General features: G+C 58.7%; 373 protein-coding genes, 7 tRNA genes, 45 pseudogenes and 2 riboswitches (2 of these 427 only partly in view). Of the genes and pseudogenes, 219 read left to right on the top strand and 206 right to left on the bottom strand.

Annotated features, from left to right (window positions below):
• Positions 1-806, top strand: partial view of a Na+/H+ antiporter NhaC family protein gene (locus AABM54_RS16850; RefSeq protein WP_347906231.1) — the 3' portion only. It extends 511 nt beyond the left edge of the window; 806 of the gene's 1317 nt are visible here — the last part of the coding sequence; its start codon lies beyond the left edge, outside the window; the stop codon is at positions 804-806.
• Positions 807-918: 112 nt separating this feature from the next.
• Positions 919-2601: a methyl-accepting chemotaxis protein gene (locus tag AABM54_RS16845; RefSeq protein ID WP_347901124.1), complete on the top strand. Its 1683-nt coding sequence runs from the start codon at positions 919-921 to the stop codon at positions 2599-2601.
• Here AABM54_RS16845 and yegQ read toward each other — a convergent pair whose 3' ends face one another.
• From yegQ to AABM54_RS16825, 4 genes are all read right to left on the bottom strand, one after another.
• A complete protein-coding gene (yegQ, locus tag AABM54_RS16840) occupies positions 2602-3939 on the bottom strand; it encodes a tRNA 5-hydroxyuridine modification protein YegQ (RefSeq protein WP_347901123.1) in 1338 nt (445 codons plus the stop codon).
• Positions 3940-4106: 167 nt separating this feature from the next.
• A complete protein-coding gene (locus AABM54_RS16835; RefSeq protein WP_347901122.1) occupies positions 4107-4289 on the bottom strand; it encodes a hypothetical protein in 183 nt (60 codons plus the stop codon).
• Positions 4290-4404: 115 nt separating this feature from the next.
• Entirely contained in the window at positions 4405-4599 is a 195-nt protein-coding gene (locus tag AABM54_RS16830) for a hypothetical protein (protein WP_347901121.1), read from the bottom strand.
• A 248-nt stretch (positions 4600-4847) separates the two neighbouring features.
• A complete protein-coding gene (locus AABM54_RS16825; RefSeq protein ID WP_347901120.1) occupies positions 4848-5198 on the bottom strand; it encodes a hypothetical protein in 351 nt (116 codons plus the stop codon).
• Between the two features lie 247 nt (positions 5199-5445).
• On the opposite strand from AABM54_RS16825, the gene AABM54_RS16820 reads away from it, so the two are divergent.
• Entirely contained in the window at positions 5446-6264 is an 819-nt protein-coding gene (locus tag AABM54_RS16820; protein WP_347901119.1) for a shikimate 5-dehydrogenase, read from the top strand.
• Between the two features lie 24 nt (positions 6265-6288).
• Here AABM54_RS16820 and AABM54_RS16815 read toward each other — a convergent pair whose 3' ends face one another.
• The gene (locus AABM54_RS16815; RefSeq protein ID WP_347901118.1) at positions 6289-6945 is read right to left on the bottom strand and encodes a DUF480 domain-containing protein; all 657 of its coding nucleotides are present in this window, start codon (positions 6943-6945) and stop codon (positions 6289-6291) included.
• 136 nt (positions 6946-7081) lie between these two features.
• Between AABM54_RS16815 and AABM54_RS16810 the strand changes: the two genes are divergently transcribed.
• Positions 7082-7591 carry a DUF1993 domain-containing protein gene (locus AABM54_RS16810; RefSeq protein WP_347901117.1) on the top strand — a complete coding sequence of 170 codons (510 nt, stop codon included), beginning with the start codon at positions 7082-7084 and terminating at the stop codon, positions 7589-7591.
• 65 nt (positions 7592-7656) lie between these two features.
• Here the strand turns inward: AABM54_RS16810 and sstT are convergent, their stop codons facing one another.
• Complete coding sequence (sstT, locus tag AABM54_RS16805; protein WP_347901116.1) at positions 7657-8889, bottom strand: serine/threonine transporter SstT; 1233 nt, start codon at positions 8887-8889, stop codon at positions 7657-7659.
• A gap of 319 nt (positions 8890-9208) precedes the next feature.
• Here sstT and AABM54_RS16800 point away from each other — a divergent pair, with 319 nt between their 5' ends.
• Positions 9209-10363 (top strand): MFS transporter, encoded by a 1155-nt coding sequence (locus tag AABM54_RS16800; RefSeq protein ID WP_347901115.1) that lies wholly within the window; start codon positions 9209-9211, stop codon positions 10361-10363.
• Between the two features lie 4 nt (positions 10364-10367).
• On the opposite strand, the gene nhaR is transcribed toward AABM54_RS16800, so the two are convergent.
• Complete coding sequence (gene nhaR / locus AABM54_RS16795) at positions 10368-11267, bottom strand: transcriptional activator NhaR (RefSeq protein ID WP_347901114.1); 900 nt, start codon at positions 11265-11267, stop codon at positions 10368-10370.
• Between the two features lie 133 nt (positions 11268-11400).
• On the opposite strand from nhaR, the gene AABM54_RS16790 reads away from it, so the two are divergent.
• Both AABM54_RS16790 and AABM54_RS16785 read left to right on the top strand, forming a co-directional pair.
• The gene (locus AABM54_RS16790; RefSeq protein WP_347901113.1) at positions 11401-11640 is read left to right on the top strand and encodes a hypothetical protein; all 240 of its coding nucleotides are present in this window, start codon (positions 11401-11403) and stop codon (positions 11638-11640) included.
• A gap of 27 nt (positions 11641-11667) precedes the next feature.
• The gene (locus AABM54_RS16785; RefSeq protein ID WP_347901112.1) at positions 11668-12417 is read left to right on the top strand and encodes a TerC family protein; all 750 of its coding nucleotides are present in this window, start codon (positions 11668-11670) and stop codon (positions 12415-12417) included.
• 91 nt (positions 12418-12508) lie between these two features.
• Here AABM54_RS16785 and AABM54_RS16780 read toward each other — a convergent pair whose 3' ends face one another.
• The gene (locus AABM54_RS16780; protein ID WP_347901111.1) at positions 12509-12679 is read right to left on the bottom strand and encodes a hypothetical protein; all 171 of its coding nucleotides are present in this window, start codon (positions 12677-12679) and stop codon (positions 12509-12511) included.
• Positions 12680-12844: 165 nt separating this feature from the next.
• Here AABM54_RS16780 and AABM54_RS16775 point away from each other — a divergent pair, with 165 nt between their 5' ends.
• Positions 12845-13576: a peptidase C39 family protein gene (locus AABM54_RS16775; protein ID WP_347901110.1), complete on the top strand. Its 732-nt coding sequence runs from the start codon at positions 12845-12847 to the stop codon at positions 13574-13576.
• Between the two features lie 343 nt (positions 13577-13919).
• Here AABM54_RS16775 and pbpG read toward each other — a convergent pair whose 3' ends face one another.
• Together pbpG and folD are read right to left on the bottom strand one after the other, a co-directional pair.
• Positions 13920-14858, bottom strand: coding sequence for a D-alanyl-D-alanine endopeptidase (gene pbpG / locus AABM54_RS16770; protein WP_347901109.1), 939 nt, complete (start codon positions 14856-14858; stop codon positions 13920-13922).
• Between the two features lie 330 nt (positions 14859-15188).
• A complete protein-coding gene (folD, locus tag AABM54_RS16765; protein WP_347901108.1) occupies positions 15189-16043 on the bottom strand; it encodes a bifunctional methylenetetrahydrofolate dehydrogenase/methenyltetrahydrofolate cyclohydrolase FolD in 855 nt (284 codons plus the stop codon).
• Positions 16044-16323: 280 nt separating this feature from the next.
• Here folD and AABM54_RS16760 point away from each other — a divergent pair.
• The 10 genes and pseudogenes from AABM54_RS16760 to AABM54_RS16715 all read left to right on the top strand — a co-directional run bounded on the left by AABM54_RS16760 (position 16324) and on the right by AABM54_RS16715 (position 25568).
• Positions 16324-16400: transfer RNA gene (locus AABM54_RS16760), tRNA-Arg, on the top strand.
• 40 nt (positions 16401-16440) lie between these two features.
• A tRNA-His gene (locus AABM54_RS16755) sits at positions 16441-16516 on the top strand.
• 56 nt (positions 16517-16572) lie between these two features.
• Positions 16573-16657 (top strand) — tRNA-Leu (locus AABM54_RS16750).
• Between the two features lie 413 nt (positions 16658-17070).
• Positions 17071-18381, top strand: a complete 1311-nt coding sequence (gene tig, locus AABM54_RS16745; protein WP_347901107.1) for a trigger factor — start codon at positions 17071-17073, stop codon at positions 18379-18381.
• Positions 18382-18473: 92 nt separating this feature from the next.
• Positions 18474-19117: pseudogene (gene clpP, locus AABM54_RS16740) on the top strand (ATP-dependent Clp endopeptidase proteolytic subunit ClpP).
• Between the two features lie 106 nt (positions 19118-19223).
• Positions 19224-20507, top strand: coding sequence for an ATP-dependent Clp protease ATP-binding subunit ClpX (gene clpX / locus AABM54_RS16735; protein WP_054596541.1), 1284 nt, complete (start codon positions 19224-19226; stop codon positions 20505-20507).
• A gap of 151 nt (positions 20508-20658) precedes the next feature.
• Positions 20659-23057, top strand: a pseudogene (gene lon, locus AABM54_RS16730) (endopeptidase La).
• A gap of 147 nt (positions 23058-23204) precedes the next feature.
• Positions 23205-23477, top strand: coding sequence for an HU family DNA-binding protein (locus tag AABM54_RS16725; protein WP_002552737.1), 273 nt, complete (start codon positions 23205-23207; stop codon positions 23475-23477).
• Positions 23478-23530: 53 nt separating this feature from the next.
• A tRNA-Asp gene (locus AABM54_RS16720) sits at positions 23531-23607 on the top strand.
• A 101-nt stretch (positions 23608-23708) separates the two neighbouring features.
• Positions 23709-25568 carry a SurA N-terminal domain-containing protein gene (locus AABM54_RS16715; protein ID WP_347901106.1) on the top strand — a complete coding sequence of 620 codons (1860 nt, stop codon included), beginning with the start codon at positions 23709-23711 and terminating at the stop codon, positions 25566-25568.
• A gap of 69 nt (positions 25569-25637) precedes the next feature.
• Here AABM54_RS16715 and AABM54_RS16710 read toward each other — a convergent pair whose 3' ends face one another.
• Positions 25638-26843, bottom strand: coding sequence for an MFS transporter (locus tag AABM54_RS16710; protein WP_347901105.1), 1206 nt, complete (start codon positions 26841-26843; stop codon positions 25638-25640).
• A gap of 123 nt (positions 26844-26966) precedes the next feature.
• Between AABM54_RS16710 and AABM54_RS16705 the strand changes: the two are divergent.
• Positions 26967-27867, top strand: a pseudogene (locus AABM54_RS16705) (LysR family transcriptional regulator).
• Between the two features lie 91 nt (positions 27868-27958).
• The gene (locus AABM54_RS16700; RefSeq protein ID WP_347901104.1) at positions 27959-28810 is read left to right on the top strand and encodes a DUF2242 domain-containing protein; all 852 of its coding nucleotides are present in this window, start codon (positions 27959-27961) and stop codon (positions 28808-28810) included.
• A gap of 400 nt (positions 28811-29210) precedes the next feature.
• On the opposite strand, the gene AABM54_RS16695 is transcribed toward AABM54_RS16700, so the two are convergent.
• Both AABM54_RS16695 and AABM54_RS16690 read right to left on the bottom strand, forming a co-directional pair.
• Positions 29211-30251, bottom strand: a complete 1041-nt coding sequence (locus AABM54_RS16695) for an AraC family transcriptional regulator (protein ID WP_347901103.1) — start codon at positions 30249-30251, stop codon at positions 29211-29213.
• Between the two features lie 3 nt (positions 30252-30254).
• Positions 30255-31385, bottom strand: coding sequence for a nitrilase-related carbon-nitrogen hydrolase (locus AABM54_RS16690; protein ID WP_347901102.1), 1131 nt, complete (start codon positions 31383-31385; stop codon positions 30255-30257).
• 211 nt (positions 31386-31596) lie between these two features.
• Between AABM54_RS16690 and AABM54_RS16685 the strand changes: the two are divergent.
• Together AABM54_RS16685 and AABM54_RS16680 are read left to right on the top strand one after the other, a co-directional pair.
• A pseudogene (locus tag AABM54_RS16685) lies at positions 31597-33637 on the top strand (FAD-dependent oxidoreductase).
• A gap of 154 nt (positions 33638-33791) precedes the next feature.
• On the top strand, positions 33792-34724 hold the full coding sequence (locus AABM54_RS16680; RefSeq protein ID WP_347901101.1) for a pyridoxal-phosphate dependent enzyme: 933 nt from the start codon (positions 33792-33794) through the stop codon (positions 34722-34724).
• Here AABM54_RS16680 and AABM54_RS16675 read toward each other — a convergent pair.
• The 3 genes from AABM54_RS16675 to AABM54_RS16665 form a co-directional block, all read right to left on the bottom strand.
• Positions 34711-35268 (bottom strand): cytochrome b, encoded by a 558-nt coding sequence (locus tag AABM54_RS16675; RefSeq protein ID WP_347901100.1) that lies wholly within the window; start codon positions 35266-35268, stop codon positions 34711-34713. The genes AABM54_RS16680 and AABM54_RS16675 overlap by 14 nt on opposite strands.
• Positions 35269-35466: 198 nt before the next feature.
• Positions 35467-36294 (bottom strand): phosphonoacetaldehyde hydrolase, encoded by an 828-nt coding sequence (phnX, locus tag AABM54_RS16670; RefSeq protein ID WP_347901099.1) that lies wholly within the window; start codon positions 36292-36294, stop codon positions 35467-35469.
• Positions 36295-36461: 167 nt separating this feature from the next.
• On the bottom strand, positions 36462-37571 hold the full coding sequence (locus AABM54_RS16665) for a 2-aminoethylphosphonate--pyruvate transaminase (RefSeq protein ID WP_347901098.1): 1110 nt from the start codon (positions 37569-37571) through the stop codon (positions 36462-36464).
• A 114-nt stretch (positions 37572-37685) separates the two neighbouring features.
• On the opposite strand from AABM54_RS16665, the gene AABM54_RS16660 reads away from it, so the two are divergent.
• A complete protein-coding gene (locus AABM54_RS16660) occupies positions 37686-38549 on the top strand; it encodes a LysR substrate-binding domain-containing protein (RefSeq protein WP_347901097.1) in 864 nt (287 codons plus the stop codon).
• A gap of 17 nt (positions 38550-38566) precedes the next feature.
• Here the strand turns inward: AABM54_RS16660 and AABM54_RS16655 are convergent, their stop codons facing one another.
• The gene (locus AABM54_RS16655) at positions 38567-40570 is read right to left on the bottom strand and encodes a type VI secretion system tip protein TssI/VgrG (RefSeq protein WP_347901096.1); all 2004 of its coding nucleotides are present in this window, start codon (positions 40568-40570) and stop codon (positions 38567-38569) included.
• Between the two features lie 219 nt (positions 40571-40789).
• Here AABM54_RS16655 and AABM54_RS16650 point away from each other — a divergent pair, with 219 nt between their 5' ends.
• On the top strand, positions 40790-41494 hold the full coding sequence (locus tag AABM54_RS16650) for a YebC/PmpR family DNA-binding transcriptional regulator (protein ID WP_347901095.1): 705 nt from the start codon (positions 40790-40792) through the stop codon (positions 41492-41494).
• 72 nt (positions 41495-41566) lie between these two features.
• Here the strand turns inward: AABM54_RS16650 and AABM54_RS16645 are convergent, their stop codons facing one another.
• Positions 41567-42880 (bottom strand): protein kinase, encoded by a 1314-nt coding sequence (locus AABM54_RS16645; RefSeq protein ID WP_347901094.1) that lies wholly within the window; start codon positions 42878-42880, stop codon positions 41567-41569.
• Positions 42881-43056: 176 nt separating this feature from the next.
• On the opposite strand from AABM54_RS16645, the gene AABM54_RS16640 reads away from it, so the two are divergent.
• From AABM54_RS16640 to AABM54_RS16610, 7 genes are all read left to right on the top strand, one after another.
• Positions 43057-43575 carry a spore coat U domain-containing protein gene (locus AABM54_RS16640; RefSeq protein WP_347906229.1) on the top strand — a complete coding sequence of 173 codons (519 nt, stop codon included), beginning with the start codon at positions 43057-43059 and terminating at the stop codon, positions 43573-43575.
• Between the two features lie 102 nt (positions 43576-43677).
• Positions 43678-44217 carry a spore coat U domain-containing protein gene (locus tag AABM54_RS16635; protein ID WP_347901093.1) on the top strand — a complete coding sequence of 180 codons (540 nt, stop codon included), beginning with the start codon at positions 43678-43680 and terminating at the stop codon, positions 44215-44217.
• Positions 44218-44235: 18 nt separating this feature from the next.
• Entirely contained in the window at positions 44236-44772 is a 537-nt protein-coding gene (locus tag AABM54_RS16630; RefSeq protein ID WP_347901092.1) for a spore coat protein U domain-containing protein, read from the top strand.
• A gap of 4 nt (positions 44773-44776) precedes the next feature.
• Positions 44777-45277, top strand: coding sequence for a spore coat U domain-containing protein (locus tag AABM54_RS16625; protein ID WP_347901091.1), 501 nt, complete (start codon positions 44777-44779; stop codon positions 45275-45277).
• A gap of 27 nt (positions 45278-45304) precedes the next feature.
• On the top strand, positions 45305-46087 hold the full coding sequence (locus AABM54_RS16620) for a molecular chaperone (protein WP_347901090.1): 783 nt from the start codon (positions 45305-45307) through the stop codon (positions 46085-46087).
• 118 nt (positions 46088-46205) lie between these two features.
• Positions 46206-48563 carry a fimbria/pilus outer membrane usher protein gene (locus AABM54_RS16615; RefSeq protein WP_347906227.1) on the top strand — a complete coding sequence of 786 codons (2358 nt, stop codon included), beginning with the start codon at positions 46206-46208 and terminating at the stop codon, positions 48561-48563.
• 65 nt (positions 48564-48628) lie between these two features.
• Complete coding sequence (locus AABM54_RS16610) at positions 48629-49570, top strand: spore coat U domain-containing protein (RefSeq protein ID WP_347906225.1); 942 nt, start codon at positions 48629-48631, stop codon at positions 49568-49570.
• A 13-nt stretch (positions 49571-49583) separates the two neighbouring features.
• Here AABM54_RS16610 and AABM54_RS16605 read toward each other — a convergent pair.
• Positions 49584-50802 (bottom strand): annotated as a pseudogene (locus AABM54_RS16605) (MFS transporter).
• A gap of 100 nt (positions 50803-50902) precedes the next feature.
• Here AABM54_RS16605 and AABM54_RS16600 point away from each other — a divergent pair.
• Both AABM54_RS16600 and AABM54_RS16595 read left to right on the top strand, forming a co-directional pair.
• Complete coding sequence (locus tag AABM54_RS16600) at positions 50903-51352, top strand: helix-turn-helix domain-containing protein (RefSeq protein WP_347901089.1); 450 nt, start codon at positions 50903-50905, stop codon at positions 51350-51352.
• A gap of 150 nt (positions 51353-51502) precedes the next feature.
• Entirely contained in the window at positions 51503-52876 is a 1374-nt protein-coding gene (locus AABM54_RS16595) for a hypothetical protein (protein ID WP_347901088.1), read from the top strand.
• Between the two features lie 132 nt (positions 52877-53008).
• Here AABM54_RS16595 and AABM54_RS16590 read toward each other — a convergent pair whose 3' ends face one another.
• Both AABM54_RS16590 and AABM54_RS16585 read right to left on the bottom strand, forming a co-directional pair.
• Positions 53009-54160 (bottom strand): M14-type cytosolic carboxypeptidase, encoded by a 1152-nt coding sequence (locus AABM54_RS16590; RefSeq protein WP_347901087.1) that lies wholly within the window; start codon positions 54158-54160, stop codon positions 53009-53011.
• Between the two features lie 521 nt (positions 54161-54681).
• Positions 54682-55023: a DUF3077 domain-containing protein gene (locus AABM54_RS16585; RefSeq protein ID WP_347901086.1), complete on the bottom strand. Its 342-nt coding sequence runs from the start codon at positions 55021-55023 to the stop codon at positions 54682-54684.
• A gap of 129 nt (positions 55024-55152) precedes the next feature.
• Here AABM54_RS16585 and AABM54_RS16580 point away from each other — a divergent pair, with 129 nt between their 5' ends.
• Complete coding sequence (locus AABM54_RS16580) at positions 55153-55821, top strand: S24 family peptidase (RefSeq protein ID WP_347901085.1); 669 nt, start codon at positions 55153-55155, stop codon at positions 55819-55821.
• Positions 55822-55863: 42 nt separating this feature from the next.
• Here the strand turns inward: AABM54_RS16580 and AABM54_RS16575 are convergent.
• The 4 genes and pseudogenes from AABM54_RS16575 to AABM54_RS16560 all read right to left on the bottom strand — a co-directional run bounded on the left by AABM54_RS16575 (position 55864) and on the right by AABM54_RS16560 (position 61610).
• Positions 55864-57814: pseudogene (locus tag AABM54_RS16575) on the bottom strand (acetyl-CoA carboxylase biotin carboxylase subunit).
• Positions 57814-58626, bottom strand: a complete 813-nt coding sequence (locus AABM54_RS16570) for a gamma-carboxygeranoyl-CoA hydratase (RefSeq protein ID WP_347901084.1) — start codon at positions 58624-58626, stop codon at positions 57814-57816. The pseudogene AABM54_RS16575 and the gene AABM54_RS16570 overlap by 1 nt, the downstream one beginning before the upstream one ends.
• Before the next feature lie 115 nt (positions 58627-58741).
• Complete coding sequence (locus tag AABM54_RS16565; RefSeq protein WP_347901083.1) at positions 58742-60346, bottom strand: carboxyl transferase domain-containing protein; 1605 nt, start codon at positions 60344-60346, stop codon at positions 58742-58744.
• Positions 60347-60446: 100 nt separating this feature from the next.
• The gene (locus tag AABM54_RS16560; RefSeq protein ID WP_347901082.1) at positions 60447-61610 is read right to left on the bottom strand and encodes an isovaleryl-CoA dehydrogenase; all 1164 of its coding nucleotides are present in this window, start codon (positions 61608-61610) and stop codon (positions 60447-60449) included.
• 266 nt (positions 61611-61876) lie between these two features.
• Between AABM54_RS16560 and AABM54_RS16555 the strand changes: the two are divergent.
• Both AABM54_RS16555 and AABM54_RS16550 read left to right on the top strand, forming a co-directional pair.
• Positions 61877-63572, top strand: a pseudogene (locus tag AABM54_RS16555) (AMP-binding protein).
• Positions 63573-63682: 110 nt separating this feature from the next.
• Positions 63683-63881 (top strand): annotated as a pseudogene (locus AABM54_RS16550) (hypothetical protein); the annotation flags it as partial.
• A 296-nt stretch (positions 63882-64177) separates the two neighbouring features.
• Here AABM54_RS16550 and AABM54_RS16545 read toward each other — a convergent pair.
• The 3 genes from AABM54_RS16545 to AABM54_RS16535 form a co-directional block, all read right to left on the bottom strand.
• Positions 64178-65077 (bottom strand): hydroxymethylglutaryl-CoA lyase, encoded by a 900-nt coding sequence (locus AABM54_RS16545; protein ID WP_347901081.1) that lies wholly within the window; start codon positions 65075-65077, stop codon positions 64178-64180.
• A gap of 86 nt (positions 65078-65163) precedes the next feature.
• Entirely contained in the window at positions 65164-65565 is a 402-nt protein-coding gene (locus tag AABM54_RS16540) for a MerR family DNA-binding transcriptional regulator (RefSeq protein WP_347901080.1), read from the bottom strand.
• Positions 65566-65751: 186 nt separating this feature from the next.
• Positions 65752-66681 carry a LysR family transcriptional regulator gene (locus tag AABM54_RS16535; RefSeq protein ID WP_347901079.1) on the bottom strand — a complete coding sequence of 310 codons (930 nt, stop codon included), beginning with the start codon at positions 66679-66681 and terminating at the stop codon, positions 65752-65754.
• Between the two features lie 164 nt (positions 66682-66845).
• Here AABM54_RS16535 and AABM54_RS16530 point away from each other — a divergent pair, with 164 nt between their 5' ends.
• Entirely contained in the window at positions 66846-68075 is a 1230-nt protein-coding gene (locus AABM54_RS16530; protein WP_347901078.1) for an acyl-CoA dehydrogenase, read from the top strand.
• 155 nt (positions 68076-68230) lie between these two features.
• On the opposite strand, the gene xthA is transcribed toward AABM54_RS16530, so the two are convergent.
• Positions 68231-69043, bottom strand: a complete 813-nt coding sequence (gene xthA / locus AABM54_RS16525; RefSeq protein ID WP_347901077.1) for an exodeoxyribonuclease III — start codon at positions 69041-69043, stop codon at positions 68231-68233.
• Between the two features lie 367 nt (positions 69044-69410).
• On the opposite strand from xthA, the gene AABM54_RS16520 reads away from it, so the two are divergent.
• The 16 genes from AABM54_RS16520 (at position 69411) to AABM54_RS16445 (ending at position 89770) form a co-directional block, all read left to right on the top strand.
• Complete coding sequence (locus AABM54_RS16520) at positions 69411-70061, top strand: GNAT family N-acetyltransferase (protein ID WP_347901076.1); 651 nt, start codon at positions 69411-69413, stop codon at positions 70059-70061.
• A 65-nt stretch (positions 70062-70126) separates the two neighbouring features.
• Positions 70127-71854 carry an autotransporter assembly complex family protein gene (locus AABM54_RS16515; RefSeq protein WP_347901075.1) on the top strand — a complete coding sequence of 576 codons (1728 nt, stop codon included), beginning with the start codon at positions 70127-70129 and terminating at the stop codon, positions 71852-71854.
• Positions 71851-75522: a translocation/assembly module TamB domain-containing protein gene (locus AABM54_RS16510; protein ID WP_347901074.1), complete on the top strand. Its 3672-nt coding sequence runs from the start codon at positions 71851-71853 to the stop codon at positions 75520-75522. Before AABM54_RS16515 ends, AABM54_RS16510 begins: the two co-directional genes overlap by 4 nt.
• Positions 75523-75946: 424 nt before the next feature.
• Positions 75947-76117 (top strand): hypothetical protein, encoded by a 171-nt coding sequence (locus AABM54_RS16505; protein ID WP_347901073.1) that lies wholly within the window; start codon positions 75947-75949, stop codon positions 76115-76117.
• 91 nt (positions 76118-76208) lie between these two features.
• Positions 76209-77462 carry a cupin domain-containing protein gene (locus AABM54_RS16500; protein WP_347901072.1) on the top strand — a complete coding sequence of 418 codons (1254 nt, stop codon included), beginning with the start codon at positions 76209-76211 and terminating at the stop codon, positions 77460-77462.
• Between the two features lie 25 nt (positions 77463-77487).
• Complete coding sequence (locus AABM54_RS16495) at positions 77488-78348, top strand: DUF3865 domain-containing protein (protein ID WP_347901070.1); 861 nt, start codon at positions 77488-77490, stop codon at positions 78346-78348.
• Between the two features lie 21 nt (positions 78349-78369).
• Positions 78370-78774, top strand: coding sequence for a GFA family protein (locus AABM54_RS16490; RefSeq protein ID WP_347901069.1), 405 nt, complete (start codon positions 78370-78372; stop codon positions 78772-78774).
• 153 nt (positions 78775-78927) lie between these two features.
• Positions 78928-79815: an amino acid--tRNA ligase-related protein gene (locus AABM54_RS16485; RefSeq protein WP_347901068.1), complete on the top strand. Its 888-nt coding sequence runs from the start codon at positions 78928-78930 to the stop codon at positions 79813-79815.
• Between the two features lie 95 nt (positions 79816-79910).
• Entirely contained in the window at positions 79911-80540 is a 630-nt protein-coding gene (locus AABM54_RS16480; RefSeq protein ID WP_347901066.1) for a LysE family translocator, read from the top strand.
• Positions 80541-80628: 88 nt separating this feature from the next.
• Complete coding sequence (locus tag AABM54_RS16475; protein ID WP_347901065.1) at positions 80629-81663, top strand: extracellular solute-binding protein; 1035 nt, start codon at positions 80629-80631, stop codon at positions 81661-81663.
• A 93-nt stretch (positions 81664-81756) separates the two neighbouring features.
• Positions 81757-83256: an MFS transporter gene (locus AABM54_RS16470; RefSeq protein ID WP_347901064.1), complete on the top strand. Its 1500-nt coding sequence runs from the start codon at positions 81757-81759 to the stop codon at positions 83254-83256.
• 25 nt (positions 83257-83281) lie between these two features.
• Positions 83282-84787, top strand: coding sequence for an aspartate aminotransferase family protein (locus AABM54_RS16465; RefSeq protein ID WP_347901063.1), 1506 nt, complete (start codon positions 83282-83284; stop codon positions 84785-84787).
• Positions 84788-85021: 234 nt separating this feature from the next.
• Positions 85022-85495 carry a MarR family transcriptional regulator gene (locus AABM54_RS16460; RefSeq protein ID WP_347901062.1) on the top strand — a complete coding sequence of 158 codons (474 nt, stop codon included), beginning with the start codon at positions 85022-85024 and terminating at the stop codon, positions 85493-85495.
• Positions 85492-86961 carry an efflux transporter outer membrane subunit gene (locus tag AABM54_RS16455; protein ID WP_347901061.1) on the top strand — a complete coding sequence of 490 codons (1470 nt, stop codon included), beginning with the start codon at positions 85492-85494 and terminating at the stop codon, positions 86959-86961. The genes AABM54_RS16460 and AABM54_RS16455 overlap by 4 nt, the downstream gene beginning before the upstream one ends.
• A gap of 15 nt (positions 86962-86976) precedes the next feature.
• Positions 86977-88179, top strand: a complete 1203-nt coding sequence (locus tag AABM54_RS16450) for an HlyD family efflux transporter periplasmic adaptor subunit (protein WP_347901060.1) — start codon at positions 86977-86979, stop codon at positions 88177-88179.
• Between the two features lie 64 nt (positions 88180-88243).
• A complete protein-coding gene (locus AABM54_RS16445; protein WP_347901059.1) occupies positions 88244-89770 on the top strand; it encodes a DHA2 family efflux MFS transporter permease subunit in 1527 nt (508 codons plus the stop codon).
• Between the two features lie 126 nt (positions 89771-89896).
• On the opposite strand, the pseudogene AABM54_RS16440 reads toward AABM54_RS16445, so the two are convergent.
• The 8 genes and pseudogenes from AABM54_RS16440 to AABM54_RS16405 all read right to left on the bottom strand — a co-directional run.
• Positions 89897-90310 (bottom strand): annotated as a pseudogene (locus AABM54_RS16440) (UDP-2,3-diacylglucosamine diphosphatase); the annotation flags it as partial.
• Between the two features lie 105 nt (positions 90311-90415).
• A pseudogene (locus tag AABM54_RS16435) lies at positions 90416-91597 on the bottom strand (aspartate aminotransferase family protein); the annotation flags it as partial.
• A 61-nt stretch (positions 91598-91658) separates the two neighbouring features.
• The gene (locus AABM54_RS16430) at positions 91659-93032 is read right to left on the bottom strand and encodes a diaminobutyrate--2-oxoglutarate transaminase family protein (protein ID WP_347901058.1); all 1374 of its coding nucleotides are present in this window, start codon (positions 93030-93032) and stop codon (positions 91659-91661) included.
• Between the two features lie 177 nt (positions 93033-93209).
• The gene (locus AABM54_RS16425; protein WP_347901057.1) at positions 93210-94454 is read right to left on the bottom strand and encodes an MATE family efflux transporter; all 1245 of its coding nucleotides are present in this window, start codon (positions 94452-94454) and stop codon (positions 93210-93212) included.
• 73 nt (positions 94455-94527) lie between these two features.
• Entirely contained in the window at positions 94528-95694 is a 1167-nt protein-coding gene (locus tag AABM54_RS16420) for an NAD-binding protein (RefSeq protein ID WP_347901056.1), read from the bottom strand.
• Positions 95695-95722: 28 nt separating this feature from the next.
• Entirely contained in the window at positions 95723-96253 is a 531-nt protein-coding gene (locus tag AABM54_RS16415) for a hypothetical protein (protein WP_347901055.1), read from the bottom strand.
• Positions 96250-97770 carry a hypothetical protein gene (locus AABM54_RS16410; RefSeq protein WP_347901054.1) on the bottom strand — a complete coding sequence of 507 codons (1521 nt, stop codon included), beginning with the start codon at positions 97768-97770 and terminating at the stop codon, positions 96250-96252. The genes AABM54_RS16415 and AABM54_RS16410 overlap by 4 nt, the downstream gene beginning before the upstream one ends.
• 9 nt (positions 97771-97779) lie before the next feature.
• A complete protein-coding gene (locus tag AABM54_RS16405; RefSeq protein WP_347901052.1) occupies positions 97780-98844 on the bottom strand; it encodes a hypothetical protein in 1065 nt (354 codons plus the stop codon).
• 723 nt (positions 98845-99567) lie between these two features.
• Between AABM54_RS16405 and AABM54_RS16400 the strand changes: the two are divergent.
• Positions 99568-100003 (top strand): annotated as a pseudogene (locus AABM54_RS16400) (MFS transporter); the annotation flags it as partial.
• Between the two features lie 90 nt (positions 100004-100093).
• On the opposite strand, the gene lpxH reads toward AABM54_RS16400, so the two are convergent.
• Together lpxH and AABM54_RS16390 are read right to left on the bottom strand one after the other, a co-directional pair.
• A complete protein-coding gene (lpxH, locus tag AABM54_RS16395) occupies positions 100094-100846 on the bottom strand; it encodes a UDP-2,3-diacylglucosamine diphosphatase (protein WP_347901051.1) in 753 nt (250 codons plus the stop codon).
• The gene (locus AABM54_RS16390) at positions 100843-101346 is read right to left on the bottom strand and encodes a peptidylprolyl isomerase (protein ID WP_347901050.1); all 504 of its coding nucleotides are present in this window, start codon (positions 101344-101346) and stop codon (positions 100843-100845) included. The genes lpxH and AABM54_RS16390 overlap by 4 nt, the downstream gene beginning before the upstream one ends.
• Positions 101347-101622: 276 nt before the next feature.
• Here AABM54_RS16390 and AABM54_RS16385 point away from each other — a divergent pair, with 276 nt between their 5' ends.
• Together AABM54_RS16385 and cysS are read left to right on the top strand one after the other, a co-directional pair.
• Positions 101623-103320, top strand: a complete 1698-nt coding sequence (locus AABM54_RS16385; protein WP_347901049.1) for a glutamine--tRNA ligase/YqeY domain fusion protein — start codon at positions 101623-101625, stop codon at positions 103318-103320.
• Positions 103321-103335: 15 nt separating this feature from the next.
• Positions 103336-104718, top strand: coding sequence for a cysteine--tRNA ligase (cysS, locus tag AABM54_RS16380; protein ID WP_347901048.1), 1383 nt, complete (start codon positions 103336-103338; stop codon positions 104716-104718).
• Positions 104719-104935: 217 nt separating this feature from the next.
• On the opposite strand, the gene AABM54_RS16375 is transcribed toward cysS, so the two are convergent.
• On the bottom strand, positions 104936-106768 hold the full coding sequence (locus tag AABM54_RS16375) for a sigma-54-dependent Fis family transcriptional regulator (RefSeq protein WP_347901047.1): 1833 nt from the start codon (positions 106766-106768) through the stop codon (positions 104936-104938).
• A gap of 291 nt (positions 106769-107059) precedes the next feature.
• Between AABM54_RS16375 and AABM54_RS16370 the strand changes: the two genes are divergently transcribed.
• The 6 genes from AABM54_RS16370 to AABM54_RS16345 are packed head-to-tail and all read left to right on the top strand — an operon-like array spanning position 107060 to position 112997.
• A complete protein-coding gene (locus AABM54_RS16370) occupies positions 107060-108154 on the top strand; it encodes an ABC transporter ATP-binding protein (protein ID WP_347901045.1) in 1095 nt (364 codons plus the stop codon).
• A complete protein-coding gene (locus tag AABM54_RS16365; protein ID WP_347901044.1) occupies positions 108154-109251 on the top strand; it encodes an ABC transporter ATP-binding protein in 1098 nt (365 codons plus the stop codon). Before AABM54_RS16370 ends, AABM54_RS16365 begins: the two co-directional genes overlap by 1 nt.
• Complete coding sequence (locus tag AABM54_RS16360) at positions 109248-110114, top strand: carbohydrate ABC transporter permease (protein ID WP_010173085.1); 867 nt, start codon at positions 109248-109250, stop codon at positions 110112-110114. Before AABM54_RS16365 ends, AABM54_RS16360 begins: the two co-directional genes overlap by 4 nt.
• An 8-nt stretch (positions 110115-110122) precedes the next feature.
• Positions 110123-110932: a carbohydrate ABC transporter permease gene (locus tag AABM54_RS16355; protein WP_347901042.1), complete on the top strand. Its 810-nt coding sequence runs from the start codon at positions 110123-110125 to the stop codon at positions 110930-110932.
• A gap of 2 nt (positions 110933-110934) precedes the next feature.
• The gene (locus AABM54_RS16350; RefSeq protein WP_347901041.1) at positions 110935-111207 is read left to right on the top strand and encodes a DUF2160 domain-containing protein; all 273 of its coding nucleotides are present in this window, start codon (positions 110935-110937) and stop codon (positions 111205-111207) included.
• Positions 111208-111254: 47 nt separating this feature from the next.
• Positions 111255-112997, top strand: a complete 1743-nt coding sequence (locus AABM54_RS16345) for an ABC transporter substrate-binding protein (RefSeq protein WP_347901040.1) — start codon at positions 111255-111257, stop codon at positions 112995-112997.
• Between the two features lie 191 nt (positions 112998-113188).
• Here AABM54_RS16345 and nuoN read toward each other — a convergent pair whose 3' ends face one another.
• The 22 genes and pseudogenes from nuoN to AABM54_RS16235 form a co-directional block, all read right to left on the bottom strand.
• Positions 113189-114652, bottom strand: a complete 1464-nt coding sequence (nuoN, locus tag AABM54_RS16340) for an NADH-quinone oxidoreductase subunit NuoN (protein WP_347906223.1) — start codon at positions 114650-114652, stop codon at positions 113189-113191.
• Positions 114653-114673: 21 nt separating this feature from the next.
• Positions 114674-116194 (bottom strand): annotated as a pseudogene (gene nuoM, locus AABM54_RS16335) (NADH-quinone oxidoreductase subunit M); the annotation flags it as partial.
• Positions 116195-116233: 39 nt separating this feature from the next.
• Positions 116234-118087, bottom strand: coding sequence for an NADH-quinone oxidoreductase subunit L (gene nuoL, locus AABM54_RS16330; protein ID WP_347901039.1), 1854 nt, complete (start codon positions 118085-118087; stop codon positions 116234-116236).
• On the bottom strand, positions 118084-118392 hold the full coding sequence (gene nuoK / locus AABM54_RS16325) for an NADH-quinone oxidoreductase subunit NuoK (protein WP_003180046.1): 309 nt from the start codon (positions 118390-118392) through the stop codon (positions 118084-118086). The genes nuoL and nuoK overlap by 4 nt, the downstream gene beginning before the upstream one ends.
• Before the next feature lie 4 nt (positions 118393-118396).
• Complete coding sequence (gene nuoJ / locus AABM54_RS16320; RefSeq protein WP_347901038.1) at positions 118397-118897, bottom strand: NADH-quinone oxidoreductase subunit J; 501 nt, start codon at positions 118895-118897, stop codon at positions 118397-118399.
• A 9-nt stretch (positions 118898-118906) separates the two neighbouring features.
• On the bottom strand, positions 118907-119455 hold the full coding sequence (gene nuoI, locus AABM54_RS16315) for an NADH-quinone oxidoreductase subunit NuoI (RefSeq protein WP_347901037.1): 549 nt from the start codon (positions 119453-119455) through the stop codon (positions 118907-118909).
• A gap of 11 nt (positions 119456-119466) precedes the next feature.
• Entirely contained in the window at positions 119467-120474 is a 1008-nt protein-coding gene (gene nuoH, locus AABM54_RS16310) for an NADH-quinone oxidoreductase subunit NuoH (RefSeq protein ID WP_347901036.1), read from the bottom strand.
• A complete protein-coding gene (nuoG, locus tag AABM54_RS16305) occupies positions 120471-123185 on the bottom strand; it encodes an NADH-quinone oxidoreductase subunit NuoG (protein WP_347901035.1) in 2715 nt (904 codons plus the stop codon). Before nuoG ends, nuoH begins: the two co-directional genes overlap by 4 nt.
• Before the next feature lie 135 nt (positions 123186-123320).
• Positions 123321-124676, bottom strand: a complete 1356-nt coding sequence (nuoF, locus tag AABM54_RS16300) for an NADH-quinone oxidoreductase subunit NuoF (RefSeq protein WP_347901034.1) — start codon at positions 124674-124676, stop codon at positions 123321-123323.
• Complete coding sequence (gene nuoE, locus AABM54_RS16295; RefSeq protein ID WP_007970445.1) at positions 124673-125170, bottom strand: NADH-quinone oxidoreductase subunit NuoE; 498 nt, start codon at positions 125168-125170, stop codon at positions 124673-124675. The genes nuoF and nuoE overlap by 4 nt, the downstream gene beginning before the upstream one ends.
• Before the next feature lie 2 nt (positions 125171-125172).
• Entirely contained in the window at positions 125173-126957 is a 1785-nt protein-coding gene (gene nuoC / locus AABM54_RS16290) for an NADH-quinone oxidoreductase subunit C/D (RefSeq protein WP_347901033.1), read from the bottom strand.
• A 72-nt stretch (positions 126958-127029) separates the two neighbouring features.
• Positions 127030-127704, bottom strand: coding sequence for an NADH-quinone oxidoreductase subunit B (locus tag AABM54_RS16285; RefSeq protein ID WP_347901032.1), 675 nt, complete (start codon positions 127702-127704; stop codon positions 127030-127032).
• 10 nt (positions 127705-127714) lie between these two features.
• Positions 127715-128128: an NADH-quinone oxidoreductase subunit A gene (locus tag AABM54_RS16280; protein ID WP_008146033.1), complete on the bottom strand. Its 414-nt coding sequence runs from the start codon at positions 128126-128128 to the stop codon at positions 127715-127717.
• 643 nt (positions 128129-128771) lie between these two features.
• Positions 128772-130097, bottom strand: coding sequence for an isocitrate lyase (aceA, locus tag AABM54_RS16275; RefSeq protein ID WP_347901031.1), 1326 nt, complete (start codon positions 130095-130097; stop codon positions 128772-128774).
• 513 nt (positions 130098-130610) lie between these two features.
• A complete protein-coding gene (locus AABM54_RS16270) occupies positions 130611-131420 on the bottom strand; it encodes a secretin N-terminal domain-containing protein (protein ID WP_347901030.1) in 810 nt (269 codons plus the stop codon).
• Between the two features lie 147 nt (positions 131421-131567).
• Positions 131568-131993, bottom strand: coding sequence for a GNAT family N-acetyltransferase (locus tag AABM54_RS16265; protein WP_347901029.1), 426 nt, complete (start codon positions 131991-131993; stop codon positions 131568-131570).
• The gene (locus AABM54_RS16260) at positions 131986-133155 is read right to left on the bottom strand and encodes a cupin domain-containing protein (protein WP_347901028.1); all 1170 of its coding nucleotides are present in this window, start codon (positions 133153-133155) and stop codon (positions 131986-131988) included. The genes AABM54_RS16265 and AABM54_RS16260 overlap by 8 nt, the downstream gene beginning before the upstream one ends.
• A gap of 83 nt (positions 133156-133238) precedes the next feature.
• Positions 133239-134609 carry an adenylosuccinate lyase gene (purB, locus tag AABM54_RS16255; protein WP_347901027.1) on the bottom strand — a complete coding sequence of 457 codons (1371 nt, stop codon included), beginning with the start codon at positions 134607-134609 and terminating at the stop codon, positions 133239-133241.
• 125 nt (positions 134610-134734) lie between these two features.
• Complete coding sequence (gene hflD, locus AABM54_RS16250) at positions 134735-135358, bottom strand: high frequency lysogenization protein HflD (RefSeq protein WP_347901026.1); 624 nt, start codon at positions 135356-135358, stop codon at positions 134735-134737.
• Positions 135355-136479, bottom strand: coding sequence for a tRNA 2-thiouridine(34) synthase MnmA (gene mnmA / locus AABM54_RS16245; protein WP_347901025.1), 1125 nt, complete (start codon positions 136477-136479; stop codon positions 135355-135357). Before mnmA ends, hflD begins: the two co-directional genes overlap by 4 nt.
• A gap of 59 nt (positions 136480-136538) precedes the next feature.
• On the bottom strand, positions 136539-136985 hold the full coding sequence (locus tag AABM54_RS16240) for an NUDIX hydrolase (protein ID WP_347901024.1): 447 nt from the start codon (positions 136983-136985) through the stop codon (positions 136539-136541).
• A 215-nt stretch (positions 136986-137200) separates the two neighbouring features.
• On the bottom strand, positions 137201-139426 hold the full coding sequence (locus AABM54_RS16235; RefSeq protein ID WP_347901023.1) for an NADP-dependent isocitrate dehydrogenase: 2226 nt from the start codon (positions 139424-139426) through the stop codon (positions 137201-137203).
• 492 nt (positions 139427-139918) lie between these two features.
• Between AABM54_RS16235 and icd the strand changes: the two are divergent.
• Positions 139919-141176: pseudogene (icd, locus tag AABM54_RS16230) on the top strand (NADP-dependent isocitrate dehydrogenase).
• A gap of 81 nt (positions 141177-141257) precedes the next feature.
• Here icd and cspD read toward each other — a convergent pair.
• Positions 141258-141530 carry a cold shock domain-containing protein CspD gene (gene cspD, locus AABM54_RS16225; RefSeq protein WP_347901022.1) on the bottom strand — a complete coding sequence of 91 codons (273 nt, stop codon included), beginning with the start codon at positions 141528-141530 and terminating at the stop codon, positions 141258-141260.
• 225 nt (positions 141531-141755) lie between these two features.
• Between cspD and clpS the strand changes: the two genes are divergently transcribed.
• Entirely contained in the window at positions 141756-142118 is a 363-nt protein-coding gene (gene clpS, locus AABM54_RS16220) for an ATP-dependent Clp protease adapter ClpS (protein ID WP_347901021.1), read from the top strand.
• A 29-nt stretch (positions 142119-142147) separates the two neighbouring features.
• Complete coding sequence (gene clpA / locus AABM54_RS16215) at positions 142148-144418, top strand: ATP-dependent Clp protease ATP-binding subunit ClpA (protein WP_347901020.1); 2271 nt, start codon at positions 142148-142150, stop codon at positions 144416-144418.
• A gap of 230 nt (positions 144419-144648) precedes the next feature.
• On the opposite strand, the gene infA is transcribed toward clpA, so the two are convergent.
• From infA to trxB, 4 genes are all read right to left on the bottom strand, one after another.
• Positions 144649-144867, bottom strand: a complete 219-nt coding sequence (gene infA, locus AABM54_RS16210) for a translation initiation factor IF-1 (RefSeq protein WP_002553999.1) — start codon at positions 144865-144867, stop codon at positions 144649-144651.
• A 111-nt stretch (positions 144868-144978) separates the two neighbouring features.
• Positions 144979-145686, bottom strand: coding sequence for an arginyltransferase (locus AABM54_RS16205; protein WP_347901019.1), 708 nt, complete (start codon positions 145684-145686; stop codon positions 144979-144981).
• Between the two features lie 57 nt (positions 145687-145743).
• A complete protein-coding gene (gene aat, locus AABM54_RS16200; protein ID WP_347901018.1) occupies positions 145744-146424 on the bottom strand; it encodes a leucyl/phenylalanyl-tRNA--protein transferase in 681 nt (226 codons plus the stop codon).
• A gap of 60 nt (positions 146425-146484) precedes the next feature.
• Positions 146485-147435: a thioredoxin-disulfide reductase gene (gene trxB / locus AABM54_RS16195; protein WP_347901017.1), complete on the bottom strand. Its 951-nt coding sequence runs from the start codon at positions 147433-147435 to the stop codon at positions 146485-146487.
• 309 nt (positions 147436-147744) lie between these two features.
• Here trxB and ftsK point away from each other — a divergent pair, with 309 nt between their 5' ends.
• The 6 genes and pseudogenes from ftsK to cysG all read left to right on the top strand — a co-directional run bounded on the left by ftsK (position 147745) and on the right by cysG (position 155384).
• Complete coding sequence (ftsK, locus tag AABM54_RS16190) at positions 147745-150150, top strand: DNA translocase FtsK (RefSeq protein ID WP_347901016.1); 2406 nt, start codon at positions 147745-147747, stop codon at positions 150148-150150.
• Between the two features lie 59 nt (positions 150151-150209).
• Positions 150210-150830 carry an outer membrane lipoprotein chaperone LolA gene (gene lolA, locus AABM54_RS16185; RefSeq protein ID WP_347901015.1) on the top strand — a complete coding sequence of 207 codons (621 nt, stop codon included), beginning with the start codon at positions 150210-150212 and terminating at the stop codon, positions 150828-150830.
• A gap of 164 nt (positions 150831-150994) precedes the next feature.
• A complete protein-coding gene (locus tag AABM54_RS16180) occupies positions 150995-152317 on the top strand; it encodes a replication-associated recombination protein A (protein ID WP_347901013.1) in 1323 nt (440 codons plus the stop codon).
• Positions 152317-152691: a fluoride efflux transporter CrcB gene (gene crcB, locus AABM54_RS16175; protein ID WP_347901012.1), complete on the top strand. Its 375-nt coding sequence runs from the start codon at positions 152317-152319 to the stop codon at positions 152689-152691. Before AABM54_RS16180 ends, crcB begins: the two co-directional genes overlap by 1 nt.
• Before the next feature lie 16 nt (positions 152692-152707).
• Positions 152708-153989: pseudogene (gene serS / locus AABM54_RS16170) on the top strand (serine--tRNA ligase).
• A complete protein-coding gene (gene cysG, locus AABM54_RS16165; protein WP_347901011.1) occupies positions 153990-155384 on the top strand; it encodes a siroheme synthase CysG in 1395 nt (464 codons plus the stop codon).
• Between the two features lie 105 nt (positions 155385-155489).
• Here cysG and AABM54_RS16160 read toward each other — a convergent pair.
• From AABM54_RS16160 to AABM54_RS16120, 9 genes and pseudogenes are all read right to left on the bottom strand, one after another.
• A pseudogene (locus tag AABM54_RS16160) lies at positions 155490-156492 on the bottom strand (glutathione S-transferase family protein).
• Positions 156493-156580: 88 nt separating this feature from the next.
• Positions 156581-157582, bottom strand: coding sequence for a glycosyl transferase family protein (locus AABM54_RS16155; protein WP_347901010.1), 1002 nt, complete (start codon positions 157580-157582; stop codon positions 156581-156583).
• Entirely contained in the window at positions 157579-157914 is a 336-nt protein-coding gene (locus tag AABM54_RS16150; RefSeq protein ID WP_347901009.1) for a TusE/DsrC/DsvC family sulfur relay protein, read from the bottom strand. Before AABM54_RS16150 ends, AABM54_RS16155 begins: the two co-directional genes overlap by 4 nt.
• Positions 157911-158211, bottom strand: a pseudogene (gene tusB / locus AABM54_RS16145) (sulfurtransferase complex subunit TusB). Before tusB ends, AABM54_RS16150 begins: the two are co-directional and overlap by 4 nt.
• Positions 158211-158573, bottom strand: coding sequence for a sulfurtransferase complex subunit TusC (gene tusC / locus AABM54_RS16140; protein WP_347901008.1), 363 nt, complete (start codon positions 158571-158573; stop codon positions 158211-158213). Before tusC ends, tusB begins: the two are co-directional and overlap by 1 nt.
• Positions 158574-158576: 3 nt before the next feature.
• Positions 158577-158969 (bottom strand): sulfurtransferase complex subunit TusD, encoded by a 393-nt coding sequence (gene tusD, locus AABM54_RS16135; protein WP_347901007.1) that lies wholly within the window; start codon positions 158967-158969, stop codon positions 158577-158579.
• A gap of 65 nt (positions 158970-159034) precedes the next feature.
• A complete protein-coding gene (locus tag AABM54_RS16130; protein ID WP_347901006.1) occupies positions 159035-159739 on the bottom strand; it encodes a YoaK family protein in 705 nt (234 codons plus the stop codon).
• 3 nt (positions 159740-159742) lie between these two features.
• The gene (locus tag AABM54_RS16125) at positions 159743-160072 is read right to left on the bottom strand and encodes a DUF6388 family protein (RefSeq protein ID WP_347901005.1); all 330 of its coding nucleotides are present in this window, start codon (positions 160070-160072) and stop codon (positions 159743-159745) included.
• A gap of 59 nt (positions 160073-160131) precedes the next feature.
• Positions 160132-160380 carry a hypothetical protein gene (locus tag AABM54_RS16120; protein WP_019689854.1) on the bottom strand — a complete coding sequence of 83 codons (249 nt, stop codon included), beginning with the start codon at positions 160378-160380 and terminating at the stop codon, positions 160132-160134.
• 188 nt (positions 160381-160568) lie between these two features.
• Between AABM54_RS16120 and AABM54_RS16115 the strand changes: the two genes are divergently transcribed.
• On the top strand, positions 160569-160907 hold the full coding sequence (locus AABM54_RS16115; RefSeq protein WP_347901003.1) for a hypothetical protein: 339 nt from the start codon (positions 160569-160571) through the stop codon (positions 160905-160907).
• A 27-nt stretch (positions 160908-160934) separates the two neighbouring features.
• Here AABM54_RS16115 and AABM54_RS16110 read toward each other — a convergent pair whose 3' ends face one another.
• Positions 160935-161378 carry a GNAT family N-acetyltransferase gene (locus AABM54_RS16110; protein WP_347901001.1) on the bottom strand — a complete coding sequence of 148 codons (444 nt, stop codon included), beginning with the start codon at positions 161376-161378 and terminating at the stop codon, positions 160935-160937.
• A 326-nt stretch (positions 161379-161704) separates the two neighbouring features.
• Here AABM54_RS16110 and AABM54_RS16105 point away from each other — a divergent pair, with 326 nt between their 5' ends.
• Both AABM54_RS16105 and AABM54_RS16100 read left to right on the top strand, forming a co-directional pair.
• Positions 161705-162340 carry a lytic polysaccharide monooxygenase auxiliary activity family 9 protein gene (locus AABM54_RS16105; protein WP_347901000.1) on the top strand — a complete coding sequence of 212 codons (636 nt, stop codon included), beginning with the start codon at positions 161705-161707 and terminating at the stop codon, positions 162338-162340.
• A gap of 47 nt (positions 162341-162387) precedes the next feature.
• Positions 162388-163449 (top strand): chitinase, encoded by a 1062-nt coding sequence (locus tag AABM54_RS16100; protein ID WP_347900998.1) that lies wholly within the window; start codon positions 162388-162390, stop codon positions 163447-163449.
• A gap of 64 nt (positions 163450-163513) precedes the next feature.
• Here AABM54_RS16100 and AABM54_RS16095 read toward each other — a convergent pair whose 3' ends face one another.
• The gene (locus tag AABM54_RS16095; RefSeq protein ID WP_347900997.1) at positions 163514-163891 is read right to left on the bottom strand and encodes a DUF2784 domain-containing protein; all 378 of its coding nucleotides are present in this window, start codon (positions 163889-163891) and stop codon (positions 163514-163516) included.
• A gap of 149 nt (positions 163892-164040) precedes the next feature.
• Here AABM54_RS16095 and AABM54_RS16090 point away from each other — a divergent pair, with 149 nt between their 5' ends.
• Positions 164041-164274 carry a YceK/YidQ family lipoprotein gene (locus tag AABM54_RS16090; protein WP_347900996.1) on the top strand — a complete coding sequence of 78 codons (234 nt, stop codon included), beginning with the start codon at positions 164041-164043 and terminating at the stop codon, positions 164272-164274.
• Positions 164275-164294: 20 nt separating this feature from the next.
• Here the strand turns inward: AABM54_RS16090 and AABM54_RS16085 are convergent, their stop codons facing one another.
• Entirely contained in the window at positions 164295-164867 is a 573-nt protein-coding gene (locus AABM54_RS16085) for a LuxR C-terminal-related transcriptional regulator (protein WP_347900994.1), read from the bottom strand.
• Positions 164868-165000: 133 nt separating this feature from the next.
• Between AABM54_RS16085 and AABM54_RS16080 the strand changes: the two genes are divergently transcribed.
• From AABM54_RS16080 to AABM54_RS16070, 3 genes are read left to right on the top strand one after another with little or no spacing between them, the layout of a single operon-like run.
• Complete coding sequence (locus AABM54_RS16080; RefSeq protein WP_347900992.1) at positions 165001-166179, top strand: acetyl-CoA acetyltransferase; 1179 nt, start codon at positions 165001-165003, stop codon at positions 166177-166179.
• Between the two features lie 2 nt (positions 166180-166181).
• On the top strand, positions 166182-167723 hold the full coding sequence (locus tag AABM54_RS16075; RefSeq protein WP_347900990.1) for an AMP-binding protein: 1542 nt from the start codon (positions 166182-166184) through the stop codon (positions 167721-167723).
• Positions 167724-167765: 42 nt separating this feature from the next.
• Complete coding sequence (locus tag AABM54_RS16070) at positions 167766-169106, top strand: MFS transporter (protein ID WP_347900989.1); 1341 nt, start codon at positions 167766-167768, stop codon at positions 169104-169106.
• A 94-nt stretch (positions 169107-169200) separates the two neighbouring features.
• Here AABM54_RS16070 and AABM54_RS16065 read toward each other — a convergent pair whose 3' ends face one another.
• Complete coding sequence (locus AABM54_RS16065; RefSeq protein ID WP_347900988.1) at positions 169201-169860, bottom strand: isoprenylcysteine carboxylmethyltransferase family protein; 660 nt, start codon at positions 169858-169860, stop codon at positions 169201-169203.
• A 222-nt stretch (positions 169861-170082) separates the two neighbouring features.
• On the opposite strand from AABM54_RS16065, the gene AABM54_RS16060 reads away from it, so the two are divergent.
• Together AABM54_RS16060 and AABM54_RS16055 are read left to right on the top strand one after the other, a co-directional pair.
• A complete protein-coding gene (locus tag AABM54_RS16060; RefSeq protein WP_347900986.1) occupies positions 170083-170469 on the top strand; it encodes a c-type cytochrome in 387 nt (128 codons plus the stop codon).
• 314 nt (positions 170470-170783) lie between these two features.
• A complete protein-coding gene (locus AABM54_RS16055) occupies positions 170784-171368 on the top strand; it encodes a protein tyrosine phosphatase (RefSeq protein ID WP_347900984.1) in 585 nt (194 codons plus the stop codon).
• A 624-nt stretch (positions 171369-171992) separates the two neighbouring features.
• Here the strand turns inward: AABM54_RS16055 and AABM54_RS16050 are convergent.
• Entirely contained in the window at positions 171993-172712 is a 720-nt protein-coding gene (locus AABM54_RS16050; protein WP_347900982.1) for an SDR family oxidoreductase, read from the bottom strand.
• A gap of 283 nt (positions 172713-172995) precedes the next feature.
• On the opposite strand from AABM54_RS16050, the gene AABM54_RS16045 reads away from it, so the two are divergent.
• Positions 172996-173466: an anti-virulence regulator CigR family protein gene (locus tag AABM54_RS16045; protein WP_347900980.1), complete on the top strand. Its 471-nt coding sequence runs from the start codon at positions 172996-172998 to the stop codon at positions 173464-173466.
• Between the two features lie 173 nt (positions 173467-173639).
• A complete protein-coding gene (locus AABM54_RS16040; RefSeq protein WP_347900978.1) occupies positions 173640-174131 on the top strand; it encodes a hypothetical protein in 492 nt (163 codons plus the stop codon).
• Positions 174132-174282: 151 nt separating this feature from the next.
• Here the strand turns inward: AABM54_RS16040 and AABM54_RS16035 are convergent, their stop codons facing one another.
• The gene (locus AABM54_RS16035) at positions 174283-174561 is read right to left on the bottom strand and encodes a hypothetical protein (RefSeq protein WP_347900976.1); all 279 of its coding nucleotides are present in this window, start codon (positions 174559-174561) and stop codon (positions 174283-174285) included.
• A 371-nt stretch (positions 174562-174932) separates the two neighbouring features.
• Between AABM54_RS16035 and AABM54_RS16030 the strand changes: the two genes are divergently transcribed.
• On the top strand, positions 174933-175121 hold the full coding sequence (locus AABM54_RS16030; protein ID WP_347900974.1) for a DUF1737 domain-containing protein: 189 nt from the start codon (positions 174933-174935) through the stop codon (positions 175119-175121).
• 254 nt (positions 175122-175375) lie between these two features.
• Entirely contained in the window at positions 175376-175564 is a 189-nt protein-coding gene (locus tag AABM54_RS16025; RefSeq protein WP_347900973.1) for a hypothetical protein, read from the top strand.
• A gap of 75 nt (positions 175565-175639) precedes the next feature.
• On the opposite strand, the gene AABM54_RS16020 is transcribed toward AABM54_RS16025, so the two are convergent.
• Positions 175640-176713 carry an alkene reductase gene (locus AABM54_RS16020; protein ID WP_347900972.1) on the bottom strand — a complete coding sequence of 358 codons (1074 nt, stop codon included), beginning with the start codon at positions 176711-176713 and terminating at the stop codon, positions 175640-175642.
• Positions 176714-176819: 106 nt separating this feature from the next.
• Here AABM54_RS16020 and AABM54_RS16015 point away from each other — a divergent pair, with 106 nt between their 5' ends.
• From AABM54_RS16015 to AABM54_RS16005, 3 genes are all read left to right on the top strand, one after another.
• The gene (locus AABM54_RS16015; RefSeq protein WP_347900970.1) at positions 176820-177701 is read left to right on the top strand and encodes a LysR family transcriptional regulator; all 882 of its coding nucleotides are present in this window, start codon (positions 176820-176822) and stop codon (positions 177699-177701) included.
• 400 nt (positions 177702-178101) lie between these two features.
• Positions 178102-178503: an IS5 family transposase gene (locus AABM54_RS16010; protein WP_347900968.1), complete on the top strand. Its 402-nt coding sequence runs from the start codon at positions 178102-178104 to the stop codon at positions 178501-178503.
• A gap of 84 nt (positions 178504-178587) precedes the next feature.
• Positions 178588-178956 carry a transposase gene (locus AABM54_RS16005; RefSeq protein ID WP_347900764.1) on the top strand — a complete coding sequence of 123 codons (369 nt, stop codon included), beginning with the start codon at positions 178588-178590 and terminating at the stop codon, positions 178954-178956.
• A gap of 146 nt (positions 178957-179102) precedes the next feature.
• Here the strand turns inward: AABM54_RS16005 and AABM54_RS16000 are convergent.
• A pseudogene (locus AABM54_RS16000) lies at positions 179103-179282 on the bottom strand (transposase); the annotation flags it as partial.
• A gap of 566 nt (positions 179283-179848) precedes the next feature.
• Here AABM54_RS16000 and AABM54_RS15995 point away from each other — a divergent pair.
• The 3 genes from AABM54_RS15995 to AABM54_RS15985 all read left to right on the top strand — a co-directional run bounded on the left by AABM54_RS15995 (position 179849) and on the right by AABM54_RS15985 (position 181716).
• Positions 179849-180091, top strand: coding sequence for a hypothetical protein (locus tag AABM54_RS15995; protein WP_347900967.1), 243 nt, complete (start codon positions 179849-179851; stop codon positions 180089-180091).
• A gap of 126 nt (positions 180092-180217) precedes the next feature.
• The gene (locus AABM54_RS15990) at positions 180218-180727 is read left to right on the top strand and encodes a hypothetical protein (RefSeq protein ID WP_347900965.1); all 510 of its coding nucleotides are present in this window, start codon (positions 180218-180220) and stop codon (positions 180725-180727) included.
• Complete coding sequence (locus AABM54_RS15985; RefSeq protein ID WP_347900964.1) at positions 180718-181716, top strand: DegT/DnrJ/EryC1/StrS family aminotransferase; 999 nt, start codon at positions 180718-180720, stop codon at positions 181714-181716. The genes AABM54_RS15990 and AABM54_RS15985 overlap by 10 nt, the downstream gene beginning before the upstream one ends.
• Here the strand turns inward: AABM54_RS15985 and AABM54_RS15980 are convergent.
• Positions 181707-182312 carry a hypothetical protein gene (locus AABM54_RS15980; protein ID WP_347900963.1) on the bottom strand — a complete coding sequence of 202 codons (606 nt, stop codon included), beginning with the start codon at positions 182310-182312 and terminating at the stop codon, positions 181707-181709. The genes AABM54_RS15985 and AABM54_RS15980 overlap by 10 nt on opposite strands.
• Before the next feature lie 124 nt (positions 182313-182436).
• Here AABM54_RS15980 and AABM54_RS15975 point away from each other — a divergent pair, with 124 nt between their 5' ends.
• Complete coding sequence (locus tag AABM54_RS15975; protein WP_347900962.1) at positions 182437-182955, top strand: hypothetical protein; 519 nt, start codon at positions 182437-182439, stop codon at positions 182953-182955.
• Positions 182956-183282: 327 nt separating this feature from the next.
• Here AABM54_RS15975 and AABM54_RS15970 read toward each other — a convergent pair.
• Together AABM54_RS15970 and AABM54_RS15965 are read right to left on the bottom strand one after the other, a co-directional pair.
• Positions 183283-183494: pseudogene (locus AABM54_RS15970) on the bottom strand (hypothetical protein).
• A 212-nt stretch (positions 183495-183706) separates the two neighbouring features.
• Positions 183707-183794: transfer RNA gene (locus AABM54_RS15965), tRNA-Ser, on the bottom strand.
• Between the two features lie 124 nt (positions 183795-183918).
• On the opposite strand from AABM54_RS15965, the gene AABM54_RS15960 reads away from it, so the two are divergent.
• Complete coding sequence (locus tag AABM54_RS15960; RefSeq protein WP_347900961.1) at positions 183919-184590, top strand: Bax inhibitor-1/YccA family protein; 672 nt, start codon at positions 183919-183921, stop codon at positions 184588-184590.
• Here AABM54_RS15960 and AABM54_RS15955 read toward each other — a convergent pair.
• Complete coding sequence (locus tag AABM54_RS15955) at positions 184587-184724, bottom strand: hypothetical protein (RefSeq protein ID WP_347900960.1); 138 nt, start codon at positions 184722-184724, stop codon at positions 184587-184589. The two genes, AABM54_RS15960 and AABM54_RS15955, sit on opposite strands and share 4 nt — an antisense overlap.
• Positions 184725-185771: 1047 nt before the next feature.
• On the opposite strand from AABM54_RS15955, the gene AABM54_RS15950 reads away from it, so the two are divergent.
• The gene (locus tag AABM54_RS15950) at positions 185772-186188 is read left to right on the top strand and encodes a DUF2388 domain-containing protein (RefSeq protein ID WP_347900959.1); all 417 of its coding nucleotides are present in this window, start codon (positions 185772-185774) and stop codon (positions 186186-186188) included.
• Between the two features lie 91 nt (positions 186189-186279).
• Here the strand turns inward: AABM54_RS15950 and AABM54_RS15945 are convergent, their stop codons facing one another.
• The gene (locus tag AABM54_RS15945) at positions 186280-186609 is read right to left on the bottom strand and encodes a YceK/YidQ family lipoprotein (RefSeq protein ID WP_347900958.1); all 330 of its coding nucleotides are present in this window, start codon (positions 186607-186609) and stop codon (positions 186280-186282) included.
• A 47-nt stretch (positions 186610-186656) separates the two neighbouring features.
• Positions 186657-187094, bottom strand: coding sequence for an Lrp/AsnC family transcriptional regulator (locus tag AABM54_RS15940; protein WP_347900957.1), 438 nt, complete (start codon positions 187092-187094; stop codon positions 186657-186659).
• 132 nt (positions 187095-187226) lie between these two features.
• On the opposite strand from AABM54_RS15940, the gene AABM54_RS15935 reads away from it, so the two are divergent.
• A complete protein-coding gene (locus AABM54_RS15935) occupies positions 187227-188120 on the top strand; it encodes a DMT family transporter (protein ID WP_347900955.1) in 894 nt (297 codons plus the stop codon).
• Between the two features lie 135 nt (positions 188121-188255).
• Here AABM54_RS15935 and AABM54_RS15930 read toward each other — a convergent pair whose 3' ends face one another.
• Positions 188256-189881, bottom strand: coding sequence for an NADP-dependent glyceraldehyde-3-phosphate dehydrogenase (locus AABM54_RS15930; RefSeq protein ID WP_347900954.1), 1626 nt, complete (start codon positions 189879-189881; stop codon positions 188256-188258).
• A gap of 268 nt (positions 189882-190149) precedes the next feature.
• Here AABM54_RS15930 and AABM54_RS15925 point away from each other — a divergent pair, with 268 nt between their 5' ends.
• From AABM54_RS15925 to AABM54_RS15895, 7 genes are all read left to right on the top strand, one after another.
• Positions 190150-191037: a Dyp-type peroxidase gene (locus tag AABM54_RS15925; protein WP_347900952.1), complete on the top strand. Its 888-nt coding sequence runs from the start codon at positions 190150-190152 to the stop codon at positions 191035-191037.
• Between the two features lie 25 nt (positions 191038-191062).
• Positions 191063-192037, top strand: a complete 975-nt coding sequence (locus AABM54_RS15920) for a Gfo/Idh/MocA family oxidoreductase (RefSeq protein ID WP_347900951.1) — start codon at positions 191063-191065, stop codon at positions 192035-192037.
• A 334-nt stretch (positions 192038-192371) separates the two neighbouring features.
• Positions 192372-192995, top strand: coding sequence for a CsgG/HfaB family protein (locus AABM54_RS15915; RefSeq protein ID WP_347906222.1), 624 nt, complete (start codon positions 192372-192374; stop codon positions 192993-192995).
• Between the two features lie 30 nt (positions 192996-193025).
• Positions 193026-193397 carry a DUF4810 domain-containing protein gene (locus AABM54_RS15910; RefSeq protein ID WP_347900950.1) on the top strand — a complete coding sequence of 124 codons (372 nt, stop codon included), beginning with the start codon at positions 193026-193028 and terminating at the stop codon, positions 193395-193397.
• Entirely contained in the window at positions 193394-194053 is a 660-nt protein-coding gene (locus AABM54_RS15905) for a DUF799 domain-containing protein (RefSeq protein WP_347900949.1), read from the top strand. The genes AABM54_RS15910 and AABM54_RS15905 overlap by 4 nt, the downstream gene beginning before the upstream one ends.
• 166 nt (positions 194054-194219) lie before the next feature.
• Positions 194220-194474 (top strand): DUF465 domain-containing protein, encoded by a 255-nt coding sequence (locus AABM54_RS15900; protein WP_347900948.1) that lies wholly within the window; start codon positions 194220-194222, stop codon positions 194472-194474.
• 89 nt (positions 194475-194563) lie between these two features.
• Positions 194564-194770 (top strand): hypothetical protein, encoded by a 207-nt coding sequence (locus AABM54_RS15895; protein ID WP_347900947.1) that lies wholly within the window; start codon positions 194564-194566, stop codon positions 194768-194770.
• A 54-nt stretch (positions 194771-194824) separates the two neighbouring features.
• Here AABM54_RS15895 and AABM54_RS15890 read toward each other — a convergent pair whose 3' ends face one another.
• Positions 194825-195922: an SMP-30/gluconolactonase/LRE family protein gene (locus AABM54_RS15890; protein WP_347900946.1), complete on the bottom strand. Its 1098-nt coding sequence runs from the start codon at positions 195920-195922 to the stop codon at positions 194825-194827.
• Complete coding sequence (locus AABM54_RS15885) at positions 195919-197076, bottom strand: SRPBCC family protein (protein WP_347900944.1); 1158 nt, start codon at positions 197074-197076, stop codon at positions 195919-195921. The genes AABM54_RS15890 and AABM54_RS15885 overlap by 4 nt, the downstream gene beginning before the upstream one ends.
• A 154-nt stretch (positions 197077-197230) precedes the next feature.
• On the opposite strand from AABM54_RS15885, the gene AABM54_RS15880 reads away from it, so the two are divergent.
• On the top strand, positions 197231-200392 hold the full coding sequence (locus tag AABM54_RS15880) for an AAA domain-containing protein (RefSeq protein ID WP_347900942.1): 3162 nt from the start codon (positions 197231-197233) through the stop codon (positions 200390-200392).
• Positions 200393-200428: 36 nt separating this feature from the next.
• Here the strand turns inward: AABM54_RS15880 and AABM54_RS15875 are convergent, their stop codons facing one another.
• Together AABM54_RS15875 and AABM54_RS15870 are read right to left on the bottom strand one after the other, a co-directional pair.
• Positions 200429-201292, bottom strand: coding sequence for a LysR family transcriptional regulator (locus AABM54_RS15875; RefSeq protein WP_347900940.1), 864 nt, complete (start codon positions 201290-201292; stop codon positions 200429-200431).
• A 188-nt stretch (positions 201293-201480) separates the two neighbouring features.
• On the bottom strand, positions 201481-203199 hold the full coding sequence (locus AABM54_RS15870; protein WP_347900939.1) for a hydrogenase maturation protein: 1719 nt from the start codon (positions 203197-203199) through the stop codon (positions 201481-201483).
• 307 nt (positions 203200-203506) lie between these two features.
• Between AABM54_RS15870 and AABM54_RS15865 the strand changes: the two genes are divergently transcribed.
• The 8 genes and pseudogenes from AABM54_RS15865 to AABM54_RS15830 all read left to right on the top strand — a co-directional run bounded on the left by AABM54_RS15865 (position 203507) and on the right by AABM54_RS15830 (position 214947).
• Entirely contained in the window at positions 203507-204019 is a 513-nt protein-coding gene (locus AABM54_RS15865) for a sigma-70 family RNA polymerase sigma factor (RefSeq protein WP_347900938.1), read from the top strand.
• Complete coding sequence (locus AABM54_RS15860) at positions 204016-204972, top strand: FecR family protein (protein WP_347900936.1); 957 nt, start codon at positions 204016-204018, stop codon at positions 204970-204972. The genes AABM54_RS15865 and AABM54_RS15860 overlap by 4 nt, the downstream gene beginning before the upstream one ends.
• A 311-nt stretch (positions 204973-205283) precedes the next feature.
• Positions 205284-208163, top strand: coding sequence for a TonB-dependent receptor (locus AABM54_RS15855; RefSeq protein WP_347900934.1), 2880 nt, complete (start codon positions 205284-205286; stop codon positions 208161-208163).
• Between the two features lie 143 nt (positions 208164-208306).
• A complete protein-coding gene (locus AABM54_RS15850) occupies positions 208307-210160 on the top strand; it encodes an extracellular solute-binding protein (protein WP_347900932.1) in 1854 nt (617 codons plus the stop codon).
• Positions 210147-211211, top strand: coding sequence for a microcin C ABC transporter permease YejB (locus tag AABM54_RS15845; RefSeq protein ID WP_347900931.1), 1065 nt, complete (start codon positions 210147-210149; stop codon positions 211209-211211). The genes AABM54_RS15850 and AABM54_RS15845 overlap by 14 nt, the downstream gene beginning before the upstream one ends.
• On the top strand, positions 211211-212233 hold the full coding sequence (locus tag AABM54_RS15840; RefSeq protein ID WP_347900930.1) for an ABC transporter permease: 1023 nt from the start codon (positions 211211-211213) through the stop codon (positions 212231-212233). Before AABM54_RS15845 ends, AABM54_RS15840 begins: the two co-directional genes overlap by 1 nt.
• 40 nt (positions 212234-212273) lie before the next feature.
• Positions 212274-213887: pseudogene (locus tag AABM54_RS15835) on the top strand (ABC transporter ATP-binding protein).
• An 85-nt stretch (positions 213888-213972) separates the two neighbouring features.
• Positions 213973-214947, top strand: a complete 975-nt coding sequence (locus AABM54_RS15830) for a zeta toxin family protein (protein WP_347900929.1) — start codon at positions 213973-213975, stop codon at positions 214945-214947.
• 151 nt (positions 214948-215098) lie between these two features.
• Here the strand turns inward: AABM54_RS15830 and AABM54_RS15825 are convergent, their stop codons facing one another.
• Positions 215099-215413 carry an SCP2 sterol-binding domain-containing protein gene (locus AABM54_RS15825; RefSeq protein WP_347900927.1) on the bottom strand — a complete coding sequence of 105 codons (315 nt, stop codon included), beginning with the start codon at positions 215411-215413 and terminating at the stop codon, positions 215099-215101.
• 50 nt (positions 215414-215463) lie between these two features.
• The gene (locus AABM54_RS15820; RefSeq protein ID WP_347900925.1) at positions 215464-216174 is read right to left on the bottom strand and encodes a histidine phosphatase family protein; all 711 of its coding nucleotides are present in this window, start codon (positions 216172-216174) and stop codon (positions 215464-215466) included.
• 204 nt (positions 216175-216378) lie between these two features.
• Here AABM54_RS15820 and sohB point away from each other — a divergent pair.
• Together sohB and AABM54_RS15810 are read left to right on the top strand one after the other, a co-directional pair.
• A pseudogene (gene sohB, locus AABM54_RS15815) lies at positions 216379-217402 on the top strand (protease SohB).
• A 222-nt stretch (positions 217403-217624) separates the two neighbouring features.
• Entirely contained in the window at positions 217625-221563 is a 3939-nt protein-coding gene (locus AABM54_RS15810) for a DUF6543 domain-containing protein (RefSeq protein WP_347900923.1), read from the top strand.
• Between the two features lie 76 nt (positions 221564-221639).
• Here AABM54_RS15810 and AABM54_RS15805 read toward each other — a convergent pair whose 3' ends face one another.
• The gene (locus tag AABM54_RS15805; protein WP_347900922.1) at positions 221640-222134 is read right to left on the bottom strand and encodes a DUF934 domain-containing protein; all 495 of its coding nucleotides are present in this window, start codon (positions 222132-222134) and stop codon (positions 221640-221642) included.
• Positions 222118-223776 carry a nitrite/sulfite reductase gene (locus AABM54_RS15800; RefSeq protein ID WP_347900920.1) on the bottom strand — a complete coding sequence of 553 codons (1659 nt, stop codon included), beginning with the start codon at positions 223774-223776 and terminating at the stop codon, positions 222118-222120. Before AABM54_RS15800 ends, AABM54_RS15805 begins: the two co-directional genes overlap by 17 nt.
• Positions 223777-224294: 518 nt before the next feature.
• Here AABM54_RS15800 and AABM54_RS15795 point away from each other — a divergent pair.
• Positions 224295-225380 carry an ABC transporter substrate-binding protein gene (locus AABM54_RS15795; protein WP_347900919.1) on the top strand — a complete coding sequence of 362 codons (1086 nt, stop codon included), beginning with the start codon at positions 224295-224297 and terminating at the stop codon, positions 225378-225380.
• A 6-nt stretch (positions 225381-225386) separates the two neighbouring features.
• On the opposite strand, the gene AABM54_RS15790 is transcribed toward AABM54_RS15795, so the two are convergent.
• Together AABM54_RS15790 and metH are read right to left on the bottom strand one after the other, a co-directional pair.
• The gene (locus tag AABM54_RS15790) at positions 225387-225605 is read right to left on the bottom strand and encodes a DUF2970 domain-containing protein (protein WP_347900917.1); all 219 of its coding nucleotides are present in this window, start codon (positions 225603-225605) and stop codon (positions 225387-225389) included.
• Between the two features lie 192 nt (positions 225606-225797).
• A pseudogene (gene metH, locus AABM54_RS15785) lies at positions 225798-229509 on the bottom strand (methionine synthase).
• 154 nt (positions 229510-229663) lie between these two features.
• Between metH and AABM54_RS15780 the strand changes: the two are divergent.
• Positions 229664-231956: pseudogene (locus AABM54_RS15780) on the top strand (fatty acid cis/trans isomerase).
• 223 nt (positions 231957-232179) lie between these two features.
• Positions 232180-232764 (top strand): Fe-S biogenesis protein NfuA, encoded by a 585-nt coding sequence (nfuA, locus tag AABM54_RS15775; protein WP_007941757.1) that lies wholly within the window; start codon positions 232180-232182, stop codon positions 232762-232764.
• Positions 232765-232908: 144 nt separating this feature from the next.
• Here nfuA and cobM read toward each other — a convergent pair whose 3' ends face one another.
• The 4 genes from cobM to AABM54_RS15755 form a co-directional block, all read right to left on the bottom strand.
• Entirely contained in the window at positions 232909-233655 is a 747-nt protein-coding gene (gene cobM / locus AABM54_RS15770; protein ID WP_347900915.1) for a precorrin-4 C(11)-methyltransferase, read from the bottom strand.
• Between the two features lie 81 nt (positions 233656-233736).
• Positions 233737-234150 carry a cobalamin biosynthesis protein gene (locus AABM54_RS15765; protein WP_347900913.1) on the bottom strand — a complete coding sequence of 138 codons (414 nt, stop codon included), beginning with the start codon at positions 234148-234150 and terminating at the stop codon, positions 233737-233739.
• Positions 234147-234848, bottom strand: coding sequence for a CbtA family protein (locus AABM54_RS15760; protein ID WP_347900912.1), 702 nt, complete (start codon positions 234846-234848; stop codon positions 234147-234149). Before AABM54_RS15760 ends, AABM54_RS15765 begins: the two co-directional genes overlap by 4 nt.
• An 11-nt stretch (positions 234849-234859) precedes the next feature.
• Positions 234860-235051, bottom strand: a complete 192-nt coding sequence (locus tag AABM54_RS15755) for a CbtB domain-containing protein (RefSeq protein ID WP_347900911.1) — start codon at positions 235049-235051, stop codon at positions 234860-234862.
• A 118-nt stretch (positions 235052-235169) separates the two neighbouring features.
• A riboswitch (cobalamin riboswitch) is annotated at positions 235170-235394 on the bottom strand.
• A 232-nt stretch (positions 235395-235626) separates the two neighbouring features.
• A riboswitch (cobalamin riboswitch) is annotated at positions 235627-235836 on the top strand.
• A 98-nt stretch (positions 235837-235934) separates the two neighbouring features.
• Between AABM54_RS15755 and cobW the strand changes: the two genes are divergently transcribed.
• From cobW to AABM54_RS15715, 8 genes are all read left to right on the top strand, one after another.
• Positions 235935-237008 (top strand): cobalamin biosynthesis protein CobW, encoded by a 1074-nt coding sequence (gene cobW / locus AABM54_RS15750; protein ID WP_347900909.1) that lies wholly within the window; start codon positions 235935-235937, stop codon positions 237006-237008.
• Positions 237009-237011: 3 nt separating this feature from the next.
• Positions 237012-240785, top strand: a complete 3774-nt coding sequence (gene cobN, locus AABM54_RS15745; protein WP_347900908.1) for a cobaltochelatase subunit CobN — start codon at positions 237012-237014, stop codon at positions 240783-240785.
• 184 nt (positions 240786-240969) lie between these two features.
• Positions 240970-241977 (top strand): ATP-binding protein, encoded by a 1008-nt coding sequence (locus AABM54_RS15740; protein WP_347906220.1) that lies wholly within the window; start codon positions 240970-240972, stop codon positions 241975-241977.
• Positions 241959-242636: a VWA domain-containing protein gene (locus AABM54_RS15735; RefSeq protein ID WP_347906218.1), complete on the top strand. Its 678-nt coding sequence runs from the start codon at positions 241959-241961 to the stop codon at positions 242634-242636. Before AABM54_RS15740 ends, AABM54_RS15735 begins: the two co-directional genes overlap by 19 nt.
• A gap of 40 nt (positions 242637-242676) precedes the next feature.
• Positions 242677-244323, top strand: coding sequence for a phospholipase D-like domain-containing protein (locus AABM54_RS15730; RefSeq protein WP_347900907.1), 1647 nt, complete (start codon positions 242677-242679; stop codon positions 244321-244323).
• Positions 244324-244517: 194 nt separating this feature from the next.
• The gene (locus AABM54_RS15725) at positions 244518-246077 is read left to right on the top strand and encodes a tyrosinase family protein (protein WP_347900906.1); all 1560 of its coding nucleotides are present in this window, start codon (positions 244518-244520) and stop codon (positions 246075-246077) included.
• A gap of 3 nt (positions 246078-246080) precedes the next feature.
• Positions 246081-246818, top strand: a complete 738-nt coding sequence (locus AABM54_RS15720) for a DUF2182 domain-containing protein (protein WP_347900905.1) — start codon at positions 246081-246083, stop codon at positions 246816-246818.
• Between the two features lie 62 nt (positions 246819-246880).
• On the top strand, positions 246881-247237 hold the full coding sequence (locus AABM54_RS15715) for a hypothetical protein (RefSeq protein ID WP_347900903.1): 357 nt from the start codon (positions 246881-246883) through the stop codon (positions 247235-247237).
• Between the two features lie 19 nt (positions 247238-247256).
• Here the strand turns inward: AABM54_RS15715 and AABM54_RS15710 are convergent, their stop codons facing one another.
• The 3 genes from AABM54_RS15710 to AABM54_RS15700 all read right to left on the bottom strand — a co-directional run bounded on the left by AABM54_RS15710 (position 247257) and on the right by AABM54_RS15700 (position 251067).
• Entirely contained in the window at positions 247257-249266 is a 2010-nt protein-coding gene (locus AABM54_RS15710) for a hypothetical protein (protein WP_347900902.1), read from the bottom strand.
• Positions 249267-249373: 107 nt separating this feature from the next.
• Complete coding sequence (locus AABM54_RS15705; RefSeq protein WP_347900901.1) at positions 249374-250912, bottom strand: MFS transporter; 1539 nt, start codon at positions 250910-250912, stop codon at positions 249374-249376.
• Positions 250909-251067, bottom strand: a complete 159-nt coding sequence (locus AABM54_RS15700; protein ID WP_347900900.1) for a hypothetical protein — start codon at positions 251065-251067, stop codon at positions 250909-250911. The genes AABM54_RS15705 and AABM54_RS15700 overlap by 4 nt, the downstream gene beginning before the upstream one ends.
• A gap of 103 nt (positions 251068-251170) precedes the next feature.
• Between AABM54_RS15700 and AABM54_RS15695 the strand changes: the two genes are divergently transcribed.
• Positions 251171-252037: a LysR substrate-binding domain-containing protein gene (locus AABM54_RS15695; RefSeq protein ID WP_347906217.1), complete on the top strand. Its 867-nt coding sequence runs from the start codon at positions 251171-251173 to the stop codon at positions 252035-252037.
• Positions 252038-252108: 71 nt separating this feature from the next.
• On the opposite strand, the gene AABM54_RS15690 is transcribed toward AABM54_RS15695, so the two are convergent.
• Positions 252109-252564: a thioredoxin family protein gene (locus AABM54_RS15690; RefSeq protein ID WP_347900899.1), complete on the bottom strand. Its 456-nt coding sequence runs from the start codon at positions 252562-252564 to the stop codon at positions 252109-252111.
• Positions 252565-252994: 430 nt separating this feature from the next.
• Between AABM54_RS15690 and AABM54_RS15685 the strand changes: the two genes are divergently transcribed.
• The 4 genes from AABM54_RS15685 to AABM54_RS15670 all read left to right on the top strand — a co-directional run bounded on the left by AABM54_RS15685 (position 252995) and on the right by AABM54_RS15670 (position 256518).
• Positions 252995-253384: a RidA family protein gene (locus tag AABM54_RS15685; RefSeq protein WP_347900897.1), complete on the top strand. Its 390-nt coding sequence runs from the start codon at positions 252995-252997 to the stop codon at positions 253382-253384.
• A 50-nt stretch (positions 253385-253434) separates the two neighbouring features.
• On the top strand, positions 253435-254199 hold the full coding sequence (locus tag AABM54_RS15680; protein WP_347900895.1) for an IclR family transcriptional regulator: 765 nt from the start codon (positions 253435-253437) through the stop codon (positions 254197-254199).
• Between the two features lie 37 nt (positions 254200-254236).
• On the top strand, positions 254237-255454 hold the full coding sequence (locus tag AABM54_RS15675) for an amino acid deaminase (protein WP_347900894.1): 1218 nt from the start codon (positions 254237-254239) through the stop codon (positions 255452-255454).
• A 140-nt stretch (positions 255455-255594) separates the two neighbouring features.
• Complete coding sequence (locus tag AABM54_RS15670; protein WP_347900893.1) at positions 255595-256518, top strand: sugar kinase; 924 nt, start codon at positions 255595-255597, stop codon at positions 256516-256518.
• Between the two features lie 123 nt (positions 256519-256641).
• Here the strand turns inward: AABM54_RS15670 and AABM54_RS15665 are convergent, their stop codons facing one another.
• A complete protein-coding gene (locus AABM54_RS15665; RefSeq protein WP_166589508.1) occupies positions 256642-256917 on the bottom strand; it encodes a peptidylprolyl isomerase in 276 nt (91 codons plus the stop codon).
• A gap of 52 nt (positions 256918-256969) precedes the next feature.
• The gene (locus AABM54_RS15660; RefSeq protein ID WP_347900892.1) at positions 256970-259507 is read right to left on the bottom strand and encodes a PAS domain-containing protein; all 2538 of its coding nucleotides are present in this window, start codon (positions 259505-259507) and stop codon (positions 256970-256972) included.
• A 130-nt stretch (positions 259508-259637) separates the two neighbouring features.
• On the opposite strand from AABM54_RS15660, the gene AABM54_RS15655 reads away from it, so the two are divergent.
• Positions 259638-260747: a PilT/PilU family type 4a pilus ATPase gene (locus tag AABM54_RS15655; RefSeq protein ID WP_347900891.1), complete on the top strand. Its 1110-nt coding sequence runs from the start codon at positions 259638-259640 to the stop codon at positions 260745-260747.
• A gap of 150 nt (positions 260748-260897) precedes the next feature.
• Positions 260898-264638: a hypothetical protein gene (locus AABM54_RS15650; protein ID WP_347900890.1), complete on the top strand. Its 3741-nt coding sequence runs from the start codon at positions 260898-260900 to the stop codon at positions 264636-264638.
• A 63-nt stretch (positions 264639-264701) separates the two neighbouring features.
• Here AABM54_RS15650 and AABM54_RS15645 read toward each other — a convergent pair whose 3' ends face one another.
• From AABM54_RS15645 to AABM54_RS15610, 8 genes are all read right to left on the bottom strand, one after another.
• A complete protein-coding gene (locus AABM54_RS15645; RefSeq protein ID WP_347900889.1) occupies positions 264702-266657 on the bottom strand; it encodes an acetoacetate--CoA ligase in 1956 nt (651 codons plus the stop codon).
• Between the two features lie 188 nt (positions 266658-266845).
• Positions 266846-267619, bottom strand: a complete 774-nt coding sequence (gene hbdH, locus AABM54_RS15640; protein WP_347900888.1) for a 3-hydroxybutyrate dehydrogenase — start codon at positions 267617-267619, stop codon at positions 266846-266848.
• 7 nt (positions 267620-267626) lie between these two features.
• Positions 267627-269018: a GntP family permease gene (locus AABM54_RS15635; protein ID WP_347900886.1), complete on the bottom strand. Its 1392-nt coding sequence runs from the start codon at positions 269016-269018 to the stop codon at positions 267627-267629.
• A gap of 288 nt (positions 269019-269306) precedes the next feature.
• Positions 269307-270722, bottom strand: coding sequence for a sigma 54-interacting transcriptional regulator (locus AABM54_RS15630; RefSeq protein WP_347900884.1), 1416 nt, complete (start codon positions 270720-270722; stop codon positions 269307-269309).
• 147 nt (positions 270723-270869) lie between these two features.
• A complete protein-coding gene (locus AABM54_RS15625) occupies positions 270870-272450 on the bottom strand; it encodes an ABC transporter ATP-binding protein (RefSeq protein ID WP_347900883.1) in 1581 nt (526 codons plus the stop codon).
• Between the two features lie 14 nt (positions 272451-272464).
• Positions 272465-273487, bottom strand: coding sequence for an ABC transporter permease (locus AABM54_RS15620; protein WP_347900882.1), 1023 nt, complete (start codon positions 273485-273487; stop codon positions 272465-272467).
• Positions 273487-274545 (bottom strand): microcin C ABC transporter permease YejB, encoded by a 1059-nt coding sequence (locus tag AABM54_RS15615; protein WP_347900881.1) that lies wholly within the window; start codon positions 274543-274545, stop codon positions 273487-273489. Before AABM54_RS15615 ends, AABM54_RS15620 begins: the two co-directional genes overlap by 1 nt.
• The gene (locus AABM54_RS15610) at positions 274545-276413 is read right to left on the bottom strand and encodes an extracellular solute-binding protein (RefSeq protein ID WP_347900880.1); all 1869 of its coding nucleotides are present in this window, start codon (positions 276411-276413) and stop codon (positions 274545-274547) included. Before AABM54_RS15610 ends, AABM54_RS15615 begins: the two co-directional genes overlap by 1 nt.
• A 236-nt stretch (positions 276414-276649) precedes the next feature.
• On the opposite strand from AABM54_RS15610, the gene AABM54_RS15605 reads away from it, so the two are divergent.
• Positions 276650-277555 (top strand): hypothetical protein, encoded by a 906-nt coding sequence (locus tag AABM54_RS15605; RefSeq protein ID WP_347900879.1) that lies wholly within the window; start codon positions 276650-276652, stop codon positions 277553-277555.
• A 104-nt stretch (positions 277556-277659) separates the two neighbouring features.
• Here AABM54_RS15605 and AABM54_RS15600 read toward each other — a convergent pair.
• The 3 genes and pseudogenes from AABM54_RS15600 to AABM54_RS15590 all read right to left on the bottom strand — a co-directional run bounded on the left by AABM54_RS15600 (position 277660) and on the right by AABM54_RS15590 (position 280452).
• Positions 277660-277942, bottom strand: a pseudogene (locus AABM54_RS15600) (peptidylprolyl isomerase).
• A gap of 139 nt (positions 277943-278081) precedes the next feature.
• Positions 278082-278963 carry a triacylglycerol lipase gene (locus AABM54_RS15595; RefSeq protein WP_347900878.1) on the bottom strand — a complete coding sequence of 294 codons (882 nt, stop codon included), beginning with the start codon at positions 278961-278963 and terminating at the stop codon, positions 278082-278084.
• Between the two features lie 397 nt (positions 278964-279360).
• A complete protein-coding gene (locus AABM54_RS15590) occupies positions 279361-280452 on the bottom strand; it encodes a 3-deoxy-7-phosphoheptulonate synthase (protein ID WP_347900877.1) in 1092 nt (363 codons plus the stop codon).
• Positions 280453-281060: 608 nt separating this feature from the next.
• On the opposite strand from AABM54_RS15590, the gene AABM54_RS15585 reads away from it, so the two are divergent.
• From AABM54_RS15585 to AABM54_RS15560, 6 genes are all read left to right on the top strand, one after another.
• A complete protein-coding gene (locus tag AABM54_RS15585) occupies positions 281061-281819 on the top strand; it encodes a carbon-nitrogen hydrolase family protein (RefSeq protein ID WP_347900876.1) in 759 nt (252 codons plus the stop codon).
• Positions 281820-281830: 11 nt separating this feature from the next.
• On the top strand, positions 281831-282265 hold the full coding sequence (locus AABM54_RS15580; RefSeq protein WP_347900873.1) for a GNAT family N-acetyltransferase: 435 nt from the start codon (positions 281831-281833) through the stop codon (positions 282263-282265).
• Between the two features lie 136 nt (positions 282266-282401).
• Positions 282402-283043, top strand: coding sequence for a UvrY/SirA/GacA family response regulator transcription factor (uvrY, locus tag AABM54_RS15575; RefSeq protein ID WP_347900872.1), 642 nt, complete (start codon positions 282402-282404; stop codon positions 283041-283043).
• Between the two features lie 2 nt (positions 283044-283045).
• On the top strand, positions 283046-284869 hold the full coding sequence (gene uvrC, locus AABM54_RS15570; RefSeq protein WP_347900871.1) for an excinuclease ABC subunit UvrC: 1824 nt from the start codon (positions 283046-283048) through the stop codon (positions 284867-284869).
• Positions 284870-284901: 32 nt separating this feature from the next.
• The gene (gene pgsA / locus AABM54_RS15565) at positions 284902-285462 is read left to right on the top strand and encodes a CDP-diacylglycerol--glycerol-3-phosphate 3-phosphatidyltransferase (protein WP_347906216.1); all 561 of its coding nucleotides are present in this window, start codon (positions 284902-284904) and stop codon (positions 285460-285462) included.
• A 63-nt stretch (positions 285463-285525) separates the two neighbouring features.
• A tRNA-Gly gene (locus AABM54_RS15560) sits at positions 285526-285601 on the top strand.
• Positions 285602-286145: 544 nt separating this feature from the next.
• On the opposite strand, the gene AABM54_RS15555 is transcribed toward AABM54_RS15560, so the two are convergent.
• The 8 genes from AABM54_RS15555 to AABM54_RS15520 all read right to left on the bottom strand — a co-directional run bounded on the left by AABM54_RS15555 (position 286146) and on the right by AABM54_RS15520 (position 305629).
• Positions 286146-287012: an LD-carboxypeptidase gene (locus AABM54_RS15555; protein WP_347900870.1), complete on the bottom strand. Its 867-nt coding sequence runs from the start codon at positions 287010-287012 to the stop codon at positions 286146-286148.
• 52 nt (positions 287013-287064) lie between these two features.
• The gene (locus AABM54_RS15550) at positions 287065-288774 is read right to left on the bottom strand and encodes a condensation domain-containing protein (RefSeq protein ID WP_347900869.1); all 1710 of its coding nucleotides are present in this window, start codon (positions 288772-288774) and stop codon (positions 287065-287067) included.
• Entirely contained in the window at positions 288771-292466 is a 3696-nt protein-coding gene (locus AABM54_RS15545; protein ID WP_347900868.1) for a MupA/Atu3671 family FMN-dependent luciferase-like monooxygenase, read from the bottom strand. The genes AABM54_RS15550 and AABM54_RS15545 overlap by 4 nt, the downstream gene beginning before the upstream one ends.
• 16 nt (positions 292467-292482) lie before the next feature.
• Positions 292483-302004 carry an amino acid adenylation domain-containing protein gene (locus AABM54_RS15540; RefSeq protein ID WP_347900867.1) on the bottom strand — a complete coding sequence of 3174 codons (9522 nt, stop codon included), beginning with the start codon at positions 302002-302004 and terminating at the stop codon, positions 292483-292485.
• A gap of 129 nt (positions 302005-302133) precedes the next feature.
• Positions 302134-303363: an MFS transporter gene (locus AABM54_RS15535; RefSeq protein ID WP_347900865.1), complete on the bottom strand. Its 1230-nt coding sequence runs from the start codon at positions 303361-303363 to the stop codon at positions 302134-302136.
• Positions 303360-304181: a hypothetical protein gene (locus tag AABM54_RS15530; RefSeq protein ID WP_347900864.1), complete on the bottom strand. Its 822-nt coding sequence runs from the start codon at positions 304179-304181 to the stop codon at positions 303360-303362. The genes AABM54_RS15535 and AABM54_RS15530 overlap by 4 nt, the downstream gene beginning before the upstream one ends.
• 3 nt (positions 304182-304184) lie before the next feature.
• Positions 304185-304904, bottom strand: a complete 720-nt coding sequence (locus tag AABM54_RS15525) for a class I SAM-dependent methyltransferase (RefSeq protein ID WP_347900863.1) — start codon at positions 304902-304904, stop codon at positions 304185-304187.
• 20 nt (positions 304905-304924) lie between these two features.
• The gene (locus tag AABM54_RS15520) at positions 304925-305629 is read right to left on the bottom strand and encodes an alpha/beta fold hydrolase (protein ID WP_347900862.1); all 705 of its coding nucleotides are present in this window, start codon (positions 305627-305629) and stop codon (positions 304925-304927) included.
• A gap of 264 nt (positions 305630-305893) precedes the next feature.
• On the opposite strand from AABM54_RS15520, the gene AABM54_RS15515 reads away from it, so the two are divergent.
• A complete protein-coding gene (locus tag AABM54_RS15515; RefSeq protein ID WP_347900861.1) occupies positions 305894-306619 on the top strand; it encodes a polyphenol oxidase family protein in 726 nt (241 codons plus the stop codon).
• A 238-nt stretch (positions 306620-306857) separates the two neighbouring features.
• On the opposite strand, the pseudogene AABM54_RS15510 reads toward AABM54_RS15515, so the two are convergent.
• The 3 genes and pseudogenes from AABM54_RS15510 to AABM54_RS15500 form a co-directional block, all read right to left on the bottom strand.
• A pseudogene (locus tag AABM54_RS15510) lies at positions 306858-308598 on the bottom strand (dipeptidase).
• A gap of 339 nt (positions 308599-308937) precedes the next feature.
• Positions 308938-310116: a PLP-dependent aspartate aminotransferase family protein gene (locus tag AABM54_RS15505; RefSeq protein WP_347900860.1), complete on the bottom strand. Its 1179-nt coding sequence runs from the start codon at positions 310114-310116 to the stop codon at positions 308938-308940.
• Positions 310113-311490: pseudogene (locus AABM54_RS15500) on the bottom strand (pyridoxal-phosphate dependent enzyme). The gene AABM54_RS15505 and the pseudogene AABM54_RS15500 overlap by 4 nt, the downstream one beginning before the upstream one ends.
• A 793-nt stretch (positions 311491-312283) precedes the next feature.
• Here AABM54_RS15500 and AABM54_RS15495 point away from each other — a divergent pair.
• On the top strand, positions 312284-312787 hold the full coding sequence (locus AABM54_RS15495; protein ID WP_347900859.1) for a hypothetical protein: 504 nt from the start codon (positions 312284-312286) through the stop codon (positions 312785-312787).
• Between the two features lie 159 nt (positions 312788-312946).
• Here the strand turns inward: AABM54_RS15495 and AABM54_RS15490 are convergent, their stop codons facing one another.
• On the bottom strand, positions 312947-314200 hold the full coding sequence (locus AABM54_RS15490) for a TerD family protein (RefSeq protein ID WP_347900858.1): 1254 nt from the start codon (positions 314198-314200) through the stop codon (positions 312947-312949).
• Between AABM54_RS15490 and AABM54_RS15485 the strand changes: the two genes are divergently transcribed.
• Positions 314200-314613 carry a DUF5713 family protein gene (locus tag AABM54_RS15485; RefSeq protein ID WP_347900856.1) on the top strand — a complete coding sequence of 138 codons (414 nt, stop codon included), beginning with the start codon at positions 314200-314202 and terminating at the stop codon, positions 314611-314613. The two genes, AABM54_RS15490 and AABM54_RS15485, sit on opposite strands and share 1 nt — an antisense overlap.
• Here AABM54_RS15485 and AABM54_RS15480 read toward each other — a convergent pair.
• Positions 314567-314995 carry a hypothetical protein gene (locus AABM54_RS15480; RefSeq protein WP_347900855.1) on the bottom strand — a complete coding sequence of 143 codons (429 nt, stop codon included), beginning with the start codon at positions 314993-314995 and terminating at the stop codon, positions 314567-314569. The genes AABM54_RS15485 and AABM54_RS15480 overlap by 47 nt on opposite strands.
• A gap of 344 nt (positions 314996-315339) precedes the next feature.
• Positions 315340-316968: a methyl-accepting chemotaxis protein gene (locus tag AABM54_RS15475; RefSeq protein ID WP_347900854.1), complete on the bottom strand. Its 1629-nt coding sequence runs from the start codon at positions 316966-316968 to the stop codon at positions 315340-315342.
• A 308-nt stretch (positions 316969-317276) separates the two neighbouring features.
• Here AABM54_RS15475 and AABM54_RS15470 point away from each other — a divergent pair, with 308 nt between their 5' ends.
• A complete protein-coding gene (locus tag AABM54_RS15470; RefSeq protein ID WP_347900853.1) occupies positions 317277-317648 on the top strand; it encodes a hypothetical protein in 372 nt (123 codons plus the stop codon).
• Between the two features lie 3 nt (positions 317649-317651).
• Positions 317652-317834: a DUF1289 domain-containing protein gene (locus AABM54_RS15465; RefSeq protein WP_347900852.1), complete on the top strand. Its 183-nt coding sequence runs from the start codon at positions 317652-317654 to the stop codon at positions 317832-317834.
• 36 nt (positions 317835-317870) lie between these two features.
• On the opposite strand, the gene AABM54_RS15460 is transcribed toward AABM54_RS15465, so the two are convergent.
• The 10 genes and pseudogenes from AABM54_RS15460 to ampC all read right to left on the bottom strand — a co-directional run bounded on the left by AABM54_RS15460 (position 317871) and on the right by ampC (position 324216).
• Complete coding sequence (locus tag AABM54_RS15460) at positions 317871-318113, bottom strand: hypothetical protein (protein WP_347900851.1); 243 nt, start codon at positions 318111-318113, stop codon at positions 317871-317873.
• Between the two features lie 441 nt (positions 318114-318554).
• The gene (locus tag AABM54_RS15455; protein ID WP_347900850.1) at positions 318555-319151 is read right to left on the bottom strand and encodes a hypothetical protein; all 597 of its coding nucleotides are present in this window, start codon (positions 319149-319151) and stop codon (positions 318555-318557) included.
• Positions 319152-319165: 14 nt separating this feature from the next.
• The gene (locus AABM54_RS15450) at positions 319166-319696 is read right to left on the bottom strand and encodes an Imm15 family immunity protein (protein ID WP_347900849.1); all 531 of its coding nucleotides are present in this window, start codon (positions 319694-319696) and stop codon (positions 319166-319168) included.
• Complete coding sequence (locus AABM54_RS15445; protein ID WP_347900848.1) at positions 319671-320423, bottom strand: hypothetical protein; 753 nt, start codon at positions 320421-320423, stop codon at positions 319671-319673. The genes AABM54_RS15450 and AABM54_RS15445 overlap by 26 nt, the downstream gene beginning before the upstream one ends.
• A gap of 138 nt (positions 320424-320561) precedes the next feature.
• A complete protein-coding gene (locus tag AABM54_RS15440) occupies positions 320562-320963 on the bottom strand; it encodes a hypothetical protein (protein WP_347900847.1) in 402 nt (133 codons plus the stop codon).
• A 188-nt stretch (positions 320964-321151) separates the two neighbouring features.
• Entirely contained in the window at positions 321152-321520 is a 369-nt protein-coding gene (locus tag AABM54_RS15435) for a hypothetical protein (RefSeq protein ID WP_347900846.1), read from the bottom strand.
• 146 nt (positions 321521-321666) lie between these two features.
• Positions 321667-321780: pseudogene (locus tag AABM54_RS15430) on the bottom strand (PAAR domain-containing protein); the annotation flags it as partial.
• 190 nt (positions 321781-321970) lie between these two features.
• Positions 321971-322597, bottom strand: coding sequence for a hypothetical protein (locus AABM54_RS15425; protein WP_347900845.1), 627 nt, complete (start codon positions 322595-322597; stop codon positions 321971-321973).
• Between the two features lie 148 nt (positions 322598-322745).
• Positions 322746-322934, bottom strand: a pseudogene (locus tag AABM54_RS15420) (glutathione S-transferase); the annotation flags it as partial.
• Positions 322935-323025: 91 nt separating this feature from the next.
• Positions 323026-324216: a class C beta-lactamase gene (ampC, locus tag AABM54_RS15415; protein WP_347900844.1), complete on the bottom strand. Its 1191-nt coding sequence runs from the start codon at positions 324214-324216 to the stop codon at positions 323026-323028.
• A 249-nt stretch (positions 324217-324465) separates the two neighbouring features.
• On the opposite strand from ampC, the gene AABM54_RS15410 reads away from it, so the two are divergent.
• On the top strand, positions 324466-325350 hold the full coding sequence (locus AABM54_RS15410; protein ID WP_347900843.1) for a LysR family transcriptional regulator: 885 nt from the start codon (positions 324466-324468) through the stop codon (positions 325348-325350).
• Between the two features lie 69 nt (positions 325351-325419).
• Here AABM54_RS15410 and AABM54_RS15405 read toward each other — a convergent pair whose 3' ends face one another.
• From AABM54_RS15405 to AABM54_RS15390, 4 genes are all read right to left on the bottom strand, one after another.
• Positions 325420-325701, bottom strand: a complete 282-nt coding sequence (locus tag AABM54_RS15405) for a DUF3303 family protein (RefSeq protein WP_347900842.1) — start codon at positions 325699-325701, stop codon at positions 325420-325422.
• Positions 325702-325988: 287 nt separating this feature from the next.
• Positions 325989-326873 (bottom strand): ABC transporter permease subunit, encoded by an 885-nt coding sequence (locus AABM54_RS15400; RefSeq protein WP_347900841.1) that lies wholly within the window; start codon positions 326871-326873, stop codon positions 325989-325991.
• On the bottom strand, positions 326870-327751 hold the full coding sequence (locus tag AABM54_RS15395; RefSeq protein WP_347906214.1) for an ABC transporter permease subunit: 882 nt from the start codon (positions 327749-327751) through the stop codon (positions 326870-326872). The genes AABM54_RS15400 and AABM54_RS15395 overlap by 4 nt, the downstream gene beginning before the upstream one ends.
• A 29-nt stretch (positions 327752-327780) precedes the next feature.
• Positions 327781-328923 carry a polyamine ABC transporter ATP-binding protein gene (locus AABM54_RS15390; RefSeq protein ID WP_347900840.1) on the bottom strand — a complete coding sequence of 381 codons (1143 nt, stop codon included), beginning with the start codon at positions 328921-328923 and terminating at the stop codon, positions 327781-327783.
• 756 nt (positions 328924-329679) lie between these two features.
• On the opposite strand from AABM54_RS15390, the gene AABM54_RS15385 reads away from it, so the two are divergent.
• The 5 genes from AABM54_RS15385 to AABM54_RS15365 all read left to right on the top strand — a co-directional run bounded on the left by AABM54_RS15385 (position 329680) and on the right by AABM54_RS15365 (position 335562).
• Positions 329680-331056 carry a glutamine synthetase family protein gene (locus AABM54_RS15385; RefSeq protein ID WP_347900839.1) on the top strand — a complete coding sequence of 459 codons (1377 nt, stop codon included), beginning with the start codon at positions 329680-329682 and terminating at the stop codon, positions 331054-331056.
• A 75-nt stretch (positions 331057-331131) separates the two neighbouring features.
• Positions 331132-332622, top strand: coding sequence for an aldehyde dehydrogenase (locus tag AABM54_RS15380; RefSeq protein WP_347900838.1), 1491 nt, complete (start codon positions 331132-331134; stop codon positions 332620-332622).
• Between the two features lie 52 nt (positions 332623-332674).
• Positions 332675-333973: an FAD-binding oxidoreductase gene (locus AABM54_RS15375; RefSeq protein WP_347900837.1), complete on the top strand. Its 1299-nt coding sequence runs from the start codon at positions 332675-332677 to the stop codon at positions 333971-333973.
• 307 nt (positions 333974-334280) lie between these two features.
• Complete coding sequence (locus AABM54_RS15370; RefSeq protein ID WP_347900836.1) at positions 334281-334829, top strand: cupin domain-containing protein; 549 nt, start codon at positions 334281-334283, stop codon at positions 334827-334829.
• 262 nt (positions 334830-335091) lie between these two features.
• Positions 335092-335562: a GNAT family N-acetyltransferase gene (locus AABM54_RS15365; protein ID WP_347900835.1), complete on the top strand. Its 471-nt coding sequence runs from the start codon at positions 335092-335094 to the stop codon at positions 335560-335562.
• A gap of 115 nt (positions 335563-335677) precedes the next feature.
• On the opposite strand, the gene AABM54_RS15360 is transcribed toward AABM54_RS15365, so the two are convergent.
• Positions 335678-336109, bottom strand: coding sequence for a hypothetical protein (locus tag AABM54_RS15360; protein ID WP_347900834.1), 432 nt, complete (start codon positions 336107-336109; stop codon positions 335678-335680).
• Between the two features lie 200 nt (positions 336110-336309).
• Between AABM54_RS15360 and AABM54_RS15355 the strand changes: the two genes are divergently transcribed.
• The gene (locus AABM54_RS15355; RefSeq protein WP_347900833.1) at positions 336310-337179 is read left to right on the top strand and encodes an AraC family transcriptional regulator; all 870 of its coding nucleotides are present in this window, start codon (positions 336310-336312) and stop codon (positions 337177-337179) included.
• Positions 337180-337463: 284 nt separating this feature from the next.
• On the opposite strand, the pseudogene AABM54_RS15350 reads toward AABM54_RS15355, so the two are convergent.
• The 9 genes and pseudogenes from AABM54_RS15350 to AABM54_RS15310 all read right to left on the bottom strand — a co-directional run bounded on the left by AABM54_RS15350 (position 337464) and on the right by AABM54_RS15310 (position 351817).
• A pseudogene (locus AABM54_RS15350) lies at positions 337464-339171 on the bottom strand (amidase).
• Between the two features lie 201 nt (positions 339172-339372).
• Complete coding sequence (locus AABM54_RS15345) at positions 339373-339858, bottom strand: GNAT family N-acetyltransferase (protein WP_347900832.1); 486 nt, start codon at positions 339856-339858, stop codon at positions 339373-339375.
• Between the two features lie 178 nt (positions 339859-340036).
• Entirely contained in the window at positions 340037-340420 is a 384-nt protein-coding gene (locus AABM54_RS15340; protein ID WP_347900831.1) for a hypothetical protein, read from the bottom strand.
• Between the two features lie 229 nt (positions 340421-340649).
• Positions 340650-341111, bottom strand: a pseudogene (locus AABM54_RS15335) (transposase); the annotation flags it as partial.
• Positions 341112-341162: 51 nt separating this feature from the next.
• Positions 341163-341426 (bottom strand): PAAR domain-containing protein, encoded by a 264-nt coding sequence (locus AABM54_RS15330; RefSeq protein ID WP_347900830.1) that lies wholly within the window; start codon positions 341424-341426, stop codon positions 341163-341165.
• Positions 341427-341665: 239 nt separating this feature from the next.
• Complete coding sequence (locus tag AABM54_RS15325; protein WP_347900829.1) at positions 341666-342184, bottom strand: hypothetical protein; 519 nt, start codon at positions 342182-342184, stop codon at positions 341666-341668.
• A 13-nt stretch (positions 342185-342197) separates the two neighbouring features.
• Positions 342198-346916, bottom strand: coding sequence for an RHS repeat-associated core domain-containing protein (locus AABM54_RS15320; protein WP_347900828.1), 4719 nt, complete (start codon positions 346914-346916; stop codon positions 342198-342200).
• Positions 346913-349816, bottom strand: coding sequence for a type VI secretion system tip protein TssI/VgrG (locus AABM54_RS15315; RefSeq protein ID WP_347900827.1), 2904 nt, complete (start codon positions 349814-349816; stop codon positions 346913-346915). Before AABM54_RS15315 ends, AABM54_RS15320 begins: the two co-directional genes overlap by 4 nt.
• Before the next feature lie 774 nt (positions 349817-350590).
• Positions 350591-351817, bottom strand: a complete 1227-nt coding sequence (locus AABM54_RS15310; protein WP_347900826.1) for an MFS transporter — start codon at positions 351815-351817, stop codon at positions 350591-350593.
• 11 nt (positions 351818-351828) lie between these two features.
• Here AABM54_RS15310 and AABM54_RS15305 point away from each other — a divergent pair.
• A pseudogene (locus AABM54_RS15305) lies at positions 351829-352071 on the top strand (LysR substrate-binding domain-containing protein); the annotation flags it as partial.
• A gap of 113 nt (positions 352072-352184) precedes the next feature.
• On the opposite strand, the gene AABM54_RS15300 reads toward AABM54_RS15305, so the two are convergent.
• On the bottom strand, positions 352185-354311 hold the full coding sequence (locus AABM54_RS15300; protein WP_347900825.1) for a TonB-dependent receptor: 2127 nt from the start codon (positions 354309-354311) through the stop codon (positions 352185-352187).
• Positions 354312-354711: 400 nt separating this feature from the next.
• On the opposite strand from AABM54_RS15300, the gene AABM54_RS15295 reads away from it, so the two are divergent.
• Complete coding sequence (locus tag AABM54_RS15295) at positions 354712-355389, top strand: phage protein Gp36 family protein (RefSeq protein WP_347900824.1); 678 nt, start codon at positions 354712-354714, stop codon at positions 355387-355389.
• Between the two features lie 124 nt (positions 355390-355513).
• On the opposite strand, the gene AABM54_RS15290 is transcribed toward AABM54_RS15295, so the two are convergent.
• Positions 355514-356209: a tRNA (adenine(22)-N(1))-methyltransferase TrmK gene (locus AABM54_RS15290; protein ID WP_347900823.1), complete on the bottom strand. Its 696-nt coding sequence runs from the start codon at positions 356207-356209 to the stop codon at positions 355514-355516.
• Positions 356210-356651: 442 nt separating this feature from the next.
• Here AABM54_RS15290 and AABM54_RS15285 point away from each other — a divergent pair, with 442 nt between their 5' ends.
• Both AABM54_RS15285 and AABM54_RS15280 read left to right on the top strand, forming a co-directional pair.
• Positions 356652-360884 (top strand): DUF5801 repeats-in-toxin domain-containing protein, encoded by a 4233-nt coding sequence (locus AABM54_RS15285; protein ID WP_347900822.1) that lies wholly within the window; start codon positions 356652-356654, stop codon positions 360882-360884.
• A 281-nt stretch (positions 360885-361165) separates the two neighbouring features.
• Positions 361166-361852 carry a phytanoyl-CoA dioxygenase family protein gene (locus AABM54_RS15280; protein WP_347900821.1) on the top strand — a complete coding sequence of 229 codons (687 nt, stop codon included), beginning with the start codon at positions 361166-361168 and terminating at the stop codon, positions 361850-361852.
• A gap of 58 nt (positions 361853-361910) precedes the next feature.
• Here AABM54_RS15280 and AABM54_RS15275 read toward each other — a convergent pair whose 3' ends face one another.
• The gene (locus tag AABM54_RS15275; protein WP_347900820.1) at positions 361911-363056 is read right to left on the bottom strand and encodes an FAD-binding oxidoreductase; all 1146 of its coding nucleotides are present in this window, start codon (positions 363054-363056) and stop codon (positions 361911-361913) included.
• A gap of 96 nt (positions 363057-363152) precedes the next feature.
• On the opposite strand from AABM54_RS15275, the pseudogene AABM54_RS15270 reads away from it, so the two are divergent.
• The 9 genes and pseudogenes from AABM54_RS15270 to AABM54_RS15230 form a co-directional block, all read left to right on the top strand.
• A pseudogene (locus AABM54_RS15270) lies at positions 363153-363287 on the top strand (VOC family protein); the annotation flags it as partial.
• Positions 363288-363368: 81 nt separating this feature from the next.
• Positions 363369-364222, top strand: a protein-coding gene (locus tag AABM54_RS15265) for an IS5 family transposase (protein ID WP_347900819.1) whose coding sequence is annotated in 2 segments (ribosomal slippage) — positions 363369-363710 and positions 363713-364222 — 852 coding nt in all. Because the reading frame shifts where the segments join, the coding sequence is not laid out codon by codon here.
• A 74-nt stretch (positions 364223-364296) separates the two neighbouring features.
• Positions 364297-364794, top strand: coding sequence for a hypothetical protein (locus tag AABM54_RS15260; protein WP_347900818.1), 498 nt, complete (start codon positions 364297-364299; stop codon positions 364792-364794).
• Between the two features lie 127 nt (positions 364795-364921).
• Positions 364922-365542, top strand: coding sequence for a tyrosine-type recombinase/integrase (locus AABM54_RS15255; RefSeq protein ID WP_347900817.1), 621 nt, complete (start codon positions 364922-364924; stop codon positions 365540-365542).
• Between the two features lie 380 nt (positions 365543-365922).
• On the top strand, positions 365923-366228 hold the full coding sequence (locus AABM54_RS15250) for a panthothenate synthetase (RefSeq protein ID WP_347900816.1): 306 nt from the start codon (positions 365923-365925) through the stop codon (positions 366226-366228).
• Between the two features lie 343 nt (positions 366229-366571).
• Positions 366572-366892 (top strand): hypothetical protein, encoded by a 321-nt coding sequence (locus AABM54_RS15245; protein ID WP_347900815.1) that lies wholly within the window; start codon positions 366572-366574, stop codon positions 366890-366892.
• A gap of 62 nt (positions 366893-366954) precedes the next feature.
• A complete protein-coding gene (locus tag AABM54_RS15240) occupies positions 366955-367284 on the top strand; it encodes a hypothetical protein (protein WP_347900814.1) in 330 nt (109 codons plus the stop codon).
• A gap of 477 nt (positions 367285-367761) precedes the next feature.
• Positions 367762-368307 carry a DUF2867 domain-containing protein gene (locus tag AABM54_RS15235; RefSeq protein ID WP_347900813.1) on the top strand — a complete coding sequence of 182 codons (546 nt, stop codon included), beginning with the start codon at positions 367762-367764 and terminating at the stop codon, positions 368305-368307.
• A gap of 221 nt (positions 368308-368528) precedes the next feature.
• The gene (locus AABM54_RS15230; RefSeq protein WP_347900812.1) at positions 368529-369149 is read left to right on the top strand and encodes a tyrosine-type recombinase/integrase; all 621 of its coding nucleotides are present in this window, start codon (positions 368529-368531) and stop codon (positions 369147-369149) included.
• A gap of 132 nt (positions 369150-369281) precedes the next feature.
• Here AABM54_RS15230 and AABM54_RS15225 read toward each other — a convergent pair whose 3' ends face one another.
• From AABM54_RS15225 to AABM54_RS15200, 6 genes are all read right to left on the bottom strand, one after another.
• A complete protein-coding gene (locus AABM54_RS15225) occupies positions 369282-370088 on the bottom strand; it encodes a hypothetical protein (RefSeq protein WP_347900811.1) in 807 nt (268 codons plus the stop codon).
• 422 nt (positions 370089-370510) lie between these two features.
• Positions 370511-372076, bottom strand: a complete 1566-nt coding sequence (locus tag AABM54_RS15220) for a PAS domain-containing methyl-accepting chemotaxis protein (RefSeq protein ID WP_347900810.1) — start codon at positions 372074-372076, stop codon at positions 370511-370513.
• Between the two features lie 210 nt (positions 372077-372286).
• A complete protein-coding gene (locus AABM54_RS15215; RefSeq protein ID WP_347900809.1) occupies positions 372287-373552 on the bottom strand; it encodes an MFS transporter in 1266 nt (421 codons plus the stop codon).
• A 51-nt stretch (positions 373553-373603) separates the two neighbouring features.
• A complete protein-coding gene (locus tag AABM54_RS15210) occupies positions 373604-374674 on the bottom strand; it encodes a TIM barrel protein (RefSeq protein WP_347900808.1) in 1071 nt (356 codons plus the stop codon).
• Between the two features lie 111 nt (positions 374675-374785).
• On the bottom strand, positions 374786-376294 hold the full coding sequence (locus AABM54_RS15205; protein ID WP_347900807.1) for a PLP-dependent aminotransferase family protein: 1509 nt from the start codon (positions 376292-376294) through the stop codon (positions 374786-374788).
• Positions 376295-376468: 174 nt separating this feature from the next.
• A complete protein-coding gene (locus AABM54_RS15200; RefSeq protein WP_347900806.1) occupies positions 376469-377110 on the bottom strand; it encodes an NAD(P)H-dependent oxidoreductase in 642 nt (213 codons plus the stop codon).
• Between the two features lie 106 nt (positions 377111-377216).
• Here AABM54_RS15200 and AABM54_RS15195 point away from each other — a divergent pair, with 106 nt between their 5' ends.
• Positions 377217-378071 carry a LysR substrate-binding domain-containing protein gene (locus tag AABM54_RS15195; RefSeq protein WP_347900805.1) on the top strand — a complete coding sequence of 285 codons (855 nt, stop codon included), beginning with the start codon at positions 377217-377219 and terminating at the stop codon, positions 378069-378071.
• Here AABM54_RS15195 and AABM54_RS15190 read toward each other — a convergent pair.
• A complete protein-coding gene (locus tag AABM54_RS15190; RefSeq protein WP_347900804.1) occupies positions 378055-380079 on the bottom strand; it encodes a sensor histidine kinase in 2025 nt (674 codons plus the stop codon). The genes AABM54_RS15195 and AABM54_RS15190 overlap by 17 nt on opposite strands.
• Before the next feature lie 93 nt (positions 380080-380172).
• On the opposite strand from AABM54_RS15190, the gene AABM54_RS15185 reads away from it, so the two are divergent.
• The 11 genes from AABM54_RS15185 to AABM54_RS15135 all read left to right on the top strand — a co-directional run bounded on the left by AABM54_RS15185 (position 380173) and on the right by AABM54_RS15135 (position 387834).
• Complete coding sequence (locus tag AABM54_RS15185; RefSeq protein ID WP_347900803.1) at positions 380173-380856, top strand: response regulator transcription factor; 684 nt, start codon at positions 380173-380175, stop codon at positions 380854-380856.
• Positions 380857-380967: 111 nt separating this feature from the next.
• Positions 380968-384039 (top strand): autotransporter domain-containing protein, encoded by a 3072-nt coding sequence (locus tag AABM54_RS15180; RefSeq protein ID WP_347900802.1) that lies wholly within the window; start codon positions 380968-380970, stop codon positions 384037-384039.
• Positions 384040-384280: 241 nt separating this feature from the next.
• Entirely contained in the window at positions 384281-384745 is a 465-nt protein-coding gene (locus AABM54_RS15175; protein WP_347900801.1) for a hypothetical protein, read from the top strand.
• 37 nt (positions 384746-384782) lie between these two features.
• Positions 384783-385133 (top strand): hypothetical protein, encoded by a 351-nt coding sequence (locus tag AABM54_RS15170; RefSeq protein ID WP_347900800.1) that lies wholly within the window; start codon positions 384783-384785, stop codon positions 385131-385133.
• 82 nt (positions 385134-385215) lie between these two features.
• On the top strand, positions 385216-385647 hold the full coding sequence (locus AABM54_RS15165) for a DUF4265 domain-containing protein (protein ID WP_347900799.1): 432 nt from the start codon (positions 385216-385218) through the stop codon (positions 385645-385647).
• Positions 385648-385682: 35 nt separating this feature from the next.
• The gene (locus AABM54_RS15160; RefSeq protein WP_347900798.1) at positions 385683-386075 is read left to right on the top strand and encodes a hypothetical protein; all 393 of its coding nucleotides are present in this window, start codon (positions 385683-385685) and stop codon (positions 386073-386075) included.
• Between the two features lie 36 nt (positions 386076-386111).
• On the top strand, positions 386112-386489 hold the full coding sequence (locus tag AABM54_RS15155; protein WP_347900797.1) for a DUF2750 domain-containing protein: 378 nt from the start codon (positions 386112-386114) through the stop codon (positions 386487-386489).
• 56 nt (positions 386490-386545) lie between these two features.
• Positions 386546-386869, top strand: a complete 324-nt coding sequence (locus AABM54_RS15150) for a hypothetical protein (RefSeq protein WP_347900796.1) — start codon at positions 386546-386548, stop codon at positions 386867-386869.
• A gap of 47 nt (positions 386870-386916) precedes the next feature.
• Positions 386917-387108: a hypothetical protein gene (locus AABM54_RS15145; protein WP_347900795.1), complete on the top strand. Its 192-nt coding sequence runs from the start codon at positions 386917-386919 to the stop codon at positions 387106-387108.
• Between the two features lie 59 nt (positions 387109-387167).
• Complete coding sequence (locus AABM54_RS15140; protein WP_347900794.1) at positions 387168-387431, top strand: hypothetical protein; 264 nt, start codon at positions 387168-387170, stop codon at positions 387429-387431.
• A gap of 52 nt (positions 387432-387483) precedes the next feature.
• Positions 387484-387834, top strand: coding sequence for a hypothetical protein (locus AABM54_RS15135; protein WP_347900793.1), 351 nt, complete (start codon positions 387484-387486; stop codon positions 387832-387834).
• A gap of 75 nt (positions 387835-387909) precedes the next feature.
• On the opposite strand, the gene AABM54_RS15130 is transcribed toward AABM54_RS15135, so the two are convergent.
• The 10 genes and pseudogenes from AABM54_RS15130 to AABM54_RS15085 form a co-directional block, all read right to left on the bottom strand.
• The gene (locus AABM54_RS15130) at positions 387910-388560 is read right to left on the bottom strand and encodes a hypothetical protein (protein WP_347900792.1); all 651 of its coding nucleotides are present in this window, start codon (positions 388558-388560) and stop codon (positions 387910-387912) included.
• A gap of 339 nt (positions 388561-388899) precedes the next feature.
• On the bottom strand, positions 388900-389187 hold the full coding sequence (locus AABM54_RS15125; protein ID WP_347900791.1) for a hypothetical protein: 288 nt from the start codon (positions 389185-389187) through the stop codon (positions 388900-388902).
• A complete protein-coding gene (locus AABM54_RS15120; RefSeq protein ID WP_347900790.1) occupies positions 389187-390410 on the bottom strand; it encodes an MFS transporter in 1224 nt (407 codons plus the stop codon). The genes AABM54_RS15125 and AABM54_RS15120 overlap by 1 nt, the downstream gene beginning before the upstream one ends.
• Before the next feature lie 358 nt (positions 390411-390768).
• Positions 390769-391194, bottom strand: a pseudogene (locus tag AABM54_RS15115) (ATP-binding cassette domain-containing protein); the annotation flags it as partial.
• Between the two features lie 44 nt (positions 391195-391238).
• Entirely contained in the window at positions 391239-392306 is a 1068-nt protein-coding gene (locus AABM54_RS15110; protein ID WP_347900789.1) for an iron ABC transporter permease, read from the bottom strand.
• Positions 392303-393439: an ABC transporter substrate-binding protein gene (locus AABM54_RS15105; RefSeq protein ID WP_347900788.1), complete on the bottom strand. Its 1137-nt coding sequence runs from the start codon at positions 393437-393439 to the stop codon at positions 392303-392305. The genes AABM54_RS15110 and AABM54_RS15105 overlap by 4 nt, the downstream gene beginning before the upstream one ends.
• Positions 393436-394308: a PepSY-associated TM helix domain-containing protein gene (locus tag AABM54_RS15100; RefSeq protein WP_347900787.1), complete on the bottom strand. Its 873-nt coding sequence runs from the start codon at positions 394306-394308 to the stop codon at positions 393436-393438. Before AABM54_RS15100 ends, AABM54_RS15105 begins: the two co-directional genes overlap by 4 nt.
• 18 nt (positions 394309-394326) lie before the next feature.
• The gene (locus AABM54_RS15095; protein WP_347906212.1) at positions 394327-395763 is read right to left on the bottom strand and encodes a TonB-dependent siderophore receptor; all 1437 of its coding nucleotides are present in this window, start codon (positions 395761-395763) and stop codon (positions 394327-394329) included.
• A complete protein-coding gene (locus AABM54_RS15090; protein WP_347900786.1) occupies positions 395729-396559 on the bottom strand; it encodes a TonB-dependent receptor plug domain-containing protein in 831 nt (276 codons plus the stop codon). The genes AABM54_RS15095 and AABM54_RS15090 overlap by 35 nt, the downstream gene beginning before the upstream one ends.
• Positions 396560-396716: 157 nt before the next feature.
• Positions 396717-397619, bottom strand: a complete 903-nt coding sequence (locus AABM54_RS15085) for an AraC family transcriptional regulator (RefSeq protein WP_347900785.1) — start codon at positions 397617-397619, stop codon at positions 396717-396719.
• Between the two features lie 388 nt (positions 397620-398007).
• Between AABM54_RS15085 and AABM54_RS15080 the strand changes: the two genes are divergently transcribed.
• From AABM54_RS15080 to AABM54_RS15035, 10 genes and pseudogenes are all read left to right on the top strand, one after another.
• The gene (locus AABM54_RS15080) at positions 398008-399663 is read left to right on the top strand and encodes an AMP-binding protein (protein ID WP_347900784.1); all 1656 of its coding nucleotides are present in this window, start codon (positions 398008-398010) and stop codon (positions 399661-399663) included.
• A complete protein-coding gene (locus tag AABM54_RS15075; RefSeq protein ID WP_347900783.1) occupies positions 399656-400723 on the top strand; it encodes an ABC transporter transmembrane domain-containing protein in 1068 nt (355 codons plus the stop codon). The genes AABM54_RS15080 and AABM54_RS15075 overlap by 8 nt, the downstream gene beginning before the upstream one ends.
• Positions 400662-401405, top strand: a complete 744-nt coding sequence (locus AABM54_RS15070) for an ATP-binding cassette domain-containing protein (protein WP_347900782.1) — start codon at positions 400662-400664, stop codon at positions 401403-401405. The genes AABM54_RS15075 and AABM54_RS15070 overlap by 62 nt, the downstream gene beginning before the upstream one ends.
• Positions 401402-403168, top strand: coding sequence for an ABC transporter ATP-binding protein (locus AABM54_RS15065; protein ID WP_347900781.1), 1767 nt, complete (start codon positions 401402-401404; stop codon positions 403166-403168). The genes AABM54_RS15070 and AABM54_RS15065 overlap by 4 nt, the downstream gene beginning before the upstream one ends.
• Positions 403158-406643, top strand: coding sequence for an amino acid adenylation domain-containing protein (locus AABM54_RS15060; protein WP_347900780.1), 3486 nt, complete (start codon positions 403158-403160; stop codon positions 406641-406643). The genes AABM54_RS15065 and AABM54_RS15060 overlap by 11 nt, the downstream gene beginning before the upstream one ends.
• On the top strand, positions 406640-412069 hold the full coding sequence (locus AABM54_RS15055) for an amino acid adenylation domain-containing protein (protein WP_347900779.1): 5430 nt from the start codon (positions 406640-406642) through the stop codon (positions 412067-412069). Before AABM54_RS15060 ends, AABM54_RS15055 begins: the two co-directional genes overlap by 4 nt.
• Positions 412066-413178: a saccharopine dehydrogenase NADP-binding domain-containing protein gene (locus tag AABM54_RS15050; RefSeq protein WP_347900778.1), complete on the top strand. Its 1113-nt coding sequence runs from the start codon at positions 412066-412068 to the stop codon at positions 413176-413178. The genes AABM54_RS15055 and AABM54_RS15050 overlap by 4 nt, the downstream gene beginning before the upstream one ends.
• Positions 413175-413961, top strand: a pseudogene (locus AABM54_RS15045) (thioesterase II family protein). The gene AABM54_RS15050 and the pseudogene AABM54_RS15045 overlap by 4 nt, the downstream one beginning before the upstream one ends.
• Before the next feature lie 23 nt (positions 413962-413984).
• A complete protein-coding gene (locus AABM54_RS15040; protein ID WP_347900777.1) occupies positions 413985-414308 on the top strand; it encodes an isochorismate lyase in 324 nt (107 codons plus the stop codon).
• Complete coding sequence (locus AABM54_RS15035) at positions 414301-415719, top strand: isochorismate synthase (RefSeq protein WP_347900776.1); 1419 nt, start codon at positions 414301-414303, stop codon at positions 415717-415719. Before AABM54_RS15040 ends, AABM54_RS15035 begins: the two co-directional genes overlap by 8 nt.
• Positions 415720-415745: 26 nt before the next feature.
• Here AABM54_RS15035 and AABM54_RS15030 read toward each other — a convergent pair whose 3' ends face one another.
• Positions 415746-416657 (bottom strand): AraC family transcriptional regulator, encoded by a 912-nt coding sequence (locus AABM54_RS15030; protein WP_347900775.1) that lies wholly within the window; start codon positions 416655-416657, stop codon positions 415746-415748.
• 103 nt (positions 416658-416760) lie between these two features.
• Between AABM54_RS15030 and AABM54_RS15025 the strand changes: the two are divergent.
• From AABM54_RS15025 to AABM54_RS15000, 6 genes and pseudogenes are all read left to right on the top strand, one after another.
• Positions 416761-417322 (top strand): annotated as a pseudogene (locus tag AABM54_RS15025) (carboxymuconolactone decarboxylase family protein).
• A 49-nt stretch (positions 417323-417371) separates the two neighbouring features.
• Positions 417372-418442, top strand: coding sequence for an acyl-CoA dehydrogenase family protein (locus AABM54_RS15020; RefSeq protein ID WP_347900774.1), 1071 nt, complete (start codon positions 417372-417374; stop codon positions 418440-418442).
• Complete coding sequence (locus AABM54_RS15015) at positions 418439-419281, top strand: ABC transporter ATP-binding protein (RefSeq protein WP_347900773.1); 843 nt, start codon at positions 418439-418441, stop codon at positions 419279-419281. Before AABM54_RS15020 ends, AABM54_RS15015 begins: the two co-directional genes overlap by 4 nt.
• Positions 419247-420446 (top strand): ABC transporter substrate-binding protein, encoded by a 1200-nt coding sequence (locus AABM54_RS15010; protein WP_347900772.1) that lies wholly within the window; start codon positions 419247-419249, stop codon positions 420444-420446. The genes AABM54_RS15015 and AABM54_RS15010 overlap by 35 nt, the downstream gene beginning before the upstream one ends.
• Positions 420446-421213 carry an ABC transporter permease gene (locus tag AABM54_RS15005; protein ID WP_347900771.1) on the top strand — a complete coding sequence of 256 codons (768 nt, stop codon included), beginning with the start codon at positions 420446-420448 and terminating at the stop codon, positions 421211-421213. Before AABM54_RS15010 ends, AABM54_RS15005 begins: the two co-directional genes overlap by 1 nt.
• A gap of 180 nt (positions 421214-421393) precedes the next feature.
• Positions 421394-421467: transfer RNA gene (locus AABM54_RS15000), tRNA-Cys, on the top strand.
• A gap of 98 nt (positions 421468-421565) precedes the next feature.
• On the opposite strand, the pseudogene AABM54_RS14995 reads toward AABM54_RS15000, so the two are convergent.
• The 5 genes and pseudogenes from AABM54_RS14995 to AABM54_RS14975 form a co-directional block, all read right to left on the bottom strand.
• Positions 421566-422635 (bottom strand): annotated as a pseudogene (locus AABM54_RS14995) (tyrosine-type recombinase/integrase).
• A 3-nt stretch (positions 422636-422638) separates the two neighbouring features.
• On the bottom strand, positions 422639-422875 hold the full coding sequence (locus AABM54_RS14990) for a DUF4224 domain-containing protein (protein WP_347900770.1): 237 nt from the start codon (positions 422873-422875) through the stop codon (positions 422639-422641).
• A 53-nt stretch (positions 422876-422928) separates the two neighbouring features.
• On the bottom strand, positions 422929-423135 hold the full coding sequence (locus tag AABM54_RS14985; RefSeq protein ID WP_347900769.1) for a hypothetical protein: 207 nt from the start codon (positions 423133-423135) through the stop codon (positions 422929-422931).
• A gap of 171 nt (positions 423136-423306) precedes the next feature.
• Complete coding sequence (locus AABM54_RS14980) at positions 423307-423633, bottom strand: hypothetical protein (protein ID WP_347900768.1); 327 nt, start codon at positions 423631-423633, stop codon at positions 423307-423309.
• Between the two features lie 47 nt (positions 423634-423680).
• Complete coding sequence (locus tag AABM54_RS14975; RefSeq protein WP_347900767.1) at positions 423681-424115, bottom strand: hypothetical protein; 435 nt, start codon at positions 424113-424115, stop codon at positions 423681-423683.
• Between the two features lie 955 nt (positions 424116-425070).
• Between AABM54_RS14975 and AABM54_RS14970 the strand changes: the two genes are divergently transcribed.
• Entirely contained in the window at positions 425071-425268 is a 198-nt protein-coding gene (locus AABM54_RS14970) for a hypothetical protein (RefSeq protein ID WP_347900766.1), read from the top strand.
• Positions 425269-425452: 184 nt separating this feature from the next.
• On the opposite strand, the pseudogene AABM54_RS14965 reads toward AABM54_RS14970, so the two are convergent.
• A pseudogene (locus AABM54_RS14965) lies at positions 425453-425956 on the bottom strand (DNA methyltransferase); the annotation flags it as partial.
• Here AABM54_RS14965 and AABM54_RS14960 point away from each other — a divergent pair.
• A pseudogene (locus AABM54_RS14960) lies at positions 425955-426215 on the top strand (hypothetical protein); the annotation flags it as partial. The pseudogenes AABM54_RS14965 and AABM54_RS14960 overlap by 2 nt on opposite strands.
• 118 nt (positions 426216-426333) lie before the next feature.
• On the opposite strand, the gene AABM54_RS14955 reads toward AABM54_RS14960, so the two are convergent.
• The 3 genes from AABM54_RS14955 to AABM54_RS14945 all read right to left on the bottom strand — a co-directional run bounded on the left by AABM54_RS14955 (position 426334) and on the right by AABM54_RS14945 (position 427898).
• Complete coding sequence (locus AABM54_RS14955; RefSeq protein ID WP_347900765.1) at positions 426334-426951, bottom strand: hypothetical protein; 618 nt, start codon at positions 426949-426951, stop codon at positions 426334-426336.
• Positions 426952-427043: 92 nt separating this feature from the next.
• Positions 427044-427412, bottom strand: a complete 369-nt coding sequence (locus AABM54_RS14950; protein ID WP_347900764.1) for a transposase — start codon at positions 427410-427412, stop codon at positions 427044-427046.
• Positions 427413-427496: 84 nt separating this feature from the next.
• Entirely contained in the window at positions 427497-427898 is a 402-nt protein-coding gene (locus AABM54_RS14945) for an IS5 family transposase (protein ID WP_347900763.1), read from the bottom strand.
• A gap of 363 nt (positions 427899-428261) precedes the next feature.
• Between AABM54_RS14945 and AABM54_RS14940 the strand changes: the two genes are divergently transcribed.
• The 8 genes from AABM54_RS14940 (at position 428262) to AABM54_RS14905 (ending at position 431138) form a co-directional block, all read left to right on the top strand.
• Positions 428262-428573 (top strand): peptidase M48, Ste24p, encoded by a 312-nt coding sequence (locus AABM54_RS14940; RefSeq protein ID WP_347900762.1) that lies wholly within the window; start codon positions 428262-428264, stop codon positions 428571-428573.
• Between the two features lie 2 nt (positions 428574-428575).
• Entirely contained in the window at positions 428576-428836 is a 261-nt protein-coding gene (locus AABM54_RS14935) for a hypothetical protein (protein WP_347900761.1), read from the top strand.
• Positions 428837-428889: 53 nt separating this feature from the next.
• The gene (locus tag AABM54_RS14930) at positions 428890-429099 is read left to right on the top strand and encodes a hypothetical protein (protein WP_347900760.1); all 210 of its coding nucleotides are present in this window, start codon (positions 428890-428892) and stop codon (positions 429097-429099) included.
• Positions 429096-429284, top strand: a complete 189-nt coding sequence (locus tag AABM54_RS14925) for a hypothetical protein (protein WP_347900759.1) — start codon at positions 429096-429098, stop codon at positions 429282-429284. The genes AABM54_RS14930 and AABM54_RS14925 overlap by 4 nt, the downstream gene beginning before the upstream one ends.
• A gap of 68 nt (positions 429285-429352) precedes the next feature.
• Entirely contained in the window at positions 429353-429586 is a 234-nt protein-coding gene (locus AABM54_RS14920; protein ID WP_347900758.1) for a hypothetical protein, read from the top strand.
• A gap of 343 nt (positions 429587-429929) precedes the next feature.
• A complete protein-coding gene (locus tag AABM54_RS14915; protein WP_347900757.1) occupies positions 429930-430151 on the top strand; it encodes a hypothetical protein in 222 nt (73 codons plus the stop codon).
• A 61-nt stretch (positions 430152-430212) separates the two neighbouring features.
• A complete protein-coding gene (locus tag AABM54_RS14910) occupies positions 430213-430641 on the top strand; it encodes a structural protein (RefSeq protein WP_347900756.1) in 429 nt (142 codons plus the stop codon).
• Positions 430638-431138, top strand: coding sequence for a lysis system i-spanin subunit Rz (locus AABM54_RS14905; RefSeq protein ID WP_347900755.1), 501 nt, complete (start codon positions 430638-430640; stop codon positions 431136-431138). Before AABM54_RS14910 ends, AABM54_RS14905 begins: the two co-directional genes overlap by 4 nt.
• Positions 431139-432102: 964 nt before the next feature.
• Here the strand turns inward: AABM54_RS14905 and AABM54_RS26910 are convergent.
• Positions 432103-432375, bottom strand: a pseudogene (locus AABM54_RS26910) (aegerolysin family protein); the annotation flags it as partial.
• Positions 432376-433049: 674 nt separating this feature from the next.
• Here AABM54_RS26910 and AABM54_RS14900 point away from each other — a divergent pair.
• The 6 genes and pseudogenes from AABM54_RS14900 to AABM54_RS14875 all read left to right on the top strand — a co-directional run.
• Positions 433050-433463: pseudogene (locus AABM54_RS14900) on the top strand (DUF4113 domain-containing protein); the annotation flags it as partial.
• A 285-nt stretch (positions 433464-433748) separates the two neighbouring features.
• Positions 433749-434393 (top strand): MerR family transcriptional regulator, encoded by a 645-nt coding sequence (locus tag AABM54_RS14895; protein WP_347900754.1) that lies wholly within the window; start codon positions 433749-433751, stop codon positions 434391-434393.
• Positions 434359-434925, top strand: coding sequence for a class I SAM-dependent methyltransferase (locus AABM54_RS14890; RefSeq protein WP_347906210.1), 567 nt, complete (start codon positions 434359-434361; stop codon positions 434923-434925). The genes AABM54_RS14895 and AABM54_RS14890 overlap by 35 nt, the downstream gene beginning before the upstream one ends.
• A gap of 45 nt (positions 434926-434970) precedes the next feature.
• Positions 434971-435228, top strand: a complete 258-nt coding sequence (locus AABM54_RS14885; protein ID WP_347900752.1) for a YjhX family toxin — start codon at positions 434971-434973, stop codon at positions 435226-435228.
• Between the two features lie 16 nt (positions 435229-435244).
• A pseudogene (locus tag AABM54_RS14880) lies at positions 435245-435802 on the top strand (HD domain-containing protein); the annotation flags it as partial.
• A gap of 3 nt (positions 435803-435805) precedes the next feature.
• A complete protein-coding gene (locus AABM54_RS14875; RefSeq protein WP_347906208.1) occupies positions 435806-436312 on the top strand; it encodes an N-acetyltransferase in 507 nt (168 codons plus the stop codon).
• A 174-nt stretch (positions 436313-436486) separates the two neighbouring features.
• Here the strand turns inward: AABM54_RS14875 and AABM54_RS14870 are convergent, their stop codons facing one another.
• The 4 genes and pseudogenes from AABM54_RS14870 to AABM54_RS14855 form a co-directional block, all read right to left on the bottom strand.
• Entirely contained in the window at positions 436487-436696 is a 210-nt protein-coding gene (locus AABM54_RS14870; RefSeq protein WP_347900751.1) for a hypothetical protein, read from the bottom strand.
• 224 nt (positions 436697-436920) lie between these two features.
• Positions 436921-437479: pseudogene (locus AABM54_RS14865) on the bottom strand (SOS response-associated peptidase); the annotation flags it as partial.
• A gap of 61 nt (positions 437480-437540) precedes the next feature.
• Complete coding sequence (locus tag AABM54_RS14860) at positions 437541-438092, bottom strand: hypothetical protein (protein WP_347900750.1); 552 nt, start codon at positions 438090-438092, stop codon at positions 437541-437543.
• A gap of 643 nt (positions 438093-438735) precedes the next feature.
• Complete coding sequence (locus AABM54_RS14855) at positions 438736-439086, bottom strand: hypothetical protein (RefSeq protein WP_347900748.1); 351 nt, start codon at positions 439084-439086, stop codon at positions 438736-438738.
• Positions 439087-439319: 233 nt separating this feature from the next.
• Between AABM54_RS14855 and AABM54_RS14850 the strand changes: the two are divergent.
• From AABM54_RS14850 to AABM54_RS14835, 4 genes and pseudogenes are all read left to right on the top strand, one after another.
• Positions 439320-439661: pseudogene (locus tag AABM54_RS14850) on the top strand (DUF4113 domain-containing protein); the annotation flags it as partial.
• 293 nt (positions 439662-439954) lie between these two features.
• Positions 439955-440392, top strand: a complete 438-nt coding sequence (locus AABM54_RS14845) for a GNAT family N-acetyltransferase (RefSeq protein WP_347900747.1) — start codon at positions 439955-439957, stop codon at positions 440390-440392.
• 222 nt (positions 440393-440614) lie between these two features.
• Positions 440615-442073: pseudogene (locus AABM54_RS14840) on the top strand (DUF1254 domain-containing protein).
• A 19-nt stretch (positions 442074-442092) separates the two neighbouring features.
• A complete protein-coding gene (locus tag AABM54_RS14835) occupies positions 442093-443583 on the top strand; it encodes a DUF1254 domain-containing protein (RefSeq protein WP_347900746.1) in 1491 nt (496 codons plus the stop codon).
• A 95-nt stretch (positions 443584-443678) separates the two neighbouring features.
• On the opposite strand, the gene AABM54_RS14830 is transcribed toward AABM54_RS14835, so the two are convergent.
• Positions 443679-443888, bottom strand: coding sequence for a hypothetical protein (locus tag AABM54_RS14830; RefSeq protein WP_347900745.1), 210 nt, complete (start codon positions 443886-443888; stop codon positions 443679-443681).
• Positions 443889-444250: 362 nt separating this feature from the next.
• Positions 444251-444588, bottom strand: a pseudogene (locus tag AABM54_RS14825) (integrase); the annotation flags it as partial.
• A 1377-nt stretch (positions 444589-445965) separates the two neighbouring features.
• Here AABM54_RS14825 and AABM54_RS14820 point away from each other — a divergent pair.
• Positions 445966-446295 (top strand): hypothetical protein, encoded by a 330-nt coding sequence (locus AABM54_RS14820; RefSeq protein ID WP_347900744.1) that lies wholly within the window; start codon positions 445966-445968, stop codon positions 446293-446295.
• Entirely contained in the window at positions 446246-447277 is a 1032-nt protein-coding gene (locus tag AABM54_RS14815) for a hypothetical protein (protein WP_347900743.1), read from the top strand. The genes AABM54_RS14820 and AABM54_RS14815 overlap by 50 nt, the downstream gene beginning before the upstream one ends.
• A 148-nt stretch (positions 447278-447425) precedes the next feature.
• Here AABM54_RS14815 and AABM54_RS14810 read toward each other — a convergent pair.
• From AABM54_RS14810 to AABM54_RS14800, 3 genes and pseudogenes are all read right to left on the bottom strand, one after another.
• Positions 447426-447731: pseudogene (locus tag AABM54_RS14810) on the bottom strand (SOS response-associated peptidase family protein); the annotation flags it as partial.
• A 74-nt stretch (positions 447732-447805) separates the two neighbouring features.
• Entirely contained in the window at positions 447806-448621 is an 816-nt protein-coding gene (locus AABM54_RS14805; RefSeq protein ID WP_347900742.1) for a phytanoyl-CoA dioxygenase family protein, read from the bottom strand.
• Complete coding sequence (locus AABM54_RS14800) at positions 448614-449552, bottom strand: glycosyltransferase family 2 protein (RefSeq protein WP_347900741.1); 939 nt, start codon at positions 449550-449552, stop codon at positions 448614-448616. Before AABM54_RS14800 ends, AABM54_RS14805 begins: the two co-directional genes overlap by 8 nt.
• Positions 449553-449776: 224 nt before the next feature.
• On the opposite strand from AABM54_RS14800, the gene AABM54_RS14795 reads away from it, so the two are divergent.
• Entirely contained in the window at positions 449777-449962 is a 186-nt protein-coding gene (locus AABM54_RS14795; protein ID WP_347900740.1) for a hypothetical protein, read from the top strand.
• Between the two features lie 439 nt (positions 449963-450401).
• Here AABM54_RS14795 and AABM54_RS14790 read toward each other — a convergent pair whose 3' ends face one another.
• Both AABM54_RS14790 and AABM54_RS14785 read right to left on the bottom strand, forming a co-directional pair.
• Positions 450402-450614 carry a hypothetical protein gene (locus AABM54_RS14790; RefSeq protein WP_347900739.1) on the bottom strand — a complete coding sequence of 71 codons (213 nt, stop codon included), beginning with the start codon at positions 450612-450614 and terminating at the stop codon, positions 450402-450404.
• Positions 450615-451095: 481 nt separating this feature from the next.
• Complete coding sequence (locus AABM54_RS14785) at positions 451096-451296, bottom strand: hypothetical protein (protein WP_347900737.1); 201 nt, start codon at positions 451294-451296, stop codon at positions 451096-451098.
• A 199-nt stretch (positions 451297-451495) separates the two neighbouring features.
• Here AABM54_RS14785 and AABM54_RS14780 point away from each other — a divergent pair, with 199 nt between their 5' ends.
• Both AABM54_RS14780 and AABM54_RS14775 read left to right on the top strand, forming a co-directional pair.
• The gene (locus tag AABM54_RS14780) at positions 451496-451687 is read left to right on the top strand and encodes a hypothetical protein (RefSeq protein WP_347900736.1); all 192 of its coding nucleotides are present in this window, start codon (positions 451496-451498) and stop codon (positions 451685-451687) included.
• A gap of 1206 nt (positions 451688-452893) precedes the next feature.
• Positions 452894-455746, top strand: coding sequence for an autotransporter outer membrane beta-barrel domain-containing protein (locus tag AABM54_RS14775; protein ID WP_347900735.1), 2853 nt, complete (start codon positions 452894-452896; stop codon positions 455744-455746).
• A gap of 494 nt (positions 455747-456240) precedes the next feature.
• On the opposite strand, the gene AABM54_RS14770 is transcribed toward AABM54_RS14775, so the two are convergent.
• Complete coding sequence (locus AABM54_RS14770; protein ID WP_347900734.1) at positions 456241-456408, bottom strand: GrpB family protein; 168 nt, start codon at positions 456406-456408, stop codon at positions 456241-456243.
• A gap of 51 nt (positions 456409-456459) precedes the next feature.
• Between AABM54_RS14770 and AABM54_RS14765 the strand changes: the two genes are divergently transcribed.
• Positions 456460-456804 (top strand): cupin domain-containing protein, encoded by a 345-nt coding sequence (locus AABM54_RS14765; RefSeq protein ID WP_347900733.1) that lies wholly within the window; start codon positions 456460-456462, stop codon positions 456802-456804.
• 98 nt (positions 456805-456902) lie between these two features.
• On the opposite strand, the gene AABM54_RS14760 is transcribed toward AABM54_RS14765, so the two are convergent.
• On the bottom strand, positions 456903-457388 hold the full coding sequence (locus tag AABM54_RS14760; RefSeq protein ID WP_347900731.1) for an SgcJ/EcaC family oxidoreductase: 486 nt from the start codon (positions 457386-457388) through the stop codon (positions 456903-456905).
• Between the two features lie 17 nt (positions 457389-457405).
• A complete protein-coding gene (locus tag AABM54_RS14755) occupies positions 457406-458485 on the bottom strand; it encodes a zinc-binding alcohol dehydrogenase family protein (protein WP_347900730.1) in 1080 nt (359 codons plus the stop codon).
• Between the two features lie 40 nt (positions 458486-458525).
• Between AABM54_RS14755 and AABM54_RS14750 the strand changes: the two genes are divergently transcribed.
• The 3 genes from AABM54_RS14750 (at position 458526) to AABM54_RS14740 (ending at position 460670) form a co-directional block, all read left to right on the top strand.
• Positions 458526-459413, top strand: a complete 888-nt coding sequence (locus tag AABM54_RS14750) for a LysR substrate-binding domain-containing protein (RefSeq protein WP_347900729.1) — start codon at positions 458526-458528, stop codon at positions 459411-459413.
• A gap of 200 nt (positions 459414-459613) precedes the next feature.
• Positions 459614-460042 carry an SMI1/KNR4 family protein gene (locus tag AABM54_RS14745; RefSeq protein ID WP_347900728.1) on the top strand — a complete coding sequence of 143 codons (429 nt, stop codon included), beginning with the start codon at positions 459614-459616 and terminating at the stop codon, positions 460040-460042.
• Between the two features lie 172 nt (positions 460043-460214).
• Positions 460215-460670, top strand: coding sequence for a hypothetical protein (locus tag AABM54_RS14740; protein ID WP_347900727.1), 456 nt, complete (start codon positions 460215-460217; stop codon positions 460668-460670).
• Positions 460671-460673: 3 nt separating this feature from the next.
• On the opposite strand, the gene AABM54_RS14735 is transcribed toward AABM54_RS14740, so the two are convergent.
• On the bottom strand, positions 460674-461373 hold the 3' portion of the coding sequence (locus tag AABM54_RS14735) for a DUF2955 domain-containing protein (protein ID WP_347900726.1). Its footprint extends 335 nt past the window's final position; only the last 700 of its 1035 coding nucleotides appear in the window; the start codon falls outside the window, past its right edge; its stop codon occupies positions 460674-460676.

Here is a 461373-nt window from a genome sequence, read left to right as displayed (position 1 = left end):
ATGAAATTCTGCTGGCTAATGTCAGTAAGAGTGGTGTGGATATTAGCGGCGTCAATGTAACCCATGCCATGGGTATTCCAGCGCTGGGCATGGTATTCGGCCTGTTGATGGCATTGTTCAGCTACCGCAAGAAGCGCGTGTACGACCTGGGCAAAATCGAGCGGGTAGAGCAAGTCGCGGTACAGTACAACCCGGTGACCCTGCTGGTGGCAGGCCTGGCCATCTCGGCGGCCTTCATCATTCAGTTGCTGCTGGACTCGATGATCATTGGTGCGTTGGCCGGGTTCCTGATCTTCTCGGTGTCGGGTGTGGTGCGCTGGCGTGAGACCGATGACCTGTTCACCGAAGGCATGAAGATGATGGCGATGATCGGTTTCATCATGATCGCCGCCTCGGGCTTTGCTGAAGTGATGAAAGCCACGGGCGAAGTGCAGACGCTGGTCCAGACCTCGGCGTCGTGGATCGGCCACAGCAAGGGGATCGGCGCGCTGCTGATGCTGCTGGTGGGTTTGCTGGTGACCATGGGCATCGGCTCGTCGTTCTCGACGGTGCCGATCCTCGCGGCGATTTTCGTCCCGCTCTGCGTGCAACTGGGGTTCAGCCCGTTGGCCATCGTCTGCATCGTCGGCACGGCCGGGGCGCTGGGCGACGCGGGTTCGCCGGCCTCCGACTCGACACTCGGTCCGACCTCCGGCCTGAACATCGACGGTCAGCATCACCATATCTGGGACACCGTGGTCCCGACGTTCCTGCATTACAACCTGCCGTTGCTGGCGTTCGGCTGGGTGGCCGCGATGGTCCTGTAATCGCGCACCAAAAAGGGGAGTTGCCCCGTGTTTACGGGCAATTCCTCAACTTTTGATCCGACGGGCCGCTAACGACTTTAACCATGCCAATCACATCAAGAGAGAACAAAGCATGCGCCTGAGCCTGAAGGCCAAAGTCTTATCCCTCGCGGTACTCCCGGTGCTGCTCTTTGCGCTGGTCATCAGCCTGACCACGGTGTTCATCCTGCAAGAGCAGGCGAACAAGGAAGTCGAAGAAACCCGTCAGCGGCTGTTGAACGATGCCAAGGCAACGTTGCAAAGCTACGTCGAAGTGGCGATGAGCAGCGTCAAACCGCTTTACGACGCGGCGGCCCCAGGCGATACCGTGGCGCGTGCGCAAGTGGTCAAGTTGCTGTCGAGCATCACCTACGGCAAGGACGGCTACTTCTTCGGCTACGACTCCGAGACCGTGCGCCTGTTCAAGGGCAACAGCCCGGATGGCGTGGGCAAGAGCTTCAAGGACAACCGTGACCCGAATGGCGTGTACATCAACCGCGACCTGGTGAAAGTGGCCAAGGACGGCAGCCATTACCTGCAGTACAGCTCTTCGCTGCCGGGTAACGACAAGGTGCTGGTGCCCAAACTGGGTTACACCGACTACCTGCCCAAGTGGGACATGGTCATCGGTACGGTGGTCAACCTGGACGGCATCGAAGCCCAGGTGGCCGAGGTCGAGGTCAAGGTTCACGAGCGCATGCAAGGCGTCTTGCTGAGCATCATCGGCATCGCGCTGGTGGTGTTGCTGGTGATTGCCGTGGTCGGCATGTTGGTTGCGAACACGATCCTGCGTCCGCTGCACCTGATGAAGGCCAACCTCGATGACATCGCGGCCGGCGAGGGCGACCTGACCCGGCGCCTGGCGATCACCAGCCAGGACGAACTCGGCGAGTTGGCCGGCTCGTTCAACCGTTTCGTCGACAAGATCCATGGTCTGGTGCGCCAGATCACCGAAATGACCGGGCAACTGACCGGTCTGGTGAGCCAGGTTTCCGATCAGGCTCATCGTTCGGAGCAGGCGATGGAGCGTCAGCGTCACGAAACCGATCAGGTCGCCACAGCGATCAACGAAATGTCTTCGGCTGCCCAGGAAGTGGCGAAAAGCGCACAAGGCGCCGCGGTTGCCGCTCAGCAGACCGAAGAAGAAGGGCTGGCGGCCAAGCGGGTGGTGGCGGGCAGCATTTCGCAGATCCACGCCCTGGTGGACGACATTCGCCACAGCGGCACATCTTTGGACAGCTTGCAGCAAGACGTGTCGTCGATTGTCAGTGTGCTGGGGGTGATTCGTTCGATTGCCGACCAGACCAACCTGCTGGCGCTCAACGCGGCCATCGAAGCGGCGCGTGCCGGTGAAGCAGGGCGCGGTTTTGCGGTGGTGGCCGATGAAGTGCGGGCGCTGGCCAGCCGCACTCAGCAAAGCACCCAGGAAATCCAGGGCATGATCGATCGCCTGCAAGCGGGCACGCAGTCGGCGGTCGACGCCATGCGCCGCTCCAGCGACGCCGGTGACGGCACGTCGGCCCAGGCCAACGAAGCCGGGGCATCGCTGGACACCATGGCTGAACTGATTGGCACCATCAACTCGATGAACGCGCAAATCGCCAGCGCCGCCGAAGAGCAAACCGCCGTGGCCGAAGAGATCAACCGCAGCGTGCATCAGATCGCGGTGGCCGTGGACAGCGTGGCGGACGAAACCCAACTCGGCGCCCAGACCTCGCGCAGCCTGGCGGATCTGGGGCAGCGGTTGGGTCAACTGGTCGGGCAGTTCCGGATCTGATCAGCCCGCGCGGGTGACGTCGCGCATCAGCAACCCGAACTCCAGGTCTATCGCGTCCGGGATCGGCACATACACCGTGTGACCGTCCCCCGGCGCCACCTCGATGGCCTCGCCCTTGAGGTTGCTCAACTGGTGCAGGTCGAAGTGGAAATTGCCCTTGGGCGTCATCAACTCCATGTGATCGCCCAAGGCAAAGCGGTTCTTCACCTTGACCTCGGCCAGCCGATCCACGCGCTTGCCGGTCAACTCCCCCACAAACTGCTGACGCTCGGAAACCGAACTGCCGTTCTGGTAGTTCTGGTATTCGTCGTGCACATGCCGGCGCAGAAACCCTTCGGTGTAGCCACGTTGAGCCAGGGATTCGAGGTCGGTCATCAGGCTGCGGTCGAACTCGCGACCGGCCACCGCGTCATCAATCGCCCGACGATAGACCTGCGTCGTACGGGCGCAATAAAAGTGGGATTTGGTCCGGCCTTCGATCTTCAGCGAGTGCACGCCCATCTGCGTCAGGCGGCCGACATGCTGGACGGCGCGCAGGTCCTTGGCGTTCATGATGTAGGTGCCGTGTTCGTCCTCGAAGGCCGGCATCAGTTCATCGGGGCGATTGGCTTCCTGCAACAGAAACACCTGATCGGTCGGCGTGCCGATGCCCAGCGTGGGCTCCACCGGCTCGGGTTCAAAGGTCTGGACGATCTCGCCCACGGCGTTTTCGGTGGCGGTTTGCGCCGAGTACTTCCAGCGGCAAGCGTTGGTGCAGGTGCCCTGATTGGCGTCGCGCTTGTTCATGTAGCCAGACAACAGGCAGCGCCCGGAATAGGCCATGCACAGGGCGCCGTGGACGAACACTTCCAGTTCCATGGCGGGCACTTGCTGACGGATCTCGGCGATCTCTTCCAGCGACAGTTCGCGCGACAGAATGATCCGGCACACGCCTTGTAGCTGCCAGAACTCGACACTGGCCCAGTTCACGGTGTTGGCTTGCACCGACAGGTGGATCGGCATCTGCGGGAAGTGCCGGCGCACCAGCATGATCAGGCCGGGGTCGGACATGATCAGCGCGTCCGGGGCCATTTCGATCACGGGCGCCAGGTCCTTGAGGAAGGTGCGCAGCTTGGCGTTGTGCGGCGCGATGTTGACCACCACGTAAAAGCGTTTGCCCTGGGCCTGGGCTTCACGGATGCCGAGGGCCAGGTTGGCGTGATCGAATTCGTTGTTGCGCACCCGCAGGCTATAGCGCGGCGGGCCGGCATAGACCGCATCGGCGCCGTAGGCGAAGGCGTAACGCATGTTTTTCAGGGTGCCGGCGGGGGCGAGTAGCTCGGGAGTGGCAGGGCGCATGGTGGTGTCGGTCGCAAAAGGTCGCGAGGGTAAAGCAGCCCCGGCGGAGCTTTATTGACCTGGATCTATGCTTGGTGAACAAAACACCGCACTCGGCCGCTGGTCGCCGCACTGTTTATGTCGAGCGGGGCCTTGTACATCGAAACCCGGCCCCGGGTGCCGTTGCCTCAGGCGCCGAACGGGTGGGCGCCGATACGCTGCGACAGCGCTTTGGCGGCTGGCAAGGAGGTGAGCGGGCCGCTGATCGGCACGCCGTCGCGCACCAAATACCAACAGGCGAGCAATCCCAGCTCTCTCAGGGAGGCGGGTACGGCGCTGCCAATAACGGACATGATCTGGACAGTAGGCATAAGAACCTCCACAACACTGGTTATGGGGGCACCTTACTGGGCTCGACGATCAACGGAAAATCAACGCGCTCGATAGTCGACATTGACGCTAGCGAGGTCTGCGATGAAGTCGCGGTCAGTCGACCACCAGATCGAGCATGTGGACCACTTCCTGATCGGTCAGCAGGCCTTTGCGCACCAGGTTCTCAGCCAGCAGCGAGAGCAACTTGGCACTGCGGTGACCTTCCAGGTGCTTGAGTTCGGTCAGGGCGCTGTAGACCTTGTCGCAGGTGCTGAGGCCGACAATGCGGTGCGGGTTTTGCGTGGGCATAAGGCTCGTCCTTGTTGTTATGAACCATTGTTATGAAACGGTTATGGCGGACCTTTCAGAGCTTGCTGATGGGTCATGACACAAATATGACAGACGTTGGGGCATTCGTCGGATCAATCATGCCGGATTTAACCGCAGTCACTGTCTTCGCTGCGACCTTGGCAAGATTTATTCAGACATGGCGCGCGTGCAGAAACAAAAACAGGCCCCGTTTCAAGGCGGGGCCTGTTGGATAAAGCGTACGGCGATTACCAGCGCGGACCACCGTAGTAACCGTGGGGAGGGCCGTAGTAACCACGGGGTGGACCGTAGTAGACCGGCGCCGGGCGGTAATAGACCGGTTGTTGTATGTAAACCGGTTGTGGCTGGTAGTAGACCGGTGGTGGTTGCTGCACATACACCGGTTGCGGTTGGACGTAGACCGGTTGCTCCACATAGACCGGTCGCTGCGAGCCGGCGATAGCCGAGCCCACGATCGCTGCACCGACAACCGCACCAAAGACAGCCGGGCCACCCCAACCGCCGCCGTGGGCCTCTGCCTGCCCTGCGACAGCGAGTGCGCCGATGAGCAAGGCTATTGTGGGTAGTTTACGGATCATGATAGTTCCTCGGTTTTTCGCCCCCGCGCTTGAGCCTGCAATAGGCACAAGGATTATCGAGGGGATAACTCTCAGACCGCGACTTCCGGATATTCTGCGACGCGCCTGAGTAAATATTGTGTAAGGTTTGTACCGGTTTCCATACCGTGCCCTTGAAACCCCGGGCTTACAGCGACTAATGATCGAACAGAACCCGGTGGCCTGGCTAACCCCGTCCATCCGAAAGTGCAATTTGCAGGAGATGAGCATGCTGATGAACCCGAACAAAGACACCCAACTGTGCATGTCGCTGTCGGGGCGCCCCGGGAATTTCGGTTTGCGTTTCCACAATCATTTGTATGAACAACTGGGCCTGAACTTCTATTACAAGGCCTTCAGCAGTCAGGACCTGCCCGGTGCCGTCGGCGGAATTCGAGCCCTGGGCATTCGCGGGTGTGGAGTGTCGATGCCCTTCAAGGAGGCCTGCATTGCCCTGGTGGATGAGCTCGATCCTTCGGCGCGGGCCATTCAGTCGATCAACACCATCGTCAACACCGATGGCCATCTCAAGGCCTACAACACCGACTACCTGGCCATTGAGCAGTTGCTGAAAAGCCACGCCGTGCCGCAGGACAGCACCTTCGCGCTGCTCGGCAGCGGAGGAATGGCCAAAGCCGTGGCCAGTGCCTTGCGCGATGGCGGCTACCACAATGGTTTGATCGTCGCCCGCAACGAGCGCGCCGGGCGCGCACTGGCAGGCTCACTGGGTTATGTCTGGCAGGCCGAACTGGGCAGCCAGCGCCCGCAGATGCTGATCAACGTCACCCCGATCGGCATGACCGGCGGCCCGCACGCGGATCAGTTGGCCTTCGAGGCCGACGCCATCGCGGCGGCCAGGATCATCTTCGATGTGGTAGCGATCCCCTCTGAAACCCCGCTGATCCAGCACGCTCGCGCCGAAGGCAAGCAGGTGATCACCGGTCTGGAGGTCATCGCGCTGCAAGCCCTGGAACAATTTGTGTTGTACACCGGCGTGCGTCCCAGCGAAGAGCAGTTCCAGCAAGCGGTGGCCTTCGCTCGCGGTTGATCGCGATTGCGTGGCCACGCACGATCAGCGTGGTGACTCGAGGTGCGCCAGGCGCTCTTCCAGAGCGGCGATGCGGGCTTCGAGTTCTTCGATGCGCTCCACTGAGACGCCGTTGCCTGCGCTGCGCTCCACCGGGTTCTGGCGGGCGGCGAGAATGGCCTCGATGTCCGCCGGATCACCCAGCGCATGCAGGTAGCGGTCTTCGCGCTGGCCGGACTGACGGGGCAGCAGCAGCGCCAGGCCTCGGGCAATCAGGCGTTCCAGTTGGTGGACGACCTGCTCGGCATCTTCGAAGTCGTGCATGCGACCGCTGCGGGTCAACAGTTCGTTGACGGTCTGCGGGCCGCGCAAAAACAGCAGGCCGGCCAGAATCACCTGGGCGGGCACCAATTCCAGAGCCTTGTCGAGCCGATGCTCCCAGCGGTCGGCACGACTGCCCATGACCAGTCGCGTGAACCCGCGGCCCTCAAGCGCGCGCAGGCTCTGGCCGACTTGGCCCTGGCTGAGGTTCATCACCGGTTCGCGGCTGGTCTTCTGGTTGCAGGCGATCACCAGCGCATTGAGGGTCAGCGGATAGGTTTCCGGGCTGGTGGCCTGCTTCTCGATCAGCGAGCCGAGAATGCGCAGCTCGGTGCTGCTCAGCCGCAATTCATCAGTGGACGTCTCTTGCTCAGTGCTCATCGTGCGCTCCCTATGCAGTGAAGCCGCCTAGCCTAATCCTTGCCGGATAAAAGACAAGCCGCAACGCGCCGCTGGCATGGCTATAATCGCGCCACGCTTCACTCCCATCACTGCTTCATGATCCTGCGAGACTGCCATGACTATTTCCCTGTACGCCGCATCCGTCCCGGTTTTCAAGCAAATGCTCAATGCCCTGAGCGATGTCCTGAACAAGGCTGAAGCCCACGCCACGGCGAAAAACATCGACCCGAACGCGTTCCTGCAAGCGCGCCTGTACCCGGACATGTTCCCGCTGGTGCGCCAGGTACAGATCGCCGTCGATTTCGCCAAGGGCGTTTCGGCGCGCCTGGCTGAAGTCGAACTGCCGAAGTACGACGACACCGAAACCACCTTCGCCGAGCTGCAAGCGTTGATCGCCAAGGTCCTGTCGTTCATCGACGGCATCAAGCCCGAGCAGATCGACGGCAAGGAAGGCATCGAGATCATCACCCGTCAGGGCACACCAAAAGAGAAGCGCTTCACCGGCCAGGCTTACCTGCTGACCTACGGCCTGCCGCAGTTCTTCTTCCACGTCACCACCACTTACGCACTGCTGCGTCACAACGGTGTGGAAGTCGGCAAGCGCGATTACATGGGCGCGTTCTAAACCCGCCGGATGCAAAAAAGCCCGCCAAGGCATGACCTTGGCGGGCTTTTTCATGCGCGTTGCTTTTACGCGGCGGGCTGGGTCTGTTCTTCCTGGGCCAGGCACGCGGCGGCAGTGAACAGCACATCGGTGGAGGAGTTCAGGGCGGTTTCGGCCGAGTCCTGCAGCACACCGATGATGAAGCCGACCGCGACCACCTGCATGGCGATCTCGCTCGGGATCCCGAACAGGCTGCACGCCAGCGGAATCAACAGCAGCGAGCCGCCAGCCACGCCCGAGGCGCCGCAGGCACAAATGGCAGCGACGATGCTCAGCAGCACGGCGGTCGGCAGGTCCACGGCGATGCCCAGTGTGTGCACGGCGGCGAGTGTCAGCACGGTGATGGTGATGGCCGCACCAGCCATGTTGATGGTCGCGCCCAGCGGGATCGACACCGAGTAGGTGTCTTCATGCAGGCCCAGGCGTTTGCTCAACTCCAGGTTGACCGGAATGTTCGCCGCCGAACTGCGGGTGAAAAACGCGGTGATGCCGCTCTCGCGCAAGCAGATGAGCACCAGCGGGAAAGGGTTGCGGCGCAGCTTCCAGAACACGATGAGCGGGTTCATCACGAACGCCACGAACAACATGCAGCCGATCAGTACCGCCAGCAGGTGCAGGTAGCCGATCAAGGCACCGAAACCTGAGGTGGCGAGGGTCGACGCCACCAGGCCGAAGATCCCCAGCGGCGCGAAGCGGATGATCATCCGCACGATCAGCGTGACGCCATTGGACAGATCGCCCAGCACGGTGCGAGTGGTCTCGCCGGCGTGACGGATAGCGATGCCCATGCCGATGGCCCAGGCCAGAATGCCGATGAAATTGGCGTTCATCAGTGCGGTCACCGGGTTTTCCACCACGCTGAGCAGCAGGTTTTGCAGGACTTCGGCGATGCCGCCGGGGGCAGTGATCGCCACGTCATGGGTGCTCAGCACCAGAACGGACGGGAACAGCATGCTGGCGCCCACCGCGACCACGGCAGCGCCGAAGGTGCCCAGCAGGTAGAGAAACAGGATCGGCCGAATGTGGGTTTCCTGGCCATGCCGGTGATTGGCAATCGACGCCATGACCAGCACGAACACCAGGATCGGCGCGACCGCTTTGAGCGCCGAGACGAACACCTTGCCGATAAACGCTGTGGACTTCGCCACCTCGGGCGCCAGTAGTGCCAGCGCAATCCCTGCGATCAGCCCGATGAGGATCTGCGTCACCAGGCTGGTGCGCTTGAGTCTCTGAAAAAAAGAAAGGGGGACAGCAGTCATAGCGGTATCTCTGTTTTTTTTAAGGTGCTGTGAATCCGAAGGCTCAACCGGCAATACGCGGGCAGGTTGGCTGAGCAAGAGCGCATTACGTCATCGGCGAGGCCGATAAACACGGTGGAGCGTTCGCGGGCGCGGACTTTAGCACAGCGCAGGCTTGATCCTTCAGCTCTGTGACGATCTGCCGCCGCAAGATTCCAGACGATAAACGGTCTTCGCGCCAGCGCCGTCGGACACATTCTGTTAACATCCGCCATCCTCTTTTTTCATCTCCAGTGAGCCCTCGGGCTATCGCTGGTGTCGTCGTTTTCTGGAGTTGTGCATGCTGTTGCCCATCCTGTTGTTGTCAGCCGCCGGTTTTACCGTGCTGACCACAGAGTTCATCATCGTCGGCCTGTTGCCCTCGATTGCCCGCGACCTGGACGTCAGCGTGTCCCAGGCGGGGTTGCTGGTGACCCTGTTTGCGTTCACGGTGGCCGCATTCGGGCCGTTCCTGACCGCGTACTGCGCGCGTTTTGAGCGTCGGCGGCTGTTTATCAGCGTGCTGATCATGTTCGGCCTGGCCAACACCCTGGCGGCGCTGGCGCCGAACATCGGTGTGATGGCGCTGGCGCGGCTGATTCCGGCGCTGGGCTTGCCGGTGTTCTGGGCGCTGGCCAGTGAGACGGCGGTGGGCATTGTCGGGCCGGACTACGCCGGACGCGCAATCGCCAAGATCGGTTTCGGGATTGTCTGTGCCACGGTGTTCGGAATTCCGGTGGGGACGCTGATTTCCGATGCGTTCGGCTGGCGCAGTGCCTTTGGCATCCTGGCGGTGATCGCGTTCGCCAAGGCGTTGCTGCTGTTTATGTACTTGCCCAAAACCGACCTGCATAAGCAGCAGGTCAGTTTCCGCTCGCAGTTCAAGATTCTGCGCAGCCCGTTGATGCAGGGGCATGTGCTGTTGTCGATCTTGGTCTTCAGCGGGATGTTTACCGCTTACACCTACCTGGCCGACATCCTTGAGCGCCTGGCCGGTTTCAACGGCACCGTGGTCGGCTGGTGCCTGATGGGCTTTGGCGCTGTCGGGTTGATCGGTAATTCGCTGGGCGGGCGCATGGTCGACCGGCATCCGTTGATTGCGTCGATGGTGTTCTGTGGGTTCATGATCGGCGGGATGGTGGCGCTGGTGCCGAGCATCCATTCGACCCTTGGGCTGGCGGCGGCCATGGGCATTTGGGGTGTGACGCAGGCGGCGTTGTTCCTGGTCAGCCACGTGCGTTTGATGAAGGCCGCGCCTCAGGCACCGGCCTTCGCGGCATCCCTGAACATCGCGGGGGCCAACCTGGGTATCGGGCTGGGGGCGATGGTCGGCGGGCATGTGATCGACACGCTTGGGCTGGGCAGCCTCGGTTTTGCGGCTGCGTTGTTCATTGGCGTGTCGATCCTGCTGGCGTTGCTGTTGATGAAGGTAAAACCTCAGGCTGCCTGCGCCTGAGGTTTTACTGTGCCGTGAACAGCTCGCGTCGGGCACCTTCGGTAATCGCCACGATACCGGGGTGTTTGACCTTGCGTTCTACTGAAATGGCGTAGAACGACTCGGTCACGGCGTCGGTCTGGCCAATCAGTTCGACGCCGTACTGGCTTATCACCTCATCGGCAATCACGCTGGGGCCGATGAAGATCCCGCTGCCGGATTGGCCGAAAGCCTGCATCAGTGCGCTGTCATCGAACTCGCCGACGATTCGCGGTTGAATCTGCTGTTCGGCGAACCAGCGCTGCAAGCGGTTGCGCACCACGGTTTCCTGGCCGGGAATCAGCAGCGGTGCGCCGTGCAGGCAGTGGGGGAAATCACTTGCGTAGCGTTGCGCCAACTCGCGGGTCGCAAAAAAACTGATGCCGCATTCGCCCAGTTTCTGGCTGTAGCCCTTGATGTCCAGGTGCGAGGGCATCGGGCTGTCGGAGATCACCAGGTCCAGGCGCTGAATGGCCAGGTCGGCTAACAGGCGCTCGAGTTTGTCTTCGCGGCAGGTGATGCGCAGCGGTTCGCTTAACTCCATGGTCGGGGCGAGCAATCGATAGACAATGGATTTGGGCACCACATCGGCAACGCCGACTCTGAACACTACCTGCTGTTCATCGGGCTGGGTGCGCAGCAAGGCCTCCAGTTCACCGCCCAGTTGAAACATCTGCTCGGCGTAGGGCAGGGCCTGGCGCCCGGCCTCGGTCAATTCCAGTTGGCGCCCGACACGCCTGAACAGTTCGACGCCGTAGGTCTGTTCCAGCAGGCTGATCTGCCCGCTGATGGTCTGTGGCGTAAGGTTCAGTTGCTCACAGGCCCGCACGATGCTGCCTGTCTTGGCCACGACCCAGAAGTAATGCAGTTGCCGATAATTGAGCATGAGCAGTGCCGATTCGTAAAAACCGAAGTATATCCGTTAAAAATACGAATTTTCCTGAAGTATTCATCTCCTTAGAATGCCTCGCTATCGACGGGCCATCATCTGGCCAAGTCCGTTCTATCGAGGAAAGCACATGAAACTCCAGTCCCTTGCCGCCGCCGTTGCGCTGGTGGTCTCTGCCGTGTTGATCACCGGTTGCGACCAGGCTGAAAAAAGCGCCCAGCAATTGATGGGCAAGGCGGCCGAAAGCGCCAAGCAAGCCATCGACGATACCCACAAAGCTGCGGAGCAGGCGTTGAGCGATGCCACGGGCAGCAAGGAAAAAGCGGATGACGACAGCGAGAAGAAGCCGTCGTCGGCGCAGGAAATCTAATTTTTTACACGGAGTCAGGACTGACCTATGGACTATCTCGTACAACTTGCTGCAAGCCCCACTGCCTGGGTCGCCCTGGCGACCTTGATCGTCATGGAAATCGTGCTGGGCATTGATAACCTGATCTTTATCTCGATCCTGACCAACAAATTGCCTGAGCAACACCGGGCCAAGGCGCGCCGGATTGGTATCAGCATGGCGTTGATCCTGCGTCTGGGCCTGTTGAGCACCATCGCATTCATCGTGCAACTGACCGAGCCGGTTATTGAACTGTTCGATCATGCCTTCTCCTGGAAAGACATGATCCTGATTGCCGGTGGCCTGTTCCTGTTGTGGAAAGCCACGACCGAGATCCATCACAGCATGGACCCGGCACCGGAAGACCCGAAGTCGCAAAGCTCCGGTGTGTCCCTGGGTTTTGCCGCCGCGATTGGCCAGATTTTGCTGCTCGACCTGGTGTTCTCCATCGACAGCATCATTACCGCCGTCGGTATGACCGAACACTTGCCGATCATGGTCATCGCGGTGCTGGTATCGGTGCTGGTGATGTTGCTGGCGGCCGAGCCTCTGGCCAGGTTCATCAATGACAACCCGACCGTGGTGATGTTGGCGCTGGGCTTCCTGATCATGATCGGCATGACGCTGATCGCCGAAGGCTTCGGCGCCCACGTACCGAAAGGTTACGTCTACGCGGCGATGGCGTTCTCGGCAACGATTGAAGGGTTGAACATTCTGTCGCGTCGAGCCAAACAGAAGCGCATTGCTGCCGAGGCTTGAAGGGTCAGGTAACAAACAAACGGTCGCCGCTGCTCGAAGGAGTGCCGGCGACCGTTTTTGTTATCTCGGGAAGTACTGCCTGGGCAGTCAATCAGTGCGCGGTAACGTGGTGTGCATCTGGCTTTTCAGCGTCTGCGGGTTTCATCGCCGGGATAGACGAGTGATGGTGGCGGCGGGTGATACGCAACACGCCCCACAGCATGGCTGCGGCCACGGCCAGCCAGCCACCGATCAGCATCAGGATTATCATGGTCAGGCTCATCAGTGCCTCCTCTTTGCCCTGCATCGGGCACACACTCTGCAATGAACAGTCTAGTCGTTGGTGTGTTTCAGGCAATTGACCGATAGTCGAGAGTCACCAACCCGTTCGCTCTATCGAATGCAGGCAACTGCCGCTTAAGGCTATACCCCGGCGTCGCCCCGTCCTATGATCGACGGCCAAGCCAGGAGACTGTTTGCCTGGCATCTGAACAAGAGAGTGACGATGGTGCCGCTATTTCCCCGATTTCGCTTTGCCCTGTTGGCCGCTGCCTGTGTCCTGAGCCTGGCCGGTTGCGCCGGGAGTGTGCAGCCGGAAATTCAGCGCCTGCCTGAGCGTGTCGAACTCAACGGCGTACCGTTCTACCGTGGCGAAGCCTATCAAAGTGGCCCGCAGACCCTGGCCAGCCTGCTGTCTCAGCAAGGCATCGTGATTACACCGGGGCTGCTCGACAAGCCGTTGCATTTGCCGGGGGCTGAAGCGCAGTTGCAGCAAAATATGCAGAAGCTGGCCCGTGAGTACGGCATGGTTGTCTACCCGCTGGACAGCAATCTTCCCGCGCTTCTGACCCAGGTGGCGGCCGGTTACCCGGTGTTGGTGCGCTTTACCGAGGGCTCAGCCTTCTGGTCGCAGCCGCGCTACGCCATCCTGGCGGGGTACAACCGAACCAAGAAGACGGTCTTGCTGCGCGCCGGGATGGATCGCCGGTTGTTGATGAGCTTCAGCTCGTTCGAGTCGGCGTTCAACAGCGCGGGTGGCTGGGCGGTGCTGATCCAGGGGCCGACCCAGATTCCGGCGAAGGTCGACCAGCAGCGCTGGCTGAAAGCTGCCAGCGACCTGGCCCAGGTCGGACAGGAGCAGGCCGCGGCGCGAGCGACCAAGGCCTTGAGCGCCCACTGATCGCGCCAACAAAAAAACGGCGCCCGTGGGCTAATGCCGATCAGTTAACGTCACTTCTACGAGGAATGCTTCAGGCTGTTTGCCAGGCTTGAGAACCACCCTAACCCTCTCCCCAAAGGGGCGATGGAACTGACGGCGGTGTTCATTCGAGTGACATCGACCTGAAAGTCCGAGTCGAACTCAGGTTTTGAAAGGCATGGAGATCTGCTCCCTTTCCCCTTGCCCCTTTGGGGAGGGGGTTGGGGTGAGGGGTAGATTTCGGATCAGAACAGAGCATTCAGACGCTGAGTTTTCTTAACTGATCGGCATTTGCCCGTGGGCGCCGTTTTGCTATGTGTGTTTTCTACTTGGCGGTTGCTGCGACGCCACTCTGGCGCTCTTTCAGGTTTTTCTCCGCCTTGTAGCGCAGCGCGGCACTCGGAACGTCGCTGCTTTTGCCCGTTTCGACCCACTTGCGAATGCGGGTGGCGTCGGCGAAGTGGGTGTACTTGCCAAAGGCATCAAGAATCACCAGCGAAACCGGGCGGTTGCCCATGCTCGTGACCAGTACCAGGCAATGGCCGGCCTGGTTGGTGAAGCCCGTCTTGGTCAGCTTGATGTCCCAGTTGTCCTTGTTCACCAAATGGTCGGTGTTGTGAAAGCCCAGGGTGTAGTTGGGTTTGCGAAACGCGACGGTCTTTTCCTTGGTGGTGCTCAACTCGCTGAGTATCGGGTACTTGCGTGCTGCGACCAGCAGTTTGCTGAGGTCGCGAGCCGTGGAAACGTTGTGGATCGACAGGCCGGTCGGTTCGACGTAATGGGTGCTGGTCATACCCAGCGCCTTGGCCTTGGCGTTCATCGCGACAATAAACGCGGCATACCCGCCCGGATAATGGTGCGCCAGGCTCGCGGCGGCGCGGTTTTCAGAGGACATCAGGGCAATCAGCAGCATTTCCTTGCGCGGCAACTCGCTATTGAGTTTGACGCGGGAGAACACGCCTTTCATTTCCGGGGTGTCTTTGATCGAGACGGAGATATATTCGTCCATGTTCTGCCGGGCCTCAACCACGATCAGCCCGGTCATCAGTTTGGTGACGGAGGCAATCGGAACAATAGCGTCCGGGTTGCTGGAATAGATGACTTTGTTGGTTTGCAAATCCACGAGCATCGCGCTGCCGGAAGCGATACGCAGTTGTGAGGAATCTCGGGGGGCAGCGGTGGTTTCACGTGCGTCAGCGGTTGGCGTGACAAGAGGGCCTGTAAGTGCAAAAAAAAGGCTCAGGATAGATAGGCGGATTTTCACGCGGGCGGACTCGCTAAAGTATGGGTATGCCGTTTTGCAACGGGTTTTTCTAGTTAAAGCGTTACATTTTATGAGTATGTGCCAGAAAAGCGCTATACGCCCGCTGCGCCGGGGCTTTAGATGAAGAAAATTTAATCCGGTACCCATTTGGTACCAATTCATGACGTGATGTGCGCTGGCATATGAAGGGCTGGAAATGGTGCCTGGCAGGCTGTTGTGCATCTCGAGGTATTTCATGGCGGGCTGGATATCTGGAGCAGAATGATTCCGGCCGGAATAAAAAACCCCGCCATTGGCGGGGTTCTTGTTCACGCATCGGCAGGCTCGAACTCAGTCGTGCAGGGTTTCGGCCGCGTAGAGCGTGTTTTCCAGCAGGCAGGCGCGAGTCATCGGGCCAACGCCGCCAGGTACCGGCGTGATCCAGCCAGCGCGGGGCAGGGCGGTTTCATACACCACGTCACCGACCAGCTTGCCATCTTCCTGGCGGTTGATGCCGACGTCGATGACGATGGCGCCTTCCTTGATCCACTCACCTTTGACCAGGCCCGGCTTGCCGGCGGCCACGACCACCAGGTCGGCGCGGCCGACGTGGCCGGCGAGGTCCTTGGTGAAGCGGTGGGTGACGGTGACGGTGCAGCCGGCCAGCAACAATTCCATCGCCATTGGGCGACCGACGATGTTCGAGGCGCCGACTACCACTGCATCCATCCCGTAAAGGTCGGCACCTGTGCTTTCCAGCAAGGTCATGATGCCTTTAGGTGTGCATGGGCGCAGTAAAGGAATGCGTTGTGCCAGGCGACCGACGTTATAAGGATGGAAACCATCCACGTCTTTATCCGGGCGAATGCGCTCCAGCAGCTTCGATGCATCCAGGTGTTCAGGTAAAGGAAGCTGAAGCAGCACGCCGTCGATGTTCGGGTCGTCATTCAGACGATCGATCAGGTCGGTCAGGGCTTGTTGAGTCGTGTTGGAGGGCAGGTCATAGGCTTGGGAAAGAAAGCCGACCTCTTCACAGTCTTTACGCTTGTGCGAGACATAAACCTGAGAGGCGGGATCGCTGCCGACCAGGATCACTGCGAGGCCGGGCGTGCGCAGGCCTTGCTGGCGGCGCTCGGTGACTCGTTTGGCGATCTGCTGGCGCAGGCTGGCGGCGATCGATTTGCCGTCGATTAGTTGTGCAGTCATTGCGCGTGATTAACCATCGAGAGGGGGAAGAAAAGAGAACGCATTCTCGCATGTCAGGGCGTGAGGTCAAAGGCGCTTGGTCTGCAAAATCCCCTAACCCCTTTAATTAAATGAATTTTTTTCAAAAAAGAGTTGACGACCTTCAGACTCACCTATAACATTCGTCGCACTTGTCGGGCACAGCCTAGCACTGGTTAAGAAGGTCGAGCAGAGTTGATGTCTAATTCGGTGAGACTGAAAGCACTTAGTTTGTAATCGTCCAAGAATACAGATTAACAAGGCGCCCGTAGCTCAGCTGGATAGAGCATCCGCCTTCTAAGCGGATGGTCGCAGGTTCGAGTCCTGCCGGGTGCGCCATTAGGCAGCTTTGGCACAAGTAACGCAACATGGCAATATGGTGGGCGTAGCTCAGTTGGTAGAGCACGGGATTGTGACTCCCGTTGTCGAGGGTTCGATCCCCTTCGTCCACCCCATATTTAGAAAGGCGCCAGATTAATAATCTGGCGCCTTTGCTTTAAAAGCTTGATACGCGGATGTGGTGGAATTGGTAGACACACTGGATTTAGGTTCCAGCGCCGCAAGGTGTGAGAGTTCGAGTCTCTCCGTCCGCACCAATTAAGTAGCTAGTTAATAGCAGATAACGGCGCAGTACCTGAAAGGGTCTGCGCCGTTTTCGTTTCAGAAAGCCGTGTTTTTGGCATGGCTGCAGTTTTTGTGCTGGTAGGGTGTTCGGTTCGTCGATCTCGATGATACCCGATTTGCCCGTCGGTCTCTTTTTGAGATCGGCAGTCAGGGAGATGACTGCTGGTTCCTTCCTTATATAGAAGGGGTGGCGCAGAGCCCTGGCGTGATTCGCTGTATTTGCTCCCATGGCGAGGCGCAACCGCTTGTTCCCGCCAATAAATTGCCTGCTGCTTTTTTACCCGTTTTCAGTAGGGTGACTTCTTGAGTTTGACCCACTAGAATGCATGCCCTTGATTCTGGGGTCGGAAACGGCCGGCTAACGTCTGTGCAACGAGGAATATCCATGCAAGTTTCTGTTGAAAATACTTCTGCTCTTGAGCGCCGCATGAGCATCACCGTGCCAGCTGAGCGCATTGAGACTCAAGTCAACAAGCGTCTGCAGCAGACTGCCCAAAAGGCCAAAATTGCAGGCTTCCGTCCTGGCAAAGTGCCAATGAGCGTGATCCGTCAGCGTTACGAAGCTGATGCGCGTCAAGAAGCTGTAGGTGATGTGATCCAGGCTTCTTTCTACGAAGCGGTTGCCGAGCAAAAGCTGAACCCGGCTGGCGCGCCTTCGGTAGAGCCTAAAGTCCTGGAGAAGGGCAAGGATCTGGAATTCATCGCAACCTTCGAAGTGTTCCCTGAGTTCACGGTTGCCGGTTTCGAATCCATCGCTGTCGAGCGCCTGAGCGCTGACGTAGCCGATGCCGATCTGGACAAAATGCTGGAAATCCTGCGCAAGCAGAACGTTCGTTATGAAGCAGTCGACCGCGCTGCCCAAAACGACGACCAACTGAGCATCGATTTCGTTGGCAAGGTTGACGGTGAAGTATTCGCTGGCGGTTCCGCCAAGGGTACTCAGTTGGTTCTGGGTTCTGGCCGCATGATCCCAGGTTTCGAAGAAGGCCTGGTGGGTGCTAAGGCGGGCGAAGAGCGCGTTTTGAGCCTGACCTTCCCAGAGAATTATCAGAACCTGGATCTGGCTAGCAAGGCAGCAGAGTTCACCGTGACCGTGAACACTGTTTCCGAGCCGAAACTGCCTGAATTGACCGAAGAATTCTTCGCTCAGTTCGGTATCAAAGAGTCTGGCATCGACGGTTTCCGCACCGAAGTTCGTAAGAACATGGAGCGCGAGCTGCGTCAGGCGATCAAATCCAAGGTCAAGAATCAGGTAATGGACGGTCTGCTGGCCGCCAACCCGATCGAAGTGCCTAAGGCTCTGCTCGAGAACGAAGTGAACCGTCTGCGCGTTCAGGCTGTTCAGCAGTTCGGTGGCAACATCAAGCCTGATCAACTGCCGGCCGAGCTGTTCGAAGAACAAGCCAAGCGTCGCGTTGTGCTGGGTCTGGTCGTGGCTGAAGTGGTCAAGCAGTATGACCTCAAGCCTGACGAAAACCGCGTTCGCGAGATGATCCAGGAAATGGCTTCCGCTTATCAAGAGCCTGAGCAAGTCGTGGCCTGGTACTACAAGAACGACCAGCAACTGAACGAAGTCCGTTCGGTTGTGCTGGAAGAGCAAGTTGTGGATACTGTTCTGCAGAAAGCTAGCGTGACCGACAAATCGGTCTCTTACGAAGAAGCAGTCAAGCCGGTAGAAGCTCCACAAGCCGACTGATCGTTTTTGCGTTAGAAGCACACACCATAAGCCAGCCTTCGTGCTGGCTTATGCGTATTCAAGACATAACTATTTGGGAGTGACTGCGAGACATGTCCCGCAATTCTTATTATCAGCAGAGCTCTGACATCCAGGCCGCAGGTGGTCTGGTCCCGATGGTTATCGAGCAGTCCGCCCGTGGCGAACGTGCCTATGACATCTACTCGCGCCTCCTCAAGGAGCGGGTGATCTTCCTGGTTGGGCCGGTAGAAGACTACATGGCCAACCTGGTTGCGGCGCAACTGCTGTTCCTTGAAGCGGAAAATCCGGACAAGGACATCCATCTTTACATCAACTCGCCAGGCGGTTCGGTGACAGCGGGCATGTCGATCTACGACACCATGCAGTTCATCAAACCTGACGTTTCCACCACGTGTATTGGTCAGGGCCCTGCAGCATGGGCGCCTTCCTGCTCGCCGGCGGCGCTGCAGGCAAGCGTTTCTGCCTGCCAAACTCGCGCATGATGATTCACCAGCCGTTGGGCGGTTTCCAGGGTCAGGCGTCGGACATCGACATCCATGCCAAGGAAATCCTCCACATCCGTTCGCGTTTGAACTCGCTGCTGGCTCATCACACCGGTCAAAGCCTCGAAACCATCGAGCGCGATACCGAGCGTGACAACTTCATGAGCGCCGAGCGTGCAGCCGAATACGGCCTGATCGACTCTGTGATCAACAAGCGTCAAATGCCTGCCTAAGCAGCTCAAATGCAGGTGGTTGGTTTAACTGGCCACCAGCGGGCTTGAAAAAGCCCGCAATTGCCTTCATCTTGTGTTGCAAGCCTATCGGATTTGGATCGATTCAATGACTGACACCCGCAACGGCGAGGACAACGGCAAGCTGCTTTATTGCTCCTTCTGTGGCAAAAGCCAGCATGAAGTACGCAAATTGATTGCCGGCCCCTCGGTCTTTATCTGCGACGAGTGCGTCGACCTGTGCAATGACATCATCCGCGAGGAGGTGCAGGAAGCACAGGCCGAAAGCAGCGCGCATAAACTGCCTTCGCCTAAAGAAATCAGCGGCATTCTTGATCAGTACGTGATTGGTCAGGAGCGCGCGAAAAAGGTTTTGGCCGTAGCGGTGTACAACCACTACAAGCGCCTCAACCAGCGTGACAAAAAGAATGACGATGTCGAACTCGGCAAAAGCAACATTTTGCTGATCGGCCCGACAGGCTCGGGTAAAACCCTGCTTGCCGAAACACTGGCTCGTTTGCTGAATGTGCCGTTCACCATCGCTGACGCGACCACCCTCACCGAGGCGGGTTACGTGGGCGAGGATGTGGAAAACATCATTCAGAAACTGCTGCAGAAGTGCGACTACGACGTAGAAAAAGCTCAAATGGGCATCGTCTACATCGATGAAATCGACAAGATTTCGCGCAAATCTGACAACCCGTCGATCACCCGTGATGTGTCGGGTGAAGGCGTGCAGCAGGCCCTGCTCAAGTTGATCGAAGGCACGGTCGCTTCCGTTCCGCCTCAAGGTGGTCGCAAGCATCCGCAGCAGGAATTCCTTCAGGTTGACACGCGTAACATCCTGTTCATCTGCGGCGGTGCGTTCTCCGGTCTGGAAAAGGTGATTCAAAACCGTTCCACCCGTGGCGGCATCGGCTTCAATGCAGAAGTTCGCAGCAAGGAAGAAGGCAAGAAGGTGGGTGAGTCCCTGCGTGAAGTCGAGCCTGACGATCTGGTCAAGTTCGGTCTGATCCCGGAATTCGTTGGCCGTCTGCCAGTGCTGGCGACGCTGGACGAGCTGGATGAGGCTGCATTGATGCAGATTCTCACCGAGCCAAAAAATGCTCTGACCAAACAGTATGCCAAGCTGTTCGAGATGGAAGGTGTTGACCTGGAATTCCGGGCCGATGCGTTGAAGTCGGTCGCCAAACGCGCACTGGAACGTAAAACCGGTGCCCGTGGATTGCGCTCGATTCTCGAAGGCGTACTGCTCGACACTATGTATGAAATCCCCTCGCAGTCCGAGGTGAGTAAAGTAGTGATCGATGAAAGCGTTATAGAAGGCAAGTCCAAGCCACTGTATATCTACGAAAACAGTGAGCCGGCTGCCAAGGCAGCGCCAGACGCGTAAGCGTCTCACTGCTGGATTAAAGAAGGGGCCTTCGGGCCCCTTTGTTTTTACTGCCTTCAAGTAGCTTGTTTTTTTTGAAGACAGCCCCCATCTTGGTTTCAAGCTTACTTCCATCTGTTTACGGCCTTATGGCCGCCGTAGAGGCGAAATCATGAAGACAACCATCGAATTGCCTCTCCTGCCATTGCGTGATGTTGTGGTTTATCCGCACATGGTTATCCCGCTGTTCGTGGGGCGCGAGAAATCTATCGAAGCCCTCGAGGCCGCGATGACGGGCGACAAGCAGATCCTTCTGCTGGCCCAGAGAAATCCTGCTGACGACGATCCCGGTGAAGACGCACTTTATCGTGTAGGTACTATCGCAACGGTTCTGCAGCTGCTCAAGCTGCCTGACGGCACGGTCAAAGTGCTGGTTGAAGGCGAGCAGCGTGGCGCGGTCGAGCGTTTTAGCGAAGTCGACGGCCATTGCCGTGCCGAGGTTTCGCTGATTGACGAAGTCGACGCTCCCGAGCGCGAGTCGGAAGTGTTTGTCCGCAGCTTGCTGTCTCAATTTGAACAATACGTTCAGCTGGGCAAGAAGGTTCCGGCTGAAGTCCTGTCATCGCTCAATAGCATCGATGAGCCAAGCCGCCTGGTCGATACCATGGCTGCGCACATGGCGCTGAAGATCGAGCAGAAGCAGGAAATCCTCGAAATCATCGATTTATCGGCCCGGGTCGAGCACGTTCTGGCATTGCTGGACGCGGAGATCGATCTGCTGCAAGTCGAAAAACGCATTCGTGGCCGCGTCAAAAAGCAAATGGAGCGCAGCCAGCGCGAGTACTACCTGAATGAGCAGATGAAGGCCATTCAGAAAGAGCTCGGCGACAGCGACGAAGGCCACAACGAAATTGAAGAGCTGAAAAAGCGTATCGATGCGGCGGGGCCCTGCCCAAAGACGCGTTGACCAAGGCACAGGCAGAGCTGAACAAGCTCAAGCAGATGTCGCCGATGTCCGCCGAAGCGACCGTGGTTCGCTCCTACCTCGACTGGCTGGTCCAGGTGCCGTGGAAGGCCCAAAGCAAGGTTCGCCTGGATCTTGCGCGCGCAGAAGACATTCTCGACGCCGACCACTATGGTCTGGAAGAAGTCAAAGAGCGCATCCTCGAATACCTCGCCGTGCAAAAGCGCGTGAAGAAAATTCGTGGCCCGGTGTTGTGCCTGGTAGGTCCTCCTGGGGTGGGTAAAACCTCCCTGGCTGAGTCGATTGCTCATGCCACCAACCGCAAATTTGTTCGCATGGCCCTCGGTGGTGTGCGTGATGAAGCTGAAATTCGTGGCCATCGCCGGACTTACATCGGTTCGATGCCGGGAAGATTGATTCAAAAGATGACAAAAGTGGGTGTGCGCAACCCGCTGTTCCTGCTGGATGAAATCGACAAGATGGGCAGCGACATGCGGGGTGACCCGGCGTCAGCGTTGCTGGAAGTGCTCGATCCGGAGCAGAACCACAACTTCAACGACCACTACCTGGAAGTCGACTACGATCTGTCTGATGTGATGTTCCTGTGCACCTCGAACTCGATGAACATTCCTGCGGCGCTGCTTGACCGGATGGAAGTGATTCGCCTGCCGGGCTACACCGAGGACGAGAAGATCAATATCGCGGTCAAGTACCTCTCTCCCAAGCAGATTCAGGCCAATGGCTTGAAGAAAGGCGAGCTGGAGTTTGATGCTGAAGCGATTCGCGACATCATTCGTTACTACACCCGCGAAGCCGGTGTGCGTGGGCTTGAGCGCCAGATTGCCAAGGTCTGCCGCAAGACGGTCAAAGAGCATGCGATGGAAAAACGCTTTTCGGTGAAAGTCACGGCCGAGATGCTGGAACACTTCCTGGGTGTGCGCAAATTCCGCTATGGCCTGGCCGAGCAGCAGGATCAGGTGGGTCAAGTGACCGGCCTTGCCTGGACGCAGGTGGGCGGTGAGTTGCTGACCATCGAGGCGGCCGTGGTGCCAGGCAAAGGTCAATTGATCAAGACCGGCTCCCTGGGTGATGTGATGGTCGAGTCGATCACGGCTGCGTTGACCGTTGTGCGCAGTCGGGCGAAGAGCCTGGGCATCCCTCTGGACTTCCATGAGAAGCGCGACACGCACATCCACATGCCTGAGGGTGCTACGCCTAAAGACGGCCCTAGTGCGGGTGTAGGCATGTGTACGGCGTTGGTGTCTGCCTTGACCGGGATTCCGGTGCGTGCGGATGTCGCCATGACGGGGGAAATCACCCTGCGTGGCCAGGTGCTGGCAATCGGCGGTTTGAAGGAGAAACTGTTGGCGGCTCACCGCGGTGGGATCAAGACCGTGATCATTCCTGAAGAGAACGTTCGTGATCTGAAGGAAATTCCTGACAACATCAAACAGGATCTTCAGATTAAACCCGTTAAATGGATTGACGAGGTCCTGCAAATTGCGCTGCAATACGCGCCGGAGCCCTTGCCGGATGTGGCTCCCGAGATAGTTGCAAAGGATGAAAAACGCGAGTCTGACTCTAAGGAAAGAATTAGCACGCATTAGTACGTATTAGCCTGGGGGGCTTCCTTGACAGCTTTTTAGAGCCCTTGTTATAAAGCGGCTCTTAAGTGTCTGTAGGCCATTCAGCACTCGTTTTTGCTTTCACCAAAAAACTTAGAATCATCTCAAATAGATATAAGGGGACTTAGAGTGAACAAGTCGGAACTGATTGATGCTATCGCTGCATCCGCTGATATCCCGAAAGCCGCTGCTGGCCGTGCGCTGGACGCAGTAATCGAATCCGTCACTGGCGCTCTCAAGGCTGGCGACTCCGTTGTTCTGGTTGGTTTCGGTACGTTCTCCGTGACTGATCGTCCAGCTCGCATCGGTCGTAACCCACAGACCGGTAAGACGCTGGAAATCGCAGCAGCCAAAAAACCAGGTTTCAAAGCCGGTAAAGCACTGAAAGAAGCCGTTAACTAAGCTTCATTCAGGTTTTTGCCCATCCGGGTCGGGGTCATTCCTGACTTGGCAGCGGAGCGGTAGTTCAGTCGGTTAGAATACCGGCCTGTCACGCCGGGGGTCGCGGGTTCGAGTCCCGTCCGCTCCGCCAGTTACGAGAAGGCGCATCCTCGGATGCGCCTTTCTTCTATCCGGATACTACCCACGCTCCACGGTTGCTTAATTTGAAGTTCAACCGTTTCTGGGGGACGCATGCTGCAGAATATCAGGGACAATTCACAAGGCTGGATTGCCAAGACCATTATCGGGATCATCGTTGTACTGATGGCTTTTACCGGTATCGAGGCCATTTTCCAGGCCGCCACGCATAACAATGATGCGGCCAAGGTCAATGGCGAAGCGATCAGCCAGAATGAGCTGAGCCAGGCGGTCGACATGCAACGCCGTCAGCTCATGCAACAACTGGGCAAGGATTTCGATGCGTCTTTGCTCGACGAAAAAATGCTGCGTGAGTCGGCTCTCAAAGGGCTTATCGACCGCAAACTGCTGTTGCAGGGCGCAGAGAATTCCAAGTTCGCCTTCTCTGAAGCCGCGCTGGACCAAGTGATCCTGTTGACGCCTGAATTTCAGGTCGACGGCAAGTTCAGTCCTGAGCGTTTCGATCAGGTGATTCGTCAGTTGAACTATAGCCGTCTGCAATTCCGCCAGATGCTGGCTCAGGAAATGCTGATCGGTCAGTTGCGCGCTGGCCTGGCCGGCAGCGGTTTTGTCACCGATGGTCAGGTACTGGCGTTCGCTCGTCTGGAAAAACAGACCCGCGACTTCGCAACCCTGAACATCAAGGCTGATCTGGCCGCCGTGAAGCTGACCGACGAAGAGGTCAAGACCTACTACGACGAGCACGCCAAAGAGTTCATGACACCGGATCAGGTGGTCATTGATTACATCGAACTCAAGAAAGCGTCGTTCTTCGACCAGGTCAGCGTCAATGACGAAGAGCTGCAAGCGCTTTATCAGAAGGAAACCGCGAACCTGGCCGAGCAACGTCGGGCCGCGCACATTCTGATTGAAGTCAACGACAAGATGACCGAGGCGCAAGCCAAGGCGAAGATCGAAGACATTCAGGCGCGTCTGGCCAAAGGTGAGAAGTTCGAGGCCTTGGCCAAGGAGCTTTCCCAGGATCCAGGTTCGGCGAACAATGGCGGTGACCTCGGTTACGCCGGCCCAGGTGTTTACGATCCGATCTTCGAGAAGGCGCTCTATGCGCTGGACAAGGATCAGGTTTCGGCACCGGTTCGCACCGACTTCGGTTTCCACCTGATCAAGTTGTTGGGTGTCGAGGCTCCTGCGATACCGAGTTTCGCCAGCATGAAAGACAAGTTGACTCGTGAGCTGAAGACCCAGCAGGTCGAGCAGCGTTTCGTCGAGGCGACCAAGCAACTGGAAGACTCCTCGTTCGAAGCTTCCGATCTGGCCCAGCCGGCTCAGGACCTGAAACTGACCGTTCATACCTCGGCGCCGTTTGGCCGTGAAGGTGGCGACGGCGTTGCAGCCAACCGTGCAGTGCTCGCTGCGGCTTTCAGTCCAGAAGTGCTGGATGAGGGTGCCAACAGCACCGCCATCGAGCTGGACCCGGAAACCGTCGTGGTACTGCGTGCCAAAGAGCATCGCAAGCCTGAGCAACTGCCGCTGGAAAGCGTCGCGGCGAGCATTCGCGTGCAATTGGCCAAGGAGCACGCAAGTGCTGCCGCCAAAACCAAGGCCGACGAGTTGATCGCCAGCCTGCGCGACGGCAAGGCGCCACTGGCCGGTCAGAGCTGGAAAGCCATGCATGCTGCTACACGTGCTCAGGAAGGGGTTGACCCGACTGTGCTGCAAGCACTGTTCCGCATGCCGAAGCCTGAAGCGAAGGACAAACCGACCTTCAGCAGCGTGACCCTGGCCGATGGCACGGTGGTGATCGTGCGTCTGGACAGCGTGAACGAGGCGGCTGCACCTTCTGAAGAAGAGAAGGCTCAATACCGTCGTTACCTGGCCTCGCGTATTGGTCAGCAAGACTTTGCTGCGTACCGCAAGCAGTTGGAAAGCCAGGCCGAGATCAAGCGTTTCTAACGCCTGACTGATTCAGCCTGCGACATGAAAGACCCCGACCGAAAGGCCGGGGTCTTTTGTTTTTGGGGGTTAATGGCGTACCGGGAAACCCTGCTGCCGGGCGTTGAAGACCACCCACAGGCCCAGCAGCATCAGGCCCAGGACCGCCCACGAAAATGACATCACGCCAAGGCTTTCCAGCAGCATGCCGCCGGCCACGCCACCGCCGGCAATGCCCAGGTTCCACACCGTCACCAACATTGACTGGGCGGTGTCCGCCGAATCGCCGGCCGCTTTTGCCAGTGCGGTTTGCAGCAATGTCGGTACACCGCCATACGCCAACCCCCACAGCGTCACCGCGCCATAAACGGTCGCTGCCGAGCTGGCATTGAGCAGCAATGCCACTGCCGCCAGAACGAACAAGGCGAAGCTTGCCAGCACCAGTGAACGTAACCTGCGATCAATCAAAAGGCCTGTGACCCAGATGCTCACCAACGCGGCCAGACCAAACACCAGCAACACTTGATCGATCTGTGCGGTGAGGCCTGCCGACACCACAAATGGCGCGATGTAGGTATAGAGAATGTTGTGGGCCAGAACGTAGGTGAATGTCACGAACAGCACTGCCGTGACGCCAGGCAAGACAAACACCTGTTTTACCGGCAGGCGTTTTTCGGCGCTTTGGCCGGGGAAGTCCGGGACCTGCCAGCGCACCCAGCCGAGCAACACCAGCGTTAACCCGGTCATCACCGCAAAGCTCAGGCGCCAGCCCACGACCGTGCCAAGAAAGGTGCCTGCCGGCACGCCAAGGGAAAGCGCCAGCGGAGCGCCCAGCATGGCCACGGCAATCGCCCGGCCTTGCAGGTGAGGGGCGACCATTCGGCTGGCATAACCGGCCAGTAATGCCCAGAGCAGCCCGGCAAAAACGCCAGCGAAGAGTCGCGCCACCAGGGTCAGCCAGTAGTTTTCGGACAGCGCGGTGACACTGTTGACGAGGGCAAAGCCGCCAATCGCAATCAGCAACAAGGGGCGGCGGCGCCAGCCACGGGTGGCGACGGTCAAGGGAATGGCTGCCAGCAGTGAGCCAATGGCGTACATCGTCACCAATTGGCCGATCCAGGCCTGGGATACGCCCAGGTCATGGCTCATTTGTGGCAGCAGTCCGGCTGGCAAGGCCTCGGTCATGATGGTGATGAAGGCGGCGGTGGCGAGTGCCAGCAGCCCCCCCAAGGGTAGCCGATCAGCGGACGGTGCTTGCGCCGTCGGCAGGAGGGTGGTCAATTCGGGTGGGTTCATGGGCTCGGGTCCGTTTCAGAAGAAGTGACAACGAAGCCAAGGGTAGGGCGCTGCGTTAAGCGGAAAAACAGGCTAAGGTTCCGAACTTATCGGATGTAAGTGTCCTGAATAATGGAGGGAGCCGTGGACAGTCTTGGCAGCATTTCGGTGTTTGTGCAGGCCGCCGACACCCGCAGCTTTACCGAGGCGGGGCGCTTGATGGGGGTTTCGTCTTCGGCCATCGGCAAGAGTATCGCCCGACTTGAGGCGCAGCTCGGCGTGCGGCTGTTCCATCGCAGCACCCGCAGCATCACGGTGACCGCCGAAGGCGCGATGTTCCTGGAGCGCTGTCGCAAGATTCTGGCGGAGGTCGAGGCGGCGAAATTTGAACTGTGCAATGCAGCAAGCGCACCTCGCGGCAAGCTGCGCATCAGCGTGCCACAAGTCCCAGGGCTGGTCATGCCGGTGGTCACGGAGTTCATGCGGCGCTACCCGGACATCGAATTGGACATCGACCTGTCGGATCGGATGGTGGATGTGGTCGAGGAAGGCTTCGATGCCGTGATACGCACCGGTAATCCGAAAGATTCACGCCTGATGGCCCGACAACTGGGACGGTTTCGACTGGTACTGGTCGCAACGCCTGATTATCTTGCGCGTCAGGGTGTGCCGCAGACACCGGCCGATCTGGCGAGCCATGCCTGTTTGCGCCACATCTTTCACGCCACCGGCAAGCTCGAACCCTGGCCGTTGCAGCGCCTGGCCGATGGCAGTGAAGCGCTGCTGCCGACTCGATTTGTCAGCACCTCGATCGAGGCCGTGCACCATGTGGTGCACCAAGGGCCTGGGCATTGCCTGCCTTCCTGACTTCATGGTTCGCGAATCGGTCGAGCGGGGTGCATTGCGGCAGGTGCTTGATGACTGTCTTGAACACAACGGCACATTCTGGATTCTCTGGCCGTCCAGTCGCCACGCGGCTGCGAAACTACGCGTCTTCATCGATCATTTTTGCGCGCGACTTTTTCCGGTAAACGATGGTCAGTAGTGTTGTAACGCTTGCAAGACACTAATCGATGCGCCGTGATGGCGCGATCTGTTGCACAATACGCCCCGGATCGTTTTCTTCAGGATGTTCAATGTTTAAATCATTTCATTTGCGTGCCGTCGGACTGGCACTCGTGCTGGCTGCTGCGGCCGGTTGCTCGAAGGATCAGGCCATTTATGAGCATGAAAACTTTGATGACTCCGGGACGTTTTCACGCAAATACCCCGTCACCGACATCGCTTCCTGCGAAGCCGCCCGTCGGGCCTTGCTGAGCCAGGGCTACATCATCACCAGCAGCGATCCGAAACTGGTCAGCGGCCACAAGAGTTTTCAGCAGACCGGTGATACGCACCTGGAAATCAGTTTCAGTGTGGTGTGTGCCGAAGACAGCAGCCATCACGCGACGATGTTTGCCAATGCCTTGCAGGACCGCTATGCGCTGAAGAAGACCAATAATTCGGCGAGTCTGGGTGTCGGTGTACTGGGTTCCGTGTCGATGCCGATCGGCTCGTCCGACGACTCGATGGTGAAGGTCGCCAGCGAAACCGTTTCCTCGGCCAAGTTCTATGAGCGGTTCTTTGCGCTGGTGGAGTTGTTCCTGCCGCCCGACGTGAAAAAAGCCGCGCACATTTCTGAAAAACCCAAGACTGACTTGGGCATGCCGGAAGCCAAGCCAGCATCGCTGACCCCAGAGGCAACACCGGCTCCCGCAGCGCCGACGCCTGCGGTAGAGCCTGCCCCGATAACACCGGCCGAAAGCGTTCCAGTGCCGCCAGCAACCGCTTCGGAGCCGGTAGCACCGCCGCCTGAAAGTGCGCCGTTCGCGCCGAGCGAACACGTTGAGCCTGCGCCGGTCACGGAAATCATCACGCCACCGGTCAACCCAAGCTCACTGCCTGCACCGACCGAGCCGATCCCCGCGCTGCCTGTGTCAGGCCATTAAGTGCTGAACGCCGCGAGCGCGTGTTAACCAGCACGCGCTCGCGGCGGTTGAAGGCCCGTCGCTGCGGGCATCCAGGCCCTGACATTCGTCTGCCTGTCGCGATGTTCCAGACTTTGCCGAATCTTCTCGCGTCCTTCCTTGTCTACTTGAACCGCCCTGAAATGGGCCTGCGGTAAATTCGTGCGAATCTGCTACGTTTTAACGTCAGAGGCGCAAGGTTTATCCAGGCTTCATTTTTCTGTCATGTGGGCACTTCATGCTGATGGCACAGTGCAGACCCGCCAAAGGATGTTGACGATGGACGATTATCAAGAAGAACTTCTCGAGTATCAGGCGTTTGAACTGGACCCGCCGGAACCCGCTGAAGACGCTACGGAGTTGTAGGGCGCAGCTTCACGCATCAAGCTGATTGTCTGTGACTGCGGCGGAACTCGCCGGGTGTCTGGCTGTTCCAGCGTTTGAAGGCGCGTTGAAAGGCTTCGGCTGACGCGAAGCCCAACAGGTAGGCGATTTCGCCAAAGGCCAGCTCCGTGTCACGGATGTAGGTCATGGCCAGGTCGCGGCGGGTGTCATTGAGCACTGCCCGAAACTGAGTGCCTTCTTCGGCCAGTTTACGGCGCAAGGTCCAGGTCGGCAGCTTCAGGCGTGCCGCCACTTCTTCCAGGTCGGGTTCCCGACCGCCATTGAGCAACGGCCCCAGTAATTGGGTGATGCGTTCACGCAGGCTGCGTGTGCGGGTCAATTGCTCCAGTTCCCGTTCGCACAGCTGCAACAAGTGCCGCCAGGTGCTCGGGCAATGGACCGGGTTGCGCAGCGTCAGGCTGGCCTGGCTCAAGCGCAGTTGGTTGTGTTCGGCGCCGAACTGGATCGGGCAGTCGCCCAGCACGGCATAGCGTTCACGGTATTCGGGTTCGGCAAACTCAATGTCGATGCGCTCGGCGCGCAGCACCTGGCCGCTGACGCTGGACAACTGTTGCAGCCAGCCGGCGATGATCGAATCCACCACAAAACGGTTGTAGGCGTTGTAGGGGCTGATGGAGTAGAACCGCAGCCAGGCGCCATGGGCGTCCTCGTGAAAACTCGATTGGCCACGGTAGTTGGAGCCGTATAACGCCTCGAAGCGAATCAGGCAACGCGCCGCCTCACGCAGTGTCGGCGCCTGCGCGGCGGTGACTCCGGCCAGCCCGGCCTGGCTGAGTCGGCTGAGCTGGCCCATTTTCAGGCCCAGCGCCGGGTCGCCAGTCAGTTGAATGGCGGCGTGGCCCAGGCGCATGTAGCGCGGGATCGACAACCGGGCGCCAGCCTCGGCCAGGCGCGCCGGGTCCAGTCCGTATTGATCAAGCAATTGCTGAGGGTCCAGGCCCTGGCTACGCACGGCGTCGGCCAGGCTGTCGACGAAGCCGACCGAGAGGTCTCCGAGGCGCATCGGCTGTGGTTTCATGGCCTACAACCAGAGGTTGAGCACGTGCGCACCACGGCCATCGCCGTCGGCAACATGCTGGCCATTGCTGCTGAGGAAGCTCTGGCCTGCGGTGCTCTGGTCCCAGAACTGGCCCCGCAGGAACACACTCATGCCGGCCGTTGCCAGGCTGCCGGGAGGCTGACTGATGAGTGTCAGGCGATGCCAGGCTTGACCTTCACTGAGTTCACCGGGTTTCAGGTCGATTTCGCTTGGGGTCGATACACCCTTGTTGCCGTGCCAAGGCTTGTCCCAGGTACCGCGGCCCCTGACAAACGCGGGGACGGCGATCAGTTGGGCGCCCAGGTCATTGAGTTTGCGGTAGTTCTGCGGGTACCAGCTGTCGCTGCCAATCAACACGCCCAAACGACCGGCGGGGGTGTCGATGACGGTGACTGCCTGATCGACACTGGGCTGGATAAAGCCGCGCTCCTCGGACGTTGGGTACAACTGGCGTTGCGGTTGGCCGATGGGCATTCCGTCACGGCCGAACACCAGGGTGCTGTTGTACAGCGCCCCGCGCCCCGGATTCAATTGTCCGTCGCTGACGCTCGGTTCGGGCAGCACGATGGAGCCGGCAACCAGGGTCACCCCGAATTCCTTGGCCAGCCCACCAAACAACTGTTGGTAATCCCGGGCCATGGTTTTGGCTTTCATGCGCAGGTGCGCGTCATCCAGTCGGCTGTCGCCCGTGGCGCTGATCAGCGCACGCACGAAGCGTAGCGGGTTGCTGACGGCCAGCCAGTTCATGGCTTCTTTCAGGCTGCCGGCCTGATACAGCTCGTCTTTCTCGCCGCTGAGCATCAGCCAGGTGCCGACATGTTCGGGCAGTACGACGACGGTTTTCTCGTTCACCAGACCTTGATCGCGGGCCTGTTGCAGGTACGCCGCGAGTTTGCGGTGCAAGCGCTCGGGGCTTTGATAGTCGGTGGGGAACAGTTCGGGCTGGATCCCCAAAAGATTGCCACGCCCGGCCGGAACACCCTGGTCGACCACGAGCTTGATGCGCAGGTCCGAGAGGTAGTGGCCGACCGGGCGGTCGTTGGTCCACATCACGTAAGTGGTGATGGCGGCGATCAGGGCCAGGGAAAAGGTGAGGCAGAGAAATTTGCGCATGGGGAAAACAGTCAGCGGCCGTGTGCAGGGTTCGCCGACTAGGGTAGGGCCCGTGGGCCTGCTTGCCAAGAGGCGCTGTGCATTTGGATCAATAAGTTGTCAGTTACGGTCATTGAGCGACCGCGAGCGTGCTCTTAGTCTGTCGAACATGACAGATGGGCGCCAAAGAGCGCCCGCATTTTCCCCGTGATCGCTCGTTGTGGAGTTACCGATGGCCGCCCCTCATTACCCGCACCTGTTGGCCCCGCTGGACCTGGGTTTTACCACGTTGCGCAACCGTACCCTGATGGGCTCGATGCACACCGGTCTTGAAGAGAAACCCGGTGGCTTCGAGCGCATGGCGGCCTATTTCGCCGAGCGCGCTCGCGGCGGCGTGGGCCTGATGGTTACCGGCGGCATTGGTCCGAACGATGAAGGCGGGGTTTACTCGGGCGCCGCCAAGCTGACGACTGAGGAAGAAGCCCTCAAGCATCAGGTCGTCACCCGCGCCGTGCATGAGGCGGGCGGCAAGATCTGCATGCAGATTCTTCACGCCGGGCGTTATGCCTACAGCCCGAAGCAGGTCGCACCGAGTGCCATACAGGCGCCGATCAACCCGTTCAAGCCTAAAGAGCTGGACGAAGAAGGCATCGAGAAGCAGATCAGCGATTTCGTGACGTGCTCGACCCTGGCGCAAAAAGCCGAGTACGACGGCGTCGAGATCATGGGGTCCGAAGGCTACTTCATTAACCAGTTCCTCGCGGCGCACACTAACCATCGCACCGACCGTTGGGGCGGCAGCTACGAAAACCGCATGCGCCTGCCGGTGGAGATCGTGCGGCGTGTACGCGAAGCGGTCGGCCCGAACTTCATCATCATTTATCGCCTGTCGATGCTCGACCTGGTGGAAGGTGGCAGCACCTGGGAAGAGATCGTGCTGTTGGCCAAGGCCATCGAGCAGGGCCGGTGCGACGATCATCAACACCGGTATCGGTTGGCACGAAGCGCGCATTCCGACCATTGCCACCAAGGTTCCACGTGCCGCTTTCAGCAAGGTCACGGCCAAGCTGCGTGGCTCGGTGTCGATCCCGCTGATCACCACCAACCGTATCAACACCCCGGAAGTAGCCGAGCAGATTCTGGCCGAAGGCGACGCCGACATGGTGTCCATGGCGCGGCCGTTCCTGGCGGACCCTGAGTTCGTCAACAAGGCAGCGGCTGGTCGTGGCGACGAAATCAACACGTGCATCGGTTGCAACCAGGCCTGCCTGGACCACACCTTTGGCGGCAAGTTGACCTCGTGCCTGGTGAACCCGCGGGCGTGCCATGAAACCGAGCTCAATTACCTGCCGGTGCAGCAGATCAAGAAAATTGCCGTGGTGGGCGCCGGTCCTGCCGGCCTGTCAGCTGCCACCGTGGCCGCCGAACGTGGCCATCAAGTGACGCTGTTTGATTCGGCGAGTGAAATTGGCGGCCAGTTCAATGTCGCCAAACGAGTGCCGGGCAAGGAAGAATTTTTCGAGACCCTGCGTTACTTCAAACGCAAGTTGCAGACCACGAATGTCGAGGTGTGCCTGAACACCCGGGTCGACGTCGCACAGCTGGTGGCAGGCGGTTTTGACGAGATTGTCCTGGCCACGGGTATCGCCCCGCGCGTACCGGCAATTCCAGGTGTCGAGAGCGCCAAGGTCTTGAGCTACCTGGACGTGATTCTTCAGCGCAAACCGGTTGGGCAGAAGGTTGCGGTGATCGGTGCGGGCGGTATCGGTTTCGACGTGTCGGAATTCCTGGTCCATCAGGGCGTGGCCACCAGTCAGGACCGTGAAGCGTTCTGGAAGGAGTGGGGCATCGACACACACCTGGAGGCGCGCGGTGGCGTTGCCGGTATCAAGGCTGAGCCGCATGCGCCTGCGCGGGAAGTGTTCCTGTTGCAGCGCAAGAAATCCAAGGTTGGCGATGGCCTGGGCAAAACCACCGGGTGGATTCACCGCACGGGCTTGAAGAACAAACAGGTGCAGATGCTCAACAGCGTCGAGTACCTGAAGATCGATGACGAAGGCCTGCACATCCGCATCGGCGAAACCGGCGAGCCGCAAGTGCTACCGGTGGACAACATCGTGATTTGCGCCGGTCAGGACCCGCTACGTGAGTTGCAGGACGGCTTGCTGGCGGCCGGGCAGAATGTGCACTTGATTGGCGGCGCGGACGTGGCGGCGGAGCTGGATGCCAAGCGTGCGATCAATCAGGGTTCGCGCTTGGCAGCTGAGTTGTAGTACGCCGGCCGAGCGTGCCAATGGCCATCGCGCGCAGGCTTTGCTCCTACGGGTTTGAACCCTGTAGGCGCGAGCGATGTGTCGATCCGACTTGCCCACGAAGGCGTTCTCTGTGCTGGTAAGATGCCGGCTCTTTCCCAAAGAGCCGGCATCCATGCTTTCTCCTTCTTGTGACTGGCTCCCCCATGCTCCCCTTGAACGTCTTCACTTGGACTGGCTCACCGCAGCTGGCGTCGACGTCGCGGTCCTGCGCCTGGACCAGATCGACCCGCTGATCTCGGGCAACAAGTGGTTCAAGCTCATTGATCACCTGAGAGTGGCCAGCGAGGCGGGGGCCGAAGGGGTGATCAGCCTGGGCGGGGCTTACTCCAACCATTTGCATGCACTGGCGGCGGCAGGCAAACGCTTCGGTTTTCCCACCGTGGGCCTGCTGCGCGGTCATCCGCAAGAAAACCTGACCGTGCAGGACTTGCAGGCCTTCGGCATGCAGGTGCACTGGTTGGGTTACGGCGGTTATCGCGCGCGCAACGAACCGGGCTTCTGGCAGCCGTGGCAGGCGCAATATCCGCATCTGCATCCAGTTTCTGAAGGCGGCGGCGGTTTGCTCGGTGCCCTCGGCTGCGCTCAATTGCTCACCCCCGTGCGTGAGCAACTGAACGCGTTGGGCTGGAGCGACTACGACGGTTGGTGGCTGGCCTGCGGAACCGGCACCACGCTGGCCGGGCTGGTGCTGGCCGAGGCGGGAAGGCATCCGGTGTATGGCGCGCTGGCGGTACCGGATGATCATGGCGTGGCGCAGCAGGTGGAGACGATCCTCGGCGAATGTGCCTTGCCGAACGACGGCTATGAGCTGTTCGACGGCAGCCGCGGTGGTTTCGCCAGGGTTGATCCCGAGTTGCTGGCCTTCATCGAATGCTCCGAGCAGGTCAGCGGCATTCCCCTGGAGCCGCTGTACACCGGCAAAGCGCTGCTGGCACTCAAGCAACAGGTCGAGGCGGGACGTTTCGCTGCCGGTACACGGCTGGTTTTCGTGCACACCGGCGGCTTGCAGGGCCGCCGGGGTTTTGTGCCTGTCAGTCAGGGCTGATGCGCTTGGGCATCATCCGCAAGAGGGTGTTATCGCGCACCACGTAATGGTGGTACAGCCCCGCCAATGCGTGCAGACCGATCAGCCAGTAGCCAATAGTGCCGCCCAGTACGTGCCAGCCTTCGAGTTGCTTGGCCAGCGGTTTGTTTTCGTCAATCAGCAGCGGCAGGTCTATGCCATAGAACATCACTTGGTGCCCCTCGGCACTGGTGACCAACCAACCGAGAATCGGCATGGCAATCATGAAGATGTACAGCGCCCAGTGCATCAGTCGGGCCAGCACGGTTTGCCACGGCGGGGACGCCGGGAAGATCTTCGGCGCGGTTCCCAGGCTACGGGCAAACAACCGCAACCAGACCAGCACAAACACCGTCAGGCCGAGCATGAAGTGGGCTTCCTTGATCAGGGTCCGACCGCCACTGCCCTTGGGAAAGATCCCGCGCAATTCGATACAGGCATAGACCACCGCCAGTAACACCAGCATCAACCAGTGCAGCGCGATGGAGACGGTGCTGTAGCGTGTGTCGGAGTTCTTCCAGGGCATACGGTATTCCTCGCTATTCAGGTCTGAAACCTCCGTTCTTGTGCGACGGAGTGCCCTAACTGTAATCCTGTTTGCGTGGCTTTGCCTGAGGCAGATCAGGCATTTATGCCCTGTCTTATGCTCCGAGGCAGTCGATGGGGCAAATAAAAGCGCCAGCCCCGTTCAAGGGCTGGCGCTTTTTTGTTGCACACGCGGCCATCAGTTGCTTTGTGGCATCTCCCCGTTGGCCAGGCGTTTGTTGATGTCGGCAATCACGTGAGGCAAATCGGTAATGGTGTCGATCATGTAGTGCGGGCGCGAGCCTTCGAACATCGCGTGGATGCGTGTGCGTTCGCTGGCCAGTTTTTCACGGCTCAAGGCGCGATAGCCTTCATAGGTCAAGCCCAGTGCGTTGCCCGAGCAGATCAGCGCCACGGTCCACATGCCGGCACGGCGCCCTTCGAGAATGCCCGGCACGGTGTCGTCGATCTTCACGCAAGCAGCAACGTCGTCGATACCCAGCGCAATCACGTTGGCCAGTGCCTGGGCCGGCCACGGGCGACCGTTGGGCACTTCGTCGGTGGCAACGACATGGTCAGCCACGTAGCCGTTGGTGGCGGCCAGCTCAACGACTTTGTCCATGACCTGCTTCGGATAGCCGGAGCACGAACCGATCTTGAGCCCTTGTTGGCGCAGGTGGGCGATGGTCTCCAGCGCGCCCGGGATCAACGCCGAGTGCTCGGCGATTTTTTCGATTTGCAGGGGCATGAAGCGCTGGTAGATCGCAGTCACATCATCGTCGGTGGGCGTACGGCCGAAGACGGTGCGGTAGCGCTCGGCGACGTCCGGTTGATCGCAGAGGGTGCGAATGTGGTCCCACTTGCCCATGCCCATCGGGCCACGTGCTTCTTCGATGGAGACCTGAACGTCGAATTCGGCAAAGGCCTCGACGAAAATCTGGGTCGGCGCAAAAGAGCCGAAATCGACCACGGTGCCGGCCCAGTCGAGGATGGCGGCCTGGAGCTGGGTAGGGTTGTTGTAGTTCATGGTGATCAAATCCTGTGGCATCTGGTTAATAAGGGAACTGCTTCTGGTGGGAGCGGGCCTGCTCGCGATAGCGGTAAATCAGTCGACTTCAATGTTGAATGTTCAATCGTCTTCGCGAGCAGGTCGGATCGCCGCACCGCCGCTCTCACAGGGGAATGCGGTGGGGTTTAAAACTCCAGTACTTCCATTTCGCGCAGCGCCTCGGCGACCGCCGCCACGGCGGCTTTCATTTCAGCCTGGTTGACGTGACCGATGCAGCCGACGCGGAAGGTCTCGACCTGGGTCAATTTGCCCGGATACAGAATGAAACCCTTGGCTTTCACCCGTTCGTAGAATGCCTTGAACTGGTAGCGCGGATCTTTCGGGGCATGAAAGGTAACGATGATTGGCGCCTGGATTGCGGCCGGCAGGAAACTGCGCAAACCGAGTTTGGCCATTTCATCGAGCAACACCCGGCAGTTGTCGGCGTAACGCTGATGCCGCGCCGGCAGGCCACCTTCTTCGGTGTATTGCAGCAGGGCTTCGTGCAGCGCCGCGACCACGTGGGTTGGCGGGGTGAAGCGCCATTGGCCGGTCTTGGCCAGGTAGCTGTGCTGGTCGAACAGGTCCATCGCCAGCGAGTGAGCGTTGCCGGCCGCATTCGCCAAAGACGTTTTGTTGGCGAAGACGAAACCCATGCCCGGCACGCCTTCCAGGCATTTGCCGGAGGCGGCGATCAGTGCGTCGAAGGGGATTTTTCGAGCGTCGATTGGCAACGCGCCGAAGGAACTCATGGCGTCGATGATCAGGCGTTTGCCGTGTCGGGCAATGATGTCGGCGATTTCCGGCAGCGGATTGAGGATTCCGGTGCTGGTTTCGCAGTGGATCAGCGCCACATGGGTGATGCTGCTGTCGGCCTGTAGCAGGCGGTCGACGTCGGCGGCGGTGGTCGGTTCGTCTTCGGCGGTTTCGAAGGTGTTGTAGGCACGGCCGAGCACTTCGCAGATCTTCGCCAGGCGTTTGCCGTAGGCACCGTTGATCAGCACCAGCACTTTACCGTCGCGGGGCACCAGTGTGCCGATGGCTGCTTCGACGGCAAAGGTGCCGCTGCCTTGTAACGGTACGCAGTGGTGAGTGTCGGCGCCGTCGAGGATGGCCAGCAACTGTTCGCAGAGGCTGGCGGTGAGCTGGTTGAAGCGCTCATCCCACGAACCCCAGTCCACCATCATCGCCTGGCGGGTGCGCAGCGATGTGGTCAGTGGGCCAGGGGTGAGCAGGATGGGCTCGACGGTACTCATTTTCATGTCCTCGCAAGACGCTGGGGGATGAAGCTACGGGGCATAAATTGCAATTTGCCGTACCATCAATCAAATTGTTTATTGTTATGCCAGCCATCAGCGAGACCGATAGCCATGAATCTGTTCCAACTCCGCGCCTTCGATGCGGTGGCCCGCGAAGGCAGTTTTACCCGTGCGGCGGCGCGCTTGTTCATCAGCCAACCGGCCGTTACCGGGCACATCAAGGCGCTGGAAGAGCACTACCAGATCACGCTGTTGCGGCGCACGGCCCGGCGGGTCGAGCTGACGGAGGAGGGCACCCGACTGGCGGCGATCACCCGGGCGATGTTCGGCCTGGCCGAGGAAGCGCAGGTGATGCTCGAAGCGAACCGCCAGTTATTGACCGGACGCCTGGAAGTGGCGGCGGACGGCCCGCATCAGGTCATGCCGATGCTTGCCAGTTTGCGGGCGCGGTATCCGGGGATCACCGTCAACCTGCGATTGGGCAACGCTCAGGAAACCCTCGCGGCGCTGTTGTCCGAGCATGCCGACGTGGCGGTGCTCACCGAGGTCGAACCACGCAAAGGCTTGCACCTGCAAGCCTTGAACCAGTCGCGGATTTGCGCGTTGGTGCCCCACGCTCACCCATGGGTGGCACTGCCGGAAGGCATTGCGCTCAAGCAACTGGATCAGGTGATCATGGTGTTGCGAGAACCGACGTCGATCACACGTCGCACCTTCGATGAAGCGTGCGCGCAGGCCAAGGTCAACCCTCGGGTGTTGCTGGAACTGGACAGCCGTGAGGCGGTGACCGAAGCGGTGGCGGCCGACCTGGGGGTGGGCGTGGTGTCTTCGGTAGAGGTCAGCCATGACCCACGGGTGCGGGCGGTGCCGATCATTGGCGAAGGGCTGGTCAACCGGCACTTGCTCGGCTGTATGGAGCGGCGCCGGGATTTACGCTTGATACAGGCGTTTTTCGAGTTGGCGCCGCCGCCGTGAGCGCTGCTCAAGCACGCTCAGTGTGATGGGGCTGGTCGGTTGAGCAGCCAGTCGAGCAGCAGATCGCTGTTGTGCTTTTTCCCTGCCGCTGCGGGCGGTTTGCCCTGTTGCAGGAAGGCTGCGCGCTGCTCGGGGTTCCAGTGGCGGTCGAAGTATTCGGCCAGCGGCACGCAGTGACCCGGGTAAAGCAGGCAAAGCTGCTGCGGGGTGCTGACGAATGCCTCGGCCAGGTGCCTGGTCTGTTCAGCGCTCAGACCCAGATTCCCCGACGCCTGGCTTTTACCTTCCATCAGCACGCAATCGCGGCCCAGGCCGGGTAGATTCTTGAAGCCCGGATGGGGCAACCGGACGATGTACCACGTGGTGTCGGCCAGGCGCTCGGTGCGGGCGGGAGGTTGGGCAAACAGGTAAAGGTCGCCGTCCGCCAGCCGGGCGTCGGGTTTTGGCATCTCCCTTGGCCGGGACGCGGGCGTTGTTTCGGCGCTGGCGCACAAGGTGATGCGCTCGGGGCTCAGGTGCAGTTGGTTGCGCCGGGCGGTCAGTGTCAGTGGCTGGACATCCTCGACGTGCAACCGCTGCCCGGCACCGACGTGGACATGAGCGGTGGCGTCGCTGAGCCTGCATCCGTCCAGGTACACCCCTGGCGCGGGGGCGGGCGCGGTGACAGGATGTTCGGGGAACGCCAGTAACACCGGTTGGTCGGGGTCATTGTCGACGAAGCCGATAAGCACCTCACTTCCACACAGCGGTTGCCGGGTTTGACCGCCTGGTGCCATTGGCAGCCAGAACCCCGCGGGTGCCTGCGAGTCCGGCGCCTGCGTTGACCACAAACTGATCTTGATCCGTCCTTGTTCATCAAGGGCCGCCAATTGTCCCTTGGGACCGCACACCGTTGCACGCTGGTAACCCGGAATGCAGGGCTTTGGGTGATTGAGCGCGGGCCTGAACACCACAGACCAGGGAATCGCCTTGAACCGGTTGCCATAGCCCTGAGGGTGCATCGTCGGGTCATCCGCCAGCCACTGTTCCTCCTGTGTGGCAGTTTCCGAGGGCGCAAGGCCCAGGTGCTGGACTTCGGTGACCAGCCACTGGTCGTTGAACATCGAGAGTGGATGTTCGCTCAACTGCACAAGGTGCCCGCTGCGCAGGTGCGGATGGGTGCCTTGACCTTCGATCTGCTGGTGTCGGCTGCGCAAACGTTCCAGTGCCCGTCGGCTGAGTTGCTGGCGGCGCGCGAGTGCGGGGCTCTGACGGCCCATCGCCGGTTGCGTATCCGCAGGTGGCTGGTTGGCGGCCCCGTCGAAGGTCTCCATGGCGCTGCTTTCGGAACGTGAGGGCGGGCTCGCTGGCAGAGGCGTCGGGGCTGGCAGATAGTGGCGTTGATAGACGTGGGTAATGGCTGGCGTGCGGCCTGTCAAAGCTGGGGGCGGTCGGAAGCGCGCCATGACCGGTTGTTGCGCGAAGCTGTCCGCGTCTTCGGCAAACACCAGCACATGAGCGTCCGGCTGGTGTTCGAAGTAATAGTGAATGCCTTCTTCTTCGCACAGGCGATGCAACAGATGCAGGTCGCTTTCGTCGTACTGGATGCAAAACGGTCGGGGTGGGTAGTGGCCGCCGGGCAGTTCGAAGCGGTATGCGGTGTCGGGCAGTCGGTGTGCTTCAAGCAGTTGGCGCAGGATCGCCGGTACGCTCAGTTCATGGAACACCCGGCGCACGGGGCCTTGCGCCAGCACCATCAGGCTGGGTGCCAGGGTCAGTTGATAGCCGACGGTTTGCGGGTCGCGATACTGCAACCCCGCGCTCTGAACAATGCCGTGGATGCCGCAGCGAGTGTCCATGTCGAGGAACGCCGGTTGGCCGAGCAGTGTGTTCAAGTCAATGAGGGGCGCGCGGCGGCTGAGGGTGATCTCGAAGCAGTAGGGTTCGTTGAAGGCTTCGCGACCACTGAACCTCTGCACCGGCAGGCTCAGCCCTTGAGCGGCGAGGGTCAGGGTGAAGGGGCTTTCCATGTCGTTATGCATCACACACTCTTGTGCCTTGGAGGACGGGCGCAAAGGGTACGAAACGATGACGTCTGATAGACACCTCAAAAGGCATTTTCAGAAATCCCCTACGACATGAGGTGAAGATGTCGATCAGGCGTTCCAATTTTTGGTCGATTGGCAGGTTTAGGCCGTATAAACTGACGCACCTGCGTCGACCAATAGATGTCTCGGCGCCACCGATCAAGAGAGTGAGAAATGGGCGCACAGTGGAAGGTTAAACACAAAGAAGCGGCAGCCAACGCCAAAGGCAAGATCTTTGGCAAGCTGGTGAAAGAAATCACCATTGCTGCGCGTAATGGTGCTGATATCACGACCAACGCGCACCTGCGCCTGGTGGTGGAACAGGCCAAGAAAGCCTCGATGCCTCGCGAAACCCTGGAACGCGCGATCAAGAAAGGCTCGGGCCAGCTCGGTGAAACCGTGCAGTATCACCGTGTCACGTACGAAGGGTTCGCCCCGCACCAGGTGCCGCTGATCGTTGAATGCGTTACCGACAACATCAACCGTACCGTTGCCGAAATTCGTGTGGCGTTCCGTAAGGGGCAGTTGGGCGCTTCGGGTTCGGTGGCCTGGGACTTCGACCACGTGGGCATGATCGAGGCGTCCCCGGACAGCCCTGACGCCGATCCGGAAATGGCCGCCATCGAAGCTGGCGCCCAGGATTTCGAGCCGGGCGAAGAGGGCGCGACCCTGTTCATCACCGAAGCGATGGACCTGGACGCGGTGCAAAAAGCACTGCCGGAGCAAGGCTTCACGGTGCTGTCGGCCAAGCTGGGCTACAAGCCGAAGAACCCGGTCAGCGGCTTGAGCGATGCGCAAATGGAAGAAGTCGAAGCCTTCCTCGAAGGCCTGGATAACCATGACGACGTGCAAGACATGTTTGTCGGGTTGGCCGGTTAAGCGACTGAACGCCGCCTCGCGCCTACAGCAAACCTGTAGGCGCGAGGCACGCTGGCCAATGACCGCGTCGGGTCACTGGCAACCCAGCAGATGCTCGATCTCGGCAAATCCGGGGCGCGCGAGCACATCCGGCTGACAGCAGCGCTGTTGCAAGTCTTCCAGCCGCTGACGGCCCTCGGCACTGAGCCCATCGTCGATGCGCTCCAGCAACTCTCCCAGCAAAATCCCGAATGCCCGCACTTCGATGCGTTGCAGTGCGCGGGTTTCCAGGGTGTCCGCCGTGGCATGAAACGACGCCGCGCCGAAGTCACCCAACAGGCATTCGCCCTGTTCGTCCCACAAAATATTGTGACCGTAGAGATCACCATGGGTGATGCCGTGCTCGTGCAGGTGAGCCGCCACAGAGGCAATGCCGCGGGCGATGCGCAGCGCCACTGGCGCGCTGAATGTGCAATTGTCGGCATACACGTCTCGCGAGCATGAGGCCAGGCTGGGCAGCGCCGCGAGGTTGCGAAAGTGCGGGTCGATCAACTGCATCACGAGGGCGTTCTGCGCCTGCGGATGGTCGGCGATCCGGCCTTCGATGCGGATCAGGTTGGGATGGCGTCCGGCGCTGATGCAGGCATTCATTTCATGCAGCGGCGAGCCGTCGCTGGTCATGTGTCCTTTGTACAGCTTGACCGCAACCTGACGCGCAGGCGTTGTCGGCGCGGCCCAGCGCGCCTGATGGATCATCCCGGAAGCGCCTTCGCCCAATAACTGGCCAAGCTGCACCTCGGACCAGGGAATGCTGGCGACTGCGTCCAGGGCTGAAGCGTCAGCTTCGGTTTCCAGCGGATTACCGGCGTAGGCCAGCCAGGCCAGGCTCGGCAATGTCACCAGCCAGTGCGGCAATTCGCTCAGGTGGTTGGCGGCGATGCGAATCAACTCCAGTTGATGGCACTGGCTGAGGCTGGGTGGCAGGCTGTGCAGGCGATTGCCGGCCAGCATCAGTTTTTGCAGGTGCGGGCGTTCGCCCAGTTCGCTCGGCAACTCGCTGATGCAGTTGTCGGTCAGGATCAGCCAACGCAACAACGGCGGCAGCGCGGCGGCCGGGACCGTTTCGACGCGATTGGCCTTGAAACTGATCATCGTCAGCGTCGGGCATTGACCCAGGCATTCGGGGAGCCGGGTGAACTGGTTGTCGGAGCAGAACAACACCCGCAAACGCTTGAGCCGATGCAGGTCGTGGGGCAACTCACTCAGGGCATTGCCGCCCAGGTTGAGGATTTCCAGCGAGTCCGCCAGCTCGAAAATCTCCTCGGGAAATTCGCTCAGTCCACAGGACAGGTCCAGACGTTTGAGCCCCGCCAGTTGGCCGGCTCGCAGTTGCGCGAGGGTATGCATGAGCCGTTCGACACTCCGACAGATAAGGGCGTCAGCCCTTCGAAAATGGCCGCCATGATAGCGGCAAACACCCCCGTGCAGGAGGCTAAGTAGCGACCTGACTGGCGGTTTCGGGCGGCGTTGCTAACCTCATCCCCAAGCAAACACTCCTCAAAAGGATTGAGGCCGTGAAGGGAATGTTGGTGTTGGCAGTCATGAGCGTGATGCTCAGCGTGACGGCGTTGGCCGCAGACCTCCAGGTGGAGGTGCGTGTCAACGTGCAACGGGGTTGCCAATTGGTCGGTCAGGCACGCAGTAACGGTATCGTGCAACTGGGTGTGCTGGATTTTGGCAGCACTGCACGTCTCGACGACCCGGCCGGACCCCTTGGCGCCGCGCTGATCAACGGCCGTTTACCGCGCCTGGAATGCAACCCGGACACCCCATATCAATTACGCGTCGATGGTGGCCTGCACGGTGGTGTCGGCGACGTGCGCTACCTGGCGGCCGCTGCCGCATCGGGTAAACCCATTCCTTATCGTTTGTATCAGGACGCCGCGCGGCGCATTCCGTTGCCGGTCAACGTCCCGCTGAGTGGCCGTGTGCCCGATTCGGGCTCGGTGGATTTGCCGCTGTATGGACGCATCGAAAGCCTGGCCGAGATTCCACGGGTCAGCCGTTATTCCGACCTGGTGAAGGTCACGGTCACCTGGTAGCGCTGGTTGAGTGACTGACCGGTGGAGGTGGGCGTTGCAGGGAAAGGCGTTCGCCAACGGGCGAGCGACAAAGTGAATCCTGATGGAAACGGGACAGGTGCGATGAAGAGCAAGCGCTGGACATTTCTGACCTTTGGCGCACTGGCGTTGCTGGCGGATGACGCGTACGCCGTGATCAGCGGGCAGATTCACGCCCGGCTGGTCATCATCGCCGGTTGTGAAGTGCGCAAGGGTGACGGCGCCGATCCGGACAGCCCGGCCAGGGATGTCGGTCGACTGGATTTCGGCGAACAAGGGCCGACCTGGCTGCACCCCCTCAACGCCAACCTGAGCAGTGCCGGCAACGGCAAGCTGGAGGTGGCCTGCAACACGTCGGTCACCGGTTTCACCGTGGCCATCGATGGCGGTGCCAACGGTGACGGCACCACCCGGCGCCTGAGCAACGGCCGCCAGACCATTCCTTATCGATTGTTTCTCGATGCTGCCGGCAGTGACAGCTACAGCATCGGCCAAACCCGCAATTTTGCCGTTACCAGTGGCGCCCAGGTACCCATCCCGGTGTTTGGCTCGGTGGTCGCGAATACCCACGCCATACCCGCAGGGATCTACACCGACACCCTGACGGTAACGCTCAATTGGTAACTTCAGAGGACGAACACCATGCATAAACTTGTATCGAGGATAGGTTTATCGCTGCTGGGGCTGGCGTTGGCGTCCAGTGCCAACGCCGTGACCACGGTCACCGGGCAGATCTCATCGACCCTGACCCTGACCAGCAGTTGCCTGGTCAACGGTGCGTCCGGGAGCACCGGCCTGAACTTCGGGGCCTTGAACTTCGGCACCACCACCAGCCTGTTTACCGAAGCCGATGCCCAGGTGTTGGCCGGTGGTGGCGGCGCGTTGTCGATACAGTGTTCGGCAGGCACCTCGCCCACGGTGAAAGTGCGCGCGGGCGCCAATGACGGGCAATCCACTGGAGGCACCCGCGCGCTGTTCGACGGCACCAGCCACTACGTGCCTTATGACTTTTACACCGATGCGGGGCACCAGACGATTCTCGCGATCGACGGGGTCGTCAACCTCTCCGCCAGTACCGGGGCAGCGCAAACCGTGAACCTCTACGGCAAGGCCGTGGGCAAGGCGGGCCTGCCGGCCGGGGTCTACACCGACACGGTTGCCGTAGAACTGAGTTTCTAGTGCGATGGCCCGCCACAGCTGTGCGGCGCTGGCCTTGTTGTGTGCCGCCAGCCTGCCGATGCCGCTGGCGGCGGTGACCAGCCAGAGCTTTCAGGTCAGTGCGACGATCGCTGCCGGTTGCCTGGTGGTGGGAGGCGTCAGCAACTACGGCAACCTGGCGTTTGGCACGGCATCGGCGTTGTCCACCAGCACGGTACAGGTGGCGCTGACCAGCGGGGTGCAATTGCAATGCACGCCGGGCGTGACGCTGAGCATGACCGTCGATGGCGGCCAGTACAACAGCAGCGGGCGGCACATGCAGCTCAATAGCGGCAGTGCTCGCGTGGCCTATCAGTTGTTTCGCGATGCTGCGTACAGCCAGGCCCTGGGGATCAGCCAGAGTGTTTCGGTGGCTTACACCGACGCCAATAACATCAGCCTGCCGATTTACGGTCAGGTGCAATTGCCGGGCAACGTGCCTGGGGGGACATACAGCGACGTGCTGCAAGTGCAGCTGTCGTGGTGATGGGGCGTTTTCATAAGGAGCAGGCGTATGTATTCACCTTCGCGGCGCTGGCGCGCCATGGGCTGGTGGTGGTTGGCCATGCTGATGTCGTTCAACGCACAGGCGGCCAGTTCAGTGCTGATCTGGCCGATCGATCCGGTGCTGGAGGCCGATCAGCAGGCCAGTGCGCTGTGGCTTGAAAATCGCGGCACCGAAACCGCCAATCTGCAGATCCGGGTATTCGCCTGGAGCCAGAGCGGTTTCAGCGACCAGTACCAGAACCAGCGCGACGTGATCGGCAGCCCGCCCGTGGCGAAGATCGAACCCGGCCAGAAGCAACTGGTCCGCCTGACTCGCACCCGTGAGGTGCCTGTGGGTCAGGAACTGGCTTACCGGATCATTATCGACGAAATCCCGGGGCCCCAGGTGCTGACGGCCGAGGACGGCAAGACTGCGGCGGCGATCCGTTTTCAGATGCGCTATTCCGTGCCGCTGTTTGCCTACGGTGCCGGGCTGTGGAGCAAGGAGGACACCACCCGCAAGCGCGACCCGAAAGGTGCCGGCGTGCCGGACTTGAGCTGGCGCACAGTGGCGGTCGACGGGCGTTCCTACGTTGAAGTGCGCAATCAGGGGGCCGTGCACGCACGCCTCACCGATGTGACCTTCCAGCAAGGCAGCCAGAGCCGGCCGCTGGTCGAGGGTCTGCTCGGCTATGTGCTGCCCGGCGCGAGCATGCGCTGGCTGGCCCCCGAGCCGGTTTCCGGGGCGCCGACGCTACAGGTCAGGGTCAATGGCGCGCCGCAGCTCCAGAGTGTTGCGCCAGCACATTGAAGCGCAAAAAAGCGCAGGCCGCTGACCGGCAATCATGGCGAGGAGGGCTGGCCAGTCAGACCATGAGGGTCGGGGTTGCAGCAGGAGGGAGATGTCCATCGATGGACGAAAAGCGGTGATGAGCCAGGGTAGGGCTCGCAGTATCCGGCGTTCGCTATGGGCTGTGCTCGGTGTCTGCTGTCTGGTCGTGGCGATTCACACCCGGGCCGGTGACCTGCCGCCACCGCCCAGCGGCATGGAGGTTGTGGCCGATGCTCAATTGTTCCTTGAACTGGTGGTCAACCAGATGAATACCGGGCGTGTCGTGGCGGTCGATCAACGGGCCGGGCGACTGTTTCTGCCGGCCACGGCGTTGCGCGATACCGGCATGACCTTGCCCGACGGCGTGGGCGCCGAAGTCGACCTCGACCACTTGCCGGGCCTGCACACCGAGTACGACAGTCAAGGCCAGCGCCTGCTGCTGAGTGTGCCGCCGGACTGGTTGCCGGAGCAGTTCGTCGGCAACCGCCAGGCTTATCCGCGCACCCCGGCGCTGAGCAGTTTCGGCGCACTGCTGAACTACGACCTGTACCTCAACGACACCGACGACGGCGGCAGCTATTTGGCGGCGTGGAACGAAGTACGGCTGTTCGACCGTTGGGGCACGCTGTCCAACACCGGGCAGTATCGGCGCACGCTGTCGGGCGGGGCTGTCGACACGCTGGACAACGGTTACCTGCGGTACGACACCACCTGGCGTTACTCCGACGACGAACGTTTGCTGACCTATGAGGCCGGCGACCTGGTCAGCGGTGCCTTGCCGTGGAGCAACTCGGTGCGCCTGGGCGGCGTGCAGTTGTCCCGCGATTTTGGTGTGCGCCCGGACCTGGTGACCTATCCCTTGCCGCAGTTCGCCGGTGAAGCGGCGGTGCCGTCCTCGGTCGACCTGTTCATCAACGGCTACAAGTCCAGCAGCGCCGAGTTGCAACCCGGCCCTTACACCCTGACCAACATTCCGTTCATCAACGGTGCCGGTGAAGCGGTGGTGGTGACGACCGATGCCCTCGGTCGACAGGTCTCCACCACCGTGCCGTTCTACGTCACCAGCACCTTGCTGCAAAAGGGCCTGACAGACTTTTCCGTGGCGGCCGGTACCCTGCGTCGTGACTACGGGATTCGGGATTTCGGTTATGGCCCGGGCGTGACGTCCGGCAGCCTGCGTTATGGCCTGAGTGACAGCCTGACCCTGGAAGGCCACGCCGAAGCGTCCGATTCGCTGACCCTCGGTGGTGTGGGCGGCAACCTGCGGCTGGGCAATTTCGGCGTGCTCAACACGGCGCTCAGTCAAAGTCAGTTCGACGGCACCAGCGGTCAGCAACTGAGCCTCGGTTATCAGTACAGCAGCCAGCGCTACAGCATCGCCTACCAACGGATGCAGCGCCGTGATCAGTACGCCGACCTGACCGTGGTCGACAGCCCGTTCACCACGTTGAGCCAACGCAGCGAGCAACTGACCCTGAGCCTCAACCTCGACACCTGGGGCAGCCTCGGCGCGGGCTATTTCGATGTGCGTGCGGCGGATGATTCGCGTACTCGCTTGCTCAACCTGACCTGGAGCAAACCGCTGTGGCGCAACACCAGTTTCTACCTGTCGGCCAACCGTGAAATCGGCGACAGCAACTGGGCCATGCAGGCGCAAGTGGTGATCCCTTTCGACCTGCGCGGCAGCCTGAGCGTGAGCACCGAGCGCAGTAAAACCGGCGAAAACCGTCAGCGGGTCAATTACAGCCGTTCGGTGCCGACTGAAGGTGGCGTCGGTTTCAACCTTGGTTACGCCCATGGCTCAGGCCCTGATTACCGGCAGGCCGACCTGACCTGGCGCCTGCAATCGGTGCAGTTGCAGGCGGGCGTGTACGGTAGCAGCGATGCCGAAACCCGCTGGGCCGACGCCAGCGGATCGCTGGTGTGGATGGACCGGCAACTGTTCGCCGCCAACCGGATCGACGACGCCTTTGTGGTGGTCAGCACCCACGGTTTCGCCGACATTCCGGTGCGCTATGAAAACCAGTTGGTGGGCCAGACTGACCGCAACGGTCACCTCCTGGTGCCGTGGAGCAGCGCGTACTACCGCGGCAAATACGAAATCGACCCGCTGAATCTGCCGGCCAACGTGCAAAGCCCGAACGTGGAGCAACGCATTGCGGTGCGCCGTGGCAGCGGTTATCTGCTGGAGTTTCCACTGACCCGCATCGTCGCCGCCAGCGTGGTGCTGGTGGACGCCCGGCAACAGCAGTTGCCGCTGGGCAGCAATGTGCTCAATGAACAGAACGGGTCGAGGGCGGTGGTCGGCTGGGACGGCCTGGTGTACCTGGAAAACCTCGTCGGGCAAAACAGCCTCAAGGTAACCCTGGCCGACGGCCAGACCTGCCGGGCACAGTTTGCGCTGGACATGAATCAGGAGCAGGTGCCGTTGATTGGGCCACTGGTGTGCCAATGACAGTCAGACGAACAAGGAGACGGAGCGTGCAACGATGGATCGGCGGGTGGCTGGGGCTGTTGGCGATGGTGTTGTCGGGGCAGGCCTGGGCGTTGTGCTCGGTGGTCAGCACCGTGCCCGCCGGCTTCGGTTCGGTCAGTTCGATCACGGTGCGGACCACCTCGCAACCCAGCTCGACCACCAATGCCGGGCTGAGCTGTACGGGCTCGCTGGTATCGCAACTGGCGGCCAATGACCATTTGTATGCCACCTTCACAGCCGCGACCTCGGGCTTGGTCGGCCCCACCGGAGACGTGATCAGTTACACGATGTATGGCAATAACAGCACCAGCTATCCGATCAGTCGCGGCATTGCGTTCGACTTCGCCCGCAACTCGATCGCCGATAACCTTGGCTTGCTGAGCAATCCCTTGGTGGCCAAGACCGTACCGATCTATCTGGCCAGCATCAGTGGCAGCAATGTTGCCGCCGGCGTCTACTCCGAGACCCTGAGCGTTGCCTGGAACTGGAACTACTGTTACCTGCTGGGAATCGGTGGCCTTTGCGCTTTGCGGGATATCAATAATGCTTCCACCACCCTGACGGTGACCATGACCGTTACCAACGACTGTTTGATCACCGCACCCAATATCAGCTTCGGCAGCGCCCCGGTGATCAGCGCGTTCGCCACGGTCACCAACCAGACTGTCAACCTGACCTGCACCAAGGGCAGCGCCTACACCGTGGGGCTGGACGATGGTCAGCACGCCGTCAGCACCGGCGGTCGGCGAAGGATGATTTCGGGCAGCAATTATCTGTCTTACGATATTTTCAAAAGCGCCGGCACCACCCGGTGGGGCAGTGTCGGCGCTGCGCGTCGGGCCAGTTCCGATGCCGAGGTCAACCCCGGCAATGGCTTGGGCACGGGCAGTCAGGTCTTTAACTACAACGCAAAAATCTATACCGACCAGACCACGCCGCCGGCTGGCACCTACCTGGATAACGTGGTGCTGGACGTGGGGTTCTGAGCACTGATTCGGCTCAGCCAACGGTCGTGGCGACCGGGTTTTGCTGCATAGCCTTGCTGCTGTTGAGCGTCAGCAGCCAGTAGCCCAGCGCCACGGCGTTGATTGCCGCACCCAGCAGGCACACGCCGAGCCAGCCGGCCCCAGGCGTAGACCGCTGTCGAGGCGACGGAGCCTGCCGCGCTGCCGATGGAGTAAAACAGCATGTAGCCAGCCGTCAGCCGACTTTGAGCCTCGGGGCGCACGCTGTAGATCATGCTCTGGCTGGTGACGTGAACCGCTTGCAGGCCGAGGTCGAAGGTGATGACTCCCAGCAGCAGCGCCCACAGCGAGGATTGGGTCAGGCCGATCGGCAGCCATGAGGCGAGCATCAACAACAACGACAAGCCGCTGGTCCAGTGGCCCAGGCCCCGGTCGGCCAAGTGTCCGGCACGCGCGGCGGCCAGTGCGCCGGCGGCACCGGCCAGTCCGAACAATCCGATTTCGCTGTGCGACAACGATAACGGCGCAGCGCTCAGCGGCAGCACCATCGGCGTCCACAGCACCATGGCGCTGGCGAAGGTCAGCAGTGCCAGCACCGAACGTTGACGCAGCACCGGTTCTTCCTTGAACAGGCTCAGTACCGAGGTAATCAGTGCCGCGTAGGACGCTGGCGTCTGTAACGGTTCGTGCCGGGGCAATACACGAAACAGCGCCAGCGCCATCAACAGCGTCAGGCCGGCCGAGAGCAGATAGACCGAGCGCCAGCCCGCCAGATCGGCCATGCCACCGGACACCGTGCGTGCCAGCAGAATGCCGACCACGATGCCGCTGGTGACCACGCCCACCACGCGCCCGCGTTCGGCAGGTGCCGCGAGTGTGGCGGCGTAGGCCACCAGGACCTGAGTGACCACCGCCAGCAGACCGGTCAACGCCATGCCGATCAGCAGCCAGGTGCTGGTGGGCGTCAGGGCAATCATCAGCAACGCCACGGCTGACAATAGCGTTTGCACGACGATCAGGCGTCTCCGGTTGAGCAGGTCCCCCAACGGCACCAACAGCAGTAAGCCGAGCCCGTAGCCAACTTGAGTCAGGGTGACGACGATGCCGATGGTCGCCGGGTCCATGTCAAAGGCCTGGGCCATGGCGTCGAGCAGGGGTTGTGCGTAGTAAACGTTCCCCACTGCCAGTCCGCAGGCGAGGGCGAACAAAAGGACAATGCGGGTGTTGAGTGGTGGGTGTGCGGTGGATGGCATGCCTGACTCCCAAGGTGGTTTCAAAAGAAAACCAGTTGTACGGTAGTGAGGCTGGTTTTATATTGCAACCACATTTTCACATCGAGTGGCGCCTTCAATCATGGCCAAACGTACAAGTCTTGAGAGCGCCGAATGCCCGGTAGCCCGTTCACTGGAGGCCATCGGTGACGGTTGGTCCTTGCTGATCATCCGCGATGCGTTCGACGGCATCCGGCGTTTCGGCGAGTTCCAGCGCAACCTCGGCATGGCCAAGAACATCCTGTCGATGCGCTTGCGCAACCTGGTGGCGCATGGGGTTTTTGAGGTGGTTCCAGCATCGGACGGCAGCGCTTATCAAGAGTACGTGCTGACGCCCAAGGGCAATGACCTGTTCAACCTGATCATCGGTTTGCGCCAGTGGGGCGAGGCGAATCTGTATGAGGCCGGGGAGCAACACTCGGTGATGGTCGACCGCGAAAAAGGCCAGCCGGTACAGCGGCTGGAGTTGCGGTCCGAGGATGGGCGGTTGTTGGGGCCGCAGGATTGTCGGCGAATCGCCGTGGACGGCTGATCGAGTGCGCTAGCCCTGAAAACAACTCGCGTACCTGTCAACTCTGACAGTATCGAGCGCCCGTAAAAGCATGCTCAATGCACAGAGACTGCAGTGGCCCGGACAAGGTCAGTCGAAAAGTACCGACCGTGTTATTCAGGGAGAGGAGCCATGCTCAAGACTGTACGTTTCATGCGGCGTGTTTCATTCATGCTGTGGGGTATTTCGTTGGCCGCGTTACTCAGTGCGTGTGGGCACTCATTGCCGCCGCCGGATGCGGGTGAGCCGAAAGCCTGGGTTGTCGAGAACGTTGCCAGCAAGAGCACGGCGCAGTTATATGCGGATGTGATTGCGCCAGCGGTGTTTGAGCGTTCGAGTTCGAAGGTGATTGATGGGTATACCGTTGAGAGCGGTAATTTGCGGATGCCGGATGGGGCAATGGGCGCTTTGGTTACGGTTCGTTCCGCTGATGGCAGTTTGATTGCGTTGATTAACACTCCAAAGAAGAATGGGGTCTTGCTCATAAATGCAAATGGGGAACGGAGATTTGAATCTGATCCGAAGCATGATGACTTGACTTCAGACGGCATCCTGAGTCCGGATAAGAGTGATCGGCCGGGTAAAACTTCAGGCATGAATGTCGAGTCACCTCGAGTTGTTGACATATTCGTTGGGTATTCTCGTGCAGCTGCGGATTGGGCCAGGGACCCCCGTGCTCATGCTGTGGCTCAGGTCGAGTCAATAAACTTGTCTTTGCGTAATTCACTGGTTACCAATGTATCTTTCAAGGTGGTCGGCATTCAGGTAGTCGAACAGGAGTATTTGTTAACGGAGGAGACACTTGAACGACTGACCAGTATTTTTGCGGAGGGTATTAAAAAATCCGAACCGGACCTGGTCTTTGGATTTTTCCCCTTGAAGGTTGGAAATATTCCTGGTCAGGCAGGTGGCTGGGCTCATATGCCCGGAAGAATAGCTATTGGTTCGGTGGCCAACTCGACTATTTTCAGGCATGAAATTGGTCATAACGCAGGGGGTGATCATTGTAATGATGAGGGGGTGGCGGACTATCACTTCGGTTATCACAACGGATCGAGCGGCGAGCTTATGTGCCAAAAAGGTAGTGCCCCGGTTTATTCAAATCCGCAACTTAAGGATGCAAGTGGGCGACCTTGGGGCAATGCGGTGACAGCGGATATGGCGCGCGTGTGGCGCGAGAATGCTGAACGGCTATCGTCCTATTCCCACGTTGTGTTGGGTGCGCCTAAAAACTTCAGGTTCGTTGCTGCAAGTCTCAAAAGTATTCATTTTCGATGGGATTCGACTCCTCGCGCAGTCAGGTATGAAATGTGGGGGCGGGATCGTGTGTCGCTGGAGCCTAAAAGGTTTGGTACTAGTAATACAACTGATGGTTTTGTGCATAATCCTCCGAGCGGGTTGAATCCATACCATGTCGTTGCAATTTATTTTGATGGTACGGAATCGCCAGAAAGCAATGTTGTTCAAGCAAAGCCCCATGAGACATTTGCAAATGAAGATCAGTGATCATTCGGCTCTCGGAACTCACCGAGATTATCGAGCGGATTGCATTTCGAGTTGTCGATGTCAGGTGGCGGAAAGAGTGATTGCATAAACCAACATGACCTCTTGGGAGGTCATGTTTTATTGTTCTGTCACTCAGCGCAGACGGTCGACCATCTCCGCCACCGTCGTCAACACATCTTTACCCAACTGCTTCGAACGTTTGCCGGACCAGCCGGTCAGCGCATTCGGTGCGTCATTGTTGTCCTTGAATGGCATCTCGAGGGTCAGGGACAGGCAATCGAACTTCTGGCCGACGCTGTTGCAGGCCAGGGTCATGTTGGCCTGGCCTGGCAGGTCACGGGTGTAGCCGTGGGTGGTCTGGAAGTCGCGGGTCAGGTGTTTCAGGTGACTGCGGAAATGCTCTTCGAGTTTTTCAAGGCGCGGCGTGTAGCCAGGATTACCTTCGCAACCGGCGGTGAATACGTAGGGGATTTCTTCGTCGCCGTGGATGTCGAGGAACAGGTCTACGCCGTACTTCTCCATCTGTTGCTGAACGAACAGCACTTCGGGGCTGATTTCCTGGCTGGCGCTCTGCCAGGCGCGGTTGAGGTCCTGGCCCATGGCATTGGTGCGCAGATGGCCGTGGAACGCGCCGTCCGGATTCATGTTGGGCACCAGGTACAGGTCGGCGCTGGCCAGCAGTTTATTCAACTGTGGGTCGTTGTGTTGTTCCAGGCGTTCGATCACACCTTCCATGAACCATTCGGCCATATGCTCGCCGGGGTGCTGCTGGGCGATGATCCAGACCTTGCGCTGGCCCTCGGCACCGCTGCCTTTGCGCAGTAACTGAATATCGCGACCTTCGACACTTTTGCCCGTGGCCAGCAACTCGGTGCCTGCCTTGGTCAGCGCTTGTTCGATCAGCCAGTCGTGGCGCCCACGGCTGTAGGGTTCGAAATACGCAAACCAGGCGTGGGTGGCGGTGGCTTCAAGGCTGAAGCGCAGGCAGTCGCCTTCGAAAATCGTCGGGACGCGGAACCAGTTGACGTGGTCGTACGAGGCCACCGCCTGATAACCATCCCAGGCCTTGTTATAGGAAGACTTGCTGGCGTTGCTCAAGCGGAACCAATGCTCCTGGCCCACATGCAGGCCGCTGGCCTTGAAGTGGAACCACTGGAAATGCGCGCTACGGGTATCGGGCTTGATGGCCAGCAATGCCTGCAACGGATTGCTGATGTCCAGGACCTGAATGTTGCCGCTGTCGAAGTCTGCAGAGATGTCAAAAGTGCGATGAGCCACGGTCATAGTCTCTTTCCTGAGTATGATTTTTATGGCTGCTACTTTACACGCAAGAGGGGGTTGAAACAGGCCGCAATTTGCGGGGAAGAAAGGGGGGGCGTCGTCCTTGACGCGACAGCAGCTTAGTGGCTATGCGATTGATTCTCAAGTGCTAATTTCTATTACTTTGCTGACGTCAAGCCGAGGTTCGCTTGCAAACCGATATTCTTTTGATATCATCCGCGCCATCGAATTTAGCAGCACCAGTCTTCATTAGCCTGAAGCCATAGCCAGATAACTGGCAAAAAAAGACCCGGCAAAAAGCCGGGTCAAAAACCGTGATTAGCCTGATGAGGAGATATTCCAAGAGTCCGACCTAAGGTCTCTTGGTCTATCGACTGATCTCGCGACCAGCTGCATGCAATAATAATCATTATCATTTGCAAGTCAAATGTTTTCATCTGCCCGATTGGAAATATTTTTCCTGCCCTTGTGCAAACGTTCCGGCAATTGTGTTGCTGCGTAGCGTTCTTCGCACCTTCAGACGGTTAACCCGGCTGATTTCCCTCCAGTGAACGGTCCACCATGGCTTTGGCCATGTCGATCATGTGCACCACCGAAAACGCCAGGTCACGGCTTGCACCGCGCAGGTTGTCTGCCGACTCATACGCCGTGGCCGCAGCACAACGCAGCAGGTCCGAGGCGTGAACCAGGGCTTCTTCGCGGCTGACACGTTGATTGACGTCGAAGAACCGTTCGGCGACTTCGAATTCCGAAACAGCCGGTTTCAAGTAATAGTCCAGAGCGCGCTGTGCGGCCGCACACCCTTTTAGTGAGGTGAGGTTGGGGTCGATTTCCATTTCAGTGGTGTCCTTGCTGGCTGGATTCATCGCGAGAGGTGCCCTGTGAATGAGGTAGAGGAGTCATTCAAAGATTAGTACGTTATGTAGTTGTTACGACAAATTAAATAATACAATTTGTGTGTTGAGGGTGTGAGTACGCAACGTATTGTTCAGCCCATGGATAAATGGATCGAACTGGTCAAGGCCAAAATGAGTGACCAGAAGGTCACCCAGGAAAAACTCGCAGAGCGCCTCGGGATGTCTCAGGGCGGTGTCGGCCATTGGCTGAACAAACGCCGCGAGCCCAGCATTCAAGACATGAACCGTGTGCTCAAGGCGCTGGGGCTGGACTTTCTGGAGGTGGCGCTGGTTATCCGGGAGCCCGAGCTGCTGGAAGCCAGTGAGGATGACGACCTCGCTTGCGAAGTGCCTCTGTCACAGAAATACAACCCGTACTTCCGCTACCCGGTCAGTGACTGGCAAGAGGTGGGCGAGGTGCGTGAGTCTGAAACGGAGCCCTACGCCACAAACCGTTTCGAGCTGACCGATTACCACGCGCAGGGGCCTGCGTTCTGGCTGGTGGTCGTGGGGGACGCGATGACCGCGCCAAGCGGTTTGAGCATTGCTCAGGACATGCTGATTCTGGTCGACCCGGCCGTTGTGCCGGAGCCCGGAAAACTGGTGATCGCCCAGTGGTCGCACAGCGCCGAGGCGGTGTTTCGCAAACTGATCGAGGAGGGCGGCCAGCGCTACCTGGTACCGCTCAATCCGACGTACCCCAAAATGCTGTTCACTGACGAGTGCCGAATCATTGGCGTGGTCGTACAGGCGACGGCCAAGTTCTGATCAGAAAGGTCCTGCAGTGCAGGACCTTTTTTGTCGCGCTGATTACTCCAGTTCCACCAGCGCACTGCCTTCGCTGACCATCTCGCCTTCCTGGCAATACACCGCTTTCACCACCCCGGCGTGGGGCGAGCGAATGCTGTGTTCCATTTTCATCGCCTCCAGCACCACCAGTTGAGCCCCGGCTTCAACCGTTTGCCCGGCTTCGACTAGCACGCGCACGATGCTGCCGTTCATGGGCGCACTCAAGCCGCCATGATGACTGTGACTGGCCTCCACCGCCGCAATCGGGTCGTAGACGTCGAGCCGGCGCAGTTCACCTTTCCACTGCAAAAACAACGTGTCGCCCCGACGGATCGCCCGATGCGAACGGCGTACGCCATGGCACTCGATCAGCAATTGCTCGCCCTTGAGTTCAGCGTGACGGCCGTTGGTGTCCTCAAGTGTGAGCGCTCGGTCCTGCCCCTCGCAGGTCAAGTGCAGGGTGGTTTGTGTCGCCAGTCCGGCGCGAAAACCGCTGGCCGTGGCCCACGGGGACGCCGGGTCGTCGTGACGCACCAGGGCCGGCTGGCTCTGGGCGAAAGCCTGGCCCGCCGCTTGCCAGAACTCATCGCTCAGCTCGCTTGCCGGTGGCAGCAGTTGTTCCTGATAGCGCGGAATGAACCCGGTATCCAGTTCGGCTGCGGCGAAGGCCGGGTGGCCGATGATGCGCCGCAAGAAACTGATGTTGGTTTTCAACCCGCCAATGACGAATTCATCGAGCATGCTCAACAGCCGCAGGCGTGCCTGTTCGCGGTCTTCGCCCCAGGCGATCAGTTTGCCGAGCATCGGGTCGTAGAACGGCGAAATGCGGTCGCCTTCCTCCACGCCGCTGTCAACCCGACGTCCTGGACCTGCCGCCGACTCCCGGTAGAGTTCGAGATGGCCGGTGGCGGGCAGGAAGTCATTGCTCGGGTCTTCGGCATACAGCCGCACTTCAATCGCATGGCCGCGCAACGGCACTTGCGCCTGAGTCATCGGCAGGGGCTCACCTTGTGCGACGCGAATCTGCCAGGCCACCAGGTCGAGGCCGGTGATCGCCTCGGTGACCGGGTGCTCGACTTGCAGGCGGGTATTCATTTCCATGAAGAAAAATTCGCCGCGTGCATCCAGCAGAAACTCCACCGTGCCCGCACCGACATACCCGATGGCCTGCGCCGAACGCACGGCGGCCTCGCCCATGGCTTGACGCAACTGCGGGCTCAGGCCGGGGGCCGGTGCCTCCTCGACGACTTTTTGATGCCGACGCTGGATCGAGCAGTCGCGTTCGTTGAGGTACAGGCAATTACCATGCTGGTCGGCGAAGACCTGGATTTCCACGTGACGCGGCTTGATCAGGTATTTCTCTACCAGCATTCGCGAGTCGCCGAACGAGGACTGCGCTTCACGCTGGGGCCGAGGCCAGGGCTTCGGCCAGTTGGCTGACGTCCTCGACCACTTTCATGCCTTTACCGCCGCCGCCCGCGGTGGCCTTGAGCAACACCGGGTAACCGATGCGTTCAGCCGCGACGCGGAAGGTTTCCAGGTCCTGGGCTTCGCCGTGATAACCCGGCACCAGCGGCACGCCGGCGGTTTCCATCAGGGCCTTGGCGGCGGATTTGCTGCCCATGGCGTCGATGGCCGAGGCCGGTGGGCCAAGAAAGATCAGCCCGGCGGCTTCGATGGCGCGTGCAAAACCGGCGTTTTCCGACAAAAAGCCATAACCTGGGTGAATCGCCTGGGCGCCGCTGGCCTTGGCGGCGGCGATCAGTTTGTCGATTTGCAGGTAGCTGTCAGCCGCTTTGCTGCCGCCCAGGTCGATGCGGATGTCCGCTTCGCGACTGTGCCGCGCCTCGCGGTCGATGGCGCTGTGCACGGCCACGGTGGTCAGGCCCAGTGCCTTGGCGGTACGCATCACGCGGCAGGCGATTTCGCCACGGTTGGCCACCAGCAGGGTGGTGAGGACAGGGGCGTTCATCAACGCGGCTCCTTGGTAGTGACGGGCTGCCAGCCTGGCGGACGTTTTTGCAGGAAGGCCCGCAGACCTTCCTGGCCTTCAGGGCTGACACGAATGCGGGCAATGGCGTTTTCGGTGTAGCGCCGCAGCGCCGGGGTCAGTTCGCCGTTGCCGACTTCGCGCAGCAAGTCCTTGCTGGCGCGCATGGCTTGAGGGCTGTTGAGCAGCAGGTTGTCGATCCACTGCTGGAGTCGCACTTCCAGTTCGCCGATCGGGTAGCTGTCGCTCAGCAAGCCGATTTCACGGGCCCGCTGGCCACTGAAACGTTCGGCGGTCAGCGCGTAACGCCGCGCAGCACGCTCACCGATGGCTTGCACAACGAATGGGCTGATGACCGCCGGGGCCAGGCCGATGCGCACTTCCGAGAGGCAGAACTGCGCGTCGTCGGCACCGATGGCCATGTCGCAGCAACTGATCAGCCCCAGTGCACCGCCATAGGCTGCGCCTTGCACCACCGCCAGGGTAGGGATTTTCAGTTTGGCGAGGTTGTACATCAGCTCGGCCAGTTCCCGGGCGTCGTCCAGGTTGGTGTGGTAGTCGAGTTCGGCCGATTGCTGCATCCAGGCCAGGTCGGCGCCCGCGCTGAAATGCTTGCCGCGCCCGCGCACCAGCAGGAAACGCAACGCGGGGTCTGCCGACACCTTGTCCAGGGCCAGGATCAATTCGCGAATCATCTCGGCGTTGAACGCGTTGTTTTTGGCTTCACGGCTGAGCCACAACGTGGCGAAACCGCGGGGGTCGGTCAGCAGTTCAAGGGTGTTGAAGTCGTTCATGTTTTTCCGTCTCCACAACTCATGTGGGAGCGAGCCTGCTCGCGAAGAACGATAACGCGGTGTCTCAGATAAACCGCGGTGAATCCTTCGCGAGCGAGCCCGCTCCCACAGAACATCACATCCGGAACACGCCGAAGCGGCTCGGTTCGATAGGCGCATTCAGCGATGCGGACAAGGCCAGGGCCAGCACGTCGCGGGTCTGCGCCGGGTCGATCACGCCGTCATCCCACAAGCGGGCGCTGGAGTAGTAGGGGTGACCCTGCTGTTCGTACTGGTCGAGAATCGGTTGCTTGATCTCGGCTTCCTGTGCGGCGCTGAACGCCTGGCCGCTGCGCTCTGCCTGCTCGCGCTTGACCTGCACCAGCACGCCTGCCGCCTGCTCGGCGCCCATCACGCCAATCCGTGCGTTCGGCCACATCCACAGGAATCGCGGGTCGTAGGCGCGCCCGCACATGCCGTAGTTACCAGCGCCGAAACTGCCGCCGATGATTACGGTGAACTTCGGCACCTTGGCGCAGGCCACCGCCGTCACCAGTTTCGCGCCGTGTTTGGCGATGCCGCCAGCCTCGTACTTCTGCCCGACCATGAAGCCGGTGATGTTCTGCAAAAACAGCAACGGAATGCCGCGCTGGCAAGCCAGTTCGATAAAGTGCGCGCCTTTCTGCGCAGCCTCGGCGAAGAGGATGCCGTTGTTGGCGAGGATCGCAATCGGGTAACCGTGCAAGTGCGCAAAACCACACACCAGCGTGGTGCCGAACAAGGCCTTGAACTCATCGAACACCGAGCCGTCCACCAGCCGTGCAATCACTTCGCGCACATCGAACGGCTGCTTGGCATCGGCCGAGACCACGCCGTACAGTTCATCGCTGGCATAGAGCGGGGCAATCGGGGTGCGTTGCTGCAACTCGCCAAGCTTGCGCCAGTTGAGGTTGGCCACGCTGCGTCGCGCCAGGGCCAAGGCGTGTTCATCGCTGTCGGCGTAGTGGTCGGCCACGCCAGAAATCTTGCAGTGCACATCGGCCCCGCCAAGGTCTTCGGCGCTGACCACTTCACCGGTCGCGGCTTTCACCAGCGGCGGGCCGGCGAGGAAAATCGTTGCCTGCTGACGGACCATGATCGCTTCATCGGCCATGGCCGGGACGTACGCGCCGCCCGCAGTGCAAGAGCCCATCACCACGGCGATCTGTGGAATGCCCATGGCGCTCATGTTGGCCTGGTTGAAGAAAATCCGCCCGAAGTGCTCGCGGTCCGGGAACACTTCATCCTGACGCGGCAGGTTGGCGCCGCCCGAGTCCACCAGGTAGATGCACGGCAGGCGATTTTGTTGGGCGATGGTTTGGGCGCGCAGGTGTTTTTTCACGGTCAGCGGGTAGTACGAGCCGCCTTTTACCGTGGCGTCGTTGGCGACGATCATGCATTCGACGCCTTCGACGCGACCGATACCGGCAATCACGCCAGCGGCGGGAACGTCTTCGCCGTAGACCTCGTAGGCCGCCAGTTGGCTGATTTCCAGGAAGGGCGAGCCTGGGTCGAGCAAGCGGTTGATCCGCTCACGGGGCAACAGTTTGCCGCGCGAGGTGTGACGTTCCTGGGCTTTGGCGCCGCCGCCTTGTTGAACCTGAGCCAGCAGTGTGTGCAGGGCGTCGACCTGTACAAGCATCGCCGTGCGGTTGGTCGCGAACTCTGCGGAGCGGGGGTTGAGCTGGGTATGCAAAATCATGGGCTACTCCGTAGCAGCCGCAAGTTTCAAGCTGCAAGCGGCAAGTAGGAGCGCGTGGAGTCCCCTTGCCGCTTGTAGCGTGTCGCTTGCCGCTGACAAATTACTTTGTCTCGTTAAACAGTTCGCGACCAATCAGCATGCGGCGGATTTCGCTGGTGCCGGCGCCGATTTCATAGAGTTTGGCGTCGCGCAACAGGCGGCCTGCCGGGAACTCGTTGATGTAGCCGTTGCCGCCCAGAATCTGGATCGCGTCGAGGGCCATTTGGGTCGCACGTTCGGCGCTGTAGAGGATCACCCCGGCGGCGTCCTTGCGGGTGGTTTCGCCGCGTTCGCAAGCCTGGGCCACTGCGTACAGGTAGGCGCGGCTGGCGTTGAGCTGGGTGTACATGTCGGCGACCTTGCCCTGGATCAGCTGGAATTCGCCGATGCTCTGGCCGAACTGTTTACGGTCATGGATGTACGGGACGATGAGGTCCATGCAGGCCTGCATGATCCCGGTCGGACCGCCGGAGAGCACCACGCGCTCGTAGTCGAGGCCGCTCATCAACACCTTCACACCGCCGTTGAGCACGCCGAGGATGTTTTCTTCCGGCACTTCAACGTCGTCGAAAAACAGCTCGCAGGTGTTCGAACCGCGCATGCCGAGCTTGTCGAATTTATTGCTGCGGCTGAAACCTTTCCAGTCGCGCTCAACAATAAATGCGGTGATGCCGTGGGCGCCTTTTTCCAGGTCGGTCTTGGCGTAGATCACGTAGGTGTTGGCGTCCGGGCCGTTGGTGATCCAGGTTTTGCTGCCGTTGAGGACGTAGTGGTCGCCGCGCTTGTCGGCCCGCAGCTTCATCGAGACCACGTCGGAACCGGCGTTCGGCTCGCTCATGGCCAGGGCGCCGATGTGTTCGCCGCTGATCAGCTTGGGCAGGTATTTGCTTTTTTGCTCGTGGTTGCCGTTGCGGTTGATCTGGTTGACGCAGAGGTTGGAGTGCGCGCCGTAGGAGAGGGCGACCGAGGCCGAGCCGCGGCTGATTTCTTCCATGGCCACCACGTGCGCCAGGTAACCCAGGCCAGCGCCGCCGTATTCTTCCGGCACGGTGATGCCCAGCAGGCCCATGTCCCCGAACTTGCGCCACAGGTCGGCGGGGAACAGGTTGTCGATGTCGATCTGCGCGGCGCGCGGGGCGATTTCCTTGGCAACGAAGGCGCGGACCTGGTCACGCAGCATGTCGATGGTTTCGCCAAGGGCGAAGTTCAGGGTCGGATAGCTCATGGGGCACCTTCAAACTTGTTTTTATAAATGGAGGTTGGGCGGCCGGGCGCGCCGGAACGGATGTCACCTTTACGTTAACGTAAGCCTGAGATGAATCGCTGTCAATCACCCTTTACGTTAACGTCAACTTGGGCGACTCTGTCAGCGTCGAGCTTGCTCGCGATAAACGCTAATGCAGGCTTTTACATAAGCTGTGGCGGCCTTGTCGCGGGCAAGTCGGATAGCCACATCGCTCGTTCCTACAATAAAGACAATAGGAGGTCGTTATGGATCAACACAGTGCTGCGCCAGCGCCCAGTTACAGCCGTGGCCCGCAGGACAAAGCCTTGCTGGCAATGACCATCGGTCAGGCGTTCGACCGCACCGTCGCACAGCATCCGCAGGGTGAAGCGCTGGTGGTGCGTCATCAGCAACTTCGCTACAGCTGGGCGCAATTGGCGCAAGCCGTCGACCTGCACGCCAGGGCGCTGTTGGCGCTGGGGTTGCAGGTAGGTGACCGCCTCGGCATCTGGGCGCCGAATTGCGCACAGTGGTGCATCACCCAGTTCGCCAGCGCCAGGATCGGGGTGATCCTGGTCAACATCAATCCGGCTTACCGCAGCGCTGAACTGGAGTACGTATTGAAGCAGTCCGGCTGCCAATGGCTGGTCTGCGCCGGCGCTTTCAAAACGTCTGATTACCACGCGATGCTGCAAGGCCTGGTACCGGAACTGGCCGAGCAATCCATCGGCCAGTTGCAGTGCGAGCGCTTGCCCGACTTGCGCGGGGTGATCAGTCTCGACGCTTGTCCACCGTCGGGCTTCTTGCCCTGGTCGCAGTTGAGCGACCTAGGCGCCGGGGTCGCGCCCGGTGACTTCAAGGCCCGGCAGGACAGTCTGCATTTCGACCAACCGATCAACATCCAGTACACCTCCGGCACCACCGGTTTTCCCAAAGGTGCCACCCTCAGCCACTACAACATCCTCAACAACGGGTACATGGTCGGCGAGAGCCTCGGGCTGACGGCCAGTGATCGCCTGGTGATTCCGGTGCCGCTGTATCACTGCTTTGGCATGGTCATGGGCAATCTGGGGTGCATCACCCACGGCAGCACGATGATTTACCCGAACGATGCCTTCGACCCGTTGCTGACACTGAGTACCGTTGCCGAAGAGCAGGGCCACGGCGCTGTACGGCGTGCCGACGATGTTCATCGCCATGCTCGATCAACCCCGACGCGGTGAATTTGATCTGTCGAGCCTGCGCACCGGGATCATGGCGGGAGCGACCTGTCCGATTGAGGTGATGCGTCGGGTCATCAGCGAGATGCACATGAGCGAAGTGCAGATCGCCTACGGCATGACCGAGACCAGTCCGGTGTCGTTACAGACCGGTCCTGCCGACGATCTGGAGTTGCGCGTCACCACTGTCGGGCGAACCCAGCCACAACTGGAAAGCAAAATCATCGACGAGACTGGCAACATTGTTGCCCGAGGGGTTATCGGTGAACTCTGCACCCGTGGCTACAGCGTGATGCTCGGTTACTGGAACAACCCGCAAGGCACGGCCGAGGCCATCGACGAAGCTGGCTGGATGCACACGGGGGACCTGGCGAGCATGAACGAGCAGGGTTACGTGTGCATCGCCGGGCGCAACAAGGACATGATCATTCGCGGTGGCGAGAACATTTATCCCCGGGAGCTGGAAGAGTTTTTCTTCACTCACCCGGCAGTGGCGGATGTGCAGGTAATCGGCATTCCCAGCGAGAAGTATGGCGAGGAGATCGTGGCCTGGATCAAGTTTCACCCCGGCCATAGCGCTAACGAACTGGAACTGCAAACCTGGTGCAAGGAGCGTATTGCACACTTCAAGACACCGCGTTACTTCAGGTTCGTCGAGGAATTCCCGATGACCGTGACCGGCAAGATCCAGAAGTTCCGAATGCGCGAGATCAGTGTCGAGGAACTCAAGGCGATACCGTAGGAACGAGCGGCGCGGCGATCCGATCTGCCCGGGCAGGTCGGATCGCCGCGCGCGCCAACAGATTTTGGTGAATTGCAGACAGCACAAAGGGGAGCCGAGGCTCCCCTTTAATTTTTTGTTACGTGCTCTTTTTTATTATTAAGGGGCGGTCTGTTGTTGTTTTTGGCAACCGTGACCCTTTACTGCTGTTTTGGGCGATCCCCATCCGGGATCAAGAGCAAACGTATTTTTTTGAGCGCTGATCTGCTTTTTCGCCAAGCGATCCAACCAGTTCGGGAGCTACCTGAAGGTAGTTTTATTGTTCTCTGCCCGGTTGCGGGTGGCTGCGTGCAGCACCCTGAAAAGCACACCTTCTCCAAAAAAATCTGTTAGCTGCGTCTCTGCCGTGTTGTTTTTGTTATGTCAGAGTCGTTACGTCTTATTTTTATTAGGTTTGCTGCTTTTTATTCTTGTTATGCCATAGAGATAGCAGAAGCCGTGCCAACTCTGAAAAGCCCTTTAAAATCAGGCTTCTAATATTTTGTAGGACAATTCTTTCATAAAAATCCTGTCAGTTTGTTTCCGTGTTACTCGTTTGAGTGAGGGGGCGGTAACACCCGGACACATCACTGGGCGCTACGTGCCTTCGCGACGCGCGAACCGGTGGGGCGGCCCAGTACGTTGCAGATTTGTTGGCCCGCCAGGATCAGGCGCTCCATGTCGACGCCGGTCTCGATACCCAGGCCGTTGAGCAGGTACAACACGTCTTCGGTGGCGACGTTACCGCTGGCGCCCTTGGCATACGGGCAGCCGCCGAGGCCTGCGATGGAGCTGTCGAACACCGTGATGCCTTCCAGCAGGCTGGCGTAGATATTGGCCATGGCCTGGCCATAAGTGTCGTGGAAATGCCCGGCGAGTTTGTCCCGTGGTACGTCGGCCGAAACCACCTCGAACATTGTGCGCGTGGCACCTGCGGTGCCGGTGCCGATGGTGTCGCCGAGGGAGACCTCGTAGCAGCCCATGGCGTAGAGCTCGCGCGCGACCATGGCGACTTGCGCAGGCGGGACGTTACCTTCGTAAGGGCAACCCAGCACACAGGACACGTAACCGCGCACGCTGATGCCATGCTGTTTGGCGGCGTCCATGATCGGCACGAAACGCGCCAGGCTTTCGCTGATCGAGCAATTGATGTTGCGTTGGGAGAACGCTTCGGACGCGGCGGCAAACACCGCGACTTCCTTGACCCCGGCCGCGATGGCGTCTTCAAACCCGCGCAGGTTCGGTGCCAGTGCGCCGTAGGTCACGCCAGGTTTGCGCTGGATCTGTGCGAAGACCTCGGCAGAGCCGGCCATCTGCGGCACCCATTTGGGCGAAACGAAACTGCCGACTTCGATGTAACCGAGGCCCGCAGCGCTCAGGGCGTCGACCAGTTGTACCTTGTCCGCGACGCTGATGGGTTGGGCTTCATTTTGCAGGCCATCGCGCGGGCCGACTTCGACAAGGCGTACGTGGGTTGGAAGGGACATGGGGTTCGACCTGTTGTAATTGTCTGAATACTGCGAAGGCCTCTGTGGGAGCGAGCAACCCCGCTCCCACAAGGGGTGGTGTAGACCTACTGAACCGATTCCTGACTTTTGAGCGTTTGTTCCAGCGCCTGGACACAGCGCTCTTCAGCGGTGTCGAGTTCCAGTTTCATCTGTTCGATATCAAGCAGCTGCTGTTCCAGCTGCTCCCGGCGCTCACTGATTTTTACCAGCATGCTGTGCAGTTGCTTGGTGTTACCGCTGGAAGGGTCATAGAGCTCAATCAACTCGCGGCATTCGGCCAGGGAAAAACCGATGCGCTTGCCCCGCAGGATCAGCTTCAGACTGACTTTGTCGCGGGGCGAATAGATGCGTTCCTGGCCTCGTCGCTCGGGGCTGAGCAGACCTTGTTCCTCGTAAAAGCGAATGGCCCGCGTGGTGATGTCGAGCTCGCGGGCGAGGTCGGAGATGCTGTAAGTCTGGCTGCTCATGGGCGGGCTCTTGAAAGGTCTTGGCGTTAAGCTAATGGCAGGTTGACGTTTACGTCAAGACCGTGGCGCTTTGGTGTTCTTGCTGGCCACATCGCGAGCAGGCTCGCTCCCGCATTGGAATTGCGTTCACCTCGGTCCAGAGTGGGAGCGAGCCTGCCTGCGATGAACGATAACGCGGTGCATTTCCTACACCTTGTCGTGCTTCTTCTCATGCGCCGTCACCTGCTGGCACAACTCGATCATCTGCTCGCGCATCCAGCGGTTCGCCGGGTCCTGATCGGTGCTTTCGTGCCAATACAAGTGGGTTTCCACCGGCGGTACATCGTTGACCGGGAGGTTGAAGGCGTGCAGGTCATGACGACGGGCAAACCGCTCCGGCACGGTCATCACCATGTCGGTCTGCTGCAACACTTGCGATGCCATCAGGTAATGCTGCGAGCGCAGGGCGATCTTGCGCTGGATGCCCATTTTGCCCAGCGCCAGGTCCACATGGCCGAGGCCGCTGCGACGGCTGGAGATGTGGATGTGAGTCAGCGACAGGTAATCATCGAGGGTGAGTTTTTCCTTGCTCGCCAGCGGATGCCCCTTGCGCATGGCGCACACGTAACGGTCCTCCATCAACTTGACGTGGCGCACTTGCGGGTCGGTGTTGAGCGGTGCGTCGACAGCAAAATCCAGGCGCCCGGCCGCCAGGTCCTTGGTGGTTTCGCGGCGTTTTGACAGAAAACTCTCAATAATCACCGTAGGCGCCAGGCGTCGCAGGCGTTGGAACAGCGGCGGCAGGATCACCGCTTCGGTGAGGTCGGTCATGCTGATGCGGTAGGTCTTGGCCGCCTGCAACGGGTTGAAAATCCGGCTTTCCTGCACCGAGATCCGCAGCAGCGACAGGGCGTTGCGCACCGGGCCGATGATGTTTTGCGCCATCGGCGTGGGCACCATGCCCTGGGCGGTGCGCACGAACAGCGGGTCGTTGAACGTCTCGCGCAGGCGGGCCAGAGCGTTCGACACCGCCGGCTGGGTAATGCCGATTATCTGCCCGGCGCGGGTCAGATTGGCTTCGGTGTAGATCGCGTCAAAGACGATGAAAAGGTTGAGATCGACCTTGCTCAGATTCATGGCGCTTCGCTCTTATTGTGGGGCTCTCGATCAGCCGATCATATATCGGTGATGAATGTTAATACACGCCGAGAATAGGTTAGGTAAATTATCAACGCTGATCTAGCATCGATTCATGACCTCAACAACCTGTTCAACACCTCGTCAAAAAAGGTAGAGCTGCCATGGATTTCGCCTATTCCCCCAAGGTTCAGGAACTGCGTGAACGCGTGACCGCGTTCATGGATGCTTACGTTTATCCAGCCGAAGCGGTGTTCGAGCGTCAGGTCGCCGAAGGCGATCGCTGGCAGCCGACGGCGATCATGGAAGAGCTGAAAAACAAGGCCAAGGCCGAAGGCCTGTGGAACCTGTTTTTACCGGAGTCGGAATTGGGCGCCGGCCTGACCAACCTGGAATACGCACCCCTGGCGGAAATCATGGGCCGCTCCTTGCTCGGGCCGGAGCCGTTCAACTGCTCGGCGCCGGACACCGGCAACATGGAAGTGCTGGTGCGTTACGCCAATGAAGAGCAGAAACAACGCTGGCTGGCGCCGCTGCTGCGTGGCGAGATCCGTTCGGCGTTCGCCATGACCGAACCGGACGTGGCGTCTTCCGACGCCACCAACATGGCTGCCCGTGCCGTGCGTGACGGCGATGAGTGGGTGATCACCGGCAAAAAATGGTGGACGTCGGGCGCTTGCGACCCGCGCTGCAAAATCCTGATCTTCATGGGCCTGAGCAATCCCGATGCGCCGCGTCATCAGCAGCACTCGATGATTCTGGTGCCGGTGGATGCCCCAGGTGTGAAGATCGTGCGCCCGCTGCCGGTGTTCGGGTATGACGATGCGCCACACGGTCACGCCGAGGTGTTGTTCGACAACGTCCGGGTGCCTTACGAAAACGTGTTGTTGGGGGAGGGCCGTGGATTTGAAATTGCCCAGGGTCGTCTTGGCCCGGGGCGGATTCACCACTGCATGCGCTCGATCGGCATGGCGGAGCGGGCACTGGAATTGATGTGCAAACGCTCGATCAATCGCACGGCATTCGGCAAGCCGCTGGCACGCCTGGGTGGCAACATCGACAAGATCGCCGATTCGCGGATGGAAATCGACATGGCGCGGCTGCTGACGCTCAAAGCGGCGTACATGATGGACACCGTGGGCAACAAGGTCGCGAAAAGCGAAATCGCCCAGATCAAAGTGGTCGCGCCTAACGTGGCGTTGAAGGTCATCGACCGGGCGATCCAGATCCATGGCGGCGCCGGGGTTTCCAATGATTTCCCGCTGGCCTACATGTATGCAATGCAGCGCACTTTGCGTCTGGCCGATGGCCCGGACGAAGTACACCGCGCCGCAGTCGGCAAGTTCGAAATCGGCAAGTACGTGCCTGAAGAGATGCTGCGCAGCGGGCATTGATGAGCGTGTGAACCGGCGGTATTGATCGTTCCCATGGGGAACGATCAGGCCGTTCAGTAAATACGGACCTCCACCCGCCGATTCTTGATCCGTCCCTCATTGCCGCTGTTGGCGGCCACCGGCATCTTGCTGAATGACGGGTTCGACGTCGCCGATCAGTTCAGTTCAAGCCAGATCGGTGCGTGGTCCGACGGTTTTTCCATGCCGCGCAAATCGTAGTCGACGCCAGCCGCCTTGACCCGTGGCAACAGCCCTTGGGAGGCCATGATCAGGTCAATGCGCAGGCCACGCTTGGGCTCGTCTTCAAAGCCGCGGCTGCGGTAATCGAACCAGCTGAAACGGTCGTTCACGTCCGGGTTGAGGTGCCGGAAACTGTCCACCAACCCCCAGTTTTTCAAGCGTGCCATCCACTCGCGCTCTTCCGGCAGGAAGCTGCATTTGCCGGTTTTCAGCCAGCGTTTCATGTTGTCCGGGCCAATGCCGATGTCGCAGTCTTCCGGGGAAATGTTCACGTCGCCCATGACCACAAGCGGTTGGTCGTTGCTGAAACGGGTTTCGAGCAGCGTCTGCAAGTCGTTGTAGAAACGTTCCTTGGCCGGGAACTTGGTCGGGTGGTCGCGGCTTTCACCTTGTGGGAAGTAGCCGTTCATGATGGTCACCGGCGTGCCGTTGGCATCGGCGAAAGTGCCCCAGATGAAACGCCGCTGAGCGTCTTCTTCATCGCTGGCAAAGCCTTTGTGCAGTTCAATCGGTGCCTGGCGCGACAGCAGGGCGACACCGTAATGACCTTTTTGCCCGTGGTAATGCACGTGGTAGCCCAGGGCCTGGACTTCGGCCAGCGGGAACTGGTCGTCATGGACCTTGGTTTCCTGCAGGCCAATGACGTCTGGCTGGTGCTTCTCGATCAGCGCCGCCAGTTGATGGGGGCGGGCGCGCAGGCCATTGATGTTGAACGAGACGATCTTCATGGTCGGCAGTCCTGGCAAAGCGGTTTCGAAATAAGTCCTCGGCCAGTCTTCATGGGCCTTTGAGGGGTGTTTACGCAGATGAACGCGGCACAGTGTAGCAACCCTGCCCCTGGAATATGTAACCTGCGATGTTGCTGGCAGGGCGCCGAAGGGCCGCTTCAAGGTTGCCCACGCACTGTTTTTGTACGGTCAATCTTGCCGCCCTGGCAAAGCGCTGATGTCAGCGAACCTGTAGGGCAGAGGGCGGCGTGGCAGCAGGACGGATGCACTGCTAATGTCCTAGGACGAGGGAACGAACGCCATGGCACCGGGTTCGTACCCACAAGAGCGGGGCCTTTATGAGCTGCGCCCAGGGAGATCAACCGTCATGCCTGAAACCTCGACCGCCATTGCCGACATCCACCGGCTCGACAGCGGCTATTCGCGTGAAGCCCGCTCGTTGCTGTATCACGCATACCGCCATGAACCGACCTTCAAGTACTTGTTCGAGGCCGAACGGCCCGGTTATGAGCAGCGGGTACGGGCGACGGTGCGCGAGTTGGTCAAACAGCACTTTCTTCAGGATTTACCCGCCATCGGGCTGGTGGTCAATGACCGATTGATCGGCATGGCGCTGATCGCGCCGCCGCAACGTCGGCTGGGGATTACCGAAAGCTGGGCCTGGCGCTTGCGCATGGTGCTCAGCACCGGATTTCGCTGCACGCGGCGTTACCTGGATTACCACATGGCCGTGGCGGCGTGCATACCCTCGGACTCGGTGCATGTCTTGCCGTTGCTGGGGATTCATCCGCAGTTCCAGGGCAAGCACTTCGGCGAGCAGCTACTCGAAGCCGTGCACAACTGGTGCGCCGTCGACGAGCATTCCCAGGGCGTGGTACTCGACACGGGCAATCCGCGTTACCTGGAGTTCTACAAACGCCAGGGTTACGAGGAGATCGGTGAGGTGGCGGTCGGCCCGATCCTGGAGCATGTGTTTTTCCACGCCAACCCGCAGGTGTTGCACCGCGCTACGGCTTGAGGGCGAACTTTTGTTCAGATTGTTCGCTCTATCAGGCTCTCACGCTCGTGATAGCATCCGCGCCTATGAAATTTCCAGGAAGATTTACCAGCGGTTTGCTGGTGCTGTTCAGCAGCACGGCGGCCCTGGCACACAGTGAATTGGACGTGCGGATCAAACCGTCCAACGACGAACTCAAGGCCAACATTGAAGGGTACATCGGCGATCTCGGCGATCGCGATGAAGCTGCCTTGTTGCGCTTCAGTCGTGGCGCCGAAGAGCAGGCGCGCAAGGCTGCCCAGGCGTTGGGTTATTACCAGCCCCATATAGAAAGCACGGTCAAGGACGGCAAATCGCCAAGGCTGGTGCTGACCATCGACCCCGGCGAACCCATTCACCTGCGCAACGTGACCGTGCGCATCGACGGCGCGGCGGCTGCGCTCAAGTCCTTTCGCGTGCCCAAAAGCGATCTGCTCAAACCCGGTGCAGTGCTCAACCATGGCCATTACGAAGACGCCAAGCGGCTGATCCAGAACCAGGCCTCGCGCTACGGTTTTTTCAGTGGGCGTTTTACCAGTCAGAAGCTGTTGGTCGACCCGCTGGCCGGGGTGGCCGACATCGAATTGATCTACGACAGCGGCCCGCGTTATGCGCTGGGCAAGGTCAGTTTTACCGGCGACACACCGTTCGACGAAGACCTGCTGCAACGCATGGTGCCGTTCAAGAGCGGCGCGCCTTATGACTCCGAGCTGATCGCCGAACTCAATCAGGCCCTGCAATCGAGCGGCTATTTTGACTCGGTGCGCGTTGACGCCGCACCGACCGCGGCGGCCAACGACGTGATTCCGGTGGCCGTCAAACTCGACACCCGCAAGCCGCGCACCATGGGCCTTGGCCTGGGTTTTTCGACAGACGTCGGGCCACGTGCCAAGGCCAACTGGACCCGGCATTGGGTCAACCCCCAAGGTCACAGCTATGGCTGGGAGGCCGAGTTGTCGGCGCCTCGGCAAAACGTCGGCCTGTGGTACGACATTCCACTGGACCCGCCGCTCACCGACAAATTGCGGTTTGCCGGTGGCTATCAGTATGAAGAACTGGCCAACACGGACAGCCTGAGCAAGTTGCTCACCCTGGGCCCGGAATGGCACAGCAAGTTGCCCAGCGGCTGGCAGCGGGTGATTTCGCTTAAATGGCAACGTGAGGAATACCGCCTCGGCGATGACTCGGGCCTCAGTAATTTGCTGATGCCCGGCGTCAGCTACTCCTATTTGCGCAGCGACAATCGCATCGATCCGCACAACGGTTATCGCCTGCAATTCGACACCAAGGTGGCGAAGGAAGGGTTGGCCTCGGACACCAATTTGCTCTACGGCACAGCACTGTTCAAAGGCCTGACCACGGTCTGGGACAACCACCGGTTGCTCGGGCGCGTGCAGGTCGGTGGCAGCGCCACCAACGGCTACAAATCCGTTCCGCCGTCATTGCGCTTCTTCGCCGGTGGCGACCAGAGCGTGCGGGGTTACGACTACCAGAGCCTGTCCCCGGAGAACGCCGACGGTGACCGAATCGGTGGCCGCTACATGGTCGCGCTCAGTGCGGAGTATCAATACTCGATTGCCGAAAAATGGCGGATCGCGACCTTTGTCGACCAGGGCAACTCCTTCAACAAACTCGAACTGCCGAACCTCAAGACCGGTGTCGGTGTCGGCGTGCGCTGGGTGTCACCCGTGGGCCCGATTCGCCTCGACCTGGCTCATGCGCTGGACGACGACGGCGGTATTCGTTTGCACTTTTCCATGGGGCCTGAGCTGTGAAGCGTGGTTTGAAAATAGCGCTGCTGGCGGTTCTCGCGCTGCTGATGCTGGTTATAGCGACGGTGGTTACGGTGCTCGGCACACAGGCCGGCAGCCGTTGGGTCCTGAGCCAGGTGCCGGGTTTGACGGTGGACAATTTTCAGGGCCGGTTGGGCGGTCAATGGAGTGCCGATCACCTGCTGTGGCAACAAGCGGGCAGTCGTGTCGAGTTGAACCGACCATTACTGGCCTGGTCGCCGCTGTGCCTGGCGCGCATGACCCTGTGCATCGAGCAGTTGAAGGTCGATCAGGTCAGTTTGCAGTTCGCCCCCGGCAGCGAAAAAAGCAGTGGGCCGATCAGCCTGCCTGAGCTGAAACTGCCGGTGGCGATTCAGTTGGGCGACGTGCAGGTCGGCAGCCTGATACTGGACGGCAGCGAGCAGCTCAAAGACCTGAAACTGGCTGCTCACTGGACCGCCAAGGGTTTGCAGATCGACTCTGTTCACCTGCAACGTGACGACCTGGGCCTGGACCTTTCCGGGCTGCTGCAACCGACCGGCAACTGGCCGCTGAGCGCTGAAGGCACACTGACTTTGCCGGCGCCGGGCAACACGCCGTGGGCGCTGGCGCTGAAAGTCGATGGCGACCTGCTGAAAACCCTTAACCTCAACGCCGACAGCAGCGGTTACCTGCAAGGTCGCCTGAGTGGTGAACTGCAACCGCTGGCGGACAACTTGCCCGCCAAGGTGCGCATCACCGCCGATGGCTTCAAGGCCAGCGCCGATTTGCCCGACACCTTGCAACTTGACCAGTTGGAACTGACCGGCAATGGTGACCTGAAGAACGGCTATCAACTGCTCGGCAAAGCCACAGTGCCAGCCGAGCAAGGCCCGGTCGCGTTGCTGCTGCAAGGCAAGGTCGACGCCAAGGGCGCGCAGATCGCCGGCCTGGAGCTGAATGCCAACGCCCAGCAAAACCTGAAACTGAGCGGGCAGCTCGATTGGTCCGAGGGCCTGAGCGCGGAAGCAAAAATCGATTGGCTGGATTTCCCGTGGTACAGGCTGTACCCGTTGATTGATGAGCCTCAGGTTGCGTTGCGCAGCTTCAATGGCGAGGTGTCCTACCGCGATGGCAATTATCTGGGCAACTTCAAGGCTGCGCTGGATGGCCCGGCCGGGGCGTTCAGCCTGAGCAGCCCGTTCAGTGGCGACCTGACGAAAATCTTCCTGCCGGAATTCAAACTGGTGGCAGGGCAGGGCAAGGCCGAAGGGCATTTGAACCTGCAATTTGCCGACGGCATCGCTTGGGACACGGCATTGGACCTGTCGGCGATCAACCCAGCGTACTGGGTTGCCGAACTGCCGGGGACGTTGGCCGGGCCGTTGCGCAGCAAGGGTGAAATGAAGCATGAAACGCTCAGCCTGAACGCCGACCTGGACCTCAAGGGCAAACTGCGCGGTCAACCGGCGATCTTGCAGGCCAAGGCCGATGGCGGCGCTGAACGCTGGAATCTGAGCGCGCTGCACATCCGCCTCGGCGACAACCGCATCGACGGCACCGGCAACTTGCAACAGAAGCTCACCGGCCAGCTCGACATCAAGGCGCTGCGTCTTGGCCAGCTCTGGCCGCAATTGCGCGGGCAGCTCAATGGTCGAGTCGATGTCGGCGGAACGCTCAAGGCGCCCCAAGGCAAACTCAGCCTGCAAGGTACGCAACTGGCGTTCGACGACAATCGCCTGCAAAGCCTGAACCTGGACGCCAATCTCGACAGCGCGCAACGGGCGAAGATCGACCTCAAGGGCAGCGGCATTCAGGCCGGCGACACCCAATTGGGCGCCCTCACCGCCAGCGCCCAGGGCGATATCAAAAACCAGAAGCTGCAACTGGACCTGCAAGGGCCGTTGCTGAAACTGGCGTTGGGTCTGGACGGTGCGCTGGACAAAGGCAACTGGCGCGGCCGGTTGGCCAGTGGCGACGTACAGGCCGGCGGCCAGGACTGGAAGCTGCAGAGCCCGGCAAAAGTCGAACGCCTGGCCGATGGTCGGCTGACGTTCGGCGCTCATTGCTGGATGTCCGGCCCGGCCAGTTTGTGTGGCGAGGATCAGCGCCTGATGCCTGAGCCGAAACTGCGTTACCACCTCAAGCAATTCCCGATCGACAGCCTGGCGCAATGGTTGCCGAAAGACTTCGCCTGGCAGGGCAAGCTCAACGCGGACGTGCAACTGGACTTGCCGGCCAGCGGCCCGAAAGGCCAGGTCATGGTCGATGCCAGTGGCGGTACGCTGCGCATCAAGGAAAAAGACCAGTGGCTGGATTTCCCCTACCAGACCCTGAAACTGACCAGCACCCTTAACCCGAAACGCATCGACACGCAGCTCGATTTTGTCGGTGGCAAGCTGGGCGAGTTGAGCGTTCAGGCGCAGATCAATCCGCTGGCCAAGAGCAAGCCGTTGAGCGGCTCGTTCCGCCTCAATGGTCTGGATGTGTCGGTGGTGCGGCCGTTCGTGCCAATGGTCGAAAAACTGACCGGGCGCTTGAACGGCAGCGGCAGTTTGTCGGGCGGTTTGCTGGCGCCTCAGGTCAACGGCAACCTGACCCTCAGCGACGGTGAAATCGCAGGCTCGCAGTTGCCGACCAGCCTTGAAGCGTTGCAGGTTCAGGCACAGATTGCCGGCGAAAGCGTGCAGCTCAACGGCAGTTGGAAAAGCGGCAAGGCCGGGCAGGGCAGCGTGAACGGGCACATCGCCTGGGGCCAGGCGCTGTTGGTGGATGTGAGCCTCAAAGGCACGCAACTGCCGGTGACGGTCGAACCGTATGCGGCGCTGGAAGTGGCGCCGGACCTGCACATCTCGATCAATAACGAGCAACTGAAGATTGCCGGCAAGGTGCGTGTGCCCAAGGGCGAGATCACGGTGCGCGAGTTACCGCCCTCGACGGTCAAGGTCTCTGACGACACGGTGATCGTCGGTCACCAGACCGAAGAGGGCAAACCGCCGATGGCCATGGCGATGGATGTGGATGTGGTGGTGGGCGAGGATAAACTCAGCTTTGCCGGGTTCGGCCTGACCGCCAACCTGCAAGGCCAGGTACACATCGGCGACAACATGGACACCCGTGGCGAGCTCTGGCTCAACGATGGCCGTTATCGGGCCTACGGCCAGCGATTGACGGTGCGCCGTGCGCGGTTGTTGTTCGCCGGCCCTCTCGACCAACCGTACCTGGACATCGAAGCGGTGCGCCAGACAGATGACGTGATCGCCGGTATCCGCCTGAGCGGCAGCGCCGAGCAGCCGACCACGCAGATCTTCTCGGAACCGGCCATGAGCCAGGAACAGGCGCTGTCCTATCTGGTGCTCGGGCGTCCGCTGACCAGCAACGGTGAAGACAACAACATGCTCGCGCAGGCTGCATTGGGGCTGGGCCTGATGGGCAGTTCCGACCTGACCGGCAGTCTGGCCAAGGGCCTGGGCATCCAGGACTTTCAGCTCGACACCCAGGGCAGCGGCACCACTACCAGCGTGGTGGCCAGCGGCAACATCTCCGAGAAACTCAGTTTGCGTTATGGCGTTGGCGTGTTCGAACCGGCCAACACCATCGCCTTGCGTTACAAACTGAGCAAGAAGGTTTATCTGGAGGCTGCCAGCGGAGTCGCCAGTTCGCTGGACATCTTCTACAAGCGGGATTTCTAACTCCCCGATCAAGGTCGGCCCCCTGCGGCGAAGGGGCTGACCTCGACCCACAATGATTGCGCAAGTCGCCGTTTCAGTGACGTCCTTGCAGACATCAATCGTTCATGAGTTGTTTGCCCAGATACCCGTCACACGCTTGCAACTGTTTGTTTAGAGGCCTCTGTAACAGTCTTCTAATAATTAGAAACAAATGCCCAAAGCACGAATTCAAAACCCATCTATCTTCAATTTCGCACGGCGCCTGTTGTAGTCTTTTTCTGTAGGACACTAGGCGTGTTTAAGTGCGTCCCATAAATCAGGAACCTCAGCGTTAAACGTTGAAGGCATGCTTGTGGCTGAAGCAGTTGCTCTAGGCGCGACCGTTAAAGGTATCTGTTTTTGCAACACCACAATGCTCTAACTCTATGATTAAAAAGGAAGCGATATGAACAGTGGAACTTGTTTGATGAAGACGGGTGTTCGTCCTGATGCGATGAAAACAGGCGTGCGTCCTGATGCAATGAAGACTGGCGTTCGCCCGGATGCGATGAAGACGGGTGTGCGTCCCGATGCAATGAAAACAGGCGTGCGCCCTGATGCGGCGAGCCTGATCTGATCGTAAGCCGGCTGCTGCGCGGGTTGGGCAGCCGGCTTACCTCGACGGTGTCACACAATGTTCAGTGATGGTGGGTAGAGGAAGGTCATTCATGTTTGATAAAGAAGTATGGGAAGGCTTCGAAGAAAAAACCAACTCAGGACGGGACCCCTTTCTTTTTGAGTCGTTACTTCCACTTGCCACAGGCTTTGCCACAGCCAAGACAGTGGAGTCCGCTTTTTATGCACTGCAGGACCGCAACTTGCGTGAAGCCCTGGACTGTCGCATTCGGGTTTACGACGGAGAAAATCGCCGGGACGATTTGATTGAAGGTGCCTTCTCTCAAGATACCCTGCCAGATGAAGCGCTTATGGGGTTTATGCAGCGCCTTACGGGTAAAGAGCGATTCAGTCTGGTTGTAAACAATCTTGAACAGGCCAGTCCAAAACTGGCGGCTGACTTTGGCCAATTGATTCAATCGTTCTTCGACTACAAGGGATTTCCTATTGGCGGGGTGGAACAAGCCGCGTTCTGTGGTAACTACTCGGGTACTGCCTTTGGTATTCATGAGGGCTTCGAACATGCCTTTCTCTGTCATCTTGGCCCGGGCGTAAAAGACTTTTACTGTTGGTCCAGGGAACTTTATGTCGAGATGGTGGGGCACCGTGCGCCCACTTTCGCGGATTCCGAAGCCTATGAACGATTGCTGGAAACAGCCACTTTGCATGTCCTTAAACCGGGCGACGTACTGTACTTGCCGGCTTCCGTTTATCACATTGGGCGCCAGGACCAATACTCTGTTTCTGTCGCGTTGCCGTTCTATACCTATCCGTTGAAGCGGTTTCTGTCAGGGAAAGTGATTCCGGCGCTCAGTGACCTGACGCTGCCTTTCGATGAAGAAGGCATGTCGGCGCTCGTGCCGTTGAAAAATGACAATCCGCTGTTGAGTCCGGTGACCGAACTGTTGGAGTCGACCGTTCGGTCCTGGGTCGATAATGAACTCCCTCATTACCTCAATTATTACTGGCATCGGCTGCGCAGCAATGGCGGTTGGGAGTTGCCCAGAGCCATCAGCGAAAACCTGCTGCTAGACACCCGACTGTCTGCGCCTGAGCGCGTGCAGCGAGGTTCGGTGGTGTCACTGCGCCAACCTTTCCTGGCCTCGTATGAGGCGGGTCTGGATTGCGGTCGTGATGAGTTTCGGGTGTTTATCGGGGCCCAAAGTATCGTCTTGGCTGATCCGCACGGGCGTCTTATCAGTCTGCTGGAACGGCTCAACCAGCGGGAGTCCGTCAATGTAGACGCCGATGAGTTGATTGAGCTGCTGAGCGAGATGTCCCGTACCGGCGGGCTCCACTGCCATTAATCGATTGTTCAAGGAGGATTAGCCGATGTACAGAAACTTCCCCAGTCTGGTTGACGGTTATCTCAGCCAGTGTACCGACACCGATGCGCTGATCAATAAAGTCATACGAGAAGGCAAAGCGGCGGTTTCCGGTCGCGAACTGATTGCCGGGCACTTGAACCCGATGATCGCCAGTCTCTATCAGAAGATCCATGACCTGGTTGATCCCAAGAGTCTCTCGAAAGAAGAAGCGCAGTTGTACATTGCCGAACTGTCTGTGTTTGCGCGCTACAACTCCACCATGCTGCTACGGGCGGCAGAGACCGTCAGAGGCTTCTGCCCCGAGCTGGCTCAGGAGTTGACGCGCAATTTCCTGGAGGAGGGGGGCGAGAGAGGCAAGCTGCCTGCCCACTATGTGGTTTTCAGTGGTGCGCTGATTGAGGACCTTGGCTTGCGGGTCAATGGCTGGATGCCCCGTACCGACTCGACACGCTCGCTTATCTCGTTGATTGATGTCCTGACCTGGTCGCATTGCCCTTCCACCATACTGGGCATGTACTACGCAACCGAAGCCGTTGCCATTGCCGAGACCCAGTTGCTGCGGGAGATCACCGACCGGCTGGGCACGGTCCTGGGGCTGGGGTCGGGTCGCTCGCTGAAGCGTCTTGATTTCTACTACCGGATGCACCTGGATGATGATCATGTTGCGGCCACAGGCAGTGTGGCGGTCGAACAGGGTCACCAGGATGGCATCGCCCGGTTTATTCACGAGGCCGAACTCTTCAACTTCCTTCAACCGCAGATAGTTGACGGGTTCTTGCAGATGCTCAACCCGTTCGTCGACCAATGGGCCGAGATCCATAGCCTGGTGCAGGAAGGTCGGGCATCCAGGCACAAAGCCGCTTAATCACAAGGACGAGATCTTTGCATGAGTACTAAAAAACATGAGGGTGGATGCCTCTGCGGGCACATCCGATTCGTTGCCACGGGTGAGCCCCAAAACCCTCATACCTGCTCGTGCGGGATATGTCAGCGGCACTCGGGTGGGTTGACCCTGTGCTGGGTGGAGTTCTCAAAGGATGAAGTGCAATGGGTGGGCGAAGGCGGGATGCCGACCCTGTACCGATCTTCGGAGTACTCCAGCCGAGCCTTTTGCCCTCGCTGCGGCAGCACGCTGGGCGCCATTGATGATGCACCCACGGTCGCGTTGGTACTCGGCAGTTTCGACGCCAAGGGGCAAAGTGCGCTGCGTCCCACAGCGCACTCCTTTACGTCCTCTCGGCCACGCTGGTGGAAAATCGACGTTGGGCTCAAAGGAAAGCCTGCGCCCTAGACTGAACGCTTTTTTGCCCTGGAAAAAGCCACGAACCCTGAGGTTTGCCCAAGCCAATGCATGACGGCCGCGAAGTGCCCCGACAGGGCATCCAGGCCTGGCAGGGGCGTGGCCGTCGAACGCTCAATTTCTCAATAAGGATATTAAGCAGCCATGCCGATTGAACCGGTTATCTACAAGTCCACCATGATGCGCCGCATCCGTCATCTGCTGGATCACGAAGGTTACTTCGAAATCATGACGCCGATACTGCGCAAGTTTCCTGGCGATGCAGACCGTCCCAGACTGCAATTGATGGATGGTCGCTGGCTCCGTGAGTCGTCAGCGTTTGCCTTGCGCTACAACCTGCAGTTCACACCGGCGGTTTACGAAATGGGCCCCAGTTTTCGTCCGGATGAACTGGACGCAACGCACTTGCCTGAATTCACCATGCTCGATCTCTACAAACGTGACGCCACCATCGATGAAATGCTGGACCTGGCGACACGCATCGTCAGCGAGTTTTATCCAGGGCCGATAGAGGTTTTGTCGTTCGGGGAGTTGATTCGCAAGGATCTGGGAATAGACCTGTTCTCGGACGAACACTCGGCCATGAAGTTGGTGGGCGCCTTCCAGGAGATGTACAACGATTATGAAATTTCTCCGCTGTGGTTGATCGACCGCTACATCACCGAAAATGTCGAACCGCTCTCCAAAGACCGTTGTGTGGTGGTCACGGACTTTCCGTTGCTGCCCGAAGTACGGGCCAAAAGAAGGCCAGGAACGGCGGCGATAGTGGACCGTTTCGAGATCCTTATCGATGCGATCGAAGTGGTCCACGGCTACACGGATGAAGATGATGCCGACCGGTTTGAGGAACAGGCCAGGCGCCTCAACAGTTTTGGCCCCGAGGACCAGCTCATGTGTGAACTGATGAGGTCCAACACCGTTCCCGCCGCGAGTTCAGGGTTTGGTATCGGCATCGAGCGGCTCTGCCGGACAGCGTTGGGTCTGGACACGATCGAGGTCTTTCGCACCGCGCGTCCGTTTTCCCGGAGTTAGTTGCGCAGCCACCCGGGCTCGACACGCCGCCACTTTATACCGTTTGGGACACCGAGCCCGGAGGTTCTATGCCTGTCTTTCATGAGTTGCTCGTCATGTCGTTCTACGCCTCGCTGATTCTGATAGTGCCGGGGCCGACCAATACGCTGCTGTTTTCTTCAGGGCTCAAGGTCGGGGTGCGCAGAACACTGCCTTTGGTGGTGGCAGAGGCCATGGGGTACGCCCTGGCTATTTTGACTTGGGGCTTTTTCCTGCTGTCTTTTGCCGCGAGCCGGCCTTGGCTGCTCGATGGCATCAAGTTGCTCTGTGCGGCGTACTTGCTGTGGCTGGCGTTCAAACTATGGCGAAACAGCCATGTCCTTCATGACACTCTGCGCAGGCCCGCCCACTTTTTCGAAGTGTTTTTGGCAACGTTGTTGAATCCCAAGGCATTCCTTTTCGCCAGCTCGGTCTTTCCGTTAAGTGCTTTCCAGTCCACTGAGCAGTTTGCCTGGGCGATGGGTGTGTTTCTGATTGCACTTGGGCCCATCGGAATACTGTGGGCGTCCCTGGGCAAGATTCTGACTTCCCGCCAGTCCTGGTCGAATCATACGGCGACTTTCCAGCGATCAGCCTCCGTGCTGCTGGGGGTGTTTTCGATGTCAATCGCTTACTCGACGATGGCCCTCCAGGACGACCTTCCCCAACGGGTCGCTCACCTGAGAGTGCTGCTGCCAATGGCTTAGATTCTGGCATCGGGGTTACTGGCCATTCTCATTACTCACTGTCACTGACAGGTTTCAGCGCTCGCCGCGAGGCTTTGGAGTCAGCTCAATGCCGTTAACACTTTCCAGAACAGGTATCGCCCTGGCCTTCAGTTGCGCGTTTGGCGTGGTCAAGGCCGAGGGCACGCTCACGCTCTACAATTGGGAAAGCTACACCAGTGCGCAGATGATCGAAAAGTTCGAAAAAGAGCACAACGTCGCGGTTGAGCTGGTTGAGTACGAATCCAGTGACACTGCGCTTGCCAAGGTTCGAGACCAGTCAGTGGCCGCGGATGTAGCGGTGGTGGCAGGCAATTATTTGCCCTTGTGGATAGCCGAGGACCTGGTGTTGGCGGCTCATCCATCCCAACTGGACAACTTCCGCAATCTGACTGCGCAATGGGTCGACCCGCCTTTTGATCCAGGGCGCAAATTTTCGGTGCCATGGGCGTGGGGAGTGGTGGGCGTTGCCATTCACACCGATGTCTACAAAGGGGATATCGACACTTGGTCTGTGGTGATTGATCCGCCCAAGGAACTGCAAGGGACGATTAACATTGGCGCGGACATGAACGAAGTCATCTACGCCGCCGTGCGTTATCACGGCGGCAAGATGTGTGATGCCGATCCGCAATTGTTGCGCCAGGTGCGCAATACCCTGGTCAAGGCCCGGCCGGCGTGGGCCTCCATGGAGTACGGCAGCGTACAGAAAATGGCCACCGGGCATTTCAAGGCCAGCATCGACTGGAACGGTGCCGCCTTGCGCCAGCGCATGATCAACCCGACGATCCGCTTCGGCCTTCCAAGGGAAGGCACGCAAATATTCAGTGACAACGTGGTGATCCTGAAGCGTTCCACGAACGTGGCGAATGCCAGGCTGTTTATGAATTTCATCATGGAACCGCGCAATGCAGCCTTGAACTCTGCCTTCCATGGTTACGCCAGTGCTGTGGCCGGTGCCGAACAGTTCATGCCCGCGTCCATGCGGGACGCTCCGGAGCTGAATATCCCGGCAGAGGTCTTGCGCAAGGCGCAGTTCACCTTTGCCTGCCCGGCAAACGTGCAAGAGCAGTACGCGGCAATCTGGACAGAACTTTCGCAGTAGGTTTGCGTCGGGCAGTGCCGAGTCGGCTGACGCCTCGGCTGGTTTCTTTCCGAAGGAAGGCACTCCCGTTCGCCTTGATCAGGGTCGATCACAATGTCGCATCCATCACCGCCACATCGCCGACGCTGGTTGATCCTTGCTTTGGTCTCCAGTGCCTTGCTGTTGATTTCAATCGATGGAACCGTTCTTTACGCGGCGTTGCCCCTGCTGACCCGGGACTTGCAGGCGAACGCTAACGAAAAACTGTGGATTCTGAATATCTACCCCTTGCTCGTTGCTGGTCTGTTACCGGGGCTGGGTGCGGCAGGTGACCGCTTGGGGAGCAAGCGATTGTTCGTCAGCGGTCTTGGTGTGTTTGCGCTGGCCTCGCTGATGTCAGCCTTTGCCACCCGCCCGCAATGGCTGATCCTGGGACGGGCGGTACTGGGCGTGGGGGCGGCGATGATGATGCCCGCGACCTTGTCGATCATCCGCCAGACCTTTGTCGATGAGCGCGAACGCTCCCTCGCCATTGGTGTGTGGGCCTCGGCGGCGGCTGGCGCGGCCGCACTGGGGCCGATTCTGGGAGGCGTCGTCCTGGAGTTTTATGGATGGGGGGCGGTGTTCTTGATCAACCTGCCGATCATTCTTGTCGTCTTGCCTTGCGCGCTCTATTTCATCCCGAGTCAACCCGTTCAGAAAGGCAAGGCCTGGGATGTTTCCGGCTCGCTACAGATCATGGTTGGCCTGGTGGGGGTGGTGTATGCCATCAAGGAGTTCGGTCGCCCCCAGCCTGACCTGTTTGTCGCAGCCTGTGCCATGGCGGTCGGTGTATCGCTGTTGATTGTGTTCGTTCGGCGCCAGCAGCGCGCGATGCACCCGCTTATAGATTTTCGTCTGTTTCGCGACCCGGTCTTCAGCGCCGGTATTGCCGCAGCGTTTTGCGCTTCGTTGGCATTGCTTGGCCTGGAGTTGGTGTTGACCCAGTATTTGCAACTGGTGCAGGACCTGACACCGTTGAAGGCGGCGCTCGTCATCCTGCCACTTCCCCTCACGGCGTTCTTCGCCGGGCCTTTGACGGGCTGGTTCCTGCCTACGTTCGGCAGTACGCGGGTGCTGACGGTCGCGTTGCTGATGTCGGGGCTGAGCATCGGCGCGCTGATGGTCTCGAACATGCCGTCAGCCTTTGCGCTGATGGGGTTGGGGGCGGGCGTGGGGGCCGCGATGACGGCGGCGTCGAGCATCATCATGCACCGGGCACCTGCCACCCAGGTTGGAATGGTTGCCTCGGTAGAAGAAGTCTCTTTCGAGTTGGGCGGGGCCTTGGGTGTTACGTTACTGGGAAGTCTGGCGGGCGGGATCTACAGCCGTTTTGTCGCATTACCCGAAGCGGCCGAATCGTTCGATCAGGCGGTAGACAGTCTGGATGGCGCGCTTATTGTGGCCGCCAAGGTCTCCCCTGAAATCGGGTTGCAGTTGATTTCAGCGGCCAAAGCAGCCTATCAAATGGCGTATGGCTCTGTTCTCGGTGCGGCGGCTGCGCTGTTGCTCGTCAGCGCGCTCAGTATTTACCTGCTCCTGCGCTCGCCCGCCACAGCTGCTGCCACGCCATGAGCCTTTATCCCCGGAGCATTCGAACATGCCGCTGAGTCATGCCAACCGCCTTGATGAACTCACCCGGGGGATGACCACGGCTGATCCGGCTGGGGCGCACATATACCGTCGTTTGATGGGGCAGGCCGTCGACATCGCGAGTCGCTGGTTGGAAACAGGCACGCTGTTTGACGGAACGCAGCCCGCCGCCCAGCGAAAAGCCTTGTCCGATCTGGACGTTTTCCCCCCGCAAGGGGTGGGTGACGAACAGGCGCTGGCCGATGCCGCCAGCTGTTTTCTCGACCATGCCTTGCAAGTCCACCACCCCCTTTGCATCGCCCATTTGCACTGTCCGACCACGTTGGCCAGCCAACTGGCCGAAGTCCTGATCAACGTAGCCAATCAGTCGCTGGACTCTTGGGACCAGAGTCCCTCCGCGACCTTTCTCGAACAGCATCTGGTGAGTGCGCTGCGTGCATGGACAGGCTACCCGGACGGCGACGCCGGTGTGTTTACCAGCGGGGGAACGCAAAGCAATTTGATGGGCCTGCTGCTTGCCCGTGATCGTTACGCTCTGCTTCGCTGGGGAGTGGACGTCAAGGAGCAGGGGCTTCCTGCGTGCGCCCAAGGGATGGTTGCCGTGTGTTCGCGCCAGGCGCATTTTTCGGTGCAACAGTCGCTGTCGTTACTGGGGCTGGGCAAAAACGCGGCGATACCCGTGTCCTGTGACCGGGACGGAAAAATGTCGGTGGACGACCTTAAGTGCACGCTCGCAAGGCTTGCGAGTGAATCGCGAACGCCCTTCGTGATAGTCGCTACAGCGGGCACCACGGACACGGGCGCCATCGATCCGCTCGACACCCTCGCCGACATCGCGCAGGCCCATGGGCTATGGCTGCACGTTGACGCGGCATGGGGCGGTGCCTTGCTGTTATCACACCGGTATCGCCACCGTCTGCACGGTCTGGACCGGGCGGATTCCCTGACGCTGGACTTCCACAAACAGTTTTTCCAGACCATCAGTTGCGGTGCGTTTCTGCTGCGTGACGCAGCGCATTTCGAACTCATGCGCACACACGCCGATTACCTGAACCCGCCGGAGGATGATCGGGACGGCTTGCCGAACCTGGTGACAAAATCGTTGCAAACCACCCGCCGTTTCGATGCGCTGAAGCTGTGGATGAGCCTGCGCAGTATCGGAACCCGTCAGTACGCGGCAATGATTGACCAGTGCATTGACCTGGCAGCCGAGGTCGCCAAGGTGATCGACGCCTCGGCAGCCTTCGAACTGGTCAGTTGCGGGCAATTGACCAGCGTTCTGCTGCGGGTTTGCACTCCCTTGCACGCAGCCGAGGATCGGGACGCACTGCATCGTCACATTGCCCAGACATTGTTTGAGCAGGGAATCGCCAACCTGGGCGTCACCCGTCATGCCGGTTTGATCACCCTGAAAATGACCTTGTTGAATCCCGGGACCACAGGGGCGGATATCAACGCGCTACTCACGTCCATTGCCTCCCTGGCCGAAGGCGGTCTACCCGCAAAGTCATGAGCCGCATGGGCTGCCGCCTCAGCCGGGGACGGCATCACCAGTGCTTTCAATCACCCGGACCTGTGCATGAAGCGTGTGACGCGACCCCGTTGAAAACCCATTTCATTGTTTGAAGACGCTCAGTGCCGCTGATCACCTAATTACAAAGCTTCCTAACTATTACGTTGACATTGGCTGCCTAGGCAGTAACATCTCGACATACTTTCCCTGCCTAGGCAGCTAATGGGTGGTCAGATGAAGCATTTCAATCCCGACGATTTTCACAATTGCCACCTCGGGCTGCTGCTGGGGCGTGCGGCCTTGCTCAAGGACCGGCTGATCGACACGCACATGGAACCCCACGGCATCACGTCCGCGCAGTTCAAGGTGTTGATCATCATGGCCCAGTTCGGCGTCGATACGCCGGCGGAGCTGTGTCGTCACCTGTCGCTGGACAGCGGTTCGATGACTCGCATGCTCGATCGTCTGGAACAGAAAGGTTTCCTCACCCGCCAACGCTGCGAGGGTGACCGTCGCCAGGTGCGGCTGGTGCTGACGGAGGAGGGCCAACTGCTCGCCGACCGTCTGCCGCACATCGGCGCCGAGGCCATGAACGAACTGGCCGGCGCCATCACGCCAGAAGAGTTGAAGACCCTGGAACAGATCCTGAAGAAAATTTTGCTGGCCGCAGGTGACTCGATCACCTTGCTGCGGGTAGGTGACAAATGAGCAGTAAAACCTTGCGTACACGCCTCAGCCTGGTGCTGTTGGCCATGAGCCTGGCCGGTTGTGCCAGTTACAGCGGCCTGAACACCGAAGGCACTCGCCTCGATGCGAAAACCCTCAAGGCCGGGCAATCCCTGAGTGGCGTGACGCTGTCGCCGGCGGCCTGGCCGAAAAGCGACTGGTGGAAAAGCCTCGGCGACCCACAGCTCGACGGCCTGATCCGCGAAGCCCTGCACGACAGCCCGGACATGCAGATCGCCAGCGCTCGTGCTCACCAGGCCAGCGCCGCCGCCTATGCAGCCGACGCCGCGCGGATGCCGACCCTCGATGCCAGCGCCAGCGTCAGCCGTTCGCGACTGGCCCGCGATCAGGACCCGACCGGGGTCGGCGGCACCTACTCGACGGTGCGCAACATCGGCGCCAGTTTCAATTACACCTTCGACCTTTGGGGCGGCCAGCGTGCTGCCTGGGAGGCTGCGTTGGGCCAGGCCCGCGCGGCTGAAGTCGATCGGCAAGCCGCACAGCTGACCTTGTCGGCCGACGTGGCCCGCGCTTACAGCGATTTGGGGCAGGCGCACATTGTTTACGACCTGGCCGATGAAGACCTCAAGCGTACCCGGCAAATGCTCGACCTGAGCAAGCGTCGCCTGAGTTCCGGGATCGACAGCCAATACCAGTACCAGCAAACCGAAAGCCTGGAAGCCAGTTCCGAAGCGACCCTGATCGACGCCGAGAAGAAGCTCCAGAGCGCGAAAATCGCCCTGGCCGTACTGCTCGGCAAGGGCCCGGATCGCGGCAATGAAATCGCCCGGCCGAAAATCCTTCAGGCCAGCGCCGTGGCGCTGCCCTCGACACTGCCGGCCGAGTTGCTCGGTCGGCGTCCAGACCTGATCGCCGCACGCTGGCGGGTCGAGGCGGCGGGCAAGAACATCGACGCCGGCAAAACCCGCTTCTACCCCAACCTCAACCTGAGCGCGGCGGCGGGCGTCGAGTCGTTGTTGGGCGATGCGATGTTTGGTTCGGCGAGCCGTTTCCTCAACATTGCACCGACCGTGTCGCTGCCGATTTTCGATGGCGGCCGCTTGCGCGCCGACCTCGATGCGCGGGACGCCGACTACGACCTCGCGGTGGCGCAGTACAACAAAAGCCTGGTGAGCGCGTTGGGGGATGTCAGCGACACGCTCTCTCAATTGCGTGACGTCGGCCGGCAGATCGGCGCGCAGCAACACGCCACCGATATTGCCCAGGACTCATACAACACGGTGGTCCAGCGTTACGGTTCCGGCATCGGCAACTACCTGGACGTGCTCAGCATTGAACAACAACTGCTTCAGGCCCAACGCCAGTTGGCGAACCTGAATGCCGAGCAGATCGATCTGTCGATTCAACTGATGCAGGCACTGGGCGGCGGGTATCAAGCCGACACCCTGGCTTCGGCCACGCCCACCCCAGCCACGCAGAATCAATAATTCAAGGTACTTGTCATGGCCACTGCCGAACACAACTCAACCCCTGAAAACACCCAAGACACGGGTAACCCCGGCAAACGCAAAGTCATGCTGCTGGTGCTCGCGGTGCTGGTGATCCTCGGCGGCGCTGCCGTCTGGGGTTGGCACGAACTCTACGGGCGCTGGAACGAAAGCACCGACGACGCCTATGTGAATGGCAACGTGGTGGAAATCACCCCGCTGGTCACCGGTACGGTTGTCAGCATTGGCGCCGATGACGGCGACCTGGTCCACGAAGGCCAGGTGTTGATCAACTTCGACCCCAATGACGCGCAAGTCGGCCTGCAAAGTGCCCAGGCCAATCTGGCCCGCACGGTGCGTCAAGTCCGCGGCCTGTACAGCAACGTCGACGGCATGAAAGCCCAGGTCAACGCGCAGAAGGCCGAAGTGCAAAAGGCTCAGGACAACTTCAATCGCCGGAAGAATCTCGCGGCGGGCGGGGCGATCTCTCAGGAAGAACTGTCCCACGCTCGCGATGACCTGACGTCGGCGCAAAACGCCCTGGCCAATGCTCAACAGCAACTCAACACCACCCGCGCGCTGGTCGACGACACTGTGGTGTCGTCCCACCCGGACGTGCAGGCCGCCGCCGCGCAGGTGCGCCAGGCTTACTTGACCAACGCCCGCAGCACGCTGATTGCGCCGGTCACCGGTTATGTCGCCAAGCGCACCGTGCAACTCGGTCAGCGGGTTCAGCCGGGTACCGCGTTGATGGCGGTGATTCCGCTGGATCAGTTGTGGATCGACGCCAATTTCAAGGAAACCCAGTTGCGTGACATGCGCATCGGTCAGCCGGTGGACATCGAAGCCGACCTGTACGGCAGCGATGTGAAGTACAGCGGCACCCTCGACAGCCTCGGCGCCGGGACCGGCAGTGCGTTTGCCTTGTTGCCTGCACAGAACGCCACCGGCAACTGGATCAAGATCGTCCAGCGCGTACCGGTGCGGATCCACATCAACGCCGAAGAGCTTGCAAAACATCCATTGCGGGTCGGCCTGTCGACCATGGTCAACGTCAACCTGCACGACCAGAGCGGTCCGGTGCTGGCGCAGCAATCGCCACAAAAGGCCTCGTTCAGCACCAGCGTCTATGACCATCAGTTGGCCGAGGCCGACGCGATGATTACCCGTTTGATCCATGACAACAGCTTGTTGGCGGTCAAAACCGCTCAACGCTGATTCGCCAATCCCTCAGCTGCGGCCGTAACGGTCGCAGCGCCTGCCTCGTTTCAAAGGATTCGCGATGAATAACGCGTCTTTCAAGCCGCCCAGCCTGGTGCTCGCCACCATTGGCCTGTCGCTGGCGACCTTCATGCAGGTGCTCGATACCACCATCGCCAACGTGGCCTTGCCGACCATTTCCGGCAACCTGGGCGTGAGCTCGGAGCAGGGCACCTGGGTGATCACTTCGTTCGCCGTGAGCAACGCCATCGCACTGCCGCTGACCGGTTGGCTGAGCCGTCGTTTCGGTGAGGTGAAACTGTTTTTGTGGGCCACCATTCTGTTCGTGCTGGCCTCGTTTCTGTGCGGCATCTCGACGTCGATGCCGGAGCTGGTCGGTTTTCGGATCTTGCAGGGGCTGGTTGCCGGGCCGTTGTACCCAATGACCCAGACGCTGCTGATCGCGGTTTATCCGCCGGCCAGGCGCGGGATGGCGCTCGCATTGCTGGCGATGGTCACGGTGGTCGCGCCGATTGCAGGTCCCATCCTGGGTGGCTGGATTACCGACAGCTACAGCTGGCCGTGGATCTTCTTCATCAACGTGCCGATTGGTGCGTTTGCGGTGATGGTGGTCAAGCAGCAGCTCAAGGATCGGCCGGTGGTGATCAGTCGCCAACCGATGGACTACGTGGGCCTGTTGACCCTGATCATTGGCGTCGGCGCGTTGCAGATCATCCTCGACAAGGGCAATGACCTGGACTGGTTCGAATCCAGCTTCATCCTCACGGGCGCGGCGATTTCGGTGATTGCACTGGCGGTGTTCGTGATCTGGGAGATGACCGACAAACATCCGGTGGTGAACCTGCGGTTGTTCGCTCACCGCAACTTTCGCATCGGCACCATCGTGTTGGTGCTGGGGTACGCCGGGTTCTTTGGCATCAACCTGATTCTGCCGCAATGGCTGCAGACCCAGATGGGCTACACCGCGACTTGGGCCGGCCTGGCTGTGGCGCCAATCGGAATCCTGCCAGTGCTGATGTCGCCGTTTGTCGGCAAGTACGCGCACAAGTTCGACCTGCGGTTGCTGGCCGGGCTGGCGTTCCTGGCGATTGGCTTGAGTTGCTTCATGCGCGCCGGTTTCACCAATGAGGTGGACTTCCAGCACGTGGCCCTGGTGCAGTTGTTCATGGGGATTGGGGTGGCGCTGTTCTTCATGCCGACCCTGAGCATCCTGATGTCGGACCTGCCGCCCCATCAGATCGCCGATGGCGCGGGCCTGGCGACGTTCCTGCGGACTTTGGGCGGGAGCTTTGCGGCCTCGCTGACCACGTGGATCTGGATCCGTCGGGCCGATCAGCATCACGCGTACATGAGTGAAAGCATCAGCACCTTCGAACCCGCCACGCGGGAGGCCTTGAATACCCTGGGCGGGGCGAGCAACCCGGCCTATGCGCAACTGGATCATGTACTGACCAGTCAGGCGTACATGCTCTCCACCGTGGATTACTTCACGTTGCTGGGGTGGGCATTCATGGGCTTGATTGTGCTGGTGTGGCTGGCGAAACCGCCGTTTGCCGCTAAAGCAGGCCCTGCTGCCAGCGGCCACTGACCCAACGCGGTCAAACTGTAGGAGTGAGCCTGCTCGCGATAGCGGTGTATCAGTCAACAAAGTTGTTGAATGTGATACCGCTATCGCGAGCAGGCTCACTCCTACAGTGGGATTTGTGTTCGGCAGTTAGATCGTGGGGGCTGCAAGCTGTGGTGGCGGGGCGAAGTCGAACGGGGCAAGCGCAAACCCGCTTTCATCCACCTGCAACGCCCACCCTTGACGATCCCAATCCCCCAACACAATCCGCTTGGCCGCCTGCTCGCCAATCTGCAACTTGTGGATGGCCGGGCGATGGGTATGCCCATGGATCAAAGTCTTCACGCCAAAGGCCTGCATGATCCGCGGCACTTCTTCCGGCGTGACATCCACAATGTCATTGGCCTTCATCCGTGTTTGCGCGTACGGAAGTTGTCATGCCTGCTTTTCTAGATAGGCGTCGGCAAGCAAGTCGATGGTCGCGAGCAACATATCGATATCTACCAATGTGGTTCGTGGGTTCAATAACGTCATTTTCAATGCTATTAGACCGTCGTGGCGGGTGACACCAAGATTGGCAATGCCTTGATCGAGTAATGTCTGCGCGAGATGACTGTGCACCGCATCCCGATCTGCGTTAGCGCAGAAGGGCCTGTTGATCCGGAACAAGACGCTTGACAATTGCGAACGGCTGACCAGTTCGAACGATGATGACGTATCGATACGTTTGGCGACTGCGCTGGCGAGATCAATTGTTTGGTCGATCAGCTCCCCAAATTGGGTCGTTCCGAGGCTGCGCAGACTTACCCATAGTTTCAGGGCGTCAAATCGACGAGTTGTTTGCAGGGACTTTGCAACCAAGTTTGGTACGCCATTCCGATCATCCTCAACTGGGTTCAAATATTCCGCATGGGTACGCATCAGGTCGAAATGCATCGCATCGCGAAGCAGGAAGGCCCCGCAACTGATGGTTTGGAAAAAGTGTTTGTGAAAGTCGAGCGTGATCGAGTCAGCACGCTCAAGACTTTGCAGACGATCACGATATTTTTTTGATAGGAGCAACGCACCACCCCATGCGGCGTCCACGTGGAGCCACAGTCCACGGGCCTGCGAGATATCGGCAAGTTCACCGATAGGGTCGATTGCACCCGTATCCGTCGTACCGGCGGTTGCGACGATGGCGAATGGCGCCAGCGATTCGCTTGTTAGTCTGGACAGCGTACGCTCGACATCGCCTGCGGCCAGTCTGCCTTCATGGTCGCACGGCACGGATATGGCAGCGCTCCTGCCCAAGCCGAGCAAGGACATCGATTGCTGAACCGAAAAGTGCGCCTGGCTTGAACAGATCACGACCATGCGCTGCGCGTCGACCGGAAGCCCATCTTCCTTGACGTTAACACCCAAGTGAACCAAAGCATGACGATCACGAGCAAGCATCAGGCCCATTAAATTGCTTTGCGTACCACCACTAGTCAACACACCAGCGTCGTTAGCCGAGTAGCCAATACGTGCTCGAAGTGCGCTGACAAGATGCTGCTCGATGACTGTGGCAGATGGGCTCTGGTCCCAGGAGTCCATCGACTGGTTCGCTACGTTGATCAACACCTCGGCAGCTTGAGAAGCGAGCGTTGTCGGACAGTGCAAATGCGCGACGCATAGTGGATGGTGGACCTGTAGCGCGTGGTCGAGAAAATGTGCAGCAGCATCCGCTAGAGCTTGCTCGTCGCCAACACCATGTTCGGGAAAGAAATCGAGACCCGATAACTGTTCCCGCAACGTATCGGGCCGCGTTCCGTCGAACAACACACCTGTTTTGAGCCACCGGCTCGCAGTATCGACAGCCTTTGTCATCAAAAGACTGTAGGCCGCCGATCCCTGTTGATCGGCGGTGGTCATTCCTTTGGTTGGCAACTTAAGCATGGACTGTCGCCTCGTGCACGGCGCTCGTTGCCGTTTCCAGTGCCGCCTCCAGCCGTTCGATCACGATGTCCCCTTCCTGATGTGTCAATGTCAACGGAGGTAAAAGACGCAGGACCGCACCGTTCCGGCCGCCACGCTCGGCAATCAATTGATTGTCGAAGCAGGCTCGTTGTAGCGCTTGCGATAATCGTGGATGGGCGGGATGGCTGCCAAGTGAGTCGGGGGAGAGTTCGGTATCGACGATTTCAATGCCAAGCATCAGACCGCGGCCGCGAATGTCACCCATGCATGGGAAGCGTCGCTGCAGGTGCATGAGGCGGTGCTCCAGCGCAGCGCCGACCGAACGGGCGTTGTCGAGCACGCCTGTCTTAGCCATGATGTCGAGCGTTGCTTGTCCGGTAGCCATTGCAAGTTGGTTGCCTCGAAATGTGCCGGCGTGCGCGCCCGGGGGCCAAACGTCGTACCCGGCCTGGTAGGCCACCAGCGATAACGGAAGACCACCACCTATCGCCTTCGACAGCACGATCATGTCGGGAACGATTTTCGCGTGTTCAAAAGCGAACCATTGCCCGGTACGTCCGATTCCCGCTTGCACTTCGTCGAGTATCAGGATGATGCCGTGTCGTCGTGTGACCTCGCGTAGTTTTACTAGCCATGGAACTGGCGCAGGAATGACGCCGCCTTCACCTTGGATGGCCTCGACGATGATTGCTGCCGGCTTGGTGACGCCGCTCTCGACGTCATCGAGGAAACGCTCGACCAACACGCCCAAGGCAATGACAGCGGCTTCGCCGCCGATACCAAGCGGACAACGATATGAATATGGGTAGGGCAAGAACTGTACCCCGGGCATCAGACCGCCCACCGATGTTTTCGGTCCGAGATTTCCGGTCACACTCAAGGCTCCGTGCGTCATCCCGTGGTATGCGCCGCAGAAACTTATGATGCCGGAACGGCCCGTAGCAATTTTCGCCAACTTAAGCGCGGCCTCTACGGCGTCGGCACCTGTCGAACCGCAGAACTGCAGTCGCCAGTCGTCTGGTGAACCTGGAAGCAACTTAAGCACGGTTTCGCAGAATGCGTCCTTGATAGGTGTCGTCAAGTCGAGTGTGTGTAACGGCAATTGGTGGTCGAGTACATCTCGTATAGCACCGATGACGGCCGAATGGTTATGGCCGAGAGCCAATGTTCCTGCACCCGACAGGCAATCGAGGTACTGCCTACCTTCGACATCAGTTACCCACGCGCCTTGCGCTGACTTGATCGCAATCGGAAATTTATGTGGATAGCTTCTCGCGTTCGATTCAAAGCGAGATTGTCGTTCAAGATAATGTGCATTGCTAATTGGTATGGCTAAATCTTCCATGTTTATCTCTCCATCTAGTGGCCAAGAAACTCGACAATCAGAAGTTTAGCCTCCGACTACCGAGCAAGAAGAGCCTGACTGATCAAATTGCTATACGCCTTGGACTCCCGGCGTCACTGGCACACATGCAGATCATTGTAACCTATGGTTTGAATCGACATGCGGCACACTACTAAGCTAGCGATTGTCATGTGTTTTTAATATTTTTCCCAGCCGAAGAAACAAAAACAACATCAAAATAAACGAACAAAATACAAGAGCAATAAATATAGAGCGAACACTATATTCATAAAGCGAAAGCAAGCAGGCAGAAAAAACTAACCCCAAGATATTTAGAGACGATATGGTAAAGAGTGTTGGTACCCAAAAATCCCCCATGCTTCTTAATGTCATCCGAGTCACAATATAAACATACTCAAAAATCAAAAAAGGTATCGAGATCAGAATGTTGCTTTCAATCAATCGCCTTACCGCTTCATCGGATGTATAAAGTAGAGATACATTTTCATTGAAGAAAAAGCAAGCCAGCAAAAAAGGGATCAATATAGCAAATCCAAATTTCAATCCTTGAAAATACGTTTTCCTCAGCAAGGAAAATTCCTTTAGCACATAGTGACGAGCTACAATTATTCCGACAGCATTCCCCACTCCAATTGAAATCATGTATACGATGCTTAAAAAATGGAGAGATGCCTGATAAGCAGAGAGGCTTACATCGCCCAAACTTTTTGAAACAAACGAGAGAATAAAAAATAAAAGACTTTCACCGCCGAAGCAAAGTGCCAACGGAAGTCCCTTATAAAAATAATCCGCGTACGTTTTCCTCTGAACACTCTGAAAGTACCGAAACCGGAAAATGTAGCGGTGGATTATTCGACTAAAAAAAATGAACGCTACCACAACAAAAAACCATCTCAGGACAACATATGCAGACACAAAATAAATAATATTCGAATCCATATCTGCCAGGACCAAAATAGCGCCCATTGCAACAACAGCCATATTGAACGTCCACGTGTATAAAAGCTCATATTTTATTTGTTTAATGGCATTGAAAAAATTGAAGATGATTATTTGTATGTAAATAGCAGGAATGGAAAGTGAAAATATCAGTAGTACTTCAAGCCCTGGAGAATTATCGTTAGCAGCAGAGGAGTTCCACGTATTAAGAACGTATAGGAACACCCCAAAAACAATAAATCCCCCCAACAAGACTGCGTACCTGAAAGAGACATTTAAATCAAGTGCAACCCCGCTGGCATTTAAGTCAGTCGAACCTGCCACATTGACCATCAATATTGAAAAAAAACCAATTCCTACAACCGTTAGAAAAGAAACCAAAGCCCAGGCTAATGAAGCCTGACTCAGAGAGTCAACTATAAAATGCCCAACAAAGGCAAAGTAAAAGAGGGAGGCGATCATCTCGCCCAGCCTGGAAACTATCAACGTAACAGATATTCTAGCAATCTCCATATTTCCCTACCCGATGTAAGTATTATCGTATCTCACCAAAAATATCTGAATATACCTCGCCCTCCCAATCAGCGGACAAATCCATACCTAACGAGATTAAAAAACTAGAGAGAATTTTTCCGAAAATAAAATGAAGAGATAAGTTTCTCGCGTCAAACGCAGCATGGCTTGATAAATTAATGGGCCTGCCTTTATTTACAATATTAATCTTTTTTCCGTCCAGCACAATAGATGAGCCATCACCGCTCTCAAAACATTCCATTAACTCCTGATCAAACTCATCATCATAAGATGTTACAACCGAAATATATCCATTATCATTTATCGCGCTGACTACTTTTTTGGTGACACCATGTTGCCCCGACATAGAAAAACAGTACTCAAAATAACAAGCATACAGGCCCAGCTCAGCATGAGTTAAAGCCTCAAAACCCTCAGTCGCAGCCATAAACAGACGTGCTTTGTCTGAGTCAACAACTACAATATCTGTGACTCCTCTCTCCCTTAGTCCAAAGCAAAGTGAGCGTCCAATTCTGCCGTAACCAACAACCAATGCAGGTTTATATTTTGACCATTCTGTAATAAACGAAGGCAGATGCGCCAGCATAATGGTTGCAACCATTACATTCTCCGCCATCTTATAGGCGTCATATGCTACCGACTTAAAACGTCTTCTATTAGCAAAATATTGAGTATCTTGATATTTTTTGTGGCCATTGGCAGTATCTTCGAGCACTAGCAGTAACCGCTCACCTAGCGACGCTGATATCTCATCGATATAAGGAGCAAAATAACCGCCAATATCAAATATAATGACTGGAAGGTCGGAGTTACGTGTAAGACTTCCAATTTCATTGACCGTTTTACTGAATGCCTTCCTATCCCTTGCCTTCATGACTCTGGTTGGATCGCTTATATGCATAAGTAAATTTGCATTTAGCGACCCCTTCTTAGGGATCAAGTAAATTTTATCAAACATCCCCAGCCAATTATTACAAATACTGAGGTTTACTGTCGTTGATAAATGAGAGAAGCAAAATATTAAGCAGTTCCCCAAAGAGTCGTTACCTGATGCTTTATGAGCATTTAAAACCTGCCGATAGAAGTGCTCTGCAATTCTATGCGCATTCAAGTAATTCAATCGCTTTGAAACCGGGGTGTTATCTAATAACCCTTCAATGGTTTTCATGATAATCCCTTTTGCATGAGTCCTAGAATTAACGTCCTATTCCAGAAAGCATCGCGAGTACCTCAACATAAAGCGACGACAGTCTGTTTAATTCATCTAGTGGGCCAGAACCTGGATTGTTCGGTATGGTAATCATGCTTTTTTCAAGCCTTTCGCGGATTTGAGCAATATCAACTGCTTTAATATCCATACTCTCTACACCAAGGCCAAAAGCATGCCAATGGACTTCATCATTTTCGATTTTATCGCCAGGTAAATTCAAGGCTATTTTAAGATCTATCTCAAGAGGGTTAAATTCGGCACTGCTGGTTAGCAGTTGCTCCCTCGTTTTGACTATCTCACCTGCTAAATCACACAATGTCAAAATACACCATGCGCGAGCATCGCCATTCCTTCTCTCTTTTTCACATTGAAGCGACTTATTCAATTTAAATAAATAACCACTCTCAGTTGAATTTTCACTCTCGGCAAATAAGGAGAAGCACTTTTCATACGTGGCGCCCTTCGTCCCTTGCTGTGGGTACAATTCATTGAAGAGAAAGTCAATATACTGCCTCATAGCTTAATCGCCATCCTGGTTGGAGTGTCAAGGAGTATTTTTTTATTGAGAATCGAACTGACGTCGAAGTCATTAGCCTCGATAAAAATCGCAGGCACCTTCGTGATTCTGGCAAATACCGTCCTTATGAAAAAAGCATTTTTATCTTTCCCCAAAAAAATGAAAGCTTCTGGCAGATGATCCTTATTAAAACTAAAAACAGAGTCCGAAAAATTCAAGCATATATTTCCTTCCCCCCAACCATTCGCACCCTCTTTAACAACGCCAACAGACGTACCTGGAACTTCGCATACTCCAGCGGAAAAATTAACACTTAGATCATCGCCTCTATAGGTTGTCATTTCCTTACGAATCAGCTTTTGCTCATCAATATCAACAAGAATAACTTTTACTCCTTGTTCTTCCCCGACAAAGACCTGATCCTTTTCAAACTGCTGAATTAACTTTCTCTTCGTGTCTGAATTTATCACCTTCGCCCTATATAAAAGCTCAGGACCAATCCATTTATGTTTAGTAGCCAGTCCGCCAGCAAATACAAAACTTGAAATTTCGGGAACGGTAGAGGTCGCCTTGAATATCTCCGTAGCGCTCGACAATAAGTACGCGTCTTTCGAGGTTTTTAAGAGCTCATCACCAAGTATATCTTCAACAGTTATATCGCTATTCGCCGGCAGATTTGCCAGTCCATAGATCCCACTTTTTCTACTGTATATATTTGATAAATTTTTCGGATCCAGTCCATATTTTAGCATTCTTAATACCAACCCCATCGGCTGGGTGCCAGATCGATTATGCATGACTGGACCATCACAAGCAGCAAATTGCATGGTATTAAACTTTACTTTCCCATCAAGCACAGCAGAGACACTTACTCCAGAGCCAACCTGACAAATAGCTCCAGAATACTTTAATATTTGATACTTGATTTTAAGCTCTTCTAGACATGCTTTTATTGCAAGCCCATGGTAGCCACTTGAATACAGTCCATATCTTCTGATTATTGAGCTTTCGAAAGGTATTCTCTCCTCCGAATGCAATGACAGATCATCAACTGCATGATCCCTTACCATTAATTGCATTGCCTTAGGGAAGTTTTTTTTCGTCTCCTGAATAACCGCAAGACAAAGTGAATTATGTCTGGAGCTTAGATAATCATTGAATTCCAAGATCCATTCTTGATGCTCTGTTATCTCCTGTACTGTAGTACCAAACCCTGCGAACTTAACCCTATGACCTATTTTTGTCGGCGCTGTCCACTTCAGTAACTCCAGAACCTCCTTGGCTTTATCAATCACCAAGCCAGATGCTTTGAGTAAATCATCTCCCACACTTACCTTGTAAACGTCGCTTTTAACGCTCAATCCTTTACTAAATTTTATTTTTACCGTCTGGCTCTGCAATCCTATGAAATTAATATTTATGTCGACTCTATTGTCGCCATTAAATATAGAGGTCTTGATTGAAGAGCTACCGACATTTATCGACATTTCAGAAAATGAATCTCTACCTGCTTGCATACTACTTCCTCAATTCCACTCTTTGAGAAGGCTAATTAAAGACGGGGTGCCTTGCGCGGCGAAAAATTTCTTTCTAAAGTAATACTCGCATGTGGATATTTTATGATCAGTCTGCTTTCGACTATTAAACTCATCATTTAGTGCAGTGAGGGATTTCTGTAGTGATGGATATAATTCGTATTTTTTTAGCAAGCCTTCGATTGCCAAGAACACTGAATCCATGTACATAAGTGTTTCTTCAATGTATAAGCGACACTCATCTTCTGTGACGGCGCCCTTTCTAGCCAAACTGAAAAAACTGGCTTTAATCTCATCAAATCCATTTACCCTAAACACATTTGAGTAAACCCACTTGTGATGCTTATTCGTTACCCCTGTTAAGTAGGTAAAACTCATTGTCGTTTTTAGCATCATATCTCGTACAATTTCGCACCCCATCCAGAGGTTCCCCGACTGCCAGCAACCTTGAACATCCTGAAATGCATAAAATACCGGGAGTTTTTCCCGATGAGCCACATAAATGTGTTTTTCTCGAGGGATCTTGGCTTTTAGTTTATTGAATTCGTCCTCATTCTCCAATGCACATCCAGTTAACGATCTATGAATGACATTATTTTCTCGCTCCAGTAGTACTGGGGTGTATATGAATCGCTGATCGGCGGTAATCTCATCAAAGGCCTTGTCAATCTTAACTATAATCTCATCCACTTCAGCAAATGTTATGTAGTCAGTATCAATATGGAGACTTGTATTTCCGTAAAAGTCTGTTGTGTTATGAACCTCCTGATTTCCAGCGATGTAGTGGTAATTAATATCTGTAACCAACGCATGTTCACTTGACTCAACATCGTTTGCTTTAGGCCTTTCATCGCACAGAACAATGCAATCAATGTCAGAGTGAATTGTTCCAATGCCTTCAATCAAAGTTCCTGATACAAGAAAAATACTCGTATCTTCCAGGAGTACTCTCTCCCGCAAGTATTTTTTCTGAATTGTTACTTCCCCATCCAAGATGGAAATTTCTTTTTCAGAAACTTTCGATTGTGAAGTTTTCACAAGTATATTTTTTGTCATGATTATTCCTCTGGATAACTGCTACTTAAGAACACCTCAAGTGCTGATTTATGCCGCATGCCTCCCAGCCATATTTGAAATTTAAACCAAAATATTTAACCAGATTGGATTATTTCTAGGTCGCTATTAGCATTAAGTTACAGGGTTAGAGGAGCTTTAATGTGAATAGCGCTCCTGTGACAGAATGACAAGCAACGTAGACTTTTTCATCATTAGATCACCTACAATTGGAATCATATATTTTGAAATTTTAATAATCCATCAGGGCTTTTTTGGTAAGCCAATAAGCAGGTTATCTCGAAAAAACTCGCCAAGGGGAGGCGAAGTAGTAACACTACTGATCTTTTTTAGAATGCTCATAAAAGCCTCATAGCAAACTCGCCGAATTTTAATTTATTCATCCGGATACTTCGGATGTATTCAGCGTGTCGAGCGTGTCGATGTCGCATTGGCAATCGTCATGAACGATGACACTGCAAACCTAGTGGGGTTTTAGACAACTCGCAAGAATTTATAAAAGTTTCAGAAGTTACTTACAGATACTTAAATACAACTCCTAAATCAGTGAAGTGCTTTTCCTAAAAGTTTGTAATTCTTTTCCTTAAGTCCATCCATTGCTTCCCACCATTAAGAAAACAACGGGTCATGAAAGGCCTGACAGGTATGAAGCGGTGCTCCGCCCCTGTAGCAGTTGCCGAAACGGTCGTAAACCCGACCGACGCGGTGCAGCTGTTCATGGGGATTGGCGTGGCACTGTTCTTCATGCCGACCTTGAGCATTCTGATGTCGGACCTGCCGCCGAGCCAGATCGTCGACGGCGCGGGCCCTGGCGACGTTCCTGCGCACGTTGGGCGGTAGCTTTGCGGCCTCGCTGACGACGTGGATCTGGATTCGCCGGGCGGATCAGCACCACGCCTATATGAGCGAAAGCATCAGCACCTATGAGCCGGCTACCCGCGAGGCGCTGAACAGCCTGGGCGGGGCGAGCAATCCGGCGTATGCGCAACTGGATCATGTACTGACCAGTCAGGCGTACATGCTCTCGACCGTGGATTACTTCACGTTACTGGGTTGGGGCTTTATGGGGTTGATATTGATTGTTTGGCTGGCGAAACCGCCGTTTGCTGCCAAAGCAGGGCCAGAGGCTTCGGGGCACTGAGTCAAACACTGTGGATGGGTGTCTGGCTTAAACATAGAACCCATGTGGGAGCGAGCAGGCCCGCTCCCACAAGGGTTTTGGGTTTGGTCGTTAGATTGCGGGTGCTGCTAACTGCGGCGGCGGGGCGAAGTCGAACGGTGCCAACGCAAACCCACTCTCATCCACCTGTAACGCCCAGCCCTGACGATCCCAATCCCCCAGCACAATCCGCTTTGCTGCCTGCTCACCGAGTTGCAGCTTGTGGATCGCCGGGCGATGGGTGTGGCCGTGGACCAGGGTTTTCACGCTGTAGTGCTGCATGATCCGCGGGACTTCTTCGGGGGTCACGTCAACGATGTCGTTGGCTTTCATTCGGGTTTGCGCACGGCTTTCGCTGCGCAGCTTGCGCGCCAGTTTATGCCGGGTGCGCAACGGCAGATGGCGCAGCACGAACAAGGTGACGGGGTTGCGCAGGTAGCGGCGCAGCTTCATATAGCTTTCGTCGCGGGTGCACAGGCTGTCGCCGTGCATCAGCAGCACCGGTTCGCCATAAAACTGCACGACACTCGGGTCCTTGAGCAGGGTGCAGCCGGCTGCTTTGCAGAAGGCCTTGCCGAGCAGGAAGTCGCGATTGCCATGCATCAGGAAAATGGCCGTGCCGCTGTCGCTGAGGTCGCGAAGGGCTTGGCAGATGGTGCGTTGGAAGGGAGTCATGGCGTCGTCGCCAATCCACACCTCGAAAAAGTCGCCCAGAATGTACAGCGCACGCGCTGCGCGGGCGCGGGTGGCGAGCAAATCCAGAAACGCCCGGGTAATGTCCGGGCGCTCCTCTTCCAGATGTAAATCTGAAATCAGCAGTATCACTCAATGATCTCGGCTTTCTCGATGATCACGTCTTCTGCCGGTACGTCCTGGTGACCCGATTTGGACGTGGTGGACACGCCTTTGATCTTGTCGACAACCTCAGTGCCTGCAACCACTTTGGCGAAGACTGCGTAGCCCCAGCCCTGAACGTTCTTGCCGCTGTGGTTCAGGAAACCGTTGTCGGCCACGTTGATGAAGAACTGCGCGGACGCCGAATGCGGCTCCATGGTGCGAGCCATGGCCACGGTGTACTTATCGTTGGAAAGACCGTTGTCAGCTTCGTTCTGGATGCTTGGGCGCTTGTCTTTCTTCTCTTTCATGCCTGGCTCGAAACCGCCGCCCTGGATCATGAAGTTGCCGATGACACGGTGGAACACGGTGTTTTCGTAGTGGCCGGCGTTAACGTACTCGATGAAGTTGGCCACGGTGATCGGGGCTTTTTCAGCGTTCAGTTCCAGGACGATGTTGCCGTGGTTGGTGGTCAATTTGACTTGAGTCATGATCGGTACTCTTTTAAGGAGAAGCGTTTTCAAGGAATCCGTGGCTGTCGGGGCGCCGCATGACGCGTGCGAACCCGAACCTCTCTGGCAAAAAATCGCCAAGGTGCGCAGTTTAGCGTGACAGGCGCGAATTTCGAGGCAGTTTTTCAAATCAGGCGTATTAAAAGCAGCAGTTTTAGGGCCTGCTCTGTCAGGTGCTTGACAGCATCGGCTATGATAGCGGCTTTGTTTTGTCAGGCCTCCATGAAGGCCACGCACCTGTACGTCAAGGATCCTATGAGCAAGCCCACTGTCGACCCTACCTCGAATTCCAAGACTGGCCCTGCCGTGCCGGTCAACTTCCTGCGGCCGATCATCCAGGCGGACCTGGACTCGGGTAAGCACTCGCAGATCGTCACCCGTTTCCCACCTGAGCCCAACGGTTACCTGCACATCGGCCACGCCAAGTCGATCTGTGTGAACTTCGGCCTGGCCCAGGAGTTCGGTGGCGTCACGCACCTGCGTTTCGACGACACCAACCCGGCCAAGGAAGACCAGGAATACATCGACGCCATCGAAAGCGACGTCAAGTGGCTGGGTTTCGAGTGGTCCGGTGAAGTGCGCTACGCGTCGCAGTATTTCGACCAGTTGCACGACTGGGCAGTGGCGTTGATCAAGTCCGGCAACGCGTACGTCTGTGACCTGACCCCGGAACAAGCCAAGGAATACCGTGGCAGCCTGACCGAGCCGGGCAAGAACAGCCCGTTCCGCGAGCGCAGTGTCGAAGAAAACCTGGACCTGTTCGCCCGCATGAAGGCCGGCGAATTCCCGGACGGCGCACGCGTGCTGCGGGCAAAGATCGACATGGCTTCGCCGAACATGAACCTGCGCGACCCGATCATGTATCGCATCCGTCACGCTCACCACCACCAGACCGGTGACAAGTGGTGCATCTACCCGAACTACGATTTCACCCACGGTCAGTCGGACGCCATCGAAGGCATCACCCACTCGATCTGCACCCTGGAGTTCGAAAGCCATCGTCCGCTGTACGAGTGGTTCCTCGAGCACCTGCCAGTGCCGGCGCAACCGCGCCAGTACGAATTCAGCCGCCTGAACCTGAACTACACGATCACCAGCAAGCGCAAGCTCAAGCAACTGGTCGATGAAAAGCACGTTCACGGTTGGGACGATCCGCGCATGTCCACGCTGTCCGGCTTCCGCCGCCGTGGCTACACGCCGAAATCGATCCGCAACTTCTGCGACATGATCGGCACCAACCGTTCCGACGGCGTGGTCGACTTCGGCATGCTTGAATTCAGCATCCGTGACGACCTGGACCACAGCGCCCCGCGCGCCATGTGCGTACTGCGTCCGCTGAAAGTCGTGATCACCAACTACCCGGAAGGCCAGGTCGAGAACCTCGAACTGCCGTGCCACCCGAAAGAAGACATGGGCGTGCGCGCTCTGCCGTTCGCTCGTGAGATCTACATCGACCGTGAAGACTTCATGGAAGAGCCGCCAAAAGGCTACAAGCGCCTGGAGCCGACCGGCGAAGTGCGTCTGCGCGGCAGCTACGTGATCCGTGCCGACGAAGCGATCAAGGACGCCGATGGCAACATCGTCGAACTGCGTTGCTCGTACGACCCGGACACCCTGGGCAAGAACCCGGAAGGCCGCAAGGTCAAAGGCGTGATCCACTGGGTACCGGCAGCGGCCAGCGTCGAATGTGAAGTGCGTCTGTACGATCGCCTGTTCCGCTCGCCGAACCCTGAGAAGGCCGAAGACAGCGCCAGTTTCCTGGACAACATCAACCCTGACTCCCTGCAGGTGCTCACCGGTTGTCGTGCCGAGCCATCGCTTGGCAACGCACAGCCGGAAGACCGTTTCCAGTTCGAGCGCGAAGGTTACTTCTGCGCGGATATCAAGGACTCGAAACCTGGTCATCCGGTGTTCAACCGTACCGTGACCCTGCGTGATTCGTGGGGCCAGTGATTCAAGGAACATAAAGTGCTAACGATCTACAACACGCTCACCAAGAGCAAAGAAGTCTTCAAGCCGCTGGATGGCAACAATGTGCGCATGTACGTGTGCGGCATGACCGTGTACGACTACTGCCACATCGGTCATGGTCGCAGCATGGTTGCGTTCGACCTGGTGACCCGCTGGTTGCGGTTCAGCGGTTACAACCTGACCTACGTGCGCAACATCACCGACATCGAAGACAAGATCATCAACCGCGCCAAGGAAAACGGCGAGCCGTTCGACGTCCTGACCGAGCGCATGATCACCGCGATGCACGAGGACGAGGCGCGCCTCAACATCCTCAAGCCGGACATGGAGCCGCGTGCCACCGATCATATCCCTGGCATGCTGAGCATGATCCAGACCTTGATCGACAAGGGCTACGCCTACGCACCGGGTAACGGCGATGTGTACTACCGCGTCGCGAAGTTCATGGGCTACGGCAAGCTGTCGCGCAAGAAGATCGAAGACCTGCGCATCGGTGCACGGATCGAAGTCGACGAGTCGAAACAGGACCCGCTGGACTTCGTGCTGTGGAAGGCCACCAAACCGGGCGAACCGAGCTGGGAGTCGCCATGGGGCGCGGGGCGTCCGGGCTGGCACATCGAATGCTCGGTGATGTCGACCTGCTGCCTGGGCGAGACCTTCGACATTCATGGTGGCGGCAGCGACCTTGAGTTCCCGCACCACGAGAACGAAATCGCCCAGAGCGAAGCGGCCACCGGCAAGACCTACGCCAACGCGTGGATGCATTGCGGGATGATTCGCATCAATGGCGAGAAGATGTCCAAGTCCTTGAACAACTTCTTCACCATTCGCGATGTGCTGGAAAAGTACCACCCGGAAGTTGTGCGTTACCTGTTGGTGTCGAGCCACTACCGCAGCGCGATCAACTACTCGGAAGACAACCTCAAGGACGCCAAGGGCGCGCTTGAGCGTTTCTACCACGCGTTGAAAGGCCTGCCGAGCGTGGCACCGGCTGGCGGCGAAGCCTTCGTCGAGCGTTTCACCCAGGTGATGAACGACGACTTTGGCACGCCGGAAGCCTGCGCCGTGTTGTTCGAGATGGTGCGCGAGATCAACCGCCTGCGTGAGAGCGATCTGAACGCAGCGGCCGGATTGGCAGCGCGCCTGAAAGAGCTGGCCAGCGTGCTGGGCGTGTTGCAGCTTGAGGCTGATGACTTCCTGCAGGCGGGCGCTGAAGGGCGGGTTGATGCAGCTGAAGTCGACGCGCTGATTCAGGCACGTCTGGCGGCACGGGCGGCTAAAGACTGGGCCGAATCCGACCGCATCCGCGACCAGCTCACCGCCATGGGCGTGGTGCTGGAAGACGGCAAGGGCGGCACGACCTGGCGTCTGGCTGACTGATTGCAGCGTTCGCTACAAACAAAACCCGCCTTGTGCGGGTTTTTGTTTTTGGGGTGGGCGCTAATTCTGCAGTGACAGGACCGGCGCCTTCGCGGGCAAGCCCGCTCCCACACTGGATGTGTGTCGTACACAAAACTCAAGCGCACCGAAGATCAAATGTGGGAGCGGGCTTGCTCGCGAAGGCCTCAAGCCGAACCCCTCCAGTAGGGCGCAATCGTCACTCGGCCTGGCGCAATCGCTTGTAGAGGGTATTGCGGCTAACCCCCAGTCGCCGGGCCAGACAGGAAATATTCCCCCCGGCCGCCTGCAACTGCCGATTCAAATCCTCGGCATCATTCAAATCCACCGCCAGCGGCACCGGCGTCTCAACAGGCTCCATCTCCAGATCCACAAAAAAATCATCCGGCAAATGCTCAAGTCCGATCGGCTGATCCTCGGCCATGGCCAGCGCCACCTGCATCACGCTGCTGACCTGCCGCAGATTCCCCGGCCACGGATGACGTTCGAACAGTGCCATCACCTGCGGGCTCAAACCGGCCCATTGCCCGGGCTCGCGGTGCTGTTCCCACAAGCGCTTGAACAGCGCCGGTTTGTCGCTGCGCTCGCGCAGGGGCGGCAGCTCCAGGGTCAAGCCGCCGATGCGGTAATACAAGTCTTCGCGAAAGCGCCCGAGCTGAACCTGCTCGCGCAACGAGCGGTTGGTGGCCGAGATGATGCGAATGTCCACCGCGAACAGCTCGCTGCTGCCCACCGGTTGCACGCAGCGCTCCTGCAACACCCGCAACAATCGAGCCTGGGTCGGCAGCGGCATGTCGCCGATCTCATCGAGGAACAACGTGCCTTTGTCCGCTTTGCGAATTAGCCCGATGCTGCCTTTCTGGTTGGCACCGGTGAACGCGCCTTTTTCATAGCCAAACAGCTCGGACTCCACTAGTTCGGCGGGGATCGCCGCGCAATTGACGGCAATGAACGGCTGTTTGCTACGCGTGCTGGCCTGATGCAAGGCTTTGACGAACACTTCCTTGCCCACGCCGGTTTCGCCGTGAATCAGCAACGGAATGTCTTTCTCCAGTAGGCGCTCGGCCTGGCGTACGGCTTTTTCCACGCGACGGTCACCGAAGTGCAAGGTGCCGAGGCTGATCGTTTCGGGCGCAGGGCTCGGCGGCTCGGTGAACACACGTGCTTGAACCGGGCGCTGCCGGGGGCGTTTGAGCAGGCAATGAAAGCGATTGCGCCCGGACGCTTGCAAGGCGAAGGGCAGGCCGTCGGGCTGGTTCAGCAGTTCGAGCAACGACACCTTGAACAGGCTTTCGATGCTGGCCCGCGACAGGCTGACGCCCAGCAAATTATCGGCCCGGCGGTTGGCCGAGAGCACCAGGCCGCTTTCATCGAAGATCAATAACCCGGCCCACTGGCTGTCGAGGTTGTTCAGGCCAGTGTTGAACACCAGTTGAAAGTGTTCGCCCTTGAACAGGTTGAGAATCAGCCGGTTCTCCACCGTCTGGCTCATCATCTTGACCATGCCCAGGGTATGAGAGGGCGGCAGGTAGCTGTCGCTGGACACGTCCAGCACGGCGATGACCTTGCGCTCGGCGTCGAAGATCGGCGCCGCTGAACCCGTCATGAAACGGTTGGCCTTGAGAAAGTGCTCATCGTGTTCGATGTGCACTGCTTGCTCGCAGGCCAGCGCGGTGCCGATCGCGTTGGTGCCGCTGCACTGTTCCCGCCAACTGGCGCCGGCATTGAAACCCAGGCTCAGGCCCGGCTCGATAAAGCGTTGAGTGCCCCAGGAGGTCAGCACCTGGCCGTGATTGTCGGCGAGCATGATCAGGCAGTTGGAGTTGCTGAGGATGTTTTCGTAGTAGGGCAGGACTTCCTGATGGGTGGTTTGCACCAGTGAATGCTGGCTCTCCAGCAAGTGCGCAATGTCCTCGGCGGGCAACTGATCGAACGCCGGGGCGCTTTGATGGTTGAGACCGAACGCGCGGCAGCGTGACCAGGAGCTCTGGACGATCGCGTCGTGGGACAGCGGCGGGGCAGGTGCGGCCATGGCAGTCAGCCTCTGAAACAGCGTTTTTATTGTTGTTATAGGTATCTCAAACGGCGCAGTCCCACAGGGTTTTGCGCAAAAAGCATCGGTAGAGTGTTGTTCACAACTGTTCAAAGTCAAACCCGGCACTGTTCAAGTGTTCACTCGTCGTTGTTCATTTCTGTTCAGCGGCGAAGCCGTGTTTTCGGCTCTTTTCGTGAAAGCCGAGCCAGATCAGTCGTTTGGGATTTCTGGCACGAATGTCGCTCTGTTGCTCCGGTCGCCTGACTCCAACAATAAAAAGGCCGAGCCATGTCATTAACGCTGGAGCACGTCAGTCGCACCGTCGAGGGTCAACTCTGGATCGACGATGCGAACCTGCGCTTCGAACCCGGTTCTTTCAATGTCTTGCTGGGGCGCACGCTGTCCGGCAAGACCAGCCTGATGCGCTTGATGGCCGGTCTCGACAAGCCTGACAGCGGACGCATCCTGATGAACGGCGTAGATGTCACCCGCCGCCCGGTTCGGCTGCGCAACGTGTCGATGGTCTATCAGCAGTTCATCAACTACCCGACCATGACCGTGTTCGAGAACATCGCCTCGCCGTTGCGCCAGGCTGGGGTCCCGGCCGAGCTGATCCAGAGCAAAGTGCTGGAAACCGCGCGCATGTTGCGCATCGAAAAATTCCTGCAACGCCATCCGCTGGAACTGTCCGGTGGCCAGCAGCAACGCACGGCGATGGCGCGGGCGCTGGTCAAGGACGCCGAACTGATTCTGTTCGATGAGCCGCTGGTAAACCTTGACTACAAGCTGCGCGAAGAACTGCGCCAGGAAATGCGCGAGCTGTTCAAGGCGCGCCACACCATTGCCGTCTACGCCACCACCGAACCTAACGAAGCGCTGGCGCTGGGTGGCACCACGACCATTCTTCACGAGGGCCGGGTGATCCAGAGCGGCCACACCGCCGAGGTCTATCACCAGCCGCAAACTGTACTGGCCGCCGAGCTGTTTTCCGAACCGCCGATCAACTTGATGCCGGGGCGCATTGCCGGTAACGAGGTGAGCTTCGCCAATTTCGTGCACTTCCCGCTGAACGTCGATTTGCGCCCGGTGGGCGAGGGCGAGTTCCGCTTCGGCGTGCGGCCCAGCCATATCTCGCTGGTGCCCAGCAACGATGATGACCTGGAACTGGCCGTGACCGTGGAAGTGGCGGAAATCAGCGGTTCGGAAACGTTCCTGCATGTACGCAACGAGCATTTCCTGCTGGTGCTGCACTTGCCTGGGGTCCACGAATACGACGTCGATGCACCGATTCGCATCTATATCCCGACCCATAAACTGTTTGTGTTCGATGGCCAGGGGCGGCTGCTCCAGGCTCCCGGACGCCGCGTTTCGAGGGTTGCCTGATGGCCGAAATCCATTTGCAGAACCTTGCCCACAGCTACACCCGCACACCTGCCGGGCCTGAGGATTATGCAATCCGCGAGATGAATCACGTCTGGGAGCAGGGCGGTGCCTATGCCTTGCTCGGGCCGTCCGGGTGCGGCAAGTCGACCTTGCTCAACATCATCTCCGGCCTGCTCAGCCCTTCGGAAGGTCAGGTGCTGTTTGACAACAAAGTGGTTAATCAACTGACCCCGGAGAAGCGCAACATTGCCCAGGTTTTTCAGTTCCCGGTGGTCTACGACACCATGACGGTGTTCGACAACCTGGCGTTTCCGCTGCGCAATCAGGGCATGGTCGAGGCGAAAGTCCACAGCAAAGTGCAGGAAATCGCTGAAGTCCTCGACCTTCAAGCGCTGCTGTACAAGAAGGCCCGTAACCTCACTGCCGACGAAAAACAGAAAGTCTCCATGGGTCGTGGGCTGGTGCGTGATGACGTGTCGGCGATCCTCTTCGACGAGCCACTGACGGTGATCGACCCGCACCTGAAGTGGAAGCTGCGGCGCAAGCTCAAGCAGATTCACGAGCAGTTCAACATCACCATGGTCTACGTGACCCACGATCAACTTGAAGCCTCGACTTTCGCCGACAAGATCGCGGTGATGTATGGCGGGCAGATCGTGCAGTTCGGCACGCCGCGAGAGCTGTTCGAGCGGCCGAGCCACACCTTTGTCGGCTATTTCATCGGCAGCCCGGGGATGAACCTGATGGATGTCACGCCGAGTGCCAGCGGTGTGAGTTTCGGTTCGACCGACTTGCCCTTGTCCGAAGCCTTGCAACGGCGTATTGCCGAAACCGACTGGAAAACCCTGAAGGTCGGGATTCGCCCGGAGTTCATCCACGTCTGGGACGAGCCTTATGAAGAGGCGCTGCAAGCTAAGGTGATTCACGTCGAAGACCTGGGCACCTACAAGATCATGACCCTGAACCTGGACGGCGTACCGCTCAAAGTACGCCTGACGGAAGACAAACTGGTGCCGCAGGGCACGGCGTACATCAGTTTTCCGGCGCAGTGGCTGATGGTCTATGCCGATGACTATTTGCTGGAGGTCCAGCCATGAACAAGGTGCAGAACAACAAGGCCTGGTGGCTGGTACTGCCGGTGTTCCTGCTGGTGGCGTTCAGTGCCGTGATCCCGATGATGACGGTGGTCAATTACTCGGTGCAGGACATTTTTGACCAGTCGAGCCGCTATTTCGTCGGCGCCGACTGGTACAAACAGGTACTGCTTGACCCGCGTCTGCATGACTCGCTGTTGCGCCAGTTCATCTATTCCGCCTGCGTGCTGCTGATCGAAATTCCGCTGGGCATCGCCATCGCCCTGACCATGCCGACCAAGGGACGCTGGTCGTCGTTGGTGCTGATCGTCATGGCGATTCCGCTGCTGATCCCGTGGAACGTGGTCGGTACTATCTGGCAGATTTTTGGCCGGGCCGATATCGGGTTGCTCGGCTCGACGCTGAACGCCATGGGCATCAGCTACAACTATGCGGCCAACACCATGGACGCCTGGGTCACGGTGCTGGTGATGGACGTCTGGCACTGGACCTCGCTGGTGGCGCTGTTGTGTTTCTCGGGGTTGCGGGCCATTCCGGACGTGTATTACCAGGCTGCGCGGATTGACCGGGCGTCGAGCTGGGCGGTGTTCCGGCACATCCAGTTGCCCAAGCTCAAGAGCGTGCTGCTGATCGCGGTGATGCTGCGCTTCATGGACAGCTTCATGATCTATACCGAACCGTTTGTGCTGACGGGCGGCGGGCCGGGTAACGCGACGACGTTCCTCAGCCAGACCCTGACCCAAATGGCGGTCGGCCAGTTCGACCTGGGGCCTGCGGCGGCGTTTTCACTGGTGTACTTCCTGATCATCCTGTTGGTGTCCTGGCTGTTCTATACCGCCATGACTCACTCCGACGCCAACCGCTGAGGCCTGCCATGACTAAACGAAAGTTAGTGCCTCTGTTGATCTACATCCTGTTCCTGCTGGTGCCGATCTATTGGCTGCTGAACATGTCGTTCAAGAGCAACACCGAAATCCTCGGTGGCCTGACGCTGTTTCCCCAGGATTTCACCCTGGCCAACTACAAGGTGATTTTCACCGACCCGAGTTGGTACACCGGCTACCTGAACTCGCTGTATTACGTGAGCCTGAACACGGTGATTTCCCTGAGCGTGGCGCTGCCAGCGGCCTATGCGTTTTCGCGCTATCGGTTTCTTGGCGACAAGCACCTGTTCTTCTGGCTGCTGACCAACCGCATGGCGCCACCGGCGGTGTTCCTGCTGCCGTTCTTTCAGCTCTATTCGTCTATCGGCCTGTTCGATACCCACATCGCGGTGGCGTTGGCGCACTGCCTGTTCAATGTGCCACTGGCGGTGTGGATTCTTGAGGGCTTCATGTCCGGGGTGCCGAAGGAAATCGACGAAACCGCCTACATCGACGGCTACAGTTTTCCCAAGTTTTTCGTGAAGATTTTCATCCCGCTGATTGGTTCGGGCATCGGCGTGACGGCGTTTTTCTGCTTCATGTTTTCCTGGGTCGAACTGCTGCTGGCACGCACGCTGACCTCGGTCAACGCCAAGCCGATTGCGGCGGTGATGACCCGCACCGTGTCGGCGTCCGGCATTGACTGGGGCGTGCTGGCGGCCGCCGGGGTACTGACCATCCTGCCGGGCATGCTGGTGATCTGGTTTGTCCGTAACCATGTGGCCAAGGGCTTTGCCCTGGGGCCGGGTGTGAGGAGCTGATGATGGAGTGGATGAACTGGACACCACCGACCGCAGCCTTCTTCGGCGCCATCGCCCTGTTGCTGATGGGCATGACCACGTGGGAGTTGCGTTCACCGAGTATTCCTCGACGCGGCTTTTTACCGATCAGCACTACCCGTGGCGATCGGTTGTTTATCGGTCTTCTCGGGAGCGCCTACCTGCATTTGCTGGTGATTGGCGCGACTGGCTGGAGCATCTGGGTGGCGTCCGCGCTGTCCCTGGTGTGGCTGTTGGCTGTGATGCGTTGGGGCTAGTCGACATTGAACGGCGCGGATGCCCCGAAACCCAAACAGGAGGTTTTATGTTCGATAAAAACAATAAGCTGCGACATAGCGTTTCATTGGCAGCCCTGCTGGCACTCAGCGGGTTGAGCGCTGCGGCGTGGGCTGATGCCTATGAAGACGCCGCCAAAAAATGGATTGGCAGTGAGTTCAAGCCGTCCACCCTCACCGAAGCCCAGCAGCTTGAAGAGTTGAGGTGGTTCATCAAGGCGTCCGAGCCGTTTCGCGGGATGAAAATCAATGTGGTCTCGGAAACCATCGCCACTCACGAGTACGAGTCCAAGGTATTGGCCAAGGCCTTTACCGAAATCACCGGGATCAAGCTGACCCACGACTTGCTGCAAGAAGGCGATGTGGTGGAAAAGCTGCAAACCCAGATGCAATCGGACAAGAACATCTATGACGGCTGGGTCAACGACTCGGACCTGATCGGCACACATTTTCGCTACGGCAAGACCGAGTCCATCACCGACTTGATGGCCAATGAAGGCAAGGACTACACCTTGCCCACCCTGGACATCAAGGACTTCATCGGCATTTCCTTCACCACTGCGCCGGATGGCAAGATTTATCAATTGCCCGACCAGCAGTTCGCCAACCTTTACTGGTTCCGCGCCGACTGGTTCGAGCGGGCGGACCTCAAGGCCAAGTTCAAGGAGAAGTACGGCTATGAACTGGGCGTGCCGGTGAATTGGTCGGCGTATGAAGACATTGCCAAGTTCTTCACCGAGGACGTCAAGGAAATCGACGGCAAGCGTGTTTACGGTCACATGGATTACGGCAAGAAAGACCCGTCACTGGGTTGGCGCTTCACCGATGCCTGGTTCTCCATGGCGGGTGGCGGCGATAAGGGCTTGCCCAATGGCTTGCCGGTGGACGAATGGGGTATTCGCGTGGAGGACTGCCACCCGGTGGGTTCCAGCGTGACCCGTGGCGGCGATACCAACGGGCCAGCGGCGGTTTATGCAACGCAGAAATACGTCGACTGGATGCGCGCCTACGCACCGCCCGAGGCGCAAGGCATGACGTTCTCCGAGTCGGGCCCGGTACCGTCTCAAGGCAACATCGCCCAGCAGATCTTCTGGTACACCGCGTTTACCGCCGACATGACCAAACCGGGACTGCCGGTGATGAATGCCGACGGTACGCCGAAATGGCGCATGGCGCCTTCGCCAAAAGGTCCGTATTGGGAGGAGGGCATGAAGCTTGGGTATCAGGACACCGGTTCCTGGACTTTCCTCAAGTCCACGCCAGAGAAGCAAAAGCTCGCGGCCTGGCTTTACGCGCAGTTCGTCACCTCGAAAACTGTTTCACTGAAGAAAACCATCGTCGGCCTGACGCCGATTCGCGAGTCGGACATCAACTCCCAGGCCATGACCGACCTGGCACCGAAGCTCGGTGGGTTGGTGGAGTTCTACCGCAGCCCGGCCCGTGTGCAATGGACCCCGACCGGGACCAACGTGCCGGACTATCCGCGCCTGGCTCAACTGTGGTGGAGCCACATCGCTGAAGCTGCCAGTGGCGAGAAAACCCCGCAGCAAGCGCTGGATGGCCTGGCCAAGGATCAGGACGCAATCATGGCGCGGCTTGAACGCTCCAAAGTGCAGCCGGTCTGCGGGCCGAAAATGAACCCTGAGCGTGATGCGCAGTACTGGTTCGATCAGCCGGGCGCACCGAAACCGAAACTGGCCAACGAGAAACCTAAAGGTGAGACCGTGAGTTACAACGAACTGATCAAGTCGTGGGAGGCGGCGCGCAAGTAGGCGATTGGACTGTGTGATGCTTAACGGCACCGCAAGGTGCCGTTTTTGTTTGTGTCTGTGCCGGCCCTTTCGCGAGCAGAACCCTCATCTATGAGTGCCTTCAAAAGCATCCAGTATTTCGTCTGGCAGTAAACGCAAAAACGGCACCCGAAGGTGCCGTCTCTGTTTTCAACTGCGTACGATCTAAGTGATCAACCCGCCAGACCTGCTTGCTGAACCAAGGTCAGCAACGGTTGTGGGTACACGCCGAGGAAGAACGCCAGCAGCGCGATTGCCAGCAGCATCACGCCACCGGTGCGCTGTTCCCAGTGCAGCTGGGCGTCGTGGCGACGCAGGTTTGGCTCGATCAGGTACAGGGTGACCATCACGCGCAGGTAGTAGAACACGCCAATGGCGCTGCCCAATACCAGCGAGCCGACCAGCCACCATTGGTGAGCTTCGACGCCCGTGGCAATGATGTAGAACTTGCCGATGAAGCCTGCGGTCAGCGGGATACCCGCCAGGGACAGCATCATCACGGTCAGCACGGCGGTCAGGTACGGACGGCGCCAGAACAGGCCACGGTATTCGTACAGGGCATCCGCGTCACGGCCGTTGTACGGCGAGGACATCAGGGTGATGACACCGAAGGCGCCCAGGCTGGTGATCACGTAGGTGACCAGGTACACGCCGATGGCTTCCATGGCCAGGCCCTTGCTCGCCACCAGGGCAATCAACAGGTAACCGAAGTGCGCGATGGACGAGTAACCCAGCAGACGCTTGAGGTTGCTCTGGGTCAGTGCCAACAGGTTACCGAACAGGATCGAAGCAATCGCGATCACGGTCAGTACGGTGCTCAACACGCCGCTGCTGGCCACTGGCGACATCTGGAACAGACGCACCATCACCGCGAACACCGCGACTTTGGACGCGGTCGCCAGGAACGCGGCAACCGGTGCCGGAGCACCTTCGTAGACGTCCGGCGTCCAGAGGTGGAACGGCACCAGCGACAGTTTGAACGCCAGGCCAATCAGCATCATGCCCAGACCCAGTTGCGCCAGCGGGCTTGGCAGGCCAGAGGCCTCCAGCGCCATGCCGATACCGCTGAAGCTCAGGGTGCCGGCTTCGGCGTACAGCAGCGCCATGCCGAACAACAGGAACGCGGAACCGGCGGCCGACAGCACCATGTACTTGATGCCGGCTTCCAGCGAACGCTTGTTGAAGAAGGCATAGGCCACCAGGCCGTAGACCGGCACCGACAGCAGTTCCAGGCCGATGAACAACCCGGCCAGGTGCTGCGCGCTGACCAGGACCAGGCCACCGGCGGCGGCCATCAGGATCAGCAGGTACAGTTCTTCACGGTTGCCCGGGTAACCCGAACCGCCATCGCCGAGGTAGGCGTGGGCGAGGGTGACGCAGGCGAGGGTGGCGACCAGGATCAGCGCCATGTACAGGCAGGCGAAGCTGTCGATTTGCAGCAGTGGTGTCACGGCTAGAGGCGCGACTTTCAAGGCTGGCAGGATCGACAACAAGGCCAGGTTAAGACCCGCCACCGACAGCAGGAAGGTCTGTGAGTGGTTGCGGCGCCAGGCGATAGCCAGCATCACCACGATGATCGTGGCGCTGGTGATCAACAACGGCGCAAGCGCGATAAAGTGTTGAATCGTGAATTCCATAGCGCTCTTACCGGGGCCCGAAGCGAGTTGAGTGAAGGCGGTGCCGAGCCATTGCTGCACGCCATGCATCGTAGCGGCAGAGGTATCGAGGAACGGTTGCGGGTACACGCCGAGGTAAACCAGCAGTGCCGCGATGCCCAGCACCATGATCAGTTCGCGAGCATCCATGCCATGCAGGACCGCGTCCGACTTGGACGGGCCGAAGTAGGCACGGTGAATCATGATCAGCGAGTAGACCGAACCGAATACCAGGCCCGACGTCGCGATCACGGTGATCCATGGTGCTGCGGCGAAGGTGCCGATCAGGATCAGGAACTCACCCACGAAGTTACCGGTTCCCGGCAAGCCCAGCGAGGCGGCCGCGAAGAACAGGCTGATGGCAGGCAGGTAGGCGATCTTCGACCACAGGCCACCCATTTCACGCATGTCGCGGGTATGGGTGCGCTCGTAGAGCTGGCCACTGAGGATAAAGAGTGCCGCGGCCGACAGACCGTGCGCCAGCATCTGGATCACGGCGCCTTGCAGGGCCAGTTGGCTGCCGGAGTAGATACCGATCAGCACGAAGCCCATGTGCGAAACGCTGGAGTACGCGATCAGACGCTTGATGTCGGTCTGGGCGAAGGCCAGGAACGCACCGTAGAAGATCCCGACCAGGCCCAGGGCCATGGCGAACGGCGCGAATTCGGCCGACGCGTTCGGGAACAGCGGCAGGGCGAAACGCAGCAGGCCGTAAGCAGCGGTTTTCAGCAGAATACCGGCCAGGTCGACGGAACCCGCGGTCGGTGCCTGGGCGTGAGCATCCGGCAGCCAGGAGTGGAACGGTACAACCGGCAGCTTGACCGCGAAGGCGATGAAGAAACCGAGCATCAGGATGTACTCGGTGGTCATCGACATCTTGGTTTTCAGCAGGTCGGCGTAGTTGAACGTAATCAGGCCTGTGCTGTTGAAGTTGACCAGTACCAGACCCAGGATCGCCACCAGCATGATCAGGCCGGAAGCCTGAGTGAAGATGAAGAACTTGGTCGCCGCGTAGATCCGGGTTTTCTTGCCGTCCGAAGAACTGTGACCCCAGAGCGCGATGAGGAAGTACATCGGCACCAGCATCATTTCCCAGAAGAAGAAGAACATGAACAGGTCGAGGGCCAGGAACACGCCGACGACACCGCCCAGGATCCACATCAGGTTCAAGTGGAAGAAGCCAACGTGACGCTGGATCTCTTTCCACGAGCAGAGTACCGAGAGAACACCCAGCAGACCGGTCAACAGGATCATCAACAGCGAGAGGCCGTCGAGGGCCAGGTGCACGCTGATGCCGAAGCGCTCGATCCAGACGTGCTTGAACTCAAGCGCCCAGGTCGGATCAGCGCCAGGCGCCGGTGCAAATGAATAATTACCGTGGGCCCACAGCCAGAGGCCGAGAGCGAGTTCCAGGGTCATGGTCAACAGCGCAATCCAGCGGGGGAGGGTGGCGCCGAAGCGCTCACCCATCCAGCACAGCAGGCCGCCGATGAAGGGGATCAGGATTAGCCAAGGCAGAATCATGACGGGCTCGTTTCCTTTCGCAAGTTCGCAAGGTTCATATCAGACCGCTACCAGCACGACAGCGCCGATAACCAGCACGGCACCAGCAGCCATCGAGGCGGCGTACCAACGCAATTGACCTGTTTCGGTACGGCTCAGGGCGTTGTGACCCCCTTTGGCCATACGCGGGATCAAACCGATGGTTTGGTCGAACGGGTCTTTGCGCAGCAGGTGGCTGATCGCAAGGTACGGCTTGACGAACAGTTTGTCGTAGACCCAGTCGAAGCCCCAGGCAGCGAACCACCAGGCAGTGAGCAGGCGACCGATGCCGCTGTTGGCGATGGCCGTCACGAAGCGACGCTTGCCGAGGAACAGCAGGGCCGCCAGCAGGATACCGGCCAGGGCGATGGCGCCCGAGGCGATTTCCAGGCTGTGCTTGGCTTCACCGCCGGCATGGCCGACGCTTTCCGGCAGCACGCCGTGCAGCGGCGGAACGATCATCGCGCCAATGGCGGTCGACAACACGATCAGCACCGACAGTGGCAGCCAGTGAGCGATGCCGTGACCAGCGTGGGCTTCGGTCTTCGCTTCACCGTGGAACGCGATGAAGATCAGGCGGAAGGTGTACAGCGATGTCATGAAGGCACCCACCAGACCTGCATACAGCAGACCGTGGTTGCCGCTGGCGAAGGCTTCCCAGAGGATTTCGTCTTTCGAGTAGAAACCTGCGGTCACCAGTGGCAGGGCCGCGAGGGCCGCACCGCCGACAATGAAGCTGGCGTACGCCAGTGGCAGTTTCTTCCACAGGCCACCCATCTTGAAGATGTTCTGCTCGTGGTGGCAGGCAACGATCACCGCACCGGAAGCAAGGAACAGCAGGGCCTTGAAGAAGGCGTGGGTCATCAGGTGGAAAATCGCACCATCCCAGGCACCGACGCCCAGCGCCAGGAACATGTAGCCGATCTGGCTCATGGTCGAGTAGGCGAGGATACGTTTGATGTCGGTTTGTACCAGGGCGGCGAAACCGGCCAGGACCAGGGTCACGGCACCGACGATGCCAACCAGGTGCAGCACATCCGGCGCCAGGGCGAACAGACCGTGAGTACGGGCGATCAGGTAGACACCGGCGGTGACCATGGTTGCGGCGTGGATCAGTGCCGAAACCGGGGTAGGACCGGCCATCGCATCAGCCAGCCAGGTTTGCAGCGGCAGTTGCGCGGATTTACCGACAGCACCACCCAGCAGCATCAGGGTCGCCAGCATGATCCAGAAGTCGCCAGCCTGGAATTTTTGCGGCGCCAGTACCAGCAGCTCCTGAATGTTCAGCGTCTGCATTTGCTGGAACAGGATGAACAGGCCGATGGCCATGAACACGTCGCCGATGCGGGTGACGACGAAGGCTTTGAGCGCGGCGTTACCGTTGTTGCGGTTGCTGTAGTAGAAACCGATCAACAGGTAGCTGCACAGGCCCACGCCTTCCCAACCGAAGTACAGGAACAACAGGTTATCGCCGAGCACCAGGAACAGCATGCTGGCGATAAACAGGTTGGTGTACGCGAAGAAACGCGAGTAGCCGTCTTCACCGCGCATGTACCAGGACGCGAACAGGTGGATCAAAAAGCCCACGCCGACGACCACACCCAGCATGGTCACGGACAGACCATCCAGGTACAGGGCGAAGTTCGGCTTGAACTCGCCTACCGCCATCCACTGCCACAACACCTGGGTGTAGTGACCGCCTTCAGGCGGCGCGACGTTGAACTGCCAGATCACATAAGCAGTCACGATCGCCGAGAGGCCGATGGAGCCGACGCCGATCAGCGCGGCCAGGTTCTCGGAAATCTTCCCGCGAGAAAACGACAGCAGCAGGAAACCGATCAGAGGGAATACGAAGGTCAGAAAGAGTAGGTTCATCCGCGCATCTCACTGGCAGCGTCGATATCGAGCGTGTGGAAGCGGCGATACAGTTGCAGCAGGATCGCCAGGCCAATACTGGCCTCGGCGGCTGCCAGGCTGATCACCAGGATGAACATGATCTGCCCATCCGGCTGAGCCCAACGTGCACCGGCGACAATGAAGGCCAGTGCAGAGGCGTTCATCATCACTTCCAGGCTCATCAACACGAAAAGAATGTTGCGGCGAACCATCAGGCCAACCAGGCCGAGGCAAAACAGGATGCCGGCGACGGCCAGACCATGTTCGAGAGGGATAGCAGGCATGGTGTTACTCCTTCGCCTCGTTGCGGCCCAGGTGGAACGCCGTGACAGCTGCGGCGAGCAGCAGCATCGAGGCGAGTTCGACCACCAGCAGGTAAGGACCGAACAGGCTGATGCCCACGGCCTTGGCGTCTACAGTGGTTTGACCGATGGCAGCACCGCTCGAGTGGCTGAACAGGACGTACAGCAGTTCAGCCAGCAGCAGTGCAGCGAGGATGACCGGGCCACCCCAGATGCCGGGTTTGAGCCAGACGCGCTCCTGCTGAACCGAGGCCGGGCCCAGGTTCAGCATCATCACCACGAACACGAACAGCACCATGATGGCGCCCGCGTAGGCGATCACTTCCAGTACACCGGCGAATGGAGCACCGAGGCTGAAAAAGGTCATCGCCACGGCAATCAGCGAAATAATCAGGTAGAGCAGGGCGTGCACAGGGTTGGTGTTGGTGACCACACGAAGCGTGGACACCACCGCGATACCCGATGCGAAATAGAAAGCGAATTCCATCGTTCTTCCTTAAGGCAGCAAGCTCTTCACGTTGATCGGTTCGGCTTCGTTCTGCGCGGCGCCTTTCGGCTTGCCAGCGATTGCCATACCTGCAACACGATAGAAGTTGTAGTCAGGGTTTTTGCCGGGGCCGGAGATCAAAAGATCTTCTTTCTCGTAAACCAGGTCCTGACGCTTGAACTCGGCCATTTCGAAATCCGGTGTCAGCTGGATCGCGGTGGTCGGGCAGGCTTCCTCGCAGAGGCCACAGAAAATGCAGCGCGAGAAGTTGATGCGGAAGAACTCCGGGTACCAACGACCGTCGTCGGTTTCGGCTTTCTGCAGCGAGATGCAGCCCACCGGGCACGCCACGGCGCACAGGTTGCAGGCTACACAACGCTCTTCGCCGTCGGGGTCGCGGGTCAGCACGATCCGGCCACGGTAGCGCGGCGGCAGGTACACCGCCTCTTCCGGGTATTGCAAGGTGTCGCGTTTGCGGAAGCCGTGACCGAACACCATCACCAGGCTGCGCAACTGGGTACCAGTACCCTTAACGATGTCGCCAATATATTTGAACATGGGTCAAATCCTCACTGAACCGCGCCCGCTGGCGTGTTCAACAACACAACCGCAGCGGTCACCAGCAAATTGATCAGGGTCAGCGGCAGGCAGAATTTCCAGCTGAAGTCCATCACCTGGTCATAGCGCGGGCGCGGGATAGAGGCGCGCAGCAGGATGAACAGCATGATGAAGAACGCGGTCTTCAGCGCGAACCAGACGAACGCCAGTTGCGGCAAGATGCCGAACGGACCGTGCCAGCCACCGAAGAACAGGGTGACCAACAGCGCCGAGATCAGGATGATGCCGATGTACTCGCCAACGAAGAACATGCCCCATTTCATGCCGGCGTATTCAATGTGGTAACCGTCGGCCAGTTCCTGTTCCGCTTCCGGCTGGTCGAACGGGTGACGGTGAGTCACGGCAACGCCAGCGATGAAGAAGGTACAGAAGCCGAAGAACTGTGGAATGATGAACCACAGGTTCTGGGCCTGGTACTCGACGATGTCGCGCATGTTGAACGAGCCAACCTGGACCACGATGCCCATCAGGGCCAGGCCCATGAACACTTCGTAGGACACGGTCTGCGCCGAGGCACGCAAGCTGCCCAGCAGGGCGAACTTGTTGTTACTCGCCCAGCCTGCGAACAGCACCGCGTAGACCGACAGGCCGGCCATGGCGAAGAAGAACAGCAGGCCGATGTTCAGGTCCGCGACACCCCAGGTCGGGGTGATCGGGATGATCGCGAAGGCGATCAGCAGGGCGCTCATGGCCACGACCGGTGCCAGGGTGAAAATCACCTTGTCGGCAAACGGCGGGGTCCAGTCTTCCTTGAAGAACATCTTCAGCATGTCGGCAGCAATCTGGAACATGCCGAACGGGCCAACGCGGTTTGGACCGTAACGGTCCTGCCACCAGCCCAGCAGACGACGTTCGACGAAGCTCAGCAAGGCGCCGGCGACCACGACGGCCAGCAGCACCACGATGGCTTTGACGACCGCAATGATCGTGTCGATCACTTCAGGGGTGAACCATGTCATTGCGCTGCCTCCTGCAGACCGTCAACGGATTTTCCGAAGATTGCCGGTGGAATGCCTGCGATACCGGCCGGCAGTGCTACCAGGCCAGCGCCCAGTTCTTCGTTGATGCGCAGCGGCAGACGCAGGGTCTGGCCCGCTACGTTCAAGCTCAGCAGGGCACCGTCATTGACGCCCAGACGATCCGCTTCGGACTTGGCCAGCGACACGTAGGCGGCCGGGATGCGTTCTTGTACCGGCGCGGCTTTGGAAGAGTTCTCTTCGCTGCCGAACAGGTGGAAGAACGGCACGACTTGCCAGGTGCCTTGAGCAGGGTTGAACGCGCGCGGAACACTGGCGAACCAGTTCAGCGAATCACCGGCGCTTTCGATCAGGCGGGTGCCCGGGTCGCCAGCGCGGATGTGACCACCGACTTCGTCCTGGAACTTGTTCCAGGCTTGCGGCGAGTTCCAGCCCGGCGACCAGGCGAATGGCACTTGCTGACGCGGTTCTACCGAACCCGAGTAACCTTCCATCGAGAAGGCGAACGCGGTGTCGGTGTCTTGCGGTGTACGCGGTTCGTGCACGCTGATGTTGGCGCGCATGGCGGTACGACCGGAGTAACGCAGCGGTTCGCGGGCCAGTTTCATGCCCTTGATGCGGAACGTGGCGGACGGCGCGGCGTCAACGATGCGCGCCAGTTGCGGCGTGCTGGCGGCGCAGGCCGCAGTGACGTGGTCCAGTTGCGTCCAGTCGATCGGCTGGTTCAGCAGGGTGGCGCGCAGGGCATGCAGCCAGCGCCAGCCTTCGTGGACCAGGATGCTCGCGTCCATGTATTTCGGGTCGAAGACCTGGAAGAAGCGCTGGGCGCGACCTTCCTGGCTGACCAGCGTACCGTCGCCTTCCGCGAAGCTGGCGGCTGGCAGAACCAGGTGCGCGCGATCGCTGGTGGCAGTCTTCTGATGGTCTGCCACGATCACCACTTTAGCGGCGTTCAGGGCAGCATCGACACGGGTTTTGTCGGTACGGGTGTACAGATCGTTTTCCAGCACGACGATGGCGTCGGCACGGCCGTCGATCACCGCTTGCAGGGCCGCGTCAACCGATTCGCCACCGAGCATGGCCAGGCCGAGGCTGTTGGCCTCTGGCACGATCAGGCTGATGGAGCCGTTCTTCTCGCGCAGCTTCAGGGCTTTTGCAATGTTTGCAGCCGCTTCGATCAGCGCTTTGGAGCCCAGCGATGTACCGGCAATGATCAGCGGACGCTTGGCGGCCAGCAGGGCATTGGCGATGCGCTGAGCCAGTTCGACGGCTTCGCTGTCCAGGCCTTCAACGGCAGGCGCGCTGGCGTCGAGGGCGTGAGCCACGGCGAAACCGATGCGGGCCAGGTCGTCTGGGGCGGCGTGAACGCACTCTTCGGCGATGTCGTCGAGCTTGGTTTCAGCCAGGCTGGCGATGAACAGCGGGTTCAGCGCGTGCTGGCCGATGTTTTTCACCGCGGCGTCGAGCCAAGGCTGGACGCGCATGGCGTCGGCCATGTCTTCGGCTTTGCCCTTGACCGATTGACGCAGGGACAGGGCCATACGTGCAGCGGTCTGGGTCAGGTCTTCACCGAGGACGAACACGGCGTCGTGGTCTTCGATGTCGCGCATGTTCGGGATTGGCAGCGGGCTGTCTTTCAACACCTGCATGACCAGGCGAATGCGTTCCAGCTCAGACGCTTCGATACCCGAGTAGAAGTGCTCGGCACCCACCAGTTCGCGCAGTGCGTAGTTGCTTTCAAGGCTGGCACGCGGCGAACCGATACCAACGATATTGCGACCGCGCAGCAGGTCGGCGGCTTTGTCCAGCGCTTCGTCCAGGCTCAGCTTGGCGCCGCCTGCCAGCAGTGGCTGACGCGGGCGGTCTTCGCGGTTGACATAGCCGTAGCCGAAACGGCCACGGTCGCACAGGAAGTACTGGTTCACCGAACCGTTGAAACGGTTTTCGATGCGACGCAGTTCGCCGTAACGCTCGCCCGGGGAGATGTTGCAACCGCTGGAGCAGCCATGGCAGATGCTCGGCGAGAACTGCATGTCCCACTTGCGGTTGTAGCGCTCGGAGTGTGTCTTGTCGGTGAACACACCGGTCGGGCAGACCTCGGTGAGGTTGCCGGAGAACTCGCTTTCCAGCACGCCATCTTCAACGCGACCGAAGTACACGTTGTCGTGGGCGCCGAATACGCCGAGGTCGGTGCCGCCGGCGTAGTCTTTATAGAAACGTACGCAGCGGTAGCAGGCGATGCAGCGGTTCATTTCGTGGGAAATGAACGGGCCCAGTTGCTGGTTCTGGTGGGTACGCTTGGTGAAGCGGTAACGGCGCTCGTTGTGGCCGGTCATTACCGTCATGTCTTGCAGGTGGCAGTGACCGCCTTCCTCACAGACCGGGCAGTCGTGCGGGTGGTTGGTCATCAGCCATTCAACAACGCTGGCGCGAAAGGCCTTGGATTCTTCATCGTCGATGGAGATCCAGGTGCCATCGGTGGCAGGGGTCATGCAGGACATGACGATGCGACCACGGGTGTCGTTCTCGTCGGTGTACTGCTTGACCGCGCACTGGCGGCAAGCGCCAACGCTGCCGAGGGCGGGGTGCCAGCAGAAGTAAGGAATATCGAGGCCTAGCGACAGACATGCCTGTAACAGGTTGTCTGCCCCGTCGACTTCGAGCGCTTTGCCGTCTACGTGGATAGTGGCCATGGTTCAAAGTTCTTCGTTGGCCCGGTGTCAGCGGGCGTGGCTAATGGAATCTTGTTATCCGTACGAATCAAAACAGCCGTTCAAGGCGTCATCGCACGAGAGGCGAACGGCACGGACCGTTCGCCTGTTAAAGCGTTACGCGCCGACTACGATCGGCCTTGCCAGAGGCGGGACGGCGGCGCTGACAGGCGCGATGCCGGCTTCGAACTCTGGACGGAAGTATTTGATTGCGCTGCCCAATGGCTCCACGGCGCCCGGTGCGTGAGCACAGAAGGTCTTGCCTGGGCCGAGGAAGCCGACCAGACCCAGCAGGGTCTCGATATCACCGGGCTGGCCTTCGCCGTTCTCGATGGCCATCAAGAGCTTGACGCTCCATGGCAAGCCATCGCGGCAAGGGGTGCAGAAGCCGCAGGATTCGCGAGCGAAGAACTGCTCCATGTTGCGCAGCAACGACACCATGTTGACGCTGTCGTCCACCGCCATGGCCAGGCCGGTCCCCATACGGGTGCCCACTTTGGCGATGCCGCCGGCGTACATTTGTGCGTCCAGGTGTTCCGGCAACAGGAAACCGGTACCGGCGCCGCCAGGCTGCCAGCACTTAAGCTTGAAGCCGTCGCGCATGCCGCCCGCGTAGTCTTCGAACAGCTCGCGGCCGGTCACGCCGAATGGCAGTTCCCACAGGCCAGGGTTCTTGACCTTGCCGGAGAAGCCCATGAGCTTGGTGCCCATGTCTTCACTGCCTTCGCGGGCCAACGATTTGTACCAGTCCACGCCGTCGGCGATGATCGCCGGCACGTTGCACAGGGTTTCAACGTTGTTCACGCAGGTCGGCTTGCCCCACACGCCAACGGCGGCAGGGAAGGGCGGCTTGGAGCGCGGGTTGGCGCGGCGGCCTTCGAGGGAGTTGATCAGCGCGGTTTCTTCACCGCAGATGTAACGCCCGGCGCCGGTGTGGACAAACAGCTCGAAATCGAAGCCTGAGCCCAGGATGTTCTTGCCCAGCAGGCCCGCAGCCTTGGCTTCTTCCACGGCACGGTTCAGGTGCTTGGCGGCGGTGGTGTATTCGCCACGCAGGAAGATATAGCCGCGGTAGGTTTTCAGTGCGCGGGCACTGATCAGCATGCCTTCGATCAGCAGATGGGGCAGTTGCTCCATCAGCATGCGGTCTTTCCAGGTGTTCGGTTCCATTTCATCCGCGTTGCACAGCAGGTAGCGGATGTTGATGGATTCGTCCTTGGGCATCAGGCCCCACTTGACGCCCGTGGGGAAGCCGGCACCGCCGCGACCTTTCAAGCCTGCGTCTTTCACGGTCTGGACGATGTCGTCCTGAGCCATGTCGGCGAAGGCCTTGCGGGCTGCTGCGTAACCGTTCTTGGCCTGGTACTCGTCAAGCCACACCGCTTCGCCGTCATCACGCAGACGCCAGGTCAGCGGATGAGTCTCTGCGCTGCGCTTGATGCGGTTGGCAGGGCCGAAGGAAGTCAGGGTCATACGTAGCCCTCCAACAGTTTGGCGACGCCAGCAGGCTGTACGTCACCGAAAGTGTCGTCGTCGATCATCAGCGCCGGGGCCTTGTCGCAGTTGCCGAGGCAGCAGACAGGCAGCAACGTGAAACGGCCGTCGGCGGTGGTTTGACCCAGGCCGATGCCCAGCTTGCTCTGGATTTCGCTGACTACCGATTCGTGGCCACCGATGTAGCAGACCATGCTGTCGCAGACGCGAATGATGTGGCGGCCGACTGGCTGACGGAAGATTTGGCTGTAGAACGTCGCCACGCCTTCAACGTCGCTGGCCGGGATGCCGAGGATTTCGCCGATGGCGTAGAGCGCGCCGTCAGGCACCCAGCCACGTTCCTTCTGGACGATCTTCAGGGCTTCGATCGACGCCGCGCGCGGGTCTTCGTAGTGATGCAGCTCGTGCTCGATGGCCGAGCGCTCGGTTTCGCTGAGGGCGAAACGGTCTGTCTGGATAAGCGTGCTGTTCATGCTTAGCGGTCCACGTCGGCCATAACGAAGTCGATACTACCCAGGTACGCGATCAAGTCCGCGACCATGCTGCCTTTGATCACCGAAGGGATCTGTTGCAGATGCGGGAAGCTTGGGGTGCGAATCCGGGTGCGGTAGCTCATGGTGCCGCCATCGCTCGTCAGGTAATAACTGTTGATGCCCTTGGTCGCTTCGATCATCTGGAAGGATTCGTTGGCCGGCATGACCGGGCCCCACGAAACTTGCAGGAAGTGCGTGATCAGGGTCTCGATGTGTTGCAGCGTGCGCTCTTTGGGCGGCGGCGTGGTCAGCGGGTGATCCGCCTTGTACGGGCCTTCCGGCATGTTGCGCAGGCATTGGTCGATGATCTTGATGCTCTGGCGCATTTCTTCGACGCGCACCATGCAGCGGTCGTAGGCGTCGCCATTGGCCGCCAGCGGAACTTCAAATTCGAAGTTCTCGTAGCCGGAGTATGGACGCGCCTTGCGCAGGTCGAAGTCGCAACCGGTGGAACGCAAGCCGGCACCGGTGACGCCCCACTCCAGGGCCTCTTTGGTGTTGTAGGCGGCGACGCCGATGGTACGACCCTTGAGGATGCTGTTCTGCAGGGCAGCCTTGGTGTATTCGTCGAGGCGCTTTGGCAGCCATTCAACGAAGTCCTTGACCAGTTTGTCCCAGCCGCGCGGCAGGTCGTGGGCAACGCCACCAATGCGATACCAGGCCGGGTGCAGGCGGAAACCGGTAATGGCTTCGATCACCGTGTACGCCTTCTGGCGGTCGGTGAAGGTGAAGAACACCGGGGTCATGGCGCCGACGTCCTGGATGTAGGTACCCAGGAACAGCAGGTGGCTGGTGATCCGGAAGAACTCGGCCATCATGATGCGGATGACGTCGACCTTCTCGGGCACCTTGATGCCGGCCAGCTTCTCGACCGAGAGCACGTACGGCAGGTTGTTCATCACGCCGCCGAGGTAGTCGATACGGTCGGTGTACGGAATGAAACTGTGCCAGGACTGACGTTCGGCCATCTTCTCGGCACCACGGTGGTGGTAACCGACGTCGGGCACGCAGTCGACGATCTCTTCGCCGTCCAGTTGCAAGATGATGCGGAACGCACCGTGAGCCGAAGGGTGGTTGGGGCCGAGGTTGAGGAACATGTAGTCCTCGTTCGCACCGGAACGCTTCATGCCCCAGTCTTCAGGCTTGAAGCGCGCGGCTTCTTCCTCAAGCTGTTGCTTGGCCAGGTTCAGGCTGAACGGATCGAACTCGGTGGCACGGGCCGGGAAGTCCTTGCGCAGCGGGTGACCTTCCCAGGTCGGCGGCATCATGATGCGCGACAGGTGAGGGTGGCCGGCGAAGTCGATGCCGTACATGTCCCACACTTCACGCTCGTACCAGTTGGCGTTCGGCCAGATGCCGGTGACGGTCGGCACGCTGAGGTCGCCCTCGGACAAGGCGACCTTGATCATCACGTCACTATTACGCTCAAGCGACATGAGGTGATAGAACACGGTGAAGTCGACGCCGCCTGGCAGCCCTTGACGCTTGGTGCGCAGACGCTCGTCCACGCCATGCAGGTCATAGAGCATGACGTACGGCTTGGGCAGGTTGCGCAGGAAGGTCAGGACTTCGACGAGTTTGGCGCGGGCAACCCAAAGCACCGGCATGCCGGTGCGGGTAGGCTGGGCGGTGAACGCCTCGGGGCCAAAACGGTTGTTCAGTTCGACGACCACATCCTGGTCGTCAGCCTTGTAAGGCGGGATGTACAGAGCGCTGCCTGTAGTCATGGTTATTTATCGCTTTCGGTCAACGTAAAGAATGAAGCCAGCTTCTTGTTTCTTTGCAGGAACAGATCTGGATCAGACTTCGTCGGGGCTGCGCAGGTTGGTTACCTGAATACGCTGTTCGCGGCGCGCATCCTTTTGCGAAGGCATCTCGGCGCGGTAAACGCCTTGATCACCAACGACCCAGGAAAGTGGGCGACGCTCCTGGCCAATCGACTCCTGCAACAGCATCAAGCCTTGCAGAAAAGCTTCGGGGCGAGGTGGGCAGCCAGGCACGTAGACGTCCACGGGCAGGAACTTGTCCACCCCTTGAACGACAGAGTAGATGTCGTACATGCCACCGGAGTTGGCGCACGAACCCATGGAGATAACCCACTTCGGCTCGAGCATTTGCTCGTAGAGACGCTGAATGATTGGCGCCATCTTGATGAAGCAGGTTCCGGCAATAACCATGAAATCCGCCTGGCGCGGCGATGCCCGGATAACCTCGGCGCCAAAGCGCGCGATGTCGTGGGGCGCCGTGAAGGCGGTGGTCATTTCCACGTAGCAGCACGACAGGCCGAAGTTGTACGGCCACAGGGAGTTTTTACGCCCCCAGTTGACCGCACCATTCAGCACGTCTTCGAGCTTGCCCATGTAAATGTTTTTGTGGACTTGATCTTCTAACGGATCGGAAACGGTTTCCCGTTCGCCAATCGGGTACTGCTCGTTAGGAGCATCCGGGTCGATCCTGGTGAGATTGTATTGCATTGCCAAAGCCTCATTGTTTCAGCTTCGCCTGCCGCTTAAGACGAGCTGCCGGAGCCCAATCAAGGGCGCCCACTCGAAATAGGTAGACAAGACCTGCCAACAGAATTGCTATGAAAACGAGAGCTTCGACAAATCCGGTCCAGCCGCTTTCGCGGACGGACACAGACCAGGCAAAGAGAAAAAGGGCTTCGATATCGAAGATCACGAAGAGCATCGCGACCAGATAGAATTTGGCTGAGAGCCGCAAGCGGGCGCCACCGGTGGGTAGCATGCCGGACTCGAACGGTTCGTTTTTGCTGCGACCCCAGGCTTTTGACCCAAGGAGGCTGGAGACGCCGAGCATGAAGGCGCAAAGGCCGACGACACCCAGAAGGAAAATGGCAAAGCCCCAGTTGTGGGCCATGAGTCCTGTCGCTTCGGGCATGCTGGTAATCCTTAACAGAGAGCAAGGGTCTCTGAGCTTGATAAAGAAATAAAGCAGTGACGATATGTCGCAGCGCAATCAATCGCGGTGATTTTATGGCTAAACACCGAGCAAGTAAAATTCCTGTAGCGAAATTATTTATAAGAATAAGGACATAGCGTGCCTCCGAAGCCCTGTAAGCCATGCACAGCGGGCATTAGCGAGTTTTTTTTCAATTCAGTTTTGTAGGGAATGTAACGAACATAGTTATTGCTAAATGATAATCAATATTGTTTGGAGTGGTTTTTAAACAGTTAATCGGGGTGCTGGCCGGAAAGTTGTCTTATATGAGGGTTACTGCAAGTAGCGGCCCGGCTCGTTTTACCTTCTTTTTCTGCGCGGTATACCGCTCTGGATCAATGTTTTTGCTTGAGGTGCTAGCGTCTCCTGTGGGAGCGAGCCTGCTCGCGAATGCGGTGGGGCAGTCGACTTCTATTTTGAATGATAAGACGCCTTCGCGAGCAGGCTCGCTCCCACGGAGTTCGGTGATATTTGTTAAATCGTGGACAAAAAAACGCCCCGAACCAGTCGGGGCGTTAGATTTTCGGCAGTGCAGTTAGCTTTTTATTCGGTCTGCGCTGGCCGTGTACTCAGGCGAAGTCGATCAGTGGAACTGTTCTTCTTCGGTGGAGCCGGTCAGTGCGGTTACCGACGACGAGCCACCCTGAATCACGGTGGTCATGTCGTCGAAGTAGCCGGTGCCCACTTCCTGCTGGTGAGCCACGAAGGTGTAACCCTTGGCGGCGTCAGCGAATTCCTGCTCTTGCAGCTTCACGTAGGCAGTCATGTCGTTGCGGGCGTAGTCGTGCGCCAGGTTGAACATGCTGTGCCACATGTTGTGAATGCCGGCCAGGGTGATGAACTGGTGCTTGTAGCCCATGGCGGACAGTTCGCGCTGGAACTTGGCGATGGTCGCGTCGTCCAGGTTTTTCTTCCAGTTGAAGGAAGGCGAGCAGTTGTACGACAGCAGTTGGTCCGGGTATTCCTTTTTGATCGCTTCAGCGAAGCGACGGGCTTCTTCCAGGTCCGGCTTGGCGGTTTCGCACCAGATCAGGTCGGCGTACGGCGCATAGGCCAGGCCGCGAGCGATAGCCTGGTCCAGGCCGGCGCGTACTTTGTAGAAGCCTTCCTGGGTGCGTTCGCCGGTCACGAATGGCTGATCGTATGGGTCGCAGTCCGAAGTCAGCAGGTCAGCAGCGTTTGCATCGGTACGGGCCAGGATGATGGTCGGCGTGCCAGCAACGTCAGCCGCCAGGCGAGCAGCCGTCAGCTTTTGTACGGCTTCCTGGGTTGGAACCAGAACCTTGCCACCCATGTGGCCGCATTTTTTCACGGAAGCCAGTTGGTCTTCGAAGTGAACGCCGGCGGCGCCTGCTTCGATCATGCTTTTCATCAGTTCGTAGGCGTTCAGTACGCCGCCGAAACCGGCTTCGGCGTCAGCCACGATCGGCGCGAAGTAGTCGATGTAGCCAGCGTCGCCCGGGTTCTTGCCGGATTTCCACTGGATCTGGTCGGCGCGACGGAACGAGTTGTTGATGCGCTTGACCACGGTCGGTACGGAGTCGACCGGGTACAGCGACTGGTCCGGGTACATCGATTCGGCAGAGTTGTTGTCTGCAGCAACCTGCCAGCCCGACAGGTAGATCGCCTGGATGCCGGCTTTGACTTGTTGTACAGCCTGGCCGCCGGTCAGGGCGCCCATGCAGTTGACGAAATCTTTCTCAGGGCGGAAGGATGGCTTGGCACCCTGGGTCACCAGGTTCCAGAGCTTTTCGGCGCCCATTTTTGCAAGGGTGTGCTCAGGTTGAACCGAGCCACGCAGACGGACGACGTCAGCAGCGGAGTAAGCGCGTGTCACGCCTTTCCAGCGTGGGTTTTCAGCCCAGTCTTTTTCAAGGGCTGCAATTTGCTGTTCGCGTGTCAGTGCCATGGAGATAAACCTCGTCGCGTCTTGTATGGAAAGTTGTTCTGCGGTGGAAAGTTCCTGTGCCAACTGCGCAATTCAAGGGGCGCGTAGATGGCTGCTCGCTGACCGGAAGCTTAGGTGCTCAAGTCGGGTCTGGCGGGGAAGGCGACGGAGTGAACGAGGGGCTCGGGGATGAAAGCTGAGCAGGTAAGGGCCTACTGGCGGGCGCACTCGGGCATCGTGGGCCTTTGTACGATCATCAGTGTGTTGCCGGGCTACCTATTACGCTTCCGTCCCTCGGGACAACTTCGTTCCAGTCGCAACCTCGTCAAACACACCTTGTGGGCGGTACAGACACGAATCGGCTCAAGTCGGTAAGGTCAGAGCAGCGATTCGAAAGCCCTTGCCAGGGCCTCTGATCAGCGGGAGCGAGGCCATCATGCCTTTGCTTTTTTTGCCCGTCAAACGTTTTGTAGTGCTTTTTTTAAAGCACTACATCTTTGGTCTTATACGACTAATCAGTCAGTTTTCGGTGTGTCAGTCCAGGGCGTCGACTTTCACGCGTAGCGTCATGTCATCCCGGCCTTGAGTCGTGTAGCTGCGGGTCAGGCCCTGTTTGTCGGCCTGAGTCTGGTGATTGACGCCGGCCAGGGTGATCCACTCGCCGAGGCGGCCGCTGACCGTTGTGTCGGTACTTTGTACATTCACTACATCGGGACGTTCCTGGCTCATACGGTCACGGTTGGTACTGATCGCCAGGTGAACGGTTTCGCCGGTGACGCTTGCAGTCACGTAGAAGCCTTGGGTGACATTGCGGTATTGGGTCTGGCTTTGCAGGTGGGCGTAGTTGTTGTTCGGGGTTGGCGAGGGGGTGTTGGTCTGGTTGGGCAGGCCGGCGTAGGCGTCGGTCTGAGTGGTGGTCAGCGGGACGCTCTGGCCGACCTGGATCAGCGCGGGTATGCCTTCGCTGGCCTGGATTTGCTGGATGCCGCCTTCGCGGCTGTCGGTGCTGCGATTGATGATGCGACCTTGGGCGGAGCCGTTTACCGAGTAGCCCTGATCGCCCTGGAAGTTGTTTTCATTGGTGTCGACGGTAATCAGCAAGCGCTTGGGCGCGGTGTCCAATTGGGCGAGAAGGGCTCGCAGCTCTTCGATTTTTCCGGGTTCGGCGTTCACGATGAGTTGGTTGCCGTAGGCGCTGACCTTACCGTCCTTGCCAAGGAAGTTCTGTGCGACGGGCAGCAAGTCGGCGCTGGTACGGTGGTTGAGCGGCACGATCTCGGTGGCTGCCATGACCGAAACACTGCAGGTCAGCAGCAGGGTGGTGAGAAGGGTGCGTAGGGACATGTCCGTTATCTCCGCGATCAAAGGCTTGAGTTTGCCAGTTTGTCGGCCCGGGGTGTGGCAAGTTGAATCGTAGACAGCAAAACGCCCCGGCATCCGAGAATGGCGGGGCGATTTGATGGTGTTCACAGGCTGTTTTTGTGGCTAGGGTTAGGCCGAGTGCCGAACCATGTCCACGTGCGGAATTCCTGCTTCCAGGAACTCTTCACTGACCACGGTAAAGCCCAGGCGCTCATAGAATGCCGTCGCCTGCACCTGAGCGCTCAACATCTGCTGCTTGAGCCCGCGCTTCTCGGCTTCACCGATCACCGCTTGCATCAGCGCATCGCCGACTTTCAGGCCGCGCCAGTCCTTGAGTACCGACACCCGGCCGATGTGACCGTCGGGCAACAAGCGGGCAGTGCCAATCGGAAAGTCGCCTTCGAAGGCGAGGAAATGCACGGCGCTGGCGTCGTCTGCATCCCACTCCAGTTCTGGCGGAACGGCCTGCTCGGCGATGAACACGGTTTCACGAATGCGCCGGATCTCGGCGTTATCCTTTTGCCAGTCTGCGACACGTACGTGAATCTTATTCATCGGCAAACCCCAGGCTTCCTTGCTTGATCAGTTCGCACAACAGGCCGCGGCCATCTTCGTCTTTCAGCCATGGGCCAAGGTTGTCGATGTGCAGTGCATCGGCGGCGCAAATCATTTTCAGCAGTTCGCGCAGCTTGCCCGGCAGGTAACGACTCTGGCCGCTGGCGAACAGCAGCAGGTCGTCATCGACTTCGGACCATGCCAGGCGTGCGCTCGGATTGCGAATCAGCACCGCGCCTTGCTCAAGGCTGGCAAGCAGGTCGTCTTCTTCCACGTCTTCCGGGCCCACCACCAGTTCCGGGTAGCGCGGCTCGGTCATGAACTGGCCGAACCAGGTCAGCAGCAGACGCTCGTCACTCATGTGCTCGGCCAGCAGGCCTTTCAAGCGGTCGAGGGCGTCGTGTTGAATCTGGTGCGGGTCGACGGCTGGTTGGGCGTCGGCATCGGTGTAGCGCTCTTCGTCAGGCAGGAACTGGCTGAGGAAGTCCGTGAAGTGCGTCAGCACTTCGGCAGCGCTTGGCGCGCGGAAGCCGACCGAGTAGGTCATGCAATCGTCGATGGCCACGCCGCAGTGGGCCAGGCGCGGTGGCAGGTACAGCATGTCGCCCGGTTCCAGTACCCATTCAGCGGTTTCTTCGAAATCAGCCAGAATGCGCAGGTCGGCATGTTGCAGCAGCGGGCTCTCGGAGTCGCACATCTGGCCGATTTTCCAGTTGCGCTTACCGGCGCCTTGCAGCAGGAACACGTCGTAGTTGTCGAAGTGCGGGCCCACGCTGCCGCCTGGAGCGGCGAAGCTGATCATCACGTCGTCGATGCGCCAGCTCGGCAGGAAACGGAAGTTTTCCAGCAGCTCGCTGACTTCCGGTACGAACTGATCGACAGCCTGCACCAGCAAGGTCCACTCACGCTCCGGCAGCTTGCTGAATTCGTCTTCGGCGAACGGGCCGCGACGCAATTCCCAGGGGCGCTCGCCGTGCTCGATGACCAGGCGCGATTCGACTTCTTCTTCCAGCGCCAGGCCGGCCAGTTCGTCGGCGTCGATCGGGCTTTCGAAGTCAGGAATCGCCTGACGGATCAGCAGCGGCTTTTTCTGCCAGTAGTCGCGCAGGAATTCCCGTGCCGTGATGCCGCCCAGAAGTTGAAGAGGAATATCAGGATTCATGTGTAACCTATTGAAAAAAAGCACTTTTCAGACTGGAATAAAAACGCCCGGCGCTGCCGGGCGTCTCAAAGGTCAAGCGACGATCAGATACGTTTGGCTTGTGCCACGGCGTTGCCGATGTAGTTGGCTGGGGTAAGCTTTTTCAGCTCGGCACGGGCCTCGGCAGGCATGTCCAGCGTGTCGATGAAAGTCTGCAGCGCTTCAGGGCTGATGCCCTTGCCGCGCGTCAGCTCTTTCAGTTTTTCGTACGGGTTTTCGATGTTGTAGCGACGCATCACGGTCTGGATCGGCTCGGCCAGCACTTCCCAGCAAGCGTCCAGGTCGGCAGCGATTTTCTGGGCATTGAGTTCCAGTTTGCTGATGCCTTTGAGGCTCGCTTCGTACGCGATCACGCTGTGGGCGAAGCCGACACCGAGGTTGCGCAGAACAGTGGAGTCGGTCAGGTCGCGCTGCCAGCGGGAGATCGGCAGTTTGCTCGCCAGGTGCTGGAACAGTGCGTTGGCGATGCCCAGGTTGCCTTCGGAGTTTTCGAAGTCGATCGGGTTGACCTTGTGCGGCATGGTCGAGGAACCGATTTCGCCGGCAATGGTGCGCTGCTTGAAGTAGCCCAGGGAGATGTAGCCCCAGATATCGCGATCGAAGTCGATCAGGATGGTGTTGAAGCGCGCGATCGCGTCGAACAGCTCGGCAATGTAGTCGTGCGGCTCGATCTGCGTGGTGTACGGGTTGAAGCCCAGACCCAGCTCGTCTTCGATGAAGGCGCGGGCGTTCTCTTCCCAGTCGATTTCAGGGTAGGCCGAGAGGTGTGCGTTGTAGTTGCCGACAGCGCCGTTGATCTTGCCCAGCAGCGGAACGGCAGCGACCTGAGCGATTTGACGCTCCAGGCGGTAAACCACGTTTGCCAGCTCTTTGCCCAGGGTGGTCGGCGACGCCGGTTGACCGTGGGTGCGCGAGAGCATCGGTACGTCAGCGAAGCGGATGGCCAGTTCGCGGATAGCTTCGGCAGTCTGGCGCATCAGCGGCAGCATCACGTCATCACGGCCTTCGCGCAGCATCAGGGCGTGGGACAGGTTGTTGATGTCCTCGCTGGTGCAGGCAAAGTGGATGAACTCGCTGACGTTGGCCAGCTCAGGCAGCTTGGCCGCTTGCTCTTTGAGCAGGTACTCAATGGCTTTGACGTCGTGGTTGGTGGTGCGCTCGATCTCTTTGACGCGTTCGGCGTGCTCCAGAGAGAAGTTTTCCGCCAAGGTGTTCAGTACGGCGTTGGCTTCAGCAGAAAATGCTGGAACTTCGCTGATGGCGGCGTGAGCGGCCAGGCGCTGGAGCCAGCGCACTTCAACCAGGACGCGAGCACGGATCAGGCCGTATTCGCTGAAAATTGGGCGCAGGGCCTGGGTTTTGCCGGCGTAGCGGCCGTCAACAGGGGAAACCGCAGTGAGCGAAGAAAGCTGCATGGGGTGTTCTCGGACAGTCGGGCAACGAAATGGGGCGCGTATCATACATGAAAAAATCCGCCGGTCCGTTGCCAACTGACCGGCGTATTACGCGTAACACGGTGTAAAGGGGTTGCTGACGCGACTTATTCGTTACGCATCAACGGGTAAAGCTCTTTCAGCAACTTGCGGCGGCTGATCACCAATTGCCAGCGATGACCACCCAGTTGCCGCCATAGGCGTGCCGAGCGAATCCCGGCGAGCAACAGGGCGCGAATTTTCGAGGCGTTACTGGGTTGCTGCAGGTTGCGCATGTCGCCGTGCACCTGGATACGTTGGCGCAGGGTGCTCAAGGTGTCCTGGTACAGCGCGCCGCAGGCGGCGATCACGTTTTCGTGGGCCGGGCCGAAGTGTTCGACCTGGGATTGGATTTGCGGCAAGCGCTTGCCGATTGCGTCCAGCATGTCGCCGCGCTTGGCCAGTTGACGCTCAAGGCCGAGCATCGACAGGGCGTAGCGCAAAGGCTCGCGCTGCAAGGTGTTCGGGTCGCGCTCAAGGGCGCCGATCAATGCGCGATAGCCCTCGCGCAGGTTGATGTCGTCGCCGCCGTAGACTTCCAGTGTGTCCTTGGGGTCGCGGATCAGCAGGCTGCCGAGCATGCAGCTCAGGCCGGCTTCGGTGACCTGGCCGGTCTTGGCGATCTTGTCCACCAGCACGGCGGCCAGAAACACGCCGCCCAGGGCGGTCAGTTGCTCCTGAGTCGGGCTCATGCCTTGCTGCTCCAGGGCTCGGCGACTTCAATGACGCCACCGCCGAGGCAGATTTCACCGTCGTAGAACACCACCGATTGGCCTGGGGTCACTGCGCGCTGTGGGTCGTCGAACGTGGCACGGTAGCCGCTGGCAGTTTTTTCCAGGGTGCAAGGCTGGTCGCTTTGGCGATAGCGCACTTTGGCGGTCAGCTTGCGCGGTACGCTCAGATCAATCGGGTTGACCCAGTAGATATCGGAAGCGAGCAGGGCACGGGAGAGCAGCCACGGGTGGTCGTTGCCCTGGCCGACGATCAGTTCGTTGTGTTCCAGGTCCTTGATCAATACGTACCACGGCTCGTCGCTGGCGTCTTTCAAGCCGCCAATGCCCAGGCCCTGGCGCTGGCCGATGGTGTGGTACATCAGGCCGTGGTGCTTGCCGATGATTTCACCTTCGGTGGTTTTGATTTCGCCCGGCTGTGCCGGCAGGTATTGCTTGAGGAAGTCGCTGAAGCGACGCTCACCGATAAAGCAGATGCCGGTGGAGTCTTTCTTCTTGGCGGTCGCCAGGTCGTGTTTCTCGGCAATCGCGCGGACTTCGGGTTTTTCCAGCTCGCCGACCGGGAACAGGGTCTTGGCGATCTGTTCACCGCCGACGGCGTGCAGGAAGTAGCTCTGGTCCTTGTTCGGGTCCAGGCCCTTGAGCAATTCGGTACGGCCGTCGATGTCGCGGCGGCGCACATAGTGGCCGGTGGCGATCAGGTCGGCGCCAAGCATCATGGCGTAGTCGAGGAAGGCCTTGAACTTGATTTCACGGTTGCACAGGATGTCCGGGTTCGGCGTGCGGCCGGCCTTGTATTCGGCCAGGAAGTGCTCGAACACGTTGTCCCAGTATTCGGCGGCGAAGTTGGCGGTGTGCAGCTTGATGCCAATCTTGTCGCACACGGCCTGGGCGTCGGCCAGGTCATCCATGGCGGTGCAGTAGTCCGTTCCATCGTCTTCTTCCCAGTTCTTCATGAACAGGCCTTCCACCTCATAACCCTGCTCGATCAGCAGTAAGGCGGAAACGGAAGAGTCCACGCCGCCGGACATGCCGACAATGACGCGCTTCTTTTGTGTGTCAGAAGGGGCTGGATCACGCATAGGGATTCAATGAGTGTCTTGAAAAAGGACGCGATTCTAACAGGCCCGAGCCTGCAAGGCTAAAGAGAAGGGCGGATCAGTTCGAGACTGAAGTGTTTGCCTTCCAGATAATCATCGATGCAGCGGATGATCAGTTCACTGCGCCAGTTTGCGCGCTGTTCCATGAGTTCGCCACGGGTCAGCCATTTGGCGCCGACGATACCGTCGTCCAGCTGATAGTCGGGGTGGTGTTTCAGCGCTTTGGCGATGAAGCAGATGCGCTGATAAGTCACGCCATTGCTCGGGGCGGTGTAGAGGTAAATGCCGGTGATACCGGTCGGCTCGACGTCCCAGCCGGTTTCCTCGAGGGTTTCGCGAATGGCGGCGTCGATCAGGGTTTCGTTCGGGTCCAGATGGCCGGCGGGCTGGTTGAGCACCGTTCGTCCGCCCTTGAGTTCTTCGACCATCAGGAAGCGACCATTGTCTTCGACGATGGTCGCGACGGTGATGTGGGGTAGCCAATCCATGAAGTTTCCTCGATTTTAATGTTGAAACACGGTCAATGTGGGAGTGAGCTTGCTCGCGATAGCTGTAGGTCAATCGACATCAATGTTGAATGATAAACCGCTATCGCGAGCAAGCTCGCCCCCACATTTGTCCAGTGTTCACCATGGGCTTGTGTGAAAGGCCAGAAACAGAAACCCCGGCGCAAGGCCGGGGGTTCTGGTGTTCCCTTACAACTTTACGCCAGCGCAGCAATTGCCGCGTTGAAGGTGTTGCTCGGGCGCATGGCCTTGCTGATCAGTGCGGCGTCGGCGTGGTAGTAACCGCCGATTTCGACTGGCTTGCCCTGAACGGCGTTGAGCTCGGCAACGATGCTTGCCTCGTTCTCGGTCAGGGTTTTGGCCAACTGGCTGAACTGCGCTTGCAGCGTTGTGTCTTCAGCCTGGGCGGCCAGGGCCTGAGCCCAGTACAGCGCCAGGTAGAAGTGGCTGCCGCGGTTGTCGATGTTGCCGACTTTACGCGATGGCGACTTGTTGTTGTCCAGGAACTGGCCGGTGGCCTGGTCCAGGGTCTTGGCCAAAACCAGCGCCTTAGGGTTGTTGTACGTCACACCCAGGTGCTCAAGGGAAGCGGCCAGGGCCAGGAACTCGCCCAGGGAATCCCAGCGCAGGAAGTTTTCTTCCAGTAGCTGTTGAACGTGTTTTGGTGCCGAACCGCCAGCGCCGGTTTCGAACAGGCCACCGCCGTTCATCAGCGGCACGATCGACAGCATCTTGGCGCTGGTGCCCAGTTCCATGATCGGGAACAGGTCAGTCAGGTAATCACGCAGTACGTTACCGGTCACCGAGATGGTGTCGAGGCCTTCGCGAGTGCGGTCCAGGGTGAACTTCATCGCGTCGACTGGCGACATGATGCGGATTTCCAGGCCTGCGGTGTCGTGATCCTTCAGGTACGCCTGAACTTTCTCGATCACCACGCCGTCGTGGGCGCGCATTGGGTCCAGCCAGAAAATGGCGGGCGTGCTGCTGGCGCGGGCGCGGTTGACGGCCAGTTTGACCCAGTCCTGGATCGGCGCGTCTTTGGTCTGGCACATGCGGAAGATGTCGCCGGCTTCAACCGGTTGCTCCAGCAGGGTGCGACCGGCGCCGTCGGAAACGCGAACCACGCCGTCAGCCTTGATCTGGAAGGTCTTGTCGTGGGAGCCGTACTCTTCGGCTTTTTTCGCCATCAGGCCAACGTTTGGCACGCTGCCCATGGTGGTGGGGTCGAAGGCGCCGTGTTTCTTGCAGTCTTCGATTACCGCCTGGTAGATGGTGGCGTAGCAGCGATCCGGGATCACGGCCTTGGTGTCGTGCAGTTGACCGTCGGTGCCCCACATTTTGCCGGAGTCACGAATCATGGCCGGCATCGAGGCGTCGACGATCACGTCGCTCGGCACGTGCAGGTTGGTGATGCCTTTGTCGGAGTTGACCATCGCCAGCGACGGACGAACGGCGTAGACCGCCTGGATGTCCGCTTCGATCTCGGCTTGCTGTTCGGCAGGCAACGCCTTGATGCGGGCGTACAGGTCGCCGATGCCATTGTTCAGATTGAAACCGATCTGTGCCAGCACGTCAGCGTGCTTGGCCAGCGCGTCTTTATAGAACTCGGCAACGATCTGGCCGAACATGATCGGGTCGGAAACCTTCATCATGGTGGCTTTCAGGTGAACCGACAGCAGCACGCCTTTTTGCTTGGCGTCTTCGATTTCGGCGGCGATGAAGCTGCGCAGGGCGTTTTTGCTCAGCACGGCGCAATCGAGGATCTCACCGACTTGCACGGTGGTTTTTTCTTTCAGGACGGTGGTGCTGCCATCCCGGGCGATCAGTTCGATTTTGACAGCGTCAGCGGCGTCGATCAGGGCAGCTTTTTCGCTGCCGTAGAAATCGCCGGTGCTCATGTGGGCGACGTGGGACTTGGAGTCCGCAGCCCAGGCACCCATTTTGTGCGGGTGCTTGCGAGCGTAGTTCTTGACCGACAGCGGCGCGCGACGATCGGAGTTGCCTTCACGCAGCACCGGGTTGACCGCGCTGCCCTTGATCTTGTCGTAGCGGGACTTGGCGTCCTTGTCAGCGTCGCTGGTGACGGTTTCCGGGTAGTCCGGTAGTGCAAAGCCCTGGGCTTGCAGCTCTTTGATCGCAGCCTGCAACTGGGGAACCGAAGCGCTGATGTTCGGCAGCTTGATGATGTTGGCTTCAGGCGTAACGGCCAGGTCGCCCAGTTCGGCGAGGTGGTCGGCTACGGCTTTGTCACCCAATTGCTCGGGGAAGCTGGCCAGGATGCGCCCAGCCAGCGAGATGTCGCGGGTTTCCACGGCGATATCGGCGCAAGCGGTGAACGCTTCAACGATAGGCAACAGCGAATAGGTGGCGAGGGCGGGAGCTTCGTCGGTGAAGGTATAGATGATCTTCGAGCGGGTGGGCATATTCGGATTAACTCTCTTCTTTGCTAAAGCGTGCGCAGAAACTCGAGGTGCGCTGGGTAAGCGCGTTCGTTCAAAGTCATCCATGAGCCGAATTGTCGAGTTGTCTTCGCGGTGATGTTGGGTGCATCAGTCGAGCGTCAAGCGGGTGGACTGCGGTAACAGCCCGGCTTTTTCAGGCCCAAGGTCTTGTGCTAGAGCGGTCGGCCGTCGTGACTCTGTGGTCAGCGGCGGCATTATACATAGGTCGCTGGCAAAACGCCGATGGTTCATGGGAAACCGCTCTCGTCCATTGGTCTAAAGGTCGCAGGCAGGCGTGGGGCGTAGAGTCGCCGGATGTGCTCAAGTTTGGCGCTTTTCCCTTTGCTTTCAGGCTTGTAGGCCGCGAACTGTACCGCCTCGCGGCAGATCGGTGGAACATGAGGTTCCCGTCCAGATTCAACTGGGGTACGCTCGGACGCAGCCAGATGTTCAATCCACAAAACGGAGTTCAGCATGGGATACAAGAAGATTCAGGTTCCAGCAGTCGGCGACAAAATCACCGTCAATGCAGACCATTCTCTCAATGTTCCTAACAACCCGATCATCCCTTTTATCGAAGGTGATGGTATTGGCGTTGATATCAGCCCGGTCATGATCAAGGTTGTCGATGCTGCTGTTAAGAAAGCTTACGGCGGCGAGCGCAAAATTTCCTGGATGGAAGTCTACGCCGGGGAAAAAGCTACTCAGGTTTACGATCAGGACACCTGGCTGCCTCAGGAAACCCTGGATGCAGTCAAGGATTACGTAGTTTCCATCAAGGGCCCATTGACCACGCCGGTCGGTGGCGGCATCCGTTCGCTGAACGTTGCCCTGCGCCAGCAACTCGACCTTTATGTGTGCCTGCGCCCGGTGCGCTGGTTCGAAGGCGTGCCTAGCCCGGTCAAGAAGCCAGGCGACGTCGACATGACGATCTTCCGTGAGAACTCGGAAGACATCTACGCCGGTATCGAGTGGAAGGCCGGTTCGCCGGAAGCGACCAAGGTCATCAAGTTCCTCAAAGAAGAAATGGGCGTCACCAAGATCCGTTTCGACGAAAACTGCGGCATCGGCGTCAAGCCGGTTTCCCTGGAAGGCACCAAGCGCCTGGCACGCAAGGCCCTGCAATATGTGGTCGACAATGATCGCGATTCGCTGACCATCGTCCACAAAGGCAACATCATGAAGTTCACCGAAGGTGCCTTCAAGGAGTGGGCCCTACGAAGTGGCGGCGCAAGAGTTCGGCGCCACCCTGCTCGACGGTGGTCCGTGGATGCAGTTCAAGAACCCGAAAACCGGCAAGAACGTCATCGTCAAGGATGCCATCGCGGACGCCATGCTCCAGCAGATCCTGCTGCGCCCGACCGAATACGATGTGATCGCGACCCTGAACCTGAACGGCGACTACCTGTCCGACGCCCTGGCGGCTGAAGTGGGTGGCATTGGTATCGCGCCAGGTGCCAACCTGTCCGACACCGTGGCCATGTTCGAAGCGACCCACGGTACTGCGCCAAAATACGCCGGCAAAGACCAGGTGAACCCGGGTTCGCTGATCCTGTCTGCTGAAATGATGCTGCGCCACATGGGCTGGACCGAAGCGGCCGACCTGATCATCAAGGGCACCAACGGTGCTATCTCGGCCAAGACCGTGACCTATGACTTCGAGCGTCTGATGGACGGCGCCAAGCTGCTGTCTTCTTCCGCGTTCGGTGATGCGCTGATCTCTCACATGTAAGCTGATCGGCTCTAAACGAAGCCGGCCAACTCAATCCCTTGAGTCGGCCGGTTTTTTTATGACTGGATGTTTGGTTCTACGTTAAGCCGTAACGGTGTGTTGCGTGGTGGCAATGGCAATCGGCTGGATTTCCTTGGCGGCGGCGCTGCCGATATTCACGGCATGCAGGCCCTTGGGGCCCTGAATGATCTCGAAGCTCACGGGCTGGCCGGCTTTCAGGGTTTTGTAGCCGTCCATCTGAATGGCCGAGTAATGGGCGAACAAATCTTCAGTTTTGCCGTCCTCATTGATGAAACCGTAACCCTTGGCGTTGTTAAACCACTTGACCTTGCCATTGATCTTGACGCCTGACATACCCAACTCCCTCTGCAACAGACTCCATCACTGGAGTATCATCCAGTACATCCGCAGTCAGCCTTGTTAAATAAGGTTGACTCCGCGGACCTTTTTTACCCACTGTGGGCTCTATTGGTTGTAACACCGTTTTGCCGATAGTCAAGGTGACCAAGCAGTCGGAGTTGAAAAGCTCTGGGGCCGCCCCCACCACTGTATTCGCTCAACTAACGAACCTTTCTTTCCATGCATGCAATCAGCCAGATTCGACTAACATTCAATCAGGATCGCCCGGATTTACACGACGACGATTCCTCGGGCGTTGCTGTACAGGAGGCCAAGCCTGCATTGCAGGCGCCGCCGATGTACAAGGTGGTTTTGTTCAATGATGACTACACACCGATGGATTTCGTCGTCGAAGTGCTCGAGGTGTTTTTTAACCTGAATCGCGAGCTGGCGACCAAGGTAATGCTGGCCGTTCACACAGAAGGACGGGCAGTATGTGGAGTGTTTACCCGCGACATCGCCGAGACCAAGGCCATGCAGGTCAACCAGTACGCCAGGGAAAGCCAGCATCCGCTACTCTGTGAAATCGAGAAGGACGGTTAACGCCGACCACTTGGGTATGAGGTGAAGCTATGTTAAACCGCGAGCTCGAAGTCACCCTCAATCTCGCCTTCAAGGAGGCCCGATCGAAGCGTCATGAGTTCATGACCGTCGAACACCTCCTGTTGGCTCTTTTGGATAATGAGGCTGCCGCCACCGTTTTGCGTGCCTGCGGCGCAAACCTCGACAAACTCAAGCATGATCTGCAGGAGTTCATCGATTCCACCACGCCTTTGATTCCCGTCCATGACGAGGATCGCGAAACCCAGCCAACCCTGGGCTTCCAGCGTGTACTGCAGCGTGCTGTCTTCCATGTGCAGAGCTCCGGTAAGCGTGAAGTGACAGGCGCTAACGTGCTGGTCGCCATCTTCAGTGAACAAGAGAGTCAGGCGGTGTTCCTGCTTAAACAGCAGAGCGTTGCACGTATCGATGTCGTCAATTACATCGCCCATGGCATCTCCAAAGTGCCAGGGCATGGCGAACACTCTGAAGGTGAGCAAGATATGCAGGACGACGAGGGCGGTGAGTCTTCTTCTTCAGGCAATCCTCTGGATGCTTATGCCAGCAACCTCAACGAACTGGCGCGCCAGGGTCGTATCGACCCGTTGGTAGGGCGCGAAATGGAAGTTGAGCGTGTGGCGCAGATTCTGGCGCGCCGGCGTAAAAACAATCCGTTGCTGGTCGGCGAGGCGGGCGTGGGTAAAACCGCAATCGCCGAAGGTCTGGCCAAGCGCATTGTCGACAACCAGGTGCCTGATCTGTTGGCCAATAGCGTGGTGTATTCGCTCGATCTGGGCGCATTGCTGGCCGGGACCAAATATCGCGGCGATTTCGAGAAGCGCTTCAAGGCGTTGCTCAATGAGCTGAAAAAACGGCCTCAAGCCATTCTGTTCATCGACGAAATCCACACCATCATTGGTGCCGGTGCCGCGTCCGGTGGCGTGATGGACGCTTCGAACCTGCTCAAGCCGCTGCTGTCCTCGGGTGATATCCGTTGCATCGGTTCGACCACGTTCCAGGAATTTCGCGGGATCTTCGAGAAGGATCGTGCGTTGGCGCGTCGCTTCCAGAAGGTCGATGTGTCGGAGCCTTCGGTGGAAGACACCATTGGCATCCTGCGCGGCCTCAAGGGGCGTTTCGAGCAGCATCACAATATCGAATACAGTGATGAAGCCCTGCGTGCCGCTGCCGAGCTTGCTTCGCGCTACATCAATGACCGGCACATGCCGGACAAGGCCATCGACGTGATCGATGAGGCGGGCGCCTATCAGCGTTTGCAGCCGATCGAGAAGCGTGTGAAACGCATCGAGGTGCCTCAGGTCGAGGACATCGTGGCGAAGATTGCGCGGATTCCGCCAAAACACGTCACTAGCTCCGACAAGGAGTTGCTGCGTAACCTTGAGCGCGATCTGAAGTTGACGGTGTTTGGTCAGGAGGCGGCGATTGATTCCCTGTCGACTGCGATCAAGCTGTCGCGTGCCGGTCTGAAGTCGCCTGACAAGCCTGTCGGCTCGTTCCTGTTCGCAGGTCCTACCGGTGTTGGTAAAACCGAAGCGGCGCGGCAACTGGCGAAAGCTCTGGGGATCGAACTGGTTCGTTTCGACATGTCCGAGTACATGGAGCGCCACACCGTATCGCGTTTGATTGGTGCACCTCCTGGCTATGTCGGGTTTGATCAGGGCGGCCTGCTGACCGAAGCGGTCACCAAGCAGCCTCACTGCGTGCTGTTGCTCGATGAGATCGAGAAGGCGCATCCGGAAGTCTTCAACCTGCTGTTGCAGGTCATGGATCACGGTACGCTGACCGACAACAACGGGCGCAAGGCAGATTTCCGTAACGTGATCGTCATCATGACGACCAACGCCGGTGCCGAAACCGCAGCCAGGGCTTCCATTGGCTTCACGCATCAGGATCACTCCTCCGATGCGATGGAAGTGATCAAGAAGAGCTTCACGCCGGAATTCCGTAACCGTCTGGACACCATTATCCAGTTTGGTCGCCTCAGTCATGAGGTCATCAAAAGCGTGGTGGACAAGTTCCTTACCGAACTGCAGGCGCAACTGGAAGACAAGCGTGTGCTGCTTGAGGTCACCGACGCGGCGCGCAGTTGGCTGGCGGCGGCTGGTTACGATGCAACCATGGGTGCGCGACCCATGGCACGTTTGATCCAGGACAAGATCAAGCGTCCGCTGGCGGAAGAGATACTCTTTGGCGAACTGGCCGAACATGGCGGTGTGGTCCACATCGACATCAAGGACGGCGAATTGACCTTCGAGTTCGAAACCACGGCTGAAATGGCCTGACGTTAATCGCAATAAAGCAAAAGGCGCCGAAAGGCGCCTTTTTGCTGTCGCCGGTTGTGCGTCGTCCCCTGTGGGAGTGAGCTTGCTCGCGATAGCGGTGGGTCAGCCTGCATTAATGTCGGGTGTGAAACCGCCATCGCGAGCAAGCTCGTTCCCACATTGGATTGGGGGGGGCAAATCGCAGGCAAACAAAAACGCCCGGCATAGCCGGGCGTTTTGTATTGACTTGATTAGCGAGCGCGGTAAGTGATGCGCCCTTTGCTCAAGTCATAGGGCGTCAGCTCGACGCGCACTTTGTCACCGGTAAGAATACGAATGTAGTTCTTGCGCATCTTGCCGGAAATATGCGCGGTTACGACGTGCCCATTTTCCAACTCCACACGAAACATGGTGTTGGGCAGGGTGTCGACGACAGTGCCTTCCATTTCGAAGCTGTCTTCTTTCGACATGCAGTAAAGCCCTCGGTATCCAATGAATGGCCCGGTGCAACTGCGCCAGGCAAAAGCGGCGTGCATTGTGCCCGAAAAATGGGGTTTAAGCCAAGGGCTTTAGGGCTGACCCTAGTTCAGAACCACCCATCGCTGGTTAATCAGCAGCTCGATGGGGCGATATTGGGTCTTGTAGTTCATTTTTTTGCAGTTTTTGATCCAGTATCCAAGGTACACCGCTTCCAGTCCCAGGCGCTGGGTCTCGGCGATTTGCCAGAGAATGGCGTAACGCCCCAGGCTGCGGCGTTCTTCATCGGGCTCGTAGAAGGTGTAGACCGCCGACAAGCCGTTGGGCAGCAAATCGGTCACCGCTACGGCCAGCAGACGCCCGTCGAGGCGGAACTCGTAGAATCTGGAAAACGGCAGGTCGCGTACCAGGAACGTCGAGAACTGGTCGCGGCTCGGCGGATACATATCGCCGTCAGCGTGGCGCTGCTCGATGTAACGCTGATACAGGTCGAAGTACTCTTCGCTGAAACCGGGCTTCGCGGGGCGGACCTGCAAATCGGCATTGCGCTTGAAAATGCGTTTTTGCTGTCGGTTGGGTAAAAAATGCGCCACCGGAATGCGCGCCGGTACGCACGCATTGCAATTCTGGCAATGCGGCCGGTAGAGGTGGTCGCCGCTGCGGCGAAAGCCCATTTCAGACAGGTCTGCGTAGACATGCACATCCATGGGCTGACTTGGGTCGAGGAACAGCGTGGTGGCTTGTTCGTCGGGCAGATAGCTGCAAGAGTGGGGCTGAGTGGCATAAAACTTCAAGCGCGCCAACTCGGTCATGAATCAACCCTCGGGATTAGCTGTAAATTAAGTGTAAGCCACGTGTGCGAAAGTCGCCTAAGAAACCCATGCAGCACGGCTGGGAAGGTCCAGGTGGCGTTGCAGGTAACCGGCGAAGTCGCTGCGGTCGATCGAGCGGGCGCCAAGACTTTGGAGGTGGTTGGTTGGCATCTGGCAGTCAATCAAGACGAACCCCCAGTCCTTGAGGTGCCTGACCAGTGTTGCAAAACCGATTTTTGAGGCGTTGTCAGCGTGGCTGAACATTGATTCGCCGAAAAACAGCTGCCCCATGGCCAGTCCGTAAAGCCCGCCCACCAAGACGCCCTGGTCCCAGACCTCGACCGAGTGCGCGTAGCCGCGCCGATGCAGTTCGAGGTAGGCGTTTTGCATGGCCTCGGTGATCCAGGTGCCGTCAGCGTAATCACGCGGTGCAGCGCAGGCCTTGATAACGGCTGGAAAATCCCGATCAAAGGTCACCTGGTAGCGTTGCTGGCGCAGGAGTTTACCCAGGCTGCGCGAGACATGCAGTTCGTCGGGAAATAACACCGTGCGCGGGTCGGGCGACCACCAAAGGATCGGCTGCCCTTGGGAGAACCAGGGGAAGCAGCCATGGCGATAGGCCTGAATCAGGCGATCGGCAGACAGGTCGCCACCGGCTGCCAGCAAGCCGTTGGGCTCGCGCATGGCTTTTTCCAGGGGCGGAAAGCTCAAGGTATTGCGTTGTAACCAAGTCAGCATGGCATCCGGGCTTGCAGAAGGGGAGGGCAGCGGCAGGCCGGGCCTGCCGCATGAGAGTGGTCAGTTGTCGTCCAGGTACTTCTCGGCGTCCAGCGCCGCCATGCAACCTGCGCCGGCGGAAGTGACGGCCTGACGGTACACGTGGTCGGCCACATCGCCCGCGGCAAACACGCCTTCGATCTCGGTGGCGGTGGCATCGCCTTCGCTGCCGCCCTTGACCAGCAGGTAGCCGTTGCGCATCGACAGCTGGCCCTGAAACAGATCGGTATTGGGTTTATGGCCGATGGCGATGAAGACGCCGGTGAGGGCCAGTTCCTTTGTTTCGCCGGTCAGGCTGTCGCGCAGGCGAGCGCCAGTGACCCCGCTGGTATCGCCCAGCACTTCGTCCAGATTCTGGTTCCAGTGCAGGCGGATATTCCCGGTCCTGGCCTTTTCGAAGAGCTTGTCTTGCAGGATCTTCTCCGAGCGCAGTTTGTCGCGGCGGTGCACCAGGTGCACTTCCTTGGCGATGTTGGCGAGGTACAGCGCTTCTTCGACCGCGGTGTTGCCGCCGCCGACCACGGCCACGACCTGGTTGCGGTAGAAGAAGCCGTCACAGGTGGCGCAGGCGGAAACGCCTTTGCCGGCGAACGCGTCTTCGGACGGCAAGCCCAGGTACTGCGCGGAAGCGCCCGTGGCAATGATCAGGGCATCGCAGGTGTAGGTGCCGCTGTCACCTGTGAGGGTGAACGGGCGCTGTTGCAACTCTGCGGTGTGGATGTGGTCGTAGACGATCGCCGTGTCAAAGCGCTCGGCGTGTTTTTGCATGCGCTCCATCAGCACGGGGCCTGTGAGGCCTTCGACGTCACCGGGCCAGTTGTCGACTTCCGTGGTGGTGGTCAGCTGACCACCGGCTTGCAGGCCTGTGATGACGGTGGGTTTGAGGTTGGCGCGGGCGGCATATACCGCGGCGCTGTAACCGGCAGGGCCGGAACCTAGAATGATCAAGCGTGAATGCTTCGCTTCGCTCATAAAAACACCTCATAAGCCTTTGTCACAAAAGAGAATGCATGCTCAAATTGAACCGCTTATAACCTGCTGTTGGCTATGCTACACCGAAGGGGCTGCAGCGTGGCATCGTGCGGACAAACCCGTACAATGCCGGTCTGTATCAAGATGTTCGGCTGCCTTCGGTCGTTTCAACGGTTTCAGGATTCAAGGGCAGAGTGTTAAAAGTAGTCTCAGTTGCGTGCGTCAACTTTTTTACCTGCTCGGATTGAGCAGTATTTTTGCAGTCATTCAACAGTTGGACGCGCTAATTGGCGCAGGAAAAGACGCGTTTTGAAGAAATCCACCGCAGCACCTAAAACAGTAGTTCCGCTTTGGCGCCAGCAATTGCACTACCGGCTCAAGGAAGGTGCGTTGATCGCCATTGGCGCCTTGTGCCTGTTCCTGATGATGGCCTTGTTGACCTATGGCAAGGACGATCCGGGCTGGAGCCATAACAGCAAGATTGACGACGTGCAGAACTTCGGCGGCCCCGCCGGTTCCTACAGCGCCGATATCCTGTTCATGGTGCTGGGTTACTTCGCCTACATCTTCCCGTTGCTGCTGGCCATCAAGACCTACCAGATCTTCCGTCAGCGCCACGAGCCGTGGCAGTGGAGCGGCTGGCTGTTTTCCTGGCGCCTGATCGGCCTGGTGTTCCTGGTGTTGTCGGGCGCGGCACTGGCCCATATTCATTTTCATGTGCCGACCGGCCTGCCGGCAGGCGCCGGTGGCGCGTTGGGCGAAAGCCTGGGCGATCTGGCCAGGAACGCGCTGAACATCCAGGGCAGCACCCTGATGTTCATCGCATTGTTCCTGTTCGGCCTGACCGTGTTCACCGACCTTTCGTGGTTCAAGGTGATGGACGTCACCGGCAAGATCACCCTGGACCTGTTCGAACTGTTCCACGGCGCCGCCAATCGCTGGTGGGCTGCGCGAACCGAGCGTAAACAGCTGGTCGCACAGTTGCGTGAAGTCGACGACCGGGTCCATGACGTCGTGGCTCCGACCGTGTCGGACAAGCGCGAGCAGGCCAAGGTCAAGGAACGCTTGATCGAGCGTGAGCAGGCCTTGAGCAAGCACATGTCCGAGCGCGAGAAACAGGTTCCGCCCGTGATCGCCCCGGCGCCGCCCAAGGCACCGCCGCCGAGCAAGCGTGTCGAGAAAGAGAAACAGGCGCCGCTGTTCGTCGACAGCGCGGTGGAAGGCACCTTGCCGCCGATCTCGATTCTCGACCCGGCCGAAAAGAAACAACTCAATTACTCCCCCGAGTCGCTGGCGGCCGTCGGCCACCTGCTGGAAATCAAGCTCAAGGAGTTTGGGGTCGAGGTCACGGTGGATTCGATTCACCCAGGCCCGGTCATTACCCGTTACGAGATTCAACCGGCGGCCGGCGTGAAAGTCAGCCGTATCGCCAACCTCGCCAAGGACCTGGCGCGTTCGCTGGCCGTGACCAGCGTGCGGGTGGTGGAAGTGATTCCCGGCAAGACCACGGTGGGGATCGAGATTCCCAACGAAGACCGGCAGATCGTGCGGTTCTCCGAGGTCCTTTCTACCCCGGAGTACGACAACGCCAAGTCCCCGGTGACCCTGGCCCTGGGCCACGACATCGGCGGCAGACCAGTGATCACCGACCTTGCGAAGATGCCTCACCTGCTGGTGGCCGGTACGACCGGTTCCGGTAAGTCGGTGGGGGTGAACGCGATGATTCTGTCGATTCTGTTCAAGTCGGGCCCGGAAGACGCCAAGCTGATCATGATCGACCCGAAAATGCTTGAGCTGTCGATCTACGAAGGCATCCCGCATTTGCTGTGCCCGGTCGTGACCGACATGAAGGACGCGGCCAACGCCCTGCGCTGGAGCGTTGCCGAGATGGAACGCCGTTACAAGCTGATGGCGAAGATGGGCGTGCGTAACCTGTCGGGCTTCAACCAGAAGGTCAGAGAGGCAGAGGAGGCGGGCACACCGCTGACCGATCCTTTGTACAACCGCGAAAGCATTCATGACGAAGCGCCGTTGCTGACCAAACTGCCGACCATCGTGGTGGTGGTCGACGAATTCGCCGACATGATGATGATCGTCGGCAAGAAGGTTGAAGAACTCATTGCGCGGATCGCCCAGAAGGCCCGAGCGGCCGGTATTCACTTGATCCTCGCGACCCAGCGTCCGTCGGTCGACGTGATCACCGGTCTGATCAAGGCCAACATCCCGACGCGCATGGCGTTCCAGGTGTCGAGCAAGATCGACTCCCGGACCATCATCGACCAGGGCGGCGCCGAACAATTGCTGGGCCACGGTGACATGCTCTACATGCCGCCGGGCACCAGCCTGCCGATCCGTGTCCACGGCGCCTTTGTGTCTGACGACGAAGTGCATCGTGTGGTCGAAGCCTGGAAACTGCGCGGCGCGCCGGATTACAACGACGACATCCTCAACGGTGTCGAAGAAGCGGGCAGTGGCTTTGAAAGCGGTAGCGGCGGCGATAGCGACGACAGCGAAACCGACGCCTTGTACGACGAAGCGGTGCAGTTCGTGCTGGAAAGCCGTCGGGCGTCCATCTCGGCGGTTCAGCGCAAGTTGAAAATCGGTTACAACCGCGCCGCCCGCATGATCGAAGCCATGGAAATGGCCGGGGTCGTGACGTCCATGAACACCAACGGTTCGCGTGAAGTCCTGGCCCCCGGGCCGATGCGCGACTGACCGGAGCCGCGTGATCGCACGCGGCACCTCATTTCAACGGAATTTTAAAGAGGACTCCCATGCGTCTTATCCGCATGCTGCTGCCGGTACTGGCTCTAACGACGCTTTCGGTTCACGCCGACGAGAAAGATGTCGCACGTCTGACTCAACTGCTGGAAAACTCCCAGACCCTGAGCGCCCGTTTCTCTCAGCTGACCCTTGATGGCACCGGCACCCAGTTGCAGGAAACGGCGGGCGAAATGTCGTTGCAGCGCCCTGGAATGTTCTACTGGCACACTGATGCGCCACAAGAACAACTGATGGTCTCCGATGGCAAGAAAGTCTCCCTGTGGGACCCGGACCTTGAACAGGTGACCATCAAGAAGCTCGACCAGCGCCTGACCCAGACGCCAGCCCTGTTGCTGTCCGGCGACGTGTCGAAAATCAGCCAGAGCTTCGACATCAGCGCCAAGGAAGCGGGCGGCGTGATCGACTTCACCCTGAAGCCGAAAACCAAGGACACCCTGTTCGACAACCTGCGCCTGTCGTTCCGCAACGGCCTGGTCAATGATATGCAGTTGATCGACAGCGTCGGCCAGCGCACCAATATCCTGTTCACGGGCGTCAAGGCCAATGAGCCTATCCCGGCTTCCAAGTTCAAGTTCGACATCCCCAAGGGTGCCGATGTGATTCAGGAGTAAGGCATAAAACCTGTGGGAGCGAGCTTGCTCGCGATAGCGTCAGATCAGTCAACATCGATGTTGAATGTAAGGCCGTCATCGCGAGCAAGCTCGCTCCCACAGTGATTTTGGTTTAACACGTTGACTGATCGGCATCAGGGCCCAATGAGGTTTCATAAGCAGTGATGGACTTGTTTCGTAGTGCTCCGATAGCTCAACCACTGGCCGCGCGTTTGCGTGCGGCCAATCTGGACGAGTACGTCGGTCAGGAACATCTGCTGGCCCGGGGCAAGCCTTTACGCGAAGCCCTGGAGCAGGGTGCCCTGCACTCAATGATTTTCTGGGGCCCGCCCGGAGTGGGTAAAACCACCCTGGCGCGGTTGCTGGCGGAAGTCTCGGACGCGCATTTTGAAACGGTGTCGGCGGTGCTGGCCGGGGTCAAGGAGATCCGCCAGGCAGTGGAGATCGCCAAGCAGCAGGCCGCTCAATACGGCCGCCGCACCATTCTGTTCGTCGACGAAGTGCATCGCTTCAACAAGTCGCAGCAGGATGCTTTCCTGCCGTACGTCGAAGACGGCACGCTGATTTTCATTGGCGCGACCACCGAAAACCCTTCCTTTGAGCTGAACAACGCACTGTTGTCCCGTGCCCGCGTCTATGTGCTCAAAAGCCTCGACGAAGTGGCGCTGAACAAATTGGTGCAACGCGCGCTGACCGAAGAGCGTGGCCTGGGCAAGCGTCAACTGAGCCTGAGCGACGAAGGCTTCAAGATGCTGCTGTCGGCCGCTGACGGTGACGGTCGGCGTTTGCTCAACCTGCTGGAAAACGCGTCGGACCTGGCCGAAGACAACAGCGAAATCGATGTCGATTTGCTGCAAAGCCTGCTCGGCGATACGCGACGCCGTTTCGACAAGGGCGGCGAGGCGTTTTACGACCAGATTTCTGCGCTGCACAAATCGGTGCGCGGCTCCAACCCGGACGGCGCGTTATATTGGTTTGCGCGGATGCTCGATGGGGGGTGCGATCCGTTGTACCTGGCTCGGCGCGTGGTGCGCATGGCCAGCGAAGACATCGGCAATGCCGACCCGCGCGCCTTGAGTTTGTGCCTGGCCGCGTGGGATGTGCAGGAACGGCTCGGCAGCCCTGAAGGCGAGTTGGCCGTGGCGCAGGCGATTACTTATCTGGCCTGCGCGCCGAAGAGCAACGCCGTGTACATGGGCTTCAAGGCGGCCATGCGCAGCGCCGCCGAACACGGCTCGCTGGAAGTGCCGCTTCACTTGCGTAATGCCCCGACCAAGTTGATGAAGCAGCTGGGTTACGGTGATGAATACCGCTACGCCCACGATGAGCCGGACGCTTACGCGGCGGGCGAAGACTACTTCCCGGATGAGCTGGAGCCCCAGCATTTCTATCAGCCGGTGCCCCGTGGCCTGGAGTTGAAGATCGGCGAAAAGCTCAATCATCTCGCCCAGCTTGATCGTCTTAGCCCGAAACAGCGGAGAAAGTAGTGATTCGAGCCATTCTTGCGGTGTCCGTGGCCGGTATCGCTGGTACATTATTGCGTTTCGCGGCGGGCAACTGGATCAACGTCCATTGGCCCCGGCATTTTTACGTGGCAACCCTGGCGGTCAATCTGATTGGCTGCCTGATTATCGGCGTGTTGTACGGGCTATTTTTGTTGCGCCCGGAAGTGCCGTTCGAAATTCGGGCCGGCTTGATTGTCGGCTTTGTGGGAGGTCTGACGACCTTTTCATCCTTTTCACTGGATACGGTGCGCCTGCTGGAAAGCGGGCAAGTGTCGCAAGCCCTGGGCTATGCGGCCATCAGCGTATTCGGCGGGCTGCTCGCAACCTGGGCTGGCCTGTCCCTGACCAAACTTTGATAAACGAGAGACCGACATGCTCGATTCCAAACTGTTACGTAGCAACCTTCAGGACGTAGCGGACCGCCTGGCATCCCGTGGCTTCAGCCTGGATGTTGCGCGCATCGAAGCGCTGGAAGAACAGCGCAAGACCGTCCAGACCCGCACCGAAGCACTGCAGGCTGAACGTAATGCGCGCTCCAAATCCATCGGTCAGGCCAAGCAGCGCGGCGAAGACATCGCGCCGTTGATGGCGGACGTCGAGCGCATGGCGAACGAATTGGGTGCCGGCAAAGTCGAGCTGGACGCGATCCAGACCGAACTGGATTCGATCCTGCTGAACATCCCGAACCTGCCGCATGAATCGGTTCCAGTGGGTGATGATGAAGAAGGTAACGTCGAAGTGCGCCGCTGGGGCACGCCGACCACTTTCGATTTCGAGGTCAAGGACCACGTTGCGCTGGGCGAAAAGTTCGGCTGGCTGGACTTTGAAACTGCCGCCAAGCTGTCCGGCGCCCGTTTCGCCTTGCTGCGCGGGCCAATCGCCCGTCTGCATCGCGCCCTCGCGCAGTTCATGATCAACCTGCACATCAACGAGCACGGTTACGAAGAGGCCTACACGCCTTACCTGGTCCAGGCGCCAGCCCTGCAAGGCACTGGCCAGTTGCCGAAGTTCGAGGAAGACCTGTTCAAGATCACCCGCGAAGGCGAAGCCGATCTGTACCTGATCCCGACCGCCGAAGTGTCGCTGACCAACATCGTTGCGGGCGAGATCCTCGACCCGAAACTGCTGCCGATCAAGTTCGTCGCACACACGCCATGCTTCCGCAGCGAGGCCGGTGCTTCGGGCCGTGATACTCGCGGCATGATTCGTCAGCACCAGTTCGACAAGGTCGAGATGGTCCAGATCGTTGAGCCATCGACCTCGATGGAAGCGCTGGAAGGCCTGACCGCCAACGCTGAAAAAGTCCTGCAGTTGCTGGAGCTGCCTTACCGCACCCTGGCGCTGTGCACCGGCGACATGGGTTTCAGCGCGGTCAAGACGTATGACCTGGAAGTGTGGATCCCGAGCCAGGACAAGTACCGCGAGATTTCGTCGTGCTCCAACTGCGGCGACTTCCAGGCCCGTCGTATGCAGGCGCGCTTCCGCAACCCGGAAACCGGCAAGCCGGAACTGGTCCACACCCTGAACGGCTCCGGCCCTGGCGGTCGGTCGTACCCTGGTGGCGGTGCTGGAAAACTACCAGCAGGCCGACGGTTCGATCCGCGTGCCAGCAGTCCTCAAGCCGTACATGGGCGGCCTCGAGGTTATCGGCTAAATGGAATTTCTGCCGCTGTTTCACAACCTGCGCGGCAGTCGTGTGTTGGTCGTCGGCGGGGGGGAGATTGCCTTGCGCAAATCTCGCCTGCTGGCCGACGCCGGGGCGCTGTTGCGGGTCGTTGCACCTGAAATTGAAACCCAGCTGCGTGAGCTGGTGCAGAGCAGCGGCGGCGAGCTGGTGTTGCGCGGTTACCTTGAGGCGGACCTCGACGGTTGCGGGCTGATCATTGCCGCCACCGACGACGAGCCGCTGAATGCGCAAGTCTCTGCCGATGCACATCGGCGCTGCGTGCCGGTCAACGTGGTCGACGCGCCTGCCTTGTGCAGCGTGATCTTCCCGGCCATCGTCGACCGTTCGCCGTTGGTGATTGCAGTGTCCAGCGGTGGTGATGCACCGGTGCTGGCGCGGTTGATTCGCGCCAAACTGGAAACCTGGGTTCCTTCTACCTACGGCCAATTGGCCGGGTTGGCGGCGCGTTTTCGCAACCAGGTCAAAGGCCTGTTTCCGGATGTGCAGCAGCGTCGGGCGTTTTGGGAAGATGTTTTCCAGGGACCGATTGCAGATCGACAACTGGCTGGGCAGGGTGCTGAAGCCGAGCGTTTGCTGCTGGCGAAAATCAACGGTGAATCAGCCAGTGCAACCGGTGAGGTGTATCTGGTGGGCGCAGGCCCGGGTGACCCGGACTTGCTGACCTTCCGAGCCTTGCGGCTGATGCAGCAGGCCGACGTGGTGCTGTATGACCGCCTCGTCGCTCCCGCGATTCTTGAACTGTGCCGTCGCGACGCCGAGCGGATTTACGTCGGCAAGCGACGCGCCGATCACGCGGTGCCTCAGGACCAGATCAACCAGCAACTGGTGGATCTGGCCAAACAGGGCAAGCGTGTGGTGCGGTTGAAGGGCGGTGATCCGTTCATCTTCGGCCGTGGCGGCGAAGAGATCGAAGAACTGGCGGCCCATGGCATCCCGTTCCAGGTCGTGCCGGGGATTACAGCGGCCAGTGGTTGCGCGGCCTATGCCGGGATTCCGCTGACTCACCGCGATTACGCGCAGTCTGTGCGTTTTGTCACCGGCCACCTGAAGGACGGTACTTCGGATTTGCCGTGGAGCGACTTGGTCGCGCCAGCGCAAACCCTGGTGTTCTACATGGGGCTGGTGGGGTTGCCGACCATCTGCCAGCAGTTGATTCAGCACGGTCGTTCGGCGGATACGCCGGCAGCGTTGATCCAGCAGGGCACGACGGCCAATCAGCGAGTCTTTACCGGCACGCTGGCCAACCTTCCACTCCTGGTGGCGGAGCATGAAGTGCATGCGCCAACGCTGGTGATCGTGGGAGAAGTGGTGCAACTGCGCGAGAAACTCGCCTGGTTTGAAGGCGCTCAGTCTCAAGTCTGAACACCGAGTTGCTGCCATCGCGAGCAAGCTCGCTCCCACAAGGATTGCGCAAGACCTGTGGGAGCGAGCTTGCTCGCGATGGGGCCCTCAAAACTTGTATAAGCCTCAGGCCTTGCGCCAAACCCCTTTCCCGCTCAACCGCGCCCGATCATGCGGCGTCGTAAAATCCTGCGCCGGCCCTTTCGGCACAACACCTGTCGGATTGATGGTGCGGTGGCTGGCGTAGTAGTGATTCTTGATGTGTTCAAAATCCACCGTCTCGGCAATCCCTGGCCACTGATACAACTCGCGTAACCAGTTCGACAGGTTCGGGTAATCGGCAATCCGCCGCAGGTTGCACTTGAAGTGCCCGTAGTACACCGCGTCAAAGCGAATCAACGTCGTGAATAGTCGAATGTCGGCTTCGGTCAGGTATTCACCGGTCAGGTAACGCTTCTCGCCCAGTCGGCTTTCCAGCCAGTCGAGTTCGCTGAACAGTTCATCAAAAGCGGCTTCATAGGCGGTTTGCGAGGTGGCAAAGCCTGCGCGGTACACGCCGTTATTCACCGCCGGGTAAATCCGCGCATTCAATTCATCGATTTCAGCGCGCAAGGGCTGCGGGTAGAAGTCCAGGCCATTACCGGTCAAGCCGTCGAAGGCGCTGTTGAACATGCGGATGATTTCCGCCGATTCATTGCTGACGATGCGTTTTTGCTGGTTATCCCAGAGCACCGGCACTGTCACGCGGCCGGTGTAGTGGGGCGTGTCGGCGGTGTAGCGCTGGTGCATGAAGTCGAAATGATCGAGTGTGTCGCCACTAGAGCCGAAGGCCTTGTCGAAGGTCCAGCCGCTTTCCAGCATCAACCAACTGACCACCGACACATCGATCAGGCTTTCCAGGCCTTTGAGCTTGCGCAGGATCAGCGTGCGGTGGGGCCCAGGGGCAGGCCAGCGATACGTAGAGGTGATAACGCCCCGCTTGCGCAGGGAAGCCGCCTTCACCGCTGGGGCCGGGTTTGCCGTCGGCGGTCAGCCAATGGCGGCGCTGCGCTTGTTCACGCTGGAACGCGCCGTCCTTGCTGCTTTCGTACCACTGATCACGCCAGTGCCCTTCAATCAGCAAACCCATTTCGAACTCCTCGGTGGTTAAACGTTGGAGTGGAGTCTATGCCGATGGCTTCGAACAAAAAGCGCAAAGGTTGGGCGCGAATGATCGGTTAAATCGATTTGTCGCGTGCGTCCCAGTACTGCTGAGCCTTGGCGAAGGCTTCGTCACGGGGTGTACCGAGGCCACGCAAGGCCAGGGCCATGGTTGAAATCAACGCCATTTGCGGATAGTTGTCGACCACATCGCCGCGCCACACGGCCTTCATATGCTCGGGATCGAGGCTTGCCGGTTTGACATGACGCTGCGCCGACAGCTGCGGCCATTCTTCGTCCCAGCTCTCGCCGCCGATGGTGCCGTACAAGTGGCTGTCGGCATCGGGGTTGATCTCGATTTCGCCGCCATCACCCTTGATCACGATCACGTTATCGCCCAGCAAACCGCTGGCGTCGCGGTGCACGCCCTGGTAACCGGGGTGGAAAATACTTTGCAGTCCACAGCGTGCGCCCAGCGGGTTGAGAATCCGTGCCAGCGAATGGATCGGTGAGCGCAGGCCGAGGGTGTTGCGCAGGTCGATCATCCGTTGCAGTTGCGGTGCCCAGTCGCCCAGCGGAATGAACGCCAGATTGCCTTGCTCCAGCGCCGCCTCCACTTGCTGCCAGTTGCGGCACAACGGGATGTTCAAGGTGTCGAGCAGGTGTTCGCTGTACAGGCGACCCGCCGTGTGAGCGCCGCCGCCGTGCATCAGGATGCGCACACCGTTTTGCGCCAGGCATTTGGCCGCCAGCAGGTACCAGGGTAAATGACGCTTTTTACCGGCGTAGGTTGGCCAGTCCAGATCCACCGCCAAGGCCGGTGCTGCCAGCCGTTCACGCAGGGCTTCGGTGAAGCCGGCCATTTCCTCGGCACTTTCTTCCTTGTGCCGCAACAGCATCAGGAACGCACCGAGCTGGGTGTCCTCGACTTTTTCGTCGAGCAACATGCCCATGGCCTCGCGGGCCTCTTCACGGGTCAGGTTGCGGGCACCGCGTTTACCCTTGCCGAGAATGCGCACGAACTGGGCGAAAGGGTGTTCGGCCGGTGTTTCAGTCATCAGTGGGGCGAAGTCGGTCATAGACAATTGGTCGGCTTTGGCAGGCCCGCCAGCTTGGCGGCAAGTTTGGCAGGAGTGCCTTTGAACAGTCGGTTCAGGTGCAGGCTGTTGCCTTTGTCCGGGCCCAGTTTGAGCGCGGTGTACTTGATCAGCGGGCGAGTCGCCGGGGACAGCTGGAACTCCTGATAAAAACCGCGCAGCAGTTCGAGGACTTCCCAGTGTTCAGGGCTCAGTTCCAGGTCTTCGGCGGCGGCCAGGGCGCTGGCGACGTCAGGGGACCAGTCATCCAGGTCCAGCAGATAACCGTCCTTGTCCAGACCGATGTGGCGGGCACCTACGGTGAGCGCATTCATAGCCAACTGTTGACCTTGTCGTAGTGAATCGACAGCTCGACGAAGGCTGGGTAGTCGATGCTTTTGACCCAGTCAGGGACTGGCAGGGCGCGGGCCCTGGACGTCTTCAGCGAGGACGAACAGCGTCAGGGTTTCACTGCGCGCCTGAAGTGCGCTGAACGGCGCGGTTGCGGTTTGCAGGGCATAGACCGCGTCGCCGCATAACAGCAGCGCGTCTTTTGTGCCCAGCAGTCGCAGGCAACTGGTCAGCCGGTTATCGCTGAACGGCGAATGAGACAACACATGCAAAGTCGACATCAGAGGGTTATCACTTGGTCATAACGATCAATAATCACGGTGATTTCTTCCGGCGTCAGTAACTGCACGTCATCCATATTGGGACCGGATGGAGGAAATCCACGTTCAAGCACACTGTTGCCGCAGGCGAACACATCGTCGACGCCAAACAGCGACAGTGCCTGCAAGTTGGCACTCAGGTCTTTCTGTTGCACGGCTGTCGCGCTCTGGTTCGGCGCGAGCTGGAACACGCCGTCGTCGAGGAACAGCAGGCCAATCGGCAAATCGAACGCGCCGCCGGCCAGCACGATGTCCAATGCTTCACGGGCAGCGGGGCCGGACCAGGGAGCCTGTCGGCTGATAATCAGCAAGGATTTAGGCATGCCTCACGGCCCTCCGAAGCAGATCAAACGGTCGGCGTCTTGCACGGCATCGTGCAGTTGCCCGAGGCCGGACAATTCCCACGGCGCGCTGACATCGATTGCCTGGCGCTGATAACGCTTGGCTTCCTCTTCATTGAGTACACCACGGCGCAGGGCGGCGGCAATGCACACCACGCCGTCGAGCTGATGCTTGCTGACGAAGGTGCGCCATTGCAGCGGCAGGTCTTGTTCATCCTGTGGCGTGACGACAGTGCTCGACGCGTTGTAAACGCCGTCCTGATAGAAAAACAACCGCACGATCTCGTGCCCACCGGCCAGCGCTGCCCGAGCAAACAGCAGGGCGCGGCGCGAGGAGGGCGCATGGGCTGCGGAAAACAACGCAATGGCGAACTTCATGGCGAACTCTGAAAACAAATCTGCGGCCATGATAAAGCTTTATCGCCGAAGCGGCGAAGGGCGATTCAGCGCGGCATGTAGCCCAGTTGCCAGCGACGTGGAATCTTCAGCGAAACCACCCCGAGCACAGCGGCCAGCAGGCCGCTGGCGTACAGGGCTTGCAGGCCGAAACGGTGTTCGAGCACGGCGCCCAGCACGGCGCCGGCAAACATGCCGGTCCAGGGGATCAACTGCACCCGCCAGCCATTGCGCCGTTCGCCGAGCATCCAGCGCCCCAGGCCCCGACCGAAGCGTGACAGGGCGCCGGTGACATAGGTCAGCCCGACCGGCAAGCCGTTGACCTGTTCGACGGCGGCGTTGAGCATCCCCATGGCGATGATTGCTGCCAGCAATGCCGGAAACTTCGCCTCGAATGGCCACGCCGCGGCACCGCACAGCAGGGCGGCGATGCTCAGCATCAAGGGCAGGGCGCGTCGCCCGCCCAGGCGAGTGACCACAACGCCCAACGCGTTGCCGGCAATGAACATGGCGACCAGCACCAGCAACCGCAGGGTCAACCCCACATCGCCATCGCTGATGGCCACCGCCAGGCGGGTGGTGTTACCACTCATGAAAGAGACGAAGTCGCCGGTGGCCATGAAGCCGATGGCGTCGGTCATCCCGGCCAGTACCGACAGGCTCGCCACCAGGCACAATCCGATCCGGCCACGCCACTTCTGTACGTGCACCAGGCCGGGTGTGTGGGCGCGATGAGGGGAGGACGGCAGCATGGGTTAATGCTCCAGGCCATGCAGTTCGCAATATTCCTTCCAGTCCATGCCGGCCATTTGCGCCACTTCCTTATGCACCTCCCGCCGTTGGGTTTCAAAGTCTTCGGCGGTGGCGGCGGTCAACTGCAACGTCAACTCCCAGGCGAACAGGCCCAGACGCTCGGCTTCGGCTTCGAAGGCTTCATGCAGCCGCTCGCTGCAGTAGTGGGCCATGGTTTCGCCTTTGGCCTGGGCGGCCAGAGGGTTGAGGTTATCGAGTGCTTCGCGCAGCGCCGGGCGGGCATTGAGAAACCGTTGCAGCGCCAGTTCGTGTTGCGATTCGATGAGGGCCATGGACCATCCTTGTCAAAGGGAAAGTATGCGCGGCTTGCCAGTGGTTGCCTTGACGCGGGTCAGGAGGTTTTTTTCTTGTTGGCCTTGGCCTCGGCCGCCAGACATTCCAGGGCGAACTGTTCGGTGTAGGTCATCTGGATCGGCGTGGTCTCGCCTTTGACGGTGCGTTCGCCGTCGAGGATGTAACGAATGCGCTTGTCGGTCACGCCGATACGCTTGGCGATCCACGACGGGGTCTGGCCGATCTGGCTGATCAGTTTGTCGGCGTAGTCGGTCGACGGTTTGTAGAACTCGGCATTGGGGGTCATAGGCTTTCCAAAAGAAGATTCACGGGCGAGGCGCCCATTATGGCGCGACAGGGTGCGCGAATCGGCACGGTCTGTCGCGGTATATATGCAGTAAAGCAGAGCGCCACCGGGGCGGTGCACGCACGCCGGGTGCTGCGGGGCGACGGCTTGCGGTGATACAGTCGGCGTTTTGCGAGTAAGGAAACACAATGCGTATTTTGATGGTGGCGCTGGCCAGTGTGTTGCTGGTCGGTTGCGCAGGTTCCACGATGAAGGACGCTCGTTCCCAGAGCCCGAAACAGACGTTCACCTCCAACAAGCCTGACCTGGTCGTCGCCCAGTGCGTGCAGTTTGCCTGGCAGGACGAGTCGGTGTTTGGTGTCGACGCCAGCGGTTACCTGCAACCGGGCGAAACCGGTGGCTTTACCGTCTACACCCGATCGGCCGAGTCCTTCATCGATGTGCAGAACGGCGCCTTGAAGTACTACGCGCCCCAGGACAACTGGGTAGCCAAGCGTCGTTTGGCGGCACTGGCAGCTTGCCTGTAAGGCAGTGACTGCCGCGCCGCGTCGCGCTTATGCGTGTTGACCGGCGTTTGTCAGGCGTTTCTGGAAAAAGAAACGCTTATGGCCCGGCGGATAGTCGTCCATGTGCCCAAACTCGCTGAACCCCATCTTTTTGTAAAATCCCGGCGCCTGGAATTCAAAGGTGTCGAGGTACATCCCCACGCAGTTTTTTTGCTGCGCCAGCGCCTCGGCCATGTGCATCAGCCGTGAGCCAACGCCCTGACCACGTGCCTGTTCGGGTACTGACAGCAAGTCGATGAACAGCCATTGGTAAAACACACTGCCATAGAGTCCGCCGAGGATCTCGTCAGTCTCTTCGTCGCGAACCAGCAGGGCGATATCCTCGCGATGACCTTCGCCAGCGTTGGCGATGTTGTAGGCGCGCAGTGGTTTGAGAATGGCCAGGCGTTCTTCGGGACTGGGGTTTTGCGATAACTCGATGCGCAATGTCATTTTCGACGTCCTTGTGACGGTGTTGGAGGGTAAGCCGACCACGAGATTACCGCGTACCGTCGCAGACGAGAATCGATGTTGCGGGCAAACTCCGTCAGGAGGGGCCTGCATCGAACACGGCCTTTTTCAGGTGCGGGCTGTAGTCCTTATGCCACTCGTGATGTGGGAATCTACTCGTTTTACTGTATGTATATACAGTATTCATTGGCCCAAACCGAAACGTCCACCCGGATTGCCGAAAAAGCGGCCGTGGACAACTTTTGTCGTTCCGTTAGGTTGGAGGGGCTCCTCAGGAAGGAGCTTTCTTAATCAACGGAGTGAAAAAAATGAACAAGCCACAAACCGAATCGCAACTCAGACACGGTCGTGTCACCACCCCGGCCAGTCGCGGCTCTGTCGCCATTGACGTGGGTCTTCTGGAAGGCTGGCAGCTGAACGAAATGGAAGGCGGCAAAGGCTTTCCCGCGTTGACTGCCGGGCCATTCCCCGCGCCTTACCAGACGGACACTCCCAGTGTTGCCCCTCCGGCCGATGGTTTTATCCTCAGCGGTGGCAAGGCCGATGCCCGTGACTGCGTCAACTACACCAACGAAGAAATGAGCAAAAAGCTCAACCGTCCTTTTACCTGGCCGCTGCTGAACGTGGACCCGGGTCAGGTTTTCAATGTTACCTGGCAGTACACCGCGCCTCATACCACTCGCGGCTACAGCTGGTTCATCACCAAGGATGGCTGGGACCCGAAACAACGCATCAGCCGTGCGCAACTTGAGCCAAAACCGTTTGCCGACGATTTTTACACTCAAGTGCCTTACTACTCCCACGGCAGTGTGCTCAAGGCCAAAGTCGACCATCAAGTGAAACTGCCGGCGAACAAAAAGGGCCATCACGTGATTGTGCTGCTGTGGATTGTTGCCAACACCGGTAATGCGTTCTACCAGGCCTTCGACGTGGACTTCAAATAACGCCACGTTCGTTAACTACAACCAAACACGTTCTCAAGGATTAGAACATGTCAACTTTCAACTTTTCTCTACTGAAGTCTCAGCGCAGCGATGCCGCTTCGTTGATGCCGAGTATTGCCGGCAAGAAGATCCTGATGGGGTTCTGGCATAACTGGGCCGCAGGACCAAGCGACGGCTATCAGCGTGGGCAGTTTGCCAACCTGAACCTGGTCGACATTCCAAAGGATTACAACGTGGTTGCCGTGGCATTCATGAAGGGCAACGGGATTCCGACCTTCAAGCCCTACAACCTGTCCGATGAAGAGTTCCGGCGCCAGGTCGGCGTGTTGAACAGCCAGGGCCGTGCGGTGCTGATCTCGCTCGGTGGTGCGGATGCGCACATCGAACTGCGCAAAGGCAGCGAGCAGGCGATGGCCAACGAAATCATTCGCCTGGTGGAAACCTACGGTTTTGATGGGCTGGACATCGACCTGGAACAAAGTGCCATCGATTATGCGGACAACAAGACAGTGCTGCCTGTGGCCTTGAAAATGGTCAAGGATCACTATGCCGGCGAAGGCAAGCATTTCATCATCAGCATGGCGCCGGAGTTCCCGTACCTGACGACCGGCGGCAGGTACGTCTCCTACATCAAGGCGCTTGAAGGGTATTACGACTTCATTGCCCCGCAGTATTACAACCAGGGCGGCGACGGCGTCTGGGCACCTGAGGCCAACGGTGGGAAGGGGGCCTGGCTCGCGCAGAACAATGATGCGATGAAAGAGGATTTCCTCTACTACCTGACCGACAGCCTGGTGACCGGCACCCGAGGGTTTACCAAAATCCCGGCCGACAAACTGGTCATCGGTTTACCGACCAACGTCGACGCAGCGGCAACCGGTTATGTGATCAACCCTGCGGCGGTGGTGAATGCCTTCAAGCGCCTCGATGCGGCGGGCCATCCAATCAAAGGCCTGATGACCTGGTCGATCAACTGGGACGATGGCATCAGCAAGGACCGTGTCCGCTACAACTGGGAGTTCAGTCGTCGCTATGCGCCGCTGATCCACGGGGTGGCTGCTGCTCAGGCGCATCCTGCCCTTGAGGAAGCCGCGACCACCTTGTCGTGAAAGTGATGTGAAGTGAAACAGGAAGCCCGGCAGAGATGCCGGGCTTTTTCGTTGTTGCCTGGGACTAGCAGGCCGCGCGCCTCGCTTTCCATTGCTTGAAGTGCAGCAGGTAGACCAGCACGTTGATGGTCAGTACCAGGGCACCCAGGCCGATTTGAATAGTGTGGGTCAGCCCGGCCGGGTAGATCAACGGAATCAGATAGTGCTCAATGAAACCGTCGCCGTAACCTCCTTGCCCTGCGGCCATGCGCAGGTAGTTTTCCCATTGGGTCAGCGGGCACATCCACTGGAAGACCTCGACCGCCACTCCCCACGCGGCTGCGGGAAGGTGCAGCCAGATCAGCGGGCGCCACTTGAGCGCCAGCAACCCGCCGCACAGCACGAAAATAATGAACAGCAGATGAAACAGCACCAGCCCGTCGGCGGCTATCCGGTAAAACATGTCGACTCCATCGATCCTGATTATTCACGCGGGCGACACGATAGCACCCACTGTGGAGGCTGGCTGCATCGGAAATCGGAAGATCGGGTGACTTACCTATCGCGATAACGTCTATGAGCATCGAGATCAAAAAGTAATAAGGAAGTTACGTGTTGCGAAAGTGCCTGTTGTTGATCGCTGTCCTCTCTCTGAGCGGATGCGCCGCCGTACTGATGCGCCTCGATGACCATCCGTGCCCGTACCTCGGGGTGCGCGTTGATTGGGCATTGCTGGAGATGTCCAAGTGGCGTTTGCTGCCCTTTGTCCTGTTCGATGCGCCATTTTCGGCGGTGGTGGATACGCTGTTCTACCCGTTCGAATACGAGTACAGCTGTAACCTTTGAGCCGATTGCCGGCTGATTCGTCAATTGACGAAAATGATCTTCGAGACCAGCTCCGCGCTGTTCTTGGCGTGCAGTTTTTTCATCAGGCGTGCGCGATGGACTTCCACGGTTCTGTGGGAAATCACCAGTTTTTTCGCCACTTCCTTGCAGGTCAGGCCGTTGACAATGTGCATCGAGATTTCACGCTCGCGGGGCGTGAGGTTCACCGTCGCGTGGTGGACCCGGTCCATGCGCTCGAAGTGCCAGACCATCAGCTTGAACGGATCGTCCGGGGTCAGGGAGTAGCCATGTGACCTGGCCCAGAACACTTCGCCGTTTTTGTGCTGCATGAAGCGTTCATCGGAATAGGAGCTGTTCTTGCTGTTGCGCAGCCAGGTCTGGCTGCGATTGCCGATGCTCTTGTAGTCCGCCTGGGAGGGATAAATCAGCAGGGTCAGATGCCCCAGCAGTTCTTCACGCGGGTAGCCGAAGAGCTGCAGAAATGCCTCGTTGCAATCGAGCATCAAGCGGTGACTGGTGATGAGTTGCGGGGCTGGCGACACCTGGAAGGCCAGGCGCTCAAGGTCTTTGAGTTGCTGCGTGAAGACGGTCATTGGGCATCCTGCCTCGATTTGGATCCGATTTTGACGGCTACTTACTCGTGTACGTAGTTGCACGAACTAGCGGGCGATCCGGGTGGTGGGTCATTGTAAGGAATGCCTGCTCCAAGCAAAGAAGAAAATTGCCATGCCCCATGATTCCGTATCCATTGTTGCTGCCGGTCACACCCGTTTTGGTCGCCTGGACGATTCCACGCTGGAAGACCTTATCGTCCAGGTCACCCGCGAAGCCCTGGCGGACGCCGCCATCGACGCCTCGGAAATCGACGCTCTGTTCCTCGGGCATTTCAATTCGGGAATGGTGGCGGACGGTTTTGCCTCGTCGCTGATGCTGCAAGCCGACCCGGGCTTGCGTTTCAAACCCGCGACCCGCTGTGAAAATGCCTGTGCCTCGGGTTCGGCGGCGATTCACGCGGGCATCAATGCAATCCTCTCGGGCTCCGCCGAGCTGGTGCTGGTCGTGGGCGCGGAAAAAATGACCTCCAACTCCACGGCTGACGTCACCAAGGCCCTGGCCGGTGCCGGTTACCAGAATGACGCCGAGGAGGCCGGGCTCAGCTTTCCGCAATTGTTCGGCCTGGCCGCGCAACAATACCGTGACCGTCATCAGTGCCCCTTGGCGTCCATGGCCGCCATCGCCACCAAGAACCACTCCAATGCCATGGCCAACCCCTTGGCGCAGATGCGCAAGGTCATGGATTTCGAGCATTGCAACAACGTGTCCAAGAGCAATCCCTACATTGCCGAGTCGCTGCGCCTGACCGATTGTTCGCTGATCAGCGATGGCGCGTCTGCCATTGTGCTGGCATCGTCCAGGCGTGCCCGGCAATTCCGTCGGGAAGTGCTGATTCGTGCGGTGACCCAGGTCAACGATTTTCTGCCGATTGCCCAACGCGACTTTCTCGCGTTTGAAGGCCCGCAGCGTGCGATCCATTCCGCGCTGCGCGCAGCCAATGTCACGTTGGCCGACCTGAGCTTTGCCGAGGTCCATGACTGTTTCACCATCGCCGAGCTGCTGATCTACGAAGCCATGGGCCTGGCGCCCAAAGGTGAGGGGCATCGAGCCCTGGATGATGGCATCGTGCGGGCGGGCGGTCGCCTGCCGGTGAACCTGTCTGGCGGGCTCAAGGCCAAGGGTCATCCGGTGGGTGCAACGGGTGTGTCGATGCACGCGCTGGCCTTTCGGCAGTTGACGGGCAATCCCATTGGCCTGGCTGTGCCGAATCCCGAGTTTGGCCTGGTGTTCAACATGGGTGGCATGGCGGTTGCCAACTACGCCTCGGTACTTCAGGCACGCAGGGCCTGAGTATGAACATCGCCAACTGGTTGAACGACGCCGGCCAACGTTGGCCAGGGCGTCCGGCGTTATTTGAGGGGCCGCGGCAAGTTGCCGACTATGGCGCGTTTGCCGCCCTTGCCCGCGACCGTGCGGTGCAACTTGTTAACGAGCATGGCATTGCACCCGGCGATCGGGTGGCGCTGTTCATGAAGAACGGTTGCCAGTACCTCGAACTGCTGTATGCCATTTGGTGGGCGGGTGCGGTGGCGGTACCGATCAACTTCAAACTGCATCCTGCCGAGGCCGGCTGGATCGTCGACAATGCGCAAGCCCGCCTGATCTTCACCGACGGTGGCCGGATGTTCTCGCCCGAGGCGTTGCCGCATGGGTGTCGGGAGCTGGATGGCGAAGAGCGGGTGGCGTGCGTTCCAGCCGATTCGCAGAGGTTGGCAACGCCCAGTCCTCGTCACTCCGATGACCTTGCGTGGCTGTTCTACACCTCCGGCACCACCGGACGATCCAAAGGCGTGATGCTGTCGCACGGCAACCTGACGGCCATGTCGTTGTGTTATCCCCTCGACGTGGACCCGGTCAGCCCTGATGACGCGGTGGTGTATGCGGCGCCGATGTCCCATGGCGCCGGGCTCTACAACTTCATCCATGTGCGTTGCGGCGCCCGCCATGTCGTCCCGCAGTCCCGTGGCTTCAAGGCCGATGAGCTGTTCGGGTTGGCGAGCGTGCTGGGCAACATCAGCCTGTTTGCCGCGCCGACCATGGTCAAGCGCATGGTTGAACAGGCCCGTCACCAGGGCTATGGCGGCGAGGGGATCAAAACCATCGTCTACGGTGGCGCGCCCATGTATCTGGCGGATTTGCAGGATGCGGTCGAGACCTTTGGGCCACGCCTGGTGCAGATCTATGGTCAGGGCGAGAGCCCGATGACCATCAGCGCCTTGTCCCGTGAGTGGATAGCCGATCGGGACCACCCGGACTGGGCCACGCGGGTTGCTTGCGTCGGGCGGGCGCAATCGTGTGTGGAAATCAGGATACTGGACCCCGGGCACGCACCGCTGCCTCCCGGCCAGCCGGGCGAGATCGCTGTGCGTGGGGCCACCGTCATGCGGGGTTACTGGCGCAATGATGCGGCGACGGATCAGGCCCTGGTGGATGGCTGGCTGTTGACCGGTGACATCGGGTTCCTGGATCACGCGGGGTATCTGACGCTCACGGATCGTTCCAAGGATGTGATCATTACCGGCGGCAGTAACGTGTATCCTCGGGAAGTCGAGGAAGTACTGGCGCAACACCCGGACGTCTTTGAAGTCTGCGTGGTCGGTGAGCCTGATGCGCAGTGGGGGGAATCGGTGGTAGCGTTTGTCGTTCCCCGTGATGCCGAGGTGCTTGATGCCTCTCTGCTCAATGCCTGGTTCATTGAGCGCATGGCATCATTCAAAAAACCGAAGAAGTATGTGTTCCGCACGGAACTGCCCAAGAACAGTTACGGCAAGATCCTCAAGACCGATCTGCGCCAGTGGTTGAAGGAAGTCGCGAGCGTCACTGCAGTTCCTTGAGTTGTGTTTTCCATGGATAGAAATCAGACAGGAGTCCTTCAAATGAGCATTCAACACAAAGACCCGGCCCGGCAACGGCGCCGGGCGTTTATCGGTGCAACGTCGGGCCACTTGATCGAGTGGTACGACTACGGCGTTTACGGTTTTCTCGCCGTCTACATCGGCAAGGCGTTTTTCGTCTCCGACGACCCGACCACCAGCCTGCTCGCGAGTTTTGCAGCCTTTGCCCTGAGCTTTTTCATTCGGCCGCTGGGGGGACTGTTCTTCGGTCCGCTGGCGGACAAGATCGGCCGACGCAAGACCCTGATCACGGTGCTGGTGATGATGGCTGGCTCGACCTTTCTGTTGGGGTTGTTACCGACCTATGCGTCGATCGGCATCGCCGCGCCGATCATTCTGGTATTGATCCGCTGTGTGCAGGGTTTCTCGGCCGGTGGCGAGATCGGCACCATCACCAGTTTTATCTCCGAGTACGCGGGGCCCGGCCGACGTGGCTTTGCCACGTGCTGGTTGATGGTGACGGCGGTGCTCGGTCTGTTGTTGGGTGGCGCGGTGGCCAACGGTATGACCTGGGTGCTGGGTGCTGACCTGATGCAAGCCTGGGGCTGGCGGATTCCATTTCTGATTGCGGCGCCGCTGGGCCTGATTTCGATGTACATCCGCCTGAAGTTGGAAGACAGCCCCGAGTTTCTGGCGTTGCAGCGCGCGGGAGAGACGTCGAAGGCCCCTCTGCGAGAAGTCTGGCAGTGGAAGCGGGCGATTGCCCTGGTGTTCTTCATCATTACCCTGCACAGCTCGATCTTTTATCTGGTGCTGACCTTTGTCTCGACCTACATGTCGAGCATTCTCAAATTCGACAGCGGCACGACGTTGCTCTACGTGTTTGTTGCCAGCCTGTCGGCGGCGTTCGTCATGCCTTTCGGCGGCGCGTTCACCGATAAATACGGGCGCAAGCCGTTTTTGCTGGTGATCGGCACCCTGGCAACGCTGGCGATGTACTGGCTCTTCAAGTCGGCCCCGACGGCGACGCCGGCCTCGTTCATCTACCCGTTGATGGCGGTGGCGATTCTGTTCGGTTTGTATGCCTCGTCGACCTACGCGTTGATGAGCGAATTGCTGCCCACCCGAATCCGCTCCACCGGCATCGCGGTGGCGTACAACATCCCGGTGGCCGTCTTCGGCGGCAGCGCGCCGCTGATCTCTACCTGGCTGATCAAACTGACCGGAGACATTACCTCGCCCTGGTATTTTTACATCGGCACCGGGGTGGTATCACTGATTGCGTTGGTGGTGCTGCGCAAGGAAGACTTTGTTGCCTGCGCAAGCCCTGCCGAGGCGAAAGGCACAGGGCGAGCAGGTTTGACGTTGGTGTCGGTGCCTTGAATAACGGATGACAGGGCAGGGGGCTGGTGGGTCGAGCCGCTTGCCTCAAGGGCAAGAGACGATCAATGGGGGCGGTTTGTGTCTCTGCTTCCCATCAGTAGAGTCCCGGAATGAGCCGCCAGGTGCGTGCACAGTAGGCCTCGTACTCGTCACCAAACTGCGAGCGTAGCAGCGCTTCTTCAGACCGTATGCGCGCGATCAGCGGCAGGAGCGTCAGCAGGGTCAGCACGACGCCCAAGCCTGAACGAAAGGCGAGCGCCCATCCCAGGGAGTTGACGAGCAAGCCCAGATAGCTTGGGTTGCGCACGGTGCGGTAGATGCCGTCGGTGACCAGCGTGTGCCCGGGTTGAATGGCCACCAGGCCGCTGAATCGGTTGCCGAGCACAAAGACTGGCCAGAGTCGTAGCGCACCTGCGGCGATGAAGAGTGCGGCACCCAGCCAGCGGATGCCCTCGCCCCCAAACGTCCAGAGCCCGATACGGTCTGTGTAGGCGGGCAAGTAGGCACCCAGTACACCCAGCAGCCCGAAAGCCGGGAGAACCCAACGGTTCGCGCGGTCTTCACGTTCTCCGGCACTCAGATTGGCTTCGGTGAAGAGCGCAACGCCAGACATCACCAGGGTTGCAAGCGCAACGACAATCAGCGGCGGATGGGCAAAGAATGCTGCAAACCCGCCACTGCCCAGAACGGCGAGACCGAGATAGGCCAAGGTTGAAGCAGTACTGAAAAACGCCAGTCGAGGAGTGATCTTCATGGTGCTCTCTCGGTGTAACGCTCACGCTTTAAGCGTAGAAGCGTTAGTGGATGTCCGCTCCCGGGCGAGGCTGTTGAAGCGCGCTCCAAACAGCTTTTCTTAACAGCTCACGATCTGATGACTTCCATGCCGTAGGTGGGCTCATAATGCGCCTGGCGATGCTAACGAGCGGCCTGTAGCCGTTCGCTTTTGCTGGCAATAACACCCGATTTGGAACGAACCATGAAAAACCCCGCCGTACTGATGTTCGCCTTAGTGCTCAATGCAGGCTTGTTCAGCACGCCAGCAGACGCCGCCGATGCTGAAGCGGGAGCGAAACTGTTTAGCCGAGTATGTGGCGGCTGCCACCAAGTAGGCGTTTCAGCACGGGGCTCTTTCGGGCCGCAGCTCAATGCCATTTTTGGGCGCCATGCGGGCAGCACGACGGACTACCAGTATTCGTCCGCCATGAAATCCTCAGGTGTTGTCTGGACCCGCGAAACACTGGCCGCGTATATCGAAGATCCAAAAGAAGTGGTGCCCGGCACCCGGATGATTTTTTGGGGGATCAGCGATCCAGAAAAAATCGAAAACCTGTTGGCCTACCTTCAGACATTCCAGCCGCAGTGATCTTTATCATTGCGTGAGCTCAAGGTTCACTGAAACAGCGGTACTTGAAATGCATCCCCGGCATCACATCTGAAGTGATGCAGCCTCAGGTAATGAACCTGTGTCGCCACCATCGATACCCGATCATGGGTATTCACAACCCTCATGCCGAGACGTTCTTGTACATCAGAGGTGCAGTCTTGTTCGCCCATGATCTGCAACGTCGAACTTCGTTGGATGGGCAGTCTTCGGAATGACTTTTCCTTGTTTAAAAATAACCTGCCAACGTTGAGTTGGTGATTTCAGATTGGCTAATCTGGCTTGAGGGGAATGGAATGGACGTCCAGGTAGAAAGTTTAGAGGGTTATACTCGCGGAATGCCTTTTCAGAACTGGGTGCCTGGCACGAGTGGGTTGCTAAGCCTTAAACAGCCCAGGGTCTACAGAAGCTCCCAGCCCTATTATGACCCCGTCACAGGTGACACCCCGCAGGTGATTGATGCACCCGTGATAGAGGTGTTGAATAAGTTTAATATCAGGCTGATTGTTAGTTTGAATCACTACGAGATAGAAGAGGGGCGAGGGCTCCTGGGCAAGTATAAAATTCGTTATTTGTTTTTAGGGGTTAAAGATTTTTCGGCACCCACCGCGAGTAAGCTGGATGAGGCGTGTCGACAGATAAATACGACAATTAAGGAAGGGCATAGTGCTCTTATTTACTGTGGTTATGGTCAAGGGCGAACAGGGACCATGATGACGGCGTGGGAGATGTTCGCCACGGAATATTGCACTGAGGCGGTACAGGAGGTTTTTATTAAAGAGTCAACCGCAGAGGGTGCCAGTAGCGACCCTGAAGAGAGCACCGGTCAAGAAGAGGTGTTACGCAGCTTCTATAAGCAATACATTTCTCAGAGACGTTAAAGTGTAGGGGGCCAGCCGCCAGACGATAAGGGACGAATGTTCAGTACGGGAGCCGATCGGTGCTTACGCGGGGGCTTACCGGTCAGCTCCAGCCAATGTGGCTGATGAATGACTCAATCAAGAAAGACTGTCTCAGCCCCCCACACCGGAAGATTTACTTTGTGTTGTACCCATGGAGCTTTACCTGGAATGCTTAAATCAGTTCTTGTTGGTTTGTTATCCGTACTCGTTACGCTAGTGATTTTCGGATTTGTCATCGGGCGTTTTCTTCCTCCCGATTTCGTTGCGCCTGGCGTGCCAGGGTGGCGAGAGCAGCATGACCAATTGGTCGCATTATCGTGGGTCAAGATGCTCACCGTAATGGGCTGGCTAGCATCAACATGCGTTGGCGGATTAGTCAGCGGCCGGCTTTACCCTCGCCAACCCCTGCGCGCCTCAGCCTATGTGGGAGGGCTTGTACTGTTGCTCTGGGCGGTCCCCACCACAATCATCGCGGGTGCCAGCGTCAGTTGGGTGCATATAGCTTCTGCTGTCTCGGTCATGCCTGGCTCTCTGGCGGGTGGGCTCCTGGCATTGGTAATCCGTAGAAAACATCCCGCTTCGCCCTCCGTTTCGACCTAGCGGTCAGAAGCGCTCATCAAGTATCGCCGGCAAGGTGAGCTCCTTGACATAGCTGGCCGAAGACAGACTCAAGGCCATGCGTACGACCTGTACCACATCGTGCAGCGGGATCAGTTGGCCTTCGCCTCGCTGCTCGGCAATCGCTCGCGATGTGTTCAGGCCGTCATCGGTATTGAGATAGCCCAGGCTCAGGCAGGTCACCCCCAGCCGCTGCTGCCTGTACCCTTCGCGCAGGGCGTCGGCGATGCCGTGCAGGGCGAACTTGGAGGCACCAAATGCGACCTCTGGGCGCCCACTCTGCGGCAGGCCTGAAGTCGATCCGGTCAGAATGATCCGAGGGTTGGGGCTTTTCAGCAGCGTCGGCAACAGCCGCTTGATCAGCAGGATCGTCGAGGTGATGTTGCAGCTGACGATGGCCTCCACCTGCTCGTCATGACCCGTCAGGAAGTCGAATGCCGGACTAAAGGCATGCTCCTCCCAGATGCCCAGGTTATAGATCAGCGTATCCAGTCCACCCTCTGCGATGCCTTGCTCTATGACCCGCACGGCTTTTGAGGGCTCACCGAGGTCGGCCTCGATCCATCGCACCTGAACACCAGCCTTGGGCATCAAGCGTTCGGGGCGGGTGCGAGACACGCCAATCAGGGTGTCGCCATCTTCTCCAAGCCCTTCGATCAAAGCCCTGCCCAATCCTTTGCTGGCACCCACAACCATCGTTCTCATCGATTGTCTCCCAGACCGATCTACTGATGAATGTGGATGATGCAAACAGACGCTTCATGGTTTGGCAATTGAACGGATGTTTCCAGATATTAACCAGCGGGCTGTTAGCCCATGTGTGCGTAGTGGAAGGAATACGTCGACCGCAGCGAACTCGTACTCACAGGCCAGGAACTGCGTGTACTCGGGATACCTTTCTGATGCGGCAGCGGGGGGCGGGTTATGGAACTAAAGTCGTCTACAGCGTCTACATTCCAGGGGATCATCCCTTTCTGAGAGTACGGATATGTTCAGATATCGCTCGTTGATTGCAGCTATTACCAGTCTTGCGCTGATTTGCGGCTCAGCTTCTGCATTGGCCGATCCTGGTAACGGGAAGGGACAAGGGCACGGCAAGGGAAATCAGCAAAATAGCCAAGGTCATGGCAGCCAAGGCAGTCAGGCAAGCAAAGGAAAAAATTCAGGGGGCGGCGATTGGGATAATGGACCAAGCATCAATCGCGCAAGCATTCTTGGCATAGTTGGGGGGTATCGAGACTACTGGAGCCCTGGACCTGCCTTGCCACCCGGTATTCAAAAGAACCTGGCGCGAGGGAAGCCTCTTCCACCGGGGATCGCGAAAAAGCTGGATAGTCGGCTGGTCGGCAGGTTGCCTCACTATGACGGGTACGAATGGCAGCAAGTGGGCACTGACCTGATATTGGTTGCGCTGGCAACCGGGCTTGTCTATGAAGTCCTCAACGGTGCTTTCGATTGAGGATTGGGTGACAAACGTCACGGGGACAACGTTCCAACGGTACTCGTTGGCGTCTCACTTGGCAGTGTGCCTTTTTGATCAATGGACACTACCTTCCGCCCGTCGCGGGACTTGAACTGTCAGGTGTTTGACGCGTCATAAGGCACGCGATATCAACCCTTACGGAAGCAATCATGCTTTTAAAAAACAAGAGTCTCGTTGCTGTAATGTCATGCGCCATGATGCTTGCAGCCGCCCCGTTACTCCCTGCTGATCTATCCATCATGAACTCTGCCTATGCGAAGGAAGGTGGTGGTGGTGGTGGTGGTGGTGGTGGCGGCCACGGCGGAGGAAATGGTGGAGGAAATGGTGGTCATGGCGGTGGTACAGGTGGTGATCACAGCGGTTCAGGCCACTCCGATGGCCCCGGCAGCAACGGCCGAGGGAATGGACTCAGCAGCGATCACGCCGGCAGGGCAGTTCGCGATCATGGTGCAAGCGGCAACCAGTACGGCCGTGATCGTAATGAAGACCGTGGCCACGGCGCTATGACTTCGGGAATTGCACACTCCAAAGATACGCGTGGCGTGACTAAAGCCACTGCTATTTCGACCTCCACTCCGGGAGATCACAACTTGAAAGGGCTGAGTAATGCCGGGACGTCGAGATCGAAAAAAACGCATTGAGCAGAGATGGCTGAACCAGTCACTCCTTAGGGGGCAGGCTTGTGCATCCATTCCTGCAATGCGCTATCGACTGAATGAGAAGGCAGGTCACCTGGATCTCGCCTGACGTCCTTCATACGTTCCTCAGTGAAAATGCACGTCACCTTTTCAGCTATCTCAAAAGGTGTCGTGACACAAGGTCGCTCATTTTCCGCTTGAGAAGTGCCAGTTGCCCGGACGTCTCCCGGAGGCTGCCCATAAAGTGTTCGCGTCCCTTGGAAACGTCCACGTGCATTTTCACCAGCCCAAAGATGTTTTCTATGGCCGTGCGTAGTTGCACGGTTAGCTCCTGAATCTCATTTTCAAGCATGTGCGCGTAGTGGGCGCAGGTTTCCAGCTCGGTGGGTGAGCCGAGCCAGTCGGAGGTGTCTTCGATGTCCAGGGCATCCATGAGTGGGCGCCTTTGATGTGCACTGTTTGGATGTTCAGCAAACGAGGCGAAGTGGTCGGGCGAGGGTGAGGCGACGAGCTGTAGGGTTTGGGTACGCATGTGATCTTTAAGGTTGACCAGGCATAAAGCCTGGTCAACCCAGTTACTGCGGAATCTCTACTCGCGCACCCCAGTCCTTGGGCTGCAGGCAAAGGACTGGGGAAATCCTTTGCGTGGGGGCAGGAGGCTACTATTCGAGGGTGATGGGGCGTTACTGGGGATTCGTACAGGCGGGCGGTGATGCTACAGTCGCGTCAGCCTACAAGGGCGACGTGGAACGGATGTAGATCGTTTCAGATAATCTTTTCTCTACTATTGGAATAGGTGCGTCAATGCAGAAATCTCCTCCCGAAGGCTTGCCAATCTACCGGCTGCTGACAGGCAAAGACGACGCTTCGTTCTGTCATCGAGTATCTGAAGCGCTTGAGCTGGGTTACCAGCTGTATGGCTCGCCAGCTGCAACATTCAACGGCGAGTTTGTTGTAGTGGCCCAGGCCATCATCTGGAGCCAGGACAAGTAGGGTTTTCGTTGTGTAAAAACGCCCAGCCCACCCCAGACTGCGTTTTCACACAGTCTGCTAGGCTCTGTACGAAAACTGCCTGCGTGTCGATCATGCTGCGTTAAAAACAGGCTCGGAATGCTCATTTACAACCCGTGAACTCCGCTTCCTCGCCTGTTTTTGCCTTGCCTGATCGCCACTCGGCGACTTTTCGTACAGACCCTAGTGCTGGGCTTTGTTATTTCTGGGAAGGGTACACGTGGAGGTGTCATCTCTTGAACGACGCTTCCATGCAGCTTGGCGAAGGTATTCTTTCGACCGATTCTGTTGAAAAATCGACCCAGCTTGGTGTGCTACGCGTTGAATGCGTGAAAACGTCTTTTGGGCATGCCGCTATGTCAAATCTGCGTTCAGAGCGCGCTGCGCAGAGCGTGGATTTCAATTTAAGGCACATACTTTTTTGACGTGGGAATCGGAGCCGACTTTTTCAACACAATTGGCCAGTTGCAATCCCTCTGGACGGGTAGCAGACCGTTCTTTCAAACCCCCTCGGACTCAATCAAGGCCGGGTAATCCGTGTAACCCTGCAAGCCACCGCCGTAGTACGTGTGATGGTCTGCGTCATTCAAGGGGGCATTATCCTTCAAGCGATCAACAAAGTCCGGATTCGCCAGGACCATCTGTCCATAGGATTCCAGGTCGGCCAGTCCCGAAGCCACATCCAGACCGATGTCCTCACGCGAACGTCCTGGGCGATTCAGGATCAATGTTCGTTTCCAGAGACTTCGAATATCGACCAGCAACTGCTCGTGCCCCTGATGCATAACATGCAGATAAGCGAGATTCATTTTGTCGAGTTCTGCGACCAGATAGCGATACAGATCTGGTCCTTCGATGCCTTCGTCAATCCCCCAAATGGTTGTGCCGGGCGAAAGGCGGATGGCTGTCCTGTCAGCCCCGATTTCCTCGGTGATAGCAGCAACAACTTCAAGAGCGAAGCGTGCGCGATTCTCTATTGAGCCCCCGTATTCATCGGTGCGAGTGTTCGCACTGGGAGCGAAAAATTGCTGGATCAAGTAGGCGTTCGCACCATGGACTTCAACACCGTCAGCGCCAGCCGCGATGGCCTGTCGCGCGGCAAAGCGAAAGTCCTCAATAGTCTGGCGAATGTCCCCCACAGTCATGGTGCGCGGCACAGGAATAGGCTGCATTCCTTTGCTGGTGAACATGGAAGTTGCCGGTTGAATGGCAGACGGTGCCACCCCTTGGCGCTGATGAAGCGTGTTATCGGGATGGGACATGCGCCCGGCATGCATCAGTTGGATAAAAATGTGGCCATCGGCTGCATGGACGGATGAGATGACCTTCTTCCACCCGGCAACATGTGCGTCGGTGTAGATGCCTGGCGTGTTCAGATAGCCTTGACCTTCGTCCGACGGCTGAGCCCCTTCAGTAACGATCAGACCCACGCTGGCGCGCTGCGAGTAGTACTCGGTAGCCAAATTACCAGGGGCACCGAAGGCGTCAGCCCGAGAGCGGGTCATAGGCGCCATGACCAGTTTATTGGACAGAGTATTGCGACCTACTTGAACGGGAGAAAAAAGAGAAATCATGTTGGACTCCTTCAATAGAAACGATGTGAGCACATAATCCATTAGTCCTACGCATGGATAAAGACGGTAAAATTGAAATCATTAATCCATTTTTGGAGCAATTCGCGTGGAGCTGCTGAACGATATGGCGCTGTTCGTCGAGGTAGTCAAAGCTCGGAGTTTCCGCCGAGCGGCTGAAGCAATGAGGATGCCGAACTCCACGCTTTCGCGTCGTATAAGCACGCTGGAGAGGGCAATAGGGTTGCGATTGCTGAACCGCACCACGCGCAAAATTGAGCTGACAGAAGCGGGGCAATTGTATTTCGACCGCTGCAAGCGAATTGTCGAAGAGGCCCGTTTAGCCCACGAGCAACTGAGCGAAATGCTCGCGCAACCGAGTGGCGTCTTGCGTGTTTCATTGCCTGTGGATTTTGCCAATATTTACTTGGCTCCCTTGATTGCTGAATTTGCCCGTCTCTATCCTGGTATCAGTTTCGAATTGGACCTGACGCCACGGCAGGTCGACTTGGTAAGCGAACCGGTTGATGTCGTCATTCGCATGGGCGAGCCTGCAGTCTCTAACCTGATCGCTCGCCCGATCGCTCGTCTTTCGCGTTATGCCTACGCCTCACCGCGATACCTTGAAATTGCTGGTGAGCCGAGCCATCCCAACGACCTGACACAACATGAGTGCCTGCGTCTTCGCTCATCGAAGTCGGATATCTGGACGCTGCATAACACGCAGGAAGCATTAGAGATCAAGGTCGGTAGCCGTTTCTTGATCAACAGCGTGGGAATGCTGCGGCGCTTAGCCACACTTGATCTTGGCGTTATTATCATGGAAGAGGAAATCGTGGCGGACGACTTGGCCAACAACCGATTGCGCAGAGTACTGCCCCAGTGGCAAGCCTCCTCGGTTCCGGTGTATGCCATAACCGAAACAAGGCTTCTACCGGCCAAGACCCAGCGATTCATCGAGTTCTTGAGAGAGCGGCTAGGGCAGTTCTAACGAAGTCCCTGGTCGATTTACTCGTAATCTACAGGTGCATGTTCCACCCTCGCTTGCGCTGCAACGAAGTCGTGAATGCCGCTGTACTGGGAAAGTCGACCACACACTGACAAACCCGCCAATTGAATTCTCAGCATCGATCCACTGTTCAGTGGAGGGATCGCTAAGCCATCTCTAGGCGGGCTCCTTGTCCCGCCACTGGTGGCCGATGCAGTGCTGGCAGAACGGTGCTTGGAATCCGCCAAACTGAGAGAAAGTCAGCGGGGAGGTGGCGATCAGAGAGTCTCAGGCGCAGTGCGTGAGCTTACTAGGCTCTGTACGAAATCCGCCGAAACTCATTTGACTCCCACAAACGTCAGGAATCAGTAGAGTCCGCGTCCATCAAAGGCAGGAGCCCACGATGGCCAAACGGTACGAACTCCCCGACGCAGCCTGGGATCTGGTTGCAGACATCTTCAGTGAACCCCGCCGAAACGGACGCCCACGGGCAGATGATCGGCTGATGCTCAACGGCGTGCTATGGGTGTTCTGCTCAGGAGCCGCCTGGCGTGACATGCCCGAGCGCTTCGGCCCGTGGTCAACGGTGTATCAACGCTTTCGCGACTGGCGTAATCGCGGGTCTTTCGACCAGATGCTCAAGCGACTTCACATCCGATTGAACGAGCAAGGCTTGATCGATCTGGAAACCTGGATGATCGACTCCACTGCTGTTCGTGCAACCCGAGCCTCATCAGGCGCCGGGAAAAAAGGGGGCCTGAAGAACCGCAAGACCATGCACTCGGGCGCAGTCGGGGCGGCCTGACGACCAAGATTCACATGCTGTGTGATGCCAATGGCGTGCCGCTGCGCTTTCTATTATCAGGTGGGCAAGCAAGTGATATCGCTTATGCCCAACCGTTGCTGGATGAGGCTTACATTCCAGGGCCTGCGCGGTCGTCCCCGCAAGCGCTGCCGCTGGTTGCTGGCCGACAAGGGCTATGACGCCGAAGCCCTGCGCCGCTACTGCGATCGTTATCGGATGCAGCCGGTAATCCCGCTGCGCAGCATGAAGCGCAAGCCGAAGCCGGGCTTGCCAAGACTGTTTGATCGCCCCAAGTACCGGCAGCGCAACATCATTGAGCGCATGTTCGGGTGGCTGAAGGAAAACCGCCGCATCGTTACGCGCTTCGACAAACTCGCGAAAAGTTATGCAGCGATGGTCTCACTGGCTTGTGCCATGCGGTGTTTGCGACATTATTTTTCGTACAGAGCCTAGGGATGGTCTGAAGTAGCCATGTGTTTCTGGCTGTCTTCGGCCACCACCGATTTTGAAAGTGGCGAGTCGATCCAAAACGCTCAGATCATTCACTCACTCCTGTCTTTTTAGCCGCTGCGAGCACCTTGCGGCGGCTATTCCCCACATTACACGCGCACCTCTCCTGCATTGCGGAGTAAATGTCGGCGGGCCATCCACAGATTCGACAGCGCAAACAGCATCACCAGCTGTGCCGTGTTCTTGGCCAAGCCACGGAAGCGCGTCTTCACATAACCGAACTGGCGCTTGATCACCCGGAACGTGTGCTCGACCTTCGCCCTTACCTGGGGAGCCAACAGAATTCGGAAAAAATCGTACGCTACAGCTCGATCTGAGCACGAAGCTGTAAATGGGTGTCCGCCCAGGTTTCATTAGGCCACTACACCCACAACCCTGAGAGCGCACCGCCGATCTTGCCCGGCAAAAGCCCTTAATCACGTGGCTTGCGGCGATGCGCGAGGTGTTTTCGCGGCCTTGCAAGGGAGGAAAAAACGCCCGCTATCCGGTTCATCGCCGGCCTTGACAGGCGAAGAAGCAGACCTAGACTCTCACTCGATTCAGTTCTCTGAATCATGCCCAACACACGAAAAGGATCCCCACACGTGGCTAGGCAGCGGATGCTTTACACCCGGATTCTCTGGGCAACCCTCGGCGCGCCCCTGGCGACTGCAGTGTGGCTGATGACCACCGGCAGCCGCGTGCCAAGCGCTGCGTCGGGCTGGCACAACCAGGCCTTTTCCACTACTAGCGAATCCACCCCGCCGCCCGCGGGTTGCGTGGACCTTTCGCCCTCTTCCTCTGCCCCTTCAGCCGTCACCGAATTTTGTGTGCCGGGACTGGTGTGCTGCCCGGGATGAACGTCAGCCGCCAGGTCGGCCCGGTGGTGTTCGTGCTGGTGGTGGACAGCAGCGAAGCCCGGGTCAATGCCCCGGTGTCCATGGGCAACGCTGGCATGACCGGCTTTCCGCTGGTGCCTTACGCGGGCATGAGCAGCACCCCCAGCCTCAACTTGACCCAGTTCGAAAGCGAGATCCTCTCGGTCCAGGGCAACTGGCGCTGGGCGCGGTGGCCCCGGACAACCAGCCACCGCTGCTGAGCATCGAGCCCCTTTGGATATCCGCAAGCAAAGCTCCACCGGAACAAGGAGGTGCATGAGGCAAAAACCTACCCGCACTGTTGATGAAGATGGCCGGTTTAAATCAAACATATTGGAGTACACCAAATGAACGGACACACCAATCCCTCCTTTGACGAAGCCATGCCACTGGGGGCGTCTGATGCGCAATTCATCAATGACCTGCATGAGCTACTGGAGCGCTATGGCAACCAGGATCGCTTCGGACTCTGCCTGCTGCACGATCACTTCGCGGTCGCCGAGGACGAGATCCTCCTTGAATGCAACGACCACAATGCCCGCACCCTGCACCTGGATGTGGTCAAGCGCGGCGCGCTGCCGGAAAGCAAGTTCACCAGCTGGCGCATCGGCGGTCCCCGGGCCGAGGCTCTGACCGCTTGTGCGATGGACAAGTGCAAGGTCGAAGCCCTGACCGCTTGTGCGATGGACAAGTGCAAGGTCGAAGCCCTGACCGCTTGTGCGATGGACAAGTGTAAGGTCGAAGCCCTGACCGCTTGTGCGATGGACAAGTGCAAGGTCGAAGCCCTGACCGCTTGTGCGATGGATAAGTGCAAAGTCGAAGCCCTGACCGCTTGCGCGATGGATAAGTGCAAGTAGTCCCGGGTCCTGTCGATGGCCAGTGGCGGGCACGGGAGGCCGATCGGCTGCCGTGCTCGTCCTGGCTCGCGCAGTTCTATGGGCGTAGCCACGGCGCCTTGCTCGGTTCCGGTACCGCGGCGCTGGAACTGGCGCTGCGCCAACTGGGCGTCACCGCCACCTGGCGGGTCGCGGTTCCGGCCGCCACCTGTCATCAGGTGGTAGCGGCCGTCCTTAATGCCGGCGCGGTACCGGTGATTATTGAAAACGCCGCCGAATTGCTGCTCAGCAGCCAAGCCCTGGCGCCTCATGTGAATAGCCTAGACGCGGTGATCGCGGTCCACCAATACGGTTTGCCCTGCGATATCCCGGCCCTGCGCCGGCTGCTGGGCGAGCGCCTGCCGATCATCGAAGACAGCGCCGGCGCCTGGGATCTCAGCCGCCCCGGCGCCTCGCGGGTCGTCACCTCCCTGGGCCACGGCAAAGCCCTGGACATCGGCGGCGGTGGCGCGCTGTTCAGCGATATCCCGGTGGATGGAGATATCGACGTCTGGTCGCCGGGCCAGCGTTCCCGCTCATCTCCGGCGTCGAGCCCAGCCTTGTCGATCCACGCCCTGCCGGCGCTGATGCCAGCCGTTGCCACGGCCCAGGCACGCAGCCAGAGGCTCAGGCCGCAGATGCCTGGGCTGCTGGCCCGTTTGCAGGATTACGGCCTAGAGCCCTGGGCCCCTGAAGGATCGGTGGCGCCGAACTGGCAATTCATCCCGATCCGCACCCGAGAGCTGCAACTGTTCGAACGCCTGCGCTACAGCCCTCATGCCGAAGCCCTGGGCGTCTGCGCCCCGGCCTCCGGTGCGCTGCGGGAACTGCCCATGCTCCGCAGCTATGGCGAGGTGGCCCAGGGGCCGGAACCCAGCCTAGAGCTGCGTCGCAACTGGATCCTGCTGGACCCGCTCGCCGCCCTCGACCACCTCAGACGCCTCGCCGCCTGGGCCGGAGGCTATCGATGAATAGTCCCGCTTCTCTTGATCAACAACAGCACGACCTGGACCTGCCCTTCGCCGTTGGCCCGAGGGTGCAACAGCTGGCCGACTACGCCGGCAGTGGCCAGGACCTGGCCGAAGAACAAGTTCTCGGAGTGGCCAATGCCCGGGTGCTGCTCGCCAACTACCCAGCGATCCGCGCCGACTTCGACGGGCCCTGGGAAACCATCCCGGGCGTTTCGGAGCAGGCCGCCATCGACCGCTGGCTGCTGCGCAACGCCGCCTATATCTCTACCAGCCAGGCAGCGACACATGGCATCAACACGCCAATTGCCCTCGACAACCGGCGGGTAACGGCCTGGCGCCCACCTCGTTATGGCCGGGCCGCGGTGCTGTGCTCGCCGGCCAGCGAACAGGTGCTGTTCGACATCAAGGGCATCGGCGTGCCGCCGGACGAAGCCCCGGTGCTGCCTAACTCCAACGGCTTGCTGACCCTGGCCGAAGCGGTGCACGAAGTGCTGATGGAGCATCTGGTATTCGCCGCCATGGCCCACGCCGGCGGCGCGATCACGCCATTGCCGGCCTATGCCCTGATCGATCTGGGCTTCGACGCTTTGTGGCATGACGGGCGCCCGGCGGAACCAGCGGTGCTGCTGTTGCGCCGGCCCTGCACCCGCCCGCGCTGCCAGTGGCAACGCTACTGGCAAGGTGTCGAACTGGCTGCGGCCTTGATGCAGGCCCGAACTGTTGCTGCGGCGTTATGGCCTGACGGCCAGCAGTTGTGGCGCGGTGCGTTTTCAGGTTTGCCGGGAGGCCGGGGAACTACAGGTACGACGCGACGGCGAAGCGCTGCGAGTCAGCGACCAGGTGGCCGAGACGCTGGAGCGCCTGCTGGCGGACAACCAGGGCGCGCCGCTGCTGATCGATGGGGTCAATGTACAATTGGCCGGAACGGCCAGCGTCGCGCCGCTGCAACTGCAGGTCATGGACTTCGGCCGCTATCGGTTTGCCGAGGGTTTCGAGCATCACCTGTACGCCTGGATCGACGCCGACTACCAGAACCTCAACGGGCTCTACCTGGCGCCAGGCGATCCGCGCTACGTCCAGCCCGATCCTCGCGTGAGCCTGGCAAGGACCGCCGAGGGCCCTTGCTTAGCCGAACTGCAACGCCAGGTCAGCGACTTTCGCCAGAGCGGCGAGCCGGATCGCCTGTGCCAGGCGTTGCGCGCCACCCTGGAAGAAGCCTGCCGGCCATTGCGCGGTTAGAACCGGGCGTCAGTCCTGCCCGGAACGCAGCAGGGGAATCGGGGTTTGGGGAGCAATGGAACCAAAAAGGGTTGTTGATTGCATCGACGTACAAAACTTGCGGCTTAGTAAAACTGATAGACGAGAGAGTCCCTTTCTTCGCGAACGGGCATGGTAAGCCATCCGTGATGGCTTCCTACTTCACCCCACATTTTGTATGGAAAGCCTAGAAGATTCGGTTCAGCAGGTTGACGCTATCTAATTACATGAGTCTGCCCACCGACTGCTCTTGGCCGATTTCTGCCGATGCTGACCGGTAGCTTCGGGACGATAACTGCCAGTTAGACGTCACTCCGGCGTCATCAGCACCGCTTAGCGTCATCTTGATGAACTCCTCGTTGCGATCAATCGTATCCAGGGCACCACGAACGTTGTCAGCGACGTCGGCGCGATCCGCGCTGTTCGATCCAGTTTGAAAGCTCCAGGATGGCGGCCTCGAGGGCGAGCTGGTTTTCGTTGAGCTTGAACAGAAGGGATGGGAGCAGGTCTGAATTTGGCATCGCGAGTCCTCCGTGGAGAGGGCAGCGTAGCAGTATGAAATGTTGAAGCGGTAGAGGGGGGTTGGTCGGCAGGACGCCGGGGAGGGGTAAAAACAGCGCTAGTTCTGGAACACTTCCATAATAGTTCTGGAACACATTAGGCGGAGACGATTCCCGGCCAACCCCCAGAAACGACAAAGCCCTGAATAATCAGGGCTTTGAAGTACAAAAAATGGCGGAGGCGATGGGATTCGAACTCATGGACCTGTTACAGTCGACGGTTTTCAAGACCGTTGCCTTAAACCACTCGGCCACACCTCCGTACTGCGTTGCGGGCGCCATAATACCTGAATGAAACACACTGTCAAACTCTCTACGTAGCTTGTTACAGAGCGTCTGTTATGATCTTTGCGACTGAACGTTACAAACCAACAGGAGTGTCGCCATGCGCGAACAGGATTACGCAGTTAATAACAGCGTGCAGGCTGAGCAGCTAGAGGTTAGCCGCGTCCTGCGCAACACTTACGGCTTACTCGCACTCACCCTCGCATTCAGCGGCGTGATGGCGTTCGTCGCTCAGCAGATGCGTGTCGGTTACCCGAACATTTTCGTCGTGCTGATCGGCTTCTATGGCCTTTTCTTTTTGACCAACAAGCTCCGTGACTCGGCCTGGGGCCTGGTGTCGGCTTTTGCCCTGACCGGTTTCATGGGGTTCCTGCTCGGTCCGATTCTCAATCGTTACCTGGGCATGCAAGGCGGCGCTGAAGTTGTCAGCTCGGCTTTTGCCATGACGGCACTGGTGTTCGGCGGCCTGTCTGCCTATGTGCTGATTACCCGCAAGGATATGAGTTTCCTGGGTGGCTTCATCACCGCTGGCTTTTTTGTTCTGCTGGGTGCGACCCTGGCGGGCATTTTCTTCCAGATCAGCGGCTTGCAGTTGGCGATCAGCGCGGGCTTCGTGCTGTTCTCTTCGGTCTGCATTCTGTTCCAGACCAGCGCCATCATCCATGGCGGCGAGCGCAACTACATCATGGCCACCATCAGCCTGTATGTATCGATCTACAACCTGTTCATCAGCTTGTTGCAGCTGTTTGGCATCATGAGCCGCGATGATTAATCGCAGGCCTTGAGTAAAAAGCCCGCTTCGGCGGGCTTTTTGCTGTCTGCGAGGTCGATACCCTTCAAAGACTCTGGGATGAAGACGATCAGCCAGAGGCGATCATACCGTGGCGCCTTCAGCCAAATCGGCATGTGCCTGGTTGTGTTCCTGCTTATCCAGCAGCCCGGGCCGCATCGTCTTCTTGTCGGGTGCGGAGCAGGCCCAGGCCGAGCAGGTCATAGCTCAACGTAAGTGCCTGCCCGGAAGACACATACGGCCTGCCGTAAGAGGTACCACTGCCGGAGTCGCAGTCGTTGCCGATGTGCTCTACATAAAGCAACCCCGTGCTGGGTGTGAGGCGCAACGTACAGTTTTCATCCTTGTAAACCACCTGCGAGCCTTCAAACGTTGCTGCGCCCGTCAGGGTTGCGGAACTGCAAGCATCTGCCGCTTTGGTGTTGAAGCCGAGTTGGCCCTGTCCGCGCTTGGTTATCTTCCAGTCGGCACTGTCGAAACGTCCGCTCGGCCTTGAGCGTGCTGACGTCGGCGACTTTGGTTTTGGCGGTTTTCCAGGCCAACCCCAGGGTGCTGTTCAGTTCCAGTGTGTAGGGGGCAGAACAGATAGCCTTTTTGGTGGGCGTGTTTGCGCGCGTGCAATCAACGCTGTTGGCGCTGACCCGGGAAGTTGATACGAGGATCGGCAGCAGCATGGGCGAGGGCAGAGCGCGCTGAAGCAAAAGACATCCGGCGAGTACAACACGAGCAGGAGGGGCGTGAGGTGTTTTCCAGCGGCACATTGTCCAGCGTCCTGTACGCCTTTTGCGAGTGCTTTTGTTCGCCGATTCTTACTGGGGTTTTTGGGGTGCTGTTCCTGTGTAGAGGCAGGCGGCCTTGAAAAAAGTGTGGTTATTTAAGGACTTAGGAGGGTCTTAATCTGACGAGCGGTTCAAAATATCTTGTTACAAAGCAATTTAGTAGGTTATTATTGCCTCGCGTTCACCACCACGGTTTATGCATTTTTAAGCCCCAAGCGTCCATCAGCTGCTTGGGCTTTTTTTTGCCTGAAATTTGGTGCTGGGTTTCACGGAGTGTGCAGTCGCCTGTCAATTAGGTGGTAGCATCGCCCGCCAACAGAGCCCTGCCGGGTGGAAAATGCGGCCGAGCCGATAGGGATGTCAATTGGGAACCGATGCGTGTTGATGATGGCTGATTACTGGGATGTTGCGAAAAAGACGGCAGGTGCTTTAGGACTTCTTTGGTGCTGTAACGCTCAGGGTCTTGGCGACGGCCCCACCAACATGGACCCCGGACTATTGGTGTTGAGCGCCACCACGGTCGGACCATTTATTCTCACAGGAATGGCCACTCTAGCGCCTACGAAGTTGAGTGAGGAATCGAGCGACGCCTCGAACGACCGAAAGCAGGTGCTGGTCTACGCCAGAGACGACGCCGCGGCGTTCATCGCAACCCAAGGGAAGTACCGTGGCGCTTATCTGGAGTCCGCTCTTGGCTGGGTTCGCGAGCAAGGGACCGCCGGGGCGTCGAGTGATATCGAACTTGCCCATCAAATTCTGCTGCAGAGCTTTGTCGGGTCAGGTGCGGAGCCAGCCATCTAGCCCGGTCTTTGCTGATCACCATCAGTCCTGCACACGCAGATAGCCCGCCTCGTGCGGGTTTTATCTTGCGCATGCATCGCAAGGTTGCGGGCTAATCGGCAAGGACCAGGCTGCCATCGGCCTGCTGTTGAATCAGCGTGTAGGGCAACAGCAAGGTGTCGAGCGCGCCGGACAGCACCATGTCGATAACCATGCCTTGGGCCAAAGCGTTCTCCTGGCTGTTTTCATCCTTGGCCGGACGCGGCGAATGCAGCCTGCAAAAGTCATAAGCCACGCCGCTGTAGACCCGCGGTACGGTGTTGCAATAGCTCTTTTGGTCCTTGAGTTGCTGGCGGGCGAGGCTGTCATCCCGGAACACCGTGTCAACGGTGCCACAGCCGGCCAGCGTCAGCCCACCCAGTAACATCGCCAATCTTTTCATGTCGCCAGTCCATTGTCGAAAAGCGTCAGTCTACGCGTTCCCGGCGTTCAGGCCATCGGGGGCAGTCGGCGTTTTACGGGCGTTTTCTTGACGATTGCGGTGTTGGTTTCCGCACAGGTGTTCAAGCGGTCGAGCAGGGTGTCCAGTTGCTCCATCGAGCGTACGTGCAGGCGTGCGATGAAACAGTCGTCGCCGGTAACCTTGTCGCACTCGGTGAATTCGGGAATGGCCTGGATCTGCCTCTCCACGTTTTGCAGTTGTCCCGGCAACGGGCGGATACGCACGATGGCTTGAAGTTGATAGCCGAAACATCTCGGGTCGATGTCGACAGTGTAGCCCTTGAGTACGCCGCGCTCTTCCAGTCGTCGCAAGCGTTCGGCCACACTGGGTGACGACAGCCCGCTGATCTGCGCCAGGGCTTTGAGCGAGCGCCGGGAGTCTTCCATCAGGGCGCTAATCAGCCGTTGATCAATGTCGTCAGTCATACGCGCCTCGTTAGGCTGATGGTCAGTTTTGCCTTGGCAAAAAAGGTGAGTGGCCAGTTTAGCCTGCATTTTGGTCTGGAGAAGTCTCGCCTCGGATTGGCATACTTTGGGCTCACATCGAGGAGCCTGATCATGGACAAAACGATTCGCCGCGGTTCACTGGAAATGACCGCAGCCATGCTGATTTCCGGAACCATTGGCTGGTTCGTGCTGGTGTCCGGCCTGCCGGTGCTGGACGTGGTGTTCTGGCGCTGCGTGTTTGGCGCAGGCACCTTATTGGTGATTTGCGCAGTGTTGGGCTTTTTGCGTCCCGGCATTCTGACGCGCACCACGTTTGCGCTGGCTGTGCTCAGCGGGGTGGCCATCGTTGGCAACTGGGTGCTGTTGTTTGCCTCTTACTCGCGTGCGTCGATCGCCATCGGCACGGCGGTCTACAACGTGCAACCGTTCATGCTGGTCGGGCTGGCGGCGTTGTTTCTGGGTGAAAAAATCACCGCGCAAAAGCTGTTCTGGCTGGCGGTGTCGTTTCTCGGGATGCTCGCGATTGTCAGTGCCCACGGGGACACAGGCGCGGGAGGCGAGGCTTATTTTCTGGGGATCGGTTTGGCATTGGGGGCTGCGCTGCTGTATGCCATTGCCGCACTCATCATCAAGCGTCTGAGCGGGACGCCGCCGCACCTGATCGCATTGATTCAGGTGTGCACCGGCGTGCTGCTGCTCGCGCCCTGGGCGAATTTTTCGGCGTTACCGCAAAGCGCTCAGGCCTGGGGCAGCTTGCTGACTCTGGGCATCGTCCATACCGGCGTGATGTATGTGCTGCTCTACGGCGCGATTCAGAAACTGCCGACGGCACTCACCGGCGCGCTGTCGTTCATCTACCCGATTGCGGCGATCTTCGTCGACTGGTTCGCCTTCGGCCATCGCCTGGAACTGTTGCAGTGGGTGGGCGTCATCGCAATTTTGCTGGCGGCCGCGGGCATGCAGCAAGGCTGGGGTTTCAAGTTTCGTAAAGCGTTGGTGCAGTGAAGGCTTGGGGGTAATTGGAACCCCTGGGCAAACCTGCACCGCAGCATTTCGCATGACCGGGCGATAGCGCCGATACAGGTCCGGCAACGGACGCAGTATTCGGCGCAAGGGGCGTAGCGGGGCGCCCCTGGGTTTTCAGAAAATGTAGTCGGTGGTCAGGAAACTCGACTCCCGTCCACGAATGATGTCGCTGATCAGCTCTTTGTTGCTCTCCTGGAATTTGGTTGCCACCAGGGTGCGAATCGAAAAGACCCGCAAGGCATCGTGAACCGACAACGTGCCTTCAGCCGAGTTTTTTCGGCCATTGAACGGGAACGTGTCCGGGCCGCGCTGGCATTGGGCGTTGATGTTGATACGTCCGACCTGGTTGGCGAAGGTGTCCACCAGTCGCCCGACTTGTGCCGCGCTGGTGCCGAAAATACTCAATTGCTGGCCGAAGTCTGACTCCAGTACGTAATCGATCACTGTATCCAGGTCACGGTAAGGAACGATGGGCACGACAGGGCCAAACTGCTCTTCCTGATACACGCGCATGTCGGTGGTCACCGGGTACAGCACCGCCGGGTAGAAGAACGAATGACGGGATTCGCCACCGTGGGCGTTGACGATGCTCGCACCTTTGCTCACGGCGTCGGCCACCAGCGCGTGCAGATAATCGACCTTGCCCGACTCTGGCAGCGGGGTCAGCGAAACGCCGCTTTCCCAGGGCATGCCGGGTTTGAGGGTCGCCAGTTTGCGGTTGAATTTCTCGATGAAGGCGTCGACCACGTCTTCGTGCACGAAGAGGATTTTCAGCGCTGTGCAGCGCTGGCCGTTGAACGACAGTGAGCCGGTCACTGCTTCGTTGACCGCGTTGTCGAGGTCGACCTCGGGCAGGACGATGCCGGGGTTCTTTGCATCCAGTCCCAGCGCGGCGCGCAGGCGGTGCGGTTTGGGGTGGAGCTTCTTCAGGTCGCTGGCGGCTTTGTTGGTGCCGATGAAGGCGAAGATGTCGATCTTGCCGCTGGCCATCAGCGCGCTCACGGTTTCCCGGCCACTGCCGTAGATCACGTTGATGACACCGGCCGGGAAACTGTCGCGGAACGCTTCGAGTAACGGACGAATCAGCAGCACGCCGAGCTTGGCCGGTTTGAACACCACGGTGTTGCCCATGATCAGGGCCGGAATCAGCGTGGTGAAGGTCTCGTTCAGCGGGTAGTTATAAGGCCCCATGCACAGGGCCACGCCCATCGGCACGCGCCGGATTTGCCCGAGGGTGTCCTGTTCCAGCTCGAAACGGCTGGAGCGGCGGTCGAGTTCCTTGAGGGCGTTGATGGTGTCGACGATGTAGTCGCAGGTGCGGTCGAATTCTTTTTCCGAGTCCTTGAGGTTCTTGCCGATCTCCCACATCAGCAGGGTGACCACGGCCTCACGCTGTTCGCGCATGCACGCCAGGAACGCTTCGACATGCTGGATCCGCTCGGCGACGCGCAGGGTCGGCCAGTGCCCCTGGCCGCGGTCATAGGCGCGGACGGCCGCGTCGAGGGCGGTCAGCGCGGTGTCGGCATCGAGCAGCGGCGTGCTGCCGAGGATGACTTGCTCGTCGCCGTGCTCGCCTGCCAGGTAGACCGGGCTGCGCACCACCGCCAATGGACCTTTCCAGGTTTCAAGGACGCCATCGACCAGGTATTCGCGCTGTTCGATCGGCTGGGCGAAACGGTATTTTTCCGGAACATCGGCGGCCGCTGGAAACAGCGGCGAGAGGATGCTTTCTGTGCTCATGAGGCTACCCCGTTTTGAGTGGATGCAATGCTGATGGATGGCCGCTTGGCTGTCAGGTGGCTTGCAGTCAGGAAATCGTTCTATGGGTTATACGCCTTTACGAACGTTTTTTTTAACCCGCAATGCCTGACAAGGGCAGAGCAGGGCGGTTACGGCATCTGGCATCGACATGCGCGGGGCGATGTTGACGGGTATCAATCAGCGGTCTTTCAAACCACACAAACCGTCATGTGCCGGGTAAACTTTGCGCCTTTCCAGAGGAGTTCTCATGAGTTACTACCAGCCGGGCATTCTCGCCACCCCTGTTCCGCCGCAGGCGCGCCATCTGTTTTTTGCCCTCGAGTCCGTTGAGGCACTGCCTTTGGCCATTGAAAGGTTGATGGCGCTGGTGGACGGGAAATCGGCGGTGGTCGGTTTTGGCGAGTCACTGGTTCAGGCGTTGGGTGTGCAGATCGAAGGCTTGCGGGTGTTCCCGGCGCTGACCGGCGTGGGGGTCGATAACCCGTCGACCCAGCACGCGCTCTGGTGCTGGTTGCACGGTGAGGACCGTGGCGAATTGCTGTACCGCAGCCGCGCGATTGAAACCGCACTGGCACCGGCCTTGCGTCTGGTGCAGATGAACGAGGCGTTCCGCCACATGAACGGCCACGACCTGACCGGCTACGAAGACGGCACCGAAAACCCTCACGACGAAGCCGCCGTGGCCGCAGCCCTGGTGAGCGAAGGGGCCGACGGTCTGGTTGGTGGCAGTTTCGCGGCCATTCAGCAATGGCAGCACGACCTGGAAGGCTTCAACGCACTGCCCTCCCAGGCGCAGGACCACATCATGGGCCGTCGCAAGAGCGACAACGAAGAGCTCGACGACGCGCCGATTTCTGCTCACGTCAAACGTACCGCCCAGGAAAGTTTTTCCCCTGAAGCGTTCGTGGTTCGCCGTTCGATGCCGTGGATTGAAGGCGATCGCGCGGGCCTGATGTTTCTGGCTTTCGGCTTCTCCCTGAATGCCTTCGAAGTCCAACTGCGGCGCATGAGCGGGCTGGAAGACGGCATCACCGACGGTTTGTATCGCATGAGTCGGCCGATCACCGGCGGTTACTACTGGTGCCCGCCGTTGAAGGACGGTCGCCTGGATGTGCGGGCACTGCACATCGCTTGAGTGACAACAGGTCAGGGAGTGCGGCATGAAGACAGTGCGGTGGGCAATGATTGGCTGTGGCAGCGTCGCCGAACGCAAGAGCGGGCCTGCCTTCTACAAGGCGCCGGGCTCGGCGCTGGTGGCGGTGATGGGGCGACGGCTGGCCGCTGCGCAGGATTACGCGGCACGTCACGGCATCGCCAGGGTTTACGCCGACGCCGCGTCCTTGATCGCGGACCCCGAGGTGGACGCGGTGTACATTGCCACGCCGCCCGACAGCCATCATGCCTATAGCCTGCAAGTCGCGGCGGCCGGCAAGCATTGCTGCGTCGAGAAGCCGATGTCGCTCAATGCCGGACAGAGCCTGCAGATGCAGCAGGATTTTTCTGACGCGGGCCTGCACCTTTTCGTGTCCTATTACCGACGCTCCCTGCCACGCTTTCAGCAGGTGCGGCAATGGTTGCAGGAAGGGCGGATCGGCGAGGTCCGGCACCTGAGCTGGACCCTGACCAAAGCCCCGACAGCGGCGGACCAGAGCGGTAGCGCCAACTGGCGCACCGACCCGCGCATTGCCGGTGGCGGCTATTTCGCCGACCTGGCCAGCCATGGCCTGGACCTGTTTCAGTACCTGTTGGGCGACATCGTCGAAGTGGCCGGTTTCACCGCCCATCAGGCCGGGCTGTATGCCGCTGAAGATGCGGTGAGCGCCAGTTGGCGCTTCGCCTCGGGCGCGCTGGGCATGGGCTGCTGGAACTTTGTCGCGGACCGCCGCGAGGACCGCGTAGAGCTGATCGGCAGCCAAGGCCGGATCGTCTTCTCGGTGTTCGATGAGCATCCGGTGCAGTTGCAGGCTGACGAAACCCTCAGCCTGCACATTGATCACCCCGAACACATCCAGTGGCACCATGTGCTTGGCATGAATGCCCACATTCGCGGCGACGTTTCCCACCCGGCCGTGGCAGAGCAGGCCTTGAAGACTGACTGGGTGATGGACCGGATCCTCAAGCGCAATCCGGCATAAGACCGTTCACTGCATGGCAGCCTCACTCATTGCGAGGTGCTCATTTGCTGGCCTTGCTGCGCCATGGCTTGAGCGCCTTGAGTCAATAAAACAGCGCCAATATTTTTATTTGCCTGTTCGCACTGATGGCACTTTGGCATAATTGCGGCCGCTGACGTTCAGCACGTCACGTCTATCCGGTCCCCACGCCCATGCAAGCCCTGTTATCAGTGGCTTTGGCGTGCGCCGTGGCCGGACATCAAACAGCGGTTTATCGGTTTTATCAGGGGAATGCAGAGTGAGATTGATCTCAAGGGTTTTGCTGTCGGGCGTAACAATTGCGGCACTGGGCGGCATGGCCGGTTGTGCGACGGAAAGCTCTCGGGCGCTGCCGATTGAAAAGGTTGAAAGCGCCAGTCGTCCCTGGGCCGGCGTGCGCGTTCCGATGGCAGTCGGCAAGTTCGATAACCGCTCCAGCTACATGCGCGGCATCTTCTCCGACGGTGTTGATCGCCTCGGCGGTCAGGCCAAGACGATCCTGATTACTCACTTGCAACAGACCAACCGTTTTAACGTGCTGGACCGCGACAACATGGGTGAAATCGCCCAGGAAGCGGCCATCAAGGGTCAGGTCCAGCGGCTCAAGGGCGCGGATTACGTGGTCACCGGCGATGTCACCGAGTTTGGTCGCAAGGAAATCGGCGACCATCAACTGTTCGGCATTCTGGGACGCGGCAAGACCCAGGTGGCGTACGCCAAGGTCAACCTGAACATCGTCAACATCAGCACTTCCGAAGTGGTTTATTCGACCCAGGGCGCCGGCGAATACGCCTTGTCCAACCGTGAGGTCATCGGCTTCGGCGGCACCGCTGCCTACGATTCGACCCTCAACGGCAAGGTCCTGGACCTGGCCATGCGCGAGGCGATCAACCGCCTGGTAGACGGGATCAACGCCGGTGCCTGGAAACCGGGCAACTGATCAGCAGTAATGACAGGGAAAAGTTCACACATGTTCAAGACTTACGTATCGTCATCGCGCCTGGCGGCTGGGCTGCTTGCCAGCGTGCTGCTCAGCGGCTGCGCCGGCCCGAAAACCCTTTACCAGTGGGAAGGCTACGAGCCACAGGTGTACGAGTATTTCAAGGGTGAAGAACCCAAGGAAGCCCAGGCCGAAGCGCTGGAACGCGACCTGCAAAAAATCCAGTCCACCGGCAAGGCTGTGCCGCCGGGTTACCACGCGCACCTCGGGTTGCTGTACCTGAGCATGGGCAAGGATGACCAGATGGTGCAGCAGTTGCGGACCGAAAAGACCCTGTTTCCAGAGTCGTCGACCTACATGGACTTTCTGCTGAAGAATGCCAAGACCGGAGACGGTAAATGAGCACGCGCGCATTGAAACTGTTCGCCGGTCTGTTGGCACTGGCCTTGCTGGGTGGCTGCGTCAAACCCAAGACCGTGGATTACGCGGCCTACAAGCAAAGCCGTCCCAAGACCATCCTGGTGCTGCCGCCGTTGAACCAGTCCCCGGACATCAAGGCGTCCTACAGCCTGTTGTCGCAAGTGACCTTTCCGCTGGCCGAAGCGGGGTACTACGTGCTGCCCATCGCGCTGGTCGACGAGACGTTTCGTCAGAACGGCCTGAGCACCCCGGCGGACATCCATGAAGTGGCCCCGAACAAACTGAACGAGATTTTCGGTGCCGATGCGGCGCTGTACATCACGGTCAGCGACTACGGCACCCGGTACATGGTGATCGCCAGTGAAACCGTGGTCACGGCCAGCGCGAAACTGGTCGACCTGAAAACCGGTACCACCCTGTGGACCGGTTCGGCCAGGGCGTCGAGCGAGGAAGGTAATAACAACAATGCCGGTGGCCTGGTGGGCATGTTGATCACCGCGGCGGTCAAGCAGATCATCAACAGCTCGACCGACGCCGGCCATCCGATTGCCGGTATCACCAGCAACCGCCTGTTGTCGGCGGGGCAACCGGCCGGTTTGTTGTACGGCCCACGTTCGCCGAAGTACGGCACCGACTGAGTGACCGTCAGCGCCGGGCGAGTGCAATGCTCGTCGGGCGCCCAGGCGACGAACGGACACCACTGGTCTGATTGACGGTCGACAGAATGGCGCAGGCGAGGCCATTCTGATGATTGGTGAACGTTTTCAATAATGTTCGCCACCGATCAACAAACGGAGGTGTTCCATGCCGGTGACCCATGACCTTTACCAGGACCTGAGCTGCACGAAAGAAGACATTCTGGAGAAACGCAAGCAGGATCCTCGACTCGATTCACTGCTCAATCAGTATTCGCAGGCGGACGCCGAGGTGGTGGCCGCCGAAACGGCCGCTTCGGATGCGCCGACCGATGACCAACTGAAAAAGCTCAAACAGAAGCGGTCGTTGGTCAAGGACAAGATCGTCCAGCAACTGGAAGCGCTGACCTTGAACGGCCGATAGCCGGTGAGCCGTCAAGGGGAACAGTAGTCTCGCCCGGCTCCTCTAATGAACAGGGCCTGAATGCTTTCAGGCTCCCTGTGAGGTGTTCCATGCACAAGCCCAAATTTCCCAGCGAAGAACAGGGCGGTTATGACCCGATACCGATTGCCCCTGAACGCCTGAGTCCGGGTCGCACCACCGTCCATCCAGACAGCGAGCCGGGTTTGGATGAGTGGCCGGAAAGCGAAGGTGCATGGTCATTGGACGAGGGCGATGAAACCGCGAAGACGCCCGATCACGTGCGTGACAAGCCGTAGAATCCACGTTGAGACACCTGTTTAAGCCCGGCCGAAAGGTCGGGCTTTTTGACTTCAGTTTTTCGGATGTTGCAGCGCTTTGCCGAGCGGCAATCGTGCCATGTGGCTGGCCGTCAGTGAGCCGAAGTACAACCAGTCGCCATACTCGCGCGCGGTCGTAAGCGGTGAATAGTTGCCGCGGCTGGCGTCTTGCAGGTTCGCGATAACCTTTCCTTCCTCATCCAGCCCCAGCACAAAGGCACGGTTCTCCACCGGTTTGGGCAGAACCATCATGGCGCGTACAAGCATCTTGCGCAGATACGGCCGCCCGGCAGTGCCGTCAAGCAGGGCACTGCGCGGTGCATACAGGGCGACCCAGAAACGGTTGTGACCGTTGAAGGCCAGGTTGTCCGGCAGCCCTGGCAGGTTGTCGATGAACAGATCATGGCTGCCAGCCTTCGGCCCGCTGAGCCAATAGCGGGAGATGCGATAGGCGCCGGTCTCATTGACCAGCACGAAAGCCTCGTCCGGGCCTAGCGTCACACCGTTGGCGAACTCCAGCCGATCGAGCAATTGTTGCGTTTTACCGGTCTGGAAGTCGTAGCGCAGCAGGCGTCCGTCGCCCCCATGCTCGATGATGGCCTCACCGTCCTGGCCGTAACCCCAGCGGCTGGATGAATCGCTGAAATAGGCGTAGTGCCCGGCGCGGTCGAGCGTCACATCGTTGGTAAAACCGAACGGCACGCCGTCGACCTCACGGCTCAACGTACTTAACTGGCCGTGTGCGTCCAGGGCCAACAACCCTTTGACCCCGTCGGCGATGATCAACCGGCCATCCGGATGCCGCGCCAGCCCCAGCGGCCTGCCGCCAGTGTTGATCAGCACGTCGAGGGTTTTGCCATCAATGGAGGTACGAACCACCCGGCCGTCGTGCAGGCCGGTAATGAGAAAACCGTCCTCCAGCAACAGCGCTTCCGGCCCGTTGATGTTCGGCGCACCGGCCATTTCGAGTGCTTTGAGTGTCTGGTTTTCAGCGTAGACCCCGGTCGTCAGTGAAGGGGCCGTCGAAGGCGCCCAGGCGACCGGTTGAACCTTCGTCGGTGCCAGCAGCAGAAAGGCCAGGACGAGGATCACCAGCAGCGTAAACGCGGTGCGTAAGCGGATTCGATTCATTCTGCGAGTGCTCCGGTCGAGATCGGTATCGCGTGTTGTGCCATCTCGCGCAGCGCCAGCATCGAGGCTGCCGATTCCCGTTCGATGCGCCGCTTGAGCAGTAGCCGGTTGGTGATACGCATCAGCAAACCACTGAAGCGATAGTCCAGCGTGCGGATGAATCGCGTGCCCGCGCCGTCGGCGGTGCACTCGTAGGTCACCACCAGCTCCAGGCCGTGATTGCCCTGGGCCCGTGCGCTCCAACGCAGGCCTGGCAGGTACTCGTTGACTTCCCAGCTCAAGTGCCCGGCGCGGCCACCGGCATGGATGTCCTCTTCGAAACGTGCACCGGCATGCAGCGGCCCCGGTTGGCCGTCGACCTTCAGCGATGAAGGGTGCCATTGCGGCCAGTGCGTGGCGGTACTGGCGTAGGCGAGCACTTCATAGGGTGGACGCGCAATGTCGATTCGGTGCTGTAGGCGTGTCATGGACGTCCTCGCAGGCTGGAAAACGCCATGGTCGGGTTCGGGCTCCCAATACAGCGTGCCAAAAAGGTAGTCCATCAACGGCAGGACGATATTGAAATTGCGCTCCTGCATCAGCTCGCGCCGGTGATGCAGTTCATGCAGGCGGCGCATCTGGCGGACCCACGGCAGGCGTGAAACCGGATGGCTCGACGGCAAATGCTCGCACGCATGGAATACCTCATACGTCAGGTAAGCGAGGACCATGCAGGCGCCGAACAACCCGGCGACGTTGGTGTTGAGTTGGGTGAGCAACCACCAGGCGGGCAGGGTCAGCAGCAGGCTGTGGACCACGATCAGCCAGGCCGGGAACAGAATCACTCGCCAGTCCCGGGCGTCTTCATACGCCATGTGGCCGGGGGTGAAAAAGCTGTGGTGATCACCCGTGTGGCGAGCATAGAACATCTGCGCCAGGCCTCGTTTGTGATGGCCTAACTGGCGGTGCACGAGGTAGATGCCGGCGTTGGCCAGCAGCAAGGTCAGCGGCACGCTCAACCATTCCAGCGGTTGCACCTGATGCACGGTGCTGGCGAAGAACACCATGGCCAGCAGCCCAAAAAACAGCACGAAGCCGCCATGCAGCCACGGGTTGTAGTGCGGGTGCACACCGGCTCGGTAGCGAGCACGGAACGCCTGAGTGGTTTGTCTCATCGCGACCGTCCTGTTGTCGTTGTTATGTAAAGCAGACTAGCTGTGTACGGATTATCCGCCCAATCGTATTCAAGATGCAGGGCCCGCAAGGTTCGACGGGGGTGGACGGGTCGTGTATTTTCGGCGGCAGATTTTCTATGGATGGCTTTTCATCATGACGATGACCCCAACAGACCGCGTGCTGAATTTCTGGCACAGCGTCGAGTTTTTCAATGCCTACAACCTTGACCAGCCACTGGAAAAAGCCCGTCGCTCGCGCAGTGTCGAGTTACTGGATGAGCGGTCCCTGAGCAATGGCACCTGGGACACCTATGTTGCGCGTCGGCGGGTGCTTTACCTGCTGCCGTTCGAGGCGGCGCATGCTACGGGGCTGATCGAGCAGTATGTCGACGGGCCGCAGGTGGACGAAATCACCCGCGTGCGAGATGGCGAAATGGCCCCGACCGGGCTGACCTGTTTTGCCCGGCTGAGTCTTGACGAGGCGGGTGTACCGGATTTTCAGGGGTTCAGTCTGTCGACCTTGCCCTGGGCCATGGGCCGCTTGGTTGAGCAAGGCATCAGTGCGCTGTGCGCAGAAAGTTTCGAGGCCAGCGTGGCGACGCTCAAACGCGACCTGGAGGACGATTGGTCGCGGCAGGAGCACAAAGTATTCGGGGCCGACTCGTTGGCGCGCTGGGTCGAGCGCTTGAAGGAATGGGCCCTGTTCACGCCACCCGAAGCCTCGTTGGCCTACCTGGATGCGTGGCCGCTGCCAAAGTCGTCCAAAAACCGCACTGTCGAGCCCGAAGCGGCTGCCGAAGCGCTTGAAGAGCAAGAGCCGAGCGCAGAGCTGCCGATCCTCAATAGCTTCTATGTGCACGATCTGGCCCACGCCAAACGCGTGTTGGCCTCAGCCAATCCGCCCAGGGCACTGAAGGCGTACCTGAGCGCGGTCGACGCGACCAAGCTCGATCTCGACGGCCCTCTCGGCCAGGAAGCGATTCGCGAAACACTGCGTCCGGCAAACGGCATCGGCGGGCGCTGGCCGTCCGAGTCCCGGCATGTTCAGTCGCTGATGCAGCAGTTTGCCTTGAACAAAATGCGCGCCATGGGCGAGGGTGAGATCCTGGCTGTCAATGGCCCGCCCGGCACCGGCAAGACCACGCTGTTGCGTGACCTGATCGCTCACCTGGTGGTGGAGCGGGCGCAGGTGCTGTCGGGGCTGGCGGAGGCGAAACATGGTTTGAGCGGGCGTACTGTCGAGGCCGTGTTCGCCGGCGACACCTACACAATTCCAGTGTTGTCCGAGGCCTTGACCGGTTTCGAAATACTCGTGGCGTCGACCAACAACGGCGCGGTGGAAAACCTCTCTCTGGAGTTGCCGCAACTCAAGGGCATCGACCCGGCCCGGGCCAGTACGCTGGGTTATTTCACGGAAGTGGCGACCCGTTATGCCGGAGTAAAGGGAGACAAACCCTGGAGCGTGCCGGAGCCGGTATGGGGTCTGGTGTCGGCCGCACTGGGGAAAAAAGCCAACCGTCGACGTTTCAAGGACATCTTCGGCAACCGTGCGGCAACGCCCGGTGACACGCCGGGATTCCGTTTTCTGGGCAATGACAAGGTGGACTGGCAAAGCTGGGACAGCGTCGGCGCCATGACCTACTGGCGCTACAAGTCCGTCACCGAAAGTGTTCAGCCGGGTTTTCAAGTGGCCAAGCAGCGCTTTCTGAAGGCCCGCGAGGTGCATGATCAGTTGCGCGCACAGCTTGAGATACTGGCAACGCTGTACGCCGATTTGCAGCGTGACTGGAAGGCGCTCCAGGCGCTATGGCCTGCCGCGCCGACCTTGAGCGCGAGCAACCTCACGTCGTTGACCGAAGGTGCAGCACGCCTGCTCACACGCCTTGAGACGCAGGTTCAAGGGCTGGAGCGCAAGCTTGGCCCGGCGCTGTTTCGCTGGCTGGCGCAATGGTTTCGCAAGCCCCTTTTGAAAGAATGGACCGACGCCTGCACGGCGCGGGACTTCGTCAAAACCTTTGAAAGCCATCTGCATGACGTGCCGGCCTTGTTGAAGACTTGCGACGTCAACCTGTGGGACGGCGCTTCACTGGACAGCCACGCCAATCAGGAAAAGGCCTTCTGGCAAGGCGCCCGCATGAACGAAGCGCGCAGCGAGCTGTTCAGCGCGGCGATGGTGCTGCACCAGGCGTTTTTCCTTGAGGTTGCGGAGCGCAAGACACTCTTCGCCCTGAGTGCCATGCTCGACCGACCTCCGTTGTTGGCTGCGCGAAAAGCGTTGTGGCAGTGGTTTTTCATGTTGACGCCGGTGGTGTCGAGCACCTTCGCCTCGATCCGTTCCCAGTTCAGCGGCCTGGAACCTGAATCCCTCGGCTGGCTGATTATTGACGAAGCCGGGCAAGCGCCTCCGCAAGCGGCGGTCGGCGCAATCATGCGCGCCCGGCGCGTTGTGGTGGTGGGGGACCCGTTGCAGATCGAACCGGTGGTGACCCAGTCCACGCGCCTGCTTGCCAGCCTGGGCAAGCACTGGCTCGACACGCAGTGCTCACGCTACGCCGTCGACAGTCATTCGGTGCAAAGCCTGGCCGACCGTGGTTATGCCTTCGGCGTGCGGCATCCCGTCGATCAACAAGCGTTCATCGGGATTCCCCTGGTCATGCACCGGCGCTGCGACAACCCGATGTTCGAGATTGCCAATGCGATCGCCTATGCCGACCGGATGAAGCACGCCAGGCCTGGCGCCGTCAGTGCCCATCCGGTGCTGGGCCCCAGCGCGTGGTGGGACATCGGCGGGCAGGGTGAGGCCGGCACCAAGTATGTCGCGACCCAAGGGCAGCGACTGCTCCAGGCATTGCTCCAGCTGTACGCCGAAGGGTTTGCCGAGCACGGCGCACGGATGCCGGCGGTGTTTGTGATCACGCCGTTTCGCGAAGTGAAGGAGGGCCTGCTGAGCCTGTTGGGTCAGCGTACAACCTGGGAGACAGCGTTGACGGGCTCCGAGCTACCGGTGCCGAAGGATCTGGACTCGTGGGCGAAAGCCAGCATTGGCACGGTCCACACCTTTCAGGGCAAGGAGGCCGATATCGTGTTCTTCGTGCTCGGCTGTGACGCCACCCGTGGCGGCGCCATCGACTGGGCGGCCTCGCGTCCCAATCTGCTGAACGTGGCCGTCACCCGCGCCAGGCACTACCTGTTCATTCTGGGTGAGCGGAACCTGTGGGGCACTCAGCCCCACTTCGATGTGGCGCTTGCCAGGTTGTCCAGGTCCTGCGCGTCGAGCGCTTCACCGTCCTTGCTGGCCGAGCAGGCAATGCCCTAAAACTGCTCACGGGGGCGGGTGTGTCAGCCCCCGTTTTCAGAACAGCGGATTCCAGCGCTGGGACCAGTCCCCGTCAGCCTTGACCACGTCGCGCAGCAACGCGAATGCCTGCTGCAAAACGGCCGAATCGCGGTCGCGGGAATACACCAGATACGTCGGGTAGCTGAACTCCGGTGCCTTGGGCACCCGTTCCAGCACGCCGCTGTCCAGGTAGGTCTGAACCACGCGGGTGCGGAAGTAACCCGCGCCGCCGTTTTCCAGAATGTACTGCAAGGCCAGTGGCCCGAGGTTGAAGCTCAGCGCAGCTTTTGCCTTGTCGGGCAGTGCCGCGTCGTGTCGCCGACAAAAGTCTTTGCCCCAGTCGATGTACACATAGGGTTCTGGCCGGGTGGGCAAGCGGACCTGAATCAGTTTCTCTTCCAGCAACTGCTCCACTTGCAGGCGCGGCCAGTACTCGGGCTGGAACACCAGCGCGGCATCCAGCACGCCCATTTCCAGTTGCTTCAACAGGTGCTCTCCGTCGCGGATTTCCGTGCGCAAGGCGTGGCTGGGAATGTGCTCACGCAGGGCGCGGGCCCAACTGAGCATCAACGGGTTGCACAGACTCACCTCGCCACCGATGTGCAGCACGTTGCGATAGCCTTCCGGCAACGGCAGGTCGCGGCGCGCCGCTTCCCAGGTTTGCACCAGTTGATTGGCGTAGACCACGAAGGCTTCGCCGTCGGCGGTCAGTCGGGCGCCGGCGCGGTTGCGCACGAACAAGGTGCTGGTGAGCTGGCTTTCGAGTTTCTGCACCCGTGCGGTGATCGCGGTTTGCGTCACGTGCAGTTTCTCGGCGGCGGCAGCCAGGCTGCCGCAGCGAACGATTTCCAGAAAAGTGCGGGCGAGTTCGATGTCCATGAGGGGGCGCGTACTGAAAAGTGACCGGCAGTGTAGAGCAAGCGCTGCTCTGCCGGGCACTGCGCGGACGACTTCTGCCCAAGGCTCAATAGCGCAAGCAATGCCTGCGCCACCGATGATGGTGGGTCAGCACCAAACCTGCGTCCGGACGGAGCCGGACGCAGGCTGGCGTTTGAGGGCGTGGTGGATCAGGCGATCAGCTCTGCTTCACGCTCCATGGCCCACGGTGCGATCAAGCGTTGCGGGGTCTGGCAAGTTTTGCGTTTGTAGACGAAGTTGCGGCACTTCTCGGCGAACTGGTGACGGTTCTGCACCATGTCCAGGTGCATCTGCGCCAGTTCTGCTTCGCGGCATTGCTGGATGCGTTGCAGGTCGCCGTTGGTCTTGCGTTGGCGAACCTCGGCGTAGCGGGGATCAGTCAAGGTGCTGTTGGCCCGTTGCAGCAGCCACAGGCCGAATTCGTGCGGGCAGCGCGGGCCGACTTCCTGAATCATTCCCCATTTCTGGGCCTGGAAGGTGCTGACCGGCAGGCAGTCCTGCGTGAGTTTTTCGGCCATGGCGCTGCCGACGGCGCGGGGCAGGCTGTAGGTCCAGTACTCCGAGCCGTACAGGCCCATGGTTTTGTAATGAGGGTTGAGCACGATGTTGGCCCGGGCGAACACGATGTCGGCGGCCAGCGCCAGCATCACGCCGCCAGCCCCGGCACTGCCGGTCAGGCCGCTGACCACCAGTTGCCGTGCGGTCAGCAGTTCTTCGCAGACGTCGTCGATCGCCTGGATGTTGGCCCAGGCTTCCAGGCCCGGCACGGGCGCCGCCTGAATCACGTTGAGGTGAACGCCGTTGGAGAAGTTCGCCCGGCCGCCCTTGATCAGCAGCACTTTGGTGTCCCGGGCCTTGGCCCAGCGCAAGGCCTCGACCAGTCGCTGGCATTGTTCGGTGCTCATGGCGCCGTTGTAGAACTCGAACGTCAGCTCGCCGACATGGCCTGATTCGCGGTAGCGGATCGGCTGATAGGCTTCATCACTGAACGGCTGGCTGGACACCGACCAGTCGAGTGTCGGCACGTTTTCCAGTTGCCCGGCCAGGATATGCCGGGCCGGCAGTTTGAAGGTTTCTTCACCCGGTTGGGCCTTGCGTTTGAGCGAGCCGATCCACAGGCTCTGATCACCGGCCGCCACCAGCACCGCGTCGTCGTGCACCGCGAGGATCTCTCCCGGAATGCCGCTGCGGGTGTCCAGGTGTGCGTCGTACACGTAGTACTGACCACCGGCCAGACTGGCCAGTACGCCGGGTTGTCCGTCGGCGGCGTCGATGCTGCGTTTGATGAAGCGCGCGCAATCGTGCCAACTGAACATCCGGTCAGCCTGCTTCATGTTCGGTTGCAGGCGCCCCAGAACATTGGGCCGAGTGTAGTCGAGCGGGGCCGGGACAAAATCGCTGCCGAATTTTTCCACCACGTCGCGAATGCAGTAAATCGCTGCGTCGGCAACCGGGCCGTTGTACAGCTCGGATTTGCGCACACCTTCGGGCACATTGAATTCGTAGGTCGACCAGATCGGTCCGGCGTCCATCTCTTCCACCGCTTGCAGGGCGGTGACGCCCCAGCGAGTGACTTGCTGGGTGATGACCCAGTCCAGGGCGCTGGCCCCGCGATCACCGACGATACCGGGGTGGATGATGACGAGTGGGCGCTGGCGGTTGCTCCACAACTGTTGAGGAACGCGGTCCTTGAGGAACGGGCAGATCACCAGGTCGGCGCCTGAGGCTTCAATGCGTTCGCAGACTTCGGCTTCGGTGGTGAACAGCACCACGCTGGGTTCGTGACCCGACTGGCGCAGGTCCAGCCAGGCACGTTGGGTCAGGCCGTTGAAAGCCGAGGACAGCAGAACGATCTTCAGGGGACGCATGGTTTGACTCTTCCTTGAGAATGCGTGGCCGGACGACTTCCAATCAGCCGTCCGTGGCCTTTTGATGGAAGCGCGAGGTTAGTCGCTCCCGGAGCGGGTTCTGCTGACCGAGATCAATCTTGTGGTGGCTGAATTTCCTTGAGCCGACCAGTTGCATATTCCATAAAGTTCGCATGCGTTAATTTTTAATTACTTCAATTGTATTCAGCGCTGTTGCACAGTCGCTTCCCTAATCCTGAGCCGGGTCAACCGCGGCAGAACCAGACGTTACGAAACGGGTCGGACCCGTTTTATGAGGGAGCAAGGCATGGGTGCGATTCAGAACCCTCACTACCAGGTGATCGGGCAGATGTTCAAAAGCGACTATCACTGGCTGTGCACCTCAGTCAGCCGTGCGCTCGGTTGCCCGCACAGTGCGCAGGACATTGCCTCCGAGACCTTCGTGCGGGTGCTGGCCCTGGCCGATCCGCTGGCCATTCGCGAACCCCGGGCGCTGCTCACCACCATCGCCCGGCGACTGGTCTACGAGGGCTGGCGCCGCCAGGACCTGGAGCGTGCGTATATCGAAAGCCTGGCGCTGGCGCCGACCCCGGTGCATGCCTCGCCCGAGGAGCGGGCGTTGGTGGTCGAAGCGCTGCTGGCCGCCGACCGCTTGCTCAACGGGCTGTCGGCCAAGGCTCGGGCGGCGTTTCTCTATCATCAACTCGATGGCCTGACGTACAGCGAAATCGGCCAGTTGCTGGGGGTTTCCACCAGCCGCGTGCAGCAATACATGGCGGACGCATTCAAGCGCTGCTATCAGGCGATGGCCGAGGCATGAGCCGCTCGCGACCGGATCAGGCCGTGATCGACGACGCGGCGCAATGGATGGCCCTGCTGCAATCGGGTGAGGTCAGTGCCCAGGCGTTTCAGGCCTTCAATGACTGGCGCGCCGCCGATCCCCATCACGAAGCGGTGATCGACATGATGAGCGGCGGTCTCAGTGCGCTGCGCAGCCATGCGTTGCGCACGGTGCCGCGTGAAAGTCTGCTGCACAGCCTGAACGCACCGTCGAGTCGCCGACGTTTTATCGGTGGCAGTCTGAGCGTGCTGGGCGTGGCGCTGGTCACGGGTGTGCTGGGTCGGCGTTACGGTCTGCTGCCTGAGGCGGGCGAGTTGCACACCGGCACGGGCGAGCGTCAAGACTTCGCCCTCGATGACAGCAGTGCGCTGACGCTTAACGCACGCAGCCGGGTGGTTGTGCGGTTTGATCCCGGCCAACGCTTGTTGCAGTTGCAGGCCGGCGAACTGCTGGTGGACGTGGCGCATGACCCTGGGCGGCCGTTTGTGGTCCAGACCGAACACGGTCGGCTACGTGCCTTGGGGACGCGGTTTCTGGTGCAGCGCACGGATCAGTCGACGCGGCTGGTGATGCTGCATTCACAGGTTGAAATCACCACCGCCAGCGGCGCCCGTCACGTGGCCGAGGCCGGTGACAGTGTGCGCTTCGATGAGCACGGCATCCTGGCAGTGGAGCGTGCCAAGGGCCATGAAAGTGCCTGGACCCAAGGCTTGCTCGAAGCGCGGGATCGACCCTTGAGCGAGGTCATCGACAGCCTGCGTGACTATCGGCGCGGCATCGTGCGCCTCAGCCCCGAGGTCGCCGGTGTGCGCCTCAGCGGTATCTATCCGCTGGACGACAGCGACCGCACGCTGCAATTGCTTGAGCGCTCGCTGCCGATTCGGGTGACTTACCACAGCGCCTATTGGGTCAGCATCGAGCCCCGGTTATAACGCCATAGCCACTGTGCCTAAGCTGCGCCCTGTAAAATCCCCAGGGTCGCTGCTCATTCCCTGCAGACACATTGACACCCAAAGCGGCACCGCGGACCTCAAGGCCGTAGGGTCGGCAATGGTGGCTGGGCGGGAGTTATCACTTCGGCAGTTGAGGCTCGCAGGTGATCGTTCCCACGCGCCGCGCACGCCTGGCACGTGGGGGCGATCAAAGGGCATAAGGTCAGCATGCTTCGGTCTAAACGCCGCCCTATAAAAACCCTCTCGCCGTTGCACATCCCTGCATAAACCTAACGCAGGGATGGTTGTCCATGATTCGATTTTCACCCCACAAATCCCCTTTGAGCCTGGCCTTGCTGCTTGCCTTGAACACGTTGCCGGCGCTGGCTGCCAGCAGCGCCGATTTCAATCTGCCGGCCGGTCCTCTGGACCAGACGCTGCTGGGCATTTCCCGGCAGGCTGGCGTGCCGATTTCCTTTGAACAGTCGCGGGTGGCCGGTATTCAGGCGCCGGCGATTCAGGGGCGCCTGACGCAAGCCCAGGCCTTGCATTTGGCCTTGCAGGGCAGCGGCTTGACCGATCAGGCCAGCGCCGATGGCGTGGTGGTGACCGCGGAGCCGCGTAGCGCTACCGTTGCCACGCCGACGGCTTACGCCGAACCGACCACGCAGTTGCAACGGGTCGAAGTCACCGGCACGGCGATTCGCCGGGTCGATGCCGAAACGGCGGTGCCGGTGACCATTCTCAAGGCTGAAGACCTGCGCAAGCAGGGCGTGACCAGCACCGAAGAACTGGTCGGGCGGTTGTCGGGCAACCAGTCGGTGAACAACTCCAGCCGCTCGGTCGGTTCGGACACGGGCGGTGCGTCATTTGCCGATTTGCGCGGCATCGGTTCGAACAAGACCCTGGTGCTGCTCAACGGCCGGCGGTTGGGCAACAACGCCATCGACGGCGCCTCGGTGGACCTCAACACCATTCCCTTCGCGGCCATCGACCGGGTGGAAATCCTGCGCGACGGTGCGTCGGCGCTGTACGGCACCGATGCGATTGGCGGGGTGATCAACTTCATCACCAAGAAGGGTTTGACCGACGGTCAGTTCACCACCGGTTACGAGACGCCGACCCACTCCGGTGGCGGCGACAGCCAGAACTTCAGCGGCAGTTGGGGCTTTGGCGATTTGCAGGAAGACCGCTTCAACGTCTTTGCCGTGGCCAACTACGACAAACAGGAGCACCTGGGGGCCAAGGACCGCGCCTACACCTACAACTACCAGCCAAGCCGTGGCCTGGATTACAGTTCCGGCACCGCCAACCCGGCCAACTGGAGCCAGGGCGCCAACGCCACCAACCCCTTGGCGGCCAGCGGTTGCAACGCGCCGGGGTTGATCGCCCGCAACGGTATTTGCCGCCAGAGCCTGTGGAGTTACCTGGACCTGATCCCGGAAACCGAAAAAACCTCGGTGTTCACCAAGGCCACCGGCAAACTGGCGGACGATCACAACGTCAACCTGGAGTACTTCTGGGCGCGCAACAACAACGAAACCCAGGTCGGCCCGGGCACCCTGACCGGTCAGCACATCAACCCCGGCACGGCGTTCTACCCCGGCAACGGCATCACACCCGGCCCCAACGGCTTTGCCCTGGACGCCACGCAACCGGTGAACGTCAACTGGCGTGAATCGGCCCTCGGCCCGCGTCAGCAGACCTCGCAGAATACCGGCCAGCGGCTGCTGTTGAGTTTCGACGGCAGCGTGGCCGGTTGGGACTATGACGTCGGCGCCTCGTACAACCAGAACAAGGTGATCAGCAGCATCGACAGCGGTTACGTCGATGACCGTGCGGCCGGCGCTGGATTGGCCAATGGCGTCCTCAACCCGTTCGGTCCGCAAACGGCAGGCGGGCAGGCGTACTTGCGCGACAACGCCCTGAGCGGCGATTACCGGACGTCGGTCGGCCGGGTGAAAGGCCTGGACGGCCGCGTCAGCCGCGAGATTGGCGACTGGTTCGGTGCCGGCCCTACCGGCCTGGCGTTGGGCGGCGAGTTTCGCAAGGAAGAATTCCATCAGGACATCGCAGGCTTTGCCGGCAATGTACAGAGCCTGGGCGTGGACCCCAACGCCAGCGTCAGCGGTGACCGGGACTTGAAGGCCCAATACGCCGAAGTCAACGTGCCGGTGCTCGACAGCCTGGAACTGTCCGCGGCCATTCGTCACGACAAGTACAGCGATTTTGGCAGCACCACCAACCCGAAGTACTCGTTCCGCTTCCAGCCGTTCCGTGAGCTGGTGGTGCGGGGCGCCTACAGTGAAGGCTTCCGTGCACCGTCGTTGTATGAGTTGTACAACCCGACTTACACCACCTTCACCAGCGCCAACTACAACGATCCGCGTCTGTGCGCAGGCGGTACGCCAAGCAATGGCGGGATCGCCAACCGCGACTGCGCCCAGCAGTACAACAACAAGACCGGTGGCAACACCGACCTGAGCCCGGAAACTGCCCGCAACGTCACCCTGGGGTTTGTCTATCAGCCGTTCAGTGCGCTGAACGTGGGCGTCGACTTCTGGTGGATCAAGATCGCCAACCAGATCGCCGAGTTCCCCGAATCGGCGGTGTTCGCCAACCCGGATCAGTACGCCGATCGGATCGTGCGCAAGGCCGACGGTTCTATCGATCACGTCGTGACCGGGCTGGCCAACCTGGGCAAGGTCAAGACCAGCGGTGTCGACCTGAGCCTGGATTACCGTTTCCCGGAAAGTGCCTACGGTCAATTCGGCCTGGGCTTGCAGGGCACCTACGTCAGCCGTTACGACTTCCAGCAGCAGATCGGCGGCAAGTACCTGGACAACGTTGGCGACTTCCAGGGCGTCGGCGTCATCGCCCGCTGGAAACACCTAGCGACGGCGACCTGGAGCAAAGGTCCGCTGGGCGCGACGTTGAGCAACCGCTTCACCACCGGTTACAACGACTACGACCGGGAGACGCACGCCCGGGTCGGCTCCTACAACCTGTGGGATTTGTCCGGCACCTACCAATGGCGCAAGACGCTGGGCGTGACCCTCGGGGTGAAAAACCTCTTCGACCGCGAGCCACCGTTCAGCAACCAGACCTACACCTTCCAGAGCGGCTACGACCCGCGCTACACCGACCCGTACGGGCGGACGCTGTTTACGCGGGTCAGTTACAACTTTTGAGGATGTGCTCAATCAATGGTCAGGACGGTTTTTAGTAACCAATGGTTCTAAATGACGCTCTATAAAAACCGCCTGCCTGTTGCACATGACAGGCAGGCGAGCAGCGTCAGCCGTGCTGATCCGGTCTGAAGGATCAAACGCCCATGTCACTACGCCTTGTTTTCGCTTCCTGGCTCGGCCTGCTCGTCAGCCAGGCCTTGCTGGCGGCTCCGCAAACCGCCCTCACGGTCTACGGCGAAGCTCCCAAATACCCAGCCGGTTTCCAGCACTTCGACTACGTCAACCCGGATGCGCCGAAGGGCGGCAGTTTGCGCCGCTCGTCACTGGAAGGCGGGCCGTTCGATCATCTGATTCCGTATGTCGACAAGGGCACCGGCGTCGCCGAAATCGACGGTTGGGTCTACGCGCCGCTGGCCTACCGTTCCAAGGACGAGCCCTACAGCGTGTACGGTCTGGTGGCCCAGCGCATGGAGCTGGCGCCGGACCGCTCGTGGTTGCGGTTTTACCTGAACCCGAACGCACAGTTCGCCGATGGCCGCCCGATCAGCGCCGAGGACGTGCGTTACACCTTCGAATTGCTCACCACCCAGGGCAGCCTCAAGTACCGCCAGCAGTTTGCGGATGTCGGCGAAGTGGTCGTCGAGTCGCCGACCCAGGTGCGGTTCGTCCTTAAAAACAGCGACAGCCGCACTCTGGCACTGGACCTCGCGACCTTGCCGGTGCTGCCGGAGCACTGGTGGCGCACGCGCAACTTTGCCGATGGCGGCGGTTTCGAGGCGCCGCTGGGCAGCGGACCGTATCGCGTCACGTCGGTGGACGCCGGCCGCAGCGTCAACTTCGAGCGGGTCAAACACTGGTGGGGACAGGACTTGCCGGTGTCCCGTGGGCTGTACAACTTTGACAGCCTGCGCGTGGAGTTCTTTGCCGACACCGAGGTGTCCCGGCAGATCCTCAAGGCCGGGGGCTTTGACTACAACCGCGAGTTCTCCGCCACCGGGTTCACCATCGGTTACGCCGGCGCGGCGCTGGACGAGGGACGGTTGCAACGTGAGCACCTGGCCCCCGGTGCGGCGCAGGGCGCGCAGGGGTTCATCTTCAACCTGCAAAAGCCGATGTTTCAGGACCGTCGCGTGCGCCAGGCGATTGCGCTGCTGTGGGATTTCGAATGGAGCAATCGGCAAATGATGCGCGGCATGTACATGCGCCAGCGCAGTTACTTTTCCCAAAGCGAGTTGTCGGCGGTGGCGTTGCCAGGAGCCGAAGAGTTGAAAATCCTCGAACCCTGGCGCGGGAAGATCCCCGACGAGGTGTTCAGCCAGGTGTTCGAGGCACCGCACACCGACGGCAGCGGGATTGTCCGTGGTCAGCAGTTGCAGGCCCTCAAATTACTGGAAGAGGCTGGCTGGACGCCCAAGGGCGATCAACTGGTGAACGCTGCCGGCGAACCCTTGCACTTCACCTTCCTCAATGGCCAGAAAGGTTTTGAGCGGTTGCTGCTGCCGTTCAAACGCAACCTGGCGCAGATCGGCATCGGCTTCGACATCCGCCAGGTCGACACGGCCCAGTACACCAATCGGGTGCGCAGCCGCGACTACGACATGATCGTCGTCGGCTACCCGGTGACCCAGGCCCCGGGCCGCGAGATGTTCAATTACTTCGGCGCCGAGGGGGCTGACGATCCGGGCTCCAACAACTACATGGTGCTGCGCGACGCGGCGGTCGACGGACTGCTCACCGGGTTGGTCCAGGCCGACAGCCGCGCCAGCATGCTCAACCACGCCCGCGCACTGGATCGGGTGTTGCAGTGGGGCTACTACTGGATTCCCAACTATTACCCGCCGGGGATTTCCACGGTCTGGTGGAACCGTTTCGGCCGTCCGGCAATTGCGCCGCGGTATGACGTGGGGCTGGAAACCTGGTGGGAAATCAGCCCTCAGGCGTTGAGCCAATCCCAGATGAAACAGCGCACTCAGGAGTATTCCCATGTTGGCTTATAGCGTGCGGCGGTTGCTGCTGATCGTGCCGACGTTGCTGTGCATCCTGTTGGTCAATTTCGCCATCGTCCAGGCTGCGCCGGGTGGTCCGGTGGAGCAGGCCATTGCCCGGCTCCAGGGGATTGGCGTGTCGTTGGCCGTGGGTGGCGGGCATGTCGAAAGCGTCGGTGGCGAGTCCCGCGCCACCCGAGGGCTGGACCCCAAACTGGTGGCCGATATCGAGCGTCAGTACGGCTTCGACAAACCGGCGAGTGAACGCTTGTGGCTGATGCTCAAGAGCTATGCGCGGCTGGACTTCGGTTCGAGTTTCTTCCGGGGCGCCACGGTCACCGAGCTGATCGCGCAGAAGCTTCCAGTGACCTTGTCGCTGGGGTTGTGGGCGACGCTCATCACTTACCTGGTGTCGATCCCGCTGGGGATTCGCAAGGCCATTCACCACGGCTCGGCGTTCGACGTCTGGAGCAGTGCGGCGATCATCGTCGGTTACGCGATGCCGGGGTTTCTGTTCGCGTTGCTGCTGATCGTGGTGTTCGGCGGGGGCACGGCGCTGGACTGGTTTCCGGTGCGGGGGCTGGTCTCGGAAAACTTCGATCAGCTGTCGGCGCCGGGCAAAGTCGCCGACTACTTCTGGCACTTGGTGCTGCCGGTCAGCGCGCTGGTGATCGGCGGTTTCGCAACGTTGACCCTGCTTACCAAAAACAGCTTCCTCAATGAGATTTCCAGGCTCTACGTGGTGACGGCCCGCGCCAAGGGGCTGAGCGAACGGCGGGTGCTGTACGGCCATGTGTTCCGCAACGCCATGCTGTTGGTGGTCGCCGGTTTGCCCCAGGCCTTGGTGACGGTGTTTTTCGGCGGTTCGCTGCTGATCGAGGTGATCTTCTCCCTCGATGGCCTGGGCCGCATGAGTTACGAAGCAGCAGTGGCGCGGGACTACCCGGTGGTGTTCGGTTCGCTGTTCATTTTCACCCTGTTCGGCCTGCTGATAAAACTGCTCGGCGACCTCTGCTACAGCCTGGTCGACCCGCGCATCGACTTTTCCGCGAGGACTGCCTGATGGTTGCGTTGTCTCCTGTGGGCCAGCGCCGCTGGCAGCGTTTCAAGGCGCATCGCCGTGGTTGGTGGTCGTTGTGGCTGTTCCTTGGGTTGTTCGGGCTGAGTCTGGGCGGTGAACTGCTGGCCAACGACAAACCGCTGCTGGTGTCCTATGAGGGCCAGTGGTACTTCCCGGCGTTCAAGCGCTACACCGAGCAGGATTTCGGCGGGCAACTGCCGTTTCAGCCGGACTATCGCAGCGCCTCGGTGCGCCAGTTGATCGAAGGGCAGGGCGGGTGGTTGCTGTTTGCGCCGATCCCGTTCGACTTCGACACACTCAACTACGACCTGACCGAGCCAGCGCCAAGCCCGCCCTCCGCACAGAACTGGCTGGGCACCGACGACCAGGCCCGTGACGTGTTGGCGCGGGTGATTTTCGGCACGCGGGTGTCGCTGTTGTTTGCCCTGGCACTGACCGCTGTCAGCGCGCTGATCGGCATCGTTGCCGGGGCGTTGCAAGGGTATTACGGCGGCTGGGTCGACTTGCTCGGCCAGCGTTTGCTGGAGGTCTGGTCGGGGCTGCCGGTGTTGTACCTGCTGATCATTTTGTCGGGTTTCGTCGAACCGAATTTCTGGTGGCTGTTGGGGATCATGGCGCTGTTCTCCTGGCTCAGCCTGGTCGACGTGGTGCGCGCCGAGTTCCTGCGCAGCCGTAGCCTGGAGTACGTGAAAGCCGCGCGGGCCCTGGGTGTCGGTGACGGCCAGGTGATGTGGCGCCACATCCTGCCGAACGCCATGAGTGCCACGCTGACCTACTTGCCGTTCATCCTCACGGGTGCGATTGCCACGTTGTCTGCCCTGGATTTTCTCGGTTTCGGCATGCCGGCGGGCAGTGCCTCGCTGGGTGAACTGATCGGCCAGGGCAAAAACAACCTGCAAGCCCCGTGGCTGGGGCTGACGGCTTTTTTTGCCTTGGCGCTGATTCTTTCCCTGCTGGTGTTTATCGGCGAAGCCTGCCGCGATGCGTTTGATCCGCGATCTTGATCCGCTTTTTTGATTTCCGATTCTGAGCCGAGAACCTGACATGAGCGAAAACCTGATTGAACTGCGTAACCTGCGAATCGCCTTCAACGCGGGCGAAGTGGTCCACGGCATTGACCTGGACATTCGCCCTGGCGAGTGCCTGGCGTTGGTGGGCGAATCCGGCTCCGGCAAGTCGGTGACGGCCCACAGCGTCCTGCAATTGCTTGACCCGGCCACCACCCGTATCGACGGCAGCATCCGTTATCACGGAGAATAACTGTTGGGCGCCTCGGCCAAACGTCTGCAGCAACTGCGCGGCAATCGCATCGCGATGATCTTCCAGGAGCCGATGAGTTCGCTCAATCCGCTGCACACCGTGGAGCGGCAACTGGGTGAAACCTTGAGCCTGCACAAAGGGCTGGCGGGCATTGCGGCGCGCAAACGCATTCTGGAACTGCTGGAAATGGTCGGCATCGCGCAGCCCACAACCCGACTCAAGGCTTATCCCCATCAACTCTCCGGCGGCCAGCGGCAACGGGTGATGATTGCCATGGCGCTGGCCTGCGAACCGGAACTGCTGATCGCCGACGAGCCGACCACCGCGCTGGATGTCACGGTGCAACGCAAGATCCTGCGGCTGCTCAAGGACCTGCAACAGCGGCTGGGCATGGCGTTGCTGATCATCAGCCACGACCTCAATCTGGTGCGCAACATCGCCCAGCGCGTGGCGGTGATGCGCGGCGGGGAGATCGTCGAGCAGGCCGATTGCGAATGGTTGTTCTGCGCGCCGCAGCATCCTTACAGCATTCAATTGCTCAATGCCGAACCTCAGGGACGTGCGTTACCCGGCCCGGCCACGGAAACCGTGCTCGATGTGCGGCAGTTGAAAGTCTGGTTCGATCAGGGCGGCGGATGGCTGCGCCCCAGGCGCTACCTCAAAGCGGTGGACGGCATCGACCTGCAACTGCAACGGGGCAAAACGCTGGGCATCGTCGGCGAGTCGGGTTCGGGCAAGTCCACGCTGGGCCAGGCGATCCTGCGGCTGATCGACGCCGAGGGCAGCATTCGCTTTCAGGGGCAGGCGCTGGAGACCCTGAGCGGCAAACAACTGCGCCCGTTGCGCAAGCGCCTGCAAGTGGTTTTCCAGGACCCGTTCGGCAGCCTCAGCCCGCGCCTGAGCGTGCAACAGATCATCGCCGAAGGTTTGCAGGTGCACAGCGACCTGAATGCCGAGCAACGGGAGCAAGCGGTGATCGAGGTGCTGCACGAAGTGGGCCTCGACCCGGCGACCCGACACCGCTATCCCCACGAGTTTTCCGGTGGCCAGCGCCAACGTATCGCTATCGCTCGGGCGTTGGTGCTCAAGCCCGACCTGATCCTGCTCGACGAACCAACCTCGGCACTCGACCGCACGGTACAAAAGCAGGTCGTGGCGTTGTTGCGGCGGTTGCAGCAAGAGCATGGCCTGACCTATCTGTTCATCAGCCACGATTTGGCGGTGGTGCAGGCGCTGGCCCATGACCTGATCGTAATGAAGGACGGCCAGGTGCTGGAGCGCGGGGCCACGGATGAGCTGTTCCGCTCGGCGCGGCACCCGTACACGCGAGAGTTGTTGGCGGCGTCGTTTGTCGGCGGCGACGTGATTTCGAGGTCTGCCGAGGCGGTAACTATCTAGGGTTTTATGCGGCGCACCAGCCGGTAAAGTGAGGGCCGGGCTTCAGGACGAGGACCGCTCATTCACTTAAAGGAAGTTCATTTCGGTGCCTACTCAAAACGACTATTCATACACGGACGCAGAGGTCCACGAGGCGTTCCTCGCGATCAGCGCCGGGCTGTTCAGCTGCAAGGTCATCAGCACCGACCCCAAGATGCTGATTGTGGCCGGCATCCAGGGCTCGGGGAAAACCTATCTGCTGGAAGAGTCATTGCTCAAGACCGGCCGTTACGCGAACTACATCCGGCTGTACCTGCCCGAGTACCGCAAAAAACACCCTCACTATGCGCAGATGGAGCCCAAGGGCGTGCTGCACGTGTACGAACACACCGAGGGTTTTGTGCGAGCGGTGTGCGCGAAGATTTTTGGAAAAGCTTACGGCGAGCAGTACAGCATCATCATGGAGTCGGCACTGGACACCGCAGACTTTGCGGCATTCCCGCCGCTGGCCGTGGCGGCGGGTTACCAATTTGAAGTGCATGTGGTGGCTTGCAAAAAAGAGTTCACCCATTTGTCAACGATCACCCGTGGCCTGCACAGTCTCAAGGACAAGCAACTGGAGCGCTTTCTCAAGGCTTCGGAGCTGGACGCCAGCCTGGGCAATGCGCAGGTGGTACTGGATGCTTTCGAGAACGCCTGCGCGCAGAAAATCGGCGCTGAAATCACCCTTTACGAGCGTGGGTTCGGTGAGCTCAAAGCGCGTAAAGTCGTGTGCCGCAGCCTGTGTGATGCGGTCGGCAAACTGACCCCGCAATCGGTGGTCGACCGTAAGGGCGTCACCCTGGCAGCGGCTGACAACACGGTCGCGATCGAACGTGCGCCCGGCACCGTTGCACGGACCTGCCATGCGGCCTACACCACTCTGGTGAATGCTGAAATCAGCCTGCGGCGTGATCGTCGGGAAATGGTCTGGGACTGTCAGTTGGCGCTGCTGGATGCGCCACGGCTGCACAACCCGCAGGTGCCGGGGTTTGTTTATACCGACCTGGTGAGTTACGTGTTCAAGCATTTGCATCATTGATTCCCCCGACGGGCAGCCCCGGGAATCACTGTCGCTCAATCGCAAGTCGATGCCGGGTCAGCAATTTAGAACCTGTAGAAACGACGAATCCCGCCATCAGGCGGGACTCGTATGCAGCCGCAGATGGCTCCTGAAACCAGGAGCCAATGCCTTAGGCCGGGAACAGCTCGGACAGTTTCATGGCCAGCATCATGTCGCCTTCAGCGCGCAGTTTGCCGCCCATGAACGCCTGCATGCCGTCGGTCGAACCGTCGACGATGCCTTCCAGGGTTTCACCGTCCATCACCAGAGTCACCTGGGCGTCCGGGTTCACGCCTTCTTGCAGGTCGCAGGTGCCGTCTTTGACGATCAGCGAGAAGTTCTTTTCTTCGTCGATGCGGAAACCGAAAACCAGGTCCAGGCCGGCAGCAGCGGCTGGGTTGAACTTGGCTTTCATTGCTTGTACGGCGTCAGCTACGGAGGTCATGGTTCGATCCTTTTATGAAGTGTTACAGCAAGGGTCACAGTTATCCGGACTCAGCGAAAGGTGATGAGTTCCGGGGCCTTCAACAGTTGCAGGTGTGCATGACTGTTGAAGGAAGCCAGGGACACCTCGCGACCACGAAACTTGAGTTGGTTGAGCGAGGTGTTAACGATTTGCCAGTTCAATTCAAACGCCTGCCTGGCCGGCATTTGGGTCATCAGGTGGAGCAGGGCCGTGATGGTGCCGCCGGAGGTGAACACGGCGATTTGCTGGGTGTCATCGGCCCGGTCGAGAATACGTTGCAGACCGCCCTGAACCCGCTCGACAAAACCCAGCCAGCTTTCCAGACCCGGTGGGTCGTAGGTGCCGGCGAGCCAGCGCTCGATGATCAAGGCGAAGATGCGTTGGAACTCGCCACGGTTTTGCGCGGCATTACGCAGGATGTGCAGGGCTTCGGGTTCCTGGGGCAGCATGTCCGGCAGCAGCGCCCGAATGACTGCCTCGGCGTCGAACTCGTTGAATGCGGCGTCAATCTCCAGGGGCGGTACCGGCAGGCCCGCAGTGGTGAACTGTGCCAGCGCACTGTTGGCGGTGTGTTGCTGGCGACGCAGGTCACCTGACAGGCAGCGATCGAAATTCAGGCCCAGTTCCGCCAGATGGCTGCCGAGCACTTCTGCCTGGCGAATGCCGGTCGGCGACAGCACGTCGTAGTCGTGCGCACCGAAGGAGGCCTGGCCATGTCGAATCAAATAGATGCTGCCCACGTCCGCGTCGTCCCGGTACGTTGAAGGTTTGGCGAGGTTATGAGGATGCCGGTGAGCTGTCAATGAAAAAACATACGCTTGTTTGAAATGCTCGTTGGAGGGCCGTTACCGGAGGTTTCACGACTGGCCGCGACGCGGTCCCATGGGTATGCTGACGGTATCTCGCGCTTGCGTTCAGCGGCGCACCGTATTTAAGGAGCCCCTGTGGAGTTTTTCGCCGAGTACGCCAGTTTTCTGGCCAAAACCGTCACCCTGGTCATCGCCATTCTGGTGGTGCTGGCGAGTTTTGCAGCGTTGCGCAGCAAAGGACGGCGCAAGTCGGCCGGTCAGTTGCAGGTCAGCAAGCTCAACGATTTCTACAAAGACTTGCGTGAACGCCTTGAACAGACGTTGCTCGACAAGGACCAGCTCAAGGCCTTGCGCAAATCCGAAGCCAAATCCGAGAAAAAACAGAAGAAGAAACCCGAGGCCAAGCCACGGGTGTTCGTGCTGGATTTTGACGGCGACATCAAGGCGTCGGCCACCGAAAGCCTGCGCCACGAAATCACCGCACTGCTGAGCCTGGCCACGTCCAAGGACGAAGTGGTGTTGCGCCTGGAAAGCGGCGGCGGCATGGTCCACAGCTATGGCCTTGCGTCTTCGCAATTGGCGCGGATCCGTCAGGGCCGGCGTGCCATTGACCGTGTGTATCGACAAGGTCGCGGCGAGCGGCGGCTACATGATGGCGTGTATCGGCGAGAAAATTATCAGTGCGCCGTTCGCCATTCTTGGATCAATCGGTGTGGTAGCTCAGTTGCCCAACGTCAACCGCCTGCTGAAAAAACACGACATCGACTTTGAAGTGCTGACCGCCGGTGAGTACAAACGCACCTTGACCGTGTTTGGCGAAAACACCGAGAAGGGCCGTGAGAAATTCCAGGAAGACCTGGACGTCACCCATGAACTGTTCAAGAACTTCGTTTCGCGCTATCGCCCGCAACTGGCCATTGATGAAGTGGCAACCGGTGAAGTCTGGCTGGGTGTCGCCGCACTGGATAAACGCCTGGTGGATGAGCTGAAAACCAGCGACGAGTACCTCGCTGAGCGCGCCAAGGGGGCGGAGCTGTTTCACCTGCACTACGCCGAGCGCAAAAGCCTGCAAGAACGTGTCGGCCTGGCCGCCAGCGGCTCGGTTGATCGTTTGCTGCTGACCTGGTGGAGCCGTTTGACCCAGCAGCGCTTCTGGTAAGAACCCCCGAGGCCTTTCCCGTCGAGTCGGCGGGCAAGGTTTTTGGAATGGAACGTCGGGTGCAATGCCCGACGTTTGCAAAAAGTCGCGCAGCACTTATCCCTTCTTCCAATACGTTTCAGGCTGTCGTGTTTTCGAACCTGATTGAAGACATTTCCTGCATTTGATTCTGCGAGCGACGCATAAGCTTTCAACTCCCCAGTCAACTGCAAAGGATTGCAAATGAGGGCGTTCGACAGTCAAAGCCATTCCGACCCAAAGCCAGTCTCTCCTGCCACCCGTGAACGGTTTTCCAGCCTCGCGCTGGACACCGTGCTGCCCATGACCCCGGCGCAATTCGCCGCAAAAATGATTGAAGACCGTTGGGGCCCAGAGCCGCTGTCGGCTCAACTGGTCGACCTCGTTTACGATTTTCAGGCGTACCCCGCACAACAGGGCGTTCACCTGGGCAAGGTTCGAACGACCCAAACCCTCGTTCAGGCGTTGCTGAGCAATTACCAGACCGTGGGGGCAGGGCGTTTTGGCGAGACGGCGTTCGGTCTGTACACGCCGCCTGTCGTGGGGCCACAGGTCCGGATTGTCGAGGTGGACGAATCCGTCAATCCAGGGGGTGGCTACAACGATTACGAGGGCATTTACCGTCGTACCGAGCCGCAAGTCTATGGGCCAGGGACGCAGCTCAAGCTGCAACCTGCCGAGTTCAAGAAGTGGGTGTGGACGCTGGAGTTCAAGGACCAATTCACGACCTACCTCAATCGCTCCTGGCCGTCCGATGAGGCCATTCTGGCAAGGCACGCCTACCCGTTGCGCAGCGCAGTGAAGGCTGCATTTGTCATGGCCGCGTACCTGCAACATCAGGAAAACAGCCTGAGCGACGACGCGCTCGGCGTCGCGTTGCTGGCCGCCGGGCTTGAGGCCGGGCAATCATGGGAGCATCTCACGGCGGGGCAGTTGCAGTCCGTTTCCATCACCGGGCCAGCCTTGGAGGTGGCCCGCTTGAGCCTTTATCGCTACGTCTCAACCGACATCTGGTGTTTCAGGCGCAGGACCAGCCAACGGCTTTTGCTTTATGTTCCCGGCAACGCTTCGCCCTTCCACGAGTTTTCCGACCATCAGGCGCTGTGCCGATGGGTCGTGGATGCGGCAAGAGACCGCGCGAAAAAGCAGGCACTGGCCGCGCACTTTACTGACGATGATCAACAGGACGGCACGTTTCACAGTGGGGTGCTGAGTGCCCTCGACGGCATGGCGGTTTATCCCCGGCAGCATCGGATGAACAAGGGCCACGGTTTTTTCAACGACGATGGCTATTGGGCCCCGGCTGACTACGTTCATGTCGAGCCGTCGCCACCGACTGACCCTTTCGCGCAGTGGGTGTTGGTCATGAAGCAGGCAGCGCTGGCGAGCATTGAAACCATTCGTGACGACGCACAGGTCAACCGTGACGATTTGAGCGCGGTGGTCGAACCGGTTGTGCAATGGATCAACCGCTTCGGCCCCTTGGCCTTGTTTGTTCCAGGGGGCGAGGGGCTGCTGGGGTTGGCCGGTTTGATCGATGCCGGTTATGGCCTGGCCGAGGCGGTTGATGGCAAGACACCCGAGGAGCGATCCGCCGGCATCACGCGTACCGTGTTCGGTTTGCTCAATGCGCTGCCGTTGGCTGTGGCGGGTGTTGCCGTCAAGAGTGAAGAGCAGGCAGCCGTTGCCACTACCGCACCGCAAGAGCCAGGCCTCTCACCGGATGTTATCGATGGCCCCCTTCGGGCTGAGCCCATCCTGGATGGGGTGGCGCCCACCTTGTCACTTGACGAGCGCACCCGGTTGTTGCGGGGTATTGGCCCAGGTGTCGAGTCATTCAACGATGAGGTCCTGGCCCAGATTGGTCACGTCAGTGCGGTGGACGATGACGTATTGCGCCTGATACACGCGGGGCAGCGGGCACCGTCTCCGGTGCTGGCGGACACTATCAGTCGCTTCACGATCGACCGGGACTTGCAGCAAGTCATTGGTCAACTGCCCGAGGGCGCATTGGAGAGCGAACAGGCAAAGGGCTCGCGCGCGGCAAGGTTCAACGCACGTTATGAGGCGCTACAGCAATCCGATCACGCGATTGTGAAGCTGTTTCGACACGAGTATCCAGGCTTGCCGAAAAGTGCGGTGGAGCAAATGCTCGACAGGTCGGGGGTGGACATCGATGTGCCCCACCCACTGGCAGACACCAAGCGAGTGCTGGGGCAGTTGCGCAGCAAGGCGCAACAGTATGAGCAACATGTGCGCCTGTGCCGTGCCTATGAAGGGCTGTATCTGAAATCGGTCAAAAATGCCGACACCGACGTACTCGTCTTGCATACGTTGGAACGGCTGCCGGGCTGGTCGCGAGACATCCGCATCGAGGTGCTCGACGGGGAAGCCGGAGCGAAGGTGCTGGACAGCATGGGGCCTCAAGGTGCCGCCGTTCGGTGGCAACTGATCAGGCAGGGCGCCCGGTATCAGCGACACACGCCGCAGGGGATAGTCGATACCGCTGATTTTGATCAGGCGCTGCTCGGTCTTTTGCCGCAAGAGCAACGTTCCGCGCTGGGGTTGCGTCCCCAGGATGAATGGCACGATTTGCAGCTCAAGATCCGCGAGAGCGCACTGCCGCGCTCCGAGCTGATGCTCGGGCTGCACCGGATGGACTCCGGGTTGACGTTCCGGCGTATCGGGTTGCGAGGCGGTGGTTTCCCAGGCACTGGCCAGCCCGGGGAGCTGTCCACAGAGATCATGAGGCTCCAGGTCAAAGAGATTTATCCTGCTTTTACGAGTGAGCAAGCGGATGAGTTTCTGTTGAATGCGGGTGCCCAGGCTCAGGCTGATCTTTATCGGTTGAGGTTGCAGGCCGAGCAACTGCGAGTCGACATCACCGGTTGGGTCGAAGACGTAAGCGATGCTGTCGAGGATATGGATATCGAGCTTTTGTTGGCGGGGGATGAGGAAGCGCAGGGAATGAGCGAGGCCGACATCGAGGCGGAGAATGACGCGCGCATCGATGAGTGGATGGAGCTTGAGCGCGAGGCCCGATATGAGCTGGCCGAGGAACTGATCGCCATTTGGCAAAAGCGTAGCGGGCCAGCCAGCAGGGTCTATCGGGACGGTCGGTTTATCGGCTTTCACCTGGACATGGACTTTGAGCAGATGCACAGCCTCCCGCAACTCAACGTCAAGTTGAACGACGTGGTGGCGCTCACCATGCCGAATTTCGAGTTGAAGCAGCGCGGTAGCCTTAACGGATTCCTTGAGTGTTTTCCCAATCTGCGCACCTTGAATATGCAGGGCGTCGATTTACGCCTGTTTGATCAGAATGGAATCGAGGTTGGTCGCTTGCCGCCTGCCATCGCTCAGTTGCCTCTGCTTGAAGTGCTTAATCTAAAGGCGACCAGGCTGGTCCTGACGGAGGAAACTGCTGGCCAACTCGCCGGGCTGAAACGACTTCAGGTTCTTGATCTCAGCGAAAACCCGCTCGGTGTTCCGCCGCTGGTGATTCAGATGACGGGATTACGTCAACTCATGCTGCGCGGGGCAGGTCTCAAGTCTTGCCCGATCGGCATACTCGATCGTCCTTACCTGGAACGGCTGGACCTGCGTGATAACCAGATTACCCGAGTGCCGGAAGCGGTTCGAAAGCAGTCGGTGGTCAAGGGTAACGTCTTGCTTGCGGGCAATCCGTTAACGGATGAAGACAGTTTGCAGTGGGTCATCGACCATCGCAAACAGACCGGGATCAATCTATGGATGGGGCCGGGGGCTGAGGGTGTTGTTCGGCTAGCCCCATGGTTGACGGGGCTTTCTGGAGAGCAAGCGACACAGCAGATACCGCGTTGGCAGCGTATTTTGGCAAAAGAGGGCAGCAGCCGCTTTTTCGGCACTCTGGAAGTACTGACGCGCACAGCGGATTTCCAGGTGGATTACGCAGCGTTACAGAGGCGTGTGTGGCGCATGCTGGACGAAATGGATGCGTCGCAGGGGCTTTGCCAGGCGTTGTTTCATGATGTGGAATGGGCGGCCCTCGATGGAGATAACCCGTTTTCCAGTTTCGAACGACTGGAAGACAGAATCACTTCATTCAAGGAGCTGTCGGTGAAAAAAGCCAGGCTCGATGGCGAGGCTCTTCAAGCGCCGTAGGCGGAGCGGGGGGCTGTAGCCGACATGAACAACCTTGAGTCCCGGCACATGCGCCGGGCCCAAGGTTTTTTGCCAATCAGCGGCGACGGAACAACGGCAGCGGTTCGTCGGTGGCGGCCTGGTAGGTCACCGAAAAGTCCTTGAGGCTTTCAAGGGCTTCGTACGGGTCTTTGTCGGCGCGTAACGCATAAGCGTCGAAACCGCAGCGACGCAGGTAGAACAGTTGGTCGCGCAATACATCGCCAATGGCCCGCAGTTCGCCTTTGTAACCATAACGGTCACGCAGCAGGCGGGCGTTGGAGTAGTTGCGTCCGTCGGTGAAGGCCGGGAAGTTCAAGGCGATCACCTGGAACTCGGCCACGTCGTCACCGATTTCTTCGGCTTCTTCGTCTGCGTCCAGCCACACACCCAAGCCACCGTCACGGGCCTTGAGGGCGTGAGCATGGTCACGCCACAGGGCCAGCGGCACGATCAGGTCGTCGCAGTTGGAAATACCGTCAAGGGTCGCGTCCTTGGGCAGCAGGTGCCAGGTTTCGTCGACAACCTCGTTGTTCTTAATGATTCGCTGCATAGACGCGTTCCTTGAAGAGGTCGATGCCGATACGTTGGTAGGTGTCGATGAAGCGCTCGTCTTCGGTACGTTGTTCCACGTACACGTCGATCAGCTTCGAGATCACGTCGGGCATGGCGTCCTGGGCGAAGGACGGGCCGAGGATCTTGCCCAGGCTGGCGTCGCGGCTGGCGCTGCCACCGAGGGAAACCTGATAGAACTCTTCACCTTTCTTGTCCACCCCGAGGATGCCGATGTGGCCAACGTGGTGGTGACCACAGGCGTTCATGCAGCCGGAGATGTTCAGGTCCAGTTCGCCGATGTCGAACAGGTAGTCCAGGTCATCGAAACGACGCTGGATGGCCTCGGCAATCGGGATCGACTTGGCGTTGGCCAGGGAGCAGAAATCGCCGCCAGGGCAGCAGATGATGTCGGTCAACAGGCCGATGTTCGGCGTGGCGAAACCCTGCTCGCGCAGTTCGCCCCACATGGCGAACAAGTGCTGTTGTTCAACGTCGGCCAGAATGATGTTCTGCTCATGGGAGGTGCGCAGTTGACCGAAGCTGTAGCGGTCGGCCAGGTCCGCGACGCCATCGAGTTGCTTGTCGGTCAGGTCGCCGGGGGCAACACCGGTCGGTTTGAGCGACAGGGTTACGGCTACGTAGCCGGGCTTTTTGTGGGCCAGGGTGTTACGGGTGCGCCAGCGGGCGAAACCCGGATGCTGCTTGTCGAGTTCGGCCAGCTCTGTCGCTTGATCGTTCAGGACTTTGTAGTCCGGGTCGACGAAGTGTTTGGCTACGCGGTGAACTTCGGCGTCGGTCAGCGTGGTCTGGCCACCGCGAAGGTGTTCCATTTCCGCGTCGACTTTCTGTGCGAAGACTTCAGGCGTGAGGGCCTTGACCAGGATCTTGATCCGCGCCTTGTACTTGTTGTCACGACGGCCGTAGCGGTTGTACACCCGCAGAATGGCGTCGAGGTAGCTCAACAGGTCTTGCCACGGCAGGAACTCGTTGATGAACGCGCCGACCACTGGCGTACGGCCGAGACCGCCGCCCACCAGCACGCGGAACCCCAGCTCGCCGGCAGCGTTGAGCACCGGCTCAAGGCCGATGTCGTGAACTTCGATGGCTGCACGGTCCGAGGTCGAGCCGTTGATGGCGATCTTGAACTTGCGCGGCAGGTAGGCGAATTCCGGGTGGAATGTGGTCCACTGGCGGACGATTTCGCACCACGGACGCGGGTCGACCAACTCGTCGGCAGCGACACCGGCGAACTGGTCGGTGGTGACGTTGCGCAGGCAGTTGCCGCTGGTCTGGATCGCGTGCATCTGCACGGTGGCCAGTTCGGCGAGGATGTCCGGGATGTCTTCCAGCGCCGGCCAGTTGAACTGCACGTTCTGGCGGGTACTGATGTGGGCGTAGCCCTTGTCGTAGTCGCGGGCGATCTTGGCCATCATTCGCGTCTGGCGCGAAGTCAGTTGGCCATAGGGCACGGCGACCCGCAGCATCGGGGCGAAACGCTGGATGTAGAGACCATTTTGCAGGCGCAGGGGGCGGAATTCTTCTTCGCTCAGCTCGCCTGCCAGATAGCGTCGGGTCTGATCACGGAACTGCTTGACGCGGTCCTCGATGATCCGCTGATCGTACTCGTCATATACGTACATATAGATCCTGTTCTCAGGCTTGGGCCGATCGGAAACCGCTGCGTCTTTTGCTCGCTGGATTCGGATACTGCCTTGGCAATTCTGCGCGCACGGCCGCGCACTCCCCACGGAGCCGGGGCAAGATACCAGTTTGGGTTTATGCGCAAAAGTGATGTTTTAGTATATGGAAAGAACCAAATCGACTAATGAGACTGATTATTGTCTTACCCATATTTGTGGTGTGGGCAATCCTCTACTTAACTGTGGTCGAGTGTTTATGCAGTCACCGATAAAACCGACAAGAGGCGATGCAATGAGCAACCCAACCAAAGCAAGGAAAAGCGATAGCAGCGTCGACGCATGGGCGATTCTTTTCTTGATCATCCTGGTCGTGGGCACAGCAGTCTTCTGGGTGAGCCATCAGTAAGTCAGCCCTCCGGGCCCTGAACCGATAATTGTCGGACAAAAACGGCAATTAAGCGCAGTTGTGGCATTTCGCTCGTTATACTGCGCGGCTAATTTCCGGGGCTCGGATAACCATGTTGAAGTTTCTTTGTGGCGTATTGCTGACGTTCGGCGTGACGTATGGCGCCTGTGCGCAAGCGACGTCGGTGCTGTTCCTTAATCCAGGTACGGCCAAGGAGAACTTCTGGGTCAGTTATTCTCAGTTCATGCAGGCGGCGGCCCAGGACCTGGGCATGGACTTGCAGGTGCTGTATTCCGAGCGCGTGGCTGAAACCACGGTCCGGCAGGCGCGCGAAGCCCTCCAGGGGCCTCATCGCCCCGACTATCTGGTGTTCGTCAACGAACAGTACGTGGCGCCGGAAATCCTGCGCCTGTCCCAGGGCAGCGGGGTGAAGCTGTTCATCGTCAACAACTCGCTTACGGCTGATCAGCTCAGCCTGCTGGGTGATCGTCAGGAAAAATACCCCAACTGGCTGGGGAGCCTGGTGACCAACGACGAGGAGGGCGGTTACCTGATGCTCAAGGAGCTGATTCGTGCCCATCCGCCCGTCGCTCCCGGCCAGCCCCTCGATTTGCTGGCCTTTTCCGGTTTGAAAATCACCCCGGCGGCCCAGTTGCGTGAAAAGGGCATGTTGCGGGCGTTGCGTGAGCACCCCGAAGTGCGCTTGCGCCAAGTGGCCAGCAGTCGTTGGAGCCGCCAGCGCGCCTATGAGCAGGCCAAGGTACTGTTCAAGCGGTATCCGCAGGTGTCGCTGGTGTGGTCGGCCAATGATGAAATGGCGTTTGGGGCCATGCAGGCTTACGAAGAAAGCGGGCGCAAACCGGGCAGCGATGCGCTGTTCAGTGCGGTCAACACCTCGCCGCCGGCCTTGCAGGCGTTGCTTGAGGGGCGTTTGAGTGTATTGCTGGGCGGGCACTTCAGCCTGGGAGGCTGGGCGCTGGTGCAATTGCATGACTACGACCAGGGGGTTGAAGTCGGCAAGTATGGCGGACGTGATCGTCAGGTCTCGTTGCTGCAGGTGATCAGCCACGCACAAGCCCGGCAGATGCTGACGATGGGCACCTCGCAGAACTACGGGGTGGATTTTCGCAGCCTGTCGGCGAAGGGCCGCCCAGCGTCCTATCGTTACCCGTTCAGCCTGCAAGCCCTCATGCACTGAGGCCGGTTACACCCCGGCCAGGTGCAGCACCAGTTTGACGATGCCAAACAGCGTCAAGGCGAAAACCGCCGTGAAGAGAATGCCCAGCAGCATGAAGTGACTGGGTTTGCCGTGGGTGAAATCCCGGGCGCGGTTTTTCCCGCTCTGCACCCCGAACGCCGCCGCCATGACACTGTGCAGCATCTGCCAGAAGGTCGGCGGTTTGTTGTGGTCTGGATCGTCCATAAATCCCTCGACACGAATGTGTGTGAGGCAAGCATAGACAATCCACGGCCTGCACAAACAAATGTGGGAGCGAACCTGCTCGCGATGAGTACCTTTGAGTCAACATTGATGTCGACTGTCAGTACGCTATCGCGAGCAGGCTCGCTCCCACAGGGGTTCTGTTGGCCACAGTATTGTGGCTAACAGAGCAACTTAGTTGTCGTAACCCAGGTTCGGCGCCAGCCAGCGTTCGCTCACGCTCAATTCCTGACCTTTGCGCGCGGTGTAGCTTTGCACCTGATCCTTGTCGACCTTGCCCACGGCAAAGTACTGCGCCTGCGGGTGAGCGAAGTACCAGCCGCTGACGGCGGCGGCCGGGAACATCGCGTAGTGCTCGGTGAGGAACACGCCGCTGCGCCCGGCCTGCATTTCGCGGGCTTCAGGATCAAGCAAAGTAAACAGCGTGCCTTTCTCGGTGTGATCCGGGCAGGCCCGGGTAGCCCGGAGCAGGGCGGATGCCGCTGTATTGCTCTTTGATCAGCGCATCGTTGTCCAGGACTTCGTCCTTGGCGTAACCCCAATAGTCTTTACGCACTTGTTGGTGCAGCCACTCGGCACAGGCCTCGGCCAAGCGGTCAGCCAGCGCCTTGACCATGATCGAGTTGTAGTCGTCGCCAGCGTCCTGATAGGCCTTGGCGACTTCTTCGGCGCCGATCCCGGCGGTGGTAATGAAGCCACCGACGTAGTCGGTCACGCCGCTGTCTTTAGGCGCCACGAAGTCCGCCAGGGAGAAGTTCGGCTTGCCGTCGGTCTTGATGATCTGCTGGCGCAGGTGATGCAGCCTGGCCATCGGCTTGCCGTCATCGCCATACACTTCCAGGTCATCGTCGTGCACCTGATTGGCTGGCCAGAAGCCGAACACCGCGCGGGCGCTGATGAGTTTTTCGTCGATCAGTTTGGCGAGCATTTCCTGGGCATCGGCGTACAGCGCGGTGGCGGCTTCACCGACCACTTCATCCTGAAGGATGCGCGGGAATTTGCCGGCCAGGTCCCAGGAGATGAAGAACGGCGTCCAGTCGATGTATTCGGCCAGCACCTTGAGGTCGATGTTATCCAGCACTTTGCTGCCAGTGAATGTCGGTTTTACCGGCGCGTAGCTGCTCCAGTCGAACTGTGGCTTCTTGGCGATGGCCGCCGGGTAGCTCAGGCGCTCGGTGCGGGCGCTGCGGTTGGCAGTGCGCTCGCGGACTTCAACGTATTCTGCGCGAGTTCTTTCGACGAAACCGGCCTTCAGTTCCTTGGACAGCAATTGCGTCGCCACGCCCACGGCGCGGGAGGCGTCGGTGACGTAGACCACCGCGTCGTTGCTGTACTTGGGTTCGATTTTTACCGCTGTGTGGGCCTTGGACGTCGTCGCGCCGCCGATCATCAGCGGCAGGTGGAAGTCCTGGCGCTGCATCTCGCGGGCCACGTGGACCATCTCGTCCAGCGACGGGGTGATCAAGCCGGACAGGCCGATGATGTCGCACTTTTGCTCTTTGGCCACTTGCAGGATCTTCTCGGCCGGCACCATCACGCCGAGGTCGACGATGTCGTAGCCGTTACAGCCCAGCACTACGCCGACGATGTTCTTGCCGATATCGTGCACGTCGCCCTTGACCGTGGCCATGAGGATTTTGCCCTTGGCTTCCGGTTTGTCGCCTTTTTCCAGTTCGATGAACGGGATCAAGTGGGCCACGGCCTGCTTCATCACTCGGGCGGATTTCACCACCTGCGGCAGGAACATTTTGCCGGCACCGAACAGGTCGCCGACGATGTTCATGCCCGACATCAGCGGGCCTTCGATGACCTCGATCGGCCGGGCGAAGGACTGGCGGGACTCTTCGGTGTCTTCAACGATGTGCGTGGTGATGCCTTTGACCAGTGCATGTTCCAGGCGCTTGTTGACCTCCCAGCTGCGCCATTCTTCGGTCTCGGCTTCCTTCACGCTGCCGTCGCCCTTGTACTTGTCGGCAATGGCGAGGAGGGCGTCGGTGCCTTCCGGCGTGCGGTTGAGGATCACGTCTTCAACGGCGTCGCGCAGTTCGGCCGGGATCTGGTCGTAGATCTCCAACTGCCCGGCGTTGACGATGCCCATGGTCAGGCCGTTGCGGATTGCATACAGCAGGAACACCGAGTGAATGGCTTCGCGCACCGGGTTGTTGCCCCGGAACGAGAATGACACGTTGGATACGCCGCCCGAGGTCAGCGCGTAAGGCAGTTCGTCGCGGATGTAGGCGCAGGCGTTGATGAAGTCGACCGCGTAGTTGTTGTGTTCTTCGATGCCGGTGGCAACGGCGAAGATGTTCGGGTCAAAGATGATGTCTTCCGGCGGGAAGTCGACTTCGTTGACCAGAATGTCGTAGGAGCGTTTACAGATTTCTTTCTTGCGCGCTTCGGTGTCGGCCTGGCCGACTTCATCGAAGGCCATCACCACCACGGCCGCGCCGTAGCGCTTGCACAGTTTGGCGTGGTGAATGAACTGCTCGACGCCTTCCTTCATGCTGATGGAGTTGACGATGCCCTTGCCCTGGATGCACTTGAGGCCGGCTTCGATCACTTCCCATTTCGAGGAGTCGATCATGATTGGCACGCGGGAGATGTCCGGCTCGCCGGCAATCAGATTGAGGAAGGTCACCATGGCCTTCTTCGAATCGAGCATGCCCTCGTCCATGTTGATGTCGATCACCTGCGCGCCGGCCTCGACCTGTTGCAGGGCGACTTCCAGCGCTTCGGTGTAATTGTCTTCGCGGATCAGCCGGGCGAACTTGGCGGAACCGGTGATGTTGGTCCGCTCGCCGACGTTGACGAACAACGAACTGCGATCAATGGTGAACGGCTCCAGACCCGACAGGCGGCACGCCTTGGGGATGTCCGGAATCTGCCGTGGTGCATAACCGGCGACGGCGTTGGCGATGGCTTCGATGTGCCCCGGCGTGGTGCCGCAGCAGCCGCCGACGATGTTCAGGAAACCGCTTTGGGCGAACTCTTCGATGACCTTGGCGGTTTCCACCGGCAGTTCGTCGTATTCACCGAATTCGTTCGGCAGGCCGGCGTTCGGGTGCGCCGACACGTAGGTGCTGGCCTTGTTCGACAGCTCTTCCAGGTACGGCCGCAGTTCACGGGCGCCGAGGGCGCAGTTCAGGCCGACGGAAATCGGCTTGGCGTGGGCGACGGAGTTCCAGAAGGCTTCGGTGGTCTGGCCCGACAGGGTGCGGCCGGACGCATCGGTGATGGTCCCGGAAATCATGATCGGCAGTTCGAAACCGATGTCCTCGAACACGCCTTGCACGGCGAAAATCGCGGCTTTGGCGTTCAGGGTGTCGAAAATGGTTTCGATCAGGATCAGGTCGGCACCACCTTCGATCAGGCCTTTGGTGGCCTCGGTGTAGTTTTCCACCAGTTCATCGAAGGTCACGTTGCGGTAGCCGGGGTTGTTCACGTCGGGCGACAGCGAGCAGGTGCGGCTGGTAGGGCCGAGAACGCCGGCGACGAAACGTGGCTTGTCCGGGGTCTCGAGGGTCTTGGCGTCCGCGACCTTGCGTGCCAGGCGCGCGCCTTCTACGTTTAACTCATACGCCAGGCTCTGCATGCCGTAGTCGGCCTGGGAAACCTGGGTGGCGTTGAAGGTGTTGGTCTCCAGAATGTCGGCGCCGGCATCCAGGTATTGTTTCTCGATGGCCCCGATCACGTCCGGGCGGCTCAGCACCAGCAGGTCGTTGTTGCCCTTGACGTCGCTCGGCCAGTCGGCGAAACGCTTGCCCCGATAGTCCTGTTCCTCGAGCTTGTAGCTCTGGATCATCGTGCCCATACCACCATCAAGAATCAGGATGCGCTCTTTGAGGGCTTGCTTGAGGACGTGAAGGCGAGCGCTGCGATCGGACATAGGACTACCTGGTAAGGCCATTACGAAGGGCCGGGATGATAGCAAACCTGTGCGCTTTTAGAGCATGAGCCGTTTTTGCATGAATATCGCTCATGTTGATGGCGTGGCGACACCGGTAGAATCGCGACGTTTTTCCACCATCGGGACCAGGGATATGTCGTATCGCGTTGCCATCAGCCTTTTCGCGCTGCTTTTAAGCAGTGTCGCCACCGCGCAAGGCCCGGCGCCGGCGATCTCCTACACCCGTGACGTTCAGCCAATCTTTACCGAGAAGTGCGTGGCGTGTCATGCCTGCTATGACTCCGCCTGTCAGCTCAACCTGGGCAGCGGCGAAGGCGCGGCGCGGGGGGCGACGAAAATCCCGGTCTACGATGGCGAGCGCAGCAAGGCTTCCCGGCCGACCCGGCTGTTTTACGACGCGTTCGGCAAAGCAGCCTGGCAGCAAAAGGACTTCTACTCGGTACTCGACGCCCAAGGCAGCCAGGCCGCACTGATGGCGCGGATGCTCGAACTCGGGCACCAGACACCGCTGACACCCAACGCCAAACTGCCCGAAGAGATTGCGCTGGGGCTTGGCCGCGAGAACATGTGCCCGCAACCGGCAGAGTTTGAAGGCTATGCCCAGTCTCACCCTAAAGAAGGCATGCCGCTGGCCGTGACCGGCCTCACCAGCCAGCAATACCAGACGCTGCAACGCTGGCTGGCCTCCGGGGCGCCTATCGATGAACAAGGCCTGGCGCCGAGTACGCAGGAGGCGCTGCAAGTCGTGCAGTGGGAAAACCTGCTCAACGCGCCGGGTGCCCGTGAAAGCCTGGTGGCGCGCTGGTTGTTCGAGCATCTGTTCCTGGCTCACGTGTACTTCAAGGACGGCGAGCCCGGGCACTTCTTTCAGTGGGTGCGCTCGCGTACGCCGACCGGCCAGCCGATTGACCTGATTGCCAGTCGCCGGCCGAATGACGATCCGGGTACGCAGATCTATTACCGCCTGTGGCCGGTGCAGGGCGTGATCGTGCACAAGACCCACATCACCTATCCGCTGAGCCCGGCGAAGATGGCGCGGATCAAAAGCCTGTTCTACAGCGGCAACTGGCAGGTCAATGCGTTACCCGGCTACGGCCCGGAGCGTCGGGCCAATCCGTTCGAAACCTTTCAAGCGATCCCGGCGCAGGCGCGTTACCAGTTCATGCTCGATAACGCCGAGTACTTCGTGCGTACCTTCATCCGTGGCCCGGTGTGTCGCGGGCAGATTGCCACGGACGTGATTCGCGATAACTTCTGGGCGTTGTTCCAGGCGCCGGAACACGACCTCTACATCACCGACCCGAGCTACCGTGGCAAGGTCACACCGTTACTGGCCATGCCGGGGCAAAACGATGACGTTGGCAGCGTGCTGAGCCTGTGGCACGCCTACCGCGACAAACGCAACGAGTACGAAGCATTGCGCCGCGACACCTACGCCGAGGTTCCAGCGCCGAGCTGGTCGAGCCTGTGGGCGGGCAACGACAATGCCTTGCTGAGCATCTTCCGGCATTTCGACAGCGCCTCCGTCAGCAAGGGCCTGATTGGTGAGGTGCCGCAAACGATGTGGTTGTTCGACTACCCGTTGCTGGAGCGCACCTACTATCAACTGGCGGTCAATTTCGATGTGTTCGGCAACGTTTCCCATCAGGCGCAGACCCGTCTGTATTTCGACCTGATCCGCAACGGTGCCGAGCAAAACTTCCTGCGCCTGATGCCGGCCGATTCACGGGATGCTTACCTCGACGATTGGTATCAGAGCAGCGGCAAGTTCAAGATGTGGCTCGACTACGAAAGCATCGACAACGACAAACCGACGGCACTGAAACTCGACGCCAAGAACCCCAAGCGCGACTTCGCCCAGCAGTTGTTGGCGCGTTACGGCGATTTGAATGCGCGACCGGACCCGATCAACCGTTGCGACGGCGCCTACTGTTCCCGGCCGAACATCGACCCGGCGTTGCAGCATGCCGAGCAGGCCCTGAGCCGTTTGACTGCCCGGCCGGCGGCGGGGCTGAAGGTCATCGACCAGTTGCCGGAAGCAACGATGCTGCGCATCGAAACCCGCAGCGGCAAACGCGAGGTCTACAGCCTGCTGCGCAACCGGGCCCCACAGCAACGTGGCGTTCCTGTTGGGTGAGGCGCTGCGCTATCAGCCGGGGCTGGATACGTTGACGATCTATCCGGGTGTGCTCAGCAGCTACCCGAACTTCATCTTCAACATCCCGGCCGACGAAGTGCCGCAGTTCGTGGCGCAGATGGAGCGCGCCAAGGATGCCAACCGCTTCGAAAAAATCGTCGAGCGCTGGGGTATCCGCCGCAGTCATCCGCAGTTCTGGGTGTATTTTCACGACCTGAGCCAGTACCTGCATGAAACCGACCCGGTGGAAGAAGGCGTATTGGACATGAACCGCTACGAGAACCTTTGACACCCGGAATTTAGAGGTGCCTGCGATCCAGTGTGGGGGCGGGCTTGCTCGCGAAGGCGGCAGACCAGTCAACATTAATGTTGACTGTTTTAGCCTCTTCCTCGGATCGCCGCCCGGTGCAAGTCCGCACATTGGATCAGTTGCGCTTTCCCGACAAAAATACTGGGACTTTGTCCGGCGCGTTGATTGGCGTAAACTGCGCCCAAGCCTGCGAGGAGTTTCCATGACCGCCATAACCATTACCGATGCCGCCCACGATTACCTGGCCGATCTGCTGTCCAAGCAGAACACCCCCGGGATCGGCATTCGCGTCTTTATCACCCAGCCTGGCACCCAATACGCCGAAACCTGCATTGCCTATTGCAAGCCGGGCGAAGAAAAACCTGAAGACACCGCGCTGGGGCTCAAAAGCTTCACCGCGTACATCGATCACTTCAGCGAAGCGTTCCTGGACGATGCCGTGGTCGACTACGCCACGGATCGCATGGGCGGCCAACTGACCATCAAGGCACCCAATGCCAAAGTACCGATGGTCAACGCCGACAGCCCGGTGAATGAGCGCATCAACTACTACCTGCAAACCGAAATCAACCCAGGGCTGGCCAGCCACGGCGGTCAGGTCAGCCTGATCGATGTGGTCGAAGACGGCATCGCCGTGTTGAAGTTCGGCGGCGGCTGCCAGGGCTGCGGCCAGGCAGACGTGACCTTGAAGGAAGGCATCGAACGCACACTGCTTGAGCGCATTCCGGAGCTCAAGGGCGTACGTGACGTGACTGACCACACGCAAAAAGAAAACGCCTACTACTAAGCACGGCGTTCATTGCGAACAAAAAAACGGCGCCCGTGAGCGCCGTTTTTTTTGGGTGAAATTCACTGACGCCACCGCGAGCAAGCTCGCTCCCACATTTGACCGCGTATCCCCTGTGGGAGCGAGCTTGCTCGCGATGAGGGCCTATGGGCGGTAGAGATGCGCATGCCCGGCGCGGTACAGCGATGACTCGCTGAAGTTGTCGGTGGCCAGCACCCGACCCACCAGAATCAGCGCGGTACGCCGAAACCCCTTGGCCTTAACCTTTTCGGCGATATCCGTCAGTGTCCCCACTGCCCAGTCCTGATCGGGCCAACTGGCGCGGTGAACCACCGCAATCGGGCAGTCCGCACCGTAATGCGGCAGCAGTTCAGCGACGATTTTATCCAGATGATTGACCCCCAGATGAATCGCCATGGTTGCGCCATGTTGGGCCAGGCTGGCGAACGCTTCACCGGGCGGCATCGCCGTTTTGTCGGCATAGCGGGTCAGGATCACGCTTTGCGAAACGTCCGGCAGGGTCAGTTCCGCGCCTAACAGCGCCGCACACGCGGCCGTAGCGGTGACGCCGGGAATGATTTCGAAGGGAATGTTCAGCTCGCGCAGGTAGCGGATCTGCTCGCCAATCGCCCCATACAAACCGGGATCGCCGGAGTGCACCCGGGCCACATCCTGGCCGTTGGCGTGGGCGATTTTGATCAGCTCGATGATCTGTTCCAGGTGCAGTTCGGCGCTGTTGACCACCTGTTCGGCCTGATGGCCTTCCAGCACGGCTGCCGGAACCAGCGAGCCTGCGTAAATGATGACCGGGCAACTGCGAATCAGCCGCTGGCCCTTGACGGTAATCAGTTCCGGGTCGCCGGGACCTGCGCCGATGAAGTAGACGGTCATGGCCGGCTCCTGTGAAAAATTGTCAAAGCAGGGCTTCAGATGAAGATTGCTCATGATCGAGGGCGGGGATTATCGGGGATTTTACGACGCGCATGCCAATGCAAAGGTGGCCTGGGCGTATTTCTGCCGTGGGATCAGCAGTTTGGCCGGCGCTTGGCCCAGTTGTTCGGCGAGGGCGAGGGCCGCACTTTCGGCGATGCCGTAGCAGCCGGTGCGCTCGAACGCGATGTCCGACTGGTGGCTGAGTCTTGGCTGATAGTGCGCCAGTTGCGCACTGCTGAAACAGGTCAGCGTCAGCCCAAGCTGCGCGGCCAATTCGTTAAGCCCGGGTTCGTCGCGCTTGAGGTCGATACTGGCCAGGGCCTGCACAGCCTCAAGCTCGATTTGATGCGCCTGCAACGCCTGATCCAGTAACGCGCGCAGCGTGCTGGCGGGGCAGCCGCGCTGGCAGCCCAGGCCGACCACCAGGGTCGGCGCTGCGCTTGAGTCCGTCATGCGTGGTATTGACCTTCGCTTTTGCGGCGGAACAACCAGGCGCTGATCAGGCCAAGGGCCAGCCAGAACGCAACGTTGGTCAGCTGCGAAGCGATTTTGAACTGTGCTTCCAGGGCTTCGGGTGCCAGCATCGAATGCACTTCAGGTTGCGGTGCGCCAATGACATGCGGCACGGCCAGAATGGCGACGCCGAGGATTTTCAGCAGCCAGTTTTTGCCGAAGACGATCAGGGCGATACCGACCGCCGTCGAGGCGGCAGTGCCGATCCACCAGATTTGCCGTTGTGCCAGATCCGCAGCGGCAGTGCCCGGCAGTTCCGGCGGCAGGCCCAGGGTCGGGGCGAGGACGAAGGTCGCATAACCGGCCAGGCCCCAGAGCAGGCCTTGTGAGGTGCGTGTTGGCGCACGCAAGGTGTAGAGGCCCGCCAGCATCAGCGCGAAACCGACAGCGACCACCAGATTGCCGCCCGTGGTCGACAGCACGCGCTGCCAGCCATCTTCCGGTTCCCAGGCTTCGGCGTCGTGAGTGTGGCCGGCCATGGCGCCTTCGGCGTGTTCATGGATTTCGGTCGCCGGGGCCTTTTCGTAGGTTTCAGCCTGAAGAATCAACGGCGCGACCCAGAAGCTTTGCAGCAGGGTCAGCAACAGGGCGGCCAGCAGCCCGGTGAACCCTGCGGTTTGCGCAATACGCTTGATCATGTCGGCAGGTCTCAATGGCACGGGAAGGCGGAGCTGTGACGGGTATCGTGGGCGGCGTTGTGTACCGCTTCGATGTGCGAGAAACCGGCGAAATACACAAGGCACGCGCCCAGGATCGATGCGCCGATGGCGGCAGTCAGGCGTTGGCTCAGGGTGGCGGTGCTGCTGGCGGTGGCGTGGCGAGTACTGCTGATGATCGACATGGCGCTTCCCTCTGGACTGTCAGCGGGTGAATCGAGCGCATGAAAACCCCTGCACGCCAGGCACGCAGAGGTTCAAACAGCGCCCGCCCACCGCGGGTTTGTTATAGCGTGGCGTGTGTAGCCACTCGATGTTGCGGGCCGGTCTCCGGGCTCACGAGGGGTTGGCGTTGGCCGAACCTGCAAGAATCGCCTTCCCATACCAGGTGTTGGCACAGTGGATCTGATTCTTCGCTCGCTTACCGTTGCGGGGGCAGCACCGGACTGACGTGGCTTTGAGTAAAGCACACGATTCACCGGTTTCCCGTTTCACCCTGTGAAGGGCACCCGTAACAAAGTGTGTAGGAGAGCATGGGCGAGGGCGAGCCGTCAATTGGCAAGGGTTCTCAGTTGAGGCTGGCACAAAACCCTGTGGCGAGGAAGCTTGCTCCCGCTCGGCGGCGCAGCCGTCGCAAATCGTGTGCATGTGATGTGCCTGAATGAATGCAGGGGGCCGCTTCGCGACCCAGCGGGAGCAAGCTCCCTCGCCACAGTGGATCGCGATCGTTCGCGGACATTGACCCGCCCCCACACCATGCGTAGCCTTGCGCTTTCGAGGTTCTTCGGCGGCTGCCGAAGCTAAGAAGGGAACGCGGTCAATGCCGCGGCTGCCCCCGCAACTGTGAACGGTTTTGTTTCTGCCATGCCACTGCACGCTCTACCCAGAGCGGCGGGAAGGCGCAGGAGCCGCCAGTCGAAAGACCGGCACACCGTCAGCCAGGAGACCTGCCTCGACACAGATTCTCACTACAACCGGGCGGGGTGATCCGGTGGCGAACTCTTCCCGCGCGCGCAAGCGCTGCCGGTTGTCGTCCCGTATGCCCGCCACCTTGCCAAAGGGCATCCGATGAAAACACTGGCCAAACTCCCCGTCACCATCGTTACCGGCTTCCTCGGTTCGGGCAAAACCACTTTGCTGCGGCACATGCTCGACAACGCCCAGGGTCGGCGTATCGCGGTGATCGTCAACGAGTTCGGCGAGCTGGGCATCGACGGCGAAATCCTCAAGCAATGCTCCATTGGCTGCACTGAAGAAGAGGCCAGCGGCCGTGTGTATGAACTGGCCAACGGTTGCCTGTGCTGCACCGTTCAGGAAGAGTTCTTCCCGGTGATGCGCGAGCTGGTTGCCCGTCGCGGTGACCTCGACCACATCCTCATCGAAACCTCCGGCCTGGCCCTGCCCAAGCCATTGGTGCAAGCCTTCCAGTGGCCGGAAATCCGCAGCGCCTGCACTGTGGACGCGGTCATCACCGTGGTCGACAGCCCGGCCGTGGCCGCTGGCACCTTTGCCGCGTTCCCGGATCAGGTCGACGCCATGCGCAAACTGGACCCGAACCTGGACCACGAATCGCCGCTGCACGAACTGTTCGCCGACCAACTGGCCAGCGCCGACCTGGTGATCCTCAACAAGGCCGACCTGATCAGCCCTGAAGACCTGGCCCGAGTACGGCTGGAAGTCGCCGAAGAACTGCCGCCAGCGGTGAAAGTCATCGAAGCCAGCAGCGGTCGTCTGCCGCTGGACGTGCTGATCGGTCTTGGCGCCGGTTCCGAAGAACACATCGACAGCCGTCACAGCCACCACGATCACCACCACGGTGAAGGCGATGACGACCATGATGATCATGACCACGACGCCTTCGACTCGATTTCCATCGAGCTGCCACAAGCCGACGAAAGCCTGCTGATGGACGCGCTGACTCAACTGGTGGTCAAGCATGGCATTCTGCGGGTCAAAGGCTTCGCGGCGGTCCCGAACAAACCGATGCGCCTGTTGATCCAGGGCGTGGGCACGCGTTTCGACAAGCATTTCGACCGTCAGTGGGGCGCCGATGAAGTGCGGACCACCCGTCTGGTGCTGATCGGCCAGGAGCTCGATGCCGCTCAACTCGAAGCGCAATTGCGCGCCGCGCTCAGCGTTTAATCCATGCACCTGCTCAGGACCCAGCCCGGCGGTTTCGTCTCGGATGACAACATTGCCGACTTAGGCCAAACCCCCGCCGAACTGGTGATTCTGTGCAGCGGCGACTCCAGCCTGGCGCTGCTCGCCGAAGCGGCGCAGCAGTTGCCCGACGATTACCCGAGCCTGCGCCTGGCCAACCCGATGCAGGTGCAGAATCACGCCTCGGTCGACATGTACGTCGACGAAGTGCTGCGCCACGCCAAGGTGATTTTGATCTCGCTGCACGGCGGGATCGCCTATTGGCGTTATGGCGTCGAGCGCTTGGTGGAACTCTCGCAACGTGGCGTGCAGTTGATCCTGGTGCCGGGTGACGATCGCCCTGATCCGGAACTCAGCGACCTGAGTACCGTGGCCGGTGAAGACCGCGACCGGCTCTGGCATTTTTTGCGTCAGGGCGGCATGGGCAATGCGCTGGATCTGTACCGCTGCCTGGCCAACCGTTGGCTGGGCCGCGATTACCCTTGGTCTGAACCCAAGACCTTGCCGCGCACCGCTATTTACCACCCGCACAACAGCAACGCGGTCCTCGGTGATTGGCAGGCCGACTGGCAACCTGATCAACCGGTGGCGGCGGTGCTGTTTTACCGTTCCCATTTGCAGGCGGCCAATACCGCCTTCATCGATGTTTTCTGCCAGCGTTTGCAAGCGGCGGGGCTTAACCCGTTGCCGATTGCGCTGGCCAGCCTGAAAGAGCCCGGCTGCCTGACGGTGGTCGAGGACTGGCTGGATGAGGTGCACGCCTCGGTGATTCTCAACACCACCGGGTTCGCCCAATCCAGCCCCGAAGCGCCGCACCTGCGGCCGTTTCGCCGCAACATCCCGGTGATCCAGGCGATCTGTGCCCAGGACAACGAACCCGGTTGGCGCGCCAGCGAGCAAGGGCTGGGCCCACGGGACCTGGCGATGCACATTGCCTTGCCGGAGCTCGACGGGCGGATCATCAGCCGCCCCATCAGCTTCAAAGACCTGGCGTGGCGCAGTGAGCGCAGCCAGTCCGATGTGGTCTGCTATCGACCGCAGCCCGAGCGCATGGATTTTGTCGCTGAGCTGGCGCGGCGCTGGGTCGACTTGGCGCGGGTGGCCAATGGCGAAAAACGCATTGCGCTGATCCTCGCCAACTACCCGACCCGCGACGGGCGGATTGGCAATGGCGTCGGCCTCGACACACCGGCCGCTGCGTTGAACATCCTGCGCGCCCTGCACGCCGAAGGGTATCCGCTGCCCGCCGAGTTGCCGCAGAGCGGCACCGCGCTGATTCAGCAATTGCTCGGCGGGGTCAGTAATGACCTGGAAACCATCGACCTGCGCCTGTGCCAGCAAAGCCTGGCGCTGGACGACTATTTCTCGATGTTCAACGCCTTGCCCGAAGCCAACCGCACGGCGGTGCTGGAGCGTTGGGGCACGCCTGAAAACGACCCGATGTTCCGGGGCGGGCGAATGATGATCGCCGGGCTGCGATTGGGGCTGACCTTTGTCGGCATTCAGCCGGCGCGGGGTTATCAGGTCGATCCGAGTGCGGTGTATCACGACCCGGACCTGGTGCCGCCCCACGGTTATCTGGCGTTCTACTTCTGGTTGCGTAAGGTCTACGGTGCGCACGCGCTGATCCACGTCGGCAAACACGGCAACCTCGAATGGCTGCCGGGCAAGGGCGTCGGTTTGTCCGAACACTGTTGGCCCGATGCGTTGCTGGGGCCACTGCCGAACATTTATCCGTTTATCGTCAACGACCCGGGCGAGGGCGCGCAGGCCAAGCGTCGCACTCAGGCGGTAATCATCGACCACCTGATGCCGCCGCTGACCCGCGCTGAAACCTATGGCCCGCTGCGCAACCTTGAGCTACTGGCCGACGAGTATTACGAAGCCCAGTTGCTCGACCCGCGCCGCGCTCGCGAGTTGCAACGGGACATCCTCAACCTGGTGCGTGAAACCCACATCGACCGTGAGTTGCAGCTCGACGAGAAGCTCGACAGCGAGGCCGATGCAGCGATCTGGTTGCCGCGCCTGGACACCTATTTGTGCGATTTGAAAGAGTCGCAAATCCGTGACGGCTTGCATGTGTTGGGTGAGTCGCCGACCGGTCGCTTGCGCATCGACACCTTGCTGGCGCTGTTGCGCATTCCTCGGGGTGACGGTCGCGGCGCGCAATCGAGTCTGCTGCGGGCCTTGGCCAAGGCGTTCGAACTGGGTTTCGATCCGCTGGATTGTGCCTTGGCCGAACCCTGGACCGAGCGTCGCCCTCAAGCGTTGCAAGACGTCAGCAGCGAACTGTGGCGCACGGCAGGCGACGTGCGTGAGCGTCTGGAACTGTTCGCCGGGCAATTGATTGAAGCGGCGTTGATTGGCGATGTCGAACAGCTGGAGGATTCGGGCTGGGCCGATGTCCGCGCGATCATCGAGCACCTGCGCGAGGTGGTCGCGCCAAGGCTTGATGCCTGTGGCCCGGCAGAAATGCGCGGCGTGCTGGACGCTCTCGCCGGGCGTTTCGTGCCCGCAGGCCCCAGTGGCGCGCCGAGTCGTGGACGGCTGGACGTGTTGCCCACCGGACGCAATTTCTACTCCGTGGACGTACGCAACCTGCCGACCACCACCGCGTGGCGCATCGGTTTCCAGTCCGCGAGCCTGATACTTGAACGGCATTTGCAGGACCACGGCGATCACCTGCGTCAGCTCGGGTTGTCCGTGTGGGGCACGGCGACCATGCGCACCGGTGGCGACGACATCGCGCAGGCCATGGCGCTGATGGGGGTGCGTCCGGTGTGGGCCACGGGCAGTCAGCAGGTCGACGATTTCGAAATCCTGCCGCTGAGCCTGCTCGACCGGCCGCGTGTGGACGTGACCTTGCGGGTCTCGGGGTTTTTCCGCGATGCGTTCGCCAACCTGATTCGGCTGTTCGATGCGGCAGTGCAAGCGGTGGCCGCGCTGGACGAGCCCGACGATATGAACCCGCTGGCGGCCAAGGTGCGCGCCGAGCGTGAAACGCTGATGCAGTCCGGGCTGGATGCAGAGGCGGCCGGGCGTCAGGCGGGATGGCGGATCTTCGGGGCCAAGCCCGGCGCGTATGGTGCGGGTGTGCAGGGCGCCATCGACGGGCGTGTGTGGCAGAGCCGCGAGGACCTGGCCGAGGTTTACCTGAACTGGGGCGGTTACGCTTACGGCGGTTCCGACGAGGGTACCGCCGCCCGTCAGCAGTTCGCCCAGCGGTTGAGTCAGGTTCAAGCGGTGCTGCAAAACCAGGATAACCGCGAGCATGACCTGCTCGATTCCAATGACTATTACCAGTTCCAGGGCGGTATGCTCGCGGCCGTCGAAAGCCTCAGCGGCGAAACCGCGGCGAGCTACCATGGCGACCACAGTCAGCCGGATTTGCCGAAGGTTCGCACATTGAAGGAAGAGCTGAACCGGGTGATTCGCTCCCGCGCGGCCAACCCGAAGTGGATCGAAGGGGTCAAGCGTCACGGCTACAAAGGGGCATTCGAACTGGCGGCCACGGTCGACAATCTGTTCGCATTCGATGCGACGACGCAGTTGATCGACGATCACCAGTACGCCTTGCTGGCCGAGGCCTATTTGCTTGATCCGTCGACACGCGAGTTCGTCCGGCAGCACAATCCCCACGCCTTGCGCGACATGACCGAGCGCATGCTCGAAGCCCAGCAACGAGGGATGTGGCAAGAACCGGGCGAGTATCGCGAGGCGCTGGAGAATTTGCTGTTGGATATAGAAGAAGACAGCTAACCGGATACCTGCCTGCACTTGTGGCGAGGGAGCTTGCTCCCGCTGGGCTGCGCAGCGGCCCCAAAAGCTTGCAGCCTGTTTCTTCAGGCTAAAATCGACACCTTTATTGCGAGCGCTTCGCGCTCGAGCGGGAGCAAGCTCCCTCGCCACAACGCAAGCACCGACCATGACCGAGATGAACAAAATGACCGACACCCTGCATTTCCCGCTGTCCGCCGTGGTCGGTGCCGATGCCCTGAAACTGGCGCTGTGCCTGACCGCCATCGACCCGAAAATCGGCGGCGTGCTGATCGAAGGCCCGCGCGGTATGGCCAAGTCCACATTGGCCCGTGGTCTGGCAGACCTGCTCGCCAGCGGTCAGTTCGTCACCTTGCCCTTGGGTGCGACCGAAGAGCGGCTGGTCGGCACCCTGGACCTGGACGCTGCGCTGGGCGAAGGTCGGGCACAGTTTTCTCCCGGTGTTCTGGCCAAGGCTGACGGTGGCGTGTTGTACGTCGACGAAGTGAATCTGCTGCCCGATCACCTGGTCGACTTGCTGCTGGACGTGGCCGCCAGCGGCACCAACCTGATCGAGCGTGATGGTATTTCCCATCGGCATTCGGCGCGTTTTGTCCTGATCGGCACCATGAACCCGGAAGAAGGCGAGCTGCGCCCGCAATTGCTTGACCGTTTTGGTTTGAACGTCGCGCTCGGCGGGCACACCGCGCCGGCCGAACGGGGTCAGATCATTCGCCGTCGCCTGGATTTCGACAGCGACCCTCAAGGCTTCTGCGCCCAGTGGGAAGCTCAGCAACAGGCACTGCGCGAACGCTGCCAGCAGGCCCGCGAAGCGTTGGCGAACATCCCCCTCGACGACCAGGCACTGGCGCAGATCACCGAACGCTGCTTCGCGGCCAGTGTCGATGGCTTGCGTGCCGACCTGGTGTGGTTGCGGGCTGCCCGCGCCCACGCGGCGTGGCGGGGTGCGTCGCGTATCCATGAAGACGATATCGAGGCCGTGGCCGAGTTTGCCTTGCGTCATCGCCGTCGTGAACAACCGCCGATGCCACCCCATCAGAACAACACGCCGCCATCGAATACGGCAGAGCAGCCGAATTCAGGCACAGGCCAGGGCCAGTGGGGCGAAATGCCCGCCCAGGCGTTGCCCACCGGCGCCCGGCGTGACGTGCCGAGCTGGCCAAAAAAGCCTTAGGCATTCGCCCTCGATCTGACGCGGGGGCGAATGCCAAACCCCGTGCAGGACGCCTGAAAAACGGTCGGCAAGGCCCGTGTCGGGCCGCGAAAAGCGGCTCGATCAATTGGCCCGGCACGCTGCTCAATGGCCGCCCGCGTCAGCGCGAAGACCTGCTGTTTCACCTGCGCAGTCGTTCGCCTCATGAGCTGTGGCTGGTGATTGTCGACGCTTCGGCCTCGACCCGTCGCCACCATGCCTTGAGCGACGCTAAAGGGCTGCTGGCGCAGGTGTTTGACGACGCGTATCGGCAGCGCGCACGGCTGGCGTTGTTGACGGCCAGTGGCACGGCGCCGAAGTGGCAGGTGCAAGGTTTGAAAGCCTCTGCCGGGTTACGCGACTGGCTGGAGGCCTTGGGGGCGGGCGGTGGCACGCCGTTGCTGGCGGCGCTGGACGAAGCGGCGCAGTGGCTGGCCACGCGGCAAAAGCGTTTGCCGGCAGAGCAGCAGCGATTGCTGCTGGTGACCGACGGCCGTCTCAGGCATTTGCCCGTGCCGAGGGCATTCGATTGCCCGGCGCTGCTGGTGGACATCGAGCGTGGGCCGATCCGGTTGGGGCGGGCGAAGGCGCTGGCCCATGAGTTGAACGCGCACTATCGGCACATCGACAGTCTCAAGTGAGCACCTATGCTGTGGGTTCAACTCATCACAGGAGTGAACCATGCGCGTGCTAGCCGCTAATCGTCAGGACGACTTTCGCGTCAAAGCCTATGCCGGCACCAACGGCGTGTTACTGGCCATGGACCTGGCCGAGCCCCGGCGTAAAGGCTTGCTGGGCTTTGCCATCGAGAAACAGCAGGGCGACAAACCCTGGCAGTTCCTGTTCAACAGCCTGACCTTTCCGGGCAAGGTCCACACGTTCCCCCAGTACCACGCGACCCCCAGTGATATCGCGCCTTTGCAGAAGTTTCGCTGGGCCGACTACGCGGTCAACCCAGGGGTGACGATCCACTACCGGGTGCACCTGGCCTACGGCAGCGCCGATGCGCCGCAGTTGGGCGAAGCGCTGGAGGTGACGGTGACCACCGACAACGGTCTGCCGGCCGGCCAGCATGTGATCTTCAATCGCGCCGTCGCCGCGAGCCAGGCGTTTTCGCGCAAATTCCCTGAGCTCGATGCACAAATCAGCGCTAACAAGAATCTGTCCATCGACGACTGGCCCGACGCGCCTCGGCAATGGCTGGAAAACGGTCTGCTGGAAGAGTTGCTGGGGTTTATCGAGCGCGCTTTAGACGCCCAATGGGCCCTGGACATCGCCATTTACGAGTACCAGTTGCCGAGCATCATTGATGCCGTAAACGCAGCCTTTGCTCGTGGGGTGAAGGTCCGGGTGCTGTATCACGCCAAGGTCGGTGATACCGACACCACTATGAATGAAGAGAGCCTGGCGAAGCTGCCCTCCGAGAACAAACGAGGTCGGGTGACCCACGCGATCTTCCATGACAAGTTCATCGTACTGAGCAAGGTCGATGGTGCAGGGGAGTACCGGCCTCAATCGGTACTGTGCGGCAGTACCAATTTCACCGACAACGGTGTCTACCGCCAGGCCAACGTGGTGCATGTGCTGGATGACAGTCGTGTGGCTGGGAGTTACCTGCACGTGTTCGAACAGATCTGGGCCGCTCCCGCCGATGTGGGTGCCACCCGGACCTGGTTGACCAAAAGCAACCCGATGGACCCTGCACAACCATTGTTTGTCGGGTTTTCACCGCGTACCGGCCAGGCGGATTTGACTCAGTTCGTCGAGATCATCAACGCCGCGAAAAAGGACGTGCTGTTCGTCACGGCGTTCGTGTTGCCGGATGAAATCCTCAACGCGCTGCTGGGTCAGCCTCACGATGATGTTCTGCGTTTCGGCTTGCAGAACACAGCTAGCAGCATCACCGGTTTTCACGCCGACCGCACGGCCGAGTTCGCCGCCACCGCGTTGCTCAATACAGGGCTGGAGGGCTGGCTCAAGGAAAGCATGAAAGGCCAGAAGGGCAATTTGCTGGTGCACCTCAAGGCCCTCGTGATCGACTTCACCAGCGATGCGCCGGTGATCCTCAGCGGCAGCCATAACCTGAGCGTCAACGCCAGTGAGGGCAATGACGAGAACTTCCTGATCATCCGTGGCGACACTGACCTGGCCGACCGTTATGGCCTGGAGCTATTGCGCTTCTATGAGCATTACCGGTTTCGGTATTTCGCAAGGAAACTGGCGCTCAAGGAGGTCCAGCCACTGGCCGCCGACGACAGCTGGAGCAATGACTACTACCTGGAAGGCGACCTGCGGATGCTGTCGCGGCTGCGTTTTTCAGGGCGTTAAGCCCGCAAGACAGATTACCTTGCCGAACAAGGAGTTGGCCTGATGCGCTGACGCCGATAGCGCGGGGATGGCTCACAAGGATACGCCGCTGGTCTAGTCGCGGCGGCGGTCCAGGGCGAATTGATATCACCTGATCTAGTGTTGCCAGTTGAGGATCATGTCCTCATCCACGCGGTTTTTCAGGGAGATCTACCATGGCACATGTACGGCGTGATGTATGGAAGCTGGATTCTGGCTGGAACGATACGTTGAAGTGGTATGCGCGTGGCGTCGAGGAACTGCAGAAGCGACCGTTTACCGACCGCACCAGTTGGTGTTACCTGGCAGCGATTCACGGTTTTGATAAAAGTATCTGGATCAGCGCCGGCTACATGCATGCAACCACGGCGCTCCCGCCCAAGGCCGACCAGGCCCTTTACTGGGACCAATGCCAGCATTCCACCTGGTATTTCCTGCCCTGGCACCGCGGCTACGTGGCGGCATTCGAGCAGATTGTGCGTGCCGCCATCGTCGGGCTGGGCGGCCCACAGGACTGGGCCTTGCCCTACTGGAACTACAACGAAGGTGCGCAATCGTTGCATTTGCCGCCGTGCTTCGCCGAAAAGACGCTGCCTACGGGCGGCAGAAATCCGCTGTATGTCGAGCGTCGTTATGGTCTTTCAGGCAACGGAAATGTTGTGCTCGATCCGTCCCAGATAGGCCTTGCTGCGTTGGATGATCCGGTCTTCGAAGGCCCGCTGGAAGGCATCCCCCCAGGTTTCGGAGGACCTGCAACGGTGTTCAATCATGATGGCTCTGGTGGCAGCGGCGCCAATATTGAACAGACACCGCACAACGTCGTTCACGTTGAGGTGGGCTTCAAGAGTGCAAAGTTCCCTCATACCCTGGGCTTGATGACCGACCCCGATACGGCGGCGCTGGACCCGATTTTCTGGCTTCACCACGCCAATATCGATCGCCTGTGGGAGGTATGGCTCAAAAATAACCCCCATCACCAGAACCCAGATGATCCGGCGTGGTACAACGGCCCACCTGCAGGCGGGCGAGTCTTTATCGTACCCACCACGCAGGGCACGGCATGGCAGTTCAAGGTGGGCGACATGCTGAATACGCTTTCCCCGAAACTCGATTACAGGTACGAGGATACCGGTGTGACCGTCGCGGCCGAGCCGCTGGTCAAGCAACGCCTTGCCCGGCTTGGAGCGTCGAAGGATCTGCTGAAGACGTTCTCCACGAAGGGTTTAATCGCTCCTCAGGGCGGCCCGACCGAATTGATCGGTACCAACGATGCGGCGCTGGATCTGGTCGGCACCTCCATCGAAACCCCCGTGGCGCTTGATCAGGCGGGCTCGAAAAAGGTCTTCACCAGCCTCAAGTCGAAATCGTTCTCGGCGACGCTGCGGGTGCCTGATCGGGTCTTCCTCAAACTGGAAAACATCCGGGGCAAATCCGATGCGGTCGTCCTCGACGTCTACATCAATCTGCCGACGGATGCCGACCCTGCCCAGCATGCTGATTTGCGTGCAGGGACATTGGCCTTGTTTGGCGTACGCAAGGCCAGCCTGCCGGATGGCGAGCATGGCGGGAACGGTGTCAGCCAGGTGTTCGAAATCACCCACATCGTCGATGCGCTGCACCTGGGCGGGGTGACGTCGGCCGCACAGCTCAAGGTCCGGTTTGTCTCGGCATCGCCGATTCCGCCCGAGGATCAAATTTCCGTGGGCAGTGTGAGCATCTATCGGTTGGGTGATTAAAGGGTGCCCACCTACCTTCTGGTCGCCGCGTTGACCCTGGGCGCCCGGCCATGGCTGATCCTGATCAGCCTGGCCGGTTGGGGGTTGCTGTTGGGTGCGGTGCAGATGCTGTCGATTCCGGCGTACTGCGGGACATTTCCGGCGCTCGACTCTGCCGCGAGCTGGGCGGGAGTTGAACAGGCGTTGCTGTTCAATCCGCCGCGTCAGTTGCTGTCTTCGTGGTGGTTGATGCTGCTGGCGATGATGCCCTTGTTGCTGATTCATCCTCTTGAGCATGTGTGGCAGCGCAGCCTGTCGAGAAAGCGCTGGCAGGCGGTGGCCTTGTTCGTGTTCGGTTTTGTAGCGGCCTGGACCCTGGCCGGTGTGGTGCTGATGACCGTGACGGTGGGGGCGAGGGTGATGCTGGGGCTTTCCCAGGTGACGGCGTTTGTCGCCGCCTTGGGGCTGGGCCTGGTGTGGCAGGCTTCGCCGTTCAAACAGAGGTGCCTGAACCGCTGCCATTACCGGCCGAGGATTTCGGCATTCGGCTTCGCTTTTGTTCGGGACTGTTTGAGGTACGGCGTGGTCAGCGGTGGCTGGTGCATCGGTTCCTGCTGGCCACTGATGCTGTTGCCGATGCTTGCCGATCAAGGGCATCTGCCGATGATGGCGCTGGCCATGGGGTGGATGATTCTGGAGCGCATGCAACGGGCACAACCGCCACGCTGGCATTCGCCGTTTCACCTGCGGTTGTTTCGCTGAGCAGAGTGACGGGCTCGGGATAAGTGCTAGCATCAGGCCACTTATTGCATGGAAGCGTTAGCATGACCTGTCTATTTCACCAGGGCGGATCACCGCTTTGGTCACGTGTTCTCTGTGTCCTTTTGCTGTTGGCCAGCACCTCGGTGCTGGCTGGCAACACCCCGTGCTCGGGTCGCAAGGGCGGCATTGCCGGCTGCGATGGCGAGACCTTTTTGTGCAACGACGGCTCCATCAGCGCCTCGAAAAAAGACTGTTCGGCGATGTTCGGCATTCGCGGTTCCAGTCAGGCTGCGCGCCCGCAGCCACTGCTGCAAAGCGATGACGGCTGCCAATGCGGCAGCGGCAGTTATTGCACCGGGCCACGCGGCGGCGTCTATTGCCTGACGCCCGGCGGCAGCAAGAGTTACAAGCGCAAATAAGACGATGATCGCTGTGTGGTCAGCGCGGCGCAGCACTGATGGTCGCGTTGCGCCAGGCCGTTTGCAGTTGTTCGTTGAGCAGCGCCGGGACGGTTTTGCCCGGTTGTTTCTCCAGGCTGATTTTCAGCCCGTTGAGTGAGCGACCACTGAGCCGGTTGCCCGCCAGGTCTTCGCGAAAGACTTTCTCCGCTTCGCTGTACTGACCCTGTGCGAGCAACCCGTAACCCAGTGATTCGCGCAGCGTGTAGTACCAGTCCGGTGGCTCGTTGTAGGCGAGGCCGTCCTGAAGTTGCACGGCTTTGCGCCACGCCGCAATGATCTGGCTGTTGCTGTCGCCCTTCAGTTCCTTGAGGTCGGCGCTCAGCACCTGTTGTGGATCGTGGCCGAAAATGTCGGCGCTGGCACTCTGCAGCGGGGCCAGGTCTAGCTTGCCGTGCAAGGCGTCCTGGGCTTTGTTCACCAGGATCAGGTTGGCGATGCGCAGCAGTTCCAGCGCCTGGTTGCTGCCGTAAGGCAGTTTGGGGTGGGCACTCAGGTTCTCTTGCACCGCACGCCAGTAACCCTTGAGTGCATCGCCGGCGGCGCGGTTGTCGAGGTCACTGGCCGTGAGTGTTTGATAGGCCTGGGCGTAAGCGGCCATCATCCCTGTGTAGGGCAAGGTCAGTGGTTCCCAGTTTTTGTTGGCCTTGGCGCAGGTCTCGTTAATGGTCACCAGCCCGGCGTCGACTTTCGGTGCGATTCGCTTGAGGGCGTCCCAGTCCTCAAAACGCACGGCGAAGTAATAGGGCACGGCATAGAAATAGTCGGCCTTGGTGCGAATTTCCTGCGGGTACTGCTGGCAGAGGAAATCCAGCGCGGCATAGCGGGTGGTGTTTTCCACCAATTCTTCGGCCATGTTCATGGCTTCGTTCCGGCGCCCTTCGATGGACAGGGTCCAGGTCAAAAAGTGAATGTTGTGCCCCAGGTAATGCAACGGGTACGGGCTCTGCGGGTCGACCTGGTGCGCGTAGGCCCGGTCGACCGACACGGCGGTGTAGTTGGCGACGCTGGCCAGGGCGTTGTCGCCGGTACGCTGATAAATGTGGGACGCCATGTGCACCAGGTGACCGATGGCCGGGTTCTGATCGCGAAAGCGATCGGCCATGGGCAGGCCGCTGGTGGGGAAGGGTGATTCTTCAATGGCATGGATGTAAAAGTGGTTGGCTCCGGTATGCAACTGGTCCTGCCCCAGTACGCGGTTGAGCACTTGCAACGCCTCGTAGGCGGCCGGTGTGGGTTTGACTTCATCGGACACGGCCTCTGAGCCGTCCCACCATTTCCAGGGGGCCAGGTTGAGCAGCGCATCGGCGTACAGGGTGGCGGCGTCGAGGTCGTCGAAGTAGGTCTGCGACAGGGTTTTCATCGCCTTGGCGTAACGCTGCTTGCCTTCGTCGCTCAGGCTGACCTTGCCGTCCCGGGTGCTGTAGAGCGTGAGAAATGCCGTGGCGTAATCGACCTCGCGCTGCAATTGCCGCTCGCTGAAATGGGCCTGGGCGTTCGGGTCGTTGCGACGGGCTGTTGCGTTGTCCAGGGCGATTTGTGCCGAACGATAGGACAGGCGATCGCAGCCGAGGGTCGCGACACTGTTGATGTTGGAGTTGGCCGACAGCGCGATGCCCCAGTACGGCATGGCGGCGCCTTCATCGAAGCGACTGGCCTGGTAGAACGCGCGGATAGCCTCGGAAAAATTGAAACCATATTGCAAGGCGATGCCTTGGCTGTAGAAGGCCTCGACCTGATTCGTTTCATTGAGGCTCACCAGCGGATAGCGCGTACCCCCCAACCCCGAGAGCAACTGTGCCGTGCGGGTGTCCTGCTGGCTGACGCACGCGTGCAGCACATCGAGAAACGGCGTGTCGGGCGAGGCCGGCACGAAGCCATTCGGGTCCTCGGGAGCGCCGTGGCCCAGGGTATGGGCCATGGCGACGGGGAGGCCGGTCAGTAACAGACTGCCGACCAGAGTGGCGCGCAGGAAACAGGGCATGGCCATGAGGTGATATCCCTTTCAAAGTGCCAGGGCGGCAGCGAATCCGTTCGCCAGGAGTATCGTTGAGTTTGAACGGAATGCCAGTGGCCCTGCGCCTCACCGCTGTGGGCCTACTCCACCCTCAATGAATAGGATTGTGCTTGCGGCACGGGATTGCGCATCAGCGTGCCGACCACCAGTGCCCCCAGCAACGCCAGTAACCCGGCGACCCACAACACCCGACTGAAGCCACCGACGAACGCTTGCTGTGCCAGCGGCGCAACGATTGACCGTGCCGACTCCGGCAAGGTGCCCATGGCCGCCGCCATGTCACCGGCCACCACCCGTGAAGCGATGTCGCGCGTGTGCTCAAGCCATGGCGAACCCGAGGTCGAAAGGCCGGTGTGCAACAGGTGTTCGGTGTGGCTGGCGAGCAATGCACCGAATACCCCGATGGCCAGCATGATCGCGCTGAAGCGCATGGTGGTGCTCATGCCCGAGGCCATACCGGCGCGGTCCCGTGGCACGCAGGCCATGATGTTTTTCTGCGTGTCGCCGTTGAGCAACCCGGCGCCAGCGCCCGTCACGGCAATCGCCAGGGCAAAGCTCAAGTAGCCACCGCTGTCGACCGCCCAGGCACTGAGCAGGTTGCCGGCGCCGACCAGCGTCAGTCCCGCCGCCATCAATGTGGCCGGGGCGTAACGCGAGGCCAGCCGCACACCGATGCGCGGGCAGATCAGCATGGTCAGCGCAAAGGGCAGCATGCCCAACCCTGAGGCAATGGCCGAGAACCCCAAACCGTTTTGCAGGTAAAACGGCAGCAGGGTCATCATCACCTGAGCGCACCCGGCGTAGGCAAACATGCCGAGCAAGGCACCGATGAAGCGCGGGTGCTTGAACAGTTGCAGGTCGACCATCGGCCGGCGCTGCATCCGTTCGATCACCACGAACAGCCCCAGCAGACCGATACCGCCGAGCAGGCGTGCGTACGTCAGCGGGTTGCTCCAGCCAATGCGGTTGGCTTCGATCAGCCCCCAGATCAGGCACAGCAGGCTGGCGCTGAACGCCAGGCTGCCCCAGGGGTCGAGTCGGGCGGCCTGGGTGTCGCGCGATTCTGGCACGGCGCGCCAGACCATCGCCATCAACAGCAGGCCCACCGGCAGGTTGAGGTAGAAAATCCAGCGCCAGCCGATGAACTCGGTGATCAGGCCGCCGACGGTCGGCGCGGCGGTCATCGCAACGCCCATGCAGGCGCCCCAGAATGCCCAGGCCTTGGCGCGCTCGACTTCGTCGTGAAAGGTGTGGCCGATGGACGCCAGGGCCGAGGTCAGCAACAGCGCCGCACCGACGCCTTTGATCGCCCGGGCGATGTCCAGCAACAGCGCGTTCGGCGCCGCGCCGCAACCCAGGGACGCGAGGATGAAAATGCCCAGGCCACAGAGCAGGGTTTTCTGGCGGCCGAAACGGTCGGCGATGCTGCCGGCCGGCAACAGCAGGGCCGCAAACGCGAGCATGTAGGCGCTGACCACCCATTCGATGTCGGCGAAATTGGCCCCCAGGTCACGGGCGATACTCGGCAGCGAGACGGCGACGATGTTGGTGTCGAGCACGATCAGCGAGCAGACCCCGGACGCAGTCAGCAGCGTCATGCGCGGGCTGGCGCGGTTCATGACGTCACCCGCTGTGGCACGCTGGCCATCGCAGTCTGGGCGATTTCCAAGTTGAGGATTGCCTTGTGGGCAATGCCGTCATCAGGCGTGGCGACCATGGCATGGTGCAGGCTGAAAACAGCAGTCAGCGCGATAAGGCTTGATTTGACGCGCATGGCGCAGGCTCTCTACTGTGGATGTACGTGCAGCTTATCCCGGTGGTTTCGACACGTTGTTAGCCAGGGAGCGGCACTTCATTACCTATGAGCTAACGCAATGATTGATATCCGGCACTTTCGTTACTTTCTGGCGGTGGCCCGACAGCGCAACTTCACCCGCGCGGCCGAGCAACTGGGCATCGCGCCGCCGACCTTGAGCCGGCAGATCCAGGACCTGGAAAGCGCCCTCGGCACGCGGTTGTTCCTGCGCGGTCAGCGCGAAGTCAGCCTGACCGAGGCGGGCGCGGCGCTGGTGATCGAGGCCGAGGCCACGGTGCGCCAGTTCGAGGTGGCCCAGCGCAATGCGCAGCGGGCCGGGCGGGGAGAGATCGGTCATATCGAGGTCGGGTATGTAGCCTCGGCGGTGTATGGCGGGTTGCTGCAAAAACACGTTCAGGTGTTCAGCCGAAACCATGCGGATGTCAGCCTCAGCGTTCGGGAAATGTCCATGGCGGCGCTGCCGGCGATGGTCGTCGATGGTCGATTCGACATCGGCTATGTCCGCTCCCCGATGAACCTGCCCGAAGGCCTGGAAGCCATTCACCTGGACGCCGAAGGGTTTGTCCTGGCGCTGCCGGCCGATTCCTGGCTGGGGCGTTTACCGGACATCGCCCCGCAACACCTGCACAACGAGACGTTCATCCTCCCGGAGCAGATCAACGGCACGTTGCAGATTGCCGCTCTCGGCGGTTTCGCACCGCGCCTGGGCCCTCAACCCGGCGGGTTGGTGGCGGTGATTGCGCTGGTGTCGTTGGGGCAGGGCGTGGCGGTGGTGCCCGCATCGGTGGTGGGTCACGTCAGCCTGCCGAATGTGCTGTATCGGCCGATCAGGGGCAGCGAAGCGTCGTCCTGGTTGTCATTGATCCACCGCCGCTTCGAAAAGGCCCCGGCAGTGGCGCGCTACATTGAGCGGGTCAAAAGTGGCTGACGATCATGATCCTCCAGAAGCTGCCTTTTGGAGGCTTGGTTCATCTGAATGATGAATGGCGCCACGCGCTATCAATTCAGGCTGTTGTGAGCCAGACGACGCTCCAGCAAGGTGTATCCGCGCGGGGCCATGCACAGTTTTTTCAGGGTTTGCTTGAGCCAGGTCAGGTCATGACGAGGGATGCGGTCCAGGGGTTTTGGGCGAATTTTCCCGACGTGGCGTGTCACGATTTGTTCGAGAAGGGCCTTGCTCTCAAAACCCTTGAGTTTCTGCACCAGCTTGCCCTTGTTGAAGAACAGTACGGTGGGGGTGCCGGTCACATCCTGATGCCGGGGCGACTCGCTGGTGTCCAGCATGTAGATATCGGCCTGATCCACATAGGGCCTGGCCACCTTCTGAAAAATCGGCCCCGCCATTTCACAGGCATAACAACTCGGGTGGCCGAAATACATGATGACCGGACGATAGGTGCTCAAGGCCTTGCGGTAGCCCTGCGGCGTGGCAATGCGAGTGATGATGGCATTCATGGATATCGTCCTTGTTGTGGCGGTCTCGCGTTGATATCGACCCTAATACAGCGAGTGCTGTGGGGCTACTGTCAGATCTGACAGTGCTGTGATTTTTCTGACCAGAGGTGAAGCTTTGGTTTTTTGGGCTCCCGCTACCGGGCAAGGGTCGCTCAGTGGTTTCGCTTTTCCCCGGCACTTCATGCCCCAGGGTGATCTTGCTACCGACTGTTGTGCCTGCGGTTGGCAGTACGTGTTGATGCATTGCTCTGTTGTTTTGTTATCTCGTTGAATCATCGGGTTTTTTTATAGAGTCGAGATTTTCGCGAAATCCTGTGGCACACTTTCTGCGACTCGTTCCGGTATTGCATATTAAGTTCCGTTATAGCGGAATTTATTTGGTGGCGCTCATCATGCAATGCCGACTTTTCTTTTCAGCAGGAGAAACACCATGAGCATTACTCGTTATGGCACCGGCAGCACCGCCGGTGGCGGCCAGCCCCGTCCTTTCGCTCGTGCTGTCGAAGCCGATGGCTGGTTGCACGTATCCGGCCAGGTGCCGGCGGTAAATGGCGAAATCATTGTCGGCGGCATCGTCGAGCAGACGCATCAGACGATGCGCAACCTGATCGCCATTCTTGAAGAAGCCGGTTATGGCCTCGAAGACGTGGTGCGCACTGGCGTGTGGCTGGAAGACCCACGGGATTTCTGGAGTTTCAACAAGGTGTTTTCCGAGTACTTCAGCCCTGAGCACGCCCCGGCCCGTGCCTGCGTACAGGCGAACATGATGGTGGATTGCAAGGTCGAGATTGACTGCATCGCCTACAAGAAAAAGGCCTGAGCCGCGGGCCGCCACCTTATTCTGGTTGAACGCTGCGGGAACCCACTGACATGACCGAAGACACCATCAAGCGCCGTGCACGCGGCCTGGACCGGGCGTTCGATATCCTCGATTTCCTCAAGGACATCGGCCGGCCACTGCGCCCCAACGAAATCGCCAGCGGCATCGGCAGTCCGAAATCCACGGTCTACGAACTGGTCGCGTCCCTGCTTGAACGACGGATTCTCGAACCGGTGGGCAAGGACGGTCACGTCTATCTCGGGCGGCAACTGTACTTTCTCGGCCAGGCGCATTTACGCCATTTCGACCTGACCCGCGAGGCCGGTCACGCCTTGCAGGAGATCGTCAGCCAGACCCGCGAAACCGCGCAGATGTGCCTGCTCAACGGGCGCAAGTACACGGTGGCGCTGATGAAAGAGGGCGAGCGGCATTTCCGTATTTCTTCCAACATCGGCGAGAACGCGCCGATCCCGTGGACGGCTTCCGGGCGCCTGTTGCTGGCGCATTTGAGCGACCAGCAGATCGTTGAGCTGATCGATGACCAGGACTTCATCCTGCCCGACGGTGAACGCTTGCTGCTGGAACATTTCCTGGCGCAAATCCGTCAGGCCGCAGTCGACGGTTTCTTCTCTTTCGACAGCGTTGCCGACACCTTCACCCATTGCTTCGCTGCCCCGGTCAAAGACCCGAACGGCGTGGCCATTGCGACCCTGTGCATCGTTGCGCCCAGAGCCGATGCCCAAAACAATTACAACGACTATCGCCGGGTATTGATCGAAAGCGCGAACAACCTGGCCCGTCGCATCAACGAATAACCACGGCTGCTCGCGGCCACGCTTGAGGAGTTTGAACATGTCTTCTGCCTTGAATATCGCTGTCGTGGAAAAGGGCGCGGGTCAACCCGGTGCAAACCTGGTGCGCGACATCAGCCTGCCGGCGCTGGTGCTGCACCGCGACGCGCTGGAACACAACATTCGCTGGATGCAGGCATTCGTCAGCGACAGCGGCGCCGAATTGGCCCCTCACGGTAAAACCAGCATGACCCCGGCATTGTTTCGGCGCCAACTGGAAGCGGGCGCCTGGGGTATCACCCTGGCGACGGCCGTGCAGACTCATGCGGCGTATGTTCATGGCGTGCGGCGGGTGTTGATGGCCAATCAGTTGGTCGGCGCGCCGAACATGGCGCTGATTGCCGATTTACTGACAGACCCGACGTTCGACTTCCACTGCATGGTCGATCACCCGGACAACGTCGCCGACCTCGGGGCGTTTTTCGCGGCGCGCGGCCAGCGCTTGAACGTGATGATTGAGTACGGCGTGGTTGGCGGTCGGTGCGGCTGTCGCAGCGAAGCCGACGTGTTGGCCCTGGCCGAAGTGATCAAGGCACAACCGGGCCTGGCGTTGACCGGTATCGAAGGCTACGAAGGGGTGATTCATGGCGATCATGCCGTCAGTGGCATTCGCGAGTTTGCCGACTCGCTGGTGCGCCTCGCGGTGCAACTGCAAGACAACGGCACGTTTGCCATCGACACGCCGATCATCACCGCGTCGGGTTCGGCCTGGTACGACCTGATTGCCGAATCCTTCGAAGCCCGGAACGCCGCTGGCCGTTTCCTCAGCGTGTTGCGCCCCGGCAGTTACGTGGCTCATGACCACGGCATCTACAAAGAAGCGCAATGCTGCGTGCTGGACCGTCGCAGCGATTTGCACGAAGGCCTGCGCCCGGCGCTGGAGGTCTGGGCGCACGTGCAGTCCTTGCCGGAGCCGGGTTTTGCGGTGATCGCCCTGGGCAAGCGTGATGTGGCGTATGACGCCGGGCTGCCGGTGCCATTGCTGCGTTACCGGGCGGGTGTGTTGCCAGCGGTGGGCGACGATGTCAGTGCCTGCAAGGTGACGGCGGTCATGGACCAGCACGCATTCATGACGGTGGCGGCGGGGGTTGAGTTGCGGCTGGGTGACATCATTTCGTTCGGGACTTCCCACCCGTGCCTGACGTTCGACAAGTGGCGCACCGGCCTGCTGGTGGACGCGCAGTTGAATGTCATCGAAAGCATGGAAACCTGTTTTTAGGTTTGAGGCTGCAGCGTGGCTATCGCGAGCAAGCCTCGCTCCCACAGGGATTTGTGAACGACACAGATCCAGTGTGGGAGCGAGCTTGCTCGCGATGACGGCCTGCTAGACAACATTGAATCATCAGAGCCCCCACAATAATGAACACCCTCAGCCCCAACACCCCACGCATCGCGCTGATCGGCGAATGCATGATCGAGTTGCAGCAGCGCGCCGATGGCAGCCTGCAACAGAGCTTCGGCGGCGACACCTTGAACACGGCGGTCTACCTGGCTCGTGAGTTGGGCGCCGGGGCTCGCGTGGATTACGTCACTGCGTTGGGTGATGACAGTTTCAGCGATGCGATGTGCCAGAGCTGGGCGGACGAAGGTATCGGCCTGGCGATGGTTCAGCGTCTGCCGGGGCGTTTGCCCGGTTTGTACTGCATCCAGACCGATTCTTCGGGCGAACGTCGCTTCCTCTATTGGCGCAACGAAGCAGCGGTACGCGATTGCTTCACCACGCCTGCGGCCGCGCCGATTCTGGCAGCACTGCCGGATTACGATGGGCTGTATTTGAGTGGCATCACCCTGGCGGTGCTGGGTGAAACAGGGCGTCGAAAACTGATTGAAACACTGGTCGAGGCGCGTCGGCGGGGGTCGCGGATTGTGTTCGACAACAACTATCGACCGCGCTTGTGGAGCAGCGTCGAGCAGGCCCGCGCGGCCTATCGCGAGGTGTTGCCCTACGTCGATCTGGCACTGCTGACAGTGGACGATGAGCAGGCATCGTTCGGATTTGTCGACACGGCAGCGGTGTTCGCGGCTTATGAACAGATCGGCACTGCGGAAGTGGTGCTCAAGCGCGGCGCCGAGTCGTGCCTCATCCGGTGTGGCGACGAGTCCTTCGAGGTGCCCGCGCAACGTGTCGAACGGGTGGTGGACACCACCGCAGCGGGAGATTCGTTCAGTGCGGCGTACCTGGCCAGTCGTTTGCGGGGCGATCGCCCGGCAGAGGCCGCTGTGGCCGGGCATGCGCTGGCGAGTCGGGTGATTCAGGTGCCGGGGGCGTTGATTCCGAAGTAGGCCGTGAATGGCCGTTTGCTGCACAAGCGGATCGCGGGCAAGCCCGGCTCCCACAGGGTTTGAGGTGCTGCGGCAATCTGCGGCAACACCGTAAAAACCCATGGGCGGGTCAAAGTCCACCCGTCAATCGCGGTAAAACACCTGCACCAGGTGATAACCGAATTTGCTCTTGATCGGGCCATGCACCACCCGCAGCGGCTTCTTGAAAATCACCGCGTCGATAACGCCGACCATTTGCCCGGGACGTACTTCGCCCAGGTCGCCACCGCGTTTGCCGGAGGGGCAGGTGGAGTATTTCTTGGCCAGCACATCGAAGGCCTCGCCCTTGGCGATGCGTTGCTTGAGCTGTTCGGCCTCGTCGGCGGTTTTCACCAGAATATGGCGGGCTTGAGCTTTCATGGGGCAGTTACCTTGTAGCGGTGGTGTCGGCGGGGCGCGATTATGCCTGATATCAACCGGCCTGGCGGATCATGTGGCGAATCTTGCCGGCCAGTAACTCAATGGAAAACGGCTTGGACACCAGGTCCATGCCCTCGTCGAGAAAACCCTGGCGTTCGGCGGCTTTTTCCGCGTAACCGGTCATGAACAGCACTTTGAGACCCGGTCGATACTGACGGGCGATCTCGGCCAACTGTCGGCCATTCATGCCTGGCAGGCCGACATCGGTGATCAGCAGGTCGACCCGAAGCCCGGACTCGATCAAGGGTAACGCGGCCCGGGCGTCCTCGGCCTCGTGGGTGGTGTAACCCAGCTCGTTCAGCACGTTGAGTACCAGCATGCGCACGGCCGGGTCGTCTTCGACCAGCACCACCGACTCACCGGCCGTGGCAAACGGAGGGTCCAGAGTCGCGGGCGTGGCGGGTTTTTCCTGCGGTACGGCGTGCAACCTCGGCAGGTACAGCCGCACGGTGGTGCCTTGGTCGGGCTGACTGCTGAGGGTCACGTGGCCACCCGACTGCTGGGCAAAACCGTAGATCATCGACAGGCCCAGCCCGGTGCCCTGGCCGATGGGTTTGGTGGTGAAGAACGGGTCGAACGCCTTGGCCAGGATGCGCGGGCTCATGCCCGAACCGTTATCGCTGACCCCGAGCATCACGTAATCACCGGCCTTGACCGGTTCCAGCGTGCTGATCTCGGTGCCGTCGAGGTAACTGTTGGCGGTTTCAATCAGCAGTTCACCGCCCTCGGGCATCGCATCGCGGGCGTTGATCACCAGGTTGAGCAGGGCGTTTTCCAATTGACTGGCGTCGGTGTTCACCGGCCACACATCGGTGCCCAGCCGCAGGTTGAGTTCAATGTGCTCGCCCTTGGTGCGCCGGAATAGCTCCTCAAGGGAGCGCACCAGCGTGTTGGGGTCCAGCGGTTGGCGATTGAGCGACTGACGGCGCGAGAACGCCAGCAGCCGATGGGTCAACGCGGCAGCGCGGTTGGCCGAGGACACGGCGGCGTCGGCGAAACGGCCGATTTCGTCGCTGCGGCCATCGGCGATGTAGCGCTGCATCAGGTCGAGGCTGCCGATGATCCCGGTCAGCATGTTGTTGAAATCATGGGCGATGCCGCCGGTGAGCTGGCCCACCGCTTCCATCTTCTGGGCGTGGCGCAATGCGTCTTCGGCCCGTTCGCGTTCAAACATTTCACTTTGCAGGCGCTGGTTGGCTTCGGCCAGGGCCTGGGTTCGCTCGCCGACGCGTTCTTCCAGGGTTTCGTTGAGGTTGCGCAGGGCGGCCTCGGTCTGTTTACGCTCGGTTTCATCGATCACGAAAATGTAGAAACCATTGACCGCGCCGTCGGCACCGAAGCGTGGCAGGTACTTCATCAGCGCGAAGCGCGGGCGACCGTCGCGGTGCGGTGAGTACGCCTCAAAACTGCACGACTTGCCGCTGAGGGCCGCATCGATCTGCTCGGCGCGGGTGGCATAGAGCTCGTCTCCCAGCACTTCGCGGATGCTCTTGCCGTAGAGCTCCTGCGGGGTCATGCCGTACCACTCCAGGTACGCGCTGTTATTGAGGCGGAAGCGCTCCTCACGGTCGACGTAACCGATCAGCACCGGCATGGCGTTGATGATCAGTTGCAGCTCGGTCTGGCTTTGGCGCAGGGCCTGTTCGGTGTGCTTGCGCTCGGTCAGGTCCAGGGCCGCGCCGAGAAACCGGGTCGGCCGACCATGGTGATCCTTGTAGCAGCGCCCTCGGGCGAAGACCCAGCGCACCTCACCGTTGGCCTGCAACAGGCGATACTCCTCGCCGTATTCGGTGCCGTGGGTGATGCAGTGCTTGATGCTGCGGGCGACCATGGCCCGGTCTTCAGGGTGGACGCCGCTCAGGTAGGCGCTGATCGGCAGCTGTCCGGCAAGCGCCGGGTCGATGCTGTGCAACTGCGCGAAGTGAGCGTCGGCAATGAAGCGATCCTCGCCGATGTCCCAATCCCAGGTGCCGACTGCGTCGGTGGCGGCCAGGGCCAGTTGCAGGCGTTCTTCGGTTTCATGCTGGGCCTTGAGGCTGGCGTCGGAGCGTTGCTTGAGTTCCAGGGCGATGCGTCGGCGTTCGTTGGTTTCGATGGCCGTGACCAGAATCCCGGCGACCTGTCCGCGCTCGTCTCGGATGGGGCTGTAGGTCAGGTCCAGCCAGAAATCGGACTCGTGGCCATTGCGTTGCAGGTTGAAGCGTTGTTCGGTGTAGGTACGAACCTGCCCCTGTAGGACTGCGCTGTAGATCGGGTCGGTAAAGTCTTTGAGTTCTGGCCAGACCAGGTGTGTTGGCTGTCCGAAAGCTTGCGGATGCTTGCTGCCCGCGAGCAGGGCGAAGCCATCGTTGTAGATCTGTGTGAGCGCCGGGCCCCACAGCAACAACATTGGCATGGGCGAGTGAATCACGATGTCCATGGCGGTGCGCAGGCTTTGTGGCCAGTGGCTGGCAGCGCCCAACGGGTTGTTGGCCCAGTCCAGGCGAGCAATCAGGGCCTGGGCATCGCTGCCGGAAGGTGATCCGTTCATCAAGGGTTCCTGCGTCAAGTCGGTACGGCGGCCTCTACTATCCTTCAACGGTGTAGACGCATGATGGCGCGAAAAGTCGCGTGATCAGGCGATAACCGATCAATTGAATGCTGCCCGGACGTTTTTTGCCATGGAAATTCACTCGTTGTTGAGAATGCTGGCCAGTCAGGATGGTTCCGATCTGTACCTGTCCACCGGGGCACCGCCCAGCGGTCGTTTCAATGGGGCTCTTCGGCCGCTGACCCGTGAAGCGTTCAAGACCGGGGAGATCGCCGCCATCGCAGCGAGCATTATGGACGCCGAACAGCGCGCCGAGTTCGACCGGGAGCTGGAAATGAACCTGGCGATTTCCCTGGTCGGCATCGGGCGGTTTCGGATCAATATCTTCAAACAGCGCAATGACGTGTCCATCGTCGCCCGCAACATCAAACTTGAGATTCCACGTTTCGAAGACCTCAAATTGCCGCGGGTGCTGCTTGAAACCGTCATGCTCAAGCAGGGCCTGATGCTGTTTGTGGGGGCCACCGATTCTGGCAAATCAACGTCGCTGGCGGCACTGATCGATTACCGCAACCGCCACAGCAGTGGTCACATCATCACCATCGAAGACCCGGTGGAGTACATCCACCGACACCAGAAGTCGATCATCAACCAGCGCGAAGTCGGGGTCGACACCCGAAGCTTTCATGCCGCGCTGAAAAACACCCTGCGCCAGGCACCGGATGTGGTGCTGATCGGCGAAATCCGCGACCGCGAAACCATGGAACACGCCCTGGCGTTTGCCGACACCGGGCATCTGGTGATGTCTACCCTGCATGCCCACAACGCCAACCAGGCGCTGGATCGCATCATCAATTTTTTCCCCGAAGAGCGTCGGCCGCAGTTGCTGATCGACCTGGGCAACAACCTCAAGGCGTTCGTCTCGCAGCGTTTGGTCCGTACCCGCGACGGTCAGCGTCGCGCCGCCGTGGAAGTGATGCTGGGCACGCCGACCATCGCCGACCTGATCCGGCGCAACGAGTTGGGCGAACTCAAGAACATCATTGAAAAGTCTGCGGAGCAGGGTATGCAGACCTTCGATGGCGAGCTTTACAAGTTGGTTGTGGAGGGGGTGGTCAGTGAGAGTGAAGCGTTGAAACATGCGGACTCCGTTAATAATTTGAGGCTGCGGCTGAAACTTGATGTCGAGTCGGCAGCGGTTAAGAAACTACCTCCGGGGGAGTGGGGCTTGATCGAGTGATGGTGTTTTTAGTGTATTTGAAGTGTGAGCTTTATGTGGGTTTTCGTTGCCTGCAATGTTGGCTAATAAGTTGCTGATTGATGGTTTTCTATTTTTGATTAGAGTTCCGTTCTGTTCGATAAAACATTAGAGCTTGATCGGGATATTAATATGAAAATCAGAAACAGTTTGAATGAGTCTGCTGCCTCCGCTACTGAAGATTATTTGTTGTGTGCGCAGGCTGATGAAGTAGATCGCGGGGAACTAATTGGTGAGCTTAAGGCTATTATTAGAGGCCGGCCCGATAAGGACGTCCTTGATTTCTCCAACCGTATTTTCCCGCTGAGGGCGGAATCATCGCTTGGTTATGTACACGAACCTCTCAGTAAACTACTGGGCGATATGCTTAGATTGGAGCAGGTTAAAGCTGTATTTGCCAGAGAGAAAGTAAAGTCCTACTCCCCGCCATTTGTCACCAGTAGTGGCCGTTTTGAGGTCTTGGGACCTCATGGCAGGCTGGATGTCGCTGAACACTTCCATTCCGATCCGGTTGTCGGGCCCCAACTGCGCAATCTGGTAGATGCTGCAAAAGAGACTGGCGGAGAAGTAAGGTCCGGTGGTGGTTATGCCGTCCCATCTCAATGGATGTGCTTTCACGGACTGGAAGTCCCAGAGAACGTGGAGCAGGTTAAAAATTTGCTGCCCTTTCTGGAGTGGAAATGGCCAGCGTCTGATTCCTTTGGCAATTACTGGGAGCAGCTCACGGGCCATGACGGTGAGTCAGTTGTACTGACGCCCCCCCAGTACGCGGAGATTCGTGCACTGACCGTCCGATTTGTGCCCAAGGGCCAGAGCCTGCTCGATACGTTGTACAAGAACGTCCAGCCAGCGCTTTCCGCTCATGTCGATTGGCAGAATGCGAATGAAACGATAGCGCACTTAGTGAGCCATACATTTTCTCAAGAACTGGCCAAACAATACATTGATGAATTGGGTTGGTATGGTTCGGGCGACGGCGAAACTGTAAGCCGGAACGATCTGGCACAACTGCTTATCACGGCAATTCTTCTTGAGCTCAATCCGCTTTTCGGCGTGAATGAGAAGCGAAACAGTTTCGGCACATATGATGTTTATGAGCCGAGGATGTCTGTTGATAAACCACTGTTTAGTATTCGCGAGGACGTGGAACGACACCTCTTGAGTAACCAGCGGGTTTCCAGTGCGATGGCACCCTTGGCGTCGCATTTGCTGTTGGCTGGCATTGCGCCTGGCGTTTTGGTCAAGGATGTGCCTTATGCGCTCATGGCGGGTTCGATAGGTTGGGTGACTTTTTCCCAAGCAGTGGCGTTGGTCGAACTGAGCTCCCCAGGGGGTTCACGCTTCATGACTTATGACCAGGTCATGTGGTTCGCCAGTATGGGTGAGATAAGTTCGTCACTGGCAAAGTTGCAGGGCGTGTTAGCGCTCGAACCCATTATTGACTGGGCTTTAATCAACGAGGTAATTACGCATGAGGCGCTGACGGCATCTGCCAAGGACGCCGCTGAAAGTGCCTTGTCCGCTTATCAAACATATGTAGAGGGCATGGCTCTGGGGGTCAAGGTATTCACGACTCCGCCGCCGTGCCGAAAAAAGATTGCATTGGCAGCTCTGAAAGAGGCAGCACCCGGGTGTGATTTTCTAGAGGTGGCTATGCTCAAGGAACTGAGAGAAAGCCACTGGGACTCACGCAAGATGTCCATGCTCGATCTGCATATGCAAGGTGAGCTGAGCGGTGCAGCATGGGATCGGATGAGCGAGTCTAGCCTCTATGAGGTCTATCCGAGGCTGCTGCAGCTGGCCCCTAATCAACCCAGGTTTGAAGAGCAGGTACGCGAGCATCACAGCAACCTTCATAGGGCACTGGCGGCCAGTATCAAACTGGCAATGTCGAATATGCTGGGCGCACATCGCGACATATTTAAGAATAATGAAGTCACCTTTTTCACCGTCCGCCCATCGGTAAGTAGGCTTGTCGGAGGCTCTGCCGGCAGTGTCGGCCTCACGGGCGCCAATGTTAAACCTTCAAGGCATGTGGAGAACCAAGCGGAAAAAGATGCAGCGACCGGTCGGTACGGGATTGTCATGTGCGTCTCCCTTGGTAATAACCAAGTTCTTTGCTATGAAGTGTTCAAGTTGCAAGGGATCTGCCGGGTCAATACTCACTTGGGCGATGTGATTCAAAAAGCCGGGATAATGCGTATGCCTTCCCGACTGGAATTCAATGGGAGCTTGACGGAAGATATGCCGGCAGTCCCTATGACTCATCCTCGGATCGACCTCGAAAGTTATACCCATGGGATCCTGCCGGACACGGGAATCGTTAGTGATGTGGTTATCGAAAAACTGGGCACTCTGGCAGCGCCGACATCCATGCCCGAGAAAAAACACAGCGCTTATCAACACTTCCTTAACCCTCACCTCAACAGCATCGCGCAGTTCATTGTCACTCATCACCCTTTGGCGAGCGTTGAGGAACTCACTCAGGCGGTCAGTGTACTCACCGAATACGAACGCAAGGGCGTAGTTGTCGATAAGGTGGTGACCTATGTTGTTGATCTGGTCGTACCGTTCAAGAAGTGCATAGAGGATATTGCCTCCGGAGAAAGAAACCGAGTAGTCGATGGGGTATTTGGCTGCATTATGGACGCTGTCGGCATCGTCTTTACAGTCTTTGGGGCTACGACCAAGATCTTGAGCATTGCGTCCAGGACCGTATCCCTGACGTCGAAGGCCGTTAGTCTTGCAAAGTTCGCTTTGAAACTGACGGTATCGGTTTTCAATCCGCTCGACGGTGTACCCGGCGCAGCGTATCGAAGCTCGAAAGCGGTTTTAAAAAGTGGGTTGCAATTGGGGCACGAGGGTGCCCAATTGGTACAGGCGGCAACATCCCAGTTGCGTAGGCTGACAGGCAAAGCCAAGTCTGTGGACCTACTCCAGTCGGCGTACAAGCCCCATCTTGGACAAGGGACGTGGCGCCCTCTAGGCAGTACGGTCGAGGTAGTAAACGTGTGTGCGGTCAGTCAAAAGAACCACTGGTATGCCGTCAGTCGATACGGTAAACCCTGGGGCAAACGACTGGCCAACTTCGACTTCAAGCAAGCGTTCTCTCTACCCGACTTCAGCAGGGCATTACCGGCGGTCCATAGTCGCCAGATTATTCAACAGAGCTTGCCGATAGCACGTCAGAAGATTGATAGCGCAATCTCGGTACTGACGCGGCTGTCCCTCAATCACGAAACCAACCTTGCAATCGGCCTGTTTCTGGGAAGTACGCCTCAGGCACGTGACGACCTGCTCTTCTTCTTGAAAGTCCTCAAAACGGACTTCAATGGCACGTCTGCCAGTAACTTCATTTTGGACAGTGCGAGAGATAACGTGAACGTCATTCAGGTTAATCCGCTCGACTACAACAAATGGAAAGAAGAAATTAAAGTTGGGACGGCAGACCGTAAGTTCTTCAATATCAGTACTGAATATTTGAATAGTCATTATAAATTGGCAGGTTTTAAAAACGCTGCGATCGCCGATGATCTGATTCACGAGATGTTCCGCGCCGGGCCTAACAGGATCGATGTGGTCTCCGCCACAGCAGCGAGTCAGGGGCGCCGAGGCATAGATGTGGCGCCCTTGTTGAACCTTGCTTCAGGTCACTTTCCAAGCTCGACCAGTGGCGCGACTGTTCACTATCATCAACGCGCTAAAGCACTTGTCAATGCTGACTCTTATGCGCTGACAACCGCATTGCTCAGCCAACGGGAAACTGACAATGCTGAGTATTTGGAAAACATTCGCATCATGAGTGCAGCCATTGCAGGCAGCGCAGACGGCCCCATTCAGGGTGAGGTGTTGGTGAATTTTAATACGAACTAAGGCATCTCCCGATGCCGCAGGTCCTCCTGTGGCATCGGCAGTTAATGCCCTGTCCGGAGTGTTTCAATCCTTCAGCTCTGGTCGATCCCGGAACTGCTCCAGCGCCTCGGGATTGGCCAGAGCATCGGTGTTCTTCACCGCCTGCCCATGCACGACATTCCTCACCGCCAGTTCTACCACCTTGCCGCTAATCGTCCGCGGAATATCCGTCACCGCGACAATCTTCGCCGGTATGTGGCGTGGCGTGGTGTTAGCGCGGATCACCTGGCGTATCTGTTGTTCCAGCGCCTCGTTCAGTTCAACGCCGTCGCGCAGTTTCACGAACAGCACCACCCGCACATCGTGTTGCCATTGCTGGCCGATGGCGACCGAGTCCAGCACCTGTTCGACTTTCTCCACCTGCCGGTAGATTTCCGCCGTTCCAATACGCACGCCACCGGGGTTGAGTACGGCGTCGGAGCGGCCATGGATCAGCCAACTGCCGTGGGGCAGTTGTTCGGCGTAGTCGCCCTGGGCCCAGACGCCGGGAAACAGGCTGAAATACGCGGTTCGGAGTTTTTCCCCGGCAGGGTCATTCCAGAAACCGATGGGGATGGCAGGAAAATGCCGGGTGCAGACCAGTTCGCCTTTTTCGCCGATCACCGGCAGACCGGCCTCGTTCCAGACCTCGATGGCCATGCCCAGGCTCTTGCCCTGCATTTCGCCACGGCGCACCGGCAGGACCGGATTGCCCGCCACAAAGCAGGAAATGATGTCGGTGCCGCCGGACATCGACGCCAGGCTGACGTCGCTTTTGAACTCGCGGTAGACGTAGTCGTAACTGTGGGGCGACAAGGCCGAGCCGGTCGAGAGCACACTCTTTAACCGCTCGAATCGATGGCTCAGGCGTGGCTGGATGGCGTTGCTTTCCAGGGTCGCCAGGTATTTGGGGCTGGTGCCGAAAACACTCACTGATTCGCTGTCGATCAGGTCGATCAAGCGTTCCGGGCCCGGATGAAACGGTGAGCCGTCATACAGCACCACGCTGCTGCCGACCGTCAGGGCCGAGACCAGCCAGTTCCACATCATCCAGCCGCAGGTGGTGTAGTAGAACAGTCGGTCGTCAGGCCCGAGGTCGACGTGCAAGCCGTGTTCCTTGAGGTGTTGCAGCAACACGCCGCCGGTGCTGTGGACGATGCATTTGGGCACGCCGGTAGTGCCGCTGGAATAGAGGATGTACAGCGGATGCGCGAACGGCACGGGGACAAACGCGGGGTCGCCACCGGGTACATAACACTCATCCCACAAGGTCACGCGGGCCTGGGTCTTGAAGTCTTCGACCCGGGCGTGTGGCCGTGCGTAAGGCACGATGATCAACTGCTGCAACGACGGTAAACGCTGAAGAATTTCGTTGAGCTTGGCGGTTTGATCGATCGTTTTACCGGCGTAACGGTAGCCGGCGCAGGTGATCAGCACCTTGGGTTCGATCTGGCCGAAGCGGTCGACCACTCCGTGGGTGCCGAAGTCTGGTGAGGAGCAGGACCAGATCGCGCCGAGGCTGGTGGTGGCAAGCATGCCCACCAGGGTTTGCCAGGTGTTGGGCATGCACGCGGCAACCCGGTCGCCGAGGCCGACGCCTGCGGCTTTCAGGCTGTGTTGCAGGCCAGCAACGTGCCGGGCCAGTTCGGCATAGCTCAGTTGTTCGCGTTCGCCGTTTTCGCTGACGGCGATCACGGCGATGGCCTCGTCACGGCGGCGCAGCAGGTGTTCGGCAAAGTTCAGCGTGGCGCCGGGAAACCACTCGGCACTGGGCATGTGCGAGCCTTCACGCAGCACGGTTTCAGGTGGCTGCTCGAAGCGTACATCGAAGAAGTCGACAATGGCCTGCCAGAAGTCTTCGCGCTGATCGATGCTCCACTGATGCAGGGCAGGGTAGTCGGCAATAGCGAGCTGATGACGCTGATTGATGAAGCGCCGGAAGGCTTCCATGCGGGTCTTGCTGATGCGCTCGGCGCTGGGTTGCCAGAGTATTTCGGACATGATTGGCCTCTTGTTTTTCTTATTACACGCTTACTGGCGCTTGTGGCGAGGGAGCTTGCACTCGCTCGGCTGCATAGCAGTCGTAAAATGATGAACGCGTTGCCATTGGAAGACTGCGTCAGCCAGTTTGGGCCCGCTTCGCGGACCAGCGGGAGCAAGCTCCCTCGCCACAGATGTTAACGGGCCTTTTACTGCGCCAACCACCCACCGTCGATGTTCCACGCCGCGCCACGCACCTGGCTGCCGGCCTCGCTGCACAAGAACAGCACCAGTTCACCCAGTTGGGAAGGTGTGACAAATTCCAGCGACGGCTGTTTTTGCGCCAGTAAATCATGTTGCGCCTGTTGAGGGTCGACCCCGGTTGCGGCGCGGTCGTCGATCTGCTTCTGCACCAGCGGAGTCAGTACCCAGCCTGGGCAAATGGCGTTGCAGGTGACGTTGCTGGTGGCGGTTTCCAGGCCGACCACTTTGGTCAGGCCGATTACCCCGTGCTTGGCGGCGACATACGCCGCTTTACCCACCGAGCCGACTTGGCCGTGTACCGAGGCGATGTTGATGATCCGCCCCCAGCCTTTGGCGCGCATGCCCGGCAGGCTCAAGCGGGTGCTGTGAAAGACCGACGACAAGTTGATTGCAATGATCGAGTCCCAGCGTTCCACGGGGAAGTCTTCGACCGCCGACACGTGCTGGATGCCGGCGTTGTTCACCAGGATGTCGACGCCGCCGAACTCGCGCTCGGCGTAGGCGATCATCTCGGCAATCTGCACCGGGTCGCTGACGTCGGCCGGGTGGTGGCCGACCTTGCCGCCAAACTGTTCGACCTGTGCGATCACCGCTGAAACATCGCCGAAACCGTTGAGGATCAGGTTGGCGCCGGCCTTGGCCAGGCTCAATGCGATGCCCAGGCCGATGCCGCTGGTGGAACCGGTGACCAGTGCGGTCTTGCCCGAAAGAGTTGTCATGTATGCCTCACACAATGCCGGTGGCGTAGAAAGTGCCGATGACCACGAAGACCGCCAGGGTCTTGATCAGCGTAATACAGAAAATGTCTTTGTAGGCCTCGCGGTGGGTCAGCCCGGTGACGGCCAGCAAGGTAATCACCGCGCCGTTGTGCGGCAGGGTGTCCATGCCGCCGCTGGCCATGGCCGCGACCCGGTGCAGCACTTCCAGTGGAATGTTGGCCGCATGGGCCGCGGCGATAAAGTCATTGGCCATGGCGGCCAGGGCGATGCTCATGCCGCCCGAAGCCGAGCCGGTAATGCCGGCCAGCAGGGTCACGGTGATGGCTTCGTTGACCAACGGGTTGGGAATGCTTTTCAGCCAGTCGGCCAGCACCAGGAACCCCGGCAGCGAGGCAATGACCGCACCGAAACCGTATTCCGAGGCGGTGTTCATTGCTGCGAGCAGGGCGCCGCTGACCGCGCTTTTACTGCCCTCGGCGAGTTTGCTGCGAATTGCCTGAAAGCCGAACACCAGCACCATGATGATGCCCACCAATAGCGCGGCCTGAACCGCCCAGATCGCGGTGAGTTTGGCGATTTCGGTAGTGACCGGCGCGGTCATGCCCGGCAGGCTGAGGCTGTGGGTCTTGCCGTACCACTGTGGAATCCAGTGGGTGAACAGCAGGTTCATGATGCCCACCATCAACAGCGGCGACAGCGCCAGCCACGGGTTGGGCAGCGTGATGTCGGCAGCGGTTTCCGGCTCGTTGCGCAGGTCTGTGCCGTAGCCTTCGCCACTGCGCTGGGCCTTGTTGCGTTGGCGTTGCAGAAACAGCATGCCGGCGCAGAACACGAAAATCGTGCCGATCAGCCCCAGCCACGGCGCCGCCCAGGCGGTGGTGTTGAAGAAGGTGCTGGGGATGATGTTCTGGATCTGCGGGGTGCCGGGCAGGGCGTCCATGGTGAAGGAAAACGCGCCGAGGGCGATGGTCGCCGGAATCAGCCGCTTCGGGATGTTGCTCTGGCGGAACATTTCCGCGGCAAACGGATACACCGCAAACACCACGACGAACAGCGACACGCCGCCGTAGGTGAGCAGGGCGCAGACCAGCACGATCACCAGCATCGCCTGACGGGTGCCGAGCAGGCGAATCGCCGCCGCGACAATCGAACGCGAGAACCCCGACAGTTCGATCAGCTTGCCGAACACCGCGCCGAGCAGGAACACCGGGAAATACAGTTTGATGAAACCGACCATTTTCTCCATGAACACCCCGGTGAAGGCGGGCGCAACGGCAGAGGGATCGGTGAGCAGGACGGCGCCAAGGGCGGCAATCGGGGCGAAAAGGATAACGCTGTAGCCACGGTACGCAGCAAGCATCAGCAGCGCGAGGGCTGCCAAGGCAATGGTCACACTCATGGTGTGTCTCCTGGGATTGTTATTTTTGTGGGGGCGAATCTTTTGTAGGAAGGGTGTTAGCGAGTTTCGTGCCAGTCGATCAAGTTATTGAAATACAAGGACAACTATCTTTTTTTGTTTGTTATTTGAGTTGTTTGTCTCTGTTTTGAGATATTTATTGGTTGGGATCGCCCCTTCACGAGCAAGCCCACTCCCGCAGGGGGACTTTTGAACGACACAGATCCAGTGTGGGAGCACGCTTGCTCGCGAAGTGTTTGATCTTTTCTACATGTAGAGATGCATATCTCGTTATTGAGACTCTGCCATCCCCAACGCCACCATTTTCTTGTACAGCGTCGAACGCCCCAGCCCCAACCGTGCCGCCGCTTCGATGACCTTGCCGCCGCATTGCGCGAGGGTGTTTTCAATCAACTGCCGGTCAAAGCGTTCACGGGCAACGCTGAAGGTTTCATTGGCAAAGGTTTCGATGACGGCGCTCGCGGCACGTTGCACCGGGACAAAACTGCCGATGGCCGCGCGAATTTCTTGCGCGTCGAGCACCAGGTCATCACTGAGCAGCGCGGCGCGCTCCAGCACGTTGCGCAGCTCGCGAATGTTCCCCGGCCAGGCGTGTTGGCCGAGCAACTCCAGGGCCTGACGGTCGAGTTCATGCTGGCTGCGCAGCTCTTCAAGGATCGCCTCGCTGAGGGCCGGAAGATCGTCGAGGCGCTCGCGCAAGGGCGGAACCTGAATCGGCAGGACGTTGAGGCGGTAATACAAGTCGGCGCGAAACTCGCCGCGCTTGATCGCCGCTTCCAGGTCTGTGGACGTGGCGGCGATGACCCGCACGTCGCTCTGGATCACTTCGTTGGAACCGACCGGTTCGAATTCTTTTTCCTGCAACACCCGCAGCAGTTTGCTTTGCAGCGGCAGCGGCATGTCGCCGATCTCATCGAGAAACAGGGTCCCGCCCTGGGCAATCTGCAATTTGCCGGGGCGGCCCTTGCGGTCGGCGCCGGTGAACGCGCCGGGCGCGGTGCCGAAAAACTCGGCTTCCAGCAACGCCTCGGGAATCGCCGCGCTGTTGATGCTGACAAACGCTTTGTGCGCCCTCGGCGAGGCGCCATGAATCGCCTGGGCCAGCAGCTCTTTGCCGGTGCCGGTTTCGCCCAGCAACAAGACGGGCGACTCGGTACTGGCGCTGCGTCGGGCGCGGCGTTTGACTTCCAGGCTGGCGGCACTGGTGCCGATGAAGTGGGCGAAGGTGTACTTGGCCTGGCGCGCGCGCAACAGCGAGCGGGTGGAGGCCAGTTCTTCCTGCATGCTCAGGTAACGCTTGAGCATCGGCGACAGGCTGCGCAATTCGTCGAACAGCGCAAAACCGATGGCACCGATCACCGCGCCCGCATCGTCGTGGATCGGCAGGCGCATCACCACCAGCGGCTCCTTGGGGGTGTCCTGCATGTCCAGCAGGATCGGCCGGCCGGTGCGCACCACCTCACGCAAGAGGCTGCCCGGGATCACGCTTTCGCAGGGTTTGCCGATGGCTACGTCCGCCGACTCCAGGCCGAAGCGCTTGGCGTAACGCTCGTTCATCCAGACGATGTTCGCGTCGCGGTCGACAATCACGGTGCCTTCGCTGGACTGTTCGATGATCTCGAACAACGAACGGATGGCGAGCATCCGAACACGTTGGTAGTCCTTGAGGCTGTCGGTGGTATTCATGGTTGTCATGTCCGGAATATGTGGTGTCTGTGCGGACGCTTTCGCGAGCAAGCCCGCTCCCACAGGGGATTTGTGAACGACACAGATCAGGTGTGGGAGCAGGCTTGCTCGCGAAGGCCGCGGCACGGTGCAACGGCATGCCGGGGATTATGCCCAGCCCGGATGCGCCGCCGCCAACAGCTCCTTGGTATACGGATGCTGGGGCGCGTCGAACACTTCGTGGCTGGCACCGCGCTCCACGACTTTACCGTCCTTGATCACGATCATGTCGTGGGCCAGGGCGCGGACCACCGACAAGTCATGGCTGATGAACAAGTAGGTCAAGCCGTGTTTCTCCTGGAGCTGGCGGAGCAGGGCGACCACTTGTTTTTGCACCGTGCGGTCCAGGGCCGAGGTCGGTTCGTCGAGCAATATCAGCGCCGGTTTGAGCACCAGTGCGCGGGCAATCGCAATCCGTTGGCGCTGGCCCCCGGAAAATTCGTGGGGGTAGCGATGACGGCTTTGCGGGTCGAGGCCGACTTCTTCCAGCACGCGGATAACCTGAGCCTCGCATTCGGCGGCCGTCGACTGGCTGTGTACTTCCAGACCCTCGCTGATGATCTGCGCCACTGACATGCGTGGGCTGAGGCTGCCAAACGGGTCCTGGAACACCACCTGCATCTGTTTGCGCCACGGCCGCAACTGCTTTTGGTTCAGGCCATCGAGGGCCTGCCCCTGGAAGCGGATGCTGCCTTGGGAGTCGAGCAGGCGCAGGATGGCTTGCCCGAGGGTGGACTTGCCGGAGCCGGATTCGCCGACGATGCCCAGCGTCTTGCCGCGTTGAATACTGAGGCTGATACCGTCCACGGCGTGTAGCCAGGTTTTGCGCTGGAACAACCCGCCGCCCAGCGCAAAACGCACGCTCAGGTCGTCGACTTCCAGCACCGCTTCGCGCTCGTCTCGCGGCAACGCTTCACCTTCCGGCTCGGCGTTCAACAGCACACAACTGTAGGGATGTTTCGGCTGGGTGAAGAGGGTTTCACAGTCGGCCTGTTCGACGATTTCCCCGGCGCGCATCACGCAGACTCGCTGGGCGATGCTGCGCACCAGATTGAGGTCGTGGCTGATCAGCAGCAGCGACATGCCGAGGCGCTGTTGCAGGGACTTGAGCAGCAGCAGGATCTTGCGCTGCACGGTGACGTCGAGTGCGGTGGTCGGTTCGTCGGCGATCAGCAGCTCGGGCTCGCAGGCCAGGGCCATGGCGATCATTACCCGTTGCCGCTGGCCTCCGGAAAGCTGGTGAGGGTAAGCCTTGAGCCGCTCTAGCGGCTTCTGGATGCCCACCAGTTCCAGCAGTTCGAGAATGCGTTTTTGCGCCGCTTTACCGCCGAGCCCCTTGTGCACCAGCAAGGTTTCGCCGATCTGCTTTTCGATGCTGTGCAGTGGGTTGAGGGAGGTCATCGGCTCCTGGAAAATCATCGCGATCCGGTTGCCACGCAGGCTGCGCAAGGTGCGGGTGTCGGCACCGAGCAGCTCCTGGCCCCGGTAGCGAATGCTGCCGTGGGTCTGGGTGCCGCTTTCGGGCAACAATTGCAGGATCGAGTGCGCGGTCACCGATTTACCGGAGCCCGACTCGCCCACCAGCGCCAGGCACTCACCGGGGCGGATATCCAGGCACAGGTTGCGCACCACGGTCTGGCCACTGAAGGCGACGCTGAGGTTGCGGATTTCGATCAGGTTGTCGCTCATGTCCACGTCCTGCTTCATGCCCGCGGATCGAAAGCGTCTCGCAACGCCTCGCCGATAAACACCAGTAGAGAAAGAATCAACGCCAGGGTGAAAAATGCCGTCAGGCCGAGCCACGGCGCTTGCAGGTTCTGTTTGCCCTGGCCGATCAACTCGCCCAGCGACGCACTGCCCGCGGGCATGCCGAAGCCCAGGAAATCCAGCGCGGTAAGCGTGGAGATCGCCCCGGTGAGGATGAATGGCAGGTAGCTCAACGTGGCGTTCATGGCGTTCGGCAGAATGTGCCGCACGATCACCTTGCGGTCAGTCAGGCCCAATGCCCGGGCGGCTTTGACGTATTCCAGGTTGCGCCCGCGCAGGAACTCGGCACGCACCACGTCCACCAGCGCGAGCCAGGAAAACAGCGCCATGATCCCCAGCAGCCACCAGAAGTTCGGTTCGACGAAACCCGAGAGGATGATCAGCAGGTACAACACCGGCAGCCCCGACCAGACTTCCAGCAAGCGCTGGCCGAGCAGGTCGATCCAGCCGCCGTAGTAACCTTGCAGGGCGCCCGCGGCGATGCCGATCAGCGCACTGATGGCGGTCAGCGCCAGGGCAAACAGTATCGACACGCGTGCACCGAAAATCACCCGTGCCAACACGTCCCGTGCCTGATCGTCGGTGCCGAGCCAGTTGACCTTCGACGGCGGGCTCGGCGTGGGCTGGTTGAGGTCGTAGTTCGGCGTGTCGTCGCTGAACGGGATCGGTGGGAACAGCATCCAGCCACCGTCCTTGTGGATCAGTTTCTGCACGTAGTCACTGCGGTAATCGGCCTGGAACGGCAGTTGGCCGCCAAACTCCAGTTCGGTGTAGCGCTTGAACGCGGGGAAGTACAACGACCCCTGATAGCTGAGCACCAGCGGTTTGTCGTTGGCGATCAGTTCACCGCCCAGGGTCAGGATGAACAAACCGATGAACAGCCACAGCGACCACCAGCCGCGACGGTTTTTCTTGAAACGTTCGAAGCGTCGACGCGCCAACGGCGAAAGATTGAGCATCAGGCGTTCCTCGCGGCGAAGTCGATGCGCGGGTCGACCAGGGTGTAGCAGAGGTCGCCGATGAGTTTTATCAGCAGCCCAAACAGGGTGAAGATGAACAGCGAGCCGAACACCACCGGGTAGTCCCGCGAAACGGCGGCCTCGTAACTCATGCGTCCCAGGCCATCGAGGGAGAAAATCACTTCGATCAGCAAGGATCCGGCGAAAAACACGCTGATAAACGCCTGGGGAATCCCCGACACCACCAGCAGCATCGCGTTGCGAAACACATGCCCGTACAGCACCCGGCGTTCGCTCAAGCCTTTGGCCCGGGCGGTGACCACATACTGGCGGGTGATTTCGTTGAGAAACGAGTTCTTGGTCAGAATGGTCAGGGTGGCGAAACCGCCGATCACCAGCGACGTCACCGGCAGCACCAGGTGCCAGAAGTAGTCGGCGATTTTCCCGAGGGTGGACAGTTGCTCGAAGTTTTCCGACACCAGCCCGCGCACGGGAAACCAGTTCAACGATGTGCCGCCGGCAAACACGACGATCAAAAACATGGCGAACAGAAACGCCGGCATGGCGTAGCCGATGATGATCGCGGTGCTGCTCCAGATATCGAAATGGCTGCCGTGATGCACCGCTTTGCGAATGCCCAACGGGATCGACACCAGGTAGGTGATGAGCGTGGCCCAGAGCCCGAGGGAAATGGTCACCGGCATCTTTTCCAGGATCAGGTCGGTGACAGTCGCGCCGCGAAAGAAGCTTTTGCCGAAGTCCAGTCGTGCGTAGCTCTTGAGCATCAGCCACAGGCGTTCCGGCGCCGGTTTATCAAAGCCGTACTGTTTTTCGATGTCTTTGATCAGTTGCGGGTCGAGGCCGCGACTGGCACGCGCCCCCCCGCTCACGGCTTCGCCGGAAGTGCCGAGGCCACCGCCGCCGATCCCTTGCAGGCGGGCGATGGCTTGCTCCACCGGGCCGCCGGGTGCGGCCTGCACAATGGCGAAGTTGACCAGCAGAATAATCACCAGGGTTGGAATGATCAGCAGCAAACGCCGCAGCACGTAAGCGAGCATCAGTGCGGTCCTCCGGGTTTGCCACGGCTGATGCGCTCGGCGGCCATTTGTTCATTGGTCAGTGGCGTGCTGCTCATTTCCCACCAGCTTTCGATGGATTCATCATTGCTCGCCTGCACGGCCGGGATACCGAAGCGGTTCCACCAGACGGTGGATGTGCCGGGCGGGTAGTAATTGGGAATCCAGTAGTAGTTCCATTGCAGCACCCGGTCCAGCGCATGGGCGTAGCGCAGCATGTCGGCTTGGGTGGTGGCTTTCACCAGCCCGGTGATCAGGGTGTCGACGGCCGGGTTTTGCAGGACCATGTAGTTGCTGGCGCCGGGGTCGTTGGCCGCTGCCGAGCCAAAGTAGCTGTACAGCTCCAGCCCCGGCGAGGTGGTCACGGCGTAACCGGTGACGATCATGTCGTAGTCGCGGCTCATCACCCGGTTTACGTATTGCGAAGAGTCGATGCGCCGGATCTCCAGGGTGATGCCGATCTGCGCCAGCGTACGTTTGTACGGCAACAGTAGGCGCTCGATGCCACCCTGGGTGTTGAGGAAGGTAAAGGTCAGCGGCTCTCCTGCGGCATTGACCAACCGGTCGCCGTCGGGTTTCCAGCCCGCCTGCTCAAGCAGTGCCAGGGCCTGCAGCTGTTTGTCGCGGACATTGCCGCTGCCGTCGGTCTTCGGCGCTTCGAACACCTGGGTGAAGACTTCGTCCGGAACCTGCCCGCGCAGCGGTTCGAGAATGGCCAGTTCAGCCGCATCGGGCAACTGCCGGGCGGCCAGTATGGTGTTGGAAAAAACGCTCTGCTGGCGGATATAGAGGTCACGCATCATCTGCCGGTTGCTCCACTCGAAGTCCCATAGCATGGCCAGTGCCTGACGCACGCGGCGGTCCTGGAACATCGGTTTTTGCAGGTTGAACACATACCCCTGCGCCGGTTGCGGAGCTTCTTTGGCCAAGTGAGCCCTTTGCAGGCGACCGTCGTTCAATTGCGGACCGTCATAACCGATGGAGTAGCCGGTGGCGGAGAACTCTCGGTTGTAATCGTAAGCGCCGCCGCGCAGCACCTGGCGGGCCACATCGGTGTCGCCGAAGTACTCGATGCTGAAATGGTCGAAGTTGTAGAGGCCACGGCTGACGGGCAAATCCTTGCCCCACCAGTCAGCGTTGCGTTCGAAGGTGATGCTGCGTCCGGAATCGATCTTGCCGACCCGATACGGGCCGCTGCCCAGTGGGGCTTCGTAGCCACCGCCGTTGGCGAAGTCGCGGGTTTTCCACCAGTGCTCGGGAAACACCGGCAGGGTGGCGATGTCCAGGGGCAGGGTGCGGTTCTCGTTGCTCTTGAAGTCAAAGCGCACGGTGCGCTCCGATTCCACCTCGACGCCTTTGACGTCGGCGAACTGGGTGCGATAGCGCAGGCTGCCCTGGGTCATCAGCAGGTTAAAGGTGTAGCGCACGTCTTCGGCGGTGATCGGCGTGCCGTCGGCAAACTGCGCCTTGGGGTCGAGATAGAAACGCAGCGATAGACCATCGTCGGCGCGCTCCATTTTTTCCGCGACCAGGCCGTACACGGTGTAGGGCTCATCCTGAGAGCGCTGCGCCAGCGGCGAGTAGAGCATGCCGTCGAGCTGGGACACGCCGATACCCTTGTCGATGTAGGGCAGTACATGGTCGAAATGTCCGATCTCGATGGCCGAGCGGCGCATGCTGCCACCCTTGGGGGCCCGCACATTGGTGTAGTCGAAGTGACTGAAACCCGCCGGGTACTTGGCCGGTTCGCCGTATACCGTCAGGGCGTGTTCAGGCGCGGCAGCCGCGGATTGAAAACCCGGTAACAAGGCCAGAGCGGTGAAGAGCAGTGAGGGAAAAAGCAATCGCATTGTCAACCTTGGGGCGCAAGTCTCGATGACGGGTCGATGTGGGTGAGGCCACGAGATTGTCGGCCAGTTAACCACATTGGCCTGTAGTCGGGGGATTCGGTGCGTGCCGGAAAACCCTGCACCTGTAATTTCTGACAGTAGACAAGATCGTTGGGGAGAGAGCCTGCTAGGCGAGGTGTGTTGCTCAGTTGTCACCTCAGTATGTAACCGGATTATTTCAAAGAAGGAGTCATGTAATGAGCGATCAGCCGGTGTATCCCGTTCCTCGAATCAAGGAAGCCCACGGAAATACGGTTTTTTCTAGATATGTGAGCAATGTCCTTACAGTTGAAGTTGATATGTGGGAGGGGGCAGAAGTTAGGCAGCGGTACTATGTGTGGCTTTACGGTCGCCATGGTGGCTCGGATCATGAAAGGCGAATGATTTACAGTGAGATACTGACACGCAGAGATATCGATAATGGGAAATTGGAAATAAGTGTGCCCGAGAGGGTTTACGGCGGGCTTATGGATCAGAAGGCATTCAGTATTGGATTTGGAGTTGGATTTAATGGGGGCGGTGAGGAGGAGGCAACGAAATTTACTTATTTTGGCAGTTATATGTTGGTTAAGGATACTTATAATGACAAGACGGATTTTCGCGCAGATAACTTAGGTGGGTGGGTGCCCGGCCCTGATGTAAACCCGGCCGATCTGACGTTCGAAACGGTTGACGGCAAGAGATGCCTGCACTATCCCGTACAAAGTGATATGCGTCATAGGGTAATTCTGTACAAGGATTTCAATTTGGTTCCGGGGCGGCGATATTTTTTTAATGCAACTTTTTCCGCTCCGGGCGTGAAGCCCCAGATGGGGGTTGTCGTTTATCTTCGTGAGGGTAACAAAGTCGCAACGGCGTCACTGTATGCCAGTCATGTGTTCTATTCGGAAGGAGGAGGTGTAACAGCGAGATCTTCCACTGTTCGCCTGGCGATAGTTGCCGATAATCAGGGGGCGCTGGTGTCTCGTGAACTCAATATTTCTGACATTGCTCTTTATGAGTTTGACAGTGATAGATGGTGGGATCCTGAGTGGGATCTAGAGTGGGACTCTGAAAGTTATCCTCCTGCAAAGGACGCAGAAAGTGAACTCTTGAGTGTGTGATGCGGTAAAGGCAGTCGATAAAACGCCGCGGGTCTTTGAAGATGAGCGGCGTTTTTTAGTTGTGTCATACGGGGGCAAGAAGCGCGCAGACAGTATCGGTTCGATCAGTCCTGACGGCTGGTCACTTCCAGCAGGTGGTAACCGAACTGGGTTTTCACCGGACCTTGCACGGTGTTGACTGGTGCGCTGAAGACCACGGTGTCGAACTCCTTGACCATCTGGCCCCGGGCCGAACGAGCCAAGGTTGCCGCCGTCACGGCTGGATGGGCAGGTGGAGTTGGCTTTGGCGATTTCAGCGAAATCAGCGCCGCCTTCGATTTGGGCTTTCAGTTCGTTGCACTTGGCTTCGCTGGCAACCAGGATGTGACGGGCAGTGGCTTTGGCCATGGGGGATTCTCCATTCAACGGGCAATAAAGTGCTGAGCCTACCGGATTCAGTGGGCTATTTCTCGCCAAAGTTCCGTCGGCCGTGACCGGGCGTCGCGTCTTGCAGGGTCACGCCGTGCCTGCACGCTCGGATCTTCACTTACAGCCCGGCATTCTTTAGTCGTTCGGCGTGGGCGACATACAGCTCCACCGGGTCGATACCTTTGCGCACCAGGCCGGCCGTCTGGTTCAGGCTGTCCAGATGATCCAGCGGATAATCAGAACGCAGGACTTTGCCCAGGTGCGAGCTGTAGCGACCGACCAACCCGTCGTTTTCTTGCGCTTCGCTGATGAAGTAGGCGCTGAACGCCCGACAGATCTGGTGAAGCGGATCCACACTGTTAACGCCTTCGTCCAGCAGGCTACCCTGGACGGTCCCGCTCCAGGAGTAGTAATGCACGCCATTGACCTGCTCAGGCCCTTCGCCACCCCAGGTGGCTGGCAAGCCTTGCGGGTATTTGGCGTTGAAAGTCGCCACGCCCTCGGTGGTCAATGCATTGAGTGAAGCAACGGCGTGTTGCGGGAGTTGTGGATGGCCGCTGAGCAATGACAGGAAATCGGCGAAAAGGGTGACGACGGCCGAGGCAACGTGTTCAGGCAAGCTTCCGGGTCGCAAGGCTTTGCGTAAGAAATCAGCAAGTTCCGAGCCATGGTTCGGTCCACTGACCGAGGTGACCGAGGCGACGACTTGCGGCGCCATTGCGGCGGCATAACGGGCAGTCAATGCGCCTTGGCTATGGCCGATCAGGTTGACCTTCCCGGCGCCGGTCCCGGCCAGCACCCGGTCGATCTGCACCAGCAATTGCTCGCCGCGCACTTCGTTGCAATGGGTGGCCGACAGGTATGGGACGAACACCCGCACGCCAGCGTTCCTCAGCGCTTGCTTGATGCCATGGAAAATCTCGAAGTGGCCGATGCGTTCAAATCCGAAGAGACCGTGGATCAGGAGAACAGGGTATTGGGTCGTTGCATTCCGTTGCATGATTTTTCCTTCCTGGGTGCCGTTCTGAATGGGCGTTGAGTCCTCACTCTAATGCAGGTGGTCGTCTTGGCGATGTCTGAAAAGACCGCTGTAAGGGGTTGAAACGAGAGTAAAAATTGTGGGGCGATTCGGATGTCCATGAGGCATTACTCGGATGTTCGAGCGTCTTTTATCCTGCCCGCCGCGGACTTCAATGCAGTGTCTGACGCCCTGCGGTGCTTTCACGTGTTCGTGTTGGTGGGACGTCTGACAGTCCGGTCTGACGTTTCAAGCGGCAATAGAATGCATGCCGCGATGTTGAACGCCGCGATGCAAGAGGCGATTGGCCTCGGGATGAGTCTTGGCCAGCAGGCCCCGCTCTGGTCTGGAGGCGGGGCGTTTGAGGGGCGGGTTGCGATCAGGCGGGCAGTGATGCGCTACGTCGTTGTCGATGCAGGGCCAGGCTCGCGGTGTGCAGCAACCGTTCGGTGGCCTCCCAGCCCAGGCACCCATCGGTCACCGAAACCCCGTAGCGCAGGTTTGCGCTCAGCGGCTGGCAGCCGTCGAACAGGTGGCCCTCGAGCATCATGCCGACCAATGAGCGGTCACCTTGCAGGCGTTGTTCCAGAACGTCGTTGAACACGGCCGGTTGGCGCAAGGGGTCCTTGGCACTGTTGGCGTGGCTGCAATCGACCATGATCCGCGACGGTATCGCCAGTTTGCGCAAGTCCTGATTGATCCGGGCGATGCTCTGGCGATCGTAGTTCGGCCCCTGGTGACCGCCGCGCAGCACCAGGTGGGTGTCGGGGTTGCCCTGGGTCTGGATGATCGCCGGATGGCCCTGACTGTCGACACCGAAGTGTCGATGAGGGTGAGCGGCCGAGCGCATGGCATCGCAGGCGACAGATACGCCACCGTCGGTGCCATTCTTGAAGCCCACGGGCATGCCGAGGCCACTGGCCATTTCGCGATGAATCTGCGATTCGGTGGTACGCGCGCCAATGGCCACCCAGCTCAGCAGGTCGTCGAAGTAGCCGGCCGCCATCGGTTGCAGTAGCTCGGTGGCAATGGGCAGGCCCCGGCGCAGCATTTCACGCATCAACTCGCGAGACAGGGTCAGGCCGGCGGCCATGTCGTCGCTGCCATCGAGTCGTGGGTCGTAGGCCAGGCCTTTCCAGCCGACCGTGGTCCGGGGTTTTTCGACGTAGGCACGCATCACCAGCAGCATGTCATCGCTGACGTCGGCGGCCAGGCGTGCGAGCTTGTCGGCGTATTCGAGGGCGGATTCAGGGTCGTGAAGTGAGCAGGGGCCCACGATCACCAGGAGGCGAGCGTCCTGGCCTTCGAGGATGGCGCGCACCGCTTGGCGATGGGCGGCCACTTGCTGGGTCAGGAGCAAGTTGAGCGGTATTTGATGTTTGAGCTCCAGGGCGCTTGGCAGACGCAAGGTCAGTGCCTCATTGGCAGGGCTCAGGGTGGACAGCGGCAGTGCGGATACGGATGAGTTCATGTTCGGGCTTCCTGGGCTGGCGGCGGGTTTCGTTCCCGCGCGCTCGGCCCTACTGGGGTGTTCGACAATTGGCCGGATTGGCTGCGTGTGTTTGCTTGCCACCTGCGGGTGACCGATCGGAGGCGGCAGGCTGTCCCGAGCGGAAGCTGCTAAATCGCCAGGCGCAAAAGCTGTCGTGACGGTAATAAGTGGCGTAGTTCATGGTGATTCCTCGATTCGTTGTGATGACGCAAAAAGTGTTCAGGGCTGAAAAAACAAAACCCCCGGTCGGGAAGCCGACCGGGGGTTGAGAATTCTCTGGTGGCGACCCGTCTGAAGTGGGCGCCGTGTGGGTATCAGGCGCGCCAGTGGCTAAACCAATACCCAAAATAAAAGCTCGCCGGTGCGCAAACGTCGTTTACCCGGGCAGCCGTCACCGAGCGCGGGGCGCTGAGAGGTTGACGCTGTAAGAGGGTAGTGGACATGGTCTGGCTCCGATGAATGCGCCGAGCTTACTAGAGGCCCGTAGTCAGGTTCAATCAGAAATTACTATCGGAGCCAGGGCTGCTTTCTATCCCGGGGTTTGTGACAAACTCCGCGCACTTCAAATCCGTCAGCAAGGACCGACCATGACGAACCTGTGCATCGCCGCCGCGCAATCGATTTCCCTCGCCGGGGATCTGCTGGCCAACATCGCCCGGCATCAATGCTATATCGAGGCTGCCGCCGTGCAGGGCGTGCAGTTGCTGGTCTTCCCTGAATTGTCGTTGACTGGCTATGAGCGAGGTCTGGCCGCGCAACTGGCCATCGCGCCGCAGGACCCGGTCTTACAGCCGTTGCGTGACTTCGCGCAGGAAATGGGTGTGACTGCGGTCGTGGGTATGCCGATTCGGTTGTCAGCCGATTCCCCGGTCCTGATCGGTGCACTGGTGCTGGCCGCCGATGGATCGTTGGCGGTCTACACCAAGCAGAACCTGCATGCCGGTGAAGAAGTGGCGTTTGCCGCCGGGACCGGTGGGTCGATGTTGACCTTGGGTCATGATCGGATCTCTCTTGCCGTGTGTGCAGACTTTTCCCACGCCAGCCATGCACGTAATGCTGCAAAGATGGGGGCTGACGTCTACGCTGCGAGTGTTTTGATCACCGAAGGTGGCTACGCCCCTGACACGGCGTTGTTGCAAGGTTATGCGCTCGAACATTCCATGGCAGTGCTGATGGCTAACCACGGCGGTGTGACGGGTGGCTGGGAGTCGGCAGGACGCAGCGCGATCTGGGCACCGGACGGTTCGCTGATCGTCGCCGCCCCTGGCGTTGGTGATGCACTGGTCGTTGCGCGCCGCAATCGTGAGGGCTGGAGCGGGCAGGTGGTGGATGTTGCCAATGTATGAAGGTGTCGAGAATGGCCTTTGATTTGCAACCGGCGTCTTCGGCGTACCTGGATTTTGCGCGAAAACTGACGTGCGAGACCATGCTGGGTTATTACATTCGGCATGACCTGCTTTGGCAGGACGAGGCCTTTGATGTGGCCTGGGCCGGGCGGGAAAGCTGGCTGGTCCGTCAGGATGGCGTTGTTGTGGGTTATGTCAGCCTCAGTCGCGACGCAAGAGCGCTGTACATTCGTGAATTGCACGTAATTGCGGCCGTTCGCGGCCAGGGCGCCGGGGCCTGGGTGATTGAGGAAGTGCTGCAGATGGCACGCAAGGAGCGCCGTCCGGCCTTGCGGTTGACCGTATTCAAGGACAATCCGGCTCAAGCGCTTTACCAGCGAATGGGATTGCAGGTCGTGGGTGAGGACGAGTGTTTTCTGAGGATGGAACGCGATTGTCGACTTTGACAGGTATCATCGGGGTGCGTCATAGAAGCTTCATGGCGCGCATAAACTTTTTATATAGCGCTTGCCGCTAGGTCTGTCGGGTGCTTTTTGCTAAGGTGTCTGGCAACCAAATAAGACCATATCGCGAGGTGTCTGCTTGATTAGGGTGCTAGTAGTCGATGACCATGATCTCGTTCGTACAGGTATTACACGAATGCTGGCTGACATCGATGGCCTGCAAGTAGTCGGCCAGGCTGAGTCAGGGGAGGAATCCCTGCTGAAGGCGCGTGAGTTGAAGCCCGATGTAGTGTTGATGGACGTCAAGATGCCCGGGATCGGCGGTCTTGAAGCCACGCGCAAATTGCTGCGCAGTCATCCAGACATCAAAGTTGTGGCGGTCACGGTGTGTGAAGAGGATCCTTTTCCTACACGACTGCTACAGGCCGGTGCCGCGGGCTATCTGACAAAAGGCGCTGCATTGGCGGAGATGGTCCAGGCCATTCGCCTGGTTTTCGCCGGGCAACGCTACATCAGCCCGCAGATTGCCCAGCAACTGGCTATCAAGTCGTTCCAGCCGACCAACGATTCGCCATTCGATGCACTGTCGGAACGAGAAATACAGATTGCGCTGATGATTGTCGGCTGTCAGAAGGTTCAGATCATTTCTGACAAGCTGTGTCTGTCGCCCAAAACCGTCAATACCTACCGTTACCGCATTTTCGAGAAGCTTTCGATCAGCAGCGATGTTGAATTGACGTTGCTGGCGGTTCGTCACGGCATGGTTGATGCCAGCCTCTGACAATGACTGACCTGTTCGATCCAAGCGCCTTCCTGGCAACGTGCAGTGGGCGCCCTGGTGTGTATCGCATGTTCGACAGCGATGCGCGCCTGTTGTACGTCGGCAAGGCCAAGAACCTCAAGAAGCGCCTGGCGAGTTACTTTCGCAAGACCGGGCTGGCCCCGAAAACCGCAGCGTTGGTGGGGCGCATTGCGCAGATCGAAACAACGATTACCGCCAATGAAACGGAAGCGCTGCTGCTTGAGCAGACGCTGATCAAAGAATGGCGCCCGCCCTACAACATCCTCCTGCGTGACGATAAATCCTATCCGTACGTGTTTCTGTCGGATGGTGAGTTCCCGCGATTGAGCATTCATCGTGGTGCGAAAAAGGCCAAAGGCAAGTATTTCGGACCTTACCCGAGCGTGGGTGCGATTCGTGAAAGCCTGAGCCTGCTGCAAAAGACCTTTTTCGTTCGTCAATGCGAAGACAGCTATTACAAGAACCGCACGCGGCCCTGCCTGCAATATCAGATCAAACGGTGCAAGGCACCTTGCGTGGGGCTGGTCGAGCCTGATGTGTACGCCGAAGATGTGCGGCACTCGGTCATGTTTCTCGAAGGTCGCAGCAATGCGCTGACCGATGAACTGTCTGCGGGCATGGAGGCGGCGGCCAGTACCCTGGATTTCGAGCGGGCGGCGGAGCTGCGTGACCAGATATCCCTGCTGCGACGGGTGCAGGATCAGCAGAGCATGGAGGGCGGCACCGGTGATGTCGATGTGATTGCGGCCTTCATCAACCCGGGCGGTGCCTGCGTACATCTGATCAGTGTGCGCGGCGGACGCGTGCTGGGCAGCAAGAACTTCTTTCCGCAGGTGGGTATTGAAGAGGACGTCGCCGAAGTCATGGCGGCGTTTCTGGGGCAATATTTCATCAGCAGCCCTGAGCGCGATTTGCCGAGTGAGCTGATCGTCAACGTGGTCCACGAAGACTTTCCGACCCTGATAGCGGCCATCGAAGAGCTTCGTGGTCGTGAGTTGACCATCAGTCACCGGGTTCGCGGCACACGGGCGCGCTGGCAGCAACTGGCCGTGACCAACGCCGAGCAGGCGCTTGGGGCGCGGTTGGCCAATCGGCAGCACGTTGCTGCGCGGTTCGATGCCTTGGCCGAGGTGCTGAACCTGGATGAGCCGCCGCAACGCCTCGAGTGCTATGACATCAGTCACTCAAGCGGCGAAGCGACGGTGGCCTCGTGTGTGGTGTTCGGTCCGGAAGGGCCGATCAAGTCCGACTACCGGCGTTACAACATCGAAGGGGTGACCCCTGGCGATGACTATGCGGCCATGCATCAGGCACTGACCCGACGCTTCAGCAAGCTGAAGGGCGGGGAGGGCAAGCTGCCGGACATTTTGCTGGTGGACGGTGGCAAGGGGCAGTTGTCGATGGCCAGGGATGTGCTCAATGAGTTGGCGGTGCCCGATCTGATTCTGTTGGGTGTGGCCAAGGGCGCAACGCGTAAGGCCGGTTTTGAAACGCTGTACCTCAACGATGCCGCCCATGAATTCACCTTGCGCGGGGACTCGCCGGCGCTGCACTTGATCCAGCAGATCCGCGATGAGGCCCACCGATTCGCGATTACCGGGCACCGCGCGCGGCGTGGCAAGACGCGTCGTACATCAACACTTGAAGGGGTTGCCGGGGTAGGACCCACCCGTCGACGTGATCTGCTGAAACATTTTGGTGGATTGCAGGAGCTGTCTCGTGCAAGCATCGAAGAGATCGCCAAAGCCCCCGGGATCAGTAAAAAGCTCGCTGAGTCGATTTATGCAAACCTGCATAGCGAGTAGAATGCTTTTTCACCTCGTAGCCAGTTGTGCCGATGAATATCCCTAATCTGATCACCGTTCTACGCGTCCTGCTTATCCCGATTTTCATTTTGCTGTTCTATCTGCCGTATCAATGGAGCTATGTAGCGTCCAGTTCGGTCTTCGCGTTCGCCGCGGCTACGGACTGGCTGGATGGTTATCTGGCGCGCCGCCTTGAGCAAAGCACGCCGTTTGGCGCGTTTCTCGATCCGGTGGCAGACAAATTGATGGTCGCGGTCGCGCTGGTGCTGCTGGTACAAGAGCACGGCAACCTTTGGCTGACATTGCCGGCAGCGGTGATCATCGGTCGGGAGATCGTCATCTCTGCCCTTCGGGAGTGGATGGCAGAACTGGGCGCCCGTGCGCATGTTGCAGTGTCGAACCTGGGTAAATGGAAAACCGCTGCACAAATGCTGGCGCTGGTGATTCTGCTGGCCAATCCGTCGGACTTCAGCTTCTGGGTCCTGGTGGGTTATGCGTTGCTGCTGGTGTCTGCGGGCCTGACTTTGTGGTCCATGATCCAGTATCTACGCGCTGCCTGGCCGCATCTGAAGACGGATGTGGAAAAGAAATAAAACTTTTTTGAATCAAGGGGTTGACGCATGTTCTAGATTCTATAGAATGTGCCACACCAAGACGCGGGAATAGCTCAGTTGGTAGAGCACGACCTTGCCAAGGTCGGGGTCGCGAGTTCGAGTCTCGTTTCCCGCTCCAAAAAAAGATCTACAGAGTTCTACGGAAGTTTGTAAATCACTGAAAAAAGAGGCTTAGGCCTCTTTTTTTTCGTCTGCGATTTCTAGTGAGGCCGCCTCCTGCTGCGCATGCTGTGTGCATCAGTGAGTACATCGAAATCGGGTCTCGGCCTTAAAGACACTCGTCTGGCGCGTGATCAGGCGCGCAGTTTGGTCGCGAAAGGTATTGATCCTCGCGCCTCTCGAAGAGAGGATCGTCTCACCGCCATGACCGCTGAAGAAAACTCCTTTGCAGCGGTCTTTCTCGCTTGGCGAACTTTTAAGGCGGTAACGTTGAAGGAGGATCGTTAAACCTCGCTTTCTCAGATGGATCGTATCTTCGCCAAGACAGCTTGTCGCGAAAATACATCTGCCGAATTTTGCCCATCATTTTCATGCTGATCACCCTGTGTTCTCCTGCTCAAAAATTGAGAAGAAGCAGTTGAACACCTGGGTCAGTTTTCAGTCGGCAGAACAGCCTTTATTGGGTCAGTTTTCGGTCAGCGGCAACAACTTGGCAGTAACCGCTAAAAATTGATCGAGGCGCCGGACAAAGTCACCGTGCGGCCATATGGCCAAGGGAGATTCGTCGTGCCGTGGCCGAATTGCGCACCCGTGAGGATCGGCACACCGAGGGGTTTCAAAAGATCGAATACCAACTCGCTGGCAGTGTAATCCGCATCAGCAGGCAGATAACACTTCACAAATTCACCCAGCACAATTGCTGATGCACCCTCCAGTGCGCCACTGGCGCACAGCTGGAGGAGGAAACGATCAAGTCGAAAGGCGTGTTCCGTTACATCTTCGAGCATGAGAATCGCACCTTGTGCGCGCAAGGGCCATTCACTACCCGCCAAACTGGCAAGTACGGCGATGTTACCGCCGACCAGTGGCCCTGCAAGGGTTTCCCTCACGGGTTCCAAGGCGTTGTCACATTGAATGACACCCGATGCCTTGGGGTCGTCGAGCAATCCCTGCACGGTCGTGCGTGTTGCCTCATCGACGTCATTCGCCAGGGAAGTGACCATTGGTCCATGAAACAGATTTACGTAGCCATGCAAATACAGATAGTTGAGCAAAGCTGTGGAGTCCGAACTGGCAATGACGGATCTGTCCGTTGCTTTGAGGACAGGCAAGGCAGGGAGGCAGTGCTGGACGCCAAATCCTCCCCTGGCCACCCAGACGACGTCCACTTCGGGATCGGTCAATGCCCAGATCAGATCTTCGGCGCGCTGTGGCGTAGTGCCGGCGGTGTAACGCCACTTCTGGTAGATGTTACGCCCGAGGATAACCCGATGGCCCCAGCTTTGGAGAAGGGCAACTCCTTGAGCAAGGTTTTCCTGATCAGGAATGCCCGAGGGGGCAATTACGGCGATGGTCTTTGCTGTGCTCACAAAAGTTACTCTCTGATCTGTTAATTGGCAGCGCTGTTCAATCCTTTGAACGTCATATGTTCCTCGGACTCGACTCCCCGCGAAGTGATGCTTTTTGGATGCAGTGTGCCATTTCTCCCAGCGCGAGTGCGTTTCGCAGTTCGCACAGACGCACGCCGATGCCCATTTTTTTCTGAATCTCCCATATGAGCTGGGTGAGCAGTAAAGAATGACCGCCAAGCATAAAGAAATCATCGGTCCGGTGCTGTGGACGGGTCGGCAGCAACGCATCCCATATGTCTGCCAGACGGTGCTCCATGTCATTGAGAGGCGCGGGTATCAACGTGGGTAACACTGACGCTGGAGGCGTGGTGACATCAGGGGAAGCGGCAGGGCGGGGATAGTTGATGATCGATTCCGGCATCAACGAGGCGACGCAGGCATCGTCATTGGCGGGCATGCTGGAAAAAACCGACAGGAATCCTTCTGCAATATCCTGAATGGTTTGAGCGTTGAAAACGTTGGACTCGTACTCGATGGTGCATATGAAGTCTTCGCCCTTGTCGCTCACGTTAAGCATCAGTGGGAACTTGGCCTTGCCATTGAAAACATTCATGTTCGGTGTGAAAGGACCTTTGTAGTGGTTTGTCGACACTGATTTCGGTTGGAATTGCAGATAGGTACTGATGAATTCCTCAGCGTCTTCACCTTGCGCCCGGGCCAGCTCAACCCATCGTTCATAGGTTAATTCTCTGTGTTCCAGTGCGTCGAACAACTGATCCCGTGAATGCTGTGTGAAGGACGCAACGGAGTCTTCGGCCGTTGCTCTGACATTGACAACCAACGTATTGATGAAACAGCCAAGGGTATTCGAAAAGCATTGCCCATCCCTGAATGCAGTTGTGGTTGCAATGAAGATGCGTTCCGAACCGGTCAGAAGATGCAATAGCGCACCCCAGACACAAAGGAGTCCACTGAACTCTGTCATATGCTGGCGGCGACACCATCCGCGAAAAGACACGACTGCCTGTTGTTCGATCAGGAATGGATGTTCACGGCCTGTTCTATCCCTGTCGCCACCCTGCAGGGGAGTGTCGTAAGGAAGCGGCAGCGGTTGTGCAGCTCCTGGAATTTGTGTTTTCCAATAGGCCAACAGCCGCTCACGTTTTTGTTCGAACCGCTGAAGCTGCGAAATGGAGTAGTCGCGATATTGGAGTGGCGCCGGGAGGTGCAACGGGCATGACGCGACATGGCTGAAATACAGTGCATCGAGCTCTTGGCACAATAGATTGATTGATCGCTGATCAGTGGCAATGTGGTGAGTCAACAGGATCAATAGATGATCATCGTCCGCGAACTGTCGCAGAAATACCCTGAAGACCGGGCCCGCTTCCAGGTCGATATCAAGCCTGGAGATGTCTGTCGCGATCTGGCTGCAGATGTTTGCGCGTTCCTCGTATGGAACTGCTGAATAGTCGAGTAGTTCCAGTTGCCAGCCTTGCGCCGCTTCGATTTTTTGCCAGACGGTTCCCTGGTCAACGAGATAGCGCGTTCGTAATATTTCATGGCGAATCACCAGGTCTTGTAATGCCGCTTTCATGGCCGTTTGATTCAGCGCGATGCCCAGGCGAATGGCTAGCGTGACGTTGTAGAACGGACTGCGAGGGGAAAGCTGAGTCATGTACCACAGACGCTTTTGAGCGGCGGACGCTGGATAAAGCGCCATGGTCGCAGGCACCGGACAATCGTCGCCGCCGTGGTGGTTGTGGTGCAGGGTGCTCATGGCTGTCCTCCTATCGAAGCGAGCTCCTTCAAAGAGGCCATGACGTCGTCTCGACTCACTCCGAAGTCAACCAGACAGGCAATTTCGTCCACACCAATCGCCGCCATTTTTTTTGCGAATGCCACGCATTTGGCCGGCGTTCCAATGAGTGAGGCGCCTTCGAGGTATCTCGATACAGCATGGTCGACCAATGCGAGGCGGTCTTCATCGTCAAGTTTATTGACCTGCTCGTAGGCCGTGCGAGGGGAGGCAAAATCCAGATGCTCCTGCAGATATCTGGACAAAGCCCCGGCACCAATCGTGGCCACATTAGAGGCGTCAGGATGAATGTAGGTGTGCAACATGACGGTCACCTTCCCGGGTTTTCCATCCAGCGCGGTCCGGTAGACAGTAATGCGTTTGGCAAGGCTTTCGACGTCAAGCGCCAATAGTGCCGTGAGAATATTGAAACCGGCCTCTCCAGCGTCCCTGAAGCTTTGTTCGCTCTCGGACGCAGTGATCCAGATCGGTAGCTCGGCTTGTTGGGGGCGGGGCAATGGATGGGCTTTTGTATGGCGTCCCAGGCCGTCATCTCCTTCAAATGCCTTACCGCGCCACAGCTCGCGCAATTCGCGCAATGCTCGTGGCAGTTGCACGCGTCGATCGGCGAATCTGGAGGGTGCCAGAAGAAAATCGGTGGGATGAAAGCCAGGTGCGATGGCCATCCCGACGCGGCCGCCTGACAAATTGTCGACGACGGACCATTGCTCGAAAATTTCCAGCGGAGTGTGCAAGGGCAACACAATACTGCCCGCGCGGATGGCCAAGCGTTGGGTCACCATCGCCAAGGCACCGGCCAGGACGGAGGGGGCGGGGAACAAACCGCCAAACTTGTGAAAGTGTCGCTCAGGCACCCATACGGCTTCGAAGTTGCTCTCATCTGCAAATCTGGCGGCGTCGAGGAGCAATGTGTAAGTGTCGGGTTGCGCTTGAGCGGCTGCTTCGCCCGAAAAGAAAAAGAGGCTGAAACGCGGTAGTTTCTCCGTGTCAGGGGCGGGAAGCTCCTGTTCACCAGGATCACCCAGTGTCGGGGTTGAACACGGTGCGCATGTTACCAGGCAGTCATCGTTGCCCCGCGAGGCAGTTTTCTCCAGAGCACACGCTAGATCGCATACGGTAGGGGCATGGAGAAATGTGCGCAATGAAATGCGAACGCCAGTCAGTTTCTCCAAACGGTCCATTACATCCAGTGCCGTCAGCGAACAGCCGCCCAAGTCGAAAAAGTTCTCTGAATTCCCTATCTGGGAAATCTGTAGTACTTCACTGAAGCTGTCGCGAACCAGCGTTTCCCAAGAGCCGGTGAATGGCTCAATGCCCTTTACCATTGCGGTGTGCGATGTTGACTCGCTGTAGAGGGGGGCTGCGGTTTCCCCTACCCATGACTGACTGTATGCAGGTGGTAAAAAAGGAGCGCGATTGAGGGGCGCAGCTGGCAAAGGCTCCGTGCGAACATCCATCCCTTCGTACAGCAAAGACCAATTGATCGGGGCGCCGTTTGTCCATGCCGAGGCGACGATTTTCAGCAATTGCGCCAATACATCAGGCGTGTCCATCTCGATTGTCAGTGACGCGTGAAGCATATCCAGCCGCATCAATGGATTTGTGTTTTGCGCGAAGGGGTGACTAGCTGACTCAGCTGGGAGTCGATGACTGAAGCTGTCCTTCCAGTATCCAGGCGTGCGCCACAGGTGCTCCGGCACGATTTTGCCATCGAGGTCGTTCCAGCCGGGGCTGGCGGATGCGCTAATGTCATCGAGTAACTGGCGCACCTGATTCGCGGGCGCATCGTGTGCGGCGAGCAGAACCAGCCGCGCGCTGTCCTCAATGCTCAGGGCACCCGACAGGCAGGCGGCAGAACATGCTCCGGCACCCTGTGCGCCCCATGTCGTCACTTGCACTCCCAGCGCAATGAGGGTTCTCGCCATTGATACCTGAACGCAAAATCGCAGCAGATACGGGGTATGGTGCGGATCGCTCCCTGTGGCCGAGGTTACCCTGTCGGCGATGGACAAAAAGTGACGATCGAAGCTGGGTAATGCCTCGCGAAGTTGGTCCAGAGTCTGGATGCAAACATCAGCCTGGTGGGCGAATACAAATGTTGCGTGGAACTGCGCGGGCACCTGAACTGATGTGGCTCCCGCTGTTTTCAAGCGCCGGACCAGCTCGTCTGGCGTGTTGCCCACACAGGCGAAGCGAACCGCTCCAATGGCCGTTCTGTTGGCCAGGCTGTAGGCCACATCTTGTGGTCTGAGTGAGCGCTGAATGCTGCGCTCGCTTATTCGCGATGCATCATTCTGAAGATCGGTCTCACTGGTTGCGGACAATGGGAAAATCAGTGGCCCCTTGTATTGGGGCTGCTTGCAGGTGGCGGGTTCCACATGCTCTTGCAGGACGATATGTGCGTTGGTTCCACCCAGCCCGAACGAACTTACCCCGGCCATTCGGCAACCGCTGACGTGCCAGTCTTCTGCTTTTACAGGCACTGTAAAGCGATCTGCGTAGTGCAGACTCTCCTCATGAAACTGCTTGAATCCCACTTGCGGCGCAATTTTACGATGAGTCAGCGCCAGGACTGTTTTTATGACGCCGGCAATTCCTGCCGCCGCATCAAGATGTCCAATGTTACCTTTGACGCTTCCAATGAAGACCTTGCGTGAGGGCGCTGTACCGGCGGCTTCTTCAAGACCGGCCAGCTCCACCGCATCACCTATGGCGGTCCCGGTGCCGTGGGTTTCTATCAACGATACTTGCTCTGCACTGACGCCGGCGCGCCTACGCGCACGGGTGATGACTTGTGCCTGGCCCGAGGCCGATGGCGTGGAGAAGCCCATTCGGCCTGCACCGTCATTGTTTACCGCACTGCCACGAATGATGGCGTGGACGTGACGCCCCGCCGTGCGCGCAACGCTGAGTCTTTGCAATATCAGAACACCCACACCTTCGCCTCGAACGGTTCCGGTGGCGTTTGCATCAAATGGCAGGCAGCGCCCATCGCGGGACATGATTCCATCGGGGGTATACAGATGCCCTGCGTATTGTGGCCAGCCAATAGAAACGCCGCCGGCGATGGAGATTTCACAGTCGTTTCCGTGCAAGGCCTGGCAGGCAAGGTGCACCGCAACCAATGAACTTGAACAGGCACTTTTGACTGTGATTGCCGGGCCGCTGGCACCAAGTCGATAGGCAACGTTGGCAGCCAGGTGAGCATCGCCGTTGAACACATCGGCGCTATAGGCGCTGACAGACCCAGCCGGCGCATCGCAAGCCTGGCGATAGGCGTTCTGGCTTTGTGCGGCGAACACCCCGATATGTTCATCTCTGGTTCGTTCAAGTCCGGCATCGTCCAGTGCCAGAAAGGCGCACTCCAGAAACTGCCTGTGCTGTGGATCCGTCAGTTGCGCTTGCGCAGGAGTGATGCCAAATGCGCCGGGGTCGAAGTCGGTGGCATCCTGTAGCACCGCACGGAAGGGGACGTATCGGCTGTTATCGATCAGGTCTGCTGCCAACCCTGAGTGCAACAACTCGTCGCGGCGAATGGGCATGATCGATTGCTTTCCTTCGACCAGATTTGTCCAGAACTCGCCAGGGGAGTCTGCGCCCGGGAACCGACACCACATTCCGATAATGGCGATGTCATCTCTTTCTTGATCCATTGGTTGCATACCGTTATCAATCCATTGTTAAGGCGCTGACTGTTGCATGTCCTTGTCGAGCGACGATGAGTCGGGTTTGAGTCGAGATCGTGGTGTGCCTGAACAGATCGGTCACACTCAAAGCCAGATTGAATTCACGATTGAGCTCGCGCTGCAGCGACAGCGTCAGGAGCGAATGCCCGCCGACCTCGAAGAATGTTTTGTTTTCGTCCAGCGCCAGAAGAGTGCCGAGCACCGCCTGCCAAATCGCGTGCACACGCCCATGAACACCAAGGGCCCCGGTTACAGGTGCGTGGTCCGGTTTCGCACTGCCGAGCAAGGCGAGCATTTTTTGCTCGTCCAGCTTGCCGCTGGACCGTAATGGAAAATCGGCAAGTGCCATGATTCGGGAGGGTATTAAATGTGAGGCGAGACGCTCCCTGAGATGGGAAAAGATTGACTCGATGAGATCGGCAGATTCACTTTGCGTGACGACGAATGCGACGATCTCGTCGTTTGCCCTGCACGGGTTGTCCTGGCGGATCAGAACCGCCGCGCGACTGACTTCGCAATGTTCGCGCAGCATGGCCTCGATGCCTGCTGGTTCGACCCTGATCCCTCTAACCTTTGTTTGTAAGTCGCGTCGGCCGAGAAACTCGAGCAGGCCATTTTCGTTCCAGCGCACCAGATCACCCGTCAGGTAGGTGGGTTCGCCAAGGTGTTCGGGGAGCAGACTGTTACAGAAGCCTGTCGTTGAGGTCTGCCCCAGATACCCAGCGCCGACACATGCGCCCAGGAGCATCAATTCGCCGGGGGCACCTCGTGCCACCAGGGCCTGCTGATTGTCCACAACGAAGGCAGATACATTGGGCAGTGGGCGACCAATGGGAATGTAGGCGCCATGGGCGTCGATGATTTCGTGGTAAATGCAACCGATGGTGGCTTCTGTAGGGCCATAGAGGTTGACGATACGGGCTGCCGGAATGAGCGAACGGATACGCCGGGCTGTCGTGCCACTTAACCGCTCGGCTCCAAGGATGATCCAGCGCAGTACCTGCATATGCCTTATTGCCAGACGTGACTGCGTTATCTGGCCCATCAGCGCATCGAGTACGGACGGGACGAAGTCAACCACGGTTACCTTGTAGTCGTTGACCACGCGTGCAAATTCGTCGATATCGAATCGTTCGTTGCGTGTGGGCAGCACGCAGGTCCCGCCCAGGCTCAAAGGCCAGAGTACTTGCCAGACGGCACTATCGAATGTCAGTGGCGTCGTTTGTAGCGTGACGGGGTAACCATTACCGAAAAAAACCGACATCCAGGCGAACCGGTTGAGAATGCCGCGATGTGCGATGACAACTGTTTTTGGGAGGGCAGTGGAACCGGATGTGCTGATCGCATAAATGGGCATATCGCTGTCACTCCACAAGGAGTGCACCCGAGCGCTGCCAGCTTTGTTTTTGATATTCAGGAGGGCGGGGTGCAAGGCGCCTTCATGCTGTTCGATCAGTACATGTGCCTGGATGTCGGTCAGTATTTTGTCCTTCATGGTGTCAGGCCATGAGGGATCGATGGGAACGAATGCTGCGCCGACCATGAGTATCGCAAGCTCGACGACTGCAGGATTAATCAACTCGCAGGCCATGAAAGGAACGAACTCTCCGGGTTCCACGTTCGATTGTTCCAATCGTCGACTCAGGGAGCTTGCCTGTTCCACTAACTCTGAATACGTCAGGTTATGGCGACCGCGAACGGCCCACGCGTTGGCGCGTTTCTTCGCCACACCCAGGATTGAGTCGAGGAGAGTTTGGGGGACAGTGAGTGGCTGACGAGATCCGGCCAGTGGTCCCGTCAACTCCGCACGCTGTTCATGGGGCAGCATTGACGTATGAAGAACAGAGGCCTGAGGCGCACTCAAGAGATTGTGCAAAAGGACCGGTAACTGGGCGGCGATGCGCTCAATCAGTTTCGAGTGCAGTCTGCCTTTGGCTCCATCCAGCAAGAACGTTAGAGCGTGTGCCTGACGCTCGACCGTCAAGGCTATGTCGCCACTTATCGTGCCCGAGTCAGTGCGTACTGGCTCGATCGTCCTGTATTGATCAGCAGACTGCAAAGTGTCGTCATGGAATGAGAACACAGCTTGATACAGGGTACTGCGTCCCGGCTGTCGATTGGGCCGTACCGCGGCCGCGACTTCATGCAGTGGCAGATAAGCCCGGTCGAGGCCATTGGCGACGCGGGTCTGGACAATGCTGCACAGTTCAGAAAAGCCCTGTAAAGGTGCCAGTTCGCAATGAATTGGCACGGTGTTGATCAGGGGGCCCACCACATCGGCTTCGCCTGGCAGGACTCGCAACGAGACCGGCAGGCCGATAATGACTTCGCTGTCATTTGCATAGCGGCATAACACAATCGCAAACAGAGCGATAAGCGCACTGCTGAGCGTAATCGACTGCTCGCTGCAAAATTGTTCGAGCGCCGTGGTTATCGAGGCATCAATATCTACGCTGCGGCGAATGCTTTCCGTGCCCGGCACTAACCCTTTGGCGTCTGTCAGCGGAAGGTCGAGCAGGGTTTTTGCATGGCGAAGATGCTCTGTCCAGTACGTTATGGCGCCGGCATCCCGAGCCTGTTGGGCCGCTGCTTCAAGGCGTCTGCGTGAATCATCGAAAGTCGGGGGCGGGAGGCTGACCTGTTGCGGGATCAGGCCGAGCATCGATGCATAGGTGCGGTCAAAGTCGCGCAGTATTAGTTGGCATGAGTACGCATCGACAACCATATGGTGGGCAAGAAACACGAGATAATGCTCGTCGCCGTACAGCAGGACGGCAAAGCGTATCGGTGTGCCTTCAGTCAAAGTGAACGGGCGACGCAGTGAATGAGGAAGGTGTTCCACTGTGACGGGCAGGTTTAGATCCGTCACGGACTCCCATATGGCACGCACAGGACCGGGGGATGCCAGGATCGCTTGAGGTCCAGTCGGGCTATTGTGGACACATAGGCGCAGCAGAGGATGGCGTGCGACGATGTGATCCAGCGTCTTGTCAACGATATCGCGATCAAGGGGGCCGCTTATCCGGGCGCTCCACAGTATCCAGTTTTTGTCTGCGCCACCTGATATCAAGTGCTGCAACCAGAATTGCGCCTGTTGATGTGATAACGCAAAAGCGCTGCTATCCGTAGCGATGCTTCCATCCAGGGGCGATTGCCGGTTTTGAAGAATGACCGCGAAGGCCTCCAGGGTCGGGTTTGAAAGCAAGGCAGAAGGGCTCGTTTGAAGCCCGTAAGCCTGATTGATCGCCGCGCAAACCGACATTGCCGTGAGAGAGTTTCCACCCAGGTCGAAAAATCTGTTGTTGCGGGCAGGAAGTGAAGGTAGCCCCAACTCATTGCGCCAATATCCTGCGACGGTCGATTCAAAGTCACTGAGGTGGATGTGCTGTGGCATGACGGGGGGGCGGGCGCACAGGGCCCCTTTGTCGATTTTTCCATTTGCCAGATAAGGGAAGTGCTCCACGAAGGTTAGCTCGGATGGCACCATCACCGCGGGCAGATAGTTGTGCAATTGACGTCGAATGCTCTGTGGATCGCACGCAAGACTTGTTGCAAGTATCAGAAAACCGCACAGGACGTTCTCGTCGTTGAGGTTTTGGCGCACCAGGACGCAGGCTTGTGATATTTCCTCCAGAAGAATCAGCGCGTTTTCGACTTCGGCCAACTCAATGCGAACACCGTTGACCTTTATTTGCTCATCGCGTCGCCCGCAGTGCAGCAGACGTCCATCCGGCAGGCGGCGTGCGATGTCTCCCGTGCGATAGCGTTGCAAACGCTTGTCCGGCGCGCTGATGAGCAGCGCAGCAAGGTCTGAAGGCGCATTGATATAGCCAAGCATGACCCAGGGGCTGCGCAGCTCGATTTCACCTTCCATCGAACCGTCACCGGTCTGTTCGTTGATCAGGTATACCTGCGTGCCACCCACTGGCAGACCAATAGGCAGGGTGGCATATGTGCAGTGAGCGCCATGTTTGAAAGACGCCTGCAGCGCGAGCGTCGACTCGGTCGGGCCAAAGCCATTGATTAATCGAGCAGTGGTTGCAAAATATTGATTGAAGAGGGCCAGGTCACTTGATCGCGCGGCCTCTCCGCCCAACACCACGCACCGGATGGTAGACAGCGATGTTGACTGCAGAGGCGCTTTGAGCAGGGCGCGAAAGGCCGAAGGTGTGGCATGTAGAATTGTAATGCGCTGCTGCTCCAGCCACGCAGCTATGCCCGATAGACCATGTCTTGCGAGGCTTCTCACAGAGAGCCGTGCACCAACTGACAAGGCTGCGAATACATCCATTAAAGCGGCGTCGTAACCCACGCTCGCGATCAGGCTAAGGCAGTCAAAGGATGTGATATCGACGCTGCGGATATAACTTTCGATATGGTGCACCAACGCAGCCTCGCTCTGCGCTACACCCTTGGGTACACCCGTCGAACCTGAAGTAAAGAGAACGTAGGCGGGGCGGACATCGTCTTGTATTTGACGATAGGTGGGAAATGTCGCCTCTTCACCCTTTTCGGTCTGCTCGGTGCGAGTGTCGATGAGCGTTTTCACCAAGGGCTGCAAGGCTGACGAAAGATCCGGCGGGGCATCCAGTAATAGCGTTCTCGCACCGACGATACGGACAATTTCGCTCAATCGGTTGACCGGAACATTCGCATTTACGGGAACGAACACTGCTCCGATACGCAGGCAGGCGAAGATCGCTACAACTGCTTCTATAGCGCGCTCGCAATAAATGATAACGGCGTCGCCGGGCTCGACGGTCCTGTTCAGGTGGGCGGCGACAGCCAGGGATCGTCCCTTGAGGGCTTTATAGGAGATCCGGCAAGCATCCTCCTCTATCGCCGTGCGCTCAGGCTGTTCCGCGACCCTTTGGTTGAAACGTGTCCAGATCGACTCGATGGCAATCCGAGCATTGATGTCCTCAGTGTCAGGTAACGAAAACGTGTTGATTCCAACGCAATGCGGTACTTGCTCAATGGTTGCGAACCATTGGGAAACCAGCCAGCCGAGCGTATCTTCGTTGAACAGCTCCCGTCGCCCATCGACGTAAAGGCAGGCTTCGTTCACGTCGTATCGTACCTGGAAGCTCAAATAGCTTTCGGTGTACCCCGTGTCGATTTCTTCTGCATCGAACCAGGTCTGATCAAGGGTGGCTCCAGGCTTTTTAATCATTCCGAATCGAATCGGCAACAATTGCCTGCTGGCGCAGAGCGCTTGGGCCAACGAATGCAGATGGACCGTTGATACGTTGTGATGCTCATGGCCTTCGCGAATACTTTTGCGCGTTAACGCGAGTGTTTGCTGCCAATCGGCATTCGGTGGTAATTCAACATTGATGGGCAATAGCGCGCATTGAAACCCGAGTTCCTGGGATAAAGCCGTGTCTCTATGGGAGTAGATCGCGCCCAGCAGCACATTTGATCGTGCTGTCCATTTATGCAGAACCAGCACAAGTGCTGCCGCAAGGACTTCATAGGGAGTCGAAGCGCATTCACGTGCAGTGCGGAGCAATTGCTGCCAGGCGGTTTGCTTCAAATGAACAACACGTCGCGTGGATCGAAGACTGGGTGTTTGAGACTGGCCGACAACTTTATCTATCGGGATATCAAGTTTGGGTAGACCGCGCAGGTGCTGTTCCCACCAGTCGATATCGTTGCGTTCGGGTGTTGTCCTTCGTTCTGCTACTTTGCCAATGCGTGGTAGCGGGTGCCCTTCCAGCAGTTGAGCGAAATCACCCAATATTCGCTCGACGGAGTATTCGTCTATAAGCACATGATGAAACACCAACACGAGCTGGACCGCGTCGTTTCCATGGTTTAGACAATAAGCCTTCCACGCACCTTGACCCTGAATATCAAGATTGCGCCGAGCAAGATTTATGCACCAGTCTGAAATGTGCAATGCGGTCAGTGCACCGGTTTCAATGACTTCCAGCGATGGTGGATGGACCATTGCCACCCAGTTGTCATTTTCGATCCTGGAGTGAAGTCCGACGTGGTGCGTGGCGAGTGTTGAAATACAGCGCTCGATTTCTCGGATGCTGACAGTACGTCGAAGTTTCAGACAGAAACTGACTTGAAGCGCTGGCGTCGCATCCATCAATCGCGTGTAAGCGAGAAGCTGTTGCTGACCATCACTCAGGCGCTCGGGCGATTGAGGGGGGCTGACGAGAACATGTCTGGAGCTGATTTTGGTGCCCGACAAGCGTTCAGTAAGAGTTGAAACCGTGGAAGCCTCGAATATCATCGAGACATTTATCGGTTGTCCGAAGGCTTGGCTTAATTGCTGTGCCACCGCACTTGCCATGAAAGAATCTGCACCCATGGCAAAGAAATTGTCGTCCAGACCCAAAGCGTCGACTTTCAGTACTTGTTTCCATATCGTCCTCGTCAGCTCTTGAACGGTAAGCCCGCACAGCTGCTGAGGGTCGACAGGAGAAAGTACTTGTTTGGGCCTGCAACAGAGTTGCCGGATATCCACTTTACCGTTTGCAGTAAGCGGCATGGCGTCAAGAATGACCCACCTGGCAGGTAGCATGTATTGCGGCAACTCCCGCTCTAAACGTGCACGCAGTTGGGCAGCGGTGCAATTGATAGCGTTGTGAAGCGTTAAAAAAGCAGTAAGTTCCTGTGTGCCGTGGTGCCCTTCCTCGCTGTCAACCAGGCGTACAACCGCAGCATCGACTTCTGGACAGGCCAGCAGTGTGCCCTCGATTTCTCCAAGTTCGATCCGGTAACCGCGGATCTTCACTTGAGTATCGAGCCGTCCGATGTATTCAAGGTTGCCATCTGCCAAGAACCGGGCCAGGTCGCCAGTTTTGTACATTCGTGGTGATGTCGAGTCAAACGGGTTACTGATAAAGCTGTTTGCCGTCAGTTCCGGCTGATTGAGATAGCCCCGGGCTAAACCAACACCCGTGATATAAAGTTCGCCGATCACGCCAGGCGATACTGGTTTGAGATGTTCATCCAGTACATATACTCGGGTATTGGCGATTGCACGGCCAATCGGTACCCGAGTTGCGATGCTGTGGCGATCGCAATGCCAATGCGTGACGTCAATGGATGTTTCAGTAGGACCGTAGAGATTATGCAATTCGCTATTCGGTAGCGTGGAGAAGTAGCGCTGCTGAAGTTTAGGCAAGAGCTCCTGGCCACTGCAGAAGACTCGACGAATCGACTGGCATTGTGTCGCCTCTGGAGTGTCCAGAAACATTTCAAGCATCGGCGGGACGAAGTGAAGGGTCGTAATGGACTGAAGCTTGATCACTTCGCCCAGATATTTGGCGTCGCGGTGTCCGCCCGGTTTGGCGATCACCAATGTGGCGCCGCTTATAAGTGGCCAGAAGAGCTCCCATACCGAAACATCGAAATTGAAAGGCGTTTTTTGCAGGACCCTGTCATCCACGGACAGTGCAAAAGTGTCCTGCATCCAAAGGAGCCGGTTGACGATGCCTTTATGAGGCAGCGCCACCCCCTTGGGCTTGCCTGTGGAACCGGAGGTGTACATGACGTAAGCGAGATTTTCCGGTGCGGTGCGGTCGGGCAGGTTTTCGACTACTTCCGCCGGCTCGGTTGCCGAATAGTCCACGCAAATCATGTGGGGAATGCCGGGGAGGGGAGGCAGGCAATCGGCTAGCGTTTTTTGGGTCAGAAGTATTGTTACTGCACAATCTTGCAACATGTACTCCATTCTCGCCGCGGGCGTGTCGGGAGTCAGCGGAAGGTACGCGCCACCCGCTTTGAGGATCGCCAACAGACTGATGAGCATTTCCAGTGACCGCTCAAAATACGCGCCCACCAGAAGGTCAGGCCCGACACCCAGTCCGCGCAACCTGCCGGCAAGTGCATTGGCCTGAGTATTGAGTTCGCTGAACGACAGTTGTGTATCATTGAATATGGCCGCCACGGAATTGGGCCGTTGTGCCACCCTTTCTTCTACAAGTCGATGCAAACTGACTGTGCCCACGCTCAGCGCTTCAGTCGGTTGCTGTTGTTTGAGAGATAACTGCAATGCGTAAAATTTTCTTAACGAGGACCTGTCAACTTTTCCGTTAGCCAGTCGAGGAAATGCTTCAATAGTTTTCCAGACAGCAGGAATCATGTAATGAGGCAAAACCTGGGGGATATCCCGTCGACACAAGGCAATGAAGTCATCATTCACGGCTCGGTTGGCGATAAACGCGACCAATAGAGGACCGTAAGGCGCATCTTCGGCAATGACAACAGCGATATCCTCCTCCTCAAGAAGCTGCTTCAGTACTTCTTCGATATGGGTCAATTCGACGCGATACCCGCGAATTTTTATTTGCTCATCCTTGCGCCCGCAGAACATTAATTGTCCATCTTCACGCCAGCGCGCAAAGTCCCCGGTTCGATAAGCAGAGAACGTTCCGGCGACACTGTTGTGCTGCACAAAGCCGCTGGGGTGCTCTTCAGTGCTATTGAGGTAACCCGCTCCGACACCCGCGCCAGAAATGAAAATCTCGCCTATTTCGCCTACGGCAACCTCCCTGTTGTGGGCGTCAATCAGTGTGACTTGTGTCGCTGAAATAGGCGTGCCAATGGCGGGTGTCTGTTCGCCACGCTCCACGGTGTAGCAGAGCGAATAGGTGGTTGTTTCGGTAGGGCCATATAAATTGCAGACTCTGCGAACGTGTTCGAGTCGGTAAATCGATTCGACCAGTGAGGCTGATAACGCTTCGCCCGCGAGATTGACGGTTTCGACAGTCAATGGAACTGCCTGAAGTCGCACAAGCTCTTTCATGACACTTGGGACGGTGTTAATCAGGGATATGGAAGGGGTGGGGGTTTCATCTGACAGCGATAGCGCATCATGTACCACATGGACCGTACCGCCCACGGACAATGGAGCCATCACTTCAAAGACGGACAAGTCGAAACAGATAGAGGTCGAGAACAGGACGTAGCGTAATTCGTCGCGACTGTAGTACTGGGAGGCCCAATTCACCAGATTCACCGCATTGCGATGGCGGATCAATACGCCTTTGGGCACCCCCGTTGACCCGGACGTATAGATGACATAAGCAATTGAGTCTTCATGTACGAGCGGGAAGACAGTCCAACCATCAGATTGGCCGACTGTTGGCAGATGGGAGGGCAGGATCACCTGGCAAGTATCAGGCACACAGGATTGGAAGTCGGACCCGTCTGCGCAAACCAGTGCTGTCAATTGCGAGTCTTGTATTACAAATTTCAACCATTGTGCAGGATATTTCAGATCCAGCGGTACATAACAACAACCCGCTCGCAGAATGCCCAACAGGGCACAAACCAGATCTGGAGAACGGTTCAATGCCAAACCGATAAACTGGCCGGGTTTCACTCCGGCACCCAGTATCGCCATACACCATTGGCGTGAACGCCGTTCCATTTGGGCATAGGTCATCGGTTGATGCTGTGCATCCGTCAGCGCCAGCGTGTCAGGTGTTTTCGTGACTTGGCGAAGAATCAGCTCTGGAAGATTTTCAGGCGGACTGATCAAGAATGAAGCCCTCTTTAATGCCAGGCGTGAAGTTCATTCACTACGGCGAACTCATTAAATGCTTACCAAGCGTGCATGAGCCTCCCTGTGGCAGGGAATGCGAGTTCAAAGTTTTCGTTCTATCGAATGTCAGGCGCTGTATTCAGTTCTCAGGGCATTTTTGAACCTTTTTGTACAGCCTATTGCCAATAGAACCGTTGCCACAGCGATGGCTTGGTATTCAAAGATGTTTCGTAGTTCTTCATGTGTGGTGAATCGAGTGCTTAACATAAAGACCAGTACACCAAAGCAACCGGTGATAGTGTTGAAAGTGGCGTAAGATCTACCGTGAAGTTCGGAGGCGGTAATTCTTTGCGCACGACTAAGGCTGACAATAGAGGTTTGACACCCAAGTCCAATACCGATGTATGAGCAAAAGGCTATAAGAAACGCATCGGATCGAGCAAAGCTGAACAGCGACAAGGCCAGGATTGCCAGCCCAAGCAGGGTGATTCGCAATGCTCCCAATCGTCGAGTGAGTCGTACGATAATTAACCCCCCCGCGATGGCGCCAATAGAGTAAGCAGCGTCAATTTTCCCATACGCTTCAGCGTTGAGATTGAGTGGGCCTTTAACAAATGGCGCCAGCAATGCATTTGACATGTACAAGATATTTATATTCAACAATATTAAAAGGTAGTAACCGATAAGGTTCGGTTGCCCGGTAATGTACTGAAAGCCATCACGTATCGATCTCAGGTGATAGGTTATCGAACTCAGCACGTCTATCTTGGTTTTTGTTATAGGGCGTGGCGTATGCAGGGCGCTTGCCAGATAGGCAACGCAGATACTCGATATTAAGAAAGCGCTGCTGGCGATATAAATCGTAAGCGCCGCACCCAAATATACAAAAAATATGCCGGAGCAGGTTGCACCCGCCACGACGCCTGCCTGGCCACTGGTGACGGAGAGCGCATTGAGCTTGAAGTTGTTCTCTTGGCTGGTGTGTTTAGCCAAAATAACGCGCCAGGACATCAACTGTATCTCTGCGCAGATTGACATCAGGAAACTGACTGAATAAGCAAGCAACGGGGTGGCGTGATTTGTGATAAATAATGAAGCGTATACAAAAAGTATTAGAAAACGCGTGATTTCGGAAGAAAGTACAAGTTTTATCGCTGGAAATTTATCCGCGATGCTGCCGATTATCATTGAAAGAAATATACTGGGAATCACCGCAATCAAAAGGCTTATTGCTGCGCCAGCGGCATTTCCTGTCAGATGAATGACGATCCAGGTATTAATAAAAAAGAACAGGCCAGTGCCGGTTCTTGAAAAAAATATAGCGGTAGCGTACAACGGGGCTGAAATTTGCTTCATTGTTCAGTCTCGACTTTTATCGCTAAACCAGGCGCGGTGGAGGTCAGGTATCGGTAGCCTAACTCTACGGCTTCGACATTAAGTTCAGTTGAGTGAAATTTGTCCAAGTAATCACTTGACTCAAATAGATGTCTTGCCTGTTGGGGGCGATCAATCAAGAACTCCAGTTCATCTATATTTGATGACCAGTGAGCGCCATTGAAGAACTCAAATCCTTGAAAGCGTGTTTTATACAGAAAGTTTCGACCGTAACATGTGCCCATGTAGAGGTGAGTGTAGTGGCGTGCCTGGAAGTAGTTGATGGTCGTAGTCATCATGAAAGTGCCCAGAGATTTTTTGGGCAGGGTGATATCATAAAAAGCAAAATTATAATGTGCTATTTGATTGGCGACATTCATGGTAACCAGGCCAACCGTTTCCTTGCTGATCGCGAAATGCATGACATGTGTGGCATTGTCCGGACTCAGGATTCGAGTAAATCGCGGCTCATCAACCACACCTGCACCAAATCTTAATTCTGCACATTGCAGACACATCGCTTTGATAGGGTCAGTCATGGCGAAGTCGGAGATTGCAACCAGTGTCACCTCTACATCCTCGCAGAGTTTGAGCGTTTGCCGGTTTCGGTAGCTATTTTCAAACCTGTCGAGCGCTATCCTTGTGCTTCGGGTCAAGCAGAATCTGGGTTTGCGTGAAGGTAAGAAACCACGCTCGTAGAGCTCAACGACTTCCGCCGCAGATTCCGGGACGGCCCAAACGGCGTAAGGGAACGTGTAGTTTTTATAGTCTGGGTTTGACTCTGAAAAAATGAACTTCATGAGTTATTTAACTCCAGTCAGAATCATTCTTTCGCCATCAATTCTGTAGGGCTGCCCCTGGATGTTATACCCTTCGATATTTTGGAATCCTGCATGCCTCATCCAGCCCTTGATCTCCGTGAAGGGTAATAAACGGATGCTATAAGGGGCTTCTGTTATTGTTCCATCCTTGACGAAACGGCGCCGGATCTGAAGCCGACCATTTTCAGCATCATAGTTGAAGTGGTCGATCATGAAGTTCTCGTCTTTCTCTTGAACACTTGAAGCTGGAAGATATTTCAGGCAGCGTTCTCGATTGATGTGGTCAATCAAGAAACGCCCGCCTTTTTTTAACGAGGCGTGAATTTCTCTTAATTGCGAGTTGCAGGCCTCGTCGTCCGTATAGCCAAAGGAGGTATACCAACTCAGTGCACAGTCAAACTCATCCGTCCAGACCGTCTCCAGAAAGTTCTTGTTTTCATAGCAGACATCAAGGTCTTCGGCGCACGCATTTTTTGCAGCTAAATCCAATGCGCTCTGACTCCAGTCAATGCCGGTCACGCGGTAGCCTCGGCGCGCTAGTTCATTGGCTATCCGGCCATGACCGCAACCAATATCAAGTATATGATCACCCTTCTTGAGTCGGCAAAGCTGCTCAATCAGATCGCATTCTTTTTTGGTTCTTTCATGCGTCAGATAGCTTTCCGAGAAGTATAGATAGAGGTCATCAAATGTATTTTTCATTGCCGAGCCTTATAATAAATTTACGCCAGCCATCTTAGAATGCTATTTAATGTCAGGTGTCTGCTCTGCGGGTGTTTGCTGAAATGAGTGCCCAAATCGTGACCTGCATGACGGATGCAATGGTGTTCAGCATTAAGACAGTTTCTTGCTCGTTCAATAAGTTTGCAGGGGATTTCAGCAGGAATGACGGTGTCTTTTTCGGCGGAAATAATGAGCAGTTTGCCTTTGAAATTCTCAATAATGGAAAAACATGTACTGTCTTCCCAACTTCGGTGGCGGCGAATACACGAAGTAAAGGATGGGCCGAATTTTACTTTTTCGGCCTTTTCTGAGTAAACCGCGGGTATCGCCAGTCCCAATCGGGTCGCTGAAGCCTGGGCGGCAATATGCAGCGCGTTGTGCGCTCCCATGCTGAAACCGATGATGTTGAGATCTGTATGCAGGTTAAACTTATGGACGACGGCTAATGCTTGTTCTGTTCTTCTCTCCAGGCTGGAATTTTGCAGTTTCCCCCCCGTATCGCCATGCCCAAGAAAATCAAATGTAATCGAATCATAATTATGGCTGCGCAAATAGGTTTGAAGATTGTAAAAACCTTTGCTACTTGATGTGCCGGCGCCGTGCATAATCAAGACTGTTTTTTTTGGGTTTTTGCACCCCCAGCGCTGGCCACGCAAATCTACATTCCCACAACGTAGTTTGAAGTTTTCTATTTGTTGTGCCATAGGACCTCTGTCAATGTCTCCAGGATTTTCAGGGCGCGCTTTTTGTAGGGGAGTTTTTATAGATGCTGATCAGCCAGGCTGCACCTACAAGATTTGGTAGTTGAGTCTGGCATGGCTTATGCAGGGATCGTCACAATGGACGATGAATGTTTACCCGCATTATTTTTTGCACTTGATGGCGGCTGTCTACAGTACATTCACTGTTGATTCCGTGTTGTCGTGCCGCTATAACCTATCTGTAAGATTCTAAAACGTGAGGTGCGAATGGCCTTTTTCGCCGATAACCTGAACGCTCTACCGGTCGCTCATTCATTCGGCGGAGTGAGGGACACTCGTCAACCTGCGGGCCTTTTTCATTGTGCTCAGAAACATGGTGCCACTGTCATTGAGGTAGATGATGAGCAGGCGACAGGAGTTATTGCCGGGGATGCGATGTTCACTCGCACAGCGCGGCCTATTGGCATCGTGACCGCAGATTGCTTGCCTATTCTCATAGGCTCTAAAACGGATGCGTTCGTTGCCGCCATACATGGTGGTTGGCAGGGCTTGGCGGCAGGGGTGATCGAAAATTCCTTCAGTGCTTTCCGTCTCGCTGGTGTGTCTTTAGACAACTTGCAGATTGCGATTGGCCCCGCCATACAATCATGCTGCTATGAAGTAGGCAGGGCCCTTGTTGATCAAATAGAGCAGGTACATGGGCATTTATGGCGTGGCAGACAGGCACCTTGGTCAAGTGCACGCGAACGGTCGGAATTGGCTGGAAACTTGCGTCGAGCTCCAGCCAGTCATGACGAGGCCTGGTTTGATCTCACGCTTTATTGTCTTTACTTACTAGAAGCCTCCGGTTTGGATCGTACGCAAATTCAAACAGCAGGAATATGCACTTATTGCTCTGGTCAGGACTGGGGGAGTTACAGGCGTCGAACCCACAGAGCGGAAGAGAAAACCTATCAGTACTCATGGATCTGCCGAAAGGTTTTTGACGTTTAAAGTGCTCATGGAGTTCGCACGTCATGTGAGTTTTAGTGAAGTGTCATGTAAGGTTTTTAGATGTAACCTTGCGCTGCCGCATAAGTTATTGTTTGGACTCTGTTGCGGGTACTTATTTGGTTTGTATGTTTTTTAGAGTTCACCAATGATGTTTTGCCAGCGTTGGACAGGCTCTCTGTCGTTGAGGTTGACGACCAAAGAGCCGGACCCGCTAGAATAGCGGGTCCGAAAGGGTGGATCAGAGCTTCGGCAACTGCCCGATGCGTCCCAGCATTTCGGTCACAATCTGCAGGTCCAGCAGGAATTGCTCGACAGTCTTGAACTCGTTGTCGGTGTGTCCGGTGTACTTGACCTCGGGCCTGGCCAGGCCGAACTGCACGCCATTGGGTAATTCATGGACCGAGGTGGCGCCGGCGGAGGTGCCGAACGTGTGTTCCATGCCGAGGTTTTCACTGGCCACGGCCAGCAGGGGCCTTGACCCATTCGCCCTCAGGGTTGCGGTACATCGGTTCGGCGATCGAGCAGTCGAAGGTCGGCGCGATGTGGGTCTTCTTGCTCCAGGCGCCAAGCTTGTCGGCGATTTCGGTCTTGAGCGCTTCCGGGGACTTGCCGACCGGCACGCGTAGATTGACCGCGAGCTTGAAGGCTTTGTCATCCATCCCGACATAGGTCAGGGAAGTCGTCAGCGGCCCCATGAAGGTATCGGAAAAGCCGACCCCCAACTTGCCCCCAAGGTAGTCCAGCCCCCAGTTGTCGGCGGCGTAGCGGGCGGCGTCGGTGATGTGGTTGTGCTTGAGCGCGACGGTTCCATCGAGGCTGTTGATGAGGTCGAGCATCCTTGCTACCGGGTTAACGCCTGACTCGGGTTCGGAGGAGTGGGCGGAAACGCCAGTGACCGTCAGTTTGACGTCCTTGCCAGCAACCTTGGCGGTCACGTCGAAGTTACCGCCATTGCGTTCGGCGTAATCCGTACCGGCCTTCTGCAGGCTGGTGGCCAATTCGGCGGGCTTGTCAGTCACCAGGGTGGCGACCGAAGTCGACGGAATCTGGTTGGTTGCCAGGCCGCCCGTCATCGAGATGATTTCGGCGCCTTTACCCTCTGCGTTACGCGGGGCAAAGGTCGCCATGACGGTGCCGTAGCCTTTCTCGGCAATCACCACCGGGTAGCCGCCATCCAGCGCCAGGTTGTAGTTGGGTGTCGGGTTGCGTTCGAAGTAATAGGGAATGGCGTCGCCGGTGGTTTCCTCGGTGGTGTCTACCAGCAGTTTGAAATTCCTGGCCAGCGGCAGCTTCTCGTCCTTGATGATTTTCATGGCGTAGAGCGTCACCACGATGCCGTTCTTGTCATCTTCGGTGCCCCTGCCATACATGCGGTCGCCGACCAGCGTGACCTTGAACGGATCGAGGCGGGTACCGTCCTTCAGGACCCAGTTCTCGGGAGTCACGGGCACCACATCGGCATGAGCGTGAATGCCCACGACTTCGTCGCCACCTCCTTCGAGAGAGATTTCATAGACGCGGTTATCAATGTTGCGAAAGTTCAGATTGAAGGCTTGGGCCAGGCTTTTGATCTTATCGGCGATCTTGATGAACTCGGGGTTATCGTGCTGAGCGACACCGTCCACGCGGAAGGTCGGGATCGCCACCAGTTCACGCAGCGTCTCGGTGGCAGCGTTGCCGTATTTCAGCCGTGCATAAATGCCAAGCAGGCGATGGATGTCGTTCTGCTGTTCAGGGGTAAGGGTCTTGTTGCCCAGGAAGGCACTGATTGCCGGGCCGAGGCCGTCAGTTTTCGCAAGGTCGCTCTTGGCCAGGCTCCCCAGGAATTGCCTGAAGTCCATGACGGATGCGTCACTGAACGTCTTGAGGATGGTCGCGCTCTGTTGTGGGGTGATGTTGGCGTGCGCTAGCGTGGTGAACGACGAAAGGCTGGCCAACATCAGGGTTGTCGCGGCCAGGTGCTTGAGTGAGAAGTCCATTGCTGGGGGCATTCCTTTGCAGGTAGTGAGTAAGAAGCGTCGGATAGATGAAACAAAACGTTTCCAAGCTAACACCGCGAGGGAGCGATAGGGGAGCCCCTGAAGTGGGATCTGTCGCACAGAAATGCAAAAGCGACGCACAAACGAAAAAGCCCCGGGAAGGTCCCAGGGCTTTGCGAACCGTCGTTCTCTGGCGGAGCAGAGGGCTCACATGATGAGGTGGTGCGGTGTGCCGGGCAATGAAACGGTCAACTGGAGCAATCCGCCGCTCTTCGAAGGTGTTCGTGTCTGGGGTCAGGCGAGTTGAAACCCTGACCATTCACAGAATCGAATCATTGCTCATATCCGCGCCAGCGCCTGGGCCAGGTCGGCGCGCAGGTCCTCGACATCCTCGACACCCACTGACAAACGCACCAACGCATCGCCGATACCGAGCTGTGCCCGGGTTTCTGCGGGGATACTGGCGTGCGTCATGATCGCCGGGTGCTCGATCAGGCTTTCCACTCCACCCAGGCTCTCGGCCAAGGCGAAAATCCGCACACTCTCCAGAAAACGCCTGGCGCCGGCCAGGTCGCTGTTCAGGTCGAGGGAAATCATCCCGCCGAATCCACGCATCTGTCGCCGCGCCAACTCGTGCTGCGGGTGCGACGGCAGGCCGGGATAATAGACGCGCGTCACTTGCGGCTGACGCTCCAGCCATTGCGCCAGCTCCAGCGCGTTGCTGCAGTGGCGTTCCATGCGCAGCGCCAGGGTTTTTACTCCACGCAGGGTCAGGAACGCGTCAAACGGGCCGGCGATAGCGCCCACCGAGTTCTGCAAAAATCCCAGGCGCTGGCCCAGATCGACGTTCGCCCCGACTACTGCGATGCCACCGATCACGTCGGAGTGGCCGTTCAGATATTTGGTCGTCGAGTGCAGCGCGATATCGAAGCCAAGCTCCAGGGGGCGTTGTATCCACGGGCTGGCAAAGGTGTTGTCGGCCACACAGATGATGCCTCGCTCGCGGCAGATGCGCGCGACGGCGGCGAGGTCAGTGAGGCGCAGCAAGGGATTACTCGGTGTCTCGACCCAGACCATGCGGGTGTCGTCTTGCAGCGCCGCTTCGAATGCCGCCAGGTCGGTCAGGTCGACGAAGCTGAAGCGATGCCCGGCGCTGCGTTGGCGCACTTTGTCGAACAGGCGGAACGTACCGCCATACAAGTCATTGCCGGAGACGATGTGCGAGCCAGCATCGAGCAGTTCGAGCACGGTGGAGATCGCCGCCAGCCCGGAGGCGAAGGCGAAAGCCTGCGTGCCACTCTCGAGGTCCGCGACGCAACGCTCGAGCGCAAAGCGTGTCGGGTTGTGCGAGCGCCCGTAGTCGAGGCCCTTGTGCACGCCGGGGCTCTGTTGCAAGTAGGTGGAGTTGGCGTAGATCGGCGGCATCAACGCCCCGGTGGACGGGTCCGGCACCTGCCCGGCGTGAATCACGCGGGTGGCAAAGGCGCGTGGCGCGGCGGTTTCATCGTGCTGACTCATGCAAGGGATCTCCGTAAGTGATTGAGCATGTCGACGCGGGTAATCAGGCCGTGGAAGCCCGAGGCATCGGCGATGATCGCCACTAATCCACGGTCGAGTTTTGCTTCCAGTTCAGCCAGGCTGGCGCCGGGCGGCAGGGTTTCCACCTTGTCGGTCATCGCGCTGGCTACAGTCGTACTGAAGCGCGAAGTGTCCTCATGCACGCCAAACAGAATGTCGGATTCGTCGATCACTCCGACCAGCCGCTCGCCGGCCACCAGCACCGGCAGTTGCGACACATCCGCCAGGCGCATGCGCTGGAAGGCGGTAAGCAACGTGTCGTCGGGGCCGACGCTGATCACCCGGCCATCCTCGAAACGCCGTGCGATCACGTCGCGCAGATCGCCATAGCGTTTGCGCTGCAGCAGGCCTTGATCGTTCATCCATTGGTCGTTGTAAACCTTCGACAGGTAGCGGGTGCCCGTGTCGCAGACGAAGCTGACCACTCGTTTCGGCTCGGTTTGCTCCCGACAGTAACGCAAGGCCGCCGCCAGCAATGTGCCGGTCGAAGAGCCGCCGAGAATGCCTTCGGCACGCAGCAGTTGGCGGGCATGATCAAAGCTTTCCTCATCGCTGATCGAGTAGGCCCGGCGCACGCTGGAAAGGTCGGCAATAGACGGAATGAAGTCTTCGCCGATACCCTCCACCGCCCAGGAGCCAGGCGTGACAAGGGCACCGCTGCGGCTGTATTCGGCCATCACTGAACCGACCGGATCGGCCAGCACCATGGCCAGGTTCGGCTGCACACGGCGAAAGAAACGGGTCAGCCCGGTCAACGTGCCGGCGGAACCCACGCCGACGACGATGGCGTCCAGATCATGCTCGGTTTGCGCCCAGATCTCCGGCGCAGTGCTGCACTCGTGGGCCAGCGGGTTGGCCGGGTTGTTGAACTGATCGGCGAAGAAGGCGTCGGGAATCTCCTGCGCGAGCCGTGCGGCCACGTCCTGGTAATATTCAGGATGGCCCTTGCCGACGTCGGAGCGAGTGATGTGCACCTCGGCGCCCATTGCCTTGAGGTGCAGGACCTTCTCGGTGGACATCTTGTCAGGCACCACCAACACCACCCGGTATCCCTTGGCGCGGCCGACCAGGGCCAAGCCGAGTCCGGTATTGCCGGCAGTGGCTTCGACGATGGTGCCGCCGGGTTTCAGGCGACCATCGCGCTCGGCGGCGTCGATCATCGCCAGGGCCGATACGATCCTTGATCGAACCGCCGGGGTTTTGCGATTCGAGTTTGAGGAACAGCGTGCACAGGCCGGTATCGAATCGGCTGACGCGCACCAGTGGCGTGTTGCCGATCAGTCCGAGCACGGCAGGGCGGGGGTCGTTCGGCATGTCTTAACCTCTCTGCTGGAATCCGTACCTGCGGTGAGCCATCGCAAACCATACGCAGGCAATGTCAGGCTTGGAACATAGGCCGGGATTGCTCTGTCTGCAACCTCCCGCAGCCAGCCGATAGCGTCGTTGTCACGATAAAACCTGTCGACTGAATGCAAGAGCTCAGGCAGTCATTCGTTGAATGATGCTTGTGGCGGCGGACTCAATGTTCTTCCTTGAAACTGATTTCACAATGACTGTTCTTGGAAGGTACCAAAACTCGTCATGGTCCACTTCGTACTCCAACTCTTGAACAAACCTGGCAGCATCGTAAAAGTTCAGCGCAATGTGTTTGCCTTCGAAGTGAACTTCAACACCTTCCAGGTAGCCTTTTTTTCAGACTCAAACGCTGCAAGCTCATCGTACCCGTCGGGGTATACGATTTTTATTTCGCTCATGTTAATCACCTCAAGTCGTACTCATGCTATTTGACGCGCCTTTGTATGTCTCATCCGCCATTGGAGCGGCAGGTAACCGGTATCTGTCAGATTTTGAGGGAGGTTAGCGCCCGCGATGCTTTTTCCGTATTTGCTTATACGTACTCTTCCATGGGGACGGTCCTGTCCGGTCGAGCCATTGCCAACGGGTGGCCCGGCGAAGATGAATGGTTCTATCACTACGACAGTGCAGGCCTCCTTACCGAGATAACGTCAGGCAGTACATCCCTTTGGAGGAGGAAGTAAGCGACTCCGCCGCGGCGCGAGCGATAGAATTGCCAAATCGCGTCATGGTACGTTTGAAGGATCAAGTGATGAATGTGCGAATCACCGCAACTGCATTTTTTGCGGTCAGTTTATTGTCAGCGACCAACCCGTGCCTGGCTGCCCCCTGGATACCACCCACCCACTACAAAAAATCCGTGGAGGTTTATTTTGGTGGCATGCGCGGTGAATACACCGGGAGTTCCTCTCTCACGGGGGAGCAGGTTTTCGATGCTCTGAGTGTTCCTGATACCCCACAAAAAACGACAGTTTCTGACCAGACAATCTTGTTTGCAGGTTGTCGCTATCATTCGTGTACGGAAAAGGCGGCCATCATCATAGGCCCACAAGACAACGTATTAAGTGCAGCACTGATCAGCAATAAGTGCCGCACGCTCCAGCGTCCTCGCAAACACACCACATGCGATGAAACACCCACCCTGACCCTTTTTGAGAAGCCTGGTGATACAGCTCATGCGTATCGAGAAATACTCAAGGACTGGGGCGATACAAAGGTTGCGGATATACCTGTCGAGTATCAGGTCGTGAAGTAACACCAGGCCGGTGCTCTGGCTTTCTGAGCGGGCATTGATCGCCCGGTTTGGGTCGATAGCAAATGGCTGCGAATGGCTGACATCGACCGCAGCGTCTGCGCCACGTCCTTCAGGCACGTGGCGTCGACCCTGCAAGTGGCGCGTGTCAGCTACACCGACTCAGACGTACTGCTTCTTGCCGCTGTTATCGATGGGGTGACCTTTAAACACATGGGGGCCATCCATTGTGAGTTGGAGTTTTTCACCCTTACGAGTAAGCCATGGCGTCGCTTCGCTGCCCGTCTTGGATGTTGCGCCGGACGGGCTCAACTCAATGTGATCCAGGTCGATTTCGATCAGGCCGATCACGTAGGTGTAGATCGCACTGCTGAAGAACCCGCTCTTGAATTCAAAAGCGCACTCAACTACCTGATCACCGTATTCCATTCGCATCTTCGGTTTCAGGGAGGCCACCGAGACGGCGCCATTGCCAACCGCTGAGTAAACACTGCAGACCAGCGCAACTTTGCCACCCATACGTTGGGAGATGGCCGGGTTGATCTCCACTGTTTCTATGCCCGGCGCGGAAGTACTGGCACTGACCACGTCGCCCGTATGGAAGACGAAGGGATCAGCATCAAATGCACCACGTTTGTCGGGTGCCTGGATGATGGACATCCGGCCATCAGGCCGAAGGATGCCGATCCGCAGGTCGAGGTCGTCATTGTCCTGTCCATCGCCATTATCAATCCAGGTTGCACTGACCCGGATCATCTTCGGAGCGGACGGGCCCTTCTCCAGGGACACCTTGTGGCTGCTGCCTGGTTTGTCCAGGGTAATAACGGACTTGGCGATATTGACCGGTTTCGGAGCTGGCGTCGGCGCAACAGGCGGGGCCGATGGCGGTTCGTCCTCCACCTCGATCCCGTACAGACCGCACAGGGCCGCAAGCCCCGAGGCGAACCCCTGCCAGACAGACCGCGCTTTCAGTTGCCCGTTTCGAACGTACAACTCGAGCACGATGATGCCCGTTTCCTGAGAGAAGGGCTCAGGTGTCAGCTCCAGCACCTGGTCACCGGTCATGACCTGGGCACATAGATTCCGGACTGCGGCGAAGCCTGCGGCGCTGCCGTCTTGAGTCAGGGTAATTGCGATCTTTGTGATACTGGCCGGGAGGCGAGACAGATCGAAGCTGATGCTGTGGCTAACGGAGCCACCTTGCGTGACGGGCGCGGTGAAAGTGGCGGCACCTGAAGCATGTTCCGGCGCGTTGAAGAAAACCATGCCGCTGTCATCCACTACCTTGCCGGTTTCGGTGACGAGAAATGCAGTGAGGTTAACGTCCAGGTTATCGCCGGCAGCATGGGTAACCACTACCTTCCCTTTGGGCATGCTGAGGGTTGTGTTCTCGCCGGGTTTGAGGGACTGATTCAATGGGAGCCGCCTATTCCATGGGGTGTATGACAGCACACTACGTGCGTACTGCGCCTTCGTTGAGTAGGTGCGAGCGCCCTCCAAAGGGAGCAATGCCTTTCAGGGCTGAGCCGCAGGACGGGAGTTTAACCGCTTGTCGCTCCTTGCGTATGTACGGCTCAAGCACTGTCAGAAGCGAGATTGAAACCGCTGCACGTGATTGCATCGGTACAGACGTTGAGGTGATTGCCAGCGCTTATGGTTTTGACGCCGGCATCGAAGATGCTGACCAGCAAGCACCCGCGGCGGGTGAGGCGGCGCAGGGCAACACCTGTAACGTTGCCCTGAAGCGAGGCGCTTGGCCCGCGATGGGGACGGGGCTGTATATCAGGCAGCTTGTGCCTGAAGCTGCAAATTCCCGTCCACGTCCTTGACCAGGCCACTGGCCAGGAACAGTGGTAGCAGGCGTTTGTGCAGTTCGGGGTCGACAAAGTCCTTGACGGTCGCCAGCGCCAGGTTGGCGTTAACGTCCAGATCTTCTTTGGTATAGGACAGCCAGGCCTTTTTCAGCATCAGCATGACATCGCTCCCCGCCGTGGAGGCGAAGCGGCGGTTGATCACTCGCCCGTCGATGTTGAAGGTGTGCTGGTGTTCATAGCCGGTCTCGTCACCGTTGCTACTGACACAGCGGCTGCAGGTGCATTTGCCATCGCCGAAGGCCACGCGCAAATAGTTGTTGAAGTCCACGACAGGCTTGAGCCCCAAGCGTTTGTCGACTTCGAACAGGTCCCCGGTCAGTTTTTCATCAGTACTCAACGTCCATTCCTCACAGTCACGCAGCTAGTTTTTACAGCGCGGCACAATACCAGCCGGATCGGCTCCGCGGGTATTTTTTGGGCGTGGGGCAGGGCATATCTGCTGATGCTTCACGCTCGCGCTTATTGATAAAGGCGAGGCTAACCTTAATGCCAGTCAGTTAAGTGAAATCTCTGTGGGAGCGAGCTTGCTCGCGAAAGCGGTGTGTCCGCAAACATTGATGTTGAATGTGCCGACGTCTTCGCGAGCAGGCTCGCTCCCACACGTTTCGTACTCTAACTGACAGGCATTAAGGCTAACCTCGCCTTTTTCTGTACAGGCAGTTGCAGGTCAGCGCAGACGCATCACACCTTGAATTGCATCACCAGCCCATTCAACTCCACCGCCAGCCGCGACAGGTCCTGACTCGCCGCATTGCTCTGATGGGCACCGGCTGAAGTCTGGGTCGACAGGTCACGGATGTTGATCAGGTTGCGGTCGACTTCGCGGGCGACCTGGGCTTGTTCTTCGCTGGCGCTGGCGATCACCAGATTGCGTTCGTTGATTGCGGTGATGGCCCGGGTGATCTGATCCAGGGCCTGACCCGAGGCGCGAGCGGCGTCGAGCGTCGCATGGGCGCGTTGGTTGCTGTTGCGCATGGCACTCACGGCGCCTTCGGTGCCGTGCTCGATGGTGCCGATCATCGTTTCAATTTCCTGGGTCGACTGCTGGGTGCGGTGGGCCAGGGCACGCACCTCATCAGCCACCACGGCAAACCCGCGCCCGGCATCGCCGGCACGGGCGGCTTCGATGGCGGCGTTGAGGGCCAGCAGGTTGGTCTGCTCGGCGATCGAACGGATCACTTCCAGTACCTGGCCGATATTGCGCACATCGCCAGCCAGGTGTTCGACCTGCTGACAGGTGTGGGTGACATCCTCGGCCAACAAACCAATGGAATCGACAGTGTGCTGCACCTGCTGCCGGCCGTGATGGGCGGTCTCGTCGGTCGCCCGCGAGGCTTCGCAGGTGCTGACGGCGTTACGCGCGACCTCTTCCACGGCAGCGGTCATCTGGTTGACCGCAGTGGCGGCCTGTTCCAGTTCGTTACTCTGCTGATGCAGGCTCTGGCTGGAGTGTTCGGTCACCGCGTGCAACTCCTCGGCGGACGAGGCGAGTTGATTGGAGGAATCGGCGATCTTTTGCAGGGTGCCGCGCAGGCTGGCCTGCATACGTTGCAGGGCGTGCAGCAGACGCGCCGGCTCGTCGTTGCCGGTTGCGACGATCTCATGGCACAGGTCGCCGCTGGCGATGGTTTCGGCCACCGTCACAGCCTGGCTCAGGGGGCGCACGATGCTGCGGGTCAGCAGCAAGGCCAGGCCGATGGTCAGCGCCACCACGATACCCAGGATCACCAGCACCAGGCTGACGGCGCTCTGGAAAACCTGATTACTTTGCGCGGCAGCGGCTTCACCGCCCTGGGTATTGGCGTCGATGATGATCAGCAGATCCTTGAGCATCGCATCGGCATTGGTCAGGAAGGGGCCCGCGTCGACAATGGCCACGGCCTCGTCCTTGCGTCCTTGACTCATCAAGTCGAGGACCTGCTGCTGATCCTTGAGATAGCGCACCTTGGCACCGACAAACCGCTCATAGGCCGCTTGTTCTTCTGGCAGGTTGATCAGCTTCTCGTAGACCTTTTGCTGGGTCTCCAGTCGTTCGTCGAGTTGGTTGATGCGTGCGAGCAAATCCTGGACATCGTTGCGGTTGCGCACCACCAGCAGGCGCAGGGTGAGGGTGCGGATTTGGGTGCTGGTGAGGGCAACGCCGTTAGCCGCGACAATCGAAGGCAGCCAGTTTTTGTCGACCTCCAGCGATTGCTCGTTCATACGACGCATTTCCACCAGGGAGAACCCGCCCAGGCCAATCGCCAGCAAGGCGATCAAGGCAAAGGCCAGGCCAGCACGTCGGGAAATGTTCATCGTTCTTAAAAGCATGACTGTGTTCCTTGTGGCAGCAAAAGGCACAACCTGTGAGGTGATTCGCAGGTTTGCATCAAAGCGGCACGCTGCTGGAGAGTTCCAGGGCGCCGTCAGGTATTTGCAGGCAAGGCTGGCGGGAGGCGCATCGATTCGGCGCCTTCTTTATAGAGGTTCCCGGCGTATGAAGGGCGGCACGGACCCAGGCCGGAAAGCGTCAGATGATATCATAGTGATGGCTCTTCGTGAGGCATAAGGCGCTGGGCAGACAGCCGCGTTGAGGTAAGGTAGGCAGCTTTTTCCGACGCTCATTCAAGGTTCAACTGATGCTTATCAACAAACGCGAACAGGCGAGCACCGAAAAACGCCTCGCGGCCACCCTGACCGAGGCCTGTGAGACGGCCAAGGTGGAAATTGTCGGCTTCTCCTGGTTGACCCACGAAGTGGATTACGCGACGTTCCCGTCCAGCCTGAGGGTGGTGTGGATCTTCGACACCGAGGCCAACAAGGACCAGGCGCTGGCTAGAGGGTTGGGGACACGCATGGTCGAGCTGACGGAGGTGGCGCTGAATGAAGCGGATGTGCACCTCGGTCCGGTCGCGGCCCACGTGCAGTTTGACAGTGAGGAGCTGTGCCGGCAGGCCAACGGTGGCGATTGGCAGCAACGATTGGCGCGCACGCGTTCGAAGCGGGGTTGAGCGATGGCCAAGGACATTGAGAACCCGTGCATTGCCGTGTGCCAACTGAGCGCAGATCTGTGCGTGAGTTGTGGGCGCACCAAGGACGACATCCGCAAGTGGAAGAAGATGAAGCGCCCGGAAAAGATGGCGGCAGTGCAGCGGGCGAGTGTGCGGATGAAAGGGTTACAGAAGAAAAAGGGGTGAGGGGAGGCGCGGCTCTTGTTGTTCGGCAGGCGAGATTCAAACCACCCAGTCGCTTTGTGCCAGATCATGCATCCGCTGCTTCAGCGTACTCAGGCTCGACACGATGGCTGAGCGGTATTGACGGATGCTGAGTTTCTCCAAGTAAAGCCTGCTCTCGTTCCATGGTTTCAAGACCAGAAAAGCATCCCCGGAAATATCAAGAAATGTTGCGCAGTCACCATCAAACGACTCCACGCAGAAAGGTAAGAGAGCGCTTGGGAAGTCACGTTCAATAATCAATGAAAAGGTAGTTTCCATACTGTTAAAGGTGCAACTCACTGGGGTGTAGCCGTCCAGTCGAATAATCAGGTCTTCAAAAGCGGCAACGAGACTTTTTGCCAGGACCGCCTGCTCAAAGTCGCCAATCGTGACCGTTTAAAACACAAAGCAACAGTGTGAGAACAGGTGCTTTTTATCGCTAGACTGAAATACGTCGATGTTAATAGTGGGGGTGGTCATTTTTCTGGTTTTCAAGTGAGGATTGTTTTTGTTGAGTTGGTTTTGTGTATGTGGTTCTTTGTTGTTTTATTATTCCGGTGTGTACGCTTGTCTGAAATATTTTTAAATGATGGTTTCGTTGTGCGGGTATGGGTTGCCTTGTAGCGAGCAAAAGCCTGACGTTGTATAAATTTTTGCTATTGATTATATTTTTCAGGGCAATAACTTCTGGTTTGGCTTCTACTAGCCGAGCTGAAGGAAAAATCTACCTTGTTCAGTTTCTGTTTTTCTTGAAAAATCCTCACTCAAAAAAAGATATCCCATTCCATCCGAAAGTATACCTTTGTTGCGGGGCAGGGCAATGTCCAGGTCACCACCATAAATAGAGATTCTTCTACGACCTATGTTTGACAGGACAGGCGCTTGTAACCAAGCATCTATCCCGTCTAATTTGGACGCCAGGTTTTCATCGTCATCTGAGTCGGGGTTTTTCGACAGCAGGACCTTTCCGTAGTCTGACATTTTATTAGGCGCTTCATTTCGCTCATTCTTTGCACGAAGATAACCTAATACAACAGCATCAGAGTCTCCATGGGCGGCGCGAAGTTTTCGGTAGTGGCCGACCTCTCCCGGCAGGTAAGGTATAAATACGGAAATCCAGTAATCATTATTCATCAGTGAGTTAGAAAACCAATCTCCAGGAAAGGAAATCAGGTGTGTAAGGGGTGTTCCGTCGACAGCGCACGGCCACGCCAGTTCAACGGGTAGATAAGCCCCGCCACCCACATATGCATCATTCAATGATGGCTGTTCGTGGACGAAAATAAGTTCATCATACATCTGTATTTCTCCACTTACTTGTTGAGCTCGGTCATCGACTTTTGGATAGCAAAAATCCTTACAAGATCTTCACCGCAGGCAGGGTCATGAAATCTACTTTCATAGAAGTTGAAGATGGTTTCCATCGTGCATCTGGAGAAGTGCCTCTTGACTTTTTCTAATTCTCGAGATGTATTCTTGCTGTGTTTGTTTTGTATTTCATCGAGGAAATTTTCTGTGGCTGAATTGGGGTAAATAAAGATGTTGGGTATGATGAGGCCGCTCTCATCTAAAAGCTCAAAATTTGTAAAGGTTATGGCGAAGAATGTTTTGTTTTTTTCTGTTGTCGTGGATAAGACCTTGATTGAGTTCAAAAGGAAAACAGAGAAGCTGATTAAAAAATCAGGAATGTTATCTTCGTTCATTTCCTGCTTTAAAAAATCTAATCGCCGGTATCTTGAGATGAGTGGTATTTCTTCAAAGCTTTCATAGTCTGAGAAAAACACATTCATGTCATTGTAGGGTTCTTGGCTGATTACTTTATTGTATAGGTCTGTCAGTCTCATGAAATTGCCTCATGGTGGGTTCCACCAGCAATGCGGACGCCGGGTTGTAGTTCATTAACTCTAAAAAAGACTCACGTTCAATGGCTTGGATCAACGTTAAAAACTGATCTTTTGGCAGCCTCTCTCTCCAGTTAAAGAGTTGGCGTAAAGACAGTGGGGAGTTGTACAGTCTGTCGAGCGTCTCGCCTATTGAGTCAGGAACATCAGTCATGATGCCCTTGATGTAGTTGTCCCAGGCCGAGGAGGCATGCTCCCACGAGTTGTAGATTTCCTCTCGGTCAAAAGGTTCTTCGGTGTATAAAGGTAACTCTGAGTGTTGAGCCTGGATGGCCGCTTCAATTAGCGAATCTGTGATTTCTATTTGAAAGTCGTCAACATTTAGCCAGTACAGTCTTGCAGATACGTTTTTTATACGCTCAACCAAACTGACGCTGTTTCTTGAAACTCGCTCATTGAGAATCGAATCAAGCTCGATAAGCTTCCCCAGGATGGCAGGGCCATTTCTCAAGGTCGAGATTTTTTCAAAAAGAATATCTTTGGATCTGTGTTTTCTTTCTGTTGAAAAGTTTGCATCGTAATAATAGTCAGTGCCTCCGGCCATTAAAGCCAAGGTTTCTTCTCTGGCGAACTCTTTTATGGTTCCAAGATTTTGAGAAAAACTCTTCCCAAGAAGCTTTTCGGAAAAGCAATCAGTGCTCACAATAAAGATGATGTGATCGAAATCCATTTGATTGATAACCTGTTGGGGTTGGCCTACTTACGTATACATTCTGCAACTGTATGGTCTTTCTTGTAGCTGTCCAAGTCAAATTTATTTATGTTGCCTGCCAGAACAAGGTGCTTGTTTTATGAGCGCCTCCTATAGTTAAGGTAAGTCAATATTGTTCCTGTGCAGTATCAAAGCTATTTCTCCTAGAAATTTAACTGGCCGCTCAGTCGGGGCTCCATACATATCTGCTATTCCGACCTCCACAGCACGATCAACAACATAAGAAAACTCCTCAGCCTCTTGAGGTGAGATCAATAGGGCAAGCTCTTGCGGCATATCATCACCGCGCCCATTCAGTGACAGCCCTGCACCTTTTCGTTCCCAGTCAACCAGGTTGTCTCTTTCTGGATAGTTATTAAGATGAGCTATCAATTCATCGACTGAGCGGTGCTGAATCGACTTTGCTTTGCAATAGGCCTGTAAGCACTTTGAGGCATATAGCTGTAAATCTCTTGAGGGAAGTACAGCGGTCTCCTTGAAAAAATCTGATATTCTCATTTTCCTTCGCTCGCCCCCACAAGATTCAAATTAAGTAAAAAATTCCGCTGAAGCGAATGATATCTTTCACTGTATGATAGTCATTTTGTGGTGTTGTGGTAAAGAGGGGCAGGCAATCCCCAGTATCTGTTTCATTAATGTCGAGTCGGTTGGAATAGTCAATGACGCTCTATAGCCGTTTCTTCTGCCTAGGGTTCCATTAGGTCGTCGAAAAGACTCAGCAGTTGTGCAAGCACTAACGCTTCTTGCGAAACTAACATGGCCTTGATCTCGCCACTTTTTCCGCTCACAGATACAATGTCGCTACTCAGTATCTCTCCGTCTGACGTGCACATATCCAGAGTAACAATGAAAACACCAGCACCAACCTCCCTGCCTTCAAAAATAAGCTCGACTTCATGAGGGAAAATAGTCACGTAGATACAGAATTTTTCACCAGCGTAATCGTAGTGGCCATGATTTCTCTTGAGCTCAATATCCTGTTTTTTCGAAGCCTCCCCATAAACCTTATCTAAAAATGCTTGAAGGGTATCAATAACTTCTAGCTTTTCAGTCATTGTTTAGTTTCCTTACAGCCAATGGATTTCAATACAGCATCAGTCAGGGTGTGATTAGACTCCGCTCCCGGGTACTCGCCCATTCTTTCAGCTTCGAATCATCAGGAACATTGGGCGGTCGAATAGGCATATGTTCGCTTTCTTTGACATTCGACTTTGTGGCCGACGCCAGAAATGGGTTTGCCATTGAGGTCGGTTTGGGAAAAGGCTTCCAATACCACGCCACCATGAGTCGTGGAGTCGCCGAGGCACTGCGTCATAGGCTTATCGGAAACGCGATATTGTCTGTAAGTTTTACGGTGGTTCTTAGGCTCTGTACGAAAACTGCCTGCGTGTCGATCATGCTGCGTTAAAAACAGGCTCGGAATGCTCATTTACAACCCGTAAACTCCGCTTCCTCGCCTGTTTTTGCCTCGCCTGATCGCCACTCGGCGACTTTTCGTACAGACCCTAGTCATATACAAGCTTAGATGCGTCTACGAATGTTACTTCGCCAGAATCACCAACTATTGATTTAAATTCGTCGAAAAAAAAGTCCAGGTTATTTGAGAAAATATTGAACGCACCACGCCCGTGCTCGCCCGACATGACCGGTCTGATTATATAGTGGCAGGCCTCCTGCAAGGCGTCGTATACGTCCTTGGTTATCGATAGGCTGTTGCTTTGTAAAAGGCTGGCTAGGGTCGAAGCTGAAGGTTTTTCCGCGTATCTATGTCTTGAAAGTATTTTATATTTCTTGATGTCATTTTCATATTTTATGTGTTCGTCAAATAGCTTCTCAAATTCTCCGCTTTTATCCCGAAATAGGAATGAAGGTACAAGGCCTGTATGTTTTTCTTGTGGTGGCTGAATGCTTGGTCTGCGCAGGTCAACAAAATAGCATTTGGAAGCAAGAGCGCTTATTGCAGAACAACCTTGAGGAGTTGTATCAAAACCAACAGCGCCTTCTGGGCTGATGGCCATCAATAACGCAAACTGATCGTGCTCTTTCGCAGGCATCTCTCTTATGTAGTCGTTTGATTTTCTTTTAAATTCATAAAATTCTGATTTGTAACATAAGATTTTATAGCGCTTCATGCTAGTGTCCTGAGCGTCCTGCCGAGCAGGTAAATACTATTTTTCTCCCTTTTTGTTCGTCGCATGAACATGCGGGCTCTCATGATGGTCCGGGTGGCCACCTCCGATCAACTCAGGGTTGACCATCCGGGTGGTCAAACACCTTTGGGGGTATGTCCGCTAGGGAAAACCCGTCGCCACTGACGTAGGCCCCGGTTGATTCAAGCTGTCGATTCAGAGTCTCCATGCGTCTCGTCCATTGGCTGCACGCGGTGGCCAGGGCCTCGCGACTCTGATGCTCTGGCGAGTGCCTGACCAGGGACATGAAGGCATAGGTCCATGATTGATGCAGGTCCGATCCTTATAGTGCGGGGTGGCATCAACAGCCGGCGCCGGGGCCCGACGATGAGTCGGGCCCGCTCGCGCCTTCTGAAACGCTCAAAAAGTACTTACTCCTGCTGGCCGGTACCATTGCGAGCATCGAGTGCCGAGAGGATGTCGTGGGCGACTTTGATTCGGGCGGGGATCGGGTAGTTTTTGTTGGCCAGCAGCACGATCCCCATGTTCCGGGTTGGAACGAAGGCCAGGTAAGCACCAAACCCACCCGTGGACCCGGTTTTATTAAACAGTACGTTTTCCGGTTGGGGCTGTGGCGGCGTGAGCCACGTGACCTTTTGGGGCTCGAGCGCCATATGAGACGCATTGCCTGCCAACAATCGGTCGAGCGCGACCGGGTAAGGGTAGAACTCCCATCCCAGGCCCTGGGTCATGCCGCCCGTCGTGTAGTAGCCGGTATGGGTCAAGGCAATCGCGCGCTGTAATGGCTCATCCAGAGTGGTCGGCTTGATGTTCGCCTCGATGTAGCGAACCAGGTCGGCGGCGCTGGATTTGACGCCGTACGCCTCTGAGTCCAGGGCGCCCGGATCTACCCGCACGGGTGTGTTGTCCTTTGTGTAGCCCTGGGCGTAAAGGCTCATTTGGTCCCGTGGAACCTTGAGGTAGCTGTGTGTGAGGCCCAGTTTGGGGAACAGCATGTTTTCCATCAGGTCGTCGAACGGTTTCCCCAGGCTCTGGGCGGCCAGATAGCCAAACAGGCCAAGGCTGGGGTTAGAATAGAGACGGTGTGTGCCGGCGGCGTAAGTCGGTTTCCACTGTTTGAAATAGCCGATCATGTGGTGCGGATCATCCGCCTTGCTCGGGAACTGCAACGGCAAGCCACCGGCGGTGTAGGTGCCCAGGTTGAGCACGCTGACATGGTCGAACGCGCTGCCGCGCAATGCCGGCAGGTAGTGGCTTGCCTGCTCCGACAGCGAGAGCTTGCCGGTTGCCTGGGCGTAAGCGGCCAGTGTTGTGGTGAAGGTTTTGCTGACCGAACCGATCTCGAACAGGGTGTCGTCGGTGACCGCTTGCCCGCTGAGTTTTGAGGCGACGCCGTAGTTAAAGTAATGGGGTTTCCCATCCAGAGTGATCGCCACAGCCATGCCGGGAATATCCTGTTCCTGCATGAGCGGCTGGATGGCCGCGTCCACGATGTGCTTGAGACGGTCCTCGGCTTGGTCGGCGGCGACGCAGTTGGCCGCGACGAGCAGCAGTGCGCAGGCGCTGAGGGTTGCTCGTGTGACTCTGTTGTTTTCGTGCATGATTGATCCGCTACTCCTGAAACTTCATTGTTTTAACCGCCGGACTCCGTGCAGACTCCTGCGCGGCCGGTTGCGGTAACCCAGCGCTTTCGCGTCGGTGCGAGTGCCAGAGTGTGCGGCCACTGACGGGCCTGTTTGTTGGCAACGGTTGTCCGGGCCTTCGCAGGCGAGCTAAATCTAGGCAGTTCGCGGACAATCGGCAAACGACGATATTACAGATGAGCCATTAGAAAAACTTGGGAGTTAAGGATGATTCGACCTCATCTGCCGCTGAATGCCTTGCGCGCCTTTGAGGCTTCTGCGCGCCATTTGAGTTTTACCCGGGCGGCGGTTGAACTGTGTGTCACGCAGGCCGCCGTAAGCCATCAGGTGAAAGGGCTCGAGAGCCAGTTGAACGTGACGCTGTTCAAGCGCTTGCCGCGAGGTTTGATGCTGACCAGTGAAGGCGAAATTTTGCTGCCGGTGCTGGTCGAATCTTTTGACCGGATAGCGCAGGCGCTGGAGCGCTTCGAGGGTGGGCACTCTCGGGAAGTGCTCACCGTGGGTGCCGTGGGGACGTTCGCGGTGGGCTGGCTGTTGCCGCGCCTGGCAGATTTTCAGGCCAGGCATCCCTTGATTGATCTGCGGCTCTCGACGAACAACAACCGCGTGGATGTGGCCGCCGAAGGGCTCGACTACGCGATCCGGTTTGGTGCGGGAGCATGGCACGGCATTGAGGCGACTCGCCTGCTGGACGCGCCGCTGTCAGTCCTGTGTGTCCCACGGATTGCGCAGCAACTGCACGCACCGGCCGACGTGTTGAAGCAAACGCTGCTGCGTTCCTACCGATCTGACGAATGGCCCGAGTGGTTTCAGGCTGCCGGCCTTGCAAGTAATAACCTGGCCCCCCGCAGCATCGTCTTCGATTCCTCGCTGGCCATGATGGAAGCCGCGCTTCAAGGCGCAGGCGTAGCCCTGGTGCCTGCAATGATGTTCTGTCGGCAATTGGAGAGTGGCGCCGTTGAGCAGCCTTTCGACATCGGCATCATCACCGGAAGCTACTGGCTGACGCGTCTGCAATCACGGGCCGAAACTTCAGCCATGACGGCGTTCAAGCGTTGGCTGGAGGGCGCGGTGCAGCCGAGGAACGTCTGAGGGAGGTAAAAAAGGCAGATGAGCCGTAATGACTCCCTGCCTTTTGCTTCGCGGCTTTTCGGGCGCGAACTAGTGTTGGCCGAGCGCGGCGGCCAGGAGCGGCGCGGCTTGTTCGTCGGTCAATGCGGGGTAGACTTCCATGTTCATGAGGTCACTCCAGTCAAGCACCCACTTCTGGATCTGAGTGATATCGCTGGCCTCTGCGACGCCAAAACCGGTCATGCGGCCCACGGCATGCCAGCGTCCCAGCATGGTTACGCCTGCCGGTGGAACCGCACCTGTCTTGAGAAAGCGCTCGATAGCACTGTTACGACGTTCGGGGCTGATTGACCAACTGACAATGAAAAGCATCTTTCACCTCCTGGTCGAGACCGCCAGTTTTTCTGTTCGCAAAACCGACTGGCGCTGCGACCGACTCCACGCATCTGATTCCAGCCCCCAGTCCGGGCTGCCAAAATGAACGCTCCCATGGGAAGGCATAGCAGGCGTCCGGTGCCCGTGTATGACCACTGATCTTCTGGGTGCGAATGCAGGGGGGCAGAGCTGTTGCATCTGACCTTCGGCGCGAGCCCAAAGCAAAAAAGCGCCCGCAGGCGCCAAAAATCACCCAAACCGAGGAAGTGCAGAGCTGCGACGGCCTAGGCCGTCGCTTCCATTACGCGGGGTGCGGGTTGTTTCCAGGACTCGTTGGCCGTCTGTTCCATGGCTTCCTGAATGGCGCGCTTGCGGTTGGCTTCGGCCTTGCGGCTGAAGTACCAGACCATGAAGGTGACCAGCGACACTGCCAGCAGAATCAGGCTGGCCACCGCATTGATCTCGGGCTTCACGCCCAGGCGCACCGCCGAGAACACTTCCATCGGCAAGGTCGTGGAACCTGGCCCCGACACGAAACTCGCCAGCACCAGGTCATCCAGCGACAGGGCAAACGACATCATGCCGCCCGCCGCCAGCGATGGCGCGATCATCGGTATGGTGATCAGGAAAAACACTTTCAGTGGACGGGCGCCAAGGTCCATGGCGGCTTCTTCGATGGACAGGTCCAGCTCACGCAAACGTGCTGAAACCACCACTGCGACATACGCGGCGCAGAACGTGGTGTGGGCGATCCAGATCGTGACGATGCCACGTTCCTGCGGCCAGCCGATCATCTGTGCCATGGCCACGAACAGCAGCAACAGCGACAGACCGGTGATCACTTCCGGCATCACCAGCGGCGCGGTCACCAGGCCACCGAACAGCGTGCGCCCCTTGAAGCGGGTGACACGGGTCAGCACGAACGCGGCCAGGGTGCCCAGCGCTACCGCGGCAATCGCGGTGTAGCAGGCGATTTCCAGGGAGCGCACCACCGAGCCCATCAGTTGGGTGTTATCCAGCAGGCCGACGTACCACTTCACCGACCAGCCGCCCCAGACCGTCACCAGTTTCGAGGCGTTGAACGAGTAAATCACCAGGATCAGCATCGGCAAGTAAATGAACAACAGGCCGAACACCAGCATCAATCTTGAAAACCCGAAACGGTTCATGCCCGTCCCTCCATCTCTTTGGCCTGGCTGCGGTTGAAGAGCAAAATCGGCACGATCAGGATCGCCAGCATCACCACCGCCAACGCAGACGCCACCGGCCAGTCACGGTTGTTGAAGAACTCTTGCCAGAGCACTTTGCCGATCATCAGGGTTTCCGGACCGCCCAGCAGTTCCGGGATCACGAACTCGCCCACCACTGGAATGAACACCAGCATGCAGCCGGCGATGATGCCGTTCTTGGCCAGCGGCACGGTGATTTTCCAGAAGCTGTTGAAGGTGCTTGAGCCCAAGTCTGAGGCGGCCTCCAGCAGGCTTTCGTCGTGCTTGACCAGGTTGGCGTACAGCGGCAGCACCATGAACGGCAGGTACGCGTACACCACGCCGATATAGACGGCCGTGTTGGTGTTGAGGATTTCTATCGGGCTGGAAATCAACCCGGTCCATAGCAGGAAGGCATTGAGCAAGCCGTTGTTGCTGAGGATGCCCATCCACGCGTAAACGCGGATCAGAATCGCCGTCCAGGTCGGCATCATGATCAGCAGCAGCAAAACGTTCTGCGCTTCTTTATTGGCCCTGGAGATGGCGTAGGACATCGGAAAGCCGATCAGCAAGCACATGGCGGTACTGAGCAATGCCACCTTCAACGAGCCCAGGTAGGCAGCGATGTACAGTTCGTCACCGACCAGCAGGGCGTAGTTGCCGAGGTTCAGCAGCAGCTGAAACTTTTGCTCGGCGTAGCCGTAGATTTCGGAGTAGGGCGGAATGGCCAGGGCCGCTTCCGAGAAACTGATCTTCATCACCAGGAAGAACGGCAGCATGAAGAACAGGCACAGCCACAGAAATGGAATGCCGATGACGACCTTGCGCCCGCTGGGGATCAAACGCTGAAAGTGCTGGCTGAGGGTTCTCATGCGCGCAGTACCACGCCGCTGTCGTCTTCCCACCAGACGTAGACCTTGTCGTCCCAGGTCGGGCGCGTGCCACGGCGTTCGGCGTTGGCCATGAACGACTGCACGATCTTGCCGCTCGGCAATTCCACGTAAAACACCGAATGCCCGCCGAGGTACGCAATGTCATGGACCTTGCCCGTGGACCAGTTGTAGCGCGTCTCGGGCTTGACGGTGGTGACCAGCATTTTCTCGGGGCGAATGGCGTAGGTCGTCGACTTGTCCTGCACCGACGTGCTGACGCCGTGACCGACGTAAATGTGTTGATCGAGGTCTGGGCAATGAATGACGGCGTAGCTTTCCTGGTCTTCGATGACGGTGCCGTCGAACGCGTTGACGTTGCCGATGAACTCACACACCAGACGGCTGACCGGGGCTTCGTAGATGTCCACCGGGCTGCCGATCTGGGCGATCCAGCCCAGGTGCATGATCGCGATGCGCTCGGCCATGGTCATGGCCTCTTCCTGGTCGTGAGTCACCATCACGCAGGTCACGCCGACCCGCTCGATGATCTCCACCAATTCGAGCTGCATCTGCGAACGCAGTTTTTTATCCAGCGCGCCCATCGGTTCGTCGAGCAGCAACAGCTTGGGGCGCTTGGCCAACGAGCGGGCCAACGCAACACGCTGACGCTGACCGCCGGAGAGCTGGTGCGGCTTGCGCTTGGCGTACTGGCTCATCTGCACCAGTTTGAGCATCTCGGCCACGCGGGCGTCGACCTCGGCAGACGGGATCTTGTCCTGCTTGAGGCCGAAAGCGATGTTCTGCGCGACCGTCATGTGCGGAAACAAAGCGTAGGACTGGAACATCATGTTGATCGGCCGCTCGTAGGGCGGCATGTCGGTGATGTCCACGCCATCGAGCAGGATTCGCCCCTCGGTCGGCCGTTCGAAGCCGGCCAGCATGCGCAGCAGGGTCGATTTGCCGGAACCTGAGCCGCCCAGCAGGGCAAAGATTTCGCCTTGATGGATGTCCAGGGACACATCGTCCACGGCCACGGTTTCGTCAAACTTCTTGGTGACGCGGTCGACCCTCACCAGCACCTTCCCGGGTTGCTGGTTACCTTCAAGAGCCTTCCTGTAAGTGCTGGAGGCGTTTGCCATGTGAAACTCCCAAAGGTGTTTTTCGTCAGGCCAATGGGGCCTGACTTAAGTGGTTGAAACCCGCGCCGGGCGGGTCTGTTCGGCGCCGCCATCCTGGCTGCCTGAGGTTGCTTGTTGTTCTCGTGTGACGGTGTTGTGCCGGTCGGCTGGCGCACGAGTGCGCATTGCCTTGGGCAATGGTGTTCAAGTGATTGATGTGAGCTGGGCGTTGCGGGAGTTGCCCCGTCGCCGGTCACCGCACGCTACGACGCGCCGCTTGTGGCCGGCATGCGCCGCCAGGCGCAGGGAGAGTGCTGGAGCAGGGAAGGGGCGACAGGGTTTGCCGTGACAGGTGCAGGCCTGCGGGCTCCGGTCGGAAAAACAATGATGTCGCAAGCGCGGCGGACAGCACGCGGGTACTGGTCCGGGCTCGCAGAGCGGGGGCGCTGACCGATCGTTGTGGCGCACGCAACAGCGCCGATCAATGGCTTGATTGCCATTTTTATCACCTCGAAGTTCGCACTTGGACGGGTTTTTCGAGAGCTTAGCGTTGTTGATTTTATTTAACAACTTCAATGTAAAAAATTCTAAACGCCGCTGGTCGACTGTTCAGAATATGCGGTCCTGTCAGGCCCTTTGTATTTCGAGCAGGGCCAAAAAACACCGTAATACTTGACGATGAACGCGCTATGTTCGCTATTGACTTCACTTTGCCTTTCGGATTGACTGGGCTCGCAACAGGGTTGTGAACATAATAATTAACACAATAGGTGCCTCATGTCGGTCCCCCCGCGTGCCGTTCAGCTCAACGAAGCGAACGCTTTCCTTAAGAAACACCCCGAGATTCTCTACGTCGACCTGCTGATTGCAGACATGAACGGCGTGGTGCGCGGCAAGCGCATCGAGCGCACCAGTCTGCACAAGGTCTACGAACAGGGCATCAACCTTCCGGCCTCGCTGTTTGCACTGGACATCAATGGCTCCACCGTGGAAAGCACCGGCCTGGGACTGGACATCGGTGACGCCGACCGCATCTGCTACCCCATCCCCGGCACGCTTTGCGTCGAGCCCTGGCAGAAGCGCCCGACCGCACAACTGCTGATGACCATGCACGAGCTCGAAGGCCAGCCGTTCTTCGCCGACCCACGGGAAGTGCTGCGTCAGGTGGTGAGCAAATTCGATGCGTTGGGCCTGACTATTTGCGCCGCGTTCGAACTGGAGTTCTACCTGATCGATCAGGACAACGTGAACGGCCGCCCTCAGTCGCCGCGTTCGCCGATCTCCGGCAAGCGTCCGATGTCGACTCAGGTCTACCTGATTGATGACCTCGACGAGTACGTCGACTGCCTGCAAGACATTCTCGAAGGCGCAAAAGAGCAGGGCATTCCCGCAGACGCCATCGTCAAGGAAAGTGCACCAGCACAGTTCGAAGTGAACCTGCATCACGTCTCCGACCCGATCAAGGCCTGCGACTACGCGGTCCTGCTCAAGCGTCTGGTGAAGAACATCGCCTACGACCATGAGATGGACACCACGTTCATGGCCAAGCCTTATCCGGGGCAGGCGGGCAACGGCTTGCACGTCCATATTTCGATCCTGGATAAAGAAGGCCACAACATCTTCGCCAGCGAAGACCCCGAGCAGAACGACGCACTGCGCCATGCCATTGGCGGCGTGCTCGAGACCCTGCCGGCGCAGATGGCCTTCCTTTGCCCGAACGTTAACTCGTACCGGCGTTTCGGTGCGCAGTTCTACGTACCGAACTCGCCGTGCTGGGGCATCGACAACCGTACCGTCGCGGTGCGCGTACCGACCGGTGCAGCGGACGCCGTGCGCATTGAGCACCGGGTCGCTGGCGCGGACGCCAACCCGTACCTGTTGATGGCCTCGGTGCTGGCCGGTATTCACCACGGTCTGACCAACAAAATCGAGCCGGGCGCCCCGGTCGAAGGTAACTCGTACGAGCAGAACGAACAGAGCCTGCCGAACAACCTGCGCGATGCCTTGCGCGAGTTGGACGACAACGAAGTCATGGCCAAATACATCGACCCGATGTACATCGACGTGTTCGTGGCGTGCAAGGAAAGCGAGCTGGCCGAGTTCGAGAACTCCATCTCGGACCTTGAGTACAACTGGTATTTGCACACGGTTTGATCTGACAACGGTGCTGGATCTCAAACCGAGCACCCACCTGACCAATCAACTATTCCTCTGCGTTGAGTCACTTCCATGGCAAACACTCGCAGCGATTGGGAGCAACGCTTCCAGTCCTTGACACTCGAAGGCCGGGCATTCATTGACGGTCAATACCGCGCGGCACTCAGCGGCGACACCTTTGAATGCACGAGCCCGGTGGACGGTCGCTTCCTGGCGAACGTCGCCAGCACCGACGAAGCCGACGCCAACGCGGCGGTGATCGTCGCGCGACACGCATTCGACTCCGGCGTCTGGGCCAAACAGGCTCCGGCGATGCGCAAGCGCATCCTGATTCGGTTCGCCGATCTGATTCTGGCGAACCAGGAAGAACTGGCGCTGCTGGAAACCCTCGACATGGGCAAGCCCATCAGCGACTCCATGAGCATCGATATTCCAGCGACCGCCAACGCGATCCGCTGGAGTGCCGAAGCCATCGACAAGATCTACGACGAAGTCGCCGCCACGCCGCACGATCAACTGGGCCTCATCACCCGCGAACCGGCAGGCGTGGTCGCGGCCATCGTGCCGTGGAACTTCCCGTTGATCATGGCCAGTTGGAAGTTCGCCCCGGCCCTCGCGGCCGGCAACTCGTTCATCCTCAAGCCTTCGGAAAAGTCACCGCTGACTGCCATTCGTATCGCTCAACTTGCGCTGGAGGCGGGCATCCCGAAAGGTGTGTTCAACGTGCTGCCGGGCTTCGGTCACACCGTCGGCAAGGCGCTGGCGTTGCACATGGACGTCGACGTGCTGGCCTTCACCGGCTCGACCGCGATTGCCAAGCAACTGCTGATCTACGCCGGGCAAAGCAACCTGAAACGCGTTTGGCTCGAAGCCGGGGGGAAGAGCCCGAACGTGGTGTTTGCCGACGCGCCGGATTTGCGTGCGGCAGCACAAGCGGCGGCCAGTGCGATTGCCTTCAACCAGGGCGAAGTCTGCACCGCAGGTTCGCGATTGCTGGTGGAGCGCTCGATTCGCGAGCAGTTCATTCCGCTGTTGGTGGAAGCGCTGCAAGCCTGGAAGCCGGGGCATGCCCTGGACCCGGCAACCACCGTCGGTGCGGTGGTCGATCAGCGTCAACTGGATTCGGTCTTGCGCTACATCGAGGTCGGCAAACAGCAGGGCGCGCACCTGATTGCGGGCGGCAGCCGCACCCTTGAAGACACCGGTGGCCTGTACGTGGACCCGGCGATTTTCGACGGCGTGACCAATGCCATGGCCATCGCCCGGGAAGAAATTTTCGGTCCGGTGCTGTCGCTGATCACCTTCGATACCGAGGAAGAAGCGCTGGCGATTGCCAACGACAGCATCTTCGGTTTGGCCGCCGGTGTGTGGACCCGCAACCTGAGCAAGGCCCACACCTTCGCTCGCGGCTTGCGCGCTGGCAGCGTGTGGGTCAACCAATACGACGGCGGCGACATGACCGCGCCGTTCGGCGGGTTCAAGCAGTCGGGTAACGGTCGGGACAAATCGCTGCATGCGTTCGACAAGTACACCGAACTCAAGGCGACCTGGATCAAGCTCTAACCCTTCTACAACGGCGGCCACGGGCGTGTGCCGGTGGCCCTCGGAGAAATTTATGACGCAAAGCTCTGTTAAACAAAATCATGTAGACAGCTACTACGCCGCGACCCGTAACCACACCGGCGACTTCCCGGTGCTTGAAGAGTTGGTGGAATGCGATGTGTGCGTGATCGGCGCCGGTTACACCGGTTTGTCCTCGGCGTTGTTCCTCGCCGAGGCGGGCTACCGCGTGACGGTGCTTGAAGCCGCTAAAGTCGGTTTCGGCGCCAGCGGTCGTAACGGCGGGCAACTGGTCAACTCCTACAGTCGCGATGTCGATGTCATCGAACAGCGCTACGGCGAAAAGACTGCGGAAATCCTCGGCAGCATGATCTTCGAAGGTGCCGACATTATCCGTCAGCGCATCCAGCACTACGACATCCAGTGCGACTACCGCCCCGGCGGCATATTCGCCGCGCTGAACAAAAAGCAGCTCAAAGGCCTGGCCGAGCAGAAAAGCAGTTGGGAGCGTTACGGCAACAAAAATCTGAAAATGCTCGACGCGGCAGAGATCAAGCGTGAAGTGGGTTGTGACAACTACGTCGGCGGCCTGCTGGACATGCAGGGCGGCCACATCCACCCGTTGAACCTGGCACTCGGTGAAGCCTCGGCCATCATCGGCCTGGGCGGCAAGATCTTCGAACAATCGGCAGCGGTGGAAATCACCTACGGCGAGCCGATCACCGTGCGCACCGCCAAAGGCGTGGTGCGGGCCAAGTACTTGCTGATCGCCGGTAACGCCTACCTGCCCCAGGATCTCGACACCCGCGTGACCCGTAAAAGCATGCCCTGCGGCTCGCAAATCGTCGTCACCGAACCGTTGTCCGAGAAAGTCGCTCGCAGCCTGATCACCCACAATTACTGCGTCGAAGACTGCAACTACCTGCTCGATTACTACCGCCTCACCGCCGACAACCGTCTGCTTTATGGCGGCGGCGTGGTGTACGGTGCTCGCGAACCCGACGACATCGAACAACTGATCCGCCCGAAAATCCTCAAGACCTTCCCGCAACTCAAGGGCGTGAAAATCGATTACCGCTGGACCGGCAACTTCCTGCTGACCATGTCACGCATGCCGCAATTCGGCCGTATCGAGAAAAACGCCTATTACATGCAGGGCTACAGTGGTCACGGCGTCACCTGCTCGCACCTGGCCGGCAAACTGATCTCGGAAATGATCCGTGGCGACGCCGAGCGTTTCGACGCGTTCGCTTCCTTGCCGCACATGCCGATGTTCGGCGGCCGAACCTTCCAGGCCCCGCTCACCGCCATGGGCGCCGCGTATTACGCGCTGCGTGATCGTTTCGGTCTCTAGTCATTCCTGTAGGCGCCGAGCAAGCTCAGCGCCTACAGGACTTCTACTGCTGGCATAAAATCTGTGGACGGCCGGGACCAGGCTGTGGGAACAAGCTCGCACTCACAGTTTGCGCACCCGAAATGGCCAGTGTCAGGCCCGAAGGCCTTTTTTTCCTGCCGTCTATCGAAGCTGCTGAGCAACACCCACAAACATGATTTAATAGCCGCCTTTCATGCCGGCAGGCTGGGAAAGCGGCGAATCCTGCGACAACCGTCGCCCGCCATCCACCTTCAATACCCTTAAGTTTTCCTCACATAAGGCTGTTATGGACACGGGCACACGACTCAAATTGGTGCGCGAAAGCCACAAGCTGTCTCAGCGTGAGCTGGCCCGGCGCAGCGGCGTCGCCAATGCCACGATTTCCCTGATTGAACAGAATCGCGTCAGCCCCTCCGTCAGTTCCCTGAAAAAACTGCTCGAAGGCATTCCCATGTCTTTGGCGGACTTCTTCACCTTCGACCAACCGCCCCGCGAGCACCAATACGTGTTCCGCGCCAACGAACAGCCCGACCTGGGCCGCCATGGCCTGCGCCTGCTGCTGATCGGCGCCTCCGTGCCGGGCCGACAGATGCGCCTGCTGCGCGAGCAATACGCGCCGGGCGCGAGTTCGGGGGAAGAGCCGATCGTGCACGCGGAAGGCGAGGAGTGTGGGCTCGTCACCCGTGGCACGGTCGAGTTGACCGTGGACGGGCAGATCAGCGTGTTGAATGCCGGGGACGGGTATTACTTTCCGACGACGTTGCCGCACCGGTTTCGAAACATTGGGCAGGATGAGGCCGAAATCATCAGCGCCAACACCCCGGCGAACTTCTGATACCGACAGCGACCAGCGCAATGAGTGTGAAAGCTATAAGCGCTGAGTGATTGCGTTCCAGGATTGACAAACCGGCCCCCTCCAAAACACTATCGCCCCATGACCTACACACGCCGCATGAACATGATGTGCTCCTCCATGACCGCCTCTGGCGGGCCATGAGGTCATGCGTTCACAGGTTTTGACGTAATAACCCAAGGCCCCGCCAGAAATGGACGGGGCTTTTTAGTGCTCCGTCTACCGATGGCTAACGGAGAATAAAATGTTTGAGATCAGACGCGCGACGCCAAGCGATGCCCAAACAGCATTCGACATTCGCCTGCAAGCGATACGGCACCAATGCATCGGCGCCTACACCACGGAACAAATGCTGGCCTGGACGGCAGGAGCCGCCAGCGATGGGTACAACGACCTGATGGAAAAACACTTCTATCTGGGCTGTATTCAGGACGAGCCGGTGGCGACAGGCATGCTTGACCTGGAGGCGGGCGAAATCGGCGCGATCTTTGTACTCCCACGCTTTATGCAGCGCGGCCTCGGCTTGAAAGTCCTGAACCACCTTGAATGCCTGGCGCGGGACCTGGGGCTGAAGGCAGTCACTCTGGACGCTACGTTGAACGCGGCTGACTTTTACCGGCGATGTGGTTTTGTGGGTGACGCGCCTGCGATTTACCACTCACCGTCCGGGCTTCAGTTGGCGTGTGTGCCTATGGTAAAGAGGCTTTTGCTTTGATTGGGAAGGGTGGACAGAGGTAAAACCAAGTCATAAAAAACCCGCAGTGATGCGGGTTTCCTGTATCTGAAATGTGCTTACGGCTCCTGCCGGGTTCTCTCGGTGAACCGTTCAACTAGCGCTCCAAGGATTTGCACTGATTGCGCAGGCCGTCGTCCTTGATGTTTTGGCAACCGCCCGAGCCTTGCTTGGCCTTGCAATAGTTGCGTTGGTCATCATCGCGAATGTTTCCACAATCACTGGTGCCACCTGTTTCTGCTTTGCACGCATTGCGCATGTCGTCATCCTTGATGTTTTGGCAACCGCCAGAGCCCTGCTTGGCCTTGCAATAGTTGCGCTGGTCATCGTTGCGAATGTTTCCACAATCACCCGTACCTTCTGTTTCCGCTTTGCAGGCATTGCGTTGGTCGTCGTCCTTAATATTCTGACAACCGCCCCGGCCCTCCCGCGCCTTGCAATAGTTACGCTGGTCGTCGTTGCTGATGTTGTCGCAACTGGCGTAAACGTAGCTGCTGAACATCAACAACACTGCGAGAATCAGTCTCATTGCACACTTCCATGATTGCCCAGGAAACAGCCTGGTACTGGTTGATCCAGGATTTTTTGGCGCCGTGACGCGCTATCACATTGACATCATTTTCCAGGAAAGTTCCAGGCGCAAAGCGTGCCTTGAGCAAACGCGGCTAGGCGCGTTCACGCCGCTATAGTCGACTCTATTGCCGACCGTACATCCAGGAGCTTTTTCCAGTGTCTGACATGCCGACCCATTTCGCTTACACAAAACGCTTTAACGCCGTACTCGCCTACATTGATGCCAATCTCGAAGGTGACCTGTCGGTGAAGACGTTGAGCCATGTGGCGAACTTTTCGGCGTTCCACTTCCATCGACAATTCACCGCGTTCGTAGGAGTGCCTGTCTCACGTTATGTGCAACTGATGCGACTACGACGCGCGGCACATAGCCTGGCCGCCCTCGCTGATCACTCGGTACTGGACGCCGCACTCGGTGCCGGCTTTGAAAGTCCCGAGGCATTTTGCAGGGCGTTCAGGCGGGCGTTCGGTATGACGCCGAGTGCGTTCAGGAAGGAACCGAACTGGCAGGTCTGGAGTGCGGTATTCGCAATCCCTCACTTTTCTAGGACTATCATCATGCAAGTACGAATCATAGATTTCCCTGAAGTCAAGGTAGCAGCGCTTGAGCACTGCGGACCTGCCGGGCTCGTCAATGAGAGCGTGCGTACGTTCATCGAGTGGCGTATGCAGAGCGGGCAGTCGCCGGTGGCATCGAGTCGCACCTTTGGCATTCCCTATAGCAACCCCGATACGACACCTCCACAAGCATTCCGCTTCGCAATCTGCGGCGAGATTCACGAGGCCGTGGCGCCGAATGAGTTCGGCGTGCACGAGGTCGTCATTCCTGCCGGTCGCTACGTCGTGGTGCGACACGTGGGGTCACCGGATCACATCGGCGAAACGATCTATCCGATTTACCGCGATTGGCTTCCTGCCAGTGGAGAGGAACTTCGTGACCAGCCGCTATTCTTCAATTACCTGAGCGTCCATCCCGAGACACCACAGGATCAATGGCAAACCGATGTGTATGTTCCGCTGCAATAGCGGAGCAAGGAGCTTTCGACCCTGAGCTGACGTTGACGAGTGTCCGTTCAGGGTCGGAAGTTGCCGGTAATAGTCCCCGCCTCACAGGATACAAAGGCGGAAATTACAGAATAAGGGCAGGCAATGAAAACCCGCAGATATGTGGGTTTTTTACAACTGAAAACAGCTCACTGTCACTTAGGTGCATCAACCCCGCGCTGCTCGATCCTCTGGCGTTCGCAATGGATTCGGGGGCAGACCACGATTTCAACGGTTTTTGAAGTCGTGGTCTGTTCCGGTGTGCCCTATGTGCGCAATGCTGGAGTCCGCGGCGGAATCATCCGCTTCGTCCCGGTCGATTCAAACGCCGAAGCCAACCGCAGCAACGTCGAATCGTCGTACGCACGACCCGCAAAGGTCAGCCCGACTGGCATGCCGGTGTCCGGCATGACGCCCATCGGTACGGTGACCGTGGGCACGCCCAGGTGGCGGATGGCGAGGTTGCCGTTGGCGACCCAGATACCGTTGCTCCAGGCGATGTCCGCAGACGTCGGGTCGACATCGGCATTCGCCGGGCCCACGTCGGCGACGGTCGGGAAGAGCACGGCATCGAGGCCGAGCCGGTCCATCCAGTCCTCAAGGTCGATTTTACGGGTCTGTTCAAGCCCCCGCAGTCCGTCCGGCACCGTGGTGATCTGGTCCCACGGGGTAATGCCGCGCTCGGCCATCCGCACGTACTCGTCCATGCCCGCGGCGAGGTCGCCCTCGCGGTTGGGCAGTGTGCCTGGGTCGTGCGGGAAGATCAGCGGGCCATCGACGTCGACCAGACGGTTCAGATTCGGATCGCCGTTGGCCTGCAGGAAGTCATCGAACGCCCAAGCCGTCAGGTCCCACAACTCATGGTGCAGGAACTCTTTGGAGACGATGCCGCGATTGAACACGGTCGGCGCACCCGGCCGATCACCCTCGCAATTGGAGACCAGCGGGAAGTCGACTTCAATCACTTCGGCGCCAGCGGCTTCGAGTGCCTGGCGAGCCTGCTCCCAGAGCCCGATCACCGAAGGGCGGGTGTTGATGCGTTGCCCCGTTGGGCCACCGATACCCGGCGCTTCAGAGGTGCCCGCTTCGGGGTCCGCGTTGATGTACATCCGGGGCACGCCGAGACGCTTTCCGGCGAGCGCGTCGGTCTTCGCGGCCAGTTCTGCATAAGACGCAGGACGCACCGAGGCGACGCTCGGAATCGGCACCCAGGGTTGCATCCGCCACAGGTCGCCGCGAGTGTCGGGATCCTCCGCGACCACCACGTCGAGCACTTCGAGCAGGTCGGCCATGGTTCTGGCAAACGGCACGACAACGTCCATCGTCGGCGTCAACGGCCAGTTGCCGCGCACCGAGATCACCCCACGCGATGGCGTGTAGGCACACAGGCCATTGTTCGAGGCAGGGCCGCGTCCGCTCGACCAGGTTTCCTCTGCCAGGCCAAAAGCCGCGAAGCTGGCGGCGGTGGCGGTACCGGCGCCGTTCGATGAGCCGGAGGCGAAAGGGGCGGTGAGGTAGTCAGCGTTATAGGGGCTCTCGGCACGGCCATACACCCCGCGCTGCATGCCGCCGTTGGCCATGGGCGGCATGTTGGTCTTGCCCAGGCAAATTGCGCCGGCAGCGCGAAGCCGTTCGATGGTGAACGCATCGCGATACGCAATCAGGTTGACGAAAGCGGGACTGCCGGATGCGGCGGTCAGGCCCTTCACCAGGTAGCTGTCCTTGGCCGTGTAGGGGATGCCATCGAGTGGGGCCCAGCGTCTCGCCTTTGGCCCGACGGGCGTCGGATGCTTGCGCCTCTTGCAGCGCTTCGGGGTTGCGAACCACTACCGCGTTGAGGGCGGTGGGCGTATCGGGACCGTCGTACGCCTCGATTCGGGCGAGGTAGGCCTGGACCAGCTCAAGCGACGTGGTCTGGCCCGATTCGAGCGCAGCACGCAACTCGGCAATGGAAACCTCGGTGACCTCGATCATGCTGTTCTCTCAAAATGGGTGTTCATAGTGGTTCTCGTTGCACTGTATTGCGAGGCAGGGTCTGGGCTTACAACCTGCGCTATTTAACACCAAGCCGGGAGCGGAGGCATCGGTGTAGTGGTTCACCGGCCGATAATGGCTGATTGCGAAGGGCTGCAATTGATCCATTGCGCACGTACAGCAAACAGGTTCGCCTGTTAGTCAGTCCTGTACAGCCCAGAGCATCGTCTGAACCATGATGTGCGGATGACTGACTAAAGGTTCCCATTCATCGATGAAAGAGAAACCCTGCTTCAGATAGAAGCTTGAGGCCCTTGCATTGTCGGGAGAAACGTCCAGAAAAACGCAAGCGTGTCCGTTTTCTTTCGCGCGAGATTTCACCGCCTCGACCAGCTCAGTGGCCACGCCAGAGCCACGCGCCGCGGGTTCAACCCACATTCCGATCAAGTTATAGCGATTCGTTTGACTGACCCCGCCACCGATCATTCCCACCGGTTTGCCTTCCTTGATGGCCAACCAGAACTGCGGCCCAGCCGCAGACGAGGCGCGTTCTTTCCACTGCTCGTCACTGTAATGAGCGGCTGTTTGGTAACTCACACCAAACGCGGTCGGCGTGTCCAAAAGCGCAGCAAGGCGAACTTGCTTCAACAGCATCCAGTCTTTCTCGTCCGTCAGTCGAATTTCCATGACCTGCCTAAAAGATAGCGAAACTTCATCGTCGCATAAGAATGTCGAGGGCGAATACCTTGTCGCTGCGCAATGGCTGTTTTGGCCGGAAGTTACCAGTAAGCATTCACTCCGCTGCCATCGATTCTGCAAGCGTCATCTAGATGAACGCCTCGTTGCGATCGATTTGAACCGATGGTTATGTACGGTTACCGGCTCTCCATTGATGGTAGGCAGAAATAATTGCGTCACGTCTTTCACGGTGGCTACCGTCCAGCGTTGCGTTTTTAAGCTTACGGATTAGATCTTTGTACATATAGCCTGAGCGATAAAAGTATGGCCTCAGTTCTACAAAGCACAATGCGGACTCAACCGAGAGCTGATCGCCAGAGTCGATTTTTTGTAGTGCTTCTCGAAAATCACATGGAAAAGATAAAGCCTCATACCTTGCATGGAACTCCTGGCAAGCCAGTTCCCATTCGCGTCGCTTCAGTGGGCTAGCGTCACGAGTCTTAACGCTTTTTTTGATGCGGGCATGAAGATGGCGAATGGTCTCCGCATTTTCTTCAATGTCGCGTTTCATTCGAATTGGGTTCATAGGGCATAACTACAATTGGCCAGCATGCTATGTGGCGTCCAAACACGACAGGCTGTCGCATAAAATTCCTCGCCGCTCCGTAAGCCGTTGTTAGGCATCAAGCTGCTCGTGACAGACACGATATGGCTCAAAGAGAAGCGCGGCATAGGCGACGAGATATGTCGTCGAGCATTTCTATCGGTAGGCTACTGCTTCACCGGGAGGGCGTCCACCGACGGCGTTTTTCCTTCAGCCACCCGAACATGCGCTCGATGATATTGCGCTGCCGGTACTTGGGGCGACCAAACAGTCCTGGCAAGCCCAGCCCCGGCTTGCACTTCATGCTGCGCAGCGGGATTACCAACTGCATTCGGTAACTCCCGGCGCCTGATGAGGCTCGGGTTGCACGAATGGCAGTGGAATTGATCATCCAGGTTTCCAGGTCGATCAGGCCTTGCTCGTTCAATCGGATGTGAAGTCGCTTGAGCATCTGGTCGAAAGTCTCGCGATTACGCCAGTCGCGAAAGCGTTGATACACCGTTGACCACGGGCCGAAGCGCTCGAGCATGTCACGCCAGGCGGCGCCTGAACAGAGCACCCATAGCACGCCGTTGAGCATCAGCCGATCATCTGCCCGTGGGCGTCCGTTTCGGCGGGGTTCATTGAAGATATCTGCAGTCAGCAGTTTGCCGGCCAGGTTCGAGCGCTGAGTGTGTGGTGGGCGGATAATCCAGAAGTTAGAATGAGGTCAACTAATCACCGCTCCCTTTGGGCCGCTGGCGATCAAGCTTGCGCCGCAGGCAGTTTTCATGCCGTCCAGTGCCACAGCGATTCCGCCCACGGTGTAAGTGCTGCTGCCCTCGACAATGGGGAAGATACCCTTGCACAGCGGGCAACTGACGTTATGACCGACACCGGCCATGGGTTTACCGTTGAGGTCGGTTTGGGAAAAGGCCTCGAGTACGACTCCACCGTGAGTGGTGGAGTCGCCCAAGCGGATGATGTCTTTCACTAAGCCATTCCTTTGCCAGTAGTTGCCTAAGCAATATCCACTACGGAATGCGGACTTTCTGAAATCATCCGCATTGTCTAATGTCCCCGACTCAGACAGCGAACTTGTGTCTGATCCAATTCGGGTGGACGTATCTTATTGCCCAATAACGCTAATTTTCGAGAGGTCAATACGAAGTTGTTATCAGTAATTCTTATATTTTAATAATGATCTCGATTAATTGCTCGAAAATTATTACATCAACGAAATTCTAGAGCTCTCCCCCAATCAACGATGCCTTCTGCAAAGGCCCTATCCGATCGCAATGAATAGATCTCATCGCTACATATTGGATCTTTCATTATTTCCTCCTCTTCCTCATCACTCAAGATGACAGCCTTGCCTCCCTTTTTTTCAAGTAGGTACTTTTGACCAGCGATATAATTATAGGCATCAATGATAGAGCTTTCTGCCGCCCCCAAGCTATCCGAAGTTCCTTCAGTGAAGAATACAAGAAGATCTGAAAGCGCGTAAAAATACAAGTTTCTAACCACCTCATCATCGTTAGCGTCTTGTTCATCAACTACGGCAGAGCTTATTGCTCTGTTTATTGCTCTTGTGCTTAATTTTGAATTGTCTGTAGCAAGAAAATCCCATAATTTACTTATGAATGAAGTCGCTTCTTTTGGTGCGCCAATATTCATCGTATTGAGCATGTTTCCAAATCTATCAAACGCCCTTAGTAGTACAAATAAAGACACTTTCTCTAGCTTGTTCATTGTGGATCCTTATTCACTTTTTGCGTTTGAGAGGCGATACAGGGTTTGCGCCATGGCGGAGAATAGATCCCTCACAGGAGCAGCATATAGGGCGACTTGCAGCAATATCAATCACCTTCATATTATTTTCCTCTGCATACCTATTGATGATGTTTACCTCAGCATGACCTTCCGGTCCTGAGACGTTTGGTACACTAATAGGCGCAACGCCCAGGATACTTGCTCTCCCTTTCTGCGCTCCTGACATTCGCCCTCGACTAGACGCAGCAACGGTCTGAGTCTTTCCATCGGGACTGGCAAGAACAGCTACAGCAATTGTTTCGCTATTGAACGATCTGGGTGAACCACCAGGTTTCAGGGATTCGCCATGTATGCTGTGCGCCATTTTTTCTAATGGGTTCATATTAGAGTCATATCGGCATCGCGGACTGAGACCTAACGGGTCTGTCCAGCCGATAGGGTTGTTGCTGTACTGATAAATATTCACTCCGCCCGCATAACCAATCGGGTCCTTACTGACAAACCGCCCAACACTTGGATCATAGTAACGGTAGCGGTTGTAATGCAGCCCCGTCTCATGGTCGTGGTACTGCCCCTGGAAGCGGATCGGGTTGGTCAGCCCTTGCTGTTGCGCCCATTCCGAGCGCTGTTCACGTACTTCGCCCCACGCTTTGTACTGCGCGCTCCAGGCGGTGTGGCCGTGTGGGTCGGTCAGTTCCTGCGGCGTACCAAGGTGATCGCACTGATACCAGGCCAGCGCCTCGAAGGGCAGTACCGTCGGTTTGTGATTCCACAACGGGTCGTCATCCAGGCTGTAACTGCCGCTGTAATCCGGTTGGCCTGTCAGGTGAATCGGTTGATGCCGCAGCGCCTGCGCCACCGGCACGAAGCTGCCCGGTTCAAAGATGTAGTGCACCGTGCGGCCAGTGCCGCTTTCGTGCTGAGCCGGGCTACTTTCCCATGCCAGTTGGTCACCGTCCCAGCCATACAAGGTGAAGCCGCAGCCCAGTTCGCGTTGTTTGCGCGCATGCTCGTTGCGGTTCCATTGGGAGCCGGCCTCGGGGCGTTGTTTGTAATGGACGCTGGAGTTTTTGTGCAGGCGTCGGCCGAGGGCATCGTAGGCATAGTCGACGGCCAGGCGAGCATCTTCGAAACGCACCAGTCGGTCGAACAGGTCCCATTGCATCCGGCTGTAACTGCCGTTGTGCAAGCGTTGAATCTGGTTGCCGCGCTCGTCGTATTCGTAATGGGTGCCGGTGTACTCACGCAGGAGGTTATCCAGCAGTTTGCTACGCGGTTGGTCTTGATCCAGTGGTCGACGGATTTGCAGGACTTTCTCGTCCAGCAGGTTACCGGCCGGGTCGAAGGCGAAGGTTTCCACGCCCTGACGAGTGGTGGCGCTGAGCAGTCGGCCGACCGGGTCGTAGCGGTAGGCGAGGGGGCCGCGACGGCTGTCATTGATGTCGGTGAGCTGGCCAGCGGCATCGTAGGTGTAGGCGCGCTTGAGTAGGGTGGACTTGTCGTCACCACGGGCCAGCAACTGTTCTTGCAGGCGTCCGGCCGGGTCCCACTTTTGCGTTTGCAGCAGGCGGTTGCCTTGATGGCGGGCAACTTCCCGGTGCAGGTCATCGCGCTCAAAGCCGATCAGTTCATGCTCATCCAGGCGCATGCCCAGCAAGTGGCCGCTGCCGTAGGTCAGCCAACTGACGCGATGGCCGTCCGGGCGCACGGTGGCGATACGCTGGTTGAGCACGTCGTACTCGTGCTGCCAGACCGCGACCTGGGGTTTTTCCAGGCCCAGGTAGTGCTGGTGTTCACGCACCAGGTTGCCCGCAGGGTCGTGAAACCATTGCAAGCGACTCTGATCGTTGCAGGCCATGACCAGGTTGCCGTTGCCATCGTAGGCAAAGGTTTCTCGTTGCGTCAGCTGACCCAGGCTGGCCAGGCGTTCAGTCAGGCGGCCCAGCGGGTCAAACTTGACCGCGATGCTGCGCTCGCCACTGATGGTGCTGTGCAAGCGACCGGTGTACTGGTCGTATTGGTAGCGCGTGGTATGGCCATCGAAACCGGTTTCTTCCAGCAGTCGGCCCATCGGGTCGTAGTGGAAGTGTGCGCGCCGCTCGTTTTCGTTTTCCAGGGTCTGCAAGCGGCCGAGGCGATCCCAGCGATAGCGCAGGGTTTGTTCGGCGGCATCGACCCGCTCGGCGATCTGGCCGGCGACGGTATAGCTCCAAGTGGTGCAGCGATCCAGGGCATCGACATGCACCAACAAACGCCCCTCGGCATCACGCTCGAAGCGGTCCTCGGTTTTGTCGGGGTGCTTGATCAGCACCAGTTGACCGGTCTTGTACTGGTACTCGGTGCTCTGTCCAGCCGGATCGGTGAAGCAGATCATCTGGCCGCGATCGTCGTACTCCCAGGCGCTGGTCTTGCCCGAACAGTCGGCGTACTTCACCAACTGACCGGCGTCGTTGTACTCAAGGGCTTTCTCGTTGCCGTTGGCATCCTTGATTGCCGTTGGCAGGCCCGCTGCGTCGTAGGCGTATTCGGTCTTGTTGCCCAGCGGGTCGAGGGCTTCCACCAGATTGCCGTGGTCGTCATAAGCGCGTTGCCACTGACCGCCCTCGGCATCGCTGATTTTGATCAGTTGGCTCTGGTCGTCGTAGGCGTAATGCACCACGGTGTGGTCGGCGCGAATGTGCTCCAGGACATTGCCCCGGTCATCGTAGCTGAAGCGGTCGGTGCTGCCGTCGGCGTGAACGTGGCGCACCACGTTCTTGGCCGGATCACGGAACAGCCACTCAGAGCCACCATCGGCATGCCGGATGCGATAGGTGTAGCCAAGGAGGTCGTAGTAGTGCCAGGTTTCGTAGCCATGGGCATCGGTGACGTAGGTCAGGCGGATGTTTTCGTCCCACTCCAGGCGGGTGTCGAAACTGCCATCGTCGGCCCATTCGCGCACCGCTTTGGCGTCGGCGCCCAGGCCTTCCCATTGCAGATTCATCCCGCGGCCGGTGCGGTCGGTGTAGCGGGTGATCAGGTGATGCTGGTACTGATAATTCCAGGCCGCGCCGTTTTCATCCTGAGCCTGAACCAGATCACCGACAGCGTCGTACTGGTAAGCGCAGAGTTGCCGCTGGGGTGCGCCGTCACGGATTTCCCACAGGCCGATCAAGCGACCATGATCGTCGAGCAGGGTGCCCAGGTGCAGGTGCACCTTGGTCACATCGTCCTGATAGGTGATCAGGTCCGACAGCACCGGCAGGTCGTCATGCCGATGCTCGTGGTGCAACATGATCCCCGCGCCATTGCGCTGCACGATACCGCTCAGCAGGTAGCGCTGGCCATGGCGGACGTAGGTTTCCTTGCGTTCGAAACCACGGCACAGCACCAGTTGCTGTTCGCCGGAGCGCACCAGGGTGAAGTTTTCGATCGGGTCGTAATGGAACAGGCCAACCTTGGGCAATGGATAGTCATGGCTGCGGCCGTCGGCATCCTGAAACACCAGACCGTCGTCAACGCAGTCGAAGCGGGTGGTGAATTCGCTGATCCAGCGAGCCCCCATGACACCTTGATCGTAGGCGCTCAGGGCGGAGCAGTAGGTGCGGGTCCATGCCACCGGGAACGGTCCTGGCAGACTGAAGTCGGTGTGTTCCATGGATTCCGAACCCATGGCGAAACTGATGCTTTTGCAGGTCCCGGGGCAAGCGCCGTTCTTCTGTTCTTTGGGGCGCTTTTTTCCGCGCTTCTGGCGTCGGGTCACCTCTAGCGCACCCGCGCTCGCCAGGTACTTGGCCTGGCTGACGGCATCGGGTTTGACGCTGGCACCCTGGCCGTTTTCGTTGCGCAGCGTCCATTCTTTCACGCTGTCCGCCAGGGTCTGGCGCAGGCGCTCAAGGGAGTCCGGGTTTTGTGGATCGGCCAGCTTGTTCAGCTCGCGGCGTAGCTGCGGTGCCAGGGCCCGCAACTTGGGCGTGTTACGCAGCACCTGCGCTTTGGCCTTTGACGGCATCAGGGCGTCTGCTGCCACGTTGGCCAGGCTCTTGTAAGTGAGCTTGAGGATACTTGAGGCGGCACCATAGGAATTGTCGATGATCTCACTGGGGTTATGCAGTAACGCATCCGCATGTCGCCCGAAGGAGTCGAGGTCGGTCTGGGTATCAATCGTCCCGGTCGCGAGTGCCTCCAGCCCCTTGGCGAGGTCGATCACCATCGCTTCGCCGTACTTGCCGACGGCGTCCAGCAGGTCCTTGAGCTGTGCCTTGGCCTTATTTCCGACAAAGTCATCGAGGGCGCCGACGATATCGGCGTTCAAGTGCCCGATCAGGATATTGATCAAGGCGTCGCCCAGGGCTTTCTTGCCCTCCTGGCGCACCAGAAACAGCATCGGCCGCAAGCTCATGCGCGCTGCGGCCATGGTGGGTGGAAGCGGGATAACCCCGATCAGGTTGATCCCCAGGCTGACCCAGACGAACGGGTCAGGCTCCTCGCTGGTGGCCAGTGTGACGATGTCCCCCAGGGCATCCATCAGCGCAATGACGTTGCCCACCGCAGGCAGGGCGCCCGCGACGTTTTTGATCCGCTCCAGGTTGACCCAGTCGTCGCTGATCTCTCGCAGCCAGGCATCGAAATTTTCGGCGCCCGCAGCCACGTCCTCAATGTAGACCTCGCTCAGGGGGGTAGGCGCTACTTGGGGTTCGCGTGATTTTTTAACAGCTTTGCTAGTGGTCATGAAAGCATCTCAGCGGCCATCAGGCTCGGGGTCTGAAGAGGAATTCTGGGAAGGCTCGCAGACGGCAGGCTCGGTACGCTGGCTAAGCCCGGCAATTGACCGGCTTTGCTCGCGGCCCCCAACACCGACGAGGCGCTCGGCAGGGATGCACTGGCCCGTTGTGGCATGCCGGCGAGTCCGCCTGGCACAAGCCCCTTGACCTGCTGGGCGGTTTTCATCGCGCCTTGTGCGCCTTGCATCAGGTCCTTGCCCTTTTCCAGCATTGCGCTGCTACCGCTGGGCAGGAGGCTCGCCACCATGGCTTGCACCTGCGCCGGAATACTCTCCGCGCCGGGTGGTTGCTGAGGCCACTCGGGCTTGCCGACATAGCTGCCAACACTCCAGGTGTCCGCTGGGTCTTTGCCGAACATGACCCGTGCCGGTCCCGGTGCGGCACCAGCCACGGTGGCGAAACCCTTGGCATCGAGCTTGCCCTTGAGGCTCTTGCCGAGGGCGTCGATCACTTCGAAATCGCCATCCTTGAGGCCTTGGCGGTTGGCGTACAGGTTGAACAGCTCCAGATTGCCCTTGCCGGGTTTCGGCGGTTCGGGGAACACACCGGCCAGGCTTTTCGCCCCGGTGTAGGCGAAGTTCGCCGCGTGGGCCGTGTACGGCCCGGTGGTGGCATGGGTGATGCCGCCGGCGTTGTAGGTGGTGGCGCTGCCGCCGCCCTGGATCACCAGTTCGGTTTTTGCCGTGAGGGTGATGCGGTCGGCGTTGGCGGTGATGTTGAGTTTGGCCAGCAGGTTGATGCTGTCTTTCAGCGCCCGAAGATCGATGTCGCCGGAGGCCGCCACCAGACGCCAGCCCAGGTTCTGCACAAACAGGCGCATGCCCTGGCTGGCGCTGGCCAGCAGGCGCTTGCCGATGGCCAGGCTGGTGTGGCCGGTGCTGCTCAACGCCAGGTGTTCGCCGGTGGCGATGTGGGTCGAGCGCGGGGTAGTCAGGGCGATGCCGGCCGGGCTGGCGAGGACCAGGTGCGGCTCGACGAACTCGGGGAATTCGTTGGTGCTCAGGTCGCCCGGCCCGGTGCCCAGAATGCCCAGGTGCTGGGCATGCAGGGCCTTGGCCACGTCGTCCTGATCGCCGGGTTCCTGGGCCTGCACCTCGCGGGCCTGAATCGCGAAACCGTCCTGCTGCTCGCTGGCGGTGGCCAGGCGTTCGGCGGTTTCCGGCAGGTCCTTGTGGTGTTTGCTTTCGTGGTGACGGGGTTCGGTAGTGATCAACAAACCCGCCGCCGCCCGCACCGCGCCATGGCGGTCGGTGCGCAGCTCAAAGCCTTCGCCACGCGGCTGGCCACCGGACGGGCGCGGATGGGTCAGGTAGCCGAGGTTGATCGCGCTGGCACCGTGGTCACTGCGCAGCGCGATGCTGATCTCGCTGGTGGTGTCGTCGATACGCAACTCGTTAGCGCGGCTGCCTTTGTATTCCTTGCTCTTGACCGTGGCCAGGGTCTTGAAGTCCGGCAACTTGTACGGCGGCAGGTTCACGCCGTGGTACAGGCAACCGGTGATCAGCGGCTGATCCGGATCACCTTCGAGAAAAGTGATCAGCACTTCCATGCCGATGCGCGGCAGGTTGATCGAGCCGAAATTCTGGCTGGCCCAGTTCGACGCCACGCGCATCCAGCAACTGGTCTTGTCGTCGAACTCGCCTTCGCGGTCCCAGAAAAACTGCACCTTCACCCGGCCATACTGGTCGCAGAAAATCTCTTCGCCGGCCGGGCCGGTGACGATTGCACTCTGGGTGCCGAGGACTTTGGGTTTTGGGTGATCGAGGGGAGGGCGATACGGCACGTCCCACGGGATCGCGCTGAAGCTGTTGCGATAGCCCTGATGGAAATCGTCCTTGAGGTCGGTGACGTCGCTGCTGATCACTTCTTCCAGCACCTGCGGCTGCTTGCCTTCGTGGAGGATTTCGGTCAGCAGCCACAGGTCGTTCCATGCCGGGTTGGCGTGCTCGGTCAGGGCCAGGAAATGCCCGGTGACCAACAACGGCTGATCGCTGTTGCCTTCGGCCAGTCGGTAGTCGCTGCGGTGACGTTCCAGCGCCCGGTTGGCCAAGTGTTTGCCGCGCTCGCGGTCGACGAAACGGCCCGGATAGTCGTAGTCCTCAAGGTCCGGTTTGGCGCTGCTCTTGGCGTCGCTTTCCAGCTCGATGCGCGGCTTGGTGAAGTCGTAATCGCGGCGCGTGGTGCGGCTGGTGCGGGTGGCCAAACGCAGCCCGAAGCGCTTGATCACCGGGTCATCGGCGACCAGCCCGGTGTCCTGCTGATAGGCCACCGGCGCGAGTTTCGGAAACACCGTCTGATCGTCACCGAACACCAGCAGATGGCCGCTGGCGCTGTGCTGGAAGTGGTAGTGGATGCCTTCTTCTTCGCACAGGCGCTGGATGAAATGCAGGTCGGATTCGTCGTACTGCACGCAGTAAATGCGCTCGGGGTACACCGCGCTGAGCTGGAACTTATAGTCGCTGGCGAGGATGCCGTGCTCTTCCAGCACCTGGGCCATGATCTGCGGCGCGGTCATCTGCTGGAAGATGCGCTGATTGACGCGATGGGCCAGGTAGGCCAGTTGCGGACGCAGGGAGATCCGGTAGCGGGTCAGGCGTTTGCCGGCCTCGCCCTGGGCGATGCTGTAGACCAGCCCATGAATGCCGGTGCCGTTTTGCGAGAGCTGCAAGAAGGCCAGTTTGTGCAGCAGGCTTTCGAGGTTCAGTGAGGAGCGCTCGCTGACCAACTCCAGTTCAAAGGTAAAAGGCTGATTGAGCGCTTCGCGGCCTTTGAAGGCCAGTACCTGAAAGCCAGGCTCGCATCCGTCGATCGCCAGGCTGAAGTGAGCCTGGTTGGCAGGGGCAAACATTCCGTGTTATCCGTCTATAAAATCCTTTTTTTATGATGAAATGGAATTAGTAATGCTGTCAATCTGAATAGTGGCCATTTGATGTCTTTTTTGCTTGGAAGGCCCGGTTCAGACACCGCGAGTGACTATAGTAAGTAGTCGTTTCGGTGTGAAAAAAACGGCCTCCCCGGAGTAATGCCTGTCAGTTAAGCGTGTAAATCGCTTTTCGTGGGAGCCACCTTGCTGATAACTGACACCCTTTATCGACCGCCTAATGGGTAGTGCTCGATACGACACGCATGCTCATTGCCATCTCCTTTACATATGCCATCCAGATACCGGTAGTTAACATGCACCAACTGGCCTTTACTGGGCCACTGTCGGCGTGGGAGCGGGGCTTGGTAGTCAGTAGTTTCCGGGGTGAACGTAACAGTCGCCCCTGCCTCTGGACATTCTGTGGTGGTCGACGTTGGGCTTACTTTCAGGATCTGGGCCTGTAGTTGCGGATACGGTCGCTTCAATACATCCGTGATACGTAGCTCCATACTGCAAATTTGCCACGCTGATGCTTGTACGGGTTCGCACAGTACTGAGAGCGTTAAAACAAATAGCGCATAGCGCGCTGCATGATTTTTCATTATTGCCCTTGCCTGGAATACTGACATTTAAGGCGTTGCAGCCTTGGATTCATCGAATCATAGAGCGACCAACCTCTTTGTACACATATGATCAGGCCGATCAACATGATGCCATCGCGTCAACCGACCGTGTCAGCCAGGTGTGTTCCCAAGACGATTACGAACCGCTAACGGGGGAGGGTGTATAAACCTGGGCGGGCCTTCTGAGGAATACTGCAACGGCAATCGCCGTCATCAAGGTGAAGCTTGCCAGCATTTGCAACAGAACACGAAATGCGTCGTTGGAGGCCTGGCGAACTGCATGTAACGGGAAAGCACTGGCGTAGCGCAGATCTCCAGTCACTAAGTGCTGCGCAATCGACGTCACTTGTTCGGACTCTTGGAGTTCGGGTATTCGCAGCCTCAGCGCATGGCTCGTCAATTCGACGAGTAAAGTCATGGTGATCGCTAGCGCTATTCCCTCTCCGGCGACACGGGTCGTGTTGAAGATGCCAGTCGCCATTCCGGCACGGTTTGTTGGCACAACGCTAATCGACAGGCCATCCATCAAGCCCCATGGCAACGCAGTGCCCGTTCCGATGACCAGCAAGGCGATGAGCTCGGCCCAGCCGTGGCTGATTGACGATAAGCTTAATGCATACAAACCTGTGGCAGCGATCAGGAACCCTCCAGCGCAGAGCCCACCCGCTGATACCCAGCGTGTTAACGATGTCGCCAAAAGCGGCACTACCAGCATGGGGCTCGACAGCGCGAGCATGATCCAACCTGCGTGCCAGGCGCTGGCACCCTCTACGCCGATCAACCGAATGGGTAGCACAACGATAAGCACGATGTAGCAGTAACACGTCCCGACAGGTAGCAACTGAACGCCAACGAATCGTGGATAGCGAAACAACCCCAGCGACAACATCGGTCGTGGTGTGTGCAGTTCAACGGCCACGAATATCAGCCCGCCCACAAGCGATAACATAAACAGCGCGACGATCAAGGGGGAGTTCCAACCGTATGATGGCCCCAGTATCACGGCGCTCGTGAAGCCGGCCAAAGTAGCAGAGAACGAAATCAGGCCTGCCACGTCGAGTTTTCCAGCTGCTTGATCGCGACTTTCTTGCAAAGTACAGGCAGCAAAGCAGAAAGAAACTCCGGTAATCAGAGCAGTGCTCAGGAATATCGCCTGCCATCCCCAGTATTCGCCCAGCGCGCCTGCAACGAGCGGCCCCAAGGCCAGCCCTATTCCGAAGGTCGTACCCAATGCGCCGAACGCACGCGTTCGTTCATGCCCATCGAACGCGTGGGCCAGCGCGGCAGACCCGCTGGCCAGCGATGCGGCGGCGGCCAGCCCTTGCACGGCGCGCGCGAAGTCCAGCCAGATGACGGTATTCACCCCTATCGGCGCTGCGTCTGCCTGTAGCGATGATTCTAAATAATATGGAAGCGATGTTGGCGGCGGCCGTTGACGGTCATGGTATTGCCCATATGCCCGATTTTTTAGCCCGCGAGGCACTTGATGAGGGACGATTGGTGGCTGTGCTACAAGGTGACGAAGGGCAGTTCTGGGCGCTTTGGCCATCAAGCCGTCATCTTTCTCCAAAGGTTCGAGTGTTTGTGGACTTTGTCGCCGGGCATCTTTTCAACTGATCAGTGTGGGTAAAAATCCAAGGGGCTGGTCAACACCGCTCAAGTCATTAAACAGGCACCCACTTGTGCGGCGGCAGCCCGGCCATTTCACTCACGGATTGCTCGCCAGGGCCTCAGCGCAGACTCCACGACACCCCGACATACACCGCCAGACCCTCACCCGGTGTGGATCGTGCCGCGTCCAGCCCTTTGTCGTCGAAACCCGGAGTGACAGTGGCGGCGTAGTGCTTGCCAGTCAGGTTGCGCATGTCCAGCCAAGTCTGCCAGTCGTCCTTGGGCGCGTTGTAGCCCAGGGTCGCGCCGAACAGTGCGTAGGGATCGGCGTAGTAGCTGTTGGCGTAATCTACTGCAACTTTGGACACCCACTGCGTGTTGAGCGCAGCGAAGAAGCCCTGGGGCCAGTCGTAGCGCAGTTCGCCCTGGTAATAGTGCATCGGCAGGCCCGGCAGGCGGTTGTCACCGAAGCGATCGTCGTCGCGGTAGTGGAAGTCACTGAAGGTATAGCTCTGGCGCAGGCTCAATTGACCGCCGTTGTCCGGTGACCACAGGTTGCTCTGCAAACTGGCTTCCACGCCCTGGTGCACAGTGGGGCTGGCGTTGAGCTCGTAGGGCGTGGTGGCATTGGCATCCGGTAACACCGAGAGCAATTCGTGGCGCACTTGGGCGTAGTACCAGGCCAGGCTCCATTGCCCCATCGCGCTGTCGCCGCGGCCGCCGATTTCCAGGGTGGTCGCGGTCTGGTTTTGCAGCTTGATCGGATCGCGCTGCGCACCGGTGGCGACGCCGCTGCCCGCCGGGAATCGAATGTTGGAGCTGTAGATCAGCGACCAGGGGTGCGGCCCCTCGACCGAGCGGCTGAGATTACCGAAGAGCTGCAAGTCCGGTGTCAGTTGATAGCGCAGACCCAGGCGTGGGGCATAGTCCCAGTCGTGCAGGCTGGTCTTGCCACCACCTTGCGGGTAGGTCACGGCACTTTCACGGCGGGTATAGAGGGCGGCGAGGCCGGTAGTCAACCACAGGTCGTTGGCGATCTCCAGATCATTGCCCACATGCAGGACGGTGTCTGAGCCCTGGTAGGTGAAGTTGCGAATGTGCGTGCCCGGCGCATAGCCAGCGGTGTTGCCGGAGGGGATGCGCACGAACTCGCTGGCGCCGGCATTGGGCAGGTGCTTGGTTACTCGCAGCCCCAGTGCGCTATGGCTTTCCAGGCCCCAGAGCGTGTCGCGACGCTTATAGTCGAACGTGCCGCTGACATCCGTGTACGCCACCTTCAGGCGGTTGGGACCCTCGCGCAAGTCCATGGGATAGTCGTGGTAGGCAAGGCCGGCCTGGATGCTCGAATCATCATCGATGTAGTAGGTGGTCTTGTTGCCGATAAAGGTGCTGCCCGGCTGGTCACGGTTGTAGTCCCGCGCCAGGTAAGTGGGGTTGGCCGCCCGTGCGTCGTGCTCGATGGAGTGCTTGGTCACCCGCCCGGCGAGCTCGTTGTCGGTTTGGCGGTAGCGCAGGTAGAAGCGCGTTTCCAGATTTGGGTTGAAGCGATAGCCGAAGTTGGCGATGACACCCTGGCTCTCGCTGGCCGTGTGGTCCTGGTAGCCGTCGGAGCGTGCGTCGGTCATGGCCACGTAGTAGTCGAAATCACCCAGCACCTGCCCAGAGCTGACCTGGCGTTGCAGATAACCGTGGCTGCCCGTCGCATAGCGCACCTGCAACAGCGGCGCGTCATAACCGGTGTGACTGACGTAATCGATGGCCCCGCCCAAGGCCAAGGCACCCCTGTCGAAACCGTTGGCGCCGCGCAGCACTTCCACATGGTCGAGCCACAACGGCTCCAGCAATTCATAGGGCGTACCGCCAGGGCCGGTAAGCGGCAGACCGTCGAGCATTGCGTACAGCCCCGAGGCATGGGCGCCCGGCGCACGGTTGATCCCCGATCCCCGGATCGAGATCTTCACCCCTTCATTGCCCGCAGACTGGGCATAGACCCCAGGCTGATAGGCCAGCACATCCTGGTTGCTGGCTACTCGGCCCTGAAGGGGGCGGCGCAGGTCGACCACATTGGTGCCGCCGGGCACCTGGGCAAGCCGGGCCTTGGCGTCCTCGACCGACGGGTCTTCGCTGCTCTGGTCCTCAGCCCGAATCAGCACTTGTCCCAGCTCCAGGCCTTGGGCCTCGGCCATGGCCGGGCAGGCAAGGGCCAGCCCCAGCAGCGCAGTGGGCAGGGATTTTGGCGAGGGCATCGAGAGAACTCCAGACATGTAGGAACGGACAGTGGAAACTGCGACGTATGAAAGAACGAAGGAAACACATGGCAATTTTGCTTTTTTGCCAGGTAACCGGGCATCGACAGGAGCGCTTGCCGCCACGTCGTTGGGGGGAGGGTGGGAGGCGGTTGACGGTTCTCAGAGTGCAGAGGGTGGCTGTTTAGGACTGAGATAAATACCAGGGGGAACGTGAGATAAACCTGGGCCAATCCGGGATAGGCTGGCACAGGTTGGGATGGTTTGTGAAATTCAGTTGCAGCCAGTGCAATAAGAAGACGCCCCGCTCAGTCGTCAGTGAGCGAGGCAAGCCCAGGCTAACCCGTTGGCTATGTGCCTGTTCCCTGAAGCCCTGATCGAGCTGAAGGCGGGCTGACCTATGCGCTACTGCACCCGCGCCGACATCGGCAACGCCATCCCGGAGATGACGCTGATTCAGCTCTTCAACGATGATCCGGCCGCCATGCTGCCCAATGAAAGCGTGATCGAGGACGGCGTGCGTCAGGCTGAAGAGCTGGTGGATGGCTACCTTCGCGGGCGGTACAACCTGCCGCTCGATCCGGTGCCAACCGTGCTACGGGATGCAGTGGTGTACTTGGCGCGGCACTGGCTGTATCAGCGCCGCCCCGAGGGCGCGTTGCCCGATGCGGTGAAGGACATCCTCACCGCACACGCCCACGTCTACATAAAGGAAGAAGTCCGGGCCAAGGCGGCACACGGCGCGCTGGGCTACCACCCCTCGTTGCTGCCAATGCACCGAGGCCGGGATGCGGTGCATTGGGCGGTTCATATGCGGGAGCCGGTAACAGGCGGTTCGGTCTATTGGCTGGACGACGGGGCGGATACCGGGCCAGTCCTCACACAAGACTGGTGTCACGTTCGGCCAGATGACACCCCGCAAATGCTATGGCGCAGAGAGCTTGCCCCGATGGGGCTTCGCCTGTTCTCTCAAGCGCTGGCCATGCTCGATGCCGGCGTCGACTGCAAAGGCCGGCCACAAGATCCTGCATTGGCGACATGGGAACCGGGGGTATCGACTAAGCGACTATCAGGATGAAACGAAGAAGGCCCCACAAGGGGCCTTCTTTATGCAATTCTTTTGCACTGTGTGAAAATCTTTCCACGCTCATTTATCGCGCATTGAAGCCCGAATTTTTCGCGCCGCGCATCAGGTGGCGGGTTCAAGCCAGTAGCTCGGTGATCCACCGGGCTTGCCGGGCGATGTCCTGCACCTTCTCCTCGGGCACGGCTTGCCCCGCGCGGGCGAAATGGGTCAGGGTCTGCTGCTTCTGGCGCAGCTTGCGCTGCCACTTTGCCAGGAACGCCGGGCTGCGAGCCTGCATCTGAAGCGGGCCGAAGTACAGCTCCTCGGCGGTGTACATCACCGGCCCGGCGCGTTCGGCGACGATGATTTCGTAGTCGAAGCGGTTTTCCCGCAGCACTTCCTCGCTGAGGATGCGGTAGCCATTTTCCATCAGCCATTGGCGCAGTGGTTGCTCGCCGCCGTTAGGCTGAAGGATCAGGCGCTCCTGGCCGCTCAGACGCGACTTGCCGCTGTCGAGGATGTCGCGGATTGTCTCGCCACCCATGCCGCAGATGCTGATCGCGGTGATCCCGTCACCCGGCGTGATCGCCGCCAGGCCGCTGGCCAGGCGCACGGTGATCGACAGGGCTTGGTCGTTCTCGCGCACGGTGCGTTCGGCCGCGTGGAACGGCGTCAATGCCACCTCGCTGGCCACCGCCGCCGCGATGGCGCCACGGCGCATCAACGCCACCGGCAGGTAGCCGTGATCCGAGCCGATATCGGCCAGGCGCGCACCTGCTGGTACATGCGCCGCCACGCGCTCCAGGCGCATGGACAATGTCTGTTCGTTCAACTGCAGCCCCTTTTCACCACGAACGTCCGGCACCTTTGGCCCGGATCGGGGCGAGATTCTGTCGAGCAACGCCGTGCATTTCAAATTTATGTGACAAGGGCCATGGCTCGCCCCTTATCTGCCACTCGCGCAGAGCGCTTGATCAACACGAATTAAAGGGTTTCTACCCGGCCGCCCGAGCAGGTTCAGTCTCGGCCCGACGCGCTGGCGGTTAAAGCCCGGCCGCCCTTGAGCACCCGCGTCATACCCTCATTCACAAACGGAATATGCGGCGCCGCTCCTTCGCGTCATCCTCTTTCTCCCTCCCTTTAGTCTGAAACTCCCACCCCGCCTGGGAGCATCGGCCGATGTACAACCTCCGGCGTTTATCCATAGTTGTGGCATGTACCAGAAAAAGGTCCACGGTCCGGCTTCGGTGGCTGCAATTGCTCGGGAGAAAGTCATGGCTACTCACCAAAAAAACTCACCATTAACGAACGATCCGCTCCCCCTATACACTCCGCTCTTCACCACCGACCTCAATGGCTCAGTGGTGAAAACGTCCGTTTCAGCCGGCGCTCTGAGCGTCGTGGCAACCGGCGAGAACGTTTCGCTGGACGAAACGGCCGGGCTGCAGAACGCCACTGCCACTGCAAGCCCTGCGGGAGACGCTGACGACAACGACATTCTGGTGGCGTCTCTGCCCTCGACCTTCTCTACCCGGTTGACCGCACTTGGGGCCGGTACCGCAACGGGTGCTGCCTTGAGTGGCTACACCGGTGCGGCGGGCAACACAGGCAGCAACGCGTTCACCATCACCGCTGCGCCTGGAGCAAGCATTACCGATGTCAGCTTTGTCGACAGCGCTGGCGCACCGCTTGATGGCGTGGACAGCGGGCTGGATACCCTTGATGGAACCAGCATCCTTCTCTATACGGATACGAACAACAACATCGTTCTGGGCCGGGCCGGTGGGCCGGCCGGTGCGATCGTGTTCGCTGCCTACATTGAAGAAACCGGATCGCCGGTCACGGGCGGCAAGATCTGGACTGTGGAATACGCACCGCTCAAGCATCCAGATACGACGAACCCCGATGACCAGGTCAACCTGCTGGACAAGGTTTTCGTCGGCGCCAGTCAGGACGTGGAATTCAGTCTGGCCAATGCGCCCTCTGGTCAGAACCTCTTCTTGATGTTCACGAAATTGAACCCGGCAACTGAAGTTGTCGCGGGCGTCGTGCGAATCACGGATCCCACCATCATCGCCACCGGCAAGGACCCCGCCGACCAGTCAAGCGGTGTCAACATAAACACTGGCGACACGATCAATACCAGCCAGGCGGGTGGCCCAACCACCTTCGGCACCAACAATCAGATGATTACGGAACAGGAAGGCATCCGTTTTTCGTTCGTCACAGGTGCCAGGCAGAATGTGACCATTCCCAACCTTGATCAGAACGAAGCGGATGTCGAATCCAACATCGACTTTACTGGCGTCTACAATACGAGGTCGGCCAATTTCGACGTCGTGCAGTTGCAAAGCGGCAAGAGTGCTGTCGTCACGGTCAGCGCATTCAACACCGCCGCCGAACCTGGCGTGAATTTCATCAACGGCTATGCGGGTGATACGCCGGTTGCCATCACCAATGTTCGCGTCATCAACATTAGCACCGGGCTGGTGATCGAGAATTCAGACGGATCCGCGAATGATCCGGCCATTACCATCAGCTTTACGGCTGCCGGGGTTGCAACCATCACCGGCGTTTTAGCCGGCTACCAGATTGAATACACCACAGTGTCGGATCACAACCGCGTGCTCATCGAGAACGGGGCGGCCCTCGATGCCAAGGGCAATAACCACGCCGATTTTGATATCGGCGGCTTCTCGCTGCACCAAACCTCTGTTGAGAAAACCGAAATCGGCTCCAAGATCATCTTCGAAGACGACGGGCCGAGCATCAGCACCACCGGCACCGAGCCGGTGCTGACCGTGGACGAGACCGTCCTGGCGACCAACGCCACCCAGAACTTTGCCGCCAACTTCAGCTCGGCGTTTGGCGCCGATGGCGCCGGCACACTGACCTATGCACTGGGCGTGGTCGCGGGTGCCTCCGGGCTCACGGATACCGCCACGGGTGAGGCAGTGAACCTGTCACTCAACGGCACAGTGGTCGAAGGCCGCACCGCCACCACCAACCTGCTGGTGTTCACGGTCAGCGCAGCCGCCAATGGCGACGTCACGCTCGACCAGATCCGGGCCTTGATACATCCCGACGCAACCAATCCAGATGACTCAACGAGCCTGACCTCAGACAACCTGGTAACGCTGACGGCGACCAAAACCGACAAGGACGGCGACAGCGCCCAGGCGAGCCTTAACATCGGGCAGAACCTGACGTTCAAGGACGACGGACCGAGCATCAGCACCACCGGCACCGAGCCAGTGCTGACCGTGGACGAAACCGTCCTGGCGACCAACGCCACCCAGAACTTTGCCGCCAACTTCAGTTCGGCGTTTGGCGCCGATGGCGCCGGCACACTGACCTATGCACTGGGCGTGGTCGCGGGCGCCTCCGGGCTCACGGACACCGCCACCGGTGAGGTGGTGAACCTGTCACTCAACGGCACAGTGGTCGAAGGCCGCACCGCCACCACCAACCTGCTGGTGTTCACGGTCAGCGCGGCCGCCAATGGCGACGTCACGCTCGATCAAATCCGGGCAATCGTGCATCCCGATGCCAGCAATCCCGATGATTCGAAGACTCTGACCTCGGACAACCTGGTAACGCTGACGGCGACCAAAACCGACAAGGACGGCGACAGCGCCCAGGCGAGCCTTAACATCGGGCAGAACCTGACGTTCAAGGACGACGGGCCGAGCATCAGCACCACCGGCACCGAGCCGGTGCTGACCGTGGACGAAACCGTCCTGGCGACCAATGCCACCCAAAATTTTGCCGCCAACTTCAGTTCGGCGTTTGGCGCCGATGGCGCCGGCACACTGACCTATGCACTGGGCGTGGTCGCGGGTGCCTCCGGGCTCACGGATACCGCCACGGGTGAGGCAGTGAACCTGTCACTCAACGGCACAGTGGTCGAAGGCCGCACCGCCACCACCAACCTGCTGGTGTTCACGGTCAGCGCAGCCGCCAATGGCGACGTCACGCTCGACCAGATCCGGGCCTTGATACATCCCGACGCAACCAATCCAGATGACTCAACGAGCCTGACCTCAGACAACCTGGTGACGCTGACGGCGACCAAGACCGACAAGGACGGCGACAGCGCCCATGCGACGCTCAACATCGGGCAGAACCTGGTGTTCCACGACGACGGCCCATCACTTGCGTTCGGCAACCTGGTCGGAACCGGTAGCGTCCTTCCCCAATACGGGTTCTGGGATCATACGAACGGAGCCGATGGGCTGGGTGCGACCGGCCTGGATATCTCGTTGGTAAATGGCCAGTTCACCCTTGTCAGGCCAGACAACACGACCACGACCGGGGTCGGCACGCTCATCGAGCAAGGGTCCTCGCCGGACGCCAGTGGCGCGTACCATTTCGCAGGGACATTGACCGGCGATTTCGACAACAACGCCGCAACGGCGAATACCAGCGTCGACTACACGCTGACTGCCTTTGCCAACGGCAGCTATGCACTGGATCTGGTGCAAGGCTTCAGTTCGACGATCGTGCGCAGCAGTGCCGACGGCTCGCTCGATGCCGGTGGCCCGGATCCCGTGCGCACATTGTTAATTCCGACGACGAATGACCCGACGATTCCTTCGGCATCCGAGGAGATTGTCTTCTTTTCCGCGAAGGCGCTTGCGTCGACTGCGGACATCCTGGCCGGCATCGGGCTCGGGAAACCCGACCCCACCGAAGCCGCGCTACAGACCAACCCTCTGCCGTCGTACATCGACCCGTCGGCCATGAACGTCAGCACGTCCGGCATTGGCGTCGGCAATAACCTTTTCCAAGGAGACAACCTGGCGGCTATCAGCGCTGCCGATGAAAGTTTTGTGATCAATCCGGAGAGCCTGCTGACGGGAATGAAGGTCTTTATCGACAACTCCGTGGCGGGTTACAACACAGCGACCGAGGACCTGTACTACAGGATCTTCTACGAAGATGGCACGTTCTCTAACCTAATCGAGGTGAACGCCCTGACGCCAGAGGCCGGTGGACAGGTGTCCTTCCTCATTGAGAAGGAGGGGACGGCGCTGATTGATGCTGTCCAGCTCACGATGGGCCGGGGCGCGATCAAGATCCCGGTGATTCAGTTCATTCAGGAGAGCGAAAACCTGGCCAGCGATGTCAAGCTGTCGTTCAACGCGACGCTGACGGACAAGGATGGGGACTCGTCAACGAGTACGTTCAACGCCAACCTGTTCGCCAATGACCCGAACGACGCGCTCTTCGACTACACGCTGGTTGGCACGGCCGGTGTGCCTGATGCCTTCAACGTCGATTTGTCAGCCTCCGAGAACCTGTACCAGATCATTGGCTTCGATGTGAACCCAGGCCAGCGAGACACCCTGGTGCTCAACGGCGACCACAACGCGTCGGTCCAATCGATCGACAACACCGGCGCAAACAGCATCGTGACGGTTGCCGAGGCTGGCGGACAAACAACGACCATCACCTTGGTCGGGGTTGATCTTCTGGCCAGCGACGTTGTATTCGGCGGCGCCTGATACATCGCGCGCGTGAAAGCATGCGAGGGTGGCATAGCAACCACCCTCGCATTGCCTTCAGCGTCTACGTCTCAGGTGACGCCAGCCTCAAGCTACAACCCTCAGTCCATCACTGAATGCCCGCACTTGGCCGGTTCTCATTACGGCACTCAACACCGTTCGCTCCGCTCAACGGATTCGCAAACGCTATGCTGAATCATTGGCCGACTATTGCCCGATGCGTTTGGTTAGCTCCGGGCCGTTCTGCATAACGCGTTGGTGGCAAGGGAATTGAGAAAGCTATGACTGACCGCGAGCAACTCCATCGAGATGGCTATGTGCTGCTCCGTCAAGCGATCCCGGCCGAGTGGCTGGGTGATCTTCGTGCCGTGTTTGATGCGGGCGTGAAGCCGTCGGACCAATGGCCAGTGCCACGTGGCATGGACTGGCGCCATTCGCTGTTGGACTCTGATTCGAAGGTTCAGGCCGTGTGTCGTCTGCCAGACGTGCTGGCGGTGGTGGGTGAGTTGATCGGAGAACGGTTCTTCCTCTCGCAGGTGGAGGGGCGCGAACCCCTTGCAGGTGGCGGTCATCAGCAACTGCACCGCGACTTGTCGGCCCAACGGCCGGGCGACATGGTGAGCGCCCTGGCTTTTTTCGACGATTATGGCCCCGAGAACGGTGCGACACGCATCGTCCCCGGCAGCCATCGCTCTGAGCAGGGAGAGCCGCCATTCGACTTCAATGACGAGTCCCGGTCTGTGCAGCTTGCAGGTTGCGCTGGTGACATCTTGGTGTTTGATGTCGATTTAGTGCATGCGGGCAGTCTGAACTCAATTGGCGCACGCCGTCGCTCCATCCTCATTGGCTATTTTTCGGAGCCTCTATACGCGTCACACCTGGAAACAGCCAGCCTGCGAAGTATTCGGATGGACACAACCGATCGGTTCGAACCCTCGGATTTTTCCTTCGGGAGCTATAAAGCCTGACCAGGCTGATAGGGACTCTCCCGACAAGCAGAGAGGAATATTCAAAGATAAGCGCCCCCTACGTTTGGACGAATCGGTCTGGGCGGCAGGGGCTGAGGGCAGCAGATGCCTTGTCGTCAATTATCTCCTCGCTGGCAAGACGGCCCACTATCGCCGCCAGAGTAACCCCAGGGTGCATCGCGCAGACGTACACGCCGCCGATATTGGGTAGATAACCGATGATGGGGATGCCATCCGCAGGAATGGGTCTGAGCCCGACACACGCAAACTCAGGCTCAATGGAAATAACCCCGTCGAGTTCGTTCTGGATGGCCCTGGCGGTTCGTAGCGCTATCGCGATTGGCTGGTTTTCCAAAGAGTCGTCCACGTAATCTTCCGCCGCCAGCAACGTACCATCTGCGCTTTGCCTCACTTCCATTTCAGGGCTAGAGATGATGGTGTGCACGAGGTTGGGTTGTGGCTTGTAGCGGATGAAAATGGCAGGAGACGCCTCTATTGGAAGGGACACTTTTAGCGTGTCTGTCAGCTTCGGGATGCCAGTCCCTGCTGCCAGTACGACAATGTCGGCATCGAGGATGCCCATTGCGGTTTCGACTCCCGTCACTTTCGCGCTTTGGGTTGTAAAGCCGAGAACCCGAGTCTGTGTGAGGATCTTCGCCCCATGAGCCTGGGCACCTGCGATCAAAGCATGCGTTGCTTCCACTGCGTCCAGCGCGCCTGCTTCGGCTTCATACAGGGCATGCTGAGGGGGATTCTTGAGGTTCGGCTCAAGGCCGAGAATCTGGGAGCGGGACACCAGGGCTGCCGAAGGCTGGTCACCTGAGGCTTGCAGCACTCCACTTGAACTCGCACTGTAAGACAGGGCGCCTGTCCAGCGTACCTTCAGGCCAGGCAGCTCCGTTTCGAGTCGGCGGTACTCTTTGATGGCGGCACCGCGCAATTGCGCGATTGGGTCGGGCCCGCTGTGTGAGGTGTTGAGCCATGCGAATGAACTTCCAGTCACTCCGCACGCTATACGTTCAGCTTCGACCAAGGTGACATTCGCGCCTTTGCCAGCCAGGTGATACGCCAGAGACGCGCCCACTATGCCCGCGCCAATTACAACGACTTGCTTGCTCACACCATTTCCCATATCAACCTCCATTCTGTCGACCTGACGATGGTACGACAGCCGGATGATCGAATGACATGTGAGACTGGTCATCCATGACTCTTTTGAGCGTCTGCTGTTGCCGACAGCGGACAATCGAGGATGTTGATATCCTCGGCGTCTCTCGAGATTTCTTCTGGATAATGACCCATGTTGACTGGCCTGAATCATCTCACGTTGGCAGTTGCGAACCTCTCTCGAAGCGTAGAGTTCTATGAGTCTTTACCTGGTTTTCGATTGACCGCGCGCTGGGTGGCGGGGGCGTATTTTTCTCTAGGCTCTGTACGAAATCCGCCGAAACTCATTTGACTCCCACAAACGTCAGGAATCAGTAGAGTCCGCGTCCATCAAAGGCAGGAGCCCACGATGGCCAAACGGTACGAACTCCCCGACGCAGCCTGGGATCTGGTTGCAGACATCTTCAGTGAACCCCGCCGAAACGGACGCCCACGGGCAGATGATCGGCTGATGCTCAACGGCGTACTGTGGGTGCTCTGTTCAGGAGCCGCCTGGCGTGACATGCCCGAGAGCTTCGGCCCGTGGTCAACGGTGTATCAACGCTTTCGCGACTGGCGTAATCGCGGGTCTTTCGACCAGATGCTCAAGCGACTTCACATCCGATTGAACGAGCAAGGCTTGATCGATCTGGAAACCTGGATGATCGACTCCACTGCTGTTCGTGCAACCCGAGCCTCATCAGGCGCCGGGAAAAAAGGGGGCCTGAAGAACCGCAAGACCATGCACTCGGGCGCAGTCGGGGCGGCCTGACGACCAAGATTCACATGCTGTGTGATGCCAATGGCGTGCCGCTGCGCTTTCTATTATCAGGTGGGCAAGCAAGTGATATCGCTTATGCCCAACCGTTGCTGGATGAGGCTTACATTCCAGGCCTGCGCGGTCGTCCCCGCAAGCGCTGCCGCTGGTTGCTGGCCGACAAGGGCTATGACGCCGAAGCCCTGCGCCGCTACTGCGATCGTTATCGGATGCAGCCGGTAATCCCGCTGCGCAGCATGAAGCGCAAGCCGAAGCCGGGCTTGCCAAGACTGTTTGATCGCCCCAAGTACCGGCAGCGCAACATCATTGAGCGCATGTTCGGGTGGCTGAAGGAAAACCGCCGCATCGTTACGCGCTTCGACAAACTCGCGAGAAGTTATGCAGCGATGGTCTCACTGGCTTGTGCCATGCGGTGTTTGCGACATTACTTTTCGTACAGAGCCTAGCTGGAAGCTGCGCCGCGCTGATTGCTGCCTGCAGCAGTACAGTTTCCTATGAAACACCTGAAGATTTAGCCCGTATGAAACAAGACCTTCACTTGGAGCATTTACCGCCAGGAACGCTCCCTCTGAAATGGTCCTGTTTTGAGTATGGCGTTCAAAAGGAAGGCATGGATACGGTAGATACACTTGCGCTGGTCCAACCCGGCTTACTCACACTTTTCGGGTATGAAAAAGGCCATTACGTTCGCCAGGCTGAATTCACCAGTGCCTCAACCGACTGCATGTACATTTTCAACGGTGATGTAAGCGCGCAGCCGGTGTGGTTATTGAAAGCCGATCGCCCCGTATTTCTTACTACCGGCAACAACAGAGGGCTTATTGACGTCCCCCTACGAAAAAAGCTGATCGATGAGATGACAGCCGCCGGCTTCCGTCCTCACATTGATGCCCAGGGAAAGTCCTATCAGCCAACCGGGATCACTGAGCGCAAGCTCGTTATGATGACAGGATATGGGCAGCGCGTTGAATTAATGGACCAGAATCAGGTTTACAACGTCTGTAAAAACCAAAGTTAGTCGTTGAGCTTTCGCCCGGAGATTGGCCATCTGCTGTCCTTGGCAAAGGACAGCTATGGGTCGAATAGCGACCACGCAGCACTGTGCCTGATCCACCCTTGTCCTCTCCCAACGTGGAGGACAAGCCATGAGCACTATTTCTACATACAACCATGAGCCTTGGAACAAGGGAACGCTAGTTGGCCAGAAAGCCCCGCTGCGGGTCAGAGATATCTGGGCGATCCGGGTCAGACTCCAGCTCGCGGAGAAGACACGGGATCTGGCTCTTTTCAACTTGGCTATCGACAGCAAGCTGCGTGCCTGTGACTTAACCAAGCTGCGAGTACGAGATATAGCCCATGGAGAACATGTATCGTCACAGGCCATCGTGATGCAGCAGAAAACTCAACATCCGGTGCAATTTGAAGCCACTGAGCAAACACGAACGGTTCTGGAGGTTTGGATGCATCAGGCTCGCCTTCGTGCTGAGGACTTCTTGTTTCCGACCCGGCTGCACGACTCAGACCATCTCTCCACCAGACAATACGCTCGAATAGTCAAAGCGTGGGTAACAGCCATTGGCCTTGACCCAGCCATGTACGGTACTCACACGCTACGAAGAACCAAGGCATCGCTGATTTATCGCAGGACAAAGAACCTGAGAGCTGTCCAGCTCCTGCTTGGCCATACAAAGCTTGAAAGCACCGTCAGATACCTGGGAATCGAGGTCGACGATGCCCTTGAAATGGCAGAACAGACGGAAGTCTGACGATTTATAGCGACGGTCGATGCTAGGGCGTCGCTATCCGGCCAGCAGCCTTCCAGCCTCGTCAGCTATCGACTGACGATTGCGACCCTTTCAGTTTCCGTTCAAGCCGCTGTCGCGGGTCAGAAGGCGGTGTTTCCAGTGAGCTTCCTTCTGCATCATTTCTTCCTTACCTGTGTGCTTGTCAGCAATTTCGAGGATGCTGAAAGCCTGGGCAGATGGCGAACGGCAGCTTGATGACCGTCCGTAGCCCCGGACGAACGTCAACTCATGCTTCGCTATGCTTAACACACCGCAGGAACGGTTGAATGCAGTCCTGACGGCATAAGCGCCAGGAGCAAAGGTAGGGAGATGAGGCTGCCATTTGAATAGAGTATCGAATGATGAAAATGCTACTGATGGTCGAGTTCCCGAATGACCCCTTCAACGCTCTCGTCAGATCCGGGAAGATCGGCGAAATCATGGGGCGTATCCTGGAGAGCATCAAACCGGAGACTGCCTACTTCACCGAGCAGGAGGGAATGCGCGGCGGGATTTTCCTGATCAACGTACAAGACTCATCTGAAATCCCCAGTTTTGCAGAACCTTTCTTTCTCAACTTCGAGGCGACCTGCAAGTTCCGCCTTGCCATGAATCCGCAGGACCTGCAAAGAGCCGGTCTGGACGCGCTCGGAAAAACATGGGGGTGAGGGCGATCAGCACGGGGCGGTTTACACGCCCCAAATCCTACTCTGTCTTGGCGCAATCAAGTCGCGACGAGCAATCGGGGACAGACCACGATATTGATGCTGCTGGCCGCCCGTCTGCCTGTCACGACGGGCGGGAGTCGACCCAAACCAGTCATCTGAATTGCGTTGATTGGCATGCACGTCACCCGCCACGCTTAAAATCGTGCCGATGATTTACTGATCTCAGACACAGGCTGATCGGTCGGGTAAGCTGGGAGGTTACGGTCGCACCGCTAGTGGAATCTGACAGGGTTATAAGTGGATTCAGCTGCGTGGGGGATTTTTGTTTACCTTACGAGGCACCATGGACTCTTCTTTTGACGAATTGATCGACAGGGCGATGTATCTGGGCGTACATCAAGTTGCATACCCAATTGATATCTTAGGTACTGCTAGGTTGTTAGCAGAGCATGCATCCGACGATGCGGACTTTGAAAAGATACTTTCACTGGTTTCAGATCCAGAGAACCATTTTACTCGTTGGGCCGCCATACGAGCCATTGTGATCCTGGGGCCTGCATCGGTGGTCAAAGCCCGCGAAACGCTGAGCGTCCGGATGACGCTTGAGGATTTTCCTCTAGCCCGACAAGAACTACACAATGCGCTGGCTTCGACGACAGGGTGATGCGGTCACCCTGATAACGGGATTAGCTGTCAGCGAGTATGCTATATGAGGTCCTTGAGACAATGACTCTGCGTTTCAGTTATGTTTGGCTACTGCCACTGCTTGAAAAGTCATATGGGGCTGTAAAGCAGGACCTTTCAGTTGCTGTATCGGCGCTGGGCATCAAAAGCCCGATCCCGGAAGAAATATCGTTGTCCCAGTTGCTTGTAACAGCGCTGGAGTCTGACTCTGAATATTGGTCTCAACTTGCAATCAAATGGTTAGATGATGGGTTTCCTGTTGACCACAAGCTATCCGAACTATTGCTTCAATGCTCATCTCAGAAAGTTTTTTCACAGTCCTTTCGACAAAAAGCTTTCAGAATTGCTCGACGCTGGCAAAGAGAAGAGTAACCCTGCCTGAAGGCCAGTTTTTACGTCCTCTTTGAGTCAACTTTTCCGCTCACTCGACTGGTAACTTTTGGCCGTTTTCTGCCTGTGGCGATCGGCGGAAAACGGCTGATTGCTGCCTGTCGTAATTGGCTGGTCTCGGCCAAAAGCAGCCGGTGAGTACCAACAAGCGTCGGAGATCAGTGGGGCGTTCGGTTGCGTCTACTAAGCCAGGGGCTATTCAGTGCTACGCTTCCTGTGATTCGTACTCGAACCCTCATCTAGGGCCAAAAAATGACAGCACTGAGGTTCTTTTTCGTGAAGTACAGATATCGCCTCAAGTCGTCGCTCGATAGCGAGTCCTGGTCCGAAGGCACAAGGCCGATTCGGGCGGATAGCCAAGAAAATGCCAATTACAGTGCTAGGCAAATGCTCCCGCAGGAGATGCCAGATCATGTGGTTGAAATTCTAGACCTCAGAAACGAACCATAGGCTGTATACATGTCAACCGAACACCATCACGCAACATCTGTGTCGCTTCCTCCGGAGTCGGCGATTGCTAAAGCCTACGCATCGATGAATCTCGCCGACGCTTACTCGATCGAGCTTCCAACCGGAGCGTCAACCAATCCCGAATTGTTGGCGAGGTTCATCTTCGCTCACCAAGCGCCTTGGGTGAGCAGCCTCTTGACGGTTCGAGACGCGCTCGTAGCCGGTTTTGGCCTCAAGACAGCTAAGCATCTCGCATCACTGGATGCGGAGAGCGGAGCGGGCCGACTCGGCATCTTTAAGATCTACAGCACAAGTCCAACTGAAGTTGTTCTTGGAGAAGACGACAAGCACCTGGACTTCAGGCTCTCTGTTCTGTGTTCCGGTCAGTCGTCGCCGGGAGCTAAACGTCACTTGATTCTGTCGACCGTTGTTCATTGCCACAATCGCTTAGGTCGTCTCTATATTTTTCTCATTGCCCCGTTTCATCGCTTAGTCGTTCAGTCCAATCTTCGTAGTGCGGCACGGATCGGCTGGCCGTCGGCGACGGAGGCGTAAGCCAAAGTCCAAATCATCATGCGCGGCCAACTGAGGTCTAACCCTTCCCTCAACCCGGACCGCAACCGAAGACTGCCGCTGCGCGGCATAGGTTGCGGCCTGTTAGCTCGGCGTTGAACGACAGCTTCCGGGAAGCATGACCGATGGCAAAGGGTCGGATAGCGACCACGACCCATTGTGACTGATCCACCCTTGTCCTCCCTCAACGTGGAGGACTAGCCATGAACACTAATGCTACATACAGTCATCAGCCTTGGAATAAGGGAAAGCTTGTCGGACAGAAAGCCCCGCTCCGAGTCAGAGATATCTGGGCCATCCGAGTAAGACTTCAGCTTGCTGAGAAGACACGTGATTTGGAGCTCTTCAACTTGGCCATTGACAGCAAGCTGCGTGCCTGTGACTTAACCAAGCTGCGAGTACGAGATGTAGCCCATGGGGAGCATGTATCGTCACGGGCCATCGTGATGCAGCAGAAAGCCCAGCACCCAGTGCAATTTGAAATCACTGAGCAAGCTCGAACGGTTCTGGAGGCTTGGATGCAACAGGCCCGTCTCCGCAGCGAGGACTTCTTGTTTCCGACCCGGTTGCACGACTCAGACCACATCTCCACCAGACAATACGCTCGAATAGTCAAAGCGTGGGTGACAGCCGTTGGCCTTGACCCAACCATGTACGGTACTCACACGCTACGGAGAACCAAGGCATCGCTGATCTATCGCAGGACGAAGAACCTGAGAGCTGTCCAACTCCTGCTTGGTCATACGAAGCTTGAAAGCACAATCAGATACCTGGGAATCGAGGTCGACGATGCCCTGGAAATGGCGGAACAGACGGAAGTCTGACCATCCATAGTGACGGTCGATGCTAGACCGTCGCTATTCGACCCAAAGCTGACCTAGGCGGAGGCCAGCTACCGGACGATGCAGGCCTGTCGATGATCTACGAAACCAAGGGCGCTTCAAGACGGCAGATCATCAAGGCGCAAGAGTCCAATCACCTTTATTTGTTTTAACAACAATTTCAACTACATCACAACGTCGACTTTGAATGTTGTAATCATAAGTAACTGTTCGGCCGAACGGCAACTCAAACGCTTTATTCGGGTTGCCAACGCTTGATGAACATTGGTTGCGGTTGACAATAACGCTGTTGATAATCAAGCCTTCGGCAATGCTGGTAATGTTGACTGTGCGATAAGGTGTTTTAACGGAGCCGTATTGAAAAAGCCGCTCGTCAACGCCTACTTTGATGGGGGATGCTGACGGTGCAGTAGATGGTTCTATTTTAGATGTTGCACCAGACTTGTTTGGCTGGGTTTTCTGATGTTGAGCTTCAATTTCGGCAATGCCCTCCGTCAATAATGCATTCTGTGCCCGAATGGTCTCAGGCTTACAAGTGTGGCTTTGTACTTCCTTACCCATTTGATTCATTAGACTGAAATAAGCAGTCTGCTTTCCTTCGTGTCTGTCGTAACCAATCGCGACAGCGCCTTCAATATCATCATCAGTTCCTCTGAGGGTAAAAGACTGAGTGCCTACGGCGCTTTTGTTCAGAGTTTGCTGCGCTCCACCAGAAAGAATGTCCAGTTTAATCACGCTTCCGCCTTCATCTGGGTCGTCATTGGCTCCCAGAAATTCGATATAAACAGTACCGCTGCCGTGACTAAGTGTCATCACATCTCCACTGTCCAGCATACATTTCAGATCATACTTGTCATTCGCACAAGCAGAAGCTGAAGCGAAGATTGACATCAGTAATGTAGTCACAACTAACTTGTTCATGAAGTTTCTTTCCTTAGGAGGTTGCTGGGGCTGGTCGTGACGTTTCAGTAGGAGAGTGCCAAGGTCCAGAAACAAGTGCGGCGCTCAACCGTGGGAAATGCAGGCATTCCATAGAGCGCTGGTCGCCTGCTGACATCAGATCAAGTTTAATTCGATTTGATCTGATGATGGTAGACACCGCTTACAGGGCTGATGATGTTATGGCCAGAGGCCCGCCTGGGTAAGGTTATGAATGCCTGCTTCTGGCTGTGGATTCAACCGTTCGCCACGGCCAGATCTGCCCCAAAGACGTCCTGACGTATCAGGCTTAAAGCGGTAGGGGCATCTCATAGCAGCAGTCGTAAGGTTTCAAGCAGTGCGCGGTCTGCCTTTTTGGCCGACCGCCCCGGCAATGACTACGCCGGTAGTTCAGCACGTTGGGACTATCGATTGAAGCGCTCGACCAACGAATACTGAGTGGCAGCGGTCCTGGTCAACTCCTTGCTCAGTTCTGCCGAGTGATGGGCTTGCTCTGACGTCTGATCGGCCAGGTGGGCGATGGTAGTAATGTTATGGCTGATTTCCTCTGCAACGGCGGTTTGCTCTTCTGTGGCTGCGGCGATCTGGGTTGTCATGTCAGTGATGTTGGCTACGGCCTCGCTGATTCCAACCAATGCTTTGTCTGCCTCGAGTACCCACGCCACACCTTCTTCTGCTTGGCGATGACCACTTTCCATTGTCTGCACAGCATTATTAGTTGAGCTCTGAAGCCGGGTGATCAGGTCATGGATCTGTTCAGTGGATTCAGAAGTGCGTTGTGCCAACTGGCGTACCTCGTCAGCCACCACAGCAAAGCCTCGACCCATATCGCCGGCGCGCGCCGCCTCAATCGCGGCATTCAGTGCCAGTAGGTTGGTTTGATCGGCAATCCCTTTGATGACGTCGACCACCGTTCCGATTTCATGACTGTCCTTGGCCAACTGTGTAACGCTCTGCCCAGTTTCACCCAACACAGCGCAGAGCCGCTCAATCGCTTTGCGGGTATCACGTGCCACGTCGCGTCCGTGCCCGGTCAGTACGTTAGCCTCCAGGGTAGCGTCAGCGGTACGCTGGACATGGCTGGCGACTTCTTGTGTGGTCGCCGCCATCTGATTGACGGCTGCACAGACTTGTTCAGTTTCTACTCGCTGACGATCAAGCCCCTGCGAACTTTTGGACGCCAGTACGTCGGATCTCCCTGCTAGCCCACTGAGTTGCTCAGCGGTGTCTTGCAGGCGTGTAAGGCAAGTCTTCAGGCGCGCGGCTTGGCTCACGAAGGCTGTTTCCAGGCGTGCCTGAGCCCCGCGCTCATTGCTGTACATTTTCGCTATCAGTTGATCTGAAGTGGATGGTTCAGCCATCTGCAACAGGCGCCGTGTTCCTTGTTTTTGCCAGCGCCCCGCGATCAATCCAAATGGCACTGAAACTCCCGCTGTGATGACTGCGGCGGTGAGAGGGCTGAGCAGCAGACTGCTCAAGGTGCCCGCCAAACCCATGATCAAGAACGGTATGCAATCGAGCAGGGCTGGTTGCCATTTGTCACGACCAGGGATGGCCGGTTTGCCCTGATTCAGGCGCTTGTAAAGGGCTTCGGCGCGATGGATCTGTTTGGCAGTGGGTTTGACCCTGACCGATTCATAGCCAACGACTTGGCTGCCTTCGAAAATCGGCGTTACGTAAGCGTTGACCCAGTAGTGATCGCCATTCCTGGAGCGGTTTTTGACGATCCCCATCCAGGGAGTGCCCTGCTTGAGGGCACCCCACATATGGGCAAATACGGCGGGTGGGACATCGGGATGGCGGACGATGTTTTGCGGTGCGCCAATCAGATCGGTTCTGTCGAAACCACTGATCTCTACGAAGGCGTCATTGCAGTAAGTGATGACGCCTCGGGCATCGGTTGTCGATATGAGTTTTTGCTGAGGTGCCAGTGCTATCTCGCGCTGTGTAATGGGTTGATTGTTTCTCATTCCTACAGCTCCCTGTGTCCAGTAAAAAAGCCATCGGCAGACTGTAGAAAAAAGTGAGTGAGCATTTCAAAAAAACCTTTAATTAACAATAAGTTGCGTTAATTTTTATTCATCGTGACTGGATCCGTCTTTGAGTATTTGAATACAGTGGATCAACAGTTTTTCGAGTGTCAGGAGGTGCAGATCTCTTCCTGGATGGCAGGGCGATGGTCAGGCTTGCGCGGCACCAACCCCGTCAGTTGCCGAGGACCTGTTCTGGACCGCTCGATACAGCAGGCTGGACACCATGAACCCGAGAATGGCCAACACACTCATCAAGCTGAAGACGTAGTTGTAGCCTTGCTGACCGGGGAAGTGGTCGAGGATTGCGCCGTAGATGACGTAAGCGAACATGCCTGGTGCATAGCCGATCAGGCAACCAATACCGAACGCAGAGCCTGTGATGTGCTGGGGAATACCGACTTCACCCATGGGTGCCCAGAACACGCCGCGCATGGAGAATACGATGAGTGCGAAGGAGAGGGTGGCCGCCATGCCCGCATAAATGAAACCGTGGCTTTTCGGGATGAGCATGATCATCCCCATGAGCGGCAGCAACGCCAGGAATGCCCATTTCAGATAGCGGCTGGTGCTCTTGAATTGCTTGTCGGCAATGAAACCACCGGCAGGGCCGCCCAGGATCTTGAGGAAGTACTGATTGATGATGCCGTAAGCGCCCACCAGCGCCACAGGCAGCCCGTACATGTCCTTGAGGTAGGGAATGAAGTAAGTCAGGCCGCAGTAGACGATGTAGACCATGAACACGTTGAGGCTGACCAGCCAGATACCCGGGACCTTGATGGCTTCGAGCAGGTTCGACAGACCGTTCTTCGGCTTGACGGTCGACTGCGCCGTGCCGCCCTTGAGCAGGAACCAGGTCAGGGTTGCGGCCAGAATGTCGATTACCGAGTAAAAAAGGATCGCCGATTTCAGACCGGCCGCACCCGAGCCCATGGCGACAAACACACCCAGGGCAGAGAAGGCTACAAGCGTATCGATGACGCCCCGTCCACCTTCCAGAAGACCGAACAACCGGCCCTGTTCCTGGTCGTCACCCAGATTGCGGATGGCCTTGAGCAGCGAGGGCCAAAAGATGCAATCGGCACAGACAGCCAGCAGACTGAACACGATCAGCAGATTGCTGAAGGGCGGGAAGGTCGCCAGGTACAGCCCCAGGCTGCCCGTGCCGAGCAGGCCGATGGGGATCAGCTTACGGGTGTCAAAACGGTCCGCGAGCAGACCGCCTACCACAAACAGCGCGGTGGCGATAATGGCGTTGGCGCTCAGCAGCAGGCCGATTTCAGTGTGGGTCAACCCCATGAATTCTTGCATGGGTACATAGAAGGCGTCCTTGAGGTTCGCCAGTTTGTAGATGGTGCCGCCACCGAGGATGAGAATCAGGAATCTGAGCCATTTGGCCTTGTCACGAGCTGTCATTATTGTTCTCCAGCCATAGTTGGGAAAGCAGTGCCGGTTATCACGTCAGGTTCAGGCGTTGGTACGGTTGGCCAGGGTCAACTCGGCCAGGGTTCGAAACTCGGCCAGCAGGCTTCGTACATAGGCCACCTGATTGTTCGCCCAGCGGTGTTCGTCGGCGAGCATTCGCTCCAGCGAGTAGCCTTCAGGCAGCGCTGTTTCACTCATTTCACGGTAGGCAATGAAGGGGTCGGCGGTCTCGAGGGTCTGGCGGAACGCCGGGGCCACGTAGTGGTTTTCCTGCTCCAGGATGAAGGCGATCACTTGCGGGGTTGATTCTCCCAGCATCAGCAGTTCGAACAGCATGCGGGCGCTGGGCAGATCATCTTCGTCACTGCCCTGCAGTACGCCGTAATGGCCGTAACCGTTTTGCTCGGGGACGATTCGCACACCCTTGAGGTGGGTCTGGCGTATGTGTGGCGCCAGGTTACGGAGCGCCTGCATGGGCTGTTCGCAGGCATTGATCATGTTGCCGAAGTCGAACAGCGCATGCAGCCGGGGGTGGTCAAGGCGGGTCAATAGTTGCGCGATCTCGGCGCTCTTGAGTTCCTCATGCTGCTCAAAGTCGAAGAACAGATCATGCTCGTCTGCCTGCTGCGCGAGGTAATGCAGGTCAGATTCGATCACGTCCATGACCTGCGACAGCGGTCCCTCGTAGCGTGAGTAAACGCGGATGTTGCGCACCCCCAGGACCCTGGCAATGTCGATCACCTGATCGACCTCTTTTTTTCGCGTGCTGCTGATTTCCAGATGCACATCCAGCCCCATTGCTTTGGCCTTGCCAGCAAACGCCTGCAACTGCGTGTGTGTCATCTGACTCAGGCTGTTTGCCTCGCCGTCGAGCAAGTGCAGGCTCAGCCCCTGCAACTCGTGGCGATAGGCGAAGTCCAGCAGGTCGGCCGGCGTGACGCGGCCATGGGTGAGATTGGTCAGTAAGGGGTAGGCATGGGCAAACAGACGCAGTTGCCCGAGTCGATCGAGCAGTTGGCGGGCCAGTGCATCCGTCAAGGCGGGAGGTGGTCCGGCCTCGACAGCCTTATGGCTGAGCACGGCATTGAATCGCTCTTGGATCTTATTATTCATTCGAGTTTTCCTGGTTCAGACGCCGGGTCTGTCGGCGCAACCTTTATCGCGCCAGTCAGGAACTCTCGATAGATCCATTATCAGTTAAATCATAGGACCACTTGCCTTGCCTCAAGTGGCCTGTTGCAGGTAGCCCATTTTGCACAAGGCTTGGGCCAGTGCTTCGACGCGCTCTTGGGCCTGGCTTTCAGGTGTGCCGGCAAAGCCGATCAACAGCGCCGGTGGCAGGACTTGCTCAAGACAGTAGTCACTCAGGGCATAGGTGTGAATGTTATGCCGGGCCAGCTCCTTGGCGATGGCATCGTCATCGAGCTCCGGTGGCAGCCATGCGATCAGGTGCATGCCGGCTTCAACCGGGGTGATCGTGAAGAACCCGCCCAACTGTTGCTGTAACTGCTCGACCAGCGCCTGTTGGCGAGCTTGATACAGTGTGCGCATCCGGCGGATGTGCCCCAGAAAGTGGCCTTCGCGCATGAAGTCTGCCGTCGTGGCCTGCAGGAGTGTGGGCGGGCTGCGATCCATGACCGCCCGCAGGGTGCAGAACGGTTCGACCAAGGCTTGCGGCAGTATTACGTAACCCAGTCGTAGCGAGGGGAAAAGGACTTTGCTGAACGTCCCGACGTAGATCACTCGCGCCAACGGGTCCATGGCATACAACGCAGGGAGGAGGCGGCCGCTGTAGCGAAACTCACTGTCACAGTCGTCCTCGATGATCCAGCTCTGGTTGTGTGCTGCCCAATCGATGAGTTCCTGGCGCCGCGTGTAACTCATGGTGACGCCCAACGGATGCTGGCGGGACGGCGTGGTAAACACCAATCGGGCGTCAGGGCACTCGGTCAAGCCTTGGTGGATATCGATACCCTGTTCATCGATACGCAACGGCACGACCTTGGCGCCCTGGGCCTGGAGCGCAATGCGCGCCGCGATATGCCCGGGATCCTCCATCCACACGCTGTCTTGCGGATTGAGCAACAGCATGCCCAGCAGGTTGAAGGCTTGCTGGGCGCCGGAAACGATCACGACTTGTTCGGCACTGCAATCAATACCACGGGCATCAAAGACGTACTCGGCAATCGCCGTACGCAAGGCCTGTAGCCCTTGCAACTCACCATAGCCGAGCATGGCCTTGGTCGGCTTGTGCAAGTGGCGGTTCATCAGGCGTTTCCAGACCAGTTGGGGGAATGCGTCATACGTGCTGTGGCTTGGCAGGAACGAGGTTGGGCTGCCGGGGGCCCAGTCGGCATAGCAAACCCCCTGGAAATGATTGCTGCGCAGCGACAACATCGACTGGCTCAGGTGAGAAAGACGTGGAGGTTGGCGCTGCGAGTCATCGTCTTTGAACCCACGGCTTTCCCATTCATTGCCGACATAGGTCCCAGCCCCGGTGCGCGAGGCCAGAAAGCCTTCGGCGATCAGTTGGTCGAAGGCATTGAGAATGGTGATCCGCGAAAGTGCCAGTTCGTGGCTCAAGGTCCGGGTCGACGGCAGGCGCACGCCCCCTTGAATTTTGCCACTGAGAATCTGTTTGCGAATTTGCAAATAGAGTTGGCGGTACAAGGGTATTGAGCTGGCACGGTCCAGCTCGATACCCGACAGCAGCAAACCTGCAGGGGACTTCATGACATGCTCGTCTGGAGGGAGTGTGATTTGACCCGAAACACCGTCAATGCTCCGGGCGGCGCAAGGGTATCGAGAGGCGCTGGATAAGTCATCCATCCCAGGCGTTTATACCGTGCGCTCCGACCGGATAGCGGTCATGAAATGAAAAGCCACTGTCGTCTGATGAGAAGAGTGTCAGCGACCAAGACTGTCTGCCAATTTCCTGGCCTGCTGAGTTGCCGCCTCACGCGCGTTGAGGTCAACGTCTTCCCCCAGAATGGTTTTTTCTACAATCACCGAATGCACGTCCGTCACGCCGATAAATTTCAGCCAGGCTTCCACGTAGGGCTTCTGGAAGTCGAAGCGCTCTGCCGGCGTGATCGACTGCGCCGAAAAATCCAGGCCACGGGCGTACATCACCACGGCGGTTTTGTTGTGCAGCATGCCTTCCAGACCGCGCTCCGCGTCAAAGCTGAACAGGATATCTTTCTGCGACACCAGGTCGATGAAGTGCTTGAGTTTGTACGGGATACTGAAATTCCACAGCGGTACGGACATCACCAGCACATCCGAGCGGTGCAGATGAGCGGCCAGCTCTTTCAAGGTGTTCCAGGCGTCTTGTTGTGCAGAGGTCAAGGGCGTGCCATTGAGTCCGGCGTATTTGGCCTCCATTGCCAGATCATCGAATTCCGGCAAAGCCATGTTCCAAAGGTCGAGAGTGATGATTTCGGTGTCTGGGGTAGTTTCCTGATAACGCGCAATGAAGCTGCGGGCGACTTCAAGGGAGGCCGAACGTTGCTTGCGTGGGGAGCATTCAATATGCAGAAGAGTCGTCATGGCACACCTTGAGTAGTGGAGAGATAGGGCAGGTGGGAGCATTGCAACATAGTTGTATTTGAAATATAAATCGTAAATTAATGGCCAATTGATCACGTATAAAACTATGTTCGATGCTCTGCTGCTCAAAACACTGGTCACTGTCGTCGATGAAGAAGGCTTCAGCCGTGCCGCCCAGAAGCTGCACCTCACCCAGTCTGCGGTCAGTGGCCACGTGCGGCGATTGGAAGAACAGATTGGTAAACCCCTGTTGAGGCGTACCACCCGCTCCCAGCAACTGACTCCCGATGGCGAGCGCCTGGTTTCTTATGCGCGCACGATCCTGGCGCTGAACCGTGATGCCTGGGCAGAACTGACACGTACGCCGTTTCACGGGCGGCTGCGGATCGGGGTGTCCGAGGATTTTGTCGAATCGCGCTTGCTGCGCATTTTTCAGGATTTCGCGGCGCAGTACCCGGGCATGGAGATCGACGTGCAGACGGGCATTCCTGGCACGTTGCTGAACCTGATGAAGCAAGGTCATCTGGAGCTGGTCATCGGTTCTCTATGCGAAACCAGCGAAGCGGGGCTGCTGCTGTGGCAAGAGCCGCTGGTGTGGGCCTGGTCGGCGCAACCCGTTGCCCAGTTACCGACGCCGTTGCCGCTGGCCCTGTTCCCTGAGCCGTGCCCTTATCGCGAAGCCGCGCTGACACGGCTGGCTCGGGCAGGGATCGCCCAACGAACGGCGATGCTGTGCAGCAGCACTGCCGGATTGCGAGCGGCGGCACTGGCGGGCTTCGCGGTAGCGCCCATGGCCGTCAGTCAATTGGGGCAAGGGCTGGCGGTTCTTGGCACGGAACACGGGTTGCCGGATTTGCCGGATGCGCAGTTTCGGTTGTTTAGCGCTCCTGAAGCGGATCAGGCAATGGTGGCAGCGGTCACTCAACTCATTGTGGAGTACTGCTCTACGCGCAGGGCTTGACCGTCATAGTGGGCACTTGAGCCAGGCGCACCTGCATGAGAAAACTCACGTCTTCGTGTCCGCCAATGCCCACCAGTTGAACGTCCCCTCCATGCAGTTGGGCGATCCGCTGCACCATGTACAGCCCCAGGCCGGCGCCTGCGCTCAGTTGGGCCTGACGGCCACGGTAGTACTTGTGGAACAGGCGCTCGCGCTCGTCTTCGGGGATCGCTTCCCCCGGGTGGCGAATGCTCAGGGAGAGGGCGTCGTCGATTTCGTTCACGGTGAAGATGATTCGCGTCGGGGCCGGTGTATGGCGGTCCGCGTTGGCCAACAGGTTGCGCACGGCCACGTGCAGCAAACCGGCGTCGCACAGGTACAACCGGTGAGGCAGGCGATAGTCCAGCGAGATCCGCCACGGGGCGAATTCGGCCACCACGTTTTCCAGCAGCAGGGCCAGGTCACAGGGGGCGAGGCGTGCGGTGGGGCGCAGGTCGGTCATGCGGTCATGGGTCAGGTAGTCATCGACCAACGCCAGCAAGCGTGAGCCGGCATTGCGGATGTTCTGGCAGCGGCGCAGGTTCTTTTCCGCCGGTGCGTCGAGGTGTTTCGCCAGTTGCTGTGCCGAGGTGCTGATGATCGCCAGCGGGGTGCGGAACTCATGGGAGACCATCGCCACGAAATCGTTCTGTTGCGCCTGTATGCGTTGCTCATGCTCCAGGGCGACGCGCAGCTCCTGTTCAAGCAGCGCCCGACGCAGGATTTCTTGGCTCAACTCCTGGGTGCGGATCGCCACCAGCGACTCCAGGTGCGCGCTTTGTTGCAGCGTCATCTCGGCGGCGGCTGCCTGGGCCAGTTCCTTGTCACGCTTGAGCCGGTTGTAGTGCGTGATGATGCGCAAGCTCATCAACCCCATGTGAATCAGGGTGCCGATGGCGACCGCATGATCGGTCCAGAACATCGCCGGGACATACCCCAGGTTGCGCAGGAAGCTGATCACCACGCCGGCGTAATAGATGCCGAACGCCAGCAGATAGAAACGCGCCGGGCGATGGCCACGACACAGCAACCAGACGCCCAGACCGATAAAGCACGGCACCAGCAGCAGCGCGGTGGTCAGCACCACCGGCATGGCTTCGCGATAGTGCCCGGCGATGACGGTCAGCGCGGCGCCGCCGCCAATCCCCCAGCACAACCACGCCAGGCCACGCTGCAACCGAGGATAAACCTCGGGCAGCCCCAACTGGCGGCCGGCAAAGATCACGCCGATGGGCACGCCAAGGGCCAGGGCGACGCCCAGCAAGGGATCGCTGACCCACACGGGAATGCCCAGGAACTGCTGCGGCAGGCCGATCGTCAGGGCCTCGACCAACACGCAGCAACTGACATAACTCAAGTACCAGCCGCTTTCCGGGGCGCGAGTCATCCGCCAGAAAATGCTGTGGAAGCCGATCAGCATCAGGTAGACGCCGAAGTACAACCCGTACATGAGGAACTCGCGGCGGTTGGACTCCGAGAAGGCCAGCCGCGGGGTGAGTTCGATGCTCACCGACAGGGCGTTTTTGGTCTGCAGACGTAGCAGGAGCAGTTGCGGCTGGTCGTGATGGGGCTGTAACGGGAAGACTGCTGCACGGGAATTTTCCGGCCATTGGCTGCGCGGCAGGTCCTCGCCCGCACGTTGCTCCTGCCAGGCACCCAGCACGTATTGATAGAGACGAACATCATCGAGCAGGGCGTTGTTCAGGCGCAGCACCCAGTTCTGCTCGGCGGTGTCGATGGCCTGGACCTCGATCCTCAGCCACACGGCGTCGGTGGTGTAGCCCGCGCTCAGGCTCCCCGGCAGCGCGCGCCAGGTGGTTGCCTGCGCGGCTTGTTCAGGCGTCAACGTACCTTTGGGGTCATCCAGGCGTTGCAGATAACCACGGGCGCTGACCGGTTGTTCCAGCCGTGACAGGTGCAGCACGTCCGCCTGCGCTTGCAGGTGGAATTGGCCGAGGCAAAGGGTCAGAAGCAGCAGGAGGATTTTCATGGCGGCGCACCTTAGCATGTCCGTTCATGGCAGACTGCTAGTACTTGGAAACGCTCAGCGAGGCGCGGCTGCAATTGGTTAAGATAAACGGCTATGACTGACCTGATCCTGCTTGAAGATGAACCCGTACTGGCCCAGGAACTGGGGGAGTTTCTTGAAGAAAGTGGCTATCGCACCCAGACCGTCACCACGCTGGCGGCGTTCGAGCAATGCTTCGACACCCAACGCCATCACCTGGCGATCATCGACCTTGGGCTGCCCGATGGCGATGGTCTGCAACTGATTCGTCGCTTGCGCCAGTCGGGTCATCGGCTGGGCATTGTGGTGCTGACAGCGCGCGACACCACGCCGGAAAGGATCGCGGGTCTGGGCGAGGGGGCCGATCACTATCTCGGCAAGGGCTGCGACCTGGACGAATTGGCGGCCGTGCTGGATTCGCTCAAGCGACGCCTGGACCTGGACCGCGACGAACAGCCCTGGCGGCTTGACGTCGGGCCGCGGCGTCTGTTGGTGCCGGGTGCCGGCCCCGTGCGTCTCTCGCAGCAGGACTTGCTGGTGCTTCAATGCCTGATGCAGCGGGCTCCCGAAAATGTCAGTCGCCAAGCCATCATCGAGGCGCTGGGGGAAGACTTCCTGGGATATGACCAGCGCCGTCTCGACACACAGATGCGCCGACTGCGCCGCAACATCGAGGCGTTCTCCGGCCACGCGCTTCCGGTCAAAACCCTGCGCAACGCCGGTTATTGCTTTTACGCGACGGCGGTCATCAATACCTGAACCTCACACGTCGCTGCATTGAGCGCTGGCTCAGATTTGCTCAGTTTCGCTGCTGTTCATCCGCGCTAGGCTGCGGACCCATTTTCAGGTCCACTGCCAAGGAGTTAAGCGATGAACAGGTCGTATCGTCTTATTTGGTCCCAGGTACGCCAGGCGTTTGTTGTTGCTGATGAAGGCGCCAGGTCGAGCGGCAAATCCAGTATTAGCGGGGCCCGCCTGGTGGCGCTCGCCGGTGCGCTGTTCGTTGCTTCATCTCCGGCGATGGCCGCGGTCAAGCACTGCGGTGACCAACTCACCTTCATCAATGATGTGCGGATGGGGCCAACGTGTGCGCTCAACCAAAACAATGCCGCCGTACTCGTGAACAATGGTGGTGGTCTCGTCGTCAGTGACACGAATCACAGTGCCGTGTGGGTCGACGCCTTATCAGGTGCTGTCGAGGGGGTGACGATTGAAAACGCCGGACGCATCGAGTCGACGACCAACAGTGCGATTGGCATTGGCCAGCCCTCGGGTAACCCGATCCAGGTGAGGCACATCATGAACATGGGGGGGGATATCCTCGGCAATACCGACGCAATATGGATAGGCGGCAATACCGCTGTGACGGTTGGCAGCATTGAAAACGCAGGCAGGGTCGAGGGCCGGGAAGGTGCGCTGGCCATCAGCGGCAATCCGGATACACCAACCTCCATTGGTAGCATCGTCAATTATGCAGGCGGGGTGATGCAGGGAGGGGACTTTGGGGTCGGTGCCTGGGGTTACCAAGACAATCTTGTGGCAATTGGCAGTCTGGAAAATGCTGGCACCATCAAAGGGAACGACGGCATTGATCTGAGACTCGTCACGATCGGTGCAAGTATCCTCAATACCGGGCGTATCGACGCTAAAAACACGGGCTTGACATTGCGTGAGCTCACGCTGAAGGGGGACCTGACCAATCGTGGCAGTATCTCGGGAGCAGACGGTGGCATCAGTGTGAACAAGTCCATGGTTGCCGGAGCGCTGAACAATACCGGAGGTATTGAGTCAGATGATTCAGCCCTGCATGTTAAAGGCAGCACGATCGTCGCCGGTATCAACAACAGTGGCAGCATCCTGACCAAGGATGACGCCAGCGTTGTACTGCTCGACAGTACAGTGTCAGGCCTGAGCAACTCAGGAAAAATCAGTGGCCTGGCCGGCGTGGCCAGCGAGTCAGGCTCTCTTGGGTTCATCGACAACAGCGGTACCATCGAAGGTCAGTTAAATTCTGTATGGCTTGACGGCAGCGGCGCGACAGCGATCAACGCCGTGGGCGATCAAGCGCGATTTATTGGCGACGTGAAAGCGATCGACGCCAGTTTTAATGTCAAGTCAGGCTCTACCTTTCGCAATGAAGGCGCGATCCAGGTTGCCGCGTTCAACATTGAACGAGGTGCTACTTTCCTGATGGAGGAGGGACGAAGCACCACTCGCGGCAAAGACAACGGCATAGGCTTTGAAGTCGCCAACGACGGTATCACCGTTGGCAGTGGCGGTTTCAACAACCAGGGCACCCTTGCCCTCGGCGCCACCTCGTTCGGCAGCATCCTGGGCAACTACGAACAAAGCGCCGATGGCCGGCTGAAAGTGGGGGTCGCCGACGACCAGACGTTCGGCAAGTTGCTGATCGATGGCACCGCTACGCTGCCCACGAACGCCCGGATCGAGGTGGACGTCACCCGGCCTGACCACGCGTTCGGCGTCACGGGTATGCAGGACATCGTGATGGCTCGCAACCTGGTCAGCGACGGCACCTTTGCCGTCAGTGACAACTCGTTGTTGTTCAACTTTGGCGCGGTCAAGAACGGCAACAGCGTCGACCTGACACTCACTGCGGCGGCCGTCCCGGTCAAGCCTGTGGTTCCTCCAAAACCCGTTGACCCTGTGACGCCAGACAAGCCGGTTGTCCCCGTGACACCTGACAAACCTGTCGTGCCTGTGACGCCAGACAAGCCGGTTGTCCCTGTGACACCTGACAAACCTGTCGTGCCTGTGACGCCAGACAAACCCGTTATCCCTGTCACCCCGCCAAAACCGGATGACAACCTGACGGCAGAACACATCGTTCGCCAGATGGGCAACTCCCCGGCCTACGCCGCTGCCCGTGCCCTCGACCAGACGTTCGCGCAGAATCCGACTGGCGATCTGGCGGCGAATTTCGTCGGCCTGAGCACCCGGCAGCAAGTGTCCGAGGCGGTCACCCAGACCTTGCCGCTGCTCACCGGCAGCTCGATTGGCGCCACCGGCAGCACGTTGTCGGGGATCAACCGGGTGATTCAGGCGCGACAGGACAGTGGCCGGGTCGGCCTCTCATCCGGCGACGCGCCGTCGCAGGAAAACCTCTGGATCAAGACCTTTGGTTCGTGGGCTGATCAGGATGAGCGCAGCGGTGTGTCCGGGTTCGATGCCAACACCCAGGGCCTGGCGATTGGCGCTGACGCGGCAGTCTCCGAGCAGGCCCGCATGGGCGTGGCGTTTGCCTACGCGAAAACCGATGTCGACAGCCACTCGAACATCGCCCCGCAGAGCATGCAGATCGACACCTTCCAGTTGATCGGCTACGGCAGCTACACCGTCGCACCGGGCACGGAGTTGAATGTTCAGCTTGATGTCGGGCAGAACAACAACAAAGGCAAACGTCATATGTCATTTGCCGACGCCACGGCCAAGGCCGACTACACCAGTCACAACGCCCACGCGGGCGTCAGCCTGGATCACACGTTGCGACTCAACGACACCCTGACGTTCCAGCCATCGGTGCGTGCCGACTACACCTGGATCGCCGACGAGTCCTACCGTGAAAAAGGTGCCGATGCGCTGAACCTGAAAGTGGACAGCCGTGATGCCGAGGCACTGGTGCTCGGCGTTGACGGCAAGCTCGACTACAACGTAAGCGACAGCACCGTGCTCAGTGCCAGTGCGGGTGTCGGTTATGACGTGATCAACGAGCAAGCATCCATCACCTCGACTTACGCCGGGGCTCCGGGCGCGGCCTTCACCACCCAAGGCCTGGACCCAAGCCCATGGCTGGGTCGTGCTGGCCTGGGGTTGAACCACACGCTGGATAACGGCACGGAAGTGAGCCTGCGTTATGACGTGGAAACGCGCAGTGCTTTCAGCAATCAGGGCGTGTCGCTCAAGGCGCGTTGGGCGTTCTAAAACGCGACCCTGCTGACGGGGAGTGTGCTGGCCCTTGAGAAAAGAGACTTCGGTCTCTTTTCTCGTTTTTGCAGTGAACACCGCACATCAGGGCGCATTCGATTTATGATTCGCACCGGGTCGCGCCGCTGAACGTGTTCGGTGAGCCGAGCGCCTGGGTGATGCGCGAAAGTCCGATCAGGCACAGCCTCGAACGTCACCGCAGTCAAGGGAATGTGTGTAGCAGGCCAGGACGCAGTCAATGAATATGGATCCTTACAAACGAATGCTGCTTTTTAGAGCGGCACATGGCAAGTCCATGTTGAGCCGATACAAAGCGAAACTCGGCCATTTATTAGTCGTCAACGAATTTGACGCGAGCTTGTTAAGCTTGCCGGAAACGGACAGTTTGATCGACGAGCTGCGCAAGAAGCGCGAAGTGATGTGCGAGCGCATCGACTTCGCCAGTCTCGCCGAATGCCTGGGTTTCGCTTCGACAATCATGAGCGCGCACTCGTACTATCTGTTGATGGATGAGGATTGGAAATATTGTGGCGCCTACACGGCAGCCAGTAACACGCCTCTGCGTGTGCAGTTTGACTTTGATCGCTATTGCAGTGACGAGATCAGACTGATTAACACGGAGTTGTCGATGCAGGTCTCTATTGATTATGAAGAGTGCCGAGGTGTGGGAGCGGTTGAGTGCTATCTTCGAAAATATGAATAGTTAAAGAGTTCTGGATGATCTTTTGGGAGTGGTTTAGGTGTTTGAGCGATACCTGGAAAGTGAAGCAGTTTATCGTGATTTTGAGCGACACTTTGTTGCGTTCTTTTTCCTGAAGTTGGCGCAGGGTGGAAAGTTGCGCGAAGACTTTGCAACGCCTGTGTATAACACCAGGTTCGCCAACGGTGTGCCGTTCATGGATGGGAATCCGATATTCTCTGCAAAGAATAAACGCAGTGGCGCCACACTGAGGGTTGTGATTGATGACGGTGACGGGTTTAGCTCTTATGATGAACGTAAAGACTCCGGCGTCGAGTGTGTGATTATTGGTGACATTAAATACTTGGCAGACATTGAGAAGGCATTTTCTGAGTGGGTCGATCAACAGTGAGTCGCTCGGTAGGCGTTGCTTGATGAAACTCAGTGATTGAGTGGTAGGCAGTGGGCGAGTGATCGCAATGGGAGGCGATATCATGGAAAAAATAAGCTTTAGATTATCGGTTGTTGACGACTATCCGCCGGTGTCCACTGAGCGTGTGTGGGCGCAGAAGTTGACTTCCGGTTTGTTTCGTATAAGAAACATTCCATTTTATATAATGGAGGTCAGTTTGGATGACGAAGTGGCAGTTGAAGTCGGTACGGAGGGCGAATATCTGTTTGCCGAAGTGAAAAAGGAAAGTGGTAACAGCACGGTTCGAATTATCTTTTTCGAGGCAGGCGTATCAGAAATCTCTGCTGTTCTAGCCGCCATTGTTGAAATGGGCGGTACGTGGGAGGGAATGAGTAAAAGATTTTTCGCTGTCAATGTTCCCGAGGGTGTCTCTCTGGATAATATGCTTGAGTTTCTGGATGTTTGTACCGAAAAGGAATGGCTGGATTATGAATTTGGCATGATTCGACAATAGTACGGTTTGACAGTGTTGCGGGGGAATGTGTGAGCGTGTCGATAGAAGCTACACAACAGATCTTTGTGGATTACCATCGATTCGATGATGGTTTGTTACTGTCGTTCGAGTATTTCTATGCCCCGGGTGAACGGCTTGCAGCAAAACTGGTACTTCACGCGAGAAATCATACCGTCGAGGGTAATGAGTGGCGCACAGTCGAAGTGGTCGTAACGGATGTGAAAGAACTCTGTGCAAAAGTCCGAGGCGATCAATTTCACTCGATATGCAGCGGGGTCAAGTTGCTGAATCTTGATGGGCTGTGGTGCGTTGATGTTGACGGTGTTTATTCTTTTGATGAAGACCCGGTCTCGCTTGATGAAGTTCGTCGAGACGGTAGCTGCTATGTGATTGGCAGTCAGGTAGAAGCCTGCGAAATCGAAGGGTAGCAGGGGGCGTTAGAGTGTCTGTAGAAGGTGAGTGTTGTGAATCATCATAAAACAAGAAATATTCTTACACTTGAATCGAAAGCCAGAGGTGATTATTTCATTCGAAAAGTGGCAGATTTCGAGGTGGTCTGGGGGTTGTTCGACAACGGTTGGGCGACGGCTAAAACCGCGGAGCTGACAACCATTCCATTCTGGCCTGAAGAAAACTTCGCAGCCCTTTGCGCCAATCTTGAATGGAGCGGATTCAGCCCGCGCCTCATTACCTTGCACGACTTTCTGACTGGGTGGCTTCCCGGAATGCAGGCTGACGGTAGAATTTGCCAGGTTTTTCCGACACCTGATGAGCACGGATTATTGATTCCGCCACAGCAAGTTCTGAGTTTGATGACGCAAGAACTGCGTCAATACGAGTAGATGTACCGAGGGCGTTTGGTGAGAGCACGGCTTGATTTTTGTTTAGGGCATAGTCAGTGAAAGACGGATTAGATGAAGCAGGTATCGAGCACCTTCTTCAATCTGAAGATGAACAGGTTGTGATAGAGGCTCTGATGTACCTGTGCTTCAATGTGAATGACCCGGAGTGGGTTCAGAAAAAATGCATCGAAGTCATATCAGGGAAAGACAATGACGATGTAAAGGGGATAGCTATCACTGGCTTGGGGCATGTAGCAAGAATTCATGGGAGTATTGATCGTGAAAGGGTCATGCCTGTGTTGTTAGCGTGTATGAAGGATGTGAATTTGTCCGGTCGCGCTCAGGACGCGCGGGATGATATCGATATTTCTGTGAAGTAATCCGTCAGCCCGATCTTGGGTGTTCAATATTTTCAAGGAAGTGATTGATGGAAATGCAAGAGGGGCCGGTGCAGGATTATTTTGAAATGAATGATGGGGATGTCCGAATATGGATCGAACAGGGTTCATCCATTCACATGAAAGTGGTGACAAAAGAAAATGACCCAGTGGAGTTGTCTGGGTATGAGGCGCTGAGAGTGGCTGATATTCTCAGGGGCTTCTCAGGCCGTATTAAGTAGAGGCGAAAAAGTTGTCGCATTTGCAAGTAGTAATCAATGTCTAATGACGGAGTTTGATCTTGGAAGCACTTAAGGGGTTTGTTGTTCATGGAGCAGCGGTTGGGGACGATAAGAGTATAAGGCTGGATGAGGTGTCTATACTGGCCGATCCCGAAACAATAAGGGTGCTAGGTGAGTTTTTGATCAATGCATCTCGTGAGATGGTGGAAAGTGGAATTGAGCATGTGCATTTGCAAGATGTATATCAGGATTTTTCGAGCAGTCAGCATGTGGATATAATTGCACTTAATCAAGTGGCGATCCAAGTCATAAACAAGGCATGAAGAAACTGGCGATGAGCGCCGAAGTGGAGTGGTTGTGAAGACATGTCCCACAATGCTGCAAACGCATGCCATTGTTAAAAAATTTGTTGATGTTATTGCTCGGCGAGACTCTGATGCGCTACAAGGCGACTTTAAAATCGCAAGCGTCGTAGCCGAAGAAATATATGAAGACATTGAAGGTTACTTTGGCGAAAGTAAAGGTATCTCCATTGCAGGGCTGGAGCAGGCCTTCGAGTTACGCGGTCAGCGTCCTTTTATTGATGTTTACGAGACACATGACAAGACGCTGGGTCTGGAGTGTGTACTTTTTGATAATGGCGTTCCTGGCGAAGCTATCCTTCATGTTGAGGTTAAACAATTCGATGGGCAGTTTGAGTTGAGCTACAAATATATCGGTTCCTGATCTTGAGTCGCCGGGTGAGCTTTCTGGCTTTCATGGTTGATTAACCATGGTTGGCATGATGCACGGTGGCAAGCATTACGTGGGGTTGGAGGGTGTGAGGTGTTTAAAATAGTACTCGGCCAGTCGATGTAATGCCGTGGATACATCTCTCTTTCTCAGGGCTTCACGCATTGACTCAAACGTGAAGTGGTCCATGGTTGTTCTTACAGAATGAGTCGTTATCTTTACACCATCATGGTCGCTCTCAAGGGTGGCTGCCATGTAGCTGCCTCTGTTGTCCAGTTGGTTAAACCGAATAACATTTGAATCGTCGAGAATGAGCGCGCCTTCTTTTTTATCTTCCGAGAAGTAGAACTCAAGGCTTAGTGGGGTGGTGGGGTTGATGCCTTGTGAACGTGTGTAGCGTCGCAGCAGGGACGTCAGTCGTACGCCAGGCGCGATACTGATGCCGCTTCCCTTGTCACGGTCTGAACAAAAGTAGCGTTTAAAGACTATGTGTAGCACTCGATGGTTATAGCGCGCTGTGTATGTTTTTTCATAAAGGTGAAAGTCTGACGGGTCGCCGACCAATTCATAGTCATTCGCCATCAACTCACTGGGGCTAAAGTCCTTAAGCCCAAACAGGTCAGGGTGGTTGATAGTCTTCTCTTTCAAGTGCAAGTCGAATAGAGCAAGAAATGGTACGTTGAGCATTTTAAGAGTCTCCAGCGCTTCAACAAGGATCATGGCTTTCTGCACAGGCTGTCGAGCCGACAAATAACTTCCAGCGACTCCCAACCCGTCGGAAGCCTGCGTTCTTCCATGAAAGTATCCACGTCCCCCACTCTGTTCGCACTCATCGGGTTAAGCTCAGTGTTTTCCCATAGCTGATCGCATTCCGTACAGACGATGACCTGCTCATCTGTTTTATTGTTTTATTAACGCGCGCGACAACCAGGTCAGCGTATTCGTCGCATGTCGGGCAGTGCATTGATTCCCTGTGGAGTTGGGTCATTGGCATTTTATGGGTCGCTTGTCGAAAAGGGCAGCCTGATGGAAGTGTCTCGACTGTTCTGCGTTGGACTACTAGGCCTCATCTATTGAGTGTTTTATGTCCAAATCGTCAAGCACTTTTCCGGTCAGGGAGAGAAAGTGCTCTCTGGCAGTGCCATTTGCATTGCACACAACCCAGAAGCCGTCTTCAGATTTTTCAATGGAGAAATCAATCCAGTTTGAGTGGTCGCTAGTGATCAGGAGTGAACTCCCATCATCAGAGAGACGGGCGTTGGGAAGCAGGCTGCCGAGTTTTTCAAGTATTGAGGGTGAATAGTGATTCAAGGCCCAGTCAACGTGGACGGTGTATTCAAAACTCATTATTCGTGTTCGCGTGGTAGTTGAACCGGCCAGCAGGCTATCACTAACAAAAGCACGGCGGCCACCAGGTACGGCAAGCGCGGTTCGACGGCGTAGATCAGGGTGCCGGCCAGCGGGCCGATGACCACTCCCAAGCCTTGGGCCGCGCCGACGGAACCGGCAGTCGCACCTTGTTCCGCAGCGTCCACGGCATTCGCGGCTAGTGCGGCGAAGGCCGGGAAGATCCAGCCCATGCCCGCCGCCGAGACAAAGAAGCATGCCCACAACGCCCAGTCGGTGTCGGCCAGCGTACTGCCGGCGAACCCGACGGCGGCCACGGTCGCACCGATGCGGATCATCCGCAGCGGCGGCCATTCGAGTTTGCGCACCACCAGTTGCGAGCAGATCAACGCCACGCCGACCATGGTCAGGGCGATGCCCGCAGTGCGGGCGGCATTGGCGGGCGTCATGCCGAGTTTGTCCAGGGCATAGAAACCAACAGTGATTTGGGCGATGGACACGCACAGCATGGCCACGAAAGCGACCACCAGTGGCCGCCGCAGGCGCGGGTCCCCCAGGCGTACGGGGCGTGGCGGTTGTTTGAGGTGCAGCACCTGATGCTTGAGCCGCAAGAACAACACCAGGAACGCCAGCAGCGGCAACACCGCCATCACATACAGCGGCAGGCTCAGGCTTTGTCGCGCCAGCAGGGCTGCCACTGCCGGGCCGAGTACCAGGCCGACGGCATTCGCCGCACCGAGTGAGGCCATGGCGCGTGCGCGATGGTGCGGCTCGATGTTGTCGGCAATCAACGCGTAGCCACCCACGGGAATGGCCGCGTAGAAAACGCCAATCAAACCGCGCCCGAGCATCAGTCCGACAAACGCCAGTAGGGCCGTTGGCAGCAGGTGCAATGACGTGTCGATAAACACGCACAGCGCCCAGTACGCCAGGGTAAACCCGCCGGTGCCGAGCAGCAGCACGCGACGCCGCCCCAGGCGATCACTGGCCCGGCCCCACTGCCGGGCCAGCAGCATCCAGACCACCCCCGACACCGTCACCGCCGCCCCGGCTTGCCACGTGGCGAGTCCCAGCACCCGGGCGATGGGACCGATCAGCGAGACGAAAGCCATCATCGCCATGGTGCATGCCATGTTGGCCAACAGCAGCGGACGCAGGTCGAAGTTTGTGGCCGCTGCGTTGGCCGGTTGTTGCCGTTCTGCGGTGTCTTGGGTGCTGTTCATCGGTTATCCAGTGACAGAGTGAGAGGGCAGGCGTCCATCGACCATGACCAGTGGCCGGCCGCGAACCTGCTCCAGGCGCGCGTTGACCCCATAGACCTCGCGCAACAGTTGCTCGTTGATCACCTCCAGCGCCGGGGCCGGCTGCCGCCAGTTGGCCGTTGTGCAGGACCACGACCTGATCGCTGAAACCCAGCGCCAGGTTGATGTCATGCACCACCACCAGGGTGATGAGCTGCCGTTCGCGGGTCTCGCGGGTGATGGCTTCGACGACCTGGCATTGATGGTAGAGGTCCAGGGCGCTGGTGGGTTCATCCAGCAACAGCACGCGCGGCTGGCGCACCAAGGCCTGCGCCAGCCCGACCAGTTGCCGCTGCCCACCGGACAAGGCATCCACCGGGCGGTCGGCCAGGGCCGTGAGGTCAAGGTCGGTCAGGACTTTCTCGACGCTTTGCAACACGGCGGCGCTGGGGCGACCGGGGGAAAAACCGCTGCCGCGATGACCGGCCATGGCCGCGCTCAGCACCGCTTCGAAGGCACATAAACGGGTGCGCTCCGGCAGGCTTTGCGGCAGGTAGACGATCTGCTGCGCGCGCTCGACCTGAGGTCGTCGGTTCAGGTCCTGACCGTTGAGCATCACTCGGCCGCTGGCCTGATGCAAACCGGCGATGCCGCGCAGCAGCGTGGACTTGCCGGCGGCGTTGGGGCCGATCAGCGCGGTGACGGTGCCGGCCGCCACGGTCGGCAGATCGATGTTGCTCAGTACGTCGCGTGCGCCGTAACGCATGCTCAGGCCTTGAGTGCTCAGGCCTGCGCAGAAGGGAGAAGTCGTCACAGGGCACCTCGGCGGTTGCGCATGACAATCGCCATGAAGAAGGGAATGCCCACCAGCGCGGTGACGATCCCGACCGGGATCAGTACGCCGGGAATCAACGCCTTGCTGGCAATCGAGGCCATGGACAGAATCAGGCCACCACACAGGACGCTGGCCGGCAGAAACAGCCGATGGTCTTCACCGACCAGCAGGCGGGCGATGTGTGGCGCGATCAGTCCGATAAAGCCGATGGTGCCGACGAACGACACGGCCAATGCCGAGAGCAGGCTGATGCGCAGCAACGAAAGTACACGCAGGCGTCCCACGTCGATGCCGAAGCTGCGGGCGCGTTCTTCGCCCAGGGTCAGGGCAGTCAAGGCCCAGCTCTGGCGCAGGGAAAACGGCAGGCAGATCAGCAGCGCCACCGCGAGGATCGCGAGTTTTTCCCAAGAGGCGCGGGCCAGGCTGCCGAGGGTCCAGAACACCAGTTGTTGCAAGCTGTCCTGGCTGGCCACGAATTGCAGCAACGCCACCAAGGCATTGAACGCAAACACCAGGGCAATGCCGAACAGCACCAGGCTTTCCACGCCGAAGCCACGCCAGCGCGCCAACAGGTACAGCACGGCAACCGAGGCGAGGGCAAAGACAAAGGCGTTGGCCGAGATCAGGTATTGCGTCGGAACACCGGGAATGCCCAGCCCCAGCACAATCGCCAGTGCCGCACCGAAGGCGGCCGCGGCCGACACGCCGAGCGTGAAAGGACTGGCCAGCGGGTTGTCGAGGACGGTCTGCATTTCTGCCCCGGCCAATGCCAGCGCGGCGCCCACCAGCACCGCCATCAAGGCGTAGGGCAGGCGCACGTTCCAGACGATGACCGCTTCCACCCGAGGCATGTCCTGCGGATTCCACAGCACTTCAAGCAGCCGCGACAGGCTCATCCCGGAAGGACCGGTGGTGATGTCGATGGCCAGGCAAACCAGCAACGCCAGTCCAAGCCCGAGCAACACCAGCGTGCGGCGCACATGGCGCTGGCGATAGCGCTCGCCGGCGTAGGTTGGCGAGGTTTCGCAGGCCGGCAGCGTCATTGCTCAAGGCTCGTGGTGAACACGCCGCTGGCCGGAATCGGCATGAAGCGTCGATACAGTTCGGCGCGGGTCTTCTCGGGGTCGAGTTGCGCGAACAGTTGCGGATGCAGCCATTTGGCCAACGCCTGGACGGCGATCAGGTGTTCGGGGGAGTCATAGAAAATATGCCAGAGGCCATGCACGTTGCCTTCGCGCACCGCCCGCAGTTCGTTCAACGGTGCCCGATGGGCCACTTGCCGCAAGCTGTCGCGGGCCTGTTTGTCGGTGGCGGCGTAGCCCAGGGTCACACCACCCTGGCCTGCGGCGAACACCCCGGTGGCGACGTACACCTGCGGTTCGCTGGACAGAATGTACTCGACGTTCAACACGCCGATCGGCCCGGGAATTCGCCCTGCGCCAATGTTCTCGCCACCGGCCAGGGTGATCATTTCACCGAAATTGCCGGTGCCCGGTGAGCCACAGCAATCCTGCAGCCCGGCGAGCATGTCGATGAAGATTTTCGGGCGTGGCACGGGGGCCTGCGCCTTGGCGAGAGTCTCGCTGACGGTCGCCAGAGATTGCTGGTAGAAGTCGATAAAGGCGTCGGCTTGCTGCTCGCGGCCCAGGGCCTGGCCGAGTACGCGCATGCTGGGCACGGTGTTGCTCAAAGGATGGTCGCTGAAGTCGACGAACACCACGGCGACCCCGGCAGCCTCCAGCTGTTTGACCGCTTCACTGTCGGGGCTCGGGCCATGGCCGCCGCTCAGGGCCATGATGGCCAGGTCCGGGTGCACCGCCAGGGCTTTTTCGACGCTGAAGGTGTCCGCCGAGGTGCCGCCCACCAATGGCACGTCGTCGGCCTCGGGAAACTGCTGGCGATAGGCGGCGTAGCCTTGCACGTCGAGCCCGCGGAAATCCCCTTGCCAACCGGCCAGGCGGGCAAACGGGTTTTTGCCTTCCAGCAACGACAGCGAGTAGATCATCCGGCCTTCGCCCAGCAGGATGCGGTCGACCTTGGCGGGCACCTCGACCTGCCGTCCGGCGAGGTCCGTGACGGTGGCGGCGCTGACACTGCCAGCGATCAGCAAACCCAGCGGCAGCAGGCTCAAGCGCACGGCGCGGCAGGCGCGGTGCAGGAACGGGGAGTGAGTCATGGGGCGATTCCTTGAACGAGTGAATGGGCCTGGCGTCGGGCGCGTTTGCGCCACCACAGCAACAGGCCGGTGATGTACAGCAGCGGCAATGACAGCCCGCAAGTGAAGGCCAGGACTTCGCCGGGCAGGCCCAGCAGCAGATGGCCGTGCAGCGCCGAGAAGGTTGGTTTGAGCACGAGAGGATTGGCACCGGTCCAGGCGAACCAGTCGGGTCGGGCCAGCCATGCGCCGCTGGCCGCGATCGCGATCAGCGGCACGCAGAGCCAGGCGGCCGCGAGGTTGTGCCATTCGCGAATCCGCTGCAGGCCCTGGCTGCCACGGCGCACGCTGGCGGCTTTCCACCAGCTGCGTTGGCCCGGCCACCAGAGATACAGCCCGCTGCCGACGGAGCCCAGCAGGACCCAGCCGCAGAAAAACAGCAGCGTCGTCCCCCACGGTGGCGGCAGCAGCAAGGCGCGGTGCAGCGCCACGAGTTTCGCCAGCCACAAGTCCTCGAATACGAAGAAGCCGCGCGGCTCGCCGTTGTACGGATCAATCATCGCGATCCCGGTGCCGGGGCGGTCCTTCAAGGTGCCGAAGACAATGGCGTTGTCCGACTGCAGAAACCCTTGGCGCGGTGCCGCAGCGCCCAGGCGTTTTTGCCAGTGCGGGTAGGCCTCGCCGGCAGCGTCGAGCCACGCCGCGCTGTCGAGCATCGGTGCTTGCCGTTGGCCGGCCTTGAGCTCCAGCGCCTGGCTGCCGACTTCCCAGCGCAGGATCGGCCCTTTGAGTTCCAGCAGCGAGCCACTGAGGCCGATCACCGCCAACAGCAGGCCGATGCTCAGCGCCAGCCAGCGGTGCACGGTCAGCCACAGTGAGCGCAAACCCATGCGCGACATCGCCACGACCTACCAGCGATAACGCAGGCTGGCGATGACACTTCGGTCATAACCGGCGCTGCAATTGAGGGCAGAGCAACTGTCGTAATAACGTTTGTCGGTCAGGTTGGTGGCGTTCACCGCCAGGCGCAGACCCTTGGCTTCGGGGAATAGTTTGTCGAAGTCGTAGTGCACCGCCGCATCGAGCAAGGTGTAGGAGGGCACTGTGACGGTATTCGCCGTGTCGCCTTCGGTGGAGCCGATGTAGCGCACGCCGACCCCGAAACCGAGCCCGCTGAACAGGCCGTTGGGCAGGGTGTAGTCGGCCCACAGCGAGGCCATTTTTTCCGGTGTGTCGGTGGGGCGTTTGCCTTTTTCCTGCGGGTTGTTGCTCTTGCTGATTTCGGCATCGTTGTAAGTCAGCGCCGCCAGCAGGTCGAGGCCTTCGGCCAGGCTTGCCTTGCCTTCGAGTTCGATCCCGCGCACGTTCACTTCACCGGTCTGGACGCTGTTGAGGGGTTCCTTCGGGTCAGTGGTCTTGACGTTCTGCTGCGTGAGGTCGAACAGCGACAGGGTGATGTAGCTGTCGATGCCTGGAGGCTGGTATTTCACGCCGATTTCCGACTGCTTGGCGGTGCTCGGCTTGAACGCCGCGCCGTAGAAATCAGTGCCCAGCACCGGGTCGAACGAGGTGGCGTAACTGATGTAAGGCGAGAGGCCGTTATCGGCCAGGTACACCAGCCCGGCGCGGTAGGTGAACTTGTCGTCGCGCTGCTTGTTGCCGTTGTTTTCCAGACGATTGTCGGTGCGGGCGCTGGAGCGGTCCTGACGTCCGCCGACGGTCAGCACCCAATGCTGGTCGAAGGTCATTTGCTGTTGGGCGTAGACCCCGGTCTGATCGGCCCGTTGCAGGGTGCTCGCCATTGGGGTGTTCGGGTTGAAGCCCTTGCCGTAGACCGGGTTGTAGATGTCGATGGGCGCGGCTTTGCCACCGTTCAGGTAGTAATCCTCGCGGGTACGCCGGTAGTCGAGGCCCACCAGCGAGACCATCTCGGTATCGCCGAGGGTCCAGCGTGCCTCGGCGTTGTTGTCCAGCGAGTAGACGTCGCCAATGATCCGGAAACGATAGGCCGCGCGCTCCAGGGTGCGCATGTCGGGCCTGAGGAACCGGCCACTGGCGGTGTTGGTCAGCAGGTTGACGTGGCCGTAGCGGGCGCTGGAGTGCAAGGTCCAGATGTCATTGAGGTGATGGTCGAGCAGGTAGCCCACCGAGTACTGGGTGCGGTCGTTGTCCAGGCCGGGCTCGTCGAGGAAGACGTTGTGGTCGACCTTGCCATTGGGGTTGGGCCTGAATGTACCCGCCGCCGGCAGGAATACCCGTGGCGCACCGAACTCGTCCTGGGTGTAGTCGCCGAGCACGGTCAGGCGGGTGTCATCGTTCGGCTGCCAGGTGAAGGAGGGCGCGATGTACTGTTTGTTGTCCTCGATATGGTCGAATTGGGTGCCACTGTCGCGACCCAGGCCCTACCAGGCGATAAAGGAACTGGCCCTCGTCATCCAATGGGCCGCTGACGTCGAACTGAGCCTGCGCGCGATCGAAACTGCCGCCCTGGATTTGCACCTCATGGTACGGCTGGTCGAGGGGGCGTTTGCTGATCTGGTTGACCACGCCGCCCGGCGCGTTCTGGCCGAACAAGACCGACGACGGCCCTTTGAGCACATCGACCCGCTCCAGCCCATAGGCTTCGATTTTTGGCCAGGCCTGGGTGGTGGTGCCGCGCAAACCATCACGCAGCATGCCGGTGCTGGTCACGTCGAAACCGCGAATGCTGATGTTGTCGAAGCGCTGGTTGGCCGCCGTGGTGTTGGCCTGCACGCCTGCGGTATAGCGCAGGGCTTCACTCACCGACTGCACCTGTTGGGCGTCCATCTGATCGCGCGTGATGACAGAAATCGACTGGGGGATTTCATTCAGCGCGGTGTCGGTCTTGGTGCCGCTGAGGCTGCGTTTGGCCACGTAGCCGGACGCTTTGCCGGTGGGGCTTTCCTGCACGCCGGTGACGACGCTGTTCTCCAGAACCAGGGCACGCGTGTCGTCCGCGCTCTGCTCGGCGGCCATCAGATGACCGACGTGGCCGAGGGACACACCCAGCGCCAAACCGTGCACCAGCGTCGCCAGTGGATGGCGGCGCAAGGTCGGGCGAGGGGAAGGGCAGTCGTGTGGCAAACCGTGAGAATCTCGATGCGGGACGCGGGTGCCCATGTTTCACTCCATGACGAGGTATTAATGCGAATGCAAACTTATCTCATCAAGGTGCTGCGACGTCGGAGTAATACTTTGGGTCGAGCGACCATTTCTTTCGTTTGCGGTGCGAAGCTGTAACGGGGTGATGCATTGCGCGAAAGACCCACTACAGTCTTCAGCGCAACGCCTTGGGCGACACCCCGAAGCGTTTGCGAAACGCCGTGGAGAAATGCGCAGGGCTGTAACCCACGCGGTAAGCGGCGCAAGAGACATTGGTTTCGCCGCTGGCGAGCAATCGATAGGCCTCGCTCAGGCGCTGTTCCTGAAGGTAGGCATACACGCTGGTGCCGAACACCTGGCGGAAACCGGCAGTGAGTTTGCGCGGGTTGAGGCCGACCTGGCGCGAGAGTTCGGTCAGGGAGGGCGACGCTTGCAGCGAGCTGAGCAACAGGTCCCGTGCGGCATGAATGCGTTCGATATCGGCGCAACTCACATGTTGCTCCTGCACGGGCCGCGATTCGGTTTGCGCAAGAATGCCTTCGACGCCCAGGGCCGTCAGTTCCAGCGCCTTGCCACCCAGATAGAAGGAGCGGGTCGGGCCTTGCAGCGGGCAGGTGAATATCTGCTGGGCCAATGCCTGAAGGGATTTGCTCGCCGGTTGGCAGAACAGCATCGGTCCGCCACCACGTTTATTCAGCAACCGTTCTGGCTCGATGCCGACGCTGCGGATGGAAGGGAAATCCAGTTGCACGGTGGTGTAGCGCACTGGCACACCACTGGCGAACAAGTGATCGCCGCAGTATTCGCCCTGATTGGCCACCGCGCATAAGGTCGGGCCACGAATTTCAACTTCTGGCTGACCTTCGACCCGGCAATTCAATTGCCCGCTGAGCACCAGAATGATCTTCAGGCCTTGCCAGAGCGGCTCCTGCATCCAGACCTGATTGTCCATCAGGACTGTGCCGGCAGACAGGCTGATTTCCGGCACCACGGTTGCTGCGCCGTTGTTCAGGCTGTTCGGGAAGTTGAGGGTGAAATCCTTTTGGGTGGGTGGCGGCGCAGCGTGAGTGCTGAGCATGACTAACTCCCTGTGGGCCAAAAAAGGTCGGTATACGCTAGCAGGATTTTTCCTACCTGTAATTAGGAATGATTATCCTTTAGCGCAATCTGCTCTCTCTTGCTCCTCGTCAAGAGCCCCTGAAAACGGGCTGTCTCGCAATCCAAAGAAAAAGCCGCGCAAACGAATGTCCTGCTCATTGCCGGTTGCCGGATTTTGACTATTAATAATCACTCTCATTACCAAGGACGATTATTGGCCAGGGATGGCCGTCTCTGCGTTGCACCGAACTTCAGCGTTTCGGTGATCAAGATCCGTTAGCACCAACGGGCACTCACTCAATTTTTGGCAGGCATCCCACGGGATGCCTCAGGCAGCTTTTTGCCCGCAAAAACCTTCTGGAGGCAGCATGAACATCATCGACGACAGCCAGGATTGTCCGAACTGGCCACAGGCCTTCGCGCAGCAGTATCGCGAGGCCGGGTATTGGCGCGATGAGACCTTCGGCGATCTGCTGCGTGAGGCTACCCGGCGCTTTGCCGAGCGTGAGGCGTTGGTCGATGGTGCGCAGCGGTCGAGTTATCAGCAACTCGATGCGCGGGTCGACAGCCTGTGTGCCGGGTTGTTTGCGATGGGGTTGCGTGCCGGCGATAACGTGGTGGTGCAATTGCCCAACCGCAGCGCGTTCGTTGAAGTCTGCTTTGCTTTGTACCGACTGGGCGTGCGGCCGATTTTTGCCTTGCCGGCGCACCGGCACCTGGAGATCGGTCGCTTCTGTGCATTTGCCAATGCACGGGCGTATTTCTGCGCCGACCAGGAAGCCGGTTTCGACTATCGCCACCTGGCTCGCAAGCTCAAGTCCGAACACGCAGAATTGCAGTGGGTGGTCGTGGCGGGCGAGGCCCAGGAATTTGTCGCGCTGGAGGCGTTGCACCTCAATGCCGCACCGGCGCAGTGGCCGTCCCCGGCGCCGGACGACGTGGCCTGCTTTCAGTTGTCCGGTGGCTCCACCGGCATTCCCAAGTTGATTCCCCGGCGCCATAACGAGTACCTCTACAACCTGCGCGCCAGTGCCGAGTTGTGTGGGTTGTCGAGTCGTAGCGTGTACCTCGCGGCGTTGCCGATGGCCCACAACTTTGCGATGTGCTGCCCGGGGTTCATGGGCACGTTTCTGGTCGGTGGGTGTGTGGTGTTGAGCACCTCGCCGAGTGCCGAAACCTGTTTTGCGCTGATTGAACAGGAAGGCGTCACGCACACCGCCGTGGTGCCGCCGCTGGCGTTGGTCTGGCTCGACGCGGCGCAGGCTCGCGGTCGCGGAGTGCCGCAACTGGAACTGTTACAGGTGGGTGGCGCCAAGCTGAGTTTCGAGGCGGCGCGGCGTATCGAGCCCGTGCTCGAATGCCGCTTGCAACAGGTGTTCGGCATGGCCGAAGGCCTGATTTGCTACACCCATCCCGAGGACCCGCCGCAACGAGTGCTGCACACCCAGGGGCACCCGCTGTCGCCGGCCGATGAAATCCGTGTCGTCGACGACTTCGATAACGAGGTGCCGGTCGGTCAGGTCGGCCAACTGTTGACCCGTGGTCCCTATACGATTCGTGGCTATTACCGACACCCCGACCACAACGCCCAGGCCTTTACCGCAGACGGGTTTTATCGCACCGGTGACCGGGTGGCCCTGACACCGGACGGCTACCTGATGGTCGAGGGGCGGGACAAGGATCTGATCAATCGCGGCGGTGAAAAAATTGCCGCCGAAGAGGTCGAAAACCTGCTGCTCAGCCATCCCGGCGTGGCCGATATTGCGCTGGTGGCGATGCCCGATGCTTACCTGGGTGAGCGCACCTGTGCCTTCGTCATTCCACGCGGGGTAACGCCGCGCGCACCGGAACTGTTGCGTCATCTGCGTGAGCAGGGGCTGGCGGCCTTCAAGTTGCCGGACCGGTTCGAGTTCATTGAAGCGTTCCCGCAGACCGGGGTCGGCAAAGTCAGCCGCAAGCACCTGCGCGAAGCCATCCAGCAGCGTTACTTCGGTGTGCCTGAAGGAAGCGCTGCCCGTGGCTGAATACAACACGCTGCGTACGCTGCTGCGCCCGGTGCGCGGCCGCCTCTTGCTGGCGATGGCCTTGCAGGCGTTGTCAGCGCTGGTCGGGGTTTTGCCGTTCATTGCTGTCGCCGAGCTGGCGCCGTTGTTGCTCAGCGGTCAGTTCGAACTGTCTCAGGCCCGCTGGCTGTTACTGGCCGGGGCGGCAGCGCTGTTGCTGCGCTTGCTGGGGCTGAGCGCGGCGCTGCAAATCACCCATTTGGCCGACAGCGATTTGCAACGGGTGTTGCGCCAGCGCCTGGCGAATCATCTGGCGCGGGTGCCGTTGGCCTGGCTCGGCGGGCGTCAGGGCGAGAAGGTTAATCGGGTCCTGCTCGATGATGTCGGCGCCCTGCATCAACTGGTCGCGCACCTGCCGAACAATCTCGCGGCCGCCCTGGTGGCACCGTTGGCGTGCCTGATTTACCTGCTGACTGTCAGCCTGCCGATGACGCTGGTGGTGATGCTGCCGCCGGCCATCGCGCTGTGGCGTCTGCGCGTCCTGCGTTCCCGTGCTTATCGGGACGATCAAAAAGCGATGGGCGCGGCACTGGGCGATCTTTCGGCGGCGACCCTCGGTTACGTGCAGAGCATCGCCATGGTCAAGTCCTTTGGCCGTGCAGAGGCCGTGCAGCAGCGATTTTTCGGCGCGGTCGAGTCCTTTGCCGGGTTTTTCTCCCGGTGGGTCGAGCGTTGGGCGGGGTTGGCGGCCAGTGTCGAGGTGCTGCTATCGCCACTGTTGGTGTTGGCGCTGGTGCTGACAGCGGGGGCGATGATGCTCGTGGCGGGGGTCATCCAGCCGGGTCAGTTGCTGCCGTTCGCCTTGCTCGGCCCCGGCACTCGCCGCGCCGGTCGCGGCCCTCGGGCATGGCGCCGATGCGCTGGTCCAGGGCCGTGCCGCTGCGATCCGGATTGCCGACGTGTTGAATACCCCGGTGCTGCCGCAGCCTGCCCGTTCGCAGTCGCCTGCCGGGCAAGGGGTGAAGTTCGAACAGGTGGACTTCCGTTACCCGGACGGCACGCACGTGCTGCACGGCATTGACCTGGACTTGAAACCGGGCACGTTGACCGCGCTGGTCGGCGGTTCGGGGGCCGGCAAGTCGACGCTCGCGACGTTGTTGGCGCGGTTTGCCGATGTCAGCGGCGGGGCCATTCGCATTGGCGGCGTCGACCTGCGCGACATGGACAGCGCCACGCTGTACCGCCAGGTGGCTTTCGTGTTCCAGGAGGTGCGGATGCTGCGCACCTCGGTGCTCGACAACCTGCGCCTGGCGCGGCCCGAAGCGAGTCTGGCCGAGGTCGAAGAGGCGGCGCACGCAGCCCAGATCCACACACGTATCGAAGCGTTGCCTGAGGGCTACGACACCCAGTTGGGCGGTGGGATACAGCTGTCCGGTGGCGAAATCCAGCGGTTGGGTATCGCCCGCGCCATGCTCAGCGAGGCGCCGATCCTGGTGCTCGACGAAGCGACGGCGGCCAGTGATCCGGAGTCGGAAGCGGCCATTCAACAGGCCCTGTCGCGTTTGGCCAAAGGACGCACGGTGCTGGTGATCGCCCATCGCCTGAGCAGCATTCAGGACGCTGATCAGATCATCGTCCTTCAACACGGGCAGATCGTCGAGCGCGGTCAGCACCAAGGCTTGCTGGAGCAGCAGGATGCCTATGCGGCGCTGTGGCAGGCCGAACAGTTTTCGGCCGAAGGGCTGGGGAGGGCGCAGCCATGATCCGAGCACTATTGAGCAGTCTTCTACCCCGCGAAGCAGGCCTGTTGCGCCGCGCTTTGGCAGCCATGACCGCCAGTGCGCTGGCCCAAGGGGCGGCGTTGGCGTTGTTGCCGATGGCTTTCGCCCACGTGCTGGACGAGGGTGTGAATCGCCGGACCTGGGGCTGGGTCCTGGGTTTCGCACTGATGGCGCTGGGGTGCCTGTGGTTGCGGCGGCACGCCCAACTGGCGGGCTATCGCGCCGGTGCGGGCGCGGCGCAAGCGCTGAACCGGCGCATTGGCGAGAAGCTGGCGCAGTTGCCGCTGGAGTGGTTTGTCGAGCGTCGCAGTGCCGAGCTCAATCGCTTGGTCACCCACACGGTGCTGCAAATCATGAGCACCCCGGCGCACCTGTTGCAGCCGATGGCCAACGCGCTGTTGACGCCGTTGGCGTTGCTGGTCGCGCTGTGTTTTTACGATCGTTCGATGGCCCTTGCGGCGCTGATCAGCGTGCCGTTTTTGTGGCTGTTCTATCGCTGGGGAGTGAGCTGGGGCGCTCAGGCCGAGGAGCGCAGTGACGCGGCGGCCAACGAGGCGGCGGCACGGGTCCTGGAGTTTCTGCGCCAACAACCGTTGTTGCGCGCCAGTGGGCGCAGCGTCGAAGGTTTCACCCTGCTCGCCGAGGCGCTCCAGGAACAACGCCGGACTCAGCGTCGTGCCCATTGGCGCACCTTTCCCGCCGCACTCGGATTAGCGCTGGTGTTGCAGGCGAGCTACACCGCGATGTTGCTCTGCGGATTGTATGCGGTGCTGGGTGGCACCCTGGGCGCGGCGCAATACCTGGCGCTGGCGATTCTGGCCACCAGCCTGGTGGAACCGATGAGTGCGCTGGTCAACCTCGGCACCACCCTGCGCCAGACCCGGCATGGCCTGAACCGCTTGCGTCACTTGCTCAACATCGCGCCATTGCCCGAACCGTCGCAGCCGCGCCAAGCCCAAGGGCATCACGTCGAAGTGGACGAGGTGGCGTTGCTGCGCAACGGCAATCAGGTACTCGAAGGGATCAATCTTGAACTGCGCGAGGGCTCGCTGAACCTGTTGGTGGGAGCCTCCGGCTCCGGCAAGTCGAGCCTGCTGCGGCTGATCGCCCGCTTCAGTGACGTCAGCGCGGGCGCCATTCGGGTGGGCGGGGTCGACCTGCGGGAACTCTCGGCCACGGAGCGTGACGGGACGATGGCCCTGATGTTTCAGGACTGCCCGCCGCTGGCCGGCACCTTGCTCGAAAACCTCCGCCTGGGCTGTCCCGAGGCCCGGCAGGCGCAGCTCTTCGAGGCCGCGCGCGCCACCGGCCTGGACCGGGTGGCCCAGCGTTTGCCGCAAGGTTGGCAAACCCGCCTGGGCGACGGCGGCGTCAGCCTGTCGGGAGGCGAACGTCAATGCCTGGCATTGGCGCGGGTGCTACTCAAGGACGCGCCGCTGATCCTGCTCGACGAACCGACCGCCGCCCTCGATGCGGCCAGCGAAGCCCAAGTCAACCGCACGCTGTTGCAACTGTCGCAACGCCACACCGTGTTGCTGGTGACCCATAAACCGACGCTGGCGCCGTATGCCGACCAGATTTTCCTGCTGGATCAGGGGCTCCTGCTCCAGCGCGGTACCCACAGCCAATTGATGGCGGCCCCCGGCCGTTATCGCGACCTGTTCCACGAGCGTGAAGCGGTCAACCGCTGGCGCTTGCGTGAAGCCTCTCCCGTATCCCAAAGGATCGTCCACCATGATCGATAACCCATCACTGGCACGCGTTCATCCTCCCGGTTGCGACCCGGCCACCCGTGGTCTGAGCCAGAGTATCGAGGGCCTGTGCCAAGGCATCGCCGACCTGTTGAACTATGACCCCGAGGACCTTGAACCCGGTGCCTCGCTGATCGAGCAGGGGCTCGATTCCGTCAGCATCATGCGCCTGCCGGCCTTGCTTGGCCGTGAAGGCGTGCAGGTGAGTTTTGCCGAACTGATCGAGCACCCCACGCTGGATGCCTGGTGGGCGCTGATTGCGTCCCGCCAGCCCGACCAGCCGCTGCCGGTCATCACGCCGGTCGAGTCCACTAGCGACTTTGCCTTGACCCCCTTGCAACAGGCCTATTGGTTTGGTCGTGACCCGGCGATGGCGCTGGGCGGTGTCGGTTGTCACCTGTATCAGGAACTCGATGGTCGCGACGTTGATGCGCCGCGACTGGAGCGCGCCGTGCGCAGCCTGTGCCAGCGGCATTCGATGCTCAGGGTGTGTTTCCTCAGCGACGCCTACCAACGCATCCTACCGCAGAGCCCATGGCCGGGCTTGACCGTGCATGACCTTCAGTTGTTCGACGAGTACGCGGTCGCTGAGGCGCTGCTGAACACCCGCGTGGCATTGGCCCAACGTTGCCTGAACGTGGCGGCCGGGGAAGTCTTCGATGTACAACTGAGCCTGTTGCCGAATGGCCAGACGCGCCTGCACCTGAACATCGACCTGCTGGTCGCCGATGTGCTGAGCATTCGGGTGATGTTGCGCGATCTGGCGGCGTTCTATACCGGCCAGGAGGCCACGCTGCCAGCGCTGGAGTGGGACTTTGCGCGCTACCTCGGTGCCGAGCGCGCCGCCCGTGCGCCTGAACTGGACAAGGCACGGGACTACTGGCTGCAACGCCTGGAAGATTTGCCGGACGGGCCGCAACTGCCCCTGGCCCAAGAGCCGCAGCAACTGGGCACGCCGCGTTTTCGGCGGCTGGCGATGCAGCTTGGCGGCGAGCAGTTGCAGGCACTGGAAAGCCGCGCCCGCCAACACGGCTTGACCCTGGCCAGCGTGCTGGCCTGCGCCTATAGCCAGGTGCTGGGACGCTGGAGCACTCATCAGCGGTTCGTGCTGAACGTGCCCTTGTTCAACCGTCAGGAACTGCACCCGTGCGTCCCGGACCTGGTGGCAGACTTCTCCAATTTGGTGCTGCTGGAAGTCGACCTGCGTCAGGCCCACAGTTTCAGCGCCCAGGCGCAGGCCGTGCAGGCGCAGCTGCATCAGGACATCGCCCACAGCGCCTGGCCGGGTGTCGAGGTGTTGCGTGAACTGTCGCGGGTTCGCCAGGGCGGTGGTCAGGGTGCGCCGGTGGTGTTCGCCTGCAACCTGGGGCCGAGTTTCGTCGAGCCCACGTGCCGCGAACACCTGGGCCGGCAAGGCTGGGCGTTGTCGCAGACGCCACAAGTGTGGCTTGACCACCAAAGCTATCCGCTGGAAGACGGCTTGTTGCTGAATTGGGACGCCGTCGACGGTTTGTTTCCCGAGGGCGTACTCGACGCCATGTTCGAGGGCTATCAACACCTGCTGCTGTGGCTCTGCGCCAATGACTGGACCCAACAGCCGCCCTTGCCGCTGCCAGCGGCACAGCAACAGGTTCGCCAACAGGCTAACGACACTCGCGTCGAGTGGGCGGCGGGCGTGCTTCATGCCGGTTTCTTCGAGCAGGCTCACCGGCACCCGGAACGTGTTGCGCTGATCTGTGATCAGGGAACACTGAGTTACGCCGAGCTGTCCACGCGGGCCTTGCAACTGGCCGGCGCGTTGAGTGAGTGGGGCGTGCGGCGTGCCGACACGGTTGCGATTACGTTGCCCAAGGGCCGGGATCAAGTGATTGCGGTGCTGGCTGTGCTGGCGCTCGGCGCCGCGTATGTGCCGGTGGGGATCGAGCAGCCACCCGCGCGCCGCGACGCGATCTACCAGCGCGCCGGGGTGCGCGTGGTGGTGACTGATCGTCAACACCGTGATCGCGGCGTGTGGCTGGCCGATCTGCAAGTGATCGACCTGACCCTGGCTCAGCGTTATGCGCCGTTGCCACGGGAAGTGTCCGTCGCCCCGGAGGCGTTGGCCTATGTGACTTTCACCTCGGGCACCACCGGTGAACCCAAGGGTGTGGAGATCACCCATCAGGCCGCGATGAACACCATCGACGCCATCAACCAACGCTACGAGGTCGGCGCCCGTGATCGGGTGCTGGGCGTCTCGGCGCTGGATTTCGACCTGTCGGTGTATGACCTGTTCGGCGTGCTGACGGTCGGCGGTGCGCTGGTGCTGCCGGCGGATGCACAGCGCAAGGAACCTGGGCAGTGGCTTGAGCTGATCCAGCAGCACCACGTGACGCTGTGGAACTCGGTGCCGGCGTTGCTCGACATGCTCACCTTGCAAGTGCGTGAACCGCAGGCATTGTCGTCGTTGCGCCTGGCCATGGTGTCCGGGGATTGGGTCGGCCTGGACCTGCCGCAGCGCTTGCGCCACTGCGCGTCGGCCGATTGCCGGTTTATCGCCCTCGGCGGTGCGACCGAAGCGGCCATCTGGTCGAACGCCCAGGAAGTGCACGACGTCCCGGCCGCGTGGCGTTCGGTGCCTTATGGCCGACCGCTGGAAAACCAGTGCTATCGAGTGGTCGATGCGTTGGGCCGCGACTGTCCGGATTGGGTGGCGGGCGAGTTGTGGATTGGCGGCGCAGGCGTTGCGCTGGGGTATCGCGGCCTGGACTCGCTCAGCGCCCAGCGATTTGTCGAGGACGCCGGCCAGCGTTGGTATCGCACCGGCGATCAGGGCCGCTACTGGCCGGACGGCACCCTGGAATTTCTCGGACGGCTGGACCAGCAGGTCAAGGTCCGTGGCTATCGAATCGAGTTGAGTGAAATCGATGTGGCGCTGGAGCGGCATCCCGCCGTTGCCCGTGCCGTGAGCCTGGTGTTGCCGGGCGCAACCGCGCAACTGGCGGCGGTGCTGGTCGCTCATCAAGGAGCGGACCTGCCCGAATGCAGCGCCATGCGCCAATGGCTGGGCGAGTCGTTGCCTGAGCACATGTTGCCCGACACCTGGCTGACGTTGCCGCAATTGCCGCTGAGCGCCAACGGCAAGGTCGACCGCGCCGCGTTGCTCTGGATGCTTTCCGAGCAGCGTCGCGGCGCAACGCCCCAGGCCGGCGAAGCCCCGCAGGGCGAATGGGAACAGGCGGTGGCCGAACTCTGGCGCGAGATCCTCGACGTCCCGTCGCTGGGGCGTCACCAAGGCTTCTTTGCCCTGGGCGGCAACAGCCTGCTGGCCGCCCGGTTGATCGAACGAATCGCCCGGCAGTTCAACCTTGAACTGTCACTCAAAGACTTTTTCAACGCGGCCACCGTGGCCCGGCAGGCGCAATTGATCGCCACGCACCGGGAACACGGCCGCGCCAATCAGAATGCAATGGTGGAAGGTGCGCTATGACACTGCTCAAACTGCAACAGGAACTGGAAGAACTGGGCGTGGAACTCTGGGAAGAGCAGGGCAGCCTGCGTTACCGGGCCCCCGCAGGCGTGATGGACGATGCGCGGTTGCAACAGCTGCGCGAGCACAAGCAGGCCCTGCTGCAAGCCTTGGCCGACAACCGCATGCCGACGGTGAAGGCCGATCAGTCGGCACGCTCCGAACCCTTTCCGCTGACCGATGTGCAAGCCGCGTACCTGATGGGCCGCACGGGCGCGTTCAGTTATGGCGGGGTGGCGTGCCACGGTTATCTGGAATTCGCCCTCAAGGACCTCGACCCGGCGCGCATGGAGCGTGCCTGGAACCAACTGATCGCCCGGCATGACATGCTTCGCGCCGTGGTGCTGGAGGACGGTTACCAGCGCATCCTGCCTCAGGTGCCGCATTACAGCGTGTCGGTGTATGACCTGCGCGAAGACGACGGCAGCGCGCTGGCGGCCATGCGTTCGCGGATGGAATTGCGCCGGGCAGCGCCCGATCAATGGCCGCTGATCGAACTGAACATCAGCCAGGGCCTTGAAGAATCGCGCTTGCACGTCTCGGTGGACTTGCTGGTGTGCGACTACCAGAGCGTGCGCATGCTGCTGGCCGAATTGCAGCGGGTATACCGTGGCGAGACGCTGCCGGCACCGGCGGAAATCACCTTCCGCGACTACGTGCTGGGTGAGCGTCGTTTGCGCGAACAACCGCGTTATCAGCGTGATCGCCAGTATTGGTGGGCGCGCATGGACGAGTTGCCGGGCGCGCCGGAGTTGCCGCTGTTGGGCGAGCCCACCGGGCCGCATTTCAGTCGTCGGGCGTTCGCCCTCGAAGCACGGGATTACAACGCGTTGCGCCTGAACGCCGCCGATGCGGGCGTCGGCGTGTCTGCCGCGGTGCTGGCTTGCTACGCCGAAACCCTCGCGCTGTGGAGTCGCCGTGGGCATTTCTGCCTGAGCCTGACATTGCTCAATCGCTTGTCCTTGCACCCGCAAGTCGACCGGTTGGTGGGGGATTTCAGTTCCGTGGAACTGCTGGAAGTCCACACCGCCCAGGGCGGCAGCTTTGCCCAGCGCACCCAACGTTTGCAGGAACGCCTCTGGCAGGACATGGACCACCGCTTGTGTTCCGGTATTGAAGTGCTGCGTGAACTGGCCCGACGCAAAGGCCGCGAAGCGGCGCTGATGCCGTATGCCTTCACCAGCACCCTGGGCGCGGGCGGTGAAAGTGGTGGCGGTGCCTTCATGCCGGGCGCCGAGCTGGTGCAGGGCATCAGCCAGACCCCGCAAGTGCTGATCGATTGCCAGGTCAGCGAGCGCGACAATGCACTGGCGATCAACTGGGACATCCGCGAAGGCGTGTTGAGCGAGTCGATGCTCGACGCGATGTTCGACACCTTCGAACGCCTGCTCAAACGCCTGGCCCGTGAGCCTTCGGCCTGGACCCTGGAAAACTGCATCGAGCTGCCGGCGCAACAACGGCTGGAGCGCGAACTGGTGAATCACACCGTGGCGCCGATGCCCGAGGGGCTGCTGCATGAGCCGTTCTGGCGTCAGGCGGCGGCCGAACCGCAGCGCATCGCGGTGATTCAGGGCGAACGCCAACTCAGTTACGCCGCGCTGGCCGGACGTGCCGAAGCACTGGCCCAGGCGCTGCTGGCCGACGGTTGCCAACCCGGTGAACGGGTGGCGGTGTGCATGGATAAGGGCATCGAACAAGTGGTGGCGGTGCTCGGGATTCTGCGGGCCGGCGCGGCGTACTTGCCGCTGGACACCAACCAGCCCGAGGCGCGTCGCGGGTTGATCCTGGACAACGCCGAGGTCACTCGGGTCGTCAGTCAGTCGTGGCTGAGAGAGCACCTGAGCTGGCCGGCCCGCGTGACGCAAGTGGTGTACGTCGACCAGTTGCCGGCTACCGCGAGTGTTGAGTTGCCGACGCCCGTCGTCGATCCGCAACAACTCGCCTACGTGATCTATACCTCGGGTTCCACCGGTATTCCCAAAGGCGTGATGATCAGCCATCGCGCCGCGTTGAACACGGTGGTGGACATCAACCAGCGGTTTGCCATCCACCGTGATGATCGGGTTCTGGCGCTGGCCAGCCTCGGCTTCGACCTGTCGGTGTATGACATCTTCGGCCTGTTGGCGGTGGGCGGCGCATTGGTGCTGCCGGACCCGCAACGCCGCGCCGATCCGTCCCACTGGGCCGATTGTGCCGCCCGCCACGGCGTCACGTTGTGGAACTCGGTGCCGGCGCAGTTGCAGATGCTCGCGCATTACCTGCAAGCGGTCCCACAGGCCACACCAAAAAGTCTGCGCCTGGCCTTGCTGTCGGGTGACTGGATCCCGCTGAACCTGCCGGCGGAAATGGCAGCGCTGATCCCGCGCCTGCAACTCATCAGCCTGGGCGGCGCGACGGAAGCGGCGATCTGGTCGATCTACTACCCGATCCCCGAAGTCGACCCGCAATGGCGCAGCATTCCCTATGGCATGCCGTTGGCCAACCAGCGGTTCATGGTGCTCGACGAGCAGGGCCGCGACCGTCCGCAAGGCGTGGCGGGCGAGTTGTACATCGCCGGTGAAGGCCTTGCCCTGGGTTACCTGGGCGATGAGCAGAAAACCGCCGAACGCTTTGTCGAGCATCCCGCAACGGGCGAGCGCTTGTACCGCACCGGCGACCTGGGTCGTTATCAGGCTGGCGGGGTGATTGAGTTCCTGGGGCGTGATGATTTCCAGGTCAAGGTGCGTGGGCATCGCATCGAACTGGCGGAAGTCGAAAGTGCATTGTTGGCCCACCCCGACGTGGAGTCGGCGGTGGTAGTGGCGCAAGGCGAAGGCGCGCTGGATCGACGTCTGCAAGCCTGCCTGCGGGCGGTGCGCCGCACCACGCCGATGGCTTGGCCAGAACACCTGGAAGCACGGGTAAACGCAGCGGCTGCGCGGGTCAAAGGCGCGCTCGACGATGCGGCCATTCGTGAAATGTCGGCGTGTGTCGAACGGGCAGCGCTGTTGTCCATGGGCATTGCCTTGCAGCGTCCGGGCCTGTTTGAACAACCCGGTACGCACCACGACCTGGAGCAGATCATGGCGACCTGCGAGGTGGCGCCGCGCAACGAACGGTTGATCCGCCGCTGGTTGCAAGCGTTGCACCGCGAAGGTTTGGTCGACCGCGACGAGCGCACTGGTGAATACCATTCCCTGCGCACCGAACGTGCGGAACATCAGCAGCTGTGGCAACGCATTGATGCACTGGATGCGGTAGTCGGTTGGGGCGCGGAAGTCCTGCGTTACCTGCGCGAAAGCCAGGAGCATTTGCCGGCCCTGATGAGCGATCGACTTGACCCGCTGCACCTGCTGTTCCCCGAAGGGCGCACCGACACGGCCGAAGGTGCGTACCGCAAGAACCTCATCAGCCAGTACTTGAATCAGGCAGTGTGTGCGGCGGTGCAGGAAATCGCCCGGCTGCGTCCGCCCGGCCAACCGTTGCGGCTGCTGGAAATCGGCGCCGGGGTCGGTGGCACCAGTGCCGACCTGATTCCCGCGCTGGACGGCTTGAACGTGGAGTACCATTTCACCGACCTGTCGCAGTTTTTCCTCAACGAGGCCCGCGAGCATTTCGCCGGGTTCCCGTGGGTCAGCTTCGGCCTGTTCGACCTCAACCAGGATCACTGGAGCCAGGGCATTGCGGCCAACTCGCTGGATGTGATCCTGTGCGCCAACGTGCTGCACAACTCGCGTCACGCCGCCAAGGTGCTGGCGCGGCTGCGGGAAATGCTCGCGCCCGGTGGCTGGCTGATCTTTATCGAGGCCACGCGTGACACCTACCAGATCATGGCGTCCATGGAATTCAAGGAAGGCCTGACCGCGTTCGAAGACTTCCGCTTGGAGCAGGACACCACGTTCATCCGTCGTGAGCAGTGGCAACAGTTGTTGTCCGACGCCGGGGCCGATACGCCGTTGTGCCTGCCAGCGGCGCAGGATGCGATGTCGGACATCGGCCAGCACCTGTTCATTGCGCGGTTCAAAAGCGACCGCGAAACCCTCGACGCCACGCAGATGCGCGATCACCTGAGCCTGCAATTGCCGGACTACATGGTGCCCGCCGAATGGCTGGTGCTCGATGACATGCCGCTGACGGCCAACGGCAAGGTCGACCGTTCGGCACTCGCCAGCCTGGGCCTGGCCGGGCCGGAGCAGTCAGTCAGCAGCGGTGCGGCGCCGGTCGATGAACTGGAACGCAGCATCGCCGCAATCTGGCAGGAGTTGCTACGGGCACCGGCAGTGGGGCGTGATCAGGGCTTCTTCGAACTCGGTGGCGACTCACTGTTGGTGGCGCAAGTGGTCGGTCGTATACGCGAACGCTTGCCGCAGGCGCGGCAGGTACCGTGGGGTGATTTGCTGCGTCAGTTGATCAATCAGCCAACGGTGGCGGCGCTGGCCGACTACCTCCGTCAGCAGCAGGACGACTCGGCCAGCGGTTCGCCATTGGTGCGCATACGCGACGAAGCCCAGGGCTTGACGCGGATTTTCGTTCACGACGGCAGCGGCACCCTGGCACCGTACCGGGCGTTGTTCGCCGCGCTCGGCGAAGAGGCGCCGCTGGAAGGGCTGGTGCTCAACGATGTGCCTGCTTACCTGGCGCTGGCACCGGCCACGGCGATTCGGCAATTGGCCGAACGCTATGCCGACACCTTGCAGGCCGAGGGCCGTCAGCAGGTGAGCATCGTCGGTTATTGCCTGGGTGGCCTGCTGGCCACGGAACTGGCGACCTGCCTGCGTGCCCGTTCGATTGAGGTGGTGCAACTGGCGGTGATCAGCAGCTACCGGGTGCCGTTCATGATCGAGGACGACCTGCTCGCCGAGTATGTATTTGCCCGGGTCATGCAGGCCGATCCGCAGGCGTTGGGTTACCCCGCCGATGAGCAATCCATGGAGCGGGCCATCAGCCGGGTGCTGCAACACACACCGGGGCGCGTGCCGCAAGGTTCGTTGCTGGCCCTGAGCGATGAGCCGCAGAGTGCGGCGGCGCTGGCCTGCCTGCGGCAGCTGGCACGCAAGACCCGCGAGCAACGCTTGCAGGCGATTGCCGGGCAGATGCGCCACGCCGGCTCGCAACTCAGCGACCTCACCTGGTTGCACGAGCAACTTGAAGTGTTGCGCCACAGCCTGGCGGCGGTCGCGTTGCACGAGGCCACACCGTATGACGGCGACATGCTGTTCATTCGCCAGAGCGGCGAAGTCCAGGTCCTGCCGGGCATGCACCGGGACATGAGCGCCTATTGGCAGGCCCTGTGCCTGGGCGAATTGCGGGTGGTGGACGTGCCGGGGGATCACTTCACCTGCATGGAAAGTCCGCAGGTGAATGCCGTTGCGCGGGCCTTCGATACGCCGGTCGAGGTGGCGGCATGACCGGCGCCTGTGTCGGGCTGGTCGGCGCTTACGGTCAGGTCGGGCGTCAGGTGGCGATGCTGTTGAATCAGCATTGCCGCTTGCGCCTCGGCGGCCGCGACGTGCAGCAGGCGCAGCGCCTCAATGCCGAACGCTTGCAGGGACGGGCGACGGTCATGGCGCTGGACCTGTGGGACGACCGCAGCCTGGAAGCGTTCTGTGCCGGTTGTTCGTTGGTCATCAATTGCGCCGGCCCCAGCTACCGGGTGCTCGACCGCGTGGCCCGCGTGGCGCTGGCCGCTGGCGCTGATTACCTCGACGTCGGTGGTGATGATCCGTTGCATGAATTGCTGCAAGGGCAGATACCGCCCGGCCGACGGGTGCTGTTGTCGGCGGGGATGTTGCCGGGGCTGAGCGCGCTGTTTCCGCAGGTGGTGGGCGCCGGTTTCGAACGCATCGATGTCATGCGCTGCTATGCCGCAGGGCTGGGCGAGTTGTCGATGACGGCTGCCGAAGACTTCCTGCTCAGCCTGGGCAACGGTTATGGCCAGGCGCTGGTGGGCTGGTCCGAAGGGCGACGGGTCAAGGCTCATCATGCGCTGGACGATGCCTTCGAACGGCCCTGGTTGTCGGGGCCGGTGCTGGCTTATCCCTACCTCAGCGGCGAGCAGCAACGGTTGTTTGCCGACATGAACGTGGGGCAGGGGCTGGGATTTAACCTGTTCGCCGGTGAGCACCTGGCGGCGACCTTGCAACGGATTCAGGGCGCCGCGCCTGAAACCCGGGAGTGCCCGGAAAACGTTGCCGCACTGGTGCGCGCCAGTCGACTGGATGTGGCCGGCCGAACGCCGTTTCAACTGATGGCTGTGGAGGTCGAAGGGCTGCGCGACGGTCAGGTCCGGCAGGCCAGCGGCTGGCTGCGTGCGGTGGATGGTTCGGCGCTGACCGGCACGGTGGCGGCGCTGTGCGCGCTGCAACTGCCGCAGTTGCCCGCCGGTTTGCATTACGCCGCTCAAGTGCTGTCGGCGCAGCACTGTGTGGAGCAAGTGCGCCAATGGTTACCCGAGGTCCGCATGCAGGTGCAGAACGGCGTTCGGCAAGACGCAGCGGTCGAGGAGGGTGCGCTATGAGAAAACTGGCAGCTACCAGTCCTTGGCTGCGGCGCTTCGAGGTGCATCAGCCGCCGCGTTGTCGCTTGGCCTGCTTCCCCCACGCGGGTGGCTCCGCGAGTTTTTTCAATGAGTGGCGGCATGCCCTGCCCGCCGACATCGAACTGGTGGCGGTGCAGTATCCGGGGCGCGAGGAGCGTCTGGCGGAAACCTGGCCGGGCAGCCTGGAGTGGATGGCCGGGCATATCGTCCGGGCGCTGTCGGGGCTGCTCGACAGGCCGCTGGCGCTGTTCGGCCACAGCATGGGCGCGGCGGTGGCGTATGAGGTGGCGCAACGCTTGCAGCGTCAGGGCGCCAACGTGGAGCGCTTGATTGTCTCGGCGCACCCGGCGCCACACCGCCAGCGTCCGAGCCAACTGCATCTGGGGCCGGATGAGGGATTGCTGGCCGATGTGCGCCGGCTCTCCGATGGCACGCCTTCGCTGCTCGACGACCCGAAACTGCGAGAGCTGTACTTGCCGGCGCTGCGCAACGACTACCGGTTGATTGAATCCTACCGGGGCAATGTCAGCGAGCCGCTGAACACCCCGCTCAGCGTTTGCCTCGGCGATGCGGACAGCGAAGTCGATGCACACGAAGCCCGGGCCCTGGGCCGAAGTGACCCGCGAGCCGACGGATATCAAGACCTTCGCGGGCGGGCACTTTTACCTGCGCGAGCAGCAGCCCGCCCTGATCCGTCATCTGGACAGCGTACTGGGCAATTTCGCCGAGCCGTCCTGGCAGCGCTGGCCTTCGACGCCATGAACCTTTATCTGGCAGATACCGACATGAAAACACCTGAACACTGCACCGGCCTGGACGATGTGCGTCTGGGCATCGACACCCTCGATGAACAGATCATCCAGGCCTTGGGCCTGCGGCTCGCTTATGTGAAGGCGGCTGCGCAATTCAAACCCACCGAGGCCAGCATCGCCGCCCCGGAACGCGTGGCGGCGATGCTTCCCGAACGTCATCGCTGGGCCGAGCGCGAGGGGCTTGATCCGGCGTTCATCGTTCCTCTGTTCGCGCAGATCATTCAGTGGAATATCGACCAGCAAGTGCTGCACTGGCGCGCGGTGCAGGAACTGACAGCAGGAGCGACCCATGAATAGCCAACGCCTGCCCGGTTTGACCGACGCCCTGCATCAGGCCGAGCAACGCGCCCGCCGAACGGGCCAACCGGTGCTGGCGATTTTCAGCCAGCCGTGCGAGCGGCTCGACCCGCTGAGGCTGTTCGCCGCGAGCCGGCAGATGCTCGGGCAAAGTCTGCTGTGGCACACCGACAAGGGCGCGATGTCGCTGGTGGGGTTTGGTTGCACGGAAGAGATCAGCCCGCCCGCGACCGAGCGTTTCAGCGACAGCGCAGGCCAGTGGCAACAACTGCTCAGCCAGGCGGAAATCGTCGGGCCGTGCCAGCCGTTGCTGTGCGGCGGCTTTGCGTTCGATCCGCAGGTGTCGCGCAGCGCCAAATGGCAATCGTTTTCGGCCACGTCACTGGTGTTGCCACGCCTGCTGGTGCAGCGTGACAGCGAGCAGCAGCACGTGTTGTTCAGTCAATGGATGGAACCGGGTGCCGACGCGCGCCGGCGAGCGCAAAGCCTGGAGGCTGAATGGAAAATGGTCCTGGCCCGCTACGCTCACTCACCGTGGTTCAGCGCGCCGGCCGGCACGGCGTCCCATGAGGACATCATTGACCCTCAGGTCTGGCAGGACGGCGTCGCCGCTGCGGTACGGCGGATCAGCGAGGGCGCGATGCACAAGGTAGTGCTGGCCCGTGAAGTGCGTTTGCGCACGCCGCGCAACATCCCTTGCGGGCCGCTGCTGGAGAATCTGCGCGAGGCTTATCCGTCGGCCTGCCTGTTTGCTTTCAGTCGTGGTGACAGCTGTTTTCTCGGGGCGTCGCCCGAACGTCTGGTGCGGGTCGCCCGTGGCAACCTGAGTACCGTGGCGCTGGCCGGCACTTGCCCGCGAGGCAGCCATGAACAGCAGGATGCCGAGTGGGGTCAGCAGCTGCTCAACAGCGACAAGGACCGGCATGAACACGCACTGGTGGTGCAAACCCTGCGCGATTCATTGCAGCCGTATTGCGCGGTGCTGGAGATCCCCGCGCAGCCGCACTTGCATCGGCTGGCGCACGTACAACACCTGTTGACCCCGGTGCTGGGGCGGCTGCGACCGGGTGTCGATGTGCTGCAACTGGTGCAGGCGTTGCACCCGACCCCGGCGGTCGGCGGGTTGCCACGGGACACGGCGATGCGCTACATCCGCGAGCATGAACAACTGGACCGAGGCTGGTACGCCGCGCCGGTCGGCTGGCTGAATGCCGAGGGCGACGGCGAGTTTGTCGTGGCGCTGCGCTCGGCGCTGCTGCGGGGGCCTGAAATTCATCTGTTTGCCGGTTGCGGCATCGTGGCCGAATCCGACCCTCGCAGTGAGTACGAGGAAACCTGCTGGAAGCTCAAGACCATCGGTGAAGCCTTGCAACCCTGTGAAGTGGAGCAGGCCGGGCGAACCGAGGCCTGAGCGCTGTCGGCATCAGGTGCGCCGAGTCAGCGGGCTTCATGCTGTTTGCGGTAAGCCCCCGGTTGCACGCCAACCGCTTTGGTGAAGGCGCGGGTGAACGCGGCGATGGACTGATAACCCACTGCCGCGCAGACCTGCTCCACGGTGTTGTTGGCCTTGAGCAACTGACAGGCATGACGAATGCGCAGGGCCAACAGCACCTGGCCGGGAGACTGTCCGGCCAGCTCGCTGAAGCGCTTGAAAAACGCCGAGCGCGACAGGCCGATGCAGGCGGCCATGCTTTCCAGCGGCCAGGGCTGTTCGGGCCGTTGGATCAACTGCTCCAGCAACAGGGCGAAGGCCGGGTGCCGGGCCAGCGCCACCAGACCGCCGAGGTTCTGGTTGTCGGCCACGTGTTGGCGCAACACATACAAAAACAGCAGATGACTCAGCCGCTCCAGCAGCGTCGACGAGGGCGCGGGTTGGCGTTGGCACTCTTGCAGAATCAGTTCGAACAGCGCCCGGGCGGCACTCGACGAAGGATCGCCAGCGCGCAGGATGATCCGTGCAGGCAGCGCCTCAATGATCAGGGACGACAATCCCGACTGGAAGTGAAAGAAACCGCACACCAGGCCGACACCGTCCTGGGCCTCGCTGTCCAGCGCAGTCATTGGCTGGCGGGGCTGCTGATGGGCAGCCTCGCGGTGTTCGGCGCTGGACAACCGGTAATCCAGATCGCGCAACAGGAACACTCCGTCCCCGGCATTCAGGCGCTGCGCCTGATCCTCGCCTTCGATGTGCAACCAGCAATGACCTTGCACCACCAGGTGGAAACTGGCCCGCGCCAGCCCATGGGTGCTGGCGTGCCAGCCACCGCAATAACGCCCGACATGGAACAGGCTCGCGTCGAGTTCAAGACTTTCTAATAACCAATCAACCAGTGGGCTGGACGAAATCATCTAATGGAAACACTCAGGAGCAAGTAATCGCTACTTTAGAATATGGATCGGAATTCTTATAACCAACAGACTTGCCGGACACCTATACAGCAGGAGTTCCGCCATGTCGCGCATCACCCTACACACACTGCACAGCGTCCCTGAAGCGGCGAAGCCCTTTCTGGAAAATGCGCAGAAGAACGCCGGGTTTATCCCGAACCTGCTGGGCGTGCTGGCCAATGCGCCGGCGGCGCTGGAAACCTACGTTACGGTATCGGCGCTCAATGGCAAGGCCGAGCTGAGCCTGGCCGAGCGGGAAGTGGTGCAACTGGTGGCCGCCACCACCCATGGCTGCGATTTTTGCGTGGCCGGGCACACGGCGGTGGCACTGAACAAGGCCAAGTTGCCGGACGATGTGGTCAGCGCCTTGCGGGCCCCAGCAGGCGTTGCCGCTGGAAAAACTCGAAGTGCTGGCAGCGTTTACGCGAGAGGTGATCGCCATGCGCGGCAATGTCAGCGATCAGGTGTTCAGCGAGTTCAAGGAGGCGGGCTACAGCGAAGGCAATGCCCTGGAAGTGATCCTCGGGGTGAGCCTGGCCACCTTGTGCAACTTCGCCAACGTCTTCGCCCGCACGCCGCTCAACCCCGAGTTGGGCGCCTACCGCTGGCAAGCTTCGGGTCAATGATTCAACGGCGTCGGCACTTGGCTGGCGCAGCGTTCAAGGAGAAAACGACATGCTCGATCATGCATTGAGTCAGTGGCTGGACACCCACGCACAGGCGCTGGACCTGGGTCAGTGCGACCCGCAGCAGGTGTTGTCGCAGTTGGCGACTGCCCAGGTGCTGCGGGTCGGCATCGATGAAGGACAGGGCGGCAGCGGCGGCGATCTTGCGGATGCGGTGGAAACCCTGGCGAGCGTGGCCAGCCATTCGTTGGCCGCTGCGTTTGTATTCTGGGGCCAGCGGGCCTTCATCGAGTACTTGTTGCACAGCCCGAATGCGTCACTGCGCGAGCGCTTGCTGCCGACATTGCTCAGCGGTGAACTGGCCGGCGCGACGGGTCTGTCCAATGCCATGAAGTACCTGTCGGGCATCGAGTCCCTGCAAGTCAGCGCCCGTCCTCAGGCCGATGGCTGGCGCCTGAACGGGCGCTTGCACTGGGTAACCAACTTGCGCAAAAGCGGTTTTGTGGTGGCCGCCGCAATCGAGCTGGAGGAGGGTGGTGCGCCGTTCATTCTGGCGATCCCGGATGGTTTGGCCGGGTTGCAACGCTCTGATGATTTGCAGTTGATGGGCTTGCAGTCCAGCAACACTGCAGCGCTGGATCTGCATCAGGTCGAGGTGGGTCGCGAGTGGTTGTTGCATGACGACGCGCGGAGCTTTCTGCCTGCCGTACGCCCGGCATTTTTGGGACTGCAATGTGGTTTGGCTATCGGCCTGGCGCGGTGTGCACTGGACGAAGTGCAAAGGCATTTGCAGGTTGGGCGTTCGATCCTCGCCGAGCCGTTGCAGGCGCAGCGCCAACAGTTGGAACAGGCGGTGGAAGAACTCAAAAGCGGTTTGCTCGATGGGCGTTTCCTGACGCAACCCGGTGCCTTGTTCCGGGTGCGTATCGCCCTCGCCGAATCCGCCGCCAGCGCCGTGCAACTGGAGTTACAGGCCAGTGGTGGCAAGGCCTATCTGAGTGAGCATGGCAGTGGCTTTGCACGGCGCTGGCGTGAGTCGGCATTCGTACCGATCGTTACGCCGAGCCTGGTGCAACTGCGCGCCGAACTGCAACGCCAGGCGCGGGATGCGGCGGCATGAGTGGCCCGGTGCTGCACGCTCGGCAGATCAGCCTGGGTTATCCGCGTGAGCAGGGTTGGCACACGGTACTGGAGGGCTTCGACCTGCAACTGATGCCAGGGGAAGTGGTGTCGATCCTCGGCCCCAGCGGCGTCGGCAAGTCGAGCCTGCTGCGCGTGCTGGCCGGTTTGCAGGCACCCCATGGTGGCAGCGTGAGCTTGTTGGGCGAGCCTTTGAGCGGTCCTCATCCGCGCGTGGCCGTCGCCTTTCAGGACCCCAGCCTGTTGCCCTGGCTGAGCCTGGAAAAGAACGTTGCCTTCGGCCTGGATTTCGCCCGGCAACCACAATTGAGCCTGGCCGAACGCACGGCGCGCATCGATCACGCGATCCGTGCCGTGGGCCTGCAACACGCTCGCGATCAGTACCCGGCGCAGTTGTCCGGCGGCATGGCCCAACGTACCGCGCTGGCCCGTTGCCTGGCGCGCCAGCCTCATGTGTTGCTGCTGGATGAACCCTTTGGGGCGCTGGACGAAGTCACCCGTGCCGACATGCAGGAGCTGCTGCTTCGGGTCATTGCCGAGCACAACACCGCTGCGGTGTTGATCACCCATGACATTGATGAAGCCCTGCTGCTTTCCGAGCGGATTCTGCTACTGGGTAACCGCCCGGCGCAGACCCTGGGCGAGTGGCGGATCGACTTGCCGCGGCCTCGCGCCGAGCTGGTCGAGGAACTGGGCGCACTGCGTATCGAGATTCTCAAAACCCTTCGGCGGGCGAGCCGCTCTTCCACAATCCAACCCTTGCCCGAACTGTCGGAGATTGACCATGTGCCTGGACGACTTCACTCACACACGTCGTGACTTCCTGAAACTCAGCGCCTTGCTGACCGCTGCTGGCGCCTTGCCGTTGCTCAACAGCTTGCAAGCGCGAGCAGCGGCCGAACCTGATGCGCCGGTACGCATCGGCTACTTGCCGATCACCGACGCCACGCCGTTGTTGGTGGCCCATAACAATGGCCTGTTTGAAGCCGAAGGCATCCAGGCGGAGCGTCCAGTGTTGTTGCGCAGTTGGGCGCAGGTGATCGAGGCGTTCATTTCCGGTCAGGTCAACGTGATTCACTTGTTGTCGCCCATGACGGTCTGGGCGCGGTATGGCAGCAAGGTGCCGGCCAAAGTGGTGGCCTGGAACCATGTCGGCGGTTCGGGCTTGACCGTGGCGCCGGGCATCACCGAAGTCAAACAGCTGGGCGGGCAGACGGTGGCGATTCCGTTCTGGTATTCGATTCATAACGTGGTGGTCCAGCAGCTGTTTCGCGACCACGGTCTGCAACCGGTGAGTCAATCCGCCAATAGCGTGGTGGCGCCGAACGAGGTCAATCTGGTGGTGTTGCCGCCGTCGGACATGCCGCCCGCGTTGGCGAGCAAGCGCATTGCCGGCTACATCGTTGCCGAACCGTTCAATGCGCTGGCTGAGGAACTCAAGGTCGGCCGCGTGCAACGTTTCACCGGCGACATCTGGCGCAATCACGCCTGTTGCGTGGTGTTCATGCATGAGCATGACTTGAACAACCGCCCCGAGTGGTCGCAGAAAGTGGTCAACGCTATCGTCAAGGCGCAACTCTGGACCCGTGAAAACAGGGCCGAGGCGGCTCAACTGCTGTCCAAGGACGGCGCCAACCGTTACACGCCTCACACCCCGCAAGTCCTCGGCCGGGTGTTGTCGCCCAGTGCGGCGGACCGTCAGGCTTACCTGGCCAGTGGCGCGATTCAACATGAGGCGTGGAATGATCCGCGCATCGATTTTCAGCCGTACCCGTTTCCTAGCTACACAGAGGCGTTGATCACACGACTGAAGGACACATTGATCCAGGGTGATCAGAGTTTTCTTGCGGCGCTGGACCCACAACACGCGGCCCGCGATCTGGTAGACGAACGCTTTGTGCGCAACAGCATCGCGGCGGTGGGTGGCTTGAAGGCATTCGGTTTGCCGGACAGCTTCGAGCGCAACGAGGAGTTCAGCCTCTGATGGGCAAGCGTTCTTCATTGATGCTGCAAGGGGCATTGGGTGTGGCGGGGCTGCTGTGCCTGTTGTCACTGTGGTGGCTGGGTATTCATCTGTTGGGTGACCCCGACGGGTTGTCTGCGCGGTTTTCCCCCGAGGCGACGTTGCTTAGCCTGGCCGAACTGCTGGTGCGGCCAGAGCTTTACGAGCATGTGCTGGTGAGCCTCAAGCGCATCCTTGTCGGCCTGTTGCTGGCGTTGTTGATCGGCGTGCCGTTGGGCCTGTTGATTGGCAGCTATCGTCATCTGGAGGCGGCGGCGACGCCGGCGTTTCAATTCCTGCGGATGATTTCGCCGTTGTCGTGGATGCCGGTGGTCGTGATGCTGATGGGCGTGGGTGACCAGCCCATCTATTTTCTGCTGGCGTTTGCTGCGGTGTGGCCAATTTTGCTCAACACTGTGGCGGGTGTCAGGCAGCTCGACCCGCGTTGGTTGCAACTGAGCCGCAGCCTCAGCGCCACACGGTGGGAGACATTGCGCAAGGTTATCCTGCCGGGAGTGCTGGGCCATGCGTTGACCGGCGTGCGGCTGTCCATCGGCATACTCTGGATTGTGTTGGTACCGTGCGAAATGCTCGGCGTCAGCGCAGGGCTCGGCTACTTCATCCTCGACACCCGCGATCGCCTCGCTTACTCGGAGTTAATGGCCATGGTGTTGCTCATCGGTGTACTGGGCTTCGCCCTCGATGCATTCGCCCGCGGACTCCATCAACGCTGGGTCCATGCACGGTAAATATTTTTTTGAAATCAAGGGGTTGCCAGCCTCATGAATTCAGTACATAATTCACGCCATCGAAAGCACTGACGTTTTAAAAATGTTAATGCTTTCAAGGAGTTAGAGCGCTAAAGTGCGTTTTTTCACCTGTTCAGGTTTGTATGCATTGGATGTTGCTTTATGGCATCGAATGTTTGGGGCCGAGTAGCAAAATGGTTATGCAGTGGATTGCAAATCCACCTACGCCGGTTCGATTCCGACCTCGGCCTCCACTATTAAAAGCCCGTAGATCAATGATCTACGGGCTTTTTCTTTGCCCAGAAAAAAGCATCGCTTCCACAACTATATCCATCGCTTCCACAACTAAGCATCATTTCGTCGGGCTCACGACCTCCCCAACGCGACGGTAAACCTTCTTCGTCATCTCCTCGGTCGAGTGCCCAAGCAGTCTGCTGGCCTTATTTATATCTTCAATTTCGCTGGCAGCCTTCGGGCGTATGTCTCGGAACTGAAACAGTCTGATACTTGCGGCTAGGGCAGTATCGCCACTCGCAGCCGCCTTCACCGCTGCGATTTCCCTGGCTTCGTCCCAGCGGTTGCGCAGCATCTGGTTGCTCATACGCAGTCCAGCCTTGTTTGTGATCAGGGTCGACGTCCTGATCCCGGCGTCAGCCTTCCTTTTCAAGAGAGCATCTAGGAATACGCTGAGCACTGAAGCCTCCTCGCCATCAAGTAGCCTGATTCGAAGCCGCTTCTGCGTCTTGCCTTGGCCTACCGATAGAAACCCATTGTTCAGGTCTGTGGAGGACGACTTCAGCACGTCGGCGGGGCGCTGGCCTGTGAGGTAGGCCAGATCCATAGCATCCTTGAGTTCCTGTGGGGCGACCTCGTAAACGGCGCTCCACACAACATCGCCGGCGTAGAAGTCGCGAGGGGTTTCCTTATTACGCCTCAAACCCGAGCAGGGATTGGCCTTGTCGGTCAGCCCCCACTCCCTGGCATAGGTCCAGACGGTTGAGAGTAGGGCCAGTTCGCGGTTCGCCCTGACTTTTGCTGTCCTGGTGTCGCGGTACTGCGCGATCTGCTGCGGTGTCATTGCGTCAACCGGGGCATCTTCAAACGCCTTCCTCAGCTGCTTCATGCCCTTCACATAGTCGTCCCTGGTCCCCTTTGTCAGGCCGGGCATGACCTTGCTTTCATAATCGTCGAACAGACGCCCCATCATGTGCGAGGGCAGTTGGGAACTGCCTTTCGGTCAAGGCGCGCCCATTCTATCTTCGCTTCATCAAGGTCGGTGCCCAGCGGTGTTTCGACTCTTTTCCCATCTGCGTTTTTACCGCAGTAGTAGTAGCAAACCACTACCTTACCGCTCTTCATTTCCCTTATTCGCCGAACCATCCGTGGCGGCAGATCAAGGTTGGCTGTCTTCTTTTTTCGCATTACTCAACTCACGCGCGACAGGTCTAATGTCCAGGCCTCAGCGACCGCATTCGTTGCTGAAGGCTTGACACCGGCAAGCTTCAGCCTGGCATAAACCCTTCCGACTACAGGCCTGCGGGCACCGGTTAGTGTGTACTCCCAGCCGTTGTTCGAAAGCCATCCGACTTGGCGTGATGGATATTGGTAGCCAGTAATGGCGACCAACTCTTCCTCGGCGAGAGTTTCAGTTTGAATTTCCATAAAATGCCCCATGCCGTACACAGCGGCAGAAGTTGATGAAAGCCCGAGCCGACCTACGCTGGCCGCACTTTCTGAATGATGTGAATGACGGCACAGCCGGTGGCGCAAAGCCAGATGGCGGTGCCGATTCCGGCGATAAGCAGGGCGTGTACCGAACCCTCATCGAACATCGGCGGCACTCCGTAGGCGAACCAGAGCCCGGTGATGACCAGGTAGAACAGGGCGGCCATGAGCAGGCCGAACAGCTTTATTGCGGGCATAGAGAATTCCTCGACCGCCGTTCACCGGCAGGCTGGTAGGTGGATTGTTGAAATTTGTTAAGGGAGCGAGATGAACGCCGCGGGTGAGCTATGGTTTCAGCGGTTCACCCGGCCTTATGACTCTTTACCGGTCCATGGATGGCGAGGTTGTAAGTGCGGGGTGGGTAGCTTTTATGGGGTCACCTCACGGCGAGCCCACCAGCAGACCGGGCCGTCATCAGTGTCGTGGATCGACAAGCAGAACCAGCCTTCGCCCTCGGGCCTTTCCGGCTCCCAGTAGCTGCAATCAGGGTCGCCGGATTCGAAGTAGCGATCCGAGACATCCGCGTCTGCAAACTCAAGGCTGACCATTCCGACGATCAGCCCCTGTTCGGCGATCCACTGCTTGCTCTTCCCTTCATCACCTTCCTCGAAATCCGGAAGATCGGGGTGCCAGAACATGCCGTTCTCATCGCGAACGACTGCGGCAGATTGAATCAAAACAGTTTCTTCAGGCATGACTTCGTCCTTACCGCTATAGCGGCTGACTTTGAAGGGGGAGGGAGTTACTGCGCTTCGCTATCGAGGATTGCGTTTGCAGCCTTGATAAACAGATCGCCGCGCTGGGCGCACTTCTTCGGGACGTGGTAGCGGAACCGGGTGTTGCTCGGGTAGTACTCGGCATGCGCCAGGCGGGTACAGACGGTCGCAGCGTCGTCGAGCGCGTGTTTGCGGATCGCCGCGCGTGTCCGCTCCCAGTTCGTCGACTTCTCAGCTTCGAGCGCATCAACGCGCTTTTGCAATCTGCTCTCGCGAGCCTTGGAATCTTCGAGGTGTCGTGCCAGGGTGCAGGCGAAGTCAGCTGCCAGTCGCTCGTTGATGTAGGTGGTGTAGTCATGACGCTTGAGCTGAGTCTTGAATAGGTGGGCGATGTAGTCGCGCCCACCTGCCGAGGTCGACAAGTCAAATTCGGTTTCAACGATTTGGCTTTCTGTGGGCATGAGGTGTCCTTTGCCGGTGTCGGCTACAGTTAGTAAGTCGTTCACAGGGAGTGGTGGAAAATGGCATGCATAATTTGCGGGGCCAGAGACATTGAAATTCTGTCAGCCGGCCACTTTGTGGAAAGGGACTGTCCAGAGTGCGGACATTACGGGGTGCCTAAGCAACTGGTCCAAGAAATGTTGTTGCGAAAACAGCGCTTTGATATTGAGCGCACCAGGACTTACTTGGCGATGCGAGCTGAAAACAAGCAGCCTCCATGGATAACTCCAGTCGATATCGCGAATCATCAGCTATTGGATGTCTCACTTGCTTGAAGCATTGCGCGGGCGGGGCTGACGCTCCGCTGGTTTTCCGCGGGCATGGGGCGTCCTATGCCGGGTCATGCCCGGGCGGTGGAGGGTAGTGAGGTTGGAGCGACCAGCTACAGTTGTTTGGTCATTCACAAGGAGTGGTAGAGATGGCTTGCCTAATTTGCAAAGAGCCTGCGGTAACCTACGAGTCAGGTGGCGACTGGCATGAGCGCAATTGCGTGGACTGCGGCCGATATAGGATTTCAAGAACACTGGTCGACACAATGGCCGGGCTAAAGCAGTCGTTCGATGTGGAGCGCACAAGAGCCTGGATTGCTTTGAACAAAGTCACACACTCATCACCACTCCTGTCGAGCTATGAGGCGGATAAACATAAGCTCCTTGTCTCCTGATTATCGTTATCAGGCGGGTTGCCGAGCGAGCCTGATTCCAATCCAGCGAACCACGGCGACAGCCTTGCTATTTCTTCCGTGCTGGTGCCTCGCCAGTTACGCGTCTATTGGGGGTGGATATGCGCATACCTAGACTAACGGCGTTGTCAGTTGCACTAATGCTCACCGCTTCAGCATTTGCTGATACAAAAGTGAATGTGAAATACGTAGAACCATGTGGATTTTCGATGGCGGGAAGGTGGGCGCACCTAGTGAATAGTGATACCCAAAAGGGTTACAAGGTTACCGTGAAGGAAACCTTCAGCCCTTGGGGCGGCGGCAAGCCAACCGAAACGATCCGCCCTTACAATATCAAGCGGGTAGGTGACATTAGTTTAGGTTGCAGCTTTGGTGATGATGCCCGCCCATACAAAAGCAGGTGGGAAGTTGTTAGTGAGACGCCCAACTGAGTTCGGGACTGCAGTCAGGCCCTGTGTACCTTGAAGTCGATCGTGGCGCTGGCGTTTTCGAAGCAGCCAGTCAGTTACTGATAGGTCCTGCCTGATAGCGGTAGCGTCTACCAAACAGCAGGTCACCCTTACGGGGGCATGGCTGCCACCGTGCTGGCAAGAAAGCCTCAGTAGCTAAAAGTGGTCACGCGGCTGGCGCAGAATCATGAAGCACATCCATCTGGGCCGCACCGTCGAGCCATGCCGCCGCAATCCGATGCTCAGCCATAGCGGCATAGTCTGGGTTGAGTTCGCAGAGTACTGACTTGCGACCCTCCTGCATGGCGACGACTGCTGTGGTCCCGGCGCCGCCGAATGGGTCGAGGACCACGCCGCCGCGCGGGGCCCCAGCCAAAACGCATGGTCGGATCAGGTCCGGCGGGAAGGTGGCGAAGTGGGCGCCCTTGAAGCTGTGGGTGGCCACTGTCCAAACGCTGCGCTTGTTTCGCTCCGTCGGCATTACGGCAAGGGCTGAGTTCATCGACTCGTTATCCTTGATCCTGCCACGGGCGCGGTCTTCACCATCAGTGCCATGACCCCAGCCGACCCCGTTCGATTTCCTGGCCACTGCCTTCATGTTGCCGTTGCTCTTGGCCCCGCCGTTGGCCCGACCACTGCCGATCTGCGCGAGAACATCTTGCTAAAGTCGGTTAAAGGCGCAATACTTGGTGACCCTAGCGCTGCAATCGTACAAGGGGGAAGTGGTCGGGGCGGCAGAGTGGGGGCCGGCCCGGATCGCTGCCGAGATGAAGGCTTTCTTCGGCGTGACGATCGATCCGAAGAACTGGGCGCGCGATTGGCTCGACCTATGGGAATCCCTGAAAGAAGTCATCAAGGAAGCGGATATTCAGGCGCAACAGCCGGTATGGCAGGTCATTCACGCGGAAAAAGAAGAAGAGGCGGCATAAACATATTGACGTGACGGGGAATTGCGCGTAATTTTCCCATAGTGCGCAATTCACGCAACACGCACACAAATTACCTGAACCCGGCCACCGAGCCGGGTTTTTCATTTGGGTTTCGTCTTTATTTGACTAAACCGTTGTACACCTCGGTGGATGCACCATCTTTCTTAATGATGAGCTTGTTCCCATCAGCCAGTGAGTCAACTGTTTCCGAGCAGCCGTCAATTGATGTCTTGCCGTCGACAGATTCTGTTTGGGTATCGAAGCTCACGGCGTAGGTCGTGGCAGGACAGCTGTTGCCGCCTTCGCCTGTAGAGATGACTAATACGAATTTATTGGGGCCAAATGCGTAGGCTTTTTCGATCCCAACATAGGTAGCGTACTCGGGCTCGTCGATCACTTGCGCCATGATATCCATGACGCCAGCGCGAGACTGGTAGTTGATTTCATGGCCGCTGATGGTAAATGGGCCAATTTTGTCACCCGAGATCAGTATTGGCTGATAAGCGATGCTGGGTGCTGGTGGGGCTAAATTCACAGGAGGTTTTGGATTAGCTGTGAGACTTGTTTGTGTGTTCGGGCTAGTGCACTGGCCGCTCTCACAGATGCGGTCGCCTTTGCAATCGGTATCCTTGGAACACTGCGCGGACACCTGGTTTGTCTGGCTGGTATTTTCTGCCGGTTTATCGCAAGCGGTGAGGGAGAGCGTGAGAAGCGAAAGTGCAAAAATACGCTTCATAAGCGAATTCCTTTTCATGGATGATGGCGTAACAGTATCGCCAATCGTTCCGCGAATGTCTTCAGGCCTTCGCCTCCCTCAGCAGCTGTTATCTAGGCTCTGTACGAAAAGTAATGTCGCAAACACCGCATGGCACAAGCCAGTGAGACCATCGCTGCATAACTTTTCGCGAGTTTGTCGAAGCGCGTAACGATGCGGCGGTTTTCCTTCAGCCACCCGAACATGCGCTCAATGATGTTGCGCTGCCGGTACTTGGGGCGATCAAACAGTCTTGGCAAGCCCGGCTTCGGCTTGCGCTTCATGCTGCGCAGCGGGATTACCGGCTGCATCCGATAACGATCGCAGTAGCGGCGCAGGGCTTCGGCGTCATAGCCCTTGTCGGCCAGCAACCAGCGGCAGCGCTTGCGGGGACGACCGCGCAGGCCCTGGAATGTAAGCCTCATCCAGCAACGGTTGGGCATAAGCGATATCACTTGCTTGCCCACCTGATAATAGAAAGCGCAGCGGCACGCCATTGGCATCACACAGCATGTGAATCTTGGTCGTCAGGCCGCCCCGACTGCGCCCGAGTGCATGGTCTTGCGGTTCTTCAGGCCCCCTTTTTTCCCGGCGCCTGATGAGGCTCGGGTTGCACGAACAGCAGTGGAGTCGATCATCCAGGTTTCCAGATCGATCAAGCCTTGCTCGTTCAATCGGATGTGAAGTCGCTTGAGCATCTGGTCGAAAGACCCGCGATTACGCCAGTCGCGAAAGCGTTGATACACCGTTGACCACGGGCCGAAGCGCTCGGGCATGTCACGCCAGGCGGTTCCTGAGCAGAGCACCCATAGCACGCCGTTGAGCATCAGCCGATCATCTGCCCGTGGGCGTCCGTTTCGGCGGGGTTCACTGAAGATGTCTGCAACCAGATCCCAGGCTGCGTCGGGGAGTTCGTACCGTTTGGCCATCGTGGGCTCCTGCCTTTGATGGACGCGGACTCTACTGATTCCTGACGTTTGTGGGAGTCAAATGAGTTTCGGCGGATTTCGTACAGAGCCTAGGCTCTGTACGAAAATTGCCTGCGTGTCGATCATGCTGCGTTAAAAACAGGCTCGGAATGCTCATTTACAACCCGTAAACTCCGCTTCCTCGCCTGTTTTTGCCTTGCCTGATCGCCACTCGGCGACTTTTCGTACAGACCCTAGCAATCTAAAGTTTAACCACTTGCCGGCCCCGCAGGCCTGAAGCGTTGCGGGCAGAGTGGAAAGATACGCACACCTATTTCAAGGCCTCGCCATCGTGCGGGGCCTTTTCATTTCCGGAGTATCAAAATGGCAGAACCAGCATCTACAGCTGCGGCTGCGCTCATCGCGAAGTACGGCGTAGCTGTGGCTGGTTTCGCGGGCGCTTGTGTATCGCTGACCCTGTTGCAGGGCCTGACGCGTAAGCAGGCATTCTGGGCGGTGGCCACCGGCTTCCTGTCGGCAATCTTCACCACACCGCTTGCCGTCCACTACTTCGGACTTCCACCAGACGGCGACACCCAGAACGGTGTGGCCTTTCTGATTGGCCTGTTGGCGATGAACATCATCCCCGGCCTCAAGGCGCTGGCTGGAAAGTTCGGCGTAACCGGGAGTGCCTGATCATGAATCCTATTTTGGGAGGCGTAGACGCCTTTCTGTGCGTGCTGGTGGTGATTGCCTCGATTGATTACTTGCGCCGTGTACGCCCGATCGAGCAACCGATGCTCAGCATCTCGTTCTACCTGGTGGCCATCGGTGCGTTCGGTGATTTCGCCACGGCGATCCAGGGGCACTACGTGAGCCCGTTCACCGTGATGATCCATGCCGGTGTGGTGGCGTATGCCTGGGCGAGGCGTGGGCATGTGTTTGAAGTGGCGCGCTGAGTCGCGACACGTTTTGCGAATTATCAAATCGTGTCGCGACATTGGAGCAAGTCATGAAAGTAATCGTCAGCAAGCTGCTGGGATCGGCCGAGGTCGAGTTCCTGCGTGATGGTGTGGTCGTTCATCGTGAGCGGTTCGAAGGCAAGACCAACTCGAGCTACGCCAGAACCATTCGAACCAGTGAGGCGTTCGACACCCATCGCTGTCGCTTCGTGACTGCCGCGCCTGCAAATCAGGCTTTCGCGTATGAGGTGGTGGCATGAGCAACGTCACCCGACTGCACCACGCGCTGCCGCTGAGTCCTGAGATCCAGTCCGCAGTGAATGCTCTGGATATCGCCATCGCCAAGGCGGTAGGTGCTGCCAAGGCTGCCGGCCTGCCTCAGGGGCTGGTCGTATCTCTCTTGCACGGGCACGCCCAAGTGCAGACCAACATCATGGTGAGCTGAACTTTTCAAAGCTCTGGATTGATCTGTCAGTACCAGCTACTTTGAGATTTCACGCAAGGAGTTCGGACATGGCAGATAAATATGTTGGAAAAATAGTTGGGGTTGGCACGGATAACTTGGACTACGTGATTAACATCTATCAGGACGAGACCGTTGAGCGCTCGCCAAACGGCATGGTTCGACATGAAGGCCTGAAGCATTTCGAAATGCGATTTGGTGGTGCCGTGAATAAGATTTCCGAAACTGAGTACGAGATTGTGTCTACGGGGATGAGGGTCACTGTGCATGATGGTCAACGCTAAGAGGGTCGGCCTTTCATGCGAGCACTTGGAATAGGGGGCGCATGGCAGGCCAGATTAATCACTGAGCATGCATGTCGTTCAGACGCTTGCACTCTTTGTATGCGGTATCTTCATCGTCGTACGGTTCTCCGAAGTAATCTCCCGTTCATGTATCCGCTATCCGAAAGCAAACTGCCAAGAGAGAGCCGGTCTAAAGGTTCGCCGTGGCGCCTACCTTGAACCACTGCGTCAATCCTTGACTTGCGCGGAACTGCATAATTCTCCGGCATAGCTCTGTCTCCTGCATTGAGTTAACTCCTGCCAGTTCTGGCAAGCCCCCACCATTTCAAGCACAAGGTGACCCATGGATAGGCCGTACGGTATCGAGATTGGCGAATCCACTCCAGGCGATGAGGATGAGCAGGCGGAACTGTTGCCGGCCTTGAGGGCATGGAAGAGCTACAAGTTCGCCCTGGGCAAGGTCACCGGCCAAGCGGTTTGGCCGGCGGCACCCACCTGGCCAGCCGAACCGGCCGCGCCCGACATCAGCGCTTCGCCGCAGCTCAATGCCGTTGACCTGACGTAACCGACCCGTAACCGAACCCCACGCCCGCCTTTGAGCGGGTTTTTTATGCCTGGAGAACAGTATGCCGATCACCGAAACGCGCGGAGTGCGCAACCAAAACCCCGGAAACATCGATTACAGCCCGCGTAACGCCTGGCAGGGCCAGCTCGGCCTGGAAGTCGGCGTGCCGAAACCACGCTTTGCCCGCTTCGACAGCGCCGAGAACGGCATTCGTGCCCTAGGCAAGCTGCTGCTGACCTACCAGCGCAAGCACCAGTTGAAGACCGTGGCGGCGCTCATCGGCCGCTGGGCGCCGACCAACGAGAACAACACGGCGGCGTATGTGCGCGCCGTCGAAGCGAGCACCGGCACCCGGCCGGGCGCTGAAGTCGACTTGACCACCTCGGCGGTGATGCAGGGCTTCGTCAAGGCGATCATTCGCCATGAAAACGCCGGGTACGCCTATCCGGAGCCGGTACTGCTGGAAGGGGTGCGCAGGGCGCTGCTGTGAATGCCGGGGCGTGGCGGCTGGTCGGCGTGGTCGTGCTGGTGGGGTGTTCCGTTTTTTCCACATGGAAAGTGGACGCCTGGCGCTATGGGAAACAGTTGGCAGATCTGAATCTTGCCCACCAGTCCGATCTGACCGCTATTGGCAACGCCGCGAACACCCAAACCCGTCAGGCACTGGAGAAGCAGCAGGCTGCCGAGCAGGCTCGGGCCGACAACGATGCCAAAGCAACCAAGGAGAAAGCCAGTGATCTCGCTGAAAACGAAAGGCTACGCCGTGCTGCTGACGACTCTGCTCGCAGGCTGCGCATCGCGGGCAGTTGTAGTGCCGGTGGCGGCGACGTGTCCGGTACCACCAGCACCGCCAGCTTGGGCAATGCAGTCACCATCGAACTCGCTCCAACTGCTGGACGAACTGTTTTCGATATCCGCGCCGGGATTATCGCCGACCAAGCTGCCCTAAGGGGGTTGCAGCGGTACGTGCAGGAGGTGTGTCGGTAGGGGAGGAAGCAAAAAGCCCGGCGCGGGGCTGTGCCATAAACTTAGTCTGGCAAGGAGAACGAAATTCTCTCGGGCATCCCACGATCTGACTTTTTCAGATAGTTGATCGATAGTCGATCATTTTTCCGAATGTTTTTTGCCCTCGAATAACTAGCATTGAGAAGCACCGCTATAGTCTTGCCCCCGAGTGTCCGGCCACAATCACTGTCAGCGCGAGCAGCGGCTGATGCCGCCTGAACAGCGAACTGGAATCGCATTACCTCCCGCTCTATCTCGTGCCCCTGACCGTTTCGCAAGTACGAGGGTTTGATCTTAGGCTCTGAGACAACGACACCATCAAGAGTGCACTGCATCACATAGGATGCGTTGGCTGCACCTGTGAATAGAAAGCAGAAAGGTAGAAGTTTTCGTAGCAACAAAATTTAACTCCCCATTAAGCCTAGCGTCTACATCGACAAGGTTGCTGAGTTCGCTTTAGGTTCGTGAGGCGTATGGTGAACCCCTATAGATTTCTGCCCACCTTAGACCACCGATTAGCAGCAAGCAAAGCTGATGCCCGCAGCGCGAAGGTGGTGCTGGCCGGGTGCGCATCCGGGAGCCGGAGGTGCGGACCATCCGCGTAGAGGTACCAGTGCAAGTACTGTGCAGGGTGTCGGCGGTTCCGGTGCCAGTCTGGGCTACTGATGGCCTCAAGAAGGCCGACAGCCTGGAGCTGAAGGTGCGTGCGCTCCTGGCAGAGCGTCGGCAGAGGATCGGGTACGAGCGGGTGTTGGTGGCAGCGGTTGGTGCGTGCCAGTGATGGCAGATGCCGACTAAAGCCGGAGCAGGGGAGTGACGTGTGAGCAGGCCTATGATGGCCTGAGGAAGTGAGACCAAGTCGTGCAGAAACAAGAAGCCCGGCGCTGGGCCGGGCTGATAATTATATGACGCTTACAAGGTACTTAAGTTGTTTTTTGTATCGCTCTCATAGCTCTATTACAAATCCAAATTTAACTAATACTGATAAGCTTGTGCCACTGCTGGTTGAAGGTGATTCGTTTTCCCAAAGGATAGTTCCCTCAGTGTCTTCTTTTGTATTGTCATCGCTTGTGCTAAGGGAGCATGTATTTGTAGCTCCTGATTTCCAAGGCACATCCCATGATGCTTTTACCCATCTGCCAGGAAGGCCTTCAATTTCATAAATAATATAACCCTCTGTACCTGAGGAGGTGTTATCCCTGCCTTGAGCAACTAAGACTTGAACTGTTTTTTTTGGGGGGGACTTTAATTATATGGGGGCTCGTCTCTCTCCCCCAGTCAAAATGAATACTTTGAAAGATTAGTGTTTTGGTTTTTGATTGATTGGCAATGTTTAGATAAAATTTTTCAGATGCGCCCATTATATAGCTCTCCGGTTGCTTTAGAATGAGTTGTTGTTATTTTTTGTCGCAGGTATTAAGCGCTCGTGATTAATATTCTCCTGCGTGGAGATAATGCTATTGATCTGGTCGCCAGTGGTAATGGAAGTGCCGCAGTCTAGGAACTTCCATAGAAGTAGCGTTCCTTGCTGGTTTGTTTGGTTTGGCCTAGTTGTCGATTGTTTCGAGTTCTAAGCTGATCTTTTTTTTTGAAGTTTATAGTCTCAGTTGCGCGATGGAAGTGCGGTGCAGATTTCGTGCTTCTCTCAGATTGAGGATTCGTTTGGTGAGTGCGGGGGCTCTAAGCTGGGCTCCAGCAACGAAACAAACACTAGAAAAGAATCAATCATGAAGATTACCGCCTGTCGGAACGGACATTTTGGAAGCTGTGCGGGTTAGGGGGCGAAGATGTGTTCGGCCGGCAGGACGCCGGGGGTGGGTGTGAGCTGTACCGATCCTGCGTCTTTCAGGAGGGGGCTCAAAGCCCCCCCTGAAGCCCTTTAAGGCCCCAAGCCAAAAACGCGTGAGCATCCACACCGGCATGTTCAGTCAGGAGGAAGCCAAGTACGCCAACGGTGTGGTGGTCGACCTGCCGTACCCGACCGACGACGTGCGGCTGCTGACTCGGGCGGCGGTCGATGCGCTTGAGCATGTCTTCAGGCCTGGCTTCAATTACAGCAAGGCTGAGGTCATGCTGCTGAACCTGTGCCAGCCGGGCGAATTCACGGAGGACCTGTTTGCCGCATCGCAGCCTGGTGCTTCGACCAAGCTGATGGGCGTGCTGGATCAGGTTAACGGCCGCTGGGGCAGGGGGACGCTTCGCTCTGCCAGCGTGCCGAGCCATCCGGATTGGGCCATGCGACGTGAAATGATGAGTCAGAGCTATACGACTCGGCTTGATCAGTTGTGGCAGGTTTCATGCCGGTAGGCGTAAGGCAGAGTGGGGGCTATGCACGCTCTACGTTGCGATCCAAAGCTGACGGTGGCGACAGGCAGTAATCGGCCAACCGTGGACGTTCACTAATCACCGCTTTCGCCCCGGACTCTGATTTTTCATAGAAAAATACCGAACAGAAGCGATCATTCAGAGCGCAAATTGCTGCAGCCCATGCTGGATTTTTTTGCAAAGAAAAAAGACTCCCCAGCCAATTTCCTCTTTACCTGTCTATAACTTCATAGTTTATGGTTCACGCCATGGAACGAGGGAAAGGTCATGTATCGCATTTCCGAACTGGCACTAAAGGTGGGCTTGAGCCGTTCTACGCTGCTCTATTACGAGAAGTTAGGGCTGATCTCATCCAAGCGGCAGGCCAATGGTTATCGGGCGTACTCAGAACATGACCTGCAGCAGCTAAAGCTACTGCAGCAACTGCAAGCCGGTGGGCTGACTTTAAAAGAGTGCCAGGCCTGTCTGGATACGCGCATCGACAGGTCATTGTTAGTTGAGCGCTTGCAGGCGTTGGAGCAAGAGATTGCGGAAAAACAGCGATCCAGAGATCTGCTCGCCGCAATGCTGGGGAAGGCCTCTATGCGCGACTGGCACCAAGCGTTGGAGAATCAGGCACCGGGGGCGCATTTGGCCTGGTTGCTGAAACAAGGCTTCAACGAAAAGCAGGCATTACGCTTGAAGTGGTTATCAAGGGACATGAACGAACATGATCATTACATGGCCGATTTCGAGCGAATTTTTGATGGGTTGGATCGCCTGGGGCCGGGCTCTATTGAAGATACATTAGAAGCCCTCGGTGCCTTACCCATTGTGCCGCAGAGCCTACTGGACATCGGCTGCGGCCGAGGTCTGAGCACGCTGTTGTTGGCAACACATACCCAAGGGCCTGGTTACCGCTCTGGACAATGATGAGCACAGCCTGGCCCGACTGAGGGAAGCGGTCACTGCCAATGCATTGGATCTTCGCGTCCGGCTACTGTGCGCCAGCATGACCGAACTGCCGTTTGAACGTAGTTCATTTGATACCGTCTGGGCCGAGGGTAGTGCTTACATCATGGGCTTTGGCAGCGCCCTGAAAAGCTGGAGACCGTTTATTAAGCCGGAAGGGTTTCTGGTGGTGAGTGATTTGATCTGGTTCACCGATCAGCCCCATTCTGAAGTGTTATCGTTCTGGCAAAAAAACTACCCTGACATGACAACACTTGAGCGTCGAGTGTCAGGTATCAACTCATTGGGCTATCAAGTCCTGCACAGTTTCCCTTTGAGTCTCCATGCTTGGGAAAACTACTTGGCGCCGTTGCGTGAAAAGATTGCCGAGTTGTCCGCAGAAAGCTTTTCCTCAAAAGCTCTAACAGACATCAAGGACGAGATTGATATCCATGACCGCTTCTTGGATGACTATGGCTATCAGTTTTTCATCTTGCAGAAAAACAGCGCCTAGCGTCGGCACATACTCACTGCGCCCTGACATTTTTGGGTCGAAACCATGAATATTTCCAAACAGGAACAACGGACGTTACACGTCCTCGCAAAAGGCGGGCGCATCTCTCACCAACGCGATGCGTCAGGTCGGATCAGAACAGTCGAATGCTATACCCGGGAAGGCCATGTACTTTCCGACTGCACTCTTAGTGTGTTCAACAAGCTCAAGGCCAAGCGTTTACTAAAATCCACAAACGGTCAGCCCTACCGAGTCAACAAGTCAGGGTTGCAGGCCGTGCGCTCGCAACTGGACAACCGCTAATTAATAGAGGCGTCTCATGAACATTGAAACAGTACAAGGACGCTTGGCGTTCCTGCGCGAATCGGAGTGACTCAAAAGCGTTCTTAGAAGTGCTCACACTTCCTCTGGCCGCCAGGAAAGTACCGCTGAGCATAGTTGGCGATTGAGTTTGATGGCTATGGTTTTCGCTGATGAACTCAAAGGCCTTGATCTTCTGAAAGTACTCAAACTCTGCCTCGTTCATGACTTGGGGGAAGCCATAAGCGGAGATATCCCCGCCGTGAACAAGAGCGACTTCCCAGATAAAAGTGAGCAAGAGCGCGCTGACCTTTTGCATCTGACGCGCACTCTGGATAAGGCCTTGCAAGAGGAAATTTTGGCACTCTGGGAAGACTACGAAAATGCAGCCTCTGCAGAGGCTCTTGCGGTCAAGGCGCTCGACAAACTAGAGACGATTCTGCAACACAACCAGGGTATCAACCCGCCCGACTTCGATTACGCCTTTAACCTGACTTACGGGATTCAATACACCAAGGCAACTGCGCTGTTTGACACATTGCGTACTCTGATCGATCAAGACACTAGAGAAAAACTCAATATGAATCTGAAAATCCGAAACGAACAACCTGAAGACATCGAGCGCATTACCGCCCTTACCGTCGCGGCGTTTGAACAGGAAGAGCATTCCAGCCACACCGAGCACTTGATTGTCGATGCGCTCCGTCGCGCCGGAAAATTAACCGTTTCGCTAGTCGCACTAGACCATGATGAAATCGTTGGACATGTCGCTATTTCCCCGGTCACGGTATCGTCCGGCACAAAAGGCTGGTACGGGCTCGGGCCGATATCGGTTTGGCCGAACCGACAGGGCCAAGGCATTGGTTCAACCTTGATGAAAGCCGCTCTGGCGGAATTGAAAGGCCAAGGAGCAACTGGCTGCGTAGTGTTGGGCGATCCTGGCTTCTATGGTCGTTTTGGCTTCAAAGCTCACATTGGTTTGGAGTTGCCCGGGATTCCTCATGAGTATTTCCAAGCACTGGCCTTCAGCGGTGATTTGCCAGCAGGCACTGTGCAATACCACGAATCCTTCGACGCCCCAGAGTGAGGCCTGCGGCTACCAGGTTGTACTTTCATCTGATAACGCTTGGTTGATCCGAGCCCATTCCGGCGGCTAAATCAATTCTTCGAGTGAATTGCAGTCATTCGGTGCAGCTCTTCAATGGGCCAAAAGCAGAGCGAGTTGAACGTCTACTTTTGGCCGATAACTGCCAGTCAGACGTCACTCCGGCGTCATCAGCACCGCGAGCGTCATCTTGATGAATTCCTCATTTCGGCCAATCGTGTCCAAGGCTCCGCGAACGTTGTCGGCGACGTCGGCCGATCCGCGTTGCTCAACCCAATTTGAAAGCTCCAGGATGGCGGCCTCGAGGGCGAGCTGGTTTTCGTTGAGCTTGAACAGCAGGGAAGGGAGTAGGTCTGAATTTGGCATCGCGAGTCCTCCGTGGAGAGGGCGGCGTAGCAGTATGAAATGTTGAAGCGGTAGGGGAATAGTCGGCAGGACGCCGGGAGGATGGGTGTGCGCAAAACCACCGCTGGAGGCCGCAGTTTCTCGTTTGCATAAGCACAAAAGTACGGATATTTTGCCCGACTGAATGGTGGGTATATCTTTTTAAAAACAATAGGTTAGGTGTTTTGTGGCCCCAGCATGGGGTGCTAGGGGTCGAGTGTTCGAATCACTAAATTAACCCCTTGATTCCACACATTGCCCACCGAGGTGCTGACTTTGAACCATTCAAAGGCTTCGGCGGGCTCACCCTGATGCAGAATCATTTGCTCGGCGCGCTCTTTCGGTGTGTCTAGGTCCAGCCAGTCCTGGGCCAACTCTGGCGCGAGGACCACGTGAATGTCCACCATACCCCCAGCGCTGTCGGCGGTGATGATCACGAACCCGTCATGCTCTCCGGCACCTTCATCGGCGTCGGGCAGTTGGGCCGATGGCGGCGCACAGAATCGGCGAACCATCCCGGTGCCGGATGAGGTAAGGTTGCTTCTTCGGCCCGCCTTCATCAACCCACTCAAACCAGTTATCGATAGGGGTGATGGCACGGTGCGGCCAGATCGCCCGGAAGAATGGCCCGTGCGCGACTTTCTCCACCCTGGCATTGATCGGTGCGGCGCGGTCCTTCGCCCAGTGCGGGCGCCACCCCCAACGCACCCGGTCAGCATGCAAGGTGTCGCCCTCGAGGTGGAGTAGGGCGACCTCTGTCGTCGGTGAATCGGCGGATATGCTTTCATCAATGCTTTGAGTTTTCTATTCAGCCATTGCCCACCGCCTACTTGGTAGGGTTGAAAGAGACCTTCTTGGCGTTGCCGCTCCAGTACTTGGCACTCATGCAGGCCGTCCAGAACAGTTCGATGGAGTCTTGCTCCCCGTGGAGCATGTCTTGCAACTTCGCAAGGATCTCCGATAGGAGAATCGTTTCGCCATGGCGCAGTTTGACAATCCACGTCAACTCCGCTTTCGGCTCGTTCCAGTAACAAACGCCGCAATCGCCGATGTCACGATCTCCATCTAGCGCGAGGTTCTGGGTCAGGGTTTCATAGGGATTGATGCCTAGGGCGGGCTTCGAGTAGCTCAGGCGTTGATGGTCATACCAGTCGTCGCGCTGCGCTTTGGTCCAGTAGATGACGACCTCGTCTCTGATCTGCGCCTTGATGTCATCAATGCCGCGATGATGATAGATATAGTCATCCGCGACTTCATCGGACATGGTGCTGCCAAACTGACCCAGTGTGATCATGCTGATCGGAAGATCCTTTGATGGAGGCAACTTCTGCGCCTCTTCGCCACCGTGGCCTCGGACATAAACTCTGTAGATTGTCATTGGGTAATCCTTTGGTTGAACAACTTCCTTGAACGGTTAGGTGTAGCACAGGCGTAGCTTTTCGCAAGAAGCTGAGGAAGTAGATAGTCGAATAAGAGGATGGCTACATGTCACCGGAAAAGCTCACGGTGTATAAAAGATAAATTTGAGGATTGGGCAGATTTCTATTATTGGTATATATCTATCGATTTTTTCGCCACTTGATGATCCTACCTAACTCTAAATAGACCCCAAGTGGGGTGATATATTTTTTGCACATGGTCACGAATATTCGCCTGGGTGGCTTTCACTCCTTCAAAAAACTTCAAGCAAAATACCGGTAGTACCCCTGTCAGGCAGTCATTAGAGCTTGCTTAGAAATTGCTACAAAGCGAAGGTGTTGTAGCTGATTGGCCAGTCTGGCCGGGGTTTCGTGGAGTGCTACGCCCAATCCATCATAGGGGCCACGGAGAAGCGGTGAGAGGGCTCGGACGGTGTTCAAGGGCTGGAGTGTCTGTCGCTTTGAGTGCAGCCGGCGCGGATGGGTAGGGCGCCGGCTTGATGGTGCGCCGAGTTTATCAGGAAACGTGCCGCGCCAGGCGTCTTGGGGTCTGGAGCAGGGGGCTGTAAATAAAACAGTCCCCTTTTCGATTTATTCCGGATTTTAAACGGGAGTGAATGTTACCGTCGCGCTTCCAGAGTTATCGCTGACCGAGAGTTGATCTACTATAAAAACATAGACAGGATAGTCACCGTCAACTTTAATTACCGTTCCTTCCGACGTGTTAACTGTATAAAACCATTTTTCATATTCTCCATCCTTGAGCGGAGTCGTATTGAAGAGAATAACCTGTTGTATATAAGCGTTGCCGCCAAATTTCATCGTATCTTCTGACAGCGTGACTGCGTACTTACCTGTCGTCAGATTTACCAGCGTCGCCCCGCTGCCACTTTCTGAAATCTTCGTCAGATTTATTGCCGAAATCGCATTTATCGTAATTTTAGTATTAGACATGTCGTTGACTTCCTTGTTCGACCGAAGTTGGTCAAAATTACTATAGTCGGGTTTCTATTTTTGGAAGCCTTGAGTCTTTAATTTTTTCGACTATTTCCGAGAACCCTTCGTTGGAAAGCAGGCCACGCCAGTGCAGGTCTTGCGCCCCGACTTTTCAAAGCCCACAACGGTGGTTCAGAGGGGACGGGGTATCGGGGCGCAATTTAGGGTAGAACCGGAACCGGCAGGCGCCTGACCTACCATATCCGACCGACGATGTGCAGTTGCTGACCAGGGTGGCGGTCGATGCGCTCGAGCATGTCTTCCGGCCGGGCTTCAATTACAGCAAGACCGAGGTCATGCTGCTGAACCTGTGCCAGCCGGGCGAATTCACTGAGGACCTGTTTGCCGCGTCACAGCCAGGTGTCTCGACCAAGCTGATGGGTGTGCTGGATCAGATCAACGGCCGCTGGGGCAGAGGGACGCTTCGGTCTGCCAGCGTACCGAGCCATCCGGATTGGGCCATGCGGCGCGAAATGATGAGTCAGAGCTATACGACTCGGCTTGATCAGCTGTGGCGGGTTTCATGCCGGTAGGCGTAAGGCAGGCTGGGAGCTATGCACGCTCTACGTTGCGATCCAAAGCTGACTGTGGCGACAGGCAGAAATCGGCCAAAAGCAGACCATGGACACGCAGCTAATACGTCAGTAATGTGCAAAAAAATATGCCGCTTTCCCCCTTCTTGATGGCGCGTTTACAGACTCGATTTTTTGATTGTTCAAGGGATTACGCATGAACATGGAATGTTATGCGACATCGCATGTCGCAAAATTAATTGTTATGCCAAAAGCCGTACGGCACCTCAAGCTTTAATGGTCGGAGCAATAAAGTGGAAATCAAGATTGATATATTGGGTTCTCCAACAGAAAAGGATCAAGGAGTTCTGAATAACAGGTTTTCAGAATATCTTCGAATTAAATATCCAAATCTACCGCCAGAATCGGAAGATAAAATATTTATGGTGGTTGCACACGATGAAGTAGGCGACTACATCGGTGCAATAAGCTGTAATTGTTACTGGGATGGCTTAGAAATTGATACCTTTTGGGTTAAGGAATCTCATCGCGGTAGAAAAGTAGGTTCTATGCTATTGGAAAAAGCAGAAACGGTTGGCGCCAACAATGGGGCAGTAGTTGCATTCTTAAAAACCGTTGATGCTAAACAGTTCTATGAGCAGCATGGGTATGAGATTTATGGTGTTCTTGAGGATCGACCAATCGGGACTAAGCTGTATCATTTAAAGAAACGGCTTGTAAAACATGCATAACAACTGGTTCAAACCGTTCGCTTCGCTCACTGGGACGGACTAAAGCCCGCCCCTTAACCAAATTCTGGTCAGCGTCCGCATTGGGTCGTCTTCTGCCGGTCGTGAAAGGCAAAATTCGGCCAAAAGCAGGCGTTCAAGCCGTTCAGGCGTCACCCCGCCAAACTTGGGCTATCTTTCCTGCGACTCACCTGCAAAGGGTGATCCCGCAAGTAAGGATGCTTTATGAATCAATCGCCCCATCGCCTGAACCTGTTCGCACTGACGTTGATTGGTGCACTGGCAACCACAACCCTGCTGGCACCGCAAAGCCGCGCTGACGAAGTTTCCGGCCCCGTCACCGGCACCAAGGTCACCGAGCCCTACGTGCGCATGATGGCGCGCGAGGCGTACTTCTGGGGTTGGCCGATGGCCAATATTTTCAACCGCCGCCAGGCCTTCAAAGACCTGCCCGAGCCTGGCTTGATGGGTGGCATCGTCCCGGTCGCACCGATCAATCGGTTGTCAATGCTCAGTGATTACATTGATCCGGCCCGAACGTCTGGTAGCGTGCCCGAATCAGGATGTGGTGTACGGCGCGGGAAGCATCGCGCTGGATCTGGAACCGGTGGTGCTGCAAGTGCCGGATTTCGGCAGCCGTTTCTGGGTCTATCAGGTGGTGGATTTGCGCTCCGACAGCTTTGCTGAGCTCGGCAAGATGTACGGCAGCAAACCCGGCTTCTATTTGCTGGTTGGCCCAGACTGGAATGGCAAGGTTCCGGCGGGCATCACCAAAGTATTCCGGGCACGCACCAACACCGGCTTCGTAATTCCCCGAGTGTTCCAGGACGATACCGCCGCCGACCGCGCAGCCATTCAGCCATCGTTGTCAGGCGTCGATATGTACCCACTGTCGCAATACGACGGCAAGGTCAAACACCGCGACTGGGCAAAACTGCCGAAATTCCCCGCGCAGGCCGCCGGCAGTGGCGAAACCAAATGGGTGATGCCGGAGAAATTCTTCGACGAGTTGCCAGCACTACTCAAGGACGCCAAACCGTTGCCGGGCGAAGAAGCCCGTTACTCGCAAATGGCCGCTCTCGCTGCCATCGCCAAGGCCGATCCGCAACTCAAGGCGGCGATGATCGATGAAGCGAAAAAAGCCGACAGCGAAGTGATCGATCCGCTGTTGCAGTTTCGCAACTACGGCCTGCAACTGCCCGATCACTGGAGCACCATCAGCAACGGTGCAGCGTTTGGCACCGACTACTTCAGCCGTACCGCCGTGGCGCGCTCGAATATTTTCGTCAATCAACCGAAAGAGACCAAGTACTTCTATCAGGACCTGGACAAGTCCGGCACGCGTCTCAATGGGCAGAACAGCTACTCCGTGACCTTCGCCAAGGGACAACTGCCGCCGGTGAAAGGCTTCTGGTCGCTGACGCTGTACAACGAACAGCACTTCTTTTCCCCGAATGACCTCAAGCGTTACTCGATCGGCACCAAGAACAAATCACTGCAAGCGAACGCCGATGGCTCGCTGACGATTTACGTGCAGAGCGAATCGCCGGGCAAGGACAAGGAAAGCAATTGGCTGCCGACGCCCAAAGGCGCTGATTTCTCGCTGTACATCCGCGCGTATTGGCCTGAGCTGGCCGCGCTGAATGGCCAGTGGGTTCCGCCAGCCGTAGTAAAAGCCAACTGACCGGAACAGGATGTTCGCGATGAACACATTTGCAAAATCACTGACTGCAACGGGTCTGGCCATGTCGATCAGCCTCAGCGCGCAGGCCGCCACGCACTATGAACAGTTGGCTGATCTGCCGTTTACCGGCGGGTACCCGACACTGGAAGGCGTAGCGCAACTGCAAAACGAATTGTTGTTCCAGCGCGCCGCGCAGTCGTACATCTGGGCGTTGCCGGCGTTGAACATGTACGCCATGAAAGAAGGCTCGGAAAAAGCCTTCGGCGCCGGTTACAACGTTCTGCCGATCTGGAAGGATCGCCTCAACGCCAAGACCCGCGTCACCACGCCCAACTCCGACGTGATCTACGCCATGGGTTACCTGGATCTCAAACAGGACGGCCCGATGGTGATCGAAGTCCCGCCTGGTTTGCAGGGCATTCTCGATGACTTCTTCCAGCGGCCGATCTGCTCCGAGGGCCAGATCGAAGGTCGCCAGTGGTGTGGTGATGTCGGGCTGCCGGGGCCGGACAAAGGCAAGGGCGCCAAGTATCTGGTGCTGCCACCGGACTACAAAGGAGAGGTACCGCCGGGCTATCTGACCTACCGCTCGCGCACTTACGGCGTATTCGTGTTTTGGCGTGGTTTCTTCAAAGACCCAAAACAGCTGGTGGCACCGGTTACGGTGATGGAGCAGACGCGCATCTATCCGCTGGGCAAACAAGCCACTGCCAAAGCGATGCAATTTCCCAACGCCTCGAAAACCCCGGTCAACATGCTCTACCCCACCGACGGCAGCGCGTTCGACATGCTGTCGCGGTTCATCGACCACGAATACGTCGACCCGCAAGACATGGAAATGCGCGGCATGCTCGCTGCACTGGGTATCGTCAAAGGCACACCGTTCAAACCGGAGCCTGCCACCCGCGACCTGCTCGACAAGGCCGCGAAAACCGCGAGCAAGATTGGCCATGCCATTTCCTATACGCCGCAGACTATTGTCGCCAATGGCACCTGGTATCCGGATCGCAAGTGGTTGAACGTGTTCCCCGGCAACGCGACGTTCACCGCCGACACCTTCAATTACATCGACCCGCGCACCGGTTTCTTCACCAATGCCTACTCGGCCAGCCCGGGCATGGCGGTGAACATGGAAAACGTCGGCGCCAAGTACCCGGCCACCTTCGTCGATGCCAAAGGCCAATTCCTGTCCGGCAGCAACAGCTACTCGCTGAACCTGCCCAAAGGTATTCCGGCGGCATTGTTCTGGTCGGTGACGGCGTATGACTCGATCACTGCATCAGGCTTGGATAACGGCCAGCCGTTCCCATCGCTGAACACCATGGACAAACCCGTCACCAACACCGACGGCTCAATCGACGTACACTTCGGCCCAGACTCACCCGGCGCCGGTAAAAACTGGATCAAAACCCTGCCAGGCGAAGGCTACTTCGTGATTCTGCGGTTGTACGGCCCGACCAAGGAGTTCTTCGACAAGGCATGGAAACCCGGGGACTTGATGAAACAATGATCTGAGATGTTTCTGAACCACATGAGTGCATTAAAGCACTCATGTCTTCGGCATTCTTGACCGTCAGCTTTGGGACGATAACTGCCAGTCTGACGTCACTCCGGCGCCATCAGCACCGCAAGCGTCATCTTGATGAACTCCTCGTTGCGGCCAATCGTATCCAGGGCACCACGCACGTTGTCGGCGACGTCGGCCGATCCGCGTTGCTCAACCCAATTTGAAAGCTCCAGGATGGCAGCTTCGAGGGCGAGCTGGTTTTCGTTGAGCTTGAACAGCAGGGAAGGGAGTAGATCTGAATTTGGCATCGCGATTCCTCCGTGGGGAGGGCAGCGTAGCAGTAGAGAATGTTGAAACGATAGTGGGAGGGGATCTTGGTCGGCAGAACGCCGGAGGAGGGGCAAAAATCAGTTCCGCAATCAAAGGTGCATGCCGCGCAGTTAGGGGCCTGTAGGCCATCTGAAATCGCGAAGCTGCGGAACTGATTTTCATCTAAGATATTGAAATATAAAGATTTATATGTGGATTGCAAATCCACCTACGCCGGTTCGATTCCGACCTCGGCCTCCACTCTTAAAAACCCCGTAACTCAACGAGTTATGGGGTTTTTTATTGTCTTCAGGAAAGTGAAGTGTTTCGCAATTTTCAGGGGGTGTTCCGTAACCCTCGGTTATTTTGTCGGGCTTACGATTTCTCCAACACGGCGATAAACCTTCTTCGTCATCTCTTGTGTTGAGTGGCCCAGTAGTCGACTGGCATGACTGATATCGTCAATTTCGCTGGCCGCTTTCGGTCGGATATCGCGGAGTCCCAGCGGTTTCGCAGCATGGGATAGCTCATTTTCAGCCTGGCTTGATTCGTGATCAGGCTTGAGCTTTTGAGCCTTGCGCTCGAGCAGAGCGCCGATGCGTCATTGCCGTCATACAAGCGGATACGCAGGTGTTTCTCCGTTTTGCCCTGGCCCGCCTCATTGGTCGATGCCTTGAGGACATCAGCAGGGCGGGTACCGAACCATCCTCGAACATCGGCGGCACACCGTAGGCGAACCAGAGGCCAGTGATGACGATGTAGAACAGGGTAGCCATGAGCAGGCCGAACAGCTTTATTGCGGGCAGAGATAAGTCCTCGCCCGCCGTTCACCGGCAGGCTGGTTGGTAGATTGTTGAAATTTGTTAAGGGGAGGTGACGAACGCCGCGGGTGAGCTATGGTTTCAGCGGTTCACCCGGCCTTATGACTCTTTACCGGTCCATGGATGGCGAGGTTGTAAGTGCGGGGTGGGCAGCTTTCATTAGACCACTACAGAGAAGGAGTTTGTCGTGACAGTTTCTGCTTGTCACTGAATAGTAGTCTGCGAAGCTGGAAATTCTCGACAAGCCTCGCTCCCCACCAAGGCAGTCAGTGTGGTGATATCCACTCTAGAGAAATACTCATCCTCCCCCTGAGGATTGAAGCTACTAGGCGTGTTACTCGATCCTAAATAGCGAACTGTTGAATTGCTACAGTTGAATTCTCTCTTCACATACGTTGTGAATTCAGTCTTTGCAACTTTTGTTATAACGGTTCGATTCGCGCCCGACTCTTCAATGGAAACTATCGAGTAATTCGTATGCGGGTCTTCTGGGTAGGTAATTTTAGTATCCAGTCCATAAGCGGCTGAACACGCAAGAATCGAGAAGGTAACAAGAATAAGTTTCAAAAAACACCCTCCATGGTTTTTAGAACACGAGATCAATATTCGACTTGTAATTAATTTGTAATGATCGGTGGGGGGGTGTGCTTGCGTCAATGATAGCCTTTGGCTATTAGTGTCGTGACAAAGGGGCTGGTCCATCAGGCCGACCGCTCTGGCTATGTGCCTGGCATACGTCAGGGCCGTTTCGCACAGACCTACATTTACGGTCGTAAAAATTAGCATGCCAGGTACGAGCACTCTGAATTGGGCGCTCTGGACCGAATCCCGCTATCGGAATTACCGGCGACGGAGATCAAGGACTGACGGCGTTGAGGCTAGCCAAGGTGAATGAGTGGAGTGCTGCCCCCCCCCCCCAAGGGTGTCTCTGAATGGATGCTGCGCAGTCGCGTCAAATGCAAGAGTTTTGTGGGCTATCTGATTTGCATCAAGGAATTCTGTCGTCTAAAACACAGCCAGATTTTTTGCCGTGATCGCATACTCTATTGGGAAGTGATTGTTAAATAAGATGTTTGTCTATTGGCTGTCTTTTGTTTTGGTGTGGAGGTATCAATTTTGACAAATGGTCTTTCAAGTCTAGAGTCTTGTTGGTGTTTTGTGGTTCGAATGTCGCTGAGCAATTAAGTGGTTGCAGTTGAATATTCGGTGGCATCTGGAGGGTGTTACTTAAATTGAGCTGAGAAGGATATCTGACATGGGGCAAGGTGGCTATGTTACTCTGGTGAATGCAACGGATAGTGATTGGGAACTCACGAAGCTAGAAAAGTATCAAATGAACGCTTGGTCGTTTCCGAAAAAAATTTCGGCGAGAAGTCGTGCGAATGTATATGTTGAGTGGGATCAAGGCATTGGCACTAATCAGAAGGATGATGCTGGTGAGGCGCAGTATACGTTTGGTACTTCAGGGTTGAAGTTTGAAGTTCAGGCTCGAGCGAAGAATGGTTTTAATATCCAAATCTATTTTGAGAATCTTAATGCTGATGGTAATCCGAGGGTCCACGCTATCAATTGGTTGGGTCCATGACCGTTATGTAAACTTTGTGTTGGCTGGCGTCCAAGGTAATTACACGGGCACCAATCTTGATGCCCCCAACTGGATGAAAAACAACCTTGGGCTGTTAAAAGGGAAGAAGCTGAAGGAGATATGCATCGCCGGGTCACATGATTCAGGGATGAGCGCGAGAGGAACCGGTACAGCGGGGGCTTTCGACTGTAACACCTTGACGCAAAGTCGTGATGTCGGACATCAGTTAAAGCTTGGGGTCAGGTATTTTGATATTCGCCCCGTAATTAGTAGTGGGGGATTTTATACGGGCCACTATGGAAAGGTTGGTTCCTCTTGGCAGGGGGCCAATGGTCAGTCTATTCAGTCGATCATATCAGACGTCAATGCCTTCGCTGGAAGTCATAATGAGCTAGTGGTACTGAATTTTTCACACTCACTTAATACCGATGTTGGCAATAGTTCCTATAGGCCGTTTGACCAGTCGGAATGGAATAGGTTGTTTAATAGCCTGGATGGTCTTGGCAATCTGTATGTTGCTGATAAGGATTCTGATTTAACAGATTTTGAGTTGGGTAGATTTGTTGATGGTCGGGCCGCTGTGTTGGTGATAGTCGAGGAGGGTGGTATCGACTTTGGGGGGAGGCTGGGTAAAGGTTTTTATAAATATAACAGCTTTAATGTATATAATAAGTACTCGGATACTAATGACTTGAATACAATGGTGGAGGATCAAGTCAAGAAAATGAGGGAAAGCTCTGATAGGCAGTATTTTTTGCTGTCTTGGACGCTCACCCAAGATGGAGTGCAGGCAGCAACTTGTGCTCTAGGTACGGCATATAGCATCATCGACTTGGCTAAAATCGCCAGCGGAGTTCTTGCAGATCGTCTGTATCCGAAGATATCGCCAACGAGCTATCCAAATATCATCTATGTGGATAATGTGGATCGCTCTGATGCTGCAGCAATGGCTATGGCGGTTAACTGGTCCGTACTTTCATAGCCTAAGCTACGAGAGGTCAGCGTTTCAGACGCTACTCCAGAAATACGCGTGTGTAATAGAGGAAGGCCGGTGTTTGTGGTGAGCAGCCAACCATGAATTGAACTTCATAGGCGCTGGCCATCCCGTTCCAGTCAAGGTAGGCGTAGCGCTATGAGGGTGTTGCTTTGGGCGATAATAAATTTCCCCATTGGTTCCTCACATTACCTGCAGCGTAATCGACCTTGAACCACTCGAATATCTCTGCCGGTTCTCCCTGGTGCAGTACCATCCGCTCGGCGCGCTCCTTGGGGGTGGCCGAGTTCAGCCATTCCCGTGCCAGCTCTGGCAATAGCGTCACCGGCCGCCGGTCGTGAATGCCCACCATTCACCCGGCACTGTCGGCGGTGATGATCACGAAGCCATCATGCTCACCTGGCAGGTGTTTCGGGCTAGGGTGCTGGCCGATAGCGGCACACCTTTCTGCAGAAAGTTCAGCTCGTTGGCATGTAAGTAGATTCATCCTCCGTCCAAATGCCAGAAGAGGATGCTTTACATTTTGGGTCGGCTATCGAGGAAATCTAGAATGTTTTTAGGCTCGCTGTATCTAAAACCTAGCAGGTTTTTAATGTCTTCTGATAAATTTTTAGCGTCAATGTTGTCTGGCAAATTTATTTGTTGTTTGAAGAATGGGATGGTATATACGTGGTTTACGCCTCTTCGAGAAAAACTAGTTGAGTTGAATCCTCCTGCGTGAAAAAGCATGCAATCCAGAATGATGTAATCTCCAGCGTTCGCCTCGATTTGAATCGCATTTTTATCTATGTATTCAGATGAGGGGAATTTGTTGGATTTGTGGGAGGCTGGCAAGATAAATGTTGCGCCATTGTCTTTTGTAAAGTCGTCTACACAAAATATAGCGTTTATAGCAATGGGGCTGCTGGATGTGAAGTGTTGATATGGCAGGTCTCTATGCCATGCTCCTTGGTTATACTGTTTTTTTGGAGGATTAATAATGCTGTTTTGTTGATTTAAAATGAATTGCCCGTGTATTAGTTTTCCGATGAGCGATAACAGTTTCTCGCTGGTTGCGATTTTAAGGAAGGATTCTGGTCCGTGTGTCAGCGGAGCACGTACGGTATTCAGTTCGTCAGTAGACGAAAGCTTCTCTAGTCCAAAAGTTTCAATGTATTGGGCGCGGTTTGAGTCGAAGTCATTTTTAAAGCTATTAAGTTCTTTGGTGCTAATTCCTGACGGTATGGTCGCATACCCCAAGGCGCTGATTTGTTCTACAGCTAAATCGATTGGGTTTTCTGATGTTGCTCTTTGAAGAACTCCATAGCTGGCGGTTGGGGGAGGGTTAAACATTGTCGCCTCCTGAATTATGAATTTCTTTTATGATGGTGTAAGGGCGCTGTTTTATTTCCATAAATATCTTTGATATGTAGATTCCCTGTATCCCTAAGAAAGAAATTATCAGGCCAGAAAAAAGCCAGATTGAGGCGATTATTGAAGTATAACCACTCGGTACTGATGAGTGTGACAGGTATTGAATTATCAGTAAAAAGATGAAGCCCATAGCGGTGGCGGAAATAACTAACCCGGAATAGAAGGTGAAGACCAAAGGAAAGCTACTGAAGGATGTTACAGCATTAACCAAGTGGCTTATTTTTTTTCGAAGCGAATATGTTGTTGGGCTGGTGTTGTGTTTTTTTATTTCGATAGCTGATTGTTTGAACCCAGTAATAATCCAGATGCCGCCTATGTTCAGTTCACGTTCTTTGTGCATTAGCAACGCGTCGACATATCGTCGTGACATTAGTCTTGCGGTGACAATGTTGTCAGGTTGGTCTATGCCAGTAAGTATTCTGAATAACCGGTAGAATAAATATCCAGATAGCTTTTCAGTTTGTCCTCCTTTTCGATTATTTTGTATTCCGTAAACAACATCCAGGTCGCTACTGTTGTTAATGATGTCTGCAAAGGTGGTCAGCCACTCAGGCTCTTCCTCTAAGTCGCTATCAATCAAAAAAACCTGTTCGCCACTTGAATGTGCTAGCCCCGTCATCATGGCCTTGTGATGACCGAAGTTTCTCGATAAATCAATTACGGTGACGTGTTTATCTATTTTTGATATTTCTATGGCGATGTTTACGCTGTTGTCGGGGGACCCGTCATTGACAAAAATTATCTCGTAGCTCTCTCCAGCATAAGTCTCTGCGGCTAACTTTGATCTTCTGTAAAACTCATCAATGTATTTTTCTGATTGGTATAGAGTGGATACTATTGAAAGCTTCATCTTTAATGTGTTCTCAAGGTTTTATAAAATAACTTGGCCGCATGAGCTTCGGCGAAGTATACCTATGCCGGTATGATGAGCCATAGTTCCAGCAAAATTTTTCTTAATTGGCCCATGACGCTTGATTTCCCAAACACTGAGGTGGCGCTTGGCGCGTTAGCCCTTGTCCTGATGGACGAGGTCCGCGAGCGATGAGAAGCGTAGTGACCGAAAAGGAGGTCCCCATGGACGTTTTGCCACCAGGTACGATACTGCAGTTGATGTACCTCAAAGAACGGATCTCTGGACTGGAACCTGGGAGATTTTTCGAGATGGGTGCCGGTGCTGGGCATATGTCTCATCTTTTGCTGTCGTTAGGGGGCATTGAAAGCTTTCGATTCGTCACTGACAACGACCGAAACGTTGCGTAATCGCTTCTCAGACCAGATTGCCAACGGTAGTTATGATGTTGTCCTGGGGGATTGGTTGTCTGTTGTGAATGGGTTTTAGGCTCTGTACGAAAACTGCCTGCGTGTCGATCATGCTACGTTAAAAACAGGCTCGGAATGCTCATTTACAACCCGTAAACTCCGCTTCCTCGCCTGTTTTTGCCTTGCCTGATTGCCACTCGGCGACTTTTCGTACAGACCCTAGGATTGGAGAGCGCGGCACTGTCGACAAAGTTTGCCGACGGCATTTGGTGCGGGCACCATCCGACTCGCTCAGCTTTCTGTATTGGTGGTACAAAAATGGTACCCATTGAATTTGCAGTGGCATCTAAGCTTTTATTTACGGGCGGATGCTGGAAAGTCATTCCAATCCGTTATCGGACCACTACGCAGAGTATGCGATGGTCCGCCATATCGAGGCTTACTCTGGCGTCATCAGCACCGCTAGCGTCATCTTGATGAACTCTTCATTCTTGTCGATCGTGTCCAGGGCGCCACGCACGTTGTCAGCAACGTCGGCTGATCCGCGTTGCTCAAAGTTTGAAAGCTCCAGATGCCTTACTCTGCATGTGATGGGCGCTTTTGCTGCGCTCTCTCTGCTGGCTTGCGGCGTGGCGCTGACAGTCGCCAGCACAGCAGGCGCGATGGGTGATGAGAAACACTCGGTCTCAGGATAGTTGTCACATCTCTTATGCCCTTGAGTAGCGTCACCTACCTGCTTCACACATTGTTGACGAGCCCGCAAGTCAACAAGGCCAGCGTCGGCGCTGGAAGCGCTATTTTGCTATCAAGGCTTCGTCATCTCCGTCCTGCATGGTCACGCGTGCATGCAGACGCAAATCGACCGTCAAAGTATGAGTTCAAGCGTGAAGGTTGGCGAGACGCTGTCCGGTCGCTGTGCAAGATCGCTGATGATAGTGAGTCGGGTGAGCTTGGTCCGTGCTGAGTGGGTGTACTGGCGATGCGCTCAGCGAGTGGGCGCATCGAAGTGTAAGGCTTTGGCCCGAAGACAGGGGACATGCAGTCGCTTGCGCTGTTTCGACTGGGAGAACAGACGCTGCTCGATGAGATGTGGAGGGGATAGATATGCCGTGAGTGAGTACAGCAGGCTCAGATCATGAGGTTGTGTACTCGAGATACAGTTTTTCGAGAGCCTCCTGATACTTGTCTCCAGTTAACGACTTTTTCAGAGCGCTCAGGACGTCGAGCGCTGATGCGGCAGCCATAGCCTCGTTTTCTCCCCGGCTTGCGGCGCGCATTCTTGCGGCTGCGATTATTGCCTCTTCAGTCGTGCTCATCGCGTTCTTCTCGCTCATAGCGGTGCCACTTAATGATCTTAAGCCAAGGTGAGAGCGTGAACCGACCGTATCCGCCGAAAGGTCTCGGTACCTTCAATGAAATCGACGGCACCGGATCACCCAAGCGCCACTCAGTTTGCCGACTATCTCCAGCGACGCGGGTTGTTCGCAATCCGGGCGTAAAATAGCGGTGCTACCTCATCAGAAGGAGCCGTATATGGACGCCGACCAACTGAACAAACCGGTGTCGGAGCAAAGAGTTTGGGATCAATACTTCTGCGCTGCGTTGATTGCAGAAAGCAATCTGACTGCACCGGTTGTAGGAGAGGCCACTCATGAAGACAGGCAGAACCTGTTGGTTGAGCGGGCCAAAGCTCTCGCCGACAAGATGATGGAAAACAGAAAATAACCAAAGCCCAGCCCCCGCGCTGGGCTTTTTACATCTGGAGCCACCATGGCCACCCGGCATCATCAGTACCGCAAGCGTCATCTTTGCATCCAGGGCGCCACGCACGTTGTCGGCGACCTCGGTCGAGCAGTTTATGTGAGGCTCGGGTCAGGTAGTGGGCGCGTATTTTGGCAAATTCTGGAATGTTGCTCGCGGACTCCTTAAGCGCGTCAATAGCATTTGCCTATTTCCGTGATTAAAGATTATCAATATGACGAAATGTCATAAGCTTGATAGCTTATGTGCATATGTAGCAGTGAAGGGAGGGTGAATTATAGGTGGTTCCAATCAGTGTTTACTTTCACGCTTCGTGGCGCCAGGGGTAAGTACGTTGCTTGTTTAGTGTCGCCGCCAAAATACTAATCAATCTGATTGGTATTCAGGTCTGGCGAAAAGTCTGGTGTGCCTGAAAGTGTGTAAGAAAGGCGGGAAGGATGTTTCCCGTGGACTAATACATCAAAGTAAGTTGCGGCGTGATGGTCGAGGACAAGCGTGATCGCGTGGTTGCGCGCTACTTCGGTATCCATCGCAATACGGCGAGGGAGATGTGACGGTTCGCCGCACCGTGAGGCACCTTACAGGCTGGCGGACAAGTTATATACTAGGCGGCCATACAAACCTTTGAGGGTGAGGAAGATCGGATCGCTGCGTCGCTAAGAATTCGCACGCCTCCACCTCCACCCAACTATGCCGTTACAGGGATTTATCTAATCAGTTCAACAGTGAGCTGCGCGTTTTTAGTGCGGCACTGTATTGTTTCCAGTTTGGGGGCGGTACTTGGCCGGGGCGTTGGTTTTTTTGGCGGATGTAAGCAATAAACCGTTGAAAGTGTAGCTCCAAACTGACTTTAAATGATTGCGTTCATGCAGGTGTCGTTGTGCAGTAGTAAGTAGCGACTTTGCAAGGTTCGGTCATATTTCAAAGATATGCCAATATATAATAATTAACGACTTGCTACGGTCTTCCTCTAGTAGTCAATCTGTTGCTTCGGTCTTTCTTTCATTGCAAGAGTGATAAGGAAGGCTGTAGGTGTGGGCGCAACGCTCAATATCAACTGTATATATCCGATTGCGCCAAGGGCATGGGTCTGGCTTTGCTATGGATTGGCATTATGTATTTCGCGCATGCGCAATCTGTGCAAACTCTTTTACCATTAGGAAATTACATATGAACAAGAGCTACCAACTTGTCTGGAATGCATCGCTAGGTGTGGCGCAGGCTGTATCCGAAGTGTCATTGCTGAGGTCTGCAGCGATGCTGTTCTCGGTATCGCTGTGCGCACCTGCGTTGGCGGACACAGTGATCGACAACGGGGCCACCGAGACGGTTCCAGGTACGCATGCGAGCCCATGGATAAACACCGGAGCACTCTATGTCGGCCAATCGGGAACTGGCACGCTGACGATCTTAAATACGGGCACCGTTCAATCGGGGACCGTCTCTGGTGGATCCTCTGGGTCCGTCCTTGGCTTTGACGCTGGCAGCAATGGCACGATCAACGTCGATGGTGGCGCTTGGTACGATGGTGTGGATGTCACGAATACCGCCCTCACTGGCGGGACTACCGCAGTGGGCGGTGGTGGTGACGGTGCGCTAAACATCAGCGGGGGCGGCAAGGTCGGCCTGGTGTTTCTCAATATCGGCCAGAACACCGGTGGCACCGGGAGCGTGGTGGTAGACGGCGCTGGTTCGCAGTTGCTGGCCACGACGCAAACGGGCTCCGGGATCACGGTCGGGACCAACGGTATCGGGTCACTCACCATCAGTCATGGCGCTCAGGTTATCAGCAACAGTGGCTCTACCGTTGGTTATGGTCAAGGCAGCACCGGTACAGTGGACATCTCCGGGCCGGGCTCGAAATGGACAATCACCAATGGTCAGCTCACTGTTGGAGGCCAAGGGACCGGTTCTCTTAATATTAGCAACGGTGGTGTCCTGCAAAGCGAAGGTGGCCAGGTTGTGTCGTCGAGTACGGGTATTGGCACGGCGTCTGTGAGCGGCGTAGGGTCGATCTGGGACACGGGAACTACAAGTCAGTTGCTTATCGGTTACACCGATCCTGGAGGCGCAGGCGTAGGCACGCTGGAGATCGCCAACCAAGGCTTGGTGAAGGCAGCTGCAGGCGTGGAAGTCGGGGGCGGCGCGGGTACCTCCCTGGCTATTGGCGCCAAGGAGGGAGCGGCCGCGGTTGCCCCTGGAACGCTTGTCGCGCCTTCGTTGTTCTTGACTGACAGCACCAGTAGCCTTGTCTTCAATCACACGGATACAACGGGCAATTATCAGTTTTCTCCGACCATCAGCGGCACTGGCACCGTGACTTCACTGAGCGGTACTACCGTACTCAACGGCGTCAATACATTGTTCACCGGCGGCACGGCGATCAAGGGCGGCACTCTGATCGTGGGCGATGCCACCCATCCTGCCGCCACGCTGAATGCCAAGGGTGCGGGTGATGTGACAATCGCCAGCGGCGGTACGCTGTCAGGCTTGGGCACGGTGAGCGGTAAGGTAGTAAACGACGGCACAGTGAGTGCTCTCAACGCGTTGGCAGGCAATAGCGCCTCGCCAGTGAGCAACTTTACGCTTGCCAGCGGCCTCGTTAACAACGGCACAGTGAACCTGGCGGGTGGCAGCGTGGGCAACACGCTGACGATCAAGGGCGACTACGTTGGCAACAACGGTACAGTCGTTCTGAATACGGTAAAAAGCGACGATAGTTCGCCGACTGATCGCCTGGTGCTGGACGGCGGCCGTGCTTCGGGCAACACATCGCTGGTGATCAAACATGCCGGCGGTAACGGGGCGCAGACCGACAAAGGAATCATGGTTGTGGACACAAGGAACGGCGCCACCACCGATCCGAATGCCTTCAGCCTGTCGAGCAGCTCGGACGGGTATCGTCAGGGTAATGGCACCCTCGCAGCCGGCCCTTACGACTACAGCCTTATGCGAGGCGGCAACGGCGGCACGAGCGATTCCTGGTATCTGGTCTCGTCGGGCGCGACGTGCGCCACGAATGCCTTGTTGTGTCCGCCAACTCCAACTCCCGCTCCGATTCCGCAGCAGCAGTTGAGGCCAGAAGTGGGCTCGTATCTGAACAATAAACTCGCCGCTTCGACCATGCTGTTCCATACGTTGCATGAACGCCAGGGCCAGGCACCGGGCATGGAAGGCAAGGATCTGAACACATCCTCGGACGAGAACACTTGGATACGTGTAGTGGGCAAGACCAGCGAGCGAACTGGCGCCGGCACTATGGACATTTCCGATACCAGCTATCTGATTCATGCAGGCGGTGACTTGGCTCAATTCCAGGTTGGCGAAGAGGGCAGCATCCGTGTCGGTGCAATGGTTGCTTATGGCAGCTCCAGAAGTCAGGCGGACAACGGGCGCATTAGTTCGCGTGGCTCGGTGGCCGGCTACAGTGCAGGTGTGTACGGCACGTGGTATGGCCATCGTGACATCCTGTCCGGACCGTATGTGGACAGCTGGCTGATGTACGGCAGGTTCGACAATAAGGTCAGCGGTCAGGGCCTGCCGACGGAGCGCTACAAGTCCAGCAACTTCCCGGCGTCGCTTGAAGCCGGCTACTCGTTCCCGATCTACGAGGCGGGGAACACCCGGATGTTCATCGAGCCACAAGGGCAGGTCATCGTTTCGAGGTACCAGGCGGGGAACCACGCGGAGCGCAATGGCACGGTTGTGTCGGACCAGGCCAGCGTCGACGTGACAACGCGTCTTGGTGTGCGGGTGCACGGTAATGTCGACAGCGATAGTGGTATGAAGCAGATGCGTCCGTTCGTCGAGGTGAACTGGTGGCATGGTCCCGCTTCTCAGAACCTCGCGTTTGACGGTATTAAAGTCAGCGATGGCTTGTCGGCCAACCGGTTCGAGGGCAAGGTCGGCCTGCAAGGCAATGTCAGCAAGGCTGTTAGCGTATGGGGCTCGCTCGGTTTCGAGACGGGCACGCACGACTACACCGCGGGTGAGGCGCAACTGGGTGTGAAGTACTCCATGTAAGCCTTGGGGCCGCATACGCCGGTTTGATTCCGACCTCGGCCTCCACTCTTGAAAACCCGTAGATCAATGATCTACGGGTTTTTTTGCCTGTTGGAAAGTCACACACCCCGCAATTTTCAGGGAGGTCCGTACCTGAACGCTGCGGCGTGATTCATTGAAGTTGGGATTGGTCTACGCTTAACGCTCTACACAGAGGCTTGCGTCATGAGCGAAGATCGAGTGGTTGCGCTTGAGATAGCGCTAAGAACGGTAATGGCGGTGGCTTGCCGGCAAGGCTTGGAAACCGACGAACTGTGCAGGAAGTCAATTGGCGCAATTGTTGGCGATCCCCGATTTAATTGGGTAAAGGCCGATCATGCCCAAGACGCCATTGCCGAGATTGAGATGGCTCAAGCTGCGATTGCACACCTGTGTCTACCCTCTGCGTAGTCGGTGAAGGGCAGGTCAGGTGGTCATCCGCTCACCCATTTTCAAGGCTTGATACCGTTGGTGAATCATAGGGGCGCCCCGAGCAAATCACGAAAGCGGAGCACTCTTTCGATTTGACCGTGGCCGGTGATGCAAGCGTGGACCTTGTGTGTTCGCACCCCCTCGACATCGCGACGATAAAAATGGTGTCCCGTCGACAGATTGTTTCCCTGTGCGTACCCGAGTCCACGCATGCAGGGTATCTACTTCCAGTCAGGTCCTGTCTGTACAGAGAGGAGAGCACGATGAGCAACGAACAGATAGCACCGGAGACGAAAGGTGTTGCGGTCAAGCTACTGACAACGGTTGACCTCGGCCCCGAGATCGAGGGCATGGCAGGGCGCCAACTCAGGATGCGTATGGTAACCATCGAGCCTGGAGGTGTCTTTGGGCCGATTCACACTCATAAAGACAGACCCGGCACCGTCTACATATTGCAAGGAACGATCACGGATCATCGAAATGGAGTCGCCACGGACTATGGGCCAGGAGTGGGCTGGCCCGAGGACAGGAACACCACTCACTGGCTTGAGAACAGAGGAATGATTCCGGCGGTGGAGATCTCGGTCGATATTGTCAGGCAAGAGTAAGTTCAGTCCCGACCTCCAACACCGTCGGGCCTGACACACGGCCCAACCGGACATGCTTCAGTTGGTTTCGTCTCCTTGCATCAGCGGGGGCCTGGCGTTCATGGCTGTTTGGGTGGCTGGGTAGTGGAGAATATGTAGCGCGCGAAGCGCCATTGGCCATCGGCCTCTCGATGCAGCACGAACATTTCCTGATTGCCCTCGGGCCTGGCTGGCTGGTTGCTGTTCAACATCGTGACCGTTCCATTGGACCGCGTACGGGCAAATGCCCAATCCGGTGATAGCAGTCGGATTTCATCGATTGTGAAGCGCACATCGAGTTTGATCGTGTCGAACACCCGACGATAGGCCGCTTGAACAGCGCTGCGGCCCACGGCCGGGAGGCTGTTCTGCGGCATGAACACCGCATCGTCCGTGTACATGCTCATCACCCGTTCGAGGTCGCAGGTGTTGAGTGCGGCTTGATAGCGGTTGAGTTGCTCGGTGATTGCCGCATTCACCTCGGTGTTGGCGGCGGGTTTTGCGGCCATCACCGTTGCGGGCAGGAGTAGGGTGCTGAACGTCAGCGCAATCAATGCAGTTCTCATGGCGCAGCTCCTTGATCTCACAGCAGGACGACAAGTTTGCCGAGTGCGCGGTCGCTTTCCATTAAGCGATGCGCCTTGGGAACTTCATCAAAGGCAAAGGTCTGGCTGCGGATGGAAGGTATCGACCCGGCTGCGACTTCCTTTGCCAGCCACGGCAGTGGTGTGCCCTGCAAGGGTAGCGCCGGTGTTCCGAACAAACCGCTGGGGAAGAAATTCAGGCGTATCCCTGCAGGCAGGTCCTGCATCAAGTGAAACTGCTCCAGTACCGGCGGTCCGCCCAGCAGGCCAATAACGCTCACCGCACCGAACGGTCGCAGGGTCTTGATCGTGTCGCGCAGCGTGGCGGTGCCGATAATCTCAAGGGCGGCATCCACGCCGTGATGGGTGATATCGCGCACACGCTGAGCAATGTCACCGTTGTCGATAATCACCTCATCAGCTCCCATCTCGCGCAGGCGTTGGCTATTGGCAGCCGTGCGCGTTGTGGCGATCACGGTTAATCCGCGGGCCTTGGCATATGTGATGGCGGCCAGGCCAACCGATGTGGTAGCACCGCGCACCAGCAATGTTTGACCTGCCTGAATCGCCAGGCTCTTGTCCAGCGCCCCCCAAACGGTGAGGTAGGCTTGCGGCAGCGCGGCAAGCTCTTCCCATGACAGGGAAGTACCGTCCAGCGAGACCACGTTGCTGCGCAGAACCGTCACCTGCTCGGCATAGCTGCCGTTGCGGATGAACTGCATACCGCCCATGGCCGTCGCCACGCGCTGACCTGGGCGAAAGACCCCGGCGGGGTCGTGGATGACTTCGCCCACGGCTTCGATACCAGGTACCCGTGGTGCGGTGATCTCGCCCATTTTTCCGGCACGCAGGTAAGTCTCTGCGCGGTTGAGGCCAAACGCCCGAACGTGGATCTGCACTTCGTCCGATGTCGGTTCAAGTGACGGGATATCTCGCAGCTGCAGGACTTGCGGGCCACCCGGTTGTTCAATGACATAAGCTTTCATGGTTGTTTCCTCAGGCACGTGGTTGCTTGAACCGTTGGTGATCAAGCTGATGTGTGCACTATCTGCCGCTCGTATCTGGAAGAAAATAAGCATCGGGGATAGGCTTCATCTCAAATATGAGAGGGCTGCCCCCGTGGACTTGAACGCTATTCGGATGTTTGTAAGCGTGGCGCAGGCCGGTAGCCTGTCGGCCGCGGCCGAACGCCTGAGCATTCCGCTACCGACACTGAGCCGCCGCATTCGTGAGCTAGAGCAGCAGTTGAAGGTGCAATTGCTTGAGCGTTCAGTACGCGGCACCAAGCTCACCGACTCGGGCGCACGACTGTACGAACACGCCAGCCGTGGCATTGAAGCGCTGCTTGAGGGCCAGCAGGCCGTGGTCAGTGATCAGGCGCAATTAAAGGGGTGTTTACGGCTGTCATTGCCACCGTCGTTTGAGCCGTGGTGGGACGTGTTGTCTGCCTTTCAGGACCGATACCCGCAGATTCAGCTCAGTGTCTACACCACTGAACGACGCATCGATCTCATCGAAGACGGCGTCGATGTGGTGCTGCGCGTGGGCATGATCGAGCACGAGACCATGATCGCGCGCCATATGCTGACGTATCGTCACATCCTCGTCGCCAGCCCGAGGCTGATTGAGCGGTTGGGTGTACCCGATACCGTGGAGGCCCTGCACGATTATCCCTGCGCGACCTGGAGCAAGGGCACCGATGCAACATGGCTTTTGGGAGGGCAGGTCTTCAAACCAGAGGCCAAACTGTCCACTAACGACTACGCGCACTTGCGCAGTCGTGCGTTGGCGGGTGATGTGGTCACCGAACTCCCCCCCTTTCTGGCAGCAAAGGCCATCCGGGATGGAGGGTTACTGGTGCTGCTTCCCGAACATCCGCTACCCGAACAACAGATCAACCTGCTCTATCCATCGCATCGCCATCCGTCCGCCATTGTCCGGGCATATCTGGATTTCGCGCAGGAGTACCTGGGGTTTCTTGCCGAGGTATCGATTGCCTCGCGGTAAGAGGCGGGCCAGCCGACAATTGTCAGGCTCAGTGTCTCGGTGGTTTGATGCAGGGGCGATACGAAGCCGGTGTGTGCTCGTCCGCATCGGGGAGTCGTCTGGCCGGGTGCGACGCCGGTATTCACGGCTGGAGTTGAAGCCACGACATCCAGGAGACAAGGGCAGCCTTGCAAATAGAAATGCAAGCTCGGGGGGCAGGGATGAATATTGACTGGAGTTTTTTTGGCATCGAACAGGGCTCATCCGTTGATGCCGATACGATTGTCCAGGTAGAGACACTATTGAAGGTCAAGTTTCCGGAGTCCTATCTGGATTTGGTCATCTATGCCGATGAAGCGTCTCCAGAGGCAGCTTCATTTGTATATGGCGACACCGGAACCTGCATCAGCGAGTTCTTTTCGTTCTCTCCTGATGTAAGGCCGTACACCGTGTCATGGTACTCAAGGGCAGGTGGAGTGCCGGGGCTTCCCGTGAGATTGGTGCCCATTGCACGGGATGCAGGTGGTTGTCTGATCTGCCTGAACTTTGATGTGCACCCTGTTGCTGTTGAGGCATTTGATCCGGGTTCGAAGAGTTCCTGCTTTATTGCCAGTCACTTTGATGACTTCGTTGGCTTGTGGGGAGCGTAGGCCGGTTGGTTGCAATCGTTGGAGGCGACACCCGGCACCCGCATCAAATGTTGCTAACGTTATCCTTGCGCCGGTTGCCTTGAGCCAAGTCCTGTCTTGTGGTGCATGAAGTCGTTGGCTCCCTATCCAGCCCTGCGCTATCGCAGAGTGCCAAGCCCTTTCGGAGGTGGTCATGAACAGGTTGTCGTCCATGAGTCTGTGCATCGTATTGTCGGTTCCCCTTACCCCGGCGTGGGCTGAAACGGTTGTTCCCATGAAGGGGCAGAGTTCGCAACAAATCCAGCAGGACATCAACGACTGCCATAACGTGGCAGCCAGTCAGAGTGCCTCGACGACGCCCCCTCCCGTCGGGGGAAGATTGCGCGGCGCCGCTGTCGGGGCCGCCGCCGGGGCGGCTGGGGCGCAGGTGCGTGGACGTCAGCATGACGAGATTTATGATCGCGTCGACGATGATGTAAAGCAGGACTACCGCCAGAATCGCGCAAAGGAAACAGCGGCGGCCGGGGCGGTAGTGGGCGGTGCGCGTCAGCGTCAGGAACGCCGGGCGCAGCAGAAAACCACTGCCTCGACCAGCTCAACGGCTTACACCAGTTGCCTTCAGGGCAAGGGTTATCAGATTACACCTTGAGCCTCAGTGGTCGGGTTGCCTGGCACTGTCACGTTGTCGGCGCTGATCGAGCAGGTTGACCATCAGGCACGCATAAAGCGTCACGGCGATAAACAGGCCCATACGCACAGCGAAGGCGGTGTAGACATCCTTGCCCGCCAGGCTGTCCTGAACCGACTGGCCCAACAGGATAATCATCGTGAGCAGGCTGTTGAGCCAAAATCCCGGGCTTTGCCGGGTCGGGCTCAGAGCATACAGCTTGCGTGCCAGCATCAAGCCGAACAGCAGCATCCACAGAAAGAACATCCAGAGGTGCACAAACAGGCTCAGGGCGCACCAGAACAGAATGGCCAGCAGGCCGCCCAGCAACGTCGAGCCGAGGAGTTCGCGCCCGGCGTTGCGAGCGGTCGTTGTGGAGCTTTGTTGACCCAGGCTGACAGCTTTCAAGATGATGGGTAAGTAACTGGCCGGGTCGATCAGCGCTAACAGAAATGTCGGCAACACGATCAGGGTTGCACGCAGCGCCACTCTGGCGATGTCGTCGGCCGCCAGGGTCGGGGCTGCCGGTGGTGTCGGTGCATTGCCGGGTTCGGGAAACAGCCAATGACTGCAGCCCACGGTAATGACGGCCAGAAGCAATCCTTTGACGAGCGCGTCAATGACCATGACCGCGAGGCCGAAATCAGCGATACCGGCCGACGGAATCATGGTCAGGCCAATCACC

Origin of the sequence: Pseudomonas purpurea (assembly GCF_039908635.1) — a bacterium.
Taxonomy (GTDB): Bacteria; Pseudomonadota; Gammaproteobacteria; order Pseudomonadales; family Pseudomonadaceae; genus Aquipseudomonas; species Aquipseudomonas purpurea.
Note: the sequence above shows the minus strand (reverse complement) of the source record. Positions and strands in the feature narration are given on the sequence as shown.

Coding starts and splice junctions, on each gene's coding strand:
- AABM54_RS14820 (WP_347900744.1), top strand. CDS start 445,966: ATGGGGCAAGGTGGCTATGTTACTCTGGTGAATGCAACGGATAGTGAT.
- AABM54_RS15370 (WP_347900836.1), top strand. CDS start 334,281: ATGGACACGGGCACACGACTCAAATTGGTGCGCGAAAGCCACAAGCTG.
- AABM54_RS14800 (WP_347900741.1), bottom strand. CDS start 449,552: ATGAAGCTTTCAATAGTATCCACTCTATACCAATCAGAAAAATACATT.
- AABM54_RS16490 (WP_347901069.1), top strand. CDS start 78,370: ATGAGTACTAAAAAACATGAGGGTGGATGCCTCTGCGGGCACATCCGA.
- AABM54_RS14855 (WP_347900748.1), bottom strand. CDS start 439,086: ATGTCTAATACTAAAATTACGATAAATGCGATTTCGGCAATAAATCTG.
- nhaR (WP_347901114.1), bottom strand. CDS start 11,267: ATGCTCAATTATCGGCAACTGCATTACTTCTGGGTCGTGGCCAAGACA.
- AABM54_RS16680 (WP_347901101.1), top strand. CDS start 33,792: ATGCTTTCTCCTTCTTGTGACTGGCTCCCCCATGCTCCCCTTGAACGT.
- AABM54_RS16115 (WP_347901003.1), top strand. CDS start 160,569: ATGCGTATTTTGATGGTGGCGCTGGCCAGTGTGTTGCTGGTCGGTTGC.
- AABM54_RS16445 (WP_347901059.1), top strand. CDS start 88,244: ATGAATAACGCGTCTTTCAAGCCGCCCAGCCTGGTGCTCGCCACCATT.
- AABM54_RS15685 (WP_347900897.1), top strand. CDS start 252,995: ATGAGCATTACTCGTTATGGCACCGGCAGCACCGCCGGTGGCGGCCAG.
- AABM54_RS15635 (WP_347900886.1), bottom strand. CDS start 269,018: ATGAGTGTGACCATTGCCTTGGCAGCCCTCGCGCTGCTGATGCTTGCT.
- AABM54_RS15410 (WP_347900843.1), top strand. CDS start 324,466: ATGATTCGACCTCATCTGCCGCTGAATGCCTTGCGCGCCTTTGAGGCT.
- purB (WP_347901027.1), bottom strand. CDS start 134,609: ATGCAGCTTTCTTCGCTCACTGCGGTTTCCCCTGTTGACGGCCGCTAC.
- AABM54_RS15585 (WP_347900876.1), top strand. CDS start 281,061: ATGACGAACCTGTGCATCGCCGCCGCGCAATCGATTTCCCTCGCCGGG.
- AABM54_RS14885 (WP_347900752.1), top strand. CDS start 434,971: ATGAATATTTCCAAACAGGAACAACGGACGTTACACGTCCTCGCAAAA.
- AABM54_RS14830 (WP_347900745.1), bottom strand. CDS start 443,888: ATGCCAAATTCAGATCTACTCCCTTCCCTGCTGTTCAAGCTCAACGAA.
- AABM54_RS15400 (WP_347900841.1), bottom strand. CDS start 326,873: ATGAACCGTTTCGGGTTTTCAAGATTGATGCTGGTGTTCGGCCTGTTG.
- nuoN (WP_347906223.1), bottom strand. CDS start 114,652: ATGGAATTCACGATTCAACACTTTATCGCGCTTGCGCCGTTGTTGATC.
- AABM54_RS15320 (WP_347900828.1), bottom strand. CDS start 346,916: ATGACCACTAGCAAAGCTGTTAAAAAATCACGCGAACCCCAAGTAGCG.
- ampC (WP_347900844.1), bottom strand. CDS start 324,216: ATGCACGAAAACAACAGAGTCACACGAGCAACCCTCAGCGCCTGCGCA.
- AABM54_RS16825 (WP_347901120.1), bottom strand. CDS start 5,198: ATGATCCGTAAACTACCCACAATAGCCTTGCTCATCGGCGCACTCGCT.
- nuoF (WP_347901034.1), bottom strand. CDS start 124,676: ATGACCCTGACTTCCTTCGGCCCTGCCAACCGCATCAAGCGCAGCGCA.
- AABM54_RS14910 (WP_347900756.1), top strand. CDS start 430,213: ATGCCGATCACCGAAACGCGCGGAGTGCGCAACCAAAACCCCGGAAAC.
- AABM54_RS15205 (WP_347900807.1), bottom strand. CDS start 376,294: ATGAAGTCCCCTGCAGGTTTGCTGCTGTCGGGTATCGAGCTGGACCGT.
- infA (WP_002553999.1), bottom strand. CDS start 144,867: ATGTCGAAAGAAGACAGCTTCGAAATGGAAGGCACTGTCGTCGACACC.
- AABM54_RS16505 (WP_347901073.1), top strand. CDS start 75,947: ATGAACAGTGGAACTTGTTTGATGAAGACGGGTGTTCGTCCTGATGCG.
- AABM54_RS15530 (WP_347900864.1), bottom strand. CDS start 304,181: ATGAAGTTCATTTTTTCAGAGTCAAACCCAGACTATAAAAACTACACG.
- AABM54_RS15545 (WP_347900868.1), bottom strand. CDS start 292,466: ATGGATCAAGAAAGAGATGACATCGCCATTATCGGAATGTGGTGTCGG.
- AABM54_RS16010 (WP_347900968.1), top strand. CDS start 178,102: ATGGCCAAACGGTACGAACTCCCCGACGCAGCCTGGGATCTGGTTGCA.
- AABM54_RS15630 (WP_347900884.1), bottom strand. CDS start 270,722: ATGAATACCACCGACAGCCTCAAGGACTACCAACGTGTTCGGATGCTC.
- AABM54_RS16560 (WP_347901082.1), bottom strand. CDS start 61,610: ATGAGCTATCCGACCCTGAACTTCGCCCTTGGCGAAACCATCGACATG.
- cspD (WP_347901022.1), bottom strand. CDS start 141,530: ATGTCAGGCGTCAAGATCAATGGCAAGGTCAAGTGGTTTAACAACGCC.
- AABM54_RS15030 (WP_347900775.1), bottom strand. CDS start 416,657: ATGATTTCGTCCAGCCCACTGGTTGATTGGTTATTAGAAAGTCTTGAA.
- AABM54_RS15145 (WP_347900795.1), top strand. CDS start 386,917: ATGGAAATGCAAGAGGGGCCGGTGCAGGATTATTTTGAAATGAATGAT.
- AABM54_RS14780 (WP_347900736.1), top strand. CDS start 451,496: ATGGACGCCGACCAACTGAACAAACCGGTGTCGGAGCAAAGAGTTTGG.
- AABM54_RS15690 (WP_347900899.1), bottom strand. CDS start 252,564: ATGAATGCCATCATCACTCGCATTGCCACGCCGCAGGGCTACCGCAAG.
- AABM54_RS15250 (WP_347900816.1), top strand. CDS start 365,923: ATGAAAATGCTACTGATGGTCGAGTTCCCGAATGACCCCTTCAACGCT.
- AABM54_RS16285 (WP_347901032.1), bottom strand. CDS start 127,704: ATGCAATACAATCTCACCAGGATCGACCCGGATGCTCCTAACGAGCAG.
- AABM54_RS16690 (WP_347901102.1), bottom strand. CDS start 31,385: ATGCGCAAATTTCTCTGCCTCACCTTTTCCCTGGCCCTGATCGCCGCC.
- AABM54_RS16600 (WP_347901089.1), top strand. CDS start 50,903: ATGGCCAAACGTACAAGTCTTGAGAGCGCCGAATGCCCGGTAGCCCGT.
- AABM54_RS15870 (WP_347900939.1), bottom strand. CDS start 203,199: ATGCGTCCCCTGAAGATCGTTCTGCTGTCCTCGGCTTTCAACGGCCTG.
- AABM54_RS15910 (WP_347900950.1), top strand. CDS start 193,026: ATGTTCAAGACTTACGTATCGTCATCGCGCCTGGCGGCTGGGCTGCTT.
- AABM54_RS15445 (WP_347900848.1), bottom strand. CDS start 320,423: ATGGATTTCGATCACATCATCTTTATTGTGAGCACTGATTGCTTTTCC.
- AABM54_RS16590 (WP_347901087.1), bottom strand. CDS start 54,160: ATGACCGTGGCTCATCGCACTTTTGACATCTCTGCAGACTTCGACAGC.
- clpA (WP_347901020.1), top strand. CDS start 142,148: ATGTTAAACCGCGAGCTCGAAGTCACCCTCAATCTCGCCTTCAAGGAG.
- AABM54_RS14980 (WP_347900768.1), bottom strand. CDS start 423,633: ATGCCTGAAGAAACTGTTTTGATTCAATCTGCCGCAGTCGTTCGCGAT.
- AABM54_RS15845 (WP_347900931.1), top strand. CDS start 210,147: ATGTTGGCTTATAGCGTGCGGCGGTTGCTGCTGATCGTGCCGACGTTG.
- AABM54_RS16205 (WP_347901019.1), bottom strand. CDS start 145,686: ATGACCGAGTTGGCGCGCTTGAAGTTTTATGCCACTCAGCCCCACTCT.
- AABM54_RS16580 (WP_347901085.1), top strand. CDS start 55,153: ATGGATAAATGGATCGAACTGGTCAAGGCCAAAATGAGTGACCAGAAG.
- AABM54_RS15675 (WP_347900894.1), top strand. CDS start 254,237: ATGTCTTCTGCCTTGAATATCGCTGTCGTGGAAAAGGGCGCGGGTCAA.
- AABM54_RS16790 (WP_347901113.1), top strand. CDS start 11,401: ATGAAACTCCAGTCCCTTGCCGCCGCCGTTGCGCTGGTGGTCTCTGCC.
- AABM54_RS15375 (WP_347900837.1), top strand. CDS start 332,675: ATGACGCAAAGCTCTGTTAAACAAAATCATGTAGACAGCTACTACGCC.
- nuoJ (WP_347901038.1), bottom strand. CDS start 118,897: ATGGAATTCGCTTTCTATTTCGCATCGGGTATCGCGGTGGTGTCCACG.
- AABM54_RS15950 (WP_347900959.1), top strand. CDS start 185,772: ATGATGGCTGATTACTGGGATGTTGCGAAAAAGACGGCAGGTGCTTTA.
- AABM54_RS16695 (WP_347901103.1), bottom strand. CDS start 30,251: ATGAAACCACAGCCGATGCGCCTCGGAGACCTCTCGGTCGGCTTCGTC.
- lolA (WP_347901015.1), top strand. CDS start 150,210: ATGCGTCTTATCCGCATGCTGCTGCCGGTACTGGCTCTAACGACGCTT.
- AABM54_RS16405 (WP_347901052.1), bottom strand. CDS start 98,844: ATGACAAAAAATATACTTGTGAAAACTTCACAATCGAAAGTTTCTGAA.
- sstT (WP_347901116.1), bottom strand. CDS start 8,889: ATGACTGCTGTCCCCCTTTCTTTTTTTCAGAGACTCAAGCGCACCAGC.
- AABM54_RS16800 (WP_347901115.1), top strand. CDS start 9,209: ATGCTGTTGCCCATCCTGTTGTTGTCAGCCGCCGGTTTTACCGTGCTG.
- AABM54_RS15260 (WP_347900818.1), top strand. CDS start 364,297: ATGAAACAAGACCTTCACTTGGAGCATTTACCGCCAGGAACGCTCCCT.
- nuoE (WP_007970445.1), bottom strand. CDS start 125,170: ATGAACAGCACGCTTATCCAGACAGACCGTTTCGCCCTCAGCGAAACC.
- AABM54_RS16050 (WP_347900982.1), bottom strand. CDS start 172,712: ATGAGAACGATGGTTGTGGGTGCCAGCAAAGGATTGGGCAGGGCTTTG.
- AABM54_RS15550 (WP_347900869.1), bottom strand. CDS start 288,774: ATGAGCACCCTGCACCACAACCACCACGGCGGCGACGATTGTCCGGTG.
- AABM54_RS16520 (WP_347901076.1), top strand. CDS start 69,411: ATGCCTGAAACCTCGACCGCCATTGCCGACATCCACCGGCTCGACAGC.
- AABM54_RS16640 (WP_347906229.1), top strand. CDS start 43,057: ATGTTGGTGTTGGCAGTCATGAGCGTGATGCTCAGCGTGACGGCGTTG.
- AABM54_RS15725 (WP_347900906.1), top strand. CDS start 244,518: ATGGCACATGTACGGCGTGATGTATGGAAGCTGGATTCTGGCTGGAAC.
- AABM54_RS16615 (WP_347906227.1), top strand. CDS start 46,206: ATGAGCCAGGGTAGGGCTCGCAGTATCCGGCGTTCGCTATGGGCTGTG.
- AABM54_RS16570 (WP_347901084.1), bottom strand. CDS start 58,626: ATGAACGACTTCAACACCCTTGAACTGCTGACCGACCCCCGCGGTTTC.
- AABM54_RS14990 (WP_347900770.1), bottom strand. CDS start 422,875: ATGGAAATTCAAACTGAAACTCTCGCCGAGGAAGAGTTGGTCGCCATT.
- AABM54_RS16545 (WP_347901081.1), bottom strand. CDS start 65,077: ATGTCCCTTCCAACCCACGTACGCCTTGTCGAAGTCGGCCCGCGCGAT.
- AABM54_RS15385 (WP_347900839.1), top strand. CDS start 329,680: ATGTCGGTCCCCCCGCGTGCCGTTCAGCTCAACGAAGCGAACGCTTTC.
- AABM54_RS16485 (WP_347901068.1), top strand. CDS start 78,928: ATGCCGATTGAACCGGTTATCTACAAGTCCACCATGATGCGCCGCATC.
- AABM54_RS15090 (WP_347900786.1), bottom strand. CDS start 396,559: ATGGGCACCCGCGTCCCGCATCGAGATTCTCACGGTTTGCCACACGAC.
- AABM54_RS15015 (WP_347900773.1), top strand. CDS start 418,439: ATGAGTGGCCCGGTGCTGCACGCTCGGCAGATCAGCCTGGGTTATCCG.
- AABM54_RS16280 (WP_008146033.1), bottom strand. CDS start 128,128: ATGCCCGAAGCGACAGGACTCATGGCCCACAACTGGGGCTTTGCCATT.
- AABM54_RS16700 (WP_347901104.1), top strand. CDS start 27,959: ATGTTTAAATCATTTCATTTGCGTGCCGTCGGACTGGCACTCGTGCTG.
- AABM54_RS16020 (WP_347900972.1), bottom strand. CDS start 176,713: ATGATTTCTCTTTTTTCTCCCGTTCAAGTAGGTCGCAATACTCTGTCC.
- AABM54_RS16495 (WP_347901070.1), top strand. CDS start 77,488: ATGTACAGAAACTTCCCCAGTCTGGTTGACGGTTATCTCAGCCAGTGT.
- AABM54_RS15625 (WP_347900883.1), bottom strand. CDS start 272,450: ATGAGCGACAACCTGATCGAAATCCGCAACCTCAGCGTCGCCTTCAGT.
- AABM54_RS16585 (WP_347901086.1), bottom strand. CDS start 55,023: ATGAATCCAGCCAGCAAGGACACCACTGAAATGGAAATCGACCCCAAC.
- nuoK (WP_003180046.1), bottom strand. CDS start 118,392: ATGCCTGCTATCCCTCTCGAACATGGTCTGGCCGTCGCCGGCATCCTG.
- AABM54_RS14860 (WP_347900750.1), bottom strand. CDS start 438,092: ATGACAATCTACAGAGTTTATGTCCGAGGCCACGGTGGCGAAGAGGCG.
- AABM54_RS14765 (WP_347900733.1), top strand. CDS start 456,460: ATGAGCAACGAACAGATAGCACCGGAGACGAAAGGTGTTGCGGTCAAG.
- AABM54_RS16830 (WP_347901121.1), bottom strand. CDS start 4,599: ATGCCCACGCAAAACCCGCACCGCATTGTCGGCCTCAGCACCTGCGAC.
- AABM54_RS15255 (WP_347900817.1), top strand. CDS start 364,922: ATGAGCACTATTTCTACATACAACCATGAGCCTTGGAACAAGGGAACG.
- AABM54_RS16425 (WP_347901057.1), bottom strand. CDS start 94,454: ATGATCGCCTCCCTCTTTTACTTTGCCTTTGTTGGGCATTTTATAGTT.
- AABM54_RS16350 (WP_347901041.1), top strand. CDS start 110,935: ATGGAGTGGATGAACTGGACACCACCGACCGCAGCCTTCTTCGGCGCC.
- AABM54_RS14740 (WP_347900727.1), top strand. CDS start 460,215: ATGAACAGGTTGTCGTCCATGAGTCTGTGCATCGTATTGTCGGTTCCC.
- AABM54_RS15925 (WP_347900952.1), top strand. CDS start 190,150: ATGAGTTACTACCAGCCGGGCATTCTCGCCACCCCTGTTCCGCCGCAG.
- AABM54_RS16565 (WP_347901083.1), bottom strand. CDS start 60,346: ATGATTTTGCATACCCAGCTCAACCCCCGCTCCGCAGAGTTCGCGACC.
- pgsA (WP_347906216.1), top strand. CDS start 284,902: ATGAATATCCCTAATCTGATCACCGTTCTACGCGTCCTGCTTATCCCG.
- AABM54_RS15660 (WP_347900892.1), bottom strand. CDS start 259,507: ATGAACGGATCACCTTCCGGCAGCGATGCCCAGGCCCTGATTGCTCGC.
- AABM54_RS16675 (WP_347901100.1), bottom strand. CDS start 35,268: ATGCCCTGGAAGAACTCCGACACACGCTACAGCACCGTCTCCATCGCG.
- tusC (WP_347901008.1), bottom strand. CDS start 158,573: ATGCCTAAATCCTTGCTGATTATCAGCCGACAGGCTCCCTGGTCCGGC.
- AABM54_RS15875 (WP_347900940.1), bottom strand. CDS start 201,292: ATGGACATCGAACTCGCCCGCACTTTTCTGGAAATCGTTCGCTGCGGC.
- AABM54_RS15435 (WP_347900846.1), bottom strand. CDS start 321,520: ATGACTGAAAAGCTAGAAGTTATTGATACCCTTCAAGCATTTTTAGAT.
- tusD (WP_347901007.1), bottom strand. CDS start 158,969: ATGAAGTTCGCCATTGCGTTGTTTTCCGCAGCCCATGCGCCCTCCTCG.
- AABM54_RS15220 (WP_347900810.1), bottom strand. CDS start 372,076: ATGAGAAACAATCAACCCATTACACAGCGCGAGATAGCACTGGCACCT.
- AABM54_RS15240 (WP_347900814.1), top strand. CDS start 366,955: ATGACTCTGCGTTTCAGTTATGTTTGGCTACTGCCACTGCTTGAAAAG.
- AABM54_RS16815 (WP_347901118.1), bottom strand. CDS start 6,945: ATGAGCACTGAGCAAGAGACGTCCACTGATGAATTGCGGCTGAGCAGC.
- AABM54_RS14975 (WP_347900767.1), bottom strand. CDS start 424,115: ATGCCCACAGAAAGCCAAATCGTTGAAACCGAATTTGACTTGTCGACC.
- AABM54_RS15730 (WP_347900907.1), top strand. CDS start 242,677: ATGCGCGTGCTAGCCGCTAATCGTCAGGACGACTTTCGCGTCAAAGCC.
- AABM54_RS16450 (WP_347901060.1), top strand. CDS start 86,977: ATGGCCACTGCCGAACACAACTCAACCCCTGAAAACACCCAAGACACG.
- AABM54_RS15135 (WP_347900793.1), top strand. CDS start 387,484: ATGCTGCAAACGCATGCCATTGTTAAAAAATTTGTTGATGTTATTGCT.
- AABM54_RS15495 (WP_347900859.1), top strand. CDS start 312,284: ATGAATGTGCGAATCACCGCAACTGCATTTTTTGCGGTCAGTTTATTG.
- AABM54_RS15125 (WP_347900791.1), bottom strand. CDS start 389,187: ATGAGTTTTGAATACACCGTCCACGTTGACTGGGCCTTGAATCACTAT.
- AABM54_RS16045 (WP_347900980.1), top strand. CDS start 172,996: ATGTTCAGATATCGCTCGTTGATTGCAGCTATTACCAGTCTTGCGCTG.
- AABM54_RS15120 (WP_347900790.1), bottom strand. CDS start 390,410: ATGAACAGCACCCAAGACACCGCAGAACGGCAACAACCGGCCAACGCA.
- AABM54_RS15905 (WP_347900949.1), top strand. CDS start 193,394: ATGAGCACGCGCGCATTGAAACTGTTCGCCGGTCTGTTGGCACTGGCC.
- AABM54_RS14950 (WP_347900764.1), bottom strand. CDS start 427,412: ATGCCCAACCGTTGCTGGATGAGGCTTACATTCCAGGGCCTGCGCGGT.
- AABM54_RS15715 (WP_347900903.1), top strand. CDS start 246,881: ATGACCTGTCTATTTCACCAGGGCGGATCACCGCTTTGGTCACGTGTT.
- AABM54_RS15840 (WP_347900930.1), top strand. CDS start 211,211: ATGGTTGCGTTGTCTCCTGTGGGCCAGCGCCGCTGGCAGCGTTTCAAG.
- AABM54_RS15175 (WP_347900801.1), top strand. CDS start 384,281: ATGAATATGGATCCTTACAAACGAATGCTGCTTTTTAGAGCGGCACAT.
- AABM54_RS15955 (WP_347900960.1), bottom strand. CDS start 184,724: ATGCCGATTTGGCTGAAGGCGCCACGGTATGATCGCCTCTGGCTGATC.
- AABM54_RS16105 (WP_347901000.1), top strand. CDS start 161,705: ATGAACAAGCCACAAACCGAATCGCAACTCAGACACGGTCGTGTCACC.
- AABM54_RS14895 (WP_347900754.1), top strand. CDS start 433,749: ATGTATCGCATTTCCGAACTGGCACTAAAGGTGGGCTTGAGCCGTTCT.
- AABM54_RS14930 (WP_347900760.1), top strand. CDS start 428,890: ATGAAAGTAATCGTCAGCAAGCTGCTGGGATCGGCCGAGGTCGAGTTC.
- AABM54_RS15450 (WP_347900849.1), bottom strand. CDS start 319,696: ATGAGACTGACAGACCTATACAATAAAGTAATCAGCCAAGAACCCTAC.
- AABM54_RS15485 (WP_347900856.1), top strand. CDS start 314,200: ATGGGAGCCGCCTATTCCATGGGGTGTATGACAGCACACTACGTGCGT.
- AABM54_RS15885 (WP_347900944.1), bottom strand. CDS start 197,076: ATGAGACAAACCACTCAGGCGTTCCGTGCTCGCTACCGAGCCGGTGTG.
- AABM54_RS15195 (WP_347900805.1), top strand. CDS start 377,217: ATGTTCGATGCTCTGCTGCTCAAAACACTGGTCACTGTCGTCGATGAA.
- AABM54_RS16475 (WP_347901065.1), top strand. CDS start 80,629: ATGCCGTTAACACTTTCCAGAACAGGTATCGCCCTGGCCTTCAGTTGC.
- AABM54_RS15340 (WP_347900831.1), bottom strand. CDS start 340,420: ATGAAACGCGACATTGAAGAAAATGCGGAGACCATTCGCCATCTTCAT.
- AABM54_RS15920 (WP_347900951.1), top strand. CDS start 191,063: ATGAAGACAGTGCGGTGGGCAATGATTGGCTGTGGCAGCGTCGCCGAA.
- AABM54_RS15615 (WP_347900881.1), bottom strand. CDS start 274,545: ATGCTCGCTTACGTGCTGCGGCGTTTGCTGCTGATCATTCCAACCCTG.
- AABM54_RS16645 (WP_347901094.1), bottom strand. CDS start 42,880: ATGCATACCCTCGCGCAACTGCGAGCCGGCCAACTGGCGGGGCTCAAA.
- AABM54_RS15165 (WP_347900799.1), top strand. CDS start 385,216: ATGGAAAAAATAAGCTTTAGATTATCGGTTGTTGACGACTATCCGCCG.
- AABM54_RS16155 (WP_347901010.1), bottom strand. CDS start 157,582: ATGACCGACTTCGCCCCACTGATGACTGAAACACCGGCCGAACACCCT.
- AABM54_RS15285 (WP_347900822.1), top strand. CDS start 356,652: ATGGCTACTCACCAAAAAAACTCACCATTAACGAACGATCCGCTCCCC.
- AABM54_RS15010 (WP_347900772.1), top strand. CDS start 419,247: ATGTGCCTGGACGACTTCACTCACACACGTCGTGACTTCCTGAAACTC.
- AABM54_RS16005 (WP_347900764.1), top strand. CDS start 178,588: ATGCCCAACCGTTGCTGGATGAGGCTTACATTCCAGGGCCTGCGCGGT.
- AABM54_RS15080 (WP_347900784.1), top strand. CDS start 398,008: ATGAACATCATCGACGACAGCCAGGATTGTCCGAACTGGCCACAGGCC.
- AABM54_RS16810 (WP_347901117.1), top strand. CDS start 7,082: ATGACTATTTCCCTGTACGCCGCATCCGTCCCGGTTTTCAAGCAAATG.
- AABM54_RS15085 (WP_347900785.1), bottom strand. CDS start 397,619: ATGCTCAGCACTCACGCTGCGCCGCCACCCACCCAAAAGGATTTCACC.
- AABM54_RS16065 (WP_347900988.1), bottom strand. CDS start 169,860: ATGAAGATCACTCCTCGACTGGCGTTTTTCAGTACTGCTTCAACCTTG.
- AABM54_RS16360 (WP_010173085.1), top strand. CDS start 109,248: ATGAACAAGGTGCAGAACAACAAGGCCTGGTGGCTGGTACTGCCGGTG.
- AABM54_RS15210 (WP_347900808.1), bottom strand. CDS start 374,674: ATGAATAATAAGATCCAAGAGCGATTCAATGCCGTGCTCAGCCATAAG.
- AABM54_RS16630 (WP_347901092.1), top strand. CDS start 44,236: ATGCATAAACTTGTATCGAGGATAGGTTTATCGCTGCTGGGGCTGGCG.
- AABM54_RS15005 (WP_347900771.1), top strand. CDS start 420,446: ATGGGCAAGCGTTCTTCATTGATGCTGCAAGGGGCATTGGGTGTGGCG.
- AABM54_RS16515 (WP_347901075.1), top strand. CDS start 70,127: ATGAAATTTCCAGGAAGATTTACCAGCGGTTTGCTGGTGCTGTTCAGC.
- AABM54_RS16650 (WP_347901095.1), top strand. CDS start 40,790: ATGGGCGCACAGTGGAAGGTTAAACACAAAGAAGCGGCAGCCAACGCC.
- AABM54_RS16365 (WP_347901044.1), top strand. CDS start 108,154: ATGGCCGAAATCCATTTGCAGAACCTTGCCCACAGCTACACCCGCACA.
- AABM54_RS16030 (WP_347900974.1), top strand. CDS start 174,933: ATGCAGAAATCTCCTCCCGAAGGCTTGCCAATCTACCGGCTGCTGACA.
- AABM54_RS15130 (WP_347900792.1), bottom strand. CDS start 388,560: ATGATCCTTGTTGAAGCGCTGGAGACTCTTAAAATGCTCAACGTACCA.
- AABM54_RS15900 (WP_347900948.1), top strand. CDS start 194,220: ATGCCGGTGACCCATGACCTTTACCAGGACCTGAGCTGCACGAAAGAA.
- AABM54_RS15190 (WP_347900804.1), bottom strand. CDS start 380,079: ATGAAAATCCTCCTGCTGCTTCTGACCCTTTGCCTCGGCCAATTCCAC.
- AABM54_RS16470 (WP_347901064.1), top strand. CDS start 81,757: ATGTCGCATCCATCACCGCCACATCGCCGACGCTGGTTGATCCTTGCT.
- AABM54_RS14835 (WP_347900746.1), top strand. CDS start 442,093: ATGAACACATTTGCAAAATCACTGACTGCAACGGGTCTGGCCATGTCG.
- nuoH (WP_347901036.1), bottom strand. CDS start 120,474: ATGACATGGTTCACCCCTGAAGTGATCGACACGATCATTGCGGTCGTC.
- xthA (WP_347901077.1), bottom strand. CDS start 69,043: ATGAAGATCGTCTCGTTCAACATCAATGGCCTGCGCGCCCGCCCCCAT.
- AABM54_RS16775 (WP_347901110.1), top strand. CDS start 12,845: ATGATCGACGGCCAAGCCAGGAGACTGTTTGCCTGGCATCTGAACAAG.
- AABM54_RS14805 (WP_347900742.1), bottom strand. CDS start 448,621: ATGTTTAACCCTCCCCCAACCGCCAGCTATGGAGTTCTTCAAAGAGCA.
- AABM54_RS16355 (WP_347901042.1), top strand. CDS start 110,123: ATGACTAAACGAAAGTTAGTGCCTCTGTTGATCTACATCCTGTTCCTG.
- AABM54_RS15040 (WP_347900777.1), top strand. CDS start 413,985: ATGAAAACACCTGAACACTGCACCGGCCTGGACGATGTGCGTCTGGGC.
- AABM54_RS16035 (WP_347900976.1), bottom strand. CDS start 174,561: ATGGATGCCCTGGACATCGAAGACACCTCCGACTGGCTCGGCTCACCC.
- cobW (WP_347900909.1), top strand. CDS start 235,935: ATGAAAACACTGGCCAAACTCCCCGTCACCATCGTTACCGGCTTCCTC.
- yegQ (WP_347901123.1), bottom strand. CDS start 3,939: ATGCGCCCTGCCACTCCCGAGCTACTCGCCCCCGCCGGCACCCTGAAA.
- AABM54_RS15915 (WP_347906222.1), top strand. CDS start 192,372: ATGGCCGGTTGTGCGACGGAAAGCTCTCGGGCGCTGCCGATTGAAAAG.
- clpX (WP_054596541.1), top strand. CDS start 19,224: ATGACTGACACCCGCAACGGCGAGGACAACGGCAAGCTGCTTTATTGC.
- AABM54_RS15535 (WP_347900865.1), bottom strand. CDS start 303,363: ATGAAGCAAATTTCAGCCCCGTTGTACGCTACCGCTATATTTTTTTCA.
- AABM54_RS16120 (WP_019689854.1), bottom strand. CDS start 160,380: ATGACCCCCAATGCCGAGTTCTACAAACCGTCGACCGACTACGCCGAC.
- AABM54_RS15945 (WP_347900958.1), bottom strand. CDS start 186,609: ATGAAAAGATTGGCGATGTTACTGGGTGGGCTGACGCTGGCCGGCTGT.
- nuoI (WP_347901037.1), bottom strand. CDS start 119,455: ATGTTCAAATATATTGGCGACATCGTTAAGGGTACTGGTACCCAGTTG.
- AABM54_RS15465 (WP_347900852.1), top strand. CDS start 317,652: ATGGCCAAGGACATTGAGAACCCGTGCATTGCCGTGTGCCAACTGAGC.
- AABM54_RS16370 (WP_347901045.1), top strand. CDS start 107,060: ATGTCATTAACGCTGGAGCACGTCAGTCGCACCGTCGAGGGTCAACTC.
- AABM54_RS15060 (WP_347900780.1), top strand. CDS start 403,158: ATGATCGATAACCCATCACTGGCACGCGTTCATCCTCCCGGTTGCGAC.
- AABM54_RS14945 (WP_347900763.1), bottom strand. CDS start 427,898: ATGGCCAAACGGTACGAACTCCCCGACGCAGCCTGGGATCTGGTTGCA.
- AABM54_RS16835 (WP_347901122.1), bottom strand. CDS start 4,289: ATGCCTACTGTCCAGATCATGTCCGTTATTGGCAGCGCCGTACCCGCC.
- AABM54_RS15755 (WP_347900911.1), bottom strand. CDS start 235,051: ATGTCGATCATCAGCAGTACTCGCCACGCCACCGCCAGCAGCACCGCC.
- AABM54_RS15505 (WP_347900860.1), bottom strand. CDS start 310,116: ATGAGTCAGCACGATGAAACCGCCGCGCCACGCGCCTTTGCCACCCGC.
- AABM54_RS16715 (WP_347901106.1), top strand. CDS start 23,709: ATGCTGCAGAATATCAGGGACAATTCACAAGGCTGGATTGCCAAGACC.
- AABM54_RS16345 (WP_347901040.1), top strand. CDS start 111,255: ATGTTCGATAAAAACAATAAGCTGCGACATAGCGTTTCATTGGCAGCC.
- AABM54_RS16625 (WP_347901091.1), top strand. CDS start 44,777: ATGGCCCGCCACAGCTGTGCGGCGCTGGCCTTGTTGTGTGCCGCCAGC.
- AABM54_RS16070 (WP_347900989.1), top strand. CDS start 167,766: ATGAGCATTCAACACAAAGACCCGGCCCGGCAACGGCGCCGGGCGTTT.
- AABM54_RS16500 (WP_347901072.1), top strand. CDS start 76,209: ATGTTTGATAAAGAAGTATGGGAAGGCTTCGAAGAAAAAACCAACTCA.
- AABM54_RS15605 (WP_347900879.1), top strand. CDS start 276,650: ATGAGCGATCAGCCGGTGTATCCCGTTCCTCGAATCAAGGAAGCCCAC.
- AABM54_RS15235 (WP_347900813.1), top strand. CDS start 367,762: ATGTCAACCGAACACCATCACGCAACATCTGTGTCGCTTCCTCCGGAG.
- AABM54_RS15105 (WP_347900788.1), bottom strand. CDS start 393,439: ATGACTCACTCCCCGTTCCTGCACCGCGCCTGCCGCGCCGTGCGCTTG.
- AABM54_RS15315 (WP_347900827.1), bottom strand. CDS start 349,816: ATGTTTGCCCCTGCCAACCAGGCTCACTTCAGCCTGGCGATCGACGGA.
- AABM54_RS15700 (WP_347900900.1), bottom strand. CDS start 251,067: ATGCGCGTCAAATCAAGCCTTATCGCGCTGACTGCTGTTTTCAGCCTG.
- AABM54_RS15740 (WP_347906220.1), top strand. CDS start 240,970: ATGACCGACACCCTGCATTTCCCGCTGTCCGCCGTGGTCGGTGCCGAT.
- AABM54_RS16710 (WP_347901105.1), bottom strand. CDS start 26,843: ATGAACCCACCCGAATTGACCACCCTCCTGCCGACGGCGCAAGCACCG.
- AABM54_RS14785 (WP_347900737.1), bottom strand. CDS start 451,296: ATGAGCGAGAAGAACGCGATGAGCACGACTGAAGAGGCAATAATCGCA.
- AABM54_RS16595 (WP_347901088.1), top strand. CDS start 51,503: ATGCTCAAGACTGTACGTTTCATGCGGCGTGTTTCATTCATGCTGTGG.
- cobN (WP_347900908.1), top strand. CDS start 237,012: ATGCACCTGCTCAGGACCCAGCCCGGCGGTTTCGTCTCGGATGACAAC.
- AABM54_RS16620 (WP_347901090.1), top strand. CDS start 45,305: ATGTATTCACCTTCGCGGCGCTGGCGCGCCATGGGCTGGTGGTGGTTG.
- AABM54_RS16390 (WP_347901050.1), bottom strand. CDS start 101,346: ATGACTCAAGTCAAATTGACCACCAACCACGGCAACATCGTCCTGGAA.
- AABM54_RS15280 (WP_347900821.1), top strand. CDS start 361,166: ATGACTGACCGCGAGCAACTCCATCGAGATGGCTATGTGCTGCTCCGT.
- AABM54_RS15620 (WP_347900882.1), bottom strand. CDS start 273,487: ATGCTCAATCTTTCGCCGTTGGCGCGTCGACGCTTCGAACGTTTCAAG.
- AABM54_RS15365 (WP_347900835.1), top strand. CDS start 335,092: ATGTTTGAGATCAGACGCGCGACGCCAAGCGATGCCCAAACAGCATTC.
- AABM54_RS15470 (WP_347900853.1), top strand. CDS start 317,277: ATGCTTATCAACAAACGCGAACAGGCGAGCACCGAAAAACGCCTCGCG.
- AABM54_RS16180 (WP_347901013.1), top strand. CDS start 150,995: ATGGACTTGTTTCGTAGTGCTCCGATAGCTCAACCACTGGCCGCGCGT.
- AABM54_RS15710 (WP_347900902.1), bottom strand. CDS start 249,266: ATGGCCATGCCCTGTTTCCTGCGCGCCACTCTGGTCGGCAGTCTGTTA.
- AABM54_RS16100 (WP_347900998.1), top strand. CDS start 162,388: ATGTCAACTTTCAACTTTTCTCTACTGAAGTCTCAGCGCAGCGATGCC.
- AABM54_RS15940 (WP_347900957.1), bottom strand. CDS start 187,094: ATGACTGACGACATTGATCAACGGCTGATTAGCGCCCTGATGGAAGAC.
- AABM54_RS15325 (WP_347900829.1), bottom strand. CDS start 342,184: ATGAACAAGCTAGAGAAAGTGTCTTTATTTGTACTACTAAGGGCGTTT.
- AABM54_RS15245 (WP_347900815.1), top strand. CDS start 366,572: ATGGACTCTTCTTTTGACGAATTGATCGACAGGGCGATGTATCTGGGC.
- AABM54_RS16125 (WP_347901005.1), bottom strand. CDS start 160,072: ATGGCCCTCATCGAATCGCAACACGAACTGGCGCTGCAACGGTTTCTC.
- AABM54_RS15380 (WP_347900838.1), top strand. CDS start 331,132: ATGGCAAACACTCGCAGCGATTGGGAGCAACGCTTCCAGTCCTTGACA.
- AABM54_RS14915 (WP_347900757.1), top strand. CDS start 429,930: ATGGATAGGCCGTACGGTATCGAGATTGGCGAATCCACTCCAGGCGAT.
- AABM54_RS15440 (WP_347900847.1), bottom strand. CDS start 320,963: ATGAGAATATCAGATTTTTTCAAGGAGACCGCTGTACTTCCCTCAAGA.
- AABM54_RS16465 (WP_347901063.1), top strand. CDS start 83,282: ATGCCGCTGAGTCATGCCAACCGCCTTGATGAACTCACCCGGGGGATG.
- AABM54_RS16235 (WP_347901023.1), bottom strand. CDS start 139,426: ATGCCCACCCGCTCGAAGATCATCTATACCTTCACCGACGAAGCTCCC.
- AABM54_RS15790 (WP_347900917.1), bottom strand. CDS start 225,605: ATGGACGATCCAGACCACAACAAACCGCCGACCTTCTGGCAGATGCTG.
- AABM54_RS16820 (WP_347901119.1), top strand. CDS start 5,446: ATGCTGATGAACCCGAACAAAGACACCCAACTGTGCATGTCGCTGTCG.
- nuoC (WP_347901033.1), bottom strand. CDS start 126,957: ATGACTACAGGCAGCGCTCTGTACATCCCGCCTTACAAGGCTGACGAC.
- AABM54_RS16540 (WP_347901080.1), bottom strand. CDS start 65,565: ATGAGCAGCCAGACTTACAGCATCTCCGACCTCGCCCGCGAGCTCGAC.
- AABM54_RS15880 (WP_347900942.1), top strand. CDS start 197,231: ATGACGATGACCCCAACAGACCGCGTGCTGAATTTCTGGCACAGCGTC.
- AABM54_RS15680 (WP_347900895.1), top strand. CDS start 253,435: ATGACCGAAGACACCATCAAGCGCCGTGCACGCGGCCTGGACCGGGCG.
- AABM54_RS14775 (WP_347900735.1), top strand. CDS start 452,894: ATGAACAAGAGCTACCAACTTGTCTGGAATGCATCGCTAGGTGTGGCG.
- AABM54_RS15805 (WP_347900922.1), bottom strand. CDS start 222,134: ATGCAGCGAATCATTAAGAACAACGAGGTTGTCGACGAAACCTGGCAC.
- trxB (WP_347901017.1), bottom strand. CDS start 147,435: ATGAGCGAAGCGAAGCATTCACGCTTGATCATTCTAGGTTCCGGCCCT.
- AABM54_RS15050 (WP_347900778.1), top strand. CDS start 412,066: ATGACCGGCGCCTGTGTCGGGCTGGTCGGCGCTTACGGTCAGGTCGGG.
- AABM54_RS15670 (WP_347900893.1), top strand. CDS start 255,595: ATGAACACCCTCAGCCCCAACACCCCACGCATCGCGCTGATCGGCGAA.
- AABM54_RS15020 (WP_347900774.1), top strand. CDS start 417,372: ATGCTCGATCATGCATTGAGTCAGTGGCTGGACACCCACGCACAGGCG.
- AABM54_RS15795 (WP_347900919.1), top strand. CDS start 224,295: ATGTTGAAGTTTCTTTGTGGCGTATTGCTGACGTTCGGCGTGACGTAT.
- AABM54_RS16410 (WP_347901054.1), bottom strand. CDS start 97,770: ATGCAAGCAGGTAGAGATTCATTTTCTGAAATGTCGATAAATGTCGGT.
- AABM54_RS16610 (WP_347906225.1), top strand. CDS start 48,629: ATGGTGTTGTCGGGGCAGGCCTGGGCGTTGTGCTCGGTGGTCAGCACC.
- AABM54_RS15705 (WP_347900901.1), bottom strand. CDS start 250,912: ATGAACCGCGCCAGCCCGCGCATGACGCTGCTGACTGCGTCCGGGGTC.
- AABM54_RS15215 (WP_347900809.1), bottom strand. CDS start 373,552: ATGACAGCTCGTGACAAGGCCAAATGGCTCAGATTCCTGATTCTCATC.
- AABM54_RS16415 (WP_347901055.1), bottom strand. CDS start 96,253: ATGAGGCAGTATATTGACTTTCTCTTCAATGAATTGTACCCACAGCAA.
- AABM54_RS16845 (WP_347901124.1), top strand. CDS start 919: ATGCGCCTGAGCCTGAAGGCCAAAGTCTTATCCCTCGCGGTACTCCCG.
- AABM54_RS16535 (WP_347901079.1), bottom strand. CDS start 66,681: ATGAATCTGAGCAAGGTCGATCTCAACCTTTTCATCGTCTTTGACGCG.
- AABM54_RS15610 (WP_347900880.1), bottom strand. CDS start 276,413: ATGCGATTGCTTTTTCCCTCACTGCTCTTCACCGCTCTGGCCTTGTTA.
- AABM54_RS15525 (WP_347900863.1), bottom strand. CDS start 304,904: ATGAAAAATACATTTGATGACCTCTATCTATACTTCTCGGAAAGCTAT.
- aceA (WP_347901031.1), bottom strand. CDS start 130,097: ATGGCACTGACACGCGAACAGCAAATTGCAGCCCTTGAAAAAGACTGG.
- cysG (WP_347901011.1), top strand. CDS start 153,990: ATGGAATTTCTGCCGCTGTTTCACAACCTGCGCGGCAGTCGTGTGTTG.
- AABM54_RS16080 (WP_347900992.1), top strand. CDS start 165,001: ATGCCCCATGATTCCGTATCCATTGTTGCTGCCGGTCACACCCGTTTT.
- AABM54_RS14875 (WP_347906208.1), top strand. CDS start 435,806: ATGAATCTGAAAATCCGAAACGAACAACCTGAAGACATCGAGCGCATT.
- AABM54_RS15990 (WP_347900965.1), top strand. CDS start 180,218: ATGAACGGACACACCAATCCCTCCTTTGACGAAGCCATGCCACTGGGG.
- AABM54_RS15995 (WP_347900967.1), top strand. CDS start 179,849: ATGAACGTCAGCCGCCAGGTCGGCCCGGTGGTGTTCGTGCTGGTGGTG.
- AABM54_RS15520 (WP_347900862.1), bottom strand. CDS start 305,629: ATGGCACAACAAATAGAAAACTTCAAACTACGTTGTGGGAATGTAGAT.
- AABM54_RS15960 (WP_347900961.1), top strand. CDS start 183,919: ATGCGCGAACAGGATTACGCAGTTAATAACAGCGTGCAGGCTGAGCAG.
- AABM54_RS16240 (WP_347901024.1), bottom strand. CDS start 136,985: ATGGATTGGCTACCCCACATCACCGTCGCGACCATCGTCGAAGACAAT.
- AABM54_RS15275 (WP_347900820.1), bottom strand. CDS start 363,056: ATGACCAGTCTCACATGTCATTCGATCATCCGGCTGTCGTACCATCGT.
- AABM54_RS15035 (WP_347900776.1), top strand. CDS start 414,301: ATGAATAGCCAACGCCTGCCCGGTTTGACCGACGCCCTGCATCAGGCC.
- AABM54_RS14985 (WP_347900769.1), bottom strand. CDS start 423,135: ATGCCCGCAATAAAGCTGTTCGGCCTGCTCATGGCCGCCCTGTTCTAC.
- AABM54_RS15405 (WP_347900842.1), bottom strand. CDS start 325,701: ATGCTTTTCATTGTCAGTTGGTCAATCAGCCCCGAACGTCGTAACAGT.
- AABM54_RS15930 (WP_347900954.1), bottom strand. CDS start 189,881: ATGAGCACAGAAAGCATCCTCTCGCCGCTGTTTCCAGCGGCCGCCGAT.
- AABM54_RS16055 (WP_347900984.1), top strand. CDS start 170,784: ATGGACGTCCAGGTAGAAAGTTTAGAGGGTTATACTCGCGGAATGCCT.
- AABM54_RS15855 (WP_347900934.1), top strand. CDS start 205,284: ATGATTCGATTTTCACCCCACAAATCCCCTTTGAGCCTGGCCTTGCTG.
- AABM54_RS16040 (WP_347900978.1), top strand. CDS start 173,640: ATGCTTTTAAAAAACAAGAGTCTCGTTGCTGTAATGTCATGCGCCATG.
- cobM (WP_347900915.1), bottom strand. CDS start 233,655: ATGACCGTCTACTTCATCGGCGCAGGTCCCGGCGACCCGGAACTGATT.
- AABM54_RS15360 (WP_347900834.1), bottom strand. CDS start 336,109: ATGAGACTGATTCTCGCAGTGTTGTTGATGTTCAGCAGCTACGTTTAC.
- AABM54_RS15850 (WP_347900932.1), top strand. CDS start 208,307: ATGTCACTACGCCTTGTTTTCGCTTCCTGGCTCGGCCTGCTCGTCAGC.
- AABM54_RS14755 (WP_347900730.1), bottom strand. CDS start 458,485: ATGCTTATTTTCTTCCAGATACGAGCGGCAGATAGTGCACACATCAGC.
- AABM54_RS15515 (WP_347900861.1), top strand. CDS start 305,894: ATGGCCTTTTTCGCCGATAACCTGAACGCTCTACCGGTCGCTCATTCA.
- AABM54_RS15645 (WP_347900889.1), bottom strand. CDS start 266,657: ATGTCCGAAATACTCTGGCAACCCAGCGCCGAGCGCATCAGCAAGACC.
- AABM54_RS14940 (WP_347900762.1), top strand. CDS start 428,262: ATGGCAGAACCAGCATCTACAGCTGCGGCTGCGCTCATCGCGAAGTAC.
- AABM54_RS15810 (WP_347900923.1), top strand. CDS start 217,625: ATGAGGGCGTTCGACAGTCAAAGCCATTCCGACCCAAAGCCAGTCTCT.
- AABM54_RS15455 (WP_347900850.1), bottom strand. CDS start 319,151: ATGTATGATGAACTTATTTTCGTCCACGAACAGCCATCATTGAATGAT.
- AABM54_RS14815 (WP_347900743.1), top strand. CDS start 446,246: ATGCTGATGGTAATCCGAGGGTCCACGCTATCAATTGGTTGGGTCCAT.
- AABM54_RS15345 (WP_347900832.1), bottom strand. CDS start 339,858: ATGGAAATTCGACTGACGGACGAGAAAGACTGGATGCTGTTGAAGCAA.
- AABM54_RS16385 (WP_347901049.1), top strand. CDS start 101,623: ATGAGCAAGCCCACTGTCGACCCTACCTCGAATTCCAAGACTGGCCCT.
- uvrC (WP_347900871.1), top strand. CDS start 283,046: ATGACTGACCTGTTCGATCCAAGCGCCTTCCTGGCAACGTGCAGTGGG.
- nfuA (WP_007941757.1), top strand. CDS start 232,180: ATGACCGCCATAACCATTACCGATGCCGCCCACGATTACCTGGCCGAT.
- AABM54_RS14760 (WP_347900731.1), bottom strand. CDS start 457,388: ATGAGAACTGCATTGATTGCGCTGACGTTCAGCACCCTACTCCTGCCC.
- AABM54_RS15300 (WP_347900825.1), bottom strand. CDS start 354,311: ATGCCCTCGCCAAAATCCCTGCCCACTGCGCTGCTGGGGCTGGCCCTT.
- AABM54_RS14925 (WP_347900759.1), top strand. CDS start 429,096: ATGAGCAACGTCACCCGACTGCACCACGCGCTGCCGCTGAGTCCTGAG.
- AABM54_RS15655 (WP_347900891.1), top strand. CDS start 259,638: ATGGAAATTCACTCGTTGTTGAGAATGCTGGCCAGTCAGGATGGTTCC.
- AABM54_RS16480 (WP_347901066.1), top strand. CDS start 79,911: ATGTCGTTCTACGCCTCGCTGATTCTGATAGTGCCGGGGCCGACCAAT.
- AABM54_RS16085 (WP_347900994.1), bottom strand. CDS start 164,867: ATGACCGTCTTCACGCAGCAACTCAAAGACCTTGAGCGCCTGGCCTTC.
- AABM54_RS15580 (WP_347900873.1), top strand. CDS start 281,831: ATGGCCTTTGATTTGCAACCGGCGTCTTCGGCGTACCTGGATTTTGCG.
- AABM54_RS14795 (WP_347900740.1), top strand. CDS start 449,777: ATGGACGTTTTGCCACCAGGTACGATACTGCAGTTGATGTACCTCAAA.
- AABM54_RS14870 (WP_347900751.1), bottom strand. CDS start 436,696: ATGCCAAATTCAGACCTACTCCCTTCCCTGCTGTTCAAGCTCAACGAA.
- AABM54_RS15055 (WP_347900779.1), top strand. CDS start 406,640: ATGACACTGCTCAAACTGCAACAGGAACTGGAAGAACTGGGCGTGGAA.
- AABM54_RS15860 (WP_347900936.1), top strand. CDS start 204,016: ATGAGCCGCTCGCGACCGGATCAGGCCGTGATCGACGACGCGGCGCAA.
- AABM54_RS15180 (WP_347900802.1), top strand. CDS start 380,968: ATGAACAGGTCGTATCGTCTTATTTGGTCCCAGGTACGCCAGGCGTTT.
- AABM54_RS14920 (WP_347900758.1), top strand. CDS start 429,353: ATGGCAGATAAATATGTTGGAAAAATAGTTGGGGTTGGCACGGATAAC.
- AABM54_RS16530 (WP_347901078.1), top strand. CDS start 66,846: ATGGATTTCGCCTATTCCCCCAAGGTTCAGGAACTGCGTGAACGCGTG.
- nuoL (WP_347901039.1), bottom strand. CDS start 118,087: ATGAACCTACTCTTTCTGACCTTCGTATTCCCTCTGATCGGTTTCCTG.
- AABM54_RS16060 (WP_347900986.1), top strand. CDS start 170,083: ATGAAAAACCCCGCCGTACTGATGTTCGCCTTAGTGCTCAATGCAGGC.
- AABM54_RS16430 (WP_347901058.1), bottom strand. CDS start 93,032: ATGGAAGATTTAGCCATACCAATTAGCAATGCACATTATCTTGAACGA.
- AABM54_RS14770 (WP_347900734.1), bottom strand. CDS start 456,408: ATGCGTGGACTCGGGTACGCACAGGGAAACAATCTGTCGACGGGACAC.
- AABM54_RS15865 (WP_347900938.1), top strand. CDS start 203,507: ATGGGTGCGATTCAGAACCCTCACTACCAGGTGATCGGGCAGATGTTC.
- nuoG (WP_347901035.1), bottom strand. CDS start 123,185: ATGGCCACTATCCACGTAGACGGCAAAGCGCTCGAAGTCGACGGGGCA.
- AABM54_RS15890 (WP_347900946.1), bottom strand. CDS start 195,922: ATGAATCGAATCCGCTTACGCACCGCGTTTACGCTGCTGGTGATCCTC.
- AABM54_RS16665 (WP_347901098.1), bottom strand. CDS start 37,571: ATGAGTACCGTCGAGCCCATCCTGCTCACCCCTGGCCCACTGACCACA.
- clpS (WP_347901021.1), top strand. CDS start 141,756: ATGCATGCAATCAGCCAGATTCGACTAACATTCAATCAGGATCGCCCG.
- AABM54_RS15100 (WP_347900787.1), bottom strand. CDS start 394,308: ATGGGTTTGCGCTCACTGTGGCTGACCGTGCACCGCTGGCTGGCGCTG.
- AABM54_RS15760 (WP_347900912.1), bottom strand. CDS start 234,848: ATGATCAAGCGTATTGCGCAAACCGCAGGGTTCACCGGGCTGCTGGCC.
- AABM54_RS16780 (WP_347901111.1), bottom strand. CDS start 12,679: ATGAGCCTGACCATGATAATCCTGATGCTGATCGGTGGCTGGCTGGCC.
- AABM54_RS16660 (WP_347901097.1), top strand. CDS start 37,686: ATGAATCTGTTCCAACTCCGCGCCTTCGATGCGGTGGCCCGCGAAGGC.
- AABM54_RS15475 (WP_347900854.1), bottom strand. CDS start 316,968: ATGCTTTTAAGAACGATGAACATTTCCCGACGTGCTGGCCTGGCCTTT.
- AABM54_RS15595 (WP_347900878.1), bottom strand. CDS start 278,963: ATGCAACGGAATGCAACGACCCAATACCCTGTTCTCCTGATCCACGGT.
- AABM54_RS16095 (WP_347900997.1), bottom strand. CDS start 163,891: ATGTTTTACCGGATAGCCGCCGACGGGCTGGTGCTGTTTCATCTGCTG.
- AABM54_RS15185 (WP_347900803.1), top strand. CDS start 380,173: ATGACTGACCTGATCCTGCTTGAAGATGAACCCGTACTGGCCCAGGAA.
- AABM54_RS15800 (WP_347900920.1), bottom strand. CDS start 223,776: ATGTACGTATATGACGAGTACGATCAGCGGATCATCGAGGACCGCGTC.
- AABM54_RS15110 (WP_347900789.1), bottom strand. CDS start 392,306: ATGACGCTGCCGGCCTGCGAAACCTCGCCAACCTACGCCGGCGAGCGC.
- AABM54_RS15225 (WP_347900811.1), bottom strand. CDS start 370,088: ATGAACAAGTTAGTTGTGACTACATTACTGATGTCAATCTTCGCTTCA.
- AABM54_RS14955 (WP_347900765.1), bottom strand. CDS start 426,951: ATGAAGCGTATTTTTGCACTTTCGCTTCTCACGCTCTCCCTCACCGCT.
- hflD (WP_347901026.1), bottom strand. CDS start 135,358: ATGAGCCCGACTCAGGAGCAACTGACCGCCCTGGGCGGCGTGTTTCTG.
- AABM54_RS15295 (WP_347900824.1), top strand. CDS start 354,712: ATGCGCTACTGCACCCGCGCCGACATCGGCAACGCCATCCCGGAGATG.
- mnmA (WP_347901025.1), bottom strand. CDS start 136,479: ATGCGTGATCCAGCCCCTTCTGACACACAAAAGAAGCGCGTCATTGTC.
- AABM54_RS16110 (WP_347901001.1), bottom strand. CDS start 161,378: ATGACATTGCGCATCGAGTTATCGCAAAACCCCAGTCCCGAAGAACGC.
- AABM54_RS16460 (WP_347901062.1), top strand. CDS start 85,022: ATGAAGCATTTCAATCCCGACGATTTTCACAATTGCCACCTCGGGCTG.
- AABM54_RS15200 (WP_347900806.1), bottom strand. CDS start 377,110: ATGACGACTCTTCTGCATATTGAATGCTCCCCACGCAAGCAACGTTCG.
- folD (WP_347901108.1), bottom strand. CDS start 16,043: ATGACTGCACAACTAATCGACGGCAAATCGATCGCCGCCAGCCTGCGC.
- AABM54_RS16265 (WP_347901029.1), bottom strand. CDS start 131,993: ATGAATAAGATTCACGTACGTGTCGCAGACTGGCAAAAGGATAACGCC.
- AABM54_RS15425 (WP_347900845.1), bottom strand. CDS start 322,597: ATGAAGCGCTATAAAATCTTATGTTACAAATCAGAATTTTATGAATTT.
- AABM54_RS16130 (WP_347901006.1), bottom strand. CDS start 159,739: ATGCTGCCGTCCTCCCCTCATCGCGCCCACACACCCGGCCTGGTGCAC.
- AABM54_RS14745 (WP_347900728.1), top strand. CDS start 459,614: ATGAATATTGACTGGAGTTTTTTTGGCATCGAACAGGGCTCATCCGTT.
- AABM54_RS14935 (WP_347900761.1), top strand. CDS start 428,576: ATGAATCCTATTTTGGGAGGCGTAGACGCCTTTCTGTGCGTGCTGGTG.
- AABM54_RS16270 (WP_347901030.1), bottom strand. CDS start 131,420: ATGTCCCTACGCACCCTTCTCACCACCCTGCTGCTGACCTGCAGTGTT.
- AABM54_RS15390 (WP_347900840.1), bottom strand. CDS start 328,923: ATGGCAAACGCCTCCAGCACTTACAGGAAGGCTCTTGAAGGTAACCAG.
- AABM54_RS15650 (WP_347900890.1), top strand. CDS start 260,898: ATGAAAATCAGAAACAGTTTGAATGAGTCTGCTGCCTCCGCTACTGAA.
- AABM54_RS16635 (WP_347901093.1), top strand. CDS start 43,678: ATGAAGAGCAAGCGCTGGACATTTCTGACCTTTGGCGCACTGGCGTTG.
- AABM54_RS15895 (WP_347900947.1), top strand. CDS start 194,564: ATGCACAAGCCCAAATTTCCCAGCGAAGAACAGGGCGGTTATGACCCG.
- AABM54_RS16150 (WP_347901009.1), bottom strand. CDS start 157,914: ATGAATGCGCTCACCGTAGGTGCCCGCCACATCGGTCTGGACAAGGAC.
- AABM54_RS16655 (WP_347901096.1), bottom strand. CDS start 40,570: ATGCATAACGACATGGAAAGCCCCTTCACCCTGACCCTCGCCGCTCAA.
- AABM54_RS16785 (WP_347901112.1), top strand. CDS start 11,668: ATGGACTATCTCGTACAACTTGCTGCAAGCCCCACTGCCTGGGTCGCC.
- AABM54_RS16260 (WP_347901028.1), bottom strand. CDS start 133,155: ATGAATCCTGATATTCCTCTTCAACTTCTGGGCGGCATCACGGCACGG.
- AABM54_RS16420 (WP_347901056.1), bottom strand. CDS start 95,694: ATGAAAACCATTGAAGGGTTATTAGATAACACCCCGGTTTCAAAGCGA.
- phnX (WP_347901099.1), bottom strand. CDS start 36,294: ATGAACTACAACAACCCTACCCAGCTCCAGGCCGCCATCCTCGACTGG.
- tig (WP_347901107.1), top strand. CDS start 17,071: ATGCAAGTTTCTGTTGAAAATACTTCTGCTCTTGAGCGCCGCATGAGC.
- AABM54_RS15980 (WP_347900963.1), bottom strand. CDS start 182,312: ATGCCACAAAGCGTCGAAGCCCAGATCGATCAGGGCATAGGCCGGCAA.
- AABM54_RS15065 (WP_347900781.1), top strand. CDS start 401,402: ATGATCCGAGCACTATTGAGCAGTCTTCTACCCCGCGAAGCAGGCCTG.
- AABM54_RS15230 (WP_347900812.1), top strand. CDS start 368,529: ATGAACACTAATGCTACATACAGTCATCAGCCTTGGAATAAGGGAAAG.
- AABM54_RS15590 (WP_347900877.1), bottom strand. CDS start 280,452: ATGAACTCATCCGTATCCGCACTGCCGCTGTCCACCCTGAGCCCTGCC.
- AABM54_RS15765 (WP_347900913.1), bottom strand. CDS start 234,150: ATGACGGACTCAAGCGCAGCGCCGACCCTGGTGGTCGGCCTGGGCTGC.
- AABM54_RS16375 (WP_347901047.1), bottom strand. CDS start 106,768: ATGGCCGCACCTGCCCCGCCGCTGTCCCACGACGCGATCGTCCAGAGC.
- AABM54_RS16455 (WP_347901061.1), top strand. CDS start 85,492: ATGAGCAGTAAAACCTTGCGTACACGCCTCAGCCTGGTGCTGTTGGCC.
- AABM54_RS16075 (WP_347900990.1), top strand. CDS start 166,182: ATGAACATCGCCAACTGGTTGAACGACGCCGGCCAACGTTGGCCAGGG.
- aat (WP_347901018.1), bottom strand. CDS start 146,424: ATGCTGACTTGGTTACAACGCAATACCTTGAGCTTTCCGCCCCTGGAA.
- AABM54_RS15935 (WP_347900955.1), top strand. CDS start 187,227: ATGGACAAAACGATTCGCCGCGGTTCACTGGAAATGACCGCAGCCATG.
- AABM54_RS15825 (WP_347900927.1), bottom strand. CDS start 215,413: ATGACCTCCGTAGCTGACGCCGTACAAGCAATGAAAGCCAAGTTCAAC.
- hbdH (WP_347900888.1), bottom strand. CDS start 267,619: ATGACAACTCTTTCGGGCAAGACCGCACTGGTCACCGGTTCCACCAGC.
- AABM54_RS15665 (WP_166589508.1), bottom strand. CDS start 256,917: ATGAAAGCTCAAGCCCGCCATATTCTGGTGAAAACCGCCGACGAGGCC.